Below are 461,373 nucleotides of genomic sequence, written 5' to 3' on the forward strand. Positions count from 1 at the left end.
GTAAAACTCGTTACACTTGCAACGTGGCAAGGAGATTCTTTGATTATCCGTAATGAGGCACGAAATACTTTCGTGGAGCTCACAGGTGATGCATCAACTATCTATTGTTTAATTCCATCCCAATGTGGGATTGCCTTGAATGACCTCAGGTTAGTTTTCAAGAAACAAACAGGAAGAGAACTCCCTCTAGGGGAACTTAGGGCATTAATTAGTTCGGGTGTTTTAGGATGTGTTATCGAATAGCATATTTTCTGCGGTCACGGCACTTCAAGATATGTAAGGGACGTATTTATGAAATCAAAACTTACAAAGATTCCAAGGTTCATTGTATGATGTACAGTGGGAGGACTGTTATTGTGGAGAGTGATGGCGGTTCTAAGATGTTTACACTTCCTAAGGCTGCTGTATGGGAACCAGATCCTGGAGATATATATGTTGAGAGAGGGCTTCTTGATACACAAGGCTTGCTTGCTGCTGTGGAAACAGTAGCAAACTATTCTGTCGATGCAGTACTTTCTTTTTATCATGAAGAAAGGACAATAGAAACAGATGGTTTTGTCAAGTACCAGCGTATGGGATTTTATGTGTTACAATTTCAGGAAAATTCTAGATTTTATATATATGCGGACTATGTTCCAGAAAAGTTGAAAGAACTGTGTATTTTTCACATGTTGCCTCACCGGGTAGTTTTTCCAAACAATTTACCGATCCTCTTAAGTCCTAATGTTGTTGGTCACATCTTCCATGAATGGGTTCATTTATTAGAACTTGACTTTTTAGGTTATGAAACTGCGTTGAGTATCAAAAATCTTCCGATTTTTGGTGAGTGTGTCGATCTACAAATCTTCGAGGATCCAAAGGCAGAGACCATTGGATTCAATGCTTTCAATGACGATGCCCGAATTACAAGGCGGATCCCTATTGTAGAACAAGGCAGAATAGTTGGGTTTATAGATAGTTCTGCATACCCATATCATTATCTTGGATGTGGATATCTTGGGTACAATAATAGTGCTTTCCCTATTCCACGCACAACCAACCTAGTAATTCAAGCTAGGCCAATAGTATATGAGAGTGAGAGGGCATTAGTGATCACTGAACTTGATCTGGAGCTTTTAAATAAGGATCCTGTTTCTACTCGGATTCGGATTAAGAATTGCGAAGGCGTTTATATAGAACGTGGGATGCCTATATATAGGGTAAATTGGAAAGTTGGAATTGAAACAACAGTTCAAGAGTTAGTATGTAGTATGATCTTTCTGGATTCTTCGAACATTCACCTTACCGTAGTTGGTGGAATTTGTGTCAAAAATGGTATTGCAGTACGCTCTGCTCAAAGTGCCCCACCAGTACTACTTGAAGGGTTATTAGGAAAGAGTTTGCTGCCAAGATAAAGGCCTGAATCTATAGAGATTACTAACAATCTTTCATCTGCTAGGAATATCAAAAAGAAATTAATTGATTTCTTAAAAGCAATTATCCTGAAAAAGGAATATTTGCACAATTATATAAAAAATTAGTAACTTTAGGTGTAAGTTATAGTGTTTCATGACAATAAATCGGGAAAAGAGTTATAAAAAATATTACTGTTTAGAAGTTGAAAAATCGAAAACAAGTAAACCACTGATATAGGTAAAGACAAACGGTAAAATGTCAAGGGGGTAATTAAAAATTTTTTGAGAGATTTAAAGGGCAAAAAGGCAAAAAAATACCCTTCTCCCAATATACCAATAAATGGAATTGGGAGTTCCAAAATAGAGTTCTTTATTAATTTTTAACAAAAGAGTATTTAAATACTAACAACACCTCTTTCTTGATATATTTGACCTTTGCTGAGCATTGCAAAGATCAGAGGGATTAATCTTCTAGCAGTTAAGACGAGGGCACGTTTATGTTGGTGTTTAGGTACCTCGCGATACTTCTTGTTGTAGTACTCTTTAAACCTCACTGTGTGCACCCTAACACAGTTAGCGGCTTCAACAAGATAGTATCGCAGGTATTGATCACCACACTTAACCAAAGAAGTATCCTGGGCATTAAAATTACCTGACTGATATTTATTCCAGATGAGGCCGGCATACTTGGCAAGAGCAGCTTCATTATTAAACCTTTTGATATCTCCAATTTCGGCGATGATACCAGCAGCAAGGACGTCCTCAATGCCAGGGATAGTAGTTAGAGTTTGATTAAAAGCTTTAAGCTGTCTTGATATTTCGCCGTCAAGCTTTTTAAGTTGAGATTCGAGGAAGCGAATATTTTCGAGTGTCATAGAAAGAGCTAAGTCGTTTGCTTCAGCGAGATCAGGGTGAAGCCTGTAAGCTCTGTTAGCAGCAGCTTTTAAAGTTTTGGCGATTTGAGTAGGATCTGAGAGTCTGTTATTGCCGTTTCTCACAATAAAGTCTATAAGGTCATCAAGAGGCATGGAAGCAATATCATCAGGAGTAAAATTTTCAATGATAGCTAAGGAAGCCTTACCAAATATGTTGCTAAAAGGGCACTCTGAAGGATAGGTTGAGAACTTGAAAGAAATAAGGCTTAGGGCTCGATTTTTTTCACGGACCAGACTGCGGACAATATGATAACGCATGCGAGTGAGTCTTTGCAGTGCAGCGTATCTTAAATCTGGCAGCGGAGTTGGTTTGACTTGACCAAATCTAACACATTCAGCGATAACAGTTGCGTCAACAGAATCTGTTTTAGGGAGATAGATATAAGCACCCTTGAAAGATTTAATGATAGAAGGATTGATGACGTAGAATAGAGGATTAAAGGGAGCAAGTTCAGGAGAAGAAGCCAGGAAGGTATGCATATGCCAGGCATAGTGTGAAGTAGCTTCCATGCCAAATTTAATGGATGAGATATTGAACTGTTGAGCAAGAGAGATAGTGAAATCTATAAGCTGCTGAGCGCCATCTAAATCATTGGGGAAGAATAAAGCTTTTTTAACTAAGCGGTTACCGGCCTCATCAATAAAGGAAGCAGCATTTAATTCGCTAGAGATATCAATGCCCACGATAAGTGTAGAGCTCATGGATAAATTCACGCTTCTTTTTGTAAAAAGTTTTTTGAAGGTCCTTTGTCTCTTAAGTTTTTGTAATACACCCTCGCCGTGGGAAGTAAGTAGCTTTCTCAATGAGCATTTCTTTCACCTCCCATATAATATGATTGTAATCCACATTAAAAATTTAATAATAAACACACAAATTAAATCCTTAAAAACCATTTTTACCCTGGTAAAACAATCTCATAATTAAATTTCTCATTTTTATTTAAATGGTCCTTTGTCTCTGATAAACTTAAAAGTGGAAGGTCCTTTTAAGTTTACTGAGGTAATTTTGAACTCATCTCTGTGGCATGCTGGTAAAGCAGCATTACCACTCGGCAAAAGATATATGGATGGACTTACTAGATGAAATCGATGAACCACTCTTGCTTTTGAAGATGCATAATCTCCAGTTTGGTTTGTGTAATGCGAAAGTAGCGGATTCCTATATCGTTGGTCCAGATGGCTCGTTGTATGGTTGTTTCTCGCTGGTAGGTTACAAGGAGGGAAAGATTGGGGATATAGAGGAGGGTTTTAACTCCAGGTATGCAGAATTTCTATTCAGTATAGATAGAAAGGTAGTACGATGCTTAGAGAAAAAGTGTCCATTTGTTCCTTTATGCACCGGTGGATGTTTTTACCATGCGTATGTTGAGGCAGGCGATCTTTTTGAAACAGCGTGTCTTCAGAGCTTTTATAGTGAAATATGGTTGCCGACAAAAGCAAGTATATATGAAAGAGTAATAGAGAAGTTAAGTGTTTCTAGTTTAAAAGATAACAGTAAGGAGTAAGTGAAGTTATGCTGTTGGAAGTGCGAAACTTGACAAAAGTGTATAAGAGAGGGAATCAACAGATTAAGGCAAATGACAATATTAACTTTTTTGTTGAGCGTGGTGACGTACTGGGGATTTTGGGGCCAAATGGGGCTGGCAAGACCACTTTGATAAAGCAGATTGCAACTTTGCTAATCCATGACCAAGGAGACATCCTGTACAAAGGAGTATCCCTCCTAAAAAGCCTGAGATAATAAGAGGACGATTTTCTTTTCTCTGGGAAGGCACGCAAAATGTATATCATTACTTAACCGGAGAAGCTAATATTCTCTACTTTGCATATCTTAATCAGGTTCCATCTTCTGTTGCCAAGAGAAGATGCGAAGAACTTTTAAAAAAACTGGATCTGTATGAAGTTAAGGACCAGTATGTATTCACATATTCAGCAGGAATGAGAAAAAACTTGCAATTGCTACCTGCCTTATAAATGATCCGGAAGTGGTATTTCTAGATGAACCTCTTTCCGGTCTTGATGTGCTTGCTGCTGCCGAACTCACCGAATCTATAAAGAGCTGGGTAAAAGAGATGGGGAAAACTGTCATAATTGCCAGTCATAGAATGGACTTTGTAGAAAGGGTTACTAATAAAGTTTTATGGCTCAAAGAGGGAAAAGTGATTTTAGAGGGCAAAACTGAGGACCTTAAAAACTTGAGCAAAGAAGAAGAATATATTTTATATTTGCGAAATTCTGCAAAATCAAGGGAAAAGTTGCGTAAATACGAACTTCAATTTGAAATTTTATCGGATGTTACTTTAAAAACAACCTTACGGCTGGGTCAAAAGGAATTGTTTTATTCGGTTTTTTCCGACCCTGATTTTGAAGTGTTAAACTTGGAGAAAAAAAGCCCGGATTTTGAGGCGATTTTTAGGAGGTTATATGGTGAGTGTATGGAAAGCAATTAAAGCTGAGTTTTTTAAGTTTTACTTTGACCTAAAGCGATATTTATTCAACTATATTGTTGGACTTATTTCAACTGCTATTTTTTCTCGACTTTGTCAGTTGGAGGCCATTTTTAGGCTGGTAAAAAATATCAAACCCTTGATTTTCAAGGGTTTTTTGTTTTTAGGATTAAAAAAATTTTCAAAACTGTAGGGACAATTTTTCTTCTAATTATTGCCATAATACTTGACTATATTCACTTTTTGTAGTATAATGTAATAAACTAACATAAAGGTGATGCCATATGTTTCTCAAAATAACTAAAGCTGGTGGCTATGAGTATGCCAAAATTGTCCATAATTATCGCGAAAATGGTAAAATAAAGCAAAAAGTCTTGCTTAATCTCGGTAGAATTGATGAACTCAAAAATGACCCTTCTTTCATTAATCTTGTAGATAAATTGCAAAAAATATTTTTAAGCTCCAGTGAAGAAACAGGTTCCATCAAGCTTTTTCCAGAAGATGTTTCAGAAGGAATTATTAAAAACTGGGGATATGTTGTGTATAGAAAACTTTGGGAAGAGCTTGAAATAGGTAAATTTCTCAAACGGTATAGCTCCCAAAATTCCAGGATAAAGTTTGACATTGATAAAGTGACATTTTTGATGACAGTACAAAGATTAATTCAGCCAGTAAGCAAACTTCAGACATACTACCGCAAAAACAGATACTTTGAATTTGAAGAAGATATTGATTTAAATCAGCTGTACAGGGGATTAGATATTCTGGCCCAGATAAAAGAGGATTTAGAGCTATATCTTTATCACAAGAATAGAGATTTATTTAACATGGTAGTTGATGTTGTTTTTTATGATGTGACAACATTTTACTTTGAAAGTATTAAGCAAGATAATTTAAGGGATTTTGGATTTAGCAAGGATAACAAGGTAAATGAGGTACAAGTGGTAATGGGCATGCTTGTAGATAAAGAAGGAAGACCAGTTGGATATGAACTGTTTCCTGGAGACACTGTTGACAGCAAGACCATGATAGAAATTTTGAGGAAACTGAAAGAGAAATTTTGCATAGACCAGGTAATAATAGTGGCGGACAAAGGTCTTAACAGTAAACTTAATTTAAAGCTGATAAAAGAAGCGGGATACGACTACATTGTGGCAAGCAGACTGAAAAACATGAGTAAAGAGATTTTAGATAGAGTATTTGATGAAGAAGGATATCAAGTTCTTGAAGAGAAAAAGTGGAGATTTGACAGAGAAATATTTGGTGAAGAGTTTAGATTCAAGGTCATAGAAAGAGAGAATATTATCAAAACGGGAGAAGGGGAAATATTCAAGATACCTGAGAATCTAGTAATAACCTATTCAAGCAAGAGGGCCAAAAAAGATAAAGAAGACAGGCAAAGGCTAGTAGAAAAAGCAAAAGAACTTTTAGAAAGGCCCGGCAATGTAAGGGCAGCAGAAAAGAGAGGAGGAAGGAAATATTTAAGACGCATTTCCGAATCAGAAGAATATGTACTGGATGAAGAAGCAATAAAGAGAGATGAGAAATTTGACGGTTTTTATGCAATTCAGACCAGCAAGAAAGAAATGAGTGTGACAGAAGTTTTGAATGCATATCATGATTTATGGAAGATAGAGCAGTCTTTCAGAGTAATGAAAAGCTGTCTGGAGGTAAGACCAATATTTCACTGGACGGAAAAAAGGATAAGAGGGCATTTTGTTGTGTGCTATTTAGCATTTTTACTGGAAAGAACTTTAGAATACAGCTTGAGGTCTAAGGGGAAAGAATTAAGCAGTGATAGAATAAAAGAAGCGATAGGTTCAATGAATTTTGTGGAGATAGAGATAAATGGGAAGAAATATTTAATTAAACAAAAGATGGAGGAGAAAGCTGAAAACATATTGAAGGTGATGAAAATAAAAGCACCAAAAAATTTCATTACGTATGAGGAAGGCATGGAATTAATTAGCATGAGAAAGTGATGTAGTGACAAATTTCACGCCCATTTTTTGTCAATACCTGTATTCCCAAGCTTTTTGGGTTTCGAACTGACAAAGTCAAGAGGGAAAAGTGATTTTAGAGGGCAAAACTGAGGACCTTAAAAACTTGAGCAAAGAAGAAGAATATATTTTATATTTGCGAAATTCTGCAAAATCAAGGGAAAAGTTGCGTAAATACGAACTTCAATTTGAAATTTTATCGGATGTTACTTTAAAAACAACCTTACGGCTGGGTCAAAAGGAATTGTTTTATTCGGTTTTTTCCGACCCTGATTTTGAAGTGTTAAACTTGGAGAAAAAAGCCCGGATTTTGAGGCGATTTTTAGGAGGTTATATGGTGAGTGTATGGAAAGCAATTAAAGCTGAGTTTTTTAAGTTTTACTTTGACCTAAAGCGATATTTATTCAACTATATTGTTGGACTTATTTCAACTGCTATTTTTTTGAGTGGGCTCTACTGGGCAGTAAATTCCTTGTTTACGCAGAGTGGGTAGGCAGTAGCTTTTGTTGGATTGCTGTTGTGGCTTTTTACCCCATCTGCGTTATCTGATGCCACAAGTCATCTTGCGGAGGAACGATACTTGGGAACGTTGGAACGCATATCTATAACCAAGACCCCATTTATTCATATTTTGATTGCTCGCAATATTGTGCATTGCCTGTTTACTCTGATTCAGACTCTTGTGGTTGGTGGCATACTATATGTGGTGTTTAAGCCTGACTTAAGCTATATGTCCTCATCATGGAGAGTAACTGCGATGGCAGTAGTTATCGGTATGTTGATAATCCTTACTCTTTATGCTTTTGGATTTTTCATAGCATCTTTGGGTATGATTTTTAAACGGGTAGGAGCAACGACATCCATTCTAGAATATCTTATTTTATTCTTTTCAGGAATAGTCATACCCTGGAATACCATGCCAGCAACTAAAGGAACCATCCCCGGCGTTTGGTATAGGAGGAAAAACAATGCAACCTCAGATAATTGTTAAAAATGTCAGTAAAACTTACAAAGTATACATAAAAGAAAATGGCGTAGTAAATACAGTTAAAAGCTTTTTTAAGCGAAGATACGAGTACATAGAAGCAGTAAAGGGCATTTCTTTTACTGTAAATCAAGGGGAAATACTTGGACTAATTGGTCTTAACGGTGCTGGGAAAACTACCACAATTAAATTGGTATCCGGCATAATTAAAGCAGATAAAGGTATTATAAGGGTATTAGGAAAAGACCCATTTTTACGCTCCAAAGAGTATAGAAATAAAGTCTCATTAGTAATGGGACAGAGAAGTCAGTTAGATCCAGACTTGTCTATTATTGATTCTGTAAAACTTTTTGCCTCCATTTACTCTATTGACAAAAGAGAAGCAATTTTAAGGGCAAAATCAATGGCAGAAGAATTGGGCTTGTCAGAAATAGACCTGCAAAAACAGGTCAGAACCCTGTCTTTAGGACAGAGGATGAAAGGTGAATTAATATTATCTTTTATTCATCTGCCAGTAATCGTTTTTCTTGATGAGCCTACTTTAGGCTTGGATTTTATTACCCAAAAGGCAATTAGAAACTACCTAAAAAATTATAAAAAGAAATATAATGCCTCTATAATACTAACAAGCCATTACATAACTGATATTGAAGATTTATGCGACAACATCTATATACTCCACAAAGGTCAAGAGCTATATTATGGAACAATTGAGAAACTGAAAAGTATGATGCCCAACATCAGAAAGGTTAGATTTAACGCAAGCAATTGTGCAGTTGAAAGAATCAGCAAATATTATAAAGTAGAAGAAGCAAGGGAAGAACAAGAATATTTCATCAGATTTAGTCCAGAAGAAACGATAAATGTAATGAGAGTTTTGTCAAATGAGGCTGAAATTTCAAATATAAATTTTCACGATGATACTCTTGATATTATCATAGAATCATTGTATAAGGGTGCAGAAAAATGAGGACATTGTATATTTTCATGGGATATTTTAACTACTCAATAAAAAGACTCTTAATGTATAGAATTTACCTTATAGGAGAGCTTTTAAGTTCCCTAATTGTACCAATCCTAATAAACTTCTTTCTCTGGAGGTCTTTAATTGAAAGAAATCCCATAAATTACACTCTGAAAGAAATGATGATTTACATTATCATTTCTAATGTAATACTTCTATTTACAGAAATTCATGCTGAACATGACCTTGAAAAGGATATAAAAACTTACAGATTTGGCCAAAAGCTTTTACTTCCAGTAGATTATCTGACCAGTATTTCATATAGTCATATATCTTCAAGCCTTGCAAAGTTTGCAATTTTATATATGCCAATAATTATTGTGCTCTCAATTTGGGCAAAAATTGAAATCCCAGCAAACCGGCTGTTATACCTACCTTTAGCGTTAATTTTGGGTTTTTTACTCAATGCTTTATTTTCCTTTATAATAGGATTGTTATCTTTTTGGCTGACAGAAATATGGGGCATAGCTGCCATTAGAAACTTACTGACAGGTCTTCTTTCAGGTGCCATTTTCCCTTTAGACCTTTTGCCTGACAAAATTGAATCAATTATGCTAATGACTCCTTTCCCTTATATGACATACATCCCGTCAAAGCTTATATGTGATGCTAATTTTGGCATTGAAATAGTAAATAAAGGATTGTTTATTTCACTAGTCTGGGTGTTAATACTTGGTTTCATTGTTTTTTTACTTATGAAAAATGGATTAAAAAAATACACCTCTCATGGAGCGTGAAAACATGCTAATAGAATCTATAAGATTTTCAATTAAAAAAGCAATTCAATATAGAGCAAATTTGGTAAGCTGGTTTTTCGCAGACTTATCTTTATACACTGCGACATTTTTAGGCTATTACCTGCTTACTCAAAAAATTGACGTTTTTGGTGATTATAATAGAGAAGAAATTCTTTTTTATATAACCTGTTTCTTTTTAGTAAACAACCTATATGCAATTTTCTTTGCAGAAGCTGTTTCTAAGTTTGGACAATCAGTTTTAACAGGGTATTTTGATTTTGATTTACTAAAACCACAGCCCCTCATAAAATACATTGTACTAAAAAACCTAAATTTTCCTGCAGCTCTTTCAACCCCCTTGTTAATATTTCTAAATATATGGTGTATGAAAATATGTGGAATTAAATTGACAATAGCTTATATCATTTCAATTTTCAGTGCTTCTATTTTAATGGGACTTTTATTTTTCATAGTATACAGTTTTACTCTTTTTGGTTTAAGGTCTGAAGCAATTTCAGCGATAGTCCTGCAGCTTTTAACAATGGCAGAAAAACCTGATACGGTTTTCCCAAAAATCCTCCGTAATCTTCTCATATATGCAATTCCCATTTTCTTATTTAGTGCAATTCCTGCAAGGATTGCCCTTGGTAAGAGCAATGTATACGAGAGTATATGGGGTTATTCATCTCCCTTATTATATTATTTGGTTTTAAAAATTATCCTTTACCAAGGGCTGAAAAAATACCAGTCGACAGGAGGAGAAATATGAACAAAATTCTAGAATATCTAAAATATTATAAAAACAATAATACTCTTTTAACAGGAGGGGGAAAGATATTTGACATTATAACAGAACATTACATTGAAAAAGGAATACAACCCTCGTATCCTTTGTACCTAAGCTTATCTGTTACATCAATGTGTAACGGACAGTGTCTTTTATGTAGTTCTATGTCTAAAAAATTTCGGAGTGGGGAGGTTGATAAAGCAAATCCTTTGCTAAAAAAACGCTTACTTGAACTGTTAGAGAATACTCCTCCGGTTATTTTCGTTTTATCGGGTGGGGAGCCATTATTGTTTCCGACTAGGTGCAAGGAGTATTTAGAAATTTTTTATAACGCAAACGTAATACTTGGACTTTTTTCAAATTTAGCTTTGAATCTAGATCATAGACGATTAAAAGTAATAGAGATTCTTGAAGAAAAACCTTTTTCCTTTATACAAACAAGCATCGATACTATTGATAAAAATGAATATGAACTATTAAGAAAAGGTACAAATTTGACTGATATTCTAAGTAACATAAAATATTTGAAGAAAAAAATATAAAAATAAAAGTAAATACAACTATTTCTCCATATAATTATAGAAGTATAATGGATGTTGTGAAATATGTATTTAATGAAGGGATTGAAAGCTTACATATTAATCCGGTTCTTCCTTTTGGGAGGGCAAAAGACAAAGTTGATGAAAAATTGTGTGTTGAAATAGTTGATACACTGATAAAGGTAGTAAGTAGCAGAGAGTTTAATAGTATTAAAGAGCATTCAATTACATTCCCAAATGAATTGATTCCATTGTCTTACATTGGTTCCAAATATGAAGATATTTTAAAAGTTTATGATAACAGTGAAAAAGTAAAAAACAAGTTTCTAAGCCATCAGTTTGTATGTGGAATTGCTCATGAAAATTGCATATGCGGTATAGGATGGTTTCCAGAAATTTATATTTCACTTGAAGATAAGAAAATAGAGGAAGCCTTTCGTATGGCTCTTTCTTATGGCAAAATATATCATTACGCTGAATGCAAAAAATGCTACCAATATTCTAATTGTGACTTTGAAACATCTTATACAGGTAAGTGCTTAATGATGGAACTATATAACAAAATAGAGTATATACTTAATTATAATACAACATTGTCAAAAGAAGAATCTATAAGAATGAAAGCGTTTGATGAGTTAGAAAAAGTGAGCAAAGGAGCATTTGAAGTAATTATTGGAATAACAAGAGAATGTAATGGAAACTGCAATTTTTGTCAGATTGGGGGGCCACAAAAAGATACTAATAAAAGTTTTGATTATAAGCAACTAGTTAGGTTTTTAAAAGGAAATAATTACCATATTCAAATAACAGGTGGCGAACCTTTAATTAGAAAAAGTGAACTAACTCCATTGATTCGTGAACTCAAAAAAGATGGTCACATAATAACTTTATTAACAAATTTAGTTCTTATCGACAGGGAGTTTATTGAACTCTTAAAGGAATCATTTTCTGTACTAGATGTGGGTCAGGTTTCTATTTATGCACATAATCCACAACTTCATGAGATTATAAGTGGAAGAAATGATTGGAGAAAGCTAAACACTCTAATCACAGAAGTTATTAATAATGGTATTCAATTGAGAGCAAACTTAGTTTTAACAAAAGAAAATCTAAAATATGTTAAAGAAATTTATAATTTTTATATGTCTCTGGGAATAAAACAAATATCAATAAGTAGTCTTATTAAGAAAGGGAGAGCTTTTCGCTTGGTCGATGAAAAGTATATCTACGACTACATTTATTATATGTACGAATTCCTAAAAAAAAACAATCCTAAATTTATAACAGTTTCGGTACCTACTGAACTTCTCAAAACTTATTCAAACATAAAAAATAATTTTGGACATTATGTAAAAAATGATAACTTAATAGTTTTAGAAAGAGACAAATTATATATTCATTATAACGGTAATGTTTACTCATGGTTAACGGGAGAATTAATTTGTAACATTTCTGAAAACAATACAAAGAATATAATACTTCCTCCCTTAAAACGTGATTTGTCTAAGTCAGAGTGTGCAAGGTGCCATGCTTTTTATCTTTGTAAAGGTCGTGGAGATTTCGAATTGATAAGAGCTAGGTACGGAAATTTGAATTTTTCTCAGTGTGATTTATATTAGAAGATATGAATGAGGTTTAATTTTTTGGTTATTTGTCAAGAATTGGGGTGGGTATTTTTTTCTGAATGCCCGCCCTTTAGTTTTACACTGAAATATGATGTAGTTGTTGTAAATTTGGATTTATGTCAATATAGTAGACACAAAAACTCGAAATTTTATGCTGACTTTTTAATTAAATCCTCAAATTGCTGCGGAGTCATATACACTATACTACTATGTAGTTTCTTTCTATTATACCAAAATTCAATATACTCAAATATAGCAAGTCTGGCAGTATCAAAATCATAGTAAGTAGCTAAATTTACTTCTTCCTTTTTAAAGGTGTCACTAACGGTGTATAATTGACCCAGGGGTAACGAGAAGGAATTGACCCACCCCTGTCGAAATATCCCTCTGATCTAAAATCAACCAAGAAAGGATCGGAGGGAGATAAAAAATGCTAGGGAGTGGGTCTATTATCATGATACATGAACTCAGGGCAAAAGGCAAGAGTATTCGTGCAATTTCACGAGAAACAGGTCATTCTCGAAACACAATAAGAAAGTATCTCAGAGCAGAGAGAATCCCCGAAAGAAAACCTCATCCTAAAGGAGGTTCAAAACTTGACCCTTACAGAAATGCTATTCATGAGTACATTAACACTAATCAAATATTTTAACCGAAATTATTCACTTTCATCCATATTCATCCATAAGATATAGAAAAAAGGTCATACTGAAGATAGAACAGATAAAAATGTTAATTGATTCTTGTTGAGAAAGAAGATAAAATTAATCTTAAATACACAAAATATTTTTCAGTCCCACAAACACATTTATTATCATTTCCTTTTGTAATGGTTTAAGGTCTAATCTCATTTATAATTTTTCTATCAAAAGCATATTATTTTCCTTAGAAATTTCTAAATTATAAAGTTTCCTGCAGAACTCTATAGTTGTATTTATAAGTTTTTCCTGACCGGTTATTTCAAATAAATGTATAGATTTCGATAAGGAGTCTTTGTATTCTTCTCTGCCAAGATTGTACTCTGCAATTGCTTTTCTAAAGTATAAAAGCCCCAAGCCACTTAAAGTGTTATTTTTTATACAGGTTTCTATGCCTAGATTTGCATAATGTAAAGATTCTTTGTAAAGAGAAAGAATATGGTAATTGTAAGATATGTTGTAATAAATTTTTATTTTTGTTTCCCATTCTTCTGGAGATAAATTTTCTAAACAGAATAAAAGCATTTCAAGGCTTTTTTGCACATTCTCTGTTTTTTTGATAATTAAAGACATATTCATTAAAATTCTAATTTCCATGTCACTGTAGACAAAATCGGTATAATTAGAAAGAGAAAAATTAGGAATAGTGATTTTCATTGCTTCTTGGAGTTTTTCCATGGCTTTTTCATAATCTTTGTTAATTGTTTTTTCAAAAACAGATTCAGCAAGGAGTAAAAGTTGATTTAATAATTTAGAGTAATATAAACTCATATTGCCTTTTTCAAGTAGTTTCTTTAACCTATCAACATCTTCTTTCAAACTCTCGAAATTTCCGCTTTCAAGCTTATTTTCAAGAGAGCATTTTATGTCAAAGAAAGTAGGAAAATCTTTTAATCTGTATTTCAAGAGCAACTCATTTAAATCTTTTTTATAAAGGTGTGATAATAATTCTAAAGTTTCCTGTTTGGGTAGAACCTTACCGTTTTCAATTTTTCTAAGAGTATCTCTATTAATAAAGCCATGCTTAGAAACATCGATTTGAGAAAGACCTAGAGATTTGCGGATATTTTTAAGTTCCTCACCAAAAGCTTCTAAATCATAATAAAACCCATCCATTTTTTAACACCCCATGCCGATTCAAATCGGCTTGAAATTATCCTGGTTATTATCTATTATATAGTTAAAAGAAGGAAATGTAAAGGGCAGGTGAAGATGGAATGAAGAAGAAATTGCTGGTTATTTTCTTTATTGTTAATATCTTATTTACATCTTGTTTCTTGAGTTCCTTAGGAGATAGAGGGGTAGTACCATTAGGAGAAGAGGATGCAATAGACTTACATTATATAGTTTTTCATAATATTTTATAGGGCTTTCCGGTTCGGAGAAGACAACATTGTATATGTTGTAATTCATATAATGAGAGGAGAATTAAAAAATGAAAAACAAATTTATACTTTTCACACTGACTTTTATTTTTTCTGTAGCACTTCTCATTTTTTCTTTGTTTACATATTTCAGAGCAGATACGATTTTAAAAAATCCTTTGGGACTTAGTGAGAATTTTGTCGAGCTTCAAATTTCCCCTCCTTTTGATCCTCAACTAGCCTTAGACGTTGAAACAGCCCATAAAGTTAGAGAGGAAATGTATAAAATTGTTAAAAATAAAAATATTGTAATGGTATATTGGGACATAGAGGATGTTGGACTTGGTTTATATGACCCAATAAACTTTTACAAATCAAACTTATTAAAAGAAGGGGATATGTTTTCTGCTGTGTCTGATAAAGACATAATCATAAAGGAAGATTCTTATTCTTATGATTACAATGTAAAAAGATTAGGTAGAAATTATATTGAAGACAATGCAGAAGGTAAAAGACTAAACATAGTAGGAGTATACGATTCAAGACATCCCCTGTATGACAAAACTCATGAATATATATACAACTATTTTAGCAAGGCTAATAATATTTTTGGATTTTATTATTTTGATTCTAATTCAAAAGAAGAGGTAGGTCAAATTGTTAGTGATATTCAAAAGATGCTGCAAAAATACGGGTATTTATATGACATTACTGATGAAGGCTTTTACAAGGGCAATCTTACAAATATTATCTCTTCAATACTGCTTTCTAAAATTTATTTGCCTCTATTTATAGCCTTTATTTTCGTATGTGTAAACTTGTATTTTTTCTATTATATACTTTTGCATAATCAGAAAAAAGTTATGATTATACATTCAATATTTGGAGCAACAAATGTAAAGCTTTTGCTAAGGTATACAAGAGAAATATTGAAGTACTTATTTTCAAGCTCTGTGCTAGTCACAATTTTTTACAAACTATTTTTTGCCAGCAGTATTTATGATGTTTCGATTAAAACACTATCAATTGTCGTATTGGCAAATGTCTTATTGGGATATGCAATATGGCTTTTGGCGTTTTTAACTGTAGACTACAGGTTAAACCGAAAGGGTGAAGTATATGATTACGCAGTTTAAATTAGCTTTTAAAGATATTAGAAAAAACAAATGGAAAATTCTTTTATTTATTTTCCAAATGGCAATTTTTTTGTTTTTTACAATTATAATTTTAGAACAGTTTGTACAGATGAGTTACCACAGCAAAACACTAAAGATTGTAAAAAATAACAATATAATCTTTTTTAAAGATTACATAAACCAGTGGGAACGTCCTTTTATTGACAAAGAGATATATTATTTTTTTGAAAATCTTTTTGACAGGAGTGGTAATGCGTACTCCGTAATGGAAAATGCAGGTACTACAGAATTTTCACAAGAACATCCCGATGCGAAAATAGTTATAGGGGTGGGGAATTTTGATAAAATTTTTGGCATTGATAAATACAAAGATACAGAAAAATCCTCATACGTTTTTATAGGTTTTGATGTAAAAAGCATCAAGATTGGAGATGAAATTAAATTGGGAATTTTTAATAGGCAAACGTACAAGGTTGATGGCAGATTAGAAAAGGGAGAGGGTTATATAAATAAAGGCAGATACAGAAGTTTAGACGACAAAGTACTGGTTTTGACTTCATCAAGAGAAGTAGCAACATTGTACCAAACAGGAGGGTTTCTTGAGTTAATACAAAATATTCATATTACAAAATCGGAGGAAGACGAGATTGACAAAATTGTAGAAATGGCAAATAAGACTAAAAAAGTTACTTTAATTCCTGAAAAATTGGATTTAAAAAGTATAATTGAAAAGGACTATAATGAGGACTTCATGAATTTTATATTTTTTTCAAGCTTTCTTATAAACATGGGGATATTCATAATAGTTGGATTGGTTTCTTTCCTTTATGTAATGATAGAGCGCAACTTTACAGAATATGTTGTTCATCAAATATACGTGGCTACTAAAAAAGATTTATATTTGCGCATAACTATTTTTGTGGTTTTAGTTGTCATTTTGCCATTAGCTATATTTTTAGCTATACCTAATATGCTTTTATTGCCAAGCACCAAGTGGGTATGGTGGTTTGTCTTTACGTTTTATTTTATAACAATATTATTTGTATCCATTTTGTCTGTTGGGAGATTGAACAAAAAAGACTTAACAGCATTTTTAAGGAGGGATAATTAAGCATGCTCATAAAAACAGAAAATGTAAAAAAAGAATACATGAGTGGAAAGAAGAAGAATCTGGTTTTAAAGGGAGTAAACTTAGAAATAAATGCGGGAGAAAAGATTGCTATAGTAGGACCTTCAGGCTCTGGCAAAACAACACTTCTTAATATAATAGGATTATTACTTCCCGCAACAGAAGGGGAGGTTTACTTAGCTGGGAAAAGAGCATCAACTTTAAAGGAAAAAGAAAGGGCAAAACTAAGAAATAAGTTTTTTGGTTATGTATTCCAGGAATTTCTTTTGGTAGAAGAAGACACGGTATTTCAAAATATAGAAATACCTCTTTTGTACTCTTTGACAAAGAAAACAAAATCGGAGAAAAGAAAAATGGTTGAAGAAGTTTTGGAAAAAGTGGGTTTGGAAGTTAAAATAAACGAAAAGGTCAGGAACTTATCAGGAGGAGAAAGGCAAATGGTGGCAATAGCAAGAGCTATAATAAATGACCCTGAGGTAATCCTTGCAGATGAACCGACAGGTTCGTTAGATGCAGAAAACGGGGGAAAAATCATGGACATTTTGGAAAGTTTGGTAGACAAGGGTAAAACTTTATTGATTGTAACACATAATGAAGCTATTACAAAAAGATGTGACAGGATATTCAGAATAAAGGATGGATATGTGGAGATAGAAGAGTAATACAGTTTTAGTTATTTTTAACACCACATGCCGATTCAAATCGGCTTGAAATTTTTTCTTTTACCATGTATTATATAAATAAAAAAACAAAAGTAAAAAAAAGGGGGTAAGGACGAAAAAGCAACCTAAATAGTCATTTTTTCGGTATTTATTATTTTGGTACCCTCATAGTACTTTAACATGGTAAGTAGTGATAAGATAGTACCTGGGGAGAGGATGATTTAATAAGATGGTATTTTATGATGCTAGAGAGGTAATGTAAGTGTAATGATTGGAGGAAAGGATAATAAAAAATTTATTAGTTAAAAAATTAAAAAAGGGTTAGTTGTATAATTAAATGCAACAGATAAAAAAATAGAAACCATAGTGAAAATCGTGTATGATATAGGTGTCAACTAAACATCATACAAGGAGGATTTTCACTATGGTTCATAATAATGATACCACAAAAAATCGTTCTTTTAAACACTTAAGTAGCTATGAACGAGGAGAGATCTATGCATTACTCAAAGAAGGAAGAAGTATTCGGTATATTGCTAAAAAACTTAATCGATCTCCAAGCACTATAAGCCGTGAAATTAAACGTGGAACTACTACACAACTTAGAAGTGATTTATCTTCTTATACAAGCTATTTTCCTGAAACCGGTCAAGCTATCTACGAAAAAAATCGTTCAAATTGCGGAGCTAAATTTAAAGTAGCTAAAGCAGAAGATTTCTTGAAATATGCTGAAAATAAAATATTAAATGAAAAATGGTCACCAGATGCAGTTGTAGGCTATTGTAAAAAAGACCCAAGCTGGAATAATAAAACCATTGTTTGTACTAAAACACTGTACAACTATATAGATAGAGGATTATTAAAAGTTAAAAACATTGATTTACCTTTAAAACTACGTTTAAAACCAAGGAAGAAACAAAATCGTAAAAATAAACGTATTATGGGTAAAAGTATTGATTTTAGGCCTAAAGAAGTTGAAAGCCGTGAAGTTTTTGGGCATTGGGAAATAGATACGTTAATTGGCAAGAAATCTAATGACAAGGTCCTTTTAACATTAATAGAGCGTAAGACTCGCCATGAAATAATATTCTTATTAGATGCAAAAGACAATAAATCTGTTAAAGATGCATTATCAAAATTAAAAGATATGTTTGGTGACAATTTAAACAAAGTATTTAAAACAATAACATCTGATAATGGTACAGAGTTTAGTGATTTAGAAAGTGCTCTTTTAGAATATGGCGTAGAAGTATATTATACACATCCATATTCATCTTGGGAAAGAGCTACAAATGAACGACATAACGGTCTTATACGACGTTTCATCCCTAAAGGTAAAAGTATTAAAGATTTATCTATAGATACGATAAAGAGAGTAGAAAACTGGCTTAATAACCTTCCACGAAAATTGTTAAATTACAAAACGCCTAAGGAATACTTTTATGAAGAGCTGGCAAAAATCTGTTAAGCCCATCCCTTATAAAGTTTAGAGCTCGTTCGTGATTTGTCAAGGGGCAGGCTTCGCCTGACTTTAACCCTTGACAAATCACGACCTTCGCTCAATTTGTTAACTAAGATGGGCTTAAGGTTATATATGATTTGTTCCAAATCCTATATCTACATGATTTTCATTAGGTGTTGCATTTAATATTGCAATTTATAAAAATTAAAAAAGTTTTTGGCAGGTAATTAAAATGTTGAAAAAATTTTTTAATATATCTATAATCATAATTTTAATTTTATTCACCTTTTCTTCTCAGGTTTTGCTGAAGAAGCTGCCTTAGGTCATAAAAAAATAGAGAAAAATTCAATAGAACATTTGTCCTTGGAAGAGTTTGCAAAAAAATATTGGCCACTATTAGGGATAGACGATGTTAGTCGACAAAAACTTATTAATAAAATTAAAAAAGGTGAAATATTGGATGCTTACCGTCCAGAAATGCAAGCAAAAGCTAAGGTAGAAACTTTTACACGAGTAAATGATAAAGGGGCTCTAGAAGAAGTCACTAAGTTAGTTTATCCTGATGGTTCAGTTAATATTACTACAAAAGAAATACTTAAAGAAATTAGTCCAACATTCACAAGCAATGATATTAGTCCTTTAGTAGTAGATCCTGGAACTGGAACAGTAAGATGTGGGACGGGGTATTGTAGTTATACACATATTAAAGTAAGTCATGTGGGTATGCTTGTGGCTGCAGATTTTTATGCGGATTTTGTAATAGTAAATGGAGGTTATGATTATATCAGTAAAGTTTATGATCATGCAATAGCTATGGTCGGTACGATAGTGTCAAGATACTGTAGGATATTTTTTTAAAGACAACCCCTGAAATTGCTTAAATCAAGGTTTCCATTATTATGTGTTTTTTATATCACTCTTTCATATTTTATTGCTTTTAAAATTCTATATATTGGTGTTACTTTGCCCATGTTTAATACTGTAATATTGTTTATTTGTTCTTTTGTATACGTTTTAGCTCTCTTTACTGCCTCTTTTATTTGCTTCTTTGTTAATTTATAACCTTCATTGTTGTTTTTGCGCTTTTTACGCCATTCTACTTCTCTTAAATTGCCTCCATTTTTCTTAAATACTCTTAATTTCGCCATTAGCTTTAATCCTTCTCTACTCCATCCTAATGGGTTCCTGCTTAACCTGTCTGAAAATACATGGCTTATATGCCCTTCTGCACTGCACCCTATTGCATCCTCATCTTCTTTGTATATTTTTATCCCTTCCCAGTTGTTTAATATGTATTTCTTTACTTCCCTTATTTTCTTCTTCTCTTGCTCTGTTTGTGCTATTTTTGATAGTTCATTAAATGCTTCTTTTAATTCTTTTTCATTCCCTTCATTTATTGCTCTCCATATCCTATCTCTATATCTTGGCTCTTTCGATGTTGCCATGAGTATGTATTTGTTTAAATGATACCTGTCTAATACAAATCTTGATTTTGGTATCCACTCTATCCCTTCTTTTATCCATCTTGCTCCATCACCTGCTATGTATATCTTCTCTATTTTTTCTTCTTTGTAATTGTCATTTATGTAATTTGCTACGTCTATCCATATGTCTTCTGGCTTTTGTCCTACATATGCTTTGTAATGGACATTCTTTAGCTCAGACCTACCGTTCTTTGTCTCTTTGCCTTCATGTATGTATACAAGTCGTGGCATTTCTTTTCCCCCGTCTTGTAAGGATACGTGGTCTTCATCTGCTTCTATGTATAATACTTTTATTTCTTTCTTTTCTTCTACTTCTTTTTTTATTTCTACTTCTCCTATCTCTCTTATTGCATTTAATACTGTCTGTCTACTTAATTCTACTGGGCTTGCTTCTTTACTGCTTTTTTCATAGGATTCTTCTGTCGCTTTTTCTACTATCTTTACTTTTACTCCTTCTTCTATCCTCTCATGCCTACCTATCCCTAATGCGTCATCTGTTAAGTAGGTGTATCTCCCATCTTCTTTTGATTTGTAATATGTCCTTTTATATTTTATTTCTCCTACTGTCGTTATTAAAGTCTTTTCATCTTCCCTTTCTACTACCCATTTCTCTTTCCTTCTCTTGTCTTCTTTTATTATCTTATCTAATTCTTCTATAATTGCTACCATTGTTTCTATACCTAATTTGTCTACCATTTCTCTAACTTTTAATGAAAGTTCTGTTATATCCATCCCTTCTTCTAATAACTTTTTAAAAATTTCTATCACATTATTGATGTAATTACATGCATTTTGTAGTATAATATCTTCAAACTTAATTTTTTTCACAAGAGACACCCCTTTCATGTTTTTTTGGTTTTCCACAATCTATTTTATCACAGGGGTTGTCTCTTGTTTTTTTATCATCTAAAAATCCTACGATAATTTTACACTATGGGTCGGTACTTATTCGCTTACATCATTTGGGATAAATAAAGCTTGGGAAGACATTTCTGGACATGCTTATGCTACTTTAGAATGGGAAGGAAGCACAATAGGAGGTTACTATACAACTACCTTCTTTAGGTTAAGGTTATACGTTGGAAACGATAGCTATTATTCGTGGGCTAATTACTAATAGGGATGGGAGGTATTCTATGTCTATCTATGTTCTTATTTTTTTAATTGCAACAGTCATAGTACTAGTAGTAAATGTTGTTGTTTTAGTCTTTATTATTAAGCTTCTTAAGCTTTTGCTTGAGCAATTCAAAAAATAATTATAAAATTTCAGTCGTGGTAAAGCCTAACTAGCATCCATTACTTAGCCTTGGGTTATTGTGGCAACATATAAATTGAGTGAAAGCAAGGGAGATAGGAGATCGAAAATCGAAAGATTGAAGAAGTAACAAACTAAAACTGCAGCTAAAACAAAAGAGGATATAAAAAACCGGATGCGTTAATAATCAAACAGAGGGGACGGTTCCTTCTGTCTGATTTTTTCAGATAAAAGGAACCGTCCCCCTTGTTTGAAAGTCTAGTATTTTCATGAATTTCTGCCTGGTGTGAAGGGATGTCTAGAGAGAAATCAAAGGCCAGCAGGCTCTTGTGCTCTTTTATTGATGGGCTGTTGCAGGCAGAATCAATCCTTATATTTGTCAGCTTGTTTAACATTTCCCTTCTCCAATTTAAAAAAATTGTGAGAAAAGTGTGATAAAATTATGGTATAATTGTGATAAAACTAAATATATTTTACCACAGCAAGAAAAAAATAAAAGATATTTACTAAAAATTTTAGTGTTACAATTTTTAGTATAAATGGAGGCTTAAACTATGAAGAAGTGGGATGGTTTAGAATCTTAATAGCTACAATCATAGGTGGCATAGGAAAACTCTTGGGGAGAAAAGGCTGGTTTTTTATAATAGCTGGAAGGCAAGTTGCTTTAATCGACGATTTTGCTGGTACAATGCCACCATATCATAGACATGTAGTTTTAGGCCCCAAAGACCCGGATAAAGTTTGCGACATGATAAAAGAAAAAACAGGAGTGGATGCTGTAATAATTGACGCAAATGATTTACATAAAGCTGACTGCGTTGGCGCCTCAAAAGGAGTAGATAAGGAATACGTAGAAAAGCTTTTTTGGACAACCCTTCAGGTAACTCAGAACAGCAAACGCCTATTGTGGTTATAAAAAACTACAAAAGTTACACTATCAATGGTGTCTGACAGCAGGAAGTAAAATATTGCTCCTTGCTGTTTTTTTATATTTAATTTAATCAGGAATAGAAGATACTTTAAAGCTTTTAAAAATTTTCCGGGTCTATATTATAAATTTTCTTGCAACTTTCTATGACCATTTTCTTTAACTTTTCATGCCCACATATTTCTGAAAGATTTACAGCCTTTAAAAGAGAGTCCATGTAGTTTTCTCTATTAAGCTTAAATTCGGCAATTCCCTTTCTGAAGTATAAAAGTGCCAAGCCATTTAAAGTCTTGTTTTCTGTACAAGTTTTAATACCTTCTTCTGCGTAGTAAAGCGCCTTATCATATATGGAAGCCAGGTGATACACATAGGAGAGGTTATAATATACCCTAATTCTTTCTTCTACATTGTCTTTCTCCAGTGCTTCTAAGCAGAAAAGGAGCATTTCTATACATTTTTCGTATGATTCTTTTTCTCTTAGTATAATAGCCATATTCATTAAGATTCTAACTTCCATACTGCTGTACACAAAGCGGGTATAGTTAGAAAAAGAAAAATCTGGTATAGTGACTTTCATAGCTTCAATCAATTTTTCTAAAGCCTTTTCATAATCATTATTTACAGTTTTTTCAATAACAGACTCCACTAACAAGAGAAGTTGCTTCAATAATCGAATGTAATAAAGACTCATTTTCCCTTCATCAATTATTTTTTTAAGCTCTTTGACATCTTTTTTCAAATCTTCAAATTCTCCACCTTCAAGCTTATCTTCAATAGAAGTTTTTATTTTATAAAAAGAAGAGTAATCTTTAAGTCTATACTTAAGCAAGAGCTCATTTAAGTCTCTTTTAAAGATGACAGACATCAAATCAAGAGTTTCCTGTTTAGGCATAACCTTTCCATTTTCAATTCTCCTTAAAGTATCTATGCTTATAAGAGTTTGCTTTGCCACATCTTTTTGAGTAAGCCTTAAAGATTTACGAATATCTTTCAATTCATTTCCAAAAGCCTCTAAATCATAATAGAATCCATCCATTTTTTTACACACCACCCAGAATCAATTCGGGTTGAAATTGTTTAACTTACCATATATTATATAGATAAGAGAAGGAAAAGTAAAGGGAGGCAAGGGGATGTATGAAGAAAAAGTTGTTAGTTATCTTTTCCATAGTTACTCTTTTACTATGTTCATGGTGTTTTAGTGCTTTAGGGAATGATGGGTATGTAGGACCAATGGGAGAAAAGGATATAATAGATTGGCATTCAGTAGTTGTAGATAAGTAAAAAGATGCAAAGCCAAGATAGATTTCAGGTAGGCTGAAGGCACATCTTAGAACTTTGATGTAAATACAAATATAGAAAAGTTTTAAGATGTGCTCAGCATAAAAATTGTTTAGGGGGAGGTGAATAACATGACGGAAGTAATTCTTGGCAGCATTGGACCTATCGTTATTGATGGATGTTGTGGTGCTTTAATTTCTTGCGGTGGTGGACATGTAATAGCATAATTAGAAAAAGAAGGTGAGAAAAGTATGAAAACGTGGAGAGCTATTAATGATTATCATGTAATTGGGCCCGTTGATGGGCCCGATTCAGAATGGCTGGTTTATCATCCTCTTTCTATGTCTCTTTTTGTTGTTGATGAATTGAAAGGGAAAGTACTCCAATTGAAGGAAAAGGGATATTCAATTGCTGATATTTCACTAATTACGAGATGTAATTCGAGAATGTGTGAAAGAATATTTGAAGAGAGTGAAGAAATATTCCAAAAAAAGACATTCGAACTCAAAAAGAGGAGTGGAGAAAAAAGTAGAAAATCAGGACCACATAATATTTGGTTTTTTGTAAGTACGGGTTGCAATATGGCATGCTCTTATTGTTATGCTTCTGGTGGTGATTTTAAAAGTTTTCCAAAAGAAATAATGAAAAAAGAGACAGCTCAAATTGCCGTCCAAAAACTATCCCAATTATTAGGGGATTCTATAACAACAGTTTCCTTTTTTGGTGGGGAACCTTTATTGGCCTTTGAAACTATTAAAGTTATAGTAGAAGAATTTATAAAAAATGGTATAATGCCACGATTTGCTGTATCAACAAACGGAACGCTTCTTGACCATAAAAAGTTGGATTTTTTGCTTAAACATAACTTTTCGGTCACCGTAAGTATTGATGGATCAGAAGATGTCCATGACCACAATAGAAGATTTACAAATGGGACTAAAACGTTTAAACACGTAATGGAGAATGTTGAAATATTGAAGAATAGAGGTGTAAGGTTGTCGGTACAAGCTACGTATACATACTATGCGTTTAATGCAGGGTACACCTTAATAGATATTGTAGACTTCTTAAGTTCTATTGCTTCTGTTATAGCTATTAAAAAAGAAGAACAGTTTCCATTACTATCGGGGAAAATTGATGTAGATAATCTTGTTAGCAACCCTAAATTTTACAACATATGTAAGGATTATATAACCTACGTTTTTGACCGTCTTTCTAGTTCAGAACCAGTGTTTGATTTAGCTATTACAAGAGCTATTGGGGAGGTTGTAAATAAAGTTCATTCTGATTTTTACCCATGCGGTTTTAAAGCACACCTTACAGTTTTCCCAGATGGGTCAGTATACAGCTGTCATCTTCTTACAAATTTGCACCTAAAGCTAACTGATAATATATTAAACTTAGAGAAAAACTGTTTTTATAACAAGTATGAAGAAATAGAGGAATGGCTATTAGAAAAATTCAGAGATTTAAATTTTCCTCTGAAAGTGTGGTTTTCTGATTTTCAAGATTTATGTCCTGCAGCGTTGATTTCTTTGGAGTCAGATCCGTTACTCATAAAAAAGCGCTTTGGTGAATTTATTAATTTTGAAAGTCTATTTTGGGATGAAGTTTTAAAAAAGATATATATAATGAGCAAGAAAGGAAATTGGCAAAAAATCCTAGAAAATATTTCGCATTACTTTGGGGGTAGAAAAAATGCATAGAGAATATCTTAGGAAAATTCTTCACTACTCCAGACCATATTGGAAGGCACAGTTTTGTATACTCATCCTTTGGACTGCAATATCATTACTGGGAGCCTTGGTACCTTTTATTAATCGAGAGATAATTAACTTAATGCAGTCAAAATTTTTTTTGTCAAAGTTAATTTCACTTTTGTTGGCGCTCTTTGTAATAAGAACCACTGTAGTAATTTTAAATTTTATAGCAGAGTATAGATTCGAATATCTCCAAAAAGAAGCAACAGCTGATTTTTTTCAAAAGACATATGAAAGTCTGCAAAAGCTTCCTATAGAAAGACTTATTTCAGAAAAGGGCGGAGAGTATATTTCAAAGATACTTTCTGATGGAGAGATGGCAGGTATCGTTGTTTCAGGTTTTTTCCCGTCAACCCTTCTTAATCTTTTAAGATTTTTAGTTGTGATAGCCGTATTGATATATCTTAATCCTATCCTTGGTATAATTTCAGTAATCTTTATTCCTTTTTACTTTTTTGTATTTAAAAAATACTCAAAAGGAATTATCGAATCGTCTCAGGAAGAGAGGATTTCTTATGCAAATGTATTGGAAAGCTTGAAAGAAAAAATAGAAGGATTGCCCATTGCTATTTTCTATAAACAGGAAAATTTTCTCATTAAGAAATTTTTGTTTGATATTAAAGAATGGTTAAAAAATATCAGAAAAGTTATCTTCAATATGAAGGCCTATACTGCAAGCTATTCTTATTTGAGCGCCATATTTCCGCTCGTGATTTTCGGAGTGGGCGCAGTTTTAGTTTCTATAGGTAGAACAGATATAGGTACTATGATCGCTTTTTATCTATATTCTGAGAATTTATTTGAACCTCTTAGCAATTTTTCAAAAAATTTAGGTGCTTTTAGTCAAGTTATTCCACCTTTTAATAGAGTTTTAACGATTATTGAGACTACTTACACTGCTCCGGATGGAACAAGGACATTGAGAGATCTAAAAAGCATATCTCTTAATGGATTAACAGTTAAGTATGGGGATAAAGAGGTATTAGATAATATCAACCTAAAACTTGATTTTACAAATAACGTAAATATTGCAATTGTTGGTTATAGTGGTTCGGGTAAAAGTACTTTAGTGCGCTTTTTAAGCGGATATTTTGATAGTGAGAGATGTTTAATAAATGATGTTCCAATTACTTCCTATTCAAAGAAGTCCTTGCGCAAATATATTTTACTTGTTAGCAATACAGATTTTATTTTTGGGATGACAGTAAAGGAGAACCTTTCAATGGGGGAGAACTTTTCAGAAGAGGAGATGGAGTATGCTCTAAAACTTTGCGGACTTAATTTTGGCAGAGAATTTCTCAATACGAAGGTCGGAGAAGGTGGAAAAGCATTATCTACTGGAGAAAGACAGCGTTTAGCTTTGGCACGAGCTATTTTGAGAAAACCAACTTTATTAATACTAGACGAAGCTTTATCAGGTGTGGATGCCGAAACAGAGAATGTGATATTTAAGAATATAAAAGCTATCATTCCAAATTTAATTGTGATTTCCCATAGGTTATCAACAGTTCTTCAGAGCAGAGAAATTTATGTGCTTGATAAAGGAAAAATTGCTGCTATTGGAACTCATGAAGAATTGCTTGCCTCATGCCCTACTTACCGTGATATTATTAAGGAACAGCTCATAGAAAATAGAAATAACGATGTTTCTGTTAAGGCTTGATATTTTTTCTTAATTATTTTTAATCAATTCACCGTTTTTCGTCTATGGATGTGTATAAAGTAGAAAATAATTGGGGAACAGGAATAAGATGAATTTTAAAAAAGCTTGTAACACATCTTAAAGTTATACAATAAAAAACTTTAAGATGTGTTTATTATAAAATTACTTGGGGGAGGAGGTGAATAACATGACGGAAGTAATTCTTGGTAGTATGGAACCTATCGTTATTGACGGATGTTGTGGTGCTGTGATTGCTTGTGGCGGTGGACGCGTGAATTTTTAAATCAAGGAAGTAAATTGAAATGTATTCGGGTCCGTTTATGGGCCCGAATACAAACAAGTTACCCAAAGAATGATAATACTTTGTTTGATTTTTTTAGAAGAAAGCAAATATCAAAAAATTTTTAATTCTACTTAGGCAATGAAATAAAAACAGGGGACTCACAAAATTTACCTGTTTTGTAAGGATATGATTTGCTATTTCTATAAAATCTTCTCCAAGCATCTGTAGGGAATTTTCTCTTGTAAAAAACGGGTGAAAGTACTAGAGAAGGAGATAGGGGATGGCTTATGCCAGGTATTATAAGTGCTCCTACCATTTACTTTACAATTAAGGTAACAAAATGTAAAGTTATATAATAAAAAATTAACAAACATTGGTGATAGGTTTTCGGCGGAAAGAAATTTTAATGTTTATATGATTACATTTTTTCTTACTAATTTATTTTTTACTGCTAATGCATTTACCCTGTAATTAACATCACCTGTAATTGCGTATAAGTCTTCATAAATAACAGATAAGTCATTGTAAAATTTCTCTTCAGCAAAATATTTCTCGCATTTTTTAAGAAATCTATAGGCCTCCTCAAATTCTTTATTCAAGTATTTTATATGGCCTAACATAAAAGTAAGCTCTTTTTTCCTCTCATGCTGAGTAAAGAAGTATTAATGCTTTCTGAAAGTTCAATAACTTTTTCATACATACCGATATTAAAATAAAGAATCATCTCTTGAATTTTAAACTTGTGATAAAGTTCAGCGACATCTTTGTAACCATTCTTAGCTTTTTCAAGCACTTCAAAAGCTTTTTTAAATTTACCACTGTACCTTAAGGTATTTATATAGTTTAGGTAGCATTTTCCAGTCTCTAAATGATCGCACTGAAACTCAAATAAAAGTATCGCTTTTTTGATATAGTAAAGAGCCTTTTCATAATTTCCTAAGTTGTAATAGGCGATATTTAGAGAAGTATATATATCTGGCATAACTTCAAGACTTATAATGTCTTTACAAAAATATATAAAGTTTTCCAGAAGTGTCACTACTTTTTGAAACTGACACATTTTGAGGTAAGCATAGGCTAAATTATTATGGATGACGAAACTTACAGGTATGCTTAATGCATTAAAGCGGTAAAGATATTTTTTCGCAAGCTCTAGATAGTTAATTCCCTTTTCCCAGTTGTTATTCCTGAGCATTATTTTAAAAAGAGAATTCAAAGCGTTAGAGAATTTTTCTATATTTTCCTATAAAGGGGAAGAGGCAGCTGAAGGAGACCCTTCTTTTTTCTCAAATCTTTTTATATCAATGATCGCAGGGTTTGATAACCCCCGAAATTAGGGTTTTATCTGACATAACTTGATGAAAATGGGGAGGTGAAAAAGTAAAAAATGTTAAAGTTATTTCGATAATTTTAATAATAGGTTTATTATGGGGAGGAATATCTCTTTTGTCTACTTGTTATGTTTTGGGAACTCAACCACTTTCACTGGGAGAATATTGGGCAGATAGCAAACCTTCTAGCACAGTAATTGACTTTTTGACAACTGATTTTATTGTTCCCTTTTTTAAGCTTATTTTTCTAAAGCCTTTTAATAAAGTTGCAACTCTTAAGAAAATTATAATGGTTGGTTTGTTATGGGGAATAATAGGAATTTTTGCTAGGGCTAGTATTGGGGATTTCCGTGGAGGATTTACATCTGAGAGTATTGGTGAAGAATTAATTAAATATGGTGGTTTTACTTGGCCTATGAGTCATGTAATTGGAACAATTATTCCAATATTATGGCCACCTGCAGGGGTGAGAGGCAGAATTATGTTACATGACTTTTTTACAGTACCCATGGGGCACATTTCTCGCTTACCTTACTCAGTAGGGATAGATTTAGCTATATGGACGATTGGGCTGATAAGTTGGATAGTAATGGGGAGCAGAGGGCCAGGAGAAGCAATGGGGAAAATGTTTATTGCATATCCTTGCTTTGGAGTGTTTGTATTTGTTATCTTTGTACTTTTGGGAGGAATCATAAGTGCGGGATTGTTCTATTTAATAATTCGTGGAGTAGGTTATTTATTAAAAAAGCTGTCTAAAGCTACAGAATAAAATTTTAAAGAAAAAAACAATTGGGACAGATTTAGAAGAAGCCTTCATAGAACTTAATCTGAGTGACTGCAGATTGCAACCGTTATAGTTTTTTATTAAATTATAAGCTTTTTTGCATATAGCTTATTTTACATTTTTTACCATTCAACCTAGAATCAATTCGGCTTGAATTTGTTTTATTTGTCGTATATAGTTAAGGAAAAGGTTTAAATAAAGGAGTTTTTGTTATGGAAGCAATAAAAAAGTTTAAAGTTTTGTGGGAAATAATCCCTAAAAAAGATAAAATTTATTATATTGCCTACATGATAATATTAATAGTGCATTCTTTAATATTTGTCCTTTTGCACCTATGTGAGAGGGAAGTAAGGATAGATGAGAGATAATAGCAATTTTTTTATTGTCTAAACCTTATAAAAAATGGCATTCACAAGGTCGGGGGTTCAAGTCCCCTTGGCTCCACCAAAAAAGTACTGAAAAATGGGAGCACTTAGGGTTCATTTGCCTAAGTGCTTTTCTTTTTTACTACAAATTTGTTGTAATGGCCTAAAAAGATATAAAAGTTTATACATAAGTGTCATAGTAAAAATAGGATTTACAGGATTTATAAATAATTATGACTAAAAATTTATAAAATTGTAGCCGTGGCCACAGTTTTATTTATGTATTGTGATATAATTACAAAAAAATAAATCCATTTTAAAGGGGGATAGTTTATGATTAAGTTAATTGGTATTTTAATCATTATTGTGGGATTTATCTTGAAGCTCGATACTTTAGCAGTGGTTTTAATTGCTGGTATTGTGACTGGCCTGGTGGCAGGGGTACCTTTTCCTAAAATTGTAGAAATTTTAGGAAAAGCTTTTGTAGACAACAGATACATGTCTATATTTATTATCTCATTGCCTGTAATTGGAATACTTGAAAGGTATGGTCTCCGTGAAAGGGCTGCATATGTAATAGGAAAAATAAAAGCAGCTACAGTGGGAAAAGTAACTGCTTTATATTTAGTACTTAGGACATTGGCAGCGATGTTCGGCTTAAGGCTTGGGGGACATGTACAATTTATACGACCTTTGATATTACCTATGGCAGAAGGGGCAGCAATTAATAGATATGGCGAAATAAAAAGCGAAGACCATGAAAGGATTAAGGGCTTAGAAGCTGCAGTAGAAAACTATGGTAATTTCTTTGGGCAGAATGCTTTTGTTGCAGCAGGAGGTGTTTTGCTAATTGTTGGTGTATTAAAAGAATTAAACTATACTGTAGAAGCTTTAGATATCGCAAAAGCGTCAATACCTCTCGCGTTAATAATAATGGTAGTTGGTACTTTGCAGTTTTTCTATTATGACAGAAAATTTGACCAAAAGTATGGGATAAGAACGAGGTCCAAAAAAGAAAATAGGTAAAATGCTTAGGAAGGAGGAGTATTGAATGCTTAAGGATTCTTTAACTGAAATCCTATACATTATGATGGGCATAGTTTCTTTTTACTCAGCGTATGCTACACTAAAAGAAAAAAATCATCCTTCAAAAATCCCTACTGCTTTATTTTGGGGGTTATTAGGAATAATTTTTACATTTAGTCGAATAGGCTTATTGTGGGGTAATAAAAACATTTATATACCTGATATATATACAGGATACATGGTTATTGTATTGACTCTATTATCTGCATTTCGATTAGTCAAAATTGGAAAATTTGACGAATCAACCTCAGAATTTAAAGAACAAATGTCACAAAAAATTGGCAATCTAATTTTTGTTCCAGCTTTGGCTCTTGGCATAGTTACATTTATTGTTGCTCAAATATGGACAAAACAACTTGGCTCTCTTGTTGCATTTTGGATATCAACTGTAGTAGCTGCAATTTTAGCATTGGTGATTACAAAAGGGAAAGTTAAAGAAATGGCTGATGATGGTAGAAGATTACTTGAAGTAGTAGGACCTATAAGCATTTTACCGCAACTTCTTGCTGCTTTAGGAGCCGTTTTCACAGTTGCAGGTGTAGGTGAAGTAATAGCAAGTGGGATAAAGACAATTATTCCTCAGGGTAATATACTTTTAGGGGTAATTGCTTATTGTGTAGGAATGGCTCTATTTACAATGATAATGGGCAATGCTTTTGCAGCATTTGCGGTTATTACAGCAGGAATTGGAATTCCTTTTGTAATAGCTCAAGGAGGGAATCCGGTGATAGTAGCGGCTTTAGGTATGACAGCAGGATATTGTGGAACTTTAATGACACCAATGGCAGCAAATTTTAACATAGTTCCGACTGCAATATTGGAAATGGAAGATAAGAAATATGGAGTTATAAAATATCAAGTTCCTGTAGCTATTGCCATGCTCATTATTCACATAGTACTAATGTATTTTTGGGCGTTTTAATATTTTTATGAAAGGGTGATATGATAATGAAAATACTCGTAACAGCTTTTGATCCTTTTGGGGGGAAAATATTAATCCTTCTTATGAAGTATTAAAAAACTTGAAAGATAATATAGAAGGTGCGGAGATAATTAAGATTCAAGTTCCTACTGTTTTTTATCTTTCTGTTGAGAAAGCAATAGAAAAAATAAAGGAAGTTAAGCCGGATGCAGTTCTAAGTATTGGACAGGCTGGCGGACGATATGATATAACTGTTGAAAGAATAGCGATTAATATTGATGATGCTAGAATTCCAGATAATATAGGGCAACAACCAATTGATACCCCGATTGACCCTGAAGGTGCTCCAGCTTATTTTGCTACTATTCCCATAAAAGAGATAGTAGAAGAGATAAAAAAAGAAAATATACCGGCATCAATTTCTAATACAGCAGGTACGTTTGTGTGCAATCATTTAATGTATGGAATTCTCAATTATGTTCACAATAACAGATTAAATATTAAAGCAGGCTTTATTCACATACCTTATTTGCCAGTGCAAGTTTTGAATAAGCCTTATACTCCTTCCATGTCTTTAGGGGATATGGTTAAAGCTATAGAAACTGCTATAAAAGTAATTGCAAAAAAGTAGATAGCAGTTATTTAGGAGAAACAAAAAAATTATTTGTATATGGGGAGAGATTATTACTTTCTATGATGATGGCAGCGTTTTGCCAAGTATTGATGAATTAGAGTCGTATTTTGGAGATAATCATGAAATTATGTATCTGAGAGAAAAAAGAGAAGTGTTTTATGAGGATGGCAAGAAAGAAGATGTAGATATTTATGTATATAAAAAGGACATAAAAAACGAGCCTCATATTTATATTGCAACGGGTGATTGGGAGGGTATTTTTACTAAATAGATGAAACTATTTTAGGCATGGGGATTTTATGCTCCATGCTTTTTTGATATAAAAGATCAAAATATAGAAATATAATTTTGAAAATAGTATAATAAATTTTAAGGTTGACTTTTTTAATTAAACATATTGTAAAAATAGTAAAATTGTTGGTGCAATTTTTATTGTTTCAAACAGGAGAGAAGTGGGGAGCTGAAAGGGGATGACTATAAGTTCGGTATATAATGAAATGTTTGATATAAATCGACAGAAAGATATGAGGAAATTTTTCCTTAATATAGCTATACAGGGATATAAAAAGAGTTTTTTGAAAAATGAAACTATAACAATTAATTATAACAAACCATATATTTCCATAATAACGAAAGGATTGATAAAGCAATTTATTTCAAATAAAAATGGAAAGATAAAAGTTCTTTATTTGCTGCAACCAGGGGAAATATTTGGAGAATTTTCCTATTTAGGAGGAGGATTTGATTTAATTGAAGGCCAAGCTATAAAAGATAGTGAAATATCTATTATTTTTGAAGATAAATTAAGTTCTATTCTGGAAACAAATCCTGATATGTATAAATATATTGCTCATAGCATGAGCAGAAAATTTAGAATTGTTACTATGCAGATGAGCGATTTGATTTTCAAAGATTCAATGGGAAGACTGTGCGATTTTCTAATTAGATTATTCTATCAACAAGGCAAGAAGATAAAAAAAGGTTATATAATAGATATTCCTTTAACCCATGAGAATATTGCCAATTTAATAGGATGTGATAGAGTAACGGTTACAAAAGGACTAAATAAGTTAAAAAAAGAAGGTTTAATTGAGATAGATGGGAAAAAGATTATAATAAAAGACCTTCGCTACCTTGAAAATTATGCGGATTCATAAAATTTAAGCATGATATAATAAATAACAACCCCGCCTTAAGTGGCGGGGTTACAGTTTGTTGACAAAGTTAAAAAATATTCAAAGGAGATATTTTGCATCGTCACTCCGATGTTCCAAAGCGACAAAACTAAACTCGACCTTCGGGTTCCGGCAGGGTACCGGGCACATTCGACATCCTTGTCTTAGTGCCCGCCTCCGCCATCCGTGGCTACGGCCCTGCCTCCACCCTTGGTCTCGCTAAGTTTCGTTGCCGCTTTGTCACAAGTCGTTCCTTATGCAAAATATCTCCTTTACGAAAGTTTGTCAACAGTCTGTAACCCCGCCACTTAAGGCGGGGTTGCAGACTGTTGACAAAATATCGGGAACCCGTTATGATGAAAAGGGTTCCTTGTTTTTTTAGTAGTATGAAGCAAAAGAGGAAAGGAGAAACAAGATGTTATCAAAGAAACAGGATGCCAGACATCAAATAGAATTTGTAAGCATAGATCAGTTAGTTCCAAAAGATCACCTTTTAAGGAAGATAGAAAGAGTCATAGACTTCAGTTTCATATATGATTTAGTAAAAGACAAATATTCCGAAGATCACGGCAGACCAAGCATAGATCCAGTAGTATTAATAAAAATCCTGTTTATTCAGTATCTTTTTGGCATACCCTCAATAAGGAGGACAATATCAGAGATAAAAACAAATGTGGCATATAGGTGGTTTTTAGGGTATGGGCTAACAGAAGAAATACCTCATTTTTCAACATTTAGCCAGAACTACATAAGAAGATTCAAAGGGACAGACATATTTGAGAAAATATTTACGAAGATTTTAGAAGAAGCAATAAGGCATGGGCTAGTAAATGCGGAGGAAGTATTCATAGATTCAACCCATGTAAAAGCAAGTGCCAACAAGAAGAAATACACCAAAGAAATAGTAGAACAAGAAGCCAGGACTTATCAAGAAAAACTAGAAGAAGAAATAAACAAAGATAGAGAAGCTCATGGCAAAAAGCCATTAAAGAAAATCAAGAAAATAAAGACGAAAGAAGTGAAAGTAAGCAAAACAGACCCAGATAGCGGAATGTTAAACAAAAACGGAAAAGAAAAATGTTTTGCATATTCTTTTCATACAGCCTGCGATAAAAACGGATTTGTATTAGGAGTAAAAGTAACAGCTGCAAATGTCCACGACAGTGTAATGTTTCAAGAAGTATTAGAAGAAGTTGAAAAGAGAGTAGGAAAACCGAAAGCAATAGCAGTAGACGCAGGCTATAAAAATCCGTACATATTAAAGACAATATTTGATAAAGAAATAATACCAGCAGTGCCATACACAAGACCAATGACAAAAGATGGTTTCATGAAAAAGCAGCAGTACGTATACGATGAATATTATGACTGTTACATATGCCCACAAAATGAAATATTAACATATGTTACAACCAATAGAGAAGGATATAGAGAGTACAAATCGAATCCAGAAAAATGCAGGAATTGTCCTTTAAGGGAAAAGTGTACCCAAAGTAAAGACTACACAAAGAGGATATTCAGGCATATATGGGAAGGTTATGTAGAAGAAGCAGAGCATTTAAGGCATACACCTTATTGTAAGGAAGTATATGAAAGAAGGAAAGAGACAATAGAGAGAGTATTTGCTGATATGAAAGAGAAGCATGGTTTGCGATGGACAACATTAAGAGGAAAAGAAAAACTGTCCATGCAAGCGATGCTTGTTTTTGCTGCCATGAATTTAAAGAAAATGGCAACATGGTTATGGAGGAGGGGCAAGAGCCCTTTGGGTACTTTGAATTTTTATCCATTATTTGGAGTTTTAAAGAAAATTTTATCCAGATATATACAGCCCCTGCTTTCGGTACTAAGAAAACAGGGGCTAAAATTTTGCTTTGTCAACAAACTGCAACCCCGCCTTAAGTGGCGGGGTTAGTAATTTGTGAAACATATAGTTCACTTAACCTTTTCAATTATGGCTTTTACAAAAGCTACCAAATCATTTGGAGTTCTGGAGGTTATTAAATTTCCATCTACAACTACTTCTTCATCTACATACTGGGCTCCTGCATTTATTAAGTCATCTTTTATTGAGAAAAAGCTTGTCACTCTTTTTCCTTTTAAATTGCAAGCGGAAGCCATAATCCAGGGGCCGTGGCAAATAGCCGCTATGGGCTTTTGCAGTTTGTCCATTTCTTTGACAAAATTAATAGTGTCATTACATCTCCTCATGTAATCAGGTGAATAACCTCCAGGGACTATTACTGCATCATAATCTTTGGCTTTTACATCTTTTGAAGCATGGGTGCTTTTCATTGGATATCCATGTTTTCCTGTATATACTTTGTCTTTTTCTGGACCTATTAAATGTACTTCATATCCTTCTTCTTTAAGTCTATAGTATGGATATAGTAGTTCTGGTTCTTCATACATATTCTCAATTAATATAGCAATTTTTTTCATAAGAATTCACCTCTTAGGATTTTTATGGTTAATATTATTGTAACATTTATGGCAACTTATGTCAAGAAATTAAAATTGTGAAGGGAATTCTTTAAGGTAAGACAGGAATTCATTAAATAAAGGGGAGGGGTATTTGTCTTTGTTTCCCACTGTTGTGCTTGCCCCAATGCGAAGTTTTCCGGCTTTTAAGTTTGAAATATCTAAAAGAGTACTTTGGGCTTCCTCAACTAAAGAAGATATTCTTTTAGCGTATTCTTTTAAAACTTCTCCTGCATATGTCAACAAAAGTTTTTTGCTCATTCTTTCAAATAATTTTACATTTAGTTCCTGTTCTAATTCAGAGATTGTTTGGCTTATTGAAGGCTGTGTCATATAAAGCTTTTTTGCTGCTTTTGACATGCTGCCACTTTCGCAAACTGTCAAAAAAATTTTCAGTTGCCTTAAATTCATATTAACCACCTCATAAGTTTTCACTTATATGTTGTATAAAATTATATTATTTTACTTATGTCAATGCAAGTTTTAAAATATAACTATGAAAGAGGTGGTCAATGTGTTATTAAAAGAAGGGAAAATAGGGAATATTAAGTTAAAAAATAGGATAATTATGTTGCCTACTGTTACAAATTTATCAAATGAGGGTTTTGTAAGCGAAAGAGAAGTAGAATATTATAAAAGAAGATCAAAAGGTGTCTCATTGGTCATTGTGGGTGCAAGCTATGTAAATAAGCTGGGGAAATTTTTTGTAAATCAAATAGGAATAGATGATGACGACAAAATACAGGGACTTAGAAAATTATCGGAGGTAATTCACCAAAATGGGGCACAAGCTGCTATTCAACTTGCAATGCACAATCCAAAATACAAGCCATCAGATTTTACAAAAGAACAGATACAAGGCTTTGTACAAGATTTTATAAGTGGAGCAATAAGGGCGAAAAAGGCTGGTTTTGATGCTGTGGAGTTGCACTTTGCCCATGGTTGGTTTGTAAATCAATTTTTATCTCCTGATACAAACAAAAGGACTGACGAATACGGAGGAAATTTTGAAGGAAGGACAAAGTTTGCACTTGATATATTGCGAGGAGTTAAAAAAGCTCTTCCGGATATGACAGTAATTTGCAGGATTAATGGCAGTGATTTTACAGATGGAGGCTTTTCAATCGAAGAGAGTGTAAGATTCGCAAAACTGTTAGAATACCATGGTGCTGATGCTTTAGATATATCGGGAGGTGTATCTTCCACATCAGAATACCATATCTCTCCTATGGGGATTGAAGATAAGCCTTTAATTGGAATTGCAAAGAGGATAAAGGAAAATGTAACTATACCTGTTATAGCGGTTGATAAGCTCGGCAGTGTTTATGATTGGGAAAAAATTTTAGAGGATGGCATAGCTGATTTTATAGGGATAGCTCGTGGTCTCATAGGAGATCCGGATTTGGCAGAAAAGTTGATAAAAGGACAAGAAGATATAAGGTATTGCATTCACTGCAATCAGGCGTGTATTGCATACATTCAAAAAGGACTTTCTGTTTCTTGCATGATTAATCCAGAGGTAGGTAGAGAAAAAGAATTTGAAGTAAAGACCGATAAACCTTTAAATATAGCTGTAATTGGCGGTGGACCTGCTGGTATGTCCGCAGCTAAATATCTCGCTAAAAAAGGCCATAATGTTACTTTGTTTGAAAAAGAAAATAAACTTGGTGGACAACTAAATGTAGCAAAAGTGCCTCCCCATAAACAAGAGATAGGAAAAGTTATCGAATATCTGGAAAATGATTTAAAGAAATACAATGTCAAAGTACATTTAAATAAAAAAATAAGTTTAAATGAAATAAAAGAAATGCCTTATGACAAAATTGTCATTGCTACAGGCTCAAAGCCAGCTAAAATCAATTTAGATGCAGATATAAAGCCTTACACGGCTATTGAAGTATTGGAAGGAAATATTCCAAAAGGAAAAGATATTGCAATAATTGGTGGAGGCCTTACTGGACTTGAAACAGCCGAATACCTTGCTGAAAAAGGGAAAAATGTTACAGTTTTAGAAATGAAAGGAGAAGTTGGCGAAGAGATATACCCAATGGTTAAAAAACTGCTTTTAAATAGATTAAAAGAACTTAAAGTTGATATAATCACAAATGCTTTAATAAAAGAAATATCTGGTGGAAAACTCATGTATACTTCCAAGGACACATATAAAGTAGTCAAAGTGGAGGATGTAGTTTTAGCAATTGGAAATTTACCTGATACAGAATTTGAGGAACTAAAAAATGAGAACAGATATTATTTCATTGGTGACTGCAAAACTGTTGCTTCTGCAGTAGAAGCGATAAGGGATGGAGCAGAGCTTTCACTCATTGTATAGAGGTGATTTAAATGGTTATAAAAGGTGAGTATGTAAATATAAAAGGCAGTAAAATTCATTGTTTAGAAATAGATAAAGAGAGTAGCAAAGATACAGTGATATTATTGCATGGCAAAAGATACAATGCTTATGATTGGATAAATTCAGGGATAGCTGAAAGTTTGTCTAATGAAGGTTTTAAGGTGATATGTCTCGAATTTCCCGGATATGGTTCTTCTGAAGAGTGTGATTTAGAAAAGGAAGAGGTTTTATTAGAATTTGCAAAAAACTTAAATATGTCTTCTTTTCATCTTGTAGCTCCCTCTTTTAGTGGGGAGATATCTATAAAATTTGCTCTCAAATATGGCAATATGCTTAAAAGTTTGACAATTGTGGATAGCATAAATGTAGATAAATACAAAGAAAAATTAAATGAAATATATGTGAAAACATTGATTGTATGGGGAAAGAAGGATGATATTGCACCCTATGAATTTGCGGAAATATTGAAAAATAATATTAAAAACAGTACATTGTTTGTGTTTGAAAATTTGGGACATACCTGCTATTTTGATGATGCAAAAAAGTTCTCTGAGGTGTTGATAAATTTTATAAGAGCATAAATTAAAGGGGCCGTCTTTAGGATGGCCTTTTTTTATGTTGACAAATACAAAATTTCGTGTATAATGTATACATGATACCCCTAAACAGAGGGGGAGTATTTTTAATGGAGGTAGAATCATGAGAGTAGCAAGAATCGATGAAAATATATGCGACAGGTCACCTTTTTGTCCAGCAGCAATGAGCTGCAGATTTAAGGCTTTTAAAGTTACGTTTGGAGGGTCATTTAGGATAAACATAAGCATCGATGAAGAAAAGTGCACAGGGTGTGGTGTTTGTACGAGATATTGTCCTCATGGAGCAATTGAACTCATAGATAGAGAAAAAGCTTCATAAAAATAAGGCACACTTAAGTGCCTTATTTCAGACTGTAGACAAACTCTTTATGATATGTTGGCATTTTGCATAAGTGTAGCGACTTGATAGCCCGGCACTCAACCGAAAATGTTAAAAAAGGAGAATAAGAGAAAGGACCAGCCCGTTCAGTTGAGTGCCGGGAAACTTAGCGAGGCTGAGAGGCGAAAGCGGGGCCGAAGCCAAGGATGGCGGAGGCGGGCACTAAGTCAGGGATGACGAATGTGCCCGGAACCCCGCTTGAGCCCGAGGACGAGCGCTAGTTTAGTCTGCGATATCACCGCAGCAAACGATGCAAAATGCCAACAGAAATAGAACTTTGTCAACAAATTGAAATAATGCACACCTAAGTGACTTATTTTACATTTGCCTTTTCTACTAATTCAATCCTATGCATTGTAGAAGGATGAGAATAAGAAAACCATTCTATAAAAGGTGGCGGAGCTACATCCAATAAACTTTTTTTAGCAAGGTCAATCTGAAGTTTTATTACAGGTTTTTTGTCGTGAAGGTACTCTACAGATAGTAAATCTGCTTGTTTTTCCATCTGCCTTGATATGTAATTTTGTATTGGAGTTGTGTCAAAATTTATAAGTAGTATAAACAAATATATCATCGCTAAAACTGCAGGAGTCATTCTTTTACCATAAGGGAGAAATAGGCTTGAGTGAATTAAAATATTAAGAAAATAAAGGCCTATTACAAGTCCTACTATGCCTATTAACATACTTTTTAATACGTGATTTTCTTTCCAATGACCTGCTTCATGAGCTATAACTGCCTTTATTTCATCCTCTGGATAATTTTTTAATAATGTATCATACAATACAATCCTACTTGTCTTTCCAAATCCATAAAAGTAGGCATTGGCAAGAGTAGTCCTTTTACTTGCATCCATTTCTTGAATCTTATCTATTTTTATTCCCGCATTTTTTGATATTTCCTTTACCATGTTTATTATTTTTTGGTCTTTGATTGGGGTGAATTTATTAAATAAAGGTGCTATAAAAGTAGGATAGACGTAAATTTGCACAAACATAATTATTGTCAAAAAGACTGCAGCACTTACCCACCAGTTATTAGGCCATTTATTTAGAGCTACAAATAAGAGCAATACTCCCATTGACGAAAAAACAAAGTCTAAAGCCGCACTTTTAAAATAATCACTCCACCAAGAAACCATTGTCTGTACAGAGAAACCCCATTCAACTTGAACAGAATGGCTTAAAAGGCTAAAGGGTAGAGATATTAACCTTAAAATTACCCATAAAGCAATGAAATATAAAAAGACATTCACATAGTATTTACCTGAAGCTAATTTTTCGGTATAGTATGAAAGCTTGATAGCATTATTCCCAAATACAAGCCATAACAAAAAAGCTGCTTTTGTCAAAAAAGAAGTTATGTAAATCAATCGATTTATTTTGTGATACTTTTGCGCTTTTGATATTTCTGCAGGGGAAAAATATTTGTAGACTTCATGAGGTATATTTCCTGGAAATAATGTATAATAAAGGTATAAAACAGAAAATATTGTGGCAATTAATATAAGTATCAGCCACAATTTATTGAATTTTATAAAAGCCATAGTCTTCAATCCTTTCACAAAGTTTTACCTAACAATATTATATCTCATTGGAGGAAAAAATAGTTGTGCAAATAAAATTATTTGCTTCAGTTTGTTGACAAAGTTAAAAAATATTCAAAGGAGATATTTTGCATCGTCGCTCCGATGTTCCAAAGCGACAAAACTAAAGCTCGACCTTCGGGCTCCGGCAGGGTACCGGGCACAATCGGCATCCATGCCTTAAGGTGCCCGCCTCCGCCATCCATGGCTTCGGCCCTGCCTCCACCCTCGGTCTTGCTAAGTTTTGTTACCGCTTTGTAACAAGTCGCTCCTTATGCAAAATATCTCCTTTACGAAAGTTTGTCTACAGTCTGTGCAAATAAAATTATTTGCTTTTTTGTATAAATACTTATATTATATATTTGTAAAATGTAGTAAAATGCGAGGGATATATATGAAAACACTTCTTGTAGGAATCAATGCAAAATATTATCACACAAATCTTGGTATAAGAAATATAAGAAAGTTTTGTCATCCTTATGATATAGAGATTTTTGAAACTACTATAAATGACAGTACAGATTTTATGCTAGAAAGTGTTGTAGAAAAGGAACCAGACGTAGTAGGTATATCTTGTTACATATGGAATATAGAAATAGCATTAAATTTGGCTGAAAATATAAAAAAGATACTTCCGAAAGTAATATTGGTTTTGGGGGGACCTGAGGCTTCTTATGATGTAGATAATCTTTTGTCAAAAGGCTTTGTAGATTACATAGTTTTAGGGGAAGGGGAAATTGCTTTTAAAGAATTATTGGAAGTGTTAGAAGGAAAAAGGGATATAAAAGAAGTTGCAGGAATTAGCTATAAGGTTGATGGGCAAATAGTAATTCAACCACAAAAAGATTATGTCAACTTAAATGAAGTTCCCATATCTTATGAGGAAAAGGAAGATTTGAGCAATAAGCTTGTGTATTATGAGACTTCAAGAGGTTGTCCTTTTAAATGTGCTTATTGTCTTTCTTCTATTGACAATAAATTGAGATATGAAAGCCTTGAAAAAGTTGAAAGGGATTTAAAGTGGTTTGTAGATAAAAATGTGAAAATATTAAAACTTATTGATAGGTCTTTTAATTCAAATAGAAAGAGAGCAAGAGAGATTTTAAATATTATGAAAAAAATAGGTGGAGATACTGTATTTCACTGCGAAGTTAACCCTGAGCTTGTGGATAAAGAGTTTATAGAAGAATTAAAAGGGTTGGAAAAAAGAATACAGTTTGAAGTAGGAGTTCAGACTACAAATAAGAATAGCTTAAAAAAAATATCTCGTATTACTGCAGTTGAAAAAGCCTTGAGAGGAATAAAACTGCTTAGAGAAGCGGGAATAAAACTGCATGTAGATTTGATAGCGGGACTTCCTGAAGATAGCTTTGGGACTTTTAGTAAAACTTTTGATGATGTGTATAATTTAAAACCTGATGAAATACAGTTGGGATTTTTAAAAGTATTAAAAGGTACTCCTTTAATGAGAAAAGTGGGGGAGTTTAAAATAGTTTATGATAGTAAGCCCCCCTATGAGGTCTTGTATACAAAGGATATTAGTTATCAAGAGTTAGTCATTTTAAAAGGTATAGCATTCCTTTTGAACAAATACTATAATTCTGGAAAATTTAAAAAAACTCTTGAATATTTGGAGAATAAATTTGAAGGGCCATTTGACTTTTATCTTGAATTTTATAAGTACTGGAAGGAAAACGAGCTATTATATAAAAATCATTCATTAAAAGCCTTATACGATATTTTATATAAATTTTCTATTGAAACACTCGATGTCGATGAGGATTTAATAAAAGACATTATAAAATTTGATTTTTTGTATTTTAATGCTGCCAAAGATTTACCTGATTGTGTAAAAGAAAAATATGAGAAAGGTCAAGAGATTTTTAAAAAGTATCTTAAAGATGAAAATTGGTTGAAAAAAAATCTTCCACAAGCTGTTGGACTTTCCAGTCTTGAATTGTCAAAGAGAGTGACTTATGAATTTTTTAAACACGATGTGACAGCAGATTTTAAAAAGAAAATTTAATAATAATTTTCCTTCATGAAGAAGAACAAACTTATTATACAAAATTAATTTTGTGAATTTGTTTTTAAAGGTAAGTGTGATAAAATTTGTATAGTAATTGAAAAATGAGGAGGCATATTTATGAAACCTTTAGTAATCGCCCATAGAGGAGATTCAAGAAATGCTCCAGAAAACACATTAGCATCTTTTAAAAGGGCTTTAGAAATGGGAGCTGACGGTATTGAATTGGACGTGCAGCTTACTAAAGATGGACAACTAGTAGTGATTCACGATGAAAGGGTAGATAGGACTACAGACGGAATTGGCTTTGTTAAAGATTTTACTTTAAAAGAGCTTAAGAGGCTAGATGCTGGCATAAAATTTGACAAGAAGTTTGCAGGGGAGAGAATACCAACTCTTTATGAGGTTTTTGAACTCATTGGACATAAAAATTTTATTATAAATATAGAGATAAAAAGTGGGGTTGTACTTTATCCAGGAATTGAAGAAAAGCTTATCAAAGCGATAGAGGATTATGACTTTGAGGATAGAGTAGTTATTTCTTCTTTTAACCATTATAGCTTAAGGGATGTAAAGAGAATGGCACCGGAGTTTAAAATTGGGCTTCTTTATCAATGTGGGCTTGTAGAACCATGGCACATGGCAATACGAATGAAAGCGTATTCTCTGCATCCTTTTTATTTTAATATAATACCTGAATTAGTAAAGGGATGTAAAAAGAATAATATAAAATTATTTCCTTGGACTGTTGATAGGAAAGAAGACATGGAAATGATGATAAAAGCAGGTGTGGATGCGATTATCACTGACGACCCACAAACTTTGATAAATCTTTTAGAGAAGGGAGAATAATATGTCCTCGCGATTGAATTATTTGAAGATATTTAATTTAGGCCTTGGTTTTATGGTAATTTCCATGATTTGGGCAGCATATAATGCCTATATGCCCATTTTTCTTGGTAATTTTACAAAAAGCAATACTTTAATTGGGTTTGTAATGAGTTGGGACAACATTGCTAACCTTTTTATACTTCCATTTTTTGGGGCTTTAAGCGATAATACGCGAACAAGAATAGGCAGGCGAATGCCATATATACTTGTAAGCATGCCTCTTGCTGGCGTTTTATATGCTTTGCTTCCACTTCAGACAAAACTTTTATCGCTTCTTGTTATAGATTTGCTGTTTAACATTGTTGTAGCTACGTATAGGACTCCTATGGTAGCTTTAATGCCAGATATTGTAGAAGAAGAGCACAGAAGCAAAGCTAATGGAGTCATAAATTTTATGGGAGGATTAGGTTCATTAATAATATTTTTTATTGGATCTCAGCTTTATAAAATAAACAAAGCATATCCCTTCTTTTTGTCAGGGATTTTATCATTAATTATACCTATAGTTTTATTTTTAACAATTAAAGAACCTAAAATAGGTGTTAATGAGGAAAAAAAGAAAAACAGAGTATTTTAAAGGCCCTTGCAACTGTGGTAAAAGATCAAAATAAAGCACCCTTTTATACTCTCCTGTCAATTTTTATGACAATTGCGGGTTTTGCTGCAGTTGAAACTTTTTTCACAAGGTATTGCAAAATAGCTTTAGGGATAGACGAAAGTGTTTCTTCTTTTGCAATGGGTTTTTACGCTTTGGCATTTTTAGTTTTTGCTTTACCTGCTGGATTTATAGCTACAAAAATAGGGAAAAGAAAAACTATGATGATTGGAGCTTTTGGACAAGGAATTTTATTTTTAATATTTATGATAGTACGTGATTTTAGGACAATCCAAATTTTGATGCCTTTTGCTGGAATGTTTAATGCTTTATTTACAATAAATTCTTATCCTCTTGTAGTGAGCTATACTTCAGCTGAAAAAATAGGGACATATACAGGACTTTATTATTTCTTTTCATCCCTGGCCGCAATAGTTACTCCTTCCTCTTTTGGAGCTATTATGGATTTTATAGGATTTAACAAGTTATTTTTAGCAGCGTCTATATGTTTATTTATATCTTTTGCTTTTCTATGGATAATTGGTGAAAAATATGAAAACACAATGTCGTGAAAATATCAGTTTTTTGTGATATAATTTTAAGCGTAAATAAAAATTAAAATTAGGGTGATGAAATGAAAGAGAGAATAAAATTAATAAAGGGGAATATTGTGGATCAAGAAGTAGATGCTATTGTAAATGCTGCAAATTCTTCTTTATCTGGAGGTGGTGGGGTAGACGGAGCTATTCATAGAGCGGGTGGCCCTTCTATCGATGAGGAGTGCAGAATTATAAGAGAAAAACAAGGAGGATGCCCTACAGGTCATGCGGTTATAACTGGAGCAGGTAATTTAAAGGCTAAATATGTTATTCACGCTGTTGGGCCTATATGGAGAGGCGGCAATCATAATGAAGATAATTTATTAGCAAGTGCTTACATAGAAAGCCTTAAATTGGCGGATGAATACAATGTAAAAACTATAGCTTTTCCCTCTATAAGCACAGGAGCATATGGTTTCCCTGTAGAAAGAGCTGCAAAAATAGCTTTAAGAGTAGTATCTGATTATCTTGAAGGTAGCAATATAAAAGAAGTGAGATTTATACTTTTCAGTGATAAAGATTATGAAGTATATTCAAAAGCTTATGAGGAATTGGAATAAATAAAATAAATAAAAAGGATAGGCCATAAATGGGTCTACCCTTTTTTGTTTTTATTATTTAACTATCTTTTCAGATATTAGAAGTAACATAAGTAGTCCTACAATTAGTCTATAATAAGCAAATGGTTTTAAAGGATGTTTTGCGAGATAGGACAAAAATTTATCTACTACAAATAAAGCGGTTATGAAGGACATTATGAATCCTACTGTAAGAGCTTCCCATTCCAATAAGGACATGGCAGTAAAACTTTTGATAAGTTCAAAGCCTGTTGCTGCCAACATTGTAGGTATAGCTAAAAAGAAGGAAAATTCCGCTGCAGCTTTAACTGACAATCCTGCGAGCATACCTCCCATTATAGTAGACGCCGACCGTGACATTCCTGGAAACAGGGACATAATTTGGGCTATACCTATTAACAAAGATTTTTTTGTATCTACTTTGTCCATGTTGTCAATTTTATACCTTTTTCCGAAAGCATCTTCTATAACTATCATCATTATTGCACCTACAATGAGGGCAATTGCTACAGTGAAGGGCGAAAATAAATGCTCTTCAATGTATTTGTGAGTAAATAATCCTATAACTGCTGCTGGTATAAAAGCTATAAAGATTTTGAACCACAAATTAAATCCCCAATCTCCAGGTTTTAAATTTTTAAGAGAAGCAAATATTTTTCCCTTGTAATAATATACAACTGCTAAAATAGCTCCCAACTGAATGACGATTTCAAACATTGTAGCAAATTTTCCGGTAAAATTAATAAAGCTTCCTACAATGATTAAATGTCCTGTAGAGGAGATGGGGAGAAATTCAGTTAATCCTTCTACTATTCCCATTATAAAAGCTTTGATTAATAGTTCCATTATCATACCCCTTTGTCTTAAATTTTGTAACCTCTATTATTTTATATGATTAATAAAGACTAATCAATCAAAAAAATGTAAATTTAAATTTATTTTTAATTTGCAAAATATGATATAATGTAATCAAGATATGCGAGGTGATTTGCATGGTGATGGAAGGGACTTTTTCGTTTATTGTTGCTATTTTAATATTAGTTTTTATTTTATGGCTTTTAGGTAAGTCTCTGAGATTGATGTTAAAGTTTGTACTAAATGCCTTAGTGGGTTTTGTGATGCTTTTATTTTTTAATTTTTTTGGTGTTCTATTTGGGGTTTACTTGCCTGTCAATATAATTACCTCTTTTATTACAGGAGTTTTTGGGATAGTTGGTATAGTAATTTTGTTAATTCTTAAATATTTATTCCATGCCATTTAGGTTTAAGTTCCTTTTTAGGAACTTTTTTGTTTATTATTTTTTGTTTTGGGTATTATATTAGTGAATCTTACAATTGGAGGTATGTTATGGACATAAAAAAAGCTGTGCTTGACAACTTAAAAGGAAGAACAAAAGAGGAAATCAAAGGGTTTATACAGGAGGTTGTTGACAGCAAAGAGGAAAATGCAATACCAGGATTGGGGGTGATTTTTGAGGCGACGTGGGAAAAGTTGAGCAATGAGGAGAAAGACAGTATGATGAATTTGATAATGAGGGGAATATCTTAAAAGCCGAGGTTTAGTCCTCGGCTTTGTAATTATAATAAAAATATTGTCACAAGATATGCTGCTATAAGACCTGCTATTGCAGGTACCATGTTTTTTTTAGCGATTTTTTCGGCTTCTACGTCTATTACTGTAGAAACAGCTACGGTACTCCAAGGTATTATTGTACCACCTCCTGTCCATATTGCGGCTATCTGCCCTATAGAAGCTAAAATTGCTGGGTTTAGATTTAAAGTTGAAGAAAAAGTTTTAGCAATAGCACCTATTAAAGGAAGTCCAGAAAATCCAGAGCCGGATAAACCAGTCAGAACTCCTAATGAAAATTCTAATAAAGAAACAGTGTACTTATTTAATGGAATGTGCTGAGATAAATACATTCCTAAATCTACAAGATATCCTTTTGCATGAGGACTTATAACTTCCTTTGCCATGCTTGTTTCTCCAAGGAGAAAAAAAGCGCTGATGACTATAATTGGGGAAAAGGTTCTCATTCCAGTTATAAAACCTTCTCTTAAATATTCGCGGGTTTTGTCTAAAAAATTTTTTTGTACTATTGTAGAGGCAATTAAAACTATTATAGATGTTCCTCCTATCAAAGCAGTGGCCGCGTTAGAGTGAATTCTAAATAAGAGCATCAGAATTATATCCAAAATAAAAAGTACTACTGCGATTATTGAAACCACAAAACTACTAAAAGGAGGAGAAGGTTTGTCAATGCTATTAACATCTAAATGATTGTTTTGCTGTTGTATTTTACTTTGCTGCAATGTAATAAAATAAAGTATAAGAATGCTTACAGCTGAAGCTGTAGCCCAAATAGGTAAACTTGCCAATATTAATGTGTGAATTGGTATACCTGTTGCCCTAGCTGTTATAGAGGGAGCTCCTTGTATGAAAAAGTCTCCTGATAATGCTGATCCAAAGCCAAAAATTGAAACAATAGAGGCAAGGCTTACTTTGTCAATACCCGATTTTAAAGCGGGATTGATGAGAACCGCACCGATTAAGCCGACTGCAGGGGCAGGCCATATAAAAAATGATAAAAACATCGTTAAAAAACCTATTATCCAAAAAGAAAAAGTAGGAGTTTTTAAATATTTTATAAAAGGTTTTGTTATGATTATATCTGCGCCTATGTCATCTAAAGCTTTTGACATAGATATTATAAGAGATATTATTACTATGATTTGCCACAACCTTTTTCCTGACACAAAAATTGCAGTGTAAAGTATTTGAACTGCTTTTAAGATATTTTCAGTTGATAGAAATCCAATTAAAAATATTGCTAATATTATGGGTAAAATTATATCTTTTCTCATTAAAAGTAAAATCAATATAATTAAAATCATTATTAGATATGCTATGTGGGATGCAGTCAAGGTAACCATTTCAACACCTCTCAATATTTTTCATAGTTTTATGATAGCTATATTTTGGGTTTTTATACCTTTTATAAAGTGGTATAATTATTATGAGGTGTTATAATGAACAAGATTGCAATGATTGCTTTATTAACTTTAAATGTATTTTCTTTTGTTTTAATGGGTATTGATAAATATAAAGCGTTACATAAACTTTGGAGAACAAGTGAAAAGACCTTTTTCTTTTTAGCACTATTCGGCGGTTCAATAGGTGTATGGCTCGGCATGTATTTTTTTAGACATAAGACAAGACATAAATTATTTATGATAGGAATACCTTTGATTATTTTTTGTCAAATTTTATTGTTTTTTTGTGTAAAAGTTTGGTAGAACAATGAATATAATAAAAATTTGCAAGAAAAACTATTTTTTTATAAAAGATTATTTGCTATAATATAGTTGAGAAATTAACAAATAGGAGGGGACATCGATGAAAGCAATGACTATAAAACCAGGAGTAAGTAAAATTGGCGCAGTACATTGGGAGAGAAAATTATTCGACTCTTTAATACCCCTGCCAGATGGTACGAGTTATAATGCTTATCTGGTAGAAGGAAAGGATAAAATAGCCCTTTTAGATACTGTAGATCCGATGACTTCGGATGTTTTGATAGAACAGTTAAAGGATGTAGAAAAAATTGATTATATAATAGCACATCATGCAGAGCAAGACCATTCGGGATGTATTCCTTTAGTCCTTGAGAAATATAAAGAGGCTAAAGTGATATGTACTCCTAAAGCAAAAACTTTTTTAATGGATTTACTTTTAATACCTGAAGACAAATTTATTACTGTAGAAGACGGTGAAACTTTAGATTTAGGAGGAAAGACGTTAAAATTCATACATGCCCCGTGGGTACATTGGCCAGAAACAATGTTTACTTACCTTGTAGAAGATAAAATCCTTTTTACGTGTGACTTTTTAGGTTCCCACCTTGCAACTTCTGAACTTTATGCAACAGATGAGTGCAAAGTGTATGAGGCAGCAAAAAGATACTATGCAGAAATAATGATGCCTTTTAGAAACTTTATAGAAAAGGACTTAGAAAAAATAAAAGATTTAGATATAGATATAATTGCTCCCAGTCATGGTCCTGTGTACAATAACCCTAAATTTATCTTAGATGCTTACAATGAATGGGTTTATGCAAAACCTAAAAATATAGTCGTAATACCTTATGCTACCATGCACGGCAGTGTGAAAAAAATGGTGGAATACCTACAGACTGCTCTTGTGGCAAAGGGCGTCATTGTAAAGCCTTTTGATTTGTCTGTTACAGATATAGGTGAATTGGCTATGGCATTAGTGGATGCTGCTACAATAGTTATAGGTACTCCAACAGTACTTACAGGTGCTCATCCAATGGTGGTTTATGCTACTTATTTGGCCAATGCTTTAAAGCCGAAGACAAAGTTTGTTTCAATTATAGGCTCTTATAATTGGGGTAGCAGGGCACAAGATCAGCTTTCTCAAATGATTACCAATTTAAAAGTAGAGGTTATTTCACCAGTTTTCATAAAAGGATTTCCAAAAGAAGAAGACTTTAAGGCTCTTGATAAGTTAGCTGAAGAAATAGTGAAAAAACATGAAGAGGCTGGAATTTTATAATTTAAAAGCACTCGTGATTAGTGCGAGTGCTTTTTTATGTCTTCTATCAAATTTTTTACATTTTCTTTTATTATATCTCTTATTTCACGAAATTTATTTAAAACTTCTTCTTCTGTGCCTGTTGCTCTTGCAGGGTCTTCTAAGTCCCAATGGAGGCTTTTTATTGAAGGAGGCAAAGCAGGACATTTATCTCTTGCATCACCACATAAAGTTATCACATAATCTGCTTTAAAAAGGATATTTTCATCCAATAAATCGGAAGTTTGATTGCTTATGTCAATTCCTATTTCCTTCATAACTTGTACAGCTTTTGGGTTTAAACCGTGAGCTTCTACACCACCACTATATACTTCAAAATCATCTTTTCCATAATATTTGCCAAAACCTTCTGCCATTTGACTTCTACAGGAATTGCCAGTACATATAAAATACAAAATTTTTTTATTTTTTGACACGTAACATCCCCCTTTTTGTTTATTCACAAATTATTATAAATGATTGTAGATTATAAAACAATCCGCTTTTTGTTAAGAATATGTTAAATTCTTTTGAGTAAAATAAAGTAGAGGTGATGTTTAATGTTGAATTATCCATACGGGCAAAATTCCATAGCGCCTGGTATAATTGTTACACCAGACAATGGAAATGCAAATTTAAAAGTACCTACAGATACATTTAGTATATATGTAAATGGGAAATATGTGGGAGAAAAAATCCTTATTGCACAAGGAGATTTAGGGGAAAACTCTGTAAAAGAGTACCTTATGAATCAAGGTTTTACGGATTTTAGTTATACAATTGATGGAAAAAATATTTATATAGACACCTATGAAGAAAATGCTAAAAATATGATAAATTATTTAAAAGTGTATTTAAGAATAAGGTAAAAGGGACTAAAATAGGTCCCTTTTTAAAATTTGTTATATTGCAGATAAAAACAAGGGAAAATAATAGTGTAAAGGTATTAAGCAGGGTTTTTCCTTGCTTTTTAAATGAAAGCATGTGATTTTCGTCATTTAAATTTTTAAAATGTGTGATATAATTATATAACACCCTAAGTAAAAAATATTATACAACAATAATTATTATTAAGGAGGATTTATATGAAGGTAGGTTTAATTGGATTAGGACGAATGGGATTTAATCTTGCTTTAAATATGAGAGACCATGGGCATGAGGTAGTGGCATATAACAGGTCACCTGAGAAAATAAAGGAGGCTGAAAAGGAAGGAATAAAAGGAGCTTATACAATTGAAGATTTAGTAAAAAAACTTGAAAGGAGAAGAATAATATGGCTTATGGTACCTGCAGGAGACCCTGTTGACGAAATGATAGAAAAATTAGTTCCCTTGCTTGAAGAACATGACATCATAATAGACGGCGGCAATTCCTACTATAAAGATACTTTAAGAAGGTATGAGATGCTTAAAGAAAAAGAAATTGATTTTGTAGATGTAGGCACAAGTGGAGGAATTGAAGGAGCAAGACATGGGGCTTGCACCATGATAGGAGCAGAAGATGAGGTCTTTAAATATATTGAACCTCTAATTAGGGATATAAGTGCGGAAAACGGTTATTTACATACAGGCAAAAACGGCTCAGGACATTTTGCAAAAATGGTTCACAACGGCATAGAATACGGAATGATGCAAGCTATAGGAGAAGGGTTTGAGGTTTTAGAGAAAAGTCAGTTTGATTTTGATTTAAAAGAAGTGGCCAGAGTTTGGAGTCATGGGTCAGTGATTCGTGGATGGCTTATGGAGCTTATGGAAAAAGCTTTTGAAAAAGACCCTAAATTGTCTGGGATAAAAGGAGTAATGCACTCTTCTGGAGAAGGACTCTGGACGGTAGAAGAAGCTTTAAACCTCAAAGTGCCAGTGCCTGTAATTGCACAGTCTTTATTTATGAGATATCGTTCAGAGCAAGAAGATACATTTGCAGGAAAGGTTGTAGCTGCTTTGAGAAATGAGTTTGGAGGACATGCGGTGGAAAAGAATTAATAGAGGTGGTTTTATGGTTAAAAATAATATATCTAATATAATGGTTATATTTGGCGGGACAGGGGATTTGACTCACAGAAAACTTATGCCTGCTTTGTACAATTTGAAATACCAAAAAATTCTTCCTGAAAATTTTGCTGTTGTATCCATAGGAAGAAGAGACAAAACAGAGGAACAATATAGGAAGGAAGTATTAGAGTCCGTTAAAAATTATTCGAGATTTGACATTGATGAAAAAGTTTGGCAAGATTTAAGTGAAAGGATATATTATAAGAGATTTGACTTTGTATATGATAATGGCTATATGGAATTAAGTTCTTTTTTAAAAGAACTTGATGAAAAATACAATACAAAGGGCAATAGGGTATACTATCTTGCAGTAGCTCCAGAATATTTCGGTATAATTGTTGAAAAACTCTATAGGCATGGTATGGTAAATAATGAGACTTCCTGGCAAAGGGTGGTCATAGAAAAACCTTTTGGAGAAGATTTGGAATCGGCACGGAAATTAAATAAAATAATAACTGATGTTTTCACGGAAAGGAATACCTACAGGATAGACCATTATCTGGGAAAAGAGATGCTTCAGAACATAATGATAATTAGATTTGCTAATGTATTTTTTGAACCTGTGTGGAACAGAAGGTATATTGATAATGTTCAGATTTCTTCAAATGAAATAGTCGGAATAGAAAATCGCGGTGGGTATTATGAAAAAGCCGGGGCGTTACGAGATATGGTACAAAATCACATGCTTCAACTTCTAACTTTAACGGCAATGGAACCGCCTGTAAACCTCGATACAGAATCTATAAGAGACGAGAAGGTAAAAGTTCTGAAGTCTTTGGAGATATTTACTCCAGAGGCTGTTGAGAAAAATGTTGTGAGAGGGCAGTATGCAGGATATAGACAAGAAGACAAAGTTTCCCCTACTTCTAATACAGAGACATTTGTAGCTTTGAAAGTGCATGTGGAAAATTTTCGCTGGGCAGGAGTACCTTTCTACATTCGCACAGGCAAAAGAATGCCGGAAAAGTCTACACAAATTGTAATACAGTTCAAACCGTTGCCAGGAATCTTGTATTTTAAAGAATATAAAAATTTATTGCCAAATTTATTAGTTATAAAAATTCAACCTGAGGAAGGTGTAAAGCTTCAATTTAATGCAAAAGTTCCTGGGGCAGGAGATATCACCATACAACCTGTAGATATGGATTTTTGTCAAAATTGCCAGATTTCAAATAATTCTCCAGAAGCTTATGAAAGACTTCTTTACGATGTCATGAGAGGAGATTCTACTTTATTTACGCGATGGGATGAGGTAGAATATTCTTGGAAGTTTGTAGATGCTATTGCTGAAGCATGGAAAGACAAAACGCCTGACTTTCCTAATTATCAGCCAGGGACCTGGGGACCTAAAGAAGCAAATGAGCTGTTACTAAGGGACAATAGAATGTGGTGGAATGTATAAAAGAAGGGGGTAAATTAAATGAAAATATACGATATTTCAATGGAAATTCACGAAAATATGACTGTTTACAAAAATAAAAAAGAAAAAAGGCCTAAACATACTATTACTGTTGATAGTGGCGATGTGAGAGAGTCCTGTATTAGCATGGACATGCATACAGGAGCGCATATTGATGCTCCTCTACACATGATTAGGGGAGGAGATACAGTAGAAAATATAGACCTCAATAAGGTTATAACTAAATGTAAAGTATTTGACTTTACAAATATATCTGATAAAATAACATCGGAAGACCTTGCAAGTAAAGACATTCAAAAAGGAGATTTTATAATATTTAAAACAAGAAATTCTTTTAGAGAGGATTTCGATTTTGAATTTGTCTATTTAGATAAAAGCGGTGCCCAGTTTTTAAAAGAAAAAGGTGTAATTGGTGTAGGTATTGATGCATTAGGAATTGAGAGAAATCAGCCGGAGCATGAAACTCACAAGATTCTTTTAGGAGCAGGTATAGTTATTCTTGAGGGACTACGGTTAAAAGATGTAGAAGAAGGAGAATATTTCTTATATGCTGCGCCTTTAAAAATTAGAGGTGCCGAAGCCTCCCCTACAAGAGCTGTTTTGATAAAGGAAGAGTAAAAAATCATGAAGTTAAAATGGTCTAAGGGCAAAAATTTTGTTTTTGGAAAAATCTCATATGATGAAGAAAATACAGATGAATATATAGAACTTTTATTTGAAAAATTCGGCAAAGAATTTTTTGAAGAAGTATATTTAGAGTATCAAAAAGGTACGACTATTGACGTAGCTTTTAAAGAGGTGCTAATCAAGCATAATAAGCTAAAACCCTTAAATATAAAAAAATTGCAAATAAAAAAGCAATAAGTCAGATTTACTGGCTTATTGTTCTATTGCATTTTTATAGGGCTAAAGGTACAATATAGTTAAGAAAACTTTTACGTAAGGGGATTTTGTATGAGAGAATACAGTGTATTTGATATTATGGGGCCTGTGATGATTGGACCCAGCAGTTCTCATACAGCAGGGGCCGCAAGGCTTGCGAAAATTGCTCGAGAAATTGTGGAAGAGGATATATCAGAAGTGGAATTTGTATTGTATGAATCTTTTGCCCGTACATATAGGGGACATGGTACGGATAAGGCTCTTGTGGCAGGGATATTAGGTTTTGACCCAGATGATGAGAAACTGCCTCATTCTTTTGAAATAGCAAGACAGCAAGGGATAAAGTTTAAATTTACTGAAAGTGACGAAGAATCACCACATCCCAATACTGTAAAAATGATAATAACAGGTAAAAGTGGACAGAAAAACAGCATTTTAGGATGTTCTATTGGTGGAGGAAATGTGCTTTTAAAAGAGATAAATGGCATAGAGGTAGAGTTTACTGGTGAATATGAAACGTTGATTACAAATCACATAGATAGACCAGGGATAGTGGCAAATGTCACTAAAATTTTTGCAGATTACAAAATAAATATAGCTTTTATGAGAGTGTACAGGCATTCAAAAGGTGACAAAGCTATTATGGTCATAGAATCAGACCAAAAAATACCTGATGTTGCAAAAGAAACCATAAAAAACATTGATGGAATTTTAAATGCCATAATAATAAATCCTATGTAATGGAGGTATAAAATGTATCAATTTAATCATGGTTATGAACTATTAGAACTTACAAAAAAATTTAACTTACCAATATCGCAAATTGTGGTGCTAGCGGAGCAAGAAAAGACAGGAGAAGACCTTGATACAATTTTTCAAAAGATGAGAAATAACCTCAAAGTAATGAAAGAAGCTATTAATAAAGGTTTAAATGAAGATTTAAAATCAGTAAGTGGTTTATCAGGTGGAGATGCAAAAAAACTATATGAAAGAATAATCATTGGCAATACTCTTTCTTGTGAAACAATGGCAAAAGCTGCTGCTTCTGCTCTTGCAGTGACAGAAGTAAATGCTTCTATGGGTAAAATTGTTGCTGCTCCTACTGCAGGTTCCAGTGGAGTTATTCCGGGAGCTCTTATTACGGTGGCGAGAAAATTTGGCAAAAGTGATGATGATATGACAAGAGCTCTTTTCACTGCTACCGGCATAGGTATTATAATAGCTAAAAATGCTACTTTATCTGGAGCTGAGGGGGATGTCAAGCAGAAGTAGGTTCTGCTTCAGCGATGGCTGCAGCAGCTTTAGTAGAACTTATGGGGGGAACACCAGAACAGTGTTTGACGGCAGCTTCTTTTGCTATAATGAATTTGCTAGGGCTTGTATGCGACCCAGTTGCAGGGTTGGTAGAAATCCCTTGTGAAAAGAGAAATGCCCTTGGGGCGCTTAATGCTATGATATGCGCTGATTTTGCAATAGCAGGAATGGACAGTGTCATACCCTTTGACGAAGTGGTAGAAGCTATGTATAAAGTAGGGAAAGCTATACCTTACGCTTTAAGGGAAACTGCAGAAGGGGGACTTGCAAAGACTCCTACAGGGATAAGGCTTAAGAAAGAGATATTTGAAAAAGTTGAACGGGGGGATTAAAGTGGAGGTTTTAAAAGATAGAAGCGAAATTGAAGATAAGTATAAATGGCGACTTGAGGATATATATGAAAATGAGAATTTGTGGGAAGAAGACTATAACAAGACAAAAGAGCTTTTAAAAGAAATTGTAAAGTTTAAAGGCAAAATTAACACTTCAAGAAATTTATTAGAGGTACTAAAACTTAATGACCAAATTGGGATGACAGCCAGCAAAATTTTTGCCTATGCCCGTATGAGAAGAGACGAAGATAATACTAATCCCAAATATCAAGCTTTGACTGACAAGGCCATGAGACTCAATATTGAAGTTATGAGTGCTACTTCTTTTATAGCTCCAGAGATTTTATCCATTGATACACAAAAATTAATGGAAATGATAGAAGAATTAGAAGAATTAAAGATTTATAAGCAATATCTTGAAGATTTAATCAGGTTTAAACCTCATGTACTTTCATCGGAAGAAGAAAAAATATTAGCAGAAGCAGAAACATTGGCAGAATCTGTTTCAAATGTATATACTATGTTGAATAATGCTGACATGAGATTCTCCACTATTAAAGATGAAGAAGGCAAAGAAGTAGAATTAACTCATGGCAATTTTGTACGCTTCATGCAGAGTAAAGACAGAAACGTCAGAAAAGCCGCATTTAACGCCATGTATGACACATACAAAAAATTTATAAATACTTTTGCTTCTACAATGGCAGGAAATGTAAAGAAAGATATTTTCTACGCGAAGACACGGAAATATAATTCTTCATTGGAAGCCTCACTATTTGAAGATAATGTAAGTGTAGAAGTTTACAACAATCTTATAGAGACAGTACATAGTAGACTTGATGTATTACATAGATATGTGAGGCTTAAAAAGAAACTTTTAGGTTTAGACGAACTTCACATGTATGACTTGTATGTGCCCTTGATACAGGAATATGATAAGAAATTTACATATGAAGAAGCAATTAACCTCGTGCTAGAAGGACTACAACCGTTAGGAGATGAATACATAAATTTACTAAGGAAAGGATTTAATTCTCGTTGGGTAGATGTTTATGAAAATCGAGGAAAAACTTCCGGAGCTTATTCATGGGGAACTTATGGCACTCACCCTTATGTACTTTTAAACTATCATGGCAAATTAAATGATGTATTTACAATTGCCCATGAAATGGGACATTCTTTGCATACCTATTACTCAAATGCGACACAGCCCTATGTGTATGCAGGTTATAAGATTTTTGTGGCAGAAGTAGCTTCTACCTGCAATGAAGCTATACTTATGAATTATCTTTTGAAAAATTCTAAAGATGAAAAAGAAAAACTTTATCTTTTGAACCACTTCTTTGAGGAATTTAGAGGAACAGTCTATAGGCAAGTTATGTTTGCTGAGTTTGAAAAACTCATACACGAAATGGCAGAAAGAGGAGAACCTCTTACAGCGGAAGTGTTAAACAAAAAATATTATGAATTAAATAAGCTCTACTATGGAGATGACATAGTAGTAGATGAAGGAATAAGCTATGAGTGGGCGAGAATCCCACATTTTTATAGAAATTTCTATGTCTATAAATATGCTACTGGATTTTCTGCGGCAATAGCTATTTCTCAGATGATATTAAATGAGGGGGAAAAGCTGTAGAAAGGTATAAGGAGTTTTTAAAGAGCGGAAGTTCTGATTATCCCTTAAACCTTTTAAAGAAGGCAGGAGTAGATTTAACTACTCCAAAACCAGTAAACGAAGCTTTGGATGTTTTTGAAAAATTGCTTGAAGAGTTTGAAAAAATGCTATAATGAATCAAGAGGGCAGTAAAAGAGACTGTCCTTTTTTGTTTTTTAATAATCAGTAGAACCAGAATTTGAAGACATGTACCTCTATTATTTTGATAAAGAGCCAGAAGAAGTTTAAAAACTGCTTACTTTTATGTATTTAATGTTGTATAATAATAAAGTAAACAATTTTTCCAAACAAAAGTTCAAACACTGGGGACGGTTCCTTCCGTCCGATTTCAACTTAAAATTCAGATAAAAGGAACCGTCCCCTTTGTCTGTCTGAAAATAAAAAAGTGTGAGGTGTGAACTTTGGATTTTATAACAGTTGATTTAAAAGAAAGGTCTTATCCTATTTATTTTGCCTATGATTCTTTTGATAAATTAGGAGAAATAGTAAAGAAACATGTAAGAAGTAGTAAAACATTTATAATAACTGATTCTAATGTTTATCCTTTGTATTTTGAAAAACTCAATGAAAGTCTTAAAAAAAGTCGTTTTGATGTGTCATATGAAGTTATTCCTGCAGGGGAAACAAGTAAAACAATGGAAATGGCACAAAGGCTTCTTGAAAAAGCTTATGACTATGGACTTTTAAGAGACAGTTCAGTTATAGCTCTTGGAGGAGGCGTTGTAGGAGACATAGCGGGATTTGTCGCAGCAACTTACATGAGGGGAATAGACTTTGTGCAAATTCCTACGACTTTGTTGGCGCAGGTTGATAGCAGTGTAGGGGGCAAAGTAGCAGTCAATCTAAAAAAGGCAAAAACATAATAGGAGCTTTTCATCAACCTAAAATGGTATATATAGACACCGCCGTTTTAAACACGTTAGATAAAAGAGAAATACTTGGTGGATTAGCTGAAATAATCAAATATGGTATTATATGGGATTTTAGTTTATTTGAGTATATTGAAAGCAACATTTATGAAATTTTAGATTTAGAAGAAGATAAATTAAGGCATATAATCAAAAAATCTTGCGAAATAAAAGGGAAAATCGTATCTCTTGATGAAAAAGAAGAAAACCTGCGTTCAATATTAAATTTTGGCCATACAATAGGACATGCCATTGAAGCTTTAACAGGTTATGAGAGGTATATTCACGGTGAAGCTGTTGCTATAGGTATGGTATACGCTTGTAAACTTGCATTAAATTTAGGGTATATTGATGAAAAATATTTTGAAAGAATTTTTTCTTTAATACAAAGGACAGGATTACCTACAGATTATGAGGATTTGCACAAAGAAGACATCGTAGAGGCTATAAAACTTGATAAAAAGAGTAGAGAAGCCAAAATAAATTTTGTTCTTCTTCGTGGTTTAGGAAAAGCTGAAGTTACGACTGTTAAAGAGGAAGAAATCTTAAAAGTTTTAAAATAAGCGGGTAACCGCTTTTTTCTTTATCTTTTTTAGACTTTATGAAAAATTTACTTGACTCTACTTATGCAAAGTATTAAAATATCACTAATATTATAATTTGCAAGGGGGTGTTGGATGAAAATTGGCTATTTGGGTCCTAAAGGAACATTTTCTGAAGAAGCTGTTATAAAATACACACAAGGTGTTGAAAACTGTGAAGTTGTAGAGTTTAACACCATTCCGGAAGTCATAAATTGTATAAGCAATAGCTTATGCGAAGAGGCAGTAATTCCTATTGAAAACTCTATCGAAGGTTCTGTAAATATTGCCGTAGATATGCTGATAAACGACGCAAATGGGATAATGATAAAAGGAGAAATGATAATACCTATTTCCCATTGCTTGATTTCGGATGCTCCAGTTGAATTTAAAGATGTACATTGTATACTTTCTCATCAGCAGGCAATTGCTCAGTGCAGGGAATATATATCTAAAAAATTTCCCAATGCGGAAATAAAAGCTACAGACAGTACTGCCCAAGCAGTCTTAGGTGTCAAATCTAAACCTGGAGTAGTGGCGATAGGTCCTGAAAGAGCAGCTGTTATTTACGGTATGAGAATAATTGATAGGGACATACAAGATGTAAAAGAAAATTATACAAGGTTTTTGGTCCTTTCTCAAAGGGACGGGGTTGTCACAGGGAAAGACAAGACATCAATAGTCTTTTCTGTCCCAAATGTTCCAGGCAGTTTATATAACGCTTTAGGGGTTTTGGCCAACAAAAAAATCAATATGACAAAAATAGAATCTCGACCTTCAAGGAAAAAACTTGGGGAATATGTTTTTTGGGTGGACATTGAGGGGCATAGAGAAGATGAAATAGTAAAGAGTGCCTTAGAGGAGTTAAAAGGTAGAACGGATTTTTTAAAAGTATTAGGTTCATATCCTAAATTTAAGTAGAACGGTAGAATGGAGGAATTGAAAATGGTAATTGTTATGAATATTGATGCCACTGATAAGCAAATCTCTGATATTACAAATCTTTTAACATCTCTTGGTTTAGGTTACCACATTTCAAAAGGTGAAGAAAAAATAGTCATAGGTGTTATAGGTGATAAGAAAAAATTAGAAGGTAAGGCTGTAGAAATGATGGAGGGAGTAGAAAAAGTCATTCCTATTGTGGAGCCTTACAAACTTGCTAGTAAGATATTTAAACCAGAGCCAACTGTGGTAAAAGTAGAAGACATCGAAATTGGTGGAAGCAACATAGTTATAATGGCGGGCCCTTGTGCGGTAGAAAGCAGAGAACAACTCTTTGAAAGTGCTATGGCTGTTAAAAAAGCGGGAGCTCAATTTTTAAGAGGAGGAGCATTTAAACCGCGAACATCACCTTACTCCTTCCAAGGCCTTGAAGAAGAAGGCTTAAAGATGCTAAAAGAAGCTAAAGAACTTACTGGACTTAAGATTGTTACAGAAGTTATGGATGTCCATTCAGTTGAACTAGTGGCGGAATACGCTGATGTTATACAAATAGGTACAAGAAATATGCAAAATTTTCCATTACTTAAAGCAGTTGGTAGAATCAACAAGCCTGTTTTATTAAAGAGAGGACTTGCGGCAACATTAGAAGAGTGGTTAAGTGCTGCGGAGTATATCCTAAGCGAGGGTAATAAAGACGTCATCCTTTGTGAAAGAGGGATAAGGACGTTTGAAACTTATACGCGAAATACTTTGGATTTAAGTGCAGTCCCAGCCATAAAAAAGTTGAGCCATTTGCCTATAGTTGTTGATCCCAGTCACGGGACTGGGAAATGGCACCTTGTAGCTCCTATGGCTAAAGCCGCTATAGCAGCAGGAGCCGATGGCCTCATTATTGAGGTACATCCAGACCCTAAAAATGCATTATCCGATGGGGCTCAATCCCTTACTCCTGAAAATTTTGAGACTTTGTGTGAGGACATAAAGGTTATCGCTAAAGCAGTAGGGCGTGATTTTGTATGATAAAAAATGCGGTTATTGTAGGATTGGGTCTTATAGGGGGATCAATGGCAAAAGCATTAAAAAAATACACAGATATAGACATTATTGGTGTTGATATAAATAGAGACAGTTTACAAAAATCATTAGAAGAAGGAGTAATTTCTTACGGCATGACAGACCTTGATTTTCAAGTAGATGCTGATGTAGTTTTTATATGCACGCCTGTTGGAAAAGTTGCTGAAAAGGCTAAAAATATACTTCCTTATTTAAAAAAAGGTTGTATTGTAACTGACGTTGGAAGTACAAAAAAAATTATAATGGAAGAAGTGCAAAAATTTTTACCCGATGAAATTTTTTCATCGGGGGCCATCCTATGGCTGGCACAGAGAAGGCAGGTTATGATAACGCTGATGCAGATTTATTTGTCAACTCTAATTATTTGTTGACACCTTTTGATAATGTAAAGGAAGATGTTTTAGATTTATTTATAAATGAAGTAATAATAAAAATAGGTGCAAAACCGGTAATAATGGATTATAATAAACACGATGCCATTGTCGGAATAATAAGTCATGTACCTCATATTCTTTCTGCTACCCTTACGAATTTTGCTCATGATAAATGCAGTGAAGCATTTAAATACGCAGCTGGTGGGTTTAAAGATACTACGCGAATTGCCTTGTCTCAGACTGAAATATGGAAAGACATAATTTGTACAAACAAAGAAGTTATTTTGGAGTTACTAAAAAATTACAGGGAAGTCCTAAGTGACTTTATTTGTTATTTAGAAAATGACGATATTGACACCATACAAAAGTTTCTTGAAGATGCAAGAAAATATCGAAACACTATAACTTGAGGTGTTGTTATGGATATTGAAGTTAAAAAGAAAAGATTTTTAAAAGGTATTATCTCAGTCCCTGGAGACAAGTCAATATCCCATAGAGCTGTAATGATTGGGTCAATTGCAGAAGGGATTACAGAAATTGAAAATTTTCTTTTAGGAGAAGATTGTATATCTACTATTAATTGTATGAAGAATTTAGGAGTTGACATTGAATTAAAAGGGACAAATGTTAAAGTTCATGGAAAAGGGCTTTATTTAAATAAAAGCGAAAAAATCCTTGATGTAGGAAATTCGGGTACTACCATTCGGCTTTTGATGGGTATTCTCGCTGGTCAAAAGTTTGAGACAACGCTTACAGGTGATGATTCTATAAAGAGACGCCCTATGGGAAGAGTGATAACTCCTCTTAGTATGATGGGAGCGAAAATAGAAGCAAGAGAAGGAAATTTTGCACCTCTTACGGTTTTTGGAAACAAACTTAAAGGCATATATTACAAAATGCCAATTGCCAGTGCACAGGTTAAGTCCAGCATAATGTTGGCAAGCCTTTACGCTGATGATAAAACGACTATTGAAGAGCCTTACCCTTCAAGAAATCACACGGAACTCATGTTTAGTTCTTTTGGTGCTAAAGTGGATGTAAATGGCACAAAAATAACTTGTTACCCTGGCTACAAATTACAAGGGCAGAGAGTTATTGTACCAGGGGATATATCGTCAGCAGCATATTTTATTGTTGCTGCAACTCTCGTTCCAAATTCGGAGGTTACTATAAAAAATGTAAATGTAAATCTTACAAGGACTGGTATTATCGATGTGATAAAAGAGATGGGAGGAGACATTGTCTTAACAAATGAAAGAACTATAAACAATGAAAAAGTAGCGGATATAACAGTTAAGACTTCAAGGCTAAAAGGAATTGAAATTGGAGGAAGTCTTATTCCAAGGCTTATTGATGAAATTCCAGTAATAGCAGTTGCAGCAGCCTTCGCAGAAGGGAAAACAGTGATAAAAGATGCCGAGGAGTTAAAAGTAAAAGAAAGCAATAGAATAAATACAATCACTTCAGAATTAAAGAAAATGGGAGCAAAAATTTTTGAAACAGAAGATGGGATGATTATAGAAGGGACGGGTTTTTTAAGAGGAAATACAGTGGAAAGTTACAACGACCACAGGATTGCCATGTCTTTATGGGTTGCTGGACTTATAGCAGAAGGAGAAACTAAGATAAAAAATGCTGAATGTGTAAATATTTCATATCCAGATTTTTATAAAACCTTTGATATGCTATAATATCATTGGTGATGAATGATGAAAGAAAAGATACTTATCATAGAGGATGAAAAGCACATAGCCCGTTTTTTACAATTGGAGTTTGAACATGAAGGATATACTGTCACTGTGACTTACGATGGACCTTCTGGCTTAAAGGAGGCATTAGAAGGAGATTATGACCTTGTGCTTTTGGACATAATGCTTCCGGGAATTGATGGATTTGAAGTTTTAAAAAAAATAAGAGAACATTCTGACATACCTGTTATAATGCTTACTGCCAAGTACGAAGTAAAAGACAAAGTGGAAGGACTTGACATTGGAGCTGATGACTATGTGACAAAACCCTTTTCTATAGAAGAGCTTTTTGCAAGAGTGAGGGCTGCTTTGAGAAAGAAAAAGCCGCATCTTAAAAAAGATGTGTTAAGATATAGCGACATCACTATGGATTTGACAACTCATGAAGTAAGAAGAGCGGGTATAAAAATTGAACTTACAAAAAAAGAATTTGACCTTTTAGAGTTTTTAATTAAAAATGCGAATATTGCTTTGACAAGGGAAAAAATCCTTGAGTGTGTGTGGGGTTATGATTATTATGGAGATACTAACATAGTGGATGTATATATAAGGTATTTAAGGAGCAAGATTGACGACCCCTTTGACCGGAAGTTAATCCACACCATAAGAGGAGTGGGGTACACTTTGAAGGAGGATAAGGATGAAGATTAAACTGTGGCCCCGCCGCATAACTTTAAGGATAGCTCTTCTTTATTCTGTAGTTTTTTCAGTAATATTGGTTGCGCTTAATGCTTCTGTGCTTTACGGCTTAAAATATTATTTAATATACCAAGCAATGGACCAAGTAACAAGCCAGGCAGAGGCTATAAAAAGTAAACTGGGGGAAATAAAAGGGGACGTCAATTTATCTGAAAAAGATTTGATTTTTTCAAGCATACCAAATGAAAATATTTATACAAAAATATTTGATGAAAAAGGGAATGTCATCTATTCTTCTAAAAGATTAGAAAGAATTAATATTCCTCATGATGTAAACATAGATATTCCTGTTAAAATTGACAAATATGATAAGGATTTGACTTACCTCAATACCATTTTTAAAAGCGATGATAAAGTGTTCTATATTCAAGTGATAAAAGACATGGAAAATGAATATTTGTTTTTGAAGCTACTTTTTATTTTGATGTTTTTTGCGGATGCGGCAGGAATTTTTGTGTCCTTTATTGCAGGATATTTCGTTACAAAGAGGGCTTTAAGACCTGTGGATTATATGACAAAAGAAGTAAGAGAGATAGATGCCCATGGGTTAAATAAAAGACTTAAAATATATGGAGAAGACGATGAACTTACAAGATTGGCAAAAACCTTTAATGACATGCTGGATAGGTTGGAAGATTCTTTTAAAAGGCAGAACATGTTTGTCTCTGATGCTTCTCACGAACTTAGAACCCCAATTTCTGTAATAAAAGGGTATATTGACATGTTGGATAGATGGGGAAAAGAGGACAAAGCCGTATTGCAAGAGGCTATAGAGGCGATTAAAAGAGAAACGTTAGACATGGAGCATCTCATTGAAAGACTCCTTTTGTTGGCAAAAGGAGATAATAAGTCAATAAAGTTAAATAAGGAACAATTTAATTTAAAGGATGTAATAAAAGAAGTTGCAGAGGAAATAAAAATGTTAAATGAAAGCAAAAATATAGTTGTAAAAGGGCAAAATGACATAAATATAACGGCTGACAAAAAACTCATTAAAGAGCTTATAAGGATATTTTTAGACAATGCAGCAAAATACACTTCTTCAGATGGCAATATAGAAATTGATGTGGGGAAAGATAATTCAAAAGCCTATATAAAAATTAAAGATGATGGCATAGGTATACCACAAGAAGATATTCCACATATTTTTGATAGGTTTTACAGAGTAGACAAAGCGAGAGCCAAGGAGACAGGTGGGGCAGGATTGGGATTAGCTATTGCTAAGTGGATTATTGAGGAACACAAAGGAAGTGTCACTGTAAAAAGTGAAGTAGGGAAAGGTAGTGAATTTACCATAACATTGCCTTTAAGGTGATGTTATTTTTTTATCGAACTTTGCTCTTGAAATTCTATATATTGTGTGGTATTATAATAATACAACAATATATAGAGGTGATTAAAATGAAAAACCAAGTGGCAGAGGATAAAAAACAGCTAAAAGAAAATAAAGCTGATCAAAATAATGTAAATGTGTTTACATGTCCGGATTGCGGTGCTAAATTGGTTCATGAGGGAGGTTGTGTTTTCTGTCCTTTCTGTGGTTACAGTGAGTGCCAGTAAGTACCTATCTTTCCACCAGTTTAATATGGACACAAGTTAAATATCCGGCTATAATTTAGTTAAAAATATGCCGAATCCCCGATAAGGGGTACGGGGGAACTAAATTGGGGTGAATCCACTTTTGTGGTAGGGTGTCCCTAACCCGAACCCGTCAACTAACCTCGGAGGCAAAAGGGGGAACAACATGTTTAATATTCGCATCAAGGTCAAACCTCTCATCGCATCAGTTATAGCCGGATTGTTTATTTCCCAATCAGTATTTGCCGCAACTTACACAGTTAAACCCGGCGATACCTTATGGGGTATAAGTCAAAAATACGGGACTACCTATACTAAGCTGATGTCTTTAAACGGCCTTCAAAATACAATAATATATCCAGGGCAAGTTTTACAAGTGCCGGGCAGTGATAACACATATGTTGTCCAAAAAGGTGACAGCTTGTACTTAATTGCTTTAAAATACGGTATTACTGTTGATATGCTCAAATCTGCAAACGGATACAAAAGCGACATAATATATCCTGGACAAGTCTTTATTATACCCCGTGATACTTCTTCTAATAGGACATATCAGGATGTCAGCAGAGGTTCTATTGAAAGGGGTGTAATACCCTACACAAAAGAGGAATTTGACCTCCTTGCGCGACTTGTTACCGCGGAAGCAGATGGAGAACCATACCAGGCTAAAGTAGCAGTTGCGGCCGTAGTAATAAACAGAGTTAAAAGTGGTATTTTCCCTAATACTATAAAAGACGTGATATATCAAGTCGATGCATACGGAAATTACCAATTTACTCCTGTGTTAAATGGGTGGATAAATAGACCTGCCTCAGCTGACGCTATAAGTGCAGCAAGAGATGCGTTAAGTGGTGTTGACCCAACAAACGGAGCCTTGTATTATTTTGACCAAAGTTCTACTAATGCGTGGTTGTGGTCACTTCCTATAGCGGCAAGAATAGGCAATATGGTTTTCTGTTACGGCAGGTAAAACTTCCGATGAGAGGGTCAAAAACGGGTACAATTTAAGTACCCGTTTTTGACTTAGAAAAACAATTTATACAAAGTAGAAAGACCAAAGGCGATGAATATGAAAGAAGATAGATATTTTAAATATTTTGAAGGGATTCTTTTATTAAAATAAATGCCTACAATTATCCCTAATACATCTGCTAAAAATATTCCAAGAGTAGTGCCTATTAATATGTACAGAGGACTGTTGTATGATGCAGTCAAAGCTATAGCAGCCAATTGCGTTTTGTCTCCAAATTCTGATAGTACATATGTACTTATAATAGTTGCAACAGGACCGTATTTTGAATTTTTTATTTTTTCCTGTTTTGTTTCTTCCTCTATTAAAGTTGAAATTCCAAAAAACAAAAATAATAAAGCAGCTGAAAATTTTATATAAAAAATGGGAATGTATTCGGTGATATACGAACCAAATATCACAGCAATACCATTGTTTATTAAGGCTGCGATAAATATACTTATAAGAACAGTCCTTACTTTAAAAAGAGTAACAAAGGCCATTGACATGAGCTGTGACTTATCTCCCATCTCAGAAGTAAAGATAAGGACAAATGATGTGACAAGTGCCTCCATTTTATTGCCTCCCCAACTATTATATTTGCTCTATAAATAAATTAGGACCTTCACATAATATGTAAAACATATTATGTAAAGGTCTCGTTCTTTAAAGTAAAGCCAGGGTTTCCCGATATGTTGACTTTACCACATATAAGCTATGCGAACTACTCCCCTTTACTCAATATATTGTAAAAAATTTATCATAAAATGTCAATAGGAGCAATGTAAACAACAATAATGTCAAATTATTTAGCTTATTTTTTTAACATTTTTACTATTTCTGTATATTCGTCTGAAGTAATTTCACCTCGAACGTATCTTAACTTGGCAATTTCTAATGCTTCATTATTAGGATCTGTATCGTGTTTTTTAAAAAAGTTAACATTTCTAATCTGTTTTACTAGCAAGTAAATTACTACACCTATTAAAATTAAGAACAATATATTGGTAAGTCCACCGCCGAACCAAGTTCCATAACCACAAGGATAATATCCTCCAAACCAACGACCTAAACCACCCATCATATATCCTCCAAACATTATTTTCTCCTCCTCTCTAAATATTTAAATTTTACAAAATACTTTTTAATTTGTTATACTCTTCTTCTGTAATTTCACCTTTAGCCAAGCGTATATCGAGTATTCTTTTTGCTTCGTTTGTTTGGTAATTTTTGGTTTCATGTAAATTATTAATCATTCTTTGCAGGTCACCTGTTTTGTACAAATAAAAGCCAATTGCCAAGATTAATATAAGACCCATACTTTTCAACTCCTTTCTATTTATCGAAATAGACTTGTGCAAAATTCAGAAGCCTTCATTTAAGCCATTCTACAGACATACTTTTTTCCTATCACTCTTGAATTTTTTATCTTTTATGTAGGATTTCCCCTCCCATTTGTCGAATTATTATATATACCGCATAAAAATATTTTTTAAGGAGGGGGAAATCCTACATGTACCAGCTTCAATTACTTTTAAATATACCTGAACTCTTTACTTCTCTGTCTAAAATTGATTTCTATTCTTCTATGTTTAAAAATCTAGACTTGTCTTCAATACCTGAATTCCCTTCCTCTAGTCCTGGCCGTAAGGGTTATTCTCATCATGCAATGTTTAGAGCTTTTATTGTTATGAAAGCTGAAAGATTCGGTACAATTTCTGACCTTTTAGATTATCTCCGCAATAATCTTATCATTGCTCATCTTTGTGGCTTTAACATCCTTAAACCTCTTCCTTCTTATTGGACTTTCCGCCGTTTTATTAATGAGTTCTCTCATGATTATTTGACCTCTATCTTTCAAAATCAAGTCAATATCCTCAAAAATATGGGCATTATCTCTGGTGAGTTTATTTCCATGGACTCTACCCCTATTAAAGCTAACACTAAGTTAAATAACCCTAAGTCTTTTTCTAAAAATAAATTCTCTAAAGATAATCAGCCTAAGTCTGATAAGGATTGTAAATTAGGCGTTTATTCTGCTTCTAATGATTCTTCTAATAAACGTTATAAGTTTTATTGGGGCTATAAAAATCATATTATTGTTGATGCTATCTCTGGATTGCCTATCGCTGAAACTACTACTCCCGCTGATGTCCCCGATTTTGAAGTTGCTTTGTCTTTACTTGAAAAGACTAATAAGTGGTTTAACCTTAAGTATGTTAATTTTATTGCCGATAAGGGGTATGATGTTAAGAGAGTTTATAATTTTGTTAGAGATACTCTCCATGGTCATTGTTTTATTCCTCTTAACAAGCGTAATTCTAAAAATCCCCCACTGACTGATGATGGTTATATCGTTTGTGAAGCAGGTATTAAAATGCTCAAAGACGGCAAGCAGTATTTTGATGGTTTTATTAAGCAAAAATTTGTTTGCAAGTTCTGTAATTCTAAAGATGACTCTGCCTGCCCTATAAAGCATCCTAAATATTTTAATGGCAAAAAGCATAGAGGCTGTACTAAGTATGCTATTATATCTTCTGATTATAGGTCTTCTATTAATAGAGACTCCCTATATTTTAAGGCTGTCTATAGACTAAGAGTAGAATCAGAAAGATATAATTCTCGATTTAAAGCTCTGGATTTTGAAAAGGCTTATGTTAGAAATATTAATTCTGTCAGCAACCTTAATACTTTTGGCCATATTACTTTGCTTACTGTCGCTATTGTAGCTATTAAACTGGGTAAATTTGATGAGTTTAAGTCCCTTATTGGTCTGATGCAATCGGCTTAACTTTTACTGAATTTAGTTCATGCCATTTTTTAACATTTGACTTCTACAGGATATTTATGCCCTTTTTTAGCTCCTCTTTTTGTCTTTTCTTTTCCCTTACCACTTTCTTTATGTTTTATTGTCAGTTTTGATTACTATATATTGTATATCATACATATTCTGGTTTTTGATCGTGATTATTTTTATTAATTTTGCACATCCCTATTTATCGAAAAATTGTTAACTTGCTTTCACCTTTATTTTAAAACTTACTTTTGAAGAAAATATGAAGAGAAAAAAGATATAAACTGTTGGTAAATACAGCTTAATTAGAATGATTTCTAAAAATAGATGGTTAGATTTTCATAAGCCGTGATGTATAATATATGAAGAAAGAAATTTATCAAGCTATTTTCATACATTATTCATAATTTTACAATAAAATGATAAAGGGTGGTTGAAAAATGGGTAAAAAGATATTTGTTGTTGATGACGAAATAAAAATACTGGAAGTTGTAAAGTCATATCTTGAGCATGAGGGATTTAGCGTTATTACCGAAACCAATGGCAATAACGTTTTAAATACATTAAAAAAGAAAAACCGGATCTTGTTATACTTGATCTTATGTTGCCAGGTATTTCAGGAGAGGAACTGTGCAAGAGAATACGGCAGTTTTCCAATGTTCCGATATTGATGCTTACAGCAAAAGTTCAAGAAAGTGATAAAATTAATGGATTTTCCATAGGTGCTGATGACTATCTTACAAAACCATTCAGCCCACGTGAATTGGTTATGAGAGTAAAGGCAATATTAAGGAGGACAAGTGATGATGTACCTCTTGCTGAAGTAATGTCTTTTAATAATGATGACCTTGTGGTCGATTTTAAAGCACACACGGTGAAGAAAAAAGGAGTAGTTGTAAATCTCACTCCAAACGAATTTAAAATTTTAAAGTTTTTAATTCGCAATCCTAACAGAGTCTTTACAAGAGAAGAATTAATTGAAAAAGTTATGGGATTTGACTATGAAGGCTATGACAGGACGATTGATGCACATATTAAAAATTTAAGACAAAAAATTGAAGACGATACGAAAAATCCAGTGTATATTAAAACGGTGTATGGTGTTGGATATAAATTTGGTGATGGAAATGTTTAGAAATAATTTAAGAACAAGGACGGCTATTGTATTTATTTCAATAGCTCTTATATCGATTGTTATTGTAAGTATTACAACAAACATCTTAATAATAAATAGCTTTGGAAATTATGTTACAAAGTCAACAGATAAAGAATTTAGCAATATAGCTAACACTCTTGCTGCAGTGTATAAATCTGAGGGAGGTTGGAAAAGTACAACAGGGCGTGAAATTGGTCATGCAGCTATGATGGAAGGGTATGGATTAAGACTTAGAGATAAAGATGGTAAGATTATATGGGATTTTTCTTCAATGTCATATATGATGAATATGATGGGAAAATGGAATAAGAAAAATATTTCTGAAAAAACTCTTCCCATCATTGTGGATGAAAAAACAGTGGGATATGTGGATATAATTTATTATGGGCCGATGATGATGAGTGACTTGGATTTTAAGTTTTTATATGACATTAGCAGATATAATGTTATAGCAACGGTGATAGCTATTTTTATAGCATTGATTATAAGTATTTATGTGTCAAATTATATTACAAGACCGTTAGTTAATATTACGGAAGTTGCTAAAAAGCTTGAAAAAGGTGATTTTACTGCAAAGGTATATGATATACCTAAAGAAGAAGAGCTATTTAAGCTCACAGCGGCAATAAACCACCTTGGAGAATCTTTAAAAAATCAAGAAATACTAAGAAAACAAATGACCTCTGACATTGCACATGAGCTTAGAACACCATTGACAACATTGCAGAGTCATATTGAAGCAATGCTTGATGGGGTTTGGGAGCCGACGCATGAAAGACTGAAAAGTTTAAATGAAGAAGTCTTAAGACTTATAAACATTGTAAAAGACCTTGAAACATTGAATAAATTTGAATCTGACATGTTAAAGCTTAATAAAATCAAATTTGACGTAAGCGAATTAGTAAAGAACATTTTAACAAATTTTGAAGCATCTTTTGCTGAAAAAGAACAAGAAGTTGTAAAGAACATAGAAGATAACATTATGTTGTTTGGTGATAAGGACAGGATAGCACAGGTCTTCGTTAACCTAATATCAAATTCAAATAAATATACTCCTGTAGGTGGCAAAATAAAAATAGACTTTTATAAAGATGGCGATTATGCAGTATTTATTGTAGAAGATAATGGAATGGGTATATCAAAAGATGATATTCCTTTTATTTTTGAAAGGTTTTACAGAGGAGAAAAATCAAGAAATCGTGAAACAGGTGGAAGTGGAATAGGGCTTTCGATTGCAAAAGCCATAGTACTAGCCCATGGAGGCAAAATAAACGTTGAAAGCGAGATAAATAAAGGGAGTAAGTTTACTGTTAAAATTCCCCTATAAAAACTGGTTCATAAGTTTTTCATAATGGCGGTGTATAATTATTTTTGAAAGGAAGAAAGGAGGGAAAATATTATGATGAGAATGATGTATGGCTGGGGTTGGGGATATGGCATAGGTGGATTTATTTGGAGCATTGTCTGGATGGCAATAGAGATAGGTTTAATAGTTGCTGCAATATACTTTATTATATCATTATTTCGAGGCACAAAAAATAGAAACAAAGAGAGGGATGCGATAGAAATTTTAAAAGAAAGATATGCAAGAGGGGAAATAAGCGAAGAGGAATATCTTGAAAGAAAAAAACGACTTGAAGAAAAATAATTGTAGCATGTAGGTATATTTAAATTTGATTTGAATTATGATATCCTTAATTTGTAATAATCAAAATAGGGAGAGAAGTTACATGTATTTAATAAACTATGCTTCTGATGACTTTCAAAAAAACTTGCAAAAATCAGATATAGTTATAATTCCTGTAGGCTCTGTTGAGGCTCATGGACATCACCTTCCTTTGGGAACTGATATTTTTTCGCCTAGACTTTTTTGTGAAATGATTGAAAGAAAAATTGGCGATTATGTGTGGATTGCACCTGAAATACCTTATGGGCAAAGTTACGACTTATCTGTCTACCCTGGCACAATTCATGTGCCTTCAGAAGTATTAGCGGAGTACGTGTATGCAGTGGGTAAAAGCTTATATGAAAATGGACTTAAAAAACTTATTTTTTTAAACGGACATGGGGGAAACATAAATGCTCTCAATCTTGCCAGTGAAAAGCTAGTCCAGCTTGGAATGGTAGTTTTAACAATAAATTGGTGGCTGGACTTTACAAAGGAAATACTTACTATTACACAAGGTCAAGGCCATGCAGGAGAAGATGAAACATCTGCCATTTTATATTACGATGAAAGACTTGTTCAAATGGATAAAGCGACAAAAAATTTAAAAAAGCCTCTTTATAGGGTTTACTTTAAAGACAGAGGAAAAGTACTTTATGAAAATGCCATGTCTGGAGACGCTACTCTTGCAACAAAAGAAAAAGGTGAAAAAATTTTCGAATTATTGACAGATAAAATTATAAAGATAATCCTTGATATTCGTGAAGAAAGGTATTTTGTAGAGGAATAAGGGGAAAAGACATGATTGTATCTTTTACAACAAGCCTTAAAAGCTTTTAAATGAAGCTTTTAGGGCATTTTTATTTTATAAAATTTTCTAAACTTTTAATTTCATTTTTTCGTTGTGTATTTACTTTTTTTGTGATATAATGTAAACAAGTATTATAACCTGATATAAATGTTAGGTTATATGAGGTGGAAATTATGATTAGGGAAGATATATTTGGGAATTCTCCTCAAATTGCTCATACAGCTTACATAGATAACACAGCGATTTTAATTGGCAATATTGTAGTAGGAGAAAATGTCTACATAGGACCTAATGTTGTCATTAGAGCAGATGAAGTTGATGAAAATTACAAAGTGGGTAAAATTGTTATTAATGATGGTGCAAGTATTTATGATGGAGTCAATATAAATACAATAGGGGCTTCAAAAATTGAAATAGGGAAAAATGCTATTATTTCCAATGGAGCAATAATAAAGGGAGAATGCTATATTGGGAATTGCTGTAATATCAATATAAAAACTATAATATTTAACTCTTACATTGGTGATAATTGTTACATTGGAATAAACGCTATATTGGAGAATGTAAAAATAAATGACAATATGATGGTGGAGTCTGGAAATATTTTAAATGAAGGCAATGTAGCTTTATTGGTGAAACCAATTTCAAAAGAAAAAATTGATGTAATTTACAAAATGAGTTCTGCAAATAAAATTTTAGTAAATGGCTACAAGTTAATAGGATATTGATTATTTTTCTTTTTTCAAAAGTCTCCACGCTGTTTTGTCAATAAGATATTTATTAGAAGTAGTGGTAGCAGATAAATATATTGCATCAAAGTCTATATTTATAGGAATAGTGATATGAACTATTCTATTTTTTATATTGACATCTCCTTTTCTATTGACTAATTTTCCATTTGTAACTTTTACATTTATTCTTGTAATTTCTTTATGACCTTTAAATAGTATACCATATAAGTTGTATTCATAAAGTGGCTTTGCAGGTTGTCTACACTTTATAGCTACGTGTAAATTATTGTTTTGCATGTATGCATATACTCCTGTTATATCAACACTTCCATTTTCATAATCTCTAAAATTATCATATTCTGGATCTATTATCACTTTATAATCATCAAATTTACGGTTTTTATTGTATTTTTTCAATATACCGTCTTCATAAAACCCATACAGCTCTGTTTTTCTGTCAAAGGCCAATAAAAAGTCTTTCATCACTTTTATCTGAGTTTTATACATCATTATTGCTTCTCCCTTTTTGTCAATATCGGTTTTTGCAAGAGGGTATAGATGCCACTCTGTTCCTGTCTTCAAAAGATTTTGAGGAGGATTTAGATTTAATTGAGGGTGTTTTCCAAAAGGCAGTGGCCAGTCTGTGCGATGAACTATGTAAAGAAATTGAGGGAGATTTTCTTTTTTAAGAAGATATAAGGTATATTTTACAAAACTATTTGTTGCCCAATGGTCGGGATGTAGCTCATTTGGATGAGGATATACAATAAGCGTAGGGTCATATTCTTTTATAATTTTTGTTAAATCTTTTATTATGTTTTCTCCTTTGTATTCTACTTTCAGAGTGTATGAATTATCATAGGGGCTTATTGCTGTCTTAGTACCAAAGCTTTTATAAGGTACATTCCAATATTTCCACCAAAGAGGAGCTAAACCTTTATCAGGATATCCTAAAAAAATAATGTTTTTCCCTTTTACTCCTAAGTATTTTAAAGCAGAAAGAGTCTCTTTCTGTCTATCGTATCCAAGACGCAAAAAATCATGAGGGGTTGGAAAAGGAATGTCATAATTTTCAATAACTGCCCTTTTAAAGGAATCTCCATTAGTTATTATTACGACTTTTACCTCACCACCATATCTCATAGTGTCTTGAATAAGGCCAGCTGAAGCCAATGTTTCATCGTCAGGGTGAGGTGCAAAGACTAATACTCTTTGATAAATTTGAGGAGTTGGATAAAGTTTTTTAACAGGAGTTTTGCTTTCATAATTATAAGTTTTTAATTCTAATCCAGCAAAGGCTACAAAAAGTATTAAAGTAATTATTGCAATGTATTTCATTTTTTTATTCATTATAAGACACCTTCCTTGTATATTTGTAGTCTCAAAATTTATTATTTACATTTTTCAAATTATTATGGTATAATAATTACAAGAAAATGTTCGGATATCGAACTAATTTTTTTAGATAATTAGTTCAGATAATGAACTAATGGAGGCGAGATATTGAAAGACTATACTAAAGGCACTTCAGGGTTAATTAAAAATATCAATAAAGCAAATGTTTTAGATGTTATTAAAAAGATGCAACCCATATCGAGAATAGAGGTTTCTAAAGTTTTAAAAATGAGCAAATCTACTATTTCTGCCATTGTAGATGAGTTGATTGAAGAAGGTTTGGTAATAGAAAATGGTTACGGAGAAAAAGGTACAGTAGGGAGAAAGCCTATACAGCTTTCTTTTAATCCTGATGCTAGATTTGTTATAGGGATAAGTGTTGAATCTACAAATTCGATAGGAATTCTGACTAATTTAGAGGGGAAAATTTTAAAAAAGATAAAATGGGAAACTGGCATTAAAGAACAGGCTTTTAATGGAATTGTGAAAGGGATAAAAGAACTTACTGAGGAAGATAAAAATATAATAGGAATTGGTATTGGTCTTCCAGGAATCACAGATATACAAAAAGGAATTGTTGATGCACCAGGATTGAAATGGAGTAATTTTGATTTAAAGAAAAGGTTGAGTGAAATTTTTGATTATAATATCTACCTAGACAATAGTGTAAATTATGCCGCATTAGGAGAGAGATGGATTGGTTGTTGCCGTGAAATAGAGAATTTTGTGCTTATAAACATAGGAAATGGTATAGGCTCGGGAATATATGTAAATGGTACTTTATTACGAGGCAATAGTTACGCTGCAGGGGAAGTAGGGTACATGGCCATAGGAGAGGATGCTTTTGAAAGAGTTTATTCTTACGAGGATTATGGTTATTTTGAAAGAAAGGCTTCTTTGTCTTCTTTAGTTGAATCAGTTTCTAAAAGTTTGTCTTATGCAAAAACTATGGAGGGTGTAGTAAAAGAATATAAAAAACAAAATCCTGCTTGTGTACAAGCTGTATCTCAATTTATTAAAAATTTAAGCATGGGTATTGCCAATATTGTAAGTATTTTAAACCCAGAAGCAATAATAATTGGAGGAGACATCCTAAACTATGAAATTGATATACGCCAGGAGTTAAAGGAGAAAGTGAAAAGGATTGTGCCTTTTGATTTTGACATTAAAGTAGCTCAACTTGGTGAAGATGCTTCTGCTATTGGGGCGGTAGCCGATGTGCTTTTAAATACAAATAATTTAATTTTACTATAAGGAGGCCATAAGATGAAAGTAATTATAACTGTAAATTATGACGAAATGAGTAAAAAGGCAGCAGAAATTGTGAAAAAGCAAATCAAAGAAAAACATAATACGGTTTTAGGGCTTGCTACAGGTTCTACGCCTCTGGGGATGTATAAACATTTAATTGAGATATATAAAAGAGGGGAAATAGATTTTTCTAATGTCATTACTTTTAATTTAGACGAATACATTGGTTTATCTCCAGACCATCCTCAAAGCTATCATTATTTTATGTTCCACAATTTTTTCAATCATATTAACATTAAAAAAGAAAATGTTCATATTCCAAATGGCATAGCCGAGGATTTAGAAGAAGAGTGTAGAAAATATGAAGAAGAAATTGAAAAAGCAGGTGGGATTGACTTGCAAATATTAGGTATTGGTGTCAATGGACATATAGGATTTAATGAGCCGGAGGAGAGCATAGAGACTAAAACTCATGTAGTTACTTTGACAGAAGATACAATAAATGCTAATAAGAGATTTTTTAAAAGCGCAGAGGAAGTACCAAGAAAGGCGATTACTATGGGACTTGGAAGTATCATGAAAGCAAAGAAAATTGTCCTTTTGGCTTCTGGAAAAAATAAAGCAGAGGCAATAAAAGAAACTATAAAAGGACAATTGACTACTAAAGTGCCTGCTACTGTTTTAGCTTTACATCCCGATGTAATTATAATAATTGATAAGGAGGCTGCTTCACTTATACCCGATGAAGATTTAAAAGAAATAGAAGTAATTGTTTAATAGGCGAAAGCCTATTTTTTTATTTAGCAAGATTTTGCAATTGAGATATAATATAATTGTCAGGGAAAAATAGGTTACAAAAGGTGCTACTTTAAAGGAGAGATAAGCTATGATAAAGGTGATGATGGAAGGATTTAAATTATATAACCATAATAAATGGCCTCGTGAAAAAATAATGGAATATAGCAGTAAGCGTATGAGAGAAATGATAAAACACGCCTATACTTCCAGCAATTTTTATAAAACTCTCTATAAAAGAGCAGGAATAGAATATAAAGATTTGGACGCTGTTCCTATTGAAGAATTGCCTATGATAGATAAAGAAATGATTAGAAATAATTTTTTTGATATAGTTACTGATTCTATCTCTTCCAAAGAGATAGAAATGGCAATGAAAAATAGTGAATTAATGGTGAGGATAGGAAAATATATCCTTGTTCATACTTCCGGCAGCACAGGCAAGCCTTGTAATTTTCTGTATGATATAGATGCTTTGGATATGATAGAAGCCAATATGGTTCGGATAAGCATAGGCGGGAAAAAGGAAATTGGATGGAGTGATTTCCCTATAAAGGTATTGTACGTAGCTTCTGTAGGCAGCGGTTATGCTTCTACTGTACTTGCTATGAATGGAATTAAAAAATATCGAGCTAAAAGTATGGTATTAAATGCTGCAGACCCTATTGATACTTGGAAAGATAAAATTAAAAATTTCAATCCTAATTATTTGGCTGGTTATCCTTCCTGCATAAAAATATTGGCTGATATGCAGCAAAGAGGCGAAATAAATATAAAGCCTAAGAAAATAATTACAGGAGGAGAACCTTTAAGTAAAGAAGTCTCCAGTTATTTAAGCTCTGTTTTTGATGCTGACGTAATAGATTATTATGGTTGTACAGAATCAATATTTTTAGGTATGGGAACTAGCTGGTATGAAGGTATGTATCTCATGGATGATATGAATTATGTGGAAGTTGATGAGTTTGGCAGGTTAATCATAACTCCATTGTATAACAAAATTTTTCCTCTTATCCGTTATCGACTGAATGATGTGGTAGAAGGATTTGATAGAGAATATAAAGGTCCTTTACCTTATACTCATATTAAAAGAGTGATAGGAAGAGAAGAAGAGATAATGTGGTTTAAAAATGAAAATGGTGATAAGGACTTTCTTCATCCTCTTTTTATTGATGACCTTGATGTTGAAGGAATAAAAGAATACCAGTTTGTTCAGACAAGTGATGAAAGCCTTATATTGAACTGTGTCAAACTACCTAATGCCGGTGAAGATGTTGAAGAAGAAATCAAGAGACAACTTGACCAGTTTTTGAGTAAAAAGAAGCTTAGAAATGTAAAATACGAGGTACATTTTACAGACACGCTTCAGATTGATAAGATAACTGGAAAGGTAAAAATGGTCATAAATGCTATAAAACAAGAATGAAAGTATTGCGCGATTGGTATAGTTTTAAGAAAATGATACTCATTTTTGTACGAAAGTGCAAAAAACTATAATGCTTTACTGAAAATTTATACTTTTGTACAGTTGACAAATTTGTGAAAGAATTAAACGATAAATATAAAGAAATTACCAGTAAGATTTTGATTATAAAAATGAAAAATTATTATTTAAGTAAAAGTAAAGAAGAGTTAGGCAGCAAAGCTTTTAATCCTTTGCTGCCTTTTTTAAAATTTTAGCTCTATAATAAAAATGGAGGGGTGGTGGCTATTTTAAAAAGGAAAGCAGCTTTTGTTTTTTAGTCTACTTGTTCTCTTAAAATCTCAACCGGCATGACCTTTGCCATCTTTCTTCTGACCAGAAATCTTGAGACTACAAAGACAAAAAACAACACAGCAAATGTTGAGAAGATGCTTTTTGTACTTACATCAAGCATCATGGCAAAGTCTATGTCTTTTGTTGCCGCATTCATCAGACTATCCATTGTTATCTTTGAGAGAGGAACGCCTATTATAAATCCTGCTAAAAATGAAAAGTTGTTAAAGCCAAGCATCATTTTAAAGATACTGCCTTCTCTATATCCCAGCATTTTTAATATCCCTATGTTTTTCTTGTTCTCATTGACAGTGAGGGTAGACAAAACATACACGATCAAGAGGGCAAGGATTGCTGCAACAAGTGCCATAACTTCAATTGTCTTTGAAAGGTCACCAGCCGAAGCTTTTATTGTATTTACAAGCTCAGATTTTGAGTAGCTTTCAAAAATCAAGTTATTGCTAAGGCTTAGTTTTTCTTTTGAAAATATGCCAATATACTCTTCCCTGCTGTAACCAAATATCTTGTTGAAACTCTCAAGGTCCATATATCCACTGTTGCCTACTGGAAGATCAGCTATCTTGTAAACTTTTAAGGTGTACTTTTTATCTGTGAACTTGCTCTTTATGTGAATTTTATCTCCCTCTTTAAGACCAAGCTTGTTTGCCAAAGGTCTTGATATAACAAGCTTATTCGAAATTGGTATTTCATTGCTTTTATTATCATAGAGCTTTATCATCTGTGAATCTTTTTTAATACCGTATATCATAATACTCAATTTTCTTCCTTCAATATCAAAAGACATCACATTGTATGGCTCTGCTTGGTTTGTCAGCTTTATTTCAGGATGTGTGGAAACTGAGTTTAAGAGGTAAAGATATTCATATTTGAAGTTTTTTTCATACGTCCTTTCAATGGCAACAACAATTGAATCCTTTGCTGTCATGCCGTACATCATAAGTATTGTGGAAAAGATTATACCAACTGCTAAAACAAGCTCTCTTGGAAAATGTCTGTAGCCGTACTTTAACATAATCTTTGTCTGAAATTCAAACCTGTCGAAAAACTTTATGCCAGGAAGTTTGCCAAACTTTATCTCGTCAACACCATGAAGCATCTGAACAATCGTGAGCTTGAAAAAGTTTTTGAGCGCAAGGTACCCTGAGATGAATATAAATACTGCTGGCAGCGCCAGTGCAACAAATATGTGCTGCCATGGCAAAACATTTTTCAGCTTTGGCAGGGTAAAATATGACCTGTAAAATTCTGAAAGCGGATACGCTTCAAAATACCCAAGCAGAATACCCAAAATTGAACCTGTCAACCAAATATAAAGTGGAAATCTCATGAAAACTCTAAACACATCTTTCTGGGTATAACCCATGGAATAGAGTGTGCCAATTTCTGCGTGCATGGTGTTTATTATCCTTCGCATGACGATAAAGAGTATAAACGATGATACAAGAATTATAAATAGACTGAGAGGCAATGTCATCCTCTTTGCATTTTCAAGCTTCATCTCTGTGTAAATTATTCTTGGATTTTCACTTTTCTCAACGAATTTTAAAAGATGCCAGTTAGAATTTATAAAACTCTTGAAATCTTCGATATTGTTGAGTCTTCCTTTATAGCTGTAGTAGTGAACAGGAAGAGCAGGAAACAGCTTTTTCATGTCATTTTCTGTCATCAGCACAACGCCAAAGTGTTTTGGGTCTGGAAGAATGTCCTGGTCGTTTTTTATAATGTAAATGTAATCAGGAAGATAGCCAATTCCACTTACTGTGAACTTTTTATTCAAAATTGTTATACTATCGTTTGTGTGATACTGGTGAGCTTTGAAAAAACTTGGGTCAAGCAAAACTTCACCGTCTTGTGGCTTTTTTCCAGCTTCTATATAGGGCTTGTTTATTCTATCTGAAATTGAAAATATTCTAAGTGTGATTCCATTCTCTTGAACCTCATAAAAAAGCCTCTCCTCAAGCTCAACACCAAATTTTTCTTTCAAGAGTTTTTCATCAATATTCTGAGAGGTAATAAAATACCCATCCTCTTGCACATAGTCTTTTATGAACATCTTATAGTTGACGTCTATGTCTTCCATTGACACAGCAAAAAGGGTATATGTCATTGAAGCAATTGCAACAAGCATTATGATAGAAAAGAACTGTAAAAATTCTCTTTGCATAACCCTCAAAGGGATTTTTTGATTAACATTACCAGCTTACCTCCTGAGCTGAAATCTTTTGAGGATTCTCTGAAAATTCAACAAGCCTTCCGGACCTGAGCCTCAAGGTCGCATCTGCCATTTTAGAGATGGCAAGGTTGTGTGTTATTATCAAAATGGTTGTGCCAAACCTCTTGTTTACATCCTCCAAAAGCTTTAGAACAAGCTTGCTGCTTTCATAGTCAAGCGCACCTGTTGGCTCATCGCACAGAATCATTGCAGGATTTTTGACAACTGCCCTTGCAATTGCAACCCTCTGCTGCTGACCGCCAGATAGTTCAAAAGGAAATTTATTCTTTTCTGAATACACATCCATCATCTCAAGCACCATGTCAACGTCTAAAGGATTTTTGCTTAAAGCCGCGCTGGATAACACATTTTCGTACACAGTAAGACCGTTTATCAGGTTGTAAAATTGAAAAACAAACCCAACATAGTCGCGTCTGTAGTCAGAAAGCTTTTTCTGGTCCATTGCAGTTATCTCTTTTCCATCAACAAAGATTCTGCCCTCTTCTGCCCTGTCAAGCCCACCAAGAATGTTAAAAAGAGTAGTTTTGCCAGAACCAGATGGACCAATCACAGTGTAGATTTTACCTCTTTCAAGCTCAAAGCTCACCTCATTTAGCGCTCTGATTTCATTTTTGCCAATCCTGTAGATTTTGGAAAGCTTTTCTGCTTTGACAAACACAGTATATCCTCTCCTTCAGCCTGCATTCTTTAATGATATATTATATTATGACTCATTAGTCATATGACTGTCAAGTCATATTAAAAATTTATTTTTTTGCAATCCCTTCTTTCAAAAGCTTTATAAACTGTGAAATAGCATCTTTAAAATAGTCAATGTCAAGCTCAAAAGTGGTTGTGTTGTTTTCATTCAAAGCCTTTTCGATGATAAACTTTTTCATGTAAAAACTTGCACCTTCCAAAAATATTCCGATTAAAAGTGGGTCTATGTCGTCTCTTATAAAGCCCTGCTTCTGGTTGTATTTGATTATCTCAACCAAAAAATCTCTTGACTGCTTTAGGAATTTTTCATTTATCTCATCCTTAAAAGGTGAGTCATGAGAAAAAAATGCCATCTCAAGCAACATATACTCATACCTCAAATCTTTCATTGCATTCCATACACTCTCAAGGGAGTTTTCGTAGTAGTCCAATATGTTCACGTGAACCATGTCCATCTTAGTAAGAAGCTGCAAAAATCTTTCATACGCAACTTCAATTGTGTAAAAATACATATCTTTTTTGTTCTCAAAATACTGATACATGCTTCCCTTTGCAACTCTGCATTCTTTGGCAACGTCCGATATATCCACAAGATGATAGGGTTTTGTTGCAAAATGTTTTATAAGTGCATCTGTGATAAGATCTTTTTTTCCTGTGCAAGATTCAAAAAGGTAGCCTTTGGCATCAACATCACCTCAAGATTATTATGACTCATTAGTCACAAAATGTCAAAAATAAAATCCTCAATGGTAAAATAGCCATCAAGGGTTTTTGATTTTTCTTAAAGTGAATTCTCTTTTCTTTCTTGTTTGAACATAGTTGTACTGTATCAGAAAATGTGGTAATATAGTATTAGTCACACCCTATAGGGGAGGGAGGTGTAGACGTGCCAATTTACACAGCATTTTTAGCAGGAATTGTTTCTTTTTTATCACCCTGTGTTTTGCCTTTAATTCCCGCTTATGTGTCATATATTTTCGGAAATAAAAAGAATAATTTAATAAATTTGTTTCTCTTTGTTTTGGGATTTAGCATAGTGTTTGTTTTAATGGGGGCGACTGCAAGCCAACTAGGAAAGCTTTTTTTAGCCTATAAAGACATTTTTAGGAAAGTAAGTGGGATAATAATTGTGCTTTTTGGACTTCAAATGACTGGGATTTTTAGACCACTATTTTTAAATAAAGAAGTCAAATTAATAAATATGGAAAAGGTACAGACCGGTTATATAGGGTCATTAGTATTGGGTATAACTTTTGCAGCAGGATGGACACCTTGTGTAGGTCCAATTCTCGCTTCGATATTGTTGTATGCTGGGTCGGTCAGTACTTTAAGTGTAGGCGTGATATTGCTTTTTGCATATTCTATGGGGCTTGGCATACCTTTTATAGTTACAGCCTTATTGATTGACAAGTTTAAAAGTATGTATAAAAGGATTAACAAAATATTGCCTTATATTGAGGTAATAAGTGGGGTTATTCTCATAATATTTGGAGTTCTTTTATATTTTAACATGCTAATCAAGATAAGTGGATATTTTTATTAAGAGGTGGTTAGTGTGAAAAATAAAAGTCTAATTTTTACTATAATTGCTGTGATAGTTATAGGGGCACTTATTTTCGTCTTAAATAATTACACAAAAAGTGCTCAACCTTCCCCTTCTCAAGTGGCAGAAAATAATACTCCTAGCAATAATGAAGATCAAAATACAAGTTCAAATGCAAATGCAAATAAAACTGAGCAAAGTGAGCCTAAGATAGGGAATCAAGTAGGAGATGTAGCACCAGATTTTACGCTAAAAGATTTAGATGGCAATACTGTGACCTTGTCGAGCTTAAGAGGAAAAAAAGTTATACTAAACTTTTGGGCAACAACTTGTCCTTATTGCAAAATTGAAATGCCAGCTTTAAATCAGTTTATAAAAGGCCATAAAGATGATACGGTTTTACTTGCGATAGACTTGGGTGAAAGCCCATCAAAAGTAAAGCAGTATTTAGAAGGGAAAGGATATGAATTTACTGTGCTACTGGATACTGACTTAAGTACTATTTACGATTATCAGGTTCAATTTATACCTATGTCTTATTTTATAGATAAAAACGGGGTCATAAGGGCAATTAGCAATGGGGCTATGACATATGACGAAATTGAAGAGTATTATAAATCAATTTCTCAATAAATGAAAATGTACAAAAGCAAGTAGAAGGAGGATATACACAAATGAAACCAGTAAATGTCACAGATGAGACTTTTGCAGAGGAAGTATACAATTCTGATAAACCTGTTTTAGTAGATTTTTGGGCTAAATGGTGTAGACCCTGTTTAATGATGGCACCAGTGTTAGAGGAGTTTGCGGAAGAATACGCTGATAAGATAAAAGTGGCAAAACTGGATGTAGATGAAAATCCTGTAATTGCTTCTAAATATAGAATTATGAGCATACCTACAATGGGGGTTTTTGTAAATGGAAAAATGGTAGACAAAGTTATAGGTTTTATGCCTAAAGAGCATTTAGTTGAAAAGCTGTCAAAATATTTAAAATAGGTAATAATAAAAAAGAGTATCTCATTAAAAATTTAAGGAGATACTCTTTTTTAATTTATGCTATCACATTTAAAACTTGCCGGTCATTTACTACTTTTATATAATTTACTTCCGGGTCTTCGGTGCCTTGTATGCTTAAGTTAGCTTCTTTCATTTTATCTACATATTCTATAATTTCTAATGTTATTCTTTCCCCCGGGCAAAGCACTGGAATACCTGGAGGATAAGCCATCAAAAACTCGGCACTTATTTGCCCTACACTTTCTCTTAGAGGTAGTGCAACAGTGGAGGAGCCAAAAGCATATCTTGGTGATACTACTTGTTCTGGTATTTCTGGTATATCTATAGGTTTCGCTATTTCAATATTTTCATTGTATAATTCATCGCTTATTTCTCTTAAAGCCCTTAAGAGATAATCGACTTTTTCCTTTGTATCACCAATAGAGAATACACATAAAACATTATACATATCTGATAGTTCAGGTTGTATATAATATCTTTCTGCCAATATTCTCTCTAACTGATGGCCGCTTATTCCAAGGCCTTTAGCTGTTATTGTAACTTTTGTGGGGTCAAAGTCATAGGCACCATCTCGGCCAACAATTTCTTCACCAAAACAGTAGAGTCCTTTTATATTGTTTATCTCTTTTCGAGCGTACTCTGCTAATTCTATTGTTTTATCTAATAATTCTCTTCCTTCTGTAGCCATTTGCATTCTTGCAACATCTAAGGAAGCCAACAATATATATGAAGGACTTGTTGTCTGGAGTAAACTCATTACTTGTTTTACTCTATTAATATCAATTCTATCGCCTTTAACGTGAAGCATCGAGCTCTGCGTCATTGAGCCAATAATCTTATGGGTGCTCTGTGCACAGATATCGGCTCCTGCTTCCATCGCTGAAATAGGCAATTTTTCGTTAAATTTAAGGTGTGGTCCGTGAGCTTCATCCACCATGAGTATAGCGCCATAATCATGAACAATTTCAGCAATTTTTACTATATCCGTAGAAACTCCGTAATAAGTCGGGTTTATTATTAAAACAGCTTTTGCATCGGGATGTTCTCTTAACGCTCTTTCTACTGTTTCTGGGGTGACATTTAATGCAACACCGATATTTTTATCAATTTCTGGTTGCATATAAACAGGTATAGCACCACTTAATATAATTCCTGACGTTACAGATTTATGAATATTTCGAGGAACGATAATTTTTTCTTCTTCTCCCATTACACTTAAAATCATTGCTTGAATTGCACCAGATGTTCCGTGTATAGAGAAAAAGGTAGCGTCGGCACCAAAAGCTTCTGCTGCTAATTCTTGGGCATACTTAATTGGTCCAGTAGGTTTGTGCAAGCTGTCTACTTGCTGAAACACTGTTACATCCATTGACAATACATTTTTGCCCACAAAGTCTAAGAACTTTTTTGCCATTCCCACACCTTTTTTATGGCCTGGCACGTGAAAAGGGATAGTATTGTTATTTACATATTCCATTAAGGCATCAAATAAAGGAGTTTGGGTTTGATCTAACTTTTTCAACGCATCTAACACCTTCTTTCATAAGTTTTGGCTCAGAATAAAAGCCTAAAACCTTGATATAAGTAATTCAAAGGTATAGGCTTTGCAGAGCATCGCTGCTCCTTAAAAATAATTTCAATTCATTATAAGACATATTGTTGTAAATTTCAATAATAAGTTTGCTTTAATTTAAAAAATTTTTTAGAATATAAATTGCAATATTAAATGCAACACCTAATGAAAATCATGTAGATATAGGATTTGGAACAAATCATATATAACCTTAAGCCCATCTTAGTTAACAAATTGAGCGAAGGTCGTGATTTGTCAAGGGTTAAAGTCAGGCGAAGCCTGCCCCTTGACAAATCACGAACGAGCTCTAAACTTTATAATGGATGGGCTTAACAGATTTTTGCCAGCTCTTCATAAAAGTATTCCTTAGGCGTTTTGTAATTTAACAATTTTCGTGGAAGGTTATTAAGCCAGTTTTCTACTCTCTTTATCGTATCTATAGATAAATCTTTAATACTTTTACCTTTAGGGATGAAACGTCGTATAAGACCGTTATGTCGTTCATTTGTAGCTCTTTCCCAAGATGAATATGGATGTGTATAATATACTTCTACGCCATATTCTAAAAGAGCACTTTCTAAATCACTAAACTCTGTACCATTATCAGATGTTATTGTTTTAAAGACCTTGCTTAAATTGTCACCAAACATATCTTTTAATTTTGATAATGCATCTTTAACAGATTTATTGTCTTTTGCATCTAATAAGAATATTATTTCATGGCGAGTCTTACGCTCTATTAATGTTAAAAGGACCTTGTCATTAGATTTCTTGCCAATTAACGTATCTATTTCCCAATGCCCAAAAACTTCACGGCTTTCAACTTCTTTAGGCCTAAAATCAATACTTTTACCCATAATACGTTTATTTTTACGATTTTGTTTCTTTCTTGGTTTTAAACGTAGTTTTAAAGGTAAATCAATGTTTTTAACTTTTAATAATCCTCTATCTATATAGTTGTACAGTGTTTTAGTACAAACAATAGTTTTATTATTCCAGCTTGGGTCTTTTTTACAATAGCCTACAACTGCATCTGGTGACCATTTTTCATTTAATATTTTATTTTCAGCATATTTCAAAAAATCTTCTGCTTTAGCTACTTTAAATTTAGCTCCGCAATTTGAGCGATTTTTTTCGTAGATAGCTTGACCGGTTTCAGGAAAATAGCTTGTATAAGAAGATAAATCACTTCTAAGTTGTGTAGTAGTTCCACGTTTAATTTCACGGCTTATAGTGCTTGGAGATCGATTAAGTTTTTTAGCAATATACCGAATACTTCTTCCTTCTTTGAGTAATGCATAGATTTCTCCTCGTTCATAGCTACTTAAGTGTTTAAAAGAACGATTTTTTGTGGTATCATTATTATGAACCATAGTGAAAATCCTCCTTGTATGATGTTTAGTTGACACCTATATCATACACGATTTTCACTATGGTTTCTATTCTTTTATCTGTTGCATTTAATTATACAACTAACCAAAATTTTTTAGAGAAATTTTAAACTGCTAATCTATTTTTAATTACACTATACTATATAGTATGAGAAAAACCCTGAAATGTCAAATGCATTTTGTGATAAGTAGAGGTTTTCTATATAAATTTTTATTTGCGATTTTTACTATAGAAATTTATAATAATAAACAAAATGGTATGACAATATGGGATTTAATGAGGTGTGGAAATGTTTAGTAAAGATGTTGTGCAAAAAGTAAAAGACTTGTCATTAGAAAAATTAAAAAACATGAATTTTGATGTGGATCAATATTTAATTGAGGAAGCAACTGGCGAAGTACAGAGTTTAATAGATTACAAAATGATTCACCAAGTATGTGATAATTTTCATATTGATGAGAGAGAAAATAAAATAATCTTTAAAACTGGAGATTATTTGTTTGGGGATTATATAGTAAAAAATTTAAAAGAAGCGGAATATATAATTTTAGCAATCATTACACTGGGAGATAGAATAGATAAAAGGGTAAATGATTATTTCTCGGAAAGTAATTACACAAAAGGAATGATTTTAGATGTTATTGCAGGCGTGTTCCTTGAAATATTGACGAATAATTTTTGGGAAGAGGTAAGAGAAAGCGCACAAAAGTATGGCAAAGAAGTTACAGATATTTTTTACCCAGGAAATAAGTGGGACATAAAAAATCAGGCTGTGATTTGTAAACTTGTGGACAGTTCAAAAATCGGTGTAAATATTAATCAGAGTTTTATCATAACACCCCAAAAAACAGTGTCTTTTGTATGTGGAGTAGGGGAAAATGTCAAAAGACCTGTAAAAGAATCAGTCTGTGACGATTGTGAAGCCAAAGATTGTATTTATAGAAATGTTCCTGGTGAATCTAAATATAAAGTGACTGTACGTTTTAGTAGTAATACAAAAGTTATTGAAGCAAGTGAAGGAGAAAATTTGTTTCACATTCTTGTAAGAAATGGAATAAGACTTAACAATTTTTGTGGTGGTAGTCGGATTTGTGGTCAATGTAAAGTTATATTAAATGAGGAACTTGATATCTCTGATGATGAAAAATACTTTTTGACAGATAAAGAAATAAAAAACAATGTTCGGCTTGCGTGTTTTGTTGAGATAGATAGGGATTTAGAGGTCAAAGTACTTTCTGAAGAGCAAAAAGCAAAAATATTGACGAAAGAAAATAATTTGTTAAGTATTGAGTCACACCTCGCATAAAAACTTCTACAGTAGATATTAAAAGACCAACTTTAAACGACCAAGGAGACTATGTTAAAAGAATTAAAGAGGCTGTTGGTGGAGAAATGGAAATTCCTTTAGGGCTTTTAAGTAATCTTCCTGAAGTTTTAGAAGAAAATGATTATAAGGTAAATATTACTATTAGAAAAAATGAAATAATTTCTATTAAAAAAGCTGCTTCAAAACAATACAACTATGGTATAGCATTAGATATAGGAACTACTACTATTGCTGCTTATTTGTATGACTTAGATGAAGGTAAAGAAGTAGATGTGTATTCATGTTTAAATCCACAGAGAACTTTTGGAGCTGATGTTATAACGAGAATAACTTATAGTATTTCTAATTCTCAAGGATTATATCAGTTGCATTCAGCCCTAATAAATAAAATAAATGAGATTGTAGAAGAGTTTTGTGTAAAAAATTCTATAGACAAAAGCAATATACATGAAATTGTTGCAGTAGGTAATCCTACAATGATACATTTTCTTTTAAATGTATCTTCCAAGAATATAGCAATATCTCCGTATGTGCCGACTTTTACGTCAAAGATAGAAGTAAAAGCAAAAGAAATTGGCATAAACATAAACAAGGAAGGATACGTAATAACATTACCGCTTATATCTTCTTATGTAGGAGCAGATACTGTGGCAGCGGTTTTGGCAAACAAAATTGACCAATCTGACGAACCATGTTTGCTTGTAGACATAGGAACCAACGGCGAAATGGTATTGGGGAATAAAGATAACCTTATTGCTTCTTCGGCAGCAGCAGGCCCTGCTTTTGAAGGAGCAGGAATAACTTTTGGACTAAATGGCGCAGAAGGAGCTATAGACCATGTAGATTTTAGTAAAAGACCTTTTTATACTACAATAGGAAATAAAAAAGCTAAAGGAATATGTGGTTCCGGTATTGTAGATATTATTTCTGAACTTTTGAAGTACGGTATTGTTGATAGTACTGGCAGATTTTTGTCTAAAGAAGAAGTTAAAAATGTACCTGTTGATATTGCAGAAAGGATAACTCTTTACAGAGATGAACCGGCATTTTTAATAGAAAATGGAATATATGTGACACAAAAAGATATAAGGCAAATACAACTAGCAAAAAGTGCCATACTTGCTGGCATTAACATCATGATAAAAGAAAGGGGCATTGATGTAAATGAAATAAAAAAAGTTTTTTTGGTAGGAGGATTTGGAAATTATATTCTTCCTGCGAGTGCAATAGCAATTGGGCTTTTACCAAAGGAACTTCAAGGCAAAATCCTTCAAGTAGGCAATAGTGCTGGAGTTGGTGCGATAATGGCATTGCTTTCTGATAAAGAATTGGAAAGAGCTATACATCTACAAAGTAAAATAAGCTATATAGAACTATCAACTCATGAAGATTTTCAAAATGAATTTGTAAAAGGAATGTATTTTTAATAAAAGTGGAAATTAGAATAAAAAATTGGAAATTATAACAAAGGAGTGTTTGTAGATGACAAAAGAAGACCTTAAGAAAAAGCTTGATAAAATAGATGGAAAGGGGTATAAAGCTTACATAGACCTTGAAGGAGAATATGAGTTTGAAAAATTTATACTGTATATTGACCATGTTCAGGGAGACCCTTTTGCACCTCCTTCAAGGATAAGGGTTAAAGTGCCTCAAAATATAGCTGATTTTGAGTTTTCCATGTATAACAATCCCTCAAGGCAAGTTGCTTTAGAAGATTTTTTGACAAGGTCAGTTTTTGAAGTTATAAAAAGGTTGCCTTCTTTAAAAGGTACAGGACATAGTGGGGATATTTACATAGACAAAGGTGGTCAACAAATAATTAAAAGAAGTGCAATGGTAGTTAACAAAGATTATGTAGAAGCAAGATTGAGCATAGGACTTCCTGCTTTTGGTAGACGAATAAATGGCAGTGGTGCCCAAAGAATATTTCTTGAATTTTTACCTCAAATTGTAGAAAAAAGTCTTTTAAAAAAGAGCCTCAACGTACAAGATATATGGCTATGGGTTGAGACAGTGGAAGACCAAGATTACCTTAGAAGTCAACTAAAAGAGAGAGGGCTTGTGGCTTTTGTGGCTGATGGTGCGATTCTTCCTAGAGAAAGCGGCATAAGTGATAGACCTTTAAAAGGCGGTAATGTAGTACCTTTTGAGTCGCCGGATAGCTTGAGGATTAAGTTTCAACTTCCAAATCGAGGAGAGATAACGGGGATGGGAATACCCGAAGGAGTTACGCTTATTGTGGGCGGCGGTTATCACGGCAAGTCTACCTTGTTACAAGCTATTCAAAAAGGGGTATACAATCACATACCAGGTGATGGCAGAGAGTTTGTTATAACTGTAGCTGATGCAGTAAAAATAAGAGCAGAGGATGGCAGAAGGATAGAAAAAGTAGACATAAGTCCTTTTATAAATAATTTGCCAAATAACGTAGATACCACAAGGTTTACTACCGAAAATGCCAGTGGCAGTACTTCTCAAGCAGCAAATATTATTGAGGCGATAGAAATAGGCACTAGCTTACTGCTTTTGGACGAAGATACTTCAGCTACTAATTTTATGATAAGGGATGCGAGGATGCAAAAACTGATTGCAAAAAAGAAGAACCTATAACTCCTTTTATTGATAGAGTAAAACAGCTATATAAAGATAATGGCATTTCTACGATTTTAGTTATGGGTGGCAGTGGAGATTATTTTGATGTTGCAAATTGCGTAATTAAAATGCACAACTACAGACCCTACGATGTCACACAAGAGGCAAAGAAAATTGCAAAAGAATTTAAAACAAATAGGGAAGTTGAGGGAAATAATGAGCCTATAGTTATAAAACCAAGAATTCCTCTTAAAAAAGGGCTTGAGGTAAAAGGCAAAAAGATAAAGTCAAAAGATGAGGATACTATTAAATTTGGATACCAAGAAATCGAATTGGATTATGTGGAACAATTAGTAGACAAAAGTCAAACAAATGCTATTGGGGAAATAATACGATATATTGCTAGTAAATATGTAGATGAAAAAAGCAGTATAAAGGAAATATTAAAAAAGGTATATAAGGATATATACGAAAAAGGACTGGACGTGGTATCTTCTTTTTATGGTAAGCATCCGGGCAATTTGGCATTGCCAAGACTTCAGGAAGTAGCTGCTGCATTAAATAGGTTGCGAAGCTTTACTGTAAAATAAAAATAACCTCCCCAGCAACACCGAACTTGCTTGAGGAGGTTAATCCGCTAAAATACTTTATTTCTCATACTATTTGAAATATGTTGCCCTGTCTATATGTAACTTATTTTTGTGTTAGTATATTATTGTAGACATAACTCGAACAGGTTAAAATAAAAATATAAAGAGAGAAAGTGTCTACAAAATGACAAGAGGTCAAAGAAAATATAGTGAAGAGTTCAAAAACACCATAGTGGAATTGTATAATTCTGGTAAAAATCTGTCAGAACTTTCGAGTAAATATGGCATATCAAACTCCACAATATCAAGCTGGTTAAAAAAAGCAAAGCCAATAAATATAGACAACAAAGGAACAACGATTACAGTAGCTGAATATCAGGCTATGTTAAAGAAAATGGCAGGGATAGAGTAGGAAAACAAAGTATTAAAAAAACCATGGCCATATACAAAGGAATAAGCTCTACATTTGAGTTTATTGAAGAAAACAAAAAAGATCATGATGTTAAATTAATGTGCAAAGTTTTAAAGGTCTCAAGGAGCTCTTATTACAAGTATCTCCATAAAACAGGTGGAGAAATGAAATAGTTTTATATATGGCACTATTAGCACAAAAGTATCAGCACATAGACATAGAAAAAGTTTCTTAAGAGTCTGTGACTTTTTTAGGGGAAATATGTGCTATAATACACAATAGAATAATAGACAGTTTACAATATATTTTAAGCCCGGCACGAGAACCGGGCTTTTAGTATACTCATCTTAGATATGGTATAGAAATTAATAGTGTTTAAAATCAGAAATAGGATCCTGAATTAAGGTAGCAAAAACGAATTCATGGTAGTGATCCTCATCAACAGTAGTTTTTCCTTCGGCAAAGTGTACATGCTTATTATCACCAACATCAATGGCAGGGCCAGTTATTACGCCTATCTCATGATGATGATCCTCATAGAAGTCAGTGCTGACCAATATTGCATGAACATGACTATCACCATCTGGTATAACTTGGCTGGTGACACCTGCAAAACGGTGATTGTGTTCTTCTTTTTCTTCTTGTTTTCGTTTTTTGTCTTCTGCAGCTAATTTTGTACTACCTAAAAACTCATGGTTATGAGTTTGACCTTCATCTTTTTTATTACTGAAATCAAAATAATTTTTAATTTCCTCGATTGATAATTCCATATAATTCAACCTCCCTCTCCCTCTATTATCTTTTATTTTCTCTTAATATCTTAGTTTTTCTTTAATTTTCTCATCACAACAAGAGCATCTCATGGCTTATATTATCATTTCTTACTTATCTAACCATTAAATAGGTAAGTTTAATAAACCTCATATCCTATTTCCATATTATGGCGGGATAACTCCACTTATCTCATGGGGTTTACCCTCCCATGTCTCACTGGATCTCCGTCCTTAATTCCTTCGTTCTACCTGCCATGAGGTGGATGTCATTTCTGCTCCATTGCAGGGTCTTTGCCCGTATGGTGATTATTTTTTATGACAATTCCCGCTCTTGTTGTCAATATACCATCTTGACTAGTTGTTTTTGTTTTATTCCTTACTTTACCTTTTATGTCACGTCGTTCACACTTTCGTTTTCCCTAAAAATTAATTCTTCTTAAGGGTCAGCTTTTTAGATGTGAGCAAGTTAAAGCTGAAGAGAAGATGATTAACCCTTAATTGATTTGATAGTATGTTGGCACTTTTTATGCAGCTTCCTGTAATAGTGGCCTCTTTATGTCCTTTATCATCTTGATTGGGTCATATTTTACTCCTTTCTTTAATATGACATAAAATATCCTTATCAGTTTGTTGCACAATACTATTAGTGATTGCTTCTTTTTTAACGGGTTTTGCGCTCTGGTAGTGTAATATTTGTGAAGTTCACGAAACTCTTCGTTTTTTGCAACCAAGGCCATTACTGCAGTAAATAGTACTCTCCTCAATCGTTTCCTCCCCCTTTTACTTATTGTCGTTTCTCCTTTATACTTACCAGAGCTATTTCCTACTAGGTTTAATCCTCCTAGTTTTTGTATCTGTTTTGGATGTTCATATTTTTCAATATCTCCTACTTCTGCAATAAAACCTGCTACTGTATTTACTCCTATCCCTTTGATTTCTAGTAGTTCTTTAACCCCTGGTATCTCAACCATTAATTCTTCTATCTTCTTCTCTATTTCTTCAATTTGTTTTTTGAGAAATTCGTATTGTTCAATGAGAGTCTTTATCTCGTATTCCGCCATCTTTATGCCCTGCTTCTTCCCTATGCTCTCCTTAGCAGTTTCTATCAGCTTTATAGCCCTTTTTTCTCCTACCCCTCTTTGTACTTCTTTCTTCCATATCGATATTATTTCTTCAGCACTCTTTTTTGCTATCTTCTCAGGCGTTGGAAATTCTCTTAATGTGATAAGTGCTGCTTTCCCTTCCCAGTCTGAAAATACGGTGTTAAACTCCGGAAAGTATATGTCCATCCATCTTGTTATTTGATTTTTTGTCATCCCTATTTGTTTGTTCAACCTGTCTTTTATGTCCATCGCTACCCTTAATTCTGCATATACTCCTTCAGGTATTGTCGGCTCTACATATCTCCCGTCTTTTACTAGCATTGCTATTGTTTTTGGGTCTTTTTTATCGCTTTTTGTGGGAGAATTGTCATCTAATTCTTTGCTCCTCTTTACATGAAATGGATTAACCAATACTACCTTTATGTTATTGTCTTTAAGGTATTGGGCAAAACATAGCCAATATTGCCCTGTCGGTTCTATCCCTACTATTAGTTTGTTTTTCTTATGTCTCTCCATCAAGTCTTTTGCCCATCTAAAAAATTTTGTCATACCTTCTCTATTGTTTTCAAATCTTAGGTATTTCCCATATTCTACTCCTCTGTAGTCAAATGCTCTGGCATAATGGCTTTCTTTTGCTATGTCTACTCCCGCAATTAATGTGTCTTCTGTTACTTGCAAAATCTTTTCATTTTGTGTATACTTCATTTTAGGTACCTCCTGTTTATTTTGATAATTCGAGGTAAGTTCTAGAACTTACACTCTGTATTTTATCAGGAGGTACTTATTTTTTCAAAGTTCATTCTTCCTTATTTTTTATTCATTACAGGAATGCTCCAATAATAAATTTTTTTGAACAATAATATTATATGTTAAGTAAAAAAATAAGTGCATAGAATGAAAAGATATTATAACGAGCATAGTTACAAATTGGAGGTCAGAGGGGCTCTTTTTTCATGCATATTTGAGGTGGTGAGGCGATGTGGCAAGGTACAATTGGGATATTTTAAAAAAGAATTTATTTTAGGCGATTATGAATCAGTAAGAGATTTTGCTGCACAAAAAGGCATTAAGTATAATGGGTACTTTGCAGAGAAAACAAAAGGCTGGGCAGAAGAAAAAAGAGCAAGGCAAGAGCAAAAACAGAGCAAAATTATAGAAAAGACAATTGAAAAGATTGCAAAAAGGAGCCTGATAGAAATGTGGCTCATCCCAATGCAAAAAGAGAGTTAAAAAAATGGATACAACAGGCCAAAGAAAGTGGAATCAAGGAATTTAGAAGGTGTGTAAAAGTATTCAATTGATGGTTTGAAGAAATAACTAATGCATTTGATATACCATATACGAATTCTGTAACAGAAGGCTACAACAATAAGATCAAGGTCCTTAAGAGAATTGCATATGGTTATAGGAATTTTCATCGATTCAGAGAGACTGTAAAAAATTTTGTGTAAACTGATTAAAAACCTCTTTCTTGGTAAGAATTAGAATATATACAAAACCAAGAAGTAGGTTTTAAAAATGTCACTATTGACAAAAGAACAATTAAGAAATTTCATTAGTGAAAACAATATTCAATCTATTCCAGACCTTTATACATCATTAAAAAATCTTTTTAAAGATACTATTCAAGAAATGCTTGAAGCAGAACTTTCAACAGAACTTGGCTACGAAAGATATGACAAAAAAGACAAAGATACTCAAAATTCAAGAAATGGCTATACTCAAAAGACAGTAAAAACGCAATTTGGTGAGATGGAAATTGATATTCCAAGAGACAGACAAGGAGAATTTGAACCTAAAATAGTTCCAAAATACAAAAGAGACATATCAGGAATTGAAGAAAGAGTAATAGCTCTATATGCAAGAGGAATGTCAACAAGAGATATTCATGACCAGATAAAAGACCTGTATGGAATAGAACTATCTGTAGAAATGGTAAGTAAAATAACCGAAAGAATAGTAGCAGAAATAAAAGAATGGCAATCAAGGCCATTAGAAAAGATATACACTTTCATATTTATGGATGCCATCCATTACAAAGTAAGAACAGACGGTCATATTATCAATAGAGCAGCTTATGTAGTATTAGGGGTAACGATATAACAGAGGCCAGTACATTTATTTTATCTATTTTTATCTGCTTTTATTTTTTATGTTTGCAAAATGTTTGCAAAGTGATATAAAAAACCAAAAGCCGTTAGCAAAGTGCTAACGGCTACATTTCTTGATTTTTCTGGTGCCGAAGGTGGGAGTCGAACCCACACGGGGTGTGAGCCCCACTGGATTTTGAGTCCAGCGCGTCTGCCAATTCCACCACTTCGGCGAGTTACTACATTTCATATATTATCACAGGTTAATGAAAATTTCAATACCCTTTTTATAAAAAGTGCTATTAATTTACCTATTTCATTATTTATAAATTCCTTTATTTGTGATATATTTATATTTACAGCACATTTTTCAAGGTTGGTGATGTTATGGAAGAGTTAAACAGAAATAAGAAAATAGAACGAGCTATTTTAGTAGGAATTATTTCTACACCTGAAGATGAAGAAAGCATGGAAGAATTAAAAGAACTTGCTTTAACAGCTGGAGCTGAAGTAGTAGGAGTAATGACACAAAAGCGCAATACAATTGACAAAGCTCACTATATTGGTAAAGGAAAGCTGGAAGAATTAAAATTCTTTGCTGAAAATCAAGAAATTGACCTTGTCATTGTCAATGATGAACTTACTGGTACACAAATTAAAAATATGGAAGACTTTTTAAATGTAAAAGTTATTGATAGAACAAATCTTATTCTTGATATATTTGCAAAAAGAGCAAAGTCAAAAGAAGGAATGTTACAAGTAGAATTAGCCCAATTGAAGTATCGGCTGCCACGTCTTGCAGGTCTTGGTGGACAACTTTCAAGATTAGGTGGAGGAATAGGTACAAGGGGTCCTGGTGAGACAAAATTAGAGACAGATAGAAGGCATATAAAGAATAGAATAAAAGCGATAGAAAAGAAGTTAGAAGAAATAGAAAGGCACAGAAGCTTACAAAGGGAAAGGCGTAAGAAAAACCGTATTCCTGTGATAGCTATAGTAGGGTATACAAATGCAGGAAAATCCACGCTGCTTAATGCTTTAACTAATGCAGAAGTATACGTTGAAGATAAATTATTTGCAACACTTGATCCTACTGCGCGGAGACTTGTTTTGTCTTCAGGGAGAGAAGTAATTTTGATTGATACTGTAGGTTTTATTAGAAAGTTGCCTCACGATCTCGTGGAGGCTTTTAAATCTACGCTAGAAGAGGTTAAATATGCAGATTTATTGCTTCATGTAATTGATGTGACTTCACCAGATATGGAGGAAAAGATAAAGGTTGTAGAAAAGGTTCTTTCAGATTTAGGGGCTATTAATACCCCTAAGATAAATGTTTTTAATAAAATTGACCTTTTGGAAGTTGTACCTAAAGGAAATGAAAGAGAAGTTTATATTTCTGCAAAAAATAAAATTGGATTTGATAAGTTATTGCAAGCAATAGAAAGAGAAATTTTTAAAGATGTGGAAGTAGTGAATTTTCTATTGCCTTATGATAAGACTAAAGAATACAATTATTTAAAAGAAAAACAAAAATAATTGGAGAAAATTATAGTGAGAAAGGGATAATGATAAAAGCCGAAGTTCAAAAAGAAATAAAGGAAAGACTTAAAGATTTTATCATCGTTTAATAGCGTTGTACTCTGCTTTTTCTTGAGCCTTTACGTTTTTAACTATTTGAACAATTTTTTTATAAGCTTTTTGCGTACCATAAATGACTAAAGGTCTTCCTATAACAGGAAATTTTAAAGCAATAGAAGTAAATCCTCCAATTTTCATAATCCAGTTTGTAGCACCAGTCGTGTCAATCAAAAGCAGTCCTTCGTTTGTATTGAACATATGATAGTATAAATCTTTAAGAGCTGGCTCAATTAACTTTTTAGCATTTTTTACTCCCATAGAATACACGTTGTTGCCATATTCATCAGTGCCAATAGGAACGATGTGTCCCGGGTCATTTTGGCCATTTAGTTTATCAAATAAAGGTATACTTTCTATTTCTTCTTTAGAAGGAATTCTGTCCATTGGCAGTTTTCCAGTATGTATATAAGCTGCTATTACAGAAGTATGGGTCCCACCATAACAGTGATAAATTATATGCATTTAAAACTCTCCTTCCTTGCTTTGTACATTAGATATTTTTTATAATTTAAAGATTTTTATACTGGTAAATTAATTTTCTGGTGGGAAAATTAAATTTTGATGTATAATTGTGGAGATGTGCGAAAAAATAAAAATAAAATTAAAAATTTAAGAAGGAATTTAAGAGTTTTTAAAGAATATTATATTAGGAGAAAAAATAAAAATTTTAGGGGGCTTGGAAATGTTAATAAGAGATTGCGCTGGAGGAGTTGTATTCAAAGGAGACAGTGTATTTATCCTCAAAAATGATAAAGGGGAGTGGGTGTTACCCAAAGGGGTTATTAGAAATAATGAATTACCTATTGATGTGGCTATAAGGAGAGTCTGTGCTGAAACAGGTCTTAAATCTGTTGAAGTCCTTTCTACTGCTGGCGAAACCAGCTACGAATTCTATTCTGTCACCCGTCAACGTCCTGTCTTTAATAAAATCACTTGGTATCTCATGATTACCGCCGATGAGGAATTTAATATTAGCAAAGAAGATGGTTTTGTTGATGGAGGATTTTATCCTATAGACAAGGCTTTGGAGATGATTACCTATAGTCAAGACAAATCACTTGTAAACGTTTCTTATTTTAAATATAAGACGTTGACAAGGCTCTGGCGTAAAGCGAAAAAGCTTTAATAAAGCCTTATAAAGCCGGCAACGGCTTTATTTTTTGATTATAATTTGGTATAATGACAAAAGGGGTGCTATTTTGGCTAAAAGTTATAAAACACTATACTCTTACGGAGTTGCTGAAATCGAAATAAAGCGTTCCAGATTTATCGGACATGCTAAACCAGTTTCTTCAGAGGAAGAGGCGATAAAATTTATAGAGGAAATTAGGGCAAGTCACAGAGTGGCAACCCATAACGTTTATGCTTATGTTATTGGAGAAAATGATGAAATTCAGCGTTTTAGTGATGATGGAGAGCCTTCTGGAACAGCAGGCATACCAGTATTAAATGTAATCAAAAAAGAAGGATTAAAAAACGTTGCTGTTGTAGTTACAAGGTATTTTGGCGGAATATTGTTAGGAGCAGGAGGATTAGTGAGAGCTTATACAAAAGGGGCAAAAGTTGGTATTGATGCTGCTGGAATAATAGAAAAAATACCTGCGAAAAGTGTTATACTCACTTTTGATTATACTTTCCTGGGAAAGATTCAAAATGAGCTTTTAAAAAAAGGTTATTACATTAAGGATACTATATATTCAGATAAAGTTTCTATAGTATTACATATTGAAGAAAACCATCTATTAGAATTTCAAACTTTTATAAACGATTTGACAAGTAAAAAGTGTGATATAAAAATTGAAGAAGATGTGTACCTTTTAAAAAAAGGCGATGAATATTATGGAACATAAATTTTATCTCTTATAAAATGGTGAGAGAAAAGTAAATAGGGGTGCATTAATTTAAGCCCCTATTAAATTAGGAGGTAAAAAAGAATGGAGTGGGATTATTCCTACATAGATTATGTAGAAGAAGCTATGAAAAGAAAAGTGTGGGCTGTAGTAGGAGCACTCCCTCGAGAGAGTAAATATGGCTATCAAATTTACCGAACTCTTAAATTGAACGGGTATACAGCTTATCCTGTTAATCCAAAATTTCGAGAAGTAGATGGAGATCCTTGCTATGACTCTTTATCCAGCTTACCTGTAATACCAGAAGTTGTAGATATGGTAGTTCCTCCTAACAGAGGTGAACAGTACGTAGAAGAAGCAGCAAAATTAGGTGTGGAATTTATTTGGTTTCAGCCAGGGGCAGAAAGTGAGGAGCTGGTGGAAAAAGCTAAAAACCTTGGGCTAAAAGTTATTTATAATACCTGTGTAATGTTGGAAACAGATAAGAGAAAATAAGAGGAGAGCCATCTCCTCTTATTTGACTATTTGCGAGGTTTTGAGGAAAATTCGTATATTCCCATACAGAATAAAAAAACAGCGAATATTTTTTTTAATATAAAGGCTTTTGTAATTGCTGCTATAATAGCTCCAACAAAACTTCCTATCATTCCACCTATTATTATAAGCAATATGATTTTATACTTTATGTTTTTACTTTTAAAATGGTATATTAATGCAATAATTGCTGTAGGAATAAAAGAAAAAAGATTAACGCTTTGAGCAATGTGTTGCTCGGTTCCAGTAAAGATTGTCAAGGCAGGGATGAGAATTGTCCCTCCTCCAATTCCCATTCCTCCTACAATTCCTGAAAAAAGTCCTATTAGAAATAGTTTCATGATATCCACATCCTGACGGAAGCTATAAGCATTATTATTCCAAAAATTTTTCGTAATAAAGGAATGGAAATTTTATTAAGAAAATATGCACCAATAATTCCTCCCATCGTACTTCCTAGAGCTATGTTAATAGTTAAAGGAATGTCGATTATTTTATTTTGCAAATACACTAAACTACTGACTAGAGTGATAGGAAGTATAATTGAAATTGCCGTAGCATGAGCCTTATGGTCTTCTATACCAAGTAAAAATACCAATGCTGGGACTATTAAAGTGCCTCCTCCTGCCCCTAAAAGACCGTTTACGATACCAGTTATAAAGCCTATAGAGAAAAGTTTTAGTTTATCAGTCATTTTTATCACCTTTTACAGCTTGATATTATTATTTTTTCACTAAATTCTTTTGATATTCTAATTTCCATTTGACATGTTTAGCTTAGAAAGTTTAAAATTTTTATAGTAATGTGCAAATGGAGGTAAATTTTATGATTGCCAACAATGTTTTTGAGCTGATTGGAAAAACGCCAGTAGTTAAGTTAAATAAAATTGTGGAGAAAGAATGGGCGGAAATTTATTTAAAATTAGAATTTTTTAATCCTGGAGGCAGCGTTAAAGATAGGGTAGCTTTTTCCATGATAGAAAAGGCAGAAAAAGAAGGAAAATTAAAAAAAGGAAGTGTAATTATTGAACCTACCAGCGGAAATACAGGTATAGGGTTGGCGATGGTAGGGGCAGCAAAAGGGTATAAAGTAATAATAGTTATGCCTGATACTATGAGCATGGAAAGAAGAATGCTTTTAGCGGCGTATGGGGCAGAAGTAGTTCTTACCCCTGGCAAATTGGGGATGGAAGGCGCTATAAAAAAAGCAGAAGAATTAGTAAGGCAGAATAAAAACTATTTTATGCCACAACAGTTTGAAAATTTTGCAAATCCTTTAATCCATGAAGAGACTACTGCTAAAGAGATAATTGAAGATTTTAACGAGGGTCTTGATGCTTTTGTTGCAGGTGTAGGTACGGGGGGAACTATTACAGGAGTAGGAAAAATATTAAAAAATAAATTTTCTAATATAAAGATTATTGCGGTAGAACCTTATTCAGCAGCAGTGCTTTCTGGTAAAGAGCCTGGACCTCATAAGATTCAAGGGATTGGCGCAGGCTTCATCCCTAAGGTGTTAGATAGAAATGTCATAGATGAAGTAATTGCTGTAAAAGATGAAGATGCCTTTGAGGTGACTCGCCTTTTGGCAAAAAAAGAAGGCATACTTGGAGGAATTTCTACAGGTGCTTCCTTATGGGCAGCAATTGAAGTTGCTAAGAAGTTAGGCAAAGGTAAAAAGGTTTTAGCAATAGCTCCTGACAGTGGAGAGAGGTATTTAAGTACACAACTTTTTAGAGAAGATTAGATTTACAAGCCATAAATTATTGTGTTAAAATATTTTAGACACAGTAAAGGAGGTTTTTTTATGTCAGGGCATTCAAAATGGGCTAATATAAAACACAAAAAAGAGAAAATGGACGCTAAAAAGGGAAGAATTTTTACAAAGCTTACCAAAGATATTATAAAAGCGGCTAAAGAAGGCGGTGGAGACCCTAACACTAACAGTAAATTAAGAGATGCTATAGAAAAGGCAAAAGCTAATAATTTGCCAAATGAAAATATACAAAGGGCTATTAAAAAAGGTACCGGTGAATTAGGAGGAGCTAATTTAGAAGAAGTAATATATGAAGGATACGGTCCTTCTGGTACTGCCATAATTGTTGAAGCTTTGACTGACAATAAAAACAGAACTGCTGGTGAAATAAGGCATATTTTTGATAGGCATGGTGGTAGTTTAGGAGCAGCTGGTTCTGTTACATGGATGTTTGACAAAGTCGGAATTATAATTGTTGAAAAAAATGATTCTATTGATGAAGACGAATTAGCGATGGTTGCAATAGATGCAGGTGCGCAAGACTTTTCTGCAGAAGATGAAGAATTCGAAATAATTACTGAACCTTCAAATTTTCAAGAAGTAAAAGAAGCGATTGAAAAAGCAGGCTATAAAATTTCTGAAGCAGAAGTTACTATGCTTCCTAAAAATACTATACAACTAAGTCCTGAAGACTACGAAAAATTTGAAAAGTTAATTGACAAATTAGAAGAAAATGACGATGTACAAAACGTTTATCACAATGTGGAAATAGAAGACGAAGATGAGGAATAAAAGAAAGAGATAGAAGAGGCTAAATTTCTTCTATCTCTTTCTTTTCTTTTTCTGTTAAAACTTTATGTAAGTCTAAGTTGATGATTAATCTGTCGTTTAAATTGATAATAGATGTTATGTACTCTTTCCCAATTCCTTTTATTATGTCTGGAGCTTCTTGTATGGAACTATCGTCTACATGTAAAACTTCTGTTACTGAGTCTACGATAAAACCTACTGGTCTGTTAGTGACATTTACTACGATAATCCGATTATTGTCATTTTTTTCTGATAAAGGCAAATTGAAGCGCTTTTTTAAATCTACAATAGGAATAACTGTTCCTCTTAGGTTAGTTATGCCTTCTACAAAAGAGGGGGCATCAGGTACTTTAATAATCGTTTGAAGCCGTATAATTTCTATTACCTGATTAATGTCTACGCAAAAGTCTTCATTGTTTAATTTAAAAACTACAATTTGATTTGCCACTTTACCATCTCCTCCCTTATAGATATTATTCGATATTTTTTGACAAAATCCTGCAAAGAGAATAAATTTTTTAAAATTGGTTATAATTACATAAAACAGGAGGAGATGTTATGAAAAAGCTAATTTCCTATAAAATGGTTGCCATATATTTGTTAGCTATATTTATAGGAGTGATGATTGGATATTTAATTAATGTTAAAGATAATGAAAAGCAAAGAACAGAAAAAAATATAACTTATGAACAGAGGATTTCTTCTCAACAAGAAGCTCTTGCTAAAAAATTAATTTCCCAAAGTAAACTCATATTTGAAACTAAATATCTTGAAAATGGAGAAATAGTGCGTGAAGTTCAAAATTTAACTCCTTCTCTTTATGGGAAAAGCAAGGAAGAAATTGCGAGGATATATAGTGATTGGGAAGTTAAAAGTTTTGATGAAGACGAAATAGTTCTCTATAGGGAAAAAGAAGGATTACCTCCAGATTATTATATAATTACTAGTATGAATGGATATGTGGTTTTATTAAAAAGTGACGGAAATGGCAATAAAGAAATTGTAGAGAAAACAGACATACCTTTGGACAGTTTAACACCTTTTGACAGAGAAAGGGTGATGAAAAATATAATTACAAAAGACAAAGATGAAGCATACCAAATATTAGCAAATTTGAGCTCTTAAGTTCTCCTATGCTTTTAGGAGAACTTTTTCTTGTTTATAAAGTCCATTGATGTTAAAATAAATAAAAGGAGAGGAGATATAATGAGGGTATTAGGGATAGATCCTGGAATTGCCATAATGGGCTATGGTATAATAGATTACAAATCCAATAAGTTTACTGTTATAGACTACGGTGCAGTTACTACAAAAGCTGGTATTGATAAGGCTTTGCGCCTACACGATATATATAATGGAATTATATCACTTATAAAATCTTACAGTCCTGATGTAGTAGCTATAGAAGAGCTTTTTTATAATAAAAACGCAAAGACTGTCATAACTATTGGGGAGTCCAGAGGAGTTTCTATTTTAGCTGCTGTCAATTCGGGAATAAAGGTTTTTGAATATACTCCTTTGCAAGTTAAACAAGCAGTGGTAGGGTACGGAAGAGCAGATAAATATCAAGTCCAACAAATGGTGAAGGTTTTATTAAATCTTGAGGAAATTCCTAAACCTGACGATGTAGCTGATGCATTGGCAGTTGCTATATGCCATTGTCACAGTAACAATATGATTGAAAAGCTGGGGTATTCAAGATGATTGAGTATATTAGAGGAATGATTGAAGATATTGGACAAGATTATGTAGTGATTGACTTTATGGGTATAGGTATAAAGGTTTTTGTCCCATTTTCTACTTTGAAAGTTTTACCTTCTAAAGGAAATATAACCAAGCTTTATACATATTTACATATGAGAGAAGATGGTTTCCAAATTTTTGGCTTTAAAACAAAAGAAGAGTTAGATTTATTTGAGAAATTATTGTCTGTTAGTGGTGTAGGGCCTAAAGGAGCTTTGTCTATTTTGTCCGTGGTTTCTATTGATAATTTTGTAAAAGCAGTTAACGTAGGCGATTATAAAGCTCTTACGATAGCTCCGGGAATAGGCAAGAAGACTGCTGAGAGAATTATTTTGGAATTAAAAGATAAGCTTCCAAAAGAAATAGTTTTTGAAGGTGATAATAATTTTTCAAATGAGGCCTTAGAAGCTTTATTAGCTTTGGGTTATACCAAAAGTGAAGCTATTTATGCTTTGGCGGATATCACCTGTGATAGCGTAGAAGAAGCTGTAAAGCAAGCTTTGAAAAAATTAATGAAATAGGGTGAATTGAATGGAGGAGAGAATACTAACTCAAAGTTTTACACAAGAAGATGCCTCTGAATACAGTTTGCGTCCTAGGTGGCTTTCTGAGTATATAGGTCAGCAAAAGATAAAAGAGGAATTAAAAATTTACATAGAAGCCGCTAAGATGAGAAAAGAGCCCCTTGACCATGTCCTACTATATGGTCCTCCTGGCCTTGGAAAAACGACTTTAGCCACAGTAATTTCTAATGAAATGGGAGTAGGAATAAAAATAACCTCAGGTCCTGCTATAGAAAAGTCGGGAGATTTGGCAGCAATTTTGACTAATTTACAGGAAAATGACATACTTTTTATAGATGAGATTCACAGGCTTAATAGAAGTGTAGAAGAGATTCTATATCCTGCAATGGAAGACTTTGAATTGGATATAGTAATAGGAAAAGGCCCAAGTGCCAGGTCTATAAGGCTTAGTCTTCCGCGTTTTACTTTAATTGGGGCTACGACAAGGGCTGCTCTTATGACTTCTCCTTTGAGAGACAGATTTGGGGTTATAAACCGTTTGGATTACTATTCAGTGGAGGAATTAAAAGAAATAATTAAAAGGTCAGCGAATATTTTAAACATTGGAATTGATGAAGATGCAGCTTTGGAGATTGCTAAAAGGTCACGGGGGACTCCGAGAATTGCCAATAGACTTCTAAAACGGGTGAGAGATTTCGCACAAGTAAGAGGAAATGGATACATTGATTTTAAAACTTCCAAAGAAGCGCTGGACGTATTAGGTGTAGATGAGATGGGATTAGAATACATTGATAGAAAGATTTTGGTTTCTATTATAGAAAAGTTTGGCGGTGGTCCTGTAGGAATCGATGCTATTGCTGCATCAATAGGAGAAGATGGGGATACAATAGAGGATGTTTATGAACCTTATCTTTTACAAATAGGTTTTTTAAACAGGACTCCGCGAGGAAGAGTTGTTACAAAATTAGCTTATGATTACCTTAAATATCCTTATATAGAACAGGGGAGGATAGAAGGTGTTTGATAGTTTTGGTAAAATGTTGATATTTATAGGAGCTATATTAATTTTAATAGGGGTGCTTTTTTCTGTAGGTTCAAAAATTGGTTTAGGACGTTTGCCGGGAGATATAGTTTATCAAAAAGGAAATTTCACTTTTTATTTTCCTATTATGACAAGCCTTTTATTGAGCCTGGTTTTTACATTAATTTTTTGGCTTTTTAGAAGATAACATATGAAAAGGGGTTGTATTTTGTGAGGTTGAAAAAATTTATAATAGGGAGTATAATTAGTGTCATGATTTTAACTCTCTCACCTTATCCTACCGTGAATGCTGATATCAGCATTCCGAAGGTTATAAAAGTAGGGCTTTTTTATGGACAAACTGCGAAATCTTCTTACCAGCTTTCTTCTCCCGGAGGTTTTAATTTTGCTTATCAAGACAATACAGGAAATTTGATTAATATTTTTAGCACCAGCATGCAAAACATACAAGTTGCAAAAGATGATAATTTCTATTTAATGGTGGGAAGCTATGATAATCTGGACATGGTGAATGCTGATTACGATAAAATAGCAAACCAAATTCCGAATGCTTTTATAGGATTTGATGGCAAATATCATGTATACATAGGACCTTATTTGGCGCTTCCGGATTTGCAATCTGCCTATGAAATTTTTTCCAAAAATTATACCAATATATCCAAAGTGTTGCCGGATAAAAATATTTTAATAAGCAATGGGACAAAAAACCTGTTTTTATTTAATATGAAGGATGATTTATATGTAAGTAAACTTAATCCTGCTGGCTTGCCCCTTGCGATAGAATCAAAACGTTACAGAGGCATGTTTGAATTTAGAAGGCAACAAGACAGTGACATGACTGCTATAAATGTTGTGCCATTGGAAGAATATTTATATGGTGTTGTGCCGGCTGAGATGCCGGCATGGTGGAATATAGAAGCTCTAAAAGCCCAGGCAGTTGCAGCGCGAACTTATGCAGCGAAAAATATAGGGAGATATGGAAAATATGGATTTGATTTGACAGATGATGATAAAACACAAGTTTACAAAGGGTATGATGGAGAATCTTCTTCTACAAACAAAGCGGTAGATGAAACAAAAGGTGTAGTCGCTATATATCAAGGAAGTCTTATAGATGCCCTTTATCATTCCCACAGTGGGGGATATACCGAAGACAATAATAATTATTTTTCTGCTGATGTTCCTTACTTAAAAGGTGTGGAAGATAAATACGTTTTTGGCTATAGCAGTGCTAATGACAGTTGGACAGTCACTTACACAAAAGACCAGATAAAAAACCTGCTGTTAAGTAAAGGACAGGATATAGGAGATATAGTAGATGTAAAGGTTACTGAGAAAAGCTGGACTGGAAGAGCGATTACTGTCACTATTTATGGTACAAAAGGGACTTTCGCATTGAAAAAAGGAGATATACGATCTTTTTTGGACTAAAAAGCACTATGATTGATATAAAGGGCGATGGCAGCAGTGAATTTGAAGTGTACGTGACTTCTTCTTACAGTGATTCGCAAAAAGTTTCTTTAAATGAGATAAATATTCAAAATAATGAAGGTATAACGAGGGTTTCTAAAGATACCCTTTATGTTGTAGGAGCAAATGGTATTAAAGAATTAAAAAAGACAGACAAGCCCAGTGAAGTTTATACTATAAAAGGCAGTGGTTATGGACATGGGGTAGGGTTAAGCCAGTATGGGGCAAGAGGACTGGCGGACCATGGGTATAATTACATTTATATTTTAAAATACTATTACAAAGGTATTGAGGTATACGATACTATAAACAATAAAACTCTGTAAAAGGATGGCGCAAAAAAATGAAACGCAGCGAGTTTTACTTTGAATTACCAGAAGAATTAATTGCACAAGAACCTTTAGAAGATAGGTCTAGTTCTCGTTTAATGGTTTTAAATAGAAAAACTGGTGAGGTTCAACACGATATTTTTAAAAATATAACAAAATATTTAAAAGCGGGAGATTGTCTTGTTTTAAATGATACAAAAGTTATTCCTGCGCGCCTTATAGGACGAAGACAAGACTCAGGAGGAAAGATAGAATTTGTTCTTTTGAAAAGATTATCAGTAAATGAGTGGGAAACGTTAGTAAAGCCTGGCAGAAGAGCTAAAGTAGGGACAAGAGTTGTTTTTGGAAATGGAGAATTGGTTGCGGAAATTTTGGACAATACAGAAGTTGGAGGAAGAGTAGTAAGATTTTATTATGAAGGTTTATTTGAAGAAGTATTAGATAAATTAGGAGAAATGCCTGTGCCACCTTATATCAAAAAGAAACTAAAAGACAAAGAGAGATATCAAACTGTCTATGCAAAATATGAAGGTTCTGCAGCTGCTCCTACTGCAGGGCTTCATTTCACAGAAGAGTTATTAGAAAAAATAAGGCAAATGGGAGTAAAAACTGTTTTTATTACCCTTCACGTAGGGTTGGGTACTTTCAGACCAGTAAAGGAAGAAATAATAGAAAATCATAAAATGCATGAAGAGTTTTACATTGTTACAAAAGAAGCAGCTGAAGAAATAAATGCTACAAGAGAAAAAGGTGGTAGAGTAATAGCTGTTGGAACTACTTCTACTCGTACTCTCGAAACTGTAGCTGATGAAAATGGCTATATAAGAGAAAAAAGTGGATGGACTGATATTTTCATATATCCTGGATATAAATTTAAAGCGATTGATGGTATGATAACAAATTTTCACTTACCTGAGTCCACTTTAATTATGATGGTGTCGGCTTTTGCTGGTAAAGAAAACATAATGAGGGCTTATCAAGTAGCTATTGAAGAGAGATATAGATTTTTTAGCTTTGGAGATGCAATGCTTATAATTTGAGCAGTTGATTACAAGTCAAAAGGTAGAATAGGAGGATATAATGGCAGCAATTAAGTATCATCTCATAAAAAAAGATAGTAAGACTAAGGCGAGATTAGGAATATTAGAGACTCCACATGGAATTATAGAAACGCCTGTGTTTATGCCAGTAGGAACACAAGCAACTGTAAAATCTATGACTCCTGAAGAATTAAAGGAAATTGGAGCGACGATTATTTTAAGCAACACTTATCATCTTTATCTAAGGCCGGGGCATAAGATTATAGAAAAAGCTGGTGGCCTTCATAAATTTATGAATTGGGATAGAGCAATTTTAACAGACAGTGGAGGATTTCAAGTTTTTAGCTTGAATTCTTTAAGAAAAATTACAGAAGACGGTGTAGAATTTAGGTCTCATATAGATGGCTCTAGGCACTTTTTTACTCCCGAAAAAGTAATAGAAATACAAAATGCTTTAGGTTCGGATATAATGATGTCTTTTGACGAGTGTGCACCTTATCCTGCAGATTACGATTATGTAAAAAAATCTATGGAACTTACTATTAAATGGGCTGAAAGGGGAAAAAGAGCCCACAAAAATACTGAAAAACAAGCTCTTTTTGGAATTGTCCAAGGAGGGACCTATGAAGATTTAAGAAAAGAGTGCGCTCAAAGATTAGTAGATATGGATTTTCCTGGATACTCTATAGGTGGATTAAGCGTAGGAGAACCAAAGAATGTAATGTACGACATTGTAAATTTAACTACAGAATATTTACCTGAAGACAAACCGAGATATCTTATGGGGGTGGGAAGTCCTGATGACCTTATAGAGGGAGTAATACGAGGAGTTGATATGTTTGACTGCGTGCTTCCGACGAGAATTGCTAGAAATGGGACAGTTTTTACCAGCAAGGGCAAATTAATAGTAAGAGATGCTCCTTATGCGGAGGACTTTTCTCCTTTAGACGAAGAATGTGATTGTTATACTTGTAGAAATTATTCAAGAGCCTATATAAGACATTTATTTAAGGCTAACGAAATTTTAGCAGCAAGGCTTGCTACTTTACATAATCTTTATTTTCTAATTAAGTTGATGGGAAAAATAAGAGAAGCTATAAGGCAAGACCGGCTGCTTGAATTTAAAAAAGAGTTTTTTAAAAAATATTATAGGAATAAGGAGGAGTATTGATGGATCCACAAACGACTTATGTAATTGTTGAAATGCTTATTTTTATTGCAATCTTTTACTTTTTGTTGATTTTGCCCCAACAAAGGCGCCAAAAGAAAGAGAGAGAAATGCTTGATTCTTTAAAACCTGGCGATGAGATTATTACAAAAAGCGGCTTTTATGGTAAGATCTTAAACATCAAAGACGATGTGATAACTTTAGAAATGGGAGCAGATAAGGTGAGACTAAAGATTGCAAAATGGGCAGTTGGAGGAGTTATAAGCTCAGCCAGTGACAAAAACGAAAAAGAAGAAAAGTGATAAGATGCGGTTTGCCGCGTCTTTTTTTATGTACTATGTTTAAAATAAAAAGCATACATATTAGTAAGAAAACTGTGGGGGTGAGACTTTGAAGGGAAGGTTTGGCATGGAAAAGGGAACTGGCATAAATATTACTGGAATTTTTACAGGAGTTTTAATAGCTTACATTATCACTCTTAGTTTTTTCATAATTTACGCTTTGCTTTTGACCTTTACAGCTGTATCTGAATTAACTTTACCTACCCTTACTTTATTAATAACCATAATAGGTATAGTTTTATCAGGTGCCTTATCTGCAAGGCATACCACCAACAAGGGTTGGCTAAATGGAGGAATTGCTGGTATTTTATATGTAACCATTATGTTAGTTTTAGGAGCATTTTTTGTAAAAGAATTAGGGCCTACTTCTTCTTGGGCAGTAAAATACGCTTGGGGAGCTGTTTTAGGAGCTTTAGGTGGTATGATAGGCATCAATTTATAGCTTCAATTCCTTCTCTTTATGTGTTATAATAAATCAGGAAGAGGAGGGAAGAAAAATGAAGCATGTTATAACAATTAACAGGCCAACGTTAAAAAATAGCTTAAAAAAGCCAGGCTGTGGCGAATGCCAGGCATCTTGTCAATCAGCTTGTAAAACATCTTGCACTGTAGCAAACCAAGAATGTCAACACTAATACATAATACTCAAAATGGCAGTAAAATAGTTACTGCCATTTAAACTTGCAATGGAGGTTAAAAAATGTCAGAGTTAATGCATAAATTTAAAAGACTGGGAATGAATATTGTAGTAGATCCGGTAAGTGGCTCTATCCATGTGGTAGACGATATTATTTATGATATTTTGGACTTTTACGAAAATCACTCAAAAGAAGAAATTGTAAATTTACTTCAACATAAATATAAAAAAGAAGATATACTGGAAGCTATTGCAGAAATTGACGAATTAAAAGAAAAAGGGCTATTATTTTCAGAAGATATATATAAAGATATTGCAGTGTCGAGAAATGATTCTGTTATAAAAGCGATGTGTTTAAATGTTGCTCACGATTGCAATTTAAGGTGCAAGTATTGTTTTGCTTCTACTGGGGATTTTAAAGGTAGTCGCAAGTTGATGGATTTTGAGACGGGCAAAAAAGCAATCGATTTTTTAATAAAAAGTTCTGGGAAAAGGCAAAACATTGAAGTCGATTTTTTTGGCGGTGAACCCCTTTTAAATTTTGAAGTAGTCAAGCAATTAGTAGAATATGGAAAACAGAAGGCAAAAGAAAACAAAAAGACTATTAAATTTACTATAACAACTAACGCAGTACTATTGGATGACGAAAAAATAAAATATTTTAATGAAAACTTTTCTAATGTGGTACTTAGTTTAGATGGAAGAAAAGAAGTAAATGACGACATGAGGGTTCGTGTAAACGGCAGTGGAACCTATGATACAATAGTTCCAAAAATAAAAAAATTCGTTGAATCAAGAGGGAAAAAAGAATACTATGTGAGAGGGACTTTTACAGCAAAAAATTTAGATTTTGCCAATGATGTGTTGCACATTGCTGATTTAGGAGTTTATGAAATATCTGTAGAGCCGGTAGTTGAAAAAGAAGATAAAGAATATACCTTAAAGGAAGAGCATTTAGAGAGAATTTTAAATGAATATGACAGATTAGCAGAAGAATATATAGAGAGATACGAAGAAGGAAGGCCTTTTTCTTTTTATCATTTTAAAATAGATTTAGAAGGAGGGCCTTGCGTTAAAAAAAGGCTTCAAGGCTGTGGTGCTGGCTTCGAGTATATAGCGGTGACTCCCGATGGGGATATTTATCCTTGCCATCAATTTGTGGGTATTGAGGAATTTAAATTAGGAAATCTTGAAGAAGGTATAACTAATAAAGAATTACAGCAAAAATTTATGGAAAGCGATATTTACAAAAGAGAAGAATGTACAAAATGTTGGGCAAGGTTCTATTGTAGTGGAGGTTGCTTTGCAAATAACTACAACATAAATGGAGATATTAATAAACCTTATGAGCTGGCTTGTGAAATGCAAAAAAGGCGTTTTGAAAATGCGATTGCCATAAAAGCATATCAAATGCTAAAGGGTGAGGAAAATGATTATAAAGGAATATAAGGGTATGAAACCCAAAATAGATGATGAGGCGTATATAGCGGAAACAGCAGAGGTTATTGGAGATGTAGAAATAAAAAAAGATGCAAATATATGGTATGGGGCTGTGCTAAGAGGAGATATAGATAAAATAGTTGTTGGAGAAGGAACTAATATACAAGATAATTGTGTTGTACATGTTACAGAGGGACATCCCTGTTATATAGGAAATTACTGCACAATAGGACATGGGGCGATAGTCCATGCGTGCAAGATAGGAAATAGTGTGCTAATAGGTATGGGAGCAATTATATTAGATGATGCAGAAATAGGAGATAATTGTATAATAGGAGCAGGATCACTAGTGACAGGAGGTAAAAAGATTCCTGAGGGCAGTCTTGCTTTTGGGAATCCTGCAAAAGTTATAAGGAAACTTACTCAAGAGGAAATTGAAAATATTCATCGCTCCTATGAACATTATGTAGAATTAGCAAAATTGCATTTTTCTAACTTTGGGCAATTGACCGTTTACAATAAAAGTAATATAATAGAAAATAGTTAAACTACGAAGGAGGATTCGAATGAGAAGTAGAGGTTTTATCAAATTTTTTTCTGTAATCATTGTTGCAGCAATAGTTGCATATATAGCCTTTTTTGGAATAAAGGCAGGCAATTATTCTATAAGCCCAGTACAGGATCACATGAGATTGGGGTTAGACTTAAGAGGAGGCGTTTATGTATTAGAAGAAGCACAAGGTAATGTTACACAAGATGCGATAAATAAAGCTATTGCAGTCATAAGGAACAGGGTAGATGCTCTTGGCGTGACACAGCCTGTAATAAGTCAACAGGGGTCAAATAGAATTCGTGTAGAGTTGCCTGGCATGAATGACCCTGATAGGGCAATAGAGATAATAGGTAAAACTGCTCAATTGAAGTTTGTTGGTCCAGATGGTCAGGTTATTTTAACAGGTGCTAATGTAAAAGATTCAAAAGCAGTATATGCTCAAACTCAAACAGGAATCCAGCAACCAGAAGTTACGTTAGTACTTGATGCTGAAGGAACAAAAAAATTTGCAGAAGCCACTCAAAAATTTTTAAATCAACCTATTGCAATAGTTTTAGATGATAAGGTAATATCAGCTCCGACAGTGCAAAGTGTTATCACAAATGGAAATGCGGTGATTACTGGTTTGAAGGACTTCCAAGAAGCATCTGAATTAGCTACACTTATAAGAGCTGGTTCTTTGCCTGTCACATTAAAACCCATAGCTTATAGTTCTGTAGGTGCAACGTTAGGTCCGAGTGCTTTGAATGCTAGCTTAAAAGCTGGTATATACGGTACTTTACTGGTTATGTTGTTTATGATAGCTTTTTATAGATTACCTGGTTTTGTAGCAGACTTAGCCTTATTAATATATATATTAATAAACTTCATCGTTTATGCGTTATTTAATATAACATTAGATTTGCCAGGTATTGCAGGTTTCTTATTGTCAATAGGTATGGCTGTCGATACTAATATTTTAATTTTTGAAAGATTTAAAGAGGAATTGTGGGCAGGTAAAAGCATAAGACCTGCTTTAGATGCCGGCTTCGCCAAAGCTTTTAGGGCAGTATTTGATGCTAATATAACCACTATAATTGGAGCTATTATCCTTTTCTACTTGGGTTCAGGAAATGTTAAAGGATTTGCTTTAACACTTCTAATAGGTGTGACATCCAGCTTATTCACAGCTATAACTGTAACGAGATTTTTGTTGCATGCGCTTCTTGATATGGAGTTGACAAAGAATATAAAACTTTATGGAGCATAGGAGGGGAATTGAGTGAACCAACATAGATTTCATATAGATGTCATTGGCAAAACGAAAATTTGGTTTGCGATATCAGGGATTATGATTTTAATTGGCGTAATAGCTATGCTTGTAAATGGATTTAATTGGGGAATAGATTTTACTGGCGGAACAATAATGGAGTTTAAAATTGGCAAATCTTTTGATACGAAGGATATAATTAAAATTTTAAACGAATATAAAGTTAAAGACTATCAAATACAAAAAATAGGGACAAAAGGTGATCATGTTTCAATAAAGACAAGTCCTATTTCCAATGAAACGCGGCTTTCAATAATAAAAGATATCGAAAAAAAGTACAACTTAACAGAAAATGACTTAATAATGTCACAGCAAGTTGGGCCTTCTTTAGGAGCTGAGATAAAATTTGGAATGATACTAGCGCTTTTAGTAGCTTCTGCAGTGATGCTTACCTATTTAGGCTTTAGATTTAATTTTGAAATGAGCTTGGCAGCAGTTGTTGGATTATTGCATAATGTGATAATATTAATTTCAATTTACGCTATTTTCAAAATAACAGTAGACTCGCCTTTTATAGCGGCTCTTTTGACAGTATTTAGCTATTCTCTTCACGATACTATTGTAATTTTTGACAGAATAAGAGATAATTTAAAAAGTATGAGAAGATCTGATTATGCAGAAATTGCGAATGTGAGTATAAACCAGACTCTTACACGGTCGATAAACGTAGTTTTGACAGTATTAATTATGCTAGTTTTAATGTATTTCTTAGGACCTAAGGCATTGAAAGATTTCGCATTGCCTTTACTTATTGGTATAACTTGGGGAGCATATTCTTCGATATTTATCTCTACTCCTCTTTGGGTATTAATTAAAAATAGAGAAAAGAGAAGAAAAATCTCTAATAAACCTATAAAAGCCTAAGTCTTAAATAATATAAAAAATGTAGTGGCATAATATCTCTTTTGAGAGATAATGCTACTATATTTTTATTGAGGTGAAAAAATGAATTTGCCTTTTATTTTTAGAAATAAAAATATTACCAGAAGATATAGAGAGATATTAAAAATTTTAACGAAAAATGGTTTTAGTTTTATTTCTGATATTTTGTTAAAAGGTGGACATATACCTTTTCATATACTGAAAAGTCATGATTACATGGGAGTTGGAGAGAGGGTTAGAAAAACATTAGAGGAATTAGGTCCTACTTTTATAAAAATGGGACAGCTTTTAAGTACAAGAGGGGACCTTATTCCTCATGATATTTTGTTGGAACTTGCTAAACTTCAAGATGATGTAGAACCAGAAGACTTTGTAGCTATAAAGAATATTTTAGAAAGTGAATTAAAAGGCAAAATATCGGATTTTTTCATTTATTTTGATGAAACTCCTATTGCTTCAGCTTCTATTGGACAAGTTTATAGGGCAAAAATTAAAGAAGGGAAAGATGTCGTTGTTAAAGTACAGCGTCCAGAAGTATCCCAAAAGATAAATGCTGATATAATAATTCTAAAGAATATTGCTAAAATTTTGAATGAGCGTATAGTTGATGCTCCTTTGGATTTTGTAGAAATTGTTGATGAATTAGCCGAATCTCTTCTCAATGAATTGGATTACACACAAGAAGGGAATAATGCCGAACGCTTTAGAGAAAATTTTGAAAAGGAAAGTTATATCTACATACCTAAAGTATATTGGGAATACACTACAAAGCGCGTTCTTACAATGGAGTACGTAGAAGGTATAAGTGTAAAAAATAGAGATTTACTTGTTAAAAAAGGCTTTGATTTAAAGAAAATTGCAAGAGAGGGAGCATGGGCTATATTTTTACAAGTTTATGAATTTGGTCTTTTCCACGGAGATCCCCATCCTGGCAATATCTTAATTACAAATGATGGCAAAATTTCATATATAGATTTTGGAATTGTAGGCTACCTTGATAAATCCTCAAGGGAAATGATAATTGACCTTTTTAAAGCTTTTGCTGAGAATGATATTGAGGAAGTAATAGAAGTTTTATCGGACATGGGTGCCATAAGGCCTGATACTAACCTTAGAACTCTTAAGTCTGATTTGAGCCATATAATAAATTATTTTTACAACACTCCACTAAAAAATATCAGTGTGAACGATTCAATGAGGAAAATAATGTCAACTGTTTATAAGCACAAGCTGATCTTGCCTCCAGAGTTTACTTTACTCCTCAAGTCTTTAGCTACAGTAGAAGGTGTGGGCAGAAGCTTAGATCCCGATTTTAGCATTTCTAGTGTAGCAAAAGATTTTATAAAGCAGGTATATTTGAGAAATATTAGTTTAACTAAAATATTAAAAGAAAACTCCAAAGATTTACATAAAGCAATAATAGTATTGAGAAAACTGCCTTCTAAAATCCAAAGTATAATGACAAAGCTTATAAAAGACGATATAAAAGTGAGAATAAACATTGATGAAAGTGAAAGCTTGCGTTACGATTTAAATATTATGGTAAATAAAGTTATTGTAAGTATCATAGCATCAGCATTGATTGTAGCTTCTTCATTGGTTTTGACATTTCAAGGGGGATATAAAGTTTTCGGCTACAATGCATTGGGGCTTTTTGGTTATGTAGTTGCTTTATTTCTATGTTTGTGGGTCTTCTACCGAATCTTTATAGTTGAGAGGAGAAAAAAATAGGAGAATTTGTGGGTGATTTGATGTCCAAAATTTACAGGTGGATTTTGAAGGAAAATCCAAATCTTCAACTTACTCAAGAAATACAAAGAGAATACGGGTTACACAAAATAATTGCTGATATACTTTCATCAAAATTAAATGCCCAAGAAGTTAAGAATTTTTTAAATCCTGATTTAAAAGATTTGTATTCTCCTTATCTCCTGAGGGGGATAAAAGAGGCAAAAGAATTGATACAACAACATATCGCCTTGAAGGACCTAATCACCATTTACGGTGATTACGATGTAGATGGAATTACTGCCACCTCTGTTTTATATTTAACCTTAAAAAAATTAGGAGCAAAAGTGGATTATTATATACCGGAAAGATTAGTTGAAGGATATGGTATAAATGAAGAAGCAATAGACAAAATTGCACAGAGAGGAACAAAACTTATAATTAGTGTAGATTGCGGTATAACCTCTGTTAAGGAAGTGGAAAAAGCCCAATTTTTAGGAATAGACGTGATAATAACTGACCACCACAGTATCCCTAAGGAGATACCACAAGCAGATGTGGTGATAAATCCCCATTTGCCTGATATTGAATATCCTTTTTGTGACCTGGCAGGGGTAGGGGTTGCTTTTAAACTGTCACAAGCTCTTATTGGAGAAGAAGCTTATGAACTTTTGGATATTGTTTCAATAGGAACTATTGCAGATATTGTCCCTTTATTAGGAGAAAATAGAATAATTGTAAAAGAAGGACTAAAAAGACTAAATGAAACACGAAATATAGGTTTAAAAGCCCTCATAAAAGCTTCTGGATTGCAAAATATTGAAATTGATGAATATCATGTGGGATTTATATTAGCTCCTCGCCTCAATGCTGCAGGGCGATTAAGAAGTGCAGAAGCGGCTGTGAGGTTATTGATAAGCCAAGATGAAAAAGAAGTAAAAGAGATAGCAGAATATTTAAATCAAGAAAATTTAAATAGGCAACAAATAGAAAATCAAATACTTCAGGAAGCAATCAAAAAAATAAAAGAGACGGTTGATTTAAATAAGGAAAAAGTAATTGTACTGTGGGATAAAAATTGGCATCCAGGTGTTATTGGAATTGTGGCATCCCGGATAACAGAAAGGTTTCATAGACCTTCTATACTTATAAGTTTAGGAGAAGGGGAAGGAAAAGGTTCAGGGCGAAGCATAGAAGGCTTTAATTTGTATAAAGCATTAGAATACTGTAAAGATTATTTGATAAAATATGGCGGTCATGAAATGGCTGCTGGAATAAATATTGAAAAAAACAATTTGGAGATTTTTAAAACTAAGATAAATGAATACGCTGATACGGTGCTTAGTGATCTTGATTTAATTCCAAGTTTAAGAATAGATGCAAAGGTTAAAAATGAAAAGATAGATATAGAAATAGCTAAACAAGTTCAAAGGTTTAAACCTTTTGGCAGCAATAATCCTCGGCCTAATTTTTTATTTGAGGGTTTGACAGTTACAAAAGTATTTGACTTAAATGGTGGAAAATACAAAAAAATCATCGCACAAAAAGACAAGTTTGGGTATGAGCTTATGTTATTTGATGTATCAGACCAGGGAAACGATGTAAAAATAGGAGATATAATAGATGTTGTGGGAAGCATTGAAATAAACAGCTGGAATGGTATAGAGTCAGTAATGATAAATGTAAAAGATTTAAGAATTAAGTTACCTTTGTTTTCCTATTATAAAAACTTGAGCAAAATCATGGTAGAGTATCAGCCCGAGAAAAAAGAGATAGACAAAAAAGTTGATTATATAATTGACCAAAGAGGAATTAATAACAAGTGGGAATATGTGCTAAAACTTTTTAAAAGAGAAGGCAAAACGGTTGTCATAGTAAATACAGTTGTAGAACTTAAGTCATTACTTAGATATCTCAGAAAAGAAAAGTTTTTGGATTTTTCATTATGTAATGGAGATTGTGAAAAGGAAAATGGTATACTATTTTTCCCAAATTCTTTAAAACCATTGAAGTACTATGATGATATAATTATTTACGATATACCATTTAAAAAAGAAATCTTTTACCGCATCCTTTCTCATTCACAAGGAAAGAGGATTCATTTAGTTTTTAAAGAAGCAGATATATATTATAACTTAAAATCCTTTGACGAAATTTTTCCTCAAAGAAAGGACTTTATTAAACTTTACAAATTTATAGAAGAAGGAAACAACATTTTATTTAAAGATCATTTGCATCCACAACTGAATTTAAATCCAATAAAATTTTCATTTTGCATAAAAGCAATGAAAGAAATAGGATTGATAAATGTAAAAGAACGTGATAATATTTTTATGTTAAGTAAAAATTCTGTGTCACAAAAGGTTAATATTGAACAAACTCAAATAATGCAACAGATATTTTCAGCTAAAAAAGAGTTTATTGAATTTGCCAAGTTCATTGTCAGCCAGAAAATTTAAGGAGGTTTTTGTAATGACGCTGGAAGAAATTAAAATGATGATTAGAGAAATACCTGATTTTCCTAAAAAAGGAATAAAATTTAAAGATATTACACCTGTTTTAAAAGATGCGAAAGCTTTTAATTATTCTATAGAAATGCTGGCTAAGGCATTGGAAGGGAGAAAATTTGATCTCATTGCTGCTCCGGAAGCAAGAGGCTTTTTGTTTGGAGCGCCACTGGCTTACAGATTAGGAGTAGGATTTGTTCCTGTAAGAAAACCGGGTAAATTGCCGGCAGAGACTTTAAGCTATGAATATGAACTGGAATATGGGACAGATTCTCTTGAAATACACAAAGATGCTGTTTTAGAGGGACAAAGAGTAGTGATAGTCGACGATTTGTTGGCGACAGGAGGCACAATTTACGCTTCTGCAAAATTGGTGGAAAGCTTAGGGGGAATTGTAGATTCTATTATTTTCTTGACTGAATTAACTTTTTTAGATGGTAGAAAAAAGCTTGACGGATATGATATAATTTCATTAATAAAGTTTTAATCAAAAGTGGCTTTGAGCCACTTTAATTATAAGGTGTGATAACTATGTTGGACAAAGTGATAAATAGGATAAAAAAATACATGGGTGATGATGCAAATTTAGAGTTAATATACAAAGCTTATGACTTTGCTGTAAATGCCCATGAGGGCCAAATGAGAAACTCAGGAGAGCCATATATTGTTCATCCCATAGAAGTTGCATTTATTTTGGCTGACCTGGAATTAGATATTACCACTATTGCAGCAGGCCTTTTACATGATGTAATAGAAGACACAGATGTAACTTATGACCAATTAATGGAAAATTTTGGAAAAGAAATTGCTGATTTGGTTGATGGAGTTACAAAACTTGGTAAAATAGAATACAAGAGCAAAGTAGAGCAACAGGCAGAAAATATGAGAAAAATGCTTATAGCAATGGCAAAAGACATTAGAGTGATACTCATAAAACTGGCTGACAGGCTTCACAACATGAGAACTCTCAAATATTTACCTCTTGACAAACAAAAAGAAAAAGCGGAAGAGACTTTAGAGATTTATGCCCCTATTGCTCATCGCTTAGGAATATCTAAGATAAAATGGGAATTAGAAGACTTGTGTTTGAGATATTTGCATCCGGAGGAGTATTATGACCTCGTAGAAAAAGTTGCTGCCAAAAGAAAAGAAAGAGAAGAGTTTATACAAAATATCATAACTACAATTAAAGAGAAATTAAAAGAAATGGGAATACAAGCAGAAGTAGATGGGCGACCTAAACATTTTTACAGTATCTACAAAAAGATGAAAACGCAAAATAAAACTTTCGAGCAAATTTACGATTTGTTAGCAGTGAGGATAATTGTTAACACCGTAAAAGACTGTTATGGCGTATTAGGAATTGTGCATACTTTATGGAAGCCAATTCCTGGAAGATTTAAAGATTATATCGCTATGCCAAAACCTAATATGTATCAATCCCTTCATACTACAGTAATAGGTCCTAAAGGAGAACCTTTTGAAATACAAATAAGAACATGGGAGATGCACAAAACGGCAGAATACGGTATTGCAGCCCATTGGAAATATAAAGAGGGTAAGACTACAGAGGACGAATTTGACCAAAAGCTTTCTTGGCTTAGGCAGCTTTTAGAATGGCAGAAAGAGTTAAAAGATGCAAAAGAGTTTATGGAAACATTAAAAATTGATCTTTTTACAGATGAGGTTTTTGTCTTTACTCCTAAAGGGGATGTCATAAATCTTCCAGCGGGGTCTACTCCTATTGACTTTGCGTACAGCATACACACTGAAATAGGTCATCGATTAAATGGTGCTAAAGTAAACGGTAAAATAGTCCCTATAAATTATCAATTAAAAAACGGTGATATTGTTGAGATATTAGTAAGTCCAAATAAAGACAGAGGTCCAAGTAGAGACTGGCTTCAGATTGTCAAAAGTTCTCAAGCGAGAAACAAAATCAGACAGTGGTTTAAAAAAGAAAAAAGAGAAGAAAATATCGCTCGCGGCGAGGAAATGTTAGAAAGAGACCTCAGGCGTCATGGAATACAACCTGCTATGATAAAAAGTGAGATATGGGAGGAAGTGCTTAAAAAACTCAACATTCACACAATAGAGGATTTATATGCAACAATTGGTTATGGAGGGTTAACTTTAAATCAGGTAATACCGAGAATTAAAGAAGAAATCAAAAAATCTCAGAAAGAAATAGGTTTAAAGTCCGTTCCAATTGATAAGGCTGGAAAGAAAAAGAGAAAACAGGCGGAACGGGGGTCATTGTAAAAGGTGTAGACAATGTAATGGTGAGGTTTGCAAAATGTTGTTCTCCTGTTCCGGGTGATGAAATAATAGGTTATGTGACTAAAGGAAGGGGTATTTCTATTCACAGAAAAGATTGTCCCAATATAAAAGAATACCTTTTTGATAGGAACAAGATTGTAGAAGTAGAGTGGGATCAAGGTAAGAACATCGCTTATCAAGCTGATATACAGATTATGGCCAATGATAGATTTGGGCTTTTAACAGAAGTTACAAGTGTTCTTGCAGATGTAAAAATTGCTGTAAAAGCTGTCAATGCGAGAACAACGAGAGACAATATTGCAATTATAAACTTAACTTTAGAGATTACTTCAAAAGAGCAACTAGAAAAAGTTATGAATAAATTAAAAGCTTTAGAGGGAGTAATGGATGTTTACCGATTAAGTGCATAGAGGTGATTTTGTTGAGAGCAGTTGTTCAACGGGTGACTCGGGGAGAAGTTAGTGTAGATGGCCAAGTGATAGGTTCAATAGGGAAAGGATTTGTTGTTTTAGTAGGTATTTCTGTTGATGATACAGAAGAAGATGTAGCCTATATGGCGGATAAAATAGTAAATTTGCGTGTTTTTGAAGATGAAGAGGGAAAAATGAATTTATCTCTTTTGGATGTAGGAGGGGAAATACTCCTCGTTTCTCAATTTACTTTGTTGGGGGATGTGAGAAAAGGGAGAAGGCCTAATTTCATGATGGCTCAAAAGCCGGAAGAGGCTTTGAAGTATTTTAATTTATTAGTAAATGAGATTGAAAAAAGAGGTGTGAGTGTCAAAACAGGTAAATTTCAGGCCATGATGAAAGTATTAATTGAAAATGACGGGCCTGTTACTATACTTATTGATTCTAAAAAAATATTTTAGGAGTGAGTTTATGAAAATACAAAGGTATATGGTAGGACTTTATGGAGCCAATTGCTATATTGTTTCTGACGAAGAAGAGAGGGAAGCAATTGTAATAGACCCAGGGGAATATTCATCTGAAATACAAGATTATATTATTACTAACAATTTAAATGTAAAATATATTTTACTCACACATGGGCATTTTGATCACATAGGTGGAGTAGAAGAGCTGAAAAAACTAACTCAAGCAAGAGTTGCCATTTCAAAAGAAGACGCTCCTATGCTTTTAGACCCTAGTTTAAACTTATCTGAAATGGTCTATAAAAAAATACTATGCAATCCTGCAGATATTTTATTAAGTGACGGTGATACTTTAACTTTTGGAAAATACAGCGTAGAAGTTATATACACCCCAGGGCACACAAAAGGAGGAGTGTGTTTTAAAATTAATAATGTATGTTTTACCGGCGATATCCTATTTAAAGGCTCTATAGGAAGATACGATTTTCCAGGAGGAGATTTTTCTACTTTAATGGACTCTATAAAAAATAAACTTTTAGTTTTAGGAAATGATGTTACAATATACCCCGGTCATGGGGACTCTTCAACTATTGGCAAGGAAAAGAGACTTAATATGTTTTTAAGGGATTTGATGGAGTGAAAAAGCAAGAGGAGGTTATTCCTCTTGCTTTTATTCATATCGTAATGCTACAATTGGGTCTAATTTGGCGGCTTTTTGTGCGGGATAGATTCCAAAGAATATTCCTACTGCTGTTGAGAAGAGAAAAGCGATTAATATTGTATTTATTGAAAAGACTGGAGTTATATCAATAAAGGGCCCGACTATATTTGCTAAAATATATCCTAAGAAAATACCTATTGCTCCACCTATAAGAGAAATTGTAACTGCTTCAATCAAAAACTGTGTCAATATGTCCTTTTGTCTTGCTCCTATTGCTTTTCTTATTCCTATTTCTCTTGTGCGCTCCGTTACAGATACAAGCATTATATTCATAATCCCTATTCCCCCGACTAAAAGAGAAATACCCGCAATGGCACCTATGACAGCTGTAAATATTCCTAATATTCTATTAAATTCTTCCAAAAAACTTATGAAGTTTTCTGTCTTGTATTTGTTTTTGTTGTGATGTAATGATTCTATCAAACGCACGGCTTGGGAGGATGTTTCATCTAATTGGTTTTGGTTATAGGTCATTACGTAAATTTGCGAGATATTAACGTCTGGAAAAATTTTTTGTGCGTAAGTTATTGGAATTGCAGCTATTACAGGTATTTGATCAGCTATTGACCCGCCTAAGCTTTTTAAATTTCCACTGTCAATGACGCCAATTATCTTTGCTGTGTCAAAGGAGGAATAGCTGCCTATTTTGATGCTTTTTCCTACGCAATCTTCATAGCCAAAAAGTTCTTTAGCTGAGTCTTTATCGATAAGTATTACGTTTCTTCCTAAAAGAATATCTTTTTCATTTAAAAATCGTCCATAGATTACTTTTAAGTTAGAAACATTTCCATAATCAAAATCTGTAGCTATAAAAAGGGCTCTTTTAGTAACTTTGTCTGTTTTGGCAAGTCCCATTTTTTCTGCAATTGGCGCAGCGTATTTTACAGAAGACAATCTTTTTCTAATCATTTCTACATCTCTAATAGCTAATCTATCGCTATCTCTAATTTCTACGTCATTTCTTGTTTTAATAGAAAACACATTTACACCGATTTTTTCAAATTCACCTAATATAGCCTTTTGGCCACCTGCTCCTAAAGAGACAATTGTTATAACTGAAGCAATGCCTATTATAATTCCCAACATCGTTAAAAAAGCTCTCAATTTGTTACTCAATATGCTGTCAATTGCCACTTTTACTGCTTCCCAAATATACATATTTATCACCTGCTAATAAGTTATTCTGTTTGGAACAAGCGTATCTTCTATAATATTTCCATCTCTTAAGCGGACTATCCTTTTTGCATGATTTGCAATATCTTGCTCATGTGTAACCATTACTATTGTAGTACCCGATTCATTGAGTTGATAAAAGATTTTCATTATTTCAATGCTAGAAGCTGTGTCAAGATTTCCTGTTGGTTCGTCTGCTAGCAAAAAAGAAGGATTCATCACAATAGCACGGGCAATAGCAACTCTTTGCTGCTGCCCTCCTGATAGCTCATTAGGTTTGTGGTGTATTCTTTCACTTAATCCCACTATTTCTAAAGCTCTTAGGGCTCTTTGCCTTCGTTCTTTTGATGGTATTTTGGCGTACAACATTGGCAGTTCTACATTTGCCAGTGCGTCTAATTTACTCAAAAGGTTAAAAGATTGAAAGACAAATCCTATCTGACGATTTCTCAAATAAGCTAACTGGTCATCGCTTAGGGTTGATACTTCAGTTCCATTGAGTTTATAACTTCCAGATGTAGGTTTATCTAAAAGGCCTATAATGTTCATTAAAGTGGATTTGCCAGAGCCAGAAGGACCGACAATTGCTACATATTCACCTTTATCTATTTTTAAAGATACGCCTTTTAATGCATCAACTTGTATCTTTCCAAGATTGTACACCTTTTTTACATTGCTTAGCTCAATCATCAGTCCTTCCCGCCCTTTACGCTAACTTTTGTGCCATCTTCGATAGAACTGGTGGGGTTTAGTATGACTTTTTCACCAACATTTACTCCACTTATGATTTCTGTCTCTAAATCAGAAGCGAGACCGGTTTTTACTTTCTTTTGTTTAGCTATGCCATTTTCTACTACATACACAAATTCATTGCCATTTTTATCGCTTACGATTGCTTCTGATGGAACTTTTATTGTATCTTTCTTTTCGCCAATTTTTATATCAACATCCACGTTAAAACCGGGCTTTATTGTGCCATCATTGTTTAAAAGGTCCACATAGACTTTTACTACATTATCTCCTCCTGTTTGAGTAATTACTTTTGTTGCAGTAGGACTCACCTTGCTGACTACTCCTTCAAAAGTTTTATCTGCAAAATGTATGTAGGCTTTTTGCCCTTCTTTTAAATTTACCGCATCATAGGGGTTTACATCCAGTGTAATCTGCAAATTGTTTAAGTCTTCTACTGTTATAGCAGGAAATTGAGATGAGGTAAAATAGCTGTTATTTTTAGCATTTACAACAGTTACAGTACCATCAAATTCAGCAGTAATATATTTTTGTTGTTTGTCCATACTTTGTTTTATGCTTTTAAGATTTAGTTCTGCAATTTCTACTTGTTTTTGTTGGAGTTTTATTTGGTCATCAAGGCTAAGTGAAGTAGTTTGCATCTGAGAAATGGAGGGCTGTTGTACTGTACTTTCTCCCGAAGGGAGTTGTTGTGGCAAAGAGGTATTTGGAATTTGAGCTGCGACTTGGGATTGTTGTGACTGTTTTTCTTTTAATTTTTTTAATGCATCCAGTTGCATTTGCGCCATTTCCAGTTGTTTTTGTGCAATTTGATATTGTATAGATAAATCTTGTGTTTCTAATTCTAGAAGTTTATCTCCTTTTTTTACATTATCTCCAACGGATACATAGACTTTTAAAACTTTAGTAGGAGATAATATGTAATATTCTTGTTTGGACTTTGATTCTACTACTCCTGTGGTAGAGAATAAAGAAACTATATCACCTTTTTCAACTTTAGCAGCATTTACCTCTACAGTGGAAGCAGAGTTTTTGTTTTTTATAGAGATTGCATAAACGGTAGAAGCCACAATTGCTAAGATGACTAAGACTATTAAAAACGTTTTTACACTGTTTTTCATAAAGCACCACCTTCAAAATTATAGTTCTTCTTTGATTTTTTGTAATATGTTTTTTAATGTTTCTAATTCTTGAGGAGAGAGTTTTTCAAAAATTGGCTGCAAAATTTTTTCCCTAAACATTGCTAAGTGTTTATAAAGATCTTGGCCTTTTTTTGTCAAAGAAATTTCTATTTTTCTTCTGTCTTCCAAATCAAAGTTCCTTTGAACTAACCCTTTTTCTACAAGTTTATCTACTATACTTGTAAGGGTACTGGGAGAAATACCTAATTCTAAAGCAATATCTTTCATATACATTGGATTGCTTTTATTTTCGCTTAAAATTATTATTACTTGTTGTTCTCCAATTGTGAGGTCTTTTTGAAATTCAGAGAGGTTGTTTGCTCTCAATTGGTTGTTGAGTTTTTGTCTAATTGTACGCAACAAATCATATAAAAGCTTACTATCGCAATCCTTGTTCATAAAGTTTCACCCCAAAAATTTTCAATATAAAATATTTTGTATATAAAAATATTAACTCACTAAAATTTTTTTGTCAATAGTTAGGTGAGATATTATAAAAGTATAAAAAAGACATTGTAGAACAATGCCCAATTAGCGATAAAAATATAAAAAGATAATTGTGATTGACAGCTAATAATAGTATAATGTATAATAACAAGTAAAATGATGGATAAATGCGATGACCAGGAGAGTAGCAATAGCAGGTATACAGGGAGAAGATACCGCGACTGAGAGTATCTTTATACTTATGCTATTGTGAAGGACACCTGTGAGCAGACCAGTCGACAAGGTAGGCTGTGTCCGTGAACCTGCGTTAAAGGAATGAGTCCAAATCAGGGTGGCACCACGGGATTTAACCTCTCGTCCCTGCAAATTGTTGCAGACGAGGGGTTTTTAAATGTATAAAGTTATTACAAAATGCAAAAGGAGTTGGTGAAATGCTTACAAAAGCTCCAAGAGGGACAAAGGATATTCTTCCTTCAGAGTCTTATAAATGGCAGTATGTAGAAGAGCTTATAAGGAAGATATGCGATGATTATGGCTTTAGGGAAATAAGAACCCCCGGTTTTGAACATACAGAGTTATTTTTAAGGGGAGTAGGGGAATCAACTGATATCGTGAGAAAAGAGATGTATACTTTTACGGACAAAGGCGGAAGAAGTATTACTTTAAAACCTGAAGGTACTTCTCCGGCTGTAAGAGCATTTATAGAGCACAATTTATATGCGGAGGCGCAGCCAACGAAGTTGTATTATATAACTCCTGTTTACAGATATGAAAGGCCTCAGTCTGGAAGGCTAAGAGAACATCACCAATTTGGAGTAGAAATATTTGGTGCTAAAAGCGCTTCTGCGGATGCGGAAGTTATAAGTGTTGCTATGACGCTTTTAAAAAAATTGGGACTTAATAATTTGGAGCTTAGAATAAACAGTGTTGGGTGTTCTGCTTGTAGAAAAAATTATAATAAAGTGCTTAAGGATTTTTTAAAGGACAATTTGGAGTATTTGTGTGATGACTGTAAAGTCAGATATGAGATAAATCCTTTGAGAGTATTAGACTGTAAAGTTGAAAGTTGTCAGAGGATAACCAAAGATGCGCCTCTTATTACAGATTATTTGTGTGATGATTGCAAAAATCATTTTGAAGAACTACAAAAATATTTAGATGTAATGGGCTATGATTATATAATTGACCCCAGAATTGTGAGAGGACTTGATTATTATACCAAAACTGCCTTTGAAATAATTTCAAAAGGCATCGGAGCTCAAGGAACCGTATGCGGTGGAGGAAGATATGATGGTCTTATAGAAGAATGCGGAGGGCCTTCTATGCCAGGAGTAGGTTTTGGAATGGGACTAGAAAGACTTTTGCTTACTTTGGAGCAAAAGGGTATTGAGATTCCAAAACCTGAAGGCGTAGATTTGTTCATAGCTTATGTTGGGGAAGACACAAAATTATTTACTTTTGCCCTTGCTAATAAACTGCGATTTAATGGATTAAAAGTAGAAAGAGACAACATGGATAGAAGTTTAAAAGCACAAATGAAGTATGCCAATAAGCTTAATGCGAAGTTTGCTATTGTAATAGGAGAAGAAGAGATGAAGAAAAACAAAGTTAAATTAAAAGATATGAGAGATGGAAGCGAAGTAGAAATATCCATTGATGAAATAGAACAAAGGATAAAAAATATATAAAATGGAGGGAGTAAAATGGGAGAACAATTAAAAGGACTTAAAAGGACTCACATGTGTGGAGAATTGACAGTGGAAGATGTCGATAAATCCGTTGTAGTAATGGGATGGGTGCAAAGGAGAAGAGACCATGGAGGATTAGTGTTTATAGATTTAAGAGATAGAACAGGCATTGTGCAGGTGGTTTTTAGCAATGAGGTTTCTTCTGAAGCCTTTGAAAAAGTGCAAAGCGTAAGAAGTGAATATGTACTGGCAATAGAGGGAAAAGTGGTAAAAAGGGCTCCGGAAAATGTAAATCCTAAAATTTCTACAGGAGAAATTGAAATATATGCTAATACTTTAAAAATTTTAAGCAAATCAGAGACTCCGCCTTTTCCAATAGAGGATAGGAGCAATGTATCAGAAGCTATAAGGTTGAAATACAGATACTTAGATTTGAGAAGGCCTTCAATGCAACAAAATTTGATGACTCGGTTTAAAATAACTAAAGTTGTCCGCGATTTTTTAAACAGAAATGGTTTTATAGAAATAGAAACTCCTCTTTTAATTAAAAGTACTCCAGAAGGGGCAAGGGACTATCTTGTACCGAGTAGAATTTATCCAGGAAAATTTTATGCTTTGCCTCAATCTCCTCAAATATTCAAACAACTTCTTATGATTTCTGGATTTGACAAGTATTACCAAATAGCCAAATGTTTAAGAGATGAGGATTTAAGAGCAGATAGGCAACCAGAGTTTACACAAATAGATATAGAAATGTCTTTTGTAGAAGTAGAAGATGTTTTGAAAATTAACGAAAAAATGATTGCAGAGATATTTAAAGAGACTTTAGGCATTGATGTACCAATTCCTTTTAAAAGATTATCTTATCAAGAATCTATGGAAAGATTTGGGACAGATAAACCAGACTTGAGGTTTGGAATGGAACTTAAGGATTTATCTGATATAGTGGCACAATCAGAATTTAATGTGTTTAAGAATGCTTTAAAAAACAACGGGTCTGTCAGAGGTATAAATGTAAAAGGTGCTGCTTCTATGCCAAGAAGACAGTTGGACGAACTGGTAGAGTTTGCAAAAACTTATGGCGCTAAAGGACTTTTGTGGATACAAGTTTTTGAAAAGGAAGTGAAATCTCCTGCTACTAAATTTTTAAGTGAAGAAGAAATGAAGAAAATACTCGAAAGACTTGAGGCAGAAGCCGGAGATTTGCTACTAATTGTGGCAGACAAAGATGAAATAGTTTTTGATACTTTAGCTCATTTGAGGCTAGAGCTTGGCAAGAGATTTAATTTAATTGATGAGAATAAATATGAGTTTGTTTGGATAGTAGATTTTCCACTTTTAGAGTACGACGAAGGAGAAAAAAGGTATGTAGCAAAGCACCATCCTTTTACTGCTCCTAAAGATGAAGATATAGAGCTACTGGAAAAGGAACCTTTAAAAGTCAGGGCAAAGGCTTATGACATAGTTTTAAATGGTACAGAGATTGGGGGAGGTAGTATAAGAATACACGATACTGAGCTTCAAAAAAGAATGTTTAAAGTTTTGGGATTTAGCGAAGAAAAGGCGTGGGAAAGATTTGGCTTTTTGATGGAGGCTTTCAAATACGGTGCTCCTCCCCATGGAGGTATAGCTTATGGGTTGGATAGGCTTGCAATGATTATAACGGGAAGCGACACTATAAGGGATGTAATTGCATTTCCAAAGACTCAAAATGCAGTGTGCTTGATGACAGATGCTCCTTCTGAGGTTTCAGAAGAGCAGTTAAAGGAATTGCACATAAAGGTAGACCTATAAACGTTTACCAGTTGAAAAATAGAGGCTTTTGTGATATTATTTATATAAAAAGATGAATAAAGCTGAAAAGCCCTGTGGTGTACGTGAGGTCCGGTGAAAGTTTGAGCCAACACCAATAATAAGGGAGCCTGGGCTTTGGCAGTGGAATATAGGCCGTCTTCGAACGGAAATATGAAGCTGCCAAGAGGGCACCCACTTTGTGAGTCCGGGTTCAAAAACTACCGGGAGGCACGGCACTATGGGGTTTTTTTTATGGAGGGAAGAGTGTGGACATTTTTTCACGAACAGAGCTTTTAATAGGGAAAGAAGGGCTTTTAAAACTTAAAAACAGTACTGTTGCTGTTTTTGGAATAGGAGGAGTAGGCTCTTTTGCTGTTGAAGCTTTAGTAAGAGCAGGAGTTGGTAAATTGGTTTTGATAGACGGGGACAACGTGTGTGTCACAAACATAAATAGACAGATACATGCTACTACTCATACAATAGGCAAGCCAAAGGTAGAAGTGATGAAAGATAGGATATTGGAAATAAATCCTCAAGCCCAGGTTATTATTTTTAAAGAGTTTTACTCTAGCGAAAATAGCGATAGGCTTTTGTCTAAAGAGTATGACTATGTGATTGATGCAATTGACAGAGTACCTTCTAAAATAGATTTGATAGAAAAATGCATTTCGTTAAATATTCCTATAGTAAGCAGTATGGGGGCAGGAAATAAATTAGACCCTACAAAATTTGAAGTAACGGATATATACAAGACAAGTGTATGCCCTCTGGCAAAAATAGTTAGAAGAGAACTTAAAAAAAGAGGTATTAAATCTTTAAAAGTGGTATACTCTAAAGAAGAGCCTTTAAAAAATTTCTATCAAAGCGAGGAAACTGTAACTTCTTCAAAATCGGTACCCGGCAGTATTTCTTTTGTTCCCTCTGTAGCAGGCTTAATTTTAGCGGCAGAGGTAGTAAAGGATTTATTAAAAAAATAACAAAAAGCTATTGACATATCTGTGAAAAACTTTTATACTATTCATTGGATACCCCAATGGGGTTGGGAGGTATAATATGTACCAAGATAGCAAAGAGGATTTGTTGAGAAGATTAAGAAAAATTGAAGGACAAGTAAAAGGCATACAAAAAATGATTGAAAATGACGCCTATTGTGTAGATGTACTGGTACAAGTGGCTGCTGTTAGGTCTGCAATAAACAGCGTTGGCAAAATTCTTCTTAAAAGCTATACTACTAGCTGTGTAAAGGGAGCAATGTGTACTGAAAAGCAAGATGACATGATAGATGAACTAGTTGAGACATTTATAAAATTTATGAAGTGATTTTAAAAGTTAGGTTTTGTGAGCAATTTGTTTTATAATAAATGTATAAAGCAATTGCTTTGTATAAAAATAAAATTGAAATAAAAGTATAGGAGTGGTTTTATGGCAGAATTAGTTATTACACTTGAAAATTTTGAACAAGAAGTTGTAAATTCAGATGTACCAGTCTTAATAGACTTTTGGGCTGAGTGGTGTATGCCTTGTAGAATGGTGGCTCCAATAATTGACGAATTGGCGAAAGAATATGAAGGAAAAATCAAAGTAGGTAAAATTAATGTTGATGAAGAAAATGAATTGGCGATGAAATTTAGAATAATGAGTATACCAACAATTGGGCTTTTCAAAAATGGTAAAATGGTAGATAAGATAATAGGAGCAAGACCTAAAGCAGACTTTGTAAAGTTTATAGAAAAACATCTCAATGGTGGTGCTACACAATCAGAAGAATCTGACGAGGTAGAAATTACATACGATAATTTCGAAGAAGAAGTTGTAAACTCTGATGTACCAGTATTGATAGACTTTTGGGCTGAATGGTGTGCACCTTGTAGATTAGTTGCTCCCATAATAGATGAACTAGCAAAAGAGTATAAAGGAAAGATTAAAGTAGGAAAAGTTAATGTAGACGAAGAAAATGAGCTGGCAATGCAATTTAGAATAATGAGCATACCTACAATAGGACTTTTCAAAAATGGCAAGATGGTAGATAAAATAATAGGAGCAAGACCTAAAGCAGACTTTGTAAAGTTTATAGAAAAGCATTTAAACAATTAAAAATCCTGCATTATGCAGGATTTTTAATTTTATTCCTTGAATAAATATGAAAAGAATTGTTTAATTTTCCAAAAAATTAAGAAAATCGAAACATACTAAGGCATACTCTCGCAAACCGAAGAAAACCCAATTTAATATTGGGTTTTCTTCGGTTTTTAAGGAATGGGAAAGCTTTTATTTAGCTTAAGTAAATGTATACAATATAGATATAGAGAAAATTCTTAGAGGTGATAGAATGGAAAACATAAAAGTGGTTGTATGGGGACTTGGTGCAATGGGAAGTGGTATTGCTAAGATGATACTTTTTAAAAAAGGAATGGAAATAGTTGGAGCAATTGATACAGATCCAAATAAAAGAGGAAAGGATTTGAATGAAATTTTAGGGACAAATTCTAAACCTGTTTACATCACTTCTGAACCTCAAGATATTATAAAAAAAGGAAGTGCTGATATAGCGGTTATTGCTACATCCTCCTATGTAGAAAAGGTTTTCCCACTCATTAAATTGGCGGTAGAAAATGGCATCAATGTCATTACAACTGCTGAGGAGATGGCGTATCCTTCTGCACAACATCTAGAATTAGCCAAAGAAATTGACAGACTTGCAAGAGAAAATGGCGTATCTGTCTTAGGTACAGGAATAAATCCGGGATTTGTATTAGACTATTTAATCATTGCACTGACGGGAGTTTGCGTAGATGTTGATTCCATTAAAGCAGCAAGAATTAATGACTTATCTCCTTTTGGAAAAGCTGTTATGGAAGAACAAGGGGTGGGCCTCACTCCTGAGGAATTTGAAGAAGGCGTAAAAAACGGGACTGTTGCAGGGCATATAGGATTTCCTGAGTCTATTTCGATGATTTGTGATGCTTTAGGGTGGAAACTTTCAGGTATTGAGCAGACAAGAGAGCCTATAGTTTCTAAAACTTATAGAGAGACCCCTTATGCAAGAGTTGAGCCGGGTTACGTTGCTGGATGTCGCCACATAGGGTATGGAAAGGTAGATGGAGAGGTAAAAATAGAATTGGAACATCCGCAACAGATATTACCTCAAAAAGAAGGAGTAGAGACTGGAGACTATATTGAGATTAAAGGAACTCCAAATATAAAGTTGTCTATAAAGCCTGAGATACCTGGAGGTCTAGGTACTATTGCTCTTTGTGTCAATATGATACCTCATGTCATAAACGCAGAGCCGGGTCTTGTTACAATGTTAGATTTGCCGGTACCTAGAGCTATTATGGGTGATGCAAGAGATATGATCAGGAGGAGATAAAATGGCTCAAAAAGGCGATTGGGTAAAAATTAAACAGGTAATTTTAGAACCAGAGGAAAGAGCTGAAAATATACCTCAAGATACAAAAGAGACTCCCTTGACAATGTGGGTTAAAGGTTTACTTTTACAAGATGGAGAGATTGGCGACACAGTCAAAATTAAGACTTTTACAGGCCGAATAGTGGAAGGAGTTTTAGTAGAAGTAAATCCCCGACATATTCACGATTTTGGCAATCCAATTCCTGAGCTTATAAAAGCAGGTATAAAAGCAAGAGAGATATTGTATGGCGGTGAAGAGAATGAGTAGGTATAAGGAAGTAATGGCAAGGAAAAACGAAATAATGAAAAAATCTTTAGGAATAGATTATGAGAGATTTGAATCAGGTGGAATTGCTTTTGACTATGAAAGAATGATGAAGGAAACAGGCTATACATTAGAAGAGATTATTAAAATACAAAGAGAAGCAAATGTAGGGGATACTCCACTTATAGAGCTTAAAAATTTAACAGAATTAGCGAGAAAAGTTTCATCAACTGGAAAAGCTGCCAGAATTTTTATAAAAGATGAAGCTTGTAACCCTTCAGGAAGCTTTAAAGAAAGGCGGGCTAGTGTTTCTATATATCACGCAAAACAAAAGGGATATAAGGGAGTCATAGCTGCTACTAGTGGTAATTACGGAGCAGCAGTGGCTTCACAAGCTGCCATGAAAGGTTTAAAATGCATTGTCGTCCAAGAAGCTTATGATAGCAGAGGCATAGGGCAGCCAGAAATATTGGAAAAAGGAAGAAAATGTGAAACATTTGGTGCAGAAGTGATACAATTAACTGTTGGACCGGAATTATTTTATGTAAACTTGATGCTATTAGAAGAGACGGGATATTTTAATGCTTCTTTGTACACTCCTTTTGGAGTTGCTGGTATTGAAACATTGGGATATGAAATAGCTCAGCAAGTAAAAGAGAGGACTGGCAAATTTCCTGATGTTGTTGTGGCCACCCATGCCGGTGGAGGCAATTTGACAGGTACTACGAGAGGACTTATAAAAGCAGGAGCTAGTCATACAAAGGTGTACGGAGCAAGTGTTGATTTGACAGGACTTCACATGGCCTCAGATAAAGATTTTAATAGAAAGTCTTTTACGACGGGACATACAGGATTTGGAATTCCTTTTGCGACTTGGCCGGATAGAGCAGATGTGCCTCGAAATGCTGCAAGGCCTTTAAGGTACATGGATGGGTATTACCTTGTCAAGCAAGGGGAAGTCTTTTACATGACAGAGCTTTTAGCTCAATTAGAAGGTTTAGAAAGAGGACCAGCGGGAAATACCTCTTTAGCGGCAGCTTTCAGTTTGGCACAGCAAATGGAAAATGACCAGATAATAGTGGTGCAGGAGACAGAATATACAGGGGCAGGTAAAAATCCAACGGCTCAGCTTACTTTTGCTATGCAAAACGGCATAAAAATTCTAGTAGGAAATCCTGATGATGAGATACCAGGACAAAATATAATTTTGCCTGAACATCCTTCTATGATAAAGGCAAGAGAAGTCAATCTTTCAAATTTGAAAAAATCCTATATTAAAAACTGTGTCCAACATTTTGGAATAATGCCTAAAGAGGAGGACATCAAGTTTTTAGCAGAAGATACTAAGTCCAGTGAAGAATTTGTGAAAGAAGTAATTTCAGAATTACAGAATGGAGGGTTAGTATGAGACGAGAAGATGATTTTGAAACAAGAAGCAAACACTTAAAGCACATGACAGATGAAGAATTAGACGCATATTTCTGGAAATTGGCAGAAAAAATTGTAGATCCTTTGATAGAGTTGGCATATTATCACACATCTCCATCTATTGAGCGTTCTGTGCTTTTACGAATGGGTTTTTCTAGTATTGAGGCAAAGGAGATTGTAAACAGAATTGAGGAAAGAGGGCTTTTGCCAAAAGGAGCAGGAAATATTGTGTTGAAAGTTGCAGAAAGGGTTAAAAAGGATTACCTCACTGTCGGAAAATCCATAGCTAATGGAGAGTACCTGGAGGTGCTTGATGATATAGCAAGGGAGGCTAGTAAAAATGAAGCTTGAAAAGGATAAAAAAATAGATATTGAAGAAATTTTAAAGGATTTGGACAAATATGTGCCTAGGAGAAGAGGATGGCACTGGAGAGAGGATGTAGGTAAACACAAAATTGGCGATTTTGAGTATTATCAGGTTTCAAAACCACTTAAAAACAGTATTCCTTTACCTGCTGCAAAACACTTTGGAAACATTGACCCTCAGCCAGATTGTGTGATAACCACAGAAATAGCTTCAGGAAGGTTTGAAGATGATATAAGGCGCATGAGAATGGCAGCATGGCATGGAGCAGACCACATAATGGTTATTAGAACGTTAGGACAAAGCCATTTTGATGGACTCATTGAAGGAACACCTGAAGGTGTAGGAGGAGTTCCTATTTCGAGAAAACAAATAAGAGCGACGAGAAAAGCATTGGATTTAATTGAAGATGAGGTCGGTAGGCCTATAAACTTTCACTCTTATGTAAGTGGGATAGCCGGTCCTGAAGTAGCTGTTATGTTCGCTGAAGAAGGGGTAAATGGTGCCCATCAAGACCCTCAGTACAATGTCCTTTATAGAAATATAAACATGGTAAGGTCTTTTGTAGATGCAGCAGTTGCTAAGAAAATAATGGCAGATGCTAATATACTTCAAATTGATGGTGCTCACAATGCCAATGCAACAGCAAAATATGGATGGAAAGTTATGCCTGAACTTTTAGTTCAGCACGCTATAAATACACTTTATTCGAGAAAAGTAGGAATGAAACCAGAAAACATAGCCTTATCTACAGTGCCACCAAATGCTCCACCAACTCCTTCCATACGTTTGGATTTGCCGTATGCAGTAGCTTTGAGGCAGCTTTTTAAAGATTATAAAATGAGAGCGCAAATGAACACAAAGTATATCGAACACGATATGAGAGAAGCAACTGTAACACATGTGCTTAACCTTTTAATATCTCGATTGACCTCAGCAGATATACAAAGTACTATTACTCCTGATGAGGGAAGAAATGTCCCATGGCATTACAACAATATCAACGCGATAAACACTGCTAAACAAGCCCTTATCGGCATGGACGGTCTAAAAGAGATGGTAAAACTCAATTTTGATGGGGAGTTAGGGAAAAAAGTCAGAGAATTAAAAATGAGAGCTATTCTCTTTATGGAGGAAATTTTAGAAGTTGGGGGATACTTTAAGGCAGTAGAAGAAGGTTTCTTTGTGGATTCAGGCTATTATCCAGAGAGAAATGGAGATGGCATTGTAAGAACTATAAATGGCGGTATTGGCGCCGGTACTGTTTACAAAAGAGATAAAGACTATATTGCACCAGTATGCTCTCACTTTGGATATAACAATTTGCCAGAAGGGCTTAATAAACCTTGCGATTTAATAGATGGATGTACTCTTTGCAAGCATGAGAAAATCCATTATATAGACGAATTAGATGAGAATGACAATGTAGAAAATAGATTGAAAGAAACTGTTGAGTACAGAAAAGGAGATAAAATAAAGCCAGAAGTTGAATGGGCAGGAGACGGCATAATAAGCATGAACCTATTTTTGCCTGTAAATGAAAGGACTGCTGAATACGCGGCTATTAAATACGCAGAAAAGCTGGGGCTTACTGATGTAGTCGTTTTAGGTAAACTTCCAATGCATCCTGCAGAGGGAACGTACGTGGAAGTAAGAGGGCGTGTTCAATTTTCTATTGACAAAAATGAATTAGAAATACCGCCGGAAGAGGAAATACTTTCAGATGAGGAAATAGAAGAAGATATTAAGAGAAAGCCTATGAAGGTGGTTGCTGCAACTGTAGGAAATGATGAACATTCTGTGGGCTTAAGAGAGATTTTGGACATAAAACACGGTGGAATTGAAAAATACGGCATAAAATTTACTTACCTTGGTACTTCTTGTCCTGTAGAAAAGTTAGTTGATGCAGCTATAGAGGAAAATGCTGATGCTATTTTAGCTAGCACTATAATAACCCATGATGATGTCCATATAAAGAATATGAAAAAAATTCACGACCTCTGTGTAGAAAAGGGAATAAGGGATAAAGTAATTTTAGTAGGTGGAGGTACGCAAATTACAAACGACCTTGCTAAAAGTGTTGGCTTTGATGCAGGATTTGGAAGAGGTACAAAAGGAAATCAAGTGGCAAGTTTTTTAGTTAAAAAAAGAAGGGAAAAGGAAAATGAGGAAAACAATTGACATACTTGTAGCCGAGATTGGAAGTACTACGACAACTGTAAATGCTTTTGTTCTGGGCAGTGATCCTGTTTTTATAGGTCAGGGGATGGCTCCTACCACAGTCTTAGATGGGGATGTGAATATTGGTCTTGTGGGGGCTATTGAGAATTTAAAAGATAAAATTGGAGATTTTGTATATAGTGAGATGCTTGCTTGTAGCAGTGCTGCTGGTGGCCTCAAAATGACTGTACATGGCTTAGTCTACGACATGACTGTAAGGGCAGCTAAAGAGGCTGCCCTTGGGGCAGGAGCCAATATAAAACTTATAACAGCAGGAAAACTGAGAAGAACGGATTTAGAAAAAATAAAACAAATAAAACCAAACATAATACTTTTAGCAGGTGGAGTGGATTACGGAGATAGAGAAACTGCTCTTTATAATGGAGAAAAATTGGCGGAATTAAAGTTGAATGTGCCAGTAATTTATGCAGGCAACATAGAAAATAGAGAAGAAATTTCCCACATTTTTCAAGAAGCCGGTCAGGAAGTATACATTGTAGACAATGTTTATCCATCAATTGATAATTTAAATGTAGAACCGACAAGAAAAATGATTCAGAAAGTTTTTGAAAAGCATATTGTAACAGCGCCAGGTATGAGTAAAGTAAAAGAATTGGTGACAGGAAATATAATCCCAACGCCAGGTGCTGTCATGGAATGTGCTATACTTCTTTACAATGACATAGGTGATTTGATGGCAGTCGATATAGGTGGAGCTACTACAGATGTTCATTCTGTTACTGAAGGAAGCGATGAAATACAAAAAATAACTGTAAATCCAGAGCCTTTGGCTAAACGCACAGTAGAGGGGGATTTAGGGGTTTTTGTTAATTCAAGAAATTTATTTGATTTGTGCGGAGAGGATATATATAAAAAATTCAGTAATGCAGATGAACTAATAAACAATATAAAGCCAGTACCCCAAAAAGAAGAAGAAAAAGAATTTGTGTTGTATCTTGCAAGCAAGGCATTAGAAGTGGCAGTAAAGCGTCACGCAGGTAAATTAAGCAGTTATTTTGGACCTACAGGAAGAACCTTTTATGTGGAAGGAAGAGATTTGACAAATGTTAAATGGATAATGGGTACCGGTGGAATATTTTCAAGACTTGAAGGAGGAGAAAAATTATTAGAAAATATAAATGATGGAGGAAGTGGAAAAGAGCTTTATCCTCCTTCATCGGCAAAAGTTTTAATTGACAGAGATTATATCATGGCGGCTTGTGGTGTTTTGTCTAAGAAATATCCTGACGAAGCTTTGAAATTAATCAAAAATAGCTTATGTATTTAGAAATGGGGGAGATTAAGTGTATCCCTTGTTGAGAATAAACTTAGAAAAACTTCGAAAAAATACGCAAACTATCGTTAATTTGTGTGAAAAGAGAAATATAAAGGTAGTAGGTGTTACAAAAGTTTTTTGTGCTATTCCAGAAGTAGCACAGACGATGGTAAAGGGTGGAGTGGAAATCTTAGGAGATTCTCGAATTAAAAATTTAAAAAAATTACAACATATACCGGTACCTAAAATGCTTCTTCGAATTCCCATGAAAAGTGAAGTGGAAGAAGTTATAAAATATGCAGATATAAGCCTAAACTCAGAAATAGATACAATAAAAAGCCTATCGGAAGAGGCAAAAAAACAAAGGAAAATTCATGAAATAATCCTAATGGTAGACTTAGGGGATTTGAGAGAGGCGTATTGAAAGAGGATGTTATTCCAATAGTAGAACAAATAGTAAAACTAGAAGGTATAAGATTAAGGGGAATAGGTACTAATTTAACTTGTTATGGTTCGGTTATTCCTACGCCAGATATATTAGAAGAGCTTGTGGAAATAAAAAATTCTATCAACAAAAAATTCAACTTGAATTTAGATATAGTCTCAGGAGGAAACTCAAGCAGTCTGTACTTAGTTCAAAATGGTCTCATACCAAGAGGAATAACGCAACTTAGAATAGGAGAAGCTATTGTCTTAGGTAGGGAAACGGCTTTTGGAGACAGAATTCCCCATACTTATGACGATGTATTTACTTTAGAAGCACAGATAGTCGAATTAAAAGAAAAACCTTCTTATCCACGAGGTATATTAGGAATGGACGCTTTTGGAGAAAGACAAGTATATGTGGATAGAGGGATAATGAAAAGGGCAATTTTGGCTGTAGGAAAACAGGATGTCAATATGAATGACCTAATTCCTATGGACAGTTCTATTGAATTAATAGGTTCAAGCAGTGACCATTTAATTGTTAATGTTACAAATTCCCAATATCCGTATAAGGTAGGAGATATAATAAAGTTCAAGCTGAGATATGGAGGGATTTTATCCTGCTCTACATCTGAATATGTAGAAAAAGTCATTGAAGAGGCGTAAAAAATGCGCCTCTTTTTGCATTATGAAAAATTTGAAGGGATTGCTATAATAGAGTGAGGAATAATATTTTTTAGGAGGGTTTTAAAATGATAATAGGTTTAGGGCATGTAGCCTACAAAGTCACAGATATTGACAGAAGCATAGAGTTTTATTGTAAAAAATTAGGTCTAAAAGAAGCATTTAGGTTAAACCATGAAAATGGAGAATTAATGCTTGTATATCTAAAAGTGGCGGAGGGACAATTCATTGAATAAAGGGGCAGCCTATGATGGGGGCAGATGGAAATTATCAATATTGGATAGAAGACCCTGATGGAAATAGAATAGAACTAATGCAAATAATGCCGGGTTCTTTGCAAGATAAAGCAAAAGAATTATAGAAAACATAGTGTAAAATTATCGTAGGATTTTTAGATGATAAAAAAACAAGAGACAACCCCTGTGATAAAATAGATTGTGGAAAACCAAAAAAACATGAAAGGGGTGTCTCTTGTGAAAAAAATTAAGTTTGAAGATATTATACTACAAAATGCATGTAATTACATCAATAATGTGATAGAAATTTTTAAAAAGTTATTAGAAGAAGGGATGGATATAACAGAACTTTCATTAAAAGTTAGAGAAATGGTAGACAAATTAGGTATAGAAACAATGGTAGCAATTATAGAAGAATTAGATAAGATAATAAAAGAAGACAAGAGAAGGAAAGAGAAATGGGTAGTAGAAAGGGAAGATGAAAAGACTTTAATAACGACAGTAGGAGAAATAAAATATAAAAGGACATATTACAAATCAAAAGAAGATGGGAGATACACCTACTTAACAGATGACGCATTAGGGATAGGTAGGCATGAGAGGATAGAAGAAGGAGTAAAAGTAAAGATAGTAGAAAAAGCGACAGAAGAATCCTATGAAAAAAGCAGTAAAGAAGCAAGCCCAGTAGAATTAAGTAGACAGACAGTATTAAATGCAATAAGAGAGATAGGAGAAGTAGAAATAAAAAAAGAAGTAGAAGAAAAGAAAGAAATAAAAGTATTATACATAGAAGCAGATGAAGACCACGTATCCTTACAAGACGGGGGAAAAGAAATGCCACGACTTGTATACATACATGAAGGCAAAGAGACAAAGAACGGTAGGTCTGAGCTAAAGAATGTCCATTACAAAGCATATGTAGGACAAAAGCCAGAAGACATATGGATAGACGTAGCAAATTACATAAATGACAATTACAAAGAAGAAAAAATAGAGAAGATATACATAGCAGGTGATGGAGCAAGATGGATAAAAGAAGGGATAGAGTGGATACCAAAATCAAGATTTGTATTAGACAGGTATCATTTAAACAAATACATACTCATGGCAACATCGAAAGAGCCAAGATATAGAGATAGGATATGGAGAGCAATAAATGAAGGGAATGAAAAAGAATTAAAAGAAGCATTTAATGAACTATCAAAAATAGCACAAACAGAGCAAGAGAAGAAGAAAATAAGGGAAGTAAAGAAATACATATTAAACAACTGGGAAGGGATAAAAATATACAAAGAAGATGAGGATGCAATAGGGTGCAGTGCAGAAGGGCATATAAGCCATGTATTTTCAGACAGGTTAAGCAGGAACCCATTAGGATGGAGTAGAGAAGGATTAAAGCTAATGGCGAAATTAAGAGTATTTAAGAAAAATGGAGGCAATTTAAGAGAAGTAGAATGGCGTAAAAAGCGCAAAAACAACAATGAAGGTTATAAATTAACAAAGAAGCAAATAAAAGAGGCAGTAAAGAGAGCTAAAACGTATACAAAAGAACAAATAAACAATATTACAGTATTAAACATGGGCAAAGTAACACCAATATATAGAATTTTAAAAGCAATAAAATATGAAAGAGTGATATAAAAAACACATAATAATGGAAACCTTGATTTAAGCAATTTCAGGGGTTGTCTTTAAAAAAATATCCTACAGTATCTTGACACTATCTATAGAAAATTAAGTGTTGACAACCACTTTTTTAAGTGGTATTCTTTTTGTTGAAATCCGGGTAAAATAGTAGGAATTCAGGGGTGGATAATCGTGAAACTATCTACAAAAGGTCGATATGGGATACAAGCTATGTTTGAATTAGCTCTTTACTACGGGGAGGGCCCGATTTCTTTAAAAACTATAGCAGAAAATGAGGGACTTTCTGAGCATTATTTAGAACAGCTTATAGCAATTCTTAGAAAAGCTGACCTTGTGAAAAGTGTCAGAGGAGCACAGGGAGGATATATGCTAGCAGCTCCTCCTGATAAGATAACCGTTGGAGATGTGATAAGAACATTGGAAGGATCACTGGCTCCTGCAGATTGCGTTTTGGAAGATACTCCTTTTGAGTGCAGCAGAGCAGGAGGTTGTCCGACGAAGTTGGTGATGGAAAGAATAAGAGACAGTATAAATAAAGTGATAGACTCTATTACTTTACAGGATATGGTGGATGATTACAGGCGATTAAATCAAAAAAGTGCTTTTATGTATTACATTTAGGGAAATAATAATTTTAGGACTTTTAAGGGAGGATTTTATATATAATATGGAGATAAACAATAGAGTAGCAATTGGAATGAGTGGAGGAGTAGATAGCTCTGTAGCTGCATATCTTTTAAAAAAGAAGGATTTGATGTTATAGGCCTTACAATGAAAGTATGGGTAGACCATGAAGCTAAAGCTTTTGATAGCGATAAGAGCTGTTGTTCTTTAAGAGCTACACAAGATGCAAAAAAAGTTGCAGAGATGTTGGGAGTACCTCATTACACAGTTGATTTTAGTGAAGTCTTTTATGATAAAATAGTAAATTATTTTATCAATGAATATTTAAAAGGAAGGACTCCTAATCCTTGTGTATTGTGTAATAGGCAAATAAAATTTGGAGAGCTTCTAGAGAAAGCATTTGAGTTGGGAGCTTATTACATTGCTACAGGCCATTATGTCAGAAAAGACTATGATGAAAAAACAAAAAGATATTTATTAAAAAAAGGTATAGATTCTTCTAAGGATCAAAGCTATGTCTTATATCGTTTGACACAGAAGCAGTTAGAACATGCTCTTTTCCCTTTAGGAAATTACAAAAAAGAAGAAATAAGAGCTTTGGCAGAGGAGTTAAAGCTACCTGTTGCTAAAAAGCCAGAGAGTCAAGAAATTTGTTTTATCCCAGATAATGATTACAGCGGATTTATAAAAAGGCAAGTTAAAGATGAAATAAAGCCAGGAGAATTTAGAGATGTTCACGGTAAATTTTTAGGGTATCATAAAGGAATAATACACTATACAATTGGTCAGAGAAGAGGATTGGGTTTATCTTCTGATAGACCTTTATACGTCGTGGATATAGATGTGAAAAACAATGTGGTTGTTGTTGGACATCAAGAAGATGTGTGGGGAGAGGAGCTAATATCCTCAAATAACAATTTTATTTCCATTGAAAAACTTAAAAGGGAAATGAAGGTAACTGCAAAAATACGCTACACAGCTAAAGAAGAAGAGGCTATAATAAAGCCATATGAAGAAGATAAAGTATTAGTAAAATTTTTAAAACCTCAAAGAGCTATAACTCCAGGACAATCAGTTGTCTTCTACGATAAAGATGTAGTAGTAGGAGGAGGAATAATTGAAAAAAGGTGAGATAGTGCACACAAAAAGTGTGCATTTTTTATTTTAAAGAGGGAAATCTATAAAAAGCAGAAACTTTTTTAGATTTCAAAGGAGGGCTTTTATGAATAGAGACAAATATATAAAGGGATTTTTGGCAGGAATAGTAGCTGCTGCATATATAATTCCCAAAATAGATATGAGAAAATATAGACGTTATAAAGATATGATAGAAAAAAATATGACAAAAATATGGCGTACAATGAACAAAATAAAAATTAGATAGATTTTTCAGGTGATAAAATGCAAGTTAAAAAAGTGTATCTACTTTTTTTAATCATTGGTGCCATAGGCTTATTGTATTTTTTTATAAAGAATTGGGTGAGTATTAAAAATATACTTTCCCCTTTTTTTGTTTCCGCTTTAATAGCCTATTTATTAAATCCAATGGTAAAATTTTTTAATTCAAAGGGCTTTTCTACTTTTTTGTCTATTCTTCTAGTGTTTTTAATTGTTGCTTTGGTAATACTATTTTTTTCTTTTTACATTCTCCCTTTGTTGATAAATGAAATAGTTATTTTTGTGAAAATGATACCTTTCTATACTGAAGAACTACAAAAAATTTTGATTCAACTAAAATTTAACTATTTTTCTTATTTGCCACCTCAATTTGAAAAAGTTTTAGATAAAAATTTGAATGCCCTAAATAATCTTTTTGCCTCTCGTGTCGATTTGGTTTTTAAATCTACTGTTGCAATATTAAAAGATATTATAGACGTGATAATTGTACCGATTATTACTTTTTATCTTTTAAAAGATAAAAATGTATTTGAAAAAGAAATTGAAAGAATGATTCCCTCCAAATATCATGATAGTTTTTTTGCTCTTTTAAAAAAAATAGACAAAATTTTAAGTAAATACATAAGAGCACAAATATATCTTTCTATCTTTGTTGCTATTTTTACAAGTATAGGCCTTTCTCTAATTAAAGTTAAATATGCTTTTTTAATAGGAATATTGGCAGGAATATTAAATATAATTCCCTACATAGGGCCTATCTTGTCAATTATTCCTGCTGTTTTAATAGGGCTCCTTGATTCTTTATCTAAAGGCTTTTGGGCTTTACTTGTGTGTCTTTTAGTGCAACAGATAGAAAATGCCTTTATAACACCTAAAATAATTAGCGACAGTGTAGGGCTTCATCCTATTACAGTGATTTTTTCATTGATTGCAGGAGAGGAACTTTTTGGCGTCTGGGGGCTTTTATTATCTGTGCCTGTTGTAGCAATAGGGAAAGTTATTGTAACAGAAATTTTTATTGAGAAATAAACCAGTTATTGACTTGTTATATTCAATCTTGTATAATATACTCAAAAAAGAGCGGGTAAAAGCCCGTCCCCAAATTTGGGACGGTTTTTATTGTATCAAAAAGGAGGATTTTTATGGAAAAACTCGGGATGAACGAAATTAGAGAAAAATTTTTAAGCTTTTTTGAAAGCAAAGGGCACCTGAGACTACCAAGTTTTTCTCTAATTCCTAAAAATGATAAAAGTTTATTATTAATTAATTCTGGAATGGCTCCTTTAAAACCCTATTTTACAGGAAAAGAAACTCCCCCCAGCAAACGAGTAACTACTTGCCAAAGATGTATAAGGACACCGGATATTGAAAGAGTGGGTAAAACAGCACGTCACGGTACTTTTTTTGAAATGTTGGGTAACTTTTCTTTTGGTGATTATTTCAAAAAAGAAGCTATTCCGTGGGCCTGGGAATTTGTAACAGAAATTTTGAAGTTGCCAGTTGACAGGTTATGGGTATCAATTTATGAGGAAGACGATGAAGCATTTGAGATTTGGAATAAAATAGTTGGGTTACCTCCTGAAAGAATTGTGAGGATGGGGAAAGAAGATAATTTCTGGGAGATTGGCACAGGACCTTGTGGCCCCTCTTCAGAGATTTATTTTGACAGAGGTGAAGAAAAAGGCTGTGGGAAGCCTACTTGTGGAGTTGGCTGTGATTGCGATAGGTTTATTGAATTCTGGAATTTAGTTTTTACCCAGTTTAATAAAGACGAACGAGGAAATTATCACAGGTTGCCAAATCCAAATATTGATACAGGCATGGGACTTGAGAGGATAGCCACAATAATGCAGGGAGTCGACAGCATATTTGATGTAGACGTAATAAGAGGCATTACTAATTTTGTGTCTAAGATTGCGGAAGTAGAATATGGAAAAGATGCAGAAAAAGATGTGTCTTTGAGAGTTATCACTGACCATATAAGAGGGATAACTTTCATGATATCAGATGGAATCCTGCCTTCTAATGAAGGAAGAGGCTATGTTTTGAGAAGGCTTTTAAGAAGGGCTGCAAGGCACGGTAAATTGCTGGGGATAAACGATACCTTCTTGTATAAAGTGGTTGATTCAGTCATAGAAAATTATGGAGAGGCATATCCTGAAATAATTGAGAGAAAGGACTATATAAAGCGAATAATCAAACTGGAAGAAGAAAGATTTAAGGAGACAATAGACCAAGGACTTACAATTTTACAAGATTATATAAGCGAACTAAAAGTACAAGGAAAAACCGTATTAGAAGGTTCTAAAGCTTTTAAACTATACGATACCTATGGGTTCCCATTGGATTTAACAAAAGAAATTTTGCAAGAAGCTGGCATTACTGTTGATGAAGAAGGATATACAAAGGAGTTGGAGAAACAAAGGATAAGAGCGAGAAGCAGCAGAAAAGAAGATAATAGTTTGTGGGAACAAGACATATATTCTACTTTAGGAGATATTAAAACAAAATTTGTGGGATATGATACTTATGAAAGCGATTCAAAAGTTTTAGCTATTGTAAAAGATGAAGAGCTTGTTGAGGAAGCAGAAGCTGGAGATGATGTGAGTATCATATTAGATGTTACTCCTTTCTATGCTGAAAGTGGTGGGCAGATAGGAGACAAGGGAGTTCTAGAGAATGAAAATGCTTTGATAAAAGTAAATGACTGTAAAAAAATAGGAGATAAGTTTATACACACTGGAACAATTGAAAGAGGTTTAATTTCAGTAGGAGATGAAGTAAAAGCTCAAATTGATGTGGTAAGTCGAAGGAATGCTGCAAGAAACCACACTGCAACTCATCTTCTTCATAAAGCCCTAAAGGAGATTTTAGGCGACCATGTTCATCAAGCTGGTTCTCTTGTGGCTGATGATCGATTAAGATTTGATTTTTCACATTATCAAGCTGTGACTAAAGAAGAGCTAAAGCAAATAGAAAATAGGGTTAATGAAAAGATATACCAAAGTTTAAATGTGCATATTGAAGAAAAAACTTATGATGAGGCAGTGAAAGAAGGGGCTGTTGCGTTATTTACAGAAAAGTATGGGGATAAAGTAAGGGTTGTAAAAATTGATGATTACAGCATGGAACTTTGCGGTGGAACTCATGTTAAAAATACTAACGAAATAGGGATTTTTAAGATTGTATCTGAAAGTGCAGTTGGTGCAGGTTTAAGAAGAATTGAAGCTTTAACAGGACTTGCTGCAATAAAATATTTAGGAGAGAAAGAAGAAATATTAAAAGAGGCTTCTGATTTATTAAAAGTCCAAGATAAAGAGATAATTTCAAAAATTGAGAGTTTGCAGCAAGTTTTAAAGACAAAAGATAAAGAGATAGAACAATTAAAAATAAAAATGGCTTCTATTTTGGCTGATAGTTTAATCAATTCTGCTATTTCATTAGATGGTATAAAAGTAGTGGTTTCAAAGGTTGAAGATTATGATAGTGAGGCTTTGAAGGCATTAGGAGATATTTTAAAAGATAAATTAAAAATTGCTGCAGTAGTATTAGCATCTTCTACCCCAGAAAAAGCTATATTTGTCGGTATGGCTACTAAAGATGTTGTTCAAAAAGGGATAAACATGGGAGCTATTATTAAAGAGGTGTGCAAAGTATCTGAAGGAAATGGCGGTGGAAGACCAGACATGGCTCAAGGAACAGGCAAAAATCTATCTAAGGTAGATGAAGCGTTAAACAAAGCGATAGATATTGTAAAAGAACAGTTAAAAAATTGAGAAAAGCTTGACTAGCCAAGTAAATATAGGTTATTATAAAGTTGATGGTAGTTAAATGTATCTAGAGGTGATATATTATGGTAGATAAAAACGAACAGACTCTGAGGTATCACGTTACAACTGATAGAAAAACTGTTAAAGAGATATTGACAGCAGTGTATGAAGCACTTTCTGAAAAAGGTTATAATCCAATTAATCAAATAGTAGGTTATATATTGTCTGGGGACCCTACTTATATAACCAGCCATAAAAATGCGAGAAATTTGATAAGAAAAATTGAAAGAGATGAATTAGTAGAAGAACTTTTGAGAGAGTATTTGTCTTCCCAAAAATAAGAAAAATGAAATTGCCTCACTTTGTGTGAGGCAATTTTAGAATGGAGAGGTTTCTTTGAGGATTATGGGTTTAGATGTGGGGGATAAAACAATCGGGGTAGCTATAAGTGACTTATCAGGCACAATTGCACAGGGACTTACTACTATTAAAAGAAGTAGTAACAAAAAAGATTTTGAGAGAATAAAACAAATAATAAATGAATATGAAGTGGGAATGATAATTGTAGGATTGCCTAAGAATATGAATGGCACTTTGGGGCCACAGGGACAAAAAGTTATGAGATTTGTTGAACACTTGAAGGAAGCTTTTAGTATACCAATAATCTTGTGGGATGAAAGGCTTACTACAGTAGAAGCACAAAGGGTTTTAATAGAAAAAGCTGATATAAGTAGGGCAAAGAGAAAAGTAGTAATTGATAAGCTGGCTGCAGTTCTTATACTTCAGAACTACTTAGATTCACAAAAAAATAAATAAATAAATTTTTATTAAAAACTTGACAGTCTTTTTGGTATGTTATACAATTACATTATCTTGAAGTAGAATTGAGGTGAAATAGTATGGAACCAGAAATCATTCAGCTAATCGACGAGCACGGCCATGAAGTAGACTTCGAACTTGTAGCATCATTTGACCTTGACGATACCAGGTATGCAGTTGTGGTCCCTGTCGATGGTGATGGAGAAGATGCTTACATCCTGAGAGTGGAACAAGATGAAAATGGCAATGATATTTTTGTAGGGATTGAAGACGAAGATGAGTTCAATGATGCTGTCGAAGCATACAATGAGCTGATGGAAGAGTATGAAGAATATTATGATGATGAAGATTTTGACGATGAAGAGTAAATTAAAATTAGAATGAAATTAATTAAGATATACCGTTTTGGTATATCTTAATTTTATATACCCACAAAATTTAATTTCTATGTAAAATGGAAATTGGATTCTCAATTGAAATATCTCTGTCCACTATAAAATTTGATATTTACTAAAAAATCGAAAAAAATATTTGACAATTGAAAATGAATATCATAAACTAATATTAGTTGATATTATTTGGCGGTGATTTAGATGAATGAAATTGAAAAATTTAAAGAAAAATTAAAAGATAAGGGATATAAGTTGACAACTCAAAGGCGTGTGATATTGGACGTCATTATGGAAAATAGGGATAAACATCTTTCCTCTGAGGAAATATATGACCTTGTAAGGCTAAAATATCCTGAAATAGGGCTTGCTACAGTTTATAGGACCCTTCAGTTATTTGAGGAATTAGGTATTGTCTATAAATTAAATTTTGACGATGGTCGAAATAGATACGAGCTATATCATAATGAAAACCATCAGCATCATCATTTGATTTGTTTAAAATGCGGAGCAGTTATAGAAATGGAAGGAGACCTTTTGGAGAATTTAGAAGAGGCAATAGAAGAGACTAAAGATTTTGAAATAATAGATCATAATGTGAAATTTTTTGGTTATTGTAGCAAATGTAGGAGCAGGTATAATTAAACTTATAGTGAGATTTTGGATTTTGTTTAAGAAATAATTTACATTAATAGGGTTGAAGTATTTTTTCAAATAAAGTATAATTTATATTAACTGGTGTAAGGTACGGGTAAGTTTTTTTGGGTTTTTGGGGGAAAATAAAATTAAAGCTAAAAATATCTAATGAAAGGAGATAAGTATTTGGCACACAAGGCAAAACTTAAAATCATTCCTTTGGGCGGGTTAAATGAGATCGGCAAAAACATGACTGTTTTTGAATTCGGAAACGACATAATAGTTGTGGATTGCGGTCTCGCTTTTCCAGATGATGAAATGTTGGGAATAGATTTGGTCATTCCCGACATTACTTATTTATTGAAAAATAGGGAAAAGGTTAAGGCAATTGTTTTAACACATGGTCATGAAGACCATATTGGAGCTTTACCATATGTCTTAAAGCAACTTAATGTTCCTGTATATGGGACTCGTCTGACTATAGGTTTAGTAGAATATAAGTTAAAAGAGCATGGTATTTTAAAAGATAGTAAATTGATAACGGTGAAGCCAAGAGAGATTGTCGAAATTGGTCAGTTTAAAGTGGAGTTTATAAGAACCTCTCATAGCATTGCAGATTCTGCGGCTTTAGCTATTCATACTCCTGTTGGGACGGTTTTCCACTCGGGGGATTTCAAAGTAGACTTTACCCCTATAGGGGGAGAAATACCAGACTTACACCGCTTTGCCCAGTTAGGGGAAAAAGGGGTACTAGTAATGCTATGTGATAGTACCAATATTGAAAGACCGGGTTATACCATGTCAGAAAGGACAGTGGGAGAGACTTTTGACAGTATATTTAGAAAAGCAGAACAACGAATCATAGTGGCAACTTTTGCTTCTAACATCCACAGAGTTCAACAAATTATAGATTCTGCGCACAAGTATGGAAGAAAGGTTGCTATTTCAGGCAGAAGCATGTTAAATGTAGTTAATGTAGCGATGGAATTAGGCTATTTAATTGTTCCTGATGGCCTTTTGATTGATATTGATGAAGCCAATAAATTGCCTCATGATAAAGTTGTCATTATAACGACAGGCAGCCAAGGGGAACCTATGTCAGCTCTTACCAGAATGGCTTCTTCTGAGCATAAAAAAGTAGAGATTGTACCGGGAGATACAGTGATAATTTCTGCTTCTGCTATTCCGGGAAATGAAAAACTTATTTCTCGCGTCATCAACCAATTATTTAAAAAAGGTGCCAATGTAATTTATGAAGCATTGGCAGATATTCACGTATCGGGTCACGCCTGTCAAGAAGAGATTAAGCTACTTCATACATTAATAAAACCTAAATTTTTCATTCCTGTTCATGGAGAATACAGACATTTAGTTCAGCATGCTAAGCTTGCAGAGACTTTAGGAATGCCTCCACAAAATATCTTTGTAGTAGATAATGGGACAGTATTAGAGTTTACAAAAAATTCTGGAAGGATTGCGGGAACAGTAACAGCAGGGAAAGTGTTGGTAGATGGCTTGGGAGTTGGAGATGTAGGGAATATCGTTTTAAGAGATAGAAAACATTTGGCTCAAGATGGCTTGTTAGTAGTGGTGGTTACTATTTCTAAAGAGACTGGAGGAATTATAGCGGGTCCCGACATAATTTCCAGAGGATTTGTATATGTGAGAGAATCAGAGGATTTAATGGAGGAATCCAAAAATATTGTCAGAGATGTGTTATCAAAGTGTGAGAAAGAGGAAGTTAGCGAATGGGCTACTATAAAATCAATGATAAAAGACAATTTAAGCAGCTTCTTATATGAAAAAACTAAGAGAAATCCTATGATATTGCCAATCATAATGGAAATTTAACCAGGAGGCTCTTAAATATGAACGTCTACGACAAAGCTTATGAACTGGCTAATGCCATAAGACAGTTGCCAGAATACAAAGCTTTTAAAGAGGCGTATCAAAAAATAAATGAAAATGAGCAAAATAAGAAAATGTTAGAGGATTTTAGAAAAAAGCAATTAGAGATTCAAGCTAAAGAGTTGTCAGGTGAAAAAGTGGATCCTAAAGAAAAAGAAGTGTTAGAAAAGCTATGGGAGATATTAAATCTTAATCCAGAGTTAAGTTCGTACTTGTCTTTAGAATACACTCTTGGCAAGATAATGGATGATATACTAAAAATAATCATGGAACCGATGGAGATGAAGTAGATGAAAAGAATAGATACTAAGTACATTGTAAAAGCAGGAGCCATTGCAGCCATTTACTTTGTTGTTACTATTCTTTTGGGCAGTGTTTCTTATGGCCCTATTCAATTTAGAATATCTGAATCTTTAGTTGTATTACCCATGGTAGAGCCGGCAGCAATATGGGGGTTTTTATAGGATGTTTATTAGCCAATATAGGAAGTCCTTTTGGACTTCTCGATATTTTGGGTGGAAGTTTAGTGACATTACTTGCTGCGTACCTTTCATCAAAAACTAATATCTTTTACAAAGGTATATTGCCTCCTATAATATTAAATGCCCTTATTGTTTCAATATGGGTAAGTTATTTCACGAAAATGCCCTATTATCTTGTAGCTTTATATATCGCTTTAAGTGAAGCTATTGTGACAGGTGTATTTGGGTATGTAGTGATTGCAGTATACAAAAGATTAAAAGATAAGTATTCTTTATAAAAACAGGTAAGCGGAAGGCTTACTTGTTTTTATTTTTAATTAATTATATAATTTAGGTATACCTACCCAAGGGAGAGAAATGTAATGAATAATGTCGAATACAAAAGAAAAAGTAGATTTGCTGTGGTAATAACGACTATAATTTTTTTGTTTTTCTCTGCTTTTGTATACTATCAAAGCTTTTTTCAACCAGTAACTACAAAAAGTGATGTGCCTCAAAAGATTATAAATATTCCAAAAGGGTATTCTACCGTGCAAATAGCTAAGGTGTTAAAGGAGAATAATTTAATTAAGAATGAGTGGTTTTTTATATGGAGAGCAAAAGTTTTAGGTGCTGATGGAAAATTACAAGCAGGAAAATATCTTTTAAGCCCTAACATGACTACTGATCAAATAATAGAAAAAATATTTGCAGGTAAAGCACAAAAGGATACAATAAAAGTGACAATTCCGGAAGGTTATTCTGTTAAGGATATAGCCAATAAGTTATCGCAATTAGGCTTAGTAAATAAAGATAAATTTTTAGAAGTTGCACAAAAAGATACTTTTAACTACGATTTTTTAAAAGACATACCTAAAGATAGACCAAGTAGATTAGAAGGGTATCTTTTTCCCGATACTTATCAAATACCTATAGAGGCTGGCGAAAAAGAAATAATAAATATTATGCTTAAAAGGTTTCAACAAGTTTATAATAGTACTATAAAGGATAATGCAAAATATGTAGGAATGACACCAGATCAAATTGTGATAATAGCTTCTCTGATAGAAAAAGAGGCTGTGGTAGATAAGGACAGACCTCTAATTGCAGGTGTTATATACAACCGTTTGAAAAAACATATGAAACTACAAATAGATGCTACTGTACAATACGCATTAGGGGAACACAAGGATAAGCTTTTGTACAAAGATTTGGAGGTAGATTCCCCTTACAATACCTACCAACACTATGGACTTCCTATAGGTCCCATTTGTAATCCTGGACTTAAATCTATTAAAGCAGCTCTTTTTCCAGCTAAGCATGACTTTTACTATTATGTTGCAAAGAAAGATGGGTCTCATATTTTCAGTATAACTTATGAAGACCATTTAAAAGCTCAGAAAGAAATTGAAGCAAATGAAAATAATAATACTAAATGAAAGGGTTGAGTTATGGAAATAACTCGAAATGATATAAAATTTATAAGATGGATAGCTCATAAATTTGGATATCCTTTAGATGAGATGGAGAAATATGCCTACGAAAATTATATCCCTATTGCAAAACCGGAGGTCGCTGATTTTTTAAGTTTTATTGTGAAGCTAAAAAAGCCTAACAATATATTAGAGATAGGTACTGCTATTGGCTATTCTACTATAATAATGGCAAAAGCTTATTCAGAAGTTAGTGTAGTCACTATTGAAAGGGATATAAATTTGGCTGAAATAGCTAAAGAAAATTTTAAGAAAGCAAAAGTAGAAGATAGAATCGAACTTATTTGTGGAGAAGCACAGCAAGTTCTTCCAAATTTAACCAAGATGTACGATTTGATTTTTGTAGATGCGGCGAAAGGGCAATATATAGAATTTTACAAAGAACTGAAAAGACTTTTAAGCAAAGAGGGCGTAATCTTGTGGGACAATATTTTGTATAAGGGATATGTTGTAAATGAGAAAAATGTAAAACATAAGAGAAGAACTATTGTGTACAGAATGAGAGAATTTATAGAAATATTATATCAAGATAAAACTTTGTACACGGTAATTTTGCCTTTAGGAGACGGATTAGCGGTAAGCTTTAAGGAGGAATAATCATGTTAGAGCTTTTGGCACCAGTTGGAGATTTGGAAAGATTAAAAATAGCTATAAATTACGGAGCAGATGCGGTATATTTTGGAGGGAAACATTATAGTTTAAGGGCTTCTGTTGGTTTGACTCTTGAAGAGATAAAAGAAGCAATAAAATATGTGAGGAAAAGTGGAAAAAAAGCATATATTACTATAAATATCTTTCCCCACAATGAGGATTTGGAAGGATTGCCTGAATACATTAAATCAGTTGTTGACCTTGGCATAGATGCTATTATTCTTTCTGACCCAGGGATTTTTTCTATTGTAAAAGAAGTAGCTCCTGAAGTAGATGTTCATATAAGTACGCAAGCAAATAATGTGAATTATAAAAGTGCTCTGTTTTGGCATAATTTAGGTGCAAAAAGGATAATTTTGGCAAGGGAACTATCTTTAAAAGAGATAAAAGAGATAAGAGAGAAGACACCAAAAACTTTAGAATTAGAGGCATTTGTCCACGGGGCTATGTGCATTTCTTACTCAGGAAGGTGCCTTTTAAGCAATTACCTTACAGGAAGAGATTCTAATAAAGGTGAATGTGCACAACCTTGCCGGTGGAAATATTATCTTGTAGAAGAAAAAAGGCCAGGAGAGTATATGCCCATTTTCGAAGATGAAAGGGGCACATATATTATGAATTCTAAAGACCTATGCATGATAGAGTACATTCCAGAACTTGTTGAGGCTGGAGTTACAAGTTTTAAAATTGAGGGAAGAAACAAAAGTGCCTACTATGTTGCTGTAGTGACACGGGCTTACAGAAAGGTGATTGACGATTACCTTGAAAAAGGAAAAGATTATGTTTTTGACAAAAAACTTCTTGAAGAGGTTTCTAAAGCAAGTCACAGAGGATTTACCACAGGGTTTTATTTTGGCAAACCAGGTCCTGATGCTCAAAATTATGAGTCTTCAAATTATATACGGACTCATGATTTTGTAGGAATTGTAAAAGAATATGACCCCAATACAGGAATTGCTGTTGTAGAGCAAAGAAATAGGATGTTTGTGGGAGATAAAATTGAGATTGTGGGTCCTAAAGTAGAGTTTGAGCAGCAAATTGAAAAAATGTGGGATGAAGAAGGAAATGAGATTGAAGTAGCTCCCCATCCTCAAATGATAGTGAAAATTCCTGTAAAGTATCCTGTAGAAGAATTTTTTATACTGCGTCGAGAAATTAAAAATTAGGTTAAAACTTGCTCCTTTTGGGAATACTTTTTCCTGAAAGGAGCAAAGTTTTATGGAAAAAGAAATTATAGGATTGTTTTTTTGAGGGTAGTTTTGTCAATTTTAACGTTAACATTGATTTTTAGGCTTTTTTACATTCAGGTAATCAAAGGAGATTTTTATTCTCAAAAAGCAGTGGAACAAAAAATTAGAAGCTTTAAAATTTTGGAGAGAAGAGGAGAAATATACGATAGGAATATGATTCCTTTTACAGATAGAGAATATAAAGAATATATATTTGCGATACCTAAAATGTTAACTGACAAAGAAAAAGCCGCTAAGGTTATAAGTGAAATTGCCGCAGTAAACTGTGAGGATGTGTTAAAATCCTTAAAAAGTGCAAAAGATTATGTGGAATATGAAGTTAAATTTAACTCAAACAACAAATTACCTATAGGCATTTTTAAGTTAGCTTTGCCTCAAAGGTATTCGCAAAATTCTTTAGCAAGACATGTAATAGGGTATGTAGGAGAGAAAAAGATGGGTTTAGAAGATACTTTTAATGAAATTTTAAATAGCAAAAGGGAAGATAGCATTGCAGTGTTTACTGATGGGAATAATACTGATTATATAAAAGGGTTAGGAGTAAGGTTAAAAACTTCTGGAAAAGAAGTTTTGGGGGTAAAAACTACACTTGATTATCACATACAAAAGGCAGTAGAGAATGTTCTTGACAAGAATATGGTAGATGGAGCAGCAGTGGTATTAGATATAAAAACAGGTGATATACTTGCAATGGCAAGTAGGCCTAATTTTGACCAAAATAATATTCAAGCTTATTTAAATAGCTCTAACGAAGAATTTATAAACAAAGCTGTCTCAATGTATCCACCTGGCTCTATTTTTAAAATTGTAATAGCTGCTGCAGCGTTAGAATATAATAAAGTGAATTTACAGGATACTTTTTATTGCAGTGGTAGTTATGATATAAATGGAATAGTATTTCACGATTACAAAGGAGAAAGTCATGGAGTAATAAACATGGTAAAAGGTTTTGCAGTTTCCTGCAATACTACTTTTATAAAGATTGGGCAAATAACAGGGGCCAAAAATATTTTGGAGATGGCGAGAAAATTTGGAATAGAAAGTGATGATGGTCTGCCAATACCTGAGCAAATAGGGAGATTGCCTAAATTGTCTGATACTTATGGAGCAGGTATTGGGAATTTGTCAATAGGGCAAGGAGATGTGCTGATGACGCCTCTTCAAGCAGCTGATATCGCAGCGACAATAGCTAATAACGGTGTTAGAAATGTTCCACGTTTAGTGACTGCAATAGTTGATGAAGAAGGGAAAGAAATTGAAAAATTGTCTCAGAAAAAGTCTTACAGAGTGATAAGCGAAAAAACAGCCAAAATTTTAAAAGGAATGATGAGAGAAGTGGTTATTGACCCAGAAGGGACAGGAAAAAGGGCTGAGACTACGTATGGCAGTGCTGGTAAAACAGGTTCTGCTGAAGTTAGCAAGGAGCTAAATATATATCATGCTTGGTTTACAGGTTTTGTTCCTTTTGATAAACCTAAATATGCAATTTCGATTTTTGTAAAAAATGGAGATACTGGAGGAACTAAAGCTGCCCCTCTTTTCAAAGAAATAGCGGAGGAAATAATGAAATATTGATGTACGTGCACCATTTTGTATAAACCTCATATAATAGATGTGTAATGTTGAAAAAAGGGGTGGCGGCAATGTGGGAAGTTGTTGTTGCAATTTTGGCATCAATTGTAAAGGAAATCTTAAATCTTGGTTACTTGACAAACACCAACTCTTTTCCCAATCCACTTACTCCAGAAGAGGAAAAAAATATTTAGAAGCTTATAGAAACGGTAATGAGGAAGCGAGGAATATTTTAATAGAGAGGAACTTGAGATTGGTAGCCCATGTAGTAAAAAAATACAGTGGAACTGGTAAAGATATAGACGACTTGATATCTATTGGAACAATAGGGCTTATAAAAGCAATTTCTACTTTTGATTCTTCAAAAGGTACTCATCTTGCCACATACGCAGCAAGATGTATAGAAAATGAGATACTTATGTCTATAAGAGCAGAAAAAAAGATGAAAGGGGAGGTTTTTTTACAGGATCCTATTGGAGTAGATAAAGAGGGCAATGAGATATCTTTGATGGATGTACTTGGCACAGAGGAAGATGAAATATCAGAGCAAGTGGAGAAAAAACTTCAAATTAAAAAGTTGTACAGTAAAATGAACAGCGTTTTAAAAAATAGAGAACGGTTAATTATAGAAATGAGGTATGGTCTGTACAATGGGAAAGTGAGGACTCAAAGAGAAATAGCAAAGATGCTTGGTATATCTCGTTCCTATGTCTCAAGGATTGAAAAGAAGGCTTTAAATAAGCTTTTTAAAGAGCTTTCCATGTAAAACTGTTTGTATTGACAGTTTATTTTTTTTTATTATATAATTTTAACAAAATGAGGTGAACATATGTATGAAAAGTTGATTCCTGATATGATAGTGGAAAATATTTATCAAATTGATTTGGATTTTTTAAAAGAAAAAGGAATTACTAGTCTTGTCTTAGATATTGACAACACATTGGTACCTCAAAAATCAAAATTTCCTGATAAACAAACTATCGAATGGTTGGAAAAAATGAAAGAAGAAGGATTTAAAATTTGCCTTATTTCAAATAACACTAAAAGGCGAGTGAGTGAATTTAAAGAAAAAGTTGGTGTACCTGGAATAGCTTGGGCTATTAAACCGAGAAAAGGAGCTTTTAAAAAGGCTTTAAAGATTTTAGATGCTAAGCCTAATGAGACTGCTTTGATAGGAGACCAAATATTTACTGATATTTTTGGGGGAAAAAGAGCAGGCTTATATACTATTTTAGTAAAGCCTTTATCGAAAGAGGAATTAGGATGGACTAAGCTTATGAGAAGGGCGGAAAGACATGTACTTAAAAGGATTGAGAGATATGGAGATTAATTCAAGTACTAAATTGTATGGTCTTATAGGTCATCCTGTAGAACATAGTTTATCACCTTTAATACATAACTATGCTTTTAATTCTTTAGATTTAAATTGTGTCTACACTGTTTTTGATGTTTTGCCGGAAAAGCTTGAAGAAGCAGTAAAAGGAGTAAAAGCTTTAGGAATAAGAGGAGTTAATGTAACTGTACCTCATAAAGAGAAAATAATTAAATACCTAGATGTGGTCTCAGAAGAAGCATTAAAAATTGGCGCAGTCAATACTGTAGTCAATGAAGGAGGAATATTGAAAGGATATAATACGGATGTCTATGGCTTTATAGACTCATTAACAGAAGTAGGAGAAAAAATTGAAGGGAGGAAAGCTGTTGTTTTAGGAGCTGGTGGGGCTTCTAAGGCAGTTTGTGTCGCTCTTGCTCTAAAAGGGATAGATTCGATAATAATTGCCAATAGAAGTGTTGAAAGAGCAAAAGATTTGTCAGAATATATTAAAAGGGAATTTAAGATTCAGTGCGATTACTGCAGTATAAATGAAGTAAAAGAACTACCAGAAATAGATATACTTGTTAATACTACAAGCGTAGGAATGTATCCAAATACAGAAGATTCTCCTGCTGATGAAAAAGTGGTTTTGAAAGCTAAATTTGTATATGACCTTATTTACAATCCTTTTGAAACTACTTTTTTAAAACATGCGAAAAAGAATGGAATAAAGTATTCTAATGGACTTTTTATGCTACTTAATCAAGCTAATTATTCTTTCAAGTTGTGGACAGGGGAATTTTTCGACAAAAATTTGGTATACATGTATTTAAAAGAAGGAATTACGCATAATTTGTAGAATATTTTATAAAGAGTAGATGAAGTGAGGCTATATGTGGGCACTTTATGCCTCACGGATACAGTGGTGCAACCGGCTTATGTCGGCTTTATTATTTTTGGAGGTATATTTTATGGCCAAAAAAAAGCTAGGAGAGCTTTTAGTTGAGGTAGGGCTTATAACAGAAGAACAACTAAAGCACGCAATAGAAGTTCAGAGCAAAACAGGAGAAAAGTTAGGAAAAGTTCTCATTAAATTGGGGTATGTTACAGAAAGCCAAATACTAGAGGCTTTAGAATTTCAATTAGGTATTCCACATGTAGATTTGCAAAAATACTATATTGACCCAGATGTGGCAAAATTAATTCCCGAAGCTGTTGCTAAAAGACATACTATTATTCCTATAAAAAAAGATGAAGATGGTATATTGGTAGCAATGGCAGACCCTCTGAATATTTTTGCACTAGATGATGTGAGAATCATTACAAAACAAAATGTAAAGCCTTTAATTGCTTCTGAAGGAAGCATCTTAAAAGCCATAGATAGAATTTACGGAAGAGAACAGGCAGAAAAAGCAGTACAGGATTTTAAAAAGGAGTTTCAAAGTGAAAGTCAAGAAGAGCTGCCAGATGAGATTCTTGAAGAAGTACAAAACGCCTGCTGTACGCTTTGTAAATTCTATAATTGAGCAGGCAATAAAAAATAGGGCTTCAGATATTCACATTGAACCTACTGAAAAAGACCTTAGAATTCGATTTAGGATAGATGGACAATTAACAGAAGCTATGAGGACTATAAAAAGTACCCATGCCCCTGTTGTGACAAGAGTAAAAATTATGGCTAATATGAACATCGCTGAAAGAAGACTTCCTCAAGATGGCAGATTTGATTTTACTACAGGTGGTAAAAATATTGACATAAGAGTTTCTTCATTGCCCACTGTTTTTGGAGAGAAATTGGTATTGAGGCTTTTAGACAAGGAAAATTTTATAATGACAAAGGAGCAATTAGGTTTTGAAGAAGAGGATCTGGTGCTCTTTGATAAACTTATCAAAAGGCCTAATGGCATTGTGCTTTTGACTGGTCCTACAGGTAGTGGGAAAACCACCACTCTTTATGCAATGCTGAGAGAGCTTAACAAACCCAATGTTAATATAATAACTGTTGAGGACCCTGTTGAGTATTCCCTTGAGGGAATAAACCAGGTACAAGTTAATGAAAAGGCAGGCCTTACCTTTGCGACTGCTCTTAGGTCAATTTTGAGGCAAGACCCTGATATAATTATGATTGGAGAAATTAGAGATACTGAAACTGCTGAGATAGCTATTCGTTCTGCCATAACAGGGCACTTAGTCCTTTCCACTTTGCATACAAATGATGCGGCGGGAGCGGTGACTAGGCTTATAGATATGGGTATAGAGCCTTATCTTGTATCTTCTTCTGTAGTAGGGGTTATTGCTCAGAGATTGGCGAGAAAAATATGTGATAACTGTAGAATTTCTTATAAAGCTTCCAAAGGTGAAAAAGAACTATTGGGAATTTCAGAAAATGAAGACATTACTTTATACAAGGGGAGAGGTGCCCTGTTTGTAATAAAACAGGCTATAGGGGAAGAATTCCTATATATGAGATAATGACTGTTACTTCTGATATTAGAGAGCTTATAAATGCTAAGGTTTCCTCTGATGTTATTGGAGCTCAGGCTGTAAAAAATGGCATGAAAACTTTACGAGAAAGTGCTAAAAGACTTGTATTACAAGGAAAAACTACAATTGATGAAATGATAAGACTAACTTACGAGGAATGAGGGATATGGATACAAAGGAACTTTTAAAATTAGTAGTTGAAAGAAAAGCTTCAGACTTGCATATAACGGTTGGAGTACCTCCAGTTCTTAGAATTAATGGCTATTTAGAAAAATTAGAAGGGGAGCCTTTTACCCCTGGGCAGACTGAAGAAATAGTTAAGGATTTATTGACAAGTGAGCAATTGAAAAAGTTAGAACAAAATGGAGATATTGATTTGTCCTATTCAGTTACAGGATTAGGAAGGTTTAGAATAAATGTATACAAACAAAGGGGAAGTTATAGTCTTGCAATAAGGTCTGTAGCTTTGAGAATACCTACAATAGAGGAATTGGGACTTCCTCCAATACTTAAAGACTTAGCTTTAAAGGCGAGAGGGCTTATATTGGTAACAGGACCTACTGGCAGTGGTAAATCTACTACACTGGCTGCGATGGTGGATTGGATAAACTCTAAAAGGACTTGTCATATTCTCACATTGGAAGACCCTATAGAATATTTACATAAACACAACAAAAGCATAGTAAATCAAAGAGAGATTGGGCATGATGCGGCATCTTACGCTTCAGCTTTAAGGGCTGCTTTAAGGGAGGACCCGGATGTTATATTAGTGGGAGAGATGAGGGATTTAGAAACCATCCAAATTGCTATAACTGCTGCTGAGACAGGCCATCTTGTTTTGTCCACTCTTCACACAATAGGAGCCGTTAAGACGATCGATAGGATTATTGATGTTTTTCCTCCCCATCAGCAGCAGCAGATAAAAATTCAGCTTTCAAATGTTTTAGAGGGAATTATTTCTCAACAGCTTATACCTAAAAAGGACAACAGCGGCAGAGTAGTTGCGACAGAAGTGATGATTGCTACTCCTGCTATAAGAAATCTCATAAGAGAAGGGAAGACTTTCCAGATACAGTCGGCAGTTCAAACAGGTAGCAAGTTTGGAATGATGACAATGGATATGTCTATTTTACATCTGTTAAAAAAAGGAGTTATTTCTTTGGAGGATGCATTGACCTATTGTGTGGACCAAGAGAATTTTTCTCGCATGATATAGAGGTGATTATATGCCGTTGTATGCATATAGGGCAAGGGATATGGGAGGAAATCTCGTTACAGGGACTTTGGAAGTTGATTCAAAGGCTCAGTGCATTGATGTTTTAAAGCAAAAAAATTATTATATAATTGACATCAAAGAAGAAGTTGTAAAACAGGACATATTAGATTTTGGCTCTTTTAAAAAGGTAAAGATAAAAGATATTGCTGTTTTTTGTAGACAATTTGCTACTTTAATGAATGCAGGTATACCCATCGTGACGGCTTTGGCCACTATTAAGGAGCAAGTGGAGAATAAAAGGCTAAAAAGAGCTATAAGCGAAGTTTATGAGGAAGTTCAAAAGGGAAGGACTTTGTCTGATGCAATGAAAAAATACGGAGATGTTTTTCCTATGCTTCTTTATAACATGGTGGAAGTAGGGGAAGTGAGTGGAACTCTTGATAAAGTAATGAATGAAATGGCGGACCACTATGAGAAGGAAAATGAATTAAATCAAAAAGTAAAGTCTGCTTTGACTTATCCTCTTATTGTATCTGTTGTAGCTGTATTAGTTGTTATTTTTCTTTTGACAAATGTTTTACCTATTTTTGTAGGTATGTTTAAAAATGCTGGAGTCCAGTTGCCTCTTCCCACTCGAATACTTATTGCTATAAGCAGTTCTATATCTCAATATTGGTACTTTTACACAGGAGTAATTTTGGTGATTTCTTATTCGATTTCGAGTTTTTTGAAGACACCTGAAGGAAGGCGCATTTATGACAGAATGCTTTTAAACATGCCAATCTTTGGCCCTCTAAACAAAAAGATTTTAATTTCCAGGTTTACAAGGACTTTAGGAACATTGATAAGTGCTGGTGTACCGCTTATGAAGGCAATGGAAGTAGTAGAAAAAGTTGTGGGTAATACAGTAGTAGCAGAGGGACTTAAAAAAGCGCAAGAAGATATAAAAAAAGGCTTACCCCTTTCAGAACCTTTAAAAAGAATTGGCATTTTCCCGCCAATGGTAATTCAGATGATAAGTATTGGTGAAAGTTCAGGTTCATTGGACAGCATATTAAATAAAACTGCGGATTTTTATGACGGAGAAGTGGATACAGCTGTCTCACAAATGACAACTCTTCTAGAGCCATTAATAATTGTTATGCTGGCGACAGTGGTAGGATTTATAGTTATTTCAATTGTCATGCCGCTGTTCCAATTATACAATTTCATAGGCCAGTGATATTGGGAAAGGGGGTGAAAAAGGATGGAATGGTTGGTAAAAGCATTAAACAAGGATGAGAGAGGTTTTACATTAATTGAATTGATTGTTGTCATTGCAATTTTAGGGATACTGGCAGCCATTGCAGTGCCTCAATTTACAGGGACATTAACTAGTTCTAAAGAAAAAGCTGATAAGGCTTCAGCACAAATTATAGCAGATGCAGCAGCAAGATGGATTGTGGATAAGGGTAGTGATGATAATATCCCTACAGTGGATCAATTATACAATGAACATTATTTAGCTGATAATTACATACCTCAATCTGGCGGAAGCAAATTTGTAATTACTCTTGATAAAGATAATCATAAAGTTCAAGTGTCTATTGATAATGGAGCAATTTTAGCTACTGCTCCATATGAAATAATTAAATAATCCAGGGCACATTTTTGTGCCCTCCTTAATATTTTTTTAGGAGGTCATTATGGAGATACTACTTTACATACTGATATTTTTATTCGGCACAATTATAGGAAGTTTTTTAAATGTGGTCATACACAGAGTGCCAAGAAAAGAGTCAATAGTCTATCCTCCTTCTCATTGCCCTAAATGTGGACATGAATTAAAAACTATTGATTTAATACCTATATTGAGTTATATTCTACTTAAAGGAAGATGTAGGTATTGTGGAGAAAAGATTTCAGCAAGGTATCCTGTTGTTGAAGTATTGACTGGAATTGTGTTTTTGATAATTTACTATAAATTTGGTTTAGATTTTAAAGCTTTTTCTTACATGTTTTTAGCTTCTATATTGATTTCAATAAGTTTTATTGATATGGAACACAAAATAGTGCCAAATAAAATAATTATTGCAGGATGTGTAGGTGCTATAATCTTTCGATTGTTAATGTACAATTATGGATTTTTGGATTATGTATTGGGCTTAATTTTAGGTGGAGGAATTCTCCTTCTCATCTCTTTAATTTCAGGAGGAGAGATGGGAGGAGGAGACATAAAACTGATGGCGTTAATTGGTTTTTTTATAGGGTGGAAGCTTACAATTTTAGTGTTTTTCCTTTCTGTAATCATTGGAGCATTGGGAGGAGCTATATTAGTAGCTTTGAAAATTAAAGGGAGAAAAGATTACATTCCTTTTGCACCCTACATTTCCATTGCATGGTTTATTTCAATTTTGTATGGGTATGAGATGTTAAATTATTATATAAAATTCATAAGAGGTTAAGCTTATGAAAAGAGAGGAAGGATTAACTTTAATAGAGCTTGTAACGGTTTTGGCAATTTTCACAGTTATAGTTCTTATAGTTATTCCTTCGACTGACTTTTTTGATGCGACAAGGTCAAATGTAAGACTTACTCTTATAGCTCATGAAGTTGTGAAGGATTTAAGATATATTCAGCACAAAAGTATTTTCGAAAGAGAAAATTTATATTTTGAAATCAAACCCGATAAGACTGGTTATTACATAAATAGATATGAGGACGATAAAAATATTAAGACAAAGGATTTGCCTAAAGGAATTATAATAGAGGAAAATATACAAAAAGAAATAAGGTTTAATCAGATGGGGGTTCCATCTACTGGAGGTTGTACAATAACTTTAAAAAATAACAAAAAAGAAATTTATATAACTGTGCTTCCTGCTACAGGGCGTATTATGATAAAGGGGAATTATTAGGAGTGATTTTATGAAAATTTCAAAGGATAATAAAGGCATGACTTTAATAGAGGTACTTGTCTCAATAGCTATATTTGCAATAGTGGCAATACCTCTTTTGGGCATTTTTAGTCAATCTGCTATAACTTCTGCTAACTCTAAGATAAAGACAAAAGAAGCTACAATTGCACAGACAATTGCAGAAAACATAAAGGCGGGAATTGTAAAAGACAATGCGGACCTTGCCAAAGTAGTAACTGACTTTGAAAAAGAAGGCTTTATAGCCTATGTAGAACAGCAAACATCTACAGGGGAAGTTTCTCAGTATCAAATAAAAGTAGGAAAAATTGGTTCAAACACTCCTATGTATACCCTTTATATTATGGCGCCTGCAACGGAAATTACTTCTTATGTTCCTGTAGAAATACCTTCTGAGGAAAACCCAAGTGGAGGCGGTAGCAGTAGTAATGATGTAATAAAGCATGTAGTGGACCTGATAACAATAGTGATAATTGCTACATGGACTGCTTTATTCATACTTTTTGTAGTAATACCTGCTTTTGGGTTGGAGTCTATTATAGAAGTTCCTAAACTGGTGAGTACAGTCATCAATTTAATCAATTCAGGAGTGACTAATTTAAAAACTGTTGCCACAAAAGCGGCAGAAAGTGTAAGACTTGCTATTCCATGGTGGTTAAAATGGTGGTAAAAAAAGAAGCGGGTTTTACCCTCATTGAACTGATCGTGACATTGGCTATATTAGGGGTTGTGATAGGGGTTTATTCATCTTTATATTATTCAGGATACAAGTCTTTTATAAGTACACAGAATAACGTCGATGTTGAGCAAAATGTCAGATTTGCCATGAATTACATTGTAACTGCTTTGGAAAAGGGGCCTTCTCATGTTACTGTAATTGACAATGGACATGGCATAAACATAGACGGCCTTGTCATAAGGCTAGACAGAAAAAAGCACGCTCTTTATACCAATGACAATGCAGGGCATGAATTAGCTGTCAAGATTTATGGCTTTAATGTGGCTAAAAAAAGTACCAACATGATAAATATCCAAATAATTGGGCAAAGTGATGATAATGGGTCAAACAGATTTTCCCTCTCTACAGATGTTTTTTTAAGAAAGAGTGATATAAATGGTCAATGAGAGAGGTTCTGCCCTAATATTTACTCTAATGGTGATTTTAATTCTCACAGTCCTTGGGGTTGCTATTTTAGAAGTTACTATTACTAATTATAAAATTTCACATGCCTACGCAAATTCTATTTCTGCTTCATACGCTGCAGAAGCAGCTTTGGATATTGCCAAAAATGAGTTTAATGACCAATTACTTAGTGATTTATCTCAGCGAGCACAAAATATCATAAACAACTCCAATGAAAAAATACCAAGAGAATTTTTATATCAAAGCATCTATTCCTTTGTGCAGAACTATCTTCAGGAAAACGTATTTTATAAATATCCTCAATCAGGGTATTTAGGGGATACTGGTCAAAAATACACAATACAAAGCATGACTTTAGATAGCAATTACAATAGGCTTACATATATTATACACATAAATACAACAGGGGAGTACAAAAACATCAAAAAAGAGGGATATGCAGAGCTTATACTTAATCTCGAATCGTCCGACCCACTTACTATATCTAAGTGGGAAATAAAATGATGGGAGAGGGTTTTTATGCATCTTAAAAATTACATGGAAGACGCTGTTGACCAAATGATGGATAAGGTTTTGAAAGATTTAGACGTTTGTAAATGCGACAGATGTAGAATGGACATAAAAGCTTTAGCACTTAACAATTTACCTCCAAAATATGTTGTATCAGAAGAAGGAGAACTATATGTAAAGACAAATGAGTTAGTCAGGCAATTTGAGGTAGACATAATAAAAGCTATAACAATGGCTGCTATTAAAGTGAATAACAATAAGCGCCATTAGGAGGTAAAAAATGCTTGGAATTGAAATAGGGAATTTTAATACAAAATTATTAGTTGGAGAAAAAAAGAATAAATTCTTTGGTAAAAGGTTAATGATAAATACGCCTTCTAATGTGATAACTAATGGTAAAATTATTGATATAAATTCATTGGCAGATGTAATTAATGAGACTTTGAAAAGGAACAATATCAAAGAAAAACAAGTGTGTTTTACTATTTCCAGCTCAAATAATATAATAAGGGATTTAGAATTGCCACTAATGAAAGAAGAGGAAGTCGAAAAGGCCTTATACTATGAGATTGAGCAATACATTCCTGACACTGAAAATTATGTAATAGATTATAGATATTTACCTAATATTGCGGAGAAAGATAAAATGATTAGAGTACTGATTGCCTCTTCTCCTAAGGATATAATAGAAAAATATGTTAAATTAGCAGAGATGTTAAAATTAAAATTAGAAGCCATTGATATTTATAGCAATTCAATTTATAAAGCTTGTAAAAAGGTGAATTTAGCTGAGGGAATAGTGTCAGTTGTAGATATAGGGGCAGTTGTTACCAATGTGACGGTGATTGATAACGGAAATTACATTTTTAGTAGGAGCATAGAGTTTGGTGGAAATAAAATTACACAAATAATTGCGAATGCCTTTAATATAGATTTTCAAGCAGCAGAAGAATATAAAAGGGCAAAAAAATTTATTGGAGAAGAAAACTATAAGGATATAGAAGATACTATACTTTTATCCTTTTCGGAAGTGTTTCAACAGCTAAGCAGAATATTTGATTTTTATTATGCCACATATCATAAAAATATACAAAAAATTATCATGTTAGGTGGTACTTCTAAACTTTTAGGATTGAGAGAATACGTGGAAGATTATTTTAGGATACCTACTTTTGTGATAGAAACAGAAGATTATTTATACTTTTTACCTGTTTATGGATGCCTTTTAAGGGGGGAATAGGTTGAAGGATATAAACCTCATACCAGCTGAACTAAAGGAACAAAAAATGCGAAGAAAAAAACAAATATCCCGTCTTTTTTTTGTGTTTGTTTTAACCACCGTTATTTTTGCCTTAATAGCTTTTCCACTGGTATATATCAATAAATTGTATCAAGACTTAAAATACGCAGATAATGAATTAGGTAAATTTAAAGACATTTCTCAGTTGCAGCAAAATGTAAAAGATTTATCCGCTTATATAGAAAAGAAGAAAAGCTTAATAGAAAAATTGAAAAAGCAAAAAGTGGATGCAGTAGGTATATTGCAAAATTTAGCCTCAAATATACCTGAAAAAGTATCTATTGATTCTTTGAAATATGAGAAAAATATTTTGGAAATAGATGGACAAGCACTTTCAGAATCTGATATAGCAGCTTTTATGCTTAACCTAAGAAGTATAAGTTATGTAGAAGATGTGAAAGTGATATCGGTGGATTTGACAGATAAAGGCCTTCTAAAATATGTTTTACAAGTAAAAATCAAGGTGGTATCATAGATGAAGCTTACAAGAAGAGAAAGAGTATTAATTTACTTTGCTGTCATACTCGGATTTTTTGCACTTTATTATCAATATTATTTAACTCCCAAAATTTTAGAAATACGAAATTTATCTATTGAATTAAAAAATAAAAGACAAATTTTAGAACAAGTAACTGCTTTAAACAATAAAAATTTAAGAGAAGGTTTAGACAAGCAACAAACTCAACTAAAGGAATTAAGCATGATTTTACCAGAAGAAAGGGATATAGAAATTTTTCTTTTTAATTTACAACAAATGGTCAATGATACAGGTGTAAAGACAAAAAGCTTAACTTTTGAAAACCAAGATCAAAGTCAAAAAGAAACTAGTAATGTGAAAAAAGAAGATTTTGTGACAATACCCGTAAATATTACTGTTTCAGGTAATTACGATGAGATTATAGCTTTTCTAAATGAAATACAAAATTCTAAGAGACTTTGTAACATTCAAAGTTTCTCTATTGAAAAAGACCAAAATCAGCACAACCTTCTTTTGACTCTACAGATCTTTATTTATTCAATGAAAGACAGTGGTGGTACTTCAATACCGACAGATTTTTTAAAAGGTAAAAGTGACCCTTTCAAGTCTCTGTATGATGATACCAGAAGTGAACAATCAAATAATGTAGAACAGCCTTCTGCTTCTCAATCTCCTCAAAACATAGATGTGAATAAGGTAATAACTGATACTATAGAAAAAGTTTTAAAAGAGAAAATACCTTCATTGCCTTAGGGAGGAAATATTCATGAAAAACATCGTTTTAACGGGTTTTATGGCTACCGGGAAAACTACTGTTGGCAAAAAAGTAGCTACCACTATGTCCTTCGGTTTTATAGATACGGATAAAATGATTGAAAAAATGGCAAATATGACTGTTTCAGATATTTTTGAAAAATATGGAGAAGACTATTTTAGGAGATTGGAAAAAGCAGCGGTTATAAAAGCAGCTCGATTAAAAAATTTTGTGATTGCTACAGGAGGGGGTGTTGTATTAAATCCTTCAAATATTGTACAATTAAGAAAAAATGGAGTTGTAATTTGCTTTACAGCGAGGCCAGAAATTATATTGAGGAATATAGGAAAGAATAAAGACAGGCCTCTTCTTATGGTGGATAATCCAGAAGAAAAAATAAGACAGCTTCTAAGAGAAAGAGATCCTTTTTATAGGTTTGCTGACTACACTATTGATGTATCCGATATGACAATAGATGAAGTAGCAGAGGAAGTTATAAAGGCTTACATTAGACTTAAGAAAGGATGAGGGGATTGACGATAAAATTTGGACCTTCTGGGAATTCCGACAGTTTTTACAAAGAAGGGCATAAGTCTTCTCTAGAGATGCCTGAATGGCTTTATAACATGGGGCTTGATGCGTATGAATATTCTTTTTCAAGGGGAATAAAAATTAGCGAAAAGATGGCGAAAGAGGTTAAGGAAAACGCACAAAAATTCAACATAACTATTACTGTTCATGCTCCTTATTACATAAACTTAGCTACTACTGATAAAACCAAAATGGAGAATTCTAAAAGATACTTAATAGATAGTTTAATTGCGGGAAAATGGATGGGGGCAAAAAGGGTAACTTTTCATCCTGGCTCTGCGACTGAAGGGACGAGAAAAGAGGCTTTAGAGAGAGCAAAAAAAGTTTTAAATGAAATTTTAAAAGAGATGGAGGACAAAGGACTTACTGACGTAACCATATGTCCAGAGACAATGGGAAAGAAAAACCAATTGGGTACTTTAGAAGAAGTATTGGAGCTGTGCAATGTGGATAAGAGAATTATTCCTACTATAGACTTTGCCCATTTACATGCAAGAGATAATGGAAGGTTTAAGTCTATAGAAGATTATGCAGAGGTTTTGGATATTATTGAAAGGTATTTGGGAAAAGAAAGGGCGAAAAAGATACACGTCCATTTTAGCAGAATTGAATACACAGAGCAGGGAGAAAAAAGGCATTGGACGTTAAATGACACTCAATATGGGCCAGAATTTGAGCCTTTGGCACAGCTTTTCTATGAAAGAAAGATGGAGCCTATTGTCATATGTGAATCAAGGGGAACTATGGCAGAAGATGCTTTAAAACTAAAAGAGATATATCTTAATGTTGCAAAAAGGATGTCGAAAGTATGAGAATTGTGGTAAAAGTTGGTACAAGCACTCTGACATATGAAAATGGTAAATTGAACTTAGAAATAATGGAGAAGTTAGTAAGGCAAATTGCTAATTTATTAAACAGAGGAGAGGAAGTAGTATTAGTAACCTCTGGGGCAATTGGAGCTGGAATGGGAAAATTAAATTTAAAGGAAAAACCTAAAACCATTCCAGAAAAGCAATCCCTAGCGGCTATAGGGCAAGGGCTTTTAATTGAGATTTATGAAAAGTTTTTTAATGAATATGGCAAAATTACTGCGCAAGTTCTTTTGACTAAGGAAGATTTTAGCGATAGAAGAAGGTATTTAAATGTCAGTTATACCTTGTCAAACCTGCTCAAATGGGGCGTTGTGCCAATAATAAATGAGAATGATACAGTAACTGTTGATGAAATTAAAATTGGAGACAATGACACTTTAGCGGCGCTGCTTGCTAGTTTAGTTGAGGCTGACCTTTTGATAATTTTGACTGACATTGATGGACTTTATAATAAAGACCCTCGAATTTATAAAGAGGCAAAAATTATAGAAATCGTAGAAGAGTTTTCAGATGAATTGTTTAAAATTGCGGGTAGTGCTGGGACAAAAAGAGGAACTGGGGGAATGTATACAAAGATTCAGGCAGCAAAGATATGTTGGAATTCAGGAGTTAAGATGATTATAGCGAATGGGAAAATTGACAATGTATTAAATAGGATAGCAAATGGCGAAAAAATTGGCACTACATTTTTGCCTATGAAAAACCCGATAAATAGCAGGAAAATTTGGATTGCTTTTAATGCGAAAGTGAACGGATTTCTTTTTATTGATGAAGGAGCAGCGAAAGCTATTATAAAGCATGGGAAAAGTCTATTACCAAGTGGAGTTGTAAAAACTGAAGGGGATTATGATGTAGGAGACTGTGTTGCAGTGGTTGACCATCAAGAAAAAGAGATTGCCAGAGGACTTATTAATTATTCTTCAGAAGAAGTTGAAAAGATAAAAGGTTGTAAAACTCATAATATAGAAAAAATATTAGGTTATAAGTATTATGATGAAGTGATTCATAGAGATAATCTCGTAATACTTGAAAGAGGTGAGAAGTATGGAAGTTGAAGTAAAGGCGAAACAGGCAAAAGTTGCGGCAAGAAGAATGGCTGTGTTGAATGAAAATACAAAGAATTTAGCTTTGAATCACATGGCAGATGCTTTAATAAAAGATATTGGAAAAATACTTGAGGCTAATAAAAAGGACGTTGTGGAGGCTGAAAAAAGGAATATAAAAGCTTCTCTCATAGATAGACTAAAACTTGATGAAAAAAGAGTCGAAGCTATGGCAAAAGGATTAAGAGAGATTTCTGCTCTTCCTGACCCTGTAGGAAGTATAGAAAAGATGTGGAAGAGGCCAAATGGACTTCAAATTGGCAAAATGAGAGTGCCAATTGGAGTAATAGGTATAATTTATGAATCTCGCCCGAATGTGACAGCTGATGCGGCAGGCCTATGTTTAAAGTCGGGGAATGCGGTGATTTTAAGGGGAGGAAGTGATGCGATCAATTCCAATATAGCAATTTCTTCTATTCTTGCTGAAGCTGCCTATGAGGCTGGTATTCCTGAAGGGGCAATACAGCTTATAGAAAATACCGATAGAGAAGAAGTAAACCGTATGATGAAGTTAAATGGTCTAATTGACCTCATTATTCCTCGAGGGGGAGCAAGTCTTATAAAAAATGTCATTGAAAATTCTACAGTGCCTGTAATAGAGACAGGAGTAGGCAATTGCCATATTTTTGTAGATGAGACTGCCAAGTTTAATATGGCAAAAGACATCATTGTGAATGCAAAAGTACAAAGGCCAGGGGTATGTAATGCAGTAGAGACAGTTTTGGTTCACAAATCTATTGCAAAAGAATTTTTGCCTTTAATGGTAGAAGAATTGAGTTCTTTGGGAGTAGAAATAAGAGGGTGTCAAATTACAAAAGAAATATGTCCTCAAGTTAAAGATGCTACAGATAAGGATTGGGAAACGGAATATTTAGACCTTATACTGGCTGTAAAAGTTGTAGATAGTATAGAAGAAGCCTTAGATCATATTTCAAAGTATTCGACAGGCCATTCGGAAAGCATTATTACAGAAAATTATGAAAATGCCATGATGTTTTTAAAATCAGTAGATTCGGCTGCTGTATATGTAAATGCTTCTACTCGCTTTACAGATGGAGGAGAATTTGGTTTTGGGGCAGAGATAGGAATAAGTACACAAAAAATGCATGCGAGAGGGCCAATGGGACTTAAAGAACTTACCACCTACAAATATGTAATTTTAGGTAGTGGACAAATAAGGAAATAAGGTGTATTATAGTAAAGTGAGGTGAGATTATGAAAAGAGTTTTGATAATTCATGGCCCGAATGTAAATCTGACAGGTAAAAGAGAAAAAGAGGTATATGGAGATATAAATTACGAAGAAATAAATAATCTGATAAAAAGAGAGGCTGCAAAATTAGATATAGCTGTCAAGATTCAGCAATCTAATAGTGAAGGAGAAATAATTAACCTTATCCATTCTGCAGAAAACAATTTCGATGCTATAATTATAAATCCGGCAGCTTACACTCATTACAGTTTAGCTATTATGGATGCTATTGCAGCTGTGTCAGTTCCAGTAATAGAAGTTCATATTTCAAATATTTTTGGAAGGGAGGATTACAGAAAGACCTCTGTTACTGCATCTAAGTGTAAAGGTGTGATAACGGGGTTTGGACCTTATAGTTATGTCCTTGCCCTCAATGCAGTTAAGTTTTTAGAGAATTCAATTGGGGGGTAAAATCATGAATAAAAGGTTACAAAATTTGAGAGAATTGATGAAAGAAAAAGACATAGAAGCGTTTGTTATTTATAAATTTGTCAATGTTACATATATTACTGGCTTTACTGGAGATGACAGCGTAGCTCTTGTGACCCACGATAAAGCTATTTTTATTACAGATGGAAGATATACTGAGCAAGCACAAAAAGAAGTTAAAGATTTTGAAGTTATCGAGCACAAAACTGGCATAAAAGAAGTTTTAAAAGAATACATTAAAACATTGGAGATAAAGAAACTAGCCTTTGAAGAAAATATTTCTTATGGACAGTATAGGGAATTAAAAGAGCTCTTAGAGATTGAGCTAATACCACAGGCTAATTTGGTAGAGACTTTGAGAATGGTAAAAGATGAGGAAGAAATAGAAAACATAAAAAAAGCACAAAATATTACTGATAGGGCTTTTGAGCATCTGTTAAAATTCATTAAAGTAGGAATGACAGAAAAAGAAGTAGCATTAGAATTAGAGTATTTTATGAAGAAACAAGGAGCAGAAGACCTATCTTTTGATACGATTGTAGCTTCTGGAAAAAGGTCTTCTCTTCCTCATGGAAAAGCTTCTGAAAAAGTGATAGAAAAAGGTGATTTTGTCACAATAGATTTTGGATGTAAAGTAGGTGGCTATTGTTCTGATATGACAAGAACAATAGTGATGGGGAAAGCCAGTGAAAAGCAAAAAGAGATATATAACATAGTTTTAGAAGCCCAGCAAAAAGCGATAGATAATATAAGAGCAGGTATCACTTCTAAAGAGGCGGATTTGTTAGCAAGGTCTGTTATTGAAGAAAAAGGTTATGGACAGTATTTTAGTCACTCTTTAGGACATGGAGTAGGACTTGAAGTTCATGAGGCGCCGAGCTTGTCTTTCAAAAAAGAAGAAATTTTAAAAGAAGGGGCAATTGTTACAGTAGAACCAGGTATATATATTCCCGATTTTGGTGGCGTAAGAATCGAAGATATGGTATTATTAAAAGAAGATGGTGTTATAAATTTAACTAAATCACCGAAATATTTAATTGAATTAAACTAAAGCGATGGAGGGATTTTTTTGATAGCAGCGGGTGATTTCAGAAAAGGAGTAACTATTGAGGTTGACGGACAGGTTTTTACAGTTGTGGATTTTATGCATGTTAAACCAGGAAAAGGTGCAGCTTTCGTGAGGACAAAACTTAAAAATGTCATGACAGGAGCTGTAATAGAGAAAACTTTCAGCCCAACAGAAAAGTTTGAAGAAGCAGTTATAGAAAGAAGAGAAATGCAGTATTTGTACAATGATGGAGAACTTTATTATTTTATGGACACAGAAACTTATGAGCAAATTCCTTTAAATTATGATAAAGTTGAGGACGCAATTAAATACATAAAAGAAAATATGATTGTTACAGTAAAGTTCTATAAAGGCGAAGCCTTTTCCGTTGAGCCCCCTACTTTTGTTGAACTGGAAGTTGTAGAAACGGAGCCTGGATTTAGAGGAGATACTGCAACAGGGGGTTCTAAGCCGGCAACTGTAGAAACTGGTGCTGTCATCCAAGTCCCATTGTTTATAAACGTTGGAGACAAAATAAGAATTGACACTCGAACCGGAGAATATTTAGAGAGGGTATAAACGCAGCAATTTGTCAAATACTATTTTGTAAAGGAGGGTATGTGGAATATGGAATACTTAAATGAAAGGGTTTCCTACTTAAGAGGGTTAGCAGACGGCTTAGGGATAGATGACAGCACAAAAGAAGGTAAAATAATTTTGGCAATTTTAGATACTTTAGAGGATTTTGCAGATGCTATAAATGAGCTGGAAGCTTCCCATTCCGAATTAGATGATTATGTGGGAGAAATAGATGAAGACCTTTCTGAAATTGAAAACCACATATATGGCGATGAGGACTATGAGGATGAGGATGACGACTATGACTATGATTATGACGATGATGAGGAATATGAGGATGAAGACGAGGATTATGAAGAGTATGTAGAGGTAGAATGTCCTAATTGCCATATGTTGATGAGTGTGGAAGAAGAGCTTCTGGAAGATGAAGATGCTGAGTTGGTATGTCCTCATTGCAATGAAACCCTAAAAGTAAAAAATTTGAAAATTGTAGATGATGATGAAGATTAATAAAAAAATGCCCACTAACTAAAAGTTAGTGGGCATTTTTTTATTCATAAATATTTAGCCTTATAAATATAATTTTACAAGGGGAGGGACAGGTATATGAACACAAGAAAAAATTTTGAGGAAGTACTTTATGCTCTTCCTCCGTCAGTAAGAGAGGTAATTACAAAAATTCCTGATGACCTGTTGCAAGAAGTAGAAGAAATACGTCTTAGAGTAAATAGACCTCTCACAGTTTATTTAAAAAATGAAGAAAAGTTTGTGTCAAAAGAAGGGACTATTTCTTTTTCACCTTCTTTGGCCTATATTGTTACTTCTGAAGATTGTGAAAAAGCTCTTCAATTAATATCTAAATCTTCTCTTTATGCTTTTGAAGAAGAAATAAGAAATGGATACATTACTTTAAAAGGTGGTTACAGAGTAGGTATAGTTGGAAAATGTGTGTTAGAAAATGGTTATATAAAGACTTTAAAGAATATTTCTGGATACAATTATCGAATATCAAAAGAGATAATAGGAGTGGCAGAGGAAATATTAAAATATTTAATTACTCCTTCTAAAGACGTATATAACATTTTAATAATATCACCTCCTCAATGTGGCAAAACAACTCTCTTAAGAGATATTACAAGATGGATAAGTAATGGAATAGATTTTTTGGGATTTAAAGGTAAAAAAGTAGGCGCAGTAGATGAGAGGTCAGAAATTGCCGGCTGTTACAATGGTATACCTCAAATGGATGTGGGAATTAGGACTGATGTGTTAGATGGATGTCCTAAGGCTTATGGCATGATAATGCTTATAAGGTCTATGTCTCCAGAAGTAGTAGTGACAGATGAGATAGGTAAAAAAGAGGATATAGAAGCGATTCATGAAGTGCTGAATACTGGTGTCAAGATTATAACTACAGTTCATGCAAATGACATTGAAGACCTTATGAAAAAACCTGTTTTAAAAGACGTTATTTCTTTAAGATATTTTGAACGTTATGTAATTTTAAGCAATCGTTTAGGGGCAGGTACAGTAGAAAAAATATTAGATGAGAATTTTAATACTTTGTTTAAAGGGCCCTATAGGAGAGGAAGGACTGAAAAATGAAATTACTTGGAATAGTTTTAGTTATTTTTTCTACCAGTAGTTTAGGGTATTTGTTTGCTTTGAAATATAAAATGAGGCGTTGGATACTTAAATGCATGATATCTTCATTAAATCTTTTTAAAATAGAAATCACATATTCAAAAGCTCCTTTAGGAGAAATACTCATGGCAATTTCTCGCTCTTCAGATAAAAGTATAAAATTTGTTTTTTCTAAGACAGGAATGATATTATCACAAAATGAGGGTTATACTGCAGGAGAAGCTTGGGAGATAGCTTTAAATGAATGGGACAATGGCTATCTTAAAAAAGAAGATGTACAAATTTTGAGGTCTTTTGGGTATGGACTTGGCAATTCTGACGTATACAATCAAGAAAAAATTTTGATTTAGCCATTGAGCTTTTAAAAAGGCAACTTAGTAACGCAGAAGAAGAGAGTAAAAAGAACGAAAAGCTGTACAAAAATATTGGAGTTTTGGCAGGACTGGCGATAATCATATTGTTTTTATAGAGGAGGATTATAATGAACATAGATATAATTTTTAAAATTGCGGCAATTGGCATTCTGGTAACAGTATTAAATCAAGTATTAATCCGTTCAGGGCGAGAAGAACAAGCAATGATGGTGACACTGGCAGGAATAGTAGTGGTTTTGATGATGGTGATATATATGATAAACAATTTGTTTAATGCAGTAAAAACAATATTTCAACTTTATTAGGTGATAGAATGGAAATATTTCAAATTGTTATTTTAGGAATAGTGGTTTTGATTATTTTGACAGTTCTAAGAGAAACAAATCCTGAAATGGCAATAATTTTAAGTTTGGTAGCCGGAGTCATCATCTTTATGATGATTCTTCCAAAACTCAGCGCAATTGTAGAAGTATTGAATACTCTTGCTAGAAAAAGTGGACTTGACAATATTTATTTTATGACAACTTTAAAAATCATTGGTATGGCTTATATAACAGAATTTGGAGTTCAGCTATGTCTCGACGCAAATGAGAAAAATTTGGCTTCTAAAATAGAGATAGCAGGAAAGATAATCATAATTTTTTTATCAATACCTATAATTGTTGCATTGATGGAAACAATTCTTTCAATAATGCCGTGAGGTGTAAAAGATTGAAAAAGGTACTTTTTGTAATTTTAATGATTATGATTTTATTAACAACTGCCAGAGCGGATACGGGACAACAAGATATAGAAAGCCAATTGAAAGGTATTGACACTTATCAGATTGACCGCTTTGTAAAAGAAGCTAATCAAAAAAATGGCAATATACTTCCCTATGTTGATATAAAGACTTATATACAAGATGTGATATCAGGAAAACAACCTTTTAATATAAAGGAACTCTTTGAAAATTTATTAAAATTGTTTTTCAAAGAATTATATTCTTCTGTAAGACTTTTAACACAACTTTTAATTTTGGCTGTAATTGGCGGCATATTAATGAATTTGCACAGTTCCTTTGAAAATGAAAATATAAGTGAGATTGCTTTTTTAGCGGTTTATATAGTTTTTATTGTAATAGCGGTTAAAAGCTTCACAGAAGCTTTAGGAATTGGCAAAGAGGCAATTGACAGCATGGTTGATTTTATGCAATCGATGCTACCTGTACTTATAACTTTACTTGTTTCAGTAGGTGCTTTTACCTCTGCAGCGTTTTTTCACCCTGTTGTCATTGTGACAGTTGAGTTTATAGCCCATCTGATGAGGGATTTTGTGTTGCCTATTATTTTGCTCATGACAGCTGTAAAAATTGTAGGAAATATTTCTGAAAAGTTTAGCTTGAATAAAATGGGGGATTTTTTTAAGACTTTGTCTACAGCTTCTATTTCAATTTTATTGAGTATTTTTTTAGGAGTAGTAACTATACAAGGTTTATCTTCTTCAATGGCAGATGGTGTCATATCGAGAACGGCGAAGTATACAGTTGGTGCTTTTTTACCAGTAGTAGGAGGGCTTTTATCTGATAGTGTCGATGCAGTTATAGGGGCTTCATTATTGATAAAAGGAGCAGTAGGCACTTATGGGCTTATAGCAATTGTGATAATTTCTGCAGTACCTTTAATAAAGCTTTTTTCTCTCATAATCATTTATCGCTTTGCAGCAGCAGTGATTGAACCAATCTCCGATAAAAGGATAGTAAATTGCCTTTCAGATGTGGCAACTTCTTTAACTTATGTTTTTGGGGTATTGGCTTCTGTTACTGTGATGATGTTCTTTACAATAACAGCTATTATAGGAACAGCTAATATTACCACTATGCTGAGGTAGGTGAAACAATGGAGTTTTTAAAAGACTGGATAACACAGATAATTTATATTGCAATCCTTTTGATAGTTTTAGAACTTTTAGTTCCTTCCTCCAGTTTAAAAAAATATGCTAAAGTTGCGATAGGGTTTGTAATCATGATTACTATCTTAAATCCTTTGATAAATTTTTTAAAAGGAGGAGCAAATATAGAAGCCTACGTATTTAAAAATGATTACTTTTTAAAAAACATAAATATTGAGCAAATCTCAAAAGAAGCAGAAAAGCAGAGGGATAATCTAATTGTGGCAGAATATAAAAAAAGGCTGATTGAACAGATTAAGGAAAAGCTTTTAAATCTGTATGAAATTGAGGGAGTGGAAGTAGAGGTTTCTTTTGTAGAAGACTTAAATGACAAAGAATTTGGGAAAATCAAAGAAATAACCTTATCTTTTAGAAATGCGAGAAGGGTTTCTCAAAATTCAGAAAAAATAGCAAAACCGACAGAAGATAAAAAATTTAACTATGAAGAGATTAAAAAAACAATAAGTGCATTCTATAATGTACCATTAAAGAATATATCTATAAATGAGGAATAAATTGAAAGGAGGTACTTGAGTGGATTTTGATAAACTTAAAGATAAGCTTTTAAAAGATAATAAAAAGTTGGTTGAGAATTTGACTGTTATCTTTTTAATAGGTTTAATTTTGTTAATAGGTGCGAGTGCTCTTTCAAAACCTCGCCCTTCAAATAACAACGATAACAAAGAATTGGTATTAGCTCAAAAAGAAAGTAGTAGTGAAGATTATGCTCAAAAATTAGAAAAGGATTTAAAAAATATATTGTCAAAAATTGAAGGGGTGGGAAATGTTGAGGTCCTCATAACACTAAATTCAGATGAAGAGGTAGTAGCGGCAATGGATGTAGTAGAATCCAGTACTACTACAAATGAAAAAGATAGTAGTGGAGGAATACGAGAAACCATTCAAACAGAATCAAACAACAGAGTAGTTACCTCTCAAGATACCTCTGGGCAAAATGCTCCTATTGTATTAAAAAGAATAATGCCGGAAATAAGGGGAGTGATTGTAGTTGCTGATGGAGCAAAAGATCCAAGATTAAGATACGAACTTTCTTCGGCAGTTCAAACTGCTTTAGGGATTCCTGCCTATAAAGTAAAGGTAATATCTTCAAAATAAGAGTGGGGAGGAGTTTTTATGGTCTATATGAGAAAAAAGCTTATAGCGATTATATCCCTTGTCTTGCTAATTGCTATTGCTTTTGTTTTAAACTATGGGTATACCAATAAAAAAGAAGAAGCTGCTAAAAATGAGTACAGTCAGAATTCGCAAGTTATTCAAACAAGTACTTCTTCTGCAAAAGAAACTAGTACAGAAAAAGATAAACTTTTCACTGGAATATTTACTACTTATAGAGAAGAAAGAGAAATAAATAGGAGTAGAAGTATTGATGCTTTAAAAGAAATAGTAGAAAATAAAAATACCAGTGAAGCGACAAGAGACGAAGCTCAAAGGCAAATAATAAAACTTACAGAAATAACAAATCAAGAGATGATAATAGAAAATTTGATAAAAGCTAAGGGGTTTCAAGATGCAGTTGTGATGATAGATAATGGCATAGTAAATGTAATTGTACAGGCAGATAAACTGTCAGAAGAAGAAGTGGCACAAATTGTAGAAATTGTCTCAAGGCAGACAGGAGTCTCATTAGATAATATAAAAATTATGACGAGACTGGAATAAGAAAACTTAATTGTTTTTGTAACTACAATTATGATATAATTTATTTGACAAATATTTATTTTCTCTAAAAATTTTTGCTTTTTAAGGGGGTGAAATTTATGGAAGAAAATGTAAATGCAAATGAAAATCAAGAGTTAGGAACTATTAAAATCTCTGAAGAAGTAGTTAGTGTAATTGCAGGTTTGGCGGCAACGGAAGTACCTGGAGTGGCTGGAATGAGCGGGGGAGTCGTAAACGGACTTTCTGAAATGTTAGGAAGAAAGAATCTAGGCAAAGGTGTAAAAGTAGAGGTGGGAGAAAAAGAAGTATCAATAGATTTGTACTTAATTGTAGATTATGGAGTTAGAATTCCTGAAGTAGCTTGGAATGTACAAGAAAATGTTAAAAATGCTGTGGAAAATATGACAGGATTAAAAGTTGTTGAAGTCAATATTCACGTTCAAGGGGTAAATATGGATAAGGAAAATAAAAAACAACAGCAAGTTAGAGAAGAGGAAAATTAAAATATCTACTTAAACTAACCCTCTGCTAGACAGAGGGTTAGTTTAAGTAGAGTTATGGTACAATATATGTAAGAAGTAAAATTCAAGGAGTTGGGACAATGAACAGAACAGAAGCCAGGGAATGGGTTGTAAAAATGCTTTATCAATACGACGTTTCAAGGCTACCTATAAGCAAAATATTTGAGAATTTTTATAAGGAAAACGACCCAGGCGAGCAAAAAGAGTACATAGAAAATACCGTAATAGGGGCTATTGAACATTTAGAGGAAATTGATAAGGAAATAGAAAGATACTCTCAAAATTGGGCTCTTAACCGCATGCCAAAAATAGATTTGGCTATTTTAAGGTGCAGCATTTATGAGATGCAATACGGGAATATTCCTGTAAATATTTCTATAAACGAAGCAGTAGAAATAGCTAAAAAATACAGTACAGAAGATTCTCATGTGTTTATAAACGGTTTGTTGGGAGCGTTTGTAAGGGATAAAGGATTGGAGGAAGGTAAATCAAATGATAATTGATGGTAAGGAGATTTCTAAAAAGATAAGAGAAGAGGTAAAAAGAGAGATAATGGAGTTTGGTTACAAGCCCAGATTAGCGATTTTGATGGCTGGAAATGATGAGTCTTCAAAAGTTTATGCAAACTCTAAAGTTAAAGCTTGTGAAAATGTGGGGATTGAGGCTGAAATCTATTATTTTTCAGAAAGTGAAGAGTCGAAGTTTTTTGACACCTTAAAGTTTTTAAATGAAGATAAAAATACCCACGGCATAATGATAGAAATGCCTCTTCCTAAAAACTTTAATGCTGAATTGGTATACGATACGCTAAATCCTTATAAAGACGTTGATTGCATATCTAATTATAATATGGGAAGGCTTTTTGCTGGAAAACCTCTTTTTGTTCCTTGTACTCCCAAAGCAATTTTACATATTCTAGAAAGTATTGATACTCAATTTGAGGGAAAACACGCAGTTGTAATAGGCAGAAGCAATATTTTAGGAAAACCTGTAGCTAAGCTTTTATTGGATAAAAATTGTACAGTTACGGTATGCCATTCAAAGACAAAAGATTTGGCTTATTATACTAAACAAGCAGACATTTTAGTGTTGGCAGCCGGAAAAATGAATTTGGTAAAGGGAGATATGATTAAAGAAGGGACAATTCTTATAGATGCAGGTATAAACGTTTACGATGGAAATATATATGGAGACGCAGATTTTGAATCTGTAAAAGACTTGTGTTCTTATGTAACACCAGTTCCAGGAGGAGTTGGGCCTGTGACGACAGCTATGATACTTAAAAACACCCTGGAGGCTTTTAAATATGCAATTAAAAGCACTTAACGTCAGTGAGATAACGGACTATATCAAGAGAATGATGGACAATGATATAATTTTGAGAAATGTCCGAGTAAGAGGAGAAATCTCTAATTTAAAATATCACAGCACTGGAATATATTTTACTTTAAAGGATGAAGTAGCTTCTTTAAAGTGTGTGATGTTTAATGAATATAGTAGACTTTTAAATTTTACTTTGCAGGACGGTATGTCGGTGATTGCTACAGGTAGAATAACAGTTTATGAAAAAAGCGGTACTTATCAGCTTTATGTGCAGTCTATTCAATCGGAGGGTATTGGGGCTTTATACCTTGCTTTTAATAAGCTTAAAGAGAAACTGGAAAAAGAAGGACTTTTTGATTCTGATAAAAAGGAACCTATCCCTAAACATCCTAAAAAAATTGCTGTGGTGACTTCTCCAACAGGGGCTGTAATACGAGATATAATAACAATTTCGAGAAGGAGAAATCCAACAGTAGACATTTTAGTGGTTCCTGTTTTGGTGCAAGGAAGCTCAGCCGCCGATGAAATATGTAATGCTCTTCGAATTTTGAACAAAAGGGAAGACATTGATGTAATTATTTTAGCAAGGGGTGGAGGTTCATTAGAAGAAATTTGGCCTTTCAATGAAGAAAAAGTGGCAAGATGTATTTATGCATCTCGCATACCAGTTGTTTCTGCTGTAGGCCATGAGACAGACTTTACTATTTCTGATTTTGTGGCGGATTTGAGAGCTCCTACCCCTTCTGCAGCTGCTGAAATTGTAGTACCAGACATAAAAGTTTACCAAAGGGAATTGTTTTTATTAAAAACGAAATTATTAACATTGATGACTGCTGAATTAAATCGCAAGAAAAAAGAATTTGAAGGGCTTAAAAGGGCTTTGTATCTTAATAGCCCCACTAAGAAAAGTGAAATTTTAAGGCATAAAGTTGAAAATTTAACAGCCTCTTTATACAATGAAATGCTTTCTATATACCAACATAAAAGAAATGATTTTTTAATTTTAGCAGAAAAGTTGAATTCTTTAAGTCCTTTAAAAGTACTTACAAGAGGTTATACAATTGTTTTAGATAAGCAAGAAAAAGTTATTTCTTCTGTGAAAGATATAAAACCTTATGATGAAATAAAAATTTTATTTAAAGATGGCAAAGCTAAAGCGATTGTACAAGAGGTGAAAGAGAATGAATGAGGAATTGACTTTTGAAGAAGAAATGATGAGATTAGAAGAAATTGTAAATACACTAGAAAAAGGAAATTTAAGGTTGGAAGAGTCTTTTAACTTGTTTAAAGAAGGTGTTGAAATTTCTAAGAGATTAGAAAAAAGGTTAAGTGAGGTTGAAGGAAAGATAACCCTTCTCATCAACGAAAATGAAGAAATTGATTTTAAAGAGGAGGAAAAGGATGTTTAAAGAAAAGTTAAGAGAAAAACAACAGCTTGTTGAGAAAGAACTACACAGAATACTTGATATAGATGAAAAACCAGAGATAATTTATGAAGCAATGAGATATAGTGTGTTTGCGGGAGGGAAAAGGTTAAGACCAGTTTTATGCCTTTCTTCTTGTGAGCTTTTAGGAGGAGATATAAAAAAAGCTCTTCCTGTAGCTTGTGCGATTGAACTTATTCATACTTATTCTCTGATTCACGATGACCTTCCAGCAATGGATAATGATGATTTAAGAAGAGGAAAGCCCACGAATCACAAAGTTTATGGGGAAGCTATAGCAATTTTAGCTGGCGATGGGCTTTTAAATTTAGGGTATGAAGTGTTAGTAAGACATGCTTTAGAACATCCTGAAGATTATGAAAGAATATTGAAAGCTACCAATGAAATTGCGACAGCCTCAGGATGTAAAGGAATTATTGGTGGGCAAGTTGTAGATATACTATCCCAGAATACGGAGCTTACTTATGAAGAATTAAAATTTATGCATGAACACAAGACAGGAGCTTTGATAGAAGCCTCTGTTTGCGCAGGAGCTTACATCGCTGGTGCTACAGAAGAAGAGATTCATGCCTTAAGGGAATATGCACGCTTAATAGGTTTTGCTTTTCAAATAAAAGATGATATATTGGATGTAATAGGAGAAGAGGAAAAATTGGGTAAAAAAGTAGGTAGTGATAAAGAAAAAGGCAAGTTTACTTTTGTCAATATTTTTGGATTAGAAAAATCTCAAGAGATGGTTGTAGAGCTTACACAGAATGCTATAAAGATTTTAGATAGGTTTGGAGAAAAAGCAGAGTTTTTAAAAGAGCTTTCCAATTATTTGATTGAAAGAGTAAACTAAAGCTTAAGGGAGTATTGACAATGCTTTTTGAAAGAAATGAGTTTTTTGACAGTTAAATGACTGTAGCAACCTTCTACAGACTTTGTAGAGGTTTGATATTGTCATTTTTATTATGTTATAATTAATATACCTTGAAAAGAAAGGCAAAGTGGTGCAGTATCCTAGTCAGAGGCGCTAATCCCGAAGACGGGCCTAAAAATCCGTCAAGGGCACATCGATGAAGTTCCTGGTGCTGGCTTTCAACGCCCAGTTGGGGGCTGGTGCTGGGAGTTAAGGAGGGGGGCGATCCACAATGGCATGTGGGCGTTGACCCTTCCTCCGCGGAGACCTACTTGCGTGGCTTTTACAGGCTACGGGGTAGGATGAACCTGTCTCGCGGCCATAAAGCTGCGGACAGTGTAGCCTGCCTTGAGTGATTCGGGTGGATATCAGTTGTAAGCCATAATTCAAAGAGCTCTTGAATTACTGGCTATTGCTGATGAAACCCGAATTGCAAAAGAGGATAGGGGTTAGTCCCTCTGTTGAGGAAAACTCCTAGGCTGCGCCTTGCCGGGCGGCATATTGGGGATTACGGTGCGGACTAAGTGGTAGTCCAGTCTTACCTTTGGCGACAAGGTAAAAGCGGGCTTAAAGGGGAACCGCTGAACGGCGACGTTCAGTGCACGCTTGGGAAATCCTACTGGACCTAAGCCGCAAAGTTTACCCAATATGCTACCACTTTGCCTTTATACATGTAGGAGGTCTTTTTTTATTATGAAAAATAAAAACATAAATACGAATTATAAGTGGATTTTACATATAACTATTATAACCTTTTTTCTTGCCACTATATTAAATTTTTTTTCTGATGTTGCATTAAAAGAGAGCAATCTCCTTGTAGCCTTTTGTATTCTTGGTTTTATAGTGTTAATTGGTATAATTTTTGATATAATAGGTACAGCAGTAATTTCAGGCAGAGAAGAACCTTTTCATGCAATGGCGGCTAAAAAAGTATTTGGAGCAAAGGAAGCCATAAAACTTCTTAGAAATGCTAATATTGTGGCTAATTTTTGCAATGACGTAGTAGGAGATATTTCTGGAATTGTTTCTGGTGCTGCTCTGATGGCAATAATTGTAAAATTAGCTTTTGAGGGACCCAAAGGTTCTATTTATACTGCGATTTTAGGAGGTTTATTATCTGCCATTACAATTGGAGGAAAAGCTATTGGTAAAAATATAGGTATAGCTAAAAGCCAGTCTATTGTTTATACAGTTGCTGTAATTTTTGCTTGGATAGAAAAAAACACGGGTATAAAGATTTTGCCCGATTATAAAAATAATAAAAGGAAAAAAAGAAAGTGAGGGTTTTAAATGTTAGAACAAATTAACAGCCCTTATGATTTAAAAAAATTGACAAAAAGGACTTTCCACTGCTTTGTGAAGAAATACGCCAGTTTTTAATAGAAAAGGTGTCTAAAACAGGTGGGCATTTAGCTTCAAACCTTGGAATTGTTGAACTTACAGTTGCACTTCACTATGTTTTTAATTCACCTGTTGACAAAATAATTTGGGATGTTGGGCATCAATGTTATGTACATAAAATAATTACAGGTAGGAAAGACCAGTTTGATACTTTAAGGAAATTCAATGGCCTTTCTGGTTATACTAAAAGAACGGAAAGTGTGCATGATATATTTGGAGCAGGTCACAGTAGCACCTCTATATCTGCAGCATTGGGTATTGCCAAGGCAAGAGATTTAAAGGGTGAAAAATATTCTGTTGTAGCGGTAATCGGTGATGGAGCTTTGACAGGTGGCATGGCTTTTGAAGCATTAAATAATGCAGGAAGGTCTAAAACAGATTTGATTGTCGTGCTAAATCACAATGAGATGTCTATTTCGGAAAACGTAGGTAGTTTATCTTTGTATTTAAGTAAACTTAGAACTGACCCTACTTACAACAAATTAAAACAAGAGGTTGATAATTTACTCAATATTGTACCTCCAATAGGAAAAAGCCTTCATAAATACATTGAAAGAATTAAGGATTCTGTAAAACAGTTAGTAGTGCCAGGAATGTTTTTTGAAGAGATGGGCTTTACATATTTAGGACCTATTGACGGACATGACGTTGATAGCCTAATAGAGGTTTTAGAAAGAGCAAAGAAAATAAAAGGACCTATTTTAGTACATGTTATCACAAAAAAAGGCAAAGGCTATAAATTTGCAGAAAAATTTCCTGATAAATTTCATTCTGCAGCTCCTTTTGACATACAAACAGGTAAGTTTGTAAATGAGGGGCAGGCGACTTATTCTGATGTATTTGGGAAGACTCTTACTGAAATGGCATTAAAAGATGACAAAATTGTTGCAATAACTGCTGCCATGCCAGAGGGAACAGGGCTTATTCATTTTGCAAAATTGATTCCTGAAAGATTTTTTGATGTAGGAATAGCAGAGCAGCATGCTACTACCTTTGCAGCAGGAATGGCAGTACAAGGATATAAACCTTATTTTGCAGTGTATTCTACCTTTTTACAAAGAGCTTATGACCAGCTTATACACGATGTATGTATACAAAAATTACCTGTTGTTTTTGCAATTGATAGAGCGGGAATTGTAGGAGAGGATGGAGAAACCCATCAAGGAGTTTTTGACCTATCATATTTGAGGCCTATACCTAATATAGCGATTATGTCTCCTAAAGATGCCAATGAATTAGTTGAAATGGTTAAATTATCAAGAAATCTTGACTTCCCTGTTGCCATAAGGTATCCAAGGGGAAAAGCAGGAGAATTCGATATTACAAGAGAATGCAGTATAGAGTTTGGAAAGGCAGAGTTAATTTCTGAAGGAACAGAAATAGCAATTTTTGCATTAGGAAGAATGGTAGGAAAGGTGTTAGAAGCAAAAGAAATTTTAAAAGCTTCTGATTTGCAACCCTTTATTGTCAATTTGAGATTTGTCAAACCTGTAGATGAAGAGCTGATTTTGGATATCTCAAACAAAGTTAAATTTATTGTTACAGTGGAAGACAATGTCATAGCTGGTGGTGTTGGAAGCGCTATACTCGAGCTTTTAAATTCTAATGGAATATATAAGCCAGTTTTGCGTTTAGGGTTTCCTGATAAATTTATTGAACACGGAGATGTGGAAAACTTGTTTAAAAAATACAATTTAGATGCCGAGTCTATCGCAAATACTATACTACAAAAATATAAGGAAATGAGGTAAATATGGCTTCAAAAAAGAAAGATTGGATGTTTTGCTTGTTCAAAAAGGTTTTTTCTCCTCAAGAGAAAAAGCAAAAGCTTCTATTATGGCAGGAGAAGTATATGTTGATGGCAAGAAAATTGAAAAAGCTGGAGAGTTTGTCAACATAGAATCTTCAATTGAAGTAAAAACTAATTCTTTACCTTATGTAAGTAGAGGTGGGCTAAAGTTACAAAAAGCGATAGAAACGTTTAATATTAATGTGACTGGCAAGATTGCCTTAGACATTGGAGCTTCCACAGGAGGTTTTACTGACTGTCTTTTAAAACACGGTGCTTTGAAAGTATATGCTGTAGATGTAGGATACGGGCAATTGGATTGGAGTTTAAGAAATGACCCTCGGGTCATAAACATGGAAAAGACTAATATAAGATTTTTAGAGACATTGCCTGAAATAGTGGACATGATCACAATAGACGTTTCTTTTATCTCCCTTGAACTTGTTATACCTTCTGCAGATAAATTTTTAAAACCAGAGGGAGATTTGATAGCTTTAATAAAACCTCAATTTGAAGCAGGGAGAGAAAAAGTAGGTAAAAAAGGCGTCCTGAGAGACCCGGCCGTTCATAGGGAAGTGATTGAAAAAATTGTGACTTTGTTTCAAAAGTTTAACTACGGTATAATAGGTATTACCTATTCTCCTATAAAAGGGGCAGAAGGCAATATAGAATATTTAATTTACGGCAAAAAGGGAATTGAAAAGCAACACAATTTTGACATTACGAAAATTGTAAAAGAGGCATTTAAAAATTTGTAGCAGGAAAATTTGTTTTTTTGTAGAATATGATAAATGTGGTGATATTATAATGAAAAAAGTCGGTGTAATTCCAAATATTAATAAAGATAAAGACTTAGAAGTGACAAAATCTGTAGTAAAATGGCTATTGGAGCATGGTTCTGAACCATATCTTAACGAAATAGTTGCGTCTAAAATGGGTTATGATGAATACGGTAGAAAATCTACAGATATATATAGTAAATGCGATTTTATAATTGCTTTAGGTGGAGATGGTACTATTTTAAATGTTGCAAGGCTTTGTGCGCCTTTTGACACGCCTATTTTTGCCGTGAATTTAGGTCATCTTGGATTTCTTACGGAAGTAGATGTAAATGAGGTGTTTGTTTCTTTAGATAAAATATATAAAGGAGAATATACAGTAGAAAAAAGGATGATGCTAGAGGCAAATGTAGTTAAAAATGATATGGAGATTATTAATTTTAGAGCTTTGAATGATATTGTCATTACAAGAGGAGCTTTTTCAAGAATGGCTCGTATAAATACCTATGTCAATAATAACTATGTAGATACTTATTTAGCAGATGGAGTAATAATTGCAACTCCTACTGGTTCAACTGCTTATTCACTTTCAGCAGGAGGTCCTATTGTATATCCTACAGTAGAAGTTATAATAATAACACCTATATGTCCCCATACTTTATATTCAAGGTCTATAATAGTTTCACGAGAGGATGTCCTCAGGTTGGAAATAAGCGAAGAGAATCAAGATTTAATGATAACAACCGACGGACAACAGGGATATAAACTTGATTATAGAGATATAATTTACATTAAAAAAAGCAATGAATATACCAATCTTATAAAAGTAAAAAATACCAATTTTTTTGACTTATTGAGGGACAAACTTACAGAAAGATAAAAAGTAAAAGAGGTGAAGATTACTATGATGAAAATAGCTCGACACGCTAAAATTCTTGAAATAATATCTGAAAAAGAAATTGAAACACAGGAAGAGTTAGCAGCTGAACTTCAAAAACAAGGTATTGATGTGACTCAAGCGACTGTGTCAAGAGATATAAAAGAATTGAGACTGATAAAAGTTTTAACAGAGGATGGAAAAAGATATAAATACGCCCCGATGGGAAAAGTAGATAGCCATATTACAGAGAGACTAATGACTTTATTATCTGAGTCTATAGTGAGCGTGGATTATGCTGGAAATATCATAGCTATAAAAACGTTATCAGGCACAGCTCCCGCAGCAGCAGAGGCGATTGATACATTAAATTGGAAAGATATAGTTGGAACTTTAGCAGGTGACAATACCATTTTTGTTTTAGTGAGAAATGAAGAAGCTGTTCAAGAGCTATTGGAGAAATTCAGAAAGTTAGTTAAGTGATTTTTGGGGGTTTTGTTATGCTTTTAGCACTTAGCATCCAAAACGTTGCACTTATTGACAAGGCAGAAATACAATTTGAAGAAGGATTCAATGCATTAACTGGAGAAACAGGAGCAGGGAAATCTATAGTTATAGACTCGGTTTTGCTGCTTTTAGGTAGTCGAGCCAGTAGAGATATAATACGTACTGGTGAAGAAAAAGCTATCGTAGAAGGAATATTTTTTGTGGATTCTAACAAGGATAAAATTGTAGAAATTTTAGAAGAAGTAGGTTTGAGCTTAGAAGAGGATGATACTTTGATAATAAATAGAGAAATTACAAGCAGTGGAAGAAGTTATTGTAGGATAAATGGCAGAATAGTGCCTCTTTCTTTTTTGAGTAAAATAGGTGCTTTCTTGGTAGATATTTTAGGTCAACATGAGCATCAGTTTCTTTTAGACAATACAAAACATCTTTCTATTTTAGATAATTTTGGTGACCAAAAGTTTAAAAGTTTAAAAGAAAAATTTAAAGAGCTGTTAGAAGAATATAGAAAGATACAAAATGAGATTTCAAGTTTTTTTAAAGATGAAAAAGAAAAGAATGAAACAATTGATCTTTTGAAGTATCAAATTGAAGAGATTGAAAAGGCGAATTTGAGCGTAGAAGAGGAAACACAGTTGTTAGAAAAAAGAAATTTGCTTATGAATTTCGAAAAATTATTTACTGCTATGAATTCTAGTTACAAAATTTTGTACGAAGGTAGTGGGAGCTTTTCTGTTTTAGATAATTTACATGTTGTAATAAAAAATTTAGAAACAGCCTTTTCTATAGATGAAAAGCTTAAAGGGTTAAAAGATAAGCTGGAGAATATTCTCTATGAATTAGAGGATTGTGCTTTACAGGTACGGGATTACTTGAATGGCTTAGATTTTAACCAGCAAAGTTTAGAGGAAATAGAAATACGATTAGATCAAATAAATTCCTTGAAAAGAAAATATGGACCTACAATACAGCATATTTTAGAATTTAAAGAAAATAAAAAAAGAGAATTAGAGAATATATTAAATTTTGAAGAAAAGCAAGAAGAATTGAAGCTTAAGCAGCAAAAGTTATGGGAAAAAATTTTAGAAGTTGGTGAAGCATTACATCTCAAAAGGAAGCAAATAGCAGATAATATAGAAAAAAATATAAATCAAATTTTAGTTGAACTTAATATGCCAAATGCTTATTTTAAAGTGAATATAGAAAAAATGGAAGAACCTACTGAAACAGGATTTGATAAAATTGAATTTTTAATTTCTACAAATATAGGAGAGCCTTTAAAACCTTTGTCTAAAATTGCTTCTGGTGGCGAGCTTTCGAGAATTATGCTGGCATTAAAAACTATTCTCGCTTCCGCAGATGGAATTTCCACTTTGATTTTCGACGAAGTTGATACAGGAATAAGCGGGAAAACTGCCCAATTAGTAGCTGAAAAAATGGCATATCTTTCTAAAAAACATCAATTGATTTGTGTGACTCATTTACCTCAAATCGCTTCTATGGCAGATACACATTATCGAATCTCCAAAATTACAAAAAATGAAAGAACTTATATAAATGTGGAAAAACTTGACTATCAAGGTAAAATAAATGAATTAGCTCGTATTATGGGAGGATCACATGTTACTCAGACTACTTTAGAACATTCAAAAGAATTATTAGATATTGCATCTCAATTTAAAAGCAAAATTTAATATTTTAGTTTAATCTCACTTCCTTTTACTATCGGATAATATATTGACAGTATATAAAGCTTTAAAAAAGGTTAAGTTAATTTTAGATTAAAATAAGCTGCAAAAAGGAAGTGAGAGAATGACAAAAAATACGGTAAAATTGCTACTTTTTATATCCTTAAGCTTTTTTTAGTATTTGCAAATTATTTTACTCCTATACAAGATATAGCGAAAACTCCCTCAAGTTTTAAATTTTTTCAAGGTGAAAAAGTTAATTATAACTTTAATATACCAATAAAAGTAAGTTTTCAAGCTGATAAAAAAGGTTTTTTAAAAATTAATGAGACAGAAGATAAAAATGTTTTAAATTTGAAAGAACCTATTACTATAGAAGCGGTAAACACAGGCACAGTAAATTTGGATTTTAAGCTCTTTGGAATATTTCCTATAAAGCATATCAGTGTTGACATCGTTCCGACAATAAAAGTAGTACCGGGCGGCCAAGCGATAGGGGTCAAGTTAAATACAAAGGGAGTATTAGTAGTAGGCTATTCAGATATAATGGGGGAGGACGGTAAAATTTATAGTCCTTATAAGCAAGGGAAAATACAGATAGGAGATATAATATTAGAAGTCAACGGCATAGAAATAAAGCAAGCAGAAGACATTACACAAATTGCAAATGAATTACAGGGAAAAGCCTTAAAGTTAAAAATAAATAGAAAAAATAATATCTTTTATACTACGATTTATCCTATAAAGTCAAAAGAGGATAGACAATACAGAATAGGTCTTTGGGTGAGAGACCACACTGCTGGTATAGGTACTTTAACCTTTTATTATCCTACTAGCAAGATGTATGGAGCTTTAGGTCATGCTATAACTGATATAGATACTGGTCACATGTTATCAGTAGAAAATGGAGAGATTATGAATTCTCGAATTACTTCTATTGACCAAGGAAGAAGAAGTAAACCTGGGGAATTAAAAGGGATTTTTTTAGAAGAAGTTGATACAATAGGGAATATATTAAAAAACACTGAATTTGGAATTTACGGGAATATGTATGAAGACTTTAAGAACGATTTGTATGGCGAGATTCCTATAGCATATCAAAGCCAAATAAAAGAAGGGCCAGCTAAAATATTGGCTACCATTGATAATACAGGTATACAGCAATTTGATATTGAAATTATCAAAAAAGCGTATCAAGAAACTCCTAGCCCTAAAAGTATGATAATTAAAATTGTTGACAAGAATTTATTAAAAAAGACTGGAGGCATAATACAGGGTATGAGTGGTAGTCCTATTATACAAGATGGAAAACTGGTAGGAGCAGTTACTCACGTTTTTGTGAATGACCCTACAAAAGGATATGCTGTTTATGCAGAATGGATGATTAATGAAATGAATACTCTACTTAATAATAAGCAGGTTTTTACAAATAACTAAAAATTTTTAAGGGAAAAGAAGGAAATTCAATTATTATGTAGAATAAATATTATATACTAATATTAGCAATGGGAGGTTAAATAATTGGTTAAGAAGATTAGAGTAGGGATAGCAGATGATAACAAAGAATTTGCTACTATTTTAGCTGAGTATTTATCTACTCAAGAAAATATTGAAGTGGTTGGTGTTGCCAATGACGGCAACCAAGCGATTGAACTCATTAAAAATCAACCGCCAGATTTGTTAATTTTAGATATTATAATGCCATATTTAGATGGCATTGGTGTTTTGGAAAAGATAAATGAAGAACAATTAAAAAAGCCTAAAATTTTAGTCTTATCTGCAGTAGGCCAAGAAAAAATAACTCAACGGGCTATTGCATTAGGGGCAGATTATTATATTTTAAAACCTTTTGATTTAGCTATGTTGTCAAAAAGGATTTCTGAGCTTATGGAGCCTGAATTAGATGTAGTATCAAAGACTGTATTTCCTGTGGTAAAAGCGAAGAAAAATTATGACCTTGAAGCAATGATTACAGAAATTATTCATGAGGTAGGAGTACCAGCTCATATAAAAGGCTATATGTATCTAAGAGATGCTATTTCTCTTGTTATTAGCAATATGGAGTATTTAAATTCTGTAACTAAAATGTTATATCCTAAAATTGCTGAAAAGTACAATACTACTCCTAGCAGAGTAGAAAGAGCTATAAGGCATGCAATAGAAGTTGCTTGGAGCAGGGGCAAAACAGAAGTCTTAAATGAACTTTTTGGATATACTATAAATGACGAAAAAGGTAAGCCGACAAACTCAGAATTCATCGCGCTTATTGCTGATAAATTGAGGTTGGGGATGAAAGCGGGGTAAAAGGGGTAGATACCTGCTTTCTCTTTTTTAACCTCCCATTTCAAAAGGGCAACAAACATAAAATAGGGCGATAAATATTGAATTTTCACGGCGACAAATAAGTTATGTCCTCTGTTTGTTAAAAAAACAAATAGAGGGCATATTTTATGTGATTGACATGTTGACTTTTTATTTCATGTAAAAATTTTTTATGCTATAATAATAAACAATGGGATGTTACTTTATGGAGGAAGCTTGTATGCAAATAACAGGTACAATTAAAATGGATAAAAGAACTAAAAATTTAGTAAAAAGACTAAATTCTGGAGAAATAGCTATAATTGACCATAGAGATATAGATGAAGTGGCTGCTGAATCCTTAGTTGAAAAAAAGTTTTGGCAGTCATAAATGCTGATAAGTCTATAAGTGGCAGATATCCTAACATGGGGCCTTCTATTTTATGTGAGGCTGGAATTCCAATTATTGACGATGTTGGGAAGGATATTTTTGATTTGTTGAAAGAAAATGACAAAATCACTATAATAGATAATGAAATATATAAAGATGGTGTGTTTATAAAAAGCGGGAAACTTCTTACAAAGGACGTTATAAACTATAAATTGCAGGAAAGTCGCGAAAACATAGGTGTTGAATTAGATAAATTTATTGAAAATACATTGGAATATGCAAAAAAAGAAAAATATTTTATTTTGGGTGGTGTTGAATTACCTAATACTAAAACTCGTTTTAAAAATAGACATGCTCTTGTGGTTGTTAGAGGAAAGGATTACAAAGAAGATTTGTTTACAATAAAACAGTATATTAACGATGTAAAACCGATTTTAATAGGGGTAGATGGAGGGGCAGATGCTCTTTTAGAGTTTGGCCTTGTTCCTGACATAGTCATTGGAGATATGGACAGTGTAAGCGATGAGGCTTTAAAAAAGGCTAAGGAAATTATTGTTCATGCCTATCCCGACGGAAGAGCGCCGGGCTTGGAAAGAGTAACGGCATTAGGCCTTAAAGCGGAAATTTTTAAGGCTCCAGGTACAAGTGAAGATATAGCTATGCTTTTGGCTTTTGAAAAAGGTGCTGACTTAATTGTGGCTGTAGGGACCCATTCCAGCATGATTGATTTTCTGGAAAAAGGGAGAAAAGGAATGTCCAGCACTTTTTTAGTGCGATTAAAAGTAGGAGAAAAATTAATCGATGCCAAAGGAGTAAATAAGCTGTACAGAGAAACTTTTAAAATTTCTTATATATTTAGCATTATACTGGCAGCATTGATTCCTCTTGGAGTAATAGCGTATTTTTCACCACCTATGCAGCAGCTATTGAAACTATTACAACTTAGAATTCGCCTTTTAATCGGATTTTGAGGAGGACTTTCTATGAATATAAATATTAAATACTATGTTTTGACAATTGCTTCTATTTTTATTGCTTTAGGAATTGGAATTTTTATAGGTTTTATGTTAGATGGCCAAAAAGTTTTTTCAGAGCAACAAACTGCAATTATAAACGAGTTAGAACAAAAGTTTAAGGATTTACAAACAGAAAATAATAATTTAAAAAACACTGTTCAAGAGTTAAATAAACAGATAGGGTATTACAATCAATATCATCAAATTATTTTTCCTGAGTTAGTAGCTGATAGATTAACGGGAGTGAAAGTAGCGATTATTGAAACTACAAATGAGTTTATATATTCTGGCATGAGAAATGCTCTTTTAAAGGCAGGAGCTACTATTGAGTCGATTACTGTTATAAAAGACAGTTTTGATACTGGCGATGAATTGGAAGTGCAAAATTTAATAAACTTCCTTTCTAATAAATATGGAGTTACAGTAGACGAAAAGCATTTGAATGAATTTGTAGTTTCAAAATTAGCTAATGCAATTGTAACAGGTCAGGATGTGGACCTTATTAATTATTTAAAGACAAATGGTTATATAGATTTTACAGGGATTCCAGGTAATACAGATTTTGTAATTATAGCTGGAGGAAGTAATAATAAAGATAATAATGTAGCTTCTATAGATATTCCCATTATAAAACAAGTGAAGCTACTTAATGTTCCTATTGTAGGTGTTGAACAAAGTGATACTAAATATTCCTATATTGATGCGTATAAAAAACAGCATATTTCCACAATAGATAATGTGGAGGATATAATAGGGCAGACGTCGCTTATAATGGTAATGGAGGGTAAAGAAGGAAATTATGGAATTAAGCAAAGTGCAATGAGCTTAATGCCAGATTCTTTTATGAATACTGACAATTCTACACATAATTCCTCTGCTAATTCTAAAAAGTGAGGGTAGATAGATGAATAAAAAAGTTAGTGTATTGATACCTGCTTACAATGAAGAAGAAAGAATAATTGATACCATAAAGGGATTAAAAGATGTTGAAGAAGTTGATGAAGTCATCGTAATAAATGATGGCTCAACTGATAGTACTGCTGAAAAGGCAAGAAAAGCAGGAGCTAAAATAGTCAATATGAAGAGAAATGTTGGCAAAGGGACAGCTTTAAAAGAAGGCTTGAAATATGCAAAAAATGATGTGATAGTTTTTTTAGATGCAGATGTAGGTCTTTTGTCACGAGAAGTCAAAAAACTTATATTGCCTGTTCTTGAGGGAAAAGCAGATGTTACAATTGCTAAATTTCCAAAGACAAATATAAAAGCTGGATTTGGCTTTGTTAAAACTTTAGCCAGAAAAGGAGTAAAATACTTTACAGGATATGAAATTGAATCTGTCTTGTCAGGTCAAAGGGCTTTTAAAAAAGAGGTTTTAGAGAGTTTAAAAACTTTTTATAAAGGTTTTGGAATAGAAGTTGGTATGACAATAGATATATTAAAGAAAGGGTATAAAATAAAAGAAGTAGAAGTGAATATGACGCACTCTGTTACAGGGAGAAACTTGAAAGGCTTCCTGCACAGAGGTAAGCAGTTTTGGGATATACTAAAAGTATTAGTGTATAAGTTGTTTTCAAAGAATATTAAAGAATAGCAGGTGAGATAGTGTTTTGGACTAAAATATTAATTCCTTTAATAATGACAGTTATAACAAAAAAGCTTTTTTATAGCATTATTAACAAGCCTTTGTGTTTGAAGGAAAACTATAAAAAAGTTATGATACCTGTTTGTGGTGGTATTGTATTTGTTCCTGCTTTATTTGTGTCAATTGTACTTCTCAATTTATTTGGAGTTAGAATAGAATATCAAGAGGTAATTTTATTGAGCTTATCACTGATTTCTTTTGTCGGTTTTATAGATGATGTATTAGGAGACAGAAGTGTAAGAGGGTTAAAGGGTCATATAACTATGCTTTTAAAAGGAAAGCCTACTACAGGCAGTTTAAAGGCTTTATCAGGAATTTTAATTGCTTTTTATGTGAGTTTTAATGTTGGAAAAAATAATATAGAGGAATTGATAATAAATACCTTGATAATTGCACTTTTTACGAATTTTTTAAACCTTGTAGACTTGCGACCTGGAAGATGCGGAAAAACTTTTTTGGTTATTTCTTTAATTTTTCTAATAATCGGGAAAACCCATCCCCATTTCTTAGTCTTGCTGACTATGATTCTTTTAGTGTATTTTCCAGAAGATTTAAAAGCAAATGTGATGATGGGGGACACTGGATCAAATGTTTTAGGAATGTCTTTGGGAATAAGCAGTATTCTTATTTTTGATTTATATGGCAGGTTGATAATATTGGCGTTGCTAATTTTATTACATATTTTTACAGAAAAATATTCTTTAACTGCTTTAATCGAAAAAAATAAAGTCTTAAATTACCTCGATATGTTAGGAAGAAAAGGAGAAAGATAATGTGATTAGCGTTTATTTAGCTAAAGTAAGTAAAATTGTTGCACAAAGAGAAGGTATAACTGTTGTGGAAGTTGAGTCAGAGGGAGAAAAGGCGTTAGCTTTAAATTATGACGATATAACTGGTAAAATAGAAGTAGGAGATAAAGTTTATGTAAACCGAACTGCTCGCCTTTTAAATCTTGGGACAGGTGGCTATGACTTTATAGTTGTAAATCTCAAATACTCTGAATACGATGCTGTGGGAAATGGGCATATTATGAAATTGAGATATACGCCTTTTCAGATAAATGTGTTGACTATGGAGGAGCAAAACAGTCCTTATCATACTGCTTTTGAAGAGTTTGAAAGTTTAGAAGATTTACCTGTAATAGTTGGAGAACTTCACAGTATGGTAGCGCCTGTAGCCTTAGTGCTAAAAAGTACAAATCCTAACCTTAAAATTACATATGTGATGACAGATGGAGGATGTCTGCCTATTAGTTTCAGCAATACAGTTTTTGAGCTTAAAAAGAGGGGAATAATAGATAAAACAGTTACAATTGGACATGCTTTTGGAGGAGATTATGAATGTGTAAATATTTATACTGCTTTGATAGGTGCAAAGGAAGTGTTAAAAGCAGATGTTGTTATAGTAACGATGGGACCGGGAATAGTAGGCACAGGAACCAAATATGGGTTTTCAGGGGTAGAACAAGCCCATATAATAGATGCTACAAGTAAATTAGGAGGTAAGCCTGTACTTATCCCAAGAATAGGGTTTAATGATAAAAGGCAGAGACATCAAGGGATTAGTCACCATACTATAACTGTTTTAGAGCTGTGTAACAGTTCCTGTGTTTTGACTTTTCCTACAATGGAAAGAGAAAAAGAGAAGATAATAAAAGAACAAATAATTTCGAATCCAGTATTTTCGCGATTTACAATAGAATTTGTGGAGTCTTCCATTACTAAAAGATATATAGAAGAATCTGGGCTTAAATTGACAACAATGGGAAGAAATTATGAAAGTGAGCCAGACTTTTTTAATGCTTGTGGAGCTGCAGCCCTTTATGTGTCTTTTAAATTAGTGCGAAACTGATTTGATTACTTCTCCTAAAGTTTTGTATTTTTTATTTAGTTCCTTTAATAAAAATAATAGGGTGGAAAATTTTCCAGCATAATAAAGAGTGTTTCCCACTATAATCATATTTCTCACCTCATTTCTATAGTATGTATTTATTGCTAAAATTATACATAGAAAGGAAGATGAATTTTGGAACAAAAAGAAGTTACAGTTAACACCAACAAGATTTTTGAAGGGAAAATAATAAATTTAAGAGTAGATGAGGTAAAACTGCCTAATGGAAAAGTTACTACGCGAGAAATAGTTGAGCATCCTGGCGGTGTATCCATAGTAGCAGTTAATGAAGAAGGAAAGATTTTATTAGTCAAACAGTATAGAAAACCTGCAGAGGAGTCTTTATTAGAAATACCGGCAGGAAAATTAGAAAAGGGTGAAGACCCTTTGATTTGTGCTAAAAGAGAGTTATTAGAAGAGACAGGTTATGAAGCAAGTTTTATAAAGCATTTGATTACTTTTTATACTACTCCCGGTTTTTCTAATGAAAAAATGTATTTGTATTTTGCAAAAGATTTAAAAAAATACACTGCTCAACCTGATGAGGACGAATTTTTAGAATTATATGAATATACTCCAGAGGAATTGTGGGAAATGATTTTACAAAATCAAATAAAAGATTCTAAAACGATAATTGGAATTTTATATTATTTAAAAATGAGGAGTAGCTTATGAGATTTTACGGAGATTTGCATGTTCATGTTGCAAGGAGTATAAAAGGAGCTCCTGTAAAAATTGCGGCCTCAAAAAATTTAACTGTTTTAAATATATTAGAAAAAAGTATATTAAAGGGAATTGATATAGTTGGCATTGTAGATGGCGCTTCTCCGCTTATTTTGGAGGAGCTAAAAGAATATATACAAGAAGGAATATTATTCTCCCTTGAAGAAGGAGGGCTTAGGTATAAAAATAAAGTTACTTTGATTTTAGGCAGTGAAATAGAAATTGGCAAAGAGGAAAAGGGTTCTCCTCATTTAACTTGTTATTTTAGAGATATTGAGAGTATTTCTTTGTTTTCTCAAGAAATTTCTAAATACATTAAAAATATAAATCTAAGCTCTCAACGAGTAAATCTTACAAGTGTGCAAGTTGTTGAAATCGCAGAAAAATACAGCGGGGTTGTGATTCCCGCCCATGTTTTTACTCCCTTTAAAAGTTATTATGGCAGTTCTACTGATAGGCTTAAATATGTCTTTAAAGATTTTTATCAATATATTTATGGAGTAGAGTTAGGCCTTAGCGCGGACTCTGATATGGCTGATCAGATTGAGGAGTTACAAAATAAAACTTTTCTTTCCAATTCAGATGCCCATTCTTTAGAAAAAATAGGCAGAGAGTTTAATGTTTTTGATATAAAAGAGGCAAATTTTGAGGAGATTTTGTTGGCTATAAAAAGAGAAAAGGGAAGAGAAATTGTAAAAAATTATGGCTTAAATCCTAAATTAGGGAAATACCACAGAACTTTTTGCTTGGATTGTGGCTATATTGCGAAGGAAGGACCTCCTGTAAAAAAATGCTTAAAATGTGGAAGTTCAAATATAGTTTTAGGTGTAAAGGACAGAATAGAGGAAATTAAAGATTATGATACAAAACATCCTCCTTTTAGACCTTTATATGTCTATCAAATTCCCTTAGAATTTATTCCTAATATTGGAGGTAAGACTATCGAAAAATTGGTGAATTACTTTGGAAGTGAATTGTATGCTTTGCATCATGTACCTTATGAAGAATTAGAGAAAGTGATAGGAACTTCAAAGGCATTAAATATTTTGAGAGGAAGAGAAGGGAAATTGGATGTTTCAGCGGGAGGAGGAGGAATATACGGCAAAGTTACTATAACTTAAAAGGAATATTGTCCCCTTTTGAATCATAAATTTAAATTAGCTTTATAAAAAATAGGGGGCAATATTCTTGAAGTTTTTAAAAGGAAATCTTTATTTGCATATTAAAAATAATTTTTTATTGTATGTGTTGGCTGTAATGTCTTTAATGATAGGAATAGCAGCAGGATCTTTTACTGTTAATAACCTCACTGACATACAGATGGAGCAAATAATAGGATATATTTCGAAATTTTATCAAATTGCAAAATCTGTAGACTTGAATTCTGCCCAAATTTTTAAACAATCCCTTCTAAATAATTTTGTCACTGTTTTTGTTTTATGGATTTTAGGGGCTACAATTATAGGGATTCCTTTTATATTTTTGCTTGTGGGGATAAGAGGTTTTATTTTAGGATTTTCTATTGGAGTTTTGATAAAAGAATTTGAAACAAAAGGGATACTACTCGTATTGATGGGAATTTTGCCTCAAAATATTTTTATCTTATTAGGAATCTTGTTTATATCTGTAACGGCTATTAATTTTTCTTTATATCTTTTGAAAAATCGCAAATTTTATTTAGAAGAATTAGTATCACAATTCGTATCTTATACTTTTATGGTATATGCAGGGTTTTTAGTTATATTAATAGGCTGCTTGATAGAATCTTATCTTTCACCTTATATATTACTTTTACCGATTTTTTCACCATAAAAGAAGGAAAATGACGATTTATGTTGAATATTTATAATTAATGGATTTATTATAAAAATTCAAGAATTGTAGGGGTAAAGAATATGTTAAATAATGTGGTTGGGGAGTTTTTGGATTTTTTAACAAAGAACAAAAAACTGTCAAAAAACACTCTTGAATCTTATAACAGAGACATAAACCAGTTTTTAAATTATCTCGAAGAAATCGGAATAAACTGTTATAATGTCAAAAAATCGACAATATTAAATTATCTTTACTATTTGAAGAAAAAAGGCAAATCACAAGCAACTGTTTCTCGAAATCTTTCTTCTCTTAAAGCCTTTTATCATTATTTATTTATGAAAAAGAAAATAGAAGAAGACCCAACGTACATGATTAATACCCCGAAAGTAGAAAAAAGCCGCCTACTACTTTAACAGTTGAACAGGTAGATATGTTACTTTCACTAGATTTTGGTGATGATGAAAAAGTACTTAGAGATAAAGCTCTTATTGAATTACTTTATGCTACAGGACTTAAAGTCTCCGAAGTTATTTCTTTAAAATTAGAAGATGTGAATCTCTCTTATGGCTATGTAGTTATTCGCTCTAATAAAGAAAGAGTTATTCCAATAGGCTCTCATGCAATTGAGGCCTTAAAAAATTACATTGAAAAAGGAAGAAAAGCAAAAAATGGAGAAAATACTCTTTTTTAAATTTGCGAGGGCAAAAACTTACAAGACAAGGATGTTGGAAAATAATAAGAGAATACACTGATAAAATTAATCCTGGCTTTCCTGTTACTCCAAATACGCTAAGACAATCTTTTGCGCAGCATATGCTTCAAAATGGTGCAGATATTCGAGCTGTTCAAGAAATGTTAGGTTATCAAACAGATTTAAATACAAATTTACTTTCTTTAATTTCAAAATCAAAAATAAAAGAAGTTTATAATAAATTTCACCCTCGTGCTTAAAAATATAAAAAGTATAATATTCACCCTCCAGCGCAAAATAAATAGTGATGAGGAGGGTGATTTTATGTTTAAAAGGCTTTTAACATTATTAGTGAGTGTGATACTAGCTATTTCTTTTGTCTTAAATGGCACAGTATATGCTGATACTTTAAATTTAAAGTCAAAATCTGCTATTTTGATAGAGGCTAATACTGGACAAATTCTTTATGAAAAAGATAGCCATAAGCCCTTGCCGCCTGCCAGTGTTACCAAAGTAATGACTCTTTTACTGGCGATTGAAGCAATAGATTCTGGTAAAATTAAAATAACAGATAAAGTTGTCACAAGTAAACATGCCTTTGATATGGGAGGTACACAAATATATTTAGAAGTAGGAGAGGAAATGACAGTAGATGATTTAATGAAGGCTATAGCGATGAATTCGGCAAATGATGCTTCTGTTGCTTTAGCTGAGTATATTGCGGGTACAGAGGAAAATTTTGTTGAAATGATGAATAAAAGGGCTAAGGAATTGGGAGCAAAAAATACTACTTTTAAAAATGCAACTGGACTACCTGAGGAAGGGCACTTGACAAGCGTATATGATATTGCAATGATTTCAAGGGAATTAGTAAAGCACGAGAGCATATTTAAATATCTAACCAATAAATTAGATTCTTTAAGAAATGGGAAATTTAGTCTCATAAATACTAATAAATTATTATGGCGCTATAAAGGAGCAGATGGTATTAAAACAGGATCTACTTCGGAAGCACTTTATTGTATGGCAGCAACAGCTAAAAGGGGAGATACAAGGCTAATAGCGGTGGTATTTGGAGCACCTGATTCTGAGACGAGGTTTAGTGAAGCGGCTAAGTTATTAGATTACGGATTTGCTAATTATGAAAGTGTAAAAGTAGCTTCAAAAGGGCAAAGCTTTGGCAATGTTAAAGTTTTAAAAGGGAAAAAAGAAGCTGTTAGCGGTGTCTGCCGCGATGATGAGTATATACTGATTAAAAAAGGAGAAGGTAAAAATATAAAAACAGAGGTGGAGCTAAAGAATGCTGTATTAGCTCCTCTGGCCAAAGAGGTCCCAATAGGCACTGTAAAAATAACACAGGATGGCAAGATTATAAAGACATTTAACATATATCCTCAGGAAACAGTAGAAAAAGCGAACTTTTTTGAAAATCTCAATAAAGTTTTTATTGGTTGGCTAAAATATCAGTAATTTACTTTAAGCACTAAACAGTCGTTTAGTGCTTTTTTATATTTTTTAGAAAAATATCACAAAAAAGGAGGAATTTTAAAATTTATATCGAATATAATAGGGGGAGGTTGATAAAATGGGAGTAAAATTTGCAAAAAAAAGGGATACCTTGATAGCCAAAATTGAAGGTGAGTTAGACCATCATGTGGCGGAGAGCATAAAAAGTGTTATTGATGACGAGTATGAAAAAAAGTCGTGTAAAAATTTAATTTTTGATTTTAAAAATGTAAATTTTATGGATAGTTCAGGAATTGGCGTTATAATAGGAAGATATAAAAAAATCAAAGAGAATAATGGTAAGGTAGCTATAGTAAATGCCAATAAGCAATTACATAAAATTATTGAAGTTTCTGGATTGTTGCGTATAATTAAATGTTATAATGACATTGAAGAAGCCTTAAAGGAAATATAGAAGGGGGATTATCATGGAATACACAAACATGATGGAGTTAAAATTTTTAAGTAAGTCGCAAAATGAGTCTTTTGCAAGGACTGTTGTTGCAGCTTTTGCTGCTCAACTAGATCCGACAATTGAGGAAATTGCAGATATAAAAACTGCTGTTTCAGAAGCAGTTACTAACTGCATAATTCACGGATATGAGAATAAAATCGGCATCATTACTATTAAAGCTTTTATTTCAGGTAACAAAATAACAATTGAAGTCATAGATGAGGGAAAAGGGATTGACGATATTGAGAAAGCTATGCAACCTCTTTTTACTACTCGCTTAGAAGAAGAGCGAGCAGGAATGGGTTTTACTGTCATGCAGACCTTTATGGATGAATTAGAAGTTGAATCAACTCCAGGAAAGGGAACTCTTGTCCGAATGACAAAGTATATAAGGTCTGATAAATGAGGTGACTTTATGAAAGAAGGGAATTTTGAAAAAAGTGATGAGAATTTGGAATTGATAAGAGCGGCACAAAAAAATGATAAAGAAAGCTTGGAAAAATTAATTTTAGAAAATAGTGGCCTTATTTGGAGTATTGTTAAAAAGTTTTCTAATAGAAGGTATGAATTGGAGGATTTGTATCAAATAGGTTGTATAGGTTTTGTAAAGGCAATTCAAAAATTTGATGAATCTTACAATGTAAAATTGTCAACCTATGCAGTACCTATAATAATGGGAGAAATTAAGAGATTTCTAAGAGATGATGGATTAATAAAAGTGAGTCGTTCTTTAAAGGAGCTTTCTACAAAAGCTTTTTATGTTAAAGAGATTTTAAGCAATGAATTAAATAGAGAGCCAACTATTAATGAAATTGCTGAAAGATTAAATGTAAGTCCTGAAGAAATTGCTATGGCTTTTGAATCGGCTGCTACTGCTGAGTCATTATATGACAACGCAACTCATGACGAAGATGACAGGCTTTTAATTGAAATGGTGAGTGAAGAGGAAAAAGAAGTTGATATAGATGATAAATTAGCTTTACAGATGGTTATAAATAAACTTAAACCACGAGAAAAACAAATAATATTTTTGAGATATTTCAAGGATATGACGCAGATGGAGGTGGCAAGTGTTTTAGGAATTTCCCAAGTGCAAGTATCTAGAATTGAGAAAAAAGTTTTACAAAAACTAAGAAAAGAATTGGAAGAAGTGTAGTATTTTAACACAAATACTACACTTTTTTTGAATTAATTTTGCTTATCTTCACATACTAATAATGGCTGGTGAAATGAAAATGAAAAAGATGTTAATTATAATCGTGGCAATATTGCTAATTTTTGCTGTTAGCTATTTTTATATGCATAAAACCAATAAAAAAATACCTGACAGTGCTGATTTGGTATATAAGGGAGGAGGAAATTGTATGGCAGTTGTGAAAGTATTAAATGTTGTAGGGGATTCAACAGTGAGCTGGGAAGATGCAATACACAAAGCTGTAGAAGAGGCAGCTAAGTCTATTGACAATATATCAGGAATTGAAGTTGTCAATCAAACAGCAAATGTAAAAAACGGTAAAATAGTAGAATATAAAGCTAATATACAAATAGCTTATAGAGCAGATAAAGAATTAGGTTGAAAATAAAGGAGCACCGTCTATGGTGCTCTTGTCATAAGGAAGGGTGAAATTAATGGAAAGAGATGTAAAAAAAGAGCAAGAATATAAAAACATAGCACAGAAATATGAGCCTAAACCTGCTTTGCTTAAAAACGTAGTAATGGCTTTTGTAGTAGGAGGATTGATAAGCGACATAGGGCAGTTCTTTTTAAATTTTTACCTATCAAGAGGTTATTCTATGCAAGATGCCAATACTCTTGTATCAATTACTATGGTATTTCTTGGGGCTTTTTTAACTGGAATTGGGGTCTATGACGATATAGGGAAGTTTGCAGGGGCAGGTTCTATAGTGCCAATAACAGGTTTTGCAAATTCTATTGTGTCACCGGCAATGGAGTTTAAAAGGGAAGGTTTTGTTTTTGGGGCGGCAGCAAAGATGTTTACAATTGCAGGACCTGTTATTGTATATGGGGTCAGTACTTCAATTATTATAGGTTTGATATATTATTTTTTAAAGTAAAAGGGGAAGTTAGATATGGCAAAAAAAAATTAGGCACACAAACTGTTAAGTTTAAAAATCCTCCTTCTATAATAGCTGGAGGCACTATTGTAGGACCTAAAGAAGGAGAAGGACCTTTAAGAGATTATTTTGATATGATTTTAGTAGACGATACTTATGGAGAAAAAAGTTGGGAAAAAGCAGAGTCAAAAATGTTTCAAGATGCTGTAAATTTAGCATTAAAAAAGGCCAATCTCAAGATTTCAGAAATTGATTACCTATTAGGTGGTGATTTGTTAAATCAAATTATAAGTGCAAATTTTGCTGCGCGACAACTGAATGTGCCACATTTCGGATTGTATGGTGCTTGTTCTACTATGACAGAGGGATTGACTTTAGGGGCTATGCTTATTGATGGAGGCTATGCTGACTATATAATAGCGGCAACTTCCAGCCATTTTTCTACTGCAGAAAGACAGTTTAGATATCCTTTAGAACAAGGCATTCAAAGGCCTTTTACTTCACAGTGGACGGTGACAGGTGCAGGAGCTACAATTTTAGCCTCCACAGGAGAAGGCCCTTATATTACCCATGCTACTACTGGCAAAGTTGTAGATTTGGGGATGAAGGATGCCAATAACATGGGAGCGGCAATGGCACCTGCTGCAGCAGATACAATTATCACTCATTTTAAAGATACAGGTTTTACAATAGAAGACTATGACCTTATTATGACGGGAGACATGGGAAGAGTAGGGAGAGACATACTTTTAGAGTTATTATATAAAGAGGGCTATGATATAGAGAGTAAGTATAAAGATTGTGGAATAGAAATTTTTGATGAATCACAAGACGTTCACTCTGGTGGCAGCGGTGCGGCTTGTTCTGCAGTGGTTTTGAATGGATGGCTGTTATCTCAAATACAAAATGGAGTCTATAAAAAAGTTTTATTTATGGCGACGGGAGCTCTTTTATCTCCTACCAGCAGCCAGCAAGGGGAATCTATTCCTGGGATTGCCCATGCTATTACAATATCGACAACATTATAAGGAGGTCAATATGGATTATATAAAAGCGTTTTTAATGGGAGGTTTGATTTGTGCTATTGCACAAATTTTGATTGATAAGACTAAATTGACTCCTGCAAGAATATTAGTAACATATGTGACATTAGGAGCAATACTTGGAGGCCTTGGAGTTTATAAAAAATTGATAGATATAGGTGGTGCAGGAGCTACAATACCCCTTTTGGGCTTTGGAAATTCCCTTGCCCAAGGTGTAATAAAAGCTGTTGAGAAAGATGGATTGATTGGAGTTTTTACAGGAGGATTGACAGCCACTGCCGGAGGAATTTCTGCTGCAGTATTTTTTGGGTACATTTTTTCTTTAATTTTTAATTCAAAGACTAAGAAATAAGTATAGGTTAATGAATTTTAACTTATACTTATTTTTTTATCTTTTCCTATGGTATAATATAAAAAGCAAGGAATTATTTTGTTGGTAAAAGGGTGATTTTTTGCGTATAGAGGTTAATGAAATAGATTTAATTAAACTGCTGAAAGAAATTTCTTTAAAAACAAAAATTAAATCTTATATTGTAGGTGGAGTTGTAAGAGACTTTTTATTAGGGGTTAAAAACCTTGATATTGATGTAGTAGTGGAAGGAGACGGTATTGAGTTTGCTTATATATTGCTTTCTTATTTAAAAGGTGATATTGTAGTGTATGAAGCTTTTAGGACTGCTACCTTAAGTTATGACGGTATTTCTATTGATGTTATATCTGCTCGTAAAGAGTATTATGAACGTCCTGCTGCACTGCCAACAATCGAATTTTCAAATATATACGATGACATGGCAAGAAGAGATTTTACTATAAACACTTTGGCTTATGATGTAATAGAAGAGAAGATTTTGGATTATTTTAATGGATTAGAGGACTTAAAAAAGGGTTTAATTAGAGTCCTTCATCCTAAAAGTTTTATTGATGACCCTACCAGAATATTTAGAGCTATAAGATATGCTACTAGATATTCTTTTGAGATCGAAGAAAAGACGCATAATTTGATGAAGGATTCGATAGAAAATATCAGACTTTTGTCTGCTGATAGAATAAGGAATGAAATCTTTTTAATTTTAAAAGAAAGTAAAGCCAAAGAGATGATTGATAAGCTTATTTATTACGGTATTGATAAAGTTATTTTTGATGGAATTACACTTAATACTCAACATCTCGATACAGTATATGTAAATTTAGAAATTGAATTATACAGATTTTTAGTGCTTTTTTACTATCTAAAAGAAAAAGATATTAATGAAATTGAAAAGAGGTTGCGAATAAATAAAATTTATCTCAAGGCTTTAAAAGACTTGGTTTTTTTGAGAGAGCAACTCAATTGCCAAAATAAAAATATCAGAAAAATAAGAGAAACTATAGAAGAAACAAAAGAAGAAGTTTTAAAAGCTATTGAAGTAATGGAAGGAGAAAAAGCCGAAAAAATTATAAAGGGGAAATTGACTGTAAAGGGAAAAGACATAGAAAATTTAGGACTTCCTCCCGGTTCTTTATATGGGGAATTAATGGATAATGTGTTTGAGGCGAAAATTAATGGAATTATTGCTACAAGAGATGAAGAAATTGCATTTTTGAAAAAACTGATAGAAAAATTAAAGAAAGGAGAATAAATTTGATAGATTTTATAGATTTTTTATATAGAATACCTGCACTTCTTATTGCGATGAGTTTCCACGAATTTAGCCATGGTTATGTGGCAGATAAATTGGGGGACCCTACTCCAAGGCAAAGTGGTAGGCTTACATTAAATCCGTTAGCTCATATTGACCCCCTTGGTCTTTTAATGCTTTGGCTTTTAAGGTTTGGGTGGGCGAAACCTGTTCCTATTAATCCTTTATATTTTAGAGATAGAAAAAAAGGTGTATTGCTTGTATCCTTAGCAGGCCCTCTTTCCAACGTCTTGTTGGCTATCGTTTCTCGAATATTGATGATAGCATTTAAAGATGTTCCAATACTGTATCCACTTTTATATCTATTGTACATTTACAATTTAATTTTTGCTGTTTTCAATATAATACCGGTGCCGCCTTTGGATGGTTCAAAAGTACTGTGGAGTTTGTTACCCCCAAGAGAAGCTTATATGATTTCTCAATATGAAATGTATGGACAGGTTATTTTGCTCCTTCTTGTTTTCACTGGGGTTATAGGACAAATCATGGGGCCTCTTATGAATGCTTTGGACTCTTTTATAACTCTTATTTTAAAACCTTTTGGGGTGTGAAGATGTACAACGTAAAATTAGAAGTGTTTGAAGGACCTTTTGATTTGCTTTTTCACCTTATAGAAAAAAATGAAATTGATTTGATGGATATCCCGATTTCAGTTATTTTAGATCAATATATGGAATATATTAAAACTTTGCAAGAAATGGATTTAAATGTGGCATCAGAATTTATTGTAATGGCAGCTACTTTATTAGAAATTAAATCTAAAATGTTGCTTCCCAAACAGCAGTTTGAGGGACAACAATTAGAAATGGAAGAAGTAGACCCAAGAGAAGAATTAGTAACTAAATTGATTGAGTACAAGAAATATAAAATTATTGCCCAGACTTTTAAAGAAATGTGCAAAATTGGTTCTCGTTTTTTTAGAGAAGAGTCTGAAGTAAAATATATAGATAAAAAAATTGCTTTAAACTACTCTAGTGAAGATATATATAAAGCATATCTTAAAGTTATTTCAAAAAATAACGCCAGAGAAAATGAAATAGAAATAAAAAAAGATGAATATACTGTAGAGAATAAGATTAAAGAGTTATTAGTGAAATTAGTAAAAAAGCCTTTCCTTTGGTTTAGTGAACTTATTAAGAAAAGTCGAGCAAAAGGAGAAATTATTGTTTCTTTTATCGCTGTTTTAGAGTTAGTGAGATTAAATAGAATTATAGCGGAACAAAAGACTACTTATGGGGATATACTTATTAAATCCTTTAGGAGAGGAGAAAAAATGAGCAATGAAGGAAAAATAGAAGCTATATTGTTCGCAGCAGGGGGACCAGTAAAATTAAAAACCTTATCCGAAGTAGTAGGACTTTCTCAAGAGGAAATAGTAGATGTTGCAAACAAATTAAAAGAATATTACGACCGAGAAAATCGCGGTTTAGATATTATATTTTTTGAAGATAAAGTTCAAATGTGTACAAATGATAATTATGGAGAAATAGTTAGACAAGCTTTGGGATTAGAAATAAAACAAGGACTTTCTCAAGCAGCATTAGAGGTTTTGGCTATAATAGCTTATAATCAACCTATTACAAGGGCAGAAATTGAAAGAATAAGGGGTGTAAAAAGCGATAAAGCTATAAATACTTTGCTGGAGTATAATTTGATCAAAGAAAGCGGAAGGGCTTTATCTCCTGGTAGGCCAATACTGTATACTACTACAGAAGATTTTTTAAAGTATTTTGGAATTAAATCTTTAAAAGAGTTACCGCAAATTGAAATCACACCTTAAGGGAGGATTATATATGAAACGAAATATTGCGTCTCTACTTTTAATAGGGCTTGCTTTTACATTTCTTTCAACCACTTTTGCCTTTGCAAATGAAAAAGAGAATGAAGGTAAAAAAGCAGGTGCTCTTTTATAAAGAGTTAACCTGCTATATTTATATTATTATAAGTACAATTTTACATAGAAGTTTTCTACAATTGTACTTGCTATTTTTTCAAAAAGAGGTTATCATATATCAAGATACTATATTTCCTTTATATGGATAAAAATACAATATAGGCAGTTTTTAATAACTATCAATTTTTTTACCAAAACTATAATAAAGACCTAAATCTTGCTTAGAAAAGGCTTATAAACAGCGTGATATGAGGTGAAATGATGAAATATTTGTCTGTTGTTTTTATAATCCTTATTTTTTTGATTTTACTGTATTTTTTGCCTCTTAAAATTAAAATAAAAGCGAATAAAGAGGAGAAAAATATTTCCCTGGAAATAGCAGCTAATATATTTTTTGTAAATTTTTTGACCTTTAAATTACAGAAAGAGCCTGAAAAAGAGGAATTGTATTTTAAAATTTTTGGCATCCAGATACTTAAAAGTGCAGGAACAAAAAAATTAGAGAGAACTAAAAAGAGAGAAAATTTTCGACTTTAGATATAGGATATAAAGATTTTTTTAAGATTATAGAATTTTTAAAAGATGTGCTAAAAGATACTATTGTTTATAAATTTTATTTAAATTTAAAAATTGGCTTAGAAGATGCAGCTTGGACTGCTATCTTGAACGGCTCTTTATGGGGAATAATATATACAGCTCTTATGCCGATATATAATAATGCTACTTTTACTAATGCACCGGAGGTTTATATCACACCTTACTATGGTCAGAATAAGTTAGAAGGAAATTTAATTTGCATATTTAAAATAACCTGTGGTAATATTATTATTAATGGAATAAAGTTTTTGGGTAGTTTAAATGGGAGGTGAAAATAAATGAGTGACCACCCAATCGATGCTTTGATGAAAACGACCATGGAAAGCTTAAAAGACATGATAGATGTCAATACAATAGTAGGAGATGCTGTAGAAACTCCTGATGGAACGATAATAATCCCTATCTCTCGTGTGACCTTTGGCTTTGCTGCTGGAGGCGGTGAAATTAACTTGCCAAAGAATGATAAAAAAGGTACAGAACAAGATTCATCTCAAAACATGCCTTTTGCCGGTGGCAGTGGCGCAGGGGTTTCTGTACAACCCGTTGCCTTTATGGTGGTTGGCCAAGGGCAAATCAGACTCTTGCCAGTTACTCAAAGTGCTATGCTGGAGAGAATAATAGATTTGACGCCTAAATTGATAGAAGAAATACAAAACTTGTTCAATAAAGGTAAGTCGACAAAAAAGGTACAAAATCCAACAATAAATAACAATGCTGATATTTAAAAAGTGGGGAATCCCACTTTTTTGTATATAAAGGAGGCATAAAATGAAAAAATTTATACTTTATCTTTTTATTTTGTTGTATTTTATGTCTTCTGTAAAAGTGTATGCTGAGAGCTATCCTTCTATCTCTGCTAAAGCAGCAATTGTAATGGACCAAGTGACAGGGAGAGTGTTATATGAAAAAATTCTCATGAAAAGCTGCCAATGGCAAGCACTACAAAAATAATGACTTTGTTGGTGGCTTTAGAAAAAGGTAATTTAAATGATATTGTAACTGTCAGCAAAAGGGCTGCAAGCGTTGGAGGTTCATCTATTTGGCTTTCGCCAGGAGAAAAAATTGATATGGAAAGCTTACTTTATGGACTTATGTTAAACTCAGGGAACGATGCCGCCACAGCTATTGCGGAACATATAAGTGGTAGTGTAGAAAGTTTTGTCGAAATTATGAACCAAAAAGCAAAAGAAATAGGGGCATATAACACCCATTTTGTAACACCTTCTGGTTTAGACATTGGCATTGATGACCATTATACTACTGCTTATGATTTAGCTTTAATAACAAGGTATGCTTTTAGATATCCTAAATTTGCAGAGATTGTATCAACAAAAGAAAAGACAATTCCTTGGGAAGGGAAAGAATGGGATAGATATTTGAGGAATAAAAATAAGCTCTTATGGATATACGAAGGAGCAGATGGAGTAAAAACTGGATTTACTAATAAAGCAGGTAGGTGTCTTGTATCTTCTGCTACAAGAGAGGGAAGGAGATTTATTGCAGTTGTTTTAAATAGTCCTCCTATGTGGGAAGATTCCATGAAAATATTAGATTATGCTTTTTCAAAGTACAAACCCTATAAAGTTTTAGAAAAAGGGGAGTTAATTAAGAAGGTAAAAGTAGAAGGTGGGAAAGAAAATACTGTATCAGTTGTAAGTGAGAAAGCATGTGTTATTCCAGCATTAGAAGAGGAGAAGCAGAATGTGAATTTAGAATTTTATCTTCCCAAAAGTGTCAAAGCTCCTGTTGAAAAAGGCGAAAAAATAGGTTATGTGACAGTAAAGATAGGAGAAGAAAAAGTTTGTGATGTCAATTGTGTAGCCTTAAAGAAAGTAGAACAAGAAGATTTTGGTTACAATTTTCAAAAGATAATAAAAAATTGGTTAAAGGTGCTGAATCCCTCTTGAATATGACTCAAGAGGGTTATTTGTTTTGTAATAGTTTTTAAGTTTGAAGAATATTTTATTAGTGTGAAATTGGAGGTGAGATAAATTGGCAAATAGATTAGAATGCATTGACGCTGGTACTGATTATTGTCCTTGCTATTTGGCTGAATTAAATGAGTGCATAGTATGTTCACAACTTCAGGGGAAAAATTTTTGCGATTGTAATTGGCGAGGAGTTTGTATCTTTCAGGAATTTGTTTGGGCAGGATACAAGGCTAAAGCTACCCGCAGCACAATTTTTTCTAAAGTGTTAAAAAGGGAAGAAATTAACGAAGAAGTTATAATTTTGACTCTTAAAGTACCAAATAAGATGGCACGAGATTTGAATGAACCAGGTTCTTTTGTTTTTTTAAGAGGAATTTCAAGCCCACCTTTTTTTGATACTCCTATGTCAGTAATGTATGCAGACGAGCTTGAAGGAATAATCAAGATAGCTATACAAGTAAGTGGTCCAAAAACAAAATTGATTCAAAAAGCTGAGGAAGGAGAAGAGGTTTATTTAAGAGGGCCTTATTGGAATGGGCTTTTAGGTCATAGGTATATTAAAGGAATTCACAATTCTAAGGCTTTAGTTGTTTTGAGAGGAATTGCACAAGCTCCGGGGGTAATTGTTATTTCAAAACTAATAAACAACAAAAACAAAGTTATTGCTATCGTAGACAAAGGAAAAGTAGGAGTAAATTTTATAAATGACTATTTGAAAGAGTTTAATATAATGATAATTGAAACAGACCTTTTAAGCGAAGAAGGAGAAAGAATTTTAAAGGAGTTAATTAAAGATAAAGAAATAACGGTTGTATATAGTGGAGGCTCTGATGAACAGCATGTGAATATTTTAAATTATTTGGACTTATATAATCAAGAAGCCTATTTAGCGGTTTCAAACAATAATACTATATGCTGTGGTGAAGGGATATGTGGTAGTTGTGAAGTTCAGATAGGATACCAAAAAGTAAGAACCTGTAAGGTTCAAGTGGATATTAGAAAAGCTTTGGAAAGGAAGATGTTACATGGTTAAAGTTGTTGTAATAGGTGGAGGTTGGGCTGGTTGTGCAGCTGCTTTAACGGCTCGAAAAGCAGGGGCGGAAGTAGTGCTTTTAGAAAAGACTGATATGCTTTTGGGATGCGGACTTGTAGGAGGTATAATGAGAAATAACGGGAGATATACTGCTGCAGAAGAACTTATATATTTGGGTGGAAATGAACTTATTGAAATAACAGATAAGGCAGCAAGACATGTAAATATCAACTTTCCTGGCCATGCTCATGCAAATCTGTATGATGTGACAATGGTAGAACCAATGATTAGAAAAATGTTACTTGAAAAAGGGGTTACTATTAAGCTGATGACAAGAGCTACAGATGTTGTGATGGAAAGCAAAAAAAGAATAAAAGGAATAGTTTTAGCAGATGATACTATAGAGTATGGAGATGTTTTTATAGAAACTACTGGTTCTACAGGACCTATGGGCAATTGCCTAAGATATGGAAACGGATGTGCTATGTGTATTTTAAGGTGCCCTTCTTTTGGTCCTCGAATTAGCATAAGTTATAGGGCAGGGGTAGAAGACCTTTTAGGAATGAGGGCAGATGAAGTTTATGGTGCTTTTAGTGGTTCATGTAAATTAAATAAAGAATCTTTAAGCAAAGAGATAAGAGAAAAGTTGGAAAAAGATGGAGTAGTAGTATTGCCTGTGCCTAAAGAAGATATTAACATGGAAAAATTGAATTTGAAGGTGTGTCAACAATATGCATTGCCAGAATACGCAGAAAATGTTATACTATTAGATACTGGTTATGTAAAGCTCATGACTCCTTTTTATCCATTAGAAAAACTTAGAAAAATTCCTGGCTTAGAAAGAGCACGTTATGATGACCCCTATTCTGGAGGAAAAGCTAATTCTGTAAGATATTTGTCAATGGCACCGCGAGATAATACAATGAAAGTTATAGGTTTAGAGAATTTATTATGTGCAGGAGAGAAGTCTGGCTTGTTTACTGGGCATACTGAGGCAATGGTGACAGGATGTCTTGCTGGACATAACAGCGTAAGATTAGCTCTTGGCATGCCTCTTTTGGAGTTACCAAGGAATTTAGCTTCTGGTGATTTGATAGCATATGCTAATGAAAGCATAAAGACGAAAGAAGGCTTGAAAAAGAGGTATACTTTTGCAGGGGCAGAATATTTTGAGAGGATGAAACAATTAGGCCTTTATACTACTGATACCAACTTGATAAAAGAAAGGATCATGAGAAATAATTTATTAAAAATTTATGACGAAAAACTTGTATAAACGAAAAAATGGGTGAACACAAATGGAAAGGTTGCAAAAATACTTAGCAGAATGTGGAATAGCCTCACGAAGAAAGTGCGAAGAGTATATTTTACAAGGCCGTGTAAAAGTAAATGGAAAAGTAGTAAAAGAGTTGGGAGTAAAAATCAATCCTGATGTTGACATAATTGAATTTGATGATAAAATTGTGAGAAGAGAAAAGAAAAAAGTTTATATTATGTTAAATAAGCCAACAGGATATATTACTTCCGTAAAAGACCAGTTTGGCAGGCCTACAGTGATGGACTTAGTTAAAGTTAAGGAAAGAATATATCCTGTTGGCCGCTTAGATTATGATACATCAGGGCTTCTGTTACTCACAAATGATGGGGAGATAGCCAATATCTTAATGCATCCTCGACATGAAATTGTGAAGACGTATATTGCAAAAATCAAAGGAATTCCAACACAAGAAGAGTTGGAAAGGTTTAGAAATGGACTTTTGATAGGAGATTATTTGACTTCGAAAGCAGAAATAGAGATTTTAGCAGTTAAAAATGGGACAAGTGTTGTAGAAATAAAAATTCATGAAGGGAAAAATAGACAAGTTAGAAGAATGTGTGAGGCTATTGGACATCCTGTTATTTCTCTTACAAGAACTAAAATTGGTGAGTTATCTTTAGAAGGGTTAAAACCAGGAGAGTGGAGGTATTTGACACAAAAGGAAATAGATTATTTAAAAAGCTTGAGGTGAAGTATGTTTTCAGTTAACTTTGCTAAAGCAGAGGATTTCGAAATTATTAAAAAAATTGCTAATGAGTGTAATTTGAAGGGAACTTTAAATTTTTTAGAAGAGATTTTCATGATTGCAAGAGAAGACAGACCTTTTGGTTTTATTTCTATGAAAGTAGAAAATAATAATGCTATAATAACTAATTTGGCAATTTTGCCTTCCTACAGGGATAAGGGGTTTGAAAATTTAATGGTAAGAGTAGTACTTAATCATGCCCTAGATATGGGGTTAGAAAATGCTTGTGTCAATATACCTTTTTATAAAGATTTTTTTTGTAAATTAGGTTTTAAAGAAAAAGGCGATTTTCAGATAGTTAAATTAAAAGAGTTTTTTGGAGAGTGAGATATTTTTTTAAATATATTATTAAAAATCTTGGAGGTGTTTTCAATGGAATTATGGTTTACAGAAAATCAGGATGAAAATTTGAGATTTTCTTTGAAAGTTAAAGAAACATTGGTGGTAGAAAAAACTCCTTATCAACATTTAGCAATACTCGATACATATCAATTTGGAAGAGTATTAACTTTAGATGGTATACTTCAAACCACTGAAAAAGATGAATTTGTATATCATGAGATGATAGTACATGTACCCCTCTTTACTCATAAAAATCCAAAAAGCGTGTTAATTGTTGGAGGCGGAGATGGAGGCTCAGTAAGAGAGGTCTTAAAGCACCCTTCTGTAGAAAGAGTAGTTTTGGCAGAAATTGACGAGGCAGTAGTGAGAAATTCTAAAAAATATCTTCCTACAATAAGCCAGGCATTAGATGACCCAAGAGTAGAAATAATGATTGGAGATGGAATTAAATATGTTAATGAACACAAAAATGAATTTGATGTGGTAATAGTGGATTCTACTGACCCAATTGGGCCAGCTGTAGGGCTTTTTACTTCTGATTTTTATAAAGCCGTATATGAATGCTTGAAAGAAGATGGTATTATTGTGGCTCAGACAGAATCACCTTTTATTTATGGAAAATTGATAAACAAACTCAGCAAAATGTTCAAAGAAATATATCCTATTACAAAAGCATATATAGCAACAATACCGACTTATCCAGGAAGTTTGTGGACTTTTACCATGGGTTCAAAAAAATATGACCCTGAAGAAGTGGACATAAATTCTATTCCAAGAATAGATACTAAATACTATACACCTGAAATTCACAAAGCGGCCTTTGTATTGCCTAAATTTGTGAAGGATATTTTTGATGAGGTGTAATATGATAGAAGGAAAATATTTTGTTGATCCGGGAAAGTTTTTAGGGGCTACTGAAGATTATGAAAAGGCAGAGGTAGTTATAGTAGGTTTGCCTATGGATTACACAGTGAGTTTCAAAGCAGGAAGCCGCTTTGGACCTGCTGCCATAAGGCAAGCCTCTTATGGTTTAGAATATTATAGTGTGTATTTAGATAGTAGGCTGGAAGATAAGAAATTTTATGATTTAGGAGATTTAGTACTTCCTTATGGGAATGTGGAAAAGAGTTTAGATTTAATCTCAAAAGCTACAGAAGACATTTTGAAAAGTGGAAAAAAAGGATTGTTCTTGGGTGGAGAACATTTAGTGACTTATGGAATTTTAAAAGAGTACTTAAAAAATATGAGGATAACCTTGTAATCCTTCATTTTGATGCCCATACTGATTTAAGAGAAGAATTTTTTGGTGAAGCATATTCTCACGCTACAGTGATGAGAAAAGTATGGGATATTGCTAAGGGTATTAAAATGTATAATTTTGGGATAAGGTCAGGTGAAAAAGAAGAATTTGAGTTTGCAGAAAAAAATACCCATATGTTTTTGTACGAAGTAGTTGAACCTTTGAAAGGTGTAATTGATGATATAAAAGATTATCCAATTTATATTAGCTGGGATATAGATGTTGTAGACCCTGCTTTTGCACCAGGCACTGGTACACCAGAACCAGGGGGAATAACCACAAAAGAGGCATTAGAGGCTATTCATATTTTAAAAGATTTAAATGTAGTTGGGATGGATTTGGTGGAAGTCTCGCCTTCTCACGATATAGCTGGTATAACCTCTATTTTAGCAGCTAAACTTATAAGGGAATCTATCCTTTCCTTCTTCTAAAATTTTGAGCCTTTTGGCTCTTTTTTTATTTTGTTTCTTTTGAAAAAATAGTATAATATATTATGAGGAGGTATTAATATGAGCAATAAAATTAAAATTACAGAAACTGTATTAAGAGATGCCCATCAATCACTCTTGGCTACTCGAATGTCGACGGAAGAAATGCTCCCAATTGCAGAAAAATTGGATGCAGTAGGATATTATTCTATTGAAGCGTGGGGAGGAGCTACCTTTGATGCTTGTATGAGATTTCTTGACGAAGACCCTTGGGAAAGATTAAGAAGATTAAAGAAAAGGATAAAAAATACGCCTCTTCAAATGCTTTTGAGAGGACAAAATCTATTAGGATATAGGCATTATCCTGATGATATAGTAGAAAGATTTATTGAGAAGGCTGTTTACAATGGAATAGATATAATAAGAATTTTTGATGCTTTAAATGATGTACGAAATCTTGAAGTTGCTATAAAAGCTACTAAAAAGGCGGGAGCTCACGCTCAAGGTACCCTTGTTTATACTATAAGTCCTGTTCACAACATTGACCATTATATTAAAGTAGCAAAAGAGCTGACAGAATTAGGAGTAGATTCCATATGCATAAAGGATATGTCAGGAATATTAACTCCTTATGTTGCTTATGAGTTAGTAAAAAGCCTTAAAGATACAGTAAATGTTCCTATACAGTTGCACAGCCATTATACGAGTGGAATGGCGGCCATGACTTATCTTAAAGCAATAGAGGCTGGAGTAGATATAATAGACACTGCTATTTCACCTTTGGCATTAGGAACTTCTCAACCTGCTACAGAAACAATGGTGGCAGCTTTAAAAGGCACTCAATATGACACTGGTTTGGATATGGAGTTATTATCAGAGATTGCTTCATACTTTAAAGAAGTAAAACAAAATCACAATAAAGAAATAGATTTATCTATGGTTATGGGTGTAGATACAGATGTATTAATTTATCAAGTTCCAGGAGGAATGCTATCAAATTTGATTTCCCAATTGAAACAACAAAATGCTTTAGATAAGTACCCGGAGGTTTTAAAAGAAATTCCTAAAGTTAGAGAAGAATTAGGATACCCACCTCTTGTTACTCCTATGAGTCAGATGGTAGGGACTCAAGCCGTCTTGAATGTAATAACTGGAGAAAGGTATAAAATGGTACCAAAAGAAGTAAAAGATTATGTGAAAGGACTGTATGGTAGACCACCAGCGCCAATTTCAGAAGAAATAAAGAAGAAAATAATAGGAGATGAAGAGGTAATAGATGTTAGACCAGCAGATCTTTTAAAACCGCAATTTGAAGCGATTAAAGAAGAGATTAAAGAGTATTATGAACAAGAAGAAGATGTTTTATCTTATGCTCTTTTCCCACAAGTAGCAAAGAAATTTTTTGAATACAGAAGAGCAAAAAAATATCAAATAGATGCAACTCTTCTTAATATGGAATATATGACATATCCAGTCTGACAGGGAAATAATCTTCCCTGTTTTTTATATTTAAAAATCCATCCTGTAACATATATTTTTATCCTTCATAACATGTAGTAGAAAGTTTAAGTTTAAAAGGAGGGAAATAAGATGACAATAGATGGATCTTATTACAATCCCAACTATCCTAAGTATCCTTACCATCATCCCTATTATCCACATCATCCTCATCCGGGACATTGTAAGACTTTTTATACAGTGCAGCCAGGAGATACTATGTGGTCTATAGCGAATATGTTTGGAATAAGTCTTGACTGCTTAATAAGAGCTAATCCTCAGATATCGGATCCTAATTTGATATATCCAGGGCAACAAATTTGCATACCTTTCTATTGTCCACCAGTATCTCCAGAAACCTGCAAAACAATATACACAGTAAAACCGGGAGATACTATGTGGTCTATAGCGAATATGTTTGGAATAAGTCTTGACTGCTTAATAAGAGCTAATCCTCAGATATCGGATCCTAATTTGATATATCCAGGGCAACAAATTTGCATACCTTTCTATTGTCCACCAGTATCTCCAGAAACCTGCAAAACAATATACACAGTAAAACCGGGAGACAGTATGTGGTCTATAGCTAATATGTTTGGCGTAAGTCTTGATGCATTGATAAGAGCAAATCCACAAATACCAGATCCCAATTTGATATACCCAGGACAACAAATATGTATACCTTCTGCCTAAATATTTAATTGTTAAGGCACCTTTTAAGGTGCCTTAACAATTAATGTGAAGATATATAGTATTAGGATAATTGCTTGTATATTTTATAACTTTTACAGTCCCTGGTTGAATATTTTTTCCACATTTTAAGCATAGGTAATTTTTGTTTTCTTGCAAATAAGTGTAGCTTATTTCTATCTCTAATTTTCCATATTTTTTCCAGCTATTCCACCCAGTTTTGCACAATTTGGCTCTGTTTTCATAATCGGCATATACCCATCTCAGCAATCGATGAAAATGAAAAGGATATTTTGTGTATCTTAAAAACTTTTCTGGCAGTCCTAAAGATAAAGCGTAATTTTCAAAAGAATTTTCTATTATATCCTGAAGAGGATTTAATATTTGGGTACTTTCCCAATTATACTCTTCTTGTTCTAACCATTTTCTAAAAGTATCAAACATGTAACCTCTACAAACTTGTATTTTTTCAGTTTTGCTTACTTTAAGCTTTTCTAAAAGTTTTTTCCCGATTTCACAGGCTTTTTTTAAATACAATTTATTTTTAAAGTTTTCTTCGTTATAATATTCTATGGGAATTATATCACAGAAAAATTCTCCGGTTTCTACTCTCATAGCCCCAATACACGTTCCACCTACTAAACTTCCACTTCCCGCGTCGTCTATTTGTATCACTGTATCACTCCTTGCCTATATATAAATTTTGTAATAAAATCAAAGTAATTATACGTTATTAATTAGAGGAGGTAGAAAATGAAAATACTTCTTACTAATGACGATGGAGTACAAGGATTAGGGATGTTAAAATTAGCAGAATATCTTAAAGATAAGTATAAGGTAACGGTAGTAGCTCCTGAAAAAGAAAGAAGTGCTATAAGCCATGCTATAACTTTACATAAACCTTTAAGGCTTAAAAAAGTGAAGGAAGAGGATGGTTTGAAAATATATGCGGTAAATGGTACGCCCTCCGATTGTGTCAAATTAGGAATTGAAGTGGTGCTGGAAGAAAAACCTGATATTATAATTTCTGGCATTAATGAAGGTCTAAATTTAGGAACAGATATACTTTATTCTGGTACTGTTTCTGCGGCTATAGAAGCTGCAATTTACGGCATTCCTGCTATTGCAGTTTCCCTTGCAGAAACCGCTGATATTGAAGATAGGCGTATATATAAATTTTTGGAGAATTTAATAGAAAAAGTTTTAGAAAAAGGATTACCTAAAAACACATTATTGAATGTAAATATACCCGATTTTAAGAAGGGAATAAAGGGCGTAAAAGCTACAATACTCGGCAAGAGAATCTATATTGAGACTTTTCAAAAAAATTATGACCCAAGAGGGAAAGAGTACTATTGGATGGCAGGGAAAATTTCGGAAATAGAAAAGGATGAAAGGACAGACATTGTTTCTGTGAAAGAAGGTTATATTTCTATTACTCCAATTCATTTTGATTTAACAGAGTACAATATGATAAATATTTTAAACTCCTGGGATATAAAAATAGAATAAATATTTCTAATATTCTATATGATGCAAGAATTGTATCAAAAATATTCATGAAATTTATTATTCATTTTATGGAGGATTTTTTATTTTTGTATAGAATATTATATATTGCAAACAAAATTTAATGAGGGTGATAAATTGGTAAAAAATAAAGAGCTCGTAATAATAGAAGAATGGTGCAAAGGCTGCGGCATTTGTGTAGAATTTTGTCCTGTTAAAGTATTGGAACTAAAAAATGGTAAAGTTAGACTAATAGATGCGGATAAATGCACTAAATGCGGCCTTTGCGAGCTCCGGTGTCCTGATTTTGCCATATATTTAGAGGTGAAAGAATGATGCCTACGGTATTGATGCAAGGAAATGAAGCGGTAGTGGAAGGAGCTATAGATGCTGGACTAAAATTTTATGCAGGATATCCAATAACTCCCTCTACTGAGATTGCTGAACTTTGTGCCGAAAAACTTCCTTTTGTAGGTGGGAAATTTATTCAAATGGAAGATGAAATCGCCAGCATGGCAGCAGTTATAGGAGCCTCCCTTACTGGATTAAAAGCAATGACTGCTACATCGGGTCCTGGGTTTTCTTTAAAACAAGAAAACATAGGCTTCGCCGCTATGGCAGAAATTCCATGTGTTATAGTAGATGTTCAACGAATGGGTCCGAGCACAGGAATGCCTACTTCCCCTGCACAAGGAGATGTAATGCAATCCAGATGGGGAACTCATGGAGACCATCCTATAATCGTTTTATCACCATCTTCTGTAAAGGAAGCTTACTATATTACTATTCAAGCTTTTAATCTTTCTGAAAAATACAGGACACCTGTAATTTTACTTATGGATGAAGTTATAGGTCATCTACGAGAAGCAGTTAATTTGGATGAATATAAAGATGTAGAAATTTTTGAACGACCCATGCCCCAAGACAAAGAGAACTACTTACCTTACCAGTATATAGAAAATGGAGTTGCACCTTTAGCACCCTTTGGTAAAGGTTTTAGATTTCACGTAACAGGACTTGCCCACAATGAAAAAGGATTGCCTACAAATGACCCTAAAGTAACAGAAAAATTGATAAAAAGATTGATAGGAAAAATTGAAAACAATAAAAAAGACATAGTAATGTTTGAAGAAAAAGATGCTGAAGGTGGAGATATACTTCTTATCTCCTTTGGTTCTTCTGCCAGAGCTTGTGAAGCGGCGATGCAAGAACTTAAAAAAGAAGGAATAAAAGTTGGACTTTTTAAACCTATAACCATATGGCCTTTCCCTGATGAAAAATTGAGGGAAATATATCCTAGATTTAAGAAAGTGTTTGTAGTTGAAATGAATACAGGGCAACTTTACTATGAAGTAGATAGAATTATCAAAGGGAATACCTATGTAGGAAAAATTAACAAATTTAATGGAGAGTTTTTTACTCCTTTTGATATTGTAGAGAAGATAAAGGAGAGTTTTTAAAATGGCTTCTGAGTTAGTAGAAAGGTATTTTAGAAAAGAAACGTTACCAAATATTTGGTGTCCAGGTTGCAGCAATGGAATAGTAACGTCAGCTATTGTAAGAGCAATTGACAACTTAGGACTTGATCAAAACAAGGTATGTATTGTATCTGGAATTGGTTGTTCTGCAAGGGCATCAGGATACTTGGATTTTAATACTTTGCATACTACCCATGGAAGAGCTATTGCTTTTGCAACAGGTATTAAATTTGCTAATCCTGAGCTTACAGTAATAGTTATTACTGGAGATGGAGATAATGCGGCTATTGGAGGTAATCACTTTATTCATGCTTGCAGAAGAAATATAGACTTAACTGTAGTGATGTACAACAACCATATTTATGGAATGACAGGAGGACAGTATTCTCCAACGACTCCACGATTTGACAGAGCTACTACTACACCTTACGGAAATATTGATAGGTATTTTGATATTTGCAAATTGGCTATTGGAGCAGGTGCTACTTATGTAGCTAGGGGTACTGCTTACCATGTTCAACAATTGACAAAACTAATTGAAAGAGGAATTTCTCATAAAGGTTTTTCCTTCATTGAAGCTTTAAGTATATGTCCTACTTACTATGGAAGAAAAAATAAAAAAGGAACACCTGCAGATATGCTAAAGTGGTTAAAAGACCATGCAGTAGACATAAAACAAGGTAGTAAAATGGACCCTGAAGAGTTTCATGACAAATTTATTATTGGAGAGCTTTTAAATATTGATGAGCCTGAATTTGTAGAAGAATATCAAAAAATGTTAAATAATTTGAAGGTGAATTACAAATGAGTTCAATAGAGATAAGATTAAGTGGTTCAGGAGGGCAAGGTTTAATCCTTGCAGGAATAATTTTGGCGGAAGCTGCAATATTGGATGGTAAAAATAGTGTTCAAAGTCAGTCCTATGGTCCTGAGGCAAGAGGGGGGTCCAGCAAAGCAGAAATAATAATAAGTGATGAATATATAACGTATCCTAAGGTATTAAAGCCAGACGTACTACTTACTCTTGCGCCTTCTGCCTATTTATGTTATAAAAATGACATGAAAGAAAATGGAATAATTATAATAGATGAATCAATAATTCCTAATGATGAAGATGCCCAAAAAGTTGTCCGACTTCCCATAATAAAAACTGCACAAGAGGTAATTGGAAGAGCTTTTGTGGCGAATATAATATCTTTAGGTGTAATAGCAGAGTTAACTAATGTAGTAACAAAAGAATCTTTGGAAAGAGCTGTTTTAAATAGAGTACCTCCAGGCACAGAAGAGATTAACAAAAGAGCATTGACAGAGGGCTATAATCTTGTAAAAATGAGGTGTAGTGAAATATGGCAAAAACAGATGATTTGATAAAAAGGATACAAGATAATTATACAAAATTAAGCAAAAGCCAAAAGATAATAGCAGAGTACATTATAAATCATTATGATAAGGCAGCTTTTATGACAGCTGCAAAATTGGGAGCCAGCATAAATGTAAGTGAATCAACTGTTGTAAGATTTGCTAATACTTTAGGCTATAATGGATATCCAGAACTTCAAAATGCACTGCAAGAGCTTATAAAAAATAAACTTACAACAGTCCAAAGGTTAGAAATGACAGAAGAGACAGATGAAATTGCTATATTGAATAATGTACTAAAAGCCGACATAGAAAACATAAAAGAGACCATAAATGAAATAAATAAGGATGACTTTAGAAGAGTCGTTTCAGATATCATCAATGCTACAAAAATTTATATAATAGGTTCCAGAAGTTCTATTGTCATTGCAGAATATTTGGGATTTTATTTAAATTTAATACGGGAAAATGTGTCAGTCGTTAAAGCCGGCGTATCAGATGTTTTCGAGCAAATTCTCAGAGTTAGTGAAAATGATTTAGTGATAGGAATTGGTTTTCCGAGATACTCAAAAAGAACATTAGATGTGCTGAAATATGCAAAATCTCAGAATGCAAAAATCGTTACAATAACAGACAGTTTAATTTCTCCTCTTACCTCTGTTGCTGATGAGATATTAATTGCGAAAAGCAACATGGCTTCTTTTGTGGATTCATTAGTGGCACCGCTAAGTCTTGTCAATGCTCTTGTTGTAGCTGTGGGTCTCAAAGAAAAAGAGAAAATAACGGATACTTTTGAAAAATTGGAAAGTATTTGGGATGAATATGGAGTATATTTCTCAAAGCCAAATTAATAATAAAATTTTTGAAGGATTATTAAAAAATTTGTAGAATATATAATTTAGAAATCGATTTATTTGCTTCAAAATTTTAAAATTAGGAGGATAATAAAATGTCAAAAGAGTCATTAAATCCTTTGATTATTGCGCAAAAACAGATTAAAAATGCTTGTGATTTGCTGGGGTTAGAAGAATCTGTTTACGAACTTTTAAAGGAACCTATGCGAGTATTAGAAGTTTCCATTCCTGTGCAGATGGATGATGGTACAGTAAAAGTCTTTAAAGGTTATAGGTCCCAACACAATGACGCATTAGGGCCCACAAAAGGTGGAATAAGATTTCATCCTGATGTTACATTAGATGAAGTAAAAGCCTTATCCATGTGGATGACATTTAAATGTGGGGTAGTTGGGCTGCCATACGGGGGAGCAAAAGGCGGAGTAGTGGTAAATCCAAAAGAATTATCTAACGATGAGTTGCAGAGGTTAAGCAGGGGCTATATAAGAGCAATAGTCAGTATAATTGGTCCTAATAAAGATATACCAGCTCCAGATGTAAATACTAACATGCAAATTATGGCTTGGATGGTAGATGAGTATAACAAAATTGTAGGCTACAATAGCCCTGCGGTCATTACAGGAAAACCTTTGATATATGGTGGTTCTAAGGGAAGAACTGCTGCAACTGGATATGGAGTTGCATTGATGGCACGGGAGGCTGTAAAACGTTTACAGATGGATTCCAAAAATTGTACATCAGCTGTACAGGGCTTTGGAAATGTTGGAAGTTACACAGCTTTAAATCTTCATAGATTAGGAGCTAAAATTGTGGCAGTAAGTGATGTGTATGGAGGTATATACAATAAAGATGGAATTGATGTCGAAAAATTAGTAGAGCATGTAAATAAGACAGGAACAGTTTGCAATTTTGAGGGAACAACCAGTATAACAAATGAAGAGCTTTTAACAATGGATGTAGATATTTTAGCTTTAGCAGCTTTAGAAAACCAGATAACTTCTGCAAATGCGCCAGATGTAAAGGCGAAAATAATTTGCGAGGGAGCAAATGGTCCTACCACCCCTGAAGCAGATAAAATTTTAGCAGAAAAAGGCGTGTTTGTAGTTCCAGATATTTTAGCTAATTCAGGAGGAGTAATAGTCTCATATTTTGAATGGGTACAAAATCTCATGAATTATTATTGGACAGAAAAAGAAGTAGAAGAAAGACAGGAAATTATGATGGTAAATGCTTTTAACGCTATATATGAATTAGCACAACAGTACAAAGTTGATATGAGGACAGCAGCTTACATGATATCGATTAAACGAGTCTATGAAGCTATGAAAATTAGAGGTTGGTTATAAAGGCATAGTGTAAAATTATCGTAGGATTTTTTGAGTGAAAAAAACAAGAGACAACCCCTGTGATAAAATAGAACTTGGAAACAAAACATCACAGAAAGGGGTGTCTCTTGTGAAAAAACATATCTTTGAGGATATTATACTACAAAATGCTCTAAATTTCACTAAGGAAGTAGTAGAAATTTTTGGTGATTTATTAAATAAAGGAATGAATATTACAGAGCTTGCAGCAAGGATAAAGGAACTCACGGACAAATTAGGTAGAGATGCAATAGAAGCAATTATTGAAGAGTTAGATAGGATAATAAAAGAAGATAACAGAAGGAAAGAAAAATGGGTAGTAGAGAGGAAAGATAAAAAGAGATTAACGACAGTCCTTGGGGATATTGAATATGAGAGGACATATTACAAATCTAAAGAGGATGGAAGATATACATATTTGGTGGATGATGCATTAGAGATAGGACGGCACGATAGGATAGAAAAGGGAGTAAAAATAAAGTTAGTAGAAAACGCGATAGAAGAATCATATGAGAGAAGTAGTAAAAAAGCATGTCCAGAGGAGTTAAGTAAACAGACGGTATTAAACGCAATAAGGGAAGTAGGTGAAGTAGAAGTAAAGAGAGAAATAAAAGAGAAGAAAGAGGTAAGGGTATTATACATAGAGGCAGATGAAGACCATGTACCTTTACAGGACGGGAGAGATGAAACTCCACGATTAGTATACATACATGAAGGTAGAGAAGAGAAAAACGGAAGGAACGTACTGAAGAATGTCTATTACAAAGCATATGTAGGAGAGAAAGCTGAAGACATATGGATAGATGTAGCAAATTACATAGAAGAAAATTACAAGGAAGAGAAGATAGAGAAGATATACATAGCAGGAGATGGAGCACCGTGGATAAAAGAGGGATTAAAATGGATATTAAAATCAAGGTTTGTACTAGACAGATATCATTTAAACAAATACGTATTAAAAGCTACATCGAAAGAGCCAAAGTATAGGGATAAGATATGGAGAGCAATAAATGAAGGGGATAAAGAAGGAGTGAAGAAGATATTTGATGAACTAATAAAGAGAGTGGAGGAGGAAGAGAAAGAGAAGATAAAAGGAGTAAGAGATACATACTAAACAATTGGGAAGGGATAGTGATATACAACAAAGACGAAGATGTAATAGGGTGCAGTGCAGAAGGGCATATAAGCCATGTATTTTCAGCCAGATTAAGCAGGAATCCATTAGGGTGGAGTAGAGAAGGATTAAAGTTAATGGCGAAATTAAGGGTATTCAGCAAGAATGGAGGAGACTTAAGAGAAGCAGAATGGGGTAAGAAAAAGAATATCAATGCTGGGAGTTATAATTTAACGAAGAAGCAAATAAAAGAGGCAGTGAGGAGAGTTAAAACGTCTACAAATGAAAAGATAAACAATATTACAGTTTTGAATATAGGGAAAGTAACGCCAATATATAGGGTTTTAAGAGCATTAAAATATGCACAAGTTATATAAAAAGCATGATAAGTTGAAGGCTGAAATTAACTAAGTTTCAGGGGTTGTCTTAAAAAATCCTACAGTATCTTGACACTATCTTATAAAGGCCTTCAATTGAAGGTCTTTTTTATATGGTAAAATATTATAAAAAGCTTATCAGAGGAGGCTTCTTTATGGTAAGGAGTCTTCTAACTGTAGATTGGGATTATTTTATACCTTCTAAAAAGAGTGGTTTTTCTCTTATATAGAAAATGATAAAAATTTGACTCAACTGTGGTATAAGAGATATATAAAAGGGAAATTAGAGGGAGAAGATTTGGAAAAGACTATAAAAGTAGGTAAAGTCATAAAAGGCTTCTGGGATAAAATAAAGACACAGTTTGAGTTTGATAAAAATATTAAAATTTTTGTCTCTGAATCCCATAAAGTTGCCTATTATTTGGCAAAAAATTTTGAGTGTTCTGAAGTAATTTCTTTTGATGCCCATTCTGATTTAGGATATGGTGGACTACCTTCACTGGATTTTGAATTAAATTGTGCTAATTGGCTAGGTAAACTTTTAAAAGAAGGTATAGTAAAAAGAGCCAACATTGTATATAGCCCTTACACCTTTGAAAAGCCTTCAGATTTTGAGGACTTTAACAATCTTTACAATATACAGTATTATAAATCTGTAGAAGAATTACCAAAAGAGAATTTGATAGGGGTTATACACATTTGTAGGTCGGGTATTTGGACACCTCCTTGGCTGGATGAGCGATTTGAAAAATTTATAAATGAGTTAGGCTTGCCTTTTAAGAAAATTCCATTAAAAGAGAGAAAATGGGAGGTGTCAAAGCTTTCTTACGCAGATCAAATCTTTTACCTTAATTTCGCATAAAACTTAAGGAGGAATTGTATGACTACACGACTATATATAGCACGTCACGGGCAATCAGAGTGGAATTTACACAATAAAATGCAAGGTGTGCAGGATATTGATTTGACACCTACAGGTTTAAAACAGGCTGAACTACTGGCGAGTCGATTAAAAAATGAGAAAATAGATTGTATATATTCAAGTGATTTAAAAAGAGCTTATGTAACTGCACAAATAATTGCAAAAGAGTTGGGATTAGAAGTTCAGAAAATTCCTGAGTTTAGAGAAATGTCCTTTGGTATATGGGAAGGGCTTACATCGGAAGAAATTAATGAATTGTATAAAGAAATATATACATTATGGAAAACAAATCCTGTTAAAGCTAATATAGAAAAAGGAGAAACTTTAGAAGAAGTTCAAAAGAGAATGGTAAAAAATACTTTGAAGATAGTTGAAGAGAATAAAGGAAAAAATATATTGATTGTTTCTCATGGGACTTCTATAAAAGCACTGATTTTAGGGCTTTTAGGAATTGACTTAAGTTTTTATCCTAGATTTAGACTTGATAATACTTCTCTTAATATAATAGATGTTAAAGAAGATGGAAAAACTGTTTTAGTGCTATTTAACGATACTTGTCATTTGAGGAGAGATGAAAAAATAATATGAAAAAAATATTTGTAGTAGGCGGCGGTCCAGCAGGAATGATGGCAGCTTTATCAGCAGCTATGATGGGAAAAGAAGTAAGTATATTTGAGAGGAATAACATTTTAGGTAAAAAATTATTAGTTACAGGTAATGGAAGGTGTAATATTACGAATTTTGCTGACAAAGAAGAATTTTTCGAGAATATTCCAGGCAATAGTAAATTTTTATATAGCGCTTTTAGCAAGTTTTCTAATAAGGATTTAATAGAGTTTTTAAATAAAAATGGGCTTAAAACTAAAGTAGAAAGAGGCTTAAGGGTTTTTCCGGTTTCAGATAAATCAATAGAAGTGAGAGATTTTTTTGTGAATATCCTTAAAAAATATGGAGTAAAGATAAATTATAACTGCAGAGTAAGTGATGTGATAGTGGAAAATAAACACGTAAAGGGCATAAGTGTTGATGAGAGTGTTTTAAACTGCGATAGTGTAATATTAGCAACAGGAGGAGTGTCATATCCTACGACTGGCTCTACTGGTGATGGGTATGAAATTGCTAAGAAATTGGGGCACACAATTATAGAGCCATTTCCTTCCTTAGTGCCGATTGTTACATATGAAAATGTAAGAGAATTGATGGGACTCACTCTTAAAAATGTCAAAGTTTCTGCTTTTTTTGGAGAGAAATTAATAAGAGAAGAGTTTGGAGAAATGCTTTTTACCCATTTTGGGTTGTCAGGCCCTGCAATACTCACCTTAAGCAGGTTTTTACATGACTACTTAGGTAAGGGAGAAGTGGTAATAAAAATTGACTTAAAGCCGGGACTTAATGTTGAAAAGCTGGAGGAAAGAGTATTAAGAGATTTTAATAAGTACCAAAATAAAAATCTGAAAAATGCCTTGGAAGATTTATTGCCTCATTCATTAATCCTATATGTTATAAAAAGGGCGAATATAGAACCTGATAAAAAAGTTAGGGAAATAACCAAAAATGAAAGAAAAAAATTGGTCAATAGCTTAAAAAATCTTACTTTTAAGGTAAAAGGCCTAAGGCCTATAAGAGAAGCTATTGTTACAGGTGGTGGAGTAAGTATAAAAGAAATAAATCCCTCTACAATGGAGTCTAAAATAATAAAAGGCTTATTTTTTGCAGGTGAAATTATAGATGTGGATGGATTTACCGGTGGATTCAACTTGCAAATCGCCTTTTCTACGGGATATGTGGCAGGAATCAATGCGTGAATGTGAAATGCGGGAAACCGCATTTTTTTATTTATTTTGCATAAGATATAATAAGAAAAGGAGGATAAATATGGGAAAAAGAGTCAAAAGGAAAAAATACAGATATATTGACAGTGAAAGTATTCTTGTAGTATTGATAATGTTAGGGCTTTTAAGTATAGCTATAACTCAACTTTTGATGACAAATGACGATATAAAAGTTTTTTTAAGTTCTACACAAAGATTAGAGGGGATTAATTTAAATTCTAATCTTTCGCAAGAAGGTAAAGTGACAATTGAGGTTGTAGAAAAGGATAAAGCATTAAATTCCTTTGTATTGCTAGACGGAGAGCCAGTTGCAAATTTTTCTACCAAGTCTATTACTATTACAGTAAGGCCCAATCAAATTTTGGAAATAGATGGCACCAGAGAAAAGGAACCTCTTCATTTTAAAGTAGTAGCAATTAGTGAAAATGTAATTGAGCCGCAAAATACCACTGTAGTTAAAGTAGATAAGAATATACAAAAAATATGTATGATTAGGCTGAAATGATTTATTTGTAAAGGGTAATTATGCTATAATATAAAAAAGACAAAAGATGATAGGAGAGGAGAATGCCCTATAAAAGTCATAAGAGGTGCTATAACTTCCAAAAATACAAAAGAAGATATTTTAAAGGATACTACTATTCTCATTGAAGAAATTATTAAAGCAAATGAATTAGAAGAGAAAAACATAATTTCTATTTTTTTTAGTGCTACTAAAGATTTAGATGCGGTTTACCCTGCCGAAGCAGTTAGGAATATGGGTATGACCTCAATACCTATGATGTGCCTACAAGAAATGGAGGTAAAAGGCAGTCTCAGCCATTGCATAAGAGTTGCGATTTTTACAAATTTAAGTGAAGATAAAGAGGTTAAACACGTTTATTTGAAAGAAGCAAAAAAACTGCGTCCAGACTTAGTTTGAGGTGATAGTATTGACTGTAAAAATAGCAATAGATGGGCCGGCTGGAGCTGGCAAGAGCACTGTTGCAAAAAAATTAGCTAAACTTTTAAATTATACCTATATCGATACAGGTGCTATGTATAGAGCCATTACATATAAGGCCATCCAACAGGGGGTAAATCTTATTGAAGAAAACAAAATAGCTGATATTGTGCAAAGTGCTGATATCATCTTAGAAGGAGAAAAAATTTTTTTAGATGGAAAAGACATTTCTGAAGAAATAAGAAAACCGGAGGTTTCTGAAAAAGTATCTTTGGTATCTAAAATACCTAAAGTGAGAGAAATTTTAGTGCAAAAACAAAGGAAAATTGCTGAAGGCAAAAATGTAGTAATGGATGGAAGAGACATAGGAACAGTTGTGCTGCCTGATGCACAGTTTAAATTTTTTTAACTGCTTCTTTAGAAGAAAGGGCAAAACGGCGTTATAGAGAACTTAAAACTAAAAATGTAAATGTAAGTTATTACGAGGTGTTAAAAGAAATAGAAAATCGTGACACCATAGATTCACAGAGAGATACATCTCCTCTAAAAATTGCTGAAGATTCTATTGTCATTGATACTACATATCTTTCAGAAGAGGAAGTTTTAGAAAAACTGTACAATATTATAAAGGAAGGATTAAAAGGGGAAATTTAAGTATGTTTTATTATATTGCTAAAATTATAGTATTAGTAATTATAAAAGTGATGTTTAGAATAGAAGTAAGAGGACTTGAAAATATTCCTAAAAAAGGCCCAGTAATCATATGCCCTAACCATATAAGTCTTCTAGATCCTCCTGTCATAGGAGCACTTTTAAACAGGCGAATATACTTTATGGCAAAAGAAGAGCTTTTTAAAAATCCTTTTTTAAAGCTTCTTTTAGGGACAGGCTTAGGAGCTTTTCCTGTCAAAAGAGGTACAGCTGATTTATCAGCTATCAAGACTGCTTTATCTTACTTAAAAAAAGGAAGAGCAATTGGAATTTTCCCTGAAGGTACAAGAAGTAAAACCGGAAAACTTCAAAAGGCTGAACCAGGGGTTGCCTTATTAGCAATTAAAGGGAATGCTCCTGTAGTACCTATAGGAATTAAAGGGAAATATCGCCTTTTTTCTAAGATTATTATAAATATCGGTAAACCAATAACTTTTGAAAAATATGCTAATTCTAAACTTTCCTCCGAGAGACTTTCTGCTATTGGAGAGGAAATAATGCAAGAAATTGCAAAATTGCTGTAGGAGGTAAAGAATGAAAATATTGATTGCTGAGTATGCAGGTTTTTGCTTTGGAGTAAAAAGAGCTATTGAAACTGCATATCAGGAAATTGAAAAAGGTGATGGAAAGAAAATATATACTTTAGGTGAAATTATTCATAATCCACAAGTTATATCGGACTTATCGAAAAAAGGGGTTAATGTTATTGAAGAAGAAGAGCTGGATAAATTGACTGAGGGCGATAAATTAATTATCCGAAGTCATGGGGTGTCTAAAAAATTATACGACTTTCTCGCTAAAAAAGGAGTTGAAGTCATAGATGTTACCTGCCCATTTGTAAAAAAGGTCCAAAATATAGTTTATGAGTACTACCACAAGGGCTACTCTATTATCATTGTAGGAGATAGAAATCATCCAGAAGTAATAGGAGTAAACGGATGGTGTGATGACACCGCTTATGTGGTAAATTCAATTGAAGAAGCTTATGAATTACCTCAATTAGAAAAGGCATGTGCAGTTGCTCAAACTACTCTCATTGAAAAGCATTGGAAAGATATTTTAGAAGTAATAAAGCTAAAAGTTAAAGACCTTATTTTTTTTAATACTATATGCGATGCTACACAAAAAAGACAAGATGCTGCTGATGAGCTTTCAAAAAAGGTAGATGTAATGTTTGTAATTGGGGGGAAACATAGTTCTAATACTCAAAAACTAAAAAAGATATGTGAAAAAAATTGTAAAAACACTTTTCATATAGAAGATGCAGAGGAATTGACTCTTGAGATGGTAAAAGACCATGAGATTATAGGAGTAACAGCAGGAGCTTCAACCCCCGATTATGTGATAGAAGACGTGATAGAGAAAATTAGATTTTTAAAAGGGGAAGATGGGGATGAGTGATTTTTTAGAAGGTTATACTTTTAAGACGTTGCGACCTGGAGACATTGTCAAGGGAAAAGTGATAAAAGTTTCTGATGAGGGGATTATTGCAAATATTGGCTATAAATCAGATGCTTTTGTGCCTAAAAATGAACTTTCTTTAAATCCTAATTTTGATGTAAAAAAGACCTTCAATGTTGATGATGAGTTAGATTTATATATAATAAGTGTGGAAAATGATGAAGGAAATGTATTAGCCTCTAAAGTTATGGCTGATGATAAGCTGAGCAGAGAAAAAATTGAAAAAGCCTATAAAAATAAAGAGATAATTGAAGGAGAAATTATTGAGGTTGTAAAAGGCGGAGTGATTGCCTACTCATTAGGAGCTAAGGTTTTTATTCCTGCTTCTCAACTGGAATTACATTATGTCGATAAATTAAATGAATATTTAGGTAAAACTTTGCGGCTTCGAATAATTGAGTATATTCCCGGCAAGAAGATTGTTGGATCTCAAAAAGAAGTACTGAAACTAGAAAGAGAAAAAGTTAAAAAAGCGCTTTTATCTAATTTGAAAGAAGGAGACATAGTAGAAGGAAAAGTAAAAAACATAATAGATAAGGGAGCTTTTGTAGACATAGGAGGTTTTGATGGTTTTATCCCTCTAAGTGAAATTAGCTGGGAAAGAATTAAAAATCCGCGAGAAGTATTGGGAATTGGAGATAAAGTCTCGGTTTATATATTAAATGTGGATGAAAAAAAAGAAAAAATTACTTTGAGCCTGAGAAAAGTATTGCCAGATCCGTGGGAGAATGCAGAAACAAAATATCACGAAGGAGACGTGCTAAAGGGAACTGTTACTAATATTACGCCTTTTGGAGTATTTGTACAGCTAGAACCAGGGATAGAAGGATTGATTCATAAAAATAATTTAGAAAATAGTATCAAAACATACAAAATAAATGATACTATAAAAGTAGAAATATTGAATATAAACCAACAAGATAAAAAAATAAATCTTAAAGAAGTGCCTCTTGAAGAAGAAGATATTCCAGAAATAGAGCATCAAGAGCTTAGAATCACCTTGGGAGAAATATTTAATAAAAATTTTTAAACTGTCATGTAAAAAACCTTGACAAAAGAAAAAAATCTGCTAAAATTAAAATCATTGAATGTATACATTATTTTAGTAAAGGAGGCACGATACAAAATGAATGCTTTGGGTCGCCACATTTTGGCAGAAATTTATGGGTGCGATAGCAATATTTTAGACAACTTGGAATTAATCGAAGACATAATGGTTCAGTCTGCAATAGTGACAGGCGCAGAGATACGGGAAGTTGCTTTCCATAAATTTAATCCCCAGGGCGTAAGCGGAGTAGTGGTCATATCAGAATCTCATATAACTATCCATACTTGGCCAGAACTGGGTTATGCCGCGGTTGACGTATTTACTTGTGGTGATGATGTCAATCCGTGGGATGCCTGTAACTATATAGCGAAAATGTTAAGAGCACAAAACATGACTGCAACAGAGGTCAAACGTGGAGTCTTTGAAAAACCAGTGAAGGTGGTTAATTACTGATTAAACTTCAAAATATGAAGGATCTGGTTTGTTTGTGGCTTTTAAAGCCACTTTTTTCTATAATTAGGGGTGAACATATTTATGGTAGGTTATGAGGACTTTGTTAAAAAAATACATAAATTGACTGGAATAGATTTATCTTTATACAAAGAAAAGCAGATGAAAAGAAGATTAGAATCTTTAATCACTAGTCACAAATTTAGCTCTTATGAGGAATATTTTAATGAACTCTCTGTTAATAAGACATTATATGAAGAGTTTCTAAATTATATTACTATTAATGTGACAGAATTTTTTAGGAACCCTTCACAGTGGGAAATCTTAGAGAAAGACCTTTTACCTGACATTATAAAAAAAGTTTTAGAGTCTGGAGTGCAGCTTGTTCTACTGGAGAAGAACCTTATTCTGTAGCCATGCTTTTAACAAAGTTTATAGATTTAAAAGATGTGACAATTATTGCTACAGACATAGATGGAAGAGTATTGGAAAAAGCTAAAAAAGGTATATATTCGGCTGAGAGTGTAAAAAAAGTACCTCAAGAATATTTAAAAAAATTCTTTAGAAAAATTGATGACAAAAGTTATCAGATAAGTGAAGATATTAGAAAAAGCGTACAATTTGAAAAGCATGACTTGTTAAATGATGAATATCCTAAAAATATAGATTTATTAATTTGTAGAAATGTGTTAATATATTTTAATGATACAGCTAAAGATAAAATATATAAAAAATTTTATGAGTCTTTAAATGATAACGGTATATTTTTTGTGGGTAGCACAGAGCAGATAATATTGCCATATAGATACAATTTTGAACCAATTAAAACTTTTTTCTACAAAAAAATTATTCCACAGGGATAAAAGAGGTGTTAATAATAATGCCTACCAATATTTATGTGACTGAAGAAGAATTAAAAAAACAAGAAAAAATAATGAAAGAAATTGCAGAAGAAAATAAGGGTAAAAACCTTTATTATCACATTGAAACTTACGGCTGCCAAATGAATGTCCATGATTCGGAGAAATTGGCAGGTATGCTAGAAAAGATGGGATATAAATATACTGAAAATCTGGAACAAGCTGATGTTTTACTTTTTAACACTTGTGCTGTAAGAGAACATGCTGAAATAAGAGTATTGGGAAGAGTATCACAAATGAAAGAATTGAAGGCTAGAAATCCTAATTTAATTATTGGTGTATCTGGCTGTATGATGCAAGAAAAAAATGTAGTAGAAGCTATTAAAGAAAAATATTCCTATATAGATATTGTTTTTGGCACTCATAATATATATAAATTTCCACAGCTTTTATGGGAGGCTTTGAACTCTCAAGATATAGTTATAGATATTATAGAAGATACAAAAAATGTAATTGAAGAGTTACCTGTCAAAAGGGACAGCAATTTAAAGGCATGGGTTAATATTATTTATGGTTGCAATAATTTTTGCACCTATTGCATAGTACCCTATACAAGAGGCAGAGAAAAGAGCAGAAAGCCAGAAGATATAATAGCAGAAGTAAAAGAATTAGCCCAAAAAGGGTATAAGGAAATCACTTTATTAGGGCAAAATGTAAATTCTTACGGAAAAGACCTTGATGAAGATATAACTTTTGCAAAACTACTTTACAAGCTAAATGATATTGAAGGAATTGAGAGAATAAGGTTTATGACCTCTCATCCTAAAGATATTTCCGATGAATTAATATATGCCATTAGGGATTTAGATAAAGTTTGTGAACATTTGCATTTACCTGTACAAGCTGGTAGCAACAAGATTTTAAAAAAGATGAATAGAAAATACACCAAAGAACACTATTTAGAAATTATTGACAAAGTAAGAAGTAACATTCCAGATATTGCGATAACAACAGATATAATCGTAGGTTTTCCAGGTGAAACAGAAGAAGATTTTTTGGAGACGTTGGATTTAGTAGAAAGAGTGCGATTTGATGCCGCTTATACTTTTATTTACTCTAAAAGAGCAGGCACTGTTGCGGCAAATATGCCAGACCAAGTAGATGATGCTGTAAAACATGAGCGTTTAGAAAGACTTATAGAGTTGCAAAACAAAATCAGCTTAGAAAAAAGTGCAGAATTGAGAGGAAAAATTGTGGAAGTATTGATAGAAGGAATTAGTAAAAGAGACAGTAATAAATTGACCTCTCGAACTCGAACCAATAAAGTAGTCCACTTTGTGGGAGATGAAAGCCTTATCGGCAAACTTGCTAATGTTAAAATAACTGAAACAAAGGCTTGGACAATGCAGGGAGAATTAGTAGAAGTTATAAGATAAAACTGCGCCTATATGGGCGCTAATTTTTATGATATAATAAAGAGGAGTCGGAGGTGCAAAAAAATGGCCGTCACTCCAATGATGGAACAATACCTTAAAATAAAAGAAAAATATAAAGATGCAATACTCTTTTTCCGCCTAGGAGATTTTTATGAGATGTTTTACGAAGATGCGGAAATTGCTGCTAAAGAGCTTGAAATAGCTTTGACAGGGAGAGACGCAGGAACGGAAGAAAGAGCCCCAATGGCTGGTGTTCCTTACCATGCAGCAGACTTTTATATAGACAAGTTGATAAAGAAAGGATATAAAGTTGCTATTTGTGAACAATTAGAAGACCCTGCAAAAGCAAAAGGATTGGTAAAAAGAGATGTAGTAAGAATATATACTCCGGGGACAATAATAAATCCTGAATCAATGGATGAAAAAACAAATAACTACCTTGTGTCTGTTTTTAAAGGAAGGGACAATTATGGAATTTGTGCTGTTGATGTAACAACGGGAGATTTATACGCTACAGAACTTAAAAATTGTAAAGACATTAAAAGAGTTTATGATGAAATAACAAAGTATGCTCCTTCAGAAATAATCGCTAATGAAGATTTTTTAAAAAATAATAAATACATAAAAATTTTCAAGAATAATAACTGTGCTGTAAATATCTATGAAAAGCAGCTTGACTATGAAGAAAAAATTAAATTAATAGAAACTCAATTTAATAAAAAATCCGAAGAATTAGGTATAAAAGATAAGCCTTATATGGCTAATTCGTTAGCGGCTCTTTTTAGCTATTTACAAGAATTACAAAAAACTGCTTTAAAGCATATAAACAAATTGCTTATATATGAAGATAACTCCTATATGGGATTAGACAGCAATGCAATAAAAAATTTAGAAATATTAGAGTCTAATAGAAACAAGTCAAAAAAAGGCTCTTTATTAGGAGTTTTAGATAAAACTGTAACTCCTATGGGAGGAAGGCTTTTAAAAAAATGGCTGGAAGAGCCTTTGCTTAACAAAGAGCACATTGATGCTCGACTGGAGGCAGTTGAAGAACTTTTTAATGATTATAAAAATCGCCAAGATTTAAAACAATTTTTAAACAAAATATACGATTTAGAAAGATTGGCCAGCAAAATTGTCTACCAGAGTATTAATCCAAAAGATTTTATTTCTATAAAGCTATCTCTGCAAAATTTGCCTTACATCAAAGAAATATTAGAAAAGTTCAATTCAAGGCTTTTAAAAGAGATATGCGAGAAATTTGATACTTTACAAGATATATACGAATTAATAGATAAGTCGATAAAAGATGACCCTTCTACTCAATTAAAAGAAGGAAATATCATAAAAGACGGGTATAATGAAACAGTAGATAAGCTAAGAAAGGCTTCAACAGAAGGTAAAAATTGGATCGCAAATCTTGAGGCTGAAGAAAGAGAAAAAACAGGCATTAAGAACTTGAGAATAGGTTACAACAAAGTTTTTGGCTATTATATTGAAGTTACAAAATCTAATATACCACAGGTTCCTGAAAGATACATACGAAAACAAACTTTGGCAAATGCAGAAAGGTATGTGACACCTGAGCTTAAAGAAATAGAAGAGACTATATTAGGAGCAGAAGAAAAATTAATTGAGCTTGAATATCAGCTTTTTAACGAAATAAGAGAAAAAGTAGAACTACAAATTGTAAGAATACAAAACACAGCAAAATATATAGCCACAATAGATGTACTCATTTCCTTTGCAGAAGTTGCGGAAACAAATAGATATATAAAACCGATAGTAGATTATAGTGACAGAATAGTCATCAAGGAAGGGAGACATCCAGTAATAGAGACTATTTCTGATGAATCTTATGTAGCAAATGATATAGATATTGGTCCTGAAAATCCTATCATGATAATAACGGGACCTAATATGGCTGGTAAATCTACTTACATGAGACAGGTTGCTTTAATTGTACTGATGGCGCAGATAGGCTCTTTTGTCCCTGCTTCTTACACTAAAATTGGAATTGTAGATAAGATCTTTACAAGAGTAGGAGCATCCGACGACATCTTTGCAGGACAGAGTACCTTTATGGTGGAAATGTCTGAAGTGGCAAATATATTAAAATCTGCCACTAGTAAAAGTTTGATAATACTAGATGAGGTAGGAAGAGGTACAAGCACTTATGATGGTATGAGTATAGCTCATGCAGTTATTGAATATATTCATGAAAAGATAAAGGCTAAAACTTTGTTCGCTACTCACTATCATGAATTGACAAAACTTGAAGGCAAGATGAGGGGAGTCAGGAATTATAATGTTTCAGTAGAAGAAAGAGAAGATGACATAATATTTTTACGAAAAATAGTACCTGGTGGCGCTGATAAAAGCTATGGAATACAAGTTTCAAAATTAGCAGGACTACCTTATAGCATTGTTGAAAGAGCAAAAGAGATATTGAACAGTTTGGAAAGTGATAAGGTCATAAAGTCCGAATTAGAAAATGCATCACAGCAACTTGCCTTTACTCAAATAGATATTTTTTCTACGGCAAAGGATTCGCTAATTGATGATATAGCCAATTGCGATGTGGACAACATGACTCCTATTCAAGCTCTAAATTATTTATATGAATTAAAGGAGAAGGCAATCTCCTTGAGGAGCGGAGTATTATGAATAAAATTCATCTTTTAGATGAAAAGACAATAAATAAAATTTCTGCAGGAGAAGTTGTTGAAAGACCTGCCTCTATAGTGAAAGAATTAATTGAAAATTCTATTGACGCTGGAAGCAAAAATATTACAGTGGAAATTTTAGAAGGTGGCATTCCTTATATAAAGGTATCTGACGACGGTTGTGGAATGAATGAAATAGACGCTATTTTAGCTTTTGAAAGGCACGCCACCAGCAAGATAAAATCTGACAATGACCTTTATAATATAGGGACATTAGGCTTTAGAGGAGAGGCCTTAGCTAGTATTGCGGCAGTTTCCCACGTAACTTTACAGACTAAAGAAGAAGGAGCTTTATTGGGTACTAAAGTTGTTGTGGAAGGTGGGAAGGTAGTAGAAAAAACCAATTGCGGTTGTGCAAAAGGATGTAGTATTGAAGTAAGAGATGTGTTTTTTAATACGCCGGCACGAAGGAAGTTTTTGAAACGTCCTTCAACAGAGACTATGTATATAACTGATGTTGTAACTAAATTGTGCCTTTCCCATCCTGAAGTTTCTTTTAAATATGTAAAAGACAGGAAACTGCAGTTTATAACATCAGGCAATGGAAATATAGAAGATGCAATTTTGAGGCTTTTTGGAAATGAAGTCTACTCTTCTCTTATGTCAGCTTCTTTTGAAAGTGAAGATTTGAAATTAAAGATTTTAGCAGGTAAAAATTCTTTAAATTATTCAAATAGGAATATGCAATTTTTCTATGTAAATGGAAGATACGTAAAAAATAAAACCCTCTCAGCCGCTATCGATGAAGCTTTTAAGACTTATATACCTGTAAATCGATATCCTGCCGTTTTTTTGTACATGGAAATAGACCCAAGGCAAATTGATGTGAATATACATCCTTCAAAATTAGAGATAAAATTTTCAGATGAAAGAAGAATTTTTGAAGCTGTTTATAAAACTATAAAGAATAGCCTTCATAAATACAACTTAATACCAGAAGTAAAAATTGAAGAAAAGAAGAATATCTTTAAAATTGAAACTCCAACTATTTCAGCTGAGCAGACGAAATTATACTTTACTTCTTCTGATAAAGAAGTAGAAAAGGAAAAAAGAAATTTGACAATGAATTTAAAGGTCAGAACGTCTTTTTAAAAGATAATGTATTAAAAGAAAATAGTAAAAATAGTAGTTTAGATAACCATTTGGCTGTTTATGAGGAGTATGAAAAAGAAGAAGTAAATAAAAATGACCTTGCTAAAAAAATAAGTGACATAAAAATAGTGGGCACATTATTTTCTACTTATATAATCGTAGAAAGGGAAGATGTATTCTATATAATTGACCAACATGCTGCCCACGAAAGGATTTTATATGAAAAATTTACTTCCCAATATGAAAAAATTCAAACAAGGCAGGTAACATTTCCTATTGTAGTAGAATTACAACCAGGAGATTTAGAACTTGTTCATCAAGAAAAAGAGCTTTTAAATAAATTAGGTTATGTATTTGAGGAATTTGGGAACAATTCTATAATATTAAGAGAGGTGCCTGTAATTTTAGGACAGCCAGAAGCAAGGCAGTTATTTATAGATATAGTGGAAAAACTTAAAGATAAGGAACTTATCAATAAAATATCCTTAAAAGAAGAAAATATTATAATGATGGCTTGTAAAGCTGCAGTAAAAGCTATGGATAATTTATCTGAAAGAGAGATTTATAAACTCTTTGAGGATTTGAAGATTACAGAAAATCCTTACACCTGTCCTCACGGAAGACCTGTTATAATCGCTATAACAAAAACTCAGTTAGAAAAGATGTTTAAAAGAATTATGTAATATAAGGGTGATGGGATGGCTATACAAATTGTGCTTATTGTTGGGCCCACAGCCTCTGGCAAGTCTAAATTAGCAGTAGACGTGGCAAAAGAATTTAATGGAGAAATCATTTCTGCTGATTCTATGCAAGTTTATAAGTACATGGATGTTGGTACAGCAAAAATTACAAAGGAAGAAATGCAAGGCATCCCTCATTATTTGATAGATATTGTAGAGCCAAATCAAGAGTTTAGTGTAGCAGAATATGAAAAAAGAGCGAAAGAGATTATAAAGGATATTTACAAAAGAGGGAAACTTCCTATAATTGTAGGGGGAACTGGTTTATATATCAATTCAATAATTTACATCATGCACTTTTCTGATTTTGAAGGAAGCAAAGAATTTAGAGAGAAAATGAAAGAATTAGCAAATACTTATGGCAGTCAATATCTTTATGAGAAGTTAAAAAGTGTGGACCCAGAGGCAGCAAAAAAAATACATTCAAATGACATTAGAAGAATCATCAGAGCTTTAGAAGTTTATGAATTTACAGGCAAACCTATTTCTTACTATCAAAAAATGAGTGGTATGCGTTTAAATCTAGAGTATCAGCCTATAATGATAGGGCTTAATTTCAGAGACAGACAAATTTTATACGATAGAATTAATCAAAGAGTAGATGAAATGATAAAAAATAATTTGGTTGAAGAAGTGGTAAACTTGCTAAAAATCGGGTATAATAAAGACAGTACTGCTATGCAGGCTTTAGGATATAAAGAAATTGTCGAATATTTAAAAGGAGAGATTTCTTTAGAAGAAGCTGTTGAAAAGATTAAAAAAGGGACAAGGAGGTATGCAAAAAGACAGATCACCTGGTTTAAGGGTTATAACTTTATCAAATGGTTTTTTGTAGATGACTATAAAAATTATGAAGAACTCAAAAAAAATATTATTAAATATTTAGCAGGAAAATTAAATTTTTGATAGAATATAACTAATGATACATATTAAAGAAGGGGGATAAAGATGGCAAGTTCAAAAGCAGCTATTAATTTACAGGATATCTTTTTAAATCAAGTGAGAAAAGAGCATGTACCAGTAACTGTCTACTTAATCAATGGATTCCAATTAAAGGGTTTAGTGAAAGGATTTGATAATTTTACGGTGGTGTTGGAGTCAGAGAACAAACAGCAACTTCTTATCTACAAGCATGCTATTTCGACAATTACACCCCAAAAGCCTGTAATCTTCTCTGCTTCTGATAAGGATGAGAAGAAAGAAGAGTAAAAACAAAAAAACAGTATTAGGGTAACTAATACTGTTTTTTTGAAATAACAAAGTAGGGGAGTTTTTCAAGATGAAGATTGGTTTTATAGGAGTCGGCAATATGGGACTTGCTCTTATAAAGGGCATATTAAAGTCGGATTTTATAGACGCTGAGGATTTAATTCTTTATGATCCGGTGAAAGAAAAAACAGCGGGGTTAGAAAAAGAATTTGGTGTTATTGTTGCAAAAGACAATATTGACCTAACTGAAAAGTCAGATATTATCATTTTAGCAGTAAAACCTAATATTTACGATGCTGTATTAGAAGAAATAAAAGTAAAAGTAACTGATAAAAAAATAATAATTACTATAGCTCCGGGTATAACTATAAGTCATGTCAAAGATATTTTAAAAACGGGAAAGATAGTGAGAACAATACCTAATACTCCTGCTTTAATAGGAGAAGGTATTACTGCTATAAGTTATTCACAAGAGATACAGCGAGAGGATAAAGAGATTGTGGAGAAGATTTTTAAAACCTGTGGGGAAATTGTAGAAGTAGAAGAAAAGTTAATTGATGCTGCAATGGCTGTCTCTAGTTGTAGTCCAGCATTTGTGTACATGTTTATTGAAGCATTGGCAGATGGTGGTGTACTATTGGGATTACCAAGAGATGTTGCGTATAAATTAGCTTCAAAGGCTGTAGCTGGTGCAGGTAACATGGTATTAAAAACAGGTTTTCATCCTGGCCAATTAAAAGACATGGTAACATCTCCAGGTGGTACAACTATTGAAGGTATAAGGATTTTGGAAAAAAATGCAATGAGAAGTGCAGTGATTGAAGCAGTGGCTGCAGCATATCAAAAAACAAAGGGATTGAAGTAAAAATGTCAAATAATATCGATGTTGTTGAAATATACACAGATGGAGCTTGTAGCGGTAATCCTGGTCCAGGTGGCTGGGCAGCAGTTTTACTGTACAAAGGAACAAAAAAAGAAATATCCGGATTTGAAGAAAATACTACAAACAATAGAATGGAATTAAAAGCAGTAATAGAAGCTTTGAAAGCCTTAAAAAGGCCTTGTAAAGTTAATTTATATAGTGACAGTAGTTATGTAATAAATGCCTTTAAAGAAGGCTGGCTTGAAAAGTGGCAGAAAAACAATTGGCTAAAATCAGATAAAACTCCAGTAGAAAATCAAGAGTTATGGAAAGAGCTTTTAGAGGTTTCAAAAAGACATCAAATCAATTGGATTAAAGTAAAAGGTCATGCAGATAGTGAATACAATAATTTATGTGATAGACTGGCTACAGAGCAAATAAAAAGAAATACTAAAAAGTTATAAGAGTTTTAAGCTCAAGGAATCTTAGTTTAGTAAGGTTCCTTGAGCTTTTTAATAATTTTGAACGCAGTCTCTAAAGTAGCTTGATTTAAGCATTATATGTATGGTATTATATATACAAGTAATTATACGAAATAGTTATTTCGTATAATTAGAATTATAGAAAGGAGTTTTGAAAATGTCTAATGAAATTTCTAATAATACTTCTAATAATGCTTCTATTAAATATCCCCCTCTTCTTGAAGAATTTTTAAACTACTTCTCAACTGTAAAAGCCCGTTCTTATAATACTGTAAAAGCTTATGCTTATGATTTAGTTTTGTTTTTGCGCTTTTTAAAGCAAAGACGCGGAAAAGTTAGTCCTAATGTAGAATTTGATGAAATAGATATTTCTGATGTAGATGTTGATTTGATAGAATCTGTTGATTTAAACGACTTATACGCCTACCTTAACTTTGTAGCTAACGAAAGGTCTAATACTCCCCCTGCTCGTGCTCGAAAAGTAGCAAGTTTAAGGTCTTTTTATAATTATCTTTACAAAAAAGCTAAAGTGCTAAGCAAAAATCCTACTCAAGAATTAGAGTCGCCAAAACTTTCTGTAAGACAGCCTATTTACCTCACCCTTGATGAAAGCAAGAAGCTTTTAAATTCTATAGATGGGCCTTTTAAAGAAAGAGATTACGCTATTATCACTTTGTTTTTAAACTGTGGGCTCAGAGTTTCTGAACTGGTGAATATAAATCTAGACGACATAAAAGATGATAAACTAACTGTTATAGGAAAAGGAAATAAACAAAGAACAGTTTATTTAAATGATGCGTGTATTGATGCAATAAATACATATTTAGAAGTAAGGCCAAAAGAAGGAGTCAAAGATAAAAAGGCTTTGTTTTTGAGCAAAAGGCTTAAACGCATAAGTGTTAAAACTGTACAATATACCGTAAAAAAACATTTAAAAAATGCTAATTTAGAAGGAAAAAATATTCTGCCCATAAATTGCGCCATACAGCCGCGACTTTGATGTACAGATATGGTAATGTAGATATAAGGACTTTACAAAAGCTCCTAGGGCATTCTAACGTGTCTACGACGCAAATTTATACCCATGTAGATGATTCGCAATTAAAAGAAGCTGTAAATAAAAACCCTTTATCACAAAAGGAAGATTGAAAATAAAATTCAAGAGGAAAGATTTTCCTCTTGAATTTTATTTTGTAGCTTATTCTTCTTTGTAAATATTATTTAAAGCAATAGCTATTGCCAATTTTACTTGAGGATAAGTAAGACCACCTTGCACGTATGCGATATAAGGTTCTCTTATAGGTGCATCTGCACTTAATTCTATAGAAGATCCTTGTATAAATCCTCCTGCTGCCATTATGACTTTATCCTGATATCCTGGCATGTCCCACGGCTCAGGAATTACATGAGAGTCTACTGGGGACCCCATTTGTATTCCCTGGATAAAAGATATCAACTCTTCAGCAGTTTTAAATTTGATAGCTTGAACTATGTCAGTTCTTTCTTCGTCATATTTTGGAGTAACTTCATAGCCTAAGTCTGACATAATTTTCGCTAAAAGAGCAGCTCCTTTTAAAGCTTGTCCTACCACTTGAGGTGCAAAAAATAACCCTTGTAAAATCAATCTATTTAAATCTAAAGAAGGACCTACCTCTTTTCCTATGCCAGGGGCATATAGCCTATAAGAAGCATTTTCAACTAATTCCTTTTTTCCTACTACATATCCACCTGTAGGGGCAATTCCCCCACCTATGTTTTTTATAAGAGAACCTGCTATAATGTCGGCTCCTACTTCTGTTGGTTCTTTTATCTCAGTAAATTCTCCATAGCAATTATCTACAAATATGATTACATCTTCTTTTACCTTTTTAATTTCACCAATTGCCTTTTCTATATCTTCTATCTTCAAAGACTTTCTATAGTCATACCCTTTTGATCGTTGAATCATCACCATTTTAGTTTTTGAGGTTATTGCTTTTTTTACACTTTCTATATCTATTTTTCCATCATTAAGGAGGGGAATTTCTTTATATATAACTCCGTATTCTTTTAAACTTCCCCTCCCCTCCCCTTTTATCCCTATTACTTCTTCTAACGTATCATAAGGCCTCCCACAAGCCGAAATTAGCTCTTCATTTGGTTTTAAATTGCCAAATAGACATAATGCTATAGCATGAGTTCCAGATACGATTTGAGGCCTTACTAAAGCGTCTTCTGCGGCAAATATTCCTGCATATATTTTTTCGATTGTCTCTCGCCCGATGTCACCATATCCATAGCCAGTTGTGCCATTAAAATGGATATCGCTTAATTTGTTCTTTTGGAAATGATATATGACCTTATACTGATTGTACTCTACAGTCTTATCAATCTTTCTAAATACAGGATAACAATCTTTTTCTGCTTTTTCTATAACTTCGATTATTTTTGAGTTTATATGGAAATTGTTCTGCAAAAATTTTTTTGTGTCCATTTTCTCAGTCCTCTCTAATGTCTATACTGTCTATTGTTATTAAATCTTCTTTGGTTATATTTATTTTGTTTAAAACTCTTACAGCCTGTTTTCTAATTGCTCTTTCTATGATATTCCTTACAAGGCGCGTTTCCTATTTCTCTTGAATTGTCGTCACGAATCAATATTTTCATTAATTTTCTCTTTGCACTTTCTGTAAGCTTATATTGCCTGTTTTTTACCATGACTTCCGCAATCTGAAGAAGTTCATCTATAGTATAATCAGGAAAATCTATCTGGATTGGAAACCTGGAGCGAAGTCCGGGATTGGTATTTAAAAAATATTCCATTTCGTGTTTGTAACCTGCTAATATAAGTATAAATTTACTCCTATTGTCTTCCATTTCTTTGACAAGAGTATCAATAGCTTCTTTGCCAAAGTCTTTTTCTCCACCCCTTGCCAAAGAATAAGCTTCATCTACAAACAAAATTCCTCCCAAAGCTTTTTTTACATTTTCACGGACTCTGTGAGCAGTATGTCCTATGTATTCTCCTACTAGATCAGCTCTCTCTACTTCAACTACATGGCCTTTTTCTAAAACTCCTATACTTTTTAAAAGTTTTCCTAATATCCTTGCTACAGTAGTTTTGCCTGTTCCTGGATTACCTTTAAATATCATATGTAATACTATAGGTTCAGTGGCTAATCCTTCCTTTTTACGCTTTATTTGCAGTTGCGAGAAAGCGTAAATTTCTTGTATAATTTCTTTCACTTTATTAAGGCCTATCAAAGAATTTAGCTCTTTTAAAGCTTCTTCTTGTAATTTTTTATCATCTACAGTTGTTGTGACTTCTTTAGGTTTATCTTCTGACTTTTTTTCTATTTTATATCCTTCAAAGAAAACTGGCCATATTCCCATCTACCACCACATCCCAATACCATTTTTATTGTTATTCTATGATATTGGGATGTGGAAAGTGAACGAATTTTACACTTCTACTTTTGCTTCTACATCTTCTTTAAAATCTGCTAAAATAGGGTTTACAATTTCCTTAATGTATTCTTCAGTCTGGCTTACAGCTCTTCCGGTAAATTTTATAGGGTCAACTAATTCTTTAATTTCTTCTTGGGAAAGTTTAAATCTTTGGTCATTTTGTATATAATCAAGCAACCTATTTTCTTCTCCATTTTTAACTTCTTCTGCCGCTTTTAAGGAGTATACTCTTATAGCTTCATGTAACTCTTGTCTGTCCCCACCTTTAAGTACAGCTTCCATTAAAATCTTTTCTGTAGCCATAAAAGGCAATTCCGTCATCACATTTTTTTCAATTACTTTTTTGTTTACTTTTAAACCAGACGCAATGTTGATATAAAGATTTAATATAGCATCTGTGGCAAGGAACATTTCGGGTATTACAATTCGTCTGTTAGCTGAATCATCTAAAGTTCTTTCAAACCATTGAGCAGAAGAAGTAATAGATGCATTTAAAAGTGTGACAATAACATACCTACTTAAAGCTGCCATTCTCTCGCTTCTCATAGGATTTCTTTTATAAGCCATCGCAGAGGAACCTATTTGTTTTTCTTCAAAAGGTTCTTCAATTTCTCTCAAATGTTGTAAAAGCCTTAGGTCATTGCTGAATTTGTGAGCACTTTGAGCAATACCGCTCAATACAGACAAGAGCATAAAGTCATATTTTCTCGTATAAGTTTGTCCTGTCACAGGGAAGGACTTTTTATATCCCATTTTTTCTACTACTAATCTGTCTAGCTCTTTTACTTTTTCTTCATCACAACCAAAAAGTTCCATAAAACTTGCTTGTGTACCAGTGGTGCCTTTTACTCCTCTTAACATTATGTTTTCTCTTCTATATCTTAAATCTTGTAAATCGAGAATTAAATCTTGTATCCAAAGGCATGCTCTTTTACCAACCGTAGTAAGTTGAGCTGGTTGAAAGTGAGTATAACCTAAAGTAGGTAAATCTTTATATTTTAAAGCAAATTCGGATAGAACTTTTATTACTTTAAGAAGCTTCTTTTCAATTAGCTTAAAAGCCTTATCCATCAAAATAATGTCTGTATTGTCATCTACAAAAGCAGAGGTAGCTCCTAAATGGATTATAGGTTTTGCTTTGGGACACAAAAGACCATAGGCATGTATGTGAGCCATAACATCATGTCGAAATTCTCTTTCGAATTTTTCCGCATCTTCATAGTTTATGTTGTCTATATTTTCTTCCATTTCTTTAATCTGCTCATCTGTAATATTGAGCCCTAATTCTTTTTCGCTTTTTGCCAAAGCTACCCATAATCTTCGCCAAGTTTTAAATTTTTCGTCGTCAGAGAAGATTTGGGCCATTTCTTTGCTAGCATATCTTGTTATTAACGGATTCTGATAAGTATCTCGCATATTTACCTCCTCATTATGCTTTATTTAAAAATTCTTCGATTCTATTTAAGCCTTTTTCAATATTTTCAATGGAAGTAGCATAAGAAATCCTAATGTAATTGTCCATTCCGAAGGGCAAAGCAGGAACAACTGCTACATTTGCTCCTTCAATTAAAGCATTTGCAAAATCTATGGAACCTCTAATAATTTTTCCTTTTATTTCTTTCCCAATGTATTCGTCTATATTTACCATTACATAAAAAGCCCCTTGAGGTTTATTTGATTTCAATCCCTTTATTTTATTTATCCTTTCTACCATATAAATTCTTCTTTTATTGAATTCTTCTGCCATTCTTTTAATAACAGTTTCATCTCCTGATAAAGCGGCTACACTGGCATATTGAGCAATTGAATTGGGATTTGAGGTGGTGTGACTTTGAATGTTTGACATAACCTTTGCAATTTCTAAAGAAGAAGCAGTATATCCAATTCTCCATCCTGTCATAGCATAAGCTTTAGACAAACCGTTTACCAAAATTGTCAGTTCTTTAATTTTTTCATTTAAAGAGGCGATACTGATGTGACTGCCTTCGTAAATTAATTTTTCGTATATTTCATCTGAAATGACAAAAATATTTGCTTCTTCAATAATTTTTGCAAGTTCTTCTAACTCTTCTTTAGTATACACTGAGCCAGTTGGATTGTTGGGGGTATTTAAAATTAAAGCTTTTGTCTTAGAGGTAATAGCATTTTTTAATTCTTCGGATGTAATTTTAAAGTCATTTTCTGCTTTTGTTTTTACAAAGACAGGCTTTCCATAAGCCAGCCTTACCATCTCAGGATAGCTTAACCAATAAGGTACAGGAATTATAACTTCGTCGCCAGGATTTAAAATTGCACAAAGAGCGTTATATATAGAGTGTTTAGCACCATTTGATATGACAATTTGGTCTGGTTGGTATTTAAGGCCGTTATCTTTTAAAAGCTTGTCGCATACTGCTTTTTTTAATTCGGAAATGCCTGAAGAAGGGGTGTATTTGGTATAGCCTTTTTTTATAGCGTCAATTGCAGCTTCTTTTATGTAATCAGGTGTATCAAAATCTGGCTCTCCTACTCCGAAGTCTATAACGTCTATGCCTTGAGCTTTTAGCTGTTTTGCCTTTGCAGTTATTTCTAATGTCATAGAAGGGGTAATTTGTAAGGCATTTTGGGATAAATCCAATTTTTACACCTCCAGAGGGTTTTGTTATATGAATCACAATATTATTTTAACTTAATTATTTTGATATTTCTACAAAATTTTTAGCTTTACTTTTCAATATTTTTACATATTCATAGTCTAACTTTATGGTTCCTAAAAGGTCTCTGCCATCTACTTCTATACCGTGAAAATCTGAGCCTCCAGTTATGATTAACTTGTATTTTTTAGCTTTGTTTAAATACTTTTCTATATCTTCGGTAGTGTGTTTTGAATGGTAAACTTCTATTCCGATTAAACCTTTTGGGGCTAATTCCTCAATAATACTATCATCTTGAAGTAACCCGGGATGAGCTAAAACAGGAACACCTCCATTTTCTAAAATAAGGTTTATTGCTTCAAAAGGAGTGATTCTGTATCTTTCTACATAAGCAGGAGCACCCACTCCTATGTATTTTTCAAAGGCTTCTTTTACACTTTCTACATAATTCTTTTTTACCATGGCTCTTGCTATATGAGGTCTTCCTATGAATTTTTCACTTGTGAATTCCAATACGTCTTCTATAGAAATATCAATTCCTAATTCATTTAATTCTTTTAAAATCGCTTTGGCTCTGTCATCTCTCAGCTTTTTCATCTCTTCTAATTTTTCAGTAAAATTTTTATCGTGATAATTTATAAAATAACCTAAAATGTGAATTTCTTGATCTTGATAATAACAATTAAATTCAATTCCAGGGATAACTTCTATTTCATATCTCGAAGAAGCTCCTATGGCTTCCTCTAATCCATCAATCGTATCATGATCTGTCAGAGAAATACAACTAAGTCCGTGTTCTTTTGCCAATCGAACTACTTCAGAAGGTGAATTAGTTCCATCAGAAGCTTTTGAATGCATGTGAAGGTCTGCAAACATTATATCCCAACCTTTCTTCTAAATTTTACCTTTACAATTTAAAATAACCTGCAAAATGCAGGTTATTTTTTATCGTGGCTCTACAATTAACTTTATTGCTGTCCTTTCTTCACCGTCTATTTCAATGTCTGTAAAAGCAGGAATGCAAATTAAGTCAATCCCGCTTGGTGCTACAAAACCCCTCGCAATTGCAACAGCTTTTACAGCTTGATTTATTGCACCTGCACCTATTGCTTGTACTTCTGCACCTCCACGCTCCCTTAACACCCCTGCCAACGCTCCTGCTACAGCGTTTGGATTAGATTTTGCTGAAACTTTTAACACTTCCATTGTTTTTCCCCCTTAAAAACAAATGATTTTCTCTTTGTTAATATTCTACATTTGTTTTAAAAATCCTCCTTTTTATGCATAAATTTTATTAATCCGTTCTATGCTATAGCATTTTCCTGTTATTTCATTAACAGAAATTACAATGGCATTTATTTGGGCAGGACCTTTTGCAACTTCAAAGCGTACAGGTACAGAAGATGTAAATTTTTTAATTATTAATTCTTTATCTATTCCCAATATAGAATCACTAGGACCTGTCATGCCAACATCAGTTATGTAAGCTGTCCCATTTTGTAATATTTTCTCATCTGCCGTTTGTACATGAGTATGAGTGCCAAAAACACAACTTACTTTTCCGTCTAAAAAATATCCCATTGCTATTTTTTCAGAAGTAGCTTCTGCATGAAAATCTACGAGGATTATATTCGTCTCTTTTTTTAATTTTTCTATTTCTTCTAAGGCGACAAAGAAAGGATTTCTATTGCAAGGCATAAAGGTAGTTCCCTGCAAATTTATAATACCAATTTTTGTATTTTTAAAATTAAGTGCTATAGATCCTCTGCCAGGTGTTTCCTCTAAATAATTGGCAGGTCTTACAATTCGCATTTCTTCATCAATAAATTTTAATATTTCTTTTTGATCCCACACGTGATTTCCCATTGTTAATGCAGAAATTCCCATTTCAAAAAGTTCATCAGCAACTTTGCGAGTCAGTCCATTTCCTCCGGCAGCATTTTCTCCATTCGCTATAACTATGTCAATATTATATTCTGATATTAATTCTTGTAAGTGCTCTTTTAATATGTTTCTACCTGGTCTTCCAACTATATCGCCGATGATAAGTATCTTCATTCTTAACCTCCAAAAAATAATTTTCTTAAACTTATTATTACACAAACCTGGCTATTAAAACAATAGCTAATAAAAATTTATGATGAAACTTTTAAAGCGTGCTCATCGCACGCTTTTTTCAATCCTTTATTTTGCATAATCTACAGCTACTGTCTCTCTTATGACAGTCACTTTGATTTGACCTGGATATTCAACTTCTTCCTCAATTTTTTTGCTTATATTTCGCGCCAAAATGACAATATCATCATCATTGACAATTTCAGGTTTTACCATTATTCTGATTTCTCTTCCTGCTTGTATAGCATAAGACTTTTCTACACCTTCAAAAGAATTAGCAATTTGTTCTAACTTATCTAAACGCTTAATATAGGCTTCTAAAGCTTCCCGCCTTGCACCTGGCCTTGCAGCAGAGATAGCATCTGCCGCTTGTACTAATACTGCCTCAACAGTCTGAGGCTCTACATCATTATGATGAGCCATTATGGCATGAATGACAGCATCAGACTCATGATATCTTTTAGCTAGTTCTGCACCTATCATTACATGAGGGCCTTCCACCTCATGGTCTACGGCCTTACCTATATCGTGTAAAAGCCCTGCTCTTTTGGCAACTATGGCATCTGCACCTAATTCATAAGCCATAAGTCCTGCCAAATGAGCTACTTCGATTGAATGCTTTAAGACATTTTGCCCGTAGCTAGTTCTAAATTTAAGTCTTCCTAGTAACTTAATCAGCTCGGGATGCAAACCGTGAATTCCTACTTCAAAAACCGCTTCTTCTCCTGCTTTGATTATCATGTTGTCTACTTCTTTTTTAGCCTTTTCTACCATTTCCTCTATTCTTGCGGGATGTATTCGCCCATCTTCAATTAATTTTTCCAGCGCAATCCGCGCAACTTCTCTTCGTATAGGGTCAAAGCCTGAAATAACAACAGCCTCAGGAGTATCATCTATTATAAGGTCAATTCCCGTCAATGTCTCTATTGTCCTTATATTTCTACCTTCCCTACCTATTATGCGACCTTTCATTTCATCATTAGGAAGGGTAACAACAGACACAGTTGTTTCTGCAGCATGGTCAGCCGCACAACGTTGAATGGCATTGCTAATTATTTCCCTTGCTTTCATTTCTGCTTCTTCTTTAGCTTTGTTTTCCATTTCTTTAATCATTACAGCCATTTCATGTTGTATATCTTTTTGAACACTTTCTAATAAAATGGCTTTTGCTTCTTCACGGCTTAGTCCCGAAATTCTTTCTAATTCTTCTATTTCTTTTTGATGGAGTAAAGAAATTTGTTCTTCCAATTGTTGAATTTCTTTTTGTTTTTCTTCTAGAAGATTTTCTTTTTGTTCTAAAGTTTCGGCTCTTTTATCCAGGGTTTCTTCTTTTTGAAGGAGTCTTTTTTCTAAACGCTGTAATTCACCTCTGCGATCCCTTATCTCTTTTTCTAAATCAGTTCGCATGCGGTGAATCTCTTCTTTAGCTTCTAATAAGAGCTCTCTTTTTTTATTTTCAGCGTCTCTTTTTGCACTTTCTAATATGGTACGCGCTAAATTTTCTGCGCTTTTTATTTTAGATTCTGCAATAATCTTTCTTGCAAAATAACCAATTAGAAAGCCGACTGCTATTGCAATAAGTGCTGTGATTATCAATTCAACATGGCTAATACTCTTACACCTCCTTAGTAGTTATTCATATTTTATTTTAGACCCTTTTCAAAATTATGTCAAGTTATAAATCCTTTTCTTTCAAGGCATCGCTAATGTTTTCAATTTGAAAACCATTGTTGTAAAGATAGTTTTTTAACTTTTTAGTTTCTTCTTGGGATTTTAATTTTTTTTCAATTATTTTTTTATTATTTCAACTTCTTTTTCTTCAGGATAAAAATTGTTTAAACTTTCTTGGATCAATTCTTTACTAATTCCTTTTTTTACAAGTTCGTAATAAATTTTTCGCCTGCTATACAATTGGTTTATTTTTTGTTCTATAAATAATTTGGTATAAACTTCGTCATTGATATAGTTATAGCTTTTCAGCTTTTCAATAACACTTTTTATAATATTCTCTTCAAAACCTTTTATTTCAAGCTTTTGAGAAAGTTCTTTTTCTGTTAACATTTTTCTTGATAAAAGTTTAAATGCGTAGTCACTCGCTTGTCTTGTTGCAGTATAGTTTACATAATAATTATACTGTTCACTATCTAGTTCTTTTCCTTCCTCTATGCCTAAATAGATCAAATCTTCTAAATTGCAACTAAAGGCATATTCTCCATCTATGTAAACATTATATTGCGTTTTATTTTTTTTCTGCTTTTCTATAGTAGTTATTATCATGCTTATTTCTCCTTTTGTAATAAAATAACCCCACAATAAGGGGTCATTCTACTATTGCATCAGGGGAGGATTTTATTTTATTATAAGCTAGATTGAAATTTTCTCTAATTTTTCTTTCAATTTCATCTGCGATTTCTTTGTTTTCTTTTAAAAATTGCTTAGCGTTTTCTCTTCCTTGCCCTAATCGTATATCTCCATAGGAATACCAAGCACCACTTTTTTCAATTATGTCTATACTTGTGCCAATATCCAAAATGCTTCCTTCTCTTGAAATACCTTCTCCATACATTATATCGAATTCTGCTTGTTTAAAAGGCGGAGCAATTTTATTTTTTACAACTTTGACACGCGTTCTATTGCCGATTATCTCATTTCCCTGCTTTATTGCATCTACTTTTCTCACATCTAGTCTTATTGTGGCATAAAATTTCAGTGCTCTTCCTCCAGGGGTTGTTTCAGGATTTCCAAACATAACACCTACTTTCTCTCTAAGCTGGTTTATAAAGACCACAATAGTTTTAGACTTACTAGTAACCCCTGCTAATTTTCTCAAAGCTTGAGACATCAGTCTCGCTTGAAGCCCTACATGGCTATCTCCCATTTCACCATCAATCTCCGCCTTAGGTACTAAAGCAGCAACAGAGTCTATCACAATTATGTCAACAGCACCACTTCTAACAAGGGCTTCTGCAATTTCTAAGGCTTGTTCGCCCGTATCAGGCTGCGCCACCAATAAATCCTCAATATTGACCCCAAGATTTTTTGCATATACAGGATCAAGAGCATGTTCTGCATCTATAAAAGCACCCGTTCCTCCCATTTTTTGTGCTTCTGCTATCATATGTAGCGCTAAGGTAGTTTTTCCTGAAGACTCAGGGCCAAAAATTTCTATTATCCTTCCCCTTGGAACTCCTCCGACACCTAAAGCAATGTCTAATTCAAGAGAACCTGTAGGTATTACTTCTACATTCAATTTTGCAGTATCTCCCAATCTCATGATAGAGCCCTTGCCAAACTGCCTCTCTATCTGACTTATAGCCATTTCTAAAGCCTTTTGTTTTTCTATCATTTATTATTTACCTCCCAAGAATACAAGGTATTGTATTAAATTAATTATATATTAATGGACATAACTAGTCAATTTTTATTCCCAGAAGATATCTTCTTACAATGTCTAAAGCATGTAGTACTGTCCTTGTCCTTATTTTACTTCTATCACCACTTAACATTAGTTTTTTTACATAGACTTTTTCATTGGTAGCAAAACCCACATACACTAATCCTACGGGCTTTTCAGGTGTTCCACCTGTAGGTCCTGCAATTCCAGTAGTAGACAAACCAAAATCAGCATTGGCCAATTTTCTTATATTTTCTGCCATTTCTTTTGCTGTCTCATGGCTTACTGCTCCATAAGACTCTAAAGTAGATTTTCTAACCCCTAAGATATTTTCTTTAGCTTCATTGCTGTAAGAAACAACACCTAAATTAAAGACTTTTGAAGCCCCTGATACATCTGTTATCTTTTTTGCCAATAAACCACCTGTACAAGATTCAGAGACAGCAAGAGTTAATTTGTTTTTCTGTAGTAATTTTATCACGACTTCTTCCATTTCTTCCTCATCTACAGCGTATATATAGTCACCTATGATACCTCTAATCCTTGATTCCATATCCTCAATCATTTCTAAAATTTCTTTGTCATCATGTCCTTTTGCAGTTATTCTCAAAGTTACGTATCCATCACCTACTAAAGGAGCAACAGTAGGATTAGAATTAAACAAAAGAGGTTTTACCATTTCCTCTACTTTTGATTCACCTAAGCCAAATATTTTGATTACTCGAGACTTTATAGTTTCATTAGTTTTGCTTTTAAGATAAGGATATACAGATTCCTCAAACATCGGAATTAGCTCAGAAGGTGGACCAGGCAAAATTATGATGATTTTGTTATCTTTTTCTATTATACAGCCAGGAGCTGTTCCATTTTTATTTGGCAAGATTTTTGCACCTTCTGGGAAAAAGGCTTGTTTGAAGTTGTTCATGGTAGGTGTTTGTCCTATTTTTTCAAAAAATCTTATTATCTCTTCTTTTGCTTCTATGTTTTCTACAAGAGGAAGACCTAAAAAAGAAGCCACTGTCTCTTTTGTAATGTCATCAACAGTAGGGCCTAATCCACCTGTTGTTATTATAAGGTCAGAGCGGTTAAAAGCGATATTTAAACATTCTTTTAATCTTTCTTCGTTATCTCCAACGTTAGTATGGAAATATATATCTATACCTAAAAGAGCCAATTTTTCAGATAAATATTTGGCGTTAGTATTTAAAATTTGTCCTAATAAAAGCTCTGTGCCAACAGAAATAATTTCTCCTCTCAATTAAAACACCTCTTTAATCTTTGAATAAATTTTTAGATTTTATAATATAATCTACACCCGAATAAATTGTCAAAATTAAAGCTATATACACCATTATAGTGTCGAAAGGAAAATTTATAAGGCTAAAAGGGTAATTATTAAGCATCAGTGCAATTACTGCTATCATTTGAAAAGTAGTTTTGTATTTACCGTAATTGCTGGCAGCAATGACAATTCCCTTATCAGCAGCAACTGTCCTAATACCTGTTATTAAAAATTCCCTTGCTAATATAACTACTACAATCCAACTTTGAATGCGTCCCATTTGCACTAAGGCTATTAGAGCAGAAGAAACCATTATTTTGTCTACCAGTGGGTCCATAAATTTCCCAAAATTAGTTATTTGATTAAACTTTCTTGCCACATATCCATCAAATTTGTCGGTCAATGCTGCAAGTGAAAATATTCCTGCAGCTATAAAATCGTTGTAGGGACCTCTGACAAGCATAAAAAACATAAAAATAGGTATTAAAAAAAGTCTTAACATTGTAAGTTTGTTTGCTAAATTCATTAATATTCCCCCACCAAATCGTACTCATAGGCATCTGTTATAGTTGCTACCACAAAATCTCCAGCTTTGAGTTTTTTGTTGCTTTTTACATAAACAACACCATCAATCTCAGGGGCATCCATATAACTTCTGCCATAATATATTCCATCTTCAAAGCCTTCAATAAGTACCTCTAACTGCTTCCCCACTTTTGAAAGATTATGCTGATAAGAAATTTCTTTTTGTATCTCCATCAACTCTTGTTGTCTTTTAATTTTGACACTCTTTTTAATTTGAGGCTTCATATAATACGATTTAGTTCCCTCTTCTCGAGAATATGTGAAAACTCCTACTCTCTCAAATCTTTTTTCTTTTATGAACTGTTTTAAATCCTCAAATTCTTCTTCTGTCTCTCCAGGGAAGCCTACCATAAAAGTAGTGCGTATTACCATGTTTGGAATGCTACGCAATCTACTTATAACCTCTTCTATTTTTTGTCTATTAGTATTTCTATTCATTCTTTTTAGGACTTCATCATGAGAATGTTGTAGCGGAATATCAATATATTTTACTATTTTTTCATTGTTTTTTATCTCTTCAACAAGTTCTTCTGTTACACTATCAGGATATGCATAAAGTAACCTAATCCACTTTAAACCATCAATCTTAGAAATTTCTTTTAAAAGTTGGGGCAGCATAAATTTTTTATAAACGTCTACTCCATATTTTGTAGTGTCTTGAGCAATGAGTATAAGTTCTTTTGCACCTTTTTTGACGAGTTCCTCGGCTTCTCTAAGTATGTCCTCCATTTTGCGACTTCTGTATCTTCCTCTAATCTTTGGAATTATGCAAAAAGAACAAGCATTGCTGCAACCTTCTGCAATTTTTAAATAGGCGTAATAATTTGGCGTAGTTAAAATGCGCTGTATTCCTTCATCATTTAGTAAATTAGCGTGTCCATATTCTAAAACAGTTTTTCCTTTTTCTATTTCTTCTATTACTTCTGCAATTTTGGGGAAATCTCCAGTGCCAATTACTGCATCTAATTCGGGAAGTTCTTTTAATAATTCTTTATTATATCTTTCAGACAAGCAACCAGTTGCAATAAGGTATTTTAGCCTGCGGTTTTTGAGTTTTCCCATCTCAATGATGTACTCTATCGACTCTCTTTTTGCATCCTCTATAAAGCCACAAGTATTTATAATGAGTATGTCAGCTTTATTTTTATCATTTACTATGTTATAACCTTTTTCTTTTAAAATTGCTAACATTTTTTCCGAATCAACTGTGTTTTTGGGACATCCAAGGGATATAATTCCTACATTTTTCATCTGCATTTCCTTTCTATTTTAAGATTCTTCTAATATTTTTTATTTCTTCTTTTGATAGAAGAATTTGCCTTGGCTTAGAACCATCATAACCGCTTATAATACCTTTTTGCTCTAATTGATCTATAATTCGGGCAGCTCTCGCGTACCCAATTCTTAATCTTCTTTGTAACATTGAAATAGAAGCTTGCCCTGTTTCTAAAATTACAGAAATAGCATCTTCTAATAACTCATCCTCTTGTTGTTCAAAAATTTTTCCATTTGTCTTTTCCTCAATTTCTATTTCTTCGTACTGAGGCTTAGAATGATTTTTTAAGAAATTTACTACAGCTTCTACTTCTTCTTCAGAGATAAAAGCTCCTTGAATTCGCATAGGTTTTGCTGCTCCTATAGGGTTAAAAAGCATATCGCCTTTTCCTAAAAGTTTTTCTGCACCTGTCATATCCAAGATTGTTCTTGAGTCAATTTGAGAAGATACAGCAAAAGAAATCCTTGAAGGGATGTTGGCTTTAATAACTCCCGTTATTACATCAACAGAGGGTCTTTGGGTAGCAATGACCAAATGAATGCCAGCAGCTCTTGCCATTTGAGCTAACCTAAATATATATTCTTCTACTTCTGCAGGAGAGACCATCATTAAGTCAGAAAGCTCATCAATTATGATTACAATTTTATATAAGCTGTTTTCTTTGTATTTTTCGTTATAGCTGTCTATATCTCTAACTCCATATTGGGCAAATAAATTATAACGCTTAGTCATTTCTTGTACTGCCCAATTTAAGACACCGGCTGCCTTTTTAGGGTCTGTGACAACCGGAGTTAAGAGATGAGGAATGCCGTTGTAAATATTAAGTTCTACTACTTTTGGATCTATCAATATCATTTTCACCTGTTGTGGAGGGGCTTTGTATAACAAACTCACTATAAGAGAATTTATGCAAACACTTTTACCAGAACCTGTCGCACCTGCAATGAGCAAATGAGGCATTTTAGATAAATCTGCTATGACAATATTACCAGCGATATCCTTTCCTAAACCAATTGCTAAGCCTGATTTAAAATTTCTAAACTTTTTGCTATCTATTACTTCTCTCAAATATACTGGAGCTATTTTATCATTTGGGACTTCTATTCCAATAGCAGATTTACCAGGAATCGGCGCTTCTATTCTCACAGAAGGCGCAGCTAGACTTAAAGCAATGTCATCTGTTAAACTCACAATTCTGCTAACTTTGACTCCTGCACTAGGTTGCAATTCAAAACGAGTAATTGCAGGCCCCTTTGTCACTTGGATAACTTTTGCATCAACTCCGAAGTTTTTAAGGGTGTCTTCTATTTTTTTTACTTTCTCCATTAACACTTCATTTTTTATTTTTGGTGGGGGAATTGCCTCTTTTAAAAGGGTTATAGGAGGAGGAAGATACTCGCTTTCTATAACCTCTTCTTTATCTTTTGTACCTTTTTCATAGATTTTTCTTTCTTCTTCTACTTGTTCAATTATATCGATTGTTCTATTTTTATCTGTTATATTTTCTTCAATTAAAGGTGTGAAATCCTCCTGAGAAGTAGAGGTAGAAATTACTTCCTTCTCATGGTCTGTTTTTTTTATCTTTTTTTTACGTTGTTTAAACTTCTGATAGGAAGATTCCATCAGGTTTACGATAGATACATTTGTAATAAGCACTATAAAAATTGCCAAAGAAGAAAACAATAATATATAGCTTCCTGTGATACCCAAAAGTTTTACTAGAAAATATACCAGTAAGGCAGCAACAACTCCTCCACCCATATTGTTTATACCATTAGTGTAAGCAGCTAAGATATAATTTTTTAATCCTTCATTAGAAGGGAAATAATACAAATGATCTAAACTTATGAGGGTTAGAAAAAGTCCAAAAAGTGCTGCAGCTTTATGTAATTTTATAAAATCTCGATTATTAAAAAGAAACATCAACGCAAATACTAAAAGTAAAGCAGATACAACATAAGAACCTATCCCAAAAGAACCCTTTAAAAAAATTCCTATGTTTTTACCTATAGCACCAGTTGTATCTGTATAAAGGCTTAAAAAAGAAATAAGTGTAAAAGCCAAAAATATAATTCCAATGATTTCGTTTTTGAGAGACTTTTGTTTTTTATCAATCATATATACCACCTGTTTATAATTTCTTCTATAAAAATTTTAGTATTAATTATGTAAAATAGCAACAAAAAAATAGATGTGCTAATTTTTTAAACACATCTATTATAACACAAAAATTTTTCTAATAAATACTTATCATGCTTCCTGGAGTATATTTTGCGTTTAGGTAATCAAAAGGATTAGTAGAATACATTCTTTGAATTATATAATTTCCATTTGAGAGTTTTTCTACTACTAACTGTTTATTCCCCATCTTTAGTTCTATATAATTGGTGGGTATATCTTCTCTTTTTTCAAAAATTAATTCATAGGGAATTATTGTATATAACATTATTCTTCACCTTTCTTTTTTCTCTTTCTTCTATCATATTGTGTAACCTCTTTAAAGCTTCTTTGATACCCCCTATTTCGTCAATCAAACCGTAATCTACTGCTTCTTTTCCAACTAAGATTGTTCCTATGTCGTTGGCTAATTCTCCAGTTTTAAGCATAAGCTTCATAAAAGTATCTCTTTTTATTTTTGAATTTCGCACAATAAACTCTACTATTCTATCTTGCATTTTGTTGAAATAATCAAAAGTTTGGGGAACTCCTACTATTAATCCTGTCATTCTGATAGGGTGTATTGTCATGGTAGCACTTGGCACTATGTAAGAATAATTTGCTGAAACTGCTAAAGGCACCCCGATACTGTGACCTCCACCTAATACTATAGATACAGTAGGCTTAGAAAGGCTTGCTATCATTTCTGCAATAGCAAGACCTGCTTCCACATCTCCTCCTACAGTATTTAATAAAATCAAAACTCCTTTTATATTAGGGTTTTCTTCTATTGCTACCAATTGTGGTATTATGTGTTCATATTTTGTGGTTTTGTTTTGTGGAGGCAGTATCATGTGGCCTTCAATTTGCCCTATTATAGTAAGACAATGAATATTGCTTTCAAAATTAGGTACGTTTGTCTGGCCTAAATTTTTTAAATTCTCCTGAACATGTGGTAAAGTCTGAGGTTGTTCTGTTTCTTCATTTTTTAAAAAATTGCTCATCTTTATCACGCTCCTAATAATTAGTATAAAAAAAGCGCAATAGTATGCGCTTCCCTTTTAAAGATTAAATTCGTCATGTAGAACTCTAACTGCTTCTTCAGCTTTATCTTGACTTACAAGGCAAGAAATAGTATTATGAGAGTCAGCTGTTTGATAAATTTCTATATTATGCCTTGATAATGCCTTTATTACTCTTGCCATTACTCCTGGAACGCCTCTTATTCTATTACCAATTATAGAGACTTTTGAGCAATTAGTTCTGTAGGAATATTTTATATTGTTTTCTTCAAGAAGTTTTTGTAACTTTTTAAAATCCATCTCTGATATTGTAAAAACTTGTTTTTCAGGAAAAATATTAATAAGGTCAATGCTTATTTTTTCTTCTGCAATTTTTTCGAATATACTTTCTGTATTTTCACTGTTTTCTAGCACGATTTGAACTCTATGGTCCATATTGGCAATTCCAGTGACTAATTTGTCTATATCGTAAATATTATCGTAAGCCTCATTATATTGAGTTATAATGGTACCTGGACTGTCTGACATGGTATTTTTTATAACAAGGGGTATATTACCTCTCATTGCTATTTCTACCGCTCTAGGATGTACTACCTTTGCTCCTTGTTCTGCAAATTGGAATACTTCATTATAACTTATTTTTTTCAAAATATGAGCTTTTGAAACAATGCGAGGATCTGCTGTCATTATTCCATCTACATCTGTATATATTTCTACCGCGGAAGCTTTTAGAGCTTCACCTAAAAGAGCAGCAGTTGTATCACTGCCTCCTCGCCCTAACGTAGTTAAATCTCCTTCTTCTGTGATACCTTGAAAACCTGCTACTACAGGAATAATTCCCTCTTTTAAACTTTCTAAAAGTCTTGTTGGTTCTACTTTTATAATTTCCGCATTGCCAAAATTATCATCTGTTATAATGCCTGCTTGTCCTCCGGTAAATACTTTTGCTTTATAACCCTTCTTTGATAGGGTTGCAGCAAAAGTCACACTGGAGATTATTTCACCACAATTCATCAATAAATCTAATTCTCGTTTTGAAATATTGCTATCTATTGATTTAACCATGTTTATTAGAGTGTCTGTGGCATAAGGATCTCCATTTCTTCCCATTGCAGAAACTACTACTACCACGCTAAAACCGTTTTTAACTGCCTCAATTACTTTTGATGTAGCCATTTCTCTTCTCTCAGGTGTTGATACAGAAGTTCCACCAAATTTTTGTACCAATATTTTCACGTTCTCATCCTTTCCTTTTGAAGGTATCTAAGTTGAGACATTTTATATTATTATACTTCATTAAAGTGATAAAGAAAAGTAATATTTTTAATAAAACCGTCTTTTCTTTTCTTCGAATTCCACAATAAGCATATCGTCACCAATTTTTCTTATAGAGTCCCAACTTATTTCAATATAGTTTGTCTTTCCTCTAAATAAACCTTTTGATTCATATACTATTATTGAATGAATCCTTCCTGTTTCTTCATCAATAACTAAATCTGAATCTTCTACTAATCCCCATCTTCTTCCATCCGTTAAATTTACAATTTCTTTATTTCCAAATTCGCTTAACCGCATAGAACCCCTCCTTATATACCGGTATGGCCAAATCCTCCTTCATCTCTTTTAGTTTCTGAAAGGATTTCTGCCTCTACTATTGTTGGTCTTACTATTTGATTGATTACCATTTGAGCAATTCTTTGTCCCCTTGCGATTTTGACTGCTTCTTTTCCTAAATTGATGACTATCAATTTTATTTCTCCTCTGTAATCGGAATCAATTGTACCAGGAGTATTTAAAAGAGTTATTCCGTAGTTTAAAGCTAGGCCGCTTCTTGGCCTTATTTGGGCCTCAAAATTTGGAGGAAGTTCAATTTGTATACCTGTTGGAATTAGTTTTATTTCGCCAGGTTGTAATATGACTTCCTCTTTAACATTAGCATATAAATCCATGCCAGCGGCTCCTTCACTCATATAAGCAGGCAAAGGTAAGTCTTTAGCATCATCAGTTTTTTTAATCTTAAGTATTATGGACATTTTCTAACCACCCTTTATCTCTTTTGTTTAGTTTTCCAACCACGGCTATGCTCATGTCATCAGGATTTATAATTTTTTTAGCTAAGTCATTTATTTCCTCGTAAGTTAAGTTATCTATTGTTTGAAGTATTTCCTCTACAGTATGCACTTTATTAAATAAAAGAATGGATTTTCCTATTGTGCTCATTCTACTGCTTATACTGTCTAAATCCATTAATACATTTATGCGAAGTTGCTCTTTAAATTTATCAATCTCTTCTTTTGCTAAACCTTTTGAATACACCTCTTCTATTTCTTTTAAAATTAAGTCATATACCTTCTTAAAATTATTAGCGTTCATACTAGCAAAAATAGAAAAAACCCCAGCATGGTGATAGGTAGAAGGATAAGAATAAATCGAGTAAACCAATCCCTTATCTTCTCTTATTTTTTGAAATAGTCTTGAACTCATTCCTCCACCAAAAGCATTATTAATGACGGCTAAAGCATATACTTTCCTTAAGTCATAAGTTATCCCAGGTAAACCAATACATAAATTTACCTGTTCAAAATCTTTTTCATAAAAAGCTTTGTTTTTATGCCAAATTGGAGAAGTTAATTGAGAAATAACATTAGTTTTTTGAATTTTTGATAAATATTTTTGCAGTATTTCATAGATATCATCGCCAAAATTTCCTGCTATAGAAATGACTATGTTATCTTTGTTATAATGGGCATTATAATAATTTACAATTTGTTCTTTGTTTAGCTTTTTAATAGTAGAAAAAGTACCAAGTACAGGGAAAGACAAGGGATGTCCTTTCCATATTGTTTTTGCTAAAAGATTATAAGCTACGTCTTCAGGAGAATCTAATTCTGTCAATATTTCTTCAAAGATGACTTGCTTTTCCTTTTCTATGTCTTCTTCTTTAAAGGCAGGGTTAAATACCATATCAAAAAGTATATCAAGACCTTGTTTTACGTGAGTATTTAAGACTTTTATATAAAAACAGGTACTTTCTTTTTCAGTAAAGCCGTTTAACTGTCCACCAATACTATCCATTTCTTCCGCAATTTGCTTCGCACTTCTTAGCTTAGAACCTTTAAAAACCATGTGTTCTATAAAATGAGATATTCCATTTATAGTTTTATGTTCGTACATAGAGCCTGCTTTAATCCATATCCCTATGTATACAGAATATGCGTAAGGAATTTTACAAGTTACAACTTTTACTCCTTCAATAATCTTTTGTTCGTACATTTTATCCTCCTTTGCAAATTTAATTATTATTATAGCAAATTTAATTGTTATCTACAATTACCTCCGATACTTTAGTTATTTTATAACCTTTTTCTTTAAGTTGTTTTATTATCTGTGGCAATGCTTCCACAGTATTTTGAGTAGGGTGCATTAACACAATAGCACCGTTGTGATATTTAGTCATAACTCTATCTACAATTGTTTGAGGACTTGGATTATTCCAATCTATGGTGTCCAAACTCCATAGAATAACTTTATATCCTAATTGTTCTGCTACTTTTACTACTTCATCATTGAAATCACCATACGGTGGTGCAAAAAGGGTAGGTTTTGTTCCTGTAATTTTTTCTAAAATTTCACCGCTTTTTTTAATATCTTCTTCATATTGTTGCCGACTTAAATTTGTATATTTTACATGTGTGTATCCATGACTTCCGATTTCATGGCCTTTTTGATAAATATCTTTTACAACATCAGGATTTTTTTCTGCCCATTTTCCTTCAAAAAAATGTAATATGGATATTGTTATCTTTAAAAATATCTAACATTTTTGGTATGTACTCATCTCCCCATGCGACGTTGCAAGCAAAGGCAATCTTTTTTCCTTTGTATCTCCTTTATAAATAGGTTCATTGCTGTTAAAAACAGAAACGCTGCGTGTAATTATGTAAATTAAAAAGATGAGCAGTAATATTGCTAAGGAAAAAATAATCCAAAAGCTTTTTTAGGATATTTTATATAAAATATTTTCATTATAACACCACCCGTTGATATTCTCACTTTAATTTTATTCAAACAGGCGGCGAATATATTACTAAAAAATAAAAAACATAAACCGTGGGTCGGTTTATGCCTTTAGTTTCTTTCTTCTTCCTCTTCATCAGGCAATGCGTCTTTTCTTGAAAGGCTTATTCTTCCGAGTTTGTCTATATCTGTGACTTTTACCAATATGTCATCGCCAACTTTTACTACATCTTCTACTTTTTGTACCCGTTTTTTTGATAGCTTAGAGATGTGGACAAGTCCTTCTTTACCAGGAGCAATTTCTACAAAAGCTCCAAAGGGTGTTATTCTAAGCACTTTTCCTAAATAAATTTCTCCTACTGCTATATCTTTTGTTATAGCCTCAATCATTTGCTTAGCTCTTTCGCCAGATCTCAAATCAGAAGCAGTAATGTATAACCTGCCATCTTCTTCAATATCAATTTTTACTCCCGTTTCTGCAATAATTTTACTTATGGTTTTGCCACCAGGTCCGATTATTTCTCTAATTTTTTCAGGGTCAACTACCATCCTTATAACACGAGGTGCGTATACTGATAACTGTTTTCTCGGTTCTTTTATAACTTCTAACATTTTGCTGAGAATGTATAGTCTACCCCTTCGGGCCTTTTCTAAAGCCATTTTCAAAATTTCTTTGTCAATTCCAGGAATTTTTATATCCATTTGTATCGCTGTGATTCCTTTTTCTGTGCCTGCTACTTTGAAGTCCATATCCCCTAAAAAGTCTTCAATTCCTTGTATATCAGTGAGTACAGAAACTACATCTCCTTCTTTGATAAGCCCCATAGCAACTCCTGCAACTGGAGCTTTTATTGGAACTCCTGCATCCATTAAAGCTAAAGTACTGCCACAAACACTAGCTTGAGAAGTAGAACCATTGGAACTTAAAACTTCTGACACTAATCTTATAGTATAGGGAAATTCCTCTTCAGAAGGAATCACCGGTTCTAAAGCCCTTTCTGCTAAAGCTCCATGACCAATTTCCCTTCTACCAGGACCTCTTAGAGGCCTTACTTCTCCAACACTGTAGGGTGGAAAATTGTAATGATGCATATATCTTTTTGCTTCTTCATCTCCTATGCCATCTAAAATCTGAATATCTCCTAATGCACCTAATGTTGCTACTGTAAGCACTTGAGTTTGTCCTCTTGTGAAAATCGCAGAACCGTGAGTTCTGGGTAGCACTCCTACTTCGCACCATATTGGTCTTATGTCGTCAAGGCCCCTGCCATCTACTCTTATTCTTTCCTCTGTTATCATTTTTCGCATTTGTTCTTTCATTATATTGTAAAGTACTTCATCTATATCAGCAAGATTATCAGGATATTCTTCTTTAAAGTGCTCTAAAACCTCTTGTTCAACTTTATCTAAGTTGTCGTTTCTCTCTTTCTTTTCTGCTGTTCTTAACGCATTGTATATTTTTTCTGTTGCATAGGCTCTTACTTTTTCTTCTAGGTCTTTGTCTATTTCATGTAAAATTACTTCGCTTTTCGGAACACCTACTTCTTTAACTATTCCTTCTATAAACTCTACAATCTGTTTGATATATTCGTGAGCATACATTATAGCATCTAGCATAGTTTCTTCAGGAATCTCTTTTGCCCCTGCTTCCACCATTACAATAGCATCTTTCGTTCCTGAAACCACTAAATGCATTAAGCTTTTTTCTCTTTGCTCATGGTTAGGATTAATTATAAATTGTCCATCGACTAATCCTACTGCTACCGCTCCTGTAGGACCATTAAAAGGAATATCAGAAATTGAAAGAGCAACAGACGAACCAATCATTGCGACTATTTCTGGTTGTACGTCAGGGTCAACAGATAAAACTGTAGCTATAACTTGTACATCATTTCTATAACCATGGGGAAATAAAGGCCTAATTGGTCTGTCAATTAACCGAGCAGAGAGAATTGCCTTTTCACTAGGTTTCCCTTCTCTTTTTATGAAACCACCAGGAATTTTACCGACAGAGTACAATCTTTCTTCGTACTCAACAGTTAAAGGAAAAAAGTCAATTCCTTCTCGGGGTTCTTTGGAAGCACAGGCAGTAACTAGAACGACAGTATCCCCGTATTTTACCCAAGCTGCTCCATTTGCTTGTTGAGCTACTTTTCCTATCTGGACTAACAACTTTCTCCCGGCTAGTTCCATTTCAAAAGTTCGTTCTTCCATGTTATCCTCCTTTCGTAAAATTTTATAGAAAATAGAGCGAGGTATCTCGCTCTATTTTCTTAAATCTAATTTTTCGATAATGGCACGATACCTCTCCATATCTGTTTTCATTAAATAATTTAACAGTGCCCTTCTTTGCCCAACCATTTTAAGAAGACCTCTTCTTGAATGATGGTCTTTTTTATGAACTTGCAAATGAGCATTTAAGTTATTTATTCTCTCAGTTAAAAGGGCAATTTGAACTTCTGGAGAACCTGTGTCAGTATCGTGGAGCTTGAACTTATTGATTATTTCTGCCTTTTTTTCTTTGTCCAGCACTTTTTTCACCTCCATCTTTTAGAATACGCCTTATGCATAGAATACCGCCGGAGATACGGGTATCAAAGCATAAGGTAAATCGCTATTTTATTTTATCACATAATGTTTCTGTTGTAAAATATTTTTAAAGTTTTTAGCATAATTAATATCTTTAAAAACTTGTTCTTTTAAGGCTTCTAAATTTTGAAATTTAATTTCATCTCTTATTCTTGTTATAAATTCAACTTCTAAATATTTATCATATAAATTTTCATTGTAATCTAAAATGTAAGATTCGACAGAAATGCTTTTGCCACCAAAAGTAGGCTTCGAGCCAACATTTGTGACAGCTATATAAAATTTGTCTTCTATTTTTACTCGCGTCACATATACTCCTGCTTTTGGCAAAACCAAATCTTCTGATATTTGTAGATTAGCAGTAGGAAAACCTAATTTTCGCCCAATTTCTTGTCCATGAATCACTTTTCCTTGCAAGGGAAAAAAACGTCCTAATAAACTATTTGCCTCTTCAACTTTACCTGATTTTATTAATTCCCTGATATAGCTGCTGCTTACTACAATACCCTCCCTTATAACTGGTGGGACAACATAAACTTTATATGAATATATTTTGGAATATTTTTTTAATGTATCTACATTCCCTAAAGCTTTGTAGCCAAATCTATAATTATGTCCCACCACTGCTATTTTAATGTTTAATAGCTCTACTAAAATTTTTTTATAAATTCTTCAGCAGTTAATTTAGAAAAACTTTCAGTAAAGTCAAAAAATATTCCGTAATCAAGGTTAAATTGCTTTAAAATTTCTACCTTTTTTTGATAAGTAGTTATAAGCTCTGGTTGCTTGTCAGGGGTTAAAATTTTTGAAGTATGCTGTTTAAAAGTGAAAACAGCGCTCGCTAAGTTATTCTCTTTAGAAAGAGCTATTGCTTGCTTAATTAATTCCTGGTGACCTATATGAACTCCATCAAAATTGCCTAAAGCTATTACTTTGGCCTCTTTGTATTTTGATGCATTGCTTTCATAAACAATCTGCAAATTATCATTTCCCCCTCAAAGAAGTCTTTTTGGACGGATTTTATTTCGCTCTAAAATCCCAATGCCGAGAAATTTACCATTATTATCATATAACTTCAAAAGTGAAGTTTCAATAGGATATCTATTTTGAATAAATTGGCCTTTTAAAATTTTTTCAGCTTCCATTTTGTTTAATTGTACAGAAGGTAATTCAATAAACTTATCTATTGGCTGCAATAATACTTTCTTTTCCCTTATTTCTTCAAGAGTATAAGCATCTTCTATTTTAAAAGCACCAACCTCTGTTCTTATCAACATAGACATATATCCCGGCATGTTTAATTTTTCGCATATATCTCTTACTAAAGCTCTCACATAGGTGCCTTTAGAACATTTCACATCTATTAATACCCGATAAGGTGGTTCATATTCAACTAATTCAATATCATATATGGTAACCTCAATAGGTGGAATATCAATTGTCTTTCCTTCTCTTGCATATTCGTATAACTTTTTTCCTTTTATTTTCTTTGCAGAATACATTGGAGGAATTTGTTTTATTTTCCCTTTAAATTCATTTAAGACTTGCCTTAATTCTTCTTCCCTCAGAATCCTTACAGGTCCGCCTTTTACAATTTTGCCGCTTTTATCCAAAGTGTCTGTAGTAAAGCCAAAAGTTATTTCAAATCTATATCTTTTGTCGTGCTCAAGAAGATAAGAGACAAATTTAGTGGCATTCCCTACACAAACAGGCAGTATTCCTGCTGCATCTGGGTCTAAAGTTCCTGTATGCCCTACTTTTCGTATATTATAGATTTTCCTAATAAAATCTACAACATCGTGAGAAGTCATACCAGGGGGTTTTAAAATATTGAGCATTCCCTCCAATTTTTATCCCTCTAATTCTTTGAATATTGTCTGTAAAATTTTTTCTTTGGCTTCTCCAATATTTCCTTTGATGCTACATCCAGCAGCTCTTACATGGCCTCCACCGTCAAAAATATTTGCAATTTTATTTACATCTATTTTTTCTTTTGACCTTAAACTAATTTTTATCTCTCCTTCTTTTTCAACTAAAAGTACCGCTACTTCTACTCCTTCAATATTTCTAGCATAAGTGATAATATTTTCTATATGTGAAAGGTTTGTGTTTGTTTCTTGGAAGTCTTTTTTTAAAATTTCCATATAAGCAACTCTTCCATCTTTATATAATGTAAGGCTATTTAAGGCTCTTCCTAAAAGTTTTGCTTTGTTGAATTTGAGAGTATTAAAAACTTTATCTCCTATTTCTTTAAATTTAGCGCCATTGTTTATTAAGTCTCCAGCTATTTGATGAGTTATAGAAGTAGTTGATTCGTACATAAATCCACCACTATCTGTCAAAATCGCTGTATAGAAACTTGTAGCTATTTCTTCATCAAATTCTACTCCTAACAATTTAACAATTTGATAGGCTATTTCTGCTGTCGCTGCTGCGTTAGTATCTACATAATTCAATTTGGCATACAAAGTATTTGAAATGTGATGGTCAATATTAATAGTTACAGCAGAAGTTTTTAAAAGTTCTTTGGTACCGCCCAATCTTTCTTCATCAGCACAGTCAAAAATCAAAACCACGTCTGCCTCTTTATAAAATGGTCTTGATATTTTCTCTACATTAGGAACAAAGTAGTACATTTCAGGGATTTCGTCATCTATGAATACATCTACTTCTTTTCCCATTTTTTTTAATACTTTATACATTCCTGTAACAGTGCCTATAGCATCTCCATCGGGTGCAATGTGAGATACTACAATTACACTTTTAGCATCTTTTATGTGATTTATTGCATCAATTAATATCAATTACCATCACCCTCTTGCTTGTTTAGTTCTTTTAATATTTCAGAAATGTGAGCTCCGTATTCTATTGATCGATCCAATTCAAAGATAATTTCAGGAGTATATCTCATTTTTATTCTTCTTCCAATTTCGTGTCTGATGTAGCCAGCTGCACTTTTTAGCCCTTCAAAAGTTTCTTGTTTATCTTCTTCACTTCCATAAATACTTACATAAACTTTAGCATATCTCAAATCTTTAGTAACTTCTATGTCAGTTATACTAACCATTGCTTTAATTCTTGGGTCTTTAATTTCTTCTAAAATCATTTTACTTATTTCTCTTTTCATTTCTTCTGAAAGTCGACTATTCCTGTACTGCATTATACTCATCCTTTCAACGAGGAATTTCTTCCATTTGGTAAGCTTCTATTATATCCCCCTCTTTAATGTCATTGAACCTATCTATACCTATACCACATTCAAATCCTTGTTGTACTTCTCTTACGTCGTCTTTAAACCTCTTTAAAGAAGCAATTTTACCTTCATAAACTACAATACCATCCCTTACTACACGTATATCAGAATTCCTTAAAATCTTACCACTTAACACATAGCATCCAGCTACATTTCCTACACCAGGTACTCTGAAAACAGCTCTAACTTCTGCTCTTCCTAGCTCTACTTCTTTATATTTTGGCTCCAACAGACCTTTCATAGCAGCTTTGATATCTTCAATAGCCTCATATATAATTCGATAAAGCTTTATATCTACCTTTTCTTTTTCTGCGAGATTTTTAGCGTTAGTCTCTGGTCTTACATTGAAACCTATTATTATGGCATTAGAAGCTGATGCAAGCATAACATCCGTTTCAGTTATTGCGCCTACTGCTCCGTGTATTACCTTTATTCTAACTTCTTCGTTGCTTAAGTCTTCAATGGATTTTTTTAGTGCTTCTACTGAACCTTGAACATCCGCTTTTATGATAATATTTAACTCTTTTACACTACCTTCCTGTATTTGACTAAATAAGTCCTCTAATGAAACTTTTTGCTTGCGTTTAAGTTCCATTTCTTTTTGAAGTTCTTTACGTCTTTCTGCTAATTCTCTTGCTTTTTTCTCGTCCTCTACTACTATGAGCTTATCTCCGGCTTCTGGTACTTCAGAAAAGCCCAAAACCTCCACTGGCATAGAAGGTCCTGCTTTTTTAATTCTTCTGCCTCTATCGTCAAACATTGCCCTTACTTTTCCATAAACAGTACCTGCTAAAATAGCATCTCCTATTTGCAAAGTTCCATTTTGCACAATGACAGTTGCAACAGGACCCTTTCCTTTTTCTAACTTTGCTTCTATTATAGTGCCTCTTGCTGGCTTATTTGGATTAGCTTTTAAATCTTCCATTTCAGCAACCAGCAAAATCATTTCTAAAAGATTATCTATACCTATATTTTTCTTAGCAGAAACAGGTACACAAATTGTATTTCCTCCCCATTCTTCTGGCACTAAACCTAACTCACTTAGCTCTGTCTTTACCCTATCTGGATTTGCAGTCGGCAAATCTATTTTGTTTATGGCTACAATCATAGGTACATTGGCGGCTTTCACGTGGTTTATTGCTTCTACTGTTTGAGGCATAACACCGTCATCTGCGGCTACTACTAGCACGACAATATCTGTGATGCTGGCTCCCCTTGCTCTCATAGCAGTAAAAGCTTCGTGGCCGGGTGTATCTAAAAAGACAATTTTTTTATCATTTATCTCAACTACAGAAGCTCCTATGTGCTGTGTAATTCCTCCCATTTCCTTCATAGTGACATTTGTATTTCTGATGGCATCCAATAAAGAAGTTTTACCGTGGTCCACATGTCCCATTACAGTGACAATAGGAGGACGAGGTTGCAAATCTTTTTCATCATCGGGCGTTTCTTCTAATAACATTTCTAATTCATCTTTTACTTCCTCTTTATCTACTAAAAATCCATATTCTTCAGCAATTTTAGCTGCATTTTCAAAGTCAATTTGTTGATTTACTGTAACCATTATTCCTTTTGCAATTAACTTTTTAATTATCTCTGTAGGATTAACTTTCATTTTTTCTGCTAATTCTTTTACAGTCAAAAACTCAGGAATAGTGATTATTTTAATTTCGTCCTCTTCTTTTTCTTCTGTTAAAACCGCTTTTTTGTTATTCTTCTTATTTTTTTTGCTACCTTTTTTAAAGCTCTTTTTATAAACTCTTTCTTCTTCTATGTCCTCTAAATTGTCCTCAAATATATCTTCTTCCTCTTTTTGATGGACTTCTTCTGTTTGTTGTGGTTTGTCTCTTAATAAATCCATTATCAGCTCTACTTCTTCATCTTCCAATGTGCTCATATGATTTTTAACTTTTATATCCAAATCGTTTAATTTGGATATAAGGTCCTTACTAGATAAATTTAATTCTTTTGCTAATTCATAAACTCTTGTTTTAGACATATTATTCACCTCCATAATTTTCCTCCTTTGCAGCATCTAATAATACATTTGCTAATCCTTCATCTGTAATACCAATTACCCCGACCATTTCTCTTCCTATAGCTTTTGCCAATAACTCTTTTGTGGAATATACAATGTAGGGGACTTTATTTCGTTCACACATTGTAGCAAACTTTTTAAAAGTATTCTTTGACACGTCGGTAGCCAATACAACTAAAAAAACTTTCTTAAGTTTAAGGTATTTATCCACACTATAATTACCAGAGACAAGTTTACCCGCTTTTTTACTTATTCCGAGCATAGAATGAAATCTGTCATTCTTCATCCTCTATCTCCCTCTTTAATTGTTCGTAAATTTCATCAGAGATCGGTACTTCTAACGCTTTTTCTAACCTTTTGTTTTTAAAAGCTTTTTCAAGACAATTTATATCTTTGCAAATATAACAACCTCTTCCCGGCACTTTACCTGTTAAATCCACCTGTACAACTGAATCTTTCGCTCGTCTTACAATGCGTATTAATTCCTTTTTTGGTTTCATCTGCTGACAGCCTAAGCACATTCTCATTGGAACCTTTTTGGTCTTCATCTTTTCACCTCACTTAACTTTTTACCATTGATTCGCTTTTTATGTCTATTTTCCAACCGGTGAGCTTTGCCGCCAGCCTCGCATTTTGTCCTTCTTTTCCAATTGCTAAAGACAATTGATAATCAGGTACAATTACTCTTGCTACTTTTTCTTTTTCATCTAAAATTTCTATACTCAAAGCCTTTGCTGGACTTAAAGCGTTCATTATAAATTCTTGAGGTTTTGAACTCCACTTGACTATATCTATTTTTTCTCCTTTTAGTTCATTGACAACAGCTTGTACTCTTGCACCTTTATATCCAACACAAGCTCCTACAGGGTCCACATTTTCATCCCTGCTAAAAACCGCCATTTTTGTCCGTGAACCAGCTTCTCGAGCAATACTCCGTATTTCAACTATTCCTTGTTGAATTTCTGGGGATTCCAATTCAAACAATCTTTTTACAAGTCCTGGATGAGAACGAGAAATTAAAATCTGAGGTCCTTTAGTAGTCTTTTTTACTTCCACAATATACACCTTAACTCTGTCTCCTGGTGCAAAAGTTTCCCCCGGGATTTGTTCTGATGGGCCTAATATAGCCTCTACTCTTCCTAAATTAATTAACACATTTTTTTTGTCAACCCTGGTTACAATACCTGTTACTACTTCTGTTTCTTTGGCTAAAAACTCTTCATAAATTACATTTCTTTCAGCTTCTCTAATCCTTTGAATCACAACTTGTTTTGCGTTTTGTGCTGCAATTCTGCCAAAGTTTTTAGGAGTTACTTCTATATCAACTATATCTCCTATCTGGTATTTTTTATTTATTTTTCTCGCTTCTTCTAAACTTATTTCTAGTAGGTCATTGTAGACCTCTTCTACTACCGTTTTTTGTGCATAAACTTTAACATCTCCTGTTTCTCTATCCATGACAATTTTAACATTTTGAGAAGTTCCATAATTTTTCTTGTAAGCAGAAACTAAAGCAGCTTCTATTGCTTCAAACATTGTATCTTTTGGGATACCTTTTTCCTCACAGATAGAATTTAAAGCTTCTATGAATTCTGCGTTCATTATTATTCTCCCTCCTTAATTTTAAAACTTTATTACTGGTTTAACAAGACTTACATTCTTCATATCAAATTCCTTTCTTTCTCCATTATAGAGAATAATTATTTTATCACCAGTAAACTCTATAAGTTCACCTTCAAACTTTTTTCTCTTATCAATAGGGGCATATAGGGAGATTTCTATTTCTTTTCCGATATTTCTTTCAAAATCTCGAGGCTTCTTAAGAGGTCTATCGAGACCGGGAGAAGATACTTCTAAAATATAACTGTGTTCTATTGGGTCTACTTCATCTAATCTATCGCTTAAATACTCGCTAACCAATTGACAATCATCTAAAGTAATACCTCCTTCTTTATCTATATAGACTCTCAAATACCAGTGGCTTCCTTCCTTTTTGTATTCTACATCTACCAGTTCAAAATTATTTTTTTCTAAAACAGGCATTACTAAATCCTTTGCAATCTGTTCTATTTTGGACATATCCTTCTCCTCCTAAAACTTTTTATTTTTCATTATATAAACTAAAGAGTGGGAAAACCCACTCTTTGTGCAAAAAATCTATGTTGACATAACAATTATAGCATACACCTTTTACCAACGCAACACTAAAATAAACTTAATTGATTAGATTCTGGCAAATCGGTTAAACAGCCATACTGTTTTAATATTTCTATAACTGTTTTACTGACCTTTGTTCTGTTTCTAAAATCTTCAACAGATAGAAATTTGCCATTTTCTCTTTCTTGTGCAATTGTTTTGGCTGCTTGTATTCCTACTCCCTCTAAAGAATTAAGAGGTGGTAGCAATCCTTCTTCAGTAATCAAAAATTTGACTGCATCAGATTTATATAAGTCTACATTTATAAACTTAAATCCTCTTAGGTACATCTCTAAAGCTACTTCTAATACTGTTAAAAGGCTTTTTTCTTTAGGACTAGCATTATTTCCTTTCGCTTCTATCTCTTTTATAGCATTTTTTATGCTGTCTTTCCCTTTTAATACAATATCCAAATTAAAGTCATCTGCTCTAACGGTAAAGTAAGTAGCATAAAAGGCTTCTGGATAATGAACTTTAAAATAAGCAATTCGAAATGCCATTATTACGTATGCCACAGCATGAGCCTTCGGAAACATATATTTTATTTTTTGGCAAGACTCAATAAACCAATTTGGAACACCGTGTTTTCTCATTTCTTCTATTTCTTCTTGTGTTACACCTTTGCCTTTCCTCACATTTTCCATTATTTTAAAAGACAATTTTTTGTCCATACCTTTGCTTATCAAATAAAGCATTATGTCATCTCTTGTAGATATTACTTCTTTTAATGTAGCTATTCCTTCTCTTATTATATCCTGAGCATTGTTAAGCCATACATCAGTGCCGTGAGAAAGTCCACTTATGCGTACTAGTTCTGCAAAAGTAGTAGGACGAGTGTCAATAAGCATTTGTCTTACAAACTTCGTACCAAACTCAGGTAATCCTAAAGTACCCACAGGAGTATTTAGCTCTTCAGGGTCTATTCCCAATGCTTCTACACTGGTAAATAAACTCATAGTTTTTTTATCATCTAAAGGAATTTCTCTTGCATTAATGCCGGTTAAATCCTCCAGCATTCTTATAACTGTAGGGTCATCATGCCCTAAAATATCCAGTTTTAAAAGCCTTCCGCTTATTGAATGGTAGTCAAAATGAGTTGTTATAACATCGGTGTCTTCTGCATCAGCAGGATGCTGTATTGGAGTAAAGTCATAAATACTCTTGTCCTTTGGCACTACCATTATTCCACCTGGATGTTGCCCTGTGGTTCTTTTCACTCCTGTACAACCAACAGTAAGTCTTTTGATTTCTGATTTATGAACTATTAAATTGCGTTCTTCAAAATATTTTTTGACATATCCATAAGCAGTTTTATCTGCTAAAGTTCCAATAGTACCTGCTCTAAAAACATGGCCTTTTCCGAAAAGTTCTTCTGTATACTTATGAGCAATAGGTTGGTATTCCCCAGAAAAATTAAGGTCTATATCTGGTTCTTTATCCCCTTCAAAACCTAAAAACACTTCAAAGGGTATATCAAAACCATCTTTCCTCATCAAAGTTCCACAGTGAGGACAAGTCTTATCCGGCATGTCCACACCACAACCATAGCTTCCATCAGTTATAAACTCGGAATACTTACAATTTGGACAAACATAATGAGGCGGCAGCGGGTTAACTTCTGTTATTCCGCTCATAGTGGCTACTAAAGAAGAGCCTACAGAACCTCTAGAACCAACCAAATACCCATCTTTTAAAGACTTAGACACTAATTTTTGAGCTATAATATACATAACTGCATATCCATTGTTAATTATAGAATTTAATTCTCTATCTAAGCGATTTTGTACTATTTCCGGCAAAGGGTCACCGTATATTTCATGGGCTTTATCTAAAGTAAGCCTTCTTAATTCTTCTTCAGCTCCCTCTATCACAGGAGGGAATGTTCCATCTGGTATAGGTTTTACTTCTTCTACAAGGTCAGCAATTTTATTAGGATTATCAATTACAATCTCTTTCGCTACTTCTTCTCCTAAATATTCGAATTCTTTTAGCATCTCATCAGTTGTTTTAAAATAAAGAGGCGGCTGCCTATCTGCATCCTTATATCCTTTTCCTGCCATTAAAATTTTTCTGTATATATCATCCCATGGATCTAAAAAGTGCACATCTCCTGTTGCCACTACTAATTTGTTGTATTTTTTACCCAAAAGATAAATTTTTTGATTAATTTCTCTTAATTCTTCTACGCTTTTTACTTCTCCTTTTTCAATTAAAAACTCATTATTACCAACAGGTTGTACTTCTAAGTAATCGTAAAAAGAAATAATATTCTCTAGTTTCTTTTCTTCTAAGTTAGATACAATCGCCCTAAAAACTTCCCCTTGTTCGCAAGCAGAACCAATGATAAGACCTTCTCTCATACTAATAAGTAAACTTTTGGGAATACGAGGTGTTCTATGAAAATATTCCAAATTGGATTTAGAGATTATTTCGTATAAATTTCTCAATCCTTTTTGGTCTTTTACCAAAATCGTGACATGATAGACAGGAAGTTTCCGTATGTCAACTTCACTTTCTTTTAATATAGCATTTATATCTTTTACCTTTTCTACTCCTAATTCTTTTAACCTATCAATAGTTTTTATAAATATTTCAGCTGTAGCCATAGCATCGTCTACTGCTCTGTGGTGGTGTTCCAATTTTACTTGTAAATGGTCAGCCAGTGTGTCTAGCTTGTAATTTTTCAAGTCCTTATATAAATGTCTACTTAGTTCTAAGGTATCTAAAACTGCATTGTTTACATTTAAATTAAATTTTTTAGCTTTAGATTTTATAAAAGACACATCAAAATTTGCATTATGAGCTACTAAAACACTGTTAGAAGCAAACTCCAAGAATTTAGGTAATATTTCTTCTATAGAAGGAGCATCTTTAACCATAGATTCGTCAATTCCAGTAAGTTTTGTTATAAAAGAAGAAATAGGGATTTTGGGATTAACAAAGGTTTCAAAAGTATCTATTATTTTGCCTTCTTTTATTTTTACTGCACCAATTTCAATTATTTCATCATTTATATTGGAAAGACCCGTCGTCTCTATATCAAAAACAGTAAATTCATCTTCTAAAGTGGCTTCTGTATCTCCTGTTACAATAGGTACACCATCATCCACTAAATAACCTTCTACACCGTATATGACTTTTACACCGTATTTAGAAGATGCTTCCATCGCTTCAGGAAATGCCTGTACAACTGCATGGTCTGTTATAGCAATGGCTTTATGTCCCCATTTTGCTGCTCTTTTAATCACTTCTGTTGCAGAGGCTACTGCATCCATACTGCTCATTTGAGTGTGTAAGTGAAGTTCCACTCTTTTTTCTTCACTTAAATCTTTTCTTTCTTTTGGAGATATCAACTGAAGGTCTTTTAGACTTATTACTAAGTCTCCTTCATATTTATCGTAGAAAACTTTCCCTCCTAATTTTACAAAACTGCCTACTTGGATATTCTCTTTTAAATAATTATACTTTTCCTCAGTTAAAAAGGCTTTTACAAGTATTGATGAAGTATAATCAGTTATATCAAAAGTCATTAAAATTTTGGACTTTAATTCCTTAAATTCGAGAGAAAAGATTTCACCTTCAATTACCGCTTCTTCTGTTTCTGCAGTGATATCTTTGATAGATATCACTTCAGCCTTTATTTCTTTCCCTAAAAGTACTTGAGAATCTTCTTTATCCTCCATTTTTTCTGTTGTTTTGCCGGTTTCTTGCTTCTGCCCGCTTTTAGTGATTTCTTCAATAACTTTTATATCTTCCTCCATTATCATTCTTTCCATTGTATCTTCAAACTCTTCTAAAAGGACTACATCTATTTCTGTTTTAAACCCATATTTATCCTTTAGAAATTTCTTAAGAACAAAATCAATTTTATTGCTTTTTATAAATTGATAGACTACTTCGTTGGGAGCTTTAATTATTATCTTTTGATTCTCTGTTACTACATCACAGGTTTTTAAAAAACTAAGAGAAGCAGGGTATTCTTCGCTTATTTTTAAGATTATTTCCTCAAAATTGTCTAATATGTCCTGAAGACTATTAAATTTTTTCTCCTGTTCTACTACGACTTCTACTTCTTTAATTAAAGGAAATTTATTAAGCAAAAAATCCTGGAATTTTCTTATTTGGGAATTTATGTTATTATTGGAAGATACGCTTACAATTAATTTTCTCTCTTTTTTTAACAGTTTTACTTTTTTTATTTCAAATTCCTGCGGAAAAGATGCTGGAATCATCAAATCCCTCTTTCTAAATCCACATTTTTAAAATATCAAAATACATTTTTAATCGCGCATAAAATCCTCTAATTAATCCCAGCTTTTCTTCTTTCATGACATGACTCATATTCTCAAGAGGCACATTTACCACTCTTAACTTATTCTTTTCAGCATGTCTATTTAAAGCAATTTCTACTCCGAATCTACTGATTTCCATCTCTTCAATGTTTTCTAAAAACTGCCTTTTTATTGCCCTTTGTCCTGACAAAAAGGGTGCTATTTTTTGTGCAAAATCTGTAGATTTTCTTCCACCAGAAAAAATTCCAATTGTCATATCTGCTTCATTTTTTAATACAGGAGATACGAGATTAAAAAAATGTTTCTCAGTAAGTCCAATTAAATCGGCATCTAACATAACGATAATATCACCTTTAGAATTATCTATTCCTGCTTTTAACGCTTTTCCTTTTCCTTGATTTTTTTCTAAATCAACAAGTTTTACATTGTATTTTAGAGCTTGTTCTTTTGTATCATCTGTAGAACCATCATTTACAACTATGATTTCATCAATCAGGTCTATTGTTTCTAAGACTGACAAAACTCTCCCAATATTTTTTCCTTCATTAAAAGCTGGGATTACAACAGAAATCATTAAGAATCCTCCTCAAGTAATTTTTCAATTTCTTTCATCAATTCTTCTACTAACTCTTCTTCCTTAACTTTTTTATAAACTTTTCCTTTTTTAAAAATAACTCCTTCTCCATCTCCTCCTGCTATTCCTATATCCGCTTCTTTTGCTTCCCCTGGTCCATTTACAGCACATCCCATAACAGCAACTTTTAAAGGCTTTTTAATATGCCTCGTCCTTTTTTCTACTTCTTCTGCTAACCTTATCAAGTCAATTTTTGTTCTGCCGCAGGTAGGGCAGGAAATAATTTCTACTCCTTCTTTTAGAAAGCCTAAAGAGCGTAAAATTTGTTTTCCTACTCTTACCTCATGGACTGGGTCACCTGTTAGAGAAACTCGTATTGTGTCTCCTATTCCTAAATAAAGCAATGTTCCTATTCCTATAGCAGATTTTATAGTGCCAGCTTCAATGGTACCTGCCTCTGTTATGCCTACGTGCAATGGATAATCCACTTTTGAAGAAGCGAGTTTATAAGCCTCTATAGTAAGAGGTACATTTGTAGTTTTAAGCGAAATAACTATATCATAAAAGCCTAACTTTTCTAAAATTAAAACATTTTTTAAAGCGCTTTCCACAACTGCTTCGGCAGTTACTCCCTTGTATTTATGTAATATTTCTTTTTCTAAAGAACCAGAATTTACACCTATTCTAATAGGAATACCTTTTTCTTTTGCTATTTCTACCACTTTTTTGATATTTTCTTCTCTTCCTATGTTTCCAGGATTAATTCTTATCTTGTCTGCTCCATTTTCAATTGATTTTATAGCTAATCGATAATCAAAATGAATATCTGCTACCAAAGGAATATTTATATTTTTCTTTATTTCTTTTATTGCTTCAGCTGCTTCCATATCTGGAACAGCAACTCTTATAATATCACAGCCTTCAGCTTCCAGTTTTTTTATCTGCTCTATTGTTTTTTCAATATCGTGGGTATCCGTGTTAGTCATAGACTGAACTAAAATTGGATTATTTCCTCCAATTTTTTTATTGCCTATTTTGACTTCGCGAGTAATTTTTCTCATTTTTATCACCTTTTAAAAAATGCGTAGAATATCCCTATAGGTTGCAAAAATCAACAAAGCAATCAACAGTAAAAAACCTAAATAATGAATATAGCCTTCTTTTTCAGGTGGCAATGGTTTACCTCTTACTGCCTCTGCTAACACAAACAAAATCCTTCCACCGTCTAAAGCCGGTAGTGGCAATAGATTAAAAAGGCCTAAATTTACGCTTATAAGAGCGGAAAAAGCTAGTAAATTTATAACACCTGTTTTAGCGACTGTTCCAACAGCTTGAACAATTCCCACAGGTCCCATAATATCATTGACAGAGACTTTTCCGGTTACTAACATTACAAGAGACAAAATAATAAGTTTCGAAAAATATATTGTCTGATTGATGGCAGTTTTAAAGGCAAGAGAGATAGAACGCTCATAGTCTGGAACAATTCCTATCATTACCTTTGAAGCGTTTTTATCAAAAATTGGTTTTACTTGTTTTTGTAAAATTTGATTTCCCCTTTGAATTTCAATTGTCAATACTCGCTCTCCATTAGAACTTATGGCTTTCTCTAACTCCTCCCATGTATTTATCTTTGTATTATTTACCATTACAATTTTGTCCCCCGGCAAAATTCCTGCTTTTTCAGCGGGATAGCCTTCCATTACGGATTTTACCTGTGGTATCGGACTTCCTATATTAAAAAATACAATAAAAAGCAATAAAAAAGCTAATAATATATTCATTAAAGGACCTGCAGCAAAGACAGCTAACCTTACAGGCCAAGGCTTATTTACTATAGCCCGCGGGTCATTAGATTTTTCATCTTCACCTTCTAAAGCAACATAACCACCGAATAGCAATGCTCTAAAAGAATACTCTGTTTCTCCGTATTTCTTCTTAAAAAGTCGTGGACCAAAGCCAATAGAAAATTCATTTACTCTAGCTCCAGAAAGTTTTGCAACGATAAAATGTCCAAATTCGTGAAACATTACTAAAACGCTTAAAACAATTATACTTATCAATATTGTCAAAATGTATCACCTCATATATTTTTTTGCTATTTTTTCCTTAACCTCTTTATCCACATTTATTATATCATCTAAAGTGGGATTTTGTATATTATTATGTTCTTTCATGCTCTCCTCTATGATTTCAGCTATTTGTAAAAATTCTATTTTTTTATTTAAAAACAGTGACACAGCTATTTCATCAGCCGCATTTAACACTGTAGTCATCGTGCCGCCAATTTTTAAAGCCTCATATGCTAATGACAAACATCTAAAAGTTTCTAAATCGGGTTTTTCAAAAGTTAGCTGAGTTGTAATAGAAAAATCCAAAAAATTTATTCCATTTATGTAATTGCGAGTAGGATAATTTAATGCATACTGAATAGGTATCCTCATATCGGCAGTAGCCAATTGTGCAATTACACTACCATCTATATATTCTACCATTGAGTGAATTATACTCTGGGGATGCACAATCACATCAATTTTATCTTCAGAAATGTCAAAGAGCCATTTTGCTTCTATTACTTCAAACCCTTTATTCATCAAAGTGGCAGAATCTATCGTGATTTTTTTCCCCATTTTCCAATTAGGATGATTTAGAGCCTCATTTACAGTTACTTTTCTCAAATCTTCTTTTTTCTTCCCCCTAAAAGGACCTCCAGAGGCTGTTAAAATCAATCGAGATACTTCTTTTTTGTCATTTCCTCTTAAACATTGGAGTATAGCAGAGTGTTCACTATCTACAGGTAAAAGAGTTATATCCTTCTTTTTTACCAAATCCATTACAATTTGTCCAGCTGTTACAAGTACTTCTTTATTCGCTAAAGCGATATCTTTTCCCCTCTGGATAGCTGTAACTGTTGGAATAAGGCCAGCAATCCCTTCTACGGCTACCACCACTAAATCGGCATCGTACTTCACAATTTCTTGAAGCCCTTTGCTGCCAGTTAGAATTTCGACATTTTTCTTTAGATTCTCCCTTAATTGGTTAGCTTTATCTTCATCTTTTACTGCTACAACTTTAGGATTAAATTCTCTAATTTGTTTCGATAAAAGTTCTACATTGTTATAAGCTGTAAGTCCTACTATTTCAAAACTTTCTCTAAAATTTTTTATTACGTCTAATGTTTGTGTACCGATAGAACCAGTTGAGCCGAGAATTATTACCTTTTTCATGAAGTACATCCCTTTCTAAATTAAGTACTGAAAAATAAAGTATATGAAAGGAGAAACAAATAAAATACTATCAAATCTATCTAAAATTCCTCCATGGCCAGGAATTGTATTTCCAAAATCTTTAATGTAACAATTTCTTTTTATAAAGGAAGCAATTAAATCTCCACATTGAGCAATCAAACTGCCAAATAAACCTATAATTACAGAAAGATATATACTGACATTCGATTGAGGAAATAACCAAACAAATACAGCACAGCTTATGGTAGAGCCTATGATTCCTCCAATCGCTCCTTCTATCGTCTTTTTGGGACTGATTGTAGGAGCAAGTTTGTGCTTTCCAAAAAATCTACCGGTAAAATAGGCAAAAGTATCTGTCATCCAAGAGACTATAAAAACAAACCATACTATGTACATTCCTTCAGGCATTTCTCTAAGTTTTTGTATGTACAAAAAGAAAAGAGGTATATAAATGATTCCCATTAAAGTTAGAGCGTAATCTTTGAGATTATATTTTTTATTAGTCAAAAACAGCAAAAAAAGCATCATTGTGATTATAACTAATACATCTACTTTTGCGATTTTACTTTCTAAAAAATATAAAAGGATTGCTGACAAGTATCCAAAAATTTTTACAGGCCGTACCCCAATATTTTTTGTAGCATTATAAAATTCATTAAGTCCTAATATGCTTACTAAAACTAATGCAATTTTAAGCATATTTCCCCCTTTTATTAAAATGAAAAATAAAATTGGCAAGCCTACTATCGCACTTATAACTCTTGTTTTTAGCATATTTATTTACCACTCCTTACTATACTCCCCCAAATCTTCTTTGGCGAGTTTGGTAATACAATATTGCTTCAATAAGATGTTCTTTGCCAAAATCCGGCCACAGTACCTCTGTAAACCAAAGCTCAGAATAAGCAGATTGCCATAATAAGAAATTGCTCAATCTTTTTTCTCCACTTGTTCTTATTATAAGATCTGGATCTGGCTGGTTTTTAGTATACAAATTTTCACTTATAGTTTGTTCTGTAATTTCCTCAATGGACAATTCTTTATTTAAAATCTTTGTGCAAATTTTTTTCACAGCCTTTACTATTTCATCTCTTCCGCCATAATTTAACGCTATATTAAGTACAAGGCCAGAGTTGTTTTTTGTTACATTTTGCGCCCGATCTATTTCAATTTTACACTTCTCTGGTAAAACAGAAATATCCCCTATGAAGTTAATCAATACATTATTTTTATTCAATTCATCTACTTCTTTAGAGAGATATTCAACGAGTAAATCCATTAAAAAATTTACTTCTTCTTTAGGTCTTTTCCAGTTTTCAGTTGAAAAAGCGTATAAAGTTAAATATTTTATCCCTAATTCTCTAGAGGCTTTTACAACCTCTCTTACAGCATTAACACCAGCTTTATGGCCATAAAATCTCATCATCCCTCTTTTTTGAGCCCATCTTCCATTTCCATCCATGATAATGCCTATGTGAATAGGCAATTTATTTTTATCAATCTTGTCACTCAAGTCTCTATTTTTTTGTCTAAAAAACACCATTTATTTTCCTCCTCATTTTATAAGGGCACCCCCTCGTCAGAGGGGGATTAAATTCTAATAACAGTAATTTCAAGAATGTTATTTTGTTCTTTTATCCTGGCAACTTTTAAACGAGAACCCTCATATTTAAAAATAGATTTTGTCTCTACAACGTTAAATTTTAAGTCCTTAGGTAATTTTTCTATTATTTTATGTAAATCCATTCCTATAAAATTATTATAATAATCTGTCAAATTTCCATTATCTCCTTTTCTTTAGCTTCCACCGCTTTGTCTATCTCTTTAATATATTTGTCAGTTAATTTTTGAATTTCTTCTTCTCTCTTTTTTCTTTCATCTTCCGAAATTTCGCCGTTTTTTTCCATCTTTTTTACAGCATCATTAGCATCTCTTCTTATTTGCCTTACTGCTACTTTTGCCTCTTCTGCTTTTTTATGAACTAACTTTACCAATTCTTTTCTTCTTTCTTCAGTCAATTCAGGAAAAACTAATCTTAACACTTTACCGTCAGAAACTGGATTAATTCCTAAATCTGATTTCTGTATTGCTTTTTCAATATCGCTTATTTTTGAAACATCCCACGGTTGTACAACTAGTACTCTTGGCTCCGGAGCTGTAATGGTGGCTAATCTGTTAAGAGGAGTTGGAGTACCATAATAATCTACCATAATTCGGTCAAGTAGTGCAGGATTTGCTCTACCTGCTCTTATAGCAGCTAATTCGTTTTTTAAAACGCTCAAAGATTTTTGCATTTTTTCTTCGCTAGCTTTTAAATAATCACTCATACTTAAACCTCCTTCACTATTGTACCAATATCTTTTCCTGTTACTACTTTCTTTATATTTCCGTAGGTAGTAAGGTCAAAAACTATGATTGGTATTTTATTGTCCATGCATAAAGAAGTTGCTGTTGAATCCATTACTCCTAAACCTTTGTTTAAAACATCTAAATAAGATAATTCTTTAAATTTTACAGCGTCTTTGTATTTATTTGGGTCTTTGTCATAGACTCCATCTACTTTTTTAGCTAATAGTATGACCTCCGCATCTATTTCTGCTGCTCTTAATGAAGCAGCAGTATCAGTTGAAAAGAAGGGATTCCCTGTCCCAGCAGCAAATATAACAACTCGTCCTTTTTCTAAGTGTCTTATTGCTCTTCTGCGTATATAGGGTTCTGCAATTGCTCTCATCTCAATAGCAGTCTGAACTCTTGTAGGAACTCCCCGTTGCTCTAAAGCATCTTGCAGTGCAAGAGCATTAATTACAGTCGCAAGCATTCCCATGTGGTCTGCAGTAGTTCTGTCCATCCCAATACCTTCTCTTCCCCGCCATATATTTCCTCCGCCAACTACAAGACCAATTTGAACTCCCATTTCTTTCACTTCTTTTATCTCGTCTGCTATTCGATTAACTGTGTCAAAATCGATTCCAAATCCTTTATTTCCTGCCAAAGCTTCTCCTGAGATTTTCAGAACTACTCGCTTGTAAACAACTGACAACACAATAACACCCCATTCTTATAAGTTCTATAAAAATTTTGAAAATCCTTCTTAATCTTTTAAGTAATTTATAAAAATGGGACACAACCGTGTCCCTATGTGGTTGCCTATTTAATTTTATTACTCATTTGAGGAAGTTTCAATACCTTCTCCTCTTTCAAATCTGACAAATCTTCTTATTACAATGTTTTCTCCTAATTTTGCAATCGTCTCATTTAACAAATCTTTCACTGTTTTTTCTGGGTCTCTAATGTATTCTTGTTCTAACAAGCAATTCTCTTTATAAAATTTTTCAATACGTCCTTCAACTATTCTATCTACGACATTTTGTGGTTTCCCTTCATTTAACGCCTGTGCTTTTAAAATTTCTCTTTCTTTTTCCAAAACAGCTTGTGGCACATCTTCACGAGAAATATACTTTGGATTTGCGGCAGCAATTTGCATGCATATTTCTTTAACAAAATTTTTAAATTCATCAGTATTTGCAACAAAATCTGTCTCACAATTTACTTCTACTAAAACCCCTATTCTTCCACCACTGTGTATGTAGGCATCAACTAAGCCTTCATTAGCAACTCTACCTGCTTTTTTAGCAGCAGCAGCCAATCCTTTCTCTCTTAAAATATCTATGGCCTTTTCCATATCTCCATTTGCTTCCATTAAAGCTTTTTTACAATCCATCATTCCAGCGCCAGTTCGTTCTCTTAATTCTTTAACAGCTTGTGCTGATATCATTAGAAAAACCTCCTTAGATAATGATAAATGATATACAATAGTGGTAAGGAGCTTTGCCTTTTTCCTTACCACTAGACCAAAATTTTCACTCTTCTGAAGCAGCAAATTGTTCGCCTTGATTGCCTTCAATCACTGCATCTGCAATCTTTGAAGTAATAAGCTTGACAGCTCTTATAGCATCATCATTTCCTGGAATAGGATAATCGATTAGCTCAGGATCGCAATTGGTATCTACAATAGCTACAATTGGTATTTCCAAGCTTCGAGCTTCTGCCACAGCGATAGCTTCTTTTTTGGGGTCAACTATGAATAAAGCAGAAGGCAGAGACTGCATATTCTCTATTCCACCCAAAAATTTCTGCAATCTTTCCTTTTCTTTCCTAAGTTTTATTACCTCTTTTTTAGGAAGAACATCAAAAGTTCCATCTTCCTCCATTTTTTTGAGTTCTTTTAATCGTTGAATTCTTCCTCTAATTGTTTTAAAATTAGTTAGGGTTCCACCTAACCATCTTTGATTTACATAAAACATACCACATCTTTCTGCTTCTTCCTTAATAGAATCCTGAGCCTGTTTCTTGGTCCCAACAAAAAGAATAGTGCCTCCTTCCATGGCCAACTTTTTGACAAATTCATAAGCTTGTTCCAGTTTTTCTACCGTTTGTTGTAAATCAATGATGTAAATTCCATTTCTTTCTGTAAAAATATAAGGAGCCATTTTAGGGTTCCATCTTCTTGTTTGATGACCAAAATGTACCCCTGCCTCTAATAACTGCTTCATTGAAATTACCGACATACATCCACCTCCTATGGTTATTCCTCCGTCTAAATCCTCTTGCAAAAAGACCTTTTCAGGCACCCTTTTTGCAATCATTAGGCGTGTGTTATTGACTGACAATGAATACTATATTATATATTTTGCTAAATGTCAATATATTATCACACTTTTATGTCTAGATGGCCTATGTTTTTTTTACGTTTTTTATCCTTATCTTTTTCCTGCTTATTTTTTTGTTCAGAGTTTCGACGATCTTTTATAAGAGTTTTTTCTGTTTTCTCGAGTTCATTAGGCTTTGTCTTCTTTATTTCATTTTCTCTATTAGAAAGGGTTGTTATTTGCTGAGAATAAATGACAGGCTTTTGAAGGTCAATTTGTTTCAAATTTCCTACCTCTACAGTACGGGGTAGAATAGATTTTAAATCAATAGGGGCATTGGAGGACATAAAATTCATCTCCTTATTTTAGAGGAAAAAATTTTATTTCTTCCTCATTTTTTATAAACATAGCATATTTAATAGGTTCTTGTATTTTTAAAGTCACGTCATCAATGACGAGTTTAGTTCCTGGAAATATTGTATCAAAAACTTTTATAATTCCAATACTAGAACTTTTTATTTCCTCCTTTAAAGAATTTAATTCCTCACTTAGACGATGATTTAGAGAAATTAAATCTTGGAAAGATTTTTTAGCTTTATGATAAATCTCTTCTTTATCAGGAGGTAAGTTTTCGATTTTTTCTATGTACTTAAGAATTTTTCCTATTTTTTCTAATTGGGCATTGTTTTGTTCTATTTGACAAGTTAATTCCGCTATTTTCAGTCTCTTTTGAGGCAGTATACCTACTTGTAATTCTGTATACGTTCCCATTTTTGAACCAATATTTGCCGCTGAAATTTCTCTTGCAGCTACAATTTTACTGCCAATAATTTGGCTTTTATTTCCTAAAAGTTTTACACTTCCTCCTGCTTTTACATCGCAATAAATTATCGCTTCACTGTATATATCTTCTCCGGCTTCTACACTGCAGTTTTGTAAATACTTTGCTGTAATATTTCCTTCTGCGATAATTTTTGCCCTTCCAGCGCCCTGTACTCCTTTATGAATACTGATATTCCCTTTTGCTATTATAGTGGCTGCTTCCACTACTCCAAAAATTTCTATATTACCTTCACTTTCAACAGTAAAACCTGATTTAACATTTCCAGTAATTTTTACACTTGCTACCGTTTTTATGTTTCCTACAGAAGTGTCGACTTCTTTTACTTCCAAAAGAGTATGTACTTCTATTTTGTTGTTTAAAACCACAATATGGCCATCTACAGAAGCTACAAGCTTATCCTCATCAATATAAGTATTTTTTCCAAGAGGAAGTCTTACATCTTTGCCGCCTAGAGCATCAACTTTTTGTCCAAAAACATTAATTCCTGGTTGTCCTTCAGTAGGATTTATTTTTCGAGCTATTATTTGGCCCTTTTTAACGTTTTTAAACAAGTCCAAATTTTTATAGTCTACACTTCCGTCCTCCAAAATTTTTGGGGTTGCAGCCCTTTCTACGTCTATCTCAAAAATTATCTTTCCATCTTCTCCATTTATAGGCTTTTTACCTTCTGCAATTAATACACCTTTTACCTTTTTCAAATCTTTACAAATATTATCTATAACATCGAATTTTATTCCATATACTATATTATGTTTTGCTATTTCTTGTAATAAAACTTCTTTATTAATACTAATGCCATTGGGGTCTTCAATTAAAGTCAAATAAGCTTGTTGTTTATCTCTTGATACGTCAACAAGTACTTTATACTTTTTTTCATCCATTTTAAAGCCCCCATTTTAAAAGTATTCGCCTAACATTTCCCTTATCCTTTTAATAGCTTTTGTATGAATTTGTGATATTCTAGACTCTGTTAAATTCAAAATTTTGCTTATGTCTTTGTAGTTTAAATCTTCATAATAATACAATGTTATAACTAATCTTTCCTTATCTGGTAAACTCTCAATAGCACTTGCTAGCTTTCTTTTTAGTTCTTTGTACAATACTTCTTCTTCTGGATTTTTTAATTCTACATTTGAAATAGCATGTAATTTAAAATTATTTTCAATAGCTTCCTCTAAAGAGTTAATGTTAGAAACATTGATATAGCTTAAAGTCTTTAAAACATCTGTTTCATTTAAGCCGCAAGCTTCTGTTATTTCTTCAACTGTAGGTTCTCTATTATATTTTTGTTGAAGTGTTTCTACGGTTTCTTCTATTTTTTTGTACTTCTTTTTGAGGCTTCGAGGCATCCAATCTTTTCTTCGCAAATAGTCTATTATTTCTCCTCTTATTCTTAAAGTAGCGTAAGTTTCAAATTTTACACCTTTACTAGGCTGATATTTTTCAATTGCATCGATAAGGCCAATTACTCCTTGATTTATTAAGTCTTCATATTCAGATTGAGTAATATCAGAAATAATGAGTTTTTTAACAATATGTTTGACAAGTGGCATATACTTGATTATTATTTCATTTCGTAAATTTGGGTCTTTATTAGAATTATAAGTTTTCCATATATCCTCCTCCGCTAATGACATACAAAATTCCCCCAATTTTTAAATGTATTTAATTCCATAGCCAATAGTTTTAACTAACAGTCTTCCATCTTCAGAATAAAACTCAATAGTCCTTCCATAATTTCCACCTATATCTTCTGCAACGATTGGTATGCCAAGTTTTCCTAGCACTTCTTTAGTAGCAATAGCGTTTCTTTCTCCTATGTTCATAATGTCAGAATTTATTTTAGAAGAGAACATTTGCGCTCCTCCAGCAATTTTGCTAATCAACCTTTTAGGATTAGCACCTAATTTTACCATTTCTTCAATCAAAATTTGGATTCCGGTGTCGGCAAATTTAAGTTTGTTGGAATTATCAGACATTTTGTTACTATAAGGTAACATAATATGTACTAGTCCTGATACTTTTGTAATTGGGTCATAAAGAACAATTCCCACACAAGACCCCAGCCCAATAGTTGTAAGAATTCCTGGGCTTTGTGTGACCTTTGCATCTGCCATTCCAACCCTGTAAATCTTATTTTCCATTCACTTCAACTCCAAGCGCTTTTAGTATTAAATCAAAAGAGATAATATCTGGTATTAAGAAGAAATCACCTTTTATAAGTCTTTCACCCTCTATAAATTGGGTCTCAATAAACAAAATCTTATCAGAAATTTCTCCATATTTAATAGCCGGAACACTCAAAATTGCTCCTGCCATATCTATACTTATTGCGGGAGGTGAAATTTTCATATTTAAAGAAGTAAGAGTAGATAATGAGGCTACATAGCTACCCGCCATAATATTTCCTATTTCTTCTAAAGCGGATTTTTCTAACTCATCAAATTCTTCTTTTACTTCCAATCCCATGAGGCTCCAAATAAGAGAAGCAGCGCTTTTTATATCAAGTGCAAAAAGAATATTACCCTTTACATCTCCATCTAGATCGAAATAAATACCAACAATGATCGTATCAGCAGAGCCAAATATATCTGATACTTCTTGAAAATCTAGAATTTTTACCTTTGGCACTTGCATGTCCACTTTTTTGCCAATCATTGTTGAAAGAGCAGTTATAGCATTTCCTGCTCCAATATTTCCTAATTCTTTTAAAATGTCTAAGTACATTTCATTTAATCGATTAATATCCACATTTCTCACACCCTGACATCTAATAATTTTTTTAAATCTAAAATGAGAAATACCTTATCTTTAATTTTTCCTACTTTGCTGACGAATTTTCCAAATTCGTCAGAAGCCTCATTAAAAACCAAGTTATCAATATCTTCTTCTGCAATATCAACCACTTCATTAGCATTATCTACAATCATGCCTACTAACATATCGTAAGCCTTTAAAACCACAATTCTTGTATCTTCATCGTACTCTTTTTCTGGTAAACCCAATTTTGCTCTTAAAGAAATCACAGGAATTATTTCTCCTCTTAAATTTATAACGCCTTTTACATGACTTTCAGTCTGAGGAACTCTTGTTATAGGCATTACTTTTTCTATAGTCTGCACTTTTTCTATGTTTATTGCATATTCTTCCTCATCAATTTTGGCGATAACATATAGGCTCAAAATTCTCCCTCCCTGTTAAAACAAATTATTGGCATCGACAATCAAGGCCACTTGGCCATCTCCCAATATTGTAGCTCCTGCAATAACTTTGACATTAGAAAGATACTTCCCTAATGGTTTTATAACTATCTCTTGCTGACCAATTAATTCATCTACAGTACAGCATGCTAAATTTTCGCCTTTTTTGATAATTACACACACCAAATTTCCATTATTAGAAATCTTTTTGGTTTCTAATACTTCATTTAATCTTATTATTGGAATTACCTTTCCTCTAAAAAGAACTACTTCCTTTCCTTGAACATTGTGTATTTCTTCCTCTTTTTTATGAACTATTTCTGAAATTGAATTAAGGGGAATTGCAAATTTTTCATCTCCTACTTTTACTAATAAAGCTTGTATAATTGCTAAAGTAAGAGGAAGTTTAATTATAAATTTTGTTCCCTTATTTATTTCTGATAATATTTCAATTGAGCCGTTTAAGGATTCGATTTTATTTTTTACTACATCTAATCCTACGCCTCTGCCAGAAATATCTGTAACTTTGTCAGTAGTGCTAAAACCTGGCCTAAATAAAAGGTCTAAAATTTTATCTTTAGAAAGGTCATTTACTTGCTCAGCGGTGTAAATGCCTTTCTCTACTGCTTTTGCTTTGACTTTTTCTATATCAATTCCTCTTCCATCATCACTAACTTCTATTATGACATTATTACCTTCATGATAAGCTCTCAAATTAATGGTACCTTGTTCTGGTTTTCCTTTTTGCAACCTTTCTTGCGGTATTTCGATACCATGATCAATGGAATTTCTTATCAAATGAACTAAAGGATCACCAATTTCATCTATGACAGTTCTATCTACTTCTGTATCTTGTCCATACATATTGAGAACAATTTTTTTGCCTAACTCATAGGATAAATCCCTTACCATTCTTGGAAACCTGTTGAATACTCTTTCAACTGGTACCATTCTTACCTTCATAACAGCATCATGTAAATTAGTAGTTATTCTCTCTAAATATTCAATAGCACTTACAGTTTCAGAGTTTTTATTATCTGCCTCTAACCCTTCAAGGCGGGTTTTTATGATTATAAGCTCACTTACTAAATTCATTAAATTATCCAATCTGTCTATATCTACTCTTACACTTTTTGAAGTTTTATTATTGCTTTGAGATTTTTTTATGTTCTCAAAACTTTGAGATTGTGAAGAAGATACCTCTTTGACAAATCTTTCCCCTTCTTTATTTAAATCAATGTTTATTAGTTCCACTTCCACGTTGTTGACCTCAGCAATAGACAATAATCTTTTTTCAATACTTTCTTTATCCTCTTTTGTAATGATGTGAACAGTGAAACTATCCTCAAATTTTTCATCTTCAATGTCTTCTACAGAGGGAGAAGAATTTATTATGTCTCCTATTTCATCTAAACTATTAAAGATTATAAAAGCACGAGCGGATTTCATAACACACCCTTTGTCAATATGTACTGTTATTTTATAGGCTTTGTAATTATCTTTTGCTGCCTCTCTTATTATATCTTCTTCGTATACATTTAGTAGAGTATCGCTCCCAGAAGCATCATTTTCCTTTTGTACAATATTTTCTTTGTTTCCAGATTTAGAACTTACACCTGAAAGTAAAAATATCAACTCATCAATAGGTACATTATCTTCTCCTGTTTGTGATATTGAATCCAGCATTTCACTTAAAGTATCTACACACTTAAAAAGAATATCCATGATTGCATGAGAAATATGCAATTGACCATTTTTTACCTCTTGTAATACATCCTCCATTTTATGAGCTAATTTATTCATGTTTTCAAAGCCCATAGTAGCAGCCATGCCTTTTAAAGTATGGGCAGACCTAAAAATCTCATCGATTACTTGCCTATTTTCAGGGTCATTTTCCAAAAGCAATAAATTGCTATTTAAATTTTCTATATGCTCTTGTGATTCTTCAATAAATATATCGATGTATTGATTATTTTCCATAAAATTCCCTCACCTTCTCAATTATTTCTACTGGAATTTTATCCAAAGGAAGAACTTTATCAACAAATCCTGTTTTTATAGCGTTATAAGGCATTCCTTTCGCTAAAGAAGAATTGATATCCTGACATATAATAAAACTTCCTCTCTCTTTTAAAAACTTAAGTCCTTTCGAACCATCACTTCCCATACCTGTCAAAATAACAGCTATTATGCAAGCATTTATTTGGGAAGCACTTATGAAAGTAGCATCAATGGAAGGTTTATAAACAGATTCAAAATCAGTAGAAAGTTTAATTTTTACTTTATCATTCTCTTCAATTAATAATAAATTTTTATCGCCAGGTGCGATATAAGCTACATTTTTCAAAATTTCCTCTCCATCTACTGCTTCTTTTACTTTGAGATTACAACTTTGGTCTAATCTTTCTGCCATCATTTTAGTAAACTTTTCTGGCATATGTTGTACTACAATTACTGAAGCAAAAAGGTCCTTTGGTAAATTTGTCAATATATATTGCAGTGCTTTAGGCCCCCCAGTAGAAGCCCCAATTATAACAAGACAATCATTTTTCATAAATCATTCAATCCCTTTTTGTCTACTTTTTCTCTGTTCTTCAAAGATATAGCTTATAATTTTTTCTCTTACTTTTTCATCAATGTCCACATAACAGAGACCAATTTCATATCCTTTTTCTAATAATTCTTCATATCTCACTACTTTTCCGCTTACTGTTATCTCTTGGTCTAATGTAAAAACACAATTTATGATAGTCCCTACCTCTAATTTTTTATCTACCTTACATCTTAATCCTCCACCGCTTATATCTTGAATAAGGCCTTTATAAACCTTATCTTCTTCTCCACCACTAATAGTATAAGTAAAGGGAATCACTTTTTCTAATCTAAAATACTGTCTCCTTTGCAATCTTTCTACACTGCTTATAGGCATTATTTCTAAAAGAGCAAGTTTTCCAGAAAATCTATTTAAAACCTTGGCATAAAAGGTAAATAAACCTTGTTTTGTAAAATAAATTATTTGAACTATTGAACCTATTCTCACAGGAACTAAATGTCCACTGTATACTGGAGTATCAATTAATATAGTTCCATTTTTAGAAATATCCTGTACTTGAGATGAGTACATATTTTGACTATTGTTTAACCCTAATCTTAATTTCTGCCCTGGTTGTAAATTTATCTGATTCATCTAAATCCTCCTCTATTTATAAGTCTAGAAAAAATACCCCACAACCCCTTGTTTTCTATAGGAGGAGGTTGATTAGCTATTTGAGCTGCAATTTGCAATATCCTTTTTGAGGTTTTACTATTTTCATATTTAAGAACAATGGGATGTTGCTCAATTATACATTCCATCATCTTTTCGTCATTTTCCAAATAACCCAAATCAATCAAAGGAACACCCAAATAGTTTTTAACTACTGCTTCAAACCTCTCATAAATTTTTTTGTATTCATTAAAATTTTTTACCTTATTTATCAGCACATTAATCTTTTTATCTTCACCTACCAGTGAATACTTAATAAGAGTATATGCATCCATAATAGACGTGGGTTCAGGAGTTACTATGAGTAAAACTTCATCGGCCGCTTTCAAAAAATTGCTAATTACGTTATTGAGCCCTGCACCCGTATCTATAATAATAAAATCGGAATAATAGTCTAAAATTTTAATGTTGTTTAGAAAAAGGCTTAAATCTACTCCTTCATTGATAAGGTTGAAATCTCCACCAGAAGATATGTATTTTATGCCTAAAGGTCCTTCGCTTATGACTTCTGTTATCATTTTGTTGTTGTATAAAACATCTAATAAAGTATACTTAGAAGTAACTCCTAATTCAATTTCGACATTTGAAAATCCCAAATCTGCATCAATAATCGTAACATTATAGCCCAATTTTTTAAGCCCCAAAGAAAGATTTACTGAGATACATGTTTTGCCAATGCCGCCTTTTCCACCTGTAATTGTAATAACCCTGCTTCTTTTTATTTTATTTTTTTGGGAAACCAATTTTCTTAAACTTTCAGCCTGGTCCATCATATACTAATTCCCCTTTACTATACTTGAGGCGATAATTTCACTTCCTGCTAAAGTTATATCATCAGGAACTATTTGTCCATTTGTAAAATAAGAAATTGGCCGCCCTGAATAATAAACAGCATTTAAAATGGAACTATAATTATCGGTTTCATCTAATTTTGTAAAAATTAATTTATAATCTCCTGCAAATTCATATCTTTTTATCACTTCCTTTAAATCTTCCGATTTAGTCGTAGCACTCAAGCATAAATAAGTTTCATCACAGTTTGCATATTTAATGAAGGTTTTCAATTCATTTATTCGCTTTTCATCTTTATGGCTTCTTCCCGCTGTATCTATCAAAACAGCATCGTACTTTTCAAGCTCTGGCTGAAGTTTATGAAGGTCAAAAATATTATTTACTACTTTTACTGGCACTCCCAAAATTTCCCCATAAGTTTTCAGCTGGTCTACCGCCGCTATTCTGAAAATGTCTGCTGTAACGAGCATTATATTTTTACCTTCATTCAATATCAAATTAGAAGCAATTTTTGCAATTGTAGTAGTTTTCCCCACTCCAGTAGGTCCAATGAACAAAATTTTTTTGCTTTTTTCAGTATTCAATTTTTGAGGAGGTCCCATAAAAGCCTCTATTCGTTCTTTTAAAATTTTTATTCCTTTATTATCAAGTTCATCAATTCCCTCTCCTAACAAGTGTGATACTTCCCTTTCTATCCCATAATCCATTAATCTAGAAACTAAAGTTTTTTCCTTAGTTTCTGTAACCGCTTCATTTTTATTGACTGCTATAGTTTTTATCAAATTTTTAAGTTCATTTATATCATTTTTTGTAATACTTTCTTTAGGTATTACCGGTGGGTAATCTTCTACCGCTGCTACTACTTCCACTTTACTCTTCTTAAAAAGTCCTATAATCCCTCTTTCTTTAATTTTGTTTTGATGAAGTATTACAGCGTTACTTCCCATTTCCGCTTTTATCATTCTTAAAGCTTCTTGATAATCGTTAGCAATATATTTTTTAACTTTCATTTAACCTCACCGTCCCCACCGATGTAACTTCAATTTTTGGTAAAAGTTCATTATATGACAAAACAGCAATATCGGGAGAAATTTGTTCTACTAACTTTCTGAGATAAAATCGAGTTACAGGCGCTGTCAGAATTACAGGTTGTCCACCCTTTAAAGTTACCTTTTTTACTAATTCATGGATACTCTTTAAAATCCTTTGTGCCGAAGAAGGCTCCAATGCTAAATAAGAACCATGTTCTGTCTGAGTTATACTAGAGGATATTAACTGTTCAGCACTCGGATCTAACGTTATAACTTCAATTTTACCACCTGCAGCATATTTATTGGAAATAGTACGAGCTAAAGCCTGTCTTACATACTCTGTTAAAACATCTGTATCTCGTATAATAGGGGCATAATCAGCTAAAGTCTCTAATATGGTGACTAAATCTCTAATAGATAGCCCCTCTCTTAAAAGGTTAGAAAGCACTTTTTCTATTTCACCTATTGTTAAAAGCTTAGGAACTAATTCTTCTATTAAGGCAGGATTTGTAGTTTTTACATTGTCAATTAAACTCTGCACTTCTTGCCTTCCTAAAAGTTCATGGGCATGCTGTCTTATAATATGAGTAAGGTGAGTAGCAATGACAGAAGGAACATCTACGACGGTATATCCTCTTGCCTCAACCATTGACCTTTCGTTTTCATCTACCCAAATTGCAGGCAATCCAAAAGTTGGTTCTCTTTCTCGAATTCCAGAAATATCTTCATCTATTTCTCCGGCAGTCATAGCCATATACCTATCAACGTATACCTTGCCTCTGGCAATTTCATTTCCTCTAATCTTTATGACGTATTCATTTGGTTTTAATTGAATATTATCTCTTAAACGAATCATTGGGACCACAATACCCAAATCAAGAGCAATTTGTCTTCTTATCATGACAATTCTATCTAACAATTCTCCACTTGCAAGAGGAATCAATTCATAACCAAATTCCAGTTCAATAGGGTCAACTTGCAATAATTCATATACTTTCTTAGGATCTCTTATATTCTCTAACTCTTTTATGTTTTCTTCTTGTTCTTCTTCTTTTACTGTTACTTTTTGAGTCCCTGCAAATCCAAGATATGCAAACAATGAACCCATTAAGATAAGTGGGAGTTTAGGTAAAAGAGGTACTAATACCAATGCGAAGAGCAACCCAGCTGCTATTTTCAGAATTCGAGGCTGATTGAAAAGCTGCTTTATTACATCCCCTCCTAAATTTGATTCAGAAGCTGAACGAGTGACAATCATTCCAGTAGCAGTTGATATTAAAAGTGCTGGTATTTGATTTACCAAACCCTCGCCTACTGTTAAAACAGTATAAGTATTTAAAGCCCTATTTATATCCATCCCCTTCATTACCATTCCAATAATGAGACCTGCAACAATATTTATAATTATAACAATTATAGAAACAATTGCATCGCCTTTGACAAATTTACTAGCACCATCCATTGCCCCATAAAATTTTGCCTCTTTCTGTATTTCTTTTCTCCTCTCACGAGCTTCTTTTTCTGTTATAAGACCTGCGTTTAAATCAGCATCTATTGCCATTTGCTTTCCCGGCATTGCATCCAAAGTAAATCTTGCTGACACTTCAGATACTCTCTCTGCTCCTCTGGTTATGACGATAAATTGTACAATTGCAATTATCAAGAAAATAATAAATCCGACAACTGGATTTCCACTTATTACAAAACTTCCAAAGGCCTGTATTACGCCACCTGCATAGGCATTGCTTAAAATAAGTCTCGTACTCGAAATGTTAAGAGCCAGTCTCAGAAGAGTAGTTATTAATAATATAGAAGGAAATATAGAAAAATCTAAAGCATCTTTTACATACATAGTAGTTAAAAGTATTATTATAGACAAAGTTATGTTAAATATTAATAAAAAGTCCATGATAACAGGTGGTACAGGAATTATTATGAGCAAGACTATTCCTACTACAAAAAGAACCACAGTAAACTCAGAGGCTTTCAAATTATCCCTCCTATTCTCCCTTTAAGCTGTAGACATAAGCCAAAACTTCAGCTACAGCTTGATAAAGCTCTGGTGGAATCATATCTCCTATTTCAGTAGACCTATACAGTGCTTGAGCCAATGGCTTATTCTCTACTATAGGGATATTTAACTTCTTAGCTTCTTCTTTTATTCTGAGGGCAATAATGTCCTGCCCTTTAGCTATCACTACAGGTGCATCATTGACATTACTATCGTACATAAGAGCAACAGCAAGATGAGTTGGGTTTGTTATTACGACATCTGCCTTTTTTAAGTCTTGCATCATTCTTCTCATAGAAACTTGTCGCTGCTTTCTTCTTATCTCTGCTTTTATCTGTGGGTTTCCTTCTGTCTCTTTAAACTCTTCCTTTATGTCCTCTTTACTCATTTTAAGACTTGTTTCATATTCTCTCCACTGGAAGAAATAATCTAACGCTCCAAGAACAATAAGTACAATTCCTATTCTAATAGTAATTCCCAAAAGTATGTTTAAAGCGTATTTTAATATATCTTGAACTGACATATCAAGAAGCATTGGTATACCTTTATATTGAGAAGCTAAAAAAGAGTACATTATATAGAAAAGAACTGCCACTTTAGCAATAGATTTAGCTAATTCTACTAATGCTCTTTTTGAAAAAATTCTCTTAAAGCCCTCCACAGGATTTAATCTTTCGAATTTAAAGGCAAGGGGCTCGGTTGTAAATACAAAGCCTACTTGAAGATAAGTTGATGCAAGAGAAACAACAAAAATCAATAAAATTATAGGCATAATTATTGATATTGCTTGTTGCAAGACGTATGTAAACAGATTTCGTATACCTACTACATTAAAAACATCGTCATTAGCTCCAGAATAGGTATAAATCAAATACTTTGTTAAAACCATCATTTTTCCTAAAAAAGGTATTGCAAGTATATTTACTGCCAAAAAACCTGCTACAATTACTAAAGCAGAAGTTATTTCTCTGCTTTGGAAGACTTGTCCTTTTTTTCTTGCGTCTTGTCGCCTTTTAGGGGTAGCTGGTTCAGTTTTTTCTTCAGCAAACAATTGTAAATTTATTTTACTCAAAACTATCACCTTGTCATAAATTTCATCAATCTAAAAATGTCAGCATTCATTCCATTAAACATAAAATCTATAATTGTCAGGTACATCGGCAACATAATAAGCAAAGTAAAGATTCCAACAAAAATCTTCGCTGGCATTCCTATCATAAAGACGTTAAGCTGAGGTATAGTACGGGAGATTATTCCCAGAGTTAAATCTGTCAAAAGAGTTGTTAAAATTATAGGAGCACTTATTCTAAAACCTAATATAAACATATCAGAGACCATTTTTGTTAAGACCTGAGACATACCAGATAAATCAAAAGCAACTTTCCCAATAGGAATTATATCAACGCTTTTAGCCAACATTGTAAATAAGGTATAATGGCCATTCATAAGCATGAAGATAAGGATTGTCAAAATATATATGAAATTTCCCATTAAAGGAACTTGGGTTTCACTATGAATGTCTAAAATGTTTACTAGTCCAAAACCCAACTGATAATCAATTAGCTGACCGGCTAAATGTATAGCACTGAAGGATATCATAGATGCCAGCCCTATCACGAGTCCAACAATGAACTCAGATATGACAACAATAAAGTAATCTAAAACATTATTTATTTGCAAATCCACTGGTCCCATGGTATCAAAAACAATTACTGCAGCAAAAAAACCTAAACCTATTTTAAAAGTAGTAGGAACATTTTTTGTACCAAAAAAAGGTGTAAGTATAAAAATGCCAAGCATTCTGACGAAAAGTAATATAAAAACTTGAACATTTTGAAGTAAATACTGAATTATATCCATTTTACATCACTTTATAAAATTATTAATATTTAAAAACAACCTTTGAGTGTAGTTGACCAAAGTAGTAAGCATCCATGGCCCAAATAGAATTAGACTTATAAGTATAGCGACAATTTTAGGAACAAAAGATAAAGTTTGTTCCTGAATTTGTGTAGTAGCTTGAAAAATGCTAATTAAAAGTCCTACCCCTAATGCTACTGCTAATAAAGGAGTAGCAACTGTTAAGGCAATAGTTAAAGCTTCTCTTCCTATATCTATAACCATTCCCGTATTCAACTTGTTTCATCTCCTATCTAAAACCTAAAATCAAAGATTTTACAACCAGGTTCCATCCATCCACCAAAATAAAAAGTAACACTTTAAAGGGAAGAGATATCAAAACAGGTGGCAACATAAACATACCCATTGACATTAAAACACTGGCGACTACTATATCAATTATCAAAAAGGGAATGTAAATTATAAAGCCAATTTCAAAAGCAGTTTTTAATTCACTGATGATAAAAGAAGGAATGACCACTCTCATGGGAAGGTCTTCTGCATTATTTACTTTAATTTTAGCTAAACTTACAAAAAGATTTAAATCACTTTGCCTTGTTTGCTTCAACATAAAATTTTTCAATGGTTTGATAGAATTTTGATACGCTTCCTCTTGAGTTATTTTTCCTTCAGTATAAGGTTTAATAGCATTATTGTTGATATCTTGCCCCACAGGAGCCATTATATACAGAGTGAGAAACAAAGCCAAACCAATTAACACTTGATTAGGAGGCATTTGTTGAAGTCCTAACGCGTTTCTCAAAAAAGACAGCACAACTACTATGCGAGTAAATGAAGTCATCATTATCAAAATAGAAGGTGCCAAAGTCAAAACTGTCAGCAGAAGAACTATTTGTAGGCTTGTAGCTATATTTGAAGGAGCTGTTACCGATGAAACCCAATCTCCTAAATTCATTTTTGCTCACCATCTTTTTTAGACAAATATCTGTTTTTTAGCAGTTTTAATCTCTCTATTGAAATATTCAAATTTGTCACAAAATCTTTATCATTAGTTAGAACTTTTATATCTTCTTTATTTATCTCTGTAAGATAAGTTATATTGTTGTTACTCACACCTATAAGAAAAAATTTGTCTCCTACCTTCACTATATATAAACCTTTATCTCTACCTAAAATAATATAGTCTATCACCTGTAAATTAGTAGAGCGAGTATATCTTAAAGTACTTTGTCCTATAAATCGGGTTATATAGAAAGCCGCTCCAATTACTAAAAGGAAAGCAATTAAATACCATATCAATTGAAAAACATATTCTGTGCCATTAGACACTTTAAGCGCCTCACTTCAACAATTTTTTAATAGCTTCCACTACTCTATCAGGTTGGAAAGGCTTTACGATAAAATCTTTTGCTCCTGCTTGAATTGCCTCGATAACCATAGCTTGTTGCCCCATAGCAGAGCACATTATTATTTTTGCATTGGGATCCTTTGCACGGATTGCCTTTACTGCTTGTATTCCATCCATTTCCGGCATAGTAATATCCATAATAACCAGATCTGGATTTTCTTGAAAATATTTTTCTACTGCTACAGCACCATTTTCGGCTTCTACTACACTCCCTAAATTGTTTTTTGAAATAATATCTTTAATCATCATCCTCATAAAAGCAGCATCGTCAACTATCATTATTTTGCTCACAAATGATTCCTCCTCATCTTTATTCTATATTGCTAATTCTTTTGCTTTGATGAACAATATCTATAATTCTAACCCCAAAATTCTCATCAATTACCACTACTTCCCCTTTAGCTATGTACTTTCCATTTGCCAAAATATCTACTGGCTCACCTGCCAATTTATCCAATTCAATAATAGAACCTTCACTTAATTCTAAAATATCTTTTATAAGTTTTTTAGTCTTGCCTAATTCGACAGTAATAGTAAGAGGAACATCTAAAATTAAATCTAAATTTTCTTTATCTTTTTTACCTTTAGAAGAAGAATCTTCGTCAAAGCTTTGAAAAACTACAGGACTTACATTGACTTTCTGTTCTTTCTTGGTAACTTTCCCCCCTGGTGATATATTATTAGCTGTTTCGACAATCTTTTCATCATTTTCTATTATAACATTAGAACTCTCTTCTTGGAAAGTCACTTCTGATGGTTTTTCTTCATTTTTCGACAAAACACTTTGCACTAGTTCCTTAGCAAAATCAAGAGGCAAAAGCTGCATAATTTCACTATCGATTATTTCTCCTACTTCCATTTTAAAGGCAATTTTTACTACATCGCCTTCCGGAAATGAAATATCTGTTGGCAAAGAGGCAGTAAAATCAACAATAAAAGCTTTAGGCGGTGAAATATTTATAGTTTTATTGAGAAGGGTAGAAAGAGAAGTAGCAGCAGAACCTATCATTTGGTTCATGGCTTCTCCTATTGCACTTAAATGCAGATCAGTAATTTCTCCATCTTCTACTTTTCCTTCTCCCCCATCATCAAATCTGTCATTTTAAGTACATCTTCTTTTTTAAAATAAGAAGGTTATGACCTTTTAGTCCTTCCGTGTACTCTACTTCAACACCCACGTAAGGAATATTAAATTCCTTTTTCAACTCTTCCCAAGACAGTACTGAAACTTTTGGAGTAGTAATAGTAACTTTATTTCTCAATAAAGTATATAAAGTAGTGGCTGAAGTGCCAAAACTTATATTTCCAATTTCACCTAATATATCTTTTTCTTCTTCTGTTAATTCTTTTAAATTTGTAACTTGGTTTTCAGTAGATTCCTCCGTTAATCCCTTTAATAGTGCATTTATTTCCTCTTGTGATAAAAAGTCATTCACTTTCTTCATCTCCTTTGTAAATAACTTCTGTTATTCTTACACTGTATTTGTTATTTTTGATGCCAGGTATACCTCTAAATTTGACTTTTTTATCGATTATTATATCTACAGGTTCTTTGAAATGTTTATCTAACATAATTATATCTCCTATTTCAAGCTCCAAAAATTCTTTTACAGTAATGGTTGTAGAACCAAGTTGAGCAGTAAGGGGTATATAAGTTTTGCTTATTTTACTCTTTATAAGTTCCGGATTTACCTTATCTTCTTTTTTCATGCTAGAAAACCAAAATTTCGTCGTTAATTTGGGTACAATAGGTTCTAATGTCAAATGAGGCATACAAAAATTCATTATTCCTTCTGTTTCATTGATTTTTATAGATAAAGTACACAAAGCTACAGTCTCATTAGGAGATATTATTTGAGCAAACTGCGAATTAGTTTCCACTCTTATTAAAGAGGGATTAATATCTAATATATTACTCCACGGTTCCTTGAAAAGTGGAAGTATTTGTTTTACAATTTTAGTCAAAAGGCTAATCTCGATCTCAGTGTAATCCCTATCCAAAAGCTCGCCTTTTCCCATTCCTCCCAAAATTCTATCAAGTATTGCATAAGTAGTATTATTATTAAATTCCAAGAGAAAAGGGCCTTCTAAAGGAGCTGCATCAATAATAGCAATGAAAACTGGATTGTTTAAAGAATTACTAAACTCATAATAAGTCAGCTGGTCAACAGAGACCACTGTAACATTTACTATTGTTCTCAAATATCCTGACAAAAAGGAAGTTAGAGACCTTGACAAATTTTCAAAAATCATTTGAAGAGTTCGCAGTTGTTCTTTTGAAAATTTATTAGGCCTTCTAAAATCATAATTTCTTATCTTTTTACTTTTAGTTTCTTCTGCTTTTTCAATTTCTTGGACATCTAACCCACCCGAACTAAAAGCTTTTAATAGTTCATCTATCTCGCTCTGCGATAATATTTCAGCCAAAAGCCCCCCTCCTCCCTATTGAACAATAAATTCATCAAAATATACATTTACAATTTTTCCTTCACCTATTATTTTATTTATCTCATTTTTTATATCGTTTTTTAACTTCTCCTGTCCTTCAGGCCCTTCCACGTCTTGTTCTGTTTTTCCTCTTAAAATTTGGATTATCAAATCTCTAATCTGGGGATTCCTCTCTTCTAAGGTTTTTAAAATATTTTTATCTGCAACTTGCAACTCTATTGTTGCCTTGACAAATTTTCCGTCTCCCTTTAAATTAGTTATAAATTCTCCGCCAGGAGAGTAATTATAATAGGTGATTTCTTTAGGTTTGTTAGTAAATGCAAAATTATTAAAATATACGAAAGCAATACCAAACGATAAAACTGCCGCAACTACTGCTATAAGAATCGTCTTTGTATTCATTCTAACACCTCTTTAGTGAAAATTTTTTGCTTATATTCTATGACTCTTTGTATAATTTCCTCTGGCGTTTCTTTTACAACTATTTTTTTACCAGTGGTAAGGCTTATGACCGTATCTGGTGTTCTCTCTATGAATTCAATTAACTCAGCGTTGACAATGAATTCTTCATTATTAAGACGGGTAACATAAATCATAATTTTCCTCCATTACATCTGCTGGGCACAAAGCCCAGCAGACTATAATTATCTCTTCATATTAACAAGATCTTGCAATATTTCATCAGAGACAGTTATAACTTTCGCATTAGCTTGAAAACCTCTTTGAGTTACAATCATATCTGCAAATTCATTAGACAAATCTACATTAGACATCTCTAAGGTTCCAGGATTTATAGAGCCCCTTGTACCTGTACCAGCTGCTCCTATCATTGGTTCTCCTGAGTTTACTGTATTAATAAACATGGTATTTCCTATCTTCTCTAATCCCATGGGGTTTTGAAAATCTGCAATAGCAATTTGCCCAATTATCTGTCGGCGACCATTGGAATATATACCTGATACAACTCCATATTTGTCTATGTTAATGCTCTCCAAAGAACCCGCTTCATTTCCATTTTTACTAAGTTCCCTCAAATCGGTCTCACTTGAGAACATAGTAAGTTTTGAAAGGTCAAGTGAAACAACAGGACCAATAGTTGCGTTTGTCATATTACTATCCATATTAAAAGTCAGGGTACCAGTTGCAATTCTATTTCCACTTTGATCTGGCGCAATTTTCCCCTCAGAATCAAAAGTAAGAGTACCTGTACCATCGATAGATGAAATTGCTGGATCAGAAGAGGATACTTTCCAATCCCATGAATTTGCCCCTTTTCTAGTAAAAGTGATAGTTGCTACATGACTTCCTCCTTGAGAATCATATACAACGATATTATAGCTTATATCTGCATCTATTGCTGTTGAAGCATTTAGATTTCCTCCTATTTCTAATTGTGTAGTCGCTACCGGGTCTATGCTTGACCAATTTTTAAGGCTTATTGGCACTAAATTTCCTGTATCAGTGTTTACTGTTTTCCCATCTGTTGACATCCAACCCAAAACTTTATATCCATCAGGTGTCACTAAATCTCCATTAGAGTCAAAGCTAAAGTTTCCTGCCCTTGTGTACAAATTTGCTCCTCCATTGGAGACAATGAAAAATCCATTTCCATCAATTGAAAGGTCTGTAGGATTATCTGTTCTTTGAGCACCGCCTCTTGTAAACAACGTGTCAATTGAAGCTATAGCTACTCCCAGACCAATCTGTTGAGGATTAGTTCCACCGCCATTTCCTTGAGGCGCAGAAGCCCCTTTTATCGTCTGACTAAATATTTCTTTAAAAGTCATTCTGCTGGCTTTATATCCAACAGTGTTGACATTTGCTATGTTATTTCCTATTACATCCATCCTTGCTTGATGAGCTTTCAACCCTGAAACTGCAGAATACATTGACCTTAACATTTTTTCTCCTCCCTTTATTTTCGGTGCTGCTCGCTTTCTCTGTCAGTCAAAAGCGATAAGCCCCCTCGTTAAGGTCCGGCTTAAATTATTACAGCACCGTCTATATTTGTAAAAACACTATCTTTTAACATTTCTCCATCCATTGCCGTTATAACCGTCTTAGATTTTAAATTTACTACAAAGGCTTTGTTATCTATTATGATTAGAGAATCCTTTATTCCTTTCTGGTTAGCTTTGTTTACTGCCTCCAAAAGCTTTTGATATTCTTTCTGCGTAATTTTAACATTTCTCATTTCCATCCTCATAAGTGAATGCTTTGAAAATTTTAGTTCATCAATTTTTTCATTTAAAACTTCTTTGAAGGCTGTAGAAGTTCCATTGTTACCTGCTACTCTCTGGGCTAAATAATTGACATTTAGGTTTTGAGGGATTTTCACTATCTCAGACATTTTATCACCTCATTCTGAAACAGCTGTCACAGCATCCACTGGCACATCTATGCCGTTCACTTGTAAAAAGTATTCTCCATTTTGCTTATAAACAACATCTACTTTTCCTGTCACAGTTTGAGAATTCCCATTATTGTCAGTAATGGTAGCATATATATTTTTGCCTATCAAATTTATAGCTCTTACCGCATTAAAGCTGCTATTCATGTTTTGCATTTGTTCTAACGTTGAAAACTGTGCCAATTGTGCAATAAATTCTCTATCATCCATTGGATTTAAAGGATCTTGATTTTTTAGCTGGGTGACTAAAAGTTTTAAAAAATCATCCTTTCCCAATTGGTCTTTTGATGTTGTTACTCTGTTAGTGTAAACAGTTGTAATATTGTAATTAGTATTTATATCCACAATATTCCCTCCTTTCTACGCTTTTACGTCAATATGGTCTTGTGAAATCTGATAATTTTGTGGTGGCAGATCTATCTCTTCTGTTTGTGGAAGTTCATAAACTAAGTAATTGACATATCCTTTTTGCATATTTTGCTGCTTTGATGCATCGTTAAAACCTTGCTGGCCATTGTATTGAGAAGTAAATTGCATATTTTTGTCTACTGTCACATTAAAACTATCTATTTTAATTCCTTTTAAATCTAACTGACTATTTAAAATTGCTAAATTAGATTCAATCTGATGTTTTAACTTCTCGCTGTCTGTTATTATGGTAGCGATGATGTTACCATCTATAGATTTAAGGTTAATTTGAAGTTTCCCTAAAAATTCTGGTTTTAATTGTATACTAATAGTCGAAGAAACTTCATTTTTTGAAAGAATTATGTTGTTTATTATTTGGTCAAAAATTTGAATTTCAGGTTTTTGATGGAATTTAGAGTTTTGTTGTATTAATTGATTATCAAAGATTTTTGTGTCGTGTTTTAAAAATGCAAAGTCATTTTGTTGAAACGACTGATTTTGCTCAAAATCTCCGTCTTTCTTAATTGCAAAGAATTCGTTATTTGAATTTGATGGTAAATTTTTTGATTTTGTACTGTTATCCTTACTGACTGTACTCAAAAGACGCTGTGAATTTAATTGAGTCAAATTCTCATCTTCTTCTTTAACTTGTGTCAAATTATTTTTTCCTTCTTTAGCATTAGAGGATTGTAAACGAGAAACGTACATATCTGATTCTTGTACTTTCGCAATTTCCCCATCAGGATTTTTATTTTTATAGAGACTTAAAATTTCTTCAAAATTGCCGGTTTTAATAGCGTTAGCTATTGTATCTGATTGCAATTTGATGCCGAAGTTTTTCTCTAAAAGTTGGCTAATTTTTTGAGAGATTTTGTCAATATCCAAATTTTTGCCTTGAAAAAATTCTGCAGCAGTTGTCCCACTTCTTTTTGAAAAACTCTAACCAATTCCTGAGAGCCAACTGACTGTTGTTCGCCCTCCCTCATTTGTCCTGTTACGTTTAAAGTATTTATTAAGTATTGCAGCCAATTAAAAACATCTTTAATCAGCGTATCTTCTATATCAGCAAATTTTGCGTCTTGACCTTCTTCGATGTTTTTATCTTTCTCGATTTTGGAGGACAGAGTTTCACCATTTTCTTTAACAGCTAACTGCAATTGTTGATTTAACACTTTTGAAAATTTAGGAGGACTATCTCCTTTGGCAGCTAAATTTTTTTGTGAATTTGTAGCTGCTTTGATTCCATCAGGTTTTACATTCACTACTGCAAATGGCAACAATTCAGTATCAAGTAGTATTCCACTCAATCCCTCTCACCTCCTTTCTAAGGAATCATTGTAGCATTTTTTAAAAGAATATTAGTTATTTTAGCTGCTTTATCTGCTTTTAATGACTCTAATATTTTTGATGCACTGTCTTTATTCATGTAACTTAATATTTTTATTACATCTTCATCTGACATGTTGTTAAGAATTTGAGCTGCATTTTGAGGGTCCATGTTTTGATAATAAGTAGCTATATCTTTTAAACTAGCTTGCTTATTTTCTAACTGTTGTTTTAAAGTACTACTTTCATTCTGTATTTTCTCTAATTCTGCTTTTAAAGCATTAATCTGGTCATCTTTTTCTTTTAACTTAGCCTCATAGTCAGCAATTTGTTGTTCCTTTGCTTTTAATTCATTAGTAAGTTTTGCTATTTCTGTATTTTTGTCCTGGACTGATGGCTGAGAAATCAAGCCTTTTAAAATCGGAATTTTTGATAACTGTTTTGTTAGATAGGTTTGACTTCCCCCTATATTAAAGTAAATTATCGCAGCCATGCCCCCTATAATCACCAGCAAAAGTATTAAAAATATTAGCCTCGTTTTTGGCCGCTTTTTCACTTGTGTTTCTTCATTTTGCATATGGTTATCCTCCTAATAGGATTTAGCTACTCTAAAACTTATCTGCTCATCTATCACCTTATTTTGCTCTAAGTTCAATAGATATTGATATTCAGTGAATTGCTTTTCTCTTAAATTCTCCAATGCCTTTTTTCTTTAGAAATCTTTAAAAGATTTTCTCTTACTAAGTCAGCATCTTTTTCTAATTTTTTTATAAGATTTCTCTTGTCTTCAATCATCTGTTGTATTTTTCTTACATAAGCATCAGACTCGGCTATTTTAAGAGCTGTAGTCCCTTTACTTATTTCATCTTTTCTCTCTTCTAAAACCTCATTGAGATGCTTAGTCAGATTATGTAATTTTTCCTTTTGTAAATTTATTTCTGCCATAATTTTAGACAATCTCTCTTTTTCTATCTTCTCTGACTGTTCTTTCAAATTTAATACCGGCTGCAAATTAAATTCAAATTTTTTCATGTTTATCACCTTTTAATAGATTCGTATAAAAGTTGTTTTGTAGTTTCAAAGTCATAAGATTCGTCTATTCTTTGCCTTAAGAAACTATTCATTTTTTCATTTAGCTCAATAGCTTCATCAATTTTAGGATTACTGCCAAAATTATATGCTCCTATATTTATTAAATCCTCCGCTTCTGTGTAAGTCGCCAAAATATCTTTAAACCTCGCTATTAGTTCTTTATGTTCTTCTGTAATTATGTCATTTATCACCCTGCTAACACTTGCTAATACATCAATAGCAGGATAATGGTTTTTATTAGCCAGTTTCCTTGACAAAACTATGTGCCCATCGAGTATACCCCTTACTGCGTCAGCAATTGGCTCATTCAAATCATCCCCATCTACTAACACAGTGTAAAGAGCTGTAATAGAGCCTTTTTTAGAACATCCAGATCGTTCTAAAAGCTTAGGTAAAACTGAAAAGACAGAAGGAGTATAACCTCGTGAAACAGGAGCTTCCCCTATAGAAAGCCCTACTTCTCTTTGAGCCATGGCAAAACGAGTTACTGAATCCATCATCAAAAGAACATCTAACCCCTGGTCTCTAAAATATTCAGCTATAGCAGTTGCAGTCATAGCGCCTTTTACTCTTATAAGAGCTGGAGTATCAGAAGTAGCTACTACAACTACAGATTTTTTTAAACCTTCTTCCCCTAAATCTTTTTCTAAAAATTCATTTACCTCTCTTCCTCTTTCTCCTATAAGAGCTATTACATTTAAATCAGCTTTAGCATTTCTTGCCATCATACCTAATAACGTACTTTTTCCTACACCACTTCCTGCAAAAATACCAATTCTCTGCCCTTTGCCGCAAGTAAGTAGTCCATCTATCGCTTTTATACCAAGAGGAATGACTTCTCTAATTCGCTTCCTTTCTAAAGGATCAGGCGGCACATTATTAATAGGAATAGATTTTTCAAATTTTATCGGTCCTTTGCCATCTATAGGATTGCCCAAACCGTCTAATACCCTTCCAAGAAGTTCATTTCCTACGTTAATTCTAAGTGTTTGACCTGTAGCTATCACTTTGCTGCCTGCTCCTATTCCCTCCATATTCCCTAAAGGCATGAGATACACTTTTTCTTCTTTAAAACCTACAACTTCTGCCAAAATTGTATTTCCGTTAATAGTCTTGATATTACATATTTCTCCTATGTTGGAAAGAGGCCCTGTACTTTCGATTGTTAATCCTATTACTTGAGAAACTTTTCCATAATATTGAATTAGCCTTTTTTCTTGAAGAACTTTTTTATATTTATCTAACATATTACTCATTTAGCACACCCACAAATAAGTTTTTTAAAGCTTTAAGTTGTGTACTAACACCAGAGTTTATCACTCCAGAATTTGTTTCAATTACACAATCTCCTTTTTTTAATGATAAATCTTTTAAGATATTTACATCATCTAAAAACTCTATGTCTTTAAGAATTTTGTCTTTATTTTTAATACAGTGTTCATAATCCTCTTCACTAACCCTTACCGTGACTTTGTCAAAAGCATTGTAGTTTTCCATTCCTTTTTTGATGAGGTTCAATATTATGTCTTTGTCCTCTTCCACATATTTACCTACAATTTTTTCTACCGCATGCAAAATTACATTTACAATATCATTTTCTGCTTCTTTATACATTCGTTGTTTTTCTTTAATAATCTCTTCTTTAATAGTCTTTGCTTCTTCTATTATAGCTTTAGCCTCTTCTTCTCCTTTTTTGTATCCTTCTTGATATCCTGCAGTATATCCAGCTTGATAGCCCTTTTCTTTATACTCTTCTTCAATCTTCTTAGCTTTTTTCTCTGCTTCTATTAAGATTTTTTCTACATCTTCCTTAGTCTTCCTAAGTATCTCTTGCTGGACTTGTCTCGCCCTTTCTATTATTTTCTTTGCTAAATCCGCACTTTCTTTTTTTATATCCTCTCTTTGTTCTCTCAATTCAATTACTTTCTCCACTTTTTCTTTGTAATTGCCATTTTCCACAATTCTTAAAACCACGGGAGAGGAAAGATTTATTTCCCGTTGCTTATATATCCTATACAATAATTTCGTCCCCTCCTCCTCGTGATATTACAATCTCTCCTGCATCTTCTAATTTTCTTATGATATTTACAATTCTTTGCTGTGCTTCTTCTACATCTTTTAATCTTACAGGTCCCATATATTGTATGTCTTCTTTTATCATATCAGCAAGTCTCTTAGACATATTACTATAAATAACTCTTTGAACTTCCTCACTGGAACCTTTAAGTGCAAGAGCAATATCGTGATTGTCTACTTCTCTCAATACTCTCTGTATAGATCTGGAATCCAATGTAACAATATCTTCAAATACAAACATCCTCTTCTTAATTTCTTCTACTAACTCAACGTTTATAGTCTCAAGAGTATCCAAGATATTTTTCTCTGTACTCCTATCTACAGAATTTAGTATATCTACAATTGTCTGAATACCGCCTGAAGAAGTATAATCTTGTGTAACCAAAGAAGATAGTTTTCTTTCTAAAATCCTCTCAACTTCTTTTACTACTTCAGGAGAAGTGCTCTCCATTGTCGCTATTCTCATAGCCACTTCTGCCTGTAAGTTTTCAGGTAGTGATGATAAAATTGCTCCTGCTTGTTGAGGTTTTAAATAGGACAAAATCATCGCAATAGTCTGAGGATGTTCATTTTGTATAAAATTTAAAACTTGAGATGGATCCGCTCTTCTTATAAAATCAAAAGGCCTTACTTTTAAAGAAGAAGTCAATTTATTGATAACTTCAAAAGCTTCTTGAGCACCTAAAGCTTTTTCTAAAACTGCTTTTGCATATTCTATTCCACCTTCTATTATGTACTCTTGCGCTACGCACATGTTATAAAATTCATCTATAACTTTTTGCTTCTCTTCAGGAGTAAGATTTCGTATACTAGCTATTTCCAAAGTTAATTGTTCAATTTCATCTTCCCTTAAATGCTTATATATTTGAGCTGAAAGGTCAGGGCCTAATGCAATCAAAAGCATTGCGCTTTTTTCCCTACCTGTAAGTGCACCTCTCGCCACAATACCACCACCTACTCTTCATTAAGCCATGTCCTAATTACCTGCACAACAAGTTCTGGCTTTTCTTTTATAAGTCTTTCTATCTGTTTTTTCTTTTCGTCTTTCTCAGAGAAATCTATTTCTTCGATAGGTTCTATAGGTTCTACAGTAGCTAAGACCTCCTGTTCAGCTGTAGTTAAAGAGGTTTCTTTTTTCTTCCTTCTCATCATAATAAGGAATAGTCCGCCTCCTAACACTAAAGCCGCTAATATAGCCCATACATACACTGGTACTCCCTTTGAAACTTTTGCCTGCTGCTGCATTGTCTTTAACAGGTCTTGGTTAAATTGTATTCCTTGAACCGATACTTTTACAAGAGAATCCCCTCCTGCAGCTTTTGTAACCAAGTCAGCAATTTGCTGTTTCATAGAATTATTAAGATTTTGATTTACAACAACCGCAACAGAAATACTTTCAATTTTCCCTTGAGCTTGAACAAGACTTGTCTTAATTTGATTTATTTCATAATTTATAGTAGTTTCTGTTCTACTGTAATCAGAAGTACCATTACCAGTCGTTGAAGCTACAGGAGGATTATTTGACGCAGTACCTGGTGAGCTTCCACCTTGTGTACCTGTGGCTTTTTCTTTAAGCTCTTGTATACTCCTTACAATTCCTTTATTGTCATTCCCTTGAACAGGCAAATACTCTATAGTATCCTGCGTCTTTTTATCAAAATTTAAAGTAACATTTGCTCTTACAACTACATTACCTGGTCCAAACACTTGTTCTAACAATGTTTGAAGGCTGTTTTGTAAGTCTTCTTGAACTTTTTTTGAAGAGCAAATTGAGTATTAGCATTTTCAGCAGTAGTATCACTTTCTGCAGTAAGAATTTTACCATTATTATCAATTACAGTAACATTTTCAGGTTTTAAACCTTCTACGCTCTTAGATACAAAATCTATGATTCCCTTGACTTGCGAAGAGGATAAAGTCACACCTGGCTTTAAAGTTAGCATCACAGCCGCTGTAGCTTGATTAGTAGTATTTGAAAGTACAAAGGCATTTTGATCAGGTACTACGATATTGACAATAGCATCTTGCACTCCATCTATAGTTTTTAGAGAATTTTGTATTTCATTTTGTAGAAAATACAAATACTTTTGTCTTCTCTCTTGGTCTGTTGTAGCAAGGGAGTTATTCATAGCGTCTTGAAAGCTAAATCCCCCTTGTGGGATTCCTTCTGTCGCAAGTTTCATCCTCACCTCATCTTTGTATTGTGCAGGAACTAAAATTGTCGTCCCATCGTTCGATATTTTATATGGAATCTTGAATTCGGTTTTTAATTTTTCAACTACCGCTCCTGCATCTTTTATACTTAGATCTGAATATAAAACTACATAATTAGGCCTATTAACTATGTAAACTAATAAAGAAATGCCTATAAAAAGTAAAATAGCAATAATTCCTAACTGTATCTTTTGTTTCTTATCAAACTTATTCCAAAAGTTTGTCAGTTGTTCTCTAAAATTGGCAATGAAGTCTGGCATTAATTCACCTCATTTCAATTAAAGACATTACAATGGCATTCTCATTATTTCCTGATAGGCCTCCAGCACTTTATTTTTTATTTGAATTGTAAGCTGCAGTGCAATGTCAGCCTTCGCAGCATCTATCATCACTTGATTTATATCGTCAATTTCACCAGTTACAAGTTTTTGGTCATTTTTCATTGCCGTTAACTGTAAATCATTTACCTTGTTAAAGGCTTCTTTTAAAAAGTCGCTAAAAGTATCTATTTTACTGCCATTCTGTGTTGCTTCTAAAGTGCTATCCAAAGTTACTGGATTAACCGGTGTTATTTGATTAACCATTTATGTCTACCCCCTACCGATTTCTAAAGACTTTTGAAACATAGCTTTTGAAGCATTAAAGGCTGTTACATTGGCTTCATAAGCACGAGTAGCAGAAATCATATCTACCATTTCAGAAACAATGTTTACATTTGGGTACTCTACATATCCATTTTGGTCAGCATCAGGATGTCCAGGGTCATAAACTTCTCTAAGAGGAGTTTGGTCATCCTCAGCTATTTGTACAACTTCTACTCCTTTGCCACTGTATTTACCTTTAACTTTATCTAGAATGCTTTCGAAACTGTCAGGTTGTATTTCTTTTAAAACCACTAATTTTCTCCTATAAGGCCCTCCTTGAACTGTTCTTGTAGTATTTACATTAGCTATATTTTGGGCAATTATGTCCATTCTAAGTCTTTCCGCCGTCAAACCCGAAGCACTTATATCCATAGAACTAAATAAGTTCATTGTAAATTACCTCCCATCTTTTACAGCAGTCATGATAGAATTAAGCTCTCCACTTACCCTTTGCACAAGGGCATAGTAATACAACTGATTCTTAGCTAAATTTGCCATTTCGGCATCTATGTCTACATTATTTCCATCTAACCTCATGGAAGTGTCATTTACTTGAATAATTTCCGGTTGTATGGAATCAATAGCAGGTGGGCCAATAGGAATGTGCTTAGGGTTTGTAACATAACCTCTTAACTTTGTACCATTTATAGCATCTTTTAAAATATCCTCAAATTTGACTTCAGACCTTTTGAAATTAGGAGTATCCACATTAGCGATGTTATTGGCAATCACATTGTTTCTTACAGTGGCTGCGTACAATCCCTTTTGTAATAAATCTATATTTTCAATTCCTAAATCCAGCATTTTCTCGCCTCCTCTTATTCGACCACACTATACTTAATTCGACAAACAAACCAAAAATCCTGCTAAAATAAGCCAAAAAATAAATATTTAACTTTGTTCTAACACTGCCTTTTTTGTAAAATAATATCAATTTTTATCGAATAATATTATATCATGCCGTAATAGTTTACACCATAAGAAAAAAGTCCTATTTTTATAGGACTCTCAGTTTGTTGACAAAGTTAAAAAATATTCAAAGGAGATATTTTGCATCGTCGCTCCGATGTTCCAAAGCGACAAAACTAAAGCTCGACCTTCAGGCTCCGGCAGGGTACCTACGTCAGGTGGCATCCATGCCTTAAGGTGCCCGCCTCCGCCATCCCTGGCTTCGGCCCTGCCTACGCCCTCGGTCTTGCTAAGTTTCCCGGCACTCAAGTAAGTAAGCTTGTTTTTTCTATTTTTGCTTTATCAAACTCTCTTACTTGAGTGCCGGGTCGCTTTGTAACAAGTCGCTCCTTATGCAAAATATCTCTTTTACGAAAGTTTGTCTACAGTCTGAAAAGTCCTATTTTTATAGGACTCTTTTACATAAAATTAAGTCTCCTGCTTTCATGCTAAAGTACAACCCCATGCATAAAAGCGGAGACTTATATTTTTCAATAAGGGTTTAAATTTATCTTTTCATTTTCTCTAACTCTTCTAATAATTTATCGTTTAGTACCCTTATATGGGTACCTTTCATTCCTAAAGACCTTGACTCAATTATGCCAGCACTTTCAAACTTTCTAAGGGCATTTACAATTACAGACCTTGTAATACCTACTTTATCTGCTATTTTACTTGCAACTAATAATCCCTCTTTTCCATTTAGCTCTTCAAAAATATTTTTTATAGCTTCTAATTCGGAGTAAGAAAGTGTTCCTAGTGCCATTTGAACAACTGCTCTTTTTCTTGCTTCATCCTCTATTTCTTCATTTTTTGACCTTAAAATTTCAAGGCCAACTACTGTAGCACCGTATTCTGCTAATATCAAGTCATCGTCAGTAAATTCTTTTACCCCTCTTGATAAGGCTAAAGTTCCTAACCTGTCTCCACCGCCATTGACAGGTACTATAGTCAAAATTAAATCTGATAAAACTTTATCCTCTTTAAAAAGATTACCTTTATCATTAGCCAGCGTCTCCGTCACTCGCAAAAGTTTGTCATTATATTCTTCAGGTATTATTTTACTTTGAGCAAAAATGTCATTTCCATAATCTTTTAATATACTATAACCCAATACTTTACCCTTTCTACTCAAAATATATACGTTGGCCTCAATGACATCTTTTAAAATATTGGCCATTTCATTAAAATCAACTGGTTGAATTCCTGTTTTTTGCAAAATTCGATTTACTTTTCTAGTTTTTTCTAATAGTGTGCTCATATTTCTAATCCTCCTATGTTTTTATTTTTTATTATCATAAAATGTATTTACTAACTTCGTATTTATTTAGACTATCTTTTAATTGCTCTTTTACATACTCTTCAGTTATCACTATTTGCTGCCCTCCCAATTCTGGCGCATTAAAAGATAATTCTTCAAACAACTTCTCCATGACAGTGTGCAATCTTCTTGCGCCAATGTCCTCCGATTGTTGATTTATAAGATATGCTACTTCTGCAATAGCCTCAATTGCTTCATCAGTGTATTTAACTTCTATTCCTTCTGTTCTTAAAAGCTCTTGATACTGTTTTGTAAGAGCATTTTTAGGCTCCTTTAATATTCTTATAAAGTCCTCTTTTGTGAGAGGTTTTAAATTAACTCTTACAGGAAATCTTCCTTGTAGCTCAGGGATTAAATCAGACACTTTTGCAACGTTAAAAGCACCAGCTGCTATAAACAATATATGGTCTGTCTTAACAGGACCGTATTTTGTCATTACTGTACAACCTTCAATTATAGGAAGAATATCCCTTTGAACTCCTTCCCTTGATACATCTGGTCCTGCTGTATAACCGCTGCTGGCAATTTTGTCAATTTCATCTATGAAAATTATTCCATCGTTTTCTGCTCTTTTAATAGCCTCTTCAATTACTTCATCCATATCTATAAGGTTTTGAGCTTCTTCAGACTCTAGAATTCTTTTTGCTTCATACACAGGAACTTTTTTAATTTTTTTCTTTTTAGGTAAAATGTCAGCAAATATATCTTGCAAATTTATGTTCATTTCTTCGGACCCTAAATTAGTATACATCTCAAGCATTGGTGTAGATGTATCTGTTACTTCTATTTCCACTACATAATTATCTAGCTCGCCATTTCTTAACTTTTGCCTTATTTCTTCTCTTTTGTATTGCATACTTTCTTCTTCTGTCTCTTCACTTTTCTCGGCAGAAGGATAATTAAACAATACTTCAAAAGGATTTTTAGTTTGTTTTTTTCTTTTTCCAATTATGTAATCAATTAGCCTATCTTCTGCAATTTTCTTCGCTTTTTCAGTAACTTTTTTTAATTTTTCCTCTTTTACCATTCTTACAGCAGCCTCTACAAGGTCTCTCACCATGGAATCTACATCTCGTCCTACGTATCCTACCTCAGTAAACTTAGTAGCCTCCACTTTTACAAAAGGAGCTTCTACTAATTTCGCAATTCTTCGAGCAATTTCTGTCTTTCCTACTCCAGTAGGGCCTACCATAATTATATTTTTGGGGGTCACTTCTTCTTTAAAATCGTCAGGTAAAAGATTTCTCCTATATCTATTTCTTAAAGCCACTGCTACTGACTTTTTAGCTTCCTTTTGTCCTACAATATACTTATCTAATTCCTCTACAATCTCCTTGGGAGTATAATTCTTCACTTAGAGCACCCCCTATAAAGTCTCAACTGTTATGTTGTTATTAGTGTAAACACAAATCTTTGAAGCTATCTCTAAAGCTTTTTTTGCTATATCTTCTGTATCTAAATCAGTATTATACCGTAGCGCTAAGGCTGCAGCCATAGCATAATTTCCTCCAGATCCTATCCCAATCACATCCTCATCTGGCTCAATAACTTCACCAGTGCCAGAAATAAGTAAAGTATCCTTTTTATCTACCGCAATCAAAAGAGCTTCTAACTTTCTTAAAATCTTGTCTTTTCTCCATTCCTGTGCCAATTCTACTGCTGCTCTTTTTAAATTACCTCCATACTGCTCAAGTTTTTCTTCAAATTTTTGCGAAAGAGTCAAAGCATCAGCTACCGAACCAGCAAATCCTACTATTACTTCTCCATTATATAATCTTCTAATTTTTTTCGCTCCATGTTTTAAAATTGTATTTTCTCCAAAGGTAATCTGTCCATCACCAGCCACTGATACTTTATCGCCTTTTCTCACAGCAATTATGGTAGTACCCTTAAACATGTTTACACCCCTTTAGATAGTTTAATATTAACACATTTTTCACAATGCTTCAAGAATTAATTCAAAATTTTTGTTAAATTCATTTAACTTCTTTTTGATAATCACATCCTGGATTAGAACATTTTAGTATATGTACATTTTTTGTATTTTTTTCTATTAACATGCTACCACAAACAGGACATTTTTCCTCAACAGGTTTGTCCCACAATATAAAATCGCAATCAGGTGCATTTTCGCAAGCGTAATAAGTTCGGCCTTTTTTGCTCTTTTTCTTTACAATTTCTCCACCACATTTAGGGCATTTAACACCAACCTTTTCGTATAAAGGTTTTGTATTTTTGCATTCAGGAAAACCAGAACAAGCAAGAAATTTTCCATACCTGCCTTTCTTTACAACCATATTTCTTCCACAAAGTTCACATTTAATGTCAGTTACTTCTACTTCTTCCTTTACCTCTATCTCTTCCATTTGTTCTTCTGCAATCTTCAAAGTTTTGTAAAAGTCTTTATAAAACTCTTCCACTACTTCATACCATTTCACTTGACCTTCTTCAATCTTATCTAGCTGCTCTTCCATCTCAGCAGTAAATTTTACATCTACAATTTTTGAAAAGAACTCCTTTAATGCGTCTGTTACAATAAAACCTAATTCTGTAGGTTTTAAATTCTTTTATCTTTTACCACATATCCTCTTTCTAACAAAGTAGAGATAGTAGGAGCATAAGTGCTGGGACGACCTATTCCTTTTTCCTCCAATTCTTTAATCAAAGAAGCTTCTGTATATCGAGGCGGAGGCTGGGTAAAATGTTGCATTGGCTTTAATTCCTCTAAAAACAATTTGGTCCCTTCTTGAAGTACAGGTACAGTTTTTTCTTCCTCTTCTTGCATATCTGTTCCTTCTACATACACTGTCATAAAACCTAAAAATTTAATGCTAGACCCTGAGGCTTTAAAAACATATCCATTATTTACTATGTCCATAGAAACAGTATCGTAAATTGCAGGTGCCATTTGACTTGCTATGAATCTACTCCAAACTAATTTGTACAATTTATATTGGTCTGGCGTTAAGGAATCCTTTATACTCTCGGGATCCCTGTAAATAGAAGTAGGTCTTATAGCTTCATGAGCATCCTGCACATTGGCTCTTTTAGAAACATAATTTGCTTCAGGATTGGCATACCCTTTTCCAAACTTTTCAACTATATATTTATATACCTCTGCCTTAGCTTCATTTGCGACCCTTGTAGAATCTGTCCTTATATAAGTAATAAGACCTACACTGCCTTCTCCTTTGATTTCTACCCCCTCATATAATTGTTGTGCAATTAACATAGTTTTTTTTGCAGTAAATCCCAATTTTCTCGAAGCTTCTTGTTGTAAAGTACTAGTGATAAAAGGTGGAGAAGGATTTCTCTTTTTGACACCTGTTTTTACTTTATCTATAATGTATTCTTCAGACAATGCTGCTAATATTTTGTCTACATCTTCTTTTGTCTTTAACTCAACTTTATCCTCTTTGGTACCGTAGAATTTTGCCTCAAACTTGCCAGAGTTTTTCTTATCAGAGAGAATCACGGTAATACTCCAATATTCTTCTGGCACAAAGGCTTCTATTTCTCTTTCTCTGTCGCAGATAAGCCTAGCTGCTACTGATTGAACTCTGCCTGCACTTAATCCCCTCTTTATTTTTTTCCAAAGAAGGGGACTTATTTTATATCCTACTAATCTATCAAGAATTCTCCTGGCTTGTTGCGCATCTACCAAATTTAAATCTATAGAGCGAGGGCTTTTAAGAGCAGTTTGCACTGCATTTTTTGTGATCTCGTGAAATTCTATGCGACAAGGCTCCTCAATATTCAAATTTAACAATTGGGCAATATGCCAGGAAATTGCTTCTCCTTCTCTGTCAGGGTCAGTGGCCAAAAAAATTTTATCTGCATCCTTTGCTTCTTTTTTTAAATTCTCTATAATAGCCCCTTTTCCCCGAATAGTTATGTACCTAGGAGCAAAATTGTTTTCAATATCGATACCTAATTGACTTTTAGGCAAATCCCTAACATGTCCCATGGAGGCTGCTACTTTAAAATTTTTGCCTAAAAATTTAGATATAGTCTTAGCTTTAGCTGGAGATTCCACAATAACTAGAGATTTTGCCATTTCGACACCTCCAAAACAATTTATAATTATATCAAAGTTTTTGACAATTATCAAAATATTTTTTTCTCATATTTATTGCCAGGAAGTTTTTCAATCATACCTTTTAACATTAAAGAAGATAAAATTGCATTAACTTTTGAGATTTTTATTTTCACATAGCCTGCTATTTCTTCTATATCTCTTGGAGCTTCACAAATAAAATCGTACACTTCTTTCTCTTCCTCCGTCAGAGAAGACATAAGATTTTCCTCAATCTTTTGTTGTACATCCTCTCTTAAATTAAATTCTTCTAAAATATCCTCAACACCAATTACAATTTTCGCACCTTGTTTTATGAGCTCATTTGTTCCTCTGCTATAAGCACTCGTTATATTCCCAGGTACTGCAAAAACCTCTCTTCCTTGTTCTAAGGCAAATTGAGCCGTCAATAAAGATCCACTTTTTATTCCTGCTTCTATCACAACTACCCCAAGAGATAACCCGCTTATGATTCTATTCCTCAGAGGAAAATTTTGTGGCAGTGGAGGAGAATCAAGAGGAAACTCTGAAACCAGCAATCCCTCCTCACTAATTTGCTCCATCAGCTTTTTATTTTCTCTTGGATAAACTATGTTTATGCCATTTCCCAAAACAGCAATAGTTTTTCCTCTTCCCTTCAACGCTCCTATATGAGAAAAACTATCAATTCCTCTTGCCATGCCACTTACAACTGTTATACCTCTTTCTGACAGCTCATATGCCAATTTTTGTGCCACTTGTTTTCCATAAAAAGTAGCATTTCTTGCGCCCACCATGGCAATGCGCAAATTATCTTTTAAATTTATATTCCCCTTCAAATATAAAACAGGAGGTGGATCATAAATATTTTTTAATTCTTTCGGATATTCCTCCTCTTCTAATGTATATACACTTATTTTTGAATTTTGCAATCTTTCTATATAATCAAAAGGGTTCAACTTCTGAGCTTCTATTATATTTTGTACTAATTTTCTATTTCCTATTGCTTTAAAAATATCAATTTCTTTTGCTTTATACACACCTTCCGCAGTTTTGAAAAATTCCATCAATTGAACAAAACTTTTATACCCTATTCCTTTGACAGTACTTAACCATATTTTAAAAATCTTTTCCCTTTCCATAATTGCTCCCCTTTAACATCGTTTTCCCTAATTATCTTTATTATAATACATAACCTGTGATAAAATAAAGAAAAAAGAAAGGTGATACAATGTCAAACTTATATAACCTACGCCAACTCAAAAACTATTTATACCAAAATCCCTTTTGTGACTTTCAATCTCTCAGCTTAAATGAAGCGGCTAAAAAGTGGCTTGAAAAAGAAACAGAAAGAATAAATAATCTAAAATACTATGAAAATCAATTATATCAATTAAATTTAAATTTCATTGCTGGAGTAGACGAGGCGGGAAGAGGTCCTTTAGTAGGACCAGTAGTTGCCGCCTGTGTAATACTTCCTAAAGAAGTTTTCATCCCTGAGATAAATGACTCGAAAAAACTATCTGAAGAAAAAAGAGAAGTATTGTCAGAGGTAATAAAAAAAGTAGCTATCTCGTATGCCATTGGAATAGTTGATTGCGAAGAAATTGATAAAATAAATATATTAAATGCTACCTACAAAGCCATGCAGATTGCTATTTCAAAAATACAACAAAAAATTGATTACCTTTTAGTAGATGCTATTACCATTCCTCAAATAGAGATAAATCAAAAAGCGATAGTAAAAGGAGATTCAAAAAGTATTTCTATAGCTGCTGCCTCTATACTGGCAAAGGTTGAAAGAGATAAAATAATGAAAGAATACCACAAAATCTATCCTCAGTATAATTTTGAAAAAAACAAAGGTTATGGTACAAAAGAACATATTGAAGCTTTAAAAAAATACGGTCCCTGTCCTATCCACAGAAAGACTTTTATTGAAAAAATTCTGAAAGGATGAAAAACATTGAACAAAAAAACAATAGGCAGCTTAGGAGAAAAAATAGCTGCCCAATATCTATTAAAATCAGGTTATAAAATTTTAGAGAAAAATTTTAAATGCAAAATTGGGGAAATAGATATAATAGCTCTATTCAAAAAAGAAATAGTTTTTGTAGAGGTAAAAACAAGAACCTCTACCTCTTTTGGAACTGGAAGTGAAGCTGTAAATTTTCATAAACAACAAAGAATATTGAAAATTGCCCAGTTGTACTTGGCTTCAACAGAAAAATTTCGAAATTTTCAGCCTCGTTTTGACGTGATTGAGGTTTATTTAAATCCTGATACATTAGCCTTTGAAAAACTAAGTCATTTCCCAAACGCCTTTTTAATCTTTTAATATCAATCCCATCTTTTCTTTTACTTCTTTCAAAGTTTTTTCTGCAACAGCTTGAGCTCTTTCCGCCCCTTCCTTTAAAACCTTCAAAACATAATCTCTACTGAGGTCTTTATAATTTTTTTGTATAACAGTCAATTTATCTATTACAACCTCTGCTAATTCTTTCTTTAAAGTGCCATAACCCTGTCCTTTAAATTTATTTACAACTTCTTCTATTTCCATACCTGTAAATAAACTATAAATAGTCAAAAGATTGCTAACACCCGGTTTGTTTTCCCAATCAAGCTTTATTTCAGTCTCAGAATCAGTCACTGCTCTCATTATTTTCTTTTTGATTACAGAAGGCTCATCCAAAAGATTGATTCTGTTATTTGGATCACTGTCACTTTTACTCATCTTTTTAGTAGGGTCAGTAAGACTCATTATTCTCGCACCAAGTTTTAAAATCATAGGCTCAGGAACTACAAAAGTTTCACCAAATCTGTTGTTAAAACGCTGCGCAATGTCTCTTGTCAGTTCTAAGTGCTGCTTTTGGTCTTCTCCTACAGGAACATAATGGGTATTGTATAAAAGTATATCTGCTGCCATCAAGTCCGGATATGTAAAAAGTCCAACTGAAACAGATTCCTTTCCTTTGCTTTTATCCTTAAATTGTGTCATCCTGCTCAATTCACCAAAATAGGTTATACATTGTAGCAACCATGCCAATTCTGCATGGGCAGGAACGTGAGACTGAATAAAAATGGTAACTTTTTTAGGATCTAAACCTATTGCAAGGTAAAGTGCTGCCAATTCAATAGTTTTTTCCTTTAAAACTTTAGGGTCTTGAGGAACTGTTAAAGCATGTAAATCAACGGCACAAAAAAAGCACTCATAATCTTCTTGTAGAGCAACAAATTGTCTCATTGCACCCAAGTAATTACCTATGTGAATGTCTCCCGAGGGTTGTACTCCTGAAAAAACTTTTTTCAAGCTATCAACTCCTTTTCAATTGAGTATTTTATGTCGTTTAGAAAAAATTATAAGAGAAAATTTCAAAATTTGCAATGAAATTTAAAATAATTCCCTCATAAATCCTTTTCCATGAACTTCGGCTACATCTAATATAGAGATAAAAGCATTTTCATCTATTTGGTGTACAATAAGTTTAAGTTGTGGAAGCTGTGTTAAAGACACAATAGAGTATAAAACCTTTTTACTCTCCTTAGTATAAGCTCCTTCTCCATGTAACAAAGTAACCCCCCTTTTTAATGTGGTCATTATCTCTTTACTCACTTCTTCTACTTTGTCAGTAACTATAAGTACCATTTTTTGTCTATTAAATCCCTTTAGAGTTTTATCTACCATGTAGGAAGTAATGTACATTGAGACAAGAGTGTAAAGAGCACTGGTCAAACCAAAAAATATAGCTCCAATGGCTACGATAAAAAAGTTAACAATAAAAGAAATATGCCCAATTTCAAAATTATCATATTTCTTTTTTACAATTACAGAAATTATATCTAAACCGCCAGTTGACCCGTGATTACTAAAAACTATTCCCATACCTAAACCATTTAACACTCCGCCGTATAAACTCAAAAGTAATGGATCATTTATATGTAATATATTTTTTATTGAATAAGTAAGCACCAAAAACAAAGAAAGTGATACAGTACCTATAATAGTAAAAATTGTAAACCTTAAATTTACTTTTTTATAGCTCAAAATTAAAAGTGGGATGTTTAGCAAAAATATAGTGTATCCTGCAGGAAACTTGGTTAAATACTGTATAATAAGTGCAATACCAGAGACTCCTCCACTTAAAAGTTTAGCATGAACAATAAACATGTTAATACCAATAGCAGACATTAAAGTCCCTATAAGAATAAAGAAAATATTTTTTATACTTTCCCTATTAAAAAAACTTGTTATCTCCAAAGCTAACACCTTCTTATCACATTTGAGAATTAATTACTTTACATAAAATTTTTATTGTAATTTTTATTTATGCCAATATTTGCTATCAACAATCCTATACTGTAATGCTTCTGCTACATGCTCAAACTTAATATTTTCTGCACCTTCCAAATCAGCAATTGTACGAGCAACTTTTAAAATTTTATTATATCCTCTTGCACTTAAATAAAACTTCTCGAAAGCCTCATTTAAAAATTTTTTAGTATCTTCATCAAGTTTGCAATATTTTTTTAACATATTTCCTTTTAATTGAGAATTAAAGTATATACCAGTACCTTTATACCTTTTAAGTTGCATTTCTCGTGCTTTTATAACTCGTTCGCGAATTTCCTTGGAACTTTCCGATGGCGTTTCTTCTTCGAAATATTTATCTTTTTTAAGAGGTTTTACCTCCACATGTAAATCAATTCTATCTAACAAAGGTCCTGAAATTTTATTTTGGTATCTTCTTATTTCATTTACACTGCAATGGCATTCGTGAGTATCATCTCCATAATAGCCACAAGGACAACCGTGCAAACAACAATTTAGAACTTTCGATTGTAAGACAAATTTATCTTACCAAATATGCTGAAGACATCTCACATAACTGCGCTAATAACAGTTCCCCCGGAAGTAGAATACGAATAGCAAGGCAAGCTAGAGATATGACTATTAAAGATCTAGCAGAAGCTTCCGGGATGTCAGAAACTGCAATAGGTAATCTTGAAAATAATAAAAAAACTCCTCGAATAGAATCATTACGAAGACTTTCAAAGGTACTAAACGTTCCTATTTTCTATTTAGGATGTTTTGAGCAGCTGCCTGAAAATACGTTAGGACAGCGCATAATGAAAGCACGTTTGTTTCATGGTTTTACCTCACAAGAATTTGCTAAAATTCTAAATGTTAACCATAAAACGCTGCGCAGCTGGGAACAGGATAAAAGCAGGCCTTCATCCATTTATTTTAACACACTTAAGCAGTTTTTAAAAGTTTTAGAAGATCAAAATTTTGATTGCAGTGAAGTCATAGAAAAACAAATAAAAAAATAATTCTAGTATAACCATATCCCGCTCTCGCGGGGAGCTATTAGCTCGGCTCCGGGTCGGAGCCCGGGTGAAATTCCCCTTCGGCAATGCCGGATAGGCGTAGCACGATCGCCGACCGTGCGCGGCATTGAGCGGTTCTGCCGGAGAGGCCGGAGCTAGGGGAGCACCCCGGCGTCCTTGGTAGCCCACCCGGCGTAGGACGGCAGGGATACCGCCCTCAGCCTAGTCACGGAGTCTCCCTCGGGTCCGCCAACCCAAGCCCTATGCCTTCAGGCATAGGGTCCGTGACTGATGGTTATACTAGAATTATAAGAAAATTATCTTAAACAATTTTTCTTTGTTCTTTTTTTCTTTGGGCTAATAGATAATCGTCAATTCCTTTATAGGCAGGATCCCATGTTTTTGTATAAACTTTAAATCCTTTTGCTGTTAGTTTTTCTTCTAGTTTTGCTTTCGCTTTTTGTACTCCTTTGTTTATAAGTAAATCCATATCATAAGTTATATACACTTTTTTGGCTCCTAGTTCTGCTAGTATCATTTCTATTCCCTTTATTGCAGTAACTCCTGGTACAGATACAAATGTAAGTCTTGACAAATAGTGTGCTACATCGGCTTTTAATGGGCCCTCTGTGATGATTACTACTTCAGATGGGCCTCCATGTACACCCTGCCAGGCATGGGCAGATGTGCCGTTTTTTAGCCTGTTCGAAGAAAACCATTTATATTTTCCGTTTCGTGTATTATCCAACCTTATCTGCAGTCCCTGTATTTTGCCCTGTACATTTTTTACTGGTATTAAGAAGCCCTTATCATATACGAAATTCCAATTATTGTTTCTGTCTGTATAAAAGCCCGGCACACCTTCAAGCACATGCCCTTCTGTAATTAATTGATGACAGATTTCTTGGCGAATTTTATTATCTGTTGGCAGGGATCTATATCCGTTTAGTGCTATAATCTCCCAGGATAATCCTCTTTTTAACAGGTTTTTCAGGTGCTCCTTTTCCAGAGTTAATTTTGATAATAGTGCCCTATATGTTTTATCTCTTGTTTCTATATCAGCTATTTTTTTTGCTGTATTTTCCTTTTGAATATTTTGAACGAGAGGGATTTTTTTTTCGCTTCTGTTGTTTTGAGAAATTAGTTTCTTATATGCTTCTTTTGTACTTATTTTGTTACATGCTGCGTATAATCCTACTGCATACCCGCCAGCCCCACATCTTACGCAGTGATATGCATCTTTTGCAGTGCTCAAATACAGATGACCGTGTTCCGGATTTTCTGAGTCTCCACAGAAAGGACAGCGAGCTAAGTATTCTTCTGTATTTATTTTTCTTAAAATTTTAATACCACATTTATATGCAACATCTAAAATTGAAATTTTTTCGTAGTTCACAATACCACTCCTCTCGTTCTATTTTTCTGATATGCTGTAGTGTATAGCTAAGGGATGTTCTATGTGTGAGTTGTATTCCCATCTGGGTATTAATACTGTTTTACCGTTTTTTAGTAGTGTTTCAATAGTGACTGGTAGTGATAGGTAAGGCTTTGATGTTATCTCCGCCTTTTCCCCCACTCCGAACCGTACGTGAGACTTTCGTCTCATACGGCTCTCCGACGGTTAACACCACTTAGGTCAGGATTTAGACGTCACCGTCATTACCTGCTTGCAACAATTCCCTGTATTTTGCTAGTTTTTGTTTTTGTTTCTTGGTATAGTATTCGGGAATTTCTTTTCCATGGACTATGTCATGACATGTTTTACACAGCCATACTAGATTGGGGACCTTATTAACTTGGTTTAGTGGTAGGTTAGGGTTGAGATGGTGACATTCCCTGTTTTCTTTCTCTAGAGGAATTCCACATATTTTGCATTTACCTCTGTCACGATTATAAGCGTATTCTCTGTTCATATAATATTCAAAGTTGTATAGCTTCTGATTTTTAGAGTGACTTAATGCTGTCTCATCGTATAATGGTGGTCTATCTAAAGACAGTTTCTTTTGATTGAGTTTCACGTATAGTTGTCTACCTTCTTTAGTGTAGGGCGTTAACTTTTGATTGAATGGGTATTTTTCCCAATGACTCCCAGTTATAAATGTTTTAGTGATTCCAATATACATATTATTGACCTTAACCGCAAAAGTTTTGGTTTTATATTTCGAGTGTCTTTGTGGTCGGTTACTTAGTTTATTTAATTCTACTATGTGTTCTTGATATGCTTTTGGATATATTTTCCGAAATATTCTTTCTGCAGTTCTATTTATTTTGTTATCAATATAGTTAAATGTTTGGGAACAGATTCCGGTTTTCCAGTATTCAGCTATACCTATTATCATTGTATTTATTTCTTCAATTTGTATAGCTCTGTCTATTTCATTGGATATTTTAGTTAGTTTGTGTATTTCTTTACTTATTTCTCTGACTTGCTTTTTGACTTTATCAAAATTTGGATAAAGTTTACCCACTATTTTGTTGGGCTTGGGGTCATTGGGTGTTGGTCTTTTGGTTTCTGCTTTTATTAGGAACCCAAGGAATTTTATTGGCTTTTGGGTTATGTCTGTAATCACTGTTTTGTCTTCTGAAAGTTCTAACTTCAATTTGTATTTGAAATATTTTTTCAAGTATTCTAGTAGCCTTTGTGCTTCATTGTAAGTTGTTGTCATTATTATCCAATCATCAGCGTATCTTACTAAATACTTTGGCGTTATTCCTTGTCGTTTAAGTCTTGCTCTATCATGGATTATATTTTTACATCTTTGTATTTTTGGTTGTTCATACATTCTTGCTATTGTCCAATCAAAATCATTAAGGTATATATTTGCAAGAATTGGCGAGATAATTCCTCCTTGAGGGGTTCCTAATCCTGTTATATTGTATAGGTCATTTTCTATATATCCTGCTTTGAGCATTTGTTTGATAATCATTAGGATTCTTTTATCATGGATTCCAGTTTTGTAAAGTTTTTTGAGTAGTATTCTGTGATTTATGCTATCAAAATAGTTTTTAATATCCCCTTCTATTACGAATCGAGGGATGTCGTTTTTGGATGTGTTAATAAGATGTACTATCTGTTTTATGGCATGTTTGGTGGCTCTGTAGGGTCTAAAACCGTAACTGTGTTGATAAAACTTCGCTTCAACTATCGGTTCGATTACTATTCTGACACATTCTTGAATTATTCTATCTAATATTGTGGGTATGCCTAATGGTCTTAGTTTTCCATTACTTTTAGGAATGTATATTCTCTTTGCCGGTTTTGGTTGATAGTTTTTGGCTGTTTGCATGACAAGTTCAATTAGGTTTTCGTAAGGCATCTGTAAATAGTAATCCATATTTAGTCTATCTATTCCTGATGTCTGTGCCCCTTTGTTGCTTTTGATGTTGTGTATGGCTGTTGTTATTGTGATTGGATTAAAGGCTAGTTCCCATAATCCATGGAAATTTCTTCCTTCTTTGCTTTTTGCATAGATCAGGTCGAGTTTTTCTTTGAGTTGTGTTTCATTTTCTACCTTGCCGTTTATGTACATAGGACATCACCTCCTATGGTTCGTTACCCATATTTCAGGGAGTTTCCAAGGTAGATTTGGAACTGTTGCAAGGTTAACCGTCTGGTGTCCTTCGCTCTGTACCGTTTATGTTACAGTACTTCATTGCTACTATGACACCTCCGACTTCCTGTATGTTTCATTGTACTGCCATACTCCACATACAGGCTCTCCCACGTTCCGACTCACCTATCCTTGTTCGTCCTTTAGGAGGGTGCTCTACTCCAGGGAATTCACACCAGCGTTTGAACCACAGTTGTTCGCTGGTTATCATGAGTCATTTCAGGCTCATGCCAGTGTAACGAACGACCAGCGTTACACCAGATTCCCATTGTTTCCCTCTTTCGAGGGCACGTCGTAACGGAGCTTCAAACACACCTTTCTTTCGTCTCCATGGGACTGGATGTCCGCCCCTATACTTGTCCATGCCTTTTGGTTTAGGACTTTCAGGGGCGCCTTCACCTGGCTTCGTACGTCAATGGTTGGCAGTCCATTGACGCACGCAGGAGTATTAGCACTCGTGCCATCTCAGGCTTTGACATGCCTTCATCGATGTTGGTTCTGCACGGCCGAAGGAGTTTCACCTTCGGAATTTGGTGAGTCAGTTGTCATGCCATTTCTGGCATGCCGGCATTTCGTCTATTTTGTCAGAATAGACTTATAGCCGAACGTGGCGCACGGTCGTCTTCAATGTAGATATCTGCGTCTAGCTGCACTTTATTTTGAGTGAAATATATTTCGCTGAGTATATTATTTTTTATAAGCCAGGCGTATGTTATATCTATTAGTTCTAACGGCCTTGCTGTGGCAAAAAATATTTCAACATCAAAATTGTTATATATGCTGTTTATAATTGCTGATGTCGTCTTAATAATTTCGGCATTGAAAAGGAGCATTTGTCCCTCAAAATTTAACCAAAAATTTTTGTCAATATATGGGTTTGGATATATGCTAATATCATATCCAAGCTTTTTTAGTTCTGCATTTACATTTGCCAGCGTGTTATCAATGTCAACACATATTAGTTTTGTTTTAGATTTAGTTTCCATTGCTAATCTTTCCAGTAAGTTTGTAAATTTTTTAGCATTTTTTATGTTTCCCTTAAAGAAAACTGGATTCATATTTTTCCCTCCTTCTTTTTTAAAAAATTAAAGAGGCAGATAAAAATTTTCTGCCTCTTTGTTTTTTTAATACTTTTAAAACTTTGCTGCTTTTACCTATCTGTTTGTAATAAAATTTGATCTGATTAACTTTGTTTGCAATTCTAATTAAGTCCGCAGAAACATATCGAATATCGTCTTTTGTTTCTACAAATATCTTGATTACACCATTTTGTACTTCTTTGTAGAGCCTTGTTGGAATTTTGTTTAGTATCTCATCAAAATTCCAATCAAGTCCTGTATCAAAAACTGTATAAACCTTCATAATATCTCTCCTTTATAAAAATATTACTCTGTTTATATTTTCTATTTGAAATTCTTTATTCTTCAATACTGTTACTACATGAATTGTTGAATTTTCTTTTTTAGCTATAATAGCTGTATTGTCACTTTTATTGATAATCGCAAAAGGAATAGTTTTGTTCTGTGAATCAAGTGTTTTGATTCTGTTTGCGGCCTTTCTGATAGTTTTTACTATACTGGGGATGGTTATTCCCCTCTCTTTGCCTCTTTTTATCGAATGCTTAGTGAGATTAACATTATACACCTCTCCTTTTAAAGTTAATAATAAACTTCTTTTGTTCCCCTTCTTTATAACAATCATAGGAATGCCCCCTCTTCAACAATAATGATTCCCTCTTCAACATTCGTATCAGCGCTGGGGCCTTTGTCTGCCCATAAAAAACCGATTTCTAAGGTAGACATGTTGAATTTCTCTGCACGTCTCATTTCATCAGATACTAACCTTGTCCAGGCACTTTGGTTGAGTTTAATTTTGAGAGGGTTCAATGGACTGGTTTTGTCCCAGCCGAGTGCTTCGTAAAATTGTACAAAGCGCTGATAAGGGTTAGCATTTTCATCTAATTTTGATAAAACTTCTAAAAGCTTTACTTTTCTCATTTTCTTTTCCTCCTTTTTTAAAATTAAAAGCACGCCTTTTTAGAGGCGTGCTTTTTCCTTTTTTATTTTTCTGCTTCTATTTCTATAAGTTCGCCTGTAAAACTTCTGTACAGGTTGTTTGTTATTTTTTCCGTAATATCAAAAGACTTCTTTATTTCGTCGATACTGTTAAAAAATTCCTCTTCTTCTGTTTCAACAGGCATATAGATAATTATCTTATACACCATTAATACCCCCTTTTTCTTAGAAGTGATAATCTAGTACTGTGCCGATGTAGTATTTTTCTCCTTCTTTTAGATGGCAACGCACAAAGTCATCAAAAGTTTTCCATGAATGCCTGTAATAAATATATATCCCGTATTTTTCCTCAATTAGATTTTTTGAAATCCATACTTTTGTGCTGTCTGTCGAAAACTCTTCAATCGTGATGTCTTCTACAATGTTTTTCAACTTTTCAAGCCTTTCTCTGAAATATTGTATTTTAAAACCTTCAGGAAAAACAATTGATTGTTCTTCTGGATTATACATTATTCCGTATTTTTTCAAAAACTCTACAAAATACTCTATTTCCTCTTCCCTGTTAACATCTTCACTTACATAATCTGCCACAGTTCCTACAAAGCCTTCGTAGAAATCTTCCTCACAAGCATAATCTTCTTCAAATCTTAAAGGTCTTTCCTCAAGCTGAAAAATGTTACTGTGCATAATTTTCCCTCCTTTTTTGTTTTTGAAAATAAAAAAAGCAGGACGCAAAGTCCTGCTTTTTTGCAAATTTTGTTTCACCTTATTTTTTTCTGTTGAACACAGAATCAGTACAATAACATGAACATGCAGAGCATGTTGTTAAATCAATAAGCAGGCAGTCCTGCTTCATTTTTTCATTATTTATTGTATCATTCATTTTGAAAAATGACAACTTTTCGGTTAATTTGCTGGAGTGACGTCCTCCCCTCAATAAATTGAGGGGAGGAAAGCCGCCCAACCCCTTTCTATGCAACGTATTTGTATCTCCAAGAAGCAAAACATACAAACCTACAATCGTCCGGCTTAGCCTGTTGTGTCAGCCTCTTGCCAGTACTGAGATCATGCAGACTTATCCTGTCATTCATATGGCCACCAATATAGCACAGACCATATCTTGGATGCCTAACATAACTACCTTTCTTAAAACCAAGCGACCTTGTACCGCCTTGCCTCCTGCGGACACCGCCTTTGGCGAACTGCAACATATGCAGTTGCCTCCGGTTAAATCTCAATGGTATAACAACAAGCAATTCTGTATTGTCTGGTTGGATATGCCCGCCAGTATACCAGTTAGCCAAACACCATGCATCAACACAATGCGCATCAAAAGCCTCAGTCAGTTTTCTGTTTGTTTTCTTCAACCCCCAGGATTCCCTTAACTGTTTCGTTTCCCAGCCTTCCTTGGTGTATACCTGTCCGAGTTTGACCAACTCCGAGTAAAACCACGTTTTGCCTACTTCAAGTGGCGTAAAGGACTGGTTCCAGCGTTTCTTACCTGGTCTTGTAATAGCCTTAATGTCTTCAACCACAAAGGTAGTTACCGGGAAAAGTCTTGTTAACCACTTAACTATTCTCAACCGCCACTGCCAGCGTGCTTTCGTTGATGGTGGCAAGTCTTTATTCCTGCGGTTATCAAACTTAGCAGGGCGTCTGCGAGTTTTGTGGTACCTTCTAGCTCTACGCATATTACGTCTAATTTCTACTGCTTTTTTAACATGCGTTACAGCATGTGCCTGAATGTTAAGGTAGGTATGTGCTTCTGATTTAACAGAATATCCTTCCATTTTAGAACCAGGATCAATACCTACAGCTATTGGTTGTTTGTATCTGGCGGAAGGTTCTATGTTAAGTCTTACACAAAATACTCCTTTACACCAAAACGGAGTAGCTTTACCCGATTTAATCCACCGTCTTGCCCGTGATGGTTTTGTTGGCATTAAAGGATTACCATTTTTATCAACTACAGGAACAAACCTCATGCGGTAAGCCTCCTTAACGGAGTGTATTCAGCCCTTCGGCCATGTCCAGCAGGCTTAGCATGGCTTAGCCATGCGTGGGATTAAGCGGTTCTCCCGTAGAGCCTGGAGCTAGGGCGGCACCCCAGGGTACTTGGTAGCCCGCTGGACGTAGCGGTTTGGCTACCGCTTGACCTAGTCAACCGTTACCTTGCTACCGCCATCGCAAGCCCACGACTTCAGTCGTGGGTGGTTGACCGCAAAAAACAACATTATAGCGGTGGGGTTCTTCGGGAGTATAAAATTTGAGCTCAATCTCTGTTTCTTCGTTTTTTATTTCTTCTCTCAACTGCCAAATCTTTTTGATAATATTATCTTTAATTTCATACATCTCTTCAGGTTCTGTTGTTCGCTTCATAGAATCTTTAATTTGCTGTCTTTTTGCCCATCGAGAAGCCAAACGTGTCCAAAATGCTGCTTTTAATACTGTTCCACTGTAAGGACCAAGTTTTTCAGCTTGTTCCTGAAGTTTGTTCAGTATTTCTTTTCTTTCATTAACTGTTTTCTTGGCTTTTTCTGCTGCAGCTTTTCGTGCTGCCTTCATCTTTTCTTTTTTTGCTTCAAGGTCCTGTTTTCTCCACATTTCTATTGTTTTTTGGGGGATCTTTAAAACTTCTGGAGAAAAATATGGGACGTCTATATACTGTCCGGCATGATAAATGTTAACAAATGTTTCAACTTTTAACCTTCCATCCTTTTGCCATTTTCTTCTTTCTGATGGAGTGATATTGAGGGCTTTTTCCACCTGCCATGGCGGAATTAATCCTTCTGCCTCTTTTTCTGCTCTTTTATTATACCAATAAGTTCCAAATCCCATACCAATGCTCCTTTCTGAAATATAAAAAAGCAGAGCAAAGTATGCTCTGCCTTACACCAACTTTTTATATTCCATGAGAACTTCATATCCTTCAAAGTCTTCTGTCTGGTAGTCGTATATTACAGGATTTTGACCTGATTTTTTAGCTGTGTTCAGATCAACGTATATATCCTTGTTTGTTATTATGAAGTTATGTTGTTTATTTTGACTATCTAAAAAAATAGCCATAACATAGTCTTTATATTTAATTTGTACTTTAGTAAATTTATCTAACACTAGCATTTCTTTGGGAGATTTCTGGTTAGAGTCTTCAGCGAATGGATCTTCTTCGTCCTCTGCTATATCAAATCCTTCGGGAATTTCTATATCATTTTCTTCTTTATTCGCTTCTATGTTTTCTTCCGGTAATTCCAAAGGAAACAAATCCTCTGGGACTTCTTTATCGTCTTCATTAAATATAATATTATTATTTGATGAAGGTATTGCAGCATTCATATTTTCTTTGTTTGCGTTTAGATTATTTAAATCTTGATAAATGTTCAAAATATATGTTGTTTTTTTGAAAATTGCATTTTCGTTTCTTACTTGTACCTGGATTGGTACAAGTGTTAATTTTAACGGTATATTTGCTATGCGCCCGTTATTTTGTTGTTTTATCATATCAATTGCGGTGTTTATTTGAATTATTGAGTTTTTCGAACTTGTGTCTATTTGAAAAAATCCTCCGGGTATTTCTCGTATACAGAATTTTAAATGTCCAATTGTTCTGCATAATTTTTGCTGATAGTATGAACAGTTTTTATACAAACACGGTATTTCTTTTGCCTCGTTTGTTTTTGGATCTATTGATTGAGCTGTTTCACCGTTTCCTTTACAAAGCAATTGTCCTTTTGAATATCTCTTTAAATATTGCGGGAAAATATCCTCCGTATTGTCGGAAAAGAAGTAAATATTTAAATGCTGAGGGCGTTCTCCATATATTTTTTTTATTTTTTCCACTATTTCTCTAGGTGTGTTTTTGTCTTCAACTACAAAATAATCCGTTTGAGTTGGGTAAATACCTCCGTTTTTATTACTTGTGTTTTTTACTCCTAAATGTATTTTGCCAATTCTTGGTAGTTTTCTTATTTCTGATAATCCCTTTATCATTTTTGATTTCCTCCTTTAAAAATTTTTTATAAACAAAAGGACAGTCAGTTTCTAACTGCTGCCCTTTGTAAAGCGTAATAAACCTTACTTTCTAGTTTGCTTCTTATTTTTGTCTTCTTAAACTGCAAATACAATTCTTTGCTTGTTAAAGAAATTTGACAGCTGTTGCAGTAAAAAACAGGCTGTCCAGAGACTTGTATTATTTTGGTATTTTTACTGCCGCAAGAAGGGCATCTGATTGTTTGCATATACACACCTCTTTTTTAGTTTGTGTTTTTATGAAAATCTGTTTATGAAATTATCAAAATTTTTAAATAATCTTTTAACAGCTTTTTGAGTATTGTAAACAACTGGTGCAAAGTTCGGATTCAGCTTTATAATCTGCTTCCAATCGCTACTGGGAATAATGTATTTGCCTTCTAAAGTGAGAAACTGTCCTTTCCCTTCCGGGAATTTTTGTATGTCAATTACATATCCTTCATTGTGTTTGCATTTGTAATATTCGATGCCTGACTCTAGAATTCTTCTCTCTAAAATCTCTCCCCATCTCTTTTGAACAGGATTAGTGTTTGTTTTCATTTTTTTCTCCTCCTTTTATTTTTTTAAAAATAAAAATGGAGACCTGATGTTTAAAAACAAGGTCTCCTTTTCTGTCTTTAAAAATAAAAAACGGCACAAGGCCGTTTTTTTCTTTTTATACCTTTTTAATTCGTAAAAAGGTTGTATGAAAAATTACATGTCTGATTGTGACATGTTGTTTTACTTTTTTAAAGCAGGTGAACTGCTTTCAGTGTTCATACATATTGTATCACTTTTTCTGAGAATGACAAGTCTTTTTTTATAATATTCGAAGCTGCCACCCGTTTTCTGTGTTTTTTGCTTCTGCTTTTGCTTCAATTAATTCCTTGTTTTCCCCTGCATATAGTCCTTTGATAATATAAGTGTTTCTATCTATTTTATTTTCTATATCTGTAATAAAAAACTCTTTTAAAATACTGTAAAATTTTTTGTAAATAATATGCCATTTGTAAGAGTAGCAAATCTTTAAAAAATATTTTTTGTTGTTGCTAATTAAGCTTGGATGCACTATGATTTTTATATACTTATTTGTGTCAGTGTTCGAAATATCGGTGACATAATAAATGCTTTCCGGTACATCTATGTTTGCTATTTCCATTATTACGTTATGTGGTTCAGCATCATTATGTTTTAGAAAATCATGAAGACTTTTATATATTTCTTCGTGAGTTTTATCTGCTGCTTGTATTTTAAAATTAGATGCTTTTTTTATTTCATATGCATTATGTTCTCTTATAAAGTTTTTGATTATCTGCTTTTTAAAATATTCACTTTCAAAAATATCTTTGTAAACCTGTGTCCTTTTTGAAAAATATTCAGTTTTTTTGTTGTGTGTTTTAACAGCAAGAATGTAATCCTTAAGAAAATTATAACAGCTGCATGTATTATCTGGTACACCCGAAATTGCTTCGAGAATTTTTATTGTTTTTATTTCTTCTTTTGAATGATCGAAAAATACTATTTTACCTTGTCTATTTATTCCTATTCTGTGTATTTGACCTCTGCATTTTAAAGATGTTTCTAAAATTAGATCTTTTTCGCTGCTTTTATTTTCACTTTCAATTTCAAAACTCCATTTTCCTTCCCTTTTTTCTACTATAAGTATTTCTTTTTCTATTATTATCCCTTTATTGTATGCAAAATGGATTTTTGCTGCTTTTACTTTGTATTTGTCATTATCCAGTTTTTTAATGATTTCTAGAATTAAATAGTTATTTAAAAATGCAAAACCTTTTTTATAAGCAATGTACCAATTGTAATTTATGGTTAAGCTTATGTTCATCATTATTGTTTTAAAAAGAAAATTTGTAGTATATACTTTTATGTCTGATTTATTTTCTGAAATATCAATTGAAGTATATGGAAGTATTTTTATTACATCATATTTTGCTATTTGTTTTTCTATCCACTGTCTTATATAAGTATCGCAATCTAAATTCCATATTTTATTTATTATTCGATTTTTAAAATCTGTTTTTGCAGTATTTTTGATTTTTTCAAGTGTAATATATTTCCATGACCTTTCACTTTGTTTTGACAATTGTTCTCTAATATATGAATGTTTAAATATTCTGCTCCATTTTTGAGGAGTCTTATGTGTTTTAAAATAGTTTCTGTATACCTCAAAAAATTCGCTGCAAGCTTCTTTATCTTTTTTATCAGCACTTAACACTGTAAGCTTCCCCTTTTTCGTTATTCCTATATGATAAAACTTGTTTCCATATTTTACTTTCCATTGGACAATTATTTCTTTATTTTCCATTTTGTTACCCTCCTCTTTACAAAATTAAAAAAGGGGCACAATGCCCCTTGCTATATTTTTTACATTTTAATTAATACTTTTTTTGCCCAGCCTGGAACTTCAGGAAGGGTTTCGTTGTTGTTAATTAATCCTACAATTATTTTCATCCTAGAAGGCGGTTTGTCCGGCCATGGGGTATAACCGTCTGTTAAAACTATGCATATATTGGGGCGGGGTTTTAAAAATGCTGCTGCTTTTATTCCCTTTCCCATGTCTGTACCGCCGCCACCCTCCAATTTTATTTCTTTTATAGAACTTATTTGTTTTGTAATGTGTACGTCATAGTCACATGCAATATACCATATTCTATCTCGAAATCCCAGCGCTTTCAATATTCCTTCCACTTCAGCAACTGCCTGGCTTAGCATTTCATCTGATATACTGCCAGATGTGTCTATAACTACTGCAATGGTTGGTAGAGGCTGCCTCATAGAGGGCAGTATAATATCAGAAATTATATTCTGCCTTCTTGAAGGGCGTTGGTAGCTGTAGTCTACCATTCCTGCAGTATTTGCAACAGCATTTCGCACTACAGAAGCTATTTCTTTTCTCCAATCTATTTTAGGAGAAAGTTTTTCTTCTGCCCAGCGTGATAGGTATTGAGGTATACTGCCTCGTCCATGAATTTGCTCGTAGTTTTTTATTTCCTGTGCAATGTTCCTTCTCAGTATTTCTAATTCTGTTTCTGAAAGCCCGGTGGCTTCTGAAACACTGCCTGTATCCTGTGTATCCTGTATTTCCCATGTCTCATATGTCCCCGTTGCTATGGAACCACATATGCCGCTGCCTGGCTGTGGTTTATAGCTGTCTGTTGAACTGCAGGAAGAACCAGATTCAGAATTATTCTCTAGATCACTAATGTCAAACATAGATAATATTTTTTATTTCATCCTCTGCTCTTTTTAGTAGTTCTTCTGCATATTTTTCAGCAAGCAGTCCGGGCTGCATATTAATGGATTCTGGTGTAACTGGTTTACCCGGCAGTTTAAAACCTTCTTTTAATATGTCGTCGTTTATTTCCGCATCAGCTGCTATATTTGCTATTCGATGAGGATAATTTAAAAGTCTGTTATAATGTTCCCGGAGCATGTGTAAAACCTCGTGGTATAATGCGCCTTCTATTTCATCTACTGACCACTCATCTGTAACTTTTGGATCGTAATATAATCTCCACTTTTTGTCTACTCCCATCGTCGAAAGGCCTTCATCTTTAATTGTTTGAAGAGATAATAACGCAGTGGCAATGTACGGCCTTTCATTAATTAACCTGAATCTGGCTGCTTGTATTTTTTCTGGCAGCACTGTTATTTCCTCCTTTCTGTTTAAAAAAATTATACAGGCAGAAAAAATCTGCCTGCATCTTTCATATTTTTATTCCTGCAGCAGTAAGCAGAGGAATGAATGCTCGTATTTTTTCGGTGGGCAGCTTGTAATTTGGTTTTCTGGCCTGAATAAGGGTTCGAACTACTGCTGCAGCTATATCTTCTCCGCCTTGATTCACTGCAGCGTGTAGTATTTCCCATGCTGCGAGCCATCTTTGTTCTGTTGAGTTTTCTACTACAGCATGGGCCACAGCTGACAGTACTGCATATGCCTTATCTCCGCGCTGTGGTAAGACAAATTTTTCAGGGTGGGCCAGTACATCTTCTGGGTCTGGTAAGTCTAAATCTTTAACCCATGTAATGAACTCTATTGCCGGGCCTTCTCCAACGCTGCCAGATACAAGCAGTGTTTTTACATCTTCAGAAGCTCCTGAGGCTTCTGCTGCAGCGTATAAATATGCTGCAATTTCCCAGCTTCTTGGAGACGGCCAAGCTTTCCCTACCTGGCTTTCCTCCTTCGGCATCTGAAGCAGCAGCTGGGGACGTGCATGTATAAATGCTGTTATTAATGATTTTGTTTTGGCAGCTTTTTCTTTCCAGCTGCCGGGCAGTAGAGGGATTTTTTCTTCTTTGAATCCTGTGGCAAACCCTTCTATCCATTCATTTGGGGATAGGTCCCAGTAGATGTGGCAGAATCGGTTTGCCAGAGGGGCTGACAAATCCCAGCCGCCTGCTGCTTCCTCAGGGGGATTTGCTGCAGCTATAATTGATATCCCTTGAGGAAGTTCCAACTCCCCAACTACTCTGTCAAGAACAACTCTTAATAAAGCTGCCTGTACAGCCGGTGGAGCTGTTGAGATTTCGTCTAAAAATAAAATGCCTCTTTCTGCTTCTACAAGTCTTTTGGCCCAGGCTGGTGGAGCCATTTTAACTTCTCCGTTTACCAGTACAGGCAGTCCTGAAAAGTCGCTGGGTTCCCTTATGGAAGCTATAACAACTTCTACCGGAAGGCCCAGCTGTTTTCCCAGCGAATTGACAAATGAGGTTTTCCCTGTTCCAGGTGATCCCCACAGCAGTACAGGTATTCCTGCCTGCACAGCTATTGCTACAGCCTGTTTTTTTGCATTCATCTGTGTTTCCCCCTTTTTTAAATTTTTAAAGGCTGCTTTTAGACAGCCTTTTGACGTTTTTCAAAAAATTCATCAACTATCTTTTTTGCGAATTCTGCAATTTCGTTTCTGTCATTGATGTTTCCGGTAAATATTTCTGGGTAGCCATAAATTTGACATATTTTGTTTAATAATTTTGTGTCGGATATTAAAGCGTCATGTATGATTTTTCTGGAGCGATCTAACTCCATAATGTATTCTCGGTATTCTTCCGGTTCCATTCTAAATCTTGCTGTATTGATTGCCGATTCCATTGCAGTGACCTTTTCTATGTATACTGCGCATTTGTTGGGATATTGTTCGATAATTTCTATATCTTCGTTTTTATACAGATTGTCAGAACTGCTGATTTTTGATGTTAAATCTGCTAACATTTCTTTGTACATTTAAAACTCCTCCTTTAATAATTGTTTTTTTATATTTGAAGGGCATACCATCTGGTATGCCCTTTTTTCTCTTTTAACGGACACTATTGAAATTTTTCTTTAATGGATACTGCATTTTATGACCGTTTACTGTAGCAACAATAAAACTTTGGTTTCTGGCTGGGTCGTATACAAGATGGACATCTTCGATTATTGTGCCGTTGTCAAGTTCTGTGTCCGTTAGTCCTTCTTTAAGCATGAATATTAGTGTCTCCTTTAGCATAAGAGATCACCCCGCTTTAAAAAATAAAAAAGGCAGGTTAAAAATTTTGTTTTTAACCTGCCTTTTTACCACGTTTAATATAAAGAAACAGTTATTACTGTTTCTTTAAGAAAAATTTTTACAGACAATGCAGTCTGTTTAAAAATCTTAGGGGACAAAGCCCTTGCTTTATTATTATTGTACCACTTTTTTGATAGATAGCAATAGTTTTAATGTACAAAAAAAATAGGTGCAGGGCTGCTTACACCTCTTTGTTGCGGTAAATATTTATCATTTTTTTCTTTTAGAAATGTTTGTTTTTTCAAGAAATTTTGTTTGAGATTTTTGTTTATTATAGTCAAATTTATTTTTCCTCTTCGTTTTTTTCTTTAAAAAAGTCTTCAAATGATTTTTTGATAATATAAATCCATTTATCAACTTCTTCTTTTGTTTTAAGCTTAGGGTAATGTCCCGGTAAAATATGGATTCCTTCTTCTTTTAATCTTTTTATGAAATATTTGTGAATTTCTCTTTCCATTTTGCACTCATCCTTTTCTTTTTATTTTTAAAACTTTAAAAGCACGTCCCTATCAAGAGACGTGCTTTTTCTTTTTATTCTTCTTCTACTTCTATAAGTTCGCCTGTAAAATTTCTGTATAGGTTATCTGTTATTTTTTCTACTATATCGAAAGATTTTTTTATTTCGTCTATGTTATTAAAAGCTTCTTCTTTTTCGGTTTCAACGGGCATGTAAATATTTACCTTGTACATCGTGATTTCCCCCTTTTTTTGTTAATTTTTTATATTGTATTTTTGTGAAAAATATTCTACAACCTCAGGAATTTCTTTTTTATAGTAAGGTTGATTCTCTTTGCACCATTTTTTAAGCTCTTGTTTTGTTTTTATTGGTGGGATTACTCCTTTTCCTGACATGATTATACTGAGAAGAGGGTCCAGTTCAGCTATGAAGTCTGCTGCTGTCCAGCCTTCCCACACTTCTTTTTGAAAATTAATTTGTTTTTCCATATTTGTTTCCCCCTTTTATTTAAGAATTTATTTTTTTTAGTATATTCTCTAAATTTTGAACATATTTTTGAGTCGAATTAAATTTCATTGTGGAACTTTGTTCTTTATTAATAAAATTTGTTAGTGTCTCTATTTCTGTTTTTATAAGGGTAGAAATAATTTCCTTTTCTTTTTTTGTTAAACGCATAGTATCATCCTTTCTTTTATTTGTTGACATAATAAGGGTTTTCTACTGCCAAAAAGCGTCCGTCTAATCCTCTGGCCAATGTTTTTTCATCAAGCTCTTCTGCATCTATCCACGTTACACGGCCAGGGACAAGATCTTCATAATCGTACAGAGATGTGAATAATTCTTTTCCTACTGCGTTATCAGCAACTGATGAAAGAGTAAAAAGCATGAAATATTTTGTGTCTTTGTTTTGAAGTAAATACTCTCTGATGGCTCTTTTAGCTTTTGTTATATTTCTTTTTGATGCCATACACATTTCTCCTTTCTTTTAAAATGTTTAAAAGTATAAGGGAAGAAAACTTCTGCCTTTTGTTTATTAATAAAAGAAAAAAAACAGGGTGTATATCCCTGTTTTTCCCCAACTTTATTTTTTTTTGTTTTTTTGTAAAACAAAATAAAGATATGGTTTGGTATATAGAATTTTTTGTGTTTCGCATTTAATACGAAGAAGCAGTTTTTGTTGCTTTTTTAAGAAGATTTTACAGACCTGTGGAGCCTGTTGAAAGAAAATATTAAAGGTAAAGATACCCTTGCTTCAGTATTATTGTACCACTTTTTTGACAAATGACAATAGGCTTTAAAAATAAAAAAGAAGGTGCGGGGAAACCACAACACCTTCTACGTTAAACCAGTGTCTCGAAGTCTATAGCCAACTGCTGTATTTCTGATTTGTTCTTTTTGTCCTTTATCTTTACTGTTTTAAAATACAGTGGAGTTAAAATTGTGCTAACCGGCTTGATGTATTGATCTGCTGTTTTAATTGTTTCCTCAACAGAAATTTCAGAAGTACTGTCTATTTGTTCCCAAATGTTTTCTAAAGATATTTCGGATTTGAGTTCTGCTGTTACACTTTTGGCAAGTTCTATTAGAATATTATCAGAATCTGCTAGTGCTCTCAGTCCGTCTTCTGAAAACTGTCCCTCGATGTTCATTGCACTTTCTAATTTGTTGCCCATCAGAGCTAGAGCATCGTACTGCAGAGTGTTTTTATATACCATGAATATTACCTTAACAGGCTTTGTTTGCCCTATTCTCCAGGACCTTTTGGCAGCTTGCCTTAATGTGTATGTGCTGTATCCTGTTTCGTAAAAGATTAGTGTTGGAAAATCATAGAGGTCAAGCCCTGTTTTAACAAGGTCAAAGTTTGAAATTATGCACTTATATCCCTCTTTTACTTTTTGAGCAAGCCACTGTTCTCTCTTTTCTGGAGGGACTGCAGCTTTTAGTACTGTTGTTTTTATCCCAACTTTATTAAGCAGCATCTCTAAGCGCCATGTTATGTCTTTTTTGCCTGTAAAGTGTACATATATAAATACCCTTCTATTCCGCTGCGTTTCTGATAGTACATAGTTTAAAAGTTTTTGTTCTTTTGCATAAATGTATCTGTCAGGGAGCTTTGTTGGTATTATTTGATGGGACAGTGTATCAATTGGTTCATTACTAAAAGGATGGTCTGGATATCTTAATAGTGTCATTAGGTATGTTGCAAGGTTGCGCATTCCATCATATGGATTTAGCACGGACTTTAGTTCATCAGCAAGCTTGTTATATGCTGCTTTTAGTTCAGGGTCTGGTTTTATTATATCCACATACTCTTTGTATTCCGGCAGTTCCTGCTTTAAATCAGCAAGCTGTATAAAGACTGTTTTGTCCAGCAGGAAATCAGCAAATATTTGGGGTGATATTACAGGGAGTTTTCTTTTCCTTGTATTCTTTTTCCATCCTTTTGAACTTTTGTTATGCTGTCCTGATTCGCCGTCCGGTTCTGTTATTATTGTTTCTACAGCTCCATACTTTTCTGTGAACTTTAATTCGTCTTGATATTTGAATCCTGCTTTTTTCATTTCTTCTGGAGCCAGCCTGTATAGAATGTAGAATATGTCTGATGCGTATCCACCTAGCAGTGTGCCGGTTAGCACTATGGTTTTTTTGGCAGAAGAACTCAGTATTCCAAAAGTGTTTCCCTGTGCTGTATCCCCACCTTTTAGCTCGTGGACTTCGTCTGCTATAAAGTAGTCAAAGTATCTTTTTAGGTGTCTTTTAATGTACTCGGATACAGCATATCTTCTGAACTTTTGATTGTCTGCTTGCCAAAGCTTTGTTTTGCAAACCCTGCACTTATGGTTTGCAAGTGTGTGTGTTTCGAAGTAGCTGTTATCAGCAGGTTTGTTTTCTTTTGTCATTATAATACTGCCGCAGACCGGACAGATAAGCCTTTTTAGATGCTTTTGTTCAACGACTGCTGGTTTTTCATTGTAGTGCAGTTTTGCTTTGTCTTTTGAAATTACATAGTATTCATAACCCTCTCTTGGAGTACCCATTTTCAATTTGAGTACATCTTTCCAGCTGTTGAGTATATATACTTTTGCATCTGGTACGGTATTTTTTATTTCCCTTTCCCATTTTTCAATTAAATGAGCAGGGCACATAATGAGCGCCCTGTATGGTTTTCCTTCTGAATGCACATATGGTACAGCAGCTGACATGAATGTTTTCCCTGAACCCATTTCTCCAACTATAATTACACTGTTTTTTCTTTTTAGAGCTTTTGCAACTGCTGTTATGACATGCGCCTGCGCTTCAAAAGCTTTACGTTTTAGACTATTTGCAAGAGGGTGTACTTTGTCTGTAAGAGGGTTGTGCAGCGGTCTTATTGTTTGTTCAAGTTTTTCTACAAAAACATGAGCATGTTTTTTTACATATTCAGTCAAGTTTATGTTGTGTGGGTCGAAAGTTAAATCTCCTTTGATAAAGAAGGTTCCGTTCTTTACCTTTTGAGTAACTATTTTCGTAAGTTCTTCTTCTGTTAAACGTATTTCATAAAATGTTGTACCTCTCAATGGGCTTTCCTCAGAAAAATATGCCTGCAGCTCTATAATCTTATTTTCTTTTAATAGTTCGTTAAACAATGTATTTGTCCATCTTTCAGAAAGGGGTATTGTAAATTTATTTTTTAGTATTTTAAATATTTTCTGTGGAGGGGACTCAGAAGCAGAAATCATTACTATAGGATATTTTGCGTTTAAATGGTTTATTCTTTCTCCCACGGCAATCGCATGGTCGTAATCACCAAAGGTTTCTGTTACAAATCTGTAATCTCCTCTGAATTTTACTTTTTTGGTACGCCCCCAGGATGTATAAATGCTTGCTGTATTATTTTCTATAATAAGCCTTTTAAACTCTTCAACGTGTTCTCTAAATCCTGTAAAACTTATCATTTCTACTGTCGGAACGGTACTATCATTTGAGCAAAGATAAAAATCTGTGTAAACTTTTTTGGCTTGCCATTTTAACCCGGTAGCATAAAAGGTAACCAGTTTCATTAATTATTCCCCCTTTTCCTTCTATATTTCTATTATTTCTCCCTCTTTTGTTAGTATTTTTATCACAACTTTTACTTGCTCTTTTTCCCTTGTAATTTTCCCCTTTTCTTTTTTGTATTCTACATCCCTTGTTTTTGTTTTTACAACGGTTCCTTTTACTATGTGTCCTTCCAGTTCCCCATCCAAGAAGCCTGTTGTAAGTAATAACCCTAAATGTGACAAGTGCAGAGGCATGATTGGATTTTTAAGTAGATTTACCCTTGTTTGTTCTTTTATTTTTTCATAAAGATTTGATTCTGCTATATGTTTTTCTATCTCCTTAATGTCAGGTTTACCTACAAATTGTTTGGGAGAGTCTGCAGGTGGTACAGTATAGATAGGCTCTGGTGAGAATGTTAGTTCAGGAATGATACTTTCATTGTAGTACATATCTTTTAATCTTTCCGTTTCTTTTTTTGTTTCTGTGTAGTATTTCTTCTTTTCTCCCAAAATTAGTATTTTATATATGTTAATTTTATAGATGTTTATTTTGCTGTAGTAAGTGCTTAGTACATCAGCATTGGTGAATAAATAATATGGTTCTGTTTTGTATATAAGCAGACCTCCAGAAACGAGACGTTTGGAAATAAACTCTAATGCTGAGGGAGAAATATCCTCTTCGATGTATATCATGCTGAATCTATAATTCGCAGGCTGAATTCTGGGCTCGTAGTATGTTCCTAGTGCTGCTTTTGTCAGTTCATTTTTCATTTTATAATAAGTATCATAATCCGGAATGCAGCCATACAGTTCTGCATTTTGGTCGACTATTTCAAAGATATCATTTTTTGCGTAAAGTTCTGGTATAAAAACGGTGTATTTTTGAGGGAACTGGATAAAACTCTTGACTTTGTTTATATATTCTCTGTCTACGGTCATACACTTTCTTCTCCTTTCTTTTTGTTTTTCATTAAATCCCGCAAAAATGGCGGGATCTTTTCCATATTTTTTTCTTTCAAAGCTTTATAAATCTTAAAACATTCTGCTTCAGGTTCTGCATTTATCAGTTTTGATAATACATATTCATTTTCTGCTTCCTCTTCTGTGTGGTTGTGTAGGATTATTTTCTGTCCATCAAAACTTATTTTGTGTATTTCATCTTTACAGAAAGTAAAATAATACATCTCTCTTCCTCCTTTTTCTGAAAACATAACAGGCAGGAGCAGTTCCTGCCTGTTCTAATTTGTTTATTTAATTTACCAATAAAACTTCAGATATTCAAATTGTAGAACATTTTCTTTTCCAAAAGTTTCTTTTAACTTTTTCACAACTATTTCAGAGAGGGAAAAATCAGAATATTGTTCATCTTCTTCATTCCACAGCTTTTTTGATTCTTCTATTATTTTTTCTACAATATCACTTACTTCTTTTTTAGATAAATTTGTTTTTACAAGCATTTGTTCTTGATTTGTTTCGTCTCCATAATCTAGGTTGACAATTTCTACTGCATAACCACCTGTGTTACATCTTACGCAGGTTTCGCAGTTACTATATGGGTTAATAACCATTATGTGCAACATTTAGAATTAAAATTTTTTCATAGCTCGTTTTGAAGATACTATATGGGTTAGTAACTTTTCTCTGCGTTAGCAGGTAATCATCGATGCCTTTGGTTTTGAAGATACTATATGGGTCAATAACTATTTCCCTTTTTGTGCATCATCTAATCTTAATTAAGTGCTGCTCTGTATAATGCTGTAGCTGCTTGACAAACTCCACCGCCTACGTCGGGATAATAGTAGCCGCCTGAACCTGATAAACCTTCTACAAAACCTCTTTCTATCGTCCTTTTGCCCACTGTTTTGTTGAAGGAAAATATTTCGCCGGGTTTTACTACCTTGCCGTTTAAATACTCCAGGGCTTTAACTGCGTTTTTTATGTTGTTCGCAAATTTGGGGTCTGACGGCGAATCAACTATACCTCTGCTGATTATTTGTTCTTCTTTGACTTCTGCAGAAACAAATGTGTTTGTGACAATGAAAGTGATAAGCACAATTAGGAATAATATTCTTTTGTACATAAAATTCTCTCCTTTCGTTTAATTTTTCTATTAGCAAAAAAAGGATTCCCAAATGGGAATCCTTTTTTGTCTATCTATAATTCCATTGCCTTTGCCCTGGCAAAGGAATTGGTTTGCCTTTTTCCAATGCTTTTTCAATCCATCGTTTTATAGCGTTTTGTACATTTTCTAAAGCTTCTTCGTAAGTTGTTCCTTTTGACATGCAAGAAGGGAGGTCGGGGACATAAGCTATATACTCTGTTGAAAGTTTAATGACGTCAATTTTATATTCTAAGGGGTTTATCAAAGAATTTTCTAAAATAGTTAATTGTCTGGTTTTGGGCGGGATATAAACAACTCTCCACTTATTGGTTTTTCCGTATTTCTCTATATATTTTTTAGCTTCTTTTGCTGTTTTAAATTTTCTTGCATCGCTCGGGTAATAAGTGCTGTATATTCGTCTTTTGCCCATTTTATATAAATAACCCTCATTTGTTTCAATCACATAGGGAAATTCTTCTGAGGATTTATGTTCCTTCTTTTGAGGACGTCTTGGGACTTTAAATTGGCGTTCTTCAAAATAGAGATTTATTTTTTGATTTGCAAGTTGATACATTAAGATTTCATTGAGAAGTTCCTCTGTGGTGGTTGGATAAAACAGGTGGCGTTTTTCTTCGATATATACTTCTAAGGTTAGTGTATTCCCCCAGGAGATGTATTCTTCCAAAGTTCTTGCATTTTTGATTCCACTTTTAAACCATTTTGTTATTTCTCCCGGTTTAAAGAATGTGTACCTTGTTTTTGCAATGTTCCCATGTTCTACATCTTCTTCTAAGTGTGATGCCATTTGCATTATTTCGCTTTCAGAGAAAATTATTTGTTTTGTTGTGAGTGTGTTTAAAACAAACCATGTTTTTTCTGGGATTTCTCTTCCTCTGTATCCAGAAATTTCGAAAACATTGCTGTCTCCCATTTGGACCATTGGGATATAACCATGGTCCGGGATTTTTATAAATCTTCTGTCATAAAAAATGGTATAGCTCATTTGAAATTCCCCCTTTCTTTTTTGTCAAAAAGGAGCACTATTAAAGTGCCCCTTTTTCTTTTAAAAATTTTCTTATTTCTTCCTCTGTGAGCTGCCATTCTTTATAAGGAAAGTTTGCTACGAATTCCCACTTAAAGTTCTGGTAGAAGTTCTGTGCTGTTTTGTATCCTGCAGCATCAGTTAAAATTGACAAGGCAAGGTCTGCTGGGCCGCTTCCACCGTAGCCCCACTCGAATCCGGTAGGGCTGTGCTTTATTATGTGGTTTAGTGGTGTTTCTTCGTTTGTGTCTGTGTCAAAAACTGTTACTTCTATACCGTCATAACCTCTCCTGCCTTTGTAAACTTTCATACTTTTCCCTCCTTTTTAGTTTTGAAAATAAAAAAAACAGCAGACAATATCTGCTGTTTTCTGAGTGTTTTTGATTTTCCCGCGGCTTACCTTTTCTCTGTACCTTTGTACAGAGTATTTGTTTGTATTCTGGTCCGTACCAGATAAAAAAATTAACACATAGGTGTTTTAAAACCTATATACATTATACCTCTTTTTTTTATAAGAGACAATATATTGCTAGTTTTTGAGTTATGGAACAAAAAATAATAGACTTACAAAAATATAAACAAAGTGCAGCCAGTAGAGAGCTGCACTTATCTTGTTGCTGTTTTTTCTTTCTTCATCTTTTCATGGTATTCTCTTATAGTCATAGTTTCATTTGTTTTTTCTGATACACTTATGCAGTCTATAGTCTCTTTATCATCATTTGTTGCATAAATCACTTCAAAAGTTTTATTGTTTTTTGTAATTTCACTAAAAACAATTGTATACTTTTCAGGGTAGACTGGAAATTCTTCATGCATTTTTTTAACTAAATCTTCTTTTGTAATTATGTTATTTGTTTTTAAAAATTCTTTTACACTGGAGTCTAATATAAGTCTCATCTTACATTCTCCTTTCTTATTTTTTTGAGGAAGAGACCCCTCAAAAAAACAAATAGAGGGTATGTACTCTTCCAAACCTAACCCGTACATACCCTCTAATATTCATTTTTCCCTTTGTACTTTTATTATACTCCGAACTGAACAAAAAATCAATATTTTTAACTTATTTTATTAATATTACTTTGTCAGAAGCATATTTGGCAAAGAAATCTTCTCCTTTGTCTACTACTGTTATAATTTCTATCATTTGATAATACATTTTTCCAACGATTGTTATTTTACCAAAACTGTCAATAATAATGAATTTATCTCCATTTTTCAAGTCTCCAAGAATCTCTTCGGCATTTTTTAAATTGGTTAATATCAAATCAGGCAAAATATTCCTCTGATTTATTCTTTTTAAAGCGTGCTTTTTTATGATAACAGCATATTCAGTTCCCAATAATTCAATGTACATTATTTTCCCCTCCTTTAAAGTTTAAAAAGAGAGGCAAAAAGCCTCTCTTACACAATCATACCTACTGCCACACACTTTTATTTTAACTACAAAGACTGTTTTAGGATACACAGGCAGGAATCTCCTCCAATTTATTAGAGAGATGAAAGCCGATATATTGTGAAAACTGTAACCACTTAAGTTTGTTTTGAAAAACTTATACTTGGGACTGTTGGAAAACTTATAAGTCTTTTTTCTATTTCTTTTTCGTTTAAAAATTGGAAGTTTTTACTATCCCAGTTTTCTTCAAACCATTGTTTTACATCATTTAATGTAGAAGATTCGAAAAATTTTCCAAACCTTCTCAGATATACAACATAGTTGATTTCTCCTCTTTTGTTGAACATTTTTAAATAAGCATCCTAGATTTTTTTGATGTAAAAAGACTTCCATGAATATATAATGCCTATTGCCGTATTTCCGTCCATAACGTAATATGCCGGGGCTTTATCACCCCATAAAGTTCTAGCATACCTTCTTTTGAATTTTAACCTGCCCATGCTATCTCTCCTTTTTTCTTTTTGTTAAACGCACAGTAGATCCTTTTCTTTTTCCGATTCTTTTTCCAATTTAATTCCCAGAACATAATCTACTGCTTTTTGCGCTCCGCCTGCTGCAATAAAAATCCAGTTTTTGTTATCTTGTAAGCGCTTAAGCCATGTTTGTATATATGCCGTGCTGTTTTTTATTGTTTTCTCAGCAATCCCTGTATGTTCGCAGAGCATTGCTGCACCTATTTCTGCAACTAATTCTTCTAATGAGTAGGTTTCTGAGCCAAATATATGTCTCTCATTTTCCTTGAACCTACCCAGACGCTTCGGATGACCGGTGGAGTGAATAATTTCATGAAACAGCGTAGAGTAGTATTCGTGTATATCATAGAAAAGGTCTTTAGCTGGTATATTGATTAGGTCTTTTACTGCGCTGTAGTATGCTTTATTTGGGTCATCATGGATTATTTTGGGAGCATCTTTGTATCCTGCTATGATTTTTTCAGCTTTTTCTATAGGATTGTGTTCTATCTTTTTCAGTTTGGAAGGAATTCCTTCTGTATCGCTTATGTGAAATACATGATAATACCTCAAAACAAGTGATTCTTTTTCTTTTTCTACAACTTCACCCGTTTCTGGATCTTTTTCTTCAACTATTTTAGTGTAGGGTTTGAAAAATACTACTATTTCAGCTTTTGCTCCCTTTTTGATTCTACCCCCAAGCTGCTGTATCTGTCTGAAGGTGAGATATTCTCCTCCTTTTGACAGCAGCAGTATATTTATCCCTGTGTATGGTTTTCTAGTAACATAATTTATTGGTGGATTACTTCCCCACCCTTTTATCCACGGGATTTCCCCTTTTCCATCTGCCGGAGTATTTTCTCCAGCACAATGTCATGTACTTTGGACATCCTTACTTCCCCCTTTTTGTTTTTGATTTAAAAAAAAGAAAAAGGCGGGAGTTTATAACTGCCTCCTGCCTTTGACTTTGGCACCTATTTTTAAGCAAATTTATAATTTTTTATATACATCTTTACGGTATCCAATGGTGACAATGAAAACAAATTCTTTTTCCTGGACTTGGTAAATAATTCTTATGTTCCCCACTCTGTATCTGTAAAGAGGTGGAAACTTCCCCTTGAGTTTCTTGATATTCTTACCAATATAGGGAGATTGTGCAATTCTCTCTATCGCCTCTTTAATTTTTTCTTTTGTGCTGCTGTCACATTTTTCTACAAATTTAACAGCCTCTTTGGCAAGTTTAATTTTATACATTTTTGAACACATCCTCAAAGTCGTATATATCACCGTTTTCTATATCTTTAAGGCCTCTTTTTATTGATTCTATTAATTCAACGTCGCTGAGGATTTCCTCTTCTTCTTTTTCTTCTCTGAACTTTAAATACTCTATGAAATTAATAACCTCTGCAAGTTCCTCTTCTTGAAGACTGTCAATAATTTCCTTTACTTTATTTTTTAGCAAGTTATTCATCGCTGTTGAGCACAGGAGACTCCATCTTCTTTAAGACGGAGAGGAATACGCTCTTCCCTCCTTTCTAATATTAACGTCTTTGTCCTCTTTTGCCTGACAATTTTCTCTTATTTGCTCTTTAGATGATTTTTCTTTCTCATTTCTCGAATGGTTATAAGAGCTTTTTGTGCATCCTTCCTGATGTCCACAATGAATTTATCAAAAGACATATTTTTTGTTTTTTTATAATGTTCTGCTCTTATTCTATGCAGTTCTCTCATAGTTTTAGGTTCTTTCAATTGGATTCCCCTTTCGTGTTATTTCCATTTTATCTGGTGCATCATGAGCTTCTAGGAAACTTATGACACTTGTATCTAAATATATTTTCTTCACTGCTTTTCTCTCCCTTTTATTTTAGCATATTTTTAAATGAAATAGCAGGGGGTAATTCCCTGCTATTAATAGAAAGATGGATTTGCTGTTTTTATTTATCTTTTCCTTCCTTTATGTATCTTTTTACTTTTATCATTTCTATATTGTCAATTATTTTTATTAACTCCTGACTGTAAAATTCATTTAATAAGTTTTCTACATTCCAGTTTTTCCAAAACTTCCAGAACCTATAGCAGTTGTTTGGGCTTTTTTCTCCAGAGATTTCTTCAAGTATCCCCTCGTTTTTTAGTTCTTTTATGGTGTGATTTAAAAATATCAGTTTACCTTTGGGGGTTATTTTTATTGTGTGCTTTTCTCCGGAACAATTAATTTTTAATGTTTTCATTTTTAATTCCCCCTTTTACATTTCTTTTAGTGCGTTTATAACTTCTTCGATTATTACATCCTTAGTGTTCTGTAGATTGATTTCATCTAAAAAGTTGTTGAACCAGCTGTCCATAGCATTCACATATGGAGAAAATTCTTCTCTTATTTTTTCTACCTTTTTTATGATATTTTTGTCATATGTTGCTTTTTCTACTTTGTCCATTATTTTGTAAAACAAAAGTGACATTGTTGAATATATCCATGAGTTTATGTCTGTTGGATCATTTTCTATTTCTCTTATATCTTCTAAAATTTCGTCTGGATAAATGTTAAATTTTTCTGCTGCTTCTAAAAGTTCTTCTAATTTTTCGATATCTCTGTAGCCCCATCCAAAGAGGTATTCCAAACTTGCTCTCATAAAAAAACCCTCCTTTTATTTTTTTAAATTAAAAAGGCGGGATTTATTATATTCCCGCCTTTGACCGCTTTAGAAAATGAAAAACAGCAGATATTATCTGCTGTTTTCCCTTAGGTATTTTAGATTTTCTGTGTAGTTTAATTTTCTCTGTATTTTTTTGATACAGAGCACTTAATCGCATTCCGGCAGATGCCGGGTAAAAAAATTAACACATAAGTGTTTTAAAATCTATGTATATTATACCTCTCTTTTTTATAAAAGACAATGCTTTGTTGATTTTGATAGTGTCAAGATACTGTAGGATATTTTTTTAAAGACAACCCCTGAAATTGCTTAAATCAAGGTTTCCATTATTATGTGTTTTTTATATCACTCTTTCATATTTTATTGCTTTTAAAATTCTATATATTGGTGTTACTTTGCCCATGTTTAATACTGTAATATTGTTTATTTGTTCTTTTGTATACGTTTTAGCTCTCTTTACTGCCTCTTTTATTTGCTTCTTTGTTAATTTATAACCTTCATTGTTGTTTTTGCGCTTTTTACGCCATTCTACTTCTCTTAAATTGCCTCCATTTTTCTTAAATACTCTTAATTTCGCCATTAGCTTTAATCCTTCTCTACTCCATCCTAATGGGTTCCTGCTTAACCTGTCTGAAAATACATGGCTTATATGCCCTTCTGCACTGCACCCTATTGCATCCTCATCTTCTTTGTATATTTTTATCCCTTCCCAGTTGTTTAATATGTATTTCTTTACTTCCCTTATTTTCTTCTTCTCTTGCTCTGTTTGTGCTATTTTTGATAGTTCATTAAATGCTTCTTTTAATTCTTTTTCATTCCCTTCATTTATTGCTCTCCATATCCTATCTCTATATCTTGGCTCTTTCGATGTTGCCATGAGTATGTATTTGTTTAAATGATACCTGTCTAATACAAATCTTGATTTTGGTATCCACTCTATCCCTTCTTTTATCCATCTTGCTCCATCACCTGCTATGTATATCTTCTCTATTTTTTCTTCTTTGTAATTGTCATTTATGTAATTTGCTACGTCTATCCATATGTCTTCTGGCTTTTGTCCTACATATGCTTTGTAATGGACATTCTTTAGCTCAGACCTACCGTTCTTTGTCTCTTTGCCTTCATGTATGTATACAAGTCGTGGCATTTCTTTTCCCCCGTCTTGTAAGGATACGTGGTCTTCATCTGCTTCTATGTATAATACTTTTATTTCTTTCTTTTCTTCTACTTCTTTTTTTATTTCTACTTCTCCTATCTCTCTTATTGCATTTAATACTGTCTGTCTACTTAATTCTACTGGGCTTGCTTCTTTACTGCTTTTTTCATAGGATTCTTCTGTCGCTTTTTCTACTATCTTTACTTTTACTCCTTCTTCTATCCTCTCATGCCTACCTATCCCTAATGCGTCATCTGTTAAGTAGGTGTATCTCCCATCTTCTTTTGATTTGTAATATGTCCTTTTATATTTTATTTCTCCTACTGTCGTTATTAAAGTCTTTTCATCTTCCCTTTCTACTACCCATTTCTCTTTCCTTCTCTTGTCTTCTTTTATTATCTTATCTAATTCTTCTATAATTGCTACCATTGTTTCTATACCTAATTTGTCTACCATTTCTCTAACTTTTAATGAAAGTTCTGTTATATCCATCCCTTCTTCTAATAACTTTTTAAAAATTTCTATCACATTATTGATGTAATTACATGCATTTTGTAGTATAATATCTTCAAACTTAATTTTTTTCACAAGAGACACCCCTTTCATGTTTTTTTGGTTTTCCACAATCTATTTTATCACAGGGGTTGTCTCTTGTTTTTTTATCATCTAAAAATCCTACGATAATTTTACACTATGTTGATTTTTAGATTTTAAAACAAAAAAATAGAGGGCTCAAAGCCCTCTATTTTTTTGATAGTGGATTTATAAAACGTCCAAAATACATTGTGATACTAGGATATGTGTTTTTGAGATAGCTTTTGAGCAAATATATATCCTTTTCTGTTTTTATATTATACTCTTTGAGTTTTTCTTGAAATGGTTTTAAATCAGTGTAGTAAAAGCCATGTTCTTTTAGTATTTCTTCTAATTTTTTTATTAGTTCTGTAGAATAAGAGATAGAACCGAGGTAAATGTTAAAGTAATATTTTTCTGGAAAGTATTCTCCTTCTTCGTCAGTGTTAAAAAATATTTTATCATCTTCCGAAACAGCAGATAGATATAATTTTAAATCATAGGTCTTTGCTAATTCTAAATAAAAACTTAATTTTGGTACTTTATCTGTATCAATAAATTTAACATAAAGAACTTTTGCATCTTCTATATATTCAAAATCATCTACAAAGATAATATCATTTTCCAGGGTTTTCATTATCTTCAATGGCAACATGTAAGGAACATATTCGTCAGCATTTGAGATTGTACGTTCAGTTCTAAAAATGTTTTCTATTATGCCTGCAAGTTCTTTAGCCCTTTCTCCTTTTAAAATACATTCAACTTCAATTCCTATTTTTATTCTCATACTTTTCCCCCTTTTATACAAACATAATGCAACTTTCATTAGGAGCTGGACTTATACAATAATCTTATAATGTTCTGTGTACACGTCAAAAACTACTATTACGTCTGGATAATTTTCATCAATATATTCACATAATTTAAACATATCATCTTCTGCTTCTACTCCGTATTCTTCTAAAAGTTCTTTTATAGTCTCAAAATCTTCAATATATCTTATCTCGTTCAGTTTTTTTAATTTTTCAAAAAGTTTAGTTTCTATTTCTTCATCAGAAAACCAAAGTTCAAAATAATAAGTTTCTGAAAAATATTTTTTCTCTTTGTCCGTATTAATGAAAACTCTATTCGCTGGTTCTGTGGCAAGTAAATAGTATTTTAATTTGTACTTTTGACTTATTAAATCATATACATCAAAGTGTGGTTCGTAAGGTTCATTTATTCTAAAAGTTAGTATGTTTTTTTCTTTATCAAACTCATAGTCATCAACAAAAATTTTGTTGATATATACATCTATTTCTTCTTTATCTTTCCAGGTTTCAAACAGAAAGCCAAGCCAGGGGTAGTCTCTGTCTTCAGGGTTCTTTTTTAATGCATTTTCCCAGTCTTTGTAAAGTTTTTTTGTATTTTTACCTTCGAAAATAACTTCTGTGCAGCACCAGTCAGACATAAAGAATCACTCCTTTTTTATTTTTCTTGTTTATCCAACTATAGTATAATCTTCGTAACCAAACATGTTGTAGGCGAAAAATATTTTTCTAAATTCATACAATCCTTCCTGTATTTTGGTGATTTCCTTGGAATTACTTGCAGTGAGTAAGTTTTTCTCCCTGTATCCTGCTCTTTTTAACAATTCTTTTTCTACTTTTTTATAGTCTAACATTTTAATATCCCCTTTCTTTTATTGGTTTAAAAAATATAAAACCTCCAGGATACCAGTGTTATATCCCGGAAGCTTCCTCCTTTTTTTGTTTTTTTAAAACGGCAGGTCGTCTATTGTAAGCTGAGGAGTTTCATCATCTAAATCTACCTCTATCAGTTCTTTCTCCGTTGTGTCTATATTAGCGTTTAGCGATGTAAGAGGTTTACCTGCGGCAACTTTTGCTTCAATTATTTGTGTTCCAGGTGCTTTATATGATGTTATGCTTTCTGCGTCATCTATAAAAATTGGGAATTTTATGTTTGTGAGTCCCATGATGAGCCCGGCAACTTCCAGCCCAGCTTTGATTTTTTCTGAGTGACTTAGTATGTTAAACTCTCTACCGTCATATAGTATTTTAAAGTCGTCCTTTATTTCGCCTGTTTCTTTCACTATTTTCTGAAGCTGCAGTGATACTTTGTTTAAGTACTGCTCTATGATTTTGGCTTCTTTTTCTAATTTCTTTGCATTGAACTGTTTTGCATATTCTATAAGTTCTTTTAGTTCTGCTATTTCTTTTTGAGCTATCTCAACTTTCTTTTCTGCTTCTTTTAGTCTTATTTCTGCTTTCTCTTTTTGCTTTATAAGAGCTGCTCTTGTCTGATTAATTGTTATAACCTCTTTTTGCCTTTCCTTTAAAGCATTTATTTTTGTTTTTACTTCCTCTATTTTTGCTCTTGTTTCTGCTTCTTTTTGGAGGCCTTCTCCTAATAGAGATTTTATATAGTTTTCTGTATCCTGGATTTCTTTTTGTATTTGTGTCTGATATTCTTTTACTTTTTCTTCGTATGCTTTGATGAGTTTCTGATTTTCTTCCGTTATTTGTTTTAGTTCAGCTGTTACTTTTGTGCCTTTTTCTTTAATTTGATTTAGTCTTTTTATTAGAAAACTTTTTTCCATACTTTCCATTTCAATTTTATTTCCGCATTTGTTACATGTTATAATCTGCGGTTTTATTTGCTCTATTTCTTTTTTTGTTTTGTAGTATTCCTGTAGCAGTTCTTCTCTTTGCTTCTGCAGCTGTGAAGTGTCTTTCAGCTGCGGTTTTTCAAATGGCACGGTATTTAGTTTTATTTTTAGTTCAGCAAGCTTCTTTTCTGCCTCAATTTTTTCTGTGTTTATTTCTGTCTTTTGAAGCTTTATTAGTTCTTCTTCTAATCTTTTGAGGTTTTCATCATCAAAGAATTGTTCCTCTGGAATCTTTGTATTTAGCAGCTGTTTTTGTGTGTCTATTACTCCCTGCAGATATATTATGTTTTCTTCTAGTTCTCTTAACCTAACTCTTGCTTTTTCAATTATAGTGTTTGCTGTTACAAAATCATATTTTTGAAGTTTACTTACTGCTTCTGTGGGCATGTCTTTAAATATTTCTTCTTTTGGAATCTCTGGCAAAACTTTTATCAGTATTTCTTTTGCATTTTTAGGAGATAAGGAAGTAAAATAGAGCGGATTAAATATGGAAAAGAAAATGTTTTTATCCTGTACAAACTTTGTATAAATATCTATCTGTGAAGCTTTTGTTCCATTTATTGTAATTTCGTTAACACCTTTTTCTCTTGCTCTTTTTATTTCATATGTTTCATTGTTTAATTCTACTGTAACTTTTACATACATTTCTGTTTTGTTTTTCTTCATAAGCCTGGTTGTGGCATTTTCTGTTCCAAATAAATCACATCCAGTAAGACACCAGGCTATTGCTTCTCCTATTGATGTTTTACCAGCAGCATTTTCGCCTTCTATAATTGTTTTTTCTGGATGAAAGTCTATCTTAAAGTAATTGTGGTTTTTGAAATTTTTCATTTCTAGATTTTTAATTTTTAACTCCATTTTTCATCCTCCTTTTTGATTTTTTAAACTTTAAGAAATAAAAAAAGAGAAAAATTATTTTCTCTCTTTAATCCATTTAACTGTCCATTTTTTATCCTTTTTGGTTATTACTGCAGGAGCGGGATATACTTCAAAACCTCTGCCCTGTTTACCCGCTATAACTTTGTAGTTATCTTCGTCTATTTTTTCGATTATATCTAAGATAAGCCATCCATCTACTACTGCAAATCCCTTAATGTATATTTTATTGTACCAGCGGTATGGTAGTGTGACTTTTAATAATGTATCGTTACCTTTCCATTTGCCATTTGAACTCCATATATGCCATGAAGTTTGCTGTATATTTGCTTCGTTATCCGTAAAGGAAACTGATATTTCATTTTCCGGATCGACCCATCGGCTTTCTGAACGTTTGTATATCGTTTGTTTGTTTATCATTTCTTTAACTTTGTTTTGTATTCTACGCATTATTTGTTTTTGGACAAATTCTCCGGAATTGCTTAAATTGCTTAAAAGTTTTTCAGATAGTCTTTTTCTCTTTTTTGGGCCATTTTTGCAAAAATTTTGTACAGCTCTTCGTTCTTATTCTTTATTTTTCTTAAAAATTTTTTGTCGTCTTTATGAATATTTCTTAAAAATTTTGAAATTTGAGCTTCAAGACTTTGGTTTGAATCATCGTTTGTAAGTTTTTCTAAAACTAGTTCTGCTTCTATTTCCTTCCATGGCTTCTCGAAAGCAATATGTCCATTTTCCTCTATAAAAACTTTTACTGTTCTTTTATGATCTTTCAATTCATATATTTCCATCCTTTCCCTCCTTTCAAAAATATAAAAAGGAAGTCCTTTAAAATTTAGACTTCCTTTTTCAATCTTTTTTAATTTTTTACTTCCAGCCGTCTGTCAGCAGCAGCCCTCCGGCGGCAGTACAAATTTGCAGATAATTTCTCGCTGCCATAGCTGCAGCAGTACATACTAGATTTTTTCTGCCGGTGTAATAAAGCTTCTACCTTTATTTATGCCTCTTTTAGTACAAAGAGGTTGCAGAAACTACATGTCCGCTTATGGACATGTTGGTTAGCTTTTAAAAAGCAGTATGCCTTCTTTTCAAAAGCATTGTATCATCTTTTTTAAAAAATGACAAGTTTTATTTATTCCGGTGCAGCAAACGTTTACATAAAGTGTAAAAAAGAGCAGCCCAATACCTAATCATAGGGCTATCTTTTAGGCGGCCTAAACCCTGCTGCCTGTGCCTCTGCCTCTGTTTTAAACCACACTTCCGCTTTTGTTTTGTCATACCACGGGTCTCCGGGAATGTGGTATATTTTTTCTCCTTTGCTGTTGATATTGCCTTTAATTAAGCCCCTGCCGCTGCTGTCTACATATACTTTACCCGGTTCTCCGTAATAGCCGTACGGCAGGCTTTGAAAAGTCTTTGATGAAGGTGTACTTGACGTACTGCTGTTTCCACTGCTGCCAGCCGTGTAATCTCCCGCCTTGACGTTGAATAAGATTGTTTTGCCGTCGCTTACTGCAGTAATAGTACCATTTTCATCTGTTCTGTATACTGTTATCCCCAGCAATTTTAATTTTTCCATTGTCTCTTTATGAGGATGGCCGTAGTCATTATTCTTGCCAACTGAAATTACAGTATATTTTGGACTGACTGCTTTTAAAAATGCCCATGTTGTAGCTGATGAGCTTCCATGATGCCCTACTTTTAGTACATCTGCTTTCAGGTTATATCCTCTGCTCAGCATTTCCTCTTCTGATTCTTTCTCTGCATCTCCAGTGAACAAAAATGCAGTGTTTCCGTAAGTTATTTTTATAATTGCGCTGTAGTTGTTTAAATCATCGTAATGACTGCTGTTTGGTGCCAGCATTTGAGCTTTTACTTCATTTCCTAAATCCAGTGCAACTCCCGCTTTTGCAACATTTATTGAAAGTCCCTTTGATTTCGCTGCTCTTAAAACATCTTCAAATGTCCTTGTGGTTGTTGTTATTTTAGGCATGTAAAACTTACCTATTTGAAAGTTTTCTATCACTGCAGGTATACCACCTATATGGTCTGCATGAGGGTGTGTACCGACAACTATGTCTATTTTATTGACTCCACGGCTTCTTATGTAGTCCACTACTCTGCTGCCCATTTCAGGCACTCCTGCGTCTATTAGCATGGTTTTACCTGAAGGTGTTTGGATAAATATGCTGTCTCCCTGTCCTACATCAATATAGCTGACTGTTAATTTGCTTGATGGAGGTGCTTTCTTTGAATTTATTATTATGTGTCCATTCTGCCATATTACTTCATCGCCAAGTGCTTCTCCAACAAATCTCAAAGGTATATATGTGTAACCATTTATAAGTTGGGCTTCTACTTTGAGTTCTTTTTCTTGTCCATTTACTTTTGCTTTCTTTGAGCCTATTGTAAGCTGCACTATTGTATTATCTCTCATGCCTGTGACTGTTTGTGTACTTTCATCCCAATCTACTCTTGCGCCCAATGCTTCAAAAAATGCTCTCATAGGAACTAATGTTGTACCGTTTTTTAGAACAGGTTGTTGATTGAATGTGATGTTTTGCCCATTTATTGTAATAGTTATATTATCTGCTTTGGTGTAGATAGGGTTAAATATAATTATTAACATAACAAGTAATAAAAATATTGATAATATTTTTTCATATATTTTATACACCTCTTATACACCTCCCTATTCCTCTACAAACAAATCTTTTGCAAGGTCTTCAATAGCTTTTTTGCGCTTTTCTGTTTCTTCTCTGTCTATTGTAATGTCAAACTTAAGTACATTACCTTCTTTTGCTTCTTTAGGAAGAAGTTCTTTGGGGAAATTGAACGTTCTGTCTTCGTATTCTATTACTGCCCAATCACCTTCAAAGCGGTCTATAATGCATAGTTTTTGTGTTCTTTCAGGCATCGTTAATGCCTCCTTCTCCTTGTTTATCTACCACCATTATACAACATTGAAAAGTTATATGATATGGGCTGATAAAATAAAAAAAGGCTTCAGATTTGCCTGTTAGTTTATTACCAACTTTTTATTCGTAGTGTGTCCACATCCTATAGATTTTTACAATTTTTTCTTCTTCTAAAACTTCGTATATTATTCTATGCTGTATATTTATCCTTCTCGAAAATTTGCCATGTAGCTCTCCTTTTAATTTCTCATAAGGAGGTGGATTCTGATAAGGATTTTCTTTTAATATTTTTAAAATTTCCTTTGCTTTTTTGTCCAATCCGCATTCTTCTAATTTTTTTGCGTCTTTTAAAGCATATTTCGAAAACTTTAGTTTATATTCCATCCTAAGTCTTCCTCATCCTTCCATTCATCTAATGGAGTTTTATCTGCATCCATAATACTTTCTTTTAAGTTGGGTATTGACAACAAATACAATGTTTCTTGGATTGCGTTCCAGTCTTCTTCAGAAATCAAAACTGCGTTACCTTTTCTGGAAGTTATTTGGATTGGTTCGCTGTTTTTTCTCACCTGTTCAATTATTTTATATATGTTCTGCCTTACCTTTGTTACAGGCATCGTCTTCATTTAAATCACCCCTGTAGATAATTATAACGTACACAAAAACGTACGTCAATAAAAGTTTTTAACAAAAAAACAATTCAATCCTTCTTTACAGCTAGGAGTGTCGTCACGGAATGTCAAGTCCCTCTACTGTATATACCCTCGTTCAACTACCTGCCATCAGCAGACTTGTCAGCAGGTACCCCTGCTGACAAGTCTCTGTTTCTATAACCAGAAGTAGTTAATGCGAAGATTGATAGTTTGTACTCCCCTTATTTGTCCGGGGTTGCCAAATCTTCTTCTATCCAGTTTTGGATTCCGGGCTACTCTCTTTGTGTATATTAATGCTTTTAGGTTTATTATAAATATTTTTGTTTAAAAAAATCAATATGCTTTGTGATATACTGCTGCTAAATTTTTGTTTTAAAATTACCTTTCCAAAAAGTGTAAGACTGTTTCTACTATTTCTTCCTCACTTTTACAATGTTTTATTTGCTTTTTCAGATTCTTTTTAAAGTTATCATCAATGATTTTTATAATTGCTTTTTTCTTTCATTCCTCATCCTTATGAGATTAGAAATTATTTTATTAAGTTCTTCGAAATTGTTTATGGTAACTATTGATCTTGTTGGAGTATTAAATATGTAATCTTTATTTATTTTATTTATATTTTCTAAATGAGGATTTAAAGATAAAATACCTTGAATAAAATAGTTCAAAAACAAATTATCTATTTTAGAAACATAACTGTTTTGAATAGGTGTATTACAAATAATTATCACGGGTATAATGTCGTCAAAATTATTTAACCGAATATTTACAGCTTTCCCGATAGCTTTTAACATAGAATCAGATCTCAATAAGCTTGGTTGACCAGTATGTTCAGTAAAATCACCTTCTTCTTGAAAAAGGTTAGCCTTATTATCAGGATTATAAGACCAATTCCATACAATAGACATTTTAACTTCACCAATTAAAAGAATATCCTCTTTAGACAAAGGTTCTTCTTTAAGTGATATTATGACATCTGCTGGGGTTTTGGAAGTTAATCCTAATTCTTCACATGCAACTTTATTTTTCACATAAAGATTATTTTGTTTAACCACTTTTAACTGCTCAAAAAGATATTTTACGAATTTTTCAGTATATTCCCCTATGTAACTGTTTCTTGATTGAAGGGTGTCTTTTTTGTCGATTGTTTTAGATAATTTTTGCGGATAGTATGCGTAATATTTTTCCATCCCATTTTCCATTAACTTATAAAATAATTTCTCAGGAGGTATTTTTTTATTATTTAAGTATATTTCAAAAAAACCTTTTTCAACATCCTTACTCCATAAATTTTGAGTTATTTGTAAGTTTGTAAACAATTCTCTTAAAATAGTCTCATTACTCATTTGTCTGCCCCTCTTCGTTTAATCTTTTTAAAGCAATCTTACAATATTCTTCACTTATGTCGTATCCAACATAATGTCTACCTAACTTCTTTGCTGCAACACATGTAGTTCCTGAACCGACAAACGGATCTAACACAACATCATTCTTATAAGTAAAAAGCTTTATTACTCTCGATGCCAACTCGACAGGGAAAGGGGCTGGATGCCCTACTTTTTTTGCTGATTCAGGCGGTACTTCCCATACTGACAATGTGTAATCTAAAAATTCTTCTTTTTCTAAAGTAGATATGCCTTTATCAGGTCTACTAAAATCCTCTTTGACAAAAACAAGTAAATATTCGTGAATATCTCTTATTCGTGGAGATTTTGCAGAAAGCCAACTTCCCCATGCACAATTTCCACGGGCACCTTTACTTTTTTGCCAAATTATTTCTCCTGCTGGTTTAAAACCAATTTCCATATGCGTGATATATATAAAACTGTGTAATGGGATGTAGGGTTTTCGCCCCAAATTAGCAATATTAATAACATATCTTCCGCCTTTCTTGAGAACCCTAAAAACTTCCTTACCAACTTTAGCGAGTAATAAAAGGTATTCTTCCAAACGTAAATCTTTATCATATTCTTTGCCGCTATTATAAGGGGGCGAAGTAAATGCCAATGCTATACTTTCGTTTGGAATCTGAAACATATTTTCACTTGATTGACAGTAAATCTTGTCTACCCACTCTACACACGGCAAAGCATTAATATTATTGTTATTTTCTCGTAAATGAATATTTTTTGTTATATAGTTAAGTATTTCCATAGGACTCTCTAATCCCTTAAACAATTCACGCGAATAAAAAATCGTGGAATCGTGAGCTTCGCGTTTTGATACTCCAAATGTATAAGTTTGAGTTTTCCCCATTACTACTTCTCTCCTTTCTTTTGCAATTCTGCCGAGTTACCATAATTTTCAATTTCACAATTTTTTGTGACTGGATGTCCCGAATTTATTCAGGAGTAGTAGGAGGAAATTTTAATGATTATTATTTTATTTGCTTTTTTAGTTTTAGTTGTTTTTTTAATAGTTTTAAACGGATTTCTGCGAGGTTCGAAAAAGAAAAAATTGATGCAGGTCTTAGTTTTCTTTTAGTTGGGTCTATTATAGCTACTTTTATCTTTGGAAACTGGAAAATTGGCCTTCTAGCAATTGCAGTTGCTTATTTTTCATCCATTATCCTTTACCATTTTGCAGCACACGTTGCTGCTAAACTTAAGGCACTGCCACGTGACTTCCTTCCTACCCCTAAAGGGGTAGGGCTTCCAACGGCAGGCGCACGCGCCTGCCGGACTACACCGGTGCGAGCGACCCTTTTGCCCGTTGCCGGAGGGTCTCCCGGAGGGGACCGTCACTACCGTCCCAACTACATTTTTCCTGCTTTTATTTTACCTCTCTTCCTTAACAAAATCAACTATCTGTAGTGTTTACGACTTTTGTAGCACTCCAGACCGGCAGCAAAGAAAAGGAGCAACCCTACACTGCTCCTTTCCTCTGCTTTCTTATTATGTGCCCATATATATTTTTGCTTCTTGATATACCGACTATTTTAACATTTACCGTATCACCCGGTTTTAAATCCTGAAGCTTCTCTGCTTTCCACGGTGGTGTTATGCACGCTGCAGTGATCCCTTTTTCGAGCTCTACAAATATGAGCTCTACTATGTCATCCTTTTTGGGGAATATCCTGCGCCCTCTTACAACTCCTAGATATTCCCCGCCTTTTACGTATTTTATCCCTATCTTCTCACGCGGATCCGGCTTTGCTTCTTTTATTGATACTTTAACAATTCCTTTTTCTATGTCTAGTTCTTTTATCACTGCTGGTACCTTATCTCCGACCTGAACGTAATCGTTTAAATTCCCTACGTATCCGTATTCAACTTCGGTTTTCGGGATCCTTGTTTCTACTCCATATACTTCTGCAATTACTTCGTTTTTGCCTACTGCGTCGATTCTTATGAGTATTTTATCCCCTACCTTATGTTTGGGAAGCTCCAGTTCCCTTCTTAACTTCATTGCATATTCTCTGCTTGCCAGTGTTATCTTCCTTGCAGCGTCTATGTGCCTTATTACAAAGTCTATTTCTGTCCCCATCATTGAACGCACTATTGTCCAATCCTCTCGCGGTATCCCCATCCACTCAAATGGTATATACACCTTTATGTCTCCATAAAATACTACTGCACACTCCATAACCTGATCGTTTATTTTTATTTTTTCAATACCTGAAATTCTTGCTGTTAAAATCTGGTCTTGTGTTTTTGAAGCTATAATAGGCGCCCACTCAGGGCTGGATAAACTCAGTGTTTCACCTAAAACTGTTTTGTTATCAGCCATAAAATCACTCCTCCTTTATAATATTTTTAAGTTTGCTTATGAGCTGTCTAGCAAGTGATTTTAAGCCTTCAAATTCGGACAGCTTTAATCCCTCATTTTTAAAGTTAAAGCTTATAAGCTCACTGTTTAGCTCTGTCATTAAACTCATAAGCCTCTTTACTTTTTTGGCTGCCTCAGAATCTTCTTTTTCTTTTTCAAAAAGCAGTTTTTGATATGTTTCTTTTTCTTCTTTGATTTTTTCATACTCCTGTATTACTTTTTCCAATTCTTTTGTCATACTTTCCAGCTTTAGCTGCATCTCTTCACGCTGCTTTTTCAAATTTTCAAGTTCCTGCTTTATAGAGTCCGGTACAACCCTTACTTCTTTTACAGTCTGGTTCTGCAGTTTCTTGATTTCATCATTCGTTATTTCCAGTGCCGTTTTATACTGCTTGATTAAGGATTCAAACTCCTTTATTTTATCTTCTTTCTGCTGTATTTCTAAGTCTTTTTTGCGGTTTTCTCTTTCTAGTGCGTTGAGCTGCTCGACAAGTTCCTGCACATCTTTTTCTGCTTTCTCTTTGATTACTTCTATTTCCTGTTTGCTGATTTCTGTTATGTCTTCTTTTAACGCTTTGTAAAGAAGTTCCTGTATTGCTGGTTCAAGGTAGGCAATTTCATAAGCAACCGCCTGCGTAAGCTTCCCGTCCTGCACAAGCTGCTGTATTGGCGGTATCAGCTTATTGAGTCTTTTTAACCTGAAATAGCTGGTTTTTGGTATCTGCAGCGCTTCATAAACAGGTTGATTCTTTTCGCCTCTGTATTTTTGATATATCCTTTCAAGTTCCATAAAACCTTTTGCCGCTTTGATAGGGTTTAAATTGGCTATTCCCCTCTGGCGGTAGTTTACCTCTAAAAGCTCTTTTATTATCCACTCTTCTTTTGTTAGGCCGTCTTTATCTTCATACTTCTTTACAATGCAGGGAACTTCTTTAAGCCCAAGCTCTTTTGCTGCCCTTAACCTCTGTGCACCGGATACTACAGTATAGTCTTCGGTTACTATTAGAGGCGTAAGTATTCCGCTGGTTTTTATGCTTTCGATAAAATACTGCCACTGCTCGCCTTCTATGTCGTCGAAAAATTCTTTATTGAGCTCATGTTCTTTAAGAAGTTCTACAGAAATCATTTGAACTGCTGGCTGCTCTGCTGCATCCTTTTTTCTTTTTTGACTTTCTTTTCAGATATGTTGTCCTGCCCAATTTGTTCTTTTTGATGCTCAGTATTTTCTAGCAGTTCAATTTTGAACTCTTCTTCATTGTCAAGAAATTCGATTTTGAATTCCTCATCATGCATTTTAAAACACCCCTTTACAGTAATGTTAAAAATACTGAAGACAGCCAGTAAAGATGCAGAAAAAGTACTGCTGTGTATGCAAAAACTGCTGTGTTAAGTACCAAAATTGTTGGCATAGAAGAGGGCTGCTGTTTTTTCTCTAATGTCAGCCATGCAGTTAAAAGTACTGCAGATAAAAGTACGATTTTTACAGAAAAAAACTTGACCGGGCTGTTGACAACAGTTCTCATGAGAGGGTTCGCTTCTCTGATTATCCCCAGCGATGTGCCATAATATGTTAAAAATCCATCTGCTGCGTTTAAAAGCAAAAGGTAAAGCACTTTCAAAGATGTGTTTTTAATTCATCTCACCTCCCTGTTCCTCCTGCGTGCTTAAAAAATATAAAAACTGCCCATAAGAGCAGTTTTTGCAGTCAAATTGTTAAAAAAGCAAACAGCATTTGTGTTTTTACCATACAGATGATTTCTTATGTTTTTTGCTGTTTTCACTTTCTTTTTCATCTTTACCGATGTCTTCTGATTTGTCTCCGCCTGTACTTTTAAGCATTCTGGCAAGTTCTTTGTTGCTTTCTAAGTCTATTGTAAGCTCAAAATGGGGTTTGTCTTTTTTGCTTTCCTTTACCGGCCTGTTTTCTTTTCTTTCGTTTTCTGCTGAATTTTCTTTGACAGTATCCTCTAATAAAGTATTTGCTGTGGACTCATCGGGATTACCATGAATAGTTTGCTCTGTTCCTTCAGATTCTCTTTGGACATACTGTTTTTCCTCATCTGTATCTCTTACTGCTGTGGTATTATTTTCTCCATTCCCTCTTCCGTTTGAATATCCTTCTCTGAATTCTTTTGACCATTCAGGCGTATAAGAACTTACAGGTATAGGTTTCACATATTTTGCAAGAGGATGCTGGGTGTAAGGCATCTTTTTTATCTGAAGAGGTTTTTGACCTCTTAGTATCAGTATTGCTTTTTCAGGGTCAAATCTTATTATTTCATCCGGATTTAAAAGGTTCCTTTTTTGAACGCTTATGGTAACTCTGCCAAAGTCAAATACTCCTTCAAATCCTGCTTCTTTTGTCCTTGATTTCGATTCAACTGTTGCAGTGCCTAAGAGTGCAGAAACAAACTCTGCTGTAGCTGTATCTGTACATCCCAGAAACAGTTTTGAATCACAGCTGCCTATAATTTCCTGCCATGCATCGTTGGGATACCTGTTCTTGAGCTGGGCTATGTTTTGAAATACTATCGATGAGTGAACTCCTCTTGAGCGCATTGTTGCAAGCTTCTTAGTAAAATCAGGAATTGCTCCTATGTTGGGAAACTCATCAAGCAGAAAGTATACATTGGGATTGCACTGTCCGTTTATGCCGTACATGTCTGCATATCTGATAAGTTTTAAAAACAAAAATGAGAAAAACAAACCCGCAAGAAAATCAAATGTGGAATCCATGTCGCTTATTATGCAGAAGTATGCACATTTTTCTTTGCCCGGAAGTTCTAAGTCTATATCGCTTACCTCTGTAAGCTTCTGAACTAACTTATTCTGGAATACCTGAAGCCTTGTGCCGAGTCCTATTACTACACCTGTTCTGACAGTTTCGTTAGCCTGCGAATATATGTTATACGGCATCTTTGCCGGATGGTCCTTCGGCAGTGATTTGAATATCATATCTATTTTCCTGGGCTCCGGATGCGCCAGCAGTGAATAAACGCTTGCCAAGTTCCTTTCGTTAGGAGGATACTCTTTTGCTACATACAGTGCAAGTGCTTTTAAAAGGTTCTGTTCTGCCCTGTCCCAGAACGGGTCTCCTGATTTTGTCGCTGCTACTTTTGTGTTTGCTATTATGACGTCTGCAAAGGTCTGCGCATCTATATCATCAACTATTACGTCCAGTGGATTCCAGCGATCAGAATATGCCATGTTCACAAGATTAAAGAGCTTAACGTTATATCCTCTGTCTCTTAAAAACTGTGCCATGTCTTTAAAAAGCTCACCTTTAGGATCTGTTATTACCATGCTCTGCCCTCCCTGCGCAAGCTGCAGTATGTTTGTTCTCACGTATGCCACAGATTTCATGCTGCCAGGTGAACCAAATATTGCTACATTTCTGTTAAGAGGTGCATCGGGATGCAGTGTTACCTCTTTCCCATTTAAAGTGCCAAAAATGAGCCCTCTGTTTATCCCTATTCCGAGTATCTTTCTATTTAAAACCTTTATCTTGTGTGCTTCTTTTTCTGTCATCCAGCCGGATGTACCATGAGTTCCATCTTCTTTGAGGTATTTTACACCTTTCTGCTCATATTCTGTTTCTTTGAGCACAAATATTAAAGCAGCAAGCAAAACTGCAGATAGTACTGTAATTATGAGCCACTCACCCAGTACACCCGGCTCTGTAAGTGCTTTAAGACTTAAAAGAGGATTGCTGTACATTGCCTTTAAAAAAGATGTGTTCGGCGGCTGCATCCCAACAACGTACCCTTTGTATGCGTTGTGAAGTTTTACAAGAGGCACAAATGCCCAGATAGAAAAAAGAAGATAAAAAATACCCGTTAGTACGTACAGCGATATCTTTTTTGCATCCGTCAAACTGCCATCACTCCTCTGCCTTTTATTTCTGCTTCTCCTTTGTCAAAAGTGATATATTCGCCTTCAGATGTTTCCCCCGGCAGCTTTATAGTTTCTTCCCGTATGATATTTCCGAAGTCATCTTCTTCTAAAATGTTTAAATGCCATCCGGACCAGTCTTTTATAAATGTTAAAGTTTCGATCTTTAATGGAAAATTTTTTTGAACGCTTTCATGAAGTACTTTCCATATTTCATAGTATTTTTCCTTTTCTTCACAAAAAATTTTTGCTTCATATATCTGCCCTCTGCAGTCTGTAACAAAAAGCTTTTTCACGTCCATAGATTTCACTCCTTTAAAAAGTTGGTTTAAAACAGTTTACATGCCCCGGTAAAGACTGCACTCAGTGCCGCAAAGTTTAGAGCCAAAATAATTTCTTTTACAGCAAAAGTACTGCTGAAGGAAAAACGTAATAGAATCAGATCAAGCACGAGAACTGCAGTGGCAAAGGTAAGCCTGTATCCCAACTGTTTTAGCGTTTGTTCGCGTTTAAAAGGATTGCTCATGTTTTTATCTCTCCTTTTTTCAAACTGCTATACCACTTTGACATTTTTAATGTTGTACATTTTTACGACTGTGCTGTAGTGCAGTGCATCTAAGAAGAAGGGCTGAAAGTTTCTTGTCATTACCAAAACCATATGCTCCGGAATTGTTCTCAGCTCTGCTGCACTTAAAAGTTCTACTCTCTGCTCCATATCTTTTTCTTTTACCGTTGCATATCCTGCCAGTGTACTTGCATACTCGCCTGTTTCTCCACTGGCACCTGAATAGTATATCTTGGTTTTTAGATTGTTTAATATATCTTTTTGTTCCTGTTCCGAATACTCTCTTGCAAGCTGCTCAATACCCTGTATTCCAACATTTAAGCTTATTTTCCTTGACCTTAATGTTGCTGCCATTGATGCAAAACCTGGAATCTTACCTATGTTCGGAAATTCGTCAAGGAAAAAGTATATTGGAAGTCCGTCTACGTCTGCTATGTGCTCTAAAAGCTGCCAGAAAAATGTTGCCATTAGAGGTTTTAATATGTGTGCTTTACGCTCCGGTATCCTCACAAACAAGACTGTTGGATGCTCTCTTAAAGCGTTGAAGTCTATTAGGGGTTCTTTTGAGGCTGCCCTCAAAACATCAGGTCTTCCAAAAACTCTTACCGAAGCCGTCAGAACTGTTCGTATGGACCCTGCTGTTTCAGGTGATTCTATACTTTGAAGATATGTTAAATATCTGTTAAGAGCCATACCGCCTATTCTTTTGAACATTTCTGCACGCTCATCTTCTGGATAATCCGTTACCATGTGTACCGCCTTATCTACTGTGGCTTTCGGACCATATTTATACCTTGCTGCATACAAAACCGCCTCAAATAGGGGAGCACTGAAGTTTATCCACTGCGTATCCCCGCCTCTCCCTTCAGGATCGTATCCGTTCTTCAGTATTATATCCGCTATGTCTGCTATTTCCATCTCGCTGTTGATGCAGCGTAAAGGGTCATATCCATATGAAATCTCAGGCATAGTTGGAGCAAAAACCTGGATCTCCCAGCCTCGCGATTTCAAATAATCTGATGTGACTGCCTGCAGTTCTCCTTTCGGATCTGTCACTACTGCTGATACGCCTTCGGGCAGCAGCAATAGGTTTGGCATAAAAAAGTACTGCTTTTGCCACATCCCGTTGGTCCTATTACCGCAATATGCTCATATGAATACCTGGCGCTCAGCCGTACAGGTGTTGTTTTCCAAAACCTTTTTGTGCTGCCGAGTACTATCCCGTCACTGCCCAGTATCCGCTTCACTTCTCTAAGCGAACCCCATTCAGATGAACCGTGCTGTGATGCGTAGCGCCTTTGGAGAAGCCTCTTCCTCTTTATATTTTTTATGTAGCTGCCAAAGAAAAACCAGCCACCACCTGCTGCTGCTGCCGTACCCGCAGTGATTATTGCGAAATATATTACTCCTTTTTTTCTAAAGCATTAAGCGGTTTCCCTTCTATGCGGTTTGCAATAAAGCTGGAAACAGCATCATTGAAACTATTTCCTGCCCCGGCAAGCTTCAGTGAAAAAGCAAAAAGCATAAAAAGGAAAACAATCATGAAAAAGACCGCTAAATATCCCAGGCTGTTATCTTTTTCTTCCATTTTGATACACCCCTTTCATGTTTTAAAAAACTGCTTCCTAATTTCCTGAATTTCTTTGTATCTTCTCAGCCTCTTTAAAGCTCTTTTCTCAAGCTGTCTTATTCTTTCCCTTGATAAGTTGAATTTTTCTGCAGTTTCACGAAGTGACGGTTTGTAATCATATTCATTATTGAGGTTAAATCTTACTGTAAGGATTTCTCTTTCCCTTTCAGGCAGCCTGTCCAGAGCTTTCTTTAAAAGTTCTTTCAAATTTTCTTGTTCCAGTTTTTCTTCCGGATCTTCAGGGCGTGGATGGGGAACTAAGTCCCCCAGCAGTGTTGTTTCGTCATCATCGACAGGCATATCCAGGGATACTGGAAAGCCGCTCAGTGAATAAAGTTCTTCTGCTTTTTCCGTTTGAATTCCCATCTCTGCTGCTATTTCTTCTATGTTTGGATCATAACCAAGTTCCTGGGACAGCCTTTCTCTTGTTTTGTAGAACTTTGTTATCTTTTCTTCCACATGCACAGGCAGCCTTACTGTTTTTGAACCGTTTTGAACAGCTCTTGTTACCGTCTGTCTTATCCACCATACGGCATAAGTGCTGAATCTTACACCTTTTGATAGGTCAAATCTCTCCACTGCTTTTAAAAGCCCAATATTGCCTTCCTGGATAAGGTCCATCAACTGCTCCGGACTGCTTGCATATTTTTTGGCTATGCTGATTACAAGCTTTAAATTACATTCTATAAGCCTCTGTCTTGCTTCTCTGTTGCCACTTTTTGCTTTTTCTATTAGCTCCCTTTCTTCATAAGAACTTAAGAGAGGAAATTCTCCTGCCTGCTTTAAGTATAAGCTTACAATGTCTATTTCTTCTGAACTTTCAAGCTCTTCTTTGCTTTCGGTGTACAAAAAGTTTTCGTTATACAGTTCTTTTTGATTTATCACAAAAACCCCTCCTGTTGTTTTTTTTAATAAAAAAGATTGCGCTAAAAAAATAAAAGCAGGTAAAAACCTGCTCAGTTTGTTTCCTCAATGGTAGATGTTTCTGCAAGCAAAGGTGGAAGTTTTCTTTTAACCATAGAAGGTGTTAAGTTCTGCTCTGCATCAAGCCATATTTCTATTGTATTTTCGTGCGGTATGATCTGCATATTTCCTGTAACCCCCAGTTTTTCCCATAATATGTATGCAAAATCTTTGTCGTAAGTCTTATTCTTAATCCTACGGGGAATTATCAATTTGATCATAAATCCTTCTGCCCCCATGTACCAGTAGTTGATGCTGCAAGAGTCTTAAAGCTTAAAAAAGATTCCTCAAAATATATTTCTTCTACTCCAAGTCTGTCCAGCTCATCCATAATAATCTGACTGCTCTCTTCTTTAGCTGTTTCTATGTCAGCAGGGTTAAACCAGATTACAGTGTTAAAAATTGGTCTTTTATCAGCATAAGTTATTATTCTGACAGCATCCGGTACAGGATTAATTTTGGGCATATAGCTTATTCCATAGACCACTGCACTCAGACTGCTCATGCTCCGGATTGGCTCTATGACCCCTTCTTCTACTACATACTCTTCCATAGAAGGGAAAACATCTGCCGCCGCGGCCCATGATGTGCTGCTTAAAGGATCCATTTTTTCTCTTTTAAAAAATTCTAGTGCTTCCTCAACACTTGCCAGAGTCACTTTTACGTCAATATTATTTTTTATTCCAAACAATGCTGCTGTTTTCAGCCTGTGCAGATATTCTGCATACTTTCTGGACTTATATTCCTTAATTTTATTTTCAATCTTTTTCGCTGAACTTTCTTTTGCTTGAATTTTCTTAATGAACGCTGCTGTATCAGCCTCTATGTCCGGCCTTTTGTGAAATTCGTTAAAAGTAAAAAATGGAAGTGTTATTTCTGTGACTGGAGCCATTTTTAAATATCCTTCCAATTCGTTCCATATTTCAGGATCCGGCCACCAGCATATAAATCTGTCATTATCAGGTATTTCTAAAGCGTCATCTTCAGTAAGGTCTATTTGCTCCCTAATGGATGCCTTTTTGATTTTGTATTTTTTGTCAAGACACGCTGCTATTAAGGTGTCATCCTGCTCCCATGTGGTGATAATCGGGGAAATTATGTCCTCTTTTTCGTTCCTTTTTTTGATAACCCAGTGTATATCTGACAGCAGCTGCTCTGCCTTTTCAGGTTTTACCGTGGTACGGCTGTAGTCTATTTCAGCTTTCAAAGGTGTCTGCTTTTTTCGGTTTACTGTTAAACGAATGTTTATCCTTTGGTTGTTTATATATGGAAGCTCAAGGTAATATGTGTGGAATTCCCTGTTTATTTTTCTGACTGCCATACTATCAGCTCCTTTTGTTCTGTTACTTAATATTTTAAATGCTTTTATTTAAAAAGTCAATATTCCTTTTGTTTTAAAAATAAAAAAAACCGGGAAATATTCCCAGTCCAACTCTTTCTTTACTTAATCTTCGTTAAAGTTTGATACTCTTTTACTTTTTTGTACCATCCAAGATTATTAATATTCGCAGGCTTATTAATTAGTTTGCAAAGTTCTGTATAGCAGCTGTACGACATTTTTAAAAGCCTATTAAATTTTTTCTTATCTTCCGCAAGATGTATGATTACATCTTCAGTGTCGTAAAAAAATGCTTTCCCATGATCGCCTTTCTGTTTGTAGGAGTGATGCCACTCTGTGTACTTGAGGTTTCTGCGCACCCAGCTTTCTGATACACCTAGGTATTTTGCAACGTCTGCTGTTTGTAACAACCCCTGCCATTTTGCAATTGCAAAATTAGCTGACTGCCACGGTTGCCTCTGAGAAATAATGCGTTCAATTTTTTTGTTATCTTCTATATCTATTTCTCTGGGCCCGTTGGGCCAGTTTTCTAAATATCTTATTTTCTTATTGATAATATCAAGTATTTTTTCCTTATAAGGGCTCATTGTCACAACTTTCTCATGGCTGTCTACCAGCTCCCACAAAATATTTCCCTTCTTGCTGATACGGGTTCTTATGAAATAATGGGCTGGCATATTTTTCACCCCTCTTTGTGAAAACAATTGTCTGAAAATCTGATTTTTCGAAAGGGAAGAAAAAGCCGGAGACCTTTAGATTTCAGAAATATTTCCCGGCTTTCTATTCGGAAAACTCTTCAGCATCTGCTATAGGAAAGTCATGCCAGAAACCGCGCTGCTTCAGCATTTTTATAAATTCCTCTAGCGCTTCAATTTTTTCTTTTGTCAGCTCTTCTTTGTCTATATATCGTGATTTATAGTATGCATCTAAAACCCTATCTATACTGTCATAAACTCCTTTGTTATACTGCACAGCTTCCGGATCTTCGTCATAAAATGCTTTGCTGTATCTTATCCCTGCTATTGCTTTTGCTCTTGCCAGAGCGTCAAAGTATTTGTCCTTTTCCCTTAGTTCCTGAACCTCTTTTAATATTTCATCAAATTTATTTTTATCCATAAAAATCACTCGCTTTCGTTTTAATTTGCCTTTCAATGTTATTTTAAACTTTTTTATTTAAAAAGTCAAGATGCATTTTGCTGCTTCAGCCTATATATTTATGCTGTTTTTGGGCTGCTTTCTTTTTAGTATTATCGCATCTACAGTTTGTTCCGGTGTTGTTTCCAAATGTGTTGTAAAGTCTTCTTTATAGAAGCGCCTGAGCTGATCTGCAGCTTCTTTCCCTATATATTTTTCTACGCTTTCATCAACTCTTATTGTTCTTTTTAATATATTTTCAAGGACAGATGTGTATTGGTTTACTGCTGAACGCAGTACAGCTTTTGCAGTGGCTTTTGCTGGTTCTGTTACAGCATGGCCTTTGAAAACTTCACTGACATGCTCTTCAAACTCGTTATGCCAGTCTGTTATGGTGAGGTTTCTTTCTTTTTGGGCCTCTTTGAAAGCTTCTTCTATACCTCTGCCGTTTGCCAGCTCTATTAAGAATAAGGCAGGCTTGTAGGATTCCAATGGTGACTGGCCGGCTGTGAAAAGCTGTGCCCCAAGAACCAGAGGGACCAGGTGCTCCTCTTGGCTTGATGCTGCTTTTTTTACTATTTCCGGCAGCCTTTCTTTTTCTATTATGCCGTGGCGGGTTATAAACGTTTCGCTCGAACCTTCTTTGTATGTGTTATAGTATTCCCTTATTAAGCTGCCTAGATAAACAAATGCTGCCCATCTTGCTGCCGGATCACTTATTTCTTTCCCTTCCTGCAGGTACCTGATTATGGTGTTTCTTTCCTTGTAGTAACCCATAAATGCGTAGTGGTCCTCCTGTGAAATAATGCCTTCCATCATACTTGAAAGTTCGCGTGTGTCTATGTTGGGCTCTATATAAAGTATGTCGGACAGGATTTTTAGGTATTTCTCACATGAACGCGGTGTGGTGTACGCTTCTTCCTCTGAGACTTTTACAGGTCGCGCTGCTGTGCTGCTCATATATGCTGTTATGTCAGCCGGTATTTCCGGGTACCTCTGCCTCGCATAATTGAACCATTCTTCTTTTGAAGGTTCTTTAATTCTTAAAACCTGCATCCTGTTTATAAGCGGAGCAGGAAGTGCATTTGCTAAATAGTTGTGCTCTCTGGGGTTCCCTGCAGTGATAATCATGATGTTATTGTTAAGTTTTGAATCACCTGCCAGCTTTTCTCCTATTAGCTTAAATCCTATTGTTAAAAGATCTGGACGCTGGACATTGGTGATTTCATCTATAAAAAGTATCCCTGGATGCCTTTCCATTAGTTTCGCCCATAGAGGCGGAATCATATATACATAACCACTTCTTTCATCTATACGCGGAATCCCTGAAATATCAGATGGTTCCCTTGTTGAAAGGTTTAAGTCGTAAAATACAAATACATCTTTCTCGTTCAGCAGTCTTTCTAATTCTAAGCTTGAACTTTCACTTATGTCCGCAAATCTAAGCCCATATTTGCTTGCAAACTCTTTTGCAGCATCTTTTACACCTACAGTTTTGCCAACACCCGGTGGGCCTTCAACAAACAGCGCATCCTGTGGAGCCTTTCTTAAAAATGCTCCTTCATACCTCTTTTTTATGAAATTTTTCATTTGTTCAGCAGAATATTCGCGGCTCATGAATTCATCTCCTTTCTTATTTTGTAGTCTACATGGTGTTTTATTGAGCTGTATTTGCTGAAGTCGTCTGATTTCTCATAAGCTTCAATAAAAAATACTTTTCTGTCTTTTAATACCGTTTCACATAAGGCTGCATAGTGGTGTATTACTGCTTTTACAATGGCAATCTTCTCCTCAGGAATGTTTGATTTTACATACACAAATACATAGCCGTTTTCAAAGCTAAAATCAATTTCTCTTATATCGTCAGGAAGCACATAAAATTTTGAATTGAAAGCCGAAGCAATTTCCTTCATCTCCTCTGCAGTAAAATTTAAAAAAACTATTCTGTGCATGTATGATGCGCGCTCAAGAGCTTTTTTAAAGTCGTTCTGCTCTTTTCTAGCTGCTGTTTCGTTGAACTTTAATTTTTTTATACTAATATCAACCAAATCAGAAACTGCTGACATTATATTCGCACTCCTTTCTTATAATTTTTGATTGTAACTCTTCCCCTTTCGGGCTCTATAACCATCGGTATTATATCGTTTCCGATGTGATTTATTATTTCGTTTAGGTCTCTTTCGTCGCCAAAGTGCAGCCAGATAACTGGATGTGATGTTGCTCTTACAACGTCTTTTATTTTATCTTTTAGCTTTTCTAGATTGTCTCCAAGCGCACTGTCTGTGGCAACTGCTACTATGTCTCCCCATTTCAATGACCTTTTTATTTCTTCAACTGCTGGGGACAGTTCGGTGCCTCCACCGCCTGATATTTCAAAATTCTTTAAGTCTTTTGCTGTTTTTGCTTCAAAAAAGCCGGTTTCTCCCACATCAAATGTCACCATTACGGCTCTGCCTATTGTTCTGCTTTCAAGCAGGTCTCTTATTGATGACATCACTGCACTCAGCTCATCTTTTGATACAGACCCTGACACGTCTATTAAAAACCACATGCTGGGTTTTGGGAAAATTCTTGTTCCTGGCGTAAGGTATGGCATTCTTCTGGAAAGCCTGTCCCATGCCGATACCCTTAGCTGGCCTTGTATAATCCCACTTAAAACTGTCTTTATTTTTGCTTGAATCGGGGTGGTGTCTGCTTTTAAGCTGTCAACGAAAGAACGGTGAAACCCGCCTTTTTCAAGACCCGCTTCTCTCATCCTGTGCATAAACTCTTCCTTCATCTGGTCCACTATTTCCTGGATATCTTTCAGCCTGTCTGTCAGATTTTCCTTTTTTTCTGCACGGCTTTTTCTTCGTTTTTGTATTTCTCCAGGTATCCTTCTCTTACAGTGAACTCTTCTTCTATTTCTTTTTCTTCGCCGTGGGCTGTCCAAACAGTTTTTTTGGCGTTGGACTTACTGCTGTCCCCAAGAACTGCATTTCCTGCAGCTTCTTCTGTACTTTCATGATTTTTACCACTGTTCTGTGAGTTTGATTTTGGACTGCCCTGTGTACTCTGTGAACTTCCATTTAAATTTAAAGCTGCGTCCAATGCATTGATGTCTCTTATGTGTTTTGTAATAAGATAGTATAGGTCTTCCCATGCCATGTCTTCAATATCATCTCTGCCGCGTATTTCTTCTAATACACTGTGTGAATCCAGAAATGCATCCATGTTTTTTATGGACTTTTCAAAAGCACTGCGGCTGTCAATAATTTCTAATATGTGGTGCGGAGCACTGCTGTAAAGAACATTGCAGAATGTCATGTTAATTATATAGTCCATTGATATGTTTGCAATTTCTTTTTTGATTTCCCATGGGATGTGTTCCTGAATGCTTATGAATTTTTTTAAATCCCATGGATGCTGCAGTATGATGTGGGCCATTTCGTGCGCTATTATGTAGCCGTACAGCTGATAAATCTCTCTTGGAGAATATCCTTTTTCCTCTGCTGTGCGGGCAGCTGCATTGATAAATGCAGGGTTGATGTATATCACTCCATTATCAGCTGCAAAGGCCGTATCTCTGGAGTTGGGTTTAATAATCGATATCGGTGCCTGCGACAGAACCCATCCAGTGAAGGGGTTTTCTTCGGCAGAAACTTGTAAAATTTCTGCAAAAATTTCTTTGAATGTTTCTGCAAGCTCGTTTAAATCCCTGTTCTTTAATTTTTCTGCCTCTTCTTTGATGATGTCTGCTATACTCATACCAACCACCTTATCTTTTATTTTTTTATCAAAGTTTTATTTTTCTGTTCATTTTAATTTTCTCAATTAAATCATCTACTCTTGCATATTTCATGAATTCTTCTTCTGATACTTTATTCCCGTTAATATAGTACTTTTTGTATTCTATTTCTCCGTTTTCATCGTATTCTATGAAGGCTGGCCCATCTTTCCTGTGCCTTTTGTTGTTTGTCCACCATTCTTCTCTCATAACCTGACCATTTTTGTAGTATACTGTTACCGCTGGACCATTTTCTCTGTGGTATACGCCATCTTTAAACCATTCTTCTAATTCAATCTGGCCGTCTTCTCTGTAGTATACTTCTGCAGGACCGTCATCTCTATCTGGTAAGTCGTTTTTCTCCCATATTTCTTTCTTTATATTTCCATTTTCATAGCGTTCTATTAGTGCTGGACCGTCTTCTCTGTGATGTTCTCCATTGAGATACCAATGTTCCTCAAGAACTATTCCTTTTTTGCTGTACGTTATTTCTGCTGGACCATTATTTCTGTGAAGAGAACCGTGTTTATACCATACCTCTTTTGCTTTCTGACCGCTGTGGTAGTAATATGTTTCCGCAGGGCCATCCTCACTGTGGAGTTTACCGTCTTTGTACCAGCGGAGTATTTTTATTCTGCCGTCATCGAAGTATTCTATTACTGCCGGATAATTTTCTCCATGTATTTTGTTGTTTTTGTATTCTGTTCTCCTGGCAGGTTTGTCATTTGAGTAGTACTCTACTTCTACCAGCTTTTCTCCCGAAACTGTGCAGTAAAGTTCTGTATATCCTTCGTAGCTGTAAGGATTCACTACGATTATTTTTGCTGTATTTGGCACTGCTGCAAGACTCCATCTTGTACCATTGTATCCTGTTCTTGAGTGTCCTTCTGCAGCGATAAGTGTTTTTATTCCTTCGTTTTCTTTTTTGTCTTCTGCGATAAATCCATCAAATCCATTAAGCCTGAAAAATGGTACAAGGTCTTCCGGAGCACTGTAGAGTTTTATGAGTTTACTGCCTTTTGCATCTGTACCTTCTTTTACAATATAGTTGCCCGGTTTAAGATAATATCTTTCATGCCCATTGTAGGGTTCTATTTCAATTTTGTCTTCCGGAACTGTAATTAAACCCTCTGTCCATTCTGACATCCCGCTGTGACCTTTTATTACTAACAATCTTCTGCCATTACGGGATGGAAGCAGAACAGTATCTAACCATCCGTCCCCAGCAGGAAATTTTATTTTTTCCGCTGCTCTTACAAGCATTTTCCTCATCTCCTTTTTATTTTTTTACAAACAATTTTTGGCTTAAATCGATACTGTTTTCTTTTGAAATCTTGCCGTCTTTAAAATATGACTTTCTATTTCTAGATATTTTTGAACTGCGTTGTTTATGTACTCTGCTGTTCTTTCTGCCATATCAGCTATGTCTCTTATTCTTATCACGTTTTCTTCTGTGTCAAAAATATAGTCTCCGTATATTAATCCTTTTATGTTGATGTCGCCTACTTTTGGTAGTTTTTTTCCTGCAGCAGCGCCAGGTTCTATTGGCCCTTCCTCAACTACAATTGCTTTGTGATATTCTTTTTTGTACGTTATTGCTACATCTACCGCTATTATTAGTGAATTTTCTTTATCTACTTCTTCTATTTTTTGAACTAAATTTACTGCATGAACCGGATTTTTTAAGTCCCCTAGTATAATGATATTTTCTTTGTTATGCAGGTTGTATACGTTTTTTAATAAATATCCTACAAAAGGACCGTAAGAATCAAATATTAACTTGTCTGTGCCTATGCAGAAAATAACTATTTTGTCCTTATTGCTCATTTGTTGAGCTATTAGATTAAACAGTGCTTCTTCCATCTTGTTTTCACCTCTTTTATTTTTTGATGCTTGATTTTTTAATAAAAATAGAGTACAGCCTTCTGTGTGCTGTACTCTATTCTGCTAATTCTTGAAAGTTTGTTTTTTAAAAAACAGATTACAAACTTATTTTTTTCCCCTGAATTTTATTTAAAATATCGTTTATTGTTTTGTATTTTTGTATTTCTCCTTTTGTTAGTGTTATTCCATTGATGTAGTATCCTTCATAAATAATTCTGCCGTCTATGTCATATTCTATCCATGCTGGACCGTCTTCCCTGTGCAGAAGGTCATTTTTGTACCATACTTCTCTTCTTACTCTGCCGTTTAAAAAGTATTTTATTATCGCTGGGCCATCTTCTCTGTGCAGTCTGTTCATCTGGTACCATCTTTCTTCTATTACTCTACCATCTTCGTCATACTCTATCCATGCAGGACCATCTCCCCTGTGAAGCTTGTCGTCTATAAGCCACTCTCTTATAATTAAGCGGCCCCTGGCATCATGTATTTCCTTTAACTTAGGTTCGCTCATTGATTTTCTCCCCTTTCTGCTTTTATCTTTACAGCCTTATTTTCTTTTTTTCTGCGGCAGACTTCATTAGGCTGCACTCTTCTCTTGTAAGCACTTGGCCGTTGATGTTTCCTCATTAAGCTTCTTTTAAGTTCCTTTTAAAACAAATTTAGCGCCGCCTTGAGGCCTATGCCTTCAAGGGGCGCTTCGTGTTTTATTTCATGACTTATTCGCCTGTCCTTTCTGTCTCTTTTCTGAGCTCTTTTAATACACTCATTACATCTACTGCCAGGCTCATTAGTGTGTCTCTACTGCAGCAGTTATCCCAGAACCAGTACTCAAAAACACTTTTCAGTGCCTCGTATATACTTTCTACTTCATCTAGATACCAGCATCTGTTTATTATCTCTATTACTTCAGCGTCATATTCGTCATCTTCCTCTATGTTTGTATTTGTATTCAGTATGTTTAAAATGTCATGTTGATTTACTACCTTCCTTACTGCCCTGAAAATTTCGCTCTCTTTGTCAAAAATTTTTGACTCCACATTAATCACCTCTGAAATTTGTAATATTGTGCGACTTTTTTAAAATTTGCTGTCACAGCCTTAATGCTTCTGTTAGCCCTACAAGAAAGCATCTTTGAAAAATACCACGCAGGACAAATAAAGCATATGCTTCTGTATTGTCTGATTGTATTTTTATTGATGTTTGCTGTGGGAGTTTATATGGACATAATCTGAATTTCTTAAAAATAGATTTTTTTCGCTTTCGTTAAATTATTCCGGAACATAAGTGGAAGCAGCTGACTGTACACTGTCGAAAATAGCCTGATAATCCGGAATGGATCCTATTGTTGGAGATGCTGTATCTGTTGTGTATATGTCATCCGGAGTTTGGATTTTGCCGTCTTTGCCAGTTGAAAATAAAATGTAGTGCATTTGATTGTCATCGGTTCCAACATATCTTGCATAAAAATATGGTTTTCCCCACGGATCTGTTATGCCCCCGGGTGTCATAATGTCATACCACTTAATCCCATGTTTTTGCAGGATTGTTCCTATGTAGTCTGGTCCCTTTTTGTAAAGTCCAGTCGCAAAATCCAAACTCATACCGGATGGATATATCCCACTGCCCTCATCTGCTGTATATGCTTCGATAATTGTCATTTCTCAAATTAATTTAGCTTAAAATCGAAAAAATTTCTCAGATTAAATAATCTTGTGATAAAATTAATGCTAAAGGAATTTGATAAATTTTTTCAGATTCCTTTAGCATTAATTTTAATTGGAGAGGTTACTTATGCAAATAGTTTTCCATGTTGATAACATTGAAGAATATTTACATAAAGGTAAAGATTACAATTTCCCTGCCCCGCCAGATAGATGTCCTCATCCCGATTGCAAGTGTAAAGTAAAATTAAAAAAGCACGGGTTTTATTACCGTTACTATTTAGACGGATCCAACTGTGTAAAAATAGCCATAAGAAGATATATATGCCCTGTGTGCAAAAGGACTCTTTCCTACCTTCCTGATTTCTGTATTCCTCATTTTCAGTATTCTTTCAATATGATTGTAAAGTCTTTAAAAGAGACACTTCTCAGAGAAAAAACTCTCAGTTCTTTCATAAGTGACTTAAAAAGAAACTTCCCTACCATACTATTTTCAAGACAGCATATATATTTTTACACCAAAAGGATAATGAATAATTTAAGTTTTATCATATACGGATTAAGGCAAATAAACCCTTACATAAAGTTATCTGAGACTGACTCACAAAGAGAGAGGGCCAGAGAGATTTTGGACATAATAAGCATTGTACCACTCTTCTCCCAACGGTTTTATGCTCATTGCCAAAAATCATTTCTGGCCTCTCTCACATAATTCTAGCATTAAACCTGAAAGATTTAAATAAAAATTTTGATTTTTTCTTAGCAACATAACTTTTTCCTTTAATGTCCCCCAGGTATGAGCTAAAATTACGATTAAGAAATCAAAAAAGTGAAGGGGGAACATATAAATGCTTGATGAAAAAGCGAGAGAAGCTATAGCATTAAAGAGATTTTCACTGATAAGTCCGGTGTTAAACGGACAGGTAAAAAATCAGAAAGAATATTTTGATGCTCTTTCCGATAAACCTATTGAGATACCTTATCTTGGAATGAGAAGATATACTCCCAAGACACTTAGAGGGTGGCTATATCAGTATTTAAGAGGCGGTATAGAAGCGTTAAAGCCGGGTTATCGAAGTGACAGAGGCAAATACAGAAAGATAGACTTTGAACTTTCAGAGAGAATAAAGCAAAAGAAGCTTGAACATCCTGAAATGCCAAACAAACTTCTTTATGAGACATTGATAGGAGAAGGAATAATATCACCGGATAAAGTATCCCTTTCGACATTCTATAGGTTTTTGAAAAACATTCCTGTAAAATCTTTAGATAAAGAAAAAGAGGGTAAAACAAAGAGGTTTTCCCATGAATACATCAATGAACTGTGGCAAACTGATGTCATGTATGGGCCATATATTAAAGAAGGTAAAACAAAGAGACAAACGTACCTTATTGCATATATAGATGATGCTTCCAGGCTGTGTACCTATGCTCACTTTTACTATACCCAGAATTTTTTAGCTTTAAGAGACTCATTTAAAGAAGCAGTGCTAAGAAGGGGAATACCCAAAATGCTCTACACTGACAATGGAAAGATATATAGAAGCAGTCAATTTGAATATATATGTGCCTCACTAGGTACATCTCTTATTCATGCTGAGCCCTTTTCACCTCATTCAAAAGGAAAAATAGAAAGATTCTTTCATACGGTGAGAATGAGATTTTTAAGCACAATAGATCCTACATCCATAAAGAGTATAGATGAGCTCAATATGATGTTTTTTAAATGGCTGGAGGATGATTACAACCGAAAAGAACACAGCAGTATTGGCATGAGTCCTTTAGATTTTTTCATGTCTCAAATATCAAGGGTAAATATGTGTAAAGACATAGATATGTTGAATGAATGTTTTCTCATAAGAGTAAATCGTAAAGTAAACAAAGATGCTACACTTAAAGTGGAAAATATACTTTATGAAACAGAAGAAAAGTTTAAAGGTATGCGCTTAGAAGTCAGATATGACCCGCAGTGGCTTAAGGATAATACACCTCTTCTACTTTTTCATGAAGGCAAAAAAGTGGGGGAAGCGTATAAGGTAAATTTTCATGATAATGCTAAAATTCCCATAGGATACACCCAAAACAAAAATGCTGTAAGCAGAAATGAAGAGTTAGTTGATTTTATTAAACACACAGTGATATCCTTTAACGATATCATTGATTAAAAAAGAGGTGTTTACAATGTTTACCCAATATTTTGGAATGAAATTTAATCCATTTTCTAAAGAGATAAGTGTAAACGACCTTTACATAAGTGAAGACATTGCTGAATTAAATGCCAGGCTAAAATATTTACAAGAAACAAGGGGTATAGGACTTATCGTTGGGGAGGCCGGTTCAGGCAAATCTACCGCATTAAGAAGATATGCTGAAAGCCTCAACCGTTCTACATTTAAACCATGTTACTTTGCTCTATCTACACTCACAGTGAGAGAATTCTATCAAGCATTGGCTATGATTTTAGGCGAAACACCCTCATACAAAAAAGTAACGCTCTTTCACCAGATACAAAGAGCGATAACAGAACTTTACTATAGCCAGAAGATAACTCCTGTCATAATATTAGATGAAATACAACTGGTTTCTAACGATGTTCTTGAAGATTTGAGAATAATATTTAACTTTAATATGGATTCTCAAAACCCGTATATATTGATACTTTCAGGACAACCACACATAAGAAACAAACTAGCCTTGAATGTAAACAGTGCACTAAGGCAAAGAATTTCTATAAAGTATGTGATGCAAGGGCTAAAAAAAGAAGAAATTCAAGATTATATAAAAACAAGAATGAAAATAGCCGGAGTGGTGAATGATATATTTACACCATCAGCATATGAAGCAATATATTCTCTAACAAAAGGGCTCCCAAGGATAATAAATAACCTGGTAACAGCTTCTCTTCTCTATGCGTATTCTAAAAGGCTAAGAGAAATAGATGAAGAAGTAATATACCAGGCACAAAATGAAATCAGTTTGTGAGAGTAGTAGCTTTCGCTACTCTCATTTTTTATTATACATCAATTAACCCAAATTGCCAATAACAGATATTAACATATTTTAGCGGTAATGCTCTTAAAAAGTGAAAAAAATTTTTAATCAGGCTGTGATAATTTGAGAAAAAATACTTTTATGCACTTAAAAAATGCCATTATAATTTGAAAATCTTTGGAGATTTAATTTGAGAATTGACAATAATTGTTTTTATTGTTCTTATGTCACTTATTGCTCTGGCCTCTCTTGCTCTGTCAGTATAACCAAGAAGCCTTGGGATTAGCACTGCTGCAAGTATTGCTATAATCGCTGTCACTACAAGCACTTCTACCAGTGTGAAGCCTCTTTTGTTGTGGATATTCTGTAAAATTTTTGCCTTTTGTTTTCCCATTATATTTTCACCTCCTTTTTGCTTTGATTTGTCTCCTTCCAAAAAAAGAGGTACAACCTTCCTTGATTGTACCTCTTGTAAATTTCTGCGTCGTACTCGTCATTCTCTCCTATGGCGCTTTCGCTAAAAGTATGTCCAATGATGTCGTGGCTGCTTACTATCTCTCTTACCGCTTTGTAAAGCTTATGTTCTATGTTCACGATTTCTTCTTAAATAAGCACGACCCCAGTTTTATCAAATATGTTTGAATATTGCGAAAATTTGCTGTCACAGCCTTAGTACCTCTTCGGTGCTTATTGTCCTTATGCTGCACTCGGGAAATTCCTCCCTGAAAACTTCTTCCTGCTCCTCTAAACACAGTATCTCTATCTTCTGCCTGCCTGTGTGCCTGAACGCCGTCAGGTCTAAATAATTCCTTATCTTTGCCTTCTTCTCTATGTCGTTCAGTATCAGCACCATTATCTGCTTCCCTTCTGCCTCATAATCTGCTTCCTTCCATGCAGGCTCCCTTAACTCCCCATAAACCCTCTCGGCCGCTGCCCTCACTATGTCCTTCTCTCCATGCTTCTTTAAAAGCTCCACTCCGACAGAATATGGAAGCAGTAACTGCTCCTTTATACCCAGCGTTTCGTCTCTGTACCTCTCCCTCTCCTTCCTGTCCCTGTAAAATATCACTGCCCTATATATTCCCAACCTGTACAAATTCGATATCTCGTGTTTCATGTTCTCTATCTGCTTCTTGTCGTAGTACTTCGTTAAAAAATAAACCATGTACTCCGTCCATCCTGAAAGCAGCCCTATAAACATGCTGCTCCTGTCTATTGAACCGTACTGCTTCTTTAACTCCCGGCCGTCTATAAACCTCCATGGACTCCCCAAAAAGTCAAAATATAAGTCGCTTCTCTGCTTCACTCTCTCCAAATAGTTGCTCTTTGACGGCGGCTTCGCCTTCGGTGTTATCCCTATGCTCTTTAAGTACCTCTCCCCTTCTATTCCTAAAAATACATAGCCGTAGTCTCTTTTTATATATTTTGCTTTGCTTAGTTTCTGAAGTCTTAAATCATGATATCGTTCTGTTTGATACAATCGTCCCACATTGTCTATTCTTACAGCAACATGTTCACCTAATATCTTTAAAAGTTCTATGTCTCTCTCAGTTAACTCAATTGTGACTTTCCTTTTGCTCACATATATCACCTCCGTTTGTCCTTTATGTTGTTATATGCTGTACGTAGCATGGCAGACACCTTTCTCCTGCTGTTTTTTATCTTCACATCTATTACAAAGGTTCTCACTCATTGTCTGTCTCCCACTGCCACGCTTTCTTGCAGTTCTTTTTTTCAGAGGCAAAAACAAACACTACTCAGGAAAATATTTGCCACTGTCACGCCTTCCTGTTGATAATCACCTTCAAAGTATATAATCGGTTCTAACAAATTATAAACATCTTCCACTGCCAAATTCTTATACAAAAGCATCTCAATTTCCAGTATACTTCCTTATATGTCTGGAATACGAAATGCGATGTTATAAAAAAAATTATGGCTTTGCTTCGAAGCCTAATATCAAAAATTCGACTTTTGGGAGCACGACGAATTTCGTTTAAACTGCGGGTTAGAGCCTAAAATTGTACGTATGTTTTTTCATACTCTTATGTTTTTTTGCTTAAAAAAAACATAGGGGTTTCTGGGGTATGGTAAACGTTAACAAAAGCATATTCTTCTTATACATTGCCACTACCTTTTCTGTTAATAAAATCCAGTATTTCTAGTGGATCAAAATTGTCAATTATGTATATATCTGTGTGAGGTTCGTCACTGTAATATCCTACAGCAGCATAGGAAACATGCTGATAGGAGTCAGATTGTATAATTCTGGAATATCTTATTCCGTTAATAATTGGAGACACATCTCTGTTATCCACATCCCAATCTTCATCAGGAATATAAAAGGCAATGAGCACAAAAATTTTTTTAAACTGTGGAAGAGGCTTTATACTTCTGATTGCAAACAGCACATTGTTTATCCAGCGCTGCTTTGTTCTCTGCTGTGCAGAGCGTGTTTTTGAAGGATAGTCCGGGATAGAAATTTTTATAACACGGCCGTTGTGTTCAACTTTCCAGTCATCTGCAGGTAAAATTATTTCAGGAAGTTCACCCCTTTTAATGGTATGGTTTACTGCTTTGTAAAGCTCTATACGTGCTCTTTCTATGCTGTCATAAACTTTTTTAGAGCTTGTTCATCTATTTCCATTCGTATCACCTCTCACATGTTTAAAAATTGATTAATGATGTTGTTAAAAAGCTCTTCGCCAAGAGGTTCTGAATCATTTTTAGACTCAGGCTGTACTAAAAAATCTTGAGTACGAGGGTTTTTTTGCTGCAGAATATCTTTTATTTCCTGTATAGTTTCCTTTATTTCTGCAAGTTCTGCAGCAATGTTTTGGGTTTGTATATAGGTCCTTAAAGCGTTTCTTATAAATTCTGCCCTTGCTTTGCCTTTCAGTTTTTGGAGAGCTTCATTAATATCCGTATCCTCTTTAAGAGTTCTGAAACAGTATCTCATGTCGACACCCTCTTTCCCGCTATTTTTTCTGGCTTAAAGCCATATAAAAAGATAAAAATGTCGACAATTTAAAGAGAGAAGTAATATAATTGTCGACATTTTAAACAAAAAAATATCTTGAAAGACACTACTATCAAGGATTTTGCAATGTCGACTTTTTTAAGTTTGTTTTGTCGACATACTCAAAAGCCTGTATTTATACGGAGTTAACCATTATATAATAGCAAAATTGTCGACAAAGTTTTTTTGTGAATTTTTAAAATGTCGACAATTTTATTTTATTCCCCTTCTAAATTCTTATGTCATGCGTTTTTTAGCTGTCGACATTTTACGTAGACGCAAGTTTTTGTGCTATTTTGTCTATAACCTCTTTTGGAATTCTTTTCTTCTCTGTAAAGTAGTCATCGTATATATCAAAAAGCAGCAGGAAAGGAAACCTATAGAAATTCATTTTGATGTACTCTGAATGATAAAATTCCATTCTGTTGAGAAGCAGTGTAGGTTTAACCATATCAATGTATTGTCCGAAACCATTTTTAATCATCCATTTTATAAAAAATCTGTAATGACGTTCATGCTGCTTTTCCGGACTTTTTATTGGCTTAAATTTGTTGTATCCTGTCATCACATACCAGGAATCCGGTCCGCAGTAATATGTTCCTCTCCAGTTTTTCTCTTCAATAATGTATATTCCTGTTTTGGAGATTATTATGTGGTCTATTTCAATTACACTGTTTTTCCCTGCAGGAAGTACTATGTTACTCATAACTACAGCAGAACGGGGGAGGAAAAAGCGGAATATTCTATTTGAGGCAAGTTCAGACAGCTTGCCCTTGAAATACTTTTCATCTTTGTTGAATTTGCTGTAAAATTCCCTTCTTAAAGGACCGTTTTGTCTGTAAGTTCTTGCCAACATATCCACCACTCCCCCGTTCTTTTTGAAAATCACATTGATTGTGCCACTTTTAAGAAGCCCTTTGCATTGGCAAACTGTGGATCGGGAATAACTACAAGTTTGTAATGTGCATCCTTAAGCTGCATGAAGAGGTCAACTGCCCCGCCACCTGCCACAAACACTGTGCTTATCCTTTCATACTTGTCTCCAAGTGTGTTCAGCACTGCTTTCATAACAGCCTGGAATGTTTCTTTCTTCAATTCGTTTAGTTCATTTGTGAAATCTATAAACTTTCTTCTATAATAAATTCTGCCCTCCCTGATTATTGTCATTAGCGTCTCTAAATCAGCATTTGCTCCTGTTTTTTGAGTATAAATTTTGTCAATGAAGTTGAGTACCCTTGAAATTCCGATGTCTATTGTGTTTGAAAGGTCAGGTATAAAATCAAGTTTCCCATTGTAATAAAAGGTAGCAAAGTCTGATGTTTTAAAACCAATGTCCACAAGAACAATATATGTGTTTTTTATGAAGTAATCATAGACGTTTGGCATTGTTAAAGCTGTATATACTGCCCCGGCTGCTTGTGGGAAGACATTGACGTCTGTAAATTTTATGACTCGTTTGATGTTGTAGTCAGGGAATTCTACGACAGCTTCAAAGTTTTTAATTTGACCCATAAATGCATCTTTTTGAGCTTTGTACTGCTTAAGAGGGAGTCCTGTTACAACTTTAAATTCTGCAGTATCTTTGTCTACAAGCAGTGCAGAAGCTGCTGCCATAAGAATTTTGGTTTCTGCAATTTCTACTCTGTGTGCATTTAAATCAAATACGCTGAATGGACTGCTTCGCTGTGCCAGTTCACCAATGTAGTAATAGCCAGACGAACTGCTGTCATCAGTTGTTATCTTTACATATAGGTTTTTGATAATATCTGTATCTTCCTTTAAAAATGGATCTATAGCTCTTTCAAAGCCCCTGGCAACAACTGAAGGAAACAGTACCCTTTTGTTCTGGCCGCTTATGCCTTTTGTGTAACCGTATCCTACGTCCAATCCCAAATGCATTGGAAAACACCCCTTTTTTTGTTTGCAGCTGTATTCTTTTCATCAATATTTTAAATAAAAAGATTTATTTTTTTTATTTTTATTTTAAACAAAAACATTTAAAAAGTCAAGCCCTTTCTTAAAAAATGTCTTCATCAAATATTGATTCGAAATCTTCGTCGAAGGAAAACTCATCAAATTCAGATGTTTCTGTTTCTTTACCTGCTGTTTCTACCCTATTCTCTGTATCAGATATTTCTTTTAAACCCTCAGTTCTGGGTCTCAAAAGCAGGTGTATGTCCTCTGCAATGACTTCTGTTACATATACGGTTTTCCCAGAGCTGTTCTGATATTTTCTGGTCTGCAGACGTCCTTCTACTGCAACAAGCATTCCTTTGGGAACGTACTGTTCAAGAATTTCAGCAAGCTTATCCCATGCTGTCACATCAATAAAGTCAGTTGGGCGCTTACCGTCCTTATCGATATAGTTTCTATCCACTGCAAGTGTAAAGTGAACAACAGAACTTCCGGACGGCAGCTGAGTTTTTTTCACATCTTTTGTGGTTCTCCCTATTAGAAACACTTTGTTAAGTGACATAAAAAACACTCCTCTCATTGGATTTTTCAATAATAATGCAAAAAAATAAAAGGCAGGGAGTATCCCTGCCACTGTAGTCGCTGCCTTGTTCGTATTTTTTGTATTTTTTAGCAAAAGACTTTATACAAAAAAGAAAAAATGGTATTAAAGTTTGGGCCATTTCTTTTTCATTTTTGCGCTTTCAAGATTTTTTGATATAACATCATCAAAAAGTCCAAGAAACGCATCCACAATTTCGGGATCAAACTGTGTCCCGGAGTTTCTTTTTATTTCTTCCAGAGCTTCTGTTGGGCACATAGCTCTTCTGTATGGTCTATCATTTGTCATGGCATCAAAAGCATCAGCTACTGATATAATTCGTGGAAACAGAGGAATTTCTCTGCCTTTTAAACCTATGTAGCCCTGCCCGTCAAAGCGTTCATGGTGGTAAAGAACTGCTTCAGCAGTAGTGCTGCTCATTTTCCTTTCTACCATGTAGTTATACCCGTACCAAACATGCTTCTTCATAACCTCTTTCTCTTCATCTGTAAGCTTATCCGGCTTATTAAGTATATTTTCCGGAATCCACAGCTTCCCTATATCATGCAGCTGTGCTGCAAGCAGCAGTTCTATTATTTCGCTGTAAGGCATATTGAGTGCTCTGGCAATTTTTTCACATACCTTTGATACACGCATTTGATGCTGTTTGAGCTGTTCTTCGATAATTGTTGTGTTTACTGCTGTGTAGGAATCCAAACAGACACCCCTCTCTTTTAAAAAATTTCCCATAATACAAAGAGGCAGGGTGCCTCTTTGTATACTCTATTATCTTTTTTATGTTTCTTTTTTAAACAACAAAAGCACAGCTTTAAAGCCGTGCTTCTGCACTTTACTTAACAACAAGGTTCTGTACTTGTACTGGATCTACTCTGTTGATTGTTGTGCCGTTACCTAACTGGCCGCAGCTGTTCCATCCCCAAGCCCAAACTGTGCCATCTTTCTTGAGAGCTAGAGAATGCCAACCACCAGCACTTACTGTTATTACATCACTTAAGCCTTTTACTTGTACAGGAGTTGACCTGTTTGTTGTTGTACCATCTCCTAATTGGCCGTAGTAGTTACATCCCCAGGCCCAGACTGTACCGTCTGATTTAATAGCAATAGAGTGATAGCTCCCAGATGTTATTTTTATTACGTTGGACAAATTATTAACTTGTACCGGAACGGTTCTTCGTATTGTTGACCCATCTCCCAATTCACCATAATAGTTCCAACCCCATGCCCATACCGTGCCATTGGATTTTAAAGCAATGGAATACCCACTGGAATTACCGTTTAATGTATAATCATTCCCTGCTGAAATAGCTGTTACTTGAGTCAAGTTTTTAACTTGTATTGGAATATTTTTGTTTGTAGTAGTTCCGTCCCCTAATTGTCCATGAGCGTTCCATCCCCATGCCCACACTGTGCCATCAGACTTTAATGCAAGAGAATGACCGCTTCCAGCCACAATTGCTTTTATACCTGTTATGTTTGAAACCTGCACTGGCATGAGTGCGTTAACATTTGTCCCATTGCCAAGCTGTCCATAGTTATTTAATCCCCATGCCCAAACTGTCCCATCTGATTTTAGGGCAAGCGAATGGGCATATCCAGCTGCTATAGCTATTACATTTGTAAGACCTTTGACTTGTACTGGAGTATACCGGCTACTTGTTGTGCCGTCACCTAGCTGGCCGTAATAGTTCCATCCCCATGCCCAGACTGTACCGTCTCTCTTGAGAGCTAGAGAATGGAAGGCACCTGCACTTACTGCTACTATATCACTTAAACCCTTTATTTGTACTGGTGTGTATCTATTTATTGTTGTACCGTCACCTAGCTGACCGTAAGAATTATCTCCCCATGCCCAGACTGTGCCGCTGATGATAGCAAGGTTATAGCGCTCCCCTCCACTAATCTGGTTAGCTAGTGAAACAGCTGCTGTTTTTCCTCCGTTGTTAGACGGTACAGAATCTGTTGAGCTGTATTTTGTCGTGTCTACTGCCCCCTTTACTGCATCGCCTTTCTCTGTTGCATACATGTCATCACTTGTACCTATCTTACCGTCTCTGCCCGGACTTAAAAGTATAAATCCTGTCTGCGTATCTGCTGCAGGCCTCTGCATCACTGATGGAAGTAATAAACTTAACGCCAGTAAAAATGTCAGAGCAGTTATTAGAAACCTCTTTCCGGTACTCATTCTATCACCACCTAGTCTTTTATTTGGTTCTATAAAAAAAGAGGCAGGGTTATTCTGCCTCTTTGTACGCTTTTATCACATTTTCTATTATTTCCTGCCTCAGCTCTCTGTTCACAGGATAAGCTACAAGAGAGCGCTTACCCTCTTTGTTAACATGGTCTGGGAGAGCTACTACCAGTCCACTTCTTGTTTGTATCACACGTGTTACTATTACAAACGAGTCATCAAGAAAAACTTTTGCAAAACCTTTTAATCTTCCGTTTTCATATTTTTGAAAAGCTATTTTTGTTACTTTCATTAACCGTTACTCCTTTCCCGTTTTTTTTATTATTTTGAAGTATTTAAATTGTATATTTTTGAATAATTCTAAAAATTTCACCTCCCTTCTTTTTATTCCATTTACGGTTCCAATAAAAAAAGCGAGCATCTGCCCGCTTCTACTTAAAAATTTTCTCTGCCTGTTCTATGGGAATACATTCAAAGTCTTTATAATACACCTTCCAGCTCTTATTATGGGAATTAACTACAACAATAAAACTGTCTTTAAGTTCTTTAATTCTTCTAGCTTCACTCACAAGCCCCGAAGATACTACAACCCTTTTTGTTGAGTTTGCAAGTACTGTATCTACAATCTCATTTAGTGTGTTTGGTAAATCAAAAATTATAATATCAAAAGCACTCCGACCAAGCTTGATAATTTCCTCTACGTCATCCGGAGTAATATCTTTTACAAAATTTCTTTTAGGTGGAGCTTGTAATATTGAGACATTTTCTGTGTATTTAATAAGACTCTCAAAGAAGCTTTTCTTTGTCCTTTCTTTTAAATATATACCCAGGTGAGGAACAACAGGAAGCTCCAGCATAAAGCTCAGGTCAGAACCGCCATCTTGAAAATTGAAATCCACTACCAGCATTCTCGCATTTTTATCAGCTGTATCTATCAGTCTTTTCACAAGTGTAGTTTTACCCACTCCCCCTTTTACACTCCAAACAGATATTACTTCCTGTCTTATTATTTTTATTTCCTTATTTTCTGCTGCTTTTTTGAGATAATCTCTTACAGTAACTGTATTTTTAAAAAACTCTGAAGCATCAAAGCCATCAGTTATCACAAGCTCATATTTTTTCTGTTTCCCTTTCAGAACAGCAGATTCCAGAGACAGTGCAACATCACAGGATTCTATTTTTTTTATTTTCTCGATCGTTTTGAGATTGTTTGAGATAAGAAGGTTCAACAGGATCATCTCCTTCAGCTATTATTGAAAAGGAAACAGCTGGTCAAACACAGGCAGTCCTGATAAAATTACGGATGCAAAAATCACCGGAGCAAACCGTATACTCGTCTTTAAATAGGTTTTCTGTTTCATTCCTACTATAAGCCCGTATATCAGCCCTAAAACTGATGAAAGAAAAACTATTAAGAGTATTTTGGGACCATAGAAAAATGAAAGTGCGGCAAAAAGTTTTACATCGCCGCCTCCTATTGCTGTAAACTCCTCATCTCCCTCCTGTCTGTAAGTTACAAAAAACATAATTACAAAACCCAAACCTACAGTAAACAAAAACCATATGCTCACAAAAAAGCGTGAAGGATACAAAAAAGCATTTACCAGGATGCCATAAATAAGTATAGCAATTGACACCCAGTTGTCTATTTCTCCCGTTTTATAATCCTGCCATGCAGCATATCCGGTTAATAAATATATTGGCAAATAAATGTTCACGTATTCCATTTTTTCTCCTCCAATTACAAGTTTGATAGAATTTTCTTAAGCTGCAGCGCAGCTTCTTTCCTTGCCTGCAGTTCTGCTTTTGCCTGTTCTAACTCCTTCTTGACAGCCTCCAGCTCTTTTTCCGCTTTTTCTTTTTCCGCCAGCGCCTCTTCTATTTTCCGTTTAAGCTCATTTGTAGCTTCCTGAATAGCTTTTAAACCTTCTTCCTGTAATACAGCTTCATATTTAGCAGTGACAGCAAATATATCTTTTTTAAAATCTTCAAATACATATTTAAAACTGCTGAAGTTGTACTGTGGGCTATCAAAAGCCGGCTTCTCTTCTATTGGATGAGATCTTTCTGTTGTTTTATAACCATCAGGTTTTATTACAGGTTCTTCAGAATATACAGTTTTATCTTTAAACTCTTCAGGATAAGACTTTACAGGGCCGGGTCGATGAATTTCTCTAATATCCTTTTCTTCTCCTGTCCCTGCTTCCACTGGTGCAGCAAATGTTTTTGCCTGCTGTTCTGAACCGGCAACAAACACCATGTTTCTCTCGTATTTCTTCTCACGGTTTCTGTCAAAAGAATATACCTTTGGTTCAACGTATGTCTTTCTGCTGTCATTGTTCTGTTCTGCAGTTTGTTTTCTTTCTATTTCACTGTCAGCATAGAACTTGTTTTCGGTTTTTGCTGATTCTGATTCAGCAAGCAGTTCTTCTACAGCGTTTATAATTTCAGAAATAGATGCTTCCTCTGTGAAGACATATTTTATACCCTTATTTCTTGCATACCTTTCGTAATATGGAGTTGTAAATAGAATAATTTTTTTGTTTGATCTTACATACTCATCTATTTCATCTTCTGAGAAACTGCTTACAACAAGTATATCTGCTTTATCAAAATCATCAGTTACATTTTCTATTTCCTTTGAAATTACAGAATTTAGTGTTTCATAATGGGTTTTTACATAAACCATGTTTTTCCTCCTCTCACCTGTGTTGATATTTTTAACATAGGCATCATCAGACTTGTTAAGGAAAATATCTTCCGGAACAGAAGATAGGTTATCATCAGTAAAAACATCATTTTCTAAAATAAAATCTTCTTTCCTGTCGTAGTCATTTGTTTTAAGAGTATTTACAGCAGTACTTATAAACACTTGAATATCATGCGGGTCTACTTTTTTGATTTCAGGTGGTTTTATGAGAAAACCTTTGGGAATTGGTTCGTTCAGAATAAATTTTTTATAGTATTCCATATGCTTTAACAAGTTTTTACTGTCAAATGTCAGCTGAAACCCGTAATAAGGGACTTTAAATGTAACAATATTTTCTGGTATGTTGGTTAACTTTGAAGCTGCTTTATTGACAATTATATCCACTTTGCTCAGTTTAACAAAGCTGCTGCTTTCAAGCCATTTTAAAACCCGGGCTGTTCTCAGGACTGTGGCTTTATCATCTTCTGTTATAATCACAATTTTGTCAGAATTTTTTAAGACTTCTACACTGTTTTCTATAAGCCCCGGCTGGATGTCAAATATTGAAACTTCAAAATTGCTGTCAAGCTCCATTAAGAGTTTGTCAATTTCTTCTCTTGTAAATCTTTCATGTGTATCAGGATATCCGCCTGTTATTACATAATAATTTTTCTTTTCCGGCTTTTGCACTGTTTTTCTTACACCGTTTTTTACTGCTCTTAAAAGGTTGTTATCCTTGTTTATGTCAAGAAGCGAAGGAAAATCTCCCGGAGAAAAGTCAAACTCTACAATACATGTTTTCCTACTCTGAGACAAAACTTCTGCCAGGGCCAAAGACAGGGTTGTTTTACCAACACCGCCTTTCGGAGAAAAAATTGAAACAAACATTTGCATTACCTCCTTGTGTTGATTTGTTCTATGCAAAAATAGAGGCTCTGTTAAAAGCAGAGCCTCTATTTTGTAATTGTTGATTTGTAATAATCATAAATCGTGTTTTTAACAGTAATAGGAATTGTTATGGATTTTGACTGTGTTCCTCTGTAAGCCGTAACAACCACGCTATATGTTCCGTCTTTTGTGTCTTTGGGTATGATTACAACTTTATCATAGCCCTCACTTCCGCCCTGTCTCGTATGCCACTCTCCATTTGCTCCTTTTACAAGGTCTGTAACGTTAGTATTGACAAACTCATTTTTGGAATACCACACCTGTGCCGTAACACGCTCAGCCTGCGGGGAAATCACACTTATTCTCATTGCTTCACCGGCTGCATATGTGGTCTTTGTGGTGTTGTTTACAAGGTTAAGAAGTATTACTGCAACTTCTTGTTCTGCTGTGTTGCCTTCATTGTCTTCTGCTACAACTTTATATGTTTTTTCTACTGCCGGTACAGTAAATGTTGCAGTAAAGGGATTTGCACTGCTTGAATTAGTGTAAGTTGCTATGAGGTTTGTACCGTCATACAGTGACAGATATTTTACTCCGGAAAGATTGTCTGTAGCTTTTGCAGTTATTATAACAGATGTACCCTGTGGAGAATAGCTTGCTTCAATTACAGGTGCTGTTTTATCAACTATGATTGGGCCCCAGTAACCGTATGTCTCATTCAGCAACATATCCGAAGCATAGTAGTGCAGATACCATATGCCTTCTTCACTGATTACAGTTTGTGCAGAATCCGGACTTGAAACAGATGTCCAATCTTGAGGACGAGCAGTTGTTTGAGCCAGTACGTATTTTGCTTCTTTAATGCCTCCGTTTTTTATTCCTTTCTGTATGTCCGGAAAATCATCAACAAACTTATAATTTACAACTTTTGATTTATCGTTTTGTTTTGTAATATTTACCAAAGCTGCCTGTGGTGGTGTTAAATCTAGATGTACAATCATTTGTGTTGGATCCTGCTGAGATACTGCAGTTTGTATCACAGCGGCTCCGGCAGGATTTGTGCATTGAGCATCTGTATAATCCTGGACTTTTATTACCACTTTCATATTTTTCATGCTCTTGTTAAGAGCAGTATAACTTTCTTTTGGAATATATCCATATCCTACTTTAGGGGTACCGTTAGATGATATTACAGTGCTTCCATTTTCCCATACAATGTCTTTTACAGTTCCTGCAACAGGAACACCATTTTCATCAACCAAATATATCTGTCCTTTCTGCCAGTTGGGATTATCTGCATCCAGCATTGTAAATTTAACCAGAATTCCACTCTGGGCTGTTTGCGATGTAACTGCATCTATATGCGGTTGACCTGGTTGATCTATATGGAGCTGCGTTCCACGCCACGGTACAGATGCATCTATATGTGGCGAAGCTGGTGTATCAGTATGAACTGGTATTTTTCCATCAGCATACAGACCGCCATAAGGTTTGTATATATTAGACGTTGTAAGTGCGCCGTTAAAGCCGAAAATAAAGTTAATAAACTCTGCTCCGTTCTGGACAGTTATTTCCGGAGGTGCATTCTGCTGAATGAGCACTGTTACCACTTTTTCTGGGCTTTCGAATGTAACTCCATTTAAACTTTGATTTCGCGCTACTGCCTTTATTTCATAGTAGCCATCATAAGCACCTACTTTTGTATTGCCTACTTTTAACGGATCTATAGTGTTTAAGGTATAAGTTACTGCCCCATCCTGATCCTGAATTTGGTTTGTTAAAAGAGGTACCCACTGTGAAGTATTAGGCGTACCATCCAGGTTTTTAACTTTCCTGATGTAAAGGTCATAATACACAGTCTTGCTGCGGGCATCCTGTGTACCATAGCCGTCAGTGTTTTTGTCATAGCTGTAAAGTCCTATAATTACGTCGCCTTTTAATCTGGTATAGGGAACATAAAATGCCGGGGATGAAGGGACATAGTCATCATGATCAAAACCTATATCGGTATGGGTAGTATAGTCTGTATGCTGAGTTTGGTCTGTATGAGGAATTGTGTCAGTATGGTTTGTGGTGTCACTGTGAGTTGAGGGATAGTTAGTATGATTATAGGAATCTGTATGGGGATAATAATCAGTATGCTGTCCCCATGTATCAGTATGGTAATTATCCTGCCCATATCTATCATAATGAGCAGTGCCGTTATTGTGACCTGGAATATCTGTATGTTCTGCATTATAATGTCCTTGATAGTACCCATTGTTTATATGAGAATATCCATCTTTATGCCCTACATCCGTATGTGTACCTGAACCTTCGTCATAGTGTGCATTAGGATTATTAGTATGAGGTAACCATGTTCGATTTGTATGTGCATCAGTATGCGGTGTGTAATTGCTGTGCGGATTGTAATAATCTGAATGAGTAGAAGAATCAGTATGAGGATATCCAGAATCTGTGTGCTGAGAGTACTGGTTATAAGTCGATTGATCTGTATGAGGATTATTATCAGTATGCGGATTTGTATCATTATGTCTGTTGCTTATTAATGTCTGTTCTTTTTGTCTCTCTTCATTTTTTGTTTGGTTTATAAAATCCTGAAATTCCTGAGTGTTAAATGCTGCCGTAACAGCAAACTCAACAAACACCGGCGTAAGCACCCTTTGCCACCTCCACAAGATATTTTATTATGTCTTCTTTTCTCTTTTGTTCGTTTATCTTAATTACTTCTTTTGTGTTTTCACCAATTATAATATCTGTATGGCGGATATAAAGAGGTACAGAGTCTTTCATGTAGTTTATACCCCTGAATACCTGATATTCGCTGCAGTTCAGCAGATCATCTTTATTGTACTCAAGTTTAATGTTCAACTTCAGCTCATCAATTATCTGATAAATTTCTTTTACACTGTAAAAACCGTTCTGCAGCATTATTCTTCTTGCTTCTGGATTAAGCTTATCATGGAGAACATCTACATTTCTTAAAATGTCGTACACATCATTGAATGCGCTTCTGAAGAATTCGCAGTAATTTTCCTCAACTCCTGCTGCAGTTCCTGTAGACTCTACTGCTGAAGCATTACATCCGCCTTTGCAGGCAAACCAGTATCCGCATTTTGCACACTTTGTTCTGAACCTCTCTTCTATTTCCCGTACCAGAGTTTTGTAACCTTCCGATTGAAAAGCTTCATCAATGCTCTCTATTTCAAATATTGACCCCATTTTATACTTATCCGGGTAATATCTGTCGCAGGGATATATTTCTCCAAGAGGGTTAACTCCAATCCATTTGTACCTGCAGTCGGTGTTTCTGCATGTAAGTTCCCCTGTAGCTCCAATTACAGCAGCAAGCATTTCTACAGCAGATCTTTCATATACACCGTTTTCATCGTACAGCCAGTATTTGAAGTACTTTATATATTCTTTTTCGTATTCTTCCGTGGTAAGCTCTAATCCATATTTTTCTGTCTGCGGTGTATGGAAAACCATGTTCATGCTTACGGTTATGCCTTTTTGCTTGTAAAATTCATAAATCTTTATCATATCTTTGTAATTTTCTGAAGTTATAACATCTATTACTCCGAGTTTGGGACCTATTTTCTGCGAAAGCTCCAGTACTTCTTCGAGTTTTTTTGCCAGCTCAACATCCCTGGGATTGTTTTCTTTTGACTGCGATGTTACCCTCAGTTTTTCCTGATACATTGCATTAAAGCTCATACCAGGCTTTATGTTGTACTGCTTAAATAAGTTAAGCCATTTTTCATTAAAATTTGTTCCGTTGGACATTATGTGAAAATCAAAATCTAACATTGGGTACTTAGGGAATATTTCTTCGTATGCTTTAATATACCACTGAATTCCAACCATTGTAGGCTCTCCGCCGTGCCATATGAACTGCACATGTTCAGTGTATTCTGAAAGAAGCTTCAAAAGCCTGTCAAGCGTTTCAAAAGACATGTCTACTTTTATTCTTTCTCTGAATGGTTTATCATAGCAGTATTTGCAGTCTAAGTTGCATCTGTGTGTGGGTTTAACCAGGACAGAAAAATGTTTAACTTTTGGATTCACCAGGTAAAACTTTTTTAAAAGAGCATCATAGAATCTTTTGTATGCATGATAGTTCTGCTGTAAGAATGTTATTTTTACTCCCTGCTCTATTTCTTCAATTTCTATTATCTTGCCATTTTCATTAACACGGCGGGCAAAATATTCCCACTTTTTGGGCTCTGTTGAGGTAATTGTAATGTTCCCTACAATCTGCGGATTGTCTACATATCTTACTTCTATATTTTCTGCTTTCAAATCATCTAAAATAGGATTTCGATACTGCGGAAATTCTTCTTTTAGTATTGATTCAGCTGCCAAAGAAATAGACCTTTCTTTTTCTTTGTTAGAAAAATAGACCTTGTAATAAACAGGATCAAGATACAGCTTATTCATTACTGCAAAATCAACTGCATGGAATACCTGTGGTGATAAATAAATATTGTGTTTTCTTTTAAGTTCATCAATATACGCATCCCACTTTTCTATATCTTTTCTTTCAATCACAATTGTTATTTGAGGTGCATGTTCATCACCTGTATCGTAAATATGGCCTTCGCATGATGAATAAGTGTCAATATATTTGTCTATACATGCTTTAACGAGCGGTTTTATACCATCTTCTATTTCATCCAGGAAATCTTGCTCTCTGTTATTTAAAATCAAAGATGGCTTACCTTTTTGTCCTTCTAAATTTATGTTTCCGTATCTGCCTTTTTTCTGTTTCATAAAAAATCACCTCTATAAACTTTGCTCTTTGGAATAAAAAAATAAGCCCTGTAAAAAGGGCTTATTTCCCATCCCAGGGGTAAAGTTCTATTCTTTTACCACTTTGCCACAAGTAGCCGAAACTTGGATAAAATGTTGCATACTGACCGTACTGGTCCCAATATTGCGGTTCATTTTTTACTTCCTCAATTCCATTTCCAAATTCCATTGGAATATTTTTGCTTATATACACTGCATTATTTTCTTCATCAAATTTAACGCCAAAACCAAAAAGATATGCCTGCATTCTTAAAGGTAAGTATGCAGTGCCGCCTGCAATATCTGTAACTACAGGTGGAATATCCATTTTGTAAGTTTTTTGTTCGTCTTTACTGCTGTAAGGACTTCCATTTTTCTTATAATATACTATTGCATATTGAAAATTTTGAAGAAGTTGTGCATCTAATTGATCATTAGTTCCTGGAATAGGATAACTAAGCATAATCCATGTTGCAGTTTTTAATCCATCCGTTCTTCTATAATATTCATCTGTTTTAAATGGCACATTAGGCCAATAATACACTACACTCTTGTTGTCTACGTTAGATGGTGTATTCGTTATGTAATATGTGAAAGCTCTGGCAGGAAGCATTATTCTACCCTTGATGCTTATTACAGGCCTGTTGTACATTTTCTCAAAATCTACAAGCTTTCCTTCTATATATATTTTGACATTCGACTTGTAAATTTGTATGTCCGGGTATCCAACTACCTTATAGTTTGTTAAAGTCTCATTTCCCTGCACTGTATCTGCTTTCGCAGGAGCAGCACCTGCTGCTGTGAAAACAAACACCAGAAAGGTAAGAAGTGCTATAAATTTTTTCATAAAACCACTCCTTTAAAAGAATTTGCAATTATATTTTAAACTTTTTTATTTAAAAAGTCAAGAAGATTTAAAAATAAACCTGCTGGGCTTTGCAGAGATAAAGTATTGAAAGCTCAAATAAATAACGTTTTTCTTGAATTCTTCAAACTGTTCCGCACATATTCTTATGAATTCAGCTGCAGTTCTTTCCTCTGACAGGCGCCAGTAAGGAAGATACAGCTTTACTTCTTCCATGTCATAGAGGTACTGCAGAAAATGCTCTTCAAACACCATTTCAAAAATAGATTTAAAAAGTTTTTTTGAAACATTTCTGCCAAGTTTGTTTTCTTGACTAGCTATTTCTTTTAAAAGCTCTTTATCTGCATTAATTATTTCGGCAGCAGTATAAATATCTTTAGCTGCTATTTCGTTTTTCCACTTTCTCATTGTCTGCTTTTGATTTTCAAGTATTATATCATACTCAACTATGTTTTCTCTTATTTTGTACATAAGCAGTGAAATATTCTCCTGGACTTCATCTATAAGTTTTGACAGTATTTTATTTTGGTGCTGATAATTTTCAAGGTTAACTTTTTTAAGTTTCAAAAAGCGTTTGTGCTGTTTTGAATTTAAAAATTCAAAAATTTCGTCATCAAAAGAAATCAAAAACAGGCTTTTTCCGGGAACCCCCTGCCGTGCTGTACGCCCTTTAACCTGATTGTCTATTCTTTTATCAGGGAACCTGCTTAGAGAGATTAAAAGAAGTCCGCCGGCAGCTTCAGCTTCCTTATCAACAATAATGTCTGTACCTCTTGATACCATGTTTGTAGATACTGTTACTCTGCCTTTCTGCCCCGCCTCTTCTATTATTCTTTTCTCGTAGTCTGCAGTAAATGAGTTAAGCAGAGTGCAGGAAATGCCTTTTTTATTTAAGAATTTCCAAACCTTTTCTGATTCTCCGTCGCTGTTTGTAATTATTAAAGCCGGTTGTTCCGGAGGTTTTACGCTTTTTAAATAATCCGCTAAAAATTCATATTTTTTTGTTTTATTTTCAAAAAACAGGTCGCTGTACTCTGTCCGCTTTAGAGGGAAATGTTCAGGAATCACAATAACAGGAAGATTATAAATTCTTTCAAACTCCAGTCTTGCGTCGTACAAAGTCCCGCTTGTACCGGTCATTTTCTCGTATTTCTTAAAAAATACCTGATAGGAAAGGCTGTAGCTGAAAAGGTGTTTTAAAGTAACAGGTACTTCTTCCTTTAGCTCCAGTGCTGTATGAAGGTACGGATCAAGCTTTGTGTCCGGCATTTTTCTGCCGTTTTGACGGTTTATAAGCACTATTTTGTCGTCTTCTACTATATAATCCCTGTCTCTTTCATAAAGGTTGTATGCATGTAAAACAGCTAGAAGAGTTCTGTAAAGTTCGAAATGTGTTTCAGCAAAATTTTCTGTTCCAAAAAGTTTCCCCAGTTTTAAAAGCCCTTTTTCTGTAATATAGATGGTATTTAAATATGAGGAGTATACAAAGTCTGCATCTTCCGGCTCTCTGCCTGCTGCAAGGTCCTTTTTGGGTATTTCTTTTCCTTTAAGATAATCCAGCAGCTTTTTCGCCGTCTCAAAATACTCTATATCTATATTGTGATACTGTCCCGCAGATACTGAAAATTTTGTGTTTGCATTATCAAGAAGAATATAGTCTATTTCATCCAAAATTGCATTTTTAAGAGGAAATTCAAAAGAGGGATTAAGTTCATTCCTTAAATAATCAAATATTAAATTTACGGAAGATGAGTATACTATTTGTTTTTTATAAAGCTGCTCTTTGTTTTCGTCTTTTAAGTTAACACCACATGAGACATTTAGAAAATCAAAAACAGGCTTCATAGTGTTAAAGTCTCTTTCTGCAAGATAATCATTAACAGTTGCTATATGGACAGTATCTTTCAAGCAGGCAGCAGCCGCCGCAACAGCAAAGGTTTTTCCTTCACCTGTCTTCATTTCTACTGCAAAGCCTTTTAAAAGTCCAAGCGCTGCCATTATCTGCTCATCGTAGAGGTGAATATTGAGGCTCCGCCTCACTGCTTCAGCTACTGCTGCTGCCCTTTCAGTAAGAGTTTGGCTGTCCCGGTAGATTTTCAAAATTTCTCTGTCAGGATATTTTTTAAAAAGCTCTGCAGTTTTTCTTACAAGCTTCGTTTGCTTCTTTAACCTTCTTACATTTAAAAAGTTATATGCAGTGAAAAGTATGGTTTTCATAAAAACCCCTCTTTTGGGTATCTACTTCAAATTTCCGATTTTGACTTTGTACACATCATCCCAGTTTATTTTTATTTTTGTTTTTTTGAGTATTTCGCTTGCTGTGTTTGTTATTTTCTCCTGCTTTGTTGTATCAGTAAGCCATGAAACCAAATAGTTTTTTACTTCTTCAAAAGGCTTTTTTGATATGTTTTTTACCAGTACAATTTCGTAATATCCACCTCTATTTATCGGCTCTGTAATCTGGTTCTCTTTTATTCTTGTGAGGTCGTAGTTAATGACTGACGAATACTGTGACAAGGGCATGTTGCCTATAAACCCGCCTTTGTCTTTTGATGAAAAGTCTATAGAGTATTTCTTTGCAAGATCTTCAAATTTCTCTCCCTTCAAAAATGCCTTTACTACAGCTTCGGCAGTTTCTATGTCTTTTACATCGATTCTGTATATATCTCCTGTTATGAACTGTTCAGGATGTTCATTGTAGTATTTTTCTGTTTCACTGCTTTCAGAAGTTATATTTCTTACCTTTAAATCATAAAACTTATTGACTAAAGCAATTTTTTGTATAAGCTCTTTATTTTTGATATACGGGTAGTATTTCTGTGTTTTTTCTATGTCTTCATTGGTTACTTTAATACCTTCTTTTTCTGCTTCCTGTGAAACAGCATATATGCTGACAAGCGAGTTTATTGTGTTTTCTTTAAAAATGTCTTCAAAGGTCTTATTTGAAGAATATTTTTCATCCCACTTGACATTTGGATTAGTTTTTGCAAGGCTTTTAGCCTGGTTGTATAAATAGTCTTTGTAAATTCCTACAGGGATTTTTTCACCGTTAACTGTGGCTGCAGGGTTAGAAAATATTACAAACAAAAAAAATAGGTATTACTACAGCAGCAAAGACCATAAAAAAGAAACTTACATAATACTTATTGTTTAACATCTTTATTCCTCTCCTTCCATAAATTTTTCAAAAATAAGGCTTGTGTCATTTTTGGGGACATCATATCCGACAAAAATTTTGTCACCCGCAAATACAACTCCCATATTAAAAGCTCTTAAGGTAGACCGTACAGGAACATATATTTCTCCATTCACTTCAATTGGCGGATACGGTATTTTGTAAAGTGCTCTTTTCTTAACCCCGTCTACAACTGTATATCCCCACAGACGTGGATCATTGAGTTTAAGCTTTATGCTGGTATTGTAAACAGTAATTGTTATAAAGTCGCCTGATATTGTATATTCACCATAAAGCATTTTGGCAAGGTCAGAAATTTTAATAAGGCTGTGCTGGCCTTCTGCTTCTATAAGCTTAAAATCGTATGGCTCTTTCCGAAATGTTGTTGTAATTTTGTAATCCACATATCTGTAGTCTTTCAGCCATTTGCTGTCATCATGAGAAATTTTATTTTCTTGTGGAAAATCTAAATTTTGCTGCAGCTCATATTTATGACCTGTTTTTACAAAAGAAAGTGCAAAAAACACAACAGCAGTAAGGATTATAATTTTGACAATCAATTTATTAATATCAAAAATCATAAAAAAGCACGGCCTGGGAACTCGCCCTCTTCAGGAAGCAAGAGGGAAAGCCGCTAAAGCACCTCCTTCTTGGAAATGTATTGTGAACGCCAGGATACACAGGTAAGAACCCGGCAGTCCTCCGGCATCGTACCCTGCGTGAGCCTCCCTGCAACTATTTTAATTCCGAATAAGAAATTATTCGTGTAGTATGAATAGGAGCAGATAAGACGTAAAAATTAACTGCATTATTTTGTTCCAAGACAACATTTCCACGGACACTGCCGCCGTTAATAGTTCCTGCTGCAAGAGCTCCGTACTTGAGTGTTAATACAGCTTTGCCGCCACCTGTACTTTCCCAGCCCACATTACTGCCTACTGCAAGTGCAACAGATACGCTGGTGGAATTTTTCAAGCTAATACTGCTGCCTGCTATAAGCGTCATGTTTTCAGCAGTAAACGAACTGTTAATATAAATGCTGCCCGAAGCTGCTACTGCTGCATTTGCACTTGTAGCTCCGCCCTGTATGTACGCATCGCCCTCAACAAAATATACTCCTTCAGCGTTTTTCAATTCGGCTTCTGTGAAAATTTTATTTCCTGGAAAATAATGCTGTCTGCCTGTAGCTTTCTCTAGTGCCTGTGAAGATTCTCGCGCATAGTTAATTAGCGTATTTATCTCTTGAACGCTGGGAAATTGGACTGCAGGTACCCAGTTTGATATAACCTGACCGGTGGCGGCTTTTGGGTCTGCCCATCCAACAGCATAAATACTGCCGTTAACAGCCCCATTTTTTAAGGTATATACGTCTCCATTGACATAAACTATTCTGTTTTCTCCAGGAAGTCCAACAACTGAACTGCCCCATATATAAAGAGTTCCATTTACCAGCACGTCGGATTTTATGAGAGACGAACCGCTGAATTCAAGAGACAGAGGTTTAAGCTGTTTTATTCCACTCCCGTATGCAGAAACCAGAGGTACTAATCCAATCTGTATTTTTGCTCTTATGGTTTTTCGGACCCCACTGCATTCTCCTGTAGATGTTATTACTATTGTTTCCCTGTCAGTACGCTCAATTGTTACTTTCTGGACTTTTGAACTTTCATCGACCGGTCCTTCTGCTACTTTCCCATTTAACCAGTTTGGGTCTACAGCCAAAAAATATTTCGTTCTTTCAATTCCTGTATATGCTGCATAACGTGCCTGTAGTGCTGCTCTGCTGCTGCCTGACAGCTTTCCTATATGCAGAGAAAGTGTTAAAACTATTGAAAACAGTATAGAAGCTGCAGCCAGAGCTATCAGAACAAGTAAAAGCACAAATCCTTTGCTGTTTCTTACTTTTTTGTATAAGCAAAAACACAAGTTCTCACATCCTTTTTAAGGCCTTTAATCCAAAAACAAACCAGTGTACCATTATCATGCTCTTCTGTCCAAAACTTAACAGAAGTAATTCCTTCACCAACTGTGTGCTTTAAAATGCCCTCACGTCGAATAAGCATGTTGTTTTCTAATTCATACACTACTGTGCTGTTTGATGTGGTAATAATAAGCTTATTATTGCCTTCTATGTTGATATTTTCTGCACTGTACAGATCATTAGTGATCCACTGGGCAGTTCTTATAAGTTCAGAAGTTTCGTTAAAAGTTCTGCTGCTTGCTCCTGCTGTTTTTGAAGTATAAATAAAAAATTCGAAAACTGCAGCAAATAGTATAATCCCCAGAGCTGCTGCTGTCATTATTTCAAGAAGTATAAAACCGTACTTCTCTTTTTGGAGTAATTTTAATGTTCCCTTCATTTAAAATCCTCTGTCCTTTCAAAAGTAACCTTCTGTATTCCTTTTCTGCTGCCCTGCAGTGGGTAGTAAACTTTGATAGTGACCTGTTTGGTATAAGAATTTAAACTTCTAACTTCTACTGAACGGCTGAATCCCGGGCAGCCAGAAATCTCAGCCTCCGGTTGAGATACTAGGTTTTCCCATGGCACTGCCTTTAATTCTTCGCCTTTTTCTTGTGCTAGGAATACTGCATAAGCTGCTTTTTCAGCATTTACCTGCTGCTTTAATAGAAAAGACATAGTATCAGTTAAGATGACAGCTGCTGTAATCAACACAGCGGCCGATACAAGGATTTCTAGTAAAGTTAATCCTTCTTTTTTATCCAGAAAAGCAGTGGATTTGTATTTTATCATGGTGTTTCCTCCATTATCATTGTTGCTTGTCCAACTACTTTTTGGTTCGGATCAAGCTTTAAAAACTTTGTCCACAAAGGATATTTAGGGAAGTTGTATGATATAATTACAGTTACCGGATCTCCCGGATTTGTTGAGTTATAAACTACCTGTATTGTTGCTCTATGCTGCCAATCATATAAAAATTTTGAAGCATATTTTTGAAAGGCATCAACTGCATGTTTTTCGGGGTCTTCAGGATGAGAAGCTGCAGCACGTGCAGATACATACGCCGCCTCCTGAACATATAAATGTGCATATCCCAGCACTATAAGCTGGGCAAAAGAGATAAAAAGAATAAAAAGCATTAAAATCACAAAAAGAAAGGACAGGATATTTTCTGAACCTTCTTTATTTTTTAACAGTGCTTTAATCACTTTGTTCACCACCTAATATATGAGCAGTTAAAAACCGGATTTGAGCGCAGTCCTCTGAAGCGGCTGCTTTATTTCAAGGATTTGCTCTTTGTAAATTTGGGCGATATCTTTTTCTATAGATTCTTTATAAAGCTGGTAATACTGATACTCTTTTTGTGATTTAAAAATTTGATATGAAAGAGCAAGCTGCTGTCTAAAACTTTCTTCTATACTCTGGTTTATCACAAACAGCGCTTCTTTTACTGCTTCCGTATTGTCATAGCCATAGTTTTCTGCATAATTTTTAGCAACTCTTCCTGTTATTCTGCCTATGCTTTTCAAAAGCTGTCGCAGAAGCTTTATTTGTCTCACATATGTTTTTGCTATATCTGTCTGAAGAGCATTTTTATCATAAAGATATTCTAAAAGTTTTGCGCCCAGTACTGCTACTGCCTGCCAGTACCACTGCTCATTTTTAAAAGATCTGTTAAATTCATCAGCTATTTTTTTACTCTTTACAAATGTTTCATCTGTCAGTAATCCCTTTGCATAGTAGACAAAGTAGCTGAAATATCTTGCCTGCCAGATTCCGTTTTCAAAATGATTGGGATGTTCAAGCTTGTATTTTGTGAGTATCCCCGGCCTAACTTCTTTTCCTTTAGTATTGTCGTTTATCCAGCTTATCAGTCTTTGTTTTGAAGCAAAAGGTTCATCTATATTGTTATCCATAAGTTCTGAATAATGTATCCTTGAATACTGCTCTGCCATAAATATTTCAAATGCTATATTGTATCTGTTTAAAACTTCTCTTTTTACCTCTTCTCTGTAGTATCGTTCAGGGTCTTTATAAATTGCTGTCGGAGTATGTGGTGTATTCAACCTCTATCACCTCATCTTCCTTTATCCTCCATTTTGAAAGTTTCTTTATGCCTTCTTCAAGGGTTTTTATTGCCCTCTCTAAAAGCATCTGTGTATTTTTTTCATTGATAGGATTTCTTCTTGCCATAAGTACTTCTACCGCTGCAATTCTGCCGGCAACTTCTTGAGAGAGGTCTGAAAGTGCATGAGTAAGTTCAAATCCCCACTTTTCTTCTTCAAAAGATTTTTCATATTCACGCGAGATTTCTACAAATTTGTCTCTTTCCTTTTTCAGCATCTTATTTGCTTCCTCAAGCTTTTTTATATTTTCAAGATACTGTTGATTCTTTTTTTCAAGTTCTTCTTTCTGTGCTTCCAGTTCCTTCAGCTTTTCTGTTAGCTGTTTTGACTGCTCTGTTACTACTGCAAGGGTGTTCTTAAGCTGAACATAGTCATCAGGAACTTTTTCCACTACTTCAGGTTTTATTTCACTAATTTTCTTTTCAAGCTGCCTCTTCATCTCTTCTGCTTCTTTTTTCTGCTTCTCAAGCACCATAATTTTGTACTGCATCTCTGAATGCTGTTTCTTGTATTCCTCCATTTGTTTTCTTAAAGCTTCTATTTCACTTCTTTTGAGGTCAGCTATAGCTTCTCCAAGAGTGCTGTAAAGTTCTCTCTGCTGCTCAGGTTCAAGGTATGCAAGCTGTTCTCCGGCTTTTGTTGTTAGTTTGCCTTCTTCAACAAGCTTTTGAAGTTCTGGAATTAGTTCGTTTAGTTTTTTAAGTTCACGAAGTCTTCTCTCTTTTAATCCTACTATTTCAGCAAGTTCCTTTTGGGAAATATTGGTTTGTAATTCGGCGCCCAGTGCCGATTTATCATCCATTATTTGTAATTCTTTTTGTGGTTTTCCTTTCTTTATTCCGTATATTCTTTCCAGCTCTAAAATACATCTTGCCAGCTTCATAGGATTTAAGTTTCCTATTCCTCTCTGCCTTAAGTTTGTTTCAATTAAATCTTTCAGCATCCAATCTTCCTTTGTAAGTCCATCTTTATCTTCATATGTCCGTATTTCGCACGGAACTTCTTTTAAACCTAGTTCTTTTGCTGCCTTTAACCTCTGGTTGCCTGAAATAACAACATAATCTTGAGTTATTATGAGAGGTACTATTATCCCGCTCGTTTTTATGCTTTCAACAAACTCCTGCCAGCGTTCACCCTGTATGTCGTCAAAAAACTCCCTGTTGCGGGGATGCTCTTTTAAAAGGTTGATGTCTACCATTTGCATAAAAGTTCCTCCTCTCGCAGTTGTTTTTCTATAAAAAAATAAAAAGCGCTCTTTTTGAGCGCCTAATTTCAGTGAAATTTTTATTTTTCTCTTTTTTTAATCTCATCCTGCAGTGTATTGTCCCACAACTGCCTCTCTTCAATTTCTTCCTGCCACAGTTCATTATTCTTTTTAAGAGCAGCAAAAGCTTCGGCAGTTTTTGAAAGAAGAACTTTCTTCTTGTATTCCAGAAAAGCTTCTTGAATTACCTTCTGCATTGGCTGCTTTAACTCTTTTGAAAGTTTCTTCAGTCCTTTATATGTTTCAGCATCTATTCTTACAGGTATAGTTTTATTTGACATTTTATCACCCCTGTGTAGTATAACAGGATTGATATTTAAAATCAAAAAATTTTTTTGATTTTTCTAGTAAACATGCTATAGTTTTGAAAAGTAATAATCAAGTGATTCAAACCTCTCTGTTGACAAAAATGATACTGCTTCTGGATGTTCTTTTAGATAATTTTTTATATTTTCCTTGAGCTTCATCTTAAAAGCTTTATCAAGGTAACTTTCTGCCCAATTGTTCAACCACGAGGCAGTTAAAAATACGCCAGTCACAAAGAAAGCAAATAAAAGCTTTATTGGAAGTGTATTTAAGTTCGTATCAATTAACAAAACAAACAAATTGGCAAAGAAAAAACTGTATCTTGCTAAAATTAGTATTACGAGAGCAAATCCCAGTCCAAGCGGAACAATGCTTAGTGGTGAATCAAAAAGCGCCGCAGCTTCTTTTACAGCTTTAATAAACTTTTCTTTTGCGGAATCCATCTTCGGGATCAAGCTTTCCTTTATTTTTTCTTCATATATAAGTCTGTTTTTCGTTTCCCTGTCAAAGGCTCTCCCGTACATTGTTATTCTGTATAAAAGTTCACTAACAAAAAGCAGAAAATCTAAAGAACTATATTGTTCAGGCATTGCAATATCCAAAGCAAGTACCTCTTCCCAGCTTAAAAACTCCAGACGTTCATTTTTTGAGTTCTTGCAGTCAAGTGCTGTATCAAAGAAAAAAGTAACAGTTATTTTGCCCTTTATGCTTTCATCAGGCTGTAAAGTTTTCAGCATATTTAAGAAACTTATATATTTCTCATCTATCCGGTAATTTTCTTTTATAATTGGAAGCAGCAAATATGGAATTTCCTCATCGAATTCTTTTAAGGCTAATTCAAAGATTTCATTCAATTGACATTTTTCAATAAAATCTTTAACCTTCATGTTAAACTGCCTCCACATTTAAATCTTTTTATTTTTAAGAAAATGATTTTTGCTGTAATCATATATTGTTCCATATTGGATCACAAAGTTCTATTAGTTTTTATTTCAACTTTATCTTCACTTCACTTATCTTTGTATACAGGAAACCTATACATGTTCTTGTTTAATAAAAGAAATGTGTTGTTATTTCTTTCGCAATTTAAAAATTCTTTTGCTTTTAATAAAAGTTCTAATGTTTGTTTCAATCCTGAATAATATCCCGACCAGTAGTTTGCAGCAGATTGTGTTTCTGCTTGTGCTTTCGCTTCAGATGCCAATTTAATTTCTTGAAGCAGCATTCCTATGATCTTATTAAAGATTATATTATTCATCTTTTATTCTCCTTTCTTGATACTGCTTCTAACTGTTTTTTAAACACTGCGGCATAGCCAATTTGGGGAATTTCATCATACCCCATGTAGCTGTATCCTGCAGCTTTAGCTTCCATTACAATTTTGACAAGCTCTTTCCATGTTCTGATCCCCTGAATGTATATTTTGTCGCCTTGTTTGTATTTTTTCAGCATATATTTACCACCACCGTTAAATGTTTTATTAGAGTCCTTCTACTTTTTTCAAAACAAAAAGCACGGTTAATACACCGTGCTCTCACTTAAGAACTATTTTAGCTTGTACAGGTGTAAGTGTATATATTTTTGCGGAGTTTAATCCCCCCATTTTTCAATGAAAATTAGTTATTAACTACTTGTATTTCATATATTTTTGCACCATGTGAACATCCTAGAATATCTAGTTTAACAGCTCTAGGCGGTATAACTATCTCAAATGTTCTAGGTATAGTTGTCCAAGTATAATTACTGCTATTATAAACAAAGTCTCCTACTTTTACACTATCAACGATAGTTGATGTTCCATTATAAATATATTCAAACCTTAAACTATTATTGTTAGCGTCTAAAACATTTAATATTGCATATTCAGGACTCCCACCGGGATAAAAAGCACCTGACATCTTTATTTTTAATTTCGTATTAGATAAGTCACCATTCCAAGTTATATATAAATGTGTATATTTTAGTGACATATACGTGTCCCAATTACCATCAAATATGTTCTTTGTACTAGGCGTTATATTAAAACCTGAAAATTTTGGATAAAAAACAAGTGAAATTTATGATATAGCACCATTACACGAAGCTGTTATTGTGGCTGTTCCTGCTGTTGTTGATGTTATTGTTGTTACTGCTGCACCATTAGTTGTCTTCACTGATGATTGACTTAATGTTCCCAGTGATGTTGTAAAATTAACTACTGATCCATCTGGTACTGGATTGTTGTATTTATCTACAACTGTTGCAGTAATTGTTACTACTGTTTTCCCATCTGCTGGTACTGATGTATTATCTGCTGCCAGTATAATTTTCCCTACATCTACCTTTGATGGTACTGAACTTGTTAAACTATATTTTGTCGTGTCTACTGCACCCTTTACTGTATCGCCTTTCTCTGTTGCATACATGTCATCACCTGTACCTATTTGTCCGTCCTTACCCGGACTTAAAAGTATGAATCCTGCCTGCGTATCTGCAGTGGGCCTCTGTATTGCTGACGGCAGCAGCAGGCCTAACGCCAATAAAAATGTCAGAACAGTTATTAGAAACCTCTTTCCAGTACTCATTCTATCACCACCTAGTCTTTTATTTGGTTCTATAAAAAACAAAAAGGGATATCCCTTTTCCAAGAGATATCCCTGTCAGAGGTATGCTTCCAGATAGTGTTTTTATGGATTTCCACTAATCCAGCTCTGTACTTTATCAAATACAGATTGTACTGCGTTCTGTATTGAACCGGGAGCAATTCTGTTTATCACAATGATGAACAAAACTACTACTGCAATTAAAGCTACAAATCCTACTACGTTTTCACCTTTCTTTTTGTTTATAAGTTTTGTTAGTTCTGTCTGAAAGAAGTTGAGCATTTTTAATCCCTCCAATCGCAGTTTTTTTACTATCTAATAAAAAAGTACTGCACAGAGCAGTACCTTTTAATAACCTTTTAAAAAGGCTGTTTTACCGAAAAGTTAGTTTTAGCTTATTTCCAGTATTATTCTTTATTTTTTGAAGTTGCTTATCTACAGCAGTATTTAAGGTATCGTCTTCAATTTTTTCATTGGGCAAAAGATTTTGATGTATTATTTCTCTTACTTCATCAAAAGTCAAAGGCACAGAAAAGTTTGGATTTTTAGGTCCGCCAGCTACTACCATAGTACGATCCGGTTTAACAAAGACGCCGTCTCCATAATCCTCTCTGAGCTTTTCTGCCCAGCTGATTATTCCATCAGGCAGCACAGTTCCGGGTTTTGCAGTCACTGCAAAGGTGATCCCACCGTTTTGATGTTCCTGTACTGATGCATAGATATCGTATCCCAGTGCATAGGCTATTTGTGAACCGGCTTTGACAAATTGGTTAACTACTACTGCTTTTTTATCAGGAAAGCTGTTCTGCTGTATTATGCGGACTGCATCATCGATTATTCTTTTCTGCTCCTCAGCAGCTTCTTTAAGCCCATATTTTTCTAGTTCTTCATCAGTGAGTTCTTTTGACAGTTTCTTTTCTTCAGCTAACTGCCATAAGAGGTTATTGTCCATGTACCTTGCAAGAGAAAGTCCTGTGCGGTATTCTAGGGGATTTTGCTCTGCAGGGCTGTCAGCAAGCTCTACGGCCTCTTCAGGGACATAAATGTCTAGATACTTCTGAAGTATTTCCAAAGTGTTTTTGTGTCCGCTGTAGTGGTGGTCTATTATTATAGTGTCGTCATCTTTTAAAGTAATGGGTTTAATGCAGTCAGGAGATCCTACATCTATATTGACTCTTTTGGGAGCAGGCTGTCCTGCGGGCGTGCGGTCAATAACAGGGATTTCAAAACCTGCACGCTTTAGGGCTTCTACTGCAAAGCGATTGTCCAGATCGTCCCCAAAATGAGTTACTATTCCTTCTCTGCTGATTCTTTTTTGAAGGTATTTTTTTACCATCAGCGTCACCCCTCAATAAAAAAAGCACCTCAAAACGAGGTGCAGTGATTTACAGTTTTATATTCTTTTTATTTCCTGCCTCCTTATTCAGATAAAAATTTACAATCTCTTCTTGCGTAACTTTTTCTATTTTTTCTAAGTCTTCTTTGGATAATTCTGTTATCTCTAAAATCTTATCTATGTCCATGCCTAATTTTAGAAGTTTTTTAGCTACTTCCATTTTGCCCTCTATTTTGCCTTGTATTTTGCCTTCTTCATACACATCTTCATAAAGAGGCAGCTGTTTCACATCAATCATCGCGTTCACCTCCATATCTTTGAAAAGTTCTCTAACAAAATTTTTATCAACACCGGCAAGCGGGGCATGTACAGCAATGCCCTCATATACGGTTTTTAACATTCCCTGCTCTTCAGGGGCTTTAAAACTTTCTTTTGCTTTTTCTATACAGTCTTTAATAAAAGCATTCGGATTTTTATTCCTTTTGTCTCTTTCAGCAAGGCATAAAAAGCTTAAAAGGAGATGGTTTCTGCTTCTTAAAATTTGTTCCACCGTTTTTTCTCCTATATCAATTATACCAAATTCCGTTTTTGTCATCGACACAAAATTTACGTTAAGTTGTGGTACATTTACTACTATTTTTTCTTCATACACATTTTTCATTCTCGGCTTTTCACGCCCAATGTAAAACACCATTTGCAGTATATCCTTCCCAGGGTAGCGTTCTTTTAAGAAAAACCTGTAATCATGCATTCTTTTAGCCATGTCCTCATCGTTTGAAGTTTGCACTTCAATATGAAGAATGACATCATTTGAACCTTTATTTTTGATTAAAAATACGGTATCAGTGCGCAATTCTGCTGAAATCTGCACATTCGAATCTGTAATCTCAATCTCTGTAGCATTTTTAAAACCTAAAATATCTCTGGCAAATTCATCTATAAAACTTTTCAAAAACACTTTATCAGGAGAGTCGTAGTTGTTTTTCTTTTTTGCCATTCCTTATCACCTCCACGAGGATTCAACAAAAAAGGCGCTGCCTTTTAAGACAGCGCCTAGTAAGGATACACATTTCTCTCTATTATCCACTGCAGCTTATTGTCAATTTTTTCAACGAATTTCCCTATCTTCGGCTGCGGGAACATTGCAGGATCCGGATTGTCTCTTGTAACTGCTCCATCTTTTAAAATGTAGTTATCTGTTATTTTCTCACCAAGTCCATAAATTCTGAAGAATACTGTTCTGTCTGGGCCGGGCGGGTCTGCAAATGTAGGATTGAATGCATTCACTGCAACGTGGTCTTTTACCAGTGTCCTGACCTCACCAAAGTGCTCTACTACGAATGGTATGATGAGTTTCGAATCCTGAGAAGTATCCATGTTGAGAGGATTCAGCAAATCTGTTTCTTCATTCAGGTCAATCTTCCCTGCTTTCGGGTATTCAAAGTATGCATCATAGCTGAAGCTGTTCCCGTTTATTACCAGGTTTTCGAACATAACAGGTTTTATAATCTGTGTTCCTGCATTTCTGTAGCGGACTATAAATGTTTCAGGCTGCGGCACGTCCAGAACTTTAAGAGGTACAAACCTTAAAATTTTCTCTTTGTTTACTCCGTATTCATATGTCCAGTAGCCAATGTCTCTTACTTCTACATGTATTTTTAGATACGAATGCTTTTCGGGATCTATTGCGATTGACGGGTCAGACGGATGCCACATCGTATATACGACGTCCCTATCAAAGTCTATCTGCGCTTTATATGACACCGGCAATGAAGTATTCTTTTGATGCACATATATGCTCTTCATATAAACTTCACTTGTTCTTGGTTCTAACCTGTAGTACCTTCCTGTAGGATCATCTGTCACTGTTAGCTTTATAATGTGATATCCCGGTATGTCTTTCATTGGTCCGTTTATATAATCTTCAAGTTCCTGGACACTGTAGAAGACTTTGCCGTCTACTTCCCAATTAGTCTCTACTATAGGATCATAGTCCGGATCGTAGCTTAAATTCTGTATTTCTACTCTTTCGTTCGGTTTCGAAATATCACCAATAATGTTAAAGTAAGCTACAGGAGCATTGTTGTAGTAAACCCTTAAAGGATGATATGCATATCCAAAGTGCTGCGGGATATATGCCCACACCATTGGTACATCTCCGCCCGGATATTCATTCGTATAGTAGTCCCAGTCAGTTAAAAGCACATACATATCATAAAATGGGAAGCTTTCTAGAGCCCAATGGTCGTCAATATATCTCTTTGGTGCATATGCAGATGGTGAAATTCTGCCGTAGTTTGGATAGTACTTATTTTCAACATAGGTGTAAGGTCCTTCTGGGCCGAATAAAGTGTAGTAGTGATCGCGTCCCACTATTACCCAGTTGGGCTCCCATACTTCTCTCGGCTGGTAATCTATGATGTTCCCCTGATCGTCATAAACCGGATAGTAATAGGTTACCCACTGTCCGTGGTCTTCCCACCATGTATCGTAATGATAGCCCTGTACAGTGTTCCAGCTGTATGTTTTTGTGGTTATTACTTTACCGGTAAAACTATCGCCATAAGCTGTGGTAAGAGGAATTGTTGTGAAGGTTATGGTTTCCTGGTTGTATGGTCCTTTACCGTAAGGATCAGGCAGCCACCATTCATATTTGTCTTTATACTTTGCTTTCTCTATAGGTCCGGGTAATACCTGTGTGTAAGGGGAAACTCTAACAGTTGTTGGTGCCGGATACCTTGCTTCTGTGAGATATAAGTCTGCATAGTTATAATAGTCATATGTCCACCAATTGTTTTTTGTTAGGTTTACTGTACCTATACTGTCTCCCACTTTTGCTTCCCAAATCTTTGTTTTTGAATTGTAATTAAATCCCGTAAAAGTGAAATCTACCCAGGAGGAGGCATCGCTGTGTCCGCCGCTTAAGTTTTTGCTTAAAACATTGTCCCAGTACTGCGTTTCAAAAACTTCTTTTCCTGCAGTAGTTTTGTATGGTTCTCCGTAAAGTTTACCGTCATTGTCACCAGCAAAGTATGGGCTTTTATAGTTTATCGTAACTGTAAATGTTGTAGCTCCTGTTGCTGCCTGCTTCCCAAAGTCCTCCTGCCATGACTCAAAAGGAGCTATTTGTTTTGTTTTTTCTACAAGGAGGTTACCATTTTTATAGAGTCTTACTGTTACATAACCCGGCTGGCTGAAAAGAGAAGCGAAATCTGCTCTTACGCTGACAAGCTGTGGATATTCAACATTGTTTATATTTTCTCCCTGGTCATTAAGTGTGTAGATTCTGACGGCAGTTAGGTTGCCGTGTAAGTCCTGTGACTCGGATGATATTGTTGCAGAAGCTCTTTTGTCTTTATATTCTGCCGTATTGACATATATTCCTTTCTCCAGTACTTTTACTTGAACTGTCATGACTGCTTTTTCGCCAGGTGCAAGTGTACCCACTGCCCACTCTGCTGTCTGGGAATTGTATGTGCCTTTGGATGTGGATACTGACAGCACCTGAAGTCCTTTCATGTATGGATTGTCTTTTACTATGATGTCGCTTACTGAATTTTTGCCCTTGTTTTCAACTGTCACTGTAAATGTTGCTGTTTTGGGATCTTTGGGGTCATCAAGGTTTATAAATGTTCTGTCTGCTGTTTTAGTGAGTTCTATATCCTGTGAATCATCGGTTACAGTAAGTATTGCTGAATCTGAATTTTCGTCTACTGTGGCAATATTTAGATAATCACCGGGTTTTGTCCCTTTGACTGTTATGTTAAGCTCTGCGGAACTTTTTGCTGGCATTAAGCCTACATCCCAGATTCCTGCTGCAGGGTCATAGCTTCCCTTTGTTGCATTTATATTCACTATCTCAAGCCCATCTGGGATTTTATCCTGAACTTTTACATCTTTAGCATCTGTATCCCATATGTTTTCTATTTTTACAGTAAATGTTGCTGTTTCCCCTACTCTTATTGTTGGCTTATCTATTGTCTTCTGTATTTTTATATCTTTTGAGAGCACTTTTATCTGTGCTGTAGCTTCTGAATCGAACTCCACTAATTTTGCTGTATTGATAAAAGTTCCTGCCAGTGTGCCTCTTACAGTGATAGTCAGCTCTGCTGATTCGTGAGGCTTTAACCCGTCGAATTTCCATATGCCCTGATCGGGATCATATGTGCCTTTTGTAGCACTGTAGTTTACAATTTCTAATCCCTGAGGAATTTTATCAACTACTGTTAAAGGTGTATCTATAGAGCGTGTATCGTCTTTGTTCTCCACTTTTACTGTAAATGCTGCTTCTTCGCCTGTTGTTATTATTGGTTTGTCTACAGATTTGGTAATCAGAACATTTATAAGCGGTATTTTTACTGAAAGTTCATTCTGGTGCCCTGAAGTACTGTAAGGATCTATTAATGCTGCACCGTATTTTTGTGCCCATTTATTAAATTCGGCCGTACTTGGTTCTCCATAATAGTAGTATGGGTTTACGCTCTCTTGAAACTTATGATCTCCTTCAGCTCCGCCGTTTATTTTTGCTGTTATTACAACCTGTGTGTAGTCTTTACTGGGCGGCGGTGATATGGATATTGTACCAGTAATAAAATAAAGTATTAAATTTTGCTGTCCATTAGTTGAAAAGTAATCTTCTAGTCCATTGTAATTAAGTCCTGCATATGTCCCATTATCTGAACTTGATAAATACTCCTTCTGGATCTCTGAATAATTCCCGGTTACACTTTTTTCAAGAGCTGGAATATAAACCGTTATTTTGTCCGGATAAACGTATGAGTTTGTATACGGCGAATAGTACTGTATATCTACACTCCACGGTACATTGTTAGCCATGTAGTATCCAAGATTGTTTTGTTTAAAAATCACTGTGCCGGATATCTCATACCATCCGTTGTCCTTTAAAACCACTGATGGCAGGCTCGGGTCATCTATACTTTTCTGTATACCTTCCACAACATAGTCAGGATAACCTTTTATCTCTACTTTAAATGTTTTGTACCATGGATAGCCCTCTTTGTCATGCCATATCCTTAGGAGCACAGGCAGCCTTTCAAGCCAGTTGTTGAGCCAGAAGACTGGTGCCTGCACGTACCAGTAGCCAGTATTTTTGTTGGTTGCAGCTTCTTGTTTAAGAAGGTCATCTATGCTTATGGGTTCACCTGTTACTGCATCTCTGCCTGGAAACAGCTGGCCTGATGCTATGAGCTGGTCCACTATCTGCTGCCAAACACCTTCTTGATAAATAGGAGAGTGAGGTTGCAACTGAATTGTTCCTAATGTAGTATCACTTGGAAATACTGTAAGAGGCTTTCCGCCTGTCACCTGTCTTATTTCCGGAGGCAGTTTGGATGCATACCACGGTGTTTGAATGTAATATTTTGTACTCGAACTCCACGGCGCATCATCGGGAAACTCCAGGTTTGTATACGGTACTCTATCCATTGTAAAGCCGAGGTATCTCCATTGAATATTTCCTTCAGAATCTTTTTTTGACTCCTGAGGAGCGCTTATATATACGGGAGAATACTTTTTAATAAGGTCTCCTATTTCCTGAGGTGTGTATTTTAGACCTGTATTGGGGTCTTTTACTGTATACACTACTGCGCCGTAGTTTATTAAAAGGTCAAGGTCCAGATATACATTAGGCCCGTTTGGCAGATCTATTGATGTTTTTACCCCCATTTTGTTAAGAAGAGTGCTTAATAGATTAATTTTTTCGGGATAAGTCAAATTAGTAAATTCCGGCTGCTTCAGTATATTAGGGTTGTTTACAATATCATCTGACGTCAGTGCTGTCTGTGCGTAAACTGCTGCAGTGGAGAAAACAAAAAGAATCAAAACTGCAGCAAAAAGAGGAAATTTTTTCAGCAAGATATCACCACCTCCTAAAAAAATAAAAGCCCCTTTAAAAGGGGCAGCAGATGGTCTAAATCAGTTTTGTGTTTTTATTTCCATCATAACTGGGTCAGCTCTTCCATCAGCGCCTGGGGTACTAATATTAAGATATGGAGGATGTTTTTCATCTGAAACAGAATAAACATCAAATTGAGGCATTTTGCCTGGTGAATTGATGAATATATTTTTAATTTTTTGAGTTATCTCTTCGTAGTTATCAGGGAAATATACTGCCATAAGGGGTTTTACATAGTAGTCAAAGTTATCAAGAGTTACTTTAGGAAAGCGGTCATATTGAGGAGTACCCGGTTGATAATCGTGATAGATCCAGAATGTAATCCAGTGACCATAATAAAATTTTTTAGGGTCTTCTATAACGCTGTATTGGAATCTTAAATTGTTATATGCACCATCAACATCTATTGGATAAATATTAGGATCAGTACCATCTGATATTCGCCTGAATATAGGAAATCCAACTATGCTGTTCAAAATTTTTACATCATCAGGGAAAGTGGAATACTTTTTATAGTAGGGTATTGTTGTATCAAAGAGTGGATCTCCTTCAAGGACAGGGTACATATATCCCATCATACTTTTAGAATAATCTATATAAGTTTGTATTTTTGTGTCTATTTTCGGTACAAACGTCACATCAAGCCTCTGTTCATTCCATAACACTTCATAGCCAAGGTTTTCAGCCACAAACCTTGCAGGGAGCATTGTTCTGCTATCTACCAAGACAGGAACTGTATCCATTGTTTTGGTCTGACCGTCCACTGTAAATTCAGGGCTGCCTATCTTGAACACCAGTGTTCTTTTGAGTGTTTTTTGAGGCAGTGTGTAAAACTTGGGGAAAGTTATATCAGCCTTTATAGTTACTGTCTGATCCTGCTCATTCCATACGACGTTTTCTTCACCTAAGCCGAGTGCATATGCTATAAATCTTAGAGGTACAAGTGTACGGTCATTCTTATCTATATATGGAGCTATATCCGTCGGAAACTTTTCCGCATTTCTGATAAAGTACTTTCTGCCTATCCACAGTTTTGCTACTCTTACAGGGTCAGTTGAAGGATTAACATTTTCTACACTGCTTGCAGCATATGCTTCATCCATGAATTTTGAAGATCCTGAATCTGCTCTGTTAAGTACGCTGCTGGGAATGAACATATATGTCGGCGCTGCAAGGGAAAACGCAACAAGGAATACAAGTATAATTTTTAGGGCTGTTTTAAGCTTCATAAAAGCCACCTCTTCCTAAGTTTTATCTGCTTATATTTTAAACTAATTTATTTAAAAAGTCAAGCTTTCTCTAAAATCTTTTTCTTTTGTTTTTCTTTATTCTTGACTTTTATTTCTTGATTCTTATTTGCCTTTTTTGTTCTGCTGATACTTTAAAATAGAAGGGATCCCAGAGTTTGGGATGAAGAAGCCTATAAATGGATGTTTGCCAATTACAGTGACAAAGATATAATCGATACAGTTAAAAAGAGCAGAAAAATTTTGTGCAAGACTGCAGTAATAATGGCTAATTTCTATAATACGTTGTTTGAACGAGCCGCTCATTTTGAAAACTTAGAAGTTCTGATTATAAAAACAAAAAAGGGAGCAAAACTACTTAATTCAGCTTTACTCCCTTTTTTGCTGTTTTTGCATTCTTGATAATATTTGATACTTTATCTTCGATTTCTTTTTCTTCAATTTTTTCCGTGAGTTTCTTTAGTTCTTCTTCATCAAGTAACACAATTTCTTTTACTTCTTCTATGCTCATGCCCTTTTTCAAAAGTCTTACTGCAACTTCTTTTAATCCTTCTTTTAATCCTAATTGTTTCCCTTCTTCTAAGCCAAGTTGTCTTCCTCTTTCTATTAGTTCTCTGTATGTTTTTGATTTTTCAAGATTTACCATTTTTGTCACCTCCGAAAAAATTCTATTGACAGTACCCTCATTATAAACTAATTCTGCAAAAATTTTAGCTCTTGCAGCTATTTCCTTTTTTCTATCTTCTTCTAATGGTATACTACTTATCACTTTCGCACATTCCTGCAAATATTTTTCTTCATCTTCTTTTCTTTTTTCTTTATCCATAAGGGGAAGAAGAGCAAACAATTCGTAATAGTTTGTTTTTGTTATTTCAGAAAACTTTATTTTACTTACATCTATTATTCTATAGTTATATCGCAAAAAGTTTTTTTCATTGAACGAAAAGTTAAGATTATCAGACATGTTTAGTTCATTTTCTCCTACATATATCACTACCTGATATGGTTTTAAATTATATTTTCTCATAATTAAAGCAGCGTATTCTAACATTCTATAGGGCATTTCATCATCGTTATTTGACTGAAATTCTATGTGTACAGCTAAAGGATTCCCTTCTTTAGTAATACATTTAAAAATCATATCACTTTCTCTGGACTCTATTATGGGAAATTCTATGTTAAGTTCTTCAAGTTTTTGGTACTCTATCTTTAAAAAATAATTTATTGCATCACTTGTTAAACCAGAAAACATATTTTTAAATGCTAAATCATATTTCCCCATAAATTTCACCTCATATTTTCAACATAATTATAGCATACTTGTAAACAGAAAAGAAGATAAACAAAAACTTAATCTGCATTATTTTTTGTTTTGTAAATTCCACAAAAATCCTGGATTTGGCTGCTGTTTCGCTTGTTTTTAACAATTCCACTATTTGTTCAAACTCTCTCCGGGCAGATATTCTCTGTGCACTGCCACCACAGTGCCATCCGGCTGCACAAGAAGTTCAATGTATTGATTCTTTGCAAAGTACTTTCTCAAGTCTGCACTGCTGCCAGGAGAGTTGACAAGTTCGTTTCCTATTTGAATCATTGTGTTAGGGCCTATGACATATGTCACATCTTTACCTCTGTCATATTTTCCTATTTCTACATGAACCTTTATTCTGTCCTTCTCTACATCTATTACCCTGCCGGCAGTATACATTTCAGCCACTTGTTTGTATGATTCCTGTGCAAATTTTTGGGACATCTTTTGAGGCGCATAAACGTACTTATAATACCCAATTCCGGTTCCTGTTAATATGCCCAGAACAAATATAACAGCTGCTGTTAATATTATAACTCTTTTACGTAGAAACATCGATATCACCTTCTTTTGCAATTTCCATACAAAAACACCTCTTCTTTTATAGATGATTTTTATAGATTCTTGTTTTATATTTGAAATGTACCCACCTGAAATCTTCACCAGGATTGAACACATTTCGTGTCTTAAGTTTTACGTCTCCCTCAATATAGAGAATATTTCCATTCGTATACACCTGTACTTTTTGTGTTTCCATCCCCTTTTCGGCAAAAGTTTGAACGACAATATCAACTGCCTTATCTTCATCTAATTTGGCATTATTATATTTAAAGTTTTTGTTATCGATATCATTTTTACTTATTTCTTTTTGGCTGTTTAGATTATCCCAAAGCACTCTTGATGCTGCTTCCGCACAAATATTATCTACTGCCGTTTGGTTGGATGCCAGGCGAATATACAGAAGAGAAGCTACAATAAGCATAAAAAATAAAAATGTAAGATATATAAACAGTACAAGAACTGCATCACCTTTTTTATGGTTAAACATTATAATTCACCATCCTATTGGAACGATTAAAACAACAAGACTTATTATCAATTCCAAAACTATCGCATATAGACATATATAAAAGACTGCGGAGGATTTTTTATCCCTAAATCTTTCAGCTGAAGTGGTTTTTTATATTTTTTTATTTCCCCAAGCTTGTAAGCAACAGCTTTTTCTTTATTTTTAAAATACTCATCAAAAAACTTTTTATCAACACCAGCGTATTCTTTTGTTTGCTCCCACAATTCAGAAGGTGTATTCTCAATAATTCCTGTTATTTCTGCCTCTCCGACAACTTTCATAACCGGAGAAGTAGAATAAATTATTATCTTATTGACATCGTTTCTTTTAAATTTCACTTTTCTAAACTCAAATCGTTTAGTACCCTTAAAAATTTTTTCCACATATTCAGGCTTTATTGATAACAATACTTGGCACATTTTTATCATCCTTTCTTATAAACTTTAAAAAAATGTACAGCTCCTGTTATAACAAAAAAATTTTTATTTTTCTTCCGGTATTATTATCCAGCCGAGAAGATAAATTATAATCCCTGCACCCCAGAAAAGTGTGGTAAATGCCCAGATAAGTCTTACAATTGTGGGGTCTATTCCGAGGTACTCTGCTATACCGCCGCATACTCCACCAATCATCTTATTCTTTTTTGAACGGTAAAGCCTTCTGCTCATTTTAATCATCCCTTCTAAATAAATTTAATAAGAAACTTTGTGACTCTTTCTTTTCTAAATATTTTTCTCCAAAATTTTATATTGAACAAATGTTTATAAATATATCTTGTACTTATAAACACCAGCTTTTCTGCTGCCTGGACTTTTTCTACCGTTTCAAGCGGGAAAAATTTTAATACTCCTTCTGCTTCTAGTGTAATAAGCACGTTCTGAACAACCCACTGGTTTGTTACAAAAAATACACTTTTGTTTCTCATCTTTTTTGCAGCTTTTTTAAATGATTCAATATATTCTTCCTGCAGCAGCTTCTTAAAGTTTTCTTTTTCTTCTAAATAGCGAATTTTTTTGTACTTCCATGTGTGTATGTACTTTACATCCTGTATCAGTACATTTTTAAACCTTATATAAAAAAGCAGAGGCTCCACTCTGAACCCTAAAGGGAGAAGCAGCAGTGGAGCCAGAACTGCTTCTATAACGAAGTCTAAACCCAGAAGTTTAAAAATTAGATATGCCAATGGCATCATCCTTTCAGAAGATTCCTATACCATTCATTTGGAAAATTTGCACTATTAGCGGATACAGCACAAGCATCATAAATGGGAACACATAGCCAACAATTATAGGAAAAAGAAGCTTTACATTCATTTTCTCTGCCTCTGTCAGAATATTAAGTTCTACTTCTGTGTTTATATTATCCAGCAGGGTCTGTAGTGACTTTGTAATATCTGCCGTAGTAGCTGTTCTTAATGCAAGCACTCTAGCCATGCGCTCAAATTCGGGCGAAAAAGTTTTGGGGGTAACTTCTTTTAAAGCTGATTGAAGCGACTGCCCTGCGTTGATTCTTATTGCAACTTCTTTAAAAAACGGAACTGCTGTATTGTTTTTAGTCTTTACAACATAATCCAGTACTTCTTCCACAGGAAGTCCTACACTTAATCCTTGAAGCATTGTATCAAGTACGTCTGCAAAATCCAAAAGAAAAACCTTTTGAAACTTCTTAAGCTTTGCATAATATAAAAGAGGAGGGTAGGCCAGCACTGTCAAAGCAAAGCCCACTACCAGAAGTTCCTGACCGGGAGCAGCCAGGAAAATTTCTGTGGCCAGAACTATGACTACCAGAACTGCCATCAGCGATATAAACTCGTATGCATCTGTTACGGGTATGGAAAAAATTTTAAATCCGCTTGAAGTACTAGGCAGCTGAACATCTACCCCGCCTACTGTTTTAATGCCTCTATCAAGCTTTTTGAGAAAGTCTCTTGACGGCTCATCATCAAACAGCCTGTCTATATATCTGTCAAACCTAGGAGCTTTTATTTTCATACCTATCACCCTTCAAATTTGTTTTTTAAAAAGTTAAGAGCCTGTTGATGCTGTTAAAAATATAGTATGTTGTTGCAATTACGATTACTGCTGTAATAAGGAGAATTATTTTCCCGATAGGAAGGTCAAAAGCTTCCTTAAATCCCGGCATTGAACTTCCCATTATGCCAAAAGTTATAATCATAAGCCCTAGAATTGAGAGAGCAACCATTTTCAGTCTTGCTGTTTTCTGCCTTATATTTTTCATCCTTATTATCTTTTTGTTAATCCGCTCAGCAGCTTCTTCAGACACAGCCGTAAGGCTTGCACCTGTCATGTTCGCAAAAATAATACTGTCTACCCATGAGCTTATTACTTTTGAAAATGAATTCCTGTCTTTAAAGTTTTTTAAGGCGCTTTCAACGGAAAGACCTGTGTTTATATCATTCACAACTGCATTTATTTCTTCTTTTAAAAGCTTATCTGAAATGCTGTGGCTTAGTTCTTCTATAGCAGAACTCAGATTAGGGTTTGCTTTTAACAGCACTGATATTTCGGACGCAAAATTTCCAAAGTTTTTTTCCATTTCAAACTTACGCCTTTCTTTCATCATATCCGCAGCAGCCTTTACAACGAATATTAAAAATGCAATAACAATGAAGGAATAAGTTAAACGATCAAAAACACTTCCAACAGCAATAATTATTACTGATAGGTACAGAAAATAAAGAATAAAATCATCAGTATCAATTCTTATTCCGGCTTCTTTCAGCATTACTTCCAATTTGCTGTACAGTTTACCGATAAATGAAAAAAGGTTAAATTTAACATCCGGTTGCTTCAAAAGCTGCCTGTTAAGGCGAACTTGAATTTGATATAACCTGTACTCATGCAGAGCAATTAAAGTAACAAAAAACAAGAAAGAAGCTATAAAAATTAGAAAGAGAATCAATATTCACCACCTGCCACTTTCACGGGTTTTGGTTAGAATCGACAACAAAGTAAATTGTGCCGTGTGCTTCATAGTTCTTAAGCTTAACAATATCTTCTTCACTTAACAAAAGGACTGCACCTGCAGGAGTAGATGATACCTGAGCCCCGCCAAATACTTTGTCAGACATTTCTACACCCTCCTGGGTGAAAACACTTGCTACCTGTACATGGTGTAGAATAATACCCGCAGGATACTGATCTTGATAATCTTTTTGTGGTATAAAGCCTACGTCAACAAATGTTCCTGCTTTTACCTGCCCGCCTACCAGATTTATTAGGTCAGCCTTAACAGCTACTTCTTTTAAGTTTTGATTTTTCTTTTCACTCGTAACCATTTCAGCAGTAATAATTGAACCTTTATGAATTAAAATTTTCGCATATTCTTTTCCTGTTATCTGAATATTTAGAGCCTGAATGTTGGTCTTAATATATTTAATTTTCCCCTCCAGCGGTTCATTTGGCTTTATATCTTCTGAAGCTACGGCCGCAGTATATGGAGCTTTGTTGAGGTTTTGAAAATACACATATTCGCCAAAACCGGCTGTTACAGCAAGAATAAATGAAATAACCGCAATTATTATTTTTTTGTTCACAAAAATCTCTCCCTTCCTTTTTTTACAGCTTGTAATCGATACTCACTATTTTCTTTACCCTTATAGGTACTTCTCTTTTGAATACATCGTGAATATAAAATGTTATGTCAGCATATATTGATGGCTTTGCAATATATGTTCCATCAGGTGCAGTACCCGGAGTATTGTAAATAATTATTTTTGCAGTACTTAAGTCTATTCTCCAGTATGAACTGTTTAGTGTATTAGGAATATTTTTTTGAAGGTCATTTATAAAATCCTGAGCAGAAGCTAAGATTTCAATTTCTCCGTATGCCATTTTTACTGGGTCGGTTTTTGCGAGCTCTGCCAGTGCTGTTGATGTTACTGCATCTTCCAGAGCATCTCTTTGAGCTAAAAGCAGTCTGTAATTTACAAAACCTATATTTGCAAGAATTAAAACTGATGAAAAAAGGAGCACAAGTATTAAAACAGCAGAACCCTTTTTACTGCCTCTGATAGTACTTGCTGATGGAATAGATTGGTCCATAAGACATTGGAAGCGACATCTCAACTTTTTTAAAACCTCCTAACCCAAAAGTAAAGTAAGAAATAGTTGTGTCATAGGTTATTTTCACATATACCTCGCTGCCGTAATTTACTGGAGCAGGACTGTAGTAAATTCTAACTTTTGAAACATCAAACCCCTTACTTGAAAGATAGTTGATTATTGAATTTACATCCTGCTGGGTAAGACCTCCATGTGTTTCAGCTATAAGAAGCGCTTCTCTTGTAACCTGCTTCAATATGTCGTGTCTGGTTAAAGCTATAAAGTTTTGAATCGAATTAAAAATAGGCATCAGCAGAAGAGGAAGAATCAGGAGAAATGCAATTATTTCAACTGAACCTCTTTTGTAAAGTTTCCCTGCATTCAATCCGGATCACCGTCCTGAAAAGCTGTTTTCTGATAAAAAAACAAGCAGGCTTTGAAGTACCGGCCTGCTTGCTGTAGGTTTTATTTTTGTATTGTTTGAGTAACCTGTGTATTGGTAGAATCCACTCCTGCTTTTACTGTTTGACCCAGTGACTTGATGCTTGGTGCTGCAATTACTGCTATGAATACAATCAAAATTATAAACCCTATTATCTCTGCTGAACCTTTTTTGATTTTGGCTGAAAGCTTATTCATGCGCATGTGCCTCCCTTAGCAGTAAATTTTATGGCTGCTGTATTGTTTGAGTGACTTGTGTATTGGTAGAGTCTACTCCTGTTTTTACTGTTTGACCCAGCGTCTTGATGCTTGGTGCTGCAACTACTGCTATGAATACAATCAAGATTATAAACCCTATTATCTCTGCTGAACCTTTTTTGATTTTGGCCAAAAGTTTACCCATTTTGCAACCCTCCTTAAATTTTTATTTTTATCTATAAAGCTGCCTTTGAAGCAGCTTTATAAGCTTATTATTTTGAGTTCAATACATTATTAACCAAATCATTAGTGTGAATTACACCAGAAGAAACTGTATTTCCTACTGCTTTTGTAGAAGCAAAAGCTATTCCTGCAGCAAAAACAAGAATCAAAATAAAGGCTATTATCTGCGCAGAACCATTTTTCAATTTCTTCTCACTCTCCTTTAATGGAATAATACCCTTATCCCCGACATGGCATCCGGGAACAAAGTAGCAAAGTAGACTGCAAAAACTCCTGCTGCAATAAGAAAGCTTGCAAAGAGAACTTTGTAGTCAGAAGTTTTGTTTTTTGTCATAGCCTGACTCAGCTGATAAGAATAAAGTGTATAGGAAAGGTTGCTGAGCATCTCCTTTGCACGCCCTGTAACATCCTTCTGCTCCAGAATGTTTGATAACGATATAAGCTCCGGAAGATCGGCAATATTTTTAATAGAATCATAAAGCCGTTTATTATCTTTTGTTACGTGATACTCAGCACTTATTTTTTCCAGCTTCCTGGAAAGCCATCTTGTTTTTACTGCTTTTGATGCAAGATACATAAGCTCTCCGTAGTCAATGTCCACAGCAGTGCCGGCCTCAAAAATATCAACAATTGTCAAAATTTCTCTTCTTACTGCCTCACGCATTTCTTTTTCTTTGAAATAAAGATAAATGTCCGGAGCAAAGAAAAGTCCGGTTATGAAAATTACAGCCTGGACAAACTGCATTTGAAAATTTAAAGCATAGAGAGCAGAAAGCGGAAGTATCAGGATTTTGTAGACCATATATTTGTCTGCATTTAAACCAAATGGGTATTCCAGTCTTTCCAGTTTCCTGTTAAGTCTTTCTCTGCTGGCTTCAGATAAAAACGGAAATCTGTATTCTTTTGCTGTTTTTTGATACTTGTTTTTGAGCAAAGATATATACATTTCGGACAGAAGCAGGTAGAAAAAAATAAAAAAGAAGTACTGCTGCGTACTTCAAAGACATTCATCTCCTTTTTTAAATATTCTTTAAGATAGCCACTGCAAAGACATATGAAAAAAAGTTATAAACCAAAACTGCGATACCTGCGGGCGTGTGGGTTAAAGTATAAACGTCATGCGGGGAAAGTCCCAAGTATGCTGCAAAGCTTATGAGAATTACTATTCCTAAAACCAAATATGCTGTCTTTTTATTGACATCCTGCTCTTCTTTGAGCTGTCTGTTTTTTAAAGCCTGCTCTTTTAACTTATTAAGCATTTCATTGTAATTCCCGCCGTACTTGTTGTACATTTTTGTGAAATGAAAAAATTTCTTAAATTCAAGACTGTCAATTTCTTCTTCAAGTGTTGTTAGAATTTCATCGAAATTTTTAAGGCTTCTTTCATATGCAAGAACCTTTTTTGAAATTATACTTTTTAGTGGATTTTTGAGATACTTTGCTGTTTCTTTCAAAGCATCAGGACAGTTGTTGAAGGTGTTGAAAAAATTACTGTACAGGTTTAAAAAATCAATGTACTGCTTTTCTATTTTTTTGATACGGAAACCAGCAGCAGATTTGCTGAATTCGTACGTAAGGTAAAGGAGCACTGCAAGTATGAAAAACCCCTGATAGAACTGGACATAAATAAATCTTACTGAAATTACTGCAAGTGCAAAAAGGATAATAATAAACAGAGTTCTGCCGTCAAGACCATACGCATTCAGTTCAAAAATATCCACAATTCTATCAAGTTCTTTAATTATTTTGTTTTCAGAATTAAGCATATTAAGGAAAAGATATATAGATACAGCGAAAAAAATCACTGAAGCTGCAAGTAAAACAAAAAACATAAAATGCACCTTCTTTCTACCCTTTGTTGATTTCCATTATTTCTTTTACTCTAAATTTTTCTAAAAATATTACAACATCCAGAGAGCTGTAAAGCATATTCCTTAAGGTATCTTCTTTGAGGTCCACATCTGCACGGCTCATAAGCTGCAGAAGCCTGTTTACCACTTCACCGGCAGAGTTAGCATGTAGTGTTGCCATTGAGCCTCTGTGCCCCGTATATACCGCATTAAAGAAGTCAAAAGCTTCACGGTCCTTCATCTCTCCAATAAAAATTCTGTCAAGGCTCATTAAAAGGGCATATTTGGTTAAATCGAATAGGGTATAGTTTTTTATTTCAGGGTTGTCCGAAATGCGCACAAGCTGGACAATGATATCCGGATGTTTTGGCATTATTTCCATTGTTTCCTGAATTAATATACACCTTTGACTGAGCGGAACTTCATTAATCAAAGCACCCATCAGAGTAGTTTTACCGGAACCGCCTTTTCCTGCAATAATTATCGTTTTGCTGTCCTTTACATATTTCTTTAATCTTTGTTTTGTAAAAACATCGAACATGCCGGCTTTTTCGAGCATATCAAGTGACTGGGACGCAGCCGGCTTCCTTATGCTTATATTTGGCGAACCTACAGAGATTGGTGGAAGACTCACCACAATCCTTAAGTGTCTTTTTCTGTCAGTTACTACTACCTGCGCTTGGTTCTGGTTTATAGTGCCTCCGTTCATGGCTACGATTTTGTAACAGTATTTATAAAGCTCATCTTCACTTTTAAAAGTAACAGGTACTTTTATTTTTTCCCCAAATTTCTTGATAAAAATAGTTTGAGGGTTATTAACCAAAATATCAGTAACTTCCGGGTCGTTAATATACTCATCCAGAATTCCATATCCAAACAGCATGTTTTTCATTGTTTTTACATGTTCAAATCCTACTTTGTACTTTGACAAAAAATATTTAAGCTCATTTTCAAGGGTTTCTTCCGATATTACTCCTTCTGCATATTTATTTATTATGTCTGGTTTTTCTTCAGTGAACCGGTCACACAGAAATTGAAAGTTAATCTCGTCAATTTTTTTAACGTTGGTATTTAATGGATCTATAAGCATTTTATATCCTCTCCCTTATAACTCTTTTGAGCCCTGTCACAGCAGCTGCTGCATCAACATCACCTTTTCCTATTACTACGCCTATCATAATATCTGCAGGAATATCCCACTGCTGTATTAAGAACCGTATGTATTCTGAAGTTGTATAGTATGAAAGTTCAAATGGCTCCATTACAACGTATATTTTATCTGCATTTTTCAGTGCAGCATATGTTGATGAAAAAAATATGCCGCCGTTTGTATCAAATACTGCATCGGGACCCAGCATTTCTATTATCTTCATCATATCTTCCGTATTAAATTTGAGGCTGTCCTCAATATTAAAGCCTGTAAAAAGTCTTACCTTCTTGCGTACAGACAAAAAGAGCTCTATGTCTGTTTTTCCTCTTTTTATGAATTCTAAAAGCTCTGTTTTGGGAACATAGTCTATACCAAAATATTTGTGGATGCTGGGGAAAAACTCCTTGAAATCTACAAGAATGCTGTTTGTTTTTTCTGCTTCTTTAATGGCTAAAAGGGTTTTATAAGCTGTTTCACCGGCACTCCAGTATACTGTTCTCAAGATTTCTTCACCACCTTTGCCGGATTATCTATACCTGTATACGTATTTTAAGCTGTAGCTCCCATCCGGATTGAGGCCATTGAGCTCTGCTATTTCCCTTATTACTCTTCCAACAATATCTCCTCTTTCGTTTTCGAGAATATCTAAAAATACAAGGATATCTACCGTGTCTGTTATAAGCTTTCTCAAAACCAGGTCGTCCATATTTTTGTATTCCTTTACTTTCATTTCAAGCTTTTGAAGTGCGAGCAGAACACTGGATGCATGGATTGTAGTCATAGATCCTCTGTGACCGGAATTTAAAGTGTCCAGGAATTCATATGCAGCCTCAGGAGTTCTTATTTCTGTCAGTATAATTCTGTCGGGATTAGCTCTCAGGCAGTTATTTAAAATATCTGCCCAGGTAATTGGTTTTACTTCATCTGTGCCTTTGCGTATTTTAAAGTAGTATACATTATCAAGAGGAAGCTGCATTTCACGTGTGTCTTCTAATACTGCTACCACATGTGCAGGCTGTATAAAATAAGTTAAAGCATTTAGAAAGGTTGTTTTCCCTGCACCTGTCTGCCCTACTGCTATTATGTTCTTTCTTGATTTTACGGCATCCTTAAAGTATTCAATAATTTCATCTGTCAGGTTTACAAGTCCGCTTTTTAATTCATACAGCGTTTTTGCTCTGCTGGTGTGCTTTCTGATTGTTATTACCGGTACTGTAGATTCAGGCGGTATCACCAAAAGCGCACGGGAACCGTCATAAAGTTCAGCATCCAGATGAGGCTGCTGTGTATTTATTGTCTGGTGAGTTAAAGCTGCTATTTTGTCTATTACGCGCCTTGTTTCCTCTGCTGAGATAAACCCTTCAGGGTCTTTCTTTTTTACGCCGTTTTCTATATAAGTTATATTTGTGCCGAGGACATAGATGTCTGTAACATTGGGATTTTTTAAGTGCTTTTCAATTGGGCCCAATCCAAAAAGAGTGTCGTATACTAATTCGTATATTCTGTCGTCGGGAATAAAAGTGTAGTTTTCTGAAAAATACTTATCTGTGTACATTCTGCAGAGCTCTCTCATTTTTTCGGTATCTCCTGCAATGTTGTCGTATGCCTCAAGAACATTACTTCTTACATATTTCAAAAGCGCTTCATCTACTTGAATTTTTGTTTCCCCTCTTATTTGCGAAATTCTATCTACAAGTCCCATGTTATCACACTCCTGATACAAGAAGCCTCATAATCTTTCTTGTGTGGTAAAATAAGCGCTTGTCTTGATAGCCATTCAGCCTCTTTATGAATGGAACAGAATATATTATCGGAAGTTTGTACTTTATTTTGTCAAGGTAAACCGGTGTTTTATTCAGCATCTTGTTTCTTAGAAAAACAAAATTGCTGAGGTCACTTAAATTGTTTACCGTCAGCCATTCCAGAAAGCCATTTATCCTTGCACTCACTGCAAGATTGTCTTCTACTACCAGAAGAACTTTATCAGAAGTGTTTACTGCATCTATGCATATTTCCATGAAGTTTGGCTGGATATCAAGGATTAAAACATCATAAAGATTTTTAAGTACATTTATCATTCTGTTAAAGTCATCAGGAGTAATTTTTTCATATTCTCCTGGATATCCTCCAAGAATAACGTCAAATTTTTTATTCTTTGGTGTCTGAATCAAATTTTCTACAGGTTTTCCTGCTGATATGCCGGTTATACTTTTTGAAGTATCAAGATTTAAAATTACTGCAAAATCACCTGGAGAAAAATCAAATTCTACCACGCACGTTTTGTAGTTGTAGGAAAAAGCTTCCGCAAGTGCAAGAGAAAGGGTTGTCTTGCCCACTCCACCTTTGGGAGAAAATATTGAAAAAAACATTTTGACCGCCACCTTATAATTTATTTTTGGATCATGATAACATAATTTTTATCCTTTAGAAATGGTGCTAATGCAGCTGCTTTATCTCTTGAGGCCTTGATAATTGCTACTCTTTCCTGGGCTCCTGAAGATGTTACAGTCACTACAGATTGAACTGAAAGCCCATCTATTATCTGTGCCGGCAGTTTGTCTGATATCGAAATTGTCTGAATCATTAAAACAGTATTTTCTGAAACAAAATCCTTTAATGCCGGAGGAAGAGTAACAGGAATTAAAACTTCATCATCTTTAAGCTCAATTCCTTTATCCTGAATCATGCTTTTAAAAATAATGTCTCCTGCTGCGCGAGGCAGTGCCAGCTGCTTACCTATAACTTCTTTTGGGTCTTTAAACGTGTTTGGCGGAACCATTGTAACAGGCAGCTTCATTGTAGTCAGCATTTCAGGTGTTATCTTTACTCCTGCCTGAATATTCTCCTTTGCTATTACAATTGAAGTAGTACTGGTTTGAGTTCCTATAAACAGATATGCCACTAAAAGTATCACTAATGCAGGAAGCACAGCAAGCTTTACTATTTTGCTCTTCATATTTAAACCTCCTTCACATTTTTACAAAGTTATTTTTTGTTTTCGAAATTAAAACATCTGTATTTCTAACAAAAATAAGAAGGAACAGGGTTGCTTCCTGTTCCTTCTTAAACTGTAAGGGGAGGGTTACTCTATTTTTTTGAATTCATACAAGTCTTCTATTTTTTCTACGCCCAGGATTTTTACCAACTTAAAAGCATTTTCAAGTGTTGGAATATTTTCTCCCTTTATAATAGCATATACCCTTTGAGGTGTTACTCCAAGTCTTTTTGCAATACTGCTTATTAGTATGCCCTTTTCCTCAATCACCTCTTTTATGCGTGGAACTACCTGATACTTTGAAAGCTCTTTTTTTACTTCTTCATCTTCATCGTATATTTCAATTTCATCAGGAGAAATTGTATCTGAATTATTGACTGTCATAAACCCAAAAGCATCTCTTGACATGTAGCCCAAAAGAAAATTTTCTGAAGTATCTTTCCAAAACCATTTTTCAACCCTATGTTTTTCATTATACTCTTTTTTCACCTCCTCAAGCCCCTCATCAGTTATTTTTGTATATCCGCACTTGCGGCAGACTTCTACTTTTACATTATCTACTATTATCCCTCTTACTTTTACATTCTTTTTTTCAATCATTAAGAGATTGCCACATACCGGACACTTTTTATCCGTTCTTTGGGCCTTTTTCCAGCCTTTCAATCATATCCCCACCTTTCTTTAGAGGGGACTGCTTTGACTGTCATTGCAAAATTCTCCTTTCTGTTTTGTTCTATTAATATTGTAAACAAAAACATTTAAAAAGTCAAAGGATTTCTTATGCTAATATTCTTATTATTTCCTCTTCAATATCAAGAAGCATTTCGGTTAAGGAGCAGTTTTTACACGGTTTATTTAAAAGCCTTAAAATTCCTTCTGCGATTTTTTTATCAATTTCGCTGTGTCCAGAAACTTCTGTTGTTTCAATGGGCGAACCGGACTGCTCATCTTCTACAGTTCCGCTGAATCTCACTTTGCCCTGAAGGCCTAAATACAGGTGCTGAACATCAGAAAACTTTGATGGATTTTTAATTTTTTCAATAATTTTCTCAAGAGTTACAGGGTCAAAGATAATATCATATATTCCCAGTGCCAGTGCATAGCCTATATATGGAGAAGTTTTATCGCCCAGAATTAGAATAACTCTTTTGTCCTGCTGTCTTAATGCAAACAAAAAATCTTTAAAAGGAACTTTTGTGCTTATCTTTGATGATATTACTGCCGTTTCTCCTTCTTCCTGCAGAAGAAAATCAGGGTAAAAGATGATGCGTGAATCTTCTATTCTTTCTGCAATTACTCTGTCAAATTCCTCAAAACCGGTGTGGATTAAAACCAATTGAACCATCCCCTTCTATGGTTTTTGAATTACTGTTAGCGGATCTATCCAGTTTTTGTTTATCCAGTCGCCTATACTGACTCCAAAGTGGAGGTGTGGGCCCTCTGATAAACCCGTGCTGCCTATTGCCCCGATTTTCTGACCTTTTGTTACTATCTGTCCTGCAGATACATAAATTTGTGAAAGGTGTCCATATAAAAAGTCATGAGTTGGTGTCCTCAAAACAATGGTGTTCCCATAGCCCGATATCCATCCAGCGTACGCAATTTTACCATTGACCGCTGCAACTACAGGGTCTCCTGTGTTTCCAGCAATATCTATTCCTTCATGAAATTTTTCTACTCCAAGTATAGGATGAATTCTCAATCCAAATTTTGACGTTATTGTGTAATTACCAGGAGCCGGCCATACTGGAGTATTGTCTCTAAACGAATCAGCATATTCCCATATTACTGATGCGTATTCTCTCCTGCATCTCTCCAGCGCATCACTTCCTGCATAGCCTCCATAACGTGCGAGCCCTTTTAATGTCTGTTCTTTCCAGTCAGGGGAGTCCCAATTTATGCTGCCCAAATATTCACGTAAAATATACAGGCCAACTTCGATCTGCGCTCTTGGGTTTAATCTGTCTTTTTCAGGGTCATATCCCAGGAGTTTTGTATAGGCTTCCCAGTTTTCAGGCATTACCTGCATTAATCCCCATGCTCCGGTTTTCGGATTTTCAGCATCGATTCTAAAACTTGATTCTTTCATTATTACTGCTGCAGTAAACCACCATGGAATTCCATATTTTTCTGACAGCTCATGGATCATGTCCCACAGGTATGGAGGTATATCCGCTGTAGAAATAAAAAAGCCGCTTCCGTATGCAGAATCCTCTGTAAGCCATGCAAGCCTCTCTTCTGTCATGTTATAACCCCTTGAAGCCTCCAGAAACATTCTGCGTGTAAAAGGAACATCATCTGATTTTACCTGCAGCCTAGTAGCAATAAAATCGTCCAGCCTTTTATAAAGTGGTGATAAAAGTGTTGAACCTTTAAATTCTGCGACTTGATATTTTGTCTTAAGTGTTAACCCTGTTTCTTCATCAACAGTAGTATATTCTTTCCATACTATTTCGTAATTAAAAACCTTGTCACCCGTTAAGTTGTTTGACCGCACAAGGAGATAAACATACGAATCGACTTCCTTAGTGACTATGTAGGGTTTGCCTTCTTCATCACGCTCTATTGTGTCGTAATAAGTTTTAAGAAGTTGCCTTTTATACCATAAAGTGGGGGAAAGGTCTTTTGCTGTACTTTCGAAGTATTCTTCTTTAATTTTCTTAGTTTCGGGATCATCTACTGCCGTACCTGTAGAGTACGAAAGAAACAAAACACCGGTTGCCAGATCACCTTCTGTTAAAATTTCATCTTTAGTAAATTTATAGATATCACCTGTATTGTACACAAGATCATATGCCTCAGATGATAATAGATGTGTTTCATCAAGATAGACGTGCATTGTATTAGCATACACCGTATATTTTTCTGTAAGGTCTTTGTACTGCTTATCTATACTTTCCATCCCGGTTGCTGCCCGGCCTCCAGCAAATTGAATATAAATCGTCATAAATATCAACAGAACTACTGCAATTAAAACACTAATAGGCCCTATTATTGCTATTAAGGTCCTTAGAAAAATTTTAGTACCGGACAATGCTGCCCTTACAGCTCTTCTTTTTAGCTCATTTTTGGCTCCTTCTTTAAAAGAATTAAAAAGACCCATTTAGTCTCACCTTCCATCAAAAAAATAAGCACATGCCTCTTTTTTGTAAAGAAGCATGTGCTTATTTTTGCCTGGTTTTTAAAAATCCCCTTTTATTATTTTTTCTTTTTCTCTTTCATTTAAAAACTTATAGAACCAAAAACTTGTTGGTGCTATCATTAAAAAGAACAGTATCTCTATCCAGTACCTTGCTATCAAGTTATTTGCCGGAATTGAAAGGTTCATTATATACTTGTAAACCGGTATTGTAATATAATTGTCTACTATCTTTAGATATTCTTTATCTACCTGTCCAAGTGTTTCTATAACAATATACGGTGTAAAAATGCCTAATATTAGAGCACGTATAACTGGCCATTTTTCATCAATCACAAAAAGAACAAAACCAAGTACAGCAATACCTGCTGCTATTACAATGCCCCAAAAAAGCACCTGAGATGGATACGCAATAAACAAATAAAATATTGCAAAGACAATTACGCCTATCCAGAATTTTTCAGTGTCAAGCATGGCACCATCATCTCCTATTCTTTCTGCTGTCTTCTTTTTCGGGATAGGAAAAACCTATCCTGCGAGTTGGAGTTTCTGGTTTTTGATCAGGAACCATAGTCGGAAGCTGGAATTGATGCTGGTAGTACACCTGTTCATTCATTTGAGCGTATCCATACTGGTTTGCATAACCACTCTGGATTTGATTTTGTATAATATTTTGCTGAGGCTGCACAGTGGTATTAACATTTCTGAGCAGAGCTAAATAACGTTTATGTCTGTTAATGTCGTATATATATGCTGCCGCAAAGATAACAGCCGCCATGGCAAATGATGCAGCAGCCCAGTATCTGTCATACTCATGAGGAATGGGTTTTTTCAGTATGTGATACCAGAAATAATGTGCTGTCGAAACAACTACAAAGCCAGCTGGAATTGAATATATGGCAAATACTATAAATCTTGAGAAAAAGTATGATATAATAACAAATGCAATCATGAAAAACGCATATCTGGGTTCAATAGAAAGGATTTTACCTAAAAGTCTTATTATAGCTTCAAACGGCGTTCCGAAAGGCCACATAAAAATCACAACCTTTCCAAAAACTCTGTTCTTAGTAATATTTTAAATCTTTTTGTTTAAAAAGTCAATACCTTCTGCAAAAATTTTTACAAAAAAGGAGCTCTCTATCAAGAGCTCCTTCTGTTTTACGCTTTCCATCTGTATCCGTCAAGTGATGTATTGTGGAACCTTTGTACATTTTGCATAGCTCTTGGTCCACCGCTGAATGCAGCAGACACATTTACATGCACAAATCGTTTCACTGCCTTCAGCCCACCTATTTTGTCTCCTTCTTTAACTCCTGTTACACGCTTAAGAGCTTCAGTTTGTGTTATTCCTTGAGCCCTTGCATAACGACTTACATTCTGGTATCCCCTGATCATTCCAACTGCTGCAGCTGTAGATTTTGTAAGAAATGAAGCAGGGCCTTTAGATGTACCAAGTGAATGGTCAACAACAGAACCAAACATTGAAGCATAGTGTGCCATATTAGCTGTTTTATCGGCAGTCTTAGCAAGCACTTGATGTGGTTCCAGGGGTACATCAGCATTATTTGCTTCTTTTCCCGCAAGAACACCTCCGGTAGGAGTATTTGAACTACTGCGTACAACGTTTAGCTTATTCATACCCTGTGCGATATCAACTCCTGGTGGCAGAATAATGCCTGAAGATGTAACTTTTTCTCCTGTAGGCAGGGTTTGTATATTTCCGGCACCTGCCATCGGCGAAGAAGAACTGCCTGAATTATACTGTGGAGCCGATGCAAATCCTTCTGCAGAAATATTAGAAGAAGATGCACTAAAGCTGCCGCCTGAACCGCCTGAAGAGCCTCCAGTAAATGGGATAGGTTGACTGAAACTTCCTGTGGAGCTGCCGCCGATTGAGCTGCCTGAAGGCCCTCCGGCAAATGAAAGAGGCTGGTTAAAACTGCCTGCGAGATTACTGCCAGCTGAACTACCAGCAATTACTCCGCCCATTCCTCCTACTGCAGCCTGACTTACATTACTCATTAGCTTACCTGCAGCAATTTTCCCAGCAGCCGCACCGGCGAACTGTGCTCCTAATGTGGCAGCGGATGTTACAGCGGATGAAGCTCCGAACACCCCGGCAATTCTACCGGCTATCCCTAATTCATCTACACCTGCAAGTCTTGTGAAATACCCCTGAAGTGACTGCCTTAATGCTTCTGCTACATAAATTAATAAATATAACCATACGATTGATTCAAATGAACCGCTGATCCGTTCTACTCCACTTGCCGTGTTTGCTATGCCTGTGACTGAAAAATAAAAAGCAAAAACTAGAGCATAGAAAAACTGAGTAAAAATGTTTGTTAAAAGCTCACCTAACCATATTTTTGCTGCAGTTATGTCTTTATTAATACTCCAGAGTGTAGCAGCAATAGGTGTAAAAATGTAGAAAATCATTAACATAAACTTTCGCAGAACAAAAACCACTGCAACCCTGAAATTAATAAACGCCATAACAAGTATTCCAACAGCTGTTAATATTGGATTCCCTGTTTTAATATTGGCAAAAATAAATGCCGGATCAAATAAACTGTTAATATCTGAAGGCAGTCTGAGCACACGGTATATATAATAAGTCATGGCATTATTAGTATAAAGCAGCAGCCTAAATGCAATAGGCGTAACCGCTATAATTATTCCTACAAAAAACAACCTTTCTATTCTCTCTTTAACTTCATCTTTGTGTTTAGGAGAAAAACCTGCAAAAATCATATTAAAAGCCAAAAATATAACAGAAATGAACATAATCACAACGCCAATGTAGATTAACACTTCGTACCAGTAGTTCATTGTTTGAAATTGAGCAGCTGAAAATGGATCTGTCGCATTTACTTCTTTAGTAAAAATGACTTCAGTTAAGTCGGGTGTTCCTATAAGTAGCTTAAGAATAACCAAAAAAGCTTGTGCTATACCACCTATTAAATATGCTATTGCCCTTTCCAGGAGAGTACCGGGTTCTCTACTTATAAGATCAGTCATTGTCGGAGGATCTGATGTAGAAGTATTACTTGTGGTAGTTTCAGCAAAAACCGGTATGCTGATGCTTAGAATCATTATTACTGCAATAAGCAGCGCTGTAATTCTATAAAATTTATTTTTCACTCTTATCACCTTACTTCCCTTTTGTTATTCTTTAATTACGCCCGTCCTTATATACGGCCATTCAAATGGGATTGGGTCAACTTTTACAGCTGTAATATTTCCGTTCAGCGAAAGAATACATTCGCCAGGACTGAATGTCTCAAGCAGTGTCCTTGTCCCTTCAGACAAATTAAAAAACTGCATTGTTTCATCTACAGAACCGGAATGTTGTCTCATGATAATGTTTGTAGCACATGATTTAATTATGGCCCTGCCGTTTTCATTATTCAAAAATTCTTCAATATACTGTGAAGCAACTATAAGCATTGTGCGGTGCTTTCTACCTCTTCTTGCAAGGTTGTTAAGAAAATCAGCAGACTCTGCAAATTTCACAAACATCCATGTTTCGTCATTTGCTACTATTTTATCTACATTTCTGTATTTCTGCATAAAGTTATGTGCAATCCATGTAGATACTACATAATTTGCAAGAAGCTTTGTAAATTCGTCTTTTATTTCAAACAAATCAAAACCAATCGCATGAGATCTTATATCTACCTCAGTCTGGCAGTCAAACATCCCTAAAGAGTGTCCTTTTGTAAATGGGGTGAGAACTTCGGCAAGTTCTTTTGTGCTTTCCTTTTTAGAGAGTTCTTCTACAAAATCAGACAGTGTGGGAAGTTCTTTTTTTACTTTCCCAAAGTAAAACTTGCCGTCTACAAACATCTCTTTTTTGTGATATAAGCTGTCAGGGTCTTTTGTAATCCCTCTATCATTGTAAAGCTTATAAACTATTGTATCTATTGCTGAAATTTCAGGCCCTGTAAGCGGACGGCCGTTGAAGTTTTTCGAAATTACTCCTACAAATGCTCTAACTTCTGAAACTTTTGTCATTATATCTAAAATTTCTCTATCAGAGCTATCTGTATCTGGCTCGATATCAAACAAATTAATTCCTGCTGGCATGCCACTTTTTATGCTTATATATTCGCCACCAAGCATATTTTTTATAAGAGGCTGATACTCTCGCTCAGGGTCTATTACAACAATTCTTTTCCCCAGCAGCGAGTACATGGCCAGCATATGTTTTACTGTAACTGATTTGCCGCTTCCCGGAATACCAAATACTGCAACATGAGGATTGTTGAGGTTCTTAGGATAATCAAAGTTGTCTATAAATACCGGTGAACCTGTAAAGTAGTTTCTTCCCAAATAGATTCCTTGAGAATGGGTTAAATCAGGATTTGAAATCGGGAAAAGAGCTGCTGCTGCACCTGCTGTCATGTTTCTGCTGTACTCTTTTACTGTAAGTTCTGTCGATGAAGGAAGCATATCAGCCAGTGCATCGAGCTGCTGTAAAACTGCTGTACGCGTCAGAGCAAACTTCTTTTGGAAAACACTTTCAATATAGCGTGTTTTTTGGTCAAGTTCATCTAAATTTCTGGCACGTATTTTAATAAAAATTGTTATAAAGAACATCCTATCTAAATTCCTTTGAATATTAGCAAGCTGTTCTAAAAGTTCATCCTGCATCATTTCGAGTTCTAATCGGTCGGTTACAATTCCCTTCCTGTATTTTGTATAAAGCTCTGTTTGTACATCATTCAGTTTCTTTTTCAAAATATTTGCGGTTCTTGCAGCATCTATTGGCTCCACATGAATAGATACTCCAATATCATTTATAGAAAAAACATCATCAAGCCAGCCCAAAAAGATTGTTGCCGGATATGATGAGACAGTTAGTATCCGCACATAATTTTCTGGACCCAGATAGATGTAGTCTTTATTCTCTTCTATCCCGTCCGGCATTATCATGTCATACATTCCAAGTATGCTTTTATTGAATTTATTATCCTCAGGTGTAATTTTTTCTTCTCTCATTTTTTCTTTATCATTTCTCTTCAATTTCAGCATTTGCTTTCCCCTCGCTTTCTTCATAGTATATGTATGGTACATCTACGTATAACGAAAATGCACCGGACTTGATTGAATTTGATGGTTTGTGATTCTTGTTATTTAAAAATCTAAAGATAAAATCTATTTCCTGTTCTGATGTTAATTTTTCTGCTTTTATTTTTGCTCCATTCATCTGTGATATTACAAACTCTGCAAGCCTGTTTAATTCACTATATGCTTTGTCTACGTCTTTTTCTGTGCTAAAAAGGACAATATAGTTTTCGTGTGTAGATGCTCTTATTGTACATCATATTTTCCAGATAATTAATTGTTTCGCTGGCAAGTGATTTAATTGTCATAGGCATATCATTTTCTATTGAGTTTGCATAAATACTTTCAATAATGTTACCAGTATCAACAGAGGTAGTAAGGACTATAAATTTAAATGGATTTGGAAGTGCAATAACGGTTTTTATTAAAATATCCTCTATTACATTTTGTTCTTCTTCCGAAAGCAACCTTACATCGATAGAACCAAGCTTTACAACTGTTGCAAACAGGTCGTTTTTAAGGTAAATTATCCCGTTTCTGATGTCCTGTATTTGAAATATATGTCTCATTTCTGCTGCTTTTTTATTGGAAACAGCTGTACTTTTCTTTTTGGACGTTCTCTTTGTATCTTTTGAGCTTTTGTTTAATAAAGGAATCCTAATAATTTCTGCATAGTTTAAGGCATATAAAGTTACTGATATTCCCACTACTGCAACAATTATTGTTGCTATTTTTAAAACTGCCAAAAATGAAGTCATAAGAAGCACCCCTATCTTGTATAATAGTAGACTTTAGGTTTTTTGAGGTATCTAATGTAAACTAATACAAATTTATCAAAATACATGTTGCCTATTTTGAGAAAAGCAAAAAGCATAGTTAATACAAGCCACACGACACTAAAAAGAATTTTTACAAAAAGCATTTTTAGAGGGATTACAGCAAAAAAGCCGATTACAAGAAAATTAGAAAGCAGGTATCCAAACTGCCGCACTGACAGAGGGCCAAGTATTGTATTTTCATGCCTGAATTCAAATGGTATTTTATATACTCTCATAAAAAAGCGGGCGCATAAATGCGCCCATTACACCTCCTTTTATGGTTGAACTTTAGAATAATTTCCTAAACCTGCAATTGAAATTACTAAATTAAAAATTATCCCAATCAAACCTAGAACTATTGTCGCAGCAATTAACCAGCCTCCTGATTCAAGTATTTCGGAGCGTTTATGCGGGTTCCCGTGTGCAACAACTAGTTTTATTGCCCACATAATTAATCCTACAAATACTAATATAACACCTAGATATAAAGAAGCATCTTTTACAACTGGTATAATGTTTTGCTGTAATTTTGTTGCTTCCCCTGATACATTAGGTTCCGCAAAAGACATTACAGGAAGTAATAAAAACATCCCTGTATACACGAAAAGGAAAAATTCTTTTATTTTTTTTAATTTGGGCATTAAATAAACTTCAAGTGCCAGTAATTTTTGATTAAGTTTTTCTAATTTACTCATCACAACACGAACCCTCCTTATATTTTTTTTACTTACTAAAAGGTGTACTCATTGCCTGCAGAATTCCCATAATTGTGGGAATTGCATAGTAAAGCAGTATTCCCACAGCAACAGATATCATCCCTGCGGCTCCAGCTTTTCTGATATTAGAAGAGTGAAAGATACTCCCAAAAATGAACATAAGAATTGAAATAATCATCATTACAGTTGCAAGCGGAATGATGATGCTGCCAAGAGCCTGGGCAAGGATTGTCAGTGATTGTGCAATCTTTGTTGCAAATTCCTGTACAGCAGGATTAGCAGAATGAACAGAGCTAGCAGGCGGACTCATAGAATCACCCCCGATAAAATAGATTAAGCAGGCCGAAGCCTGCTTATTTTTCTTCACGAGAATAAGTACTTAATAATGCAAGTACAAAGCCGAGTATTATACCAGAAAAAAGTCCTGTCCCAAGTCCTGTAGAAAATTCAAACATTTTTTCACCTCTTTTCCAAAATTTGTAGATATATATTAATTATCTGATGTCCTAACAATAAAGCAGTAATACTCCCCAAAGCCAAATATGGAGCAAAAGGTACATATTTTTCTATGGACCCTTTTGTAAACATTATTTGAATTATTGAAATCAGCCCACCAATAGCAAATGACAAGAATAAAAAAACTATAGTTAATTTAAAGCCGAGCACAAAACCTATAAAAGCCGACAGTTTAAAGTCTCCTCCACCCATCCATTCCGGCAGAACGAAAATCAGCATTACTACAGTTGCAACCAAAAAACCGTATAAATAATTTAAAAGTTCTTGAACGTGTATTATCCCTGTTATAAGCGAAAATATATACAGTATTAACACTAATATAAAACCGGTTGCTGTTATTTCTGTTGGTATTTATTTGTATTTAATGTCTATAAATGAAACAGCAATCAATATAGAAACCAATATTAAACCTGTTATGGTTTTTATACTTATACCATATACTAAAAAAACCAAAACATACAAAGTACCCGTTAGCAGCTCTACTAACGGGTACTGTATAGATATAGGCGCTTTACAGTATCTGCATCGACCTCTTAAAAATATCCAACTCAATACAGGAATTAAATCCAAAGGAGAAAGTTTATGACCACATTTTGGACAAAATGAATTAGGAGGGCACATTATTGATTTGCCTTCCGGTATTCTATAAATGACGACGTTCAAAAAACTTCCGATTACAAGGCCGAGTACAAACAAGAGTGTGTAAAAAATGCTATCACAACCTTTCTATTTGTTTTTGTAATAAACTACTGAGAAAATTTTTTACTTTAATTTTAAGGGGGAAATATATCAGTTAACTCTAACCTTAAATTAAAACTAATTCACAACCGAAATCTCATATACTCTTCCCCCATAGTAATAAGCACCTATGCCTATTTTAGCAGCATTAGGCGGTACTATTACATGAATTGTTTCTGGAGAATACACATATCCAAGTCTTGTATTTTTAAATCCATATACTTTAACATAATTTACAGTTGTATTAGTATCTGCATTTACAAATTGAATCTGATTTCCTATTGCATCATACATATATACATATATTGGCCATAAATCACCACCAGGATAGTAGTATCCAGCCAAAGTTATTGCCAGTTTTTTATTGGAAAGATCTCCGTTCCATGTTATCATTAAAAGTGGTGAATAGGGAGGAATACTTACATAAGTAGTTAAATCTCCATCAAAAGCATTTTTATTACTCGATGTTATATTAAAGCTAAACGGTTGTAGAAACACTAGTGAAATTGATGAGAATATGTTACCATTATTAGCTGTTACTGTAGCTGTACCTTCATTTGGTGACGAAATGCTGACTGTTGCTGCACCGTTAGTTATTTTGGCCGATGTTGAACTTAATGTCCCCAATGTTGTTGAAAAATTAATTACCGTCCCGTCCGGCAATAAATTACCGTATTTATCATATCCTATTGCTTGTATTGTTATCGTCGTTTTCCCATCTGCCGGTACCGATGTTTTATCTGCTAATAAAACTATTTTCCCTATCTGTAAATTTGACGGTACCAAGCTTGTTAAATTATACTGCGTTGTATTTACTGCTCCTTGAACAGCATTTTCTTTTTCCGTAGCAAATACATCATCACTTGTTCCCCATTGTCCGTCTTTGCCTGCACTTGCAAGTATAAATCCGCTTTGTGTGTCCGCTGAATACTTTGGTATGCCTTGTATCAGAGAAAATATGATAAACATCCCTATTAACAAAGCTATTACCGTTTTTCTCAAACTTTTTCACCTCCTTTACTATCCAAAGTATCGCCCTAACATTTTTTCGTCCCCAATTTTCTCTTTTGCTGCCTCCATTGTTATAAGTCCCTTTTTAATAAGTTCCGACAAAGATTTTGCCATCAGTATCATGCCGTCATCTCTTCCTGTTTGAATTGCACTGTTTATCTGGTGTATTTTCCCTTCTCTTATTAAAGCCCTAATAGAAGAATTCACTACCAAAATTTCTGCAGCAAGTACACGCCCGTTTCCTTCTTTTTTCTTTAAAAGCTGCTGTGATATAACGCCCTGCAAAACTTCTGCCAAATCTGTTCGTATGTTATTTTGCTGTTCTGGTGGGAAGACGTTGATTATACGATCAATTGTTTCTGCTGCTGTGTTTGTATGAAGTGTAGATAACACCAAATGTCCGGTTCGTGCTGCTTCCAAGGCAGTTGATATGGTTTCAGGGTCTCTCATTTCGCCTACCAATATAACGTCGGGATCTTCTCTTAATGCAGCTCTTAATCCTTCAGCGAAACTCAAAACATCTGCTCCTATTTCACGTTGATTTACTTCACTGTTTTTGTGAAAATGTAAATATTCAATAGGATCTTCAAGAGTAATAATGTGTTTATGATACTTTTCATTAATATAATTAATAAGCGATGCTAATGTTGTTGATTTTCCCGAGCCTGTGGGACCCGTAACAAGAACAAGTCCATATGGTAATTGTGCAAATCTGTAAAGCGTCATCATCATTTCAGGAAAAAACGAAAAGAGCTCTTTTATATCAGGTATTTTTTTAGGTAATGCTCTTAGTATTACTGCCTGATTATTTTTTTGAAAAAACTGTTTACACGAAATCTTAAACCACTTTCAGTTTCGTATGCAAAGTCATAATTTCTTTTTTTAAGATACTCATCATATTTTTTATCTTCTTTAAAAAGTTGTTTTATTAGGAAAGAAGACATGTCCCCGTTAATTGTTTCCTTCCATTCAGGAAAATCATTTAAAAAATTAACTGTTTCTTTTCTGTCTGTTATTTCCGTGATTTTTAGCAAAGTTCCATCAAGCCTCATCATAACAGGTGTACCGACAGTAATATGAACATCAGAAGCTCCTATTTCTACGGCCAAATTTAATATTTCATCTATGTGCAAAGGGCAACACCTCCTCAAAAAACAATAAAGGCAGGACAGAGTTATTGCTCCATCCTGCCTTATACAAAATTACTTGCTGGATACTGCTGCTGATATAGGACTTGTTGCCAAATCTTTGAAGTTAGTTGTATCTGCTGCTCCTACCGCAGGTTGTGCGCTGTCTGTTGTGTATACGTCATCTGCTGTCCCTAATGTACCGTCTTTGCCGGGTGATACTACAATGTAATGTACATTACCGTTTGTATCTGTATAAGTATCATAATAATAAGGATATCCCCACGGATCTTTTATTCCTCCAGCTGTATTCGCATCTAACCAGTTAATTCCGCCATTCTTTAATATTGTCCCTACATAGTTCGCATCTGCTGTGTTAATTGATGGATATACTCCATTGCCTTGATCTGCTGTGTATGTTTCTATAACTGTTTTCATCGTGCCCAAGTCTGACATGGCTCTTGCCTGTCTTGCCCTGTCAGTATAGCCGAGAAGCCTGGGAATTAGCGCTGCTGCAAGTATTGCTATAATCGCTACTACTACCAGGAGTTCTACCAGTGTGAAACCTTTTCTGTTTTTAAGCCCGTATGCTATTCTCCCAAACATGGTCTTCTCTGTAGGTGTCACCTCCTTCCTCTCTGTTTTCTTTGCTGCGTTGAACAGCTTGAACATAGCACCACCCCTTTTGTTTATTTTTATTGGTGCGCACTTTTCGTGCGCCCAATAAAAATGGCACGACCTCACGGCCGTGCTTATTAAATAGTTATTAACCTGAATTTTTGCTCATTTAGATAAGGATTAAATGCACTGTACTGGGAGTTATGGTTATTGCTTTTATCAAAAGCTATGGTTTGTAGCACCTGTTGATAATAATACGGATGTCCCCATGGGTCAACTATACCGTTTGCATCTCCGGTCCATTTTATTCCGTGTTTCTGAAGGACAGCTGCAATAGAATTAGGTATTGTTGGATCATTACTGTTTATGGGCAGCTGTCCATTACCTTCATCTGCTGACCATGCTATTATGATATTTCTCATTGTATTTATGTCTGCCATTGCTCTTGCTTCTCTGGCTCTTTCGGTGTAACTCATAAATCTTGGTATTAATGCTGCAACAAGCACTGCTATAACTGCTACTACTACAAGCATTTCTACTAAAGTGAAACCTTTTTTGCTCTTGAAGTCCTTCACTCTTTCACCCCCTTCGCTAGTTCTCAAGTATAGATACGACTTCCTTTCATCAACTGTCTATGCACTCTTTTGTTAACAAAAAGGGCAGGACAGAGCAATTACTCCATCCTGCCCTTTTAGGATTACTGAGCGGATTTTGCTGCTGTTGTTTGATCGATAGTTGCCTGCCCTACTGTAGGCTGTACGCTGTCAGTTGTGTATACGTCATCTGCTGTTCCTAACTGCCCGTCTTTACCAGGTGATGCAATGACATATCCTGTTACGTTGCCATTGCTGTCCTTTACAAGGTTGTAGTAGTAAGGATAGCCCCATGGATCTTTTATGCCTGTGTTATCTCCGGTCCATTTAATTCCGCCGTTCTGGAGTATTTTCCCTACGTAGTTTGCTGCAGCAGAGTCTGGTACCGGATATACTCCATTACCTTGATCTGCTGTGTATGTCTCTATTACTGTTTTCATTGTGCCCAAGTCGCTCATAGCTCTTGCCTGTCTTGCCCTGTCAGTATAGCCGAGAAGCCTGGGAATTAGCGCTGCTGCAAGTATTGCTATAATCGCTACTACCACGAGCAGTTCCACCAATGTGAAGCCTTTCCTGTTCTTAAGCCCGTATGCTATCCTTCCGAACATGGTCTTCTCCGCAAGTGTCACCTCCTCCCTATTTAGTTTTTCTGTCCTTCTGAACAGATTTAACATAGCACCACTCCTTTAGTTTATTTTTTTGGTGCGTGCTCTCGCACGCCCAATAAAAAACGGCACGACCTCTATGGCCGTGCCGGGTTATTTTGTACTTGTTTTTTTTAAATTTTCATATGTGTCCACTACAGCTTGCACAAACTTTTGTGTTTCTTTATATGGTGGAATGCCATTATACTGTTTTACTGCTTGTGGACCTGCGTTATATGCAGCAAGTGTAAGTTCCATGTTATTATTAAACATATCTGACATCATTCTCAAATATTTTGCTCCTGCTTTTATGTTTTCCTTGGGATCATATATATTTTTTACTCCCAATTTCTGGGCTGTTTCAGGCATAATTTGCATTATACCTGCTGCACCTTTTGGAGACGTCGCACCTGGATTTAGACCGCTTTCCACATATGCTACTGCTTTTAAAAACAAAGGATCTATATTTGTTTCCTTACCTGCTTCATCAAATATGCTGTCATATCTTGTTTTTAACAGTTCATGATATGATAATAGATTTGATGAAGTACTCGTAGTATTAGATTGGTTATTGTTTTTGCTTTGTTTTTCTTTTTGATTTTCAATAAACTTTTCTTTTTCTTTCTCTTCTAATTTCCCATTTATAACCATTTTTGATTTGTCAGGGAAAAAATAAAAAAGGAAGTCTGTCGGAACATCTCTCCAATACAGATATAAGTTAACTGTTCCATCAGCCTGTCCAATTTTTTTACCTGCATTTACAAAATTGTTAGTTAGAGAAGGAACTACATTTTCATAAACAATTTTTAGGTCATTTGACTGCAGTATTATGCTTTTATCATTTACACTCAAATTTCCATCAACTGCAGCAAGAACATCTCCATGTACTTCAAATACTGTATAAGGTCGAAATCCATTTTGTGAAAAACCAAACTGACTGACAATTTTACTGTTTTCAAATGGAAAAGCCGTTTTTATCAAATGTACATATTGCTGCAGTTGCTGGACTTGTGTTTCTTCCGTGTCAGGTGGGATATAATTTTCTGCTTCTGCTGGTATGGTTACTACTGAAAATATAGTAACAAGAAACAAAGCCAATGCTTTGCTTTTCAAAAATACACCTCCCTTATTTGATTACTGTACTGTTATAAGGCGGAATTGTTTGATTACTGTGATTATCAATCTGTTGTGTGTTTGACACTGGACTGTTTTGTTGTGATGAGATTTGTTCGCTGCTGCTGTTCTGCTGGAAACTGCCAGATGTACTATTGTTGGATTGAGAAATATTATTTAAGTTGTTCTGCTGTGATTGGCTGTTCTGCACATTTTTTGAGTTTTGCTCTTGTAATACTTTTTGTATGTCAGGGTTAAAGAAAGGATCATATCTTCCACTCTGTCCATTCACGTACTCTTTTTTCTCAGGTGGATTTAAAGAATATAAAAAAACAGTCGTTTTTACTAAGACTGTCCCATCATCCTGCTGCTGTATAAAAATCGGTTTTATTTCTGCAGGAATATTTAGCCTCTCAATCCCTGAAAGCAGATTAAAAACACTGGGGAAAGGACCTTTTATTACGAGTTCATAAGGATGTGCTCTCAGGTGTCCCATGTAGAATCCTTCCTGCAGAGAATGAGGGGTTATAGAAATATCTTTTATTTTGTATTTGTTAGCCAGGATACCAAGCTGGTTATAAAAAATACCCCCTTCAGGATCAAATACATACGGCTGTTTTACTTCTTCCCATTCTTTTGAGGTTTGAAAGCTCTTGTTTTACAGATGCCAGAACAGATGCTTTTACCGTCTCTGCCTGTACCTGTGTTTTTACTGCATTATAGCTTATTTCTGCTGTTTTTACTTTGTTAATGCCCAAAATAAAAAAATAAGCTGCTGTTATTATCCCCAGCAGAACTGCTAAATACGTCAGTATAAGTTTCCTATTTTGAACTATCTTTTTAAGCATTTTTATCCCTCTCTTACAAAGGAGAAATTGAAGCTGTAATAGTAAAATTATATACAGACATATTGTATTCTATCCTGCCCACTGTAACGTCTTTTATAAAAGGAAGTCTTGATAGATTGTCTACAAATAAACCTATTGACTGTATGCTCTTTGAGCGCACTTCTATTACTACAGTATCGGGATTGGACAAAGGATTAATTTCTTCTGTAGTGTCATTTTGGCTGCTGTTTTGAGGGTTATTATTACTTTGTACTCTATTAGAAGATGTTTGAGAAGCATTATTTGCTTCCTGATTATTTATTCCAGTGCTGTTACTTTGAAGTTTTGAATTTTGTTTAATATCTGGTTGATTCACATTTTGAGCTGCTGTACTTGTGACTTTAAACTCTAAACTTTTTATTTCACAGTCTTTAGGCAGAGCATACCTTATACTGTTAAGCATCATAACATATGATTGTGTTTTAAAACTCTGAACTGCATTTATTTGTTCTTGATACCTCTTTATTTCCTGCTGTATTTCTTGTACTTTTCGTGAAGACATTTCAAGCCTAATCAAATTTGCTTGATAATTTTGGGCGAGCATATTAAGCCTGTAAACATATATATAGGGTGCAATTGTCATGCCAATTAGCAGAACAGAAGTAACAGCAACAATTTCGTGCAGTCGAGGTTTTTTCATTTCAGTAGGACGTACTTTTCTATATTCACCTGGAAGCAGATTAATACTGGTAGTGTCACTGGGCATAAGCATACAGCCAATGGCTAATGTATATCCCATTTCTTCTTCATTAAGTTCTATCATGTCTACATCTTCAGCAACAAAAGCACTTTTGTAATATTCAACAGAACGCAACTTTTCAAAATCGGCACTGGAATCAAGAGGAAACTCTCTGACAAATTCTATCGTTTTTCGCCCTGCAGCAATATAAACAGTTTTTTTATCCTGTGCAGTTACAACAACAGGTTTATCAGGACTGTCCCGATTATATGTTGCCCCTCTCCATAAAGCAAAAACACATAAATCCAGTGCTGTAAACTTATCTTTATGTTTTTCTGCAAAATTGTTTATCACTTTTGCAGGGACAGCTATACATATTACATTTACTCCGTCCTCGACTGTATAATCAGTTTTAACGTAAAATATTTGGTAATCCTGCAGATTGTTTAGCTCAATAAACTGCAGTCTTACTGCTTCAAGCAGTTCTTTCTTTTTAGATTTTGCGGAAGTATGACATTTTTGTATATTATAGACGGATCAGATATACATGTTGCAACATCATAAACTCTTTTCAGTTTCTTTTCAGCCTCTTCAACTGCAGTTTTTTCTTTTGCTATTAAGTCATTTTTTGCATAAGCTATATATGCTGTATTATCCGAAATGTATAGACCAGCAGAAATTACTTTCTTTTTGAGCACTTTCTCACATCCTCTCAAAAACTAAAAATATTTCTTACTGCTTCTTCCGGTGAAATAATCCCCTGTATTACTTTCTCTCTAGCCGATTCTTTGAGCGTTATCATTCCATTTTTAATGGCCTGTTTTCTTATTTCTTCTTCTGAAGCATTTTTTCTTATAAGTTCACGAATTTCACTGTCTACATATAAGACTTCTGTTATTGCTGTTCTTCCCTTGTATCCTGTATAGTTACAGTGTACACAGCCTTTTCCTCTTTTTACTTTTACACCATGCAGGTCTAGGACTTCATTTATTGGATCATTGTCATCAAGTATATACTCTTCTGCACAGTACGGACAAACTTTTTTTGCCAGCCTTTGAGCAGCAACGCAGACGAGAGATGAAGCAACGAGATATGGTTCAACACCCATATCAAAGAGCCGTGTGGGAGCTGAAACAGCATCATTCGTATGAAGTGTAGACAGTACCAAATGTCCTGTCATAGCTGCCTGTACAGCTATTTTTGCAGTTTCTTCATCACGAATTTCTCCAATCATGATTATGTCAGGGTCCTGTCTTAAAATAGAGCGAAGTGCAGTTGCAAAAGTAAGTCCTGTTTTTTCATTTATCTGTATCTGATTTACTCCAGGAAACTCATATTCTGGAGGGTCTTCAACTGTTATTATGTTTATATCATCAGAATATACCCGTGATAAAATAGAATACAGGGTCGTGGTTTTACCTGAACCAGTAGGACCTGTAAGCAAAATCATTCCATAAGGAGATTCTATTGATTTTAAAATTCTTTCAAGAGATATGCCTGAATATCCCAGTTCTTCAAGTGTTGCTATTTTTCTTTCTTTGTTCAGTATTCTTATTACAACTTTTTCGCCGTGTATTGTAGGTATTGTTGATACTCTCAAATCTGCCTCTTTAGGACGTTTTAACATAATTCTTCCGTCCTGTGGTATTCTCCGCTCAGTTATATTAAGCCTTGCCATTACTTTAATCCTTGATACTATTGAAGAGTGCATATTTTTAGGATATTTAGAAATGCTTTGCAGTACACCATCTATTCGGTATCTTACTTCTGTTCTGTCTTTGCGCGGCTCTATATGAATATCACTTGCTTCTTCAAGCAGTGCCCCTTCAATTATGTCCCTTACTATCTTTATAGCCGGTGAATCAGGGGCTTCCAGGTCTTCTTCATCTTCTTCTGTGCTTATTTCGATATCTGTATCTGTTTCTTCACGTTCAATCCAGCGTTTTACAGCACGTTCTATCTCATTTGCAGCAGCAACAACAGGAATAACATCGAGGCCCGTTGCTATTTTTACACTGTCTGTCGCATTTATATCAGCCGGATCACTCATTGCAAGATATAGTTTGTTTCTCTCAATTTTATAGGGGAAAACGTTATATTTTTTAACTATGTCAATAGGAATTTCTATAACCGGCTTTATATCTGACGGCAGATATACACGCTGAAGTCTATAGTATTCAGCAGTCGCATTTGCTATATCATCATATGTGATTTTATTCAAATAAAGCAGTTCTTTTTCAGGGTCTTTAAGTCCTTCAATGTCATTCTTTGTAATTATTCCTTTTTTTATAAGGATATCAAGTATTTCCCGTTTCATAGAATCTCTCCTTTTCAGCTAATGGTTTGATATGTTGCTATCATGGGCAAAAACAGTGAAAGGAGCACAATGAGAACACCTACTCCTACAAGTATTGTTGTTAAAGTTTCAACTAGAGGAGGGAGTTTTCCTAGAAGTATATCTGTTTCTGTATCAAGTAAAGAAGCTGCCTGTTCGGCCATTTTTTCAAGGTTACCTGACTGCTCCCCAACAACTATCATCTTAATTTCTGCGGCGGAATCCACTTTGAATCGGTCAATCCCGAAGAAAGTGTTCCGCCCTTTTGCACAGTAATTTTTGCATTTTCCAGTTCCTGGTGCAGGGATGTAAAGCCAGTCAGATTCTTTAATATATCCAATGCATAATCGATCTGAATACCTGAACGAATAAGGAGTGCTAGTACCCAGAAAATTTTTGATAAGTTCATTAGTCTGAATATTTTCCCTATTATAGGAACACGTAGAAATTTAAGTTCTATTTGTGCAAATATTTTTTCATTTCTTTTCAGTACCTTAAAAAGTAGGAAAAGCAAAAATAAAAAAGCGATGAACCCCAGCACAAAGAAGATAAAATGTGAAGAAATATAAAGCATTATTTGTGTTATTAGAGGAATTTTTATTCCGCCCTGAGTAAGCATTTCTGCAAATTTAGGCACGACAAAAGTAAAAAGTCCAATAGTTACAATAAGTGCAAAAACTACCACTATAGAAGGATAAGTTACTGCCTGTCTCAGTTTTCTTTTAAATTCATCCGATCTTTTATAATTATCTGCAAGCCATAAAAGTGCATTTTCCAGTGATCCGGATTCTTCAGCAGCACGTATTGTGTTTATAAATACTGGATCAAAAACATCAGGATAGCCACCTAAAGAAGATGATAAGGAAAAACCTGCTCTTATATTATCTGCTGCCTCTTTTAAAACTGCACTCATTTTCTTATTTTCTCTGTCTGAAAGAGTTTCTATCGCTTCTAATACGGTTATACCGGAGAAAATTAATGCGTGCATTTGCCTGCAGAAAAGTTCGAGTTCTTTAGGTTTTACTTTTCCTGAAAACTTAGTCTTGTTTCTGCTTTTATTATCTGCTGTAATGCTTAATATAGTAATGCGCTGCGCTCCGATTCTTTCATATGTTTTTTCTACTGCATCTTTTTCATTTTCGGCTTCTACCGTAAAAGTTCTTATTTTCCCCATGTAATATACTTTTATTTTATATGTCATATAGAATCACTTCCTAAAAAACTTGTTTATTTATTAATAGATTAAAATTGCAGGTAG

The 461,373-nt window shown here is 34.0% G+C and carries 482 protein-coding genes, 1 tRNA gene, 1 other RNA gene, 52 pseudogenes, 2 riboswitches and 1 other annotated feature (1 of these 539 cut by a window edge); of the genes and pseudogenes, 251 read left to right on the plus strand and 285 right to left on the minus strand.

What is annotated here, in order from left to right; genetic code table 11:
* Positions 1-243: the end of a radical SAM/SPASM domain-containing protein gene (locus OEI98_RS05425; RefSeq protein WP_266040083.1), read on the plus strand. Its footprint begins 1,137 nt before the window's first position; the window shows 243 of its 1,380 coding nt (coding positions 1,138-1,380); its start codon lies beyond the left edge, outside the window; its stop codon occupies positions 241-243.
* A 113-nt stretch (positions 244-356) separates the two neighbouring features.
* Positions 357-1,394 carry a metallopeptidase TldD-related protein gene (locus OEI98_RS05430; protein ID WP_226990172.1) on the plus strand — a complete coding sequence of 346 codons (1,038 nt, stop codon included), beginning with the start codon at positions 357-359 and terminating at the stop codon, positions 1,392-1,394.
* Between the two features lie 395 nt (positions 1,395-1,789).
* On the opposite strand, the gene OEI98_RS05435 is transcribed toward OEI98_RS05430, so the two are convergent.
* Entirely contained in the window at positions 1,790-3,031 is a 1,242-nt protein-coding gene (locus tag OEI98_RS05435) for an IS110 family transposase (RefSeq protein WP_266040582.1), read from the minus strand.
* Positions 3,032-3,396: 365 nt separating this feature from the next.
* On the opposite strand from OEI98_RS05435, the gene OEI98_RS05440 reads away from it, so the two are divergent.
* From OEI98_RS05440 to OEI98_RS05490, 11 genes are all read left to right on the plus strand, one after another.
* Complete coding sequence (locus OEI98_RS05440) at positions 3,397-3,834, plus strand: SPASM domain-containing protein (RefSeq protein ID WP_266040087.1); 438 nt, start codon at positions 3,397-3,399, stop codon at positions 3,832-3,834.
* A gap of 8 nt (positions 3,835-3,842) precedes the next feature.
* Entirely contained in the window at positions 3,843-4,070 is a 228-nt protein-coding gene (locus tag OEI98_RS05445; RefSeq protein WP_266040089.1) for an ATP-binding cassette domain-containing protein, read from the plus strand.
* A gap of 244 nt (positions 4,071-4,314) precedes the next feature.
* Entirely contained in the window at positions 4,315-4,779 is a 465-nt protein-coding gene (locus OEI98_RS05450; RefSeq protein ID WP_266040091.1) for a hypothetical protein, read from the plus strand.
* A 281-nt stretch (positions 4,780-5,060) separates the two neighbouring features.
* Complete coding sequence (locus tag OEI98_RS05455) at positions 5,061-6,758, plus strand: IS1634 family transposase (RefSeq protein WP_266038604.1); 1,698 nt, start codon at positions 5,061-5,063, stop codon at positions 6,756-6,758.
* An 88-nt stretch (positions 6,759-6,846) separates the two neighbouring features.
* On the plus strand, positions 6,847-7,269 hold the full coding sequence (locus tag OEI98_RS05460) for a hypothetical protein (RefSeq protein ID WP_266040093.1): 423 nt from the start codon (positions 6,847-6,849) through the stop codon (positions 7,267-7,269).
* A 24-nt stretch (positions 7,270-7,293) separates the two neighbouring features.
* Positions 7,294-7,767 carry an ABC transporter permease gene (locus OEI98_RS05465; protein ID WP_266040584.1) on the plus strand — a complete coding sequence of 158 codons (474 nt, stop codon included), beginning with the start codon at positions 7,294-7,296 and terminating at the stop codon, positions 7,765-7,767.
* Positions 7,745-8,731 (plus strand): ABC transporter ATP-binding protein, encoded by a 987-nt coding sequence (locus OEI98_RS05470; protein WP_266040094.1) that lies wholly within the window; start codon positions 7,745-7,747, stop codon positions 8,729-8,731. Before OEI98_RS05465 ends, OEI98_RS05470 begins: the two co-directional genes overlap by 23 nt.
* Positions 8,732-8,784: 53 nt before the next feature.
* Positions 8,785-9,522, plus strand: a complete 738-nt coding sequence (locus OEI98_RS05475) for an ABC transporter permease (RefSeq protein ID WP_266040586.1) — start codon at positions 8,785-8,787, stop codon at positions 9,520-9,522.
* Positions 9,523-9,526: 4 nt separating this feature from the next.
* A complete protein-coding gene (locus OEI98_RS05480) occupies positions 9,527-10,291 on the plus strand; it encodes an ABC transporter permease (RefSeq protein WP_266040095.1) in 765 nt (254 codons plus the stop codon).
* Positions 10,288-10,851: a radical SAM protein gene (locus OEI98_RS05485; protein ID WP_266040097.1), complete on the plus strand. Its 564-nt coding sequence runs from the start codon at positions 10,288-10,290 to the stop codon at positions 10,849-10,851. The genes OEI98_RS05480 and OEI98_RS05485 overlap by 4 nt, the downstream gene beginning before the upstream one ends.
* A gap of 47 nt (positions 10,852-10,898) precedes the next feature.
* On the plus strand, positions 10,899-12,467 hold the full coding sequence (locus tag OEI98_RS05490) for a radical SAM protein (protein ID WP_266040099.1): 1,569 nt from the start codon (positions 10,899-10,901) through the stop codon (positions 12,465-12,467).
* Between the two features lie 155 nt (positions 12,468-12,622).
* Here the strand turns inward: OEI98_RS05490 and OEI98_RS05495 are convergent, their stop codons facing one another.
* On the minus strand, positions 12,623-12,865 hold the full coding sequence (locus tag OEI98_RS05495) for an IS3 family transposase (RefSeq protein ID WP_323053807.1): 243 nt from the start codon (positions 12,863-12,865) through the stop codon (positions 12,623-12,625).
* A gap of 38 nt (positions 12,866-12,903) precedes the next feature.
* Here OEI98_RS05495 and OEI98_RS05500 point away from each other — a divergent pair.
* Positions 12,904-13,107 (plus strand): annotated as a pseudogene (locus OEI98_RS05500) (IS21 family transposase); the annotation flags it as partial.
* Positions 13,108-13,324: 217 nt separating this feature from the next.
* Here OEI98_RS05500 and OEI98_RS05505 read toward each other — a convergent pair.
* Positions 13,325-14,287 carry a helix-turn-helix domain-containing protein gene (locus OEI98_RS05505; RefSeq protein ID WP_266040101.1) on the minus strand — a complete coding sequence of 321 codons (963 nt, stop codon included), beginning with the start codon at positions 14,285-14,287 and terminating at the stop codon, positions 13,325-13,327.
* Between the two features lie 319 nt (positions 14,288-14,606).
* On the opposite strand from OEI98_RS05505, the gene OEI98_RS05510 reads away from it, so the two are divergent.
* The 5 genes from OEI98_RS05510 (at position 14,607) to OEI98_RS05530 (ending at position 19,782) form a co-directional block, all read left to right on the plus strand.
* Positions 14,607-15,671 (plus strand): hypothetical protein, encoded by a 1,065-nt coding sequence (locus OEI98_RS05510; protein ID WP_266040103.1) that lies wholly within the window; start codon positions 14,607-14,609, stop codon positions 15,669-15,671.
* Positions 15,655-16,782 carry a hypothetical protein gene (locus OEI98_RS05515; protein ID WP_266040105.1) on the plus strand — a complete coding sequence of 376 codons (1,128 nt, stop codon included), beginning with the start codon at positions 15,655-15,657 and terminating at the stop codon, positions 16,780-16,782. The genes OEI98_RS05510 and OEI98_RS05515 overlap by 17 nt, the downstream gene beginning before the upstream one ends.
* Positions 16,783-16,784: 2 nt before the next feature.
* Positions 16,785-17,462, plus strand: a complete 678-nt coding sequence (locus OEI98_RS05520) for an ABC transporter ATP-binding protein (protein WP_266040107.1) — start codon at positions 16,785-16,787, stop codon at positions 17,460-17,462.
* A gap of 424 nt (positions 17,463-17,886) precedes the next feature.
* Complete coding sequence (locus OEI98_RS05525) at positions 17,887-18,930, plus strand: IS30 family transposase (RefSeq protein WP_003869295.1); 1,044 nt, start codon at positions 17,887-17,889, stop codon at positions 18,928-18,930.
* Positions 18,931-19,281: 351 nt separating this feature from the next.
* Positions 19,282-19,782: a hypothetical protein gene (locus OEI98_RS05530; RefSeq protein ID WP_266040110.1), complete on the plus strand. Its 501-nt coding sequence runs from the start codon at positions 19,282-19,284 to the stop codon at positions 19,780-19,782.
* Between the two features lie 50 nt (positions 19,783-19,832).
* Here the strand turns inward: OEI98_RS05530 and OEI98_RS05535 are convergent, their stop codons facing one another.
* Positions 19,833-21,254: an ISLre2-like element ISTet1 family transposase gene (locus OEI98_RS05535; RefSeq protein WP_003869387.1), complete on the minus strand. Its 1,422-nt coding sequence runs from the start codon at positions 21,252-21,254 to the stop codon at positions 19,833-19,835.
* A gap of 555 nt (positions 21,255-21,809) precedes the next feature.
* A complete protein-coding gene (locus OEI98_RS05540; RefSeq protein WP_266040111.1) occupies positions 21,810-22,058 on the minus strand; it encodes a hypothetical protein in 249 nt (82 codons plus the stop codon).
* A gap of 167 nt (positions 22,059-22,225) precedes the next feature.
* Between OEI98_RS05540 and OEI98_RS05545 the strand changes: the two genes are divergently transcribed.
* The gene (locus OEI98_RS05545; protein WP_266040113.1) at positions 22,226-22,579 is read left to right on the plus strand and encodes a hypothetical protein; all 354 of its coding nucleotides are present in this window, start codon (positions 22,226-22,228) and stop codon (positions 22,577-22,579) included.
* 112 nt (positions 22,580-22,691) lie between these two features.
* Here OEI98_RS05545 and OEI98_RS05550 read toward each other — a convergent pair whose 3' ends face one another.
* Positions 22,692-23,627 carry a helix-turn-helix transcriptional regulator gene (locus tag OEI98_RS05550; protein ID WP_266040115.1) on the minus strand — a complete coding sequence of 312 codons (936 nt, stop codon included), beginning with the start codon at positions 23,625-23,627 and terminating at the stop codon, positions 22,692-22,694.
* A gap of 101 nt (positions 23,628-23,728) precedes the next feature.
* Between OEI98_RS05550 and OEI98_RS05555 the strand changes: the two genes are divergently transcribed.
* The 3 genes from OEI98_RS05555 to OEI98_RS05565 all read left to right on the plus strand — a co-directional run bounded on the left by OEI98_RS05555 (position 23,729) and on the right by OEI98_RS05565 (position 27,295).
* Positions 23,729-23,875, plus strand: coding sequence for a hypothetical protein (locus OEI98_RS05555; protein WP_266040117.1), 147 nt, complete (start codon positions 23,729-23,731; stop codon positions 23,873-23,875).
* 248 nt (positions 23,876-24,123) lie between these two features.
* Entirely contained in the window at positions 24,124-25,578 is a 1,455-nt protein-coding gene (locus OEI98_RS05560) for a radical SAM protein (RefSeq protein ID WP_266040119.1), read from the plus strand.
* Complete coding sequence (locus OEI98_RS05565) at positions 25,571-27,295, plus strand: ABC transporter ATP-binding protein (protein WP_266040121.1); 1,725 nt, start codon at positions 25,571-25,573, stop codon at positions 27,293-27,295. Before OEI98_RS05560 ends, OEI98_RS05565 begins: the two co-directional genes overlap by 8 nt.
* A gap of 693 nt (positions 27,296-27,988) precedes the next feature.
* Here OEI98_RS05565 and OEI98_RS05570 read toward each other — a convergent pair.
* Positions 27,989-28,198: a hypothetical protein gene (locus OEI98_RS05570; protein ID WP_266040123.1), complete on the minus strand. Its 210-nt coding sequence runs from the start codon at positions 28,196-28,198 to the stop codon at positions 27,989-27,991.
* Positions 28,192-28,773 (minus strand): tetratricopeptide repeat protein, encoded by a 582-nt coding sequence (locus OEI98_RS05575; RefSeq protein ID WP_266040125.1) that lies wholly within the window; start codon positions 28,771-28,773, stop codon positions 28,192-28,194. The genes OEI98_RS05570 and OEI98_RS05575 overlap by 7 nt, the downstream gene beginning before the upstream one ends.
* Positions 28,774-29,024: 251 nt before the next feature.
* On the opposite strand from OEI98_RS05575, the gene OEI98_RS05580 reads away from it, so the two are divergent.
* The 8 genes and pseudogenes from OEI98_RS05580 (at position 29,025) to OEI98_RS05615 (ending at position 35,790) form a co-directional block, all read left to right on the plus strand.
* Positions 29,025-29,678 carry a hypothetical protein gene (locus OEI98_RS05580; RefSeq protein ID WP_266040127.1) on the plus strand — a complete coding sequence of 218 codons (654 nt, stop codon included), beginning with the start codon at positions 29,025-29,027 and terminating at the stop codon, positions 29,676-29,678.
* 227 nt (positions 29,679-29,905) lie between these two features.
* Positions 29,906-30,061, plus strand: a complete 156-nt coding sequence (locus OEI98_RS05585; protein ID WP_266040129.1) for a hypothetical protein — start codon at positions 29,906-29,908, stop codon at positions 30,059-30,061.
* A gap of 330 nt (positions 30,062-30,391) precedes the next feature.
* Positions 30,392-31,084 (plus strand): DUF969 domain-containing protein, encoded by a 693-nt coding sequence (locus OEI98_RS05590; RefSeq protein WP_266040131.1) that lies wholly within the window; start codon positions 30,392-30,394, stop codon positions 31,082-31,084.
* Between the two features lie 25 nt (positions 31,085-31,109).
* The gene (locus OEI98_RS05595; protein WP_003869490.1) at positions 31,110-32,066 is read left to right on the plus strand and encodes a DUF979 domain-containing protein; all 957 of its coding nucleotides are present in this window, start codon (positions 31,110-31,112) and stop codon (positions 32,064-32,066) included.
* 26 nt (positions 32,067-32,092) lie between these two features.
* Positions 32,093-32,697 (plus strand): annotated as a pseudogene (pcp, locus tag OEI98_RS05600) (pyroglutamyl-peptidase I).
* A gap of 79 nt (positions 32,698-32,776) precedes the next feature.
* Positions 32,777-32,971, plus strand: a complete 195-nt coding sequence (locus tag OEI98_RS05605) for a gamma-glutamylcyclotransferase (protein ID WP_266040134.1) — start codon at positions 32,777-32,779, stop codon at positions 32,969-32,971.
* 199 nt (positions 32,972-33,170) lie between these two features.
* Positions 33,171-33,857, plus strand: a complete 687-nt coding sequence (locus OEI98_RS05610; protein WP_323053784.1) for a Crp/Fnr family transcriptional regulator — start codon at positions 33,171-33,173, stop codon at positions 33,855-33,857.
* Positions 33,858-34,290: 433 nt separating this feature from the next.
* On the plus strand, positions 34,291-35,790 hold the full coding sequence (locus OEI98_RS05615) for an IS1182 family transposase (protein WP_266040138.1): 1,500 nt from the start codon (positions 34,291-34,293) through the stop codon (positions 35,788-35,790).
* A gap of 20 nt (positions 35,791-35,810) precedes the next feature.
* Here the strand turns inward: OEI98_RS05615 and OEI98_RS05620 are convergent, their stop codons facing one another.
* Positions 35,811-36,317: a type 1 glutamine amidotransferase domain-containing protein gene (locus OEI98_RS05620; protein WP_003869487.1), complete on the minus strand. Its 507-nt coding sequence runs from the start codon at positions 36,315-36,317 to the stop codon at positions 35,811-35,813.
* Between the two features lie 144 nt (positions 36,318-36,461).
* Positions 36,462-36,767: pseudogene (locus OEI98_RS05625) on the minus strand (LysR family transcriptional regulator); the annotation flags it as partial.
* A 103-nt stretch (positions 36,768-36,870) separates the two neighbouring features.
* Here OEI98_RS05625 and OEI98_RS05630 point away from each other — a divergent pair.
* The 3 genes from OEI98_RS05630 (at position 36,871) to OEI98_RS05640 (ending at position 39,624) form a co-directional block, all read left to right on the plus strand.
* On the plus strand, positions 36,871-38,688 hold the full coding sequence (locus tag OEI98_RS05630) for an NAD(P)/FAD-dependent oxidoreductase (protein ID WP_266040142.1): 1,818 nt from the start codon (positions 36,871-36,873) through the stop codon (positions 38,686-38,688).
* Between the two features lie 11 nt (positions 38,689-38,699).
* Positions 38,700-39,290 carry an alpha/beta fold hydrolase gene (locus tag OEI98_RS05635; RefSeq protein ID WP_266040144.1) on the plus strand — a complete coding sequence of 197 codons (591 nt, stop codon included), beginning with the start codon at positions 38,700-38,702 and terminating at the stop codon, positions 39,288-39,290.
* Positions 39,291-39,408: 118 nt separating this feature from the next.
* Positions 39,409-39,624 carry an ATP-binding protein gene (locus OEI98_RS05640; RefSeq protein ID WP_004406807.1) on the plus strand — a complete coding sequence of 72 codons (216 nt, stop codon included), beginning with the start codon at positions 39,409-39,411 and terminating at the stop codon, positions 39,622-39,624.
* 373 nt (positions 39,625-39,997) lie between these two features.
* Here the strand turns inward: OEI98_RS05640 and OEI98_RS05645 are convergent, their stop codons facing one another.
* Positions 39,998-41,230 (minus strand): M48 family metallopeptidase, encoded by a 1,233-nt coding sequence (locus OEI98_RS05645; RefSeq protein ID WP_266040148.1) that lies wholly within the window; start codon positions 41,228-41,230, stop codon positions 39,998-40,000.
* A gap of 433 nt (positions 41,231-41,663) precedes the next feature.
* Between OEI98_RS05645 and OEI98_RS05650 the strand changes: the two are divergent.
* From OEI98_RS05650 to OEI98_RS05670, 5 genes and pseudogenes are all read left to right on the plus strand, one after another.
* Positions 41,664-43,351, plus strand: a pseudogene (locus OEI98_RS05650) (B12-binding domain-containing radical SAM protein).
* Positions 43,352-43,415: 64 nt separating this feature from the next.
* Positions 43,416-44,147, plus strand: coding sequence for a glycerophosphodiester phosphodiesterase (locus tag OEI98_RS05655; protein ID WP_004403987.1), 732 nt, complete (start codon positions 43,416-43,418; stop codon positions 44,145-44,147).
* A 1-nt stretch (position 44,148) separates the two neighbouring features.
* Entirely contained in the window at positions 44,149-44,763 is a 615-nt protein-coding gene (locus OEI98_RS05660; RefSeq protein ID WP_266040152.1) for an MFS transporter, read from the plus strand.
* Between the two features lie 65 nt (positions 44,764-44,828).
* Positions 44,829-45,353: an MFS transporter gene (locus OEI98_RS05665; RefSeq protein ID WP_266040154.1), complete on the plus strand. Its 525-nt coding sequence runs from the start codon at positions 44,829-44,831 to the stop codon at positions 45,351-45,353.
* Positions 45,354-45,415: 62 nt separating this feature from the next.
* Positions 45,416-45,940 (plus strand): O-acetyl-ADP-ribose deacetylase, encoded by a 525-nt coding sequence (locus tag OEI98_RS05670; protein ID WP_003869476.1) that lies wholly within the window; start codon positions 45,416-45,418, stop codon positions 45,938-45,940.
* A 54-nt stretch (positions 45,941-45,994) separates the two neighbouring features.
* Here the strand turns inward: OEI98_RS05670 and OEI98_RS05675 are convergent, their stop codons facing one another.
* Complete coding sequence (locus tag OEI98_RS05675; RefSeq protein WP_266040157.1) at positions 45,995-46,804, minus strand: undecaprenyl-diphosphate phosphatase; 810 nt, start codon at positions 46,802-46,804, stop codon at positions 45,995-45,997.
* 146 nt (positions 46,805-46,950) lie between these two features.
* Here OEI98_RS05675 and OEI98_RS05680 point away from each other — a divergent pair, with 146 nt between their 5' ends.
* Both OEI98_RS05680 and sspI read left to right on the plus strand, forming a co-directional pair.
* Entirely contained in the window at positions 46,951-47,220 is a 270-nt protein-coding gene (locus OEI98_RS05680; protein ID WP_009052278.1) for a pro-sigmaK processing inhibitor BofA family protein, read from the plus strand.
* An 86-nt stretch (positions 47,221-47,306) separates the two neighbouring features.
* Positions 47,307-47,507 carry a small acid-soluble spore protein SspI gene (sspI, locus tag OEI98_RS05685; protein WP_003868635.1) on the plus strand — a complete coding sequence of 67 codons (201 nt, stop codon included), beginning with the start codon at positions 47,307-47,309 and terminating at the stop codon, positions 47,505-47,507.
* Between the two features lie 29 nt (positions 47,508-47,536).
* Here the strand turns inward: sspI and OEI98_RS05690 are convergent, their stop codons facing one another.
* Positions 47,537-48,892 carry a hypothetical protein gene (locus OEI98_RS05690; RefSeq protein WP_266040162.1) on the minus strand — a complete coding sequence of 452 codons (1,356 nt, stop codon included), beginning with the start codon at positions 48,890-48,892 and terminating at the stop codon, positions 47,537-47,539.
* A gap of 96 nt (positions 48,893-48,988) precedes the next feature.
* Between OEI98_RS05690 and OEI98_RS05695 the strand changes: the two genes are divergently transcribed.
* Complete coding sequence (locus tag OEI98_RS05695; RefSeq protein WP_004403998.1) at positions 48,989-49,255, plus strand: DUF1294 domain-containing protein; 267 nt, start codon at positions 48,989-48,991, stop codon at positions 49,253-49,255.
* Between the two features lie 100 nt (positions 49,256-49,355).
* Complete coding sequence (locus OEI98_RS05700) at positions 49,356-50,534, plus strand: FprA family A-type flavoprotein (RefSeq protein ID WP_266040164.1); 1,179 nt, start codon at positions 49,356-49,358, stop codon at positions 50,532-50,534.
* A 17-nt stretch (positions 50,535-50,551) separates the two neighbouring features.
* On the opposite strand, the gene arsC is transcribed toward OEI98_RS05700, so the two are convergent.
* Positions 50,552-50,989, minus strand: a complete 438-nt coding sequence (gene arsC, locus OEI98_RS05705) for an arsenate reductase (thioredoxin) (RefSeq protein WP_003868630.1) — start codon at positions 50,987-50,989, stop codon at positions 50,552-50,554.
* Positions 50,990-51,112: 123 nt separating this feature from the next.
* On the opposite strand from arsC, the gene OEI98_RS05710 reads away from it, so the two are divergent.
* From OEI98_RS05710 to OEI98_RS05790, 17 genes and pseudogenes are all read left to right on the plus strand, one after another.
* The gene (locus tag OEI98_RS05710) at positions 51,113-51,421 is read left to right on the plus strand and encodes a hypothetical protein (RefSeq protein WP_003869468.1); all 309 of its coding nucleotides are present in this window, start codon (positions 51,113-51,115) and stop codon (positions 51,419-51,421) included.
* A 216-nt stretch (positions 51,422-51,637) separates the two neighbouring features.
* Positions 51,638-52,534: a phosphogluconate dehydrogenase (NAD(+)-dependent, decarboxylating) gene (gene gnd, locus OEI98_RS05715; protein ID WP_004404005.1), complete on the plus strand. Its 897-nt coding sequence runs from the start codon at positions 51,638-51,640 to the stop codon at positions 52,532-52,534.
* Positions 52,535-52,547: 13 nt separating this feature from the next.
* On the plus strand, positions 52,548-54,005 hold the full coding sequence (gene zwf, locus OEI98_RS05720) for a glucose-6-phosphate dehydrogenase (RefSeq protein WP_004404007.1): 1,458 nt from the start codon (positions 52,548-52,550) through the stop codon (positions 54,003-54,005).
* A gap of 18 nt (positions 54,006-54,023) precedes the next feature.
* A complete protein-coding gene (locus OEI98_RS05725; protein ID WP_019907603.1) occupies positions 54,024-54,641 on the plus strand; it encodes a cyclase family protein in 618 nt (205 codons plus the stop codon).
* A gap of 6 nt (positions 54,642-54,647) precedes the next feature.
* Entirely contained in the window at positions 54,648-54,887 is a 240-nt protein-coding gene (locus OEI98_RS05730; protein ID WP_214495941.1) for a hypothetical protein, read from the plus strand.
* A gap of 90 nt (positions 54,888-54,977) precedes the next feature.
* On the plus strand, positions 54,978-55,646 hold the full coding sequence (gene sdaAB, locus OEI98_RS05735) for an L-serine ammonia-lyase, iron-sulfur-dependent subunit beta (protein ID WP_004404013.1): 669 nt from the start codon (positions 54,978-54,980) through the stop codon (positions 55,644-55,646).
* A 12-nt stretch (positions 55,647-55,658) separates the two neighbouring features.
* Positions 55,659-56,551: pseudogene (gene sdaAA, locus OEI98_RS05740) on the plus strand (L-serine ammonia-lyase, iron-sulfur-dependent, subunit alpha).
* A 1-nt stretch (position 56,552) separates the two neighbouring features.
* A pseudogene (gene pepF, locus OEI98_RS05745) lies at positions 56,553-58,342 on the plus strand (oligoendopeptidase F).
* A 288-nt stretch (positions 58,343-58,630) separates the two neighbouring features.
* Positions 58,631-59,700, plus strand: a pseudogene (gene aroB / locus OEI98_RS05750) (3-dehydroquinate synthase).
* Between the two features lie 114 nt (positions 59,701-59,814).
* A complete protein-coding gene (gene pheA / locus OEI98_RS05755) occupies positions 59,815-60,639 on the plus strand; it encodes a prephenate dehydratase (RefSeq protein WP_266040176.1) in 825 nt (274 codons plus the stop codon).
* 24 nt (positions 60,640-60,663) lie between these two features.
* Positions 60,664-61,680, plus strand: coding sequence for a 3-deoxy-7-phosphoheptulonate synthase (aroF, locus tag OEI98_RS05760; protein WP_003869459.1), 1,017 nt, complete (start codon positions 60,664-60,666; stop codon positions 61,678-61,680).
* Positions 61,677-62,518, plus strand: a pseudogene (locus OEI98_RS05765) (prephenate dehydrogenase). The gene aroF and the pseudogene OEI98_RS05765 overlap by 4 nt, the downstream one beginning before the upstream one ends.
* A 9-nt stretch (positions 62,519-62,527) precedes the next feature.
* Positions 62,528-63,799, plus strand: a complete 1,272-nt coding sequence (gene aroA / locus OEI98_RS05770) for a 3-phosphoshikimate 1-carboxyvinyltransferase (protein WP_004404037.1) — start codon at positions 62,528-62,530, stop codon at positions 63,797-63,799.
* Positions 63,800-63,814: 15 nt separating this feature from the next.
* On the plus strand, positions 63,815-64,507 hold the full coding sequence (locus tag OEI98_RS05775; RefSeq protein ID WP_006570512.1) for a response regulator transcription factor: 693 nt from the start codon (positions 63,815-63,817) through the stop codon (positions 64,505-64,507).
* The gene (locus OEI98_RS05780; RefSeq protein WP_006570511.1) at positions 64,497-65,870 is read left to right on the plus strand and encodes a sensor histidine kinase; all 1,374 of its coding nucleotides are present in this window, start codon (positions 64,497-64,499) and stop codon (positions 65,868-65,870) included. Before OEI98_RS05775 ends, OEI98_RS05780 begins: the two co-directional genes overlap by 11 nt.
* Before the next feature lie 86 nt (positions 65,871-65,956).
* The gene (locus OEI98_RS05785; protein WP_019907605.1) at positions 65,957-66,115 is read left to right on the plus strand and encodes a hypothetical protein; all 159 of its coding nucleotides are present in this window, start codon (positions 65,957-65,959) and stop codon (positions 66,113-66,115) included.
* Positions 66,116-66,173: 58 nt separating this feature from the next.
* Positions 66,174-66,300, plus strand: a riboswitch (cyclic di-AMP (ydaO/yuaA leader).
* Positions 66,300-67,103, plus strand: coding sequence for a cell wall hydrolase (locus tag OEI98_RS05790; protein ID WP_004404048.1), 804 nt, complete (start codon positions 66,300-66,302; stop codon positions 67,101-67,103). It overlaps the preceding riboswitch by 1 nt.
* Positions 67,104-67,156: 53 nt before the next feature.
* Here OEI98_RS05790 and OEI98_RS05795 read toward each other — a convergent pair whose 3' ends face one another.
* The 3 genes from OEI98_RS05795 to OEI98_RS05805 form a co-directional block, all read right to left on the minus strand.
* Complete coding sequence (locus OEI98_RS05795; RefSeq protein WP_266040180.1) at positions 67,157-67,717, minus strand: TMEM165/GDT1 family protein; 561 nt, start codon at positions 67,715-67,717, stop codon at positions 67,157-67,159.
* A 239-nt stretch (positions 67,718-67,956) separates the two neighbouring features.
* Complete coding sequence (locus tag OEI98_RS05800; RefSeq protein WP_003869451.1) at positions 67,957-68,241, minus strand: SHOCT domain-containing protein; 285 nt, start codon at positions 68,239-68,241, stop codon at positions 67,957-67,959.
* A gap of 31 nt (positions 68,242-68,272) precedes the next feature.
* Positions 68,273-68,461, minus strand: coding sequence for an SHOCT domain-containing protein (locus tag OEI98_RS05805; RefSeq protein ID WP_003868304.1), 189 nt, complete (start codon positions 68,459-68,461; stop codon positions 68,273-68,275).
* 194 nt (positions 68,462-68,655) lie between these two features.
* On the opposite strand from OEI98_RS05805, the gene OEI98_RS05810 reads away from it, so the two are divergent.
* The 6 genes and pseudogenes from OEI98_RS05810 (at position 68,656) to OEI98_RS05835 (ending at position 74,297) form a co-directional block, all read left to right on the plus strand.
* The gene (locus tag OEI98_RS05810) at positions 68,656-69,933 is read left to right on the plus strand and encodes a transposase (RefSeq protein WP_266037972.1); all 1,278 of its coding nucleotides are present in this window, start codon (positions 68,656-68,658) and stop codon (positions 69,931-69,933) included.
* A gap of 443 nt (positions 69,934-70,376) precedes the next feature.
* A pseudogene (locus OEI98_RS05815) lies at positions 70,377-71,071 on the plus strand (response regulator transcription factor).
* Complete coding sequence (locus OEI98_RS05820) at positions 71,034-72,419, plus strand: sensor histidine kinase (RefSeq protein WP_004404054.1); 1,386 nt, start codon at positions 71,034-71,036, stop codon at positions 72,417-72,419. The pseudogene OEI98_RS05815 and the gene OEI98_RS05820 overlap by 38 nt, the downstream one beginning before the upstream one ends.
* A gap of 72 nt (positions 72,420-72,491) precedes the next feature.
* Positions 72,492-72,740 carry an SHOCT domain-containing protein gene (locus OEI98_RS05825; RefSeq protein ID WP_003870953.1) on the plus strand — a complete coding sequence of 83 codons (249 nt, stop codon included), beginning with the start codon at positions 72,492-72,494 and terminating at the stop codon, positions 72,738-72,740.
* Between the two features lie 82 nt (positions 72,741-72,822).
* Complete coding sequence (locus OEI98_RS05830; RefSeq protein ID WP_004401860.1) at positions 72,823-73,548, plus strand: creatininase family protein; 726 nt, start codon at positions 72,823-72,825, stop codon at positions 73,546-73,548.
* A gap of 194 nt (positions 73,549-73,742) precedes the next feature.
* Complete coding sequence (locus tag OEI98_RS05835) at positions 73,743-74,297, plus strand: carbonic anhydrase (RefSeq protein WP_003870955.1); 555 nt, start codon at positions 73,743-73,745, stop codon at positions 74,295-74,297.
* Here OEI98_RS05835 and OEI98_RS05840 read toward each other — a convergent pair whose 3' ends face one another.
* Entirely contained in the window at positions 74,298-75,650 is a 1,353-nt protein-coding gene (locus tag OEI98_RS05840) for a PIG-L deacetylase family protein (protein WP_004401859.1), read from the minus strand. It abuts the gene before it with no gap.
* Positions 75,651-75,803: 153 nt separating this feature from the next.
* Here OEI98_RS05840 and OEI98_RS05845 point away from each other — a divergent pair, with 153 nt between their 5' ends.
* The 4 genes from OEI98_RS05845 to OEI98_RS05860 all read left to right on the plus strand — a co-directional run bounded on the left by OEI98_RS05845 (position 75,804) and on the right by OEI98_RS05860 (position 79,421).
* Positions 75,804-76,949: an ROK family transcriptional regulator gene (locus OEI98_RS05845; RefSeq protein ID WP_004401858.1), complete on the plus strand. Its 1,146-nt coding sequence runs from the start codon at positions 75,804-75,806 to the stop codon at positions 76,947-76,949.
* A gap of 12 nt (positions 76,950-76,961) precedes the next feature.
* Positions 76,962-77,723, plus strand: coding sequence for a glucosamine-6-phosphate deaminase (nagB, locus tag OEI98_RS05850; protein WP_004401857.1), 762 nt, complete (start codon positions 76,962-76,964; stop codon positions 77,721-77,723).
* Positions 77,724-77,832: 109 nt separating this feature from the next.
* Positions 77,833-79,167, plus strand: coding sequence for a phenylacetate--CoA ligase family protein (locus tag OEI98_RS05855; RefSeq protein WP_266040190.1), 1,335 nt, complete (start codon positions 77,833-77,835; stop codon positions 79,165-79,167).
* 113 nt (positions 79,168-79,280) lie between these two features.
* A complete protein-coding gene (locus OEI98_RS05860) occupies positions 79,281-79,421 on the plus strand; it encodes a hypothetical protein (protein WP_019907615.1) in 141 nt (46 codons plus the stop codon).
* A 59-nt stretch (positions 79,422-79,480) separates the two neighbouring features.
* Here the strand turns inward: OEI98_RS05860 and OEI98_RS05865 are convergent, their stop codons facing one another.
* The 3 genes and pseudogenes from OEI98_RS05865 to OEI98_RS05875 all read right to left on the minus strand — a co-directional run bounded on the left by OEI98_RS05865 (position 79,481) and on the right by OEI98_RS05875 (position 83,135).
* The gene (locus OEI98_RS05865) at positions 79,481-81,682 is read right to left on the minus strand and encodes an ABC transporter permease (protein ID WP_266040195.1); all 2,202 of its coding nucleotides are present in this window, start codon (positions 81,680-81,682) and stop codon (positions 79,481-79,483) included.
* A gap of 28 nt (positions 81,683-81,710) precedes the next feature.
* Positions 81,711-82,409: an ABC transporter ATP-binding protein gene (locus tag OEI98_RS05870; protein WP_003870086.1), complete on the minus strand. Its 699-nt coding sequence runs from the start codon at positions 82,407-82,409 to the stop codon at positions 81,711-81,713.
* An 88-nt stretch (positions 82,410-82,497) separates the two neighbouring features.
* A pseudogene (locus OEI98_RS05875) lies at positions 82,498-83,135 on the minus strand (TetR/AcrR family transcriptional regulator).
* 201 nt (positions 83,136-83,336) lie between these two features.
* On the opposite strand from OEI98_RS05875, the gene OEI98_RS05880 reads away from it, so the two are divergent.
* From OEI98_RS05880 to trxA (OEI98_RS05890), 3 genes are read left to right on the plus strand one after another with little or no spacing between them, the layout of a single operon-like run.
* The gene (locus OEI98_RS05880; protein ID WP_004401854.1) at positions 83,337-83,993 is read left to right on the plus strand and encodes a cytochrome c biogenesis CcdA family protein; all 657 of its coding nucleotides are present in this window, start codon (positions 83,337-83,339) and stop codon (positions 83,991-83,993) included.
* A gap of 12 nt (positions 83,994-84,005) precedes the next feature.
* Positions 84,006-84,626, plus strand: coding sequence for a peroxiredoxin family protein (locus tag OEI98_RS05885; RefSeq protein ID WP_003870089.1), 621 nt, complete (start codon positions 84,006-84,008; stop codon positions 84,624-84,626).
* Between the two features lie 41 nt (positions 84,627-84,667).
* A complete protein-coding gene (gene trxA / locus OEI98_RS05890; RefSeq protein ID WP_003870090.1) occupies positions 84,668-84,991 on the plus strand; it encodes a thioredoxin in 324 nt (107 codons plus the stop codon).
* A gap of 55 nt (positions 84,992-85,046) precedes the next feature.
* Here the strand turns inward: trxA (OEI98_RS05890) and OEI98_RS05895 are convergent, their stop codons facing one another.
* Both OEI98_RS05895 and OEI98_RS05900 read right to left on the minus strand, forming a co-directional pair.
* Positions 85,047-86,534: an aminotransferase class I/II-fold pyridoxal phosphate-dependent enzyme gene (locus OEI98_RS05895; RefSeq protein ID WP_004401852.1), complete on the minus strand. Its 1,488-nt coding sequence runs from the start codon at positions 86,532-86,534 to the stop codon at positions 85,047-85,049.
* A gap of 380 nt (positions 86,535-86,914) precedes the next feature.
* Positions 86,915-87,958, minus strand: coding sequence for an IS30 family transposase (locus OEI98_RS05900; RefSeq protein WP_266040200.1), 1,044 nt, complete (start codon positions 87,956-87,958; stop codon positions 86,915-86,917).
* A 308-nt stretch (positions 87,959-88,266) separates the two neighbouring features.
* On the opposite strand from OEI98_RS05900, the pseudogene OEI98_RS15040 reads away from it, so the two are divergent.
* The 4 genes and pseudogenes from OEI98_RS15040 (at position 88,267) to OEI98_RS05925 (ending at position 93,071) form a co-directional block, all read left to right on the plus strand.
* Positions 88,267-90,731, plus strand: a pseudogene (locus OEI98_RS15040) (ASKHA domain-containing protein).
* Positions 90,732-90,786: 55 nt separating this feature from the next.
* Positions 90,787-92,486, plus strand: a pseudogene (locus tag OEI98_RS05915) (ABC-ATPase domain-containing protein).
* Positions 92,487-92,670: 184 nt separating this feature from the next.
* A complete protein-coding gene (locus tag OEI98_RS05920; protein WP_266040204.1) occupies positions 92,671-92,898 on the plus strand; it encodes a transposase in 228 nt (75 codons plus the stop codon).
* A gap of 23 nt (positions 92,899-92,921) precedes the next feature.
* Positions 92,922-93,071 carry a hypothetical protein gene (locus OEI98_RS05925; RefSeq protein ID WP_228378993.1) on the plus strand — a complete coding sequence of 50 codons (150 nt, stop codon included), beginning with the start codon at positions 92,922-92,924 and terminating at the stop codon, positions 93,069-93,071.
* A gap of 192 nt (positions 93,072-93,263) precedes the next feature.
* Here the strand turns inward: OEI98_RS05925 and OEI98_RS05930 are convergent, their stop codons facing one another.
* The gene (locus OEI98_RS05930) at positions 93,264-93,668 is read right to left on the minus strand and encodes a YmaF family protein (RefSeq protein ID WP_004401849.1); all 405 of its coding nucleotides are present in this window, start codon (positions 93,666-93,668) and stop codon (positions 93,264-93,266) included.
* Positions 93,669-94,195: 527 nt separating this feature from the next.
* A complete protein-coding gene (locus OEI98_RS05935) occupies positions 94,196-95,479 on the minus strand; it encodes an IS110 family transposase (protein WP_266037143.1) in 1,284 nt (427 codons plus the stop codon).
* A gap of 189 nt (positions 95,480-95,668) precedes the next feature.
* On the opposite strand from OEI98_RS05935, the gene OEI98_RS05940 reads away from it, so the two are divergent.
* The 3 genes and pseudogenes from OEI98_RS05940 to OEI98_RS05950 form a co-directional block, all read left to right on the plus strand.
* Positions 95,669-96,004: a hypothetical protein gene (locus tag OEI98_RS05940; protein WP_006570493.1), complete on the plus strand. Its 336-nt coding sequence runs from the start codon at positions 95,669-95,671 to the stop codon at positions 96,002-96,004.
* Between the two features lie 83 nt (positions 96,005-96,087).
* Positions 96,088-96,225 (plus strand): annotated as a pseudogene (locus tag OEI98_RS05945) (transposase); the annotation flags it as partial.
* Between the two features lie 67 nt (positions 96,226-96,292).
* A pseudogene (locus OEI98_RS05950) lies at positions 96,293-96,874 on the plus strand (IS256 family transposase); the annotation flags it as partial.
* 134 nt (positions 96,875-97,008) lie between these two features.
* On the opposite strand, the gene OEI98_RS05955 reads toward OEI98_RS05950, so the two are convergent.
* Positions 97,009-97,097 (minus strand) — tRNA-Leu (locus OEI98_RS05955).
* Positions 97,098-97,251: 154 nt separating this feature from the next.
* Between OEI98_RS05955 and hflX the strand changes: the two are divergent.
* A pseudogene (gene hflX, locus OEI98_RS05960) lies at positions 97,252-98,492 on the plus strand (GTPase HflX).
* Here hflX and OEI98_RS05965 read toward each other — a convergent pair.
* Positions 98,482-98,964 (minus strand): DUF3189 family protein, encoded by a 483-nt coding sequence (locus OEI98_RS05965; protein ID WP_004401845.1) that lies wholly within the window; start codon positions 98,962-98,964, stop codon positions 98,482-98,484. The pseudogene hflX and the gene OEI98_RS05965 sit on opposite strands and share 11 nt — an antisense overlap.
* Positions 98,965-99,184: 220 nt before the next feature.
* Here OEI98_RS05965 and OEI98_RS05970 point away from each other — a divergent pair, with 220 nt between their 5' ends.
* The 3 genes from OEI98_RS05970 (at position 99,185) to OEI98_RS05980 (ending at position 100,847) form a co-directional block, all read left to right on the plus strand.
* The gene (locus OEI98_RS05970; protein WP_266040208.1) at positions 99,185-99,628 is read left to right on the plus strand and encodes an NUDIX hydrolase; all 444 of its coding nucleotides are present in this window, start codon (positions 99,185-99,187) and stop codon (positions 99,626-99,628) included.
* 73 nt (positions 99,629-99,701) lie between these two features.
* Complete coding sequence (locus OEI98_RS05975) at positions 99,702-100,352, plus strand: YigZ family protein (RefSeq protein WP_004401844.1); 651 nt, start codon at positions 99,702-99,704, stop codon at positions 100,350-100,352.
* Between the two features lie 84 nt (positions 100,353-100,436).
* Positions 100,437-100,847: a CoA-binding protein gene (locus OEI98_RS05980; RefSeq protein WP_003869747.1), complete on the plus strand. Its 411-nt coding sequence runs from the start codon at positions 100,437-100,439 to the stop codon at positions 100,845-100,847.
* Between the two features lie 26 nt (positions 100,848-100,873).
* On the opposite strand, the gene OEI98_RS05985 is transcribed toward OEI98_RS05980, so the two are convergent.
* Both OEI98_RS05985 and OEI98_RS05990 read right to left on the minus strand, forming a co-directional pair.
* Positions 100,874-101,227, minus strand: coding sequence for a sulfite exporter TauE/SafE family protein (locus OEI98_RS05985; protein ID WP_003869748.1), 354 nt, complete (start codon positions 101,225-101,227; stop codon positions 100,874-100,876).
* Positions 101,224-101,580: a sulfite exporter TauE/SafE family protein gene (locus OEI98_RS05990; protein WP_003869749.1), complete on the minus strand. Its 357-nt coding sequence runs from the start codon at positions 101,578-101,580 to the stop codon at positions 101,224-101,226. The genes OEI98_RS05985 and OEI98_RS05990 overlap by 4 nt, the downstream gene beginning before the upstream one ends.
* A gap of 131 nt (positions 101,581-101,711) precedes the next feature.
* On the opposite strand from OEI98_RS05990, the gene cysK reads away from it, so the two are divergent.
* Both cysK and OEI98_RS06000 read left to right on the plus strand, forming a co-directional pair.
* The gene (gene cysK / locus OEI98_RS05995; RefSeq protein WP_004401841.1) at positions 101,712-102,632 is read left to right on the plus strand and encodes a cysteine synthase A; all 921 of its coding nucleotides are present in this window, start codon (positions 101,712-101,714) and stop codon (positions 102,630-102,632) included.
* A 60-nt stretch (positions 102,633-102,692) separates the two neighbouring features.
* Positions 102,693-103,433 carry a YebC/PmpR family DNA-binding transcriptional regulator gene (locus OEI98_RS06000; protein WP_004401838.1) on the plus strand — a complete coding sequence of 247 codons (741 nt, stop codon included), beginning with the start codon at positions 102,693-102,695 and terminating at the stop codon, positions 103,431-103,433.
* A 19-nt stretch (positions 103,434-103,452) separates the two neighbouring features.
* Here the strand turns inward: OEI98_RS06000 and OEI98_RS06005 are convergent, their stop codons facing one another.
* On the minus strand, positions 103,453-103,899 hold the full coding sequence (locus OEI98_RS06005) for a chemotaxis protein CheW (RefSeq protein ID WP_003869752.1): 447 nt from the start codon (positions 103,897-103,899) through the stop codon (positions 103,453-103,455).
* 110 nt (positions 103,900-104,009) lie between these two features.
* Here OEI98_RS06005 and OEI98_RS06010 point away from each other — a divergent pair, with 110 nt between their 5' ends.
* The 21 genes and pseudogenes from OEI98_RS06010 to OEI98_RS06115 all read left to right on the plus strand — a co-directional run bounded on the left by OEI98_RS06010 (position 104,010) and on the right by OEI98_RS06115 (position 123,958).
* Positions 104,010-104,576: a hypothetical protein gene (locus OEI98_RS06010; RefSeq protein ID WP_004401836.1), complete on the plus strand. Its 567-nt coding sequence runs from the start codon at positions 104,010-104,012 to the stop codon at positions 104,574-104,576.
* A gap of 81 nt (positions 104,577-104,657) precedes the next feature.
* A complete protein-coding gene (ruvC, locus tag OEI98_RS06015; RefSeq protein ID WP_003869754.1) occupies positions 104,658-105,155 on the plus strand; it encodes a crossover junction endodeoxyribonuclease RuvC in 498 nt (165 codons plus the stop codon).
* Positions 105,152-105,715, plus strand: a complete 564-nt coding sequence (ruvA, locus tag OEI98_RS06020; protein ID WP_003869755.1) for a Holliday junction branch migration protein RuvA — start codon at positions 105,152-105,154, stop codon at positions 105,713-105,715. The genes ruvC and ruvA overlap by 4 nt, the downstream gene beginning before the upstream one ends.
* Positions 105,716-105,725: 10 nt before the next feature.
* Entirely contained in the window at positions 105,726-106,742 is a 1,017-nt protein-coding gene (gene ruvB / locus OEI98_RS06025) for a Holliday junction branch migration DNA helicase RuvB (protein ID WP_004401833.1), read from the plus strand.
* Complete coding sequence (locus OEI98_RS06030) at positions 106,735-106,947, plus strand: DUF2905 domain-containing protein (protein ID WP_004401832.1); 213 nt, start codon at positions 106,735-106,737, stop codon at positions 106,945-106,947. Before ruvB ends, OEI98_RS06030 begins: the two co-directional genes overlap by 8 nt.
* 23 nt (positions 106,948-106,970) lie before the next feature.
* A pseudogene (locus OEI98_RS06035) lies at positions 106,971-108,556 on the plus strand (SpoIID/LytB domain-containing protein).
* A gap of 17 nt (positions 108,557-108,573) precedes the next feature.
* Positions 108,574-109,599 carry a tRNA preQ1(34) S-adenosylmethionine ribosyltransferase-isomerase QueA gene (gene queA, locus OEI98_RS06045; protein ID WP_004401829.1) on the plus strand — a complete coding sequence of 342 codons (1,026 nt, stop codon included), beginning with the start codon at positions 108,574-108,576 and terminating at the stop codon, positions 109,597-109,599.
* A gap of 40 nt (positions 109,600-109,639) precedes the next feature.
* A complete protein-coding gene (gene tgt / locus OEI98_RS06050; protein WP_004401827.1) occupies positions 109,640-110,770 on the plus strand; it encodes a tRNA guanosine(34) transglycosylase Tgt in 1,131 nt (376 codons plus the stop codon).
* On the plus strand, positions 110,770-111,069 hold the full coding sequence (yajC, locus tag OEI98_RS06055) for a preprotein translocase subunit YajC (RefSeq protein WP_003869761.1): 300 nt from the start codon (positions 110,770-110,772) through the stop codon (positions 111,067-111,069). The genes tgt and yajC overlap by 1 nt, the downstream gene beginning before the upstream one ends.
* 88 nt (positions 111,070-111,157) lie before the next feature.
* Entirely contained in the window at positions 111,158-111,550 is a 393-nt protein-coding gene (locus OEI98_RS06060; RefSeq protein ID WP_003869762.1) for a TIGR04086 family membrane protein, read from the plus strand.
* Positions 111,551-111,605: 55 nt separating this feature from the next.
* On the plus strand, positions 111,606-111,743 hold the full coding sequence (gene scfA, locus OEI98_RS06065) for a six-cysteine ranthipeptide SCIFF (RefSeq protein ID WP_004401825.1): 138 nt from the start codon (positions 111,606-111,608) through the stop codon (positions 111,741-111,743).
* Positions 111,744-111,808: 65 nt separating this feature from the next.
* Positions 111,809-113,194, plus strand: a complete 1,386-nt coding sequence (gene scfB / locus OEI98_RS06070) for a thioether cross-link-forming SCIFF peptide maturase (RefSeq protein WP_074591871.1) — start codon at positions 111,809-111,811, stop codon at positions 113,192-113,194.
* Complete coding sequence (locus OEI98_RS06075) at positions 113,175-113,732, plus strand: gamma carbonic anhydrase family protein (protein ID WP_004401822.1); 558 nt, start codon at positions 113,175-113,177, stop codon at positions 113,730-113,732. The genes scfB and OEI98_RS06075 overlap by 20 nt, the downstream gene beginning before the upstream one ends.
* A 19-nt stretch (positions 113,733-113,751) precedes the next feature.
* Positions 113,752-114,987: a protein translocase subunit SecD gene (gene secD / locus OEI98_RS06080; protein WP_004401814.1), complete on the plus strand. Its 1,236-nt coding sequence runs from the start codon at positions 113,752-113,754 to the stop codon at positions 114,985-114,987.
* A gap of 12 nt (positions 114,988-114,999) precedes the next feature.
* Positions 115,000-115,911 (plus strand): protein translocase subunit SecF, encoded by a 912-nt coding sequence (gene secF / locus OEI98_RS06085; RefSeq protein ID WP_004401812.1) that lies wholly within the window; start codon positions 115,000-115,002, stop codon positions 115,909-115,911.
* Between the two features lie 81 nt (positions 115,912-115,992).
* The gene (ubiB, locus tag OEI98_RS06090; protein WP_004401810.1) at positions 115,993-117,660 is read left to right on the plus strand and encodes a 2-polyprenylphenol 6-hydroxylase; all 1,668 of its coding nucleotides are present in this window, start codon (positions 115,993-115,995) and stop codon (positions 117,658-117,660) included.
* Positions 117,661-117,668: 8 nt separating this feature from the next.
* Positions 117,669-120,116 (plus strand): single-stranded-DNA-specific exonuclease RecJ, encoded by a 2,448-nt coding sequence (recJ, locus tag OEI98_RS06095; RefSeq protein WP_004401809.1) that lies wholly within the window; start codon positions 117,669-117,671, stop codon positions 120,114-120,116.
* Positions 120,117-120,129: 13 nt separating this feature from the next.
* Positions 120,130-120,651 carry an adenine phosphoribosyltransferase gene (locus OEI98_RS06100; protein WP_003869770.1) on the plus strand — a complete coding sequence of 174 codons (522 nt, stop codon included), beginning with the start codon at positions 120,130-120,132 and terminating at the stop codon, positions 120,649-120,651.
* Between the two features lie 44 nt (positions 120,652-120,695).
* A pseudogene (locus OEI98_RS06105) lies at positions 120,696-122,854 on the plus strand (RelA/SpoT family protein).
* 11 nt (positions 122,855-122,865) lie between these two features.
* Entirely contained in the window at positions 122,866-123,315 is a 450-nt protein-coding gene (gene dtd / locus OEI98_RS06110) for a D-aminoacyl-tRNA deacylase (RefSeq protein WP_019907629.1), read from the plus strand.
* 10 nt (positions 123,316-123,325) lie between these two features.
* Positions 123,326-123,958: an MBL fold metallo-hydrolase gene (locus tag OEI98_RS06115; RefSeq protein ID WP_003869773.1), complete on the plus strand. Its 633-nt coding sequence runs from the start codon at positions 123,326-123,328 to the stop codon at positions 123,956-123,958.
* A 30-nt stretch (positions 123,959-123,988) separates the two neighbouring features.
* On the opposite strand, the gene OEI98_RS06120 is transcribed toward OEI98_RS06115, so the two are convergent.
* The 4 genes from OEI98_RS06120 to OEI98_RS06135 are packed head-to-tail and all read right to left on the minus strand — an operon-like array spanning position 123,989 to position 127,542.
* Positions 123,989-125,197, minus strand: a complete 1,209-nt coding sequence (locus tag OEI98_RS06120) for an ABC transporter permease (RefSeq protein WP_003869774.1) — start codon at positions 125,195-125,197, stop codon at positions 123,989-123,991.
* Between the two features lie 12 nt (positions 125,198-125,209).
* Positions 125,210-125,902 carry an ABC transporter ATP-binding protein gene (locus OEI98_RS06125; RefSeq protein WP_266040240.1) on the minus strand — a complete coding sequence of 231 codons (693 nt, stop codon included), beginning with the start codon at positions 125,900-125,902 and terminating at the stop codon, positions 125,210-125,212.
* On the minus strand, positions 125,902-127,083 hold the full coding sequence (locus OEI98_RS06130; RefSeq protein WP_266040242.1) for an efflux RND transporter periplasmic adaptor subunit: 1,182 nt from the start codon (positions 127,081-127,083) through the stop codon (positions 125,902-125,904). The genes OEI98_RS06125 and OEI98_RS06130 overlap by 1 nt, the downstream gene beginning before the upstream one ends.
* Before the next feature lie 18 nt (positions 127,084-127,101).
* Positions 127,102-127,542: a MarR family winged helix-turn-helix transcriptional regulator gene (locus tag OEI98_RS06135; RefSeq protein ID WP_266040244.1), complete on the minus strand. Its 441-nt coding sequence runs from the start codon at positions 127,540-127,542 to the stop codon at positions 127,102-127,104.
* Positions 127,543-127,753: 211 nt separating this feature from the next.
* Positions 127,754-127,955 (plus strand) — a binding site (T-box leader).
* Between the two features lie 66 nt (positions 127,956-128,021).
* Between OEI98_RS06135 and hisS the strand changes: the two genes are divergently transcribed.
* The 110 genes and pseudogenes from hisS to safA all read left to right on the plus strand — a co-directional run bounded on the left by hisS (position 128,022) and on the right by safA (position 221,851).
* On the plus strand, positions 128,022-129,278 hold the full coding sequence (hisS, locus tag OEI98_RS06140; RefSeq protein ID WP_266040246.1) for a histidine--tRNA ligase: 1,257 nt from the start codon (positions 128,022-128,024) through the stop codon (positions 129,276-129,278).
* Between the two features lie 15 nt (positions 129,279-129,293).
* Positions 129,294-131,072 carry an aspartate--tRNA ligase gene (aspS, locus tag OEI98_RS06145; protein ID WP_266040248.1) on the plus strand — a complete coding sequence of 593 codons (1,779 nt, stop codon included), beginning with the start codon at positions 129,294-129,296 and terminating at the stop codon, positions 131,070-131,072.
* 66 nt (positions 131,073-131,138) lie between these two features.
* Positions 131,139-131,321, plus strand: a non-coding RNA gene (ssrS, locus tag OEI98_RS06150) — 6S RNA.
* A 17-nt stretch (positions 131,322-131,338) separates the two neighbouring features.
* A complete protein-coding gene (locus OEI98_RS06155) occupies positions 131,339-132,049 on the plus strand; it encodes a ThiF family adenylyltransferase (RefSeq protein ID WP_004396521.1) in 711 nt (236 codons plus the stop codon).
* A gap of 76 nt (positions 132,050-132,125) precedes the next feature.
* Positions 132,126-132,392 carry a metal-sensitive transcriptional regulator gene (locus OEI98_RS06160; protein ID WP_003869782.1) on the plus strand — a complete coding sequence of 89 codons (267 nt, stop codon included), beginning with the start codon at positions 132,126-132,128 and terminating at the stop codon, positions 132,390-132,392.
* A gap of 102 nt (positions 132,393-132,494) precedes the next feature.
* A pseudogene (gene trxA / locus OEI98_RS06165) lies at positions 132,495-132,812 on the plus strand (thioredoxin); the annotation flags it as partial.
* Positions 132,798-133,166, plus strand: a complete 369-nt coding sequence (gene trxA / locus OEI98_RS06170; protein WP_049753480.1) for a thioredoxin — start codon at positions 132,798-132,800, stop codon at positions 133,164-133,166. The pseudogene trxA (OEI98_RS06165) and the gene trxA (OEI98_RS06170), both read left to right, overlap by 15 nt.
* 235 nt (positions 133,167-133,401) lie before the next feature.
* Entirely contained in the window at positions 133,402-134,442 is a 1,041-nt protein-coding gene (gene ord / locus OEI98_RS06175) for a 2,4-diaminopentanoate dehydrogenase (RefSeq protein ID WP_266040254.1), read from the plus strand.
* 1 nt (position 134,443) lies between these two features.
* Entirely contained in the window at positions 134,444-134,749 is a 306-nt protein-coding gene (ortA, locus tag OEI98_RS06180) for a 2-amino-4-oxopentanoate thiolase subunit OrtA (RefSeq protein ID WP_004396513.1), read from the plus strand.
* Positions 134,742-136,154, plus strand: coding sequence for a 2-amino-4-oxopentanoate thiolase subunit OrtB (gene ortB, locus OEI98_RS06185; RefSeq protein WP_266040257.1), 1,413 nt, complete (start codon positions 134,742-134,744; stop codon positions 136,152-136,154). Before ortA ends, ortB begins: the two co-directional genes overlap by 8 nt.
* Complete coding sequence (locus OEI98_RS06190) at positions 136,151-136,525, plus strand: ornithine aminomutase subunit alpha (protein WP_266040260.1); 375 nt, start codon at positions 136,151-136,153, stop codon at positions 136,523-136,525. Before ortB ends, OEI98_RS06190 begins: the two co-directional genes overlap by 4 nt.
* Positions 136,515-138,719: a D-ornithine 4,5-aminomutase subunit OraE gene (gene oraE / locus OEI98_RS06195; protein ID WP_266040262.1), complete on the plus strand. Its 2,205-nt coding sequence runs from the start codon at positions 136,515-136,517 to the stop codon at positions 138,717-138,719. Before OEI98_RS06190 ends, oraE begins: the two co-directional genes overlap by 11 nt.
* Positions 138,703-140,046, plus strand: a complete 1,344-nt coding sequence (locus tag OEI98_RS06200) for a GlmL-related ornithine degradation protein (protein ID WP_266040264.1) — start codon at positions 138,703-138,705, stop codon at positions 140,044-140,046. The genes oraE and OEI98_RS06200 overlap by 17 nt, the downstream gene beginning before the upstream one ends.
* Before the next feature lie 16 nt (positions 140,047-140,062).
* Positions 140,063-141,126, plus strand: a pseudogene (gene orr / locus OEI98_RS15280) (ornithine racemase Orr).
* Between the two features lie 86 nt (positions 141,127-141,212).
* Positions 141,213-141,505 (plus strand): annotated as a pseudogene (locus OEI98_RS15285) (VOC family protein).
* 94 nt (positions 141,506-141,599) lie between these two features.
* Positions 141,600-143,021: an ISLre2-like element ISTet1 family transposase gene (locus tag OEI98_RS06225; protein ID WP_003869387.1), complete on the plus strand. Its 1,422-nt coding sequence runs from the start codon at positions 141,600-141,602 to the stop codon at positions 143,019-143,021.
* Between the two features lie 177 nt (positions 143,022-143,198).
* Positions 143,199-143,648, plus strand: a complete 450-nt coding sequence (locus OEI98_RS06230) for an RrF2 family transcriptional regulator (RefSeq protein ID WP_003868830.1) — start codon at positions 143,199-143,201, stop codon at positions 143,646-143,648.
* A 46-nt stretch (positions 143,649-143,694) separates the two neighbouring features.
* Positions 143,695-144,782 (plus strand): annotated as a pseudogene (gene mnmA / locus OEI98_RS06235) (tRNA 2-thiouridine(34) synthase MnmA).
* Positions 144,783-144,873: 91 nt separating this feature from the next.
* Positions 144,874-145,035 (plus strand): hypothetical protein, encoded by a 162-nt coding sequence (locus tag OEI98_RS06240; RefSeq protein WP_003869793.1) that lies wholly within the window; start codon positions 144,874-144,876, stop codon positions 145,033-145,035.
* Positions 145,036-145,052: 17 nt separating this feature from the next.
* Complete coding sequence (locus tag OEI98_RS06245) at positions 145,053-146,078, plus strand: AI-2E family transporter (protein WP_004396485.1); 1,026 nt, start codon at positions 145,053-145,055, stop codon at positions 146,076-146,078.
* Between the two features lie 113 nt (positions 146,079-146,191).
* On the plus strand, positions 146,192-148,825 hold the full coding sequence (gene alaS, locus OEI98_RS06250) for an alanine--tRNA ligase (protein ID WP_266040278.1): 2,634 nt from the start codon (positions 146,192-146,194) through the stop codon (positions 148,823-148,825).
* A 77-nt stretch (positions 148,826-148,902) separates the two neighbouring features.
* Complete coding sequence (locus OEI98_RS06255) at positions 148,903-149,160, plus strand: IreB family regulatory phosphoprotein (protein WP_003869796.1); 258 nt, start codon at positions 148,903-148,905, stop codon at positions 149,158-149,160.
* A 55-nt stretch (positions 149,161-149,215) separates the two neighbouring features.
* Positions 149,216-149,635: a Holliday junction resolvase RuvX gene (gene ruvX, locus OEI98_RS06260; RefSeq protein ID WP_004396474.1), complete on the plus strand. Its 420-nt coding sequence runs from the start codon at positions 149,216-149,218 to the stop codon at positions 149,633-149,635.
* A gap of 83 nt (positions 149,636-149,718) precedes the next feature.
* Positions 149,719-150,006, plus strand: coding sequence for a DUF1292 domain-containing protein (locus OEI98_RS06265; protein WP_003869798.1), 288 nt, complete (start codon positions 149,719-149,721; stop codon positions 150,004-150,006).
* Positions 150,007-150,231: 225 nt separating this feature from the next.
* Complete coding sequence (locus tag OEI98_RS06270; protein ID WP_003869799.1) at positions 150,232-150,672, plus strand: Fur family transcriptional regulator; 441 nt, start codon at positions 150,232-150,234, stop codon at positions 150,670-150,672.
* A gap of 159 nt (positions 150,673-150,831) precedes the next feature.
* Positions 150,832-152,514, plus strand: coding sequence for a ribonuclease J (locus OEI98_RS06275; protein ID WP_019907639.1), 1,683 nt, complete (start codon positions 150,832-150,834; stop codon positions 152,512-152,514).
* A gap of 17 nt (positions 152,515-152,531) precedes the next feature.
* Positions 152,532-152,861 (plus strand): YlbF family regulator, encoded by a 330-nt coding sequence (locus tag OEI98_RS06280; protein ID WP_003869801.1) that lies wholly within the window; start codon positions 152,532-152,534, stop codon positions 152,859-152,861.
* A pseudogene (locus OEI98_RS06285) lies at positions 152,862-153,331 on the plus strand (QueT transporter family protein).
* Between the two features lie 84 nt (positions 153,332-153,415).
* Positions 153,416-154,471, plus strand: coding sequence for an endolytic transglycosylase MltG (mltG, locus tag OEI98_RS06290; protein ID WP_074591876.1), 1,056 nt, complete (start codon positions 153,416-153,418; stop codon positions 154,469-154,471).
* Positions 154,472-154,483: 12 nt separating this feature from the next.
* Positions 154,484-155,122, plus strand: a complete 639-nt coding sequence (locus tag OEI98_RS06295) for an O-methyltransferase (protein WP_004396464.1) — start codon at positions 154,484-154,486, stop codon at positions 155,120-155,122.
* Positions 155,123-155,124: 2 nt separating this feature from the next.
* A complete protein-coding gene (locus OEI98_RS06300; protein ID WP_266040285.1) occupies positions 155,125-156,342 on the plus strand; it encodes a peptidase U32 family protein in 1,218 nt (405 codons plus the stop codon).
* Positions 156,343-156,375: 33 nt separating this feature from the next.
* The gene (locus tag OEI98_RS06305; protein WP_266040598.1) at positions 156,376-158,001 is read left to right on the plus strand and encodes a peptidoglycan D,D-transpeptidase FtsI family protein; all 1,626 of its coding nucleotides are present in this window, start codon (positions 156,376-156,378) and stop codon (positions 157,999-158,001) included.
* A 68-nt stretch (positions 158,002-158,069) separates the two neighbouring features.
* A pseudogene (gene sigK, locus OEI98_RS06310) lies at positions 158,070-158,764 on the plus strand (RNA polymerase sporulation sigma factor SigK).
* A 63-nt stretch (positions 158,765-158,827) separates the two neighbouring features.
* On the plus strand, positions 158,828-159,328 hold the full coding sequence (locus tag OEI98_RS06315) for a YqeG family HAD IIIA-type phosphatase (protein WP_266040287.1): 501 nt from the start codon (positions 158,828-158,830) through the stop codon (positions 159,326-159,328).
* Positions 159,318-160,172 (plus strand): shikimate dehydrogenase, encoded by an 855-nt coding sequence (aroE, locus tag OEI98_RS06320; protein ID WP_266040289.1) that lies wholly within the window; start codon positions 159,318-159,320, stop codon positions 160,170-160,172. The genes OEI98_RS06315 and aroE overlap by 11 nt, the downstream gene beginning before the upstream one ends.
* Before the next feature lie 3 nt (positions 160,173-160,175).
* Positions 160,176-160,258, plus strand: a riboswitch (cyclic di-GMP riboswitch).
* 26 nt (positions 160,259-160,284) lie between these two features.
* Positions 160,285-161,958, plus strand: a pseudogene (gene gspE, locus OEI98_RS06325) (type II secretion system ATPase GspE).
* Positions 161,959-161,963: 5 nt separating this feature from the next.
* Positions 161,964-163,013, plus strand: a complete 1,050-nt coding sequence (locus OEI98_RS06330; protein ID WP_266040291.1) for a type IV pilus twitching motility protein PilT — start codon at positions 161,964-161,966, stop codon at positions 163,011-163,013.
* 10 nt (positions 163,014-163,023) lie between these two features.
* The gene (locus OEI98_RS06335) at positions 163,024-164,235 is read left to right on the plus strand and encodes a type II secretion system F family protein (RefSeq protein ID WP_266040293.1); all 1,212 of its coding nucleotides are present in this window, start codon (positions 163,024-163,026) and stop codon (positions 164,233-164,235) included.
* Positions 164,236-164,259: 24 nt separating this feature from the next.
* Positions 164,260-164,649, plus strand: coding sequence for a type II secretion system protein (locus OEI98_RS06340; protein ID WP_266040295.1), 390 nt, complete (start codon positions 164,260-164,262; stop codon positions 164,647-164,649).
* 49 nt (positions 164,650-164,698) lie between these two features.
* Positions 164,699-165,457, plus strand: coding sequence for a prepilin peptidase (locus tag OEI98_RS06345; RefSeq protein ID WP_266040297.1), 759 nt, complete (start codon positions 164,699-164,701; stop codon positions 165,455-165,457).
* A 4-nt stretch (positions 165,458-165,461) separates the two neighbouring features.
* Positions 165,462-165,911 carry a prepilin-type N-terminal cleavage/methylation domain-containing protein gene (locus OEI98_RS06350; RefSeq protein ID WP_266040299.1) on the plus strand — a complete coding sequence of 150 codons (450 nt, stop codon included), beginning with the start codon at positions 165,462-165,464 and terminating at the stop codon, positions 165,909-165,911.
* Between the two features lie 10 nt (positions 165,912-165,921).
* Positions 165,922-166,599, plus strand: coding sequence for a type IV pilus modification PilV family protein (locus tag OEI98_RS06355; protein ID WP_266040301.1), 678 nt, complete (start codon positions 165,922-165,924; stop codon positions 166,597-166,599).
* Positions 166,590-167,054 (plus strand): PilW family protein, encoded by a 465-nt coding sequence (locus OEI98_RS06360; RefSeq protein WP_266040303.1) that lies wholly within the window; start codon positions 166,590-166,592, stop codon positions 167,052-167,054. Before OEI98_RS06355 ends, OEI98_RS06360 begins: the two co-directional genes overlap by 10 nt.
* Positions 167,044-167,577 carry a pilus assembly PilX family protein gene (locus OEI98_RS06365; protein ID WP_266040305.1) on the plus strand — a complete coding sequence of 178 codons (534 nt, stop codon included), beginning with the start codon at positions 167,044-167,046 and terminating at the stop codon, positions 167,575-167,577. Before OEI98_RS06360 ends, OEI98_RS06365 begins: the two co-directional genes overlap by 11 nt.
* A gap of 15 nt (positions 167,578-167,592) precedes the next feature.
* On the plus strand, positions 167,593-167,853 hold the full coding sequence (locus tag OEI98_RS06370; RefSeq protein ID WP_003869819.1) for a late competence development ComFB family protein: 261 nt from the start codon (positions 167,593-167,595) through the stop codon (positions 167,851-167,853).
* Positions 167,854-167,863: 10 nt separating this feature from the next.
* Positions 167,864-168,823 carry a type IV pilus assembly protein PilM gene (gene pilM / locus OEI98_RS06375; protein WP_266040309.1) on the plus strand — a complete coding sequence of 320 codons (960 nt, stop codon included), beginning with the start codon at positions 167,864-167,866 and terminating at the stop codon, positions 168,821-168,823.
* Position 168,824: 1 nt separating this feature from the next.
* On the plus strand, positions 168,825-169,358 hold the full coding sequence (locus OEI98_RS06380) for a PilN domain-containing protein (RefSeq protein WP_004396414.1): 534 nt from the start codon (positions 168,825-168,827) through the stop codon (positions 169,356-169,358).
* A complete protein-coding gene (locus OEI98_RS06385; RefSeq protein WP_003869822.1) occupies positions 169,359-170,114 on the plus strand; it encodes a type 4a pilus biogenesis protein PilO in 756 nt (251 codons plus the stop codon).
* 13 nt (positions 170,115-170,127) lie between these two features.
* Positions 170,128-170,643: a shikimate kinase gene (locus OEI98_RS06390; RefSeq protein ID WP_266040313.1), complete on the plus strand. Its 516-nt coding sequence runs from the start codon at positions 170,128-170,130 to the stop codon at positions 170,641-170,643.
* The gene (locus tag OEI98_RS06395) at positions 170,640-171,518 is read left to right on the plus strand and encodes a TIM barrel protein (protein ID WP_266040315.1); all 879 of its coding nucleotides are present in this window, start codon (positions 170,640-170,642) and stop codon (positions 171,516-171,518) included. The genes OEI98_RS06390 and OEI98_RS06395 overlap by 4 nt, the downstream gene beginning before the upstream one ends.
* Positions 171,515-172,633 carry a glutamate 5-kinase gene (gene proB, locus OEI98_RS06400; protein WP_266040317.1) on the plus strand — a complete coding sequence of 373 codons (1,119 nt, stop codon included), beginning with the start codon at positions 171,515-171,517 and terminating at the stop codon, positions 172,631-172,633. The genes OEI98_RS06395 and proB overlap by 4 nt, the downstream gene beginning before the upstream one ends.
* On the plus strand, positions 172,623-173,867 hold the full coding sequence (locus OEI98_RS06405; protein ID WP_266040319.1) for a glutamate-5-semialdehyde dehydrogenase: 1,245 nt from the start codon (positions 172,623-172,625) through the stop codon (positions 173,865-173,867). Before proB ends, OEI98_RS06405 begins: the two co-directional genes overlap by 11 nt.
* Before the next feature lie 29 nt (positions 173,868-173,896).
* Positions 173,897-174,343 carry a type II 3-dehydroquinate dehydratase gene (gene aroQ, locus OEI98_RS06410; RefSeq protein ID WP_004396383.1) on the plus strand — a complete coding sequence of 149 codons (447 nt, stop codon included), beginning with the start codon at positions 173,897-173,899 and terminating at the stop codon, positions 174,341-174,343.
* A gap of 4 nt (positions 174,344-174,347) precedes the next feature.
* The gene (locus OEI98_RS06415) at positions 174,348-175,412 is read left to right on the plus strand and encodes a M24 family metallopeptidase (protein WP_003869828.1); all 1,065 of its coding nucleotides are present in this window, start codon (positions 174,348-174,350) and stop codon (positions 175,410-175,412) included.
* A gap of 18 nt (positions 175,413-175,430) precedes the next feature.
* Positions 175,431-175,988 (plus strand): elongation factor P, encoded by a 558-nt coding sequence (efp, locus tag OEI98_RS06420; protein WP_004396379.1) that lies wholly within the window; start codon positions 175,431-175,433, stop codon positions 175,986-175,988.
* A 48-nt stretch (positions 175,989-176,036) separates the two neighbouring features.
* Positions 176,037-176,498, plus strand: coding sequence for a CD1247 N-terminal domain-containing protein (locus tag OEI98_RS06425; protein WP_003868440.1), 462 nt, complete (start codon positions 176,037-176,039; stop codon positions 176,496-176,498).
* A gap of 96 nt (positions 176,499-176,594) precedes the next feature.
* A complete protein-coding gene (gene spoIIIAA / locus OEI98_RS06430) occupies positions 176,595-177,593 on the plus strand; it encodes a stage III sporulation protein AA (protein WP_014062810.1) in 999 nt (332 codons plus the stop codon).
* A pseudogene (gene spoIIIAB, locus OEI98_RS06435) lies at positions 177,590-178,101 on the plus strand (stage III sporulation protein SpoIIIAB). The gene spoIIIAA and the pseudogene spoIIIAB overlap by 4 nt, the downstream one beginning before the upstream one ends.
* A gap of 12 nt (positions 178,102-178,113) precedes the next feature.
* On the plus strand, positions 178,114-178,311 hold the full coding sequence (gene spoIIIAC / locus OEI98_RS06440) for a stage III sporulation protein AC (RefSeq protein WP_003869832.1): 198 nt from the start codon (positions 178,114-178,116) through the stop codon (positions 178,309-178,311).
* 8 nt (positions 178,312-178,319) lie between these two features.
* Positions 178,320-178,706 (plus strand): stage III sporulation protein AD, encoded by a 387-nt coding sequence (spoIIIAD, locus tag OEI98_RS06445; protein ID WP_266040325.1) that lies wholly within the window; start codon positions 178,320-178,322, stop codon positions 178,704-178,706.
* 11 nt (positions 178,707-178,717) lie between these two features.
* Positions 178,718-179,875, plus strand: a complete 1,158-nt coding sequence (gene spoIIIAE, locus OEI98_RS06450; protein WP_266040327.1) for a stage III sporulation protein AE — start codon at positions 178,718-178,720, stop codon at positions 179,873-179,875.
* Positions 179,876-179,883: 8 nt separating this feature from the next.
* A complete protein-coding gene (gene spoIIIAF / locus OEI98_RS06455) occupies positions 179,884-180,450 on the plus strand; it encodes a stage III sporulation protein AF (RefSeq protein ID WP_266040329.1) in 567 nt (188 codons plus the stop codon).
* A gap of 19 nt (positions 180,451-180,469) precedes the next feature.
* Complete coding sequence (gene spoIIIAG, locus OEI98_RS06460) at positions 180,470-181,051, plus strand: stage III sporulation protein AG (RefSeq protein ID WP_003869836.1); 582 nt, start codon at positions 180,470-180,472, stop codon at positions 181,049-181,051.
* 18 nt (positions 181,052-181,069) lie between these two features.
* Positions 181,070-181,615 (plus strand): SpoIIIAH-like family protein, encoded by a 546-nt coding sequence (locus OEI98_RS06465; RefSeq protein ID WP_003869837.1) that lies wholly within the window; start codon positions 181,070-181,072, stop codon positions 181,613-181,615.
* A gap of 98 nt (positions 181,616-181,713) precedes the next feature.
* Positions 181,714-182,118: an Asp23/Gls24 family envelope stress response protein gene (locus OEI98_RS06470; RefSeq protein WP_004396361.1), complete on the plus strand. Its 405-nt coding sequence runs from the start codon at positions 181,714-181,716 to the stop codon at positions 182,116-182,118.
* Between the two features lie 98 nt (positions 182,119-182,216).
* Positions 182,217-182,639: a transcription antitermination factor NusB gene (gene nusB, locus OEI98_RS06475; protein ID WP_004396360.1), complete on the plus strand. Its 423-nt coding sequence runs from the start codon at positions 182,217-182,219 to the stop codon at positions 182,637-182,639.
* Positions 182,629-183,462 carry a bifunctional 5,10-methylenetetrahydrofolate dehydrogenase/5,10-methenyltetrahydrofolate cyclohydrolase gene (locus OEI98_RS06480; protein WP_004396359.1) on the plus strand — a complete coding sequence of 278 codons (834 nt, stop codon included), beginning with the start codon at positions 182,629-182,631 and terminating at the stop codon, positions 183,460-183,462. The genes nusB and OEI98_RS06480 overlap by 11 nt, the downstream gene beginning before the upstream one ends.
* On the plus strand, positions 183,443-184,648 hold the full coding sequence (gene xseA / locus OEI98_RS06485; protein WP_003869841.1) for an exodeoxyribonuclease VII large subunit: 1,206 nt from the start codon (positions 183,443-183,445) through the stop codon (positions 184,646-184,648). Before OEI98_RS06480 ends, xseA begins: the two co-directional genes overlap by 20 nt.
* The gene (gene xseB / locus OEI98_RS06490; protein WP_003869842.1) at positions 184,641-184,868 is read left to right on the plus strand and encodes an exodeoxyribonuclease VII small subunit; all 228 of its coding nucleotides are present in this window, start codon (positions 184,641-184,643) and stop codon (positions 184,866-184,868) included. Before xseA ends, xseB begins: the two co-directional genes overlap by 8 nt.
* A complete protein-coding gene (locus tag OEI98_RS06495; RefSeq protein WP_003869843.1) occupies positions 184,861-185,745 on the plus strand; it encodes a polyprenyl synthetase family protein in 885 nt (294 codons plus the stop codon). Before xseB ends, OEI98_RS06495 begins: the two co-directional genes overlap by 8 nt.
* Before the next feature lie 753 nt (positions 185,746-186,498).
* On the plus strand, positions 186,499-187,086 hold the full coding sequence (locus tag OEI98_RS06500) for a hypothetical protein (RefSeq protein WP_004396358.1): 588 nt from the start codon (positions 186,499-186,501) through the stop codon (positions 187,084-187,086).
* A 9-nt stretch (positions 187,087-187,095) separates the two neighbouring features.
* Positions 187,096-188,957 (plus strand): annotated as a pseudogene (gene dxs / locus OEI98_RS06505) (1-deoxy-D-xylulose-5-phosphate synthase).
* Positions 188,958-188,979: 22 nt separating this feature from the next.
* On the plus strand, positions 188,980-189,753 hold the full coding sequence (locus OEI98_RS06510) for a TlyA family RNA methyltransferase (protein ID WP_266040336.1): 774 nt from the start codon (positions 188,980-188,982) through the stop codon (positions 189,751-189,753).
* A gap of 49 nt (positions 189,754-189,802) precedes the next feature.
* Positions 189,803-190,654, plus strand: a complete 852-nt coding sequence (locus tag OEI98_RS06515) for an NAD(+)/NADH kinase (RefSeq protein WP_003869847.1) — start codon at positions 189,803-189,805, stop codon at positions 190,652-190,654.
* 27 nt (positions 190,655-190,681) lie between these two features.
* On the plus strand, positions 190,682-191,134 hold the full coding sequence (locus OEI98_RS06520) for an arginine repressor (RefSeq protein ID WP_416237349.1): 453 nt from the start codon (positions 190,682-190,684) through the stop codon (positions 191,132-191,134).
* Positions 191,135-191,151: 17 nt separating this feature from the next.
* The gene (gene recN / locus OEI98_RS06525; protein ID WP_074592504.1) at positions 191,152-192,852 is read left to right on the plus strand and encodes a DNA repair protein RecN; all 1,701 of its coding nucleotides are present in this window, start codon (positions 191,152-191,154) and stop codon (positions 192,850-192,852) included.
* Positions 192,853-192,970: 118 nt separating this feature from the next.
* Positions 192,971-194,283: pseudogene (spoIVB, locus tag OEI98_RS06530) on the plus strand (SpoIVB peptidase).
* Between the two features lie 84 nt (positions 194,284-194,367).
* Positions 194,368-195,150: a sporulation transcription factor Spo0A gene (gene spo0A / locus OEI98_RS06535; RefSeq protein WP_003871237.1), complete on the plus strand. Its 783-nt coding sequence runs from the start codon at positions 194,368-194,370 to the stop codon at positions 195,148-195,150.
* Between the two features lie 238 nt (positions 195,151-195,388).
* Positions 195,389-196,509: pseudogene (steA, locus tag OEI98_RS06540) on the plus strand (putative cytokinetic ring protein SteA).
* A 12-nt stretch (positions 196,510-196,521) separates the two neighbouring features.
* Positions 196,522-197,448 (plus strand): copper transporter, encoded by a 927-nt coding sequence (locus tag OEI98_RS06545; RefSeq protein ID WP_003871239.1) that lies wholly within the window; start codon positions 196,522-196,524, stop codon positions 197,446-197,448.
* 10 nt (positions 197,449-197,458) lie between these two features.
* A complete protein-coding gene (locus OEI98_RS06550; RefSeq protein WP_266040341.1) occupies positions 197,459-198,145 on the plus strand; it encodes a glycosyltransferase family 2 protein in 687 nt (228 codons plus the stop codon).
* Between the two features lie 11 nt (positions 198,146-198,156).
* Positions 198,157-198,969, plus strand: coding sequence for a UDP-N-acetylmuramyl pentapeptide phosphotransferase (locus tag OEI98_RS06555; RefSeq protein WP_003871241.1), 813 nt, complete (start codon positions 198,157-198,159; stop codon positions 198,967-198,969).
* Position 198,970: 1 nt separating this feature from the next.
* The gene (locus tag OEI98_RS06560) at positions 198,971-200,047 is read left to right on the plus strand and encodes a DUF3866 family protein (protein WP_003871242.1); all 1,077 of its coding nucleotides are present in this window, start codon (positions 198,971-198,973) and stop codon (positions 200,045-200,047) included.
* A 174-nt stretch (positions 200,048-200,221) separates the two neighbouring features.
* Positions 200,222-200,761: an NUDIX hydrolase gene (locus tag OEI98_RS06565; RefSeq protein ID WP_003871244.1), complete on the plus strand. Its 540-nt coding sequence runs from the start codon at positions 200,222-200,224 to the stop codon at positions 200,759-200,761.
* Positions 200,758-201,930, plus strand: a complete 1,173-nt coding sequence (locus OEI98_RS06570; protein WP_003871245.1) for an endonuclease Q family protein — start codon at positions 200,758-200,760, stop codon at positions 201,928-201,930. The genes OEI98_RS06565 and OEI98_RS06570 overlap by 4 nt, the downstream gene beginning before the upstream one ends.
* Positions 201,931-201,997: 67 nt before the next feature.
* Positions 201,998-202,621: a stage II sporulation protein M gene (gene spoIIM / locus OEI98_RS06575; protein ID WP_003871246.1), complete on the plus strand. Its 624-nt coding sequence runs from the start codon at positions 201,998-202,000 to the stop codon at positions 202,619-202,621.
* A gap of 83 nt (positions 202,622-202,704) precedes the next feature.
* Positions 202,705-203,575: pseudogene (locus OEI98_RS15290) on the plus strand (site-specific tyrosine recombinase).
* A gap of 64 nt (positions 203,576-203,639) precedes the next feature.
* Positions 203,640-204,785 carry a D-alanyl-D-alanine carboxypeptidase family protein gene (locus OEI98_RS06590; protein WP_266040349.1) on the plus strand — a complete coding sequence of 382 codons (1,146 nt, stop codon included), beginning with the start codon at positions 203,640-203,642 and terminating at the stop codon, positions 204,783-204,785.
* 115 nt (positions 204,786-204,900) lie between these two features.
* Positions 204,901-205,236, plus strand: coding sequence for an anti-sigma F factor antagonist (spoIIAA, locus tag OEI98_RS06595; protein WP_266040351.1), 336 nt, complete (start codon positions 204,901-204,903; stop codon positions 205,234-205,236).
* A gap of 13 nt (positions 205,237-205,249) precedes the next feature.
* On the plus strand, positions 205,250-205,681 hold the full coding sequence (gene spoIIAB, locus OEI98_RS06600) for an anti-sigma F factor (protein ID WP_003870635.1): 432 nt from the start codon (positions 205,250-205,252) through the stop codon (positions 205,679-205,681).
* Between the two features lie 9 nt (positions 205,682-205,690).
* Entirely contained in the window at positions 205,691-206,431 is a 741-nt protein-coding gene (sigF, locus tag OEI98_RS06605; protein WP_266040354.1) for an RNA polymerase sporulation sigma factor SigF, read from the plus strand.
* 61 nt (positions 206,432-206,492) lie between these two features.
* On the plus strand, positions 206,493-206,852 hold the full coding sequence (locus OEI98_RS15045; RefSeq protein ID WP_003870637.1) for a dodecin family protein: 360 nt from the start codon (positions 206,493-206,495) through the stop codon (positions 206,850-206,852).
* Positions 206,853-206,904: 52 nt separating this feature from the next.
* Positions 206,905-207,351, plus strand: coding sequence for a stage V sporulation protein AC (spoVAC, locus tag OEI98_RS06615; protein ID WP_003867999.1), 447 nt, complete (start codon positions 206,905-206,907; stop codon positions 207,349-207,351).
* A complete protein-coding gene (gene spoVAD, locus OEI98_RS06620; protein WP_006570441.1) occupies positions 207,333-208,379 on the plus strand; it encodes a stage V sporulation protein AD in 1,047 nt (348 codons plus the stop codon). The genes spoVAC and spoVAD overlap by 19 nt, the downstream gene beginning before the upstream one ends.
* A 10-nt stretch (positions 208,380-208,389) precedes the next feature.
* Complete coding sequence (spoVAE, locus tag OEI98_RS06625) at positions 208,390-208,746, plus strand: stage V sporulation protein AE (RefSeq protein WP_003867997.1); 357 nt, start codon at positions 208,390-208,392, stop codon at positions 208,744-208,746.
* A 100-nt stretch (positions 208,747-208,846) separates the two neighbouring features.
* Positions 208,847-210,013, plus strand: coding sequence for a CCA tRNA nucleotidyltransferase (locus tag OEI98_RS06630; RefSeq protein WP_004396315.1), 1,167 nt, complete (start codon positions 208,847-208,849; stop codon positions 210,011-210,013).
* 2 nt (positions 210,014-210,015) lie between these two features.
* The gene (locus OEI98_RS06635; RefSeq protein WP_003867995.1) at positions 210,016-210,624 is read left to right on the plus strand and encodes a site-2 protease family protein; all 609 of its coding nucleotides are present in this window, start codon (positions 210,016-210,018) and stop codon (positions 210,622-210,624) included.
* Positions 210,625-210,626: 2 nt separating this feature from the next.
* Positions 210,627-211,346 (plus strand): annotated as a pseudogene (locus tag OEI98_RS06640) (segregation and condensation protein A); the annotation flags it as partial.
* A complete protein-coding gene (gene scpB, locus OEI98_RS06645; RefSeq protein WP_003870641.1) occupies positions 211,347-211,853 on the plus strand; it encodes an SMC-Scp complex subunit ScpB in 507 nt (168 codons plus the stop codon). It begins immediately after the preceding pseudogene.
* A 375-nt stretch (positions 211,854-212,228) separates the two neighbouring features.
* A pseudogene (locus tag OEI98_RS15050) lies at positions 212,229-212,836 on the plus strand (DUF2953 domain-containing protein).
* Positions 212,837-212,842: 6 nt separating this feature from the next.
* Entirely contained in the window at positions 212,843-213,289 is a 447-nt protein-coding gene (gene ytfJ / locus OEI98_RS06660; RefSeq protein WP_003870644.1) for a GerW family sporulation protein, read from the plus strand.
* A gap of 43 nt (positions 213,290-213,332) precedes the next feature.
* Positions 213,333-214,471: pseudogene (locus tag OEI98_RS06670) on the plus strand (D-alanyl-D-alanine carboxypeptidase family protein).
* An 85-nt stretch (positions 214,472-214,556) separates the two neighbouring features.
* Positions 214,557-215,528, plus strand: a complete 972-nt coding sequence (locus tag OEI98_RS06675) for a sulfide/dihydroorotate dehydrogenase-like FAD/NAD-binding protein (protein ID WP_004396305.1) — start codon at positions 214,557-214,559, stop codon at positions 215,526-215,528.
* The gene (locus OEI98_RS06680; protein ID WP_004396304.1) at positions 215,521-216,804 is read left to right on the plus strand and encodes an FAD-dependent oxidoreductase; all 1,284 of its coding nucleotides are present in this window, start codon (positions 215,521-215,523) and stop codon (positions 216,802-216,804) included. Before OEI98_RS06675 ends, OEI98_RS06680 begins: the two co-directional genes overlap by 8 nt.
* A 22-nt stretch (positions 216,805-216,826) precedes the next feature.
* Complete coding sequence (locus OEI98_RS06685) at positions 216,827-217,537, plus strand: pseudouridine synthase (protein WP_003870648.1); 711 nt, start codon at positions 216,827-216,829, stop codon at positions 217,535-217,537.
* Positions 217,538-217,540: 3 nt separating this feature from the next.
* A complete protein-coding gene (locus OEI98_RS06690) occupies positions 217,541-217,918 on the plus strand; it encodes a GNAT family N-acetyltransferase (protein WP_004396303.1) in 378 nt (125 codons plus the stop codon).
* Positions 217,919-217,963: 45 nt separating this feature from the next.
* Positions 217,964-218,797 (plus strand): polyamine aminopropyltransferase, encoded by an 834-nt coding sequence (speE, locus tag OEI98_RS06695; RefSeq protein WP_003867984.1) that lies wholly within the window; start codon positions 217,964-217,966, stop codon positions 218,795-218,797.
* A gap of 1 nt (position 218,798) precedes the next feature.
* Positions 218,799-219,664 (plus strand): annotated as a pseudogene (gene speB / locus OEI98_RS06700) (agmatinase).
* Between the two features lie 78 nt (positions 219,665-219,742).
* On the plus strand, positions 219,743-221,140 hold the full coding sequence (locus tag OEI98_RS06705; RefSeq protein WP_003870653.1) for an oxaloacetate decarboxylase subunit alpha: 1,398 nt from the start codon (positions 219,743-219,745) through the stop codon (positions 221,138-221,140).
* Between the two features lie 111 nt (positions 221,141-221,251).
* Positions 221,252-221,851: a SafA/ExsA family spore coat assembly protein gene (safA, locus tag OEI98_RS06710; RefSeq protein ID WP_266040374.1), complete on the plus strand. Its 600-nt coding sequence runs from the start codon at positions 221,252-221,254 to the stop codon at positions 221,849-221,851.
* Positions 221,852-221,884: 33 nt separating this feature from the next.
* Here safA and OEI98_RS06715 read toward each other — a convergent pair whose 3' ends face one another.
* On the minus strand, positions 221,885-222,523 hold the full coding sequence (locus tag OEI98_RS06715) for a hypothetical protein (protein ID WP_004396293.1): 639 nt from the start codon (positions 222,521-222,523) through the stop codon (positions 221,885-221,887).
* Positions 222,524-222,601: 78 nt separating this feature from the next.
* Here OEI98_RS06715 and surE point away from each other — a divergent pair, with 78 nt between their 5' ends.
* The 27 genes and pseudogenes from surE (at position 222,602) to OEI98_RS06855 (ending at position 247,826) form a co-directional block, all read left to right on the plus strand.
* Entirely contained in the window at positions 222,602-223,360 is a 759-nt protein-coding gene (surE, locus tag OEI98_RS06720) for a 5'/3'-nucleotidase SurE (RefSeq protein WP_003870656.1), read from the plus strand.
* Positions 223,361-223,495: 135 nt separating this feature from the next.
* Positions 223,496-223,693 carry an ATP-binding protein gene (locus tag OEI98_RS06725; RefSeq protein ID WP_003870657.1) on the plus strand — a complete coding sequence of 66 codons (198 nt, stop codon included), beginning with the start codon at positions 223,496-223,498 and terminating at the stop codon, positions 223,691-223,693.
* Complete coding sequence (locus tag OEI98_RS06730) at positions 223,690-224,817, plus strand: 2-oxoacid:acceptor oxidoreductase subunit alpha (RefSeq protein ID WP_004396290.1); 1,128 nt, start codon at positions 223,690-223,692, stop codon at positions 224,815-224,817. The genes OEI98_RS06725 and OEI98_RS06730 overlap by 4 nt, the downstream gene beginning before the upstream one ends.
* A gap of 1 nt (position 224,818) precedes the next feature.
* Positions 224,819-225,643, plus strand: coding sequence for a 2-oxoacid:ferredoxin oxidoreductase subunit beta (locus OEI98_RS06735; protein ID WP_004396288.1), 825 nt, complete (start codon positions 224,819-224,821; stop codon positions 225,641-225,643).
* Positions 225,640-226,203 (plus strand): 2-oxoacid:acceptor oxidoreductase family protein, encoded by a 564-nt coding sequence (locus OEI98_RS06740; protein ID WP_004396286.1) that lies wholly within the window; start codon positions 225,640-225,642, stop codon positions 226,201-226,203. Before OEI98_RS06735 ends, OEI98_RS06740 begins: the two co-directional genes overlap by 4 nt.
* Complete coding sequence (locus tag OEI98_RS06745; RefSeq protein ID WP_003870661.1) at positions 226,182-227,045, plus strand: MurR/RpiR family transcriptional regulator; 864 nt, start codon at positions 226,182-226,184, stop codon at positions 227,043-227,045. The genes OEI98_RS06740 and OEI98_RS06745 overlap by 22 nt, the downstream gene beginning before the upstream one ends.
* 98 nt (positions 227,046-227,143) lie before the next feature.
* On the plus strand, positions 227,144-228,394 hold the full coding sequence (locus OEI98_RS06750; RefSeq protein ID WP_003870662.1) for a Glu/Leu/Phe/Val family dehydrogenase: 1,251 nt from the start codon (positions 227,144-227,146) through the stop codon (positions 228,392-228,394).
* A gap of 205 nt (positions 228,395-228,599) precedes the next feature.
* Positions 228,600-229,903, plus strand: a pseudogene (locus OEI98_RS06755) (ISLre2 family transposase).
* 155 nt (positions 229,904-230,058) lie between these two features.
* Positions 230,059-230,765, plus strand: a pseudogene (locus OEI98_RS06760) (arginase).
* 18 nt (positions 230,766-230,783) lie between these two features.
* On the plus strand, positions 230,784-231,413 hold the full coding sequence (locus OEI98_RS06765; protein ID WP_006570430.1) for a histidine phosphatase family protein: 630 nt from the start codon (positions 230,784-230,786) through the stop codon (positions 231,411-231,413).
* Complete coding sequence (locus tag OEI98_RS06770; RefSeq protein WP_266040387.1) at positions 231,410-232,630, plus strand: NAD(P)/FAD-dependent oxidoreductase; 1,221 nt, start codon at positions 231,410-231,412, stop codon at positions 232,628-232,630. Before OEI98_RS06765 ends, OEI98_RS06770 begins: the two co-directional genes overlap by 4 nt.
* A 70-nt stretch (positions 232,631-232,700) precedes the next feature.
* Entirely contained in the window at positions 232,701-233,162 is a 462-nt protein-coding gene (locus OEI98_RS06775; protein ID WP_003870670.1) for a hypothetical protein, read from the plus strand.
* 78 nt (positions 233,163-233,240) lie between these two features.
* Positions 233,241-233,579, plus strand: coding sequence for a chorismate mutase (gene aroH / locus OEI98_RS06780; RefSeq protein WP_266040606.1), 339 nt, complete (start codon positions 233,241-233,243; stop codon positions 233,577-233,579).
* 10 nt (positions 233,580-233,589) lie between these two features.
* Positions 233,590-234,254: pseudogene (cmk, locus tag OEI98_RS06785) on the plus strand ((d)CMP kinase).
* 2 nt (positions 234,255-234,256) lie between these two features.
* Entirely contained in the window at positions 234,257-234,835 is a 579-nt protein-coding gene (locus tag OEI98_RS06790; protein ID WP_004396274.1) for a lysophospholipid acyltransferase family protein, read from the plus strand.
* A 10-nt stretch (positions 234,836-234,845) separates the two neighbouring features.
* Positions 234,846-235,712 (plus strand): 4-hydroxy-3-methylbut-2-enyl diphosphate reductase, encoded by an 867-nt coding sequence (locus tag OEI98_RS06795; RefSeq protein ID WP_004396272.1) that lies wholly within the window; start codon positions 234,846-234,848, stop codon positions 235,710-235,712.
* Positions 235,699-236,802, plus strand: a complete 1,104-nt coding sequence (locus tag OEI98_RS06800) for a 30S ribosomal protein S1 (protein ID WP_083379561.1) — start codon at positions 235,699-235,701, stop codon at positions 236,800-236,802. Before OEI98_RS06795 ends, OEI98_RS06800 begins: the two co-directional genes overlap by 14 nt.
* 96 nt (positions 236,803-236,898) lie before the next feature.
* The gene (gene speD, locus OEI98_RS06805) at positions 236,899-237,273 is read left to right on the plus strand and encodes an adenosylmethionine decarboxylase (RefSeq protein WP_003866794.1); all 375 of its coding nucleotides are present in this window, start codon (positions 236,899-236,901) and stop codon (positions 237,271-237,273) included.
* An 81-nt stretch (positions 237,274-237,354) separates the two neighbouring features.
* Positions 237,355-238,133: pseudogene (locus tag OEI98_RS06810) on the plus strand (CheR family methyltransferase).
* 17 nt (positions 238,134-238,150) lie between these two features.
* On the plus strand, positions 238,151-239,566 hold the full coding sequence (gene miaB, locus OEI98_RS06815; RefSeq protein ID WP_003869101.1) for a tRNA (N6-isopentenyl adenosine(37)-C2)-methylthiotransferase MiaB: 1,416 nt from the start codon (positions 238,151-238,153) through the stop codon (positions 239,564-239,566).
* A 63-nt stretch (positions 239,567-239,629) separates the two neighbouring features.
* Positions 239,630-242,233 (plus strand): DNA mismatch repair protein MutS, encoded by a 2,604-nt coding sequence (gene mutS / locus OEI98_RS06820; RefSeq protein ID WP_004396260.1) that lies wholly within the window; start codon positions 239,630-239,632, stop codon positions 242,231-242,233.
* Positions 242,230-244,067: pseudogene (mutL, locus tag OEI98_RS15055) on the plus strand (DNA mismatch repair endonuclease MutL). The gene mutS and the pseudogene mutL overlap by 4 nt, the downstream one beginning before the upstream one ends.
* Positions 244,068-244,082: 15 nt before the next feature.
* On the plus strand, positions 244,083-245,030 hold the full coding sequence (miaA, locus tag OEI98_RS06835) for a tRNA (adenosine(37)-N6)-dimethylallyltransferase MiaA (protein WP_004396255.1): 948 nt from the start codon (positions 244,083-244,085) through the stop codon (positions 245,028-245,030).
* 42 nt (positions 245,031-245,072) lie between these two features.
* Positions 245,073-245,333 (plus strand): RNA chaperone Hfq, encoded by a 261-nt coding sequence (gene hfq, locus OEI98_RS06840; RefSeq protein WP_003869105.1) that lies wholly within the window; start codon positions 245,073-245,075, stop codon positions 245,331-245,333.
* Positions 245,334-245,403: 70 nt separating this feature from the next.
* Positions 245,404-246,198 carry a pyrroline-5-carboxylate reductase gene (gene proC / locus OEI98_RS06845; protein ID WP_003869106.1) on the plus strand — a complete coding sequence of 265 codons (795 nt, stop codon included), beginning with the start codon at positions 245,404-245,406 and terminating at the stop codon, positions 246,196-246,198.
* Between the two features lie 2 nt (positions 246,199-246,200).
* Positions 246,201-246,659, plus strand: a complete 459-nt coding sequence (gene rnhA, locus OEI98_RS06850; RefSeq protein WP_014062866.1) for a ribonuclease HI — start codon at positions 246,201-246,203, stop codon at positions 246,657-246,659.
* A 175-nt stretch (positions 246,660-246,834) separates the two neighbouring features.
* Positions 246,835-247,826, plus strand: a pseudogene (locus OEI98_RS06855) (tyrosine recombinase XerC).
* A 49-nt stretch (positions 247,827-247,875) separates the two neighbouring features.
* Here the strand turns inward: OEI98_RS06855 and OEI98_RS06860 are convergent.
* The 85 genes and pseudogenes from OEI98_RS06860 to dprA all read right to left on the minus strand — a co-directional run bounded on the left by OEI98_RS06860 (position 247,876) and on the right by dprA (position 325,938).
* Positions 247,876-249,150, minus strand: a complete 1,275-nt coding sequence (locus OEI98_RS06860) for an aminotransferase class I/II-fold pyridoxal phosphate-dependent enzyme (RefSeq protein ID WP_004396245.1) — start codon at positions 249,148-249,150, stop codon at positions 247,876-247,878.
* 4 nt (positions 249,151-249,154) lie between these two features.
* Positions 249,155-250,049 (minus strand): annotated as a pseudogene (spoVK, locus tag OEI98_RS06865) (stage V sporulation protein K).
* Between the two features lie 69 nt (positions 250,050-250,118).
* Complete coding sequence (gene purB, locus OEI98_RS06870) at positions 250,119-251,540, minus strand: adenylosuccinate lyase (RefSeq protein WP_266040400.1); 1,422 nt, start codon at positions 251,538-251,540, stop codon at positions 250,119-250,121.
* A 13-nt stretch (positions 251,541-251,553) separates the two neighbouring features.
* Positions 251,554-252,741: a pyridoxal phosphate-dependent aminotransferase gene (locus OEI98_RS06875; RefSeq protein ID WP_266040402.1), complete on the minus strand. Its 1,188-nt coding sequence runs from the start codon at positions 252,739-252,741 to the stop codon at positions 251,554-251,556.
* Between the two features lie 55 nt (positions 252,742-252,796).
* Positions 252,797-253,633, minus strand: a complete 837-nt coding sequence (locus tag OEI98_RS06880; RefSeq protein WP_266040404.1) for a PHP domain-containing protein — start codon at positions 253,631-253,633, stop codon at positions 252,797-252,799.
* A gap of 69 nt (positions 253,634-253,702) precedes the next feature.
* A complete protein-coding gene (locus OEI98_RS06885; protein ID WP_003866776.1) occupies positions 253,703-253,963 on the minus strand; it encodes a stage V sporulation protein S in 261 nt (86 codons plus the stop codon).
* A gap of 72 nt (positions 253,964-254,035) precedes the next feature.
* Complete coding sequence (locus OEI98_RS06890; RefSeq protein ID WP_004396228.1) at positions 254,036-254,815, minus strand: TIGR00282 family metallophosphoesterase; 780 nt, start codon at positions 254,813-254,815, stop codon at positions 254,036-254,038.
* A gap of 126 nt (positions 254,816-254,941) precedes the next feature.
* Entirely contained in the window at positions 254,942-256,468 is a 1,527-nt protein-coding gene (gene rny, locus OEI98_RS06895; protein WP_266040409.1) for a ribonuclease Y, read from the minus strand.
* A 79-nt stretch (positions 256,469-256,547) separates the two neighbouring features.
* A pseudogene (locus OEI98_RS06900) lies at positions 256,548-257,149 on the minus strand (regulatory protein RecX).
* A gap of 43 nt (positions 257,150-257,192) precedes the next feature.
* Complete coding sequence (gene recA / locus OEI98_RS06905; RefSeq protein ID WP_003869117.1) at positions 257,193-258,218, minus strand: recombinase RecA; 1,026 nt, start codon at positions 258,216-258,218, stop codon at positions 257,193-257,195.
* A gap of 64 nt (positions 258,219-258,282) precedes the next feature.
* The gene (locus OEI98_RS06910; RefSeq protein ID WP_003869118.1) at positions 258,283-259,524 is read right to left on the minus strand and encodes a competence/damage-inducible protein A; all 1,242 of its coding nucleotides are present in this window, start codon (positions 259,522-259,524) and stop codon (positions 258,283-258,285) included.
* 13 nt (positions 259,525-259,537) lie between these two features.
* Positions 259,538-260,074, minus strand: a complete 537-nt coding sequence (gene pgsA / locus OEI98_RS06915; RefSeq protein WP_004396226.1) for a CDP-diacylglycerol--glycerol-3-phosphate 3-phosphatidyltransferase — start codon at positions 260,072-260,074, stop codon at positions 259,538-259,540.
* On the minus strand, positions 260,074-261,384 hold the full coding sequence (gene rimO, locus OEI98_RS06920) for a 30S ribosomal protein S12 methylthiotransferase RimO (RefSeq protein ID WP_003869120.1): 1,311 nt from the start codon (positions 261,382-261,384) through the stop codon (positions 260,074-260,076). The genes pgsA and rimO overlap by 1 nt, the downstream gene beginning before the upstream one ends.
* Positions 261,385-261,397: 13 nt before the next feature.
* On the minus strand, positions 261,398-263,527 hold the full coding sequence (locus OEI98_RS06925; protein ID WP_266040417.1) for an FtsK/SpoIIIE family DNA translocase: 2,130 nt from the start codon (positions 263,525-263,527) through the stop codon (positions 261,398-261,400).
* Between the two features lie 118 nt (positions 263,528-263,645).
* Positions 263,646-263,855: a YlzJ-like family protein gene (locus OEI98_RS06930; protein WP_004396223.1), complete on the minus strand. Its 210-nt coding sequence runs from the start codon at positions 263,853-263,855 to the stop codon at positions 263,646-263,648.
* Positions 263,830-264,570: a ClpP family protease gene (locus OEI98_RS06935; RefSeq protein ID WP_266040420.1), complete on the minus strand. Its 741-nt coding sequence runs from the start codon at positions 264,568-264,570 to the stop codon at positions 263,830-263,832. Before OEI98_RS06935 ends, OEI98_RS06930 begins: the two co-directional genes overlap by 26 nt.
* 57 nt (positions 264,571-264,627) lie before the next feature.
* Positions 264,628-265,824 carry an aspartate kinase gene (dapG, locus tag OEI98_RS06940; RefSeq protein ID WP_003869124.1) on the minus strand — a complete coding sequence of 399 codons (1,197 nt, stop codon included), beginning with the start codon at positions 265,822-265,824 and terminating at the stop codon, positions 264,628-264,630.
* Between the two features lie 87 nt (positions 265,825-265,911).
* Positions 265,912-266,163 carry a YlmC/YmxH family sporulation protein gene (locus OEI98_RS06945; protein ID WP_003869125.1) on the minus strand — a complete coding sequence of 84 codons (252 nt, stop codon included), beginning with the start codon at positions 266,161-266,163 and terminating at the stop codon, positions 265,912-265,914.
* Between the two features lie 11 nt (positions 266,164-266,174).
* Positions 266,175-266,621: a dUTP diphosphatase gene (gene dut, locus OEI98_RS06950; protein WP_003869126.1), complete on the minus strand. Its 447-nt coding sequence runs from the start codon at positions 266,619-266,621 to the stop codon at positions 266,175-266,177.
* Positions 266,605-267,861, minus strand: coding sequence for a M16 family metallopeptidase (locus tag OEI98_RS06955; protein ID WP_266040424.1), 1,257 nt, complete (start codon positions 267,859-267,861; stop codon positions 266,605-266,607). Before OEI98_RS06955 ends, dut begins: the two co-directional genes overlap by 17 nt.
* Positions 267,862-267,901: 40 nt before the next feature.
* A pseudogene (locus OEI98_RS06960) lies at positions 267,902-268,614 on the minus strand (polysaccharide deacetylase family protein).
* 102 nt (positions 268,615-268,716) lie between these two features.
* Positions 268,717-270,819, minus strand: coding sequence for a polyribonucleotide nucleotidyltransferase (locus OEI98_RS06965; protein ID WP_004396216.1), 2,103 nt, complete (start codon positions 270,817-270,819; stop codon positions 268,717-268,719).
* 51 nt (positions 270,820-270,870) lie between these two features.
* Positions 270,871-271,134 (minus strand): 30S ribosomal protein S15, encoded by a 264-nt coding sequence (gene rpsO, locus OEI98_RS06970; RefSeq protein ID WP_343286372.1) that lies wholly within the window; start codon positions 271,132-271,134, stop codon positions 270,871-270,873.
* A 90-nt stretch (positions 271,135-271,224) separates the two neighbouring features.
* Positions 271,225-272,174, minus strand: a pseudogene (locus OEI98_RS15060) (bifunctional riboflavin kinase/FAD synthetase).
* A gap of 15 nt (positions 272,175-272,189) precedes the next feature.
* The gene (gene truB, locus OEI98_RS06985; protein WP_180367003.1) at positions 272,190-273,032 is read right to left on the minus strand and encodes a tRNA pseudouridine(55) synthase TruB; all 843 of its coding nucleotides are present in this window, start codon (positions 273,030-273,032) and stop codon (positions 272,190-272,192) included.
* Positions 273,033-273,044: 12 nt separating this feature from the next.
* Positions 273,045-273,998 carry a DHH family phosphoesterase gene (locus tag OEI98_RS06990; RefSeq protein WP_266040433.1) on the minus strand — a complete coding sequence of 318 codons (954 nt, stop codon included), beginning with the start codon at positions 273,996-273,998 and terminating at the stop codon, positions 273,045-273,047.
* Complete coding sequence (gene rbfA / locus OEI98_RS06995) at positions 273,995-274,354, minus strand: 30S ribosome-binding factor RbfA (RefSeq protein WP_003866754.1); 360 nt, start codon at positions 274,352-274,354, stop codon at positions 273,995-273,997. Before rbfA ends, OEI98_RS06990 begins: the two co-directional genes overlap by 4 nt.
* A gap of 13 nt (positions 274,355-274,367) precedes the next feature.
* On the minus strand, positions 274,368-276,461 hold the full coding sequence (infB, locus tag OEI98_RS07000) for a translation initiation factor IF-2 (RefSeq protein ID WP_323053796.1): 2,094 nt from the start codon (positions 276,459-276,461) through the stop codon (positions 274,368-274,370).
* On the minus strand, positions 276,448-276,771 hold the full coding sequence (locus OEI98_RS07005) for a L7Ae/L30e/S12e/Gadd45 family ribosomal protein (RefSeq protein ID WP_003866751.1): 324 nt from the start codon (positions 276,769-276,771) through the stop codon (positions 276,448-276,450). Before OEI98_RS07005 ends, infB begins: the two co-directional genes overlap by 14 nt.
* Positions 276,761-277,033, minus strand: coding sequence for an RNase P modulator RnpM (gene rnpM / locus OEI98_RS07010; RefSeq protein ID WP_003866750.1), 273 nt, complete (start codon positions 277,031-277,033; stop codon positions 276,761-276,763). Before rnpM ends, OEI98_RS07005 begins: the two co-directional genes overlap by 11 nt.
* Positions 277,034-277,046: 13 nt before the next feature.
* The gene (gene nusA, locus OEI98_RS07015; protein ID WP_003869135.1) at positions 277,047-278,087 is read right to left on the minus strand and encodes a transcription termination factor NusA; all 1,041 of its coding nucleotides are present in this window, start codon (positions 278,085-278,087) and stop codon (positions 277,047-277,049) included.
* A gap of 21 nt (positions 278,088-278,108) precedes the next feature.
* Positions 278,109-278,564: a ribosome maturation factor RimP gene (gene rimP, locus OEI98_RS07020; protein WP_003869136.1), complete on the minus strand. Its 456-nt coding sequence runs from the start codon at positions 278,562-278,564 to the stop codon at positions 278,109-278,111.
* A 125-nt stretch (positions 278,565-278,689) separates the two neighbouring features.
* The gene (locus OEI98_RS07025) at positions 278,690-282,913 is read right to left on the minus strand and encodes a PolC-type DNA polymerase III (RefSeq protein ID WP_266040440.1); all 4,224 of its coding nucleotides are present in this window, start codon (positions 282,911-282,913) and stop codon (positions 278,690-278,692) included.
* Positions 282,914-282,926: 13 nt separating this feature from the next.
* On the minus strand, positions 282,927-283,547 hold the full coding sequence (locus OEI98_RS07030; RefSeq protein ID WP_266040443.1) for a glycosyltransferase family 2 protein: 621 nt from the start codon (positions 283,545-283,547) through the stop codon (positions 282,927-282,929).
* Entirely contained in the window at positions 283,547-284,608 is a 1,062-nt protein-coding gene (gene ispG / locus OEI98_RS07035) for a flavodoxin-dependent (E)-4-hydroxy-3-methylbut-2-enyl-diphosphate synthase (protein WP_266040445.1), read from the minus strand. The genes OEI98_RS07030 and ispG overlap by 1 nt, the downstream gene beginning before the upstream one ends.
* 12 nt (positions 284,609-284,620) lie before the next feature.
* On the minus strand, positions 284,621-285,619 hold the full coding sequence (rseP, locus tag OEI98_RS07040; protein ID WP_003869140.1) for an RIP metalloprotease RseP: 999 nt from the start codon (positions 285,617-285,619) through the stop codon (positions 284,621-284,623).
* A 6-nt stretch (positions 285,620-285,625) separates the two neighbouring features.
* Positions 285,626-286,774: a 1-deoxy-D-xylulose-5-phosphate reductoisomerase gene (locus OEI98_RS07045; protein ID WP_006570407.1), complete on the minus strand. Its 1,149-nt coding sequence runs from the start codon at positions 286,772-286,774 to the stop codon at positions 285,626-285,628.
* Between the two features lie 15 nt (positions 286,775-286,789).
* Positions 286,790-287,569: a phosphatidate cytidylyltransferase gene (locus OEI98_RS07050; RefSeq protein WP_003869142.1), complete on the minus strand. Its 780-nt coding sequence runs from the start codon at positions 287,567-287,569 to the stop codon at positions 286,790-286,792.
* A 19-nt stretch (positions 287,570-287,588) separates the two neighbouring features.
* Complete coding sequence (locus OEI98_RS07055; RefSeq protein ID WP_003869143.1) at positions 287,589-288,338, minus strand: isoprenyl transferase; 750 nt, start codon at positions 288,336-288,338, stop codon at positions 287,589-287,591.
* A 47-nt stretch (positions 288,339-288,385) separates the two neighbouring features.
* Complete coding sequence (locus OEI98_RS07060) at positions 288,386-288,571, minus strand: hypothetical protein (RefSeq protein WP_003866737.1); 186 nt, start codon at positions 288,569-288,571, stop codon at positions 288,386-288,388.
* Complete coding sequence (frr, locus tag OEI98_RS07065) at positions 288,568-289,122, minus strand: ribosome recycling factor (RefSeq protein WP_003869144.1); 555 nt, start codon at positions 289,120-289,122, stop codon at positions 288,568-288,570. Before frr ends, OEI98_RS07060 begins: the two co-directional genes overlap by 4 nt.
* 2 nt (positions 289,123-289,124) lie before the next feature.
* Complete coding sequence (pyrH, locus tag OEI98_RS07070; protein WP_039929376.1) at positions 289,125-289,838, minus strand: UMP kinase; 714 nt, start codon at positions 289,836-289,838, stop codon at positions 289,125-289,127.
* 117 nt (positions 289,839-289,955) lie between these two features.
* Entirely contained in the window at positions 289,956-290,570 is a 615-nt protein-coding gene (gene tsf / locus OEI98_RS07075) for a translation elongation factor Ts (protein ID WP_003866734.1), read from the minus strand.
* A gap of 85 nt (positions 290,571-290,655) precedes the next feature.
* Entirely contained in the window at positions 290,656-291,363 is a 708-nt protein-coding gene (rpsB, locus tag OEI98_RS07080; RefSeq protein WP_003869145.1) for a 30S ribosomal protein S2, read from the minus strand.
* Between the two features lie 143 nt (positions 291,364-291,506).
* Positions 291,507-291,791 (minus strand): hypothetical protein, encoded by a 285-nt coding sequence (locus OEI98_RS07085; RefSeq protein ID WP_004396200.1) that lies wholly within the window; start codon positions 291,789-291,791, stop codon positions 291,507-291,509.
* Positions 291,792-291,804: 13 nt separating this feature from the next.
* On the minus strand, positions 291,805-293,169 hold the full coding sequence (locus tag OEI98_RS07090; protein ID WP_004396199.1) for a DUF342 domain-containing protein: 1,365 nt from the start codon (positions 293,167-293,169) through the stop codon (positions 291,805-291,807).
* Positions 293,170-293,184: 15 nt separating this feature from the next.
* On the minus strand, positions 293,185-293,925 hold the full coding sequence (locus OEI98_RS07095; protein WP_004396198.1) for a FliA/WhiG family RNA polymerase sigma factor: 741 nt from the start codon (positions 293,923-293,925) through the stop codon (positions 293,185-293,187).
* Positions 293,926-293,943: 18 nt separating this feature from the next.
* Positions 293,944-294,432 carry a chemotaxis protein CheD gene (locus OEI98_RS07100; protein ID WP_004396197.1) on the minus strand — a complete coding sequence of 163 codons (489 nt, stop codon included), beginning with the start codon at positions 294,430-294,432 and terminating at the stop codon, positions 293,944-293,946.
* Positions 294,422-295,039, minus strand: a complete 618-nt coding sequence (locus OEI98_RS07105) for a chemotaxis protein CheC (RefSeq protein ID WP_019907682.1) — start codon at positions 295,037-295,039, stop codon at positions 294,422-294,424. Before OEI98_RS07105 ends, OEI98_RS07100 begins: the two co-directional genes overlap by 11 nt.
* Positions 295,040-295,044: 5 nt before the next feature.
* Positions 295,045-295,470, minus strand: coding sequence for a chemotaxis protein CheW (locus OEI98_RS07110; protein WP_004396195.1), 426 nt, complete (start codon positions 295,468-295,470; stop codon positions 295,045-295,047).
* A gap of 15 nt (positions 295,471-295,485) precedes the next feature.
* A complete protein-coding gene (locus OEI98_RS07115) occupies positions 295,486-297,468 on the minus strand; it encodes a chemotaxis protein CheA (protein WP_266040459.1) in 1,983 nt (660 codons plus the stop codon).
* Positions 297,458-298,042 (minus strand): CheB methylesterase domain-containing protein, encoded by a 585-nt coding sequence (locus tag OEI98_RS07120; protein ID WP_003866725.1) that lies wholly within the window; start codon positions 298,040-298,042, stop codon positions 297,458-297,460. The genes OEI98_RS07115 and OEI98_RS07120 overlap by 11 nt, the downstream gene beginning before the upstream one ends.
* Before the next feature lie 3 nt (positions 298,043-298,045).
* Positions 298,046-298,675 (minus strand): flagellar brake protein, encoded by a 630-nt coding sequence (locus OEI98_RS07125; RefSeq protein ID WP_004396193.1) that lies wholly within the window; start codon positions 298,673-298,675, stop codon positions 298,046-298,048.
* A complete protein-coding gene (locus tag OEI98_RS07130; RefSeq protein WP_003869154.1) occupies positions 298,672-299,526 on the minus strand; it encodes a MinD/ParA family ATP-binding protein in 855 nt (284 codons plus the stop codon). Before OEI98_RS07130 ends, OEI98_RS07125 begins: the two co-directional genes overlap by 4 nt.
* A 3-nt stretch (positions 299,527-299,529) precedes the next feature.
* Complete coding sequence (locus OEI98_RS07135; RefSeq protein WP_003869155.1) at positions 299,530-300,555, minus strand: DEAD/DEAH box helicase family protein; 1,026 nt, start codon at positions 300,553-300,555, stop codon at positions 299,530-299,532.
* Complete coding sequence (flhA, locus tag OEI98_RS07140) at positions 300,545-302,566, minus strand: flagellar biosynthesis protein FlhA (RefSeq protein ID WP_266040463.1); 2,022 nt, start codon at positions 302,564-302,566, stop codon at positions 300,545-300,547. Before flhA ends, OEI98_RS07135 begins: the two co-directional genes overlap by 11 nt.
* A gap of 10 nt (positions 302,567-302,576) precedes the next feature.
* A complete protein-coding gene (flhB, locus tag OEI98_RS07145; protein WP_266040465.1) occupies positions 302,577-303,668 on the minus strand; it encodes a flagellar biosynthesis protein FlhB in 1,092 nt (363 codons plus the stop codon).
* The gene (fliR, locus tag OEI98_RS07150; protein WP_006570399.1) at positions 303,665-304,447 is read right to left on the minus strand and encodes a flagellar biosynthetic protein FliR; all 783 of its coding nucleotides are present in this window, start codon (positions 304,445-304,447) and stop codon (positions 303,665-303,667) included. Before fliR ends, flhB begins: the two co-directional genes overlap by 4 nt.
* Positions 304,448-304,453: 6 nt before the next feature.
* Positions 304,454-304,723, minus strand: coding sequence for a flagellar biosynthesis protein FliQ (fliQ, locus tag OEI98_RS07155; protein ID WP_003869159.1), 270 nt, complete (start codon positions 304,721-304,723; stop codon positions 304,454-304,456).
* Between the two features lie 13 nt (positions 304,724-304,736).
* A complete protein-coding gene (gene fliP / locus OEI98_RS07160; RefSeq protein ID WP_266040467.1) occupies positions 304,737-305,402 on the minus strand; it encodes a flagellar type III secretion system pore protein FliP in 666 nt (221 codons plus the stop codon).
* The gene (gene fliO, locus OEI98_RS07165; protein ID WP_266040469.1) at positions 305,399-305,776 is read right to left on the minus strand and encodes a flagellar biosynthetic protein FliO; all 378 of its coding nucleotides are present in this window, start codon (positions 305,774-305,776) and stop codon (positions 305,399-305,401) included. Before fliO ends, fliP begins: the two co-directional genes overlap by 4 nt.
* Positions 305,777-305,786: 10 nt before the next feature.
* Positions 305,787-306,146, minus strand: a complete 360-nt coding sequence (locus OEI98_RS07170; protein WP_003866715.1) for a response regulator — start codon at positions 306,144-306,146, stop codon at positions 305,787-305,789.
* A 19-nt stretch (positions 306,147-306,165) separates the two neighbouring features.
* Positions 306,166-307,291, minus strand: a pseudogene (gene fliY / locus OEI98_RS07175) (flagellar motor switch phosphatase FliY).
* Complete coding sequence (gene fliM / locus OEI98_RS07180; protein WP_003869163.1) at positions 307,284-308,282, minus strand: flagellar motor switch protein FliM; 999 nt, start codon at positions 308,280-308,282, stop codon at positions 307,284-307,286. Before fliM ends, fliY begins: the two are co-directional and overlap by 8 nt.
* Positions 308,283-308,297: 15 nt before the next feature.
* A complete protein-coding gene (locus OEI98_RS07185; RefSeq protein ID WP_003869164.1) occupies positions 308,298-308,705 on the minus strand; it encodes a flagellar basal body-associated FliL family protein in 408 nt (135 codons plus the stop codon).
* The gene (locus tag OEI98_RS07190; RefSeq protein WP_003869165.1) at positions 308,702-308,899 is read right to left on the minus strand and encodes a flagellar FlbD family protein; all 198 of its coding nucleotides are present in this window, start codon (positions 308,897-308,899) and stop codon (positions 308,702-308,704) included. The genes OEI98_RS07185 and OEI98_RS07190 overlap by 4 nt, the downstream gene beginning before the upstream one ends.
* A 48-nt stretch (positions 308,900-308,947) precedes the next feature.
* Positions 308,948-310,204 carry a flagellar basal-body rod protein FlgF gene (flgF, locus tag OEI98_RS07195; RefSeq protein WP_266040473.1) on the minus strand — a complete coding sequence of 419 codons (1,257 nt, stop codon included), beginning with the start codon at positions 310,202-310,204 and terminating at the stop codon, positions 308,948-308,950.
* Positions 310,205-310,284: 80 nt separating this feature from the next.
* A complete protein-coding gene (locus tag OEI98_RS07200; RefSeq protein ID WP_003869167.1) occupies positions 310,285-310,653 on the minus strand; it encodes a TIGR02530 family flagellar biosynthesis protein in 369 nt (122 codons plus the stop codon).
* 9 nt (positions 310,654-310,662) lie between these two features.
* A complete protein-coding gene (gene flgD, locus OEI98_RS07205; protein ID WP_003869168.1) occupies positions 310,663-311,058 on the minus strand; it encodes a flagellar hook assembly protein FlgD in 396 nt (131 codons plus the stop codon).
* Positions 311,059-311,073: 15 nt separating this feature from the next.
* Positions 311,074-312,006, minus strand: coding sequence for a flagellar hook-length control protein FliK (locus OEI98_RS07210; RefSeq protein ID WP_266040477.1), 933 nt, complete (start codon positions 312,004-312,006; stop codon positions 311,074-311,076).
* Complete coding sequence (locus tag OEI98_RS07215) at positions 311,964-312,428, minus strand: hypothetical protein (protein ID WP_266040479.1); 465 nt, start codon at positions 312,426-312,428, stop codon at positions 311,964-311,966. The genes OEI98_RS07210 and OEI98_RS07215 overlap by 43 nt, the downstream gene beginning before the upstream one ends.
* A 17-nt stretch (positions 312,429-312,445) precedes the next feature.
* Entirely contained in the window at positions 312,446-313,024 is a 579-nt protein-coding gene (locus OEI98_RS07220; protein WP_003866706.1) for a MotE family protein, read from the minus strand.
* 110 nt (positions 313,025-313,134) lie between these two features.
* Entirely contained in the window at positions 313,135-313,479 is a 345-nt protein-coding gene (gene fliJ, locus OEI98_RS07225; RefSeq protein WP_266040482.1) for a flagellar export protein FliJ, read from the minus strand.
* A gap of 5 nt (positions 313,480-313,484) precedes the next feature.
* Positions 313,485-314,795, minus strand: coding sequence for a flagellar protein export ATPase FliI (gene fliI, locus OEI98_RS07230; RefSeq protein WP_003869171.1), 1,311 nt, complete (start codon positions 314,793-314,795; stop codon positions 313,485-313,487).
* Positions 314,788-315,558 (minus strand): FliH/SctL family protein, encoded by a 771-nt coding sequence (locus tag OEI98_RS07235; protein ID WP_004396185.1) that lies wholly within the window; start codon positions 315,556-315,558, stop codon positions 314,788-314,790. Before OEI98_RS07235 ends, fliI begins: the two co-directional genes overlap by 8 nt.
* Positions 315,551-316,558: a flagellar motor switch protein FliG gene (fliG, locus tag OEI98_RS07240; RefSeq protein WP_003869173.1), complete on the minus strand. Its 1,008-nt coding sequence runs from the start codon at positions 316,556-316,558 to the stop codon at positions 315,551-315,553. The genes OEI98_RS07235 and fliG overlap by 8 nt, the downstream gene beginning before the upstream one ends.
* Positions 316,559-316,569: 11 nt before the next feature.
* Positions 316,570-318,089, minus strand: a pseudogene (gene fliF, locus OEI98_RS07245) (flagellar basal-body MS-ring/collar protein FliF).
* Between the two features lie 27 nt (positions 318,090-318,116).
* A complete protein-coding gene (fliE, locus tag OEI98_RS07250; protein WP_003866700.1) occupies positions 318,117-318,413 on the minus strand; it encodes a flagellar hook-basal body complex protein FliE in 297 nt (98 codons plus the stop codon).
* 6 nt (positions 318,414-318,419) lie between these two features.
* Positions 318,420-318,863 carry a flagellar basal body rod protein FlgC gene (flgC, locus tag OEI98_RS07255; RefSeq protein WP_003866699.1) on the minus strand — a complete coding sequence of 148 codons (444 nt, stop codon included), beginning with the start codon at positions 318,861-318,863 and terminating at the stop codon, positions 318,420-318,422.
* 6 nt (positions 318,864-318,869) lie between these two features.
* Positions 318,870-319,277 (minus strand): flagellar basal body rod protein FlgB, encoded by a 408-nt coding sequence (gene flgB, locus OEI98_RS07260; RefSeq protein ID WP_003866698.1) that lies wholly within the window; start codon positions 319,275-319,277, stop codon positions 318,870-318,872.
* A gap of 652 nt (positions 319,278-319,929) precedes the next feature.
* On the minus strand, positions 319,930-320,682 hold the full coding sequence (gene codY / locus OEI98_RS07265; RefSeq protein ID WP_003869175.1) for a GTP-sensing pleiotropic transcriptional regulator CodY: 753 nt from the start codon (positions 320,680-320,682) through the stop codon (positions 319,930-319,932).
* A gap of 34 nt (positions 320,683-320,716) precedes the next feature.
* Positions 320,717-322,096, minus strand: a complete 1,380-nt coding sequence (gene hslU, locus OEI98_RS07270; protein WP_003869176.1) for an ATP-dependent protease ATPase subunit HslU — start codon at positions 322,094-322,096, stop codon at positions 320,717-320,719.
* A gap of 12 nt (positions 322,097-322,108) precedes the next feature.
* The gene (gene hslV / locus OEI98_RS07275) at positions 322,109-322,639 is read right to left on the minus strand and encodes an ATP-dependent protease subunit HslV (protein WP_003869177.1); all 531 of its coding nucleotides are present in this window, start codon (positions 322,637-322,639) and stop codon (positions 322,109-322,111) included.
* Positions 322,640-322,718: 79 nt separating this feature from the next.
* Positions 322,719-324,799: pseudogene (topA, locus tag OEI98_RS07280) on the minus strand (type I DNA topoisomerase).
* Between the two features lie 50 nt (positions 324,800-324,849).
* Positions 324,850-325,938: a DNA-processing protein DprA gene (gene dprA / locus OEI98_RS07285; RefSeq protein ID WP_004396181.1), complete on the minus strand. Its 1,089-nt coding sequence runs from the start codon at positions 325,936-325,938 to the stop codon at positions 324,850-324,852.
* An 89-nt stretch (positions 325,939-326,027) separates the two neighbouring features.
* Here dprA and OEI98_RS07290 point away from each other — a divergent pair, with 89 nt between their 5' ends.
* Both OEI98_RS07290 and OEI98_RS07295 read left to right on the plus strand, forming a co-directional pair.
* Entirely contained in the window at positions 326,028-326,756 is a 729-nt protein-coding gene (locus tag OEI98_RS07290; protein ID WP_004396180.1) for a ribonuclease HII, read from the plus strand.
* A gap of 6 nt (positions 326,757-326,762) precedes the next feature.
* Positions 326,763-327,134 carry a YraN family protein gene (locus OEI98_RS07295; protein WP_004396179.1) on the plus strand — a complete coding sequence of 124 codons (372 nt, stop codon included), beginning with the start codon at positions 326,763-326,765 and terminating at the stop codon, positions 327,132-327,134.
* Here OEI98_RS07295 and trpS read toward each other — a convergent pair.
* The 3 genes and pseudogenes from trpS to OEI98_RS07310 all read right to left on the minus strand — a co-directional run.
* Positions 327,123-328,106: a tryptophan--tRNA ligase gene (gene trpS, locus OEI98_RS07300; protein WP_004396178.1), complete on the minus strand. Its 984-nt coding sequence runs from the start codon at positions 328,104-328,106 to the stop codon at positions 327,123-327,125. The two genes, OEI98_RS07295 and trpS, sit on opposite strands and share 12 nt — an antisense overlap.
* Positions 328,107-328,187: 81 nt before the next feature.
* Positions 328,188-329,054: a YitT family protein gene (locus tag OEI98_RS07305; RefSeq protein ID WP_004396177.1), complete on the minus strand. Its 867-nt coding sequence runs from the start codon at positions 329,052-329,054 to the stop codon at positions 328,188-328,190.
* Positions 329,055-329,117: 63 nt separating this feature from the next.
* Positions 329,118-329,606 (minus strand): annotated as a pseudogene (locus OEI98_RS07310) (ATP-binding protein); the annotation flags it as partial.
* Positions 329,607-329,713: 107 nt separating this feature from the next.
* Between OEI98_RS07310 and OEI98_RS07315 the strand changes: the two are divergent.
* Complete coding sequence (locus OEI98_RS07315; protein ID WP_266040615.1) at positions 329,714-330,127, plus strand: helix-turn-helix domain-containing protein; 414 nt, start codon at positions 329,714-329,716, stop codon at positions 330,125-330,127.
* A gap of 319 nt (positions 330,128-330,446) precedes the next feature.
* On the opposite strand, the gene OEI98_RS07320 is transcribed toward OEI98_RS07315, so the two are convergent.
* The 54 genes and pseudogenes from OEI98_RS07320 to OEI98_RS07575 form a co-directional block, all read right to left on the minus strand.
* Positions 330,447-331,520, minus strand: a complete 1,074-nt coding sequence (locus OEI98_RS07320; RefSeq protein WP_266040497.1) for a DUF3854 domain-containing protein — start codon at positions 331,518-331,520, stop codon at positions 330,447-330,449.
* A 247-nt stretch (positions 331,521-331,767) separates the two neighbouring features.
* Positions 331,768-333,654: a group II intron reverse transcriptase/maturase gene (ltrA, locus tag OEI98_RS07325; protein ID WP_266040499.1), complete on the minus strand. Its 1,887-nt coding sequence runs from the start codon at positions 333,652-333,654 to the stop codon at positions 331,768-331,770.
* A gap of 665 nt (positions 333,655-334,319) precedes the next feature.
* Positions 334,320-334,793 (minus strand): hypothetical protein, encoded by a 474-nt coding sequence (locus OEI98_RS07330; protein WP_266040501.1) that lies wholly within the window; start codon positions 334,791-334,793, stop codon positions 334,320-334,322.
* 19 nt (positions 334,794-334,812) lie between these two features.
* Positions 334,813-335,097, minus strand: a complete 285-nt coding sequence (locus tag OEI98_RS07335; protein ID WP_266040503.1) for a hypothetical protein — start codon at positions 335,095-335,097, stop codon at positions 334,813-334,815.
* A gap of 12 nt (positions 335,098-335,109) precedes the next feature.
* Positions 335,110-335,436 carry a hypothetical protein gene (locus OEI98_RS07340; protein WP_266040506.1) on the minus strand — a complete coding sequence of 109 codons (327 nt, stop codon included), beginning with the start codon at positions 335,434-335,436 and terminating at the stop codon, positions 335,110-335,112.
* Positions 335,433-335,732, minus strand: a complete 300-nt coding sequence (locus OEI98_RS07345) for a hypothetical protein (RefSeq protein ID WP_266040508.1) — start codon at positions 335,730-335,732, stop codon at positions 335,433-335,435. Before OEI98_RS07345 ends, OEI98_RS07340 begins: the two co-directional genes overlap by 4 nt.
* Positions 335,733-335,794: 62 nt before the next feature.
* A complete protein-coding gene (locus tag OEI98_RS07350) occupies positions 335,795-335,959 on the minus strand; it encodes a hypothetical protein (protein ID WP_266040510.1) in 165 nt (54 codons plus the stop codon).
* A gap of 16 nt (positions 335,960-335,975) precedes the next feature.
* Positions 335,976-336,437 carry a hypothetical protein gene (locus tag OEI98_RS07355; RefSeq protein WP_266036704.1) on the minus strand — a complete coding sequence of 154 codons (462 nt, stop codon included), beginning with the start codon at positions 336,435-336,437 and terminating at the stop codon, positions 335,976-335,978.
* Positions 336,438-336,721: 284 nt separating this feature from the next.
* Complete coding sequence (locus OEI98_RS07360; RefSeq protein WP_266036706.1) at positions 336,722-337,735, minus strand: RRXRR domain-containing protein; 1,014 nt, start codon at positions 337,733-337,735, stop codon at positions 336,722-336,724.
* 190 nt (positions 337,736-337,925) lie between these two features.
* Positions 337,926-338,588, minus strand: coding sequence for a hypothetical protein (locus OEI98_RS07365; protein WP_266036709.1), 663 nt, complete (start codon positions 338,586-338,588; stop codon positions 337,926-337,928).
* A 51-nt stretch (positions 338,589-338,639) separates the two neighbouring features.
* Complete coding sequence (locus tag OEI98_RS07370) at positions 338,640-339,737, minus strand: hypothetical protein (protein ID WP_266036711.1); 1,098 nt, start codon at positions 339,735-339,737, stop codon at positions 338,640-338,642.
* A 44-nt stretch (positions 339,738-339,781) separates the two neighbouring features.
* Positions 339,782-339,985, minus strand: a complete 204-nt coding sequence (locus OEI98_RS07375) for a hypothetical protein (protein WP_266036713.1) — start codon at positions 339,983-339,985, stop codon at positions 339,782-339,784.
* 28 nt (positions 339,986-340,013) lie between these two features.
* A complete protein-coding gene (locus OEI98_RS07380; RefSeq protein ID WP_266036715.1) occupies positions 340,014-340,316 on the minus strand; it encodes a hypothetical protein in 303 nt (100 codons plus the stop codon).
* 259 nt (positions 340,317-340,575) lie between these two features.
* Positions 340,576-342,078 carry a hypothetical protein gene (locus OEI98_RS07385; RefSeq protein WP_266036717.1) on the minus strand — a complete coding sequence of 501 codons (1,503 nt, stop codon included), beginning with the start codon at positions 342,076-342,078 and terminating at the stop codon, positions 340,576-340,578.
* A 59-nt stretch (positions 342,079-342,137) separates the two neighbouring features.
* The gene (locus OEI98_RS07390; RefSeq protein ID WP_266036719.1) at positions 342,138-342,986 is read right to left on the minus strand and encodes a VWA-like domain-containing protein; all 849 of its coding nucleotides are present in this window, start codon (positions 342,984-342,986) and stop codon (positions 342,138-342,140) included.
* Positions 342,979-343,419, minus strand: a complete 441-nt coding sequence (locus OEI98_RS07395; RefSeq protein ID WP_266036722.1) for a DUF2201 family putative metallopeptidase — start codon at positions 343,417-343,419, stop codon at positions 342,979-342,981. The genes OEI98_RS07390 and OEI98_RS07395 overlap by 8 nt, the downstream gene beginning before the upstream one ends.
* Positions 343,420-343,480: 61 nt before the next feature.
* Positions 343,481-344,596 (minus strand): annotated as a pseudogene (locus OEI98_RS07400) (AAA family ATPase); the annotation flags it as partial.
* An 11-nt stretch (positions 344,597-344,607) separates the two neighbouring features.
* The gene (locus tag OEI98_RS07405) at positions 344,608-344,994 is read right to left on the minus strand and encodes a DUF3232 domain-containing protein (RefSeq protein ID WP_266036724.1); all 387 of its coding nucleotides are present in this window, start codon (positions 344,992-344,994) and stop codon (positions 344,608-344,610) included.
* 73 nt (positions 344,995-345,067) lie between these two features.
* On the minus strand, positions 345,068-345,256 hold the full coding sequence (locus OEI98_RS07410; protein WP_266036726.1) for a hypothetical protein: 189 nt from the start codon (positions 345,254-345,256) through the stop codon (positions 345,068-345,070).
* Between the two features lie 343 nt (positions 345,257-345,599).
* Positions 345,600-345,773, minus strand: coding sequence for a hypothetical protein (locus OEI98_RS07415; protein WP_266036728.1), 174 nt, complete (start codon positions 345,771-345,773; stop codon positions 345,600-345,602).
* A 74-nt stretch (positions 345,774-345,847) separates the two neighbouring features.
* The gene (locus tag OEI98_RS07420) at positions 345,848-346,006 is read right to left on the minus strand and encodes a hypothetical protein (RefSeq protein WP_266036730.1); all 159 of its coding nucleotides are present in this window, start codon (positions 346,004-346,006) and stop codon (positions 345,848-345,850) included.
* Between the two features lie 21 nt (positions 346,007-346,027).
* Positions 346,028-346,261, minus strand: coding sequence for a hypothetical protein (locus OEI98_RS07425; protein ID WP_266036732.1), 234 nt, complete (start codon positions 346,259-346,261; stop codon positions 346,028-346,030).
* A 203-nt stretch (positions 346,262-346,464) separates the two neighbouring features.
* Positions 346,465-346,740 (minus strand): hypothetical protein, encoded by a 276-nt coding sequence (locus OEI98_RS07430; RefSeq protein WP_266036734.1) that lies wholly within the window; start codon positions 346,738-346,740, stop codon positions 346,465-346,467.
* Positions 346,741-347,113: 373 nt separating this feature from the next.
* The gene (locus OEI98_RS07435; protein WP_266036736.1) at positions 347,114-349,813 is read right to left on the minus strand and encodes a DEAD/DEAH box helicase; all 2,700 of its coding nucleotides are present in this window, start codon (positions 349,811-349,813) and stop codon (positions 347,114-347,116) included.
* A gap of 21 nt (positions 349,814-349,834) precedes the next feature.
* Positions 349,835-350,731 (minus strand): hypothetical protein, encoded by an 897-nt coding sequence (locus OEI98_RS07440; protein ID WP_266036738.1) that lies wholly within the window; start codon positions 350,729-350,731, stop codon positions 349,835-349,837.
* Positions 350,728-350,976, minus strand: coding sequence for a hypothetical protein (locus tag OEI98_RS07445; RefSeq protein ID WP_266036740.1), 249 nt, complete (start codon positions 350,974-350,976; stop codon positions 350,728-350,730). The genes OEI98_RS07440 and OEI98_RS07445 overlap by 4 nt, the downstream gene beginning before the upstream one ends.
* Positions 350,977-351,048: 72 nt before the next feature.
* A complete protein-coding gene (locus tag OEI98_RS07450) occupies positions 351,049-351,360 on the minus strand; it encodes a hypothetical protein (protein WP_266036742.1) in 312 nt (103 codons plus the stop codon).
* Positions 351,361-351,521: 161 nt separating this feature from the next.
* Positions 351,522-351,872 (minus strand): VanW family protein, encoded by a 351-nt coding sequence (locus OEI98_RS07455; protein ID WP_266036746.1) that lies wholly within the window; start codon positions 351,870-351,872, stop codon positions 351,522-351,524.
* Positions 351,873-351,942: 70 nt separating this feature from the next.
* Positions 351,943-352,896: a type II toxin-antitoxin system HicB family antitoxin gene (locus OEI98_RS07460; protein ID WP_266036748.1), complete on the minus strand. Its 954-nt coding sequence runs from the start codon at positions 352,894-352,896 to the stop codon at positions 351,943-351,945.
* 40 nt (positions 352,897-352,936) lie between these two features.
* Positions 352,937-353,245 (minus strand): DUF6166 domain-containing protein, encoded by a 309-nt coding sequence (locus OEI98_RS07465; protein ID WP_266036760.1) that lies wholly within the window; start codon positions 353,243-353,245, stop codon positions 352,937-352,939.
* Positions 353,246-353,541: 296 nt separating this feature from the next.
* On the minus strand, positions 353,542-353,832 hold the full coding sequence (locus OEI98_RS07470) for a hypothetical protein (RefSeq protein ID WP_266036763.1): 291 nt from the start codon (positions 353,830-353,832) through the stop codon (positions 353,542-353,544).
* A 163-nt stretch (positions 353,833-353,995) separates the two neighbouring features.
* Positions 353,996-354,289, minus strand: a complete 294-nt coding sequence (locus tag OEI98_RS07475; protein WP_074593004.1) for a hypothetical protein — start codon at positions 354,287-354,289, stop codon at positions 353,996-353,998.
* 176 nt (positions 354,290-354,465) lie between these two features.
* The gene (locus tag OEI98_RS07480) at positions 354,466-354,675 is read right to left on the minus strand and encodes a hypothetical protein (RefSeq protein ID WP_266036769.1); all 210 of its coding nucleotides are present in this window, start codon (positions 354,673-354,675) and stop codon (positions 354,466-354,468) included.
* A gap of 177 nt (positions 354,676-354,852) precedes the next feature.
* Positions 354,853-355,413: a zincin-like metallopeptidase domain-containing protein gene (locus OEI98_RS07485; RefSeq protein ID WP_416237333.1), complete on the minus strand. Its 561-nt coding sequence runs from the start codon at positions 355,411-355,413 to the stop codon at positions 354,853-354,855.
* A gap of 39 nt (positions 355,414-355,452) precedes the next feature.
* Positions 355,453-355,671 (minus strand): annotated as a pseudogene (locus OEI98_RS15295) (ArdC-like ssDNA-binding domain-containing protein); the annotation flags it as partial.
* Positions 355,672-355,830: 159 nt separating this feature from the next.
* Positions 355,831-356,094, minus strand: coding sequence for a type II toxin-antitoxin system RelE family toxin (locus OEI98_RS07490; RefSeq protein ID WP_074592771.1), 264 nt, complete (start codon positions 356,092-356,094; stop codon positions 355,831-355,833).
* Complete coding sequence (locus OEI98_RS07495) at positions 356,087-356,311, minus strand: hypothetical protein (protein WP_074592772.1); 225 nt, start codon at positions 356,309-356,311, stop codon at positions 356,087-356,089. The genes OEI98_RS07490 and OEI98_RS07495 overlap by 8 nt, the downstream gene beginning before the upstream one ends.
* Positions 356,312-356,418: 107 nt before the next feature.
* A complete protein-coding gene (locus OEI98_RS07500; protein WP_167353647.1) occupies positions 356,419-356,589 on the minus strand; it encodes a hypothetical protein in 171 nt (56 codons plus the stop codon).
* A 185-nt stretch (positions 356,590-356,774) separates the two neighbouring features.
* On the minus strand, positions 356,775-357,068 hold the full coding sequence (locus OEI98_RS07505) for a hypothetical protein (RefSeq protein ID WP_266036777.1): 294 nt from the start codon (positions 357,066-357,068) through the stop codon (positions 356,775-356,777).
* 15 nt (positions 357,069-357,083) lie between these two features.
* A complete protein-coding gene (locus tag OEI98_RS07510) occupies positions 357,084-357,467 on the minus strand; it encodes a hypothetical protein (RefSeq protein ID WP_266036778.1) in 384 nt (127 codons plus the stop codon).
* Positions 357,468-357,831: 364 nt separating this feature from the next.
* The gene (locus tag OEI98_RS07515) at positions 357,832-359,253 is read right to left on the minus strand and encodes an ISLre2-like element ISTet1 family transposase (protein ID WP_003869387.1); all 1,422 of its coding nucleotides are present in this window, start codon (positions 359,251-359,253) and stop codon (positions 357,832-357,834) included.
* Positions 359,254-359,389: 136 nt separating this feature from the next.
* Entirely contained in the window at positions 359,390-360,007 is a 618-nt protein-coding gene (locus tag OEI98_RS07520) for a hypothetical protein (RefSeq protein WP_266036780.1), read from the minus strand.
* 51 nt (positions 360,008-360,058) lie between these two features.
* Complete coding sequence (locus OEI98_RS07525) at positions 360,059-360,670, minus strand: hypothetical protein (protein ID WP_074592459.1); 612 nt, start codon at positions 360,668-360,670, stop codon at positions 360,059-360,061.
* Positions 360,671-360,700: 30 nt separating this feature from the next.
* On the minus strand, positions 360,701-360,883 hold the full coding sequence (locus OEI98_RS07530; protein ID WP_266036785.1) for a hypothetical protein: 183 nt from the start codon (positions 360,881-360,883) through the stop codon (positions 360,701-360,703).
* A 93-nt stretch (positions 360,884-360,976) separates the two neighbouring features.
* Complete coding sequence (locus OEI98_RS07535; RefSeq protein ID WP_266036787.1) at positions 360,977-362,746, minus strand: AAA family ATPase; 1,770 nt, start codon at positions 362,744-362,746, stop codon at positions 360,977-360,979.
* Positions 362,747-362,800: 54 nt separating this feature from the next.
* On the minus strand, positions 362,801-363,184 hold the full coding sequence (locus OEI98_RS07540) for a hypothetical protein (protein ID WP_266036789.1): 384 nt from the start codon (positions 363,182-363,184) through the stop codon (positions 362,801-362,803).
* Between the two features lie 71 nt (positions 363,185-363,255).
* Positions 363,256-363,552 (minus strand): hypothetical protein, encoded by a 297-nt coding sequence (locus tag OEI98_RS07545; RefSeq protein ID WP_266036791.1) that lies wholly within the window; start codon positions 363,550-363,552, stop codon positions 363,256-363,258.
* Between the two features lie 662 nt (positions 363,553-364,214).
* Positions 364,215-364,988 (minus strand): annotated as a pseudogene (locus OEI98_RS15065) (ComEC/Rec2 family competence protein); the annotation flags it as partial.
* Positions 364,989-365,042: 54 nt separating this feature from the next.
* Positions 365,043-365,390, minus strand: a pseudogene (locus tag OEI98_RS15070) (copper amine oxidase N-terminal domain-containing protein); the annotation flags it as partial.
* A gap of 63 nt (positions 365,391-365,453) precedes the next feature.
* Positions 365,454-365,678 carry a DUF3006 domain-containing protein gene (locus OEI98_RS07555; protein ID WP_266036795.1) on the minus strand — a complete coding sequence of 75 codons (225 nt, stop codon included), beginning with the start codon at positions 365,676-365,678 and terminating at the stop codon, positions 365,454-365,456.
* A gap of 121 nt (positions 365,679-365,799) precedes the next feature.
* A complete protein-coding gene (locus OEI98_RS07560; protein WP_266036797.1) occupies positions 365,800-366,063 on the minus strand; it encodes a Txe/YoeB family addiction module toxin in 264 nt (87 codons plus the stop codon).
* Positions 366,048-366,305: a type II toxin-antitoxin system Phd/YefM family antitoxin gene (locus OEI98_RS07565; protein WP_266036799.1), complete on the minus strand. Its 258-nt coding sequence runs from the start codon at positions 366,303-366,305 to the stop codon at positions 366,048-366,050. Before OEI98_RS07565 ends, OEI98_RS07560 begins: the two co-directional genes overlap by 16 nt.
* Before the next feature lie 509 nt (positions 366,306-366,814).
* Complete coding sequence (locus OEI98_RS07570) at positions 366,815-367,678, minus strand: hypothetical protein (RefSeq protein WP_266036801.1); 864 nt, start codon at positions 367,676-367,678, stop codon at positions 366,815-366,817.
* The gene (locus OEI98_RS07575; protein ID WP_266036803.1) at positions 367,671-368,588 is read right to left on the minus strand and encodes a DNA-methyltransferase; all 918 of its coding nucleotides are present in this window, start codon (positions 368,586-368,588) and stop codon (positions 367,671-367,673) included. Before OEI98_RS07575 ends, OEI98_RS07570 begins: the two co-directional genes overlap by 8 nt.
* 74 nt (positions 368,589-368,662) lie before the next feature.
* On the opposite strand from OEI98_RS07575, the gene OEI98_RS07580 reads away from it, so the two are divergent.
* Positions 368,663-369,145: a hypothetical protein gene (locus OEI98_RS07580; RefSeq protein WP_266036805.1), complete on the plus strand. Its 483-nt coding sequence runs from the start codon at positions 368,663-368,665 to the stop codon at positions 369,143-369,145.
* A 52-nt stretch (positions 369,146-369,197) separates the two neighbouring features.
* On the opposite strand, the gene OEI98_RS07585 is transcribed toward OEI98_RS07580, so the two are convergent.
* The 23 genes from OEI98_RS07585 to OEI98_RS07695 all read right to left on the minus strand — a co-directional run bounded on the left by OEI98_RS07585 (position 369,198) and on the right by OEI98_RS07695 (position 386,930).
* Positions 369,198-370,061, minus strand: a complete 864-nt coding sequence (locus OEI98_RS07585) for a 30S ribosomal protein S1 (RefSeq protein WP_266036807.1) — start codon at positions 370,059-370,061, stop codon at positions 369,198-369,200.
* Between the two features lie 4 nt (positions 370,062-370,065).
* Positions 370,066-371,226, minus strand: a complete 1,161-nt coding sequence (locus OEI98_RS07590; RefSeq protein WP_266036809.1) for a ParB/RepB/Spo0J family partition protein — start codon at positions 371,224-371,226, stop codon at positions 370,066-370,068.
* Complete coding sequence (locus OEI98_RS07595) at positions 371,223-371,393, minus strand: hypothetical protein (RefSeq protein ID WP_266036812.1); 171 nt, start codon at positions 371,391-371,393, stop codon at positions 371,223-371,225. The genes OEI98_RS07590 and OEI98_RS07595 overlap by 4 nt, the downstream gene beginning before the upstream one ends.
* 14 nt (positions 371,394-371,407) lie before the next feature.
* The gene (locus OEI98_RS07600; RefSeq protein WP_266040619.1) at positions 371,408-371,713 is read right to left on the minus strand and encodes a DUF5658 family protein; all 306 of its coding nucleotides are present in this window, start codon (positions 371,711-371,713) and stop codon (positions 371,408-371,410) included.
* Positions 371,714-371,840: 127 nt separating this feature from the next.
* Positions 371,841-373,973: a VirD4-like conjugal transfer protein, CD1115 family gene (locus OEI98_RS07605; protein WP_266036814.1), complete on the minus strand. Its 2,133-nt coding sequence runs from the start codon at positions 373,971-373,973 to the stop codon at positions 371,841-371,843.
* Complete coding sequence (locus OEI98_RS07610) at positions 373,970-374,293, minus strand: hypothetical protein (RefSeq protein ID WP_266036816.1); 324 nt, start codon at positions 374,291-374,293, stop codon at positions 373,970-373,972. The genes OEI98_RS07605 and OEI98_RS07610 overlap by 4 nt, the downstream gene beginning before the upstream one ends.
* A gap of 26 nt (positions 374,294-374,319) precedes the next feature.
* On the minus strand, positions 374,320-374,517 hold the full coding sequence (locus OEI98_RS07615) for a hypothetical protein (protein ID WP_266036819.1): 198 nt from the start codon (positions 374,515-374,517) through the stop codon (positions 374,320-374,322).
* Positions 374,518-374,544: 27 nt separating this feature from the next.
* Entirely contained in the window at positions 374,545-375,654 is a 1,110-nt protein-coding gene (locus tag OEI98_RS07620) for a type IV secretory system conjugative DNA transfer family protein (protein WP_266036821.1), read from the minus strand.
* Positions 375,655-375,958: 304 nt separating this feature from the next.
* The gene (locus OEI98_RS07625; RefSeq protein ID WP_266036823.1) at positions 375,959-376,144 is read right to left on the minus strand and encodes a hypothetical protein; all 186 of its coding nucleotides are present in this window, start codon (positions 376,142-376,144) and stop codon (positions 375,959-375,961) included.
* Positions 376,145-376,159: 15 nt separating this feature from the next.
* The gene (locus OEI98_RS07630; RefSeq protein WP_266036825.1) at positions 376,160-377,071 is read right to left on the minus strand and encodes a sigma-70 family RNA polymerase sigma factor; all 912 of its coding nucleotides are present in this window, start codon (positions 377,069-377,071) and stop codon (positions 376,160-376,162) included.
* A 71-nt stretch (positions 377,072-377,142) separates the two neighbouring features.
* Positions 377,143-377,370, minus strand: coding sequence for a hypothetical protein (locus tag OEI98_RS07635; RefSeq protein ID WP_266036827.1), 228 nt, complete (start codon positions 377,368-377,370; stop codon positions 377,143-377,145).
* Complete coding sequence (locus OEI98_RS07640; protein ID WP_266036829.1) at positions 377,367-378,470, minus strand: hypothetical protein; 1,104 nt, start codon at positions 378,468-378,470, stop codon at positions 377,367-377,369. The genes OEI98_RS07635 and OEI98_RS07640 overlap by 4 nt, the downstream gene beginning before the upstream one ends.
* Positions 378,471-378,589: 119 nt before the next feature.
* Positions 378,590-379,165 carry a hypothetical protein gene (locus OEI98_RS07645; protein ID WP_266036831.1) on the minus strand — a complete coding sequence of 192 codons (576 nt, stop codon included), beginning with the start codon at positions 379,163-379,165 and terminating at the stop codon, positions 378,590-378,592.
* A 103-nt stretch (positions 379,166-379,268) separates the two neighbouring features.
* On the minus strand, positions 379,269-379,604 hold the full coding sequence (locus tag OEI98_RS07650) for a hypothetical protein (RefSeq protein WP_266036833.1): 336 nt from the start codon (positions 379,602-379,604) through the stop codon (positions 379,269-379,271).
* A gap of 90 nt (positions 379,605-379,694) precedes the next feature.
* Complete coding sequence (locus tag OEI98_RS07655; RefSeq protein ID WP_266036835.1) at positions 379,695-381,239, minus strand: ATP-binding protein; 1,545 nt, start codon at positions 381,237-381,239, stop codon at positions 379,695-379,697.
* A complete protein-coding gene (locus OEI98_RS07660; protein WP_266036837.1) occupies positions 381,236-381,688 on the minus strand; it encodes a hypothetical protein in 453 nt (150 codons plus the stop codon). Before OEI98_RS07660 ends, OEI98_RS07655 begins: the two co-directional genes overlap by 4 nt.
* Complete coding sequence (locus tag OEI98_RS07665; protein WP_266040621.1) at positions 381,688-382,401, minus strand: vWA domain-containing protein; 714 nt, start codon at positions 382,399-382,401, stop codon at positions 381,688-381,690. The genes OEI98_RS07660 and OEI98_RS07665 overlap by 1 nt, the downstream gene beginning before the upstream one ends.
* Before the next feature lie 38 nt (positions 382,402-382,439).
* The gene (locus OEI98_RS07670) at positions 382,440-383,369 is read right to left on the minus strand and encodes a hypothetical protein (RefSeq protein ID WP_266036838.1); all 930 of its coding nucleotides are present in this window, start codon (positions 383,367-383,369) and stop codon (positions 382,440-382,442) included.
* A gap of 28 nt (positions 383,370-383,397) precedes the next feature.
* The gene (locus OEI98_RS07675) at positions 383,398-384,651 is read right to left on the minus strand and encodes a toxin-antitoxin system YwqK family antitoxin (RefSeq protein WP_266036840.1); all 1,254 of its coding nucleotides are present in this window, start codon (positions 384,649-384,651) and stop codon (positions 383,398-383,400) included.
* 42 nt (positions 384,652-384,693) lie between these two features.
* The gene (gene yyaC / locus OEI98_RS07680; RefSeq protein ID WP_266036842.1) at positions 384,694-385,251 is read right to left on the minus strand and encodes a spore protease YyaC; all 558 of its coding nucleotides are present in this window, start codon (positions 385,249-385,251) and stop codon (positions 384,694-384,696) included.
* A 118-nt stretch (positions 385,252-385,369) separates the two neighbouring features.
* On the minus strand, positions 385,370-385,783 hold the full coding sequence (locus tag OEI98_RS07685; protein WP_266036844.1) for a toxin-antitoxin system YwqK family antitoxin: 414 nt from the start codon (positions 385,781-385,783) through the stop codon (positions 385,370-385,372).
* Between the two features lie 205 nt (positions 385,784-385,988).
* The gene (locus OEI98_RS07690) at positions 385,989-386,318 is read right to left on the minus strand and encodes a hypothetical protein (protein ID WP_266036846.1); all 330 of its coding nucleotides are present in this window, start codon (positions 386,316-386,318) and stop codon (positions 385,989-385,991) included.
* A gap of 222 nt (positions 386,319-386,540) precedes the next feature.
* Complete coding sequence (locus tag OEI98_RS07695) at positions 386,541-386,930, minus strand: hypothetical protein (RefSeq protein WP_266036848.1); 390 nt, start codon at positions 386,928-386,930, stop codon at positions 386,541-386,543.
* Positions 386,931-387,063: 133 nt separating this feature from the next.
* On the opposite strand from OEI98_RS07695, the gene OEI98_RS07700 reads away from it, so the two are divergent.
* From OEI98_RS07700 to OEI98_RS07710, 3 genes are all read left to right on the plus strand, one after another.
* Positions 387,064-387,645: a DUF6431 domain-containing protein gene (locus OEI98_RS07700; protein WP_266036853.1), complete on the plus strand. Its 582-nt coding sequence runs from the start codon at positions 387,064-387,066 to the stop codon at positions 387,643-387,645.
* Positions 387,646-387,781: 136 nt separating this feature from the next.
* Positions 387,782-389,098 (plus strand): DDE-type integrase/transposase/recombinase, encoded by a 1,317-nt coding sequence (locus OEI98_RS07705; protein WP_266036855.1) that lies wholly within the window; start codon positions 387,782-387,784, stop codon positions 389,096-389,098.
* Between the two features lie 16 nt (positions 389,099-389,114).
* Positions 389,115-389,915: an ExeA family protein gene (locus tag OEI98_RS07710; protein ID WP_003871651.1), complete on the plus strand. Its 801-nt coding sequence runs from the start codon at positions 389,115-389,117 to the stop codon at positions 389,913-389,915.
* A 169-nt stretch (positions 389,916-390,084) separates the two neighbouring features.
* Here OEI98_RS07710 and OEI98_RS07715 read toward each other — a convergent pair whose 3' ends face one another.
* The 85 genes and pseudogenes from OEI98_RS07715 to OEI98_RS08130 form a co-directional block, all read right to left on the minus strand.
* Positions 390,085-390,318: a type II secretion system protein gene (locus OEI98_RS07715; RefSeq protein WP_266036861.1), complete on the minus strand. Its 234-nt coding sequence runs from the start codon at positions 390,316-390,318 to the stop codon at positions 390,085-390,087.
* Positions 390,318-390,518 (minus strand): hypothetical protein, encoded by a 201-nt coding sequence (locus OEI98_RS07720; RefSeq protein ID WP_266036863.1) that lies wholly within the window; start codon positions 390,516-390,518, stop codon positions 390,318-390,320. Before OEI98_RS07720 ends, OEI98_RS07715 begins: the two co-directional genes overlap by 1 nt.
* A gap of 67 nt (positions 390,519-390,585) precedes the next feature.
* Positions 390,586-391,506: a hypothetical protein gene (locus tag OEI98_RS07725; protein ID WP_266036865.1), complete on the minus strand. Its 921-nt coding sequence runs from the start codon at positions 391,504-391,506 to the stop codon at positions 390,586-390,588.
* A gap of 535 nt (positions 391,507-392,041) precedes the next feature.
* Positions 392,042-392,335, minus strand: coding sequence for a hypothetical protein (locus OEI98_RS07730; RefSeq protein WP_266036867.1), 294 nt, complete (start codon positions 392,333-392,335; stop codon positions 392,042-392,044).
* Positions 392,336-392,583: 248 nt separating this feature from the next.
* A complete protein-coding gene (locus OEI98_RS07735; RefSeq protein WP_074592419.1) occupies positions 392,584-392,883 on the minus strand; it encodes a hypothetical protein in 300 nt (99 codons plus the stop codon).
* A gap of 328 nt (positions 392,884-393,211) precedes the next feature.
* On the minus strand, positions 393,212-393,799 hold the full coding sequence (locus OEI98_RS07740; protein ID WP_266036871.1) for a nuclease-related domain-containing protein: 588 nt from the start codon (positions 393,797-393,799) through the stop codon (positions 393,212-393,214).
* A 29-nt stretch (positions 393,800-393,828) separates the two neighbouring features.
* Positions 393,829-394,842 carry a ParM/StbA family protein gene (locus tag OEI98_RS07745; protein ID WP_074592415.1) on the minus strand — a complete coding sequence of 338 codons (1,014 nt, stop codon included), beginning with the start codon at positions 394,840-394,842 and terminating at the stop codon, positions 393,829-393,831.
* A 118-nt stretch (positions 394,843-394,960) separates the two neighbouring features.
* A complete protein-coding gene (locus OEI98_RS07750) occupies positions 394,961-395,419 on the minus strand; it encodes a single-stranded DNA-binding protein (RefSeq protein ID WP_266036874.1) in 459 nt (152 codons plus the stop codon).
* A 144-nt stretch (positions 395,420-395,563) separates the two neighbouring features.
* Positions 395,564-396,154: an HD-GYP domain-containing protein gene (locus OEI98_RS07755; protein WP_266036876.1), complete on the minus strand. Its 591-nt coding sequence runs from the start codon at positions 396,152-396,154 to the stop codon at positions 395,564-395,566.
* Positions 396,155-396,287: 133 nt separating this feature from the next.
* Entirely contained in the window at positions 396,288-397,481 is a 1,194-nt protein-coding gene (locus OEI98_RS07760; protein WP_416237350.1) for an RCC1 domain-containing protein, read from the minus strand.
* 208 nt (positions 397,482-397,689) lie between these two features.
* Positions 397,690-397,938, minus strand: a complete 249-nt coding sequence (locus tag OEI98_RS07765) for a septation protein SpoVG family protein (RefSeq protein ID WP_266036880.1) — start codon at positions 397,936-397,938, stop codon at positions 397,690-397,692.
* Positions 397,939-398,077: 139 nt separating this feature from the next.
* Positions 398,078-398,875, minus strand: a complete 798-nt coding sequence (locus OEI98_RS07770) for an AAA family ATPase (RefSeq protein ID WP_266036882.1) — start codon at positions 398,873-398,875, stop codon at positions 398,078-398,080.
* Between the two features lie 21 nt (positions 398,876-398,896).
* Positions 398,897-399,373 (minus strand): A24 family peptidase, encoded by a 477-nt coding sequence (locus OEI98_RS07775; RefSeq protein WP_266036884.1) that lies wholly within the window; start codon positions 399,371-399,373, stop codon positions 398,897-398,899.
* Positions 399,374-399,387: 14 nt separating this feature from the next.
* Positions 399,388-401,223, minus strand: coding sequence for an AAA family ATPase (locus OEI98_RS07780; RefSeq protein ID WP_266036886.1), 1,836 nt, complete (start codon positions 401,221-401,223; stop codon positions 399,388-399,390).
* Between the two features lie 65 nt (positions 401,224-401,288).
* Complete coding sequence (locus OEI98_RS07785) at positions 401,289-403,883, minus strand: hypothetical protein (RefSeq protein WP_266036888.1); 2,595 nt, start codon at positions 403,881-403,883, stop codon at positions 401,289-401,291.
* On the minus strand, positions 403,861-405,996 hold the full coding sequence (locus tag OEI98_RS07790; RefSeq protein WP_266036890.1) for a radical SAM/SPASM domain-containing protein: 2,136 nt from the start codon (positions 405,994-405,996) through the stop codon (positions 403,861-403,863). Before OEI98_RS07790 ends, OEI98_RS07785 begins: the two co-directional genes overlap by 23 nt.
* 61 nt (positions 405,997-406,057) lie before the next feature.
* Positions 406,058-406,861: a hypothetical protein gene (locus tag OEI98_RS07795; RefSeq protein WP_266036892.1), complete on the minus strand. Its 804-nt coding sequence runs from the start codon at positions 406,859-406,861 to the stop codon at positions 406,058-406,060.
* A gap of 57 nt (positions 406,862-406,918) precedes the next feature.
* Complete coding sequence (locus OEI98_RS07800) at positions 406,919-409,096, minus strand: hypothetical protein (RefSeq protein WP_266036894.1); 2,178 nt, start codon at positions 409,094-409,096, stop codon at positions 406,919-406,921.
* A gap of 21 nt (positions 409,097-409,117) precedes the next feature.
* Entirely contained in the window at positions 409,118-409,966 is an 849-nt protein-coding gene (locus tag OEI98_RS07805; protein ID WP_266036896.1) for a peptidylprolyl isomerase, read from the minus strand.
* A 72-nt stretch (positions 409,967-410,038) separates the two neighbouring features.
* A complete protein-coding gene (locus OEI98_RS07810; RefSeq protein WP_266036898.1) occupies positions 410,039-410,635 on the minus strand; it encodes a hypothetical protein in 597 nt (198 codons plus the stop codon).
* 154 nt (positions 410,636-410,789) lie between these two features.
* Positions 410,790-411,935, minus strand: a complete 1,146-nt coding sequence (locus OEI98_RS07815; RefSeq protein WP_266036900.1) for a hypothetical protein — start codon at positions 411,933-411,935, stop codon at positions 410,790-410,792.
* A gap of 17 nt (positions 411,936-411,952) precedes the next feature.
* Positions 411,953-412,414, minus strand: coding sequence for a hypothetical protein (locus tag OEI98_RS07820; protein ID WP_266036902.1), 462 nt, complete (start codon positions 412,412-412,414; stop codon positions 411,953-411,955).
* A complete protein-coding gene (locus tag OEI98_RS07825; RefSeq protein ID WP_266036904.1) occupies positions 412,411-412,806 on the minus strand; it encodes a type IV pilus modification PilV family protein in 396 nt (131 codons plus the stop codon). Before OEI98_RS07825 ends, OEI98_RS07820 begins: the two co-directional genes overlap by 4 nt.
* Positions 412,803-413,222: a hypothetical protein gene (locus OEI98_RS07830; RefSeq protein ID WP_266036906.1), complete on the minus strand. Its 420-nt coding sequence runs from the start codon at positions 413,220-413,222 to the stop codon at positions 412,803-412,805. The genes OEI98_RS07825 and OEI98_RS07830 overlap by 4 nt, the downstream gene beginning before the upstream one ends.
* Before the next feature lie 27 nt (positions 413,223-413,249).
* Entirely contained in the window at positions 413,250-414,080 is an 831-nt protein-coding gene (locus tag OEI98_RS07835; protein WP_266036908.1) for a hypothetical protein, read from the minus strand.
* Complete coding sequence (locus tag OEI98_RS07840; protein WP_266036910.1) at positions 414,046-415,344, minus strand: ParB N-terminal domain-containing protein; 1,299 nt, start codon at positions 415,342-415,344, stop codon at positions 414,046-414,048. The genes OEI98_RS07835 and OEI98_RS07840 overlap by 35 nt, the downstream gene beginning before the upstream one ends.
* A gap of 80 nt (positions 415,345-415,424) precedes the next feature.
* Entirely contained in the window at positions 415,425-415,685 is a 261-nt protein-coding gene (locus tag OEI98_RS07845; protein WP_266036912.1) for a CopG family transcriptional regulator, read from the minus strand.
* 75 nt (positions 415,686-415,760) lie between these two features.
* Positions 415,761-416,597: a hypothetical protein gene (locus OEI98_RS07850; RefSeq protein WP_266036914.1), complete on the minus strand. Its 837-nt coding sequence runs from the start codon at positions 416,595-416,597 to the stop codon at positions 415,761-415,763.
* Between the two features lie 122 nt (positions 416,598-416,719).
* Positions 416,720-416,968, minus strand: coding sequence for a hypothetical protein (locus tag OEI98_RS07855; RefSeq protein ID WP_266036917.1), 249 nt, complete (start codon positions 416,966-416,968; stop codon positions 416,720-416,722).
* The gene (locus OEI98_RS07860) at positions 416,965-417,162 is read right to left on the minus strand and encodes a hypothetical protein (protein WP_266036919.1); all 198 of its coding nucleotides are present in this window, start codon (positions 417,160-417,162) and stop codon (positions 416,965-416,967) included. The genes OEI98_RS07855 and OEI98_RS07860 overlap by 4 nt, the downstream gene beginning before the upstream one ends.
* Before the next feature lie 164 nt (positions 417,163-417,326).
* The gene (locus OEI98_RS07865; RefSeq protein WP_266036920.1) at positions 417,327-417,680 is read right to left on the minus strand and encodes a hypothetical protein; all 354 of its coding nucleotides are present in this window, start codon (positions 417,678-417,680) and stop codon (positions 417,327-417,329) included.
* Positions 417,681-417,767: 87 nt separating this feature from the next.
* Positions 417,768-418,274 carry an Ig-like domain-containing protein gene (locus OEI98_RS07870; RefSeq protein ID WP_266036922.1) on the minus strand — a complete coding sequence of 169 codons (507 nt, stop codon included), beginning with the start codon at positions 418,272-418,274 and terminating at the stop codon, positions 417,768-417,770.
* Positions 418,275-418,376: 102 nt separating this feature from the next.
* Positions 418,377-418,574, minus strand: coding sequence for a hypothetical protein (locus OEI98_RS07875; protein ID WP_074591994.1), 198 nt, complete (start codon positions 418,572-418,574; stop codon positions 418,377-418,379).
* 91 nt (positions 418,575-418,665) lie between these two features.
* Positions 418,666-419,628: a hypothetical protein gene (locus tag OEI98_RS07880; RefSeq protein WP_266036927.1), complete on the minus strand. Its 963-nt coding sequence runs from the start codon at positions 419,626-419,628 to the stop codon at positions 418,666-418,668.
* 49 nt (positions 419,629-419,677) lie between these two features.
* Positions 419,678-420,625: an Rpn family recombination-promoting nuclease/putative transposase gene (locus tag OEI98_RS07885; RefSeq protein ID WP_266036929.1), complete on the minus strand. Its 948-nt coding sequence runs from the start codon at positions 420,623-420,625 to the stop codon at positions 419,678-419,680.
* A 56-nt stretch (positions 420,626-420,681) separates the two neighbouring features.
* Positions 420,682-425,502, minus strand: coding sequence for a DUF11 domain-containing protein (locus OEI98_RS07890; protein WP_266036931.1), 4,821 nt, complete (start codon positions 425,500-425,502; stop codon positions 420,682-420,684).
* 60 nt (positions 425,503-425,562) lie between these two features.
* Positions 425,563-426,771, minus strand: coding sequence for a copper amine oxidase N-terminal domain-containing protein (locus OEI98_RS07895; RefSeq protein WP_266036933.1), 1,209 nt, complete (start codon positions 426,769-426,771; stop codon positions 425,563-425,565).
* A gap of 376 nt (positions 426,772-427,147) precedes the next feature.
* On the minus strand, positions 427,148-428,071 hold the full coding sequence (locus OEI98_RS07900; RefSeq protein WP_266036935.1) for an Rpn family recombination-promoting nuclease/putative transposase: 924 nt from the start codon (positions 428,069-428,071) through the stop codon (positions 427,148-427,150).
* 150 nt (positions 428,072-428,221) lie between these two features.
* On the minus strand, positions 428,222-428,653 hold the full coding sequence (locus tag OEI98_RS07905; RefSeq protein WP_074592000.1) for a hypothetical protein: 432 nt from the start codon (positions 428,651-428,653) through the stop codon (positions 428,222-428,224).
* Positions 428,654-428,699: 46 nt separating this feature from the next.
* On the minus strand, positions 428,700-429,146 hold the full coding sequence (locus OEI98_RS07910) for a hypothetical protein (RefSeq protein ID WP_074592001.1): 447 nt from the start codon (positions 429,144-429,146) through the stop codon (positions 428,700-428,702).
* A gap of 59 nt (positions 429,147-429,205) precedes the next feature.
* Positions 429,206-429,586, minus strand: coding sequence for an ASCH domain-containing protein (locus OEI98_RS07915; protein WP_074592002.1), 381 nt, complete (start codon positions 429,584-429,586; stop codon positions 429,206-429,208).
* A 63-nt stretch (positions 429,587-429,649) separates the two neighbouring features.
* Positions 429,650-429,835: a PspC domain-containing protein gene (locus OEI98_RS07920; RefSeq protein ID WP_074592003.1), complete on the minus strand. Its 186-nt coding sequence runs from the start codon at positions 429,833-429,835 to the stop codon at positions 429,650-429,652.
* Positions 429,836-429,849: 14 nt separating this feature from the next.
* Positions 429,850-430,350: a hypothetical protein gene (locus tag OEI98_RS07925; RefSeq protein WP_266036939.1), complete on the minus strand. Its 501-nt coding sequence runs from the start codon at positions 430,348-430,350 to the stop codon at positions 429,850-429,852.
* 13 nt (positions 430,351-430,363) lie between these two features.
* Positions 430,364-431,158: a type II secretion system F family protein gene (locus OEI98_RS07930; protein WP_266036941.1), complete on the minus strand. Its 795-nt coding sequence runs from the start codon at positions 431,156-431,158 to the stop codon at positions 430,364-430,366.
* 25 nt (positions 431,159-431,183) lie between these two features.
* Positions 431,184-432,089 (minus strand): type II secretion system F family protein, encoded by a 906-nt coding sequence (locus tag OEI98_RS07935; protein ID WP_074592006.1) that lies wholly within the window; start codon positions 432,087-432,089, stop codon positions 431,184-431,186.
* A 19-nt stretch (positions 432,090-432,108) separates the two neighbouring features.
* Entirely contained in the window at positions 432,109-432,723 is a 615-nt protein-coding gene (locus OEI98_RS07940; RefSeq protein ID WP_074592007.1) for an RcpC/CpaB family pilus assembly protein, read from the minus strand.
* Positions 432,724-432,745: 22 nt separating this feature from the next.
* Positions 432,746-433,231 (minus strand): hypothetical protein, encoded by a 486-nt coding sequence (locus OEI98_RS07945; protein WP_266036945.1) that lies wholly within the window; start codon positions 433,229-433,231, stop codon positions 432,746-432,748.
* Positions 433,188-433,616, minus strand: coding sequence for a hypothetical protein (locus OEI98_RS07950; RefSeq protein WP_266036947.1), 429 nt, complete (start codon positions 433,614-433,616; stop codon positions 433,188-433,190). The genes OEI98_RS07945 and OEI98_RS07950 overlap by 44 nt, the downstream gene beginning before the upstream one ends.
* 80 nt (positions 433,617-433,696) lie before the next feature.
* Positions 433,697-433,870, minus strand: a complete 174-nt coding sequence (locus OEI98_RS07955) for a hypothetical protein (RefSeq protein ID WP_266036949.1) — start codon at positions 433,868-433,870, stop codon at positions 433,697-433,699.
* Positions 433,871-433,898: 28 nt separating this feature from the next.
* A complete protein-coding gene (locus OEI98_RS07960) occupies positions 433,899-434,075 on the minus strand; it encodes a hypothetical protein (RefSeq protein ID WP_167353628.1) in 177 nt (58 codons plus the stop codon).
* 67 nt (positions 434,076-434,142) lie between these two features.
* Entirely contained in the window at positions 434,143-434,298 is a 156-nt protein-coding gene (locus OEI98_RS07965; RefSeq protein WP_266036952.1) for a hypothetical protein, read from the minus strand.
* A gap of 17 nt (positions 434,299-434,315) precedes the next feature.
* Positions 434,316-435,047, minus strand: coding sequence for a hypothetical protein (locus OEI98_RS07970; protein WP_266036954.1), 732 nt, complete (start codon positions 435,045-435,047; stop codon positions 434,316-434,318).
* An 85-nt stretch (positions 435,048-435,132) separates the two neighbouring features.
* Positions 435,133-435,945: a type II secretion system F family protein gene (locus OEI98_RS07975; protein ID WP_074592011.1), complete on the minus strand. Its 813-nt coding sequence runs from the start codon at positions 435,943-435,945 to the stop codon at positions 435,133-435,135.
* 16 nt (positions 435,946-435,961) lie between these two features.
* Positions 435,962-437,053, minus strand: coding sequence for an ATPase, T2SS/T4P/T4SS family (locus OEI98_RS07980; protein WP_074592012.1), 1,092 nt, complete (start codon positions 437,051-437,053; stop codon positions 435,962-435,964).
* 1 nt (position 437,054) lies between these two features.
* Positions 437,055-437,615, minus strand: coding sequence for a hypothetical protein (locus tag OEI98_RS07985; RefSeq protein WP_074592013.1), 561 nt, complete (start codon positions 437,613-437,615; stop codon positions 437,055-437,057).
* Positions 437,616-437,639: 24 nt separating this feature from the next.
* Positions 437,640-438,815, minus strand: a complete 1,176-nt coding sequence (locus OEI98_RS07990; protein WP_266036959.1) for a CpaF family protein — start codon at positions 438,813-438,815, stop codon at positions 437,640-437,642.
* Positions 438,816-438,819: 4 nt separating this feature from the next.
* Complete coding sequence (locus OEI98_RS07995) at positions 438,820-439,482, minus strand: AAA family ATPase (protein ID WP_266036962.1); 663 nt, start codon at positions 439,480-439,482, stop codon at positions 438,820-438,822.
* 20 nt (positions 439,483-439,502) lie between these two features.
* Positions 439,503-440,069 (minus strand): SAF domain-containing protein, encoded by a 567-nt coding sequence (locus OEI98_RS08000; protein ID WP_266036964.1) that lies wholly within the window; start codon positions 440,067-440,069, stop codon positions 439,503-439,505.
* Between the two features lie 126 nt (positions 440,070-440,195).
* Positions 440,196-440,771: a helix-turn-helix domain-containing protein gene (locus OEI98_RS08005; protein ID WP_266036966.1), complete on the minus strand. Its 576-nt coding sequence runs from the start codon at positions 440,769-440,771 to the stop codon at positions 440,196-440,198.
* Positions 440,772-440,886: 115 nt separating this feature from the next.
* Positions 440,887-441,453, minus strand: coding sequence for a hypothetical protein (locus OEI98_RS08010; protein WP_266036968.1), 567 nt, complete (start codon positions 441,451-441,453; stop codon positions 440,887-440,889).
* Between the two features lie 6 nt (positions 441,454-441,459).
* Entirely contained in the window at positions 441,460-443,211 is a 1,752-nt protein-coding gene (locus OEI98_RS08015) for a peptidoglycan DD-metalloendopeptidase family protein (RefSeq protein ID WP_266036970.1), read from the minus strand.
* Positions 443,212-443,289: 78 nt separating this feature from the next.
* Complete coding sequence (locus tag OEI98_RS08020; RefSeq protein WP_266036973.1) at positions 443,290-443,721, minus strand: hypothetical protein; 432 nt, start codon at positions 443,719-443,721, stop codon at positions 443,290-443,292.
* A gap of 7 nt (positions 443,722-443,728) precedes the next feature.
* Entirely contained in the window at positions 443,729-444,283 is a 555-nt protein-coding gene (locus tag OEI98_RS08025; RefSeq protein WP_266036975.1) for a hypothetical protein, read from the minus strand.
* Positions 444,284-444,408: 125 nt separating this feature from the next.
* Complete coding sequence (locus tag OEI98_RS08030; RefSeq protein WP_266036977.1) at positions 444,409-446,394, minus strand: hypothetical protein; 1,986 nt, start codon at positions 446,392-446,394, stop codon at positions 444,409-444,411.
* A 24-nt stretch (positions 446,395-446,418) separates the two neighbouring features.
* The gene (locus tag OEI98_RS08035; protein ID WP_266036979.1) at positions 446,419-448,287 is read right to left on the minus strand and encodes a VirB4 family type IV secretion system protein; all 1,869 of its coding nucleotides are present in this window, start codon (positions 448,285-448,287) and stop codon (positions 446,419-446,421) included.
* On the minus strand, positions 448,265-448,462 hold the full coding sequence (locus OEI98_RS08040) for a hypothetical protein (protein WP_266036981.1): 198 nt from the start codon (positions 448,460-448,462) through the stop codon (positions 448,265-448,267). Before OEI98_RS08040 ends, OEI98_RS08035 begins: the two co-directional genes overlap by 23 nt.
* 67 nt (positions 448,463-448,529) lie before the next feature.
* Positions 448,530-449,078: a hypothetical protein gene (locus OEI98_RS08045; RefSeq protein WP_266036984.1), complete on the minus strand. Its 549-nt coding sequence runs from the start codon at positions 449,076-449,078 to the stop codon at positions 448,530-448,532.
* Positions 449,079-449,089: 11 nt separating this feature from the next.
* Positions 449,090-449,374, minus strand: coding sequence for a PrgI family mobile element protein (locus OEI98_RS08050; RefSeq protein WP_266036986.1), 285 nt, complete (start codon positions 449,372-449,374; stop codon positions 449,090-449,092).
* A gap of 39 nt (positions 449,375-449,413) precedes the next feature.
* Complete coding sequence (locus OEI98_RS08055; protein ID WP_266036988.1) at positions 449,414-449,836, minus strand: hypothetical protein; 423 nt, start codon at positions 449,834-449,836, stop codon at positions 449,414-449,416.
* Positions 449,837-449,861: 25 nt separating this feature from the next.
* Positions 449,862-450,164, minus strand: a complete 303-nt coding sequence (locus tag OEI98_RS08060; protein ID WP_266036991.1) for a hypothetical protein — start codon at positions 450,162-450,164, stop codon at positions 449,862-449,864.
* 149 nt (positions 450,165-450,313) lie between these two features.
* The gene (locus OEI98_RS08065) at positions 450,314-450,721 is read right to left on the minus strand and encodes an A24 family peptidase (RefSeq protein WP_323053809.1); all 408 of its coding nucleotides are present in this window, start codon (positions 450,719-450,721) and stop codon (positions 450,314-450,316) included.
* Positions 450,722-451,066, minus strand: a complete 345-nt coding sequence (locus OEI98_RS15300; RefSeq protein WP_416237334.1) for a prepilin peptidase — start codon at positions 451,064-451,066, stop codon at positions 450,722-450,724.
* A 120-nt stretch (positions 451,067-451,186) separates the two neighbouring features.
* Entirely contained in the window at positions 451,187-452,110 is a 924-nt protein-coding gene (locus OEI98_RS08070) for an Ig-like domain-containing protein (protein ID WP_266036993.1), read from the minus strand.
* A gap of 18 nt (positions 452,111-452,128) precedes the next feature.
* Positions 452,129-453,252 (minus strand): annotated as a pseudogene (locus OEI98_RS08075) (type IV pilus twitching motility protein PilT).
* Positions 453,253-453,321: 69 nt separating this feature from the next.
* Positions 453,322-453,918: a prepilin-type N-terminal cleavage/methylation domain-containing protein gene (locus OEI98_RS08080; RefSeq protein ID WP_266036995.1), complete on the minus strand. Its 597-nt coding sequence runs from the start codon at positions 453,916-453,918 to the stop codon at positions 453,322-453,324.
* An 83-nt stretch (positions 453,919-454,001) separates the two neighbouring features.
* On the minus strand, positions 454,002-454,439 hold the full coding sequence (locus OEI98_RS08085) for a prepilin-type N-terminal cleavage/methylation domain-containing protein (RefSeq protein WP_266036997.1): 438 nt from the start codon (positions 454,437-454,439) through the stop codon (positions 454,002-454,004).
* A 122-nt stretch (positions 454,440-454,561) separates the two neighbouring features.
* Positions 454,562-455,131 (minus strand): prepilin-type N-terminal cleavage/methylation domain-containing protein, encoded by a 570-nt coding sequence (locus OEI98_RS08090; protein ID WP_416237335.1) that lies wholly within the window; start codon positions 455,129-455,131, stop codon positions 454,562-454,564.
* Positions 455,132-455,215: 84 nt separating this feature from the next.
* Positions 455,216-456,214 carry a lytic transglycosylase domain-containing protein gene (locus tag OEI98_RS08095; protein WP_266037002.1) on the minus strand — a complete coding sequence of 333 codons (999 nt, stop codon included), beginning with the start codon at positions 456,212-456,214 and terminating at the stop codon, positions 455,216-455,218.
* A 13-nt stretch (positions 456,215-456,227) separates the two neighbouring features.
* Positions 456,228-456,710 (minus strand): hypothetical protein, encoded by a 483-nt coding sequence (locus OEI98_RS08100; RefSeq protein WP_266037004.1) that lies wholly within the window; start codon positions 456,708-456,710, stop codon positions 456,228-456,230.
* A gap of 103 nt (positions 456,711-456,813) precedes the next feature.
* Entirely contained in the window at positions 456,814-457,062 is a 249-nt protein-coding gene (locus OEI98_RS08105; RefSeq protein WP_266037006.1) for a hypothetical protein, read from the minus strand.
* Positions 457,063-457,075: 13 nt separating this feature from the next.
* Positions 457,076-458,134, minus strand: a complete 1,059-nt coding sequence (locus OEI98_RS08110; protein WP_266037008.1) for a hypothetical protein — start codon at positions 458,132-458,134, stop codon at positions 457,076-457,078.
* A 113-nt stretch (positions 458,135-458,247) separates the two neighbouring features.
* Complete coding sequence (locus OEI98_RS08115; RefSeq protein WP_266037010.1) at positions 458,248-458,478, minus strand: hypothetical protein; 231 nt, start codon at positions 458,476-458,478, stop codon at positions 458,248-458,250.
* A gap of 14 nt (positions 458,479-458,492) precedes the next feature.
* A complete protein-coding gene (locus tag OEI98_RS08120) occupies positions 458,493-460,097 on the minus strand; it encodes a GspE/PulE family protein (protein WP_266037012.1) in 1,605 nt (534 codons plus the stop codon).
* A 14-nt stretch (positions 460,098-460,111) separates the two neighbouring features.
* Positions 460,112-460,279 carry a hypothetical protein gene (locus tag OEI98_RS08125; protein ID WP_266037014.1) on the minus strand — a complete coding sequence of 56 codons (168 nt, stop codon included), beginning with the start codon at positions 460,277-460,279 and terminating at the stop codon, positions 460,112-460,114.
* Positions 460,280-460,314: 35 nt separating this feature from the next.
* Entirely contained in the window at positions 460,315-461,316 is a 1,002-nt protein-coding gene (locus OEI98_RS08130) for a type II secretion system F family protein (RefSeq protein WP_266037016.1), read from the minus strand.
* Positions 461,317-461,373 lie beyond the last annotated feature (57 nt).

The sequence above is a fragment of the Thermoanaerobacter sp. RKWS2 genome (assembly GCF_026240795.1).
Classification (GTDB): Bacteria; Bacillota; Thermoanaerobacteria; order Thermoanaerobacterales; family Thermoanaerobacteraceae; genus Thermoanaerobacter; species Thermoanaerobacter ethanolicus.

Bases quoted from the DNA above. Each gene is read 5' to 3' on its own strand.
- OEI98_RS05435 (WP_266040582.1), bottom strand. From the start codon at position 3,031: ATGAGCTCTACACTTATCGTGGGCATTGATATCTCTAGCGAATTAAAT.
- OEI98_RS05440 (WP_266040087.1), top strand. From the start codon at position 3,397: ATGGACTTACTAGATGAAATCGATGAACCACTCTTGCTTTTGAAGATG.
- OEI98_RS05445 (WP_266040089.1), top strand. From the start codon at position 3,843: ATGCTGTTGGAAGTGCGAAACTTGACAAAAGTGTATAAGAGAGGGAAT.
- OEI98_RS05455 (WP_266038604.1), top strand. From the start codon at position 5,061: ATGTTTCTCAAAATAACTAAAGCTGGTGGCTATGAGTATGCCAAAATT.
- OEI98_RS05470 (WP_266040094.1), top strand. From the start codon at position 7,745: ATGCAACCTCAGATAATTGTTAAAAATGTCAGTAAAACTTACAAAGTA.
- OEI98_RS05475 (WP_266040586.1), top strand. From the start codon at position 8,785: ATGTATAGAATTTACCTTATAGGAGAGCTTTTAAGTTCCCTAATTGTA.
- OEI98_RS05480 (WP_266040095.1), top strand. From the start codon at position 9,527: ATGCTAATAGAATCTATAAGATTTTCAATTAAAAAAGCAATTCAATAT.
- OEI98_RS05485 (WP_266040097.1), top strand. From the start codon at position 10,288: ATGAACAAAATTCTAGAATATCTAAAATATTATAAAAACAATAATACT.
- OEI98_RS05490 (WP_266040099.1), top strand. From the start codon at position 10,899: ATGGATGTTGTGAAATATGTATTTAATGAAGGGATTGAAAGCTTACAT.
- OEI98_RS05505 (WP_266040101.1), bottom strand. From the start codon at position 14,287: ATGGATGGGTTTTATTATGATTTAGAAGCTTTTGGTGAGGAACTTAAA.
- OEI98_RS05510 (WP_266040103.1), top strand. From the start codon at position 14,607: ATGAAAAACAAATTTATACTTTTCACACTGACTTTTATTTTTTCTGTA.
- OEI98_RS05515 (WP_266040105.1), top strand. From the start codon at position 15,655: ATGATTACGCAGTTTAAATTAGCTTTTAAAGATATTAGAAAAAACAAA.
- OEI98_RS05520 (WP_266040107.1), top strand. From the start codon at position 16,785: ATGCTCATAAAAACAGAAAATGTAAAAAAAGAATACATGAGTGGAAAG.
- OEI98_RS05525 (WP_003869295.1), top strand. From the start codon at position 17,887: ATGGTTCATAATAATGATACCACAAAAAATCGTTCTTTTAAACACTTA.
- OEI98_RS05535 (WP_003869387.1), bottom strand. From the start codon at position 21,254: ATGAAAGGGGTGTCTCTTGTGAAAAAAATTAAGTTTGAAGATATTATA.
- OEI98_RS05540 (WP_266040111.1), bottom strand. From the start codon at position 22,058: ATGTTAAACAAGCTGACAAATATAAGGATTGATTCTGCCTGCAACAGC.
- OEI98_RS05550 (WP_266040115.1), bottom strand. From the start codon at position 23,627: ATGGATGGATTCTATTATGATTTAGAGGCTTTTGGAAATGAATTGAAA.
- OEI98_RS05555 (WP_266040117.1), top strand. From the start codon at position 23,729: ATGAAGAAAAAGTTGTTAGTTATCTTTTCCATAGTTACTCTTTTACTA.
- OEI98_RS05560 (WP_266040119.1), top strand. From the start codon at position 24,124: ATGAAAACGTGGAGAGCTATTAATGATTATCATGTAATTGGGCCCGTT.
- OEI98_RS05565 (WP_266040121.1), top strand. From the start codon at position 25,571: ATGCATAGAGAATATCTTAGGAAAATTCTTCACTACTCCAGACCATAT.
- OEI98_RS05570 (WP_266040123.1), bottom strand. From the start codon at position 28,198: ATGTTAGGCCATATAAAATACTTGAATAAAGAATTTGAGGAGGCCTAT.
- OEI98_RS05575 (WP_266040125.1), bottom strand. From the start codon at position 28,773: ATGCTCAGGAATAACAACTGGGAAAAGGGAATTAACTATCTAGAGCTT.
- OEI98_RS05585 (WP_266040129.1), top strand. From the start codon at position 29,906: ATGGAAGCAATAAAAAAGTTTAAAGTTTTGTGGGAAATAATCCCTAAA.
- OEI98_RS05590 (WP_266040131.1), top strand. From the start codon at position 30,392: ATGATTAAGTTAATTGGTATTTTAATCATTATTGTGGGATTTATCTTG.
- OEI98_RS05595 (WP_003869490.1), top strand. From the start codon at position 31,110: ATGCTTAAGGATTCTTTAACTGAAATCCTATACATTATGATGGGCATA.
- OEI98_RS05610 (WP_323053784.1), top strand. From the start codon at position 33,171: ATGACTATAAGTTCGGTATATAATGAAATGTTTGATATAAATCGACAG.
- OEI98_RS05615 (WP_266040138.1), top strand. From the start codon at position 34,291: ATGTTATCAAAGAAACAGGATGCCAGACATCAAATAGAATTTGTAAGC.
- OEI98_RS05620 (WP_003869487.1), bottom strand. From the start codon at position 36,317: ATGAAAAAAATTGCTATATTAATTGAGAATATGTATGAAGAACCAGAA.
- OEI98_RS05635 (WP_266040144.1), top strand. From the start codon at position 38,700: ATGGTTATAAAAGGTGAGTATGTAAATATAAAAGGCAGTAAAATTCAT.
- OEI98_RS05640 (WP_004406807.1), top strand. From the start codon at position 39,409: ATGAGAGTAGCAAGAATCGATGAAAATATATGCGACAGGTCACCTTTT.
- OEI98_RS05645 (WP_266040148.1), bottom strand. From the start codon at position 41,230: ATGGCTTTTATAAAATTCAATAAATTGTGGCTGATACTTATATTAATT.
- OEI98_RS05655 (WP_004403987.1), top strand. From the start codon at position 43,416: ATGAAACCTTTAGTAATCGCCCATAGAGGAGATTCAAGAAATGCTCCA.
- OEI98_RS05660 (WP_266040152.1), top strand. From the start codon at position 44,149: ATGTCCTCGCGATTGAATTATTTGAAGATATTTAATTTAGGCCTTGGT.
- OEI98_RS05665 (WP_266040154.1), top strand. From the start codon at position 44,829: ATGACAATTGCGGGTTTTGCTGCAGTTGAAACTTTTTTCACAAGGTAT.
- OEI98_RS05670 (WP_003869476.1), top strand. From the start codon at position 45,416: ATGAAAGAGAGAATAAAATTAATAAAGGGGAATATTGTGGATCAAGAA.
- OEI98_RS05675 (WP_266040157.1), bottom strand. From the start codon at position 46,804: ATGGAACTATTAATCAAAGCTTTTATAATGGGAATAGTAGAAGGATTA.
- OEI98_RS05680 (WP_009052278.1), top strand. From the start codon at position 46,951: ATGGTGATGGAAGGGACTTTTTCGTTTATTGTTGCTATTTTAATATTA.
- sspI (WP_003868635.1), top strand. From the start codon at position 47,307: ATGGACATAAAAAAAGCTGTGCTTGACAACTTAAAAGGAAGAACAAAA.
- OEI98_RS05690 (WP_266040162.1), bottom strand. From the start codon at position 48,892: ATGGTTACCTTGACTGCATCCCACATAGCATATCTAATAATGATTTTA.
- OEI98_RS05695 (WP_004403998.1), top strand. From the start codon at position 48,989: ATGAACAAGATTGCAATGATTGCTTTATTAACTTTAAATGTATTTTCT.
- OEI98_RS05700 (WP_266040164.1), top strand. From the start codon at position 49,356: ATGAAAGCAATGACTATAAAACCAGGAGTAAGTAAAATTGGCGCAGTA.
- OEI98_RS05710 (WP_003869468.1), top strand. From the start codon at position 51,113: ATGTTGAATTATCCATACGGGCAAAATTCCATAGCGCCTGGTATAATT.
- gnd (WP_004404005.1), top strand. From the start codon at position 51,638: ATGAAGGTAGGTTTAATTGGATTAGGACGAATGGGATTTAATCTTGCT.
- zwf (WP_004404007.1), top strand. From the start codon at position 52,548: ATGGTTAAAAATAATATATCTAATATAATGGTTATATTTGGCGGGACA.
- OEI98_RS05725 (WP_019907603.1), top strand. From the start codon at position 54,024: ATGAAAATATACGATATTTCAATGGAAATTCACGAAAATATGACTGTT.
- OEI98_RS05730 (WP_214495941.1), top strand. From the start codon at position 54,648: ATGAAGTTAAAATGGTCTAAGGGCAAAAATTTTGTTTTTGGAAAAATC.
- sdaAB (WP_004404013.1), top strand. From the start codon at position 54,978: ATGAGAGAATACAGTGTATTTGATATTATGGGGCCTGTGATGATTGGA.
- pheA (WP_266040176.1), top strand. From the start codon at position 59,815: ATGAAAATTGGCTATTTGGGTCCTAAAGGAACATTTTCTGAAGAAGCT.
- aroF (WP_003869459.1), top strand. From the start codon at position 60,664: ATGGTAATTGTTATGAATATTGATGCCACTGATAAGCAAATCTCTGAT.
- aroA (WP_004404037.1), top strand. From the start codon at position 62,528: ATGGATATTGAAGTTAAAAAGAAAAGATTTTTAAAAGGTATTATCTCA.
- OEI98_RS05775 (WP_006570512.1), top strand. From the start codon at position 63,815: ATGATGAAAGAAAAGATACTTATCATAGAGGATGAAAAGCACATAGCC.
- OEI98_RS05780 (WP_006570511.1), top strand. From the start codon at position 64,497: ATGAAGATTAAACTGTGGCCCCGCCGCATAACTTTAAGGATAGCTCTT.
- OEI98_RS05785 (WP_019907605.1), top strand. From the start codon at position 65,957: ATGAAAAACCAAGTGGCAGAGGATAAAAAACAGCTAAAAGAAAATAAA.
- OEI98_RS05790 (WP_004404048.1), top strand. From the start codon at position 66,300: ATGTTTAATATTCGCATCAAGGTCAAACCTCTCATCGCATCAGTTATA.
- OEI98_RS05795 (WP_266040180.1), bottom strand. From the start codon at position 67,717: ATGGAGGCACTTGTCACATCATTTGTCCTTATCTTTACTTCTGAGATG.
- OEI98_RS05800 (WP_003869451.1), bottom strand. From the start codon at position 68,241: ATGTTTGGAGGATATATGATGGGTGGTTTAGGTCGTTGGTTTGGAGGA.
- OEI98_RS05805 (WP_003868304.1), bottom strand. From the start codon at position 68,461: ATGGGTCTTATATTAATCTTGGCAATTGGCTTTTATTTGTACAAAACA.
- OEI98_RS05810 (WP_266037972.1), top strand. From the start codon at position 68,656: ATGTACCAGCTTCAATTACTTTTAAATATACCTGAACTCTTTACTTCT.
- OEI98_RS05820 (WP_004404054.1), top strand. From the start codon at position 71,034: ATGGTGTTGGATATAAATTTGGTGATGGAAATGTTTAGAAATAATTTA.
- OEI98_RS05825 (WP_003870953.1), top strand. From the start codon at position 72,492: ATGATGAGAATGATGTATGGCTGGGGTTGGGGATATGGCATAGGTGGA.
- OEI98_RS05830 (WP_004401860.1), top strand. From the start codon at position 72,823: ATGTATTTAATAAACTATGCTTCTGATGACTTTCAAAAAAACTTGCAA.
- OEI98_RS05835 (WP_003870955.1), top strand. From the start codon at position 73,743: ATGATTAGGGAAGATATATTTGGGAATTCTCCTCAAATTGCTCATACA.
- OEI98_RS05840 (WP_004401859.1), bottom strand. From the start codon at position 75,650: ATGAATAAAAAAATGAAATACATTGCAATAATTACTTTAATACTTTTT.
- nagB (WP_004401857.1), top strand. From the start codon at position 76,962: ATGAAAGTAATTATAACTGTAAATTATGACGAAATGAGTAAAAAGGCA.
- OEI98_RS05855 (WP_266040190.1), top strand. From the start codon at position 77,833: ATGATAAAGGTGATGATGGAAGGATTTAAATTATATAACCATAATAAA.
- OEI98_RS05865 (WP_266040195.1), bottom strand. From the start codon at position 81,682: ATGCAAAGAGAATTTTTACAGTTCTTTTCTATCATAATGCTTGTTGCA.
- trxA (WP_003870090.1), top strand. From the start codon at position 84,668: ATGAAACCAGTAAATGTCACAGATGAGACTTTTGCAGAGGAAGTATAC.
- OEI98_RS05900 (WP_266040200.1), bottom strand. From the start codon at position 87,958: ATGGTTCATAATAATGATACCACAAAAAATCGTTCTTTTAAACACTTA.
- OEI98_RS05920 (WP_266040204.1), top strand. From the start codon at position 92,671: ATGACAAGAGGTCAAAGAAAATATAGTGAAGAGTTCAAAAACACCATA.
- OEI98_RS05925 (WP_228378993.1), top strand. From the start codon at position 92,922: ATGGCCATATACAAAGGAATAAGCTCTACATTTGAGTTTATTGAAGAA.
- OEI98_RS05930 (WP_004401849.1), bottom strand. From the start codon at position 93,668: ATGGAATTATCAATCGAGGAAATTAAAAATTATTTTGATTTCAGTAAT.
- OEI98_RS05935 (WP_266037143.1), bottom strand. From the start codon at position 95,479: ATGAAGTATACACAAAATGAAAAGATTTTGCAAGTAACAGAAGACACA.
- OEI98_RS05940 (WP_006570493.1), top strand. From the start codon at position 95,669: ATGAAAAGATATTATAACGAGCATAGTTACAAATTGGAGGTCAGAGGG.
- OEI98_RS05965 (WP_004401845.1), bottom strand. From the start codon at position 98,964: ATGCATATAATTTATCACTGTTATGGTGGGACCCATACTTCTGTAATA.
- OEI98_RS05970 (WP_266040208.1), top strand. From the start codon at position 99,185: ATGTTAATAAGAGATTGCGCTGGAGGAGTTGTATTCAAAGGAGACAGT.
- OEI98_RS05980 (WP_003869747.1), top strand. From the start codon at position 100,437: ATGGAGTGGGATTATTCCTACATAGATTATGTAGAAGAAGCTATGAAA.
- OEI98_RS05985 (WP_003869748.1), bottom strand. From the start codon at position 101,227: ATGAAACTATTTCTAATAGGACTTTTTTCAGGAATTGTAGGAGGAATG.
- OEI98_RS05990 (WP_003869749.1), bottom strand. From the start codon at position 101,580: ATGACTGATAAACTAAAACTTTTCTCTATAGGCTTTATAACTGGTATC.
- cysK (WP_004401841.1), top strand. From the start codon at position 101,712: ATGATTGCCAACAATGTTTTTGAGCTGATTGGAAAAACGCCAGTAGTT.
- OEI98_RS06000 (WP_004401838.1), top strand. From the start codon at position 102,693: ATGTCAGGGCATTCAAAATGGGCTAATATAAAACACAAAAAAGAGAAA.
- OEI98_RS06010 (WP_004401836.1), top strand. From the start codon at position 104,010: ATGAAAAAGCTAATTTCCTATAAAATGGTTGCCATATATTTGTTAGCT.
- ruvC (WP_003869754.1), top strand. From the start codon at position 104,658: ATGAGGGTATTAGGGATAGATCCTGGAATTGCCATAATGGGCTATGGT.
- ruvA (WP_003869755.1), top strand. From the start codon at position 105,152: ATGATTGAGTATATTAGAGGAATGATTGAAGATATTGGACAAGATTAT.
- ruvB (WP_004401833.1), top strand. From the start codon at position 105,726: ATGGAGGAGAGAATACTAACTCAAAGTTTTACACAAGAAGATGCCTCT.
- queA (WP_004401829.1), top strand. From the start codon at position 108,574: ATGAAACGCAGCGAGTTTTACTTTGAATTACCAGAAGAATTAATTGCA.
- tgt (WP_004401827.1), top strand. From the start codon at position 109,640: ATGGCAGCAATTAAGTATCATCTCATAAAAAAAGATAGTAAGACTAAG.
- yajC (WP_003869761.1), top strand. From the start codon at position 110,770: ATGGATCCACAAACGACTTATGTAATTGTTGAAATGCTTATTTTTATT.
- scfA (WP_004401825.1), top strand. From the start codon at position 111,606: ATGAAGCATGTTATAACAATTAACAGGCCAACGTTAAAAAATAGCTTA.
- scfB (WP_074591871.1), top strand. From the start codon at position 111,809: ATGTCAGAGTTAATGCATAAATTTAAAAGACTGGGAATGAATATTGTA.
- OEI98_RS06075 (WP_004401822.1), top strand. From the start codon at position 113,175: ATGATTATAAAGGAATATAAGGGTATGAAACCCAAAATAGATGATGAG.
- secD (WP_004401814.1), top strand. From the start codon at position 113,752: ATGAGAAGTAGAGGTTTTATCAAATTTTTTTCTGTAATCATTGTTGCA.
- ubiB (WP_004401810.1), top strand. From the start codon at position 115,993: ATGAATTTGCCTTTTATTTTTAGAAATAAAAATATTACCAGAAGATAT.
- OEI98_RS06100 (WP_003869770.1), top strand. From the start codon at position 120,130: ATGACGCTGGAAGAAATTAAAATGATGATTAGAGAAATACCTGATTTT.
- OEI98_RS06115 (WP_003869773.1), top strand. From the start codon at position 123,326: ATGAAAATACAAAGGTATATGGTAGGACTTTATGGAGCCAATTGCTAT.
- OEI98_RS06120 (WP_003869774.1), bottom strand. From the start codon at position 125,197: ATGTATATTTGGGAAGCAGTAAAAGTGGCAATTGACAGCATATTGAGT.
- OEI98_RS06125 (WP_266040240.1), bottom strand. From the start codon at position 125,902: ATGATTGAGCTAAGCAATGTAAAAAAGGTGTACAATCTTGGAAAGATA.
- OEI98_RS06130 (WP_266040242.1), bottom strand. From the start codon at position 127,083: ATGAAAAACAGTGTAAAAACGTTTTTAATAGTCTTAGTCATCTTAGCA.
- OEI98_RS06135 (WP_266040244.1), bottom strand. From the start codon at position 127,542: ATGAACAAGGATTGCGATAGTAAGCTTTTATATGATTTGTTGCGTACA.
- hisS (WP_266040246.1), top strand. From the start codon at position 128,022: ATGCTTACAAAAGCTCCAAGAGGGACAAAGGATATTCTTCCTTCAGAG.
- aspS (WP_266040248.1), top strand. From the start codon at position 129,294: ATGGGAGAACAATTAAAAGGACTTAAAAGGACTCACATGTGTGGAGAA.
- OEI98_RS06160 (WP_003869782.1), top strand. From the start codon at position 132,126: ATGTACCAAGATAGCAAAGAGGATTTGTTGAGAAGATTAAGAAAAATT.
- ord (WP_266040254.1), top strand. From the start codon at position 133,402: ATGGAAAACATAAAAGTGGTTGTATGGGGACTTGGTGCAATGGGAAGT.
- ortA (WP_004396513.1), top strand. From the start codon at position 134,444: ATGGCTCAAAAAGGCGATTGGGTAAAAATTAAACAGGTAATTTTAGAA.
- ortB (WP_266040257.1), top strand. From the start codon at position 134,742: ATGAGTAGGTATAAGGAAGTAATGGCAAGGAAAAACGAAATAATGAAA.
- OEI98_RS06190 (WP_266040260.1), top strand. From the start codon at position 136,151: ATGAGACGAGAAGATGATTTTGAAACAAGAAGCAAACACTTAAAGCAC.
- oraE (WP_266040262.1), top strand. From the start codon at position 136,515: ATGAAGCTTGAAAAGGATAAAAAAATAGATATTGAAGAAATTTTAAAG.
- OEI98_RS06200 (WP_266040264.1), top strand. From the start codon at position 138,703: ATGAGGAAAACAATTGACATACTTGTAGCCGAGATTGGAAGTACTACG.
- OEI98_RS06225 (WP_003869387.1), top strand. From the start codon at position 141,600: ATGAAAGGGGTGTCTCTTGTGAAAAAAATTAAGTTTGAAGATATTATA.
- OEI98_RS06240 (WP_003869793.1), top strand. From the start codon at position 144,874: ATGAATAGAGACAAATATATAAAGGGATTTTTGGCAGGAATAGTAGCT.
- OEI98_RS06245 (WP_004396485.1), top strand. From the start codon at position 145,053: ATGCAAGTTAAAAAAGTGTATCTACTTTTTTTAATCATTGGTGCCATA.
- alaS (WP_266040278.1), top strand. From the start codon at position 146,192: ATGGAAAAACTCGGGATGAACGAAATTAGAGAAAAATTTTTAAGCTTT.
- OEI98_RS06255 (WP_003869796.1), top strand. From the start codon at position 148,903: ATGGTAGATAAAAACGAACAGACTCTGAGGTATCACGTTACAACTGAT.
- OEI98_RS06265 (WP_003869798.1), top strand. From the start codon at position 149,719: ATGGAACCAGAAATCATTCAGCTAATCGACGAGCACGGCCATGAAGTA.
- OEI98_RS06270 (WP_003869799.1), top strand. From the start codon at position 150,232: ATGAATGAAATTGAAAAATTTAAAGAAAAATTAAAAGATAAGGGATAT.
- OEI98_RS06275 (WP_019907639.1), top strand. From the start codon at position 150,832: ATGAAAGGAGATAAGTATTTGGCACACAAGGCAAAACTTAAAATCATT.
- OEI98_RS06280 (WP_003869801.1), top strand. From the start codon at position 152,532: ATGAACGTCTACGACAAAGCTTATGAACTGGCTAATGCCATAAGACAG.
- mltG (WP_074591876.1), top strand. From the start codon at position 153,416: ATGAATAATGTCGAATACAAAAGAAAAAGTAGATTTGCTGTGGTAATA.
- OEI98_RS06295 (WP_004396464.1), top strand. From the start codon at position 154,484: ATGGAAATAACTCGAAATGATATAAAATTTATAAGATGGATAGCTCAT.
- OEI98_RS06300 (WP_266040285.1), top strand. From the start codon at position 155,125: ATGTTAGAGCTTTTGGCACCAGTTGGAGATTTGGAAAGATTAAAAATA.
- OEI98_RS06315 (WP_266040287.1), top strand. From the start codon at position 158,828: ATGTATGAAAAGTTGATTCCTGATATGATAGTGGAAAATATTTATCAA.
- aroE (WP_266040289.1), top strand. From the start codon at position 159,318: ATGGAGATTAATTCAAGTACTAAATTGTATGGTCTTATAGGTCATCCT.
- OEI98_RS06330 (WP_266040291.1), top strand. From the start codon at position 161,964: ATGGATACAAAGGAACTTTTAAAATTAGTAGTTGAAAGAAAAGCTTCA.
- OEI98_RS06335 (WP_266040293.1), top strand. From the start codon at position 163,024: ATGCCGTTGTATGCATATAGGGCAAGGGATATGGGAGGAAATCTCGTT.
- OEI98_RS06340 (WP_266040295.1), top strand. From the start codon at position 164,260: ATGGAATGGTTGGTAAAAGCATTAAACAAGGATGAGAGAGGTTTTACA.
- OEI98_RS06345 (WP_266040297.1), top strand. From the start codon at position 164,699: ATGGAGATACTACTTTACATACTGATATTTTTATTCGGCACAATTATA.
- OEI98_RS06350 (WP_266040299.1), top strand. From the start codon at position 165,462: ATGAAAAGAGAGGAAGGATTAACTTTAATAGAGCTTGTAACGGTTTTG.
- OEI98_RS06355 (WP_266040301.1), top strand. From the start codon at position 165,922: ATGAAAATTTCAAAGGATAATAAAGGCATGACTTTAATAGAGGTACTT.
- OEI98_RS06360 (WP_266040303.1), top strand. From the start codon at position 166,590: ATGGTGGTAAAAAAAGAAGCGGGTTTTACCCTCATTGAACTGATCGTG.
- OEI98_RS06365 (WP_266040305.1), top strand. From the start codon at position 167,044: ATGGTCAATGAGAGAGGTTCTGCCCTAATATTTACTCTAATGGTGATT.
- OEI98_RS06370 (WP_003869819.1), top strand. From the start codon at position 167,593: ATGCATCTTAAAAATTACATGGAAGACGCTGTTGACCAAATGATGGAT.
- pilM (WP_266040309.1), top strand. From the start codon at position 167,864: ATGCTTGGAATTGAAATAGGGAATTTTAATACAAAATTATTAGTTGGA.
- OEI98_RS06385 (WP_003869822.1), top strand. From the start codon at position 169,359: ATGAAGCTTACAAGAAGAGAAAGAGTATTAATTTACTTTGCTGTCATA.
- OEI98_RS06390 (WP_266040313.1), top strand. From the start codon at position 170,128: ATGAAAAACATCGTTTTAACGGGTTTTATGGCTACCGGGAAAACTACT.
- OEI98_RS06395 (WP_266040315.1), top strand. From the start codon at position 170,640: ATGAGGGGATTGACGATAAAATTTGGACCTTCTGGGAATTCCGACAGT.
- proB (WP_266040317.1), top strand. From the start codon at position 171,515: ATGAGAATTGTGGTAAAAGTTGGTACAAGCACTCTGACATATGAAAAT.
- OEI98_RS06405 (WP_266040319.1), top strand. From the start codon at position 172,623: ATGGAAGTTGAAGTAAAGGCGAAACAGGCAAAAGTTGCGGCAAGAAGA.
- aroQ (WP_004396383.1), top strand. From the start codon at position 173,897: ATGAAAAGAGTTTTGATAATTCATGGCCCGAATGTAAATCTGACAGGT.
- OEI98_RS06415 (WP_003869828.1), top strand. From the start codon at position 174,348: ATGAATAAAAGGTTACAAAATTTGAGAGAATTGATGAAAGAAAAAGAC.
- OEI98_RS06425 (WP_003868440.1), top strand. From the start codon at position 176,037: ATGGAATACTTAAATGAAAGGGTTTCCTACTTAAGAGGGTTAGCAGAC.
- spoIIIAA (WP_014062810.1), top strand. From the start codon at position 176,595: ATGAACACAAGAAAAAATTTTGAGGAAGTACTTTATGCTCTTCCTCCG.
- spoIIIAC (WP_003869832.1), top strand. From the start codon at position 178,114: ATGAACATAGATATAATTTTTAAAATTGCGGCAATTGGCATTCTGGTA.
- spoIIIAD (WP_266040325.1), top strand. From the start codon at position 178,320: ATGGAAATATTTCAAATTGTTATTTTAGGAATAGTGGTTTTGATTATT.
- spoIIIAF (WP_266040329.1), top strand. From the start codon at position 179,884: ATGGAGTTTTTAAAAGACTGGATAACACAGATAATTTATATTGCAATC.
- OEI98_RS06465 (WP_003869837.1), top strand. From the start codon at position 181,070: ATGGTCTATATGAGAAAAAAGCTTATAGCGATTATATCCCTTGTCTTG.
- OEI98_RS06470 (WP_004396361.1), top strand. From the start codon at position 181,714: ATGGAAGAAAATGTAAATGCAAATGAAAATCAAGAGTTAGGAACTATT.
- nusB (WP_004396360.1), top strand. From the start codon at position 182,217: ATGAACAGAACAGAAGCCAGGGAATGGGTTGTAAAAATGCTTTATCAA.
- OEI98_RS06480 (WP_004396359.1), top strand. From the start codon at position 182,629: ATGATAATTGATGGTAAGGAGATTTCTAAAAAGATAAGAGAAGAGGTA.
- xseA (WP_003869841.1), top strand. From the start codon at position 183,443: ATGCAATTAAAAGCACTTAACGTCAGTGAGATAACGGACTATATCAAG.
- xseB (WP_003869842.1), top strand. From the start codon at position 184,641: ATGAATGAGGAATTGACTTTTGAAGAAGAAATGATGAGATTAGAAGAA.
- OEI98_RS06495 (WP_003869843.1), top strand. From the start codon at position 184,861: ATGTTTAAAGAAAAGTTAAGAGAAAAACAACAGCTTGTTGAGAAAGAA.
- OEI98_RS06500 (WP_004396358.1), top strand. From the start codon at position 186,499: ATGAAAAATAAAAACATAAATACGAATTATAAGTGGATTTTACATATA.
- OEI98_RS06515 (WP_003869847.1), top strand. From the start codon at position 189,803: ATGAAAAAAGTCGGTGTAATTCCAAATATTAATAAAGATAAAGACTTA.
- OEI98_RS06520 (WP_416237349.1), top strand. From the start codon at position 190,682: ATGAAAATAGCTCGACACGCTAAAATTCTTGAAATAATATCTGAAAAA.
- recN (WP_074592504.1), top strand. From the start codon at position 191,152: ATGCTTTTAGCACTTAGCATCCAAAACGTTGCACTTATTGACAAGGCA.
- OEI98_RS06545 (WP_003871239.1), top strand. From the start codon at position 196,522: ATGAATATAAATATTAAATACTATGTTTTGACAATTGCTTCTATTTTT.
- OEI98_RS06550 (WP_266040341.1), top strand. From the start codon at position 197,459: ATGAATAAAAAAGTTAGTGTATTGATACCTGCTTACAATGAAGAAGAA.
- OEI98_RS06570 (WP_003871245.1), top strand. From the start codon at position 200,758: ATGAGATTTTACGGAGATTTGCATGTTCATGTTGCAAGGAGTATAAAA.
- OEI98_RS06590 (WP_266040349.1), top strand. From the start codon at position 203,640: ATGTTTAAAAGGCTTTTAACATTATTAGTGAGTGTGATACTAGCTATT.
- spoIIAA (WP_266040351.1), top strand. From the start codon at position 204,901: ATGGGAGTAAAATTTGCAAAAAAAAGGGATACCTTGATAGCCAAAATT.
- spoIIAB (WP_003870635.1), top strand. From the start codon at position 205,250: ATGGAATACACAAACATGATGGAGTTAAAATTTTTAAGTAAGTCGCAA.
- sigF (WP_266040354.1), top strand. From the start codon at position 205,691: ATGAAAGAAGGGAATTTTGAAAAAAGTGATGAGAATTTGGAATTGATA.
- OEI98_RS15045 (WP_003870637.1), top strand. From the start codon at position 206,493: ATGGCTGGTGAAATGAAAATGAAAAAGATGTTAATTATAATCGTGGCA.
- spoVAC (WP_003867999.1), top strand. From the start codon at position 206,905: ATGGAAAGAGATGTAAAAAAAGAGCAAGAATATAAAAACATAGCACAG.
- spoVAE (WP_003867997.1), top strand. From the start codon at position 208,390: ATGGATTATATAAAAGCGTTTTTAATGGGAGGTTTGATTTGTGCTATT.
- scpB (WP_003870641.1), top strand. From the start codon at position 211,347: ATGAGCAATGAAGGAAAAATAGAAGCTATATTGTTCGCAGCAGGGGGA.
- ytfJ (WP_003870644.1), top strand. From the start codon at position 212,843: ATGAGTGACCACCCAATCGATGCTTTGATGAAAACGACCATGGAAAGC.
- OEI98_RS06680 (WP_004396304.1), top strand. From the start codon at position 215,521: ATGGTTAAAGTTGTTGTAATAGGTGGAGGTTGGGCTGGTTGTGCAGCT.
- OEI98_RS06685 (WP_003870648.1), top strand. From the start codon at position 216,827: ATGGAAAGGTTGCAAAAATACTTAGCAGAATGTGGAATAGCCTCACGA.
- OEI98_RS06690 (WP_004396303.1), top strand. From the start codon at position 217,541: ATGTTTTCAGTTAACTTTGCTAAAGCAGAGGATTTCGAAATTATTAAA.
- speE (WP_003867984.1), top strand. From the start codon at position 217,964: ATGGAATTATGGTTTACAGAAAATCAGGATGAAAATTTGAGATTTTCT.
- OEI98_RS06705 (WP_003870653.1), top strand. From the start codon at position 219,743: ATGAGCAATAAAATTAAAATTACAGAAACTGTATTAAGAGATGCCCAT.
- safA (WP_266040374.1), top strand. From the start codon at position 221,252: ATGACAATAGATGGATCTTATTACAATCCCAACTATCCTAAGTATCCT.
- surE (WP_003870656.1), top strand. From the start codon at position 222,602: ATGAAAATACTTCTTACTAATGACGATGGAGTACAAGGATTAGGGATG.
- OEI98_RS06730 (WP_004396290.1), top strand. From the start codon at position 223,690: ATGATGCCTACGGTATTGATGCAAGGAAATGAAGCGGTAGTGGAAGGA.
- OEI98_RS06735 (WP_004396288.1), top strand. From the start codon at position 224,819: ATGGCTTCTGAGTTAGTAGAAAGGTATTTTAGAAAAGAAACGTTACCA.
- OEI98_RS06740 (WP_004396286.1), top strand. From the start codon at position 225,640: ATGAGTTCAATAGAGATAAGATTAAGTGGTTCAGGAGGGCAAGGTTTA.
- OEI98_RS06745 (WP_003870661.1), top strand. From the start codon at position 226,182: ATGGCAAAAACAGATGATTTGATAAAAAGGATACAAGATAATTATACA.
- OEI98_RS06750 (WP_003870662.1), top strand. From the start codon at position 227,144: ATGTCAAAAGAGTCATTAAATCCTTTGATTATTGCGCAAAAACAGATT.
- OEI98_RS06765 (WP_006570430.1), top strand. From the start codon at position 230,784: ATGACTACACGACTATATATAGCACGTCACGGGCAATCAGAGTGGAAT.
- OEI98_RS06770 (WP_266040387.1), top strand. From the start codon at position 231,410: ATGAAAAAAATATTTGTAGTAGGCGGCGGTCCAGCAGGAATGATGGCA.
- OEI98_RS06775 (WP_003870670.1), top strand. From the start codon at position 232,701: ATGGGAAAAAGAGTCAAAAGGAAAAAATACAGATATATTGACAGTGAA.
- OEI98_RS06790 (WP_004396274.1), top strand. From the start codon at position 234,257: ATGTTTTATTATATTGCTAAAATTATAGTATTAGTAATTATAAAAGTG.
- OEI98_RS06795 (WP_004396272.1), top strand. From the start codon at position 234,846: ATGAAAATATTGATTGCTGAGTATGCAGGTTTTTGCTTTGGAGTAAAA.
- OEI98_RS06800 (WP_083379561.1), top strand. From the start codon at position 235,699: ATGGGGATGAGTGATTTTTTAGAAGGTTATACTTTTAAGACGTTGCGA.
- speD (WP_003866794.1), top strand. From the start codon at position 236,899: ATGAATGCTTTGGGTCGCCACATTTTGGCAGAAATTTATGGGTGCGAT.
- miaB (WP_003869101.1), top strand. From the start codon at position 238,151: ATGCCTACCAATATTTATGTGACTGAAGAAGAATTAAAAAAACAAGAA.
- mutS (WP_004396260.1), top strand. From the start codon at position 239,630: ATGGCCGTCACTCCAATGATGGAACAATACCTTAAAATAAAAGAAAAA.
- miaA (WP_004396255.1), top strand. From the start codon at position 244,083: ATGGCTATACAAATTGTGCTTATTGTTGGGCCCACAGCCTCTGGCAAG.
- hfq (WP_003869105.1), top strand. From the start codon at position 245,073: ATGGCAAGTTCAAAAGCAGCTATTAATTTACAGGATATCTTTTTAAAT.
- proC (WP_003869106.1), top strand. From the start codon at position 245,404: ATGAAGATTGGTTTTATAGGAGTCGGCAATATGGGACTTGCTCTTATA.
- rnhA (WP_014062866.1), top strand. From the start codon at position 246,201: ATGTCAAATAATATCGATGTTGTTGAAATATACACAGATGGAGCTTGT.
- OEI98_RS06860 (WP_004396245.1), bottom strand. From the start codon at position 249,150: ATGGACACAAAAAAATTTTTGCAGAACAATTTCCATATAAACTCAAAA.
- purB (WP_266040400.1), bottom strand. From the start codon at position 251,540: ATGCGAGATACTTATCAGAATCCGTTAATAACAAGATATGCTAGCAAA.
- OEI98_RS06880 (WP_266040404.1), bottom strand. From the start codon at position 253,633: ATGTTTGCAGACCTTCACATGCATTCAAAAGCTTCTGATGGAACTAAT.
- OEI98_RS06885 (WP_003866776.1), bottom strand. From the start codon at position 253,963: ATGGAAGTGTTAAAAGTTTCAGCAAAATCTAATCCAAACGCTGTAGCA.
- OEI98_RS06890 (WP_004396228.1), bottom strand. From the start codon at position 254,815: ATGAAGATACTTATCATCGGCGATATAGTTGGAAGACCAGGTAGAAAC.
- recA (WP_003869117.1), bottom strand. From the start codon at position 258,218: ATGATAGAAAAACAAAAGGCTTTAGAAATGGCTATAAGTCAGATAGAG.
- pgsA (WP_004396226.1), bottom strand. From the start codon at position 260,074: ATGAATTTAGCAAACAAACTTACAATGTTAAGACTTTTTTTAATACCT.
- rimO (WP_003869120.1), bottom strand. From the start codon at position 261,384: ATGAAAAATGTAGGAATTATATCCCTTGGATGTCCCAAAAACACAGTT.
- OEI98_RS06925 (WP_266040417.1), bottom strand. From the start codon at position 263,527: ATGATTGATAAAAAACAAAAGTCTCTCAAAAACGAAATCATTGGAATT.
- OEI98_RS06930 (WP_004396223.1), bottom strand. From the start codon at position 263,855: ATGTTATATACAATAATTCCCTATGAATTAATTTTTGAAAAAAGAGAA.
- OEI98_RS06935 (WP_266040420.1), bottom strand. From the start codon at position 264,570: ATGAGCAATTTTTTAAAAAATGAAGAAACAGAACAACCTCAGACTTTA.
- OEI98_RS06945 (WP_003869125.1), bottom strand. From the start codon at position 266,163: ATGCGGTTAAGCGAATTTGGAAATAAAGAAATTGTAAATTTAACGGAT.
- dut (WP_003869126.1), bottom strand. From the start codon at position 266,621: ATGTCCATAATACTTAAGATTAAAAAAACTGATGATGCTAAAGACTTA.
- OEI98_RS06955 (WP_266040424.1), bottom strand. From the start codon at position 267,861: ATGTACGAACAAAAGATTATTGAAGGAGTAAAAGTTGTAACTTGTAAA.
- OEI98_RS06965 (WP_004396216.1), bottom strand. From the start codon at position 270,819: ATGGAAGAACGAACTTTTGAAATGGAACTAGCCGGGAGAAAGTTGTTA.
- truB (WP_180367003.1), bottom strand. From the start codon at position 273,032: ATGCTCAATATTTTAAAACCCCCTGGTATGACTTCTCACGATGTTGTA.
- rbfA (WP_003866754.1), bottom strand. From the start codon at position 274,354: ATGCAGTACAGGAATAGTCGACTTTCAGAAGAAATGAAAAGAGAAATA.
- infB (WP_323053796.1), bottom strand. From the start codon at position 276,461: ATGGAGGTGAATAATATGTCTAAAACAAGAGTTTATGAATTAGCAAAA.
- OEI98_RS07005 (WP_003866751.1), bottom strand. From the start codon at position 276,771: ATGAAGAATGACAGATTTCATTCTATGCTCGGAATAAGTAAAAAAGCG.
- rnpM (WP_003866750.1), bottom strand. From the start codon at position 277,033: ATGAAGACCAAAAAGGTTCCAATGAGAATGTGCTTAGGCTGTCAGCAG.
- nusA (WP_003869135.1), bottom strand. From the start codon at position 278,087: ATGAACGCAGAATTCATAGAAGCTTTAAATTCTATCTGTGAGGAAAAA.
- rimP (WP_003869136.1), bottom strand. From the start codon at position 278,564: ATGTCCAAAATAGAACAGATTGCAAAGGATTTAGTAATGCCTGTTTTA.
- OEI98_RS07025 (WP_266040440.1), bottom strand. From the start codon at position 282,913: ATGATTCCAGCATCTTTTCCGCAGGAATTTGAAATAAAAAAAGTAAAA.
- OEI98_RS07030 (WP_266040443.1), bottom strand. From the start codon at position 283,547: ATGATTTCTGTTGTAATCCCAGCTTTTAATGAAGGAAAAAATATTGGG.
- ispG (WP_266040445.1), bottom strand. From the start codon at position 284,608: ATGAGAAAAATTACTCGCGAAGTCAAAATAGGCAATAAAAAAATTGGA.
- OEI98_RS07045 (WP_006570407.1), bottom strand. From the start codon at position 286,774: ATGAAAAAGGTAATAATTCTCGGCTCAACTGGTTCTATCGGTACACAA.
- OEI98_RS07050 (WP_003869142.1), bottom strand. From the start codon at position 287,569: ATGCTAAAAACAAGAGTTATAAGTGCGATAGTAGGCTTGCCAATTTTA.
- OEI98_RS07055 (WP_003869143.1), bottom strand. From the start codon at position 288,338: ATGGTGTTTTTTAGACAAAAAAATAGAGACTTGAGTGACAAGATTGAT.
- frr (WP_003869144.1), bottom strand. From the start codon at position 289,122: ATGAGTGATTATTTAAAAGCTAGCGAAGAAAAAATGCAAAAATCTTTG.
- tsf (WP_003866734.1), bottom strand. From the start codon at position 290,570: ATGATATCAGCACAAGCTGTTAAAGAATTAAGAGAACGAACTGGCGCT.
- rpsB (WP_003869145.1), bottom strand. From the start codon at position 291,363: ATGTCGGTAATTTCAATGAAGCAGTTATTAGAGGCAGGGGTACATTTT.
- OEI98_RS07085 (WP_004396200.1), bottom strand. From the start codon at position 291,791: ATGTCCTCCAATGCCCCTATTGATTTAAAATCTATTCTACCCCGTACT.
- OEI98_RS07090 (WP_004396199.1), bottom strand. From the start codon at position 293,169: ATGGATGAAAAAAAGTATAAAGTACTTGTTGACGTATCAAGAGATAAA.
- OEI98_RS07095 (WP_004396198.1), bottom strand. From the start codon at position 293,925: ATGTCATTAGCGGAGGAGGATATATGGAAAACTTATAATTCTAATAAA.
- OEI98_RS07100 (WP_004396197.1), bottom strand. From the start codon at position 294,432: ATGGAAAATAAGATTTACAGGGTTGGAATGGCAGATGCAAAGGTCACA.
- OEI98_RS07115 (WP_266040459.1), bottom strand. From the start codon at position 297,468: ATGGAAAATAATCAATACATCGATATATTTATTGAAGAATCACAAGAG.
- OEI98_RS07120 (WP_003866725.1), bottom strand. From the start codon at position 298,042: ATGAAAAATGATTGTCTTGTTATAATTGGGGCTTCTACTGGGGGGCCT.
- OEI98_RS07125 (WP_004396193.1), bottom strand. From the start codon at position 298,675: ATGAATCAGATAAATTTACAACCAGGGCAGAAATTAAGATTAGGGTTA.
- OEI98_RS07130 (WP_003869154.1), bottom strand. From the start codon at position 299,526: ATGATGGACCAGGCTGAAAGTTTAAGAAAATTGGTTTCCCAAAAAAAT.
- OEI98_RS07135 (WP_003869155.1), bottom strand. From the start codon at position 300,555: ATGAAAGTTAAAAAATATATTGCTAACGATTATCAAGAAGCTTTAAGA.
- fliR (WP_006570399.1), bottom strand. From the start codon at position 304,447: ATGGATATAATTCAGTATTTACTTCAAAATGTTCAAGTTTTTATATTA.
- fliP (WP_266040467.1), bottom strand. From the start codon at position 305,402: ATGAATTTAGGAGATTGGGTTTCATCGGTAACAGCTCCTTCAAATATA.
- OEI98_RS07185 (WP_003869164.1), bottom strand. From the start codon at position 308,705: ATGAATACAAAGACGATTCTTATAGCAGTAGTTGCGGCAGTTTTATCG.
- OEI98_RS07190 (WP_003869165.1), bottom strand. From the start codon at position 308,899: ATGATTTATGTTACCCGTCTTAATAATGAAGAATTCATTGTCAACGCT.
- flgF (WP_266040473.1), bottom strand. From the start codon at position 310,204: ATGTTAAGGTCAATGTATTCTGCAGTTTCAGGGTTGAAAGCTCATCAA.
- OEI98_RS07200 (WP_003869167.1), bottom strand. From the start codon at position 310,653: ATGTCTGAGATAGTGAAAATCCCTCAAAACCTAAATGTCAATTATTTA.
- OEI98_RS07220 (WP_003866706.1), bottom strand. From the start codon at position 313,024: ATGCAAAATGAAGAAACACAAGTGAAAAAGCGGCCAAAAACGAGGCTA.
- fliJ (WP_266040482.1), bottom strand. From the start codon at position 313,479: ATGAAAAAATTTGAATTTAATTTGCAGCCGGTATTAAATTTGAAAGAA.
- fliI (WP_003869171.1), bottom strand. From the start codon at position 314,795: ATGAGTAATATGTTAGATAAATATAAAAAAGTTCTTCAAGAAAAAAGG.
- fliE (WP_003866700.1), bottom strand. From the start codon at position 318,413: ATGGTTAATCAAATAACACCGGTTAATCCAGTAACTTTGGATAGCACT.
- flgC (WP_003866699.1), bottom strand. From the start codon at position 318,863: ATGAACTTATTTAGTTCTATGGATATAAGTGCTTCGGGTTTGACGGCG.
- flgB (WP_003866698.1), bottom strand. From the start codon at position 319,277: ATGCTGGATTTAGGAATTGAAAATATAGATTTATTACAAAAGGGATTG.
- codY (WP_003869175.1), bottom strand. From the start codon at position 320,682: ATGAGCACACTATTAGAAAAAACTAGAAAAGTAAATCGAATTTTGCAA.
- hslV (WP_003869177.1), bottom strand. From the start codon at position 322,639: ATGTTTAAGGGTACTACCATAATTGCTGTGAGAAAAGGCGATAAAGTA.
- dprA (WP_004396181.1), bottom strand. From the start codon at position 325,938: ATGGAAAGGGAAAAGATTTTTAAAATATGGTTAAGTACTGTCAAAGGA.
- OEI98_RS07290 (WP_004396180.1), top strand. From the start codon at position 326,028: ATGTCAAACTTATATAACCTACGCCAACTCAAAAACTATTTATACCAA.
- ltrA (WP_266040499.1), bottom strand. From the start codon at position 333,654: ATGTACATAAACGGCAAGGTAGAAAATGAAACACAACTCAAAGAAAAA.
- OEI98_RS07330 (WP_266040501.1), bottom strand. From the start codon at position 334,793: ATGAATCCAGTTTTCTTTAAGGGAAACATAAAAAATGCTAAAAAATTT.
- OEI98_RS07335 (WP_266040503.1), bottom strand. From the start codon at position 335,097: ATGAAGGTTTATACAGTTTTTGATACAGGACTTGATTGGAATTTTGAT.
- OEI98_RS07340 (WP_266040506.1), bottom strand. From the start codon at position 335,436: ATGATTGTTATAAAGAAGGGGAACAAAAGAAGTTTATTATTAACTTTA.
- OEI98_RS07345 (WP_266040508.1), bottom strand. From the start codon at position 335,732: ATGAGAAAAGTAAAGCTTTTAGAAGTTTTATCAAAATTAGATGAAAAT.
- OEI98_RS07350 (WP_266040510.1), bottom strand. From the start codon at position 335,959: ATGGTGTATAAGATAATTATCTATATGCCTGTTGAAACAGAAGAAGAG.
- OEI98_RS07355 (WP_266036704.1), bottom strand. From the start codon at position 336,437: ATGCACAGTAACATTTTTCAGCTTGAGGAAAGACCTTTAAGATTTGAA.
- OEI98_RS07360 (WP_266036706.1), bottom strand. From the start codon at position 337,735: ATGAGGTTTGTTCCTGTAGTTGATAAAAATGGTAATCCTTTAATGCCA.
- OEI98_RS07365 (WP_266036709.1), bottom strand. From the start codon at position 338,588: ATGGGATTTGGAACTTATTGGTATAATAAAAGAGCAGAAAAAGAGGCA.
- OEI98_RS07370 (WP_266036711.1), bottom strand. From the start codon at position 339,737: ATGATAAAGGGATTATCAGAAATAAGAAAACTACCAAGAATTGGCAAA.
- OEI98_RS07375 (WP_266036713.1), bottom strand. From the start codon at position 339,985: ATGCAAACAATCAGATGCCCTTCTTGCGGCAGTAAAAATACCAAAATA.
- OEI98_RS07380 (WP_266036715.1), bottom strand. From the start codon at position 340,316: ATGAAAACAAACACTAATCCTGTTCAAAAGAGATGGGGAGAGATTTTA.
- OEI98_RS07385 (WP_266036717.1), bottom strand. From the start codon at position 342,078: ATGGAAAATAAAGAAATAATTGTCCAATGGAAAGTAAAATATGGAAAC.
- OEI98_RS07390 (WP_266036719.1), bottom strand. From the start codon at position 342,986: ATGTTTGACATTAGTGATCTAGAGAATAATTCTGAATCTGGTTCTTCC.
- OEI98_RS07405 (WP_266036724.1), bottom strand. From the start codon at position 344,994: ATGTACAAAGAAATGTTAGCAGATTTAACATCAAAAATCAGCAGTTCT.
- OEI98_RS07410 (WP_266036726.1), bottom strand. From the start codon at position 345,256: ATGCTAAAGGAGACACTAATATTCATGCTTAAAGAAGGACTAACGGAC.
- OEI98_RS07415 (WP_266036728.1), bottom strand. From the start codon at position 345,773: ATGGAAAGAGAAATTCACAAATATTTCATAAAAAGATTAAAAGAAGAA.
- OEI98_RS07420 (WP_266036730.1), bottom strand. From the start codon at position 346,006: ATGTACAAGGTAAATATTTACATGCCCGTTGAAACCGAAAAAGAAGAA.
- OEI98_RS07425 (WP_266036732.1), bottom strand. From the start codon at position 346,261: ATGGAAAAACAAATTAATTTTCAAAAAGAAGTGTGGGAAGGCTGGACA.
- OEI98_RS07430 (WP_266036734.1), bottom strand. From the start codon at position 346,740: ATGGCATCAAAAAGAAATATAACAAAAGCTAAAAGAGCCATCAGAGAG.
- OEI98_RS07435 (WP_266036736.1), bottom strand. From the start codon at position 349,813: ATGAAACTGGTTACCTTTTATGCTACCGGGTTAAAATGGCAAGCCAAA.
- OEI98_RS07440 (WP_266036738.1), bottom strand. From the start codon at position 350,731: ATGACCGTAGACAGAGAATATATAAACAAAGTCAAGAGTTTTATCCAG.
- OEI98_RS07445 (WP_266036740.1), bottom strand. From the start codon at position 350,976: ATGTATTATTTTACTTTCTGTAAAGATGAAATACACAAAATAAGTTTT.
- OEI98_RS07450 (WP_266036742.1), bottom strand. From the start codon at position 351,360: ATGGTTATTAACCCATATAGTAACTGCGAAACCTGCGTAAGATGTAAC.
- OEI98_RS07455 (WP_266036746.1), bottom strand. From the start codon at position 351,872: ATGTACAAAAGAATATTATTCCTAATTGTGCTTATCACTTTCATTGTC.
- OEI98_RS07460 (WP_266036748.1), bottom strand. From the start codon at position 352,896: ATGAGCTATACCATTTTTTATGACAGAAGATTTATAAAAATCCCGGAC.
- OEI98_RS07465 (WP_266036760.1), bottom strand. From the start codon at position 353,245: ATGAAAGTTTACAAAGGCAGGAGAGGTTATGACGGTATAGAAGTAACA.
- OEI98_RS07470 (WP_266036763.1), bottom strand. From the start codon at position 353,832: ATGAGACTTATATTAGACTCCAGTGTAAAAGAATTTTTAAAAACAAAT.
- OEI98_RS07475 (WP_074593004.1), bottom strand. From the start codon at position 354,289: ATGTACATTGAATTATTGGGAACTGAATATGCTGTTATCATAAAAAAG.
- OEI98_RS07480 (WP_266036769.1), bottom strand. From the start codon at position 354,675: ATGTTCAACAAAAGAGGAGAAATCAACTATGTTGTATATCTGAGAAGG.
- OEI98_RS07490 (WP_074592771.1), bottom strand. From the start codon at position 356,094: ATGTATAAAATTAAACTTGCCAAAGAGGCTGTTAAATTTGTAGAAAAA.
- OEI98_RS07495 (WP_074592772.1), bottom strand. From the start codon at position 356,311: ATGAATAACTTGCTAAAAAATAAAGTAAAGGAAATTATTGACAGTCTT.
- OEI98_RS07505 (WP_266036777.1), bottom strand. From the start codon at position 357,068: ATGAAAACATTAAAAATTAATTGTTCCGGAGAAAAGCACACAATAAAA.
- OEI98_RS07510 (WP_266036778.1), bottom strand. From the start codon at position 357,467: ATGAGAGCAAGTTTGGAATACCTCTTTGGATGGGGCTACAGAGATATC.
- OEI98_RS07515 (WP_003869387.1), bottom strand. From the start codon at position 359,253: ATGAAAGGGGTGTCTCTTGTGAAAAAAATTAAGTTTGAAGATATTATA.
- OEI98_RS07520 (WP_266036780.1), bottom strand. From the start codon at position 360,007: ATGAGAATAAAAATAGGAATTGAAGTTGAATGTATTTTAAAAGGAGAA.
- OEI98_RS07525 (WP_074592459.1), bottom strand. From the start codon at position 360,670: ATGTCTGACTGGTGCTGCACAGAAGTTATTTTCGAAGGTAAAAATACA.
- OEI98_RS07530 (WP_266036785.1), bottom strand. From the start codon at position 360,883: ATGTTAGACTATAAAAAAGTAGAAAAAGAATTGTTAAAAAGAGCAGGA.
- OEI98_RS07535 (WP_266036787.1), bottom strand. From the start codon at position 362,746: ATGGAGTTAAAAATTAAAAATCTAGAAATGAAAAATTTCAAAAACCAC.
- OEI98_RS07540 (WP_266036789.1), bottom strand. From the start codon at position 363,184: ATGATAAACAAACAAACGATATACAAACGTTCAGAAAGCCGATGGGTC.
- OEI98_RS07545 (WP_266036791.1), bottom strand. From the start codon at position 363,552: ATGGAAATATATGAATTGAAAGATCATAAAAGAACAGTAAAAGTTTTT.
- OEI98_RS07555 (WP_266036795.1), bottom strand. From the start codon at position 365,678: ATGCCTGAAAGAACACAAAAACTATGCATTATAGACCGCTTTGAAGGT.
- OEI98_RS07560 (WP_266036797.1), bottom strand. From the start codon at position 366,063: ATGGAATATAAACTAAAGTTTTCGAAATATGCTTTAAAAGACGCAAAA.
- OEI98_RS07565 (WP_266036799.1), bottom strand. From the start codon at position 366,305: ATGAAGACGATGCCTGTAACAAAGGTAAGGCAGAACATATATAAAATA.
- OEI98_RS07570 (WP_266036801.1), bottom strand. From the start codon at position 367,678: ATGAGTAATGAGACTATTTTAAGAGAATTGTTTACAAACTTACAAATA.
- OEI98_RS07575 (WP_266036803.1), bottom strand. From the start codon at position 368,588: ATGGGGAAAACTCAAACTTATACATTTGGAGTATCAAAACGCGAAGCT.
- OEI98_RS07580 (WP_266036805.1), top strand. From the start codon at position 368,663: ATGTCCCGAATTTATTCAGGAGTAGTAGGAGGAAATTTTAATGATTAT.
- OEI98_RS07585 (WP_266036807.1), bottom strand. From the start codon at position 370,061: ATGGCTGATAACAAAACAGTTTTAGGTGAAACACTGAGTTTATCCAGC.
- OEI98_RS07590 (WP_266036809.1), bottom strand. From the start codon at position 371,226: ATGATTTCTGTAGAACTTCTTAAAGAACATGAGCTCAATAAAGAATTT.
- OEI98_RS07595 (WP_266036812.1), bottom strand. From the start codon at position 371,393: ATGCATGATGAGGAATTCAAAATCGAATTTCTTGACAATGAAGAAGAG.
- OEI98_RS07610 (WP_266036816.1), bottom strand. From the start codon at position 374,293: ATGGACGTGAAAAAGCTTTTTGTTACAGACTGCAGAGGGCAGATATAT.
- OEI98_RS07615 (WP_266036819.1), bottom strand. From the start codon at position 374,517: ATGAGCAATCCTTTTAAACGCGAACAAACGCTAAAACAGTTGGGATAC.
- OEI98_RS07620 (WP_266036821.1), bottom strand. From the start codon at position 375,654: ATGCCAAACCTATTGCTGCTGCCCGAAGGCGTATCAGCAGTAGTGACA.
- OEI98_RS07625 (WP_266036823.1), bottom strand. From the start codon at position 376,144: ATGGAAGAAAAAGATAACAGCCTGGGATATTTAGCGGTCTTTTTCATG.
- OEI98_RS07635 (WP_266036827.1), bottom strand. From the start codon at position 377,370: ATGATCAAATTGATAATTCCCCGTAGGATTAAGAATAAGACTTACGAC.
- OEI98_RS07640 (WP_266036829.1), bottom strand. From the start codon at position 378,470: ATGGCAGTCAGAAAAATAAACAGGGAATTCCACACATATTACCTTGAG.
- OEI98_RS07645 (WP_266036831.1), bottom strand. From the start codon at position 379,165: ATGCCAGCCCATTATTTCATAAGAACCCGTATCAGCAAGAAGGGAAAT.
- OEI98_RS07650 (WP_266036833.1), bottom strand. From the start codon at position 379,604: ATGGATAAAAATAAATTTGATGAAATATTAAAAGAGGTTCAGGAACTA.
- OEI98_RS07655 (WP_266036835.1), bottom strand. From the start codon at position 381,239: ATGAGCCGCGAATATTCTGCTGAACAAATGAAAAATTTCATAAAAAAG.
- OEI98_RS07660 (WP_266036837.1), bottom strand. From the start codon at position 381,688: ATGTCAGCAGTTTCTGATTTGGTTGATATTAGTATAAAAAAATTAAAG.
- OEI98_RS07665 (WP_266040621.1), bottom strand. From the start codon at position 382,401: ATGAAGGAAGAGTTTATGCACAGGATGAGAGAAGCGGGTCTTGAAAAA.
- OEI98_RS07670 (WP_266036838.1), bottom strand. From the start codon at position 383,369: ATGAGTATAGCAGACATCATCAAAGAAGAGGCAGAAAAATTAAAGAAC.
- OEI98_RS07675 (WP_266036840.1), bottom strand. From the start codon at position 384,651: ATGCTTGTAAGAGCAGCGGAAAAAATAAAATTTCCTGCTGGGGACGGA.
- yyaC (WP_266036842.1), bottom strand. From the start codon at position 385,251: ATGGAAGAAGCACTGTTTAATCTAATAGCTCAACAAATGAGCAATAAG.
- OEI98_RS07685 (WP_266036844.1), bottom strand. From the start codon at position 385,783: ATGAGCGAACCTAAGTTAAAGGAAATACATGATGCCAGGGGCCGCTTA.
- OEI98_RS07695 (WP_266036848.1), bottom strand. From the start codon at position 386,930: ATGACAATTATCGAAGCATATACAGCAGATGAGGGCAGTGGGATATAT.
- OEI98_RS07700 (WP_266036853.1), top strand. From the start codon at position 387,064: ATGCAAATAGTTTTCCATGTTGATAACATTGAAGAATATTTACATAAA.
- OEI98_RS07705 (WP_266036855.1), top strand. From the start codon at position 387,782: ATGCTTGATGAAAAAGCGAGAGAAGCTATAGCATTAAAGAGATTTTCA.
- OEI98_RS07710 (WP_003871651.1), top strand. From the start codon at position 389,115: ATGTTTACCCAATATTTTGGAATGAAATTTAATCCATTTTCTAAAGAG.
- OEI98_RS07715 (WP_266036861.1), bottom strand. From the start codon at position 390,318: ATGGGAAAACAAAAGGCAAAAATTTTACAGAATATCCACAACAAAAGA.
- OEI98_RS07735 (WP_074592419.1), bottom strand. From the start codon at position 392,883: ATGAGATACTGTTTCAGAACTCTTAAAGAGGATACGGATATTAATGAA.
- OEI98_RS07740 (WP_266036871.1), bottom strand. From the start codon at position 393,799: ATGTTGGCAAGAACTTACAGACAAAACGGTCCTTTAAGAAGGGAATTT.
- OEI98_RS07745 (WP_074592415.1), bottom strand. From the start codon at position 394,842: ATGCATTTGGGATTGGACGTAGGATACGGTTACACAAAAGGCATAAGC.
- OEI98_RS07750 (WP_266036874.1), bottom strand. From the start codon at position 395,419: ATGTCACTTAACAAAGTGTTTCTAATAGGGAGAACCACAAAAGATGTG.
- OEI98_RS07760 (WP_416237350.1), bottom strand. From the start codon at position 397,481: ATGTATGCAACAGAGAAAGGCGATGCAGTAAAGGGGGCAGTAGACACG.
- OEI98_RS07765 (WP_266036880.1), bottom strand. From the start codon at position 397,938: ATGAAAGTAACAAAAATAGCTTTTCAAAAATATGAAAACGGAAGATTA.
- OEI98_RS07775 (WP_266036884.1), bottom strand. From the start codon at position 399,373: ATGGAATACGTGAACATTTATTTGCCAATATATTTATTAACCGGATAT.
- OEI98_RS07780 (WP_266036886.1), bottom strand. From the start codon at position 401,223: ATGTTTGTTTCAATTTTTTCTCCGAAAGGCGGTGTTGGTAAAACAACC.
- OEI98_RS07790 (WP_266036890.1), bottom strand. From the start codon at position 405,996: ATGAAACAGAAAAAAGGCAGATACGGAAACATAAATTTAGAAGGACAA.
- OEI98_RS07795 (WP_266036892.1), bottom strand. From the start codon at position 406,861: ATGAAAAAATTTATAGCACTTCTTACCTTTCTGGTGTTTGTTTTCACA.
- OEI98_RS07800 (WP_266036894.1), bottom strand. From the start codon at position 409,096: ATGAAAACCATACTTTTCACTGCATATAACTTTTTAAATGTAAGAAGG.
- OEI98_RS07810 (WP_266036898.1), bottom strand. From the start codon at position 410,635: ATGATTTTTGATATTAATAAATTGATTGTCAAAATTATAATCCTTACT.
- OEI98_RS07820 (WP_266036902.1), bottom strand. From the start codon at position 412,414: ATGAAGGGAACATTAAAATTACTCCAAAAAGAGAAGTACGGTTTTATA.
- OEI98_RS07825 (WP_266036904.1), bottom strand. From the start codon at position 412,806: ATGATAAAATACAAATCCACTGCTTTTCTGGATAAAAAAGAAGGATTA.
- OEI98_RS07840 (WP_266036910.1), bottom strand. From the start codon at position 415,344: ATGCAAATGGTAGACATCAACCTTTTAAAAGAGCATCCCCGCAACAGG.
- OEI98_RS07845 (WP_266036912.1), bottom strand. From the start codon at position 415,685: ATGTCAAATAAAACTATACCTGTAAGAATAGATGCTGAAACATATAAA.
- OEI98_RS07850 (WP_266036914.1), bottom strand. From the start codon at position 416,597: ATGAAGGTTAAAGATTTTATTGAAAAATGTCAATTGAATGAAATCTTT.
- OEI98_RS07855 (WP_266036917.1), bottom strand. From the start codon at position 416,968: ATGAATAATATAATCTTTAATAAGATCATAGGAATGCTGCTTCAAGAA.
- OEI98_RS07860 (WP_266036919.1), bottom strand. From the start codon at position 417,162: ATGCTGAAAAAATACAAACAAGGCGACAAAATATACATTCAGGGGATC.
- OEI98_RS07865 (WP_266036920.1), bottom strand. From the start codon at position 417,680: ATGTCACTAAAATATACACATTTATATATAACTTGGAATGGTGACTTA.
- OEI98_RS07870 (WP_266036922.1), bottom strand. From the start codon at position 418,274: ATGAGTACTGGAAAGAGGTTTCTAATAACTGTTCTGACATTTTTATTG.
- OEI98_RS07875 (WP_074591994.1), bottom strand. From the start codon at position 418,574: ATGCTCAACTTCTTTCAGACAGAACTAACAAAACTTATAAACAAAAAG.
- OEI98_RS07880 (WP_266036927.1), bottom strand. From the start codon at position 419,628: ATGGTAAAAAAATACCTTCAAAAAAGAATCAGCAGAGAAGGAATAGTA.
- OEI98_RS07885 (WP_266036929.1), bottom strand. From the start codon at position 420,625: ATGGCAAAAAAGAAAAACAACTACGACTCTCCTGATAAAGTGTTTTTG.
- OEI98_RS07895 (WP_266036933.1), bottom strand. From the start codon at position 426,771: ATGAAGCTTAAAACAGCCCTAAAAATTATACTTGTATTCCTTGTTGCG.
- OEI98_RS07900 (WP_266036935.1), bottom strand. From the start codon at position 428,071: ATGGGGAAATATGATTTAGCATTTAAAAATATGTTTTCTGGTTTAACA.
- OEI98_RS07905 (WP_074592000.1), bottom strand. From the start codon at position 428,653: ATGTTTCTACGTAAAAGAGTTATAATATTAACAGCAGCTGTTATATTT.
- OEI98_RS07910 (WP_074592001.1), bottom strand. From the start codon at position 429,146: ATGTTTAACCATAAAAAAGGTGATGCAGTTCTTGTACTGTTTATATAT.
- OEI98_RS07915 (WP_074592002.1), bottom strand. From the start codon at position 429,586: ATGTGCCAAGTATTGTTATCAATAAAGCCTGAATATGTGGAAAAAATT.
- OEI98_RS07920 (WP_074592003.1), bottom strand. From the start codon at position 429,835: ATGAGCAGAAGGCTTTACCGTTCAAAAAAGAATAAGATGATTGGTGGA.
- OEI98_RS07930 (WP_266036941.1), bottom strand. From the start codon at position 431,158: ATGAAAATAAAAGCTCCTAGGTTTGACAGATATATAGACAGGCTGTTT.
- OEI98_RS07945 (WP_266036945.1), bottom strand. From the start codon at position 433,231: ATGGACCAATCTATTCCATCAGCAAGTACTATCAGAGGCAGTAAAAAG.
- OEI98_RS07955 (WP_266036949.1), bottom strand. From the start codon at position 433,870: ATGAATAAGCTTTCAGCCAAAATCAAAAAAGGTTCAGCAGAGATAATA.
- OEI98_RS07960 (WP_167353628.1), bottom strand. From the start codon at position 434,075: ATGGGTAAACTTTTGGCCAAAATCAAAAAAGGTTCAGCAGAGATAATA.
- OEI98_RS07975 (WP_074592011.1), bottom strand. From the start codon at position 435,945: ATGTTTTTTGTTTTACTTGCAGCTTCAGTGATTTTTTTCGCTGTATCT.
- OEI98_RS07980 (WP_074592012.1), bottom strand. From the start codon at position 437,053: ATGCTTATAGATCCATTAAATACCAACGTTAAAAAAATTGACGAGATT.
- OEI98_RS07990 (WP_266036959.1), bottom strand. From the start codon at position 438,815: ATGGGACTTGTAGATAGAATTTCGCAAATAAGAGGGGAAACAAAAATT.
- OEI98_RS07995 (WP_266036962.1), bottom strand. From the start codon at position 439,482: ATGTTTTTTTCAATATTTTCTCCCAAAGGTGGAGTGGGCAAGACAACC.
- OEI98_RS08000 (WP_266036964.1), bottom strand. From the start codon at position 440,069: ATGAAGAGCAAAATAGTAAAGCTTGCTGTGCTTCCTGCATTAGTGATA.
- OEI98_RS08010 (WP_266036968.1), bottom strand. From the start codon at position 441,453: ATGGTTCAATTGGTTTTAATCCACACCGGTTTTGAGGAATTTGACAGA.
- OEI98_RS08015 (WP_266036970.1), bottom strand. From the start codon at position 443,211: ATGGGTCTTTTTAATTCTTTTAAAGAAGGAGCCAAAAATGAGCTAAAA.
- OEI98_RS08020 (WP_266036973.1), bottom strand. From the start codon at position 443,721: ATGCTTGACACTGAAAAATTCTGGATAGGCGTAATTGTCTTTGCAATA.
- OEI98_RS08025 (WP_266036975.1), bottom strand. From the start codon at position 444,283: ATGTGGCCTTTCGGAACGCCGTTTGAAGCTATAATAAGACTTTTAGGT.
- OEI98_RS08035 (WP_266036979.1), bottom strand. From the start codon at position 448,287: ATGCTGAAATTGAAGAGAAATGATAAAGAAAAAATGAGAGAAGAAAAA.
- OEI98_RS08040 (WP_266036981.1), bottom strand. From the start codon at position 448,462: ATGAATGGAGCAAAAATAAAAGCAGAAAAATTAACATCAGAACAGGAA.
- OEI98_RS08045 (WP_266036984.1), bottom strand. From the start codon at position 449,078: ATGACTTCATTTTTGGCAGTTTTAAAAATAGCAACAATAATTGTTGCA.
- OEI98_RS08050 (WP_266036986.1), bottom strand. From the start codon at position 449,374: ATGAGAGTATATAAAATACCATTTGAATTCAGGCATGAAAATACAATA.
- OEI98_RS08060 (WP_266036991.1), bottom strand. From the start codon at position 450,164: ATGAGTCCGCCTGCTAGCTCTGTTCATTCTGCTAATCCTGCTGTACAG.
- OEI98_RS08080 (WP_266036995.1), bottom strand. From the start codon at position 453,918: ATGTTCAAGCTGTTCAACGCAGCAAAGAAAACAGAGAGGAAGGAGGTG.
- OEI98_RS08090 (WP_416237335.1), bottom strand. From the start codon at position 455,131: ATGTTAAATCTGTTCAGAAGGACAGAAAAACTAAATAGGGAGGAGGTG.
- OEI98_RS08100 (WP_266037004.1), bottom strand. From the start codon at position 456,710: ATGGGACACCTGAGAGCACATCCTTATGAACTCGTAATAAAAGGTCCT.
- OEI98_RS08105 (WP_266037006.1), bottom strand. From the start codon at position 457,062: ATGCTTAAAAAGATAGTTCAAAATAGGAAACTTATACTGACGTATTTA.
- OEI98_RS08120 (WP_266037012.1), bottom strand. From the start codon at position 460,097: ATGAAACGGGAAATACTTGATATCCTTATAAAAAAAGGAATAATTACA.
- OEI98_RS08125 (WP_266037014.1), bottom strand. From the start codon at position 460,279: ATGGCCGAACAGGCAGCTTCTTTACTTGATACAGAAACAGATATACTT.
- OEI98_RS08130 (WP_266037016.1), bottom strand. From the start codon at position 461,316: ATGACATATAAAATAAAAGTATATTACATGGGGAAAATAAGAACTTTT.